At 68.7% G+C, this 458,411-nt stretch carries 406 protein-coding genes, 6 tRNA genes, 1 other RNA gene, 6 pseudogenes and 5 riboswitches (2 of these 424 running past the window's edge); of the genes and pseudogenes, 239 read left to right on the top strand and 180 right to left on the bottom strand.

Annotation, left to right across the window (positions count from 1 at the left end):
• The 3 genes in view from thiM to thiD are tightly spaced (each overlapping or abutting the next) and all read left to right on the top strand, a layout consistent with a single transcriptional unit that may run on beyond the window.
• Positions 1-357: the 3' portion of a hydroxyethylthiazole kinase gene (gene thiM, locus DAA40_RS08495; RefSeq protein WP_106849344.1), read on the top strand. 471 nt of this gene lie to the left of the window's left edge; 357 of the gene's 828 nt are visible here — the last part of the coding sequence; the start codon falls outside the window, past its left edge; the stop codon is at positions 355-357.
• Positions 354-1,001: a thiamine phosphate synthase gene (gene thiE / locus DAA40_RS08490; RefSeq protein ID WP_106849156.1), complete on the top strand. Its 648-nt coding sequence runs from the start codon at positions 354-356 to the stop codon at positions 999-1,001. Before thiM ends, thiE begins: the two co-directional genes overlap by 4 nt.
• A complete protein-coding gene (gene thiD, locus DAA40_RS08485; RefSeq protein ID WP_234356282.1) occupies positions 998-1,837 on the top strand; it encodes a bifunctional hydroxymethylpyrimidine kinase/phosphomethylpyrimidine kinase in 840 nt (279 codons plus the stop codon). Before thiE ends, thiD begins: the two co-directional genes overlap by 4 nt.
• Here the strand turns inward: thiD and tenA are convergent.
• The gene (gene tenA, locus DAA40_RS08480; RefSeq protein ID WP_106849155.1) at positions 1,829-2,524 is read right to left on the bottom strand and encodes a thiaminase II; all 696 of its coding nucleotides are present in this window, start codon (positions 2,522-2,524) and stop codon (positions 1,829-1,831) included. The genes thiD and tenA overlap by 9 nt on opposite strands.
• A gap of 30 nt (positions 2,525-2,554) precedes the next feature.
• Positions 2,555-2,657: riboswitch (TPP riboswitch) on the bottom strand.
• A 201-nt stretch (positions 2,658-2,858) separates the two neighbouring features.
• On the opposite strand from tenA, the gene DAA40_RS08475 reads away from it, so the two are divergent.
• Entirely contained in the window at positions 2,859-3,254 is a 396-nt protein-coding gene (locus DAA40_RS08475; RefSeq protein ID WP_106849154.1) for a hypothetical protein, read from the top strand.
• 93 nt (positions 3,255-3,347) lie between these two features.
• Positions 3,348-4,382: an NAD(P)-dependent alcohol dehydrogenase gene (locus DAA40_RS08470; protein ID WP_106849153.1), complete on the top strand. Its 1,035-nt coding sequence runs from the start codon at positions 3,348-3,350 to the stop codon at positions 4,380-4,382.
• Between the two features lie 121 nt (positions 4,383-4,503).
• Here the strand turns inward: DAA40_RS08470 and DAA40_RS08465 are convergent.
• The 3 genes and pseudogenes from DAA40_RS08465 to DAA40_RS08455 form a co-directional block, all read right to left on the bottom strand.
• Positions 4,504-6,447, bottom strand: a pseudogene (locus tag DAA40_RS08465) (OPT family oligopeptide transporter); the annotation flags it as partial.
• 25 nt (positions 6,448-6,472) lie between these two features.
• Positions 6,473-7,459 (bottom strand): IS481 family transposase, encoded by a 987-nt coding sequence (locus DAA40_RS08460; RefSeq protein WP_106849151.1) that lies wholly within the window; start codon positions 7,457-7,459, stop codon positions 6,473-6,475.
• A 77-nt stretch (positions 7,460-7,536) separates the two neighbouring features.
• Positions 7,537-7,908: a RidA family protein gene (locus tag DAA40_RS08455; RefSeq protein ID WP_234356281.1), complete on the bottom strand. Its 372-nt coding sequence runs from the start codon at positions 7,906-7,908 to the stop codon at positions 7,537-7,539.
• A gap of 148 nt (positions 7,909-8,056) precedes the next feature.
• Between DAA40_RS08455 and DAA40_RS08450 the strand changes: the two genes are divergently transcribed.
• Positions 8,057-9,022 (top strand): YafY family protein, encoded by a 966-nt coding sequence (locus tag DAA40_RS08450; RefSeq protein ID WP_106849149.1) that lies wholly within the window; start codon positions 8,057-8,059, stop codon positions 9,020-9,022.
• A gap of 182 nt (positions 9,023-9,204) precedes the next feature.
• On the opposite strand, the gene DAA40_RS08445 is transcribed toward DAA40_RS08450, so the two are convergent.
• The 3 genes from DAA40_RS08445 to DAA40_RS08435 form a co-directional block, all read right to left on the bottom strand.
• Entirely contained in the window at positions 9,205-10,512 is a 1,308-nt protein-coding gene (locus DAA40_RS08445) for a cytochrome P450 (protein WP_199849595.1), read from the bottom strand.
• Positions 10,513-10,750: 238 nt separating this feature from the next.
• Positions 10,751-11,134, bottom strand: coding sequence for a type II toxin-antitoxin system VapC family toxin (locus tag DAA40_RS08440; RefSeq protein WP_106849148.1), 384 nt, complete (start codon positions 11,132-11,134; stop codon positions 10,751-10,753).
• Positions 11,131-11,373: a type II toxin-antitoxin system Phd/YefM family antitoxin gene (locus DAA40_RS08435; protein WP_106849147.1), complete on the bottom strand. Its 243-nt coding sequence runs from the start codon at positions 11,371-11,373 to the stop codon at positions 11,131-11,133. Before DAA40_RS08435 ends, DAA40_RS08440 begins: the two co-directional genes overlap by 4 nt.
• Positions 11,374-11,562: 189 nt before the next feature.
• Between DAA40_RS08435 and paaA the strand changes: the two genes are divergently transcribed.
• The 6 genes from paaA to DAA40_RS08405 all read left to right on the top strand — a co-directional run bounded on the left by paaA (position 11,563) and on the right by DAA40_RS08405 (position 17,216).
• Positions 11,563-12,561 carry a 1,2-phenylacetyl-CoA epoxidase subunit PaaA gene (gene paaA, locus DAA40_RS08430; RefSeq protein ID WP_106849146.1) on the top strand — a complete coding sequence of 333 codons (999 nt, stop codon included), beginning with the start codon at positions 11,563-11,565 and terminating at the stop codon, positions 12,559-12,561.
• Positions 12,558-12,890, top strand: a complete 333-nt coding sequence (gene paaB / locus DAA40_RS08425) for a 1,2-phenylacetyl-CoA epoxidase subunit PaaB (protein WP_199849594.1) — start codon at positions 12,558-12,560, stop codon at positions 12,888-12,890. Before paaA ends, paaB begins: the two co-directional genes overlap by 4 nt.
• Positions 12,891-13,031: 141 nt before the next feature.
• Positions 13,032-13,910, top strand: a complete 879-nt coding sequence (gene paaC / locus DAA40_RS08420; protein WP_106849341.1) for a 1,2-phenylacetyl-CoA epoxidase subunit PaaC — start codon at positions 13,032-13,034, stop codon at positions 13,908-13,910.
• A gap of 2 nt (positions 13,911-13,912) precedes the next feature.
• Complete coding sequence (gene paaD / locus DAA40_RS08415) at positions 13,913-14,515, top strand: 1,2-phenylacetyl-CoA epoxidase subunit PaaD (RefSeq protein ID WP_106849340.1); 603 nt, start codon at positions 13,913-13,915, stop codon at positions 14,513-14,515.
• Between the two features lie 19 nt (positions 14,516-14,534).
• Positions 14,535-15,638: a 1,2-phenylacetyl-CoA epoxidase subunit PaaE gene (gene paaE, locus DAA40_RS08410; protein WP_106849144.1), complete on the top strand. Its 1,104-nt coding sequence runs from the start codon at positions 14,535-14,537 to the stop codon at positions 15,636-15,638.
• A gap of 486 nt (positions 15,639-16,124) precedes the next feature.
• Positions 16,125-17,216 carry an alpha/beta hydrolase gene (locus DAA40_RS08405; protein WP_106849143.1) on the top strand — a complete coding sequence of 364 codons (1,092 nt, stop codon included), beginning with the start codon at positions 16,125-16,127 and terminating at the stop codon, positions 17,214-17,216.
• Between the two features lie 129 nt (positions 17,217-17,345).
• Here DAA40_RS08405 and DAA40_RS08400 read toward each other — a convergent pair whose 3' ends face one another.
• The 5 genes from DAA40_RS08400 to DAA40_RS08380 all read right to left on the bottom strand — a co-directional run bounded on the left by DAA40_RS08400 (position 17,346) and on the right by DAA40_RS08380 (position 22,622).
• The gene (locus DAA40_RS08400) at positions 17,346-18,752 is read right to left on the bottom strand and encodes an amidase (protein WP_106849142.1); all 1,407 of its coding nucleotides are present in this window, start codon (positions 18,750-18,752) and stop codon (positions 17,346-17,348) included.
• Between the two features lie 98 nt (positions 18,753-18,850).
• Entirely contained in the window at positions 18,851-19,609 is a 759-nt protein-coding gene (locus DAA40_RS08395) for a hypothetical protein (RefSeq protein ID WP_106849141.1), read from the bottom strand.
• A 108-nt stretch (positions 19,610-19,717) separates the two neighbouring features.
• Entirely contained in the window at positions 19,718-20,542 is an 825-nt protein-coding gene (locus DAA40_RS08390) for a hypothetical protein (RefSeq protein ID WP_158716326.1), read from the bottom strand.
• Positions 20,543-20,651: 109 nt separating this feature from the next.
• Complete coding sequence (locus DAA40_RS08385; RefSeq protein ID WP_199849593.1) at positions 20,652-21,989, bottom strand: phenylacetate--CoA ligase family protein; 1,338 nt, start codon at positions 21,987-21,989, stop codon at positions 20,652-20,654.
• 30 nt (positions 21,990-22,019) lie between these two features.
• On the bottom strand, positions 22,020-22,622 hold the full coding sequence (locus tag DAA40_RS08380) for a TetR/AcrR family transcriptional regulator (protein ID WP_234356280.1): 603 nt from the start codon (positions 22,620-22,622) through the stop codon (positions 22,020-22,022).
• Positions 22,623-22,806: 184 nt separating this feature from the next.
• On the opposite strand from DAA40_RS08380, the gene DAA40_RS08375 reads away from it, so the two are divergent.
• Positions 22,807-23,109 carry an EthD family reductase gene (locus tag DAA40_RS08375; protein WP_106849138.1) on the top strand — a complete coding sequence of 101 codons (303 nt, stop codon included), beginning with the start codon at positions 22,807-22,809 and terminating at the stop codon, positions 23,107-23,109.
• On the opposite strand, the gene DAA40_RS08370 is transcribed toward DAA40_RS08375, so the two are convergent.
• Positions 23,093-23,350, bottom strand: a complete 258-nt coding sequence (locus tag DAA40_RS08370; protein ID WP_106849137.1) for a hypothetical protein — start codon at positions 23,348-23,350, stop codon at positions 23,093-23,095. The two genes, DAA40_RS08375 and DAA40_RS08370, sit on opposite strands and share 17 nt — an antisense overlap.
• 79 nt (positions 23,351-23,429) lie before the next feature.
• Here DAA40_RS08370 and DAA40_RS08365 point away from each other — a divergent pair, with 79 nt between their 5' ends.
• Entirely contained in the window at positions 23,430-24,317 is an 888-nt protein-coding gene (locus DAA40_RS08365; RefSeq protein ID WP_106849136.1) for a LysR family transcriptional regulator, read from the top strand.
• A gap of 12 nt (positions 24,318-24,329) precedes the next feature.
• Here the strand turns inward: DAA40_RS08365 and DAA40_RS08360 are convergent, their stop codons facing one another.
• Positions 24,330-24,566, bottom strand: a complete 237-nt coding sequence (locus DAA40_RS08360) for a hypothetical protein (RefSeq protein ID WP_106849135.1) — start codon at positions 24,564-24,566, stop codon at positions 24,330-24,332.
• Positions 24,567-24,738: 172 nt separating this feature from the next.
• Between DAA40_RS08360 and DAA40_RS08355 the strand changes: the two genes are divergently transcribed.
• A complete protein-coding gene (locus DAA40_RS08355) occupies positions 24,739-26,349 on the top strand; it encodes an acyl-CoA dehydrogenase family protein (RefSeq protein WP_106849134.1) in 1,611 nt (536 codons plus the stop codon).
• A 298-nt stretch (positions 26,350-26,647) separates the two neighbouring features.
• Here the strand turns inward: DAA40_RS08355 and DAA40_RS08350 are convergent, their stop codons facing one another.
• The 3 genes from DAA40_RS08350 to DAA40_RS08340 all read right to left on the bottom strand — a co-directional run bounded on the left by DAA40_RS08350 (position 26,648) and on the right by DAA40_RS08340 (position 30,587).
• Positions 26,648-27,361, bottom strand: a complete 714-nt coding sequence (locus DAA40_RS08350) for a DedA family protein (RefSeq protein WP_199849592.1) — start codon at positions 27,359-27,361, stop codon at positions 26,648-26,650.
• 121 nt (positions 27,362-27,482) lie between these two features.
• Positions 27,483-29,447, bottom strand: a complete 1,965-nt coding sequence (locus DAA40_RS08345; protein WP_199849591.1) for a heavy metal translocating P-type ATPase — start codon at positions 29,445-29,447, stop codon at positions 27,483-27,485.
• A 378-nt stretch (positions 29,448-29,825) separates the two neighbouring features.
• Positions 29,826-30,587 carry an SGNH/GDSL hydrolase family protein gene (locus tag DAA40_RS08340; RefSeq protein WP_106849132.1) on the bottom strand — a complete coding sequence of 254 codons (762 nt, stop codon included), beginning with the start codon at positions 30,585-30,587 and terminating at the stop codon, positions 29,826-29,828.
• Between the two features lie 201 nt (positions 30,588-30,788).
• On the opposite strand from DAA40_RS08340, the gene DAA40_RS08335 reads away from it, so the two are divergent.
• Together DAA40_RS08335 and DAA40_RS08330 are read left to right on the top strand one after the other, a co-directional pair.
• The gene (locus DAA40_RS08335) at positions 30,789-31,427 is read left to right on the top strand and encodes a succinate dehydrogenase cytochrome b subunit (protein WP_234356298.1); all 639 of its coding nucleotides are present in this window, start codon (positions 30,789-30,791) and stop codon (positions 31,425-31,427) included.
• On the top strand, positions 31,424-33,364 hold the full coding sequence (locus tag DAA40_RS08330; protein ID WP_106849131.1) for a fumarate reductase/succinate dehydrogenase flavoprotein subunit: 1,941 nt from the start codon (positions 31,424-31,426) through the stop codon (positions 33,362-33,364). The genes DAA40_RS08335 and DAA40_RS08330 overlap by 4 nt, the downstream gene beginning before the upstream one ends.
• Here the strand turns inward: DAA40_RS08330 and DAA40_RS16175 are convergent.
• Entirely contained in the window at positions 33,355-33,597 is a 243-nt protein-coding gene (locus DAA40_RS16175) for a hypothetical protein (RefSeq protein ID WP_158716325.1), read from the bottom strand. The genes DAA40_RS08330 and DAA40_RS16175 overlap by 10 nt on opposite strands.
• An 80-nt stretch (positions 33,598-33,677) precedes the next feature.
• On the opposite strand from DAA40_RS16175, the gene DAA40_RS08325 reads away from it, so the two are divergent.
• The 4 genes from DAA40_RS08325 (at position 33,678) to DAA40_RS08310 (ending at position 37,272) form a co-directional block, all read left to right on the top strand.
• Complete coding sequence (locus DAA40_RS08325) at positions 33,678-34,400, top strand: succinate dehydrogenase/fumarate reductase iron-sulfur subunit (RefSeq protein ID WP_106849130.1); 723 nt, start codon at positions 33,678-33,680, stop codon at positions 34,398-34,400.
• 95 nt (positions 34,401-34,495) lie between these two features.
• The gene (locus tag DAA40_RS08320) at positions 34,496-35,266 is read left to right on the top strand and encodes a cyclase family protein (protein ID WP_106849129.1); all 771 of its coding nucleotides are present in this window, start codon (positions 34,496-34,498) and stop codon (positions 35,264-35,266) included.
• 7 nt (positions 35,267-35,273) lie between these two features.
• Positions 35,274-36,935, top strand: a complete 1,662-nt coding sequence (locus DAA40_RS08315) for a thiamine pyrophosphate-binding protein (RefSeq protein ID WP_199849589.1) — start codon at positions 35,274-35,276, stop codon at positions 36,933-36,935.
• 151 nt (positions 36,936-37,086) lie between these two features.
• A complete protein-coding gene (locus tag DAA40_RS08310; RefSeq protein ID WP_106849128.1) occupies positions 37,087-37,272 on the top strand; it encodes a hypothetical protein in 186 nt (61 codons plus the stop codon).
• Positions 37,273-37,381: 109 nt separating this feature from the next.
• Here the strand turns inward: DAA40_RS08310 and DAA40_RS08305 are convergent, their stop codons facing one another.
• The 5 genes from DAA40_RS08305 to DAA40_RS08285 form a co-directional block, all read right to left on the bottom strand.
• Positions 37,382-38,170: a dioxygenase gene (locus DAA40_RS08305; protein WP_106849127.1), complete on the bottom strand. Its 789-nt coding sequence runs from the start codon at positions 38,168-38,170 to the stop codon at positions 37,382-37,384.
• Positions 38,171-38,275: 105 nt separating this feature from the next.
• Entirely contained in the window at positions 38,276-38,704 is a 429-nt protein-coding gene (locus DAA40_RS08300) for a nitroreductase family deazaflavin-dependent oxidoreductase (protein WP_106849126.1), read from the bottom strand.
• Between the two features lie 48 nt (positions 38,705-38,752).
• On the bottom strand, positions 38,753-39,562 hold the full coding sequence (locus DAA40_RS08295) for an LLM class F420-dependent oxidoreductase (protein ID WP_106849335.1): 810 nt from the start codon (positions 39,560-39,562) through the stop codon (positions 38,753-38,755).
• Between the two features lie 105 nt (positions 39,563-39,667).
• Positions 39,668-40,360, bottom strand: coding sequence for a GntR family transcriptional regulator (locus DAA40_RS08290; RefSeq protein ID WP_106849125.1), 693 nt, complete (start codon positions 40,358-40,360; stop codon positions 39,668-39,670).
• The gene (locus DAA40_RS08285; RefSeq protein WP_106849124.1) at positions 40,357-42,018 is read right to left on the bottom strand and encodes a class I adenylate-forming enzyme family protein; all 1,662 of its coding nucleotides are present in this window, start codon (positions 42,016-42,018) and stop codon (positions 40,357-40,359) included. The genes DAA40_RS08290 and DAA40_RS08285 overlap by 4 nt, the downstream gene beginning before the upstream one ends.
• 223 nt (positions 42,019-42,241) lie before the next feature.
• Between DAA40_RS08285 and DAA40_RS08280 the strand changes: the two genes are divergently transcribed.
• From DAA40_RS08280 to DAA40_RS08255, 7 genes are all read left to right on the top strand, one after another.
• Positions 42,242-43,060 carry an N-acyl homoserine lactonase family protein gene (locus tag DAA40_RS08280; protein WP_106849123.1) on the top strand — a complete coding sequence of 273 codons (819 nt, stop codon included), beginning with the start codon at positions 42,242-42,244 and terminating at the stop codon, positions 43,058-43,060.
• A gap of 139 nt (positions 43,061-43,199) precedes the next feature.
• Entirely contained in the window at positions 43,200-43,643 is a 444-nt protein-coding gene (locus DAA40_RS08275; RefSeq protein WP_106849122.1) for a zinc ribbon domain-containing protein, read from the top strand.
• 7 nt (positions 43,644-43,650) lie between these two features.
• Positions 43,651-44,397: an AMP-binding protein gene (locus DAA40_RS16660; protein ID WP_234356279.1), complete on the top strand. Its 747-nt coding sequence runs from the start codon at positions 43,651-43,653 to the stop codon at positions 44,395-44,397.
• Positions 44,295-45,014, top strand: coding sequence for an AMP-binding protein (locus DAA40_RS16400; protein ID WP_234356278.1), 720 nt, complete (start codon positions 44,295-44,297; stop codon positions 45,012-45,014). Before DAA40_RS16660 ends, DAA40_RS16400 begins: the two co-directional genes overlap by 103 nt.
• A gap of 75 nt (positions 45,015-45,089) precedes the next feature.
• Positions 45,090-46,220, top strand: coding sequence for an acyl-CoA dehydrogenase family protein (locus tag DAA40_RS08265; RefSeq protein ID WP_106849121.1), 1,131 nt, complete (start codon positions 45,090-45,092; stop codon positions 46,218-46,220).
• The gene (locus DAA40_RS08260; protein ID WP_106849120.1) at positions 46,217-47,233 is read left to right on the top strand and encodes an acyl-CoA dehydrogenase family protein; all 1,017 of its coding nucleotides are present in this window, start codon (positions 46,217-46,219) and stop codon (positions 47,231-47,233) included. The genes DAA40_RS08265 and DAA40_RS08260 overlap by 4 nt, the downstream gene beginning before the upstream one ends.
• A 63-nt stretch (positions 47,234-47,296) precedes the next feature.
• Positions 47,297-48,061, top strand: a complete 765-nt coding sequence (locus DAA40_RS08255) for an enoyl-CoA hydratase/isomerase family protein (protein WP_106849119.1) — start codon at positions 47,297-47,299, stop codon at positions 48,059-48,061.
• 9 nt (positions 48,062-48,070) lie between these two features.
• Here the strand turns inward: DAA40_RS08255 and DAA40_RS08250 are convergent, their stop codons facing one another.
• Both DAA40_RS08250 and DAA40_RS08245 read right to left on the bottom strand, forming a co-directional pair.
• On the bottom strand, positions 48,071-48,913 hold the full coding sequence (locus DAA40_RS08250; RefSeq protein WP_158716324.1) for a glucosaminidase domain-containing protein: 843 nt from the start codon (positions 48,911-48,913) through the stop codon (positions 48,071-48,073).
• A gap of 37 nt (positions 48,914-48,950) precedes the next feature.
• The gene (locus DAA40_RS08245; protein ID WP_106849117.1) at positions 48,951-49,979 is read right to left on the bottom strand and encodes an adenosine deaminase; all 1,029 of its coding nucleotides are present in this window, start codon (positions 49,977-49,979) and stop codon (positions 48,951-48,953) included.
• Between the two features lie 112 nt (positions 49,980-50,091).
• On the opposite strand from DAA40_RS08245, the gene DAA40_RS08240 reads away from it, so the two are divergent.
• From DAA40_RS08240 to DAA40_RS08225, 4 genes are all read left to right on the top strand, one after another.
• Positions 50,092-51,042 carry a hypothetical protein gene (locus DAA40_RS08240; protein ID WP_106849116.1) on the top strand — a complete coding sequence of 317 codons (951 nt, stop codon included), beginning with the start codon at positions 50,092-50,094 and terminating at the stop codon, positions 51,040-51,042.
• 70 nt (positions 51,043-51,112) lie between these two features.
• A riboswitch (TPP riboswitch) is annotated at positions 51,113-51,218 on the top strand.
• Positions 51,219-51,262: 44 nt separating this feature from the next.
• A complete protein-coding gene (locus tag DAA40_RS08235; protein ID WP_106849115.1) occupies positions 51,263-52,321 on the top strand; it encodes a thiamine ABC transporter substrate binding subunit in 1,059 nt (352 codons plus the stop codon).
• A 67-nt stretch (positions 52,322-52,388) separates the two neighbouring features.
• On the top strand, positions 52,389-54,080 hold the full coding sequence (locus tag DAA40_RS08230) for an iron ABC transporter permease (RefSeq protein WP_199849586.1): 1,692 nt from the start codon (positions 52,389-52,391) through the stop codon (positions 54,078-54,080).
• On the top strand, positions 54,080-55,096 hold the full coding sequence (locus DAA40_RS08225; RefSeq protein ID WP_106849114.1) for an ABC transporter ATP-binding protein: 1,017 nt from the start codon (positions 54,080-54,082) through the stop codon (positions 55,094-55,096). The genes DAA40_RS08230 and DAA40_RS08225 overlap by 1 nt, the downstream gene beginning before the upstream one ends.
• A 48-nt stretch (positions 55,097-55,144) precedes the next feature.
• Here DAA40_RS08225 and DAA40_RS08220 read toward each other — a convergent pair whose 3' ends face one another.
• A complete protein-coding gene (locus DAA40_RS08220) occupies positions 55,145-55,948 on the bottom strand; it encodes a PP2C family serine/threonine-protein phosphatase (protein WP_106849113.1) in 804 nt (267 codons plus the stop codon).
• 147 nt (positions 55,949-56,095) lie between these two features.
• On the opposite strand from DAA40_RS08220, the gene DAA40_RS08215 reads away from it, so the two are divergent.
• On the top strand, positions 56,096-57,220 hold the full coding sequence (locus DAA40_RS08215) for a PfkB family carbohydrate kinase (RefSeq protein WP_106849112.1): 1,125 nt from the start codon (positions 56,096-56,098) through the stop codon (positions 57,218-57,220).
• Positions 57,217-58,140: a pseudouridine-5'-phosphate glycosidase gene (locus tag DAA40_RS08210; RefSeq protein WP_234356277.1), complete on the top strand. Its 924-nt coding sequence runs from the start codon at positions 57,217-57,219 to the stop codon at positions 58,138-58,140. The genes DAA40_RS08215 and DAA40_RS08210 overlap by 4 nt, the downstream gene beginning before the upstream one ends.
• 765 nt (positions 58,141-58,905) lie before the next feature.
• On the opposite strand, the gene DAA40_RS08205 is transcribed toward DAA40_RS08210, so the two are convergent.
• On the bottom strand, positions 58,906-59,751 hold the full coding sequence (locus tag DAA40_RS08205) for an IS3 family transposase (protein WP_234356276.1): 846 nt from the start codon (positions 59,749-59,751) through the stop codon (positions 58,906-58,908).
• Positions 59,752-59,771: 20 nt separating this feature from the next.
• A complete protein-coding gene (locus tag DAA40_RS16170) occupies positions 59,772-59,936 on the bottom strand; it encodes a hypothetical protein (protein ID WP_158716323.1) in 165 nt (54 codons plus the stop codon).
• Positions 59,937-60,161: 225 nt separating this feature from the next.
• Between DAA40_RS16170 and DAA40_RS08200 the strand changes: the two genes are divergently transcribed.
• From DAA40_RS08200 to DAA40_RS08155, 11 genes and pseudogenes are all read left to right on the top strand, one after another.
• The gene (locus DAA40_RS08200) at positions 60,162-60,482 is read left to right on the top strand and encodes a hypothetical protein (protein ID WP_106849110.1); all 321 of its coding nucleotides are present in this window, start codon (positions 60,162-60,164) and stop codon (positions 60,480-60,482) included.
• A gap of 475 nt (positions 60,483-60,957) precedes the next feature.
• A complete protein-coding gene (locus tag DAA40_RS08195; protein WP_106849109.1) occupies positions 60,958-63,720 on the top strand; it encodes a heavy metal translocating P-type ATPase in 2,763 nt (920 codons plus the stop codon).
• Between the two features lie 74 nt (positions 63,721-63,794).
• Positions 63,795-64,073 carry a metal-sensitive transcriptional regulator gene (locus tag DAA40_RS08190; protein WP_106849108.1) on the top strand — a complete coding sequence of 93 codons (279 nt, stop codon included), beginning with the start codon at positions 63,795-63,797 and terminating at the stop codon, positions 64,071-64,073.
• A gap of 86 nt (positions 64,074-64,159) precedes the next feature.
• A complete protein-coding gene (locus tag DAA40_RS08185) occupies positions 64,160-65,212 on the top strand; it encodes a type II glyceraldehyde-3-phosphate dehydrogenase (RefSeq protein WP_106849107.1) in 1,053 nt (350 codons plus the stop codon).
• Positions 65,157-67,739, top strand: coding sequence for a heavy metal translocating P-type ATPase (locus DAA40_RS08180; RefSeq protein WP_370430633.1), 2,583 nt, complete (start codon positions 65,157-65,159; stop codon positions 67,737-67,739). The genes DAA40_RS08185 and DAA40_RS08180 overlap by 56 nt, the downstream gene beginning before the upstream one ends.
• Positions 67,724-68,239: pseudogene (locus DAA40_RS16980) on the top strand (HAD family hydrolase); the annotation flags it as partial. The gene DAA40_RS08180 and the pseudogene DAA40_RS16980, both read left to right, overlap by 16 nt.
• Positions 68,240-68,251: 12 nt before the next feature.
• Complete coding sequence (locus DAA40_RS08175; RefSeq protein ID WP_370430642.1) at positions 68,252-69,892, top strand: hypothetical protein; 1,641 nt, start codon at positions 68,252-68,254, stop codon at positions 69,890-69,892.
• A gap of 42 nt (positions 69,893-69,934) precedes the next feature.
• Positions 69,935-70,225, top strand: coding sequence for a transposase (locus tag DAA40_RS08170; protein WP_106849331.1), 291 nt, complete (start codon positions 69,935-69,937; stop codon positions 70,223-70,225).
• Positions 70,222-71,172 carry an IS3 family transposase gene (locus DAA40_RS08165; protein WP_106849095.1) on the top strand — a complete coding sequence of 317 codons (951 nt, stop codon included), beginning with the start codon at positions 70,222-70,224 and terminating at the stop codon, positions 71,170-71,172. Before DAA40_RS08170 ends, DAA40_RS08165 begins: the two co-directional genes overlap by 4 nt.
• Positions 71,132-72,172 (top strand): glycosyl hydrolase family 65 protein, encoded by a 1,041-nt coding sequence (locus DAA40_RS08160; protein WP_106849105.1) that lies wholly within the window; start codon positions 71,132-71,134, stop codon positions 72,170-72,172. The genes DAA40_RS08165 and DAA40_RS08160 overlap by 41 nt, the downstream gene beginning before the upstream one ends.
• Before the next feature lie 133 nt (positions 72,173-72,305).
• On the top strand, positions 72,306-72,824 hold the full coding sequence (locus tag DAA40_RS08155; protein WP_199849583.1) for a hypothetical protein: 519 nt from the start codon (positions 72,306-72,308) through the stop codon (positions 72,822-72,824).
• 171 nt (positions 72,825-72,995) lie between these two features.
• On the opposite strand, the gene DAA40_RS08150 is transcribed toward DAA40_RS08155, so the two are convergent.
• Genes DAA40_RS08150 through DAA40_RS08135 form a run of 4 tightly spaced genes read right to left on the bottom strand, consistent with a single transcriptional unit; the run spans position 72,996 to position 76,216 of the window.
• Positions 72,996-73,565, bottom strand: coding sequence for a DUF305 domain-containing protein (locus DAA40_RS08150; protein WP_106849104.1), 570 nt, complete (start codon positions 73,563-73,565; stop codon positions 72,996-72,998).
• A gap of 43 nt (positions 73,566-73,608) precedes the next feature.
• Positions 73,609-74,460: a F510_1955 family glycosylhydrolase gene (locus DAA40_RS08145; RefSeq protein ID WP_199849582.1), complete on the bottom strand. Its 852-nt coding sequence runs from the start codon at positions 74,458-74,460 to the stop codon at positions 73,609-73,611.
• A gap of 5 nt (positions 74,461-74,465) precedes the next feature.
• The gene (locus DAA40_RS08140; RefSeq protein ID WP_106849102.1) at positions 74,466-75,944 is read right to left on the bottom strand and encodes a multicopper oxidase family protein; all 1,479 of its coding nucleotides are present in this window, start codon (positions 75,942-75,944) and stop codon (positions 74,466-74,468) included.
• A gap of 11 nt (positions 75,945-75,955) precedes the next feature.
• Positions 75,956-76,216, bottom strand: coding sequence for an SHOCT domain-containing protein (locus DAA40_RS08135; protein ID WP_106849101.1), 261 nt, complete (start codon positions 76,214-76,216; stop codon positions 75,956-75,958).
• Positions 76,217-76,329: 113 nt separating this feature from the next.
• Here DAA40_RS08135 and DAA40_RS08130 point away from each other — a divergent pair, with 113 nt between their 5' ends.
• The 8 genes and pseudogenes from DAA40_RS08130 to DAA40_RS16655 all read left to right on the top strand — a co-directional run.
• Positions 76,330-77,037, top strand: coding sequence for a response regulator transcription factor (locus DAA40_RS08130; RefSeq protein WP_106849100.1), 708 nt, complete (start codon positions 76,330-76,332; stop codon positions 77,035-77,037).
• Positions 77,034-78,158: a cell wall metabolism sensor histidine kinase WalK gene (locus DAA40_RS08125; protein ID WP_106849099.1), complete on the top strand. Its 1,125-nt coding sequence runs from the start codon at positions 77,034-77,036 to the stop codon at positions 78,156-78,158. The genes DAA40_RS08130 and DAA40_RS08125 overlap by 4 nt, the downstream gene beginning before the upstream one ends.
• A 57-nt stretch (positions 78,159-78,215) precedes the next feature.
• The gene (locus tag DAA40_RS08120; RefSeq protein ID WP_106849098.1) at positions 78,216-78,800 is read left to right on the top strand and encodes a TlpA disulfide reductase family protein; all 585 of its coding nucleotides are present in this window, start codon (positions 78,216-78,218) and stop codon (positions 78,798-78,800) included.
• Complete coding sequence (locus tag DAA40_RS08115; protein WP_106849097.1) at positions 78,797-79,570, top strand: cytochrome c biogenesis CcdA family protein; 774 nt, start codon at positions 78,797-78,799, stop codon at positions 79,568-79,570. Before DAA40_RS08120 ends, DAA40_RS08115 begins: the two co-directional genes overlap by 4 nt.
• 246 nt (positions 79,571-79,816) lie before the next feature.
• Positions 79,817-80,782 carry a prolipoprotein diacylglyceryl transferase gene (gene lgt / locus DAA40_RS08110; protein WP_106849096.1) on the top strand — a complete coding sequence of 322 codons (966 nt, stop codon included), beginning with the start codon at positions 79,817-79,819 and terminating at the stop codon, positions 80,780-80,782.
• A gap of 158 nt (positions 80,783-80,940) precedes the next feature.
• Positions 80,941-81,231, top strand: a complete 291-nt coding sequence (locus DAA40_RS08105) for a transposase (RefSeq protein WP_106849331.1) — start codon at positions 80,941-80,943, stop codon at positions 81,229-81,231.
• Positions 81,228-82,178: an IS3 family transposase gene (locus tag DAA40_RS08100; protein ID WP_106849095.1), complete on the top strand. Its 951-nt coding sequence runs from the start codon at positions 81,228-81,230 to the stop codon at positions 82,176-82,178. Before DAA40_RS08105 ends, DAA40_RS08100 begins: the two co-directional genes overlap by 4 nt.
• A 33-nt stretch (positions 82,179-82,211) precedes the next feature.
• Positions 82,212-82,356 (top strand): annotated as a pseudogene (locus DAA40_RS16655) (IS21 family transposase); the annotation flags it as partial.
• A gap of 250 nt (positions 82,357-82,606) precedes the next feature.
• Here the strand turns inward: DAA40_RS16655 and msrA are convergent.
• Positions 82,607-83,257 carry a peptide-methionine (S)-S-oxide reductase MsrA gene (msrA, locus tag DAA40_RS08095; RefSeq protein ID WP_106849330.1) on the bottom strand — a complete coding sequence of 217 codons (651 nt, stop codon included), beginning with the start codon at positions 83,255-83,257 and terminating at the stop codon, positions 82,607-82,609.
• A gap of 106 nt (positions 83,258-83,363) precedes the next feature.
• Between msrA and DAA40_RS08090 the strand changes: the two genes are divergently transcribed.
• Positions 83,364-84,050: an EcsC family protein gene (locus DAA40_RS08090; RefSeq protein ID WP_158716322.1), complete on the top strand. Its 687-nt coding sequence runs from the start codon at positions 83,364-83,366 to the stop codon at positions 84,048-84,050.
• A gap of 117 nt (positions 84,051-84,167) precedes the next feature.
• Here the strand turns inward: DAA40_RS08090 and DAA40_RS08085 are convergent, their stop codons facing one another.
• The 3 genes from DAA40_RS08085 to DAA40_RS08075 all read right to left on the bottom strand — a co-directional run bounded on the left by DAA40_RS08085 (position 84,168) and on the right by DAA40_RS08075 (position 86,985).
• Complete coding sequence (locus tag DAA40_RS08085) at positions 84,168-84,896, bottom strand: type II CAAX prenyl endopeptidase Rce1 family protein (protein ID WP_199849581.1); 729 nt, start codon at positions 84,894-84,896, stop codon at positions 84,168-84,170.
• On the bottom strand, positions 84,893-85,498 hold the full coding sequence (locus DAA40_RS08080; protein WP_106849093.1) for a DNA-3-methyladenine glycosylase I: 606 nt from the start codon (positions 85,496-85,498) through the stop codon (positions 84,893-84,895). The genes DAA40_RS08085 and DAA40_RS08080 overlap by 4 nt, the downstream gene beginning before the upstream one ends.
• An 83-nt stretch (positions 85,499-85,581) precedes the next feature.
• Positions 85,582-86,985, bottom strand: a complete 1,404-nt coding sequence (locus DAA40_RS08075) for a tryptophan-rich sensory protein (protein WP_106849092.1) — start codon at positions 86,983-86,985, stop codon at positions 85,582-85,584.
• A gap of 210 nt (positions 86,986-87,195) precedes the next feature.
• Between DAA40_RS08075 and DAA40_RS08070 the strand changes: the two genes are divergently transcribed.
• A complete protein-coding gene (locus DAA40_RS08070; RefSeq protein ID WP_106849091.1) occupies positions 87,196-88,584 on the top strand; it encodes a TIGR01777 family oxidoreductase in 1,389 nt (462 codons plus the stop codon).
• A 7-nt stretch (positions 88,585-88,591) separates the two neighbouring features.
• On the opposite strand, the gene DAA40_RS08065 is transcribed toward DAA40_RS08070, so the two are convergent.
• Positions 88,592-89,287, bottom strand: a complete 696-nt coding sequence (locus DAA40_RS08065; RefSeq protein ID WP_199849580.1) for an alpha-ketoglutarate-dependent dioxygenase AlkB — start codon at positions 89,285-89,287, stop codon at positions 88,592-88,594.
• A 52-nt stretch (positions 89,288-89,339) separates the two neighbouring features.
• On the opposite strand from DAA40_RS08065, the gene DAA40_RS08060 reads away from it, so the two are divergent.
• Genes DAA40_RS08060 through DAA40_RS08045 form a run of 4 tightly spaced genes read left to right on the top strand, consistent with a single transcriptional unit; the run spans position 89,340 to position 91,871 of the window.
• Complete coding sequence (locus DAA40_RS08060) at positions 89,340-89,966, top strand: hypothetical protein (protein ID WP_106849089.1); 627 nt, start codon at positions 89,340-89,342, stop codon at positions 89,964-89,966.
• Positions 89,963-90,568 (top strand): hypothetical protein, encoded by a 606-nt coding sequence (locus tag DAA40_RS08055; protein WP_106849088.1) that lies wholly within the window; start codon positions 89,963-89,965, stop codon positions 90,566-90,568. The genes DAA40_RS08060 and DAA40_RS08055 overlap by 4 nt, the downstream gene beginning before the upstream one ends.
• Positions 90,565-91,212, top strand: coding sequence for a hypothetical protein (locus DAA40_RS08050; protein WP_106849087.1), 648 nt, complete (start codon positions 90,565-90,567; stop codon positions 91,210-91,212). Before DAA40_RS08055 ends, DAA40_RS08050 begins: the two co-directional genes overlap by 4 nt.
• A gap of 5 nt (positions 91,213-91,217) precedes the next feature.
• Positions 91,218-91,871 (top strand): hypothetical protein, encoded by a 654-nt coding sequence (locus tag DAA40_RS08045; protein WP_106849086.1) that lies wholly within the window; start codon positions 91,218-91,220, stop codon positions 91,869-91,871.
• Positions 91,872-91,925: 54 nt separating this feature from the next.
• On the opposite strand, the gene DAA40_RS08040 is transcribed toward DAA40_RS08045, so the two are convergent.
• The 5 genes from DAA40_RS08040 to DAA40_RS08015 all read right to left on the bottom strand — a co-directional run bounded on the left by DAA40_RS08040 (position 91,926) and on the right by DAA40_RS08015 (position 106,028).
• Positions 91,926-103,181, bottom strand: a complete 11,256-nt coding sequence (locus DAA40_RS08040) for a hypothetical protein (RefSeq protein WP_106849085.1) — start codon at positions 103,179-103,181, stop codon at positions 91,926-91,928.
• 12 nt (positions 103,182-103,193) lie between these two features.
• A complete protein-coding gene (locus DAA40_RS08035; RefSeq protein WP_106849084.1) occupies positions 103,194-103,541 on the bottom strand; it encodes a hypothetical protein in 348 nt (115 codons plus the stop codon).
• Positions 103,538-103,963, bottom strand: coding sequence for a YbaB/EbfC family nucleoid-associated protein (locus DAA40_RS16165; RefSeq protein ID WP_158716321.1), 426 nt, complete (start codon positions 103,961-103,963; stop codon positions 103,538-103,540). Before DAA40_RS16165 ends, DAA40_RS08035 begins: the two co-directional genes overlap by 4 nt.
• 182 nt (positions 103,964-104,145) lie before the next feature.
• Complete coding sequence (locus DAA40_RS16160; protein WP_158716320.1) at positions 104,146-105,453, bottom strand: hypothetical protein; 1,308 nt, start codon at positions 105,451-105,453, stop codon at positions 104,146-104,148.
• On the bottom strand, positions 105,450-106,028 hold the full coding sequence (locus DAA40_RS08015) for a hypothetical protein (RefSeq protein ID WP_158716319.1): 579 nt from the start codon (positions 106,026-106,028) through the stop codon (positions 105,450-105,452). Before DAA40_RS08015 ends, DAA40_RS16160 begins: the two co-directional genes overlap by 4 nt.
• 124 nt (positions 106,029-106,152) lie before the next feature.
• On the opposite strand from DAA40_RS08015, the gene DAA40_RS08010 reads away from it, so the two are divergent.
• Complete coding sequence (locus DAA40_RS08010; RefSeq protein ID WP_158716318.1) at positions 106,153-107,670, top strand: S8 family serine peptidase; 1,518 nt, start codon at positions 106,153-106,155, stop codon at positions 107,668-107,670.
• Positions 107,671-107,701: 31 nt separating this feature from the next.
• Here DAA40_RS08010 and DAA40_RS08005 read toward each other — a convergent pair whose 3' ends face one another.
• From DAA40_RS08005 to eccD (DAA40_RS07990), 4 genes are all read right to left on the bottom strand, one after another.
• The gene (locus tag DAA40_RS08005) at positions 107,702-107,995 is read right to left on the bottom strand and encodes a WXG100 family type VII secretion target (protein WP_106849078.1); all 294 of its coding nucleotides are present in this window, start codon (positions 107,993-107,995) and stop codon (positions 107,702-107,704) included.
• 48 nt (positions 107,996-108,043) lie between these two features.
• Positions 108,044-108,376, bottom strand: coding sequence for a WXG100 family type VII secretion target (locus DAA40_RS08000; RefSeq protein ID WP_106849077.1), 333 nt, complete (start codon positions 108,374-108,376; stop codon positions 108,044-108,046).
• A gap of 182 nt (positions 108,377-108,558) precedes the next feature.
• Positions 108,559-109,983 carry a type VII secretion protein EccB gene (eccB, locus tag DAA40_RS07995; RefSeq protein ID WP_106849076.1) on the bottom strand — a complete coding sequence of 475 codons (1,425 nt, stop codon included), beginning with the start codon at positions 109,981-109,983 and terminating at the stop codon, positions 108,559-108,561.
• 2 nt (positions 109,984-109,985) lie between these two features.
• Entirely contained in the window at positions 109,986-111,374 is a 1,389-nt protein-coding gene (gene eccD / locus DAA40_RS07990; protein WP_158716317.1) for a type VII secretion integral membrane protein EccD, read from the bottom strand.
• Between the two features lie 137 nt (positions 111,375-111,511).
• Between eccD (DAA40_RS07990) and eccCa (DAA40_RS07985) the strand changes: the two genes are divergently transcribed.
• The 3 genes from eccCa (DAA40_RS07985) to DAA40_RS07975 are packed head-to-tail and all read left to right on the top strand — an operon-like array spanning position 111,512 to position 117,638.
• Positions 111,512-115,492 carry a type VII secretion protein EccCa gene (gene eccCa, locus DAA40_RS07985; RefSeq protein ID WP_106849074.1) on the top strand — a complete coding sequence of 1,327 codons (3,981 nt, stop codon included), beginning with the start codon at positions 111,512-111,514 and terminating at the stop codon, positions 115,490-115,492.
• Complete coding sequence (locus tag DAA40_RS07980) at positions 115,489-116,949, top strand: type VII secretion protein EccE (protein WP_106849073.1); 1,461 nt, start codon at positions 115,489-115,491, stop codon at positions 116,947-116,949. The genes eccCa (DAA40_RS07985) and DAA40_RS07980 overlap by 4 nt, the downstream gene beginning before the upstream one ends.
• A complete protein-coding gene (locus tag DAA40_RS07975) occupies positions 116,946-117,638 on the top strand; it encodes a hypothetical protein (RefSeq protein WP_106849072.1) in 693 nt (230 codons plus the stop codon). Before DAA40_RS07980 ends, DAA40_RS07975 begins: the two co-directional genes overlap by 4 nt.
• 17 nt (positions 117,639-117,655) lie before the next feature.
• On the opposite strand, the gene DAA40_RS07970 is transcribed toward DAA40_RS07975, so the two are convergent.
• Positions 117,656-118,807, bottom strand: a complete 1,152-nt coding sequence (locus DAA40_RS07970) for a MinD/ParA family protein (RefSeq protein WP_158716316.1) — start codon at positions 118,805-118,807, stop codon at positions 117,656-117,658.
• 271 nt (positions 118,808-119,078) lie between these two features.
• Between DAA40_RS07970 and DAA40_RS07965 the strand changes: the two genes are divergently transcribed.
• From DAA40_RS07965 to DAA40_RS07945, 5 genes are all read left to right on the top strand, one after another.
• The gene (locus tag DAA40_RS07965) at positions 119,079-119,387 is read left to right on the top strand and encodes a hypothetical protein (RefSeq protein WP_106849070.1); all 309 of its coding nucleotides are present in this window, start codon (positions 119,079-119,081) and stop codon (positions 119,385-119,387) included.
• Between the two features lie 11 nt (positions 119,388-119,398).
• Positions 119,399-121,189 carry a hypothetical protein gene (locus DAA40_RS07960; RefSeq protein WP_106849069.1) on the top strand — a complete coding sequence of 597 codons (1,791 nt, stop codon included), beginning with the start codon at positions 119,399-119,401 and terminating at the stop codon, positions 121,187-121,189.
• Positions 121,190-121,197: 8 nt separating this feature from the next.
• Entirely contained in the window at positions 121,198-122,241 is a 1,044-nt protein-coding gene (locus tag DAA40_RS07955) for a hypothetical protein (protein ID WP_106849068.1), read from the top strand.
• 7 nt (positions 122,242-122,248) lie between these two features.
• Positions 122,249-124,564 carry a hypothetical protein gene (locus tag DAA40_RS07950; RefSeq protein ID WP_106849067.1) on the top strand — a complete coding sequence of 772 codons (2,316 nt, stop codon included), beginning with the start codon at positions 122,249-122,251 and terminating at the stop codon, positions 124,562-124,564.
• A 61-nt stretch (positions 124,565-124,625) separates the two neighbouring features.
• Positions 124,626-125,144 (top strand): ferritin, encoded by a 519-nt coding sequence (locus DAA40_RS07945; protein WP_106849066.1) that lies wholly within the window; start codon positions 124,626-124,628, stop codon positions 125,142-125,144.
• Positions 125,145-125,231: 87 nt separating this feature from the next.
• Here the strand turns inward: DAA40_RS07945 and DAA40_RS07940 are convergent, their stop codons facing one another.
• Positions 125,232-126,032: a hypothetical protein gene (locus DAA40_RS07940; protein WP_106849065.1), complete on the bottom strand. Its 801-nt coding sequence runs from the start codon at positions 126,030-126,032 to the stop codon at positions 125,232-125,234.
• Between the two features lie 140 nt (positions 126,033-126,172).
• Here DAA40_RS07940 and DAA40_RS07935 point away from each other — a divergent pair, with 140 nt between their 5' ends.
• Positions 126,173-128,035: an ABC transporter gene (locus tag DAA40_RS07935; protein ID WP_199849579.1), complete on the top strand. Its 1,863-nt coding sequence runs from the start codon at positions 126,173-126,175 to the stop codon at positions 128,033-128,035.
• The gene (locus tag DAA40_RS07930; protein ID WP_199849578.1) at positions 128,032-129,657 is read left to right on the top strand and encodes a GTPase; all 1,626 of its coding nucleotides are present in this window, start codon (positions 128,032-128,034) and stop codon (positions 129,655-129,657) included. Before DAA40_RS07935 ends, DAA40_RS07930 begins: the two co-directional genes overlap by 4 nt.
• Before the next feature lie 76 nt (positions 129,658-129,733).
• On the opposite strand, the gene DAA40_RS07925 is transcribed toward DAA40_RS07930, so the two are convergent.
• From DAA40_RS07925 to DAA40_RS07915, 3 genes are all read right to left on the bottom strand, one after another.
• A complete protein-coding gene (locus DAA40_RS07925; RefSeq protein WP_158716315.1) occupies positions 129,734-130,384 on the bottom strand; it encodes an HAD family hydrolase in 651 nt (216 codons plus the stop codon).
• Complete coding sequence (locus DAA40_RS07920; RefSeq protein WP_106849063.1) at positions 130,381-131,367, bottom strand: TIGR03557 family F420-dependent LLM class oxidoreductase; 987 nt, start codon at positions 131,365-131,367, stop codon at positions 130,381-130,383. Before DAA40_RS07920 ends, DAA40_RS07925 begins: the two co-directional genes overlap by 4 nt.
• Before the next feature lie 87 nt (positions 131,368-131,454).
• The gene (locus DAA40_RS07915; protein WP_106849062.1) at positions 131,455-132,786 is read right to left on the bottom strand and encodes a deoxyribodipyrimidine photo-lyase; all 1,332 of its coding nucleotides are present in this window, start codon (positions 132,784-132,786) and stop codon (positions 131,455-131,457) included.
• An 88-nt stretch (positions 132,787-132,874) separates the two neighbouring features.
• Here DAA40_RS07915 and DAA40_RS07910 point away from each other — a divergent pair, with 88 nt between their 5' ends.
• From DAA40_RS07910 to DAA40_RS07900, 3 genes are all read left to right on the top strand, one after another.
• Positions 132,875-133,849, top strand: a complete 975-nt coding sequence (locus DAA40_RS07910) for an aldo/keto reductase (protein WP_106849061.1) — start codon at positions 132,875-132,877, stop codon at positions 133,847-133,849.
• Positions 133,850-133,947: 98 nt separating this feature from the next.
• On the top strand, positions 133,948-134,502 hold the full coding sequence (locus DAA40_RS07905; RefSeq protein WP_106849060.1) for a hypothetical protein: 555 nt from the start codon (positions 133,948-133,950) through the stop codon (positions 134,500-134,502).
• Positions 134,499-135,221 (top strand): glycosyltransferase family A protein, encoded by a 723-nt coding sequence (locus DAA40_RS07900; protein ID WP_106849059.1) that lies wholly within the window; start codon positions 134,499-134,501, stop codon positions 135,219-135,221. The genes DAA40_RS07905 and DAA40_RS07900 overlap by 4 nt, the downstream gene beginning before the upstream one ends.
• Positions 135,222-135,264: 43 nt before the next feature.
• Here DAA40_RS07900 and DAA40_RS07895 read toward each other — a convergent pair whose 3' ends face one another.
• The 6 genes from DAA40_RS07895 to DAA40_RS07870 are packed head-to-tail and all read right to left on the bottom strand — an operon-like array spanning position 135,265 to position 140,454.
• Positions 135,265-136,170, bottom strand: a complete 906-nt coding sequence (locus tag DAA40_RS07895; protein WP_106849058.1) for a prenyltransferase — start codon at positions 136,168-136,170, stop codon at positions 135,265-135,267.
• A complete protein-coding gene (locus DAA40_RS07890; RefSeq protein WP_106849057.1) occupies positions 136,167-136,529 on the bottom strand; it encodes a lycopene cyclase domain-containing protein in 363 nt (120 codons plus the stop codon). Before DAA40_RS07890 ends, DAA40_RS07895 begins: the two co-directional genes overlap by 4 nt.
• Positions 136,526-136,864: a lycopene cyclase domain-containing protein gene (locus tag DAA40_RS07885; RefSeq protein WP_106849056.1), complete on the bottom strand. Its 339-nt coding sequence runs from the start codon at positions 136,862-136,864 to the stop codon at positions 136,526-136,528. The genes DAA40_RS07890 and DAA40_RS07885 overlap by 4 nt, the downstream gene beginning before the upstream one ends.
• Positions 136,861-138,519, bottom strand: a complete 1,659-nt coding sequence (gene crtI / locus DAA40_RS07880; RefSeq protein WP_106849055.1) for a phytoene desaturase family protein — start codon at positions 138,517-138,519, stop codon at positions 136,861-136,863. The genes DAA40_RS07885 and crtI overlap by 4 nt, the downstream gene beginning before the upstream one ends.
• Positions 138,519-139,403, bottom strand: a complete 885-nt coding sequence (locus DAA40_RS07875) for a squalene/phytoene synthase family protein (protein ID WP_199849577.1) — start codon at positions 139,401-139,403, stop codon at positions 138,519-138,521. Before DAA40_RS07875 ends, crtI begins: the two co-directional genes overlap by 1 nt.
• 16 nt (positions 139,404-139,419) lie before the next feature.
• A complete protein-coding gene (locus DAA40_RS07870; RefSeq protein WP_158716314.1) occupies positions 139,420-140,454 on the bottom strand; it encodes a polyprenyl synthetase family protein in 1,035 nt (344 codons plus the stop codon).
• Between the two features lie 219 nt (positions 140,455-140,673).
• Between DAA40_RS07870 and DAA40_RS07865 the strand changes: the two genes are divergently transcribed.
• Both DAA40_RS07865 and DAA40_RS07860 read left to right on the top strand, forming a co-directional pair.
• Complete coding sequence (locus tag DAA40_RS07865) at positions 140,674-141,564, top strand: MerR family transcriptional regulator (RefSeq protein ID WP_106849052.1); 891 nt, start codon at positions 140,674-140,676, stop codon at positions 141,562-141,564.
• Positions 141,565-141,691: 127 nt separating this feature from the next.
• A complete protein-coding gene (locus DAA40_RS07860) occupies positions 141,692-142,654 on the top strand; it encodes an MBL fold metallo-hydrolase (RefSeq protein WP_106849051.1) in 963 nt (320 codons plus the stop codon).
• Positions 142,655-142,741: 87 nt separating this feature from the next.
• On the opposite strand, the gene DAA40_RS07855 is transcribed toward DAA40_RS07860, so the two are convergent.
• Entirely contained in the window at positions 142,742-144,823 is a 2,082-nt protein-coding gene (locus DAA40_RS07855) for an MMPL family transporter (RefSeq protein ID WP_106849050.1), read from the bottom strand.
• Between the two features lie 85 nt (positions 144,824-144,908).
• Here DAA40_RS07855 and DAA40_RS07850 point away from each other — a divergent pair, with 85 nt between their 5' ends.
• The gene (locus DAA40_RS07850; RefSeq protein WP_158716313.1) at positions 144,909-145,853 is read left to right on the top strand and encodes a LysR family transcriptional regulator; all 945 of its coding nucleotides are present in this window, start codon (positions 144,909-144,911) and stop codon (positions 145,851-145,853) included.
• A 153-nt stretch (positions 145,854-146,006) separates the two neighbouring features.
• Here DAA40_RS07850 and DAA40_RS07845 read toward each other — a convergent pair whose 3' ends face one another.
• The 6 genes from DAA40_RS07845 to DAA40_RS07820 all read right to left on the bottom strand — a co-directional run bounded on the left by DAA40_RS07845 (position 146,007) and on the right by DAA40_RS07820 (position 151,328).
• Positions 146,007-146,681 (bottom strand): maleylpyruvate isomerase family mycothiol-dependent enzyme, encoded by a 675-nt coding sequence (locus DAA40_RS07845; RefSeq protein WP_106849048.1) that lies wholly within the window; start codon positions 146,679-146,681, stop codon positions 146,007-146,009.
• A gap of 89 nt (positions 146,682-146,770) precedes the next feature.
• Entirely contained in the window at positions 146,771-147,457 is a 687-nt protein-coding gene (locus DAA40_RS07840; RefSeq protein WP_106849326.1) for a histidine phosphatase family protein, read from the bottom strand.
• A 10-nt stretch (positions 147,458-147,467) separates the two neighbouring features.
• Entirely contained in the window at positions 147,468-148,259 is a 792-nt protein-coding gene (locus tag DAA40_RS07835) for a glycosyltransferase family 2 protein (protein WP_106849047.1), read from the bottom strand.
• On the bottom strand, positions 148,256-149,254 hold the full coding sequence (locus tag DAA40_RS07830; protein ID WP_199849576.1) for a hypothetical protein: 999 nt from the start codon (positions 149,252-149,254) through the stop codon (positions 148,256-148,258). Before DAA40_RS07830 ends, DAA40_RS07835 begins: the two co-directional genes overlap by 4 nt.
• A complete protein-coding gene (locus DAA40_RS07825) occupies positions 149,251-150,321 on the bottom strand; it encodes a glycosyltransferase family 4 protein (RefSeq protein WP_158716311.1) in 1,071 nt (356 codons plus the stop codon). Before DAA40_RS07825 ends, DAA40_RS07830 begins: the two co-directional genes overlap by 4 nt.
• Positions 150,318-151,328, bottom strand: a complete 1,011-nt coding sequence (locus tag DAA40_RS07820) for a hypothetical protein (RefSeq protein WP_106849044.1) — start codon at positions 151,326-151,328, stop codon at positions 150,318-150,320. The genes DAA40_RS07825 and DAA40_RS07820 overlap by 4 nt, the downstream gene beginning before the upstream one ends.
• A 130-nt stretch (positions 151,329-151,458) precedes the next feature.
• Between DAA40_RS07820 and DAA40_RS07815 the strand changes: the two genes are divergently transcribed.
• Genes DAA40_RS07815 through DAA40_RS07805 form a run of 3 tightly spaced genes read left to right on the top strand, consistent with a single transcriptional unit; the run spans position 151,459 to position 154,555 of the window.
• On the top strand, positions 151,459-152,373 hold the full coding sequence (locus tag DAA40_RS07815; RefSeq protein WP_106849043.1) for a WcbI family polysaccharide biosynthesis putative acetyltransferase: 915 nt from the start codon (positions 151,459-151,461) through the stop codon (positions 152,371-152,373).
• Positions 152,370-153,341: a glycosyltransferase gene (locus DAA40_RS07810; RefSeq protein ID WP_106849042.1), complete on the top strand. Its 972-nt coding sequence runs from the start codon at positions 152,370-152,372 to the stop codon at positions 153,339-153,341. The genes DAA40_RS07815 and DAA40_RS07810 overlap by 4 nt, the downstream gene beginning before the upstream one ends.
• Positions 153,338-154,555 (top strand): glycosyltransferase family 2 protein, encoded by a 1,218-nt coding sequence (locus DAA40_RS07805; protein ID WP_158716310.1) that lies wholly within the window; start codon positions 153,338-153,340, stop codon positions 154,553-154,555. The genes DAA40_RS07810 and DAA40_RS07805 overlap by 4 nt, the downstream gene beginning before the upstream one ends.
• A gap of 55 nt (positions 154,556-154,610) precedes the next feature.
• Here DAA40_RS07805 and DAA40_RS07800 read toward each other — a convergent pair whose 3' ends face one another.
• Both DAA40_RS07800 and DAA40_RS07795 read right to left on the bottom strand, forming a co-directional pair.
• A complete protein-coding gene (locus tag DAA40_RS07800; RefSeq protein ID WP_106849040.1) occupies positions 154,611-155,039 on the bottom strand; it encodes a pyridoxamine 5'-phosphate oxidase family protein in 429 nt (142 codons plus the stop codon).
• A 106-nt stretch (positions 155,040-155,145) separates the two neighbouring features.
• On the bottom strand, positions 155,146-156,984 hold the full coding sequence (locus tag DAA40_RS07795) for a pyruvate kinase (protein ID WP_106849039.1): 1,839 nt from the start codon (positions 156,982-156,984) through the stop codon (positions 155,146-155,148).
• A 273-nt stretch (positions 156,985-157,257) separates the two neighbouring features.
• Here DAA40_RS07795 and DAA40_RS07790 point away from each other — a divergent pair, with 273 nt between their 5' ends.
• The 3 genes from DAA40_RS07790 (at position 157,258) to serA (ending at position 160,415) form a co-directional block, all read left to right on the top strand.
• Positions 157,258-157,713: a DUF2871 domain-containing protein gene (locus DAA40_RS07790; RefSeq protein ID WP_106849038.1), complete on the top strand. Its 456-nt coding sequence runs from the start codon at positions 157,258-157,260 to the stop codon at positions 157,711-157,713.
• An 89-nt stretch (positions 157,714-157,802) separates the two neighbouring features.
• Positions 157,803-159,083, top strand: a complete 1,281-nt coding sequence (locus DAA40_RS07785) for an acetyl-CoA hydrolase/transferase family protein (RefSeq protein ID WP_106849037.1) — start codon at positions 157,803-157,805, stop codon at positions 159,081-159,083.
• Between the two features lie 108 nt (positions 159,084-159,191).
• Positions 159,192-160,415, top strand: coding sequence for a phosphoglycerate dehydrogenase (serA, locus tag DAA40_RS07780; RefSeq protein WP_234356273.1), 1,224 nt, complete (start codon positions 159,192-159,194; stop codon positions 160,413-160,415).
• Between the two features lie 90 nt (positions 160,416-160,505).
• Here serA and DAA40_RS07775 read toward each other — a convergent pair whose 3' ends face one another.
• Positions 160,506-162,365 carry an HNH endonuclease signature motif containing protein gene (locus DAA40_RS07775; RefSeq protein WP_106849035.1) on the bottom strand — a complete coding sequence of 620 codons (1,860 nt, stop codon included), beginning with the start codon at positions 162,363-162,365 and terminating at the stop codon, positions 160,506-160,508.
• 120 nt (positions 162,366-162,485) lie between these two features.
• Here DAA40_RS07775 and DAA40_RS07770 point away from each other — a divergent pair, with 120 nt between their 5' ends.
• On the top strand, positions 162,486-163,136 hold the full coding sequence (locus tag DAA40_RS07770) for an alpha/beta family hydrolase (protein WP_106849034.1): 651 nt from the start codon (positions 162,486-162,488) through the stop codon (positions 163,134-163,136).
• 132 nt (positions 163,137-163,268) lie between these two features.
• Positions 163,269-163,658 (top strand): hypothetical protein, encoded by a 390-nt coding sequence (locus DAA40_RS07765; protein WP_158716309.1) that lies wholly within the window; start codon positions 163,269-163,271, stop codon positions 163,656-163,658.
• Between the two features lie 93 nt (positions 163,659-163,751).
• On the opposite strand, the gene DAA40_RS07760 is transcribed toward DAA40_RS07765, so the two are convergent.
• The 3 genes from DAA40_RS07760 to DAA40_RS07750 form a co-directional block, all read right to left on the bottom strand.
• A complete protein-coding gene (locus tag DAA40_RS07760) occupies positions 163,752-164,924 on the bottom strand; it encodes a glucose-1-phosphate adenylyltransferase family protein (RefSeq protein ID WP_106849032.1) in 1,173 nt (390 codons plus the stop codon).
• 186 nt (positions 164,925-165,110) lie between these two features.
• Positions 165,111-166,439: a 6-phospho-beta-glucosidase gene (locus DAA40_RS07755; RefSeq protein ID WP_106849031.1), complete on the bottom strand. Its 1,329-nt coding sequence runs from the start codon at positions 166,437-166,439 to the stop codon at positions 165,111-165,113.
• A gap of 3 nt (positions 166,440-166,442) precedes the next feature.
• The gene (locus DAA40_RS07750) at positions 166,443-167,861 is read right to left on the bottom strand and encodes an AI-2E family transporter (protein WP_106849030.1); all 1,419 of its coding nucleotides are present in this window, start codon (positions 167,859-167,861) and stop codon (positions 166,443-166,445) included.
• Positions 167,862-168,081: 220 nt separating this feature from the next.
• Between DAA40_RS07750 and DAA40_RS07745 the strand changes: the two genes are divergently transcribed.
• Genes DAA40_RS07745 through DAA40_RS07735 form a run of 3 tightly spaced genes read left to right on the top strand, consistent with a single transcriptional unit; the run spans position 168,082 to position 170,517 of the window.
• On the top strand, positions 168,082-168,732 hold the full coding sequence (locus DAA40_RS07745) for a copper chaperone PCu(A)C (protein ID WP_106849029.1): 651 nt from the start codon (positions 168,082-168,084) through the stop codon (positions 168,730-168,732).
• Positions 168,722-169,927: a Dyp-type peroxidase gene (locus DAA40_RS07740; RefSeq protein ID WP_106849028.1), complete on the top strand. Its 1,206-nt coding sequence runs from the start codon at positions 168,722-168,724 to the stop codon at positions 169,925-169,927. The genes DAA40_RS07745 and DAA40_RS07740 overlap by 11 nt, the downstream gene beginning before the upstream one ends.
• A complete protein-coding gene (locus DAA40_RS07735; RefSeq protein WP_158716308.1) occupies positions 169,924-170,517 on the top strand; it encodes a copper resistance CopC family protein in 594 nt (197 codons plus the stop codon). The genes DAA40_RS07740 and DAA40_RS07735 overlap by 4 nt, the downstream gene beginning before the upstream one ends.
• Positions 170,518-170,571: 54 nt before the next feature.
• On the opposite strand, the gene DAA40_RS07730 is transcribed toward DAA40_RS07735, so the two are convergent.
• On the bottom strand, positions 170,572-171,024 hold the full coding sequence (locus DAA40_RS07730; RefSeq protein ID WP_106849026.1) for a thioesterase family protein: 453 nt from the start codon (positions 171,022-171,024) through the stop codon (positions 170,572-170,574).
• Here DAA40_RS07730 and DAA40_RS16650 point away from each other — a divergent pair.
• The 10 genes and pseudogenes from DAA40_RS16650 (at position 171,007) to DAA40_RS07690 (ending at position 181,027) form a co-directional block, all read left to right on the top strand.
• Complete coding sequence (locus DAA40_RS16650; protein WP_234356272.1) at positions 171,007-171,228, top strand: hypothetical protein; 222 nt, start codon at positions 171,007-171,009, stop codon at positions 171,226-171,228. The two genes, DAA40_RS07730 and DAA40_RS16650, sit on opposite strands and share 18 nt — an antisense overlap.
• A 119-nt stretch (positions 171,229-171,347) precedes the next feature.
• On the top strand, positions 171,348-172,142 hold the full coding sequence (locus tag DAA40_RS16645) for a polyprenol monophosphomannose synthase (RefSeq protein WP_234356271.1): 795 nt from the start codon (positions 171,348-171,350) through the stop codon (positions 172,140-172,142).
• 247 nt (positions 172,143-172,389) lie between these two features.
• Positions 172,390-172,701 (top strand): annotated as a pseudogene (locus DAA40_RS16975) (GDP-mannose 4,6-dehydratase); the annotation flags it as partial.
• Between the two features lie 207 nt (positions 172,702-172,908).
• A complete protein-coding gene (locus DAA40_RS07715; RefSeq protein WP_158716306.1) occupies positions 172,909-173,163 on the top strand; it encodes a hypothetical protein in 255 nt (84 codons plus the stop codon).
• A gap of 57 nt (positions 173,164-173,220) precedes the next feature.
• A complete protein-coding gene (locus tag DAA40_RS16155) occupies positions 173,221-174,126 on the top strand; it encodes a hypothetical protein (RefSeq protein WP_158716305.1) in 906 nt (301 codons plus the stop codon).
• A protein-coding gene (locus DAA40_RS07710; RefSeq protein ID WP_106849024.1) for an IS3 family transposase occupies positions 174,095-175,332 on the top strand; the annotation gives its coding sequence in 2 pieces (ribosomal slippage) (positions 174,095-174,380 and positions 174,380-175,332; 1,239 coding nt in all). Before DAA40_RS16155 ends, DAA40_RS07710 begins: the two co-directional genes overlap by 32 nt.
• 201 nt (positions 175,333-175,533) lie before the next feature.
• Positions 175,534-177,717 (top strand): N-acetylmuramoyl-L-alanine amidase, encoded by a 2,184-nt coding sequence (locus tag DAA40_RS07705; RefSeq protein ID WP_234356270.1) that lies wholly within the window; start codon positions 175,534-175,536, stop codon positions 177,715-177,717.
• A 143-nt stretch (positions 177,718-177,860) separates the two neighbouring features.
• Positions 177,861-179,111, top strand: a complete 1,251-nt coding sequence (locus DAA40_RS07700) for a glycosyl transferase (protein ID WP_106849022.1) — start codon at positions 177,861-177,863, stop codon at positions 179,109-179,111.
• On the top strand, positions 179,104-180,027 hold the full coding sequence (locus DAA40_RS07695; RefSeq protein WP_106849021.1) for an NAD-dependent epimerase/dehydratase family protein: 924 nt from the start codon (positions 179,104-179,106) through the stop codon (positions 180,025-180,027). Before DAA40_RS07700 ends, DAA40_RS07695 begins: the two co-directional genes overlap by 8 nt.
• Positions 180,020-181,027 carry a glycosyltransferase family A protein gene (locus tag DAA40_RS07690; RefSeq protein ID WP_106849020.1) on the top strand — a complete coding sequence of 336 codons (1,008 nt, stop codon included), beginning with the start codon at positions 180,020-180,022 and terminating at the stop codon, positions 181,025-181,027. The genes DAA40_RS07695 and DAA40_RS07690 overlap by 8 nt, the downstream gene beginning before the upstream one ends.
• Before the next feature lie 22 nt (positions 181,028-181,049).
• Here DAA40_RS07690 and DAA40_RS07685 read toward each other — a convergent pair whose 3' ends face one another.
• From DAA40_RS07685 to DAA40_RS07670, 4 genes are all read right to left on the bottom strand, one after another.
• Positions 181,050-182,285: an ABC transporter ATP-binding protein gene (locus DAA40_RS07685; RefSeq protein WP_106849019.1), complete on the bottom strand. Its 1,236-nt coding sequence runs from the start codon at positions 182,283-182,285 to the stop codon at positions 181,050-181,052.
• Positions 182,286-182,289: 4 nt separating this feature from the next.
• Positions 182,290-183,213 carry an ABC transporter permease gene (locus tag DAA40_RS07680; RefSeq protein WP_106849018.1) on the bottom strand — a complete coding sequence of 308 codons (924 nt, stop codon included), beginning with the start codon at positions 183,211-183,213 and terminating at the stop codon, positions 182,290-182,292.
• Between the two features lie 65 nt (positions 183,214-183,278).
• A complete protein-coding gene (locus DAA40_RS07675; protein WP_106849017.1) occupies positions 183,279-184,688 on the bottom strand; it encodes a glycosyltransferase family 39 protein in 1,410 nt (469 codons plus the stop codon).
• Positions 184,688-186,184, bottom strand: coding sequence for a hypothetical protein (locus tag DAA40_RS07670; protein ID WP_106849016.1), 1,497 nt, complete (start codon positions 186,182-186,184; stop codon positions 184,688-184,690). The genes DAA40_RS07675 and DAA40_RS07670 overlap by 1 nt, the downstream gene beginning before the upstream one ends.
• Positions 186,185-186,394: 210 nt before the next feature.
• Here DAA40_RS07670 and DAA40_RS07665 point away from each other — a divergent pair, with 210 nt between their 5' ends.
• The 9 genes and pseudogenes from DAA40_RS07665 to DAA40_RS16970 all read left to right on the top strand — a co-directional run.
• On the top strand, positions 186,395-187,471 hold the full coding sequence (locus DAA40_RS07665) for a DegT/DnrJ/EryC1/StrS aminotransferase family protein (protein WP_106849015.1): 1,077 nt from the start codon (positions 186,395-186,397) through the stop codon (positions 187,469-187,471).
• 5 nt (positions 187,472-187,476) lie between these two features.
• On the top strand, positions 187,477-188,475 hold the full coding sequence (locus DAA40_RS07660) for a Gfo/Idh/MocA family protein (RefSeq protein ID WP_106849014.1): 999 nt from the start codon (positions 187,477-187,479) through the stop codon (positions 188,473-188,475).
• Between the two features lie 4 nt (positions 188,476-188,479).
• Positions 188,480-189,175 (top strand): UDP-N-acetylglucosamine acyltransferase, encoded by a 696-nt coding sequence (locus tag DAA40_RS07655; RefSeq protein WP_106849013.1) that lies wholly within the window; start codon positions 188,480-188,482, stop codon positions 189,173-189,175.
• Between the two features lie 92 nt (positions 189,176-189,267).
• Positions 189,268-189,516 carry an acyl carrier protein gene (locus tag DAA40_RS07650; protein ID WP_106849012.1) on the top strand — a complete coding sequence of 83 codons (249 nt, stop codon included), beginning with the start codon at positions 189,268-189,270 and terminating at the stop codon, positions 189,514-189,516.
• Positions 189,506-190,264 (top strand): SDR family NAD(P)-dependent oxidoreductase, encoded by a 759-nt coding sequence (locus DAA40_RS07645; protein ID WP_199849574.1) that lies wholly within the window; start codon positions 189,506-189,508, stop codon positions 190,262-190,264. The genes DAA40_RS07650 and DAA40_RS07645 overlap by 11 nt, the downstream gene beginning before the upstream one ends.
• A complete protein-coding gene (locus DAA40_RS07640; RefSeq protein ID WP_106849011.1) occupies positions 190,261-191,661 on the top strand; it encodes an AMP-binding protein in 1,401 nt (466 codons plus the stop codon). Before DAA40_RS07645 ends, DAA40_RS07640 begins: the two co-directional genes overlap by 4 nt.
• Positions 191,658-192,758 (top strand): hypothetical protein, encoded by a 1,101-nt coding sequence (locus DAA40_RS07635; protein ID WP_234356269.1) that lies wholly within the window; start codon positions 191,658-191,660, stop codon positions 192,756-192,758. Before DAA40_RS07640 ends, DAA40_RS07635 begins: the two co-directional genes overlap by 4 nt.
• A 50-nt stretch (positions 192,759-192,808) precedes the next feature.
• The gene (locus DAA40_RS07630; protein ID WP_158716304.1) at positions 192,809-193,987 is read left to right on the top strand and encodes an acyl-CoA reductase; all 1,179 of its coding nucleotides are present in this window, start codon (positions 192,809-192,811) and stop codon (positions 193,985-193,987) included.
• 9 nt (positions 193,988-193,996) lie between these two features.
• A pseudogene (locus DAA40_RS16970) lies at positions 193,997-194,317 on the top strand (holo-ACP synthase); the annotation flags it as partial.
• A 63-nt stretch (positions 194,318-194,380) separates the two neighbouring features.
• Here the strand turns inward: DAA40_RS16970 and DAA40_RS07620 are convergent.
• The 6 genes from DAA40_RS07620 to DAA40_RS07595 all read right to left on the bottom strand — a co-directional run bounded on the left by DAA40_RS07620 (position 194,381) and on the right by DAA40_RS07595 (position 200,393).
• Positions 194,381-195,307 carry a lysylphosphatidylglycerol synthase domain-containing protein gene (locus tag DAA40_RS07620; protein WP_158716302.1) on the bottom strand — a complete coding sequence of 309 codons (927 nt, stop codon included), beginning with the start codon at positions 195,305-195,307 and terminating at the stop codon, positions 194,381-194,383.
• A 244-nt stretch (positions 195,308-195,551) separates the two neighbouring features.
• The gene (locus DAA40_RS07615) at positions 195,552-196,748 is read right to left on the bottom strand and encodes a glycosyltransferase family 4 protein (RefSeq protein WP_106849007.1); all 1,197 of its coding nucleotides are present in this window, start codon (positions 196,746-196,748) and stop codon (positions 195,552-195,554) included.
• Positions 196,749-196,755: 7 nt separating this feature from the next.
• Entirely contained in the window at positions 196,756-197,220 is a 465-nt protein-coding gene (locus DAA40_RS16885; RefSeq protein WP_106849006.1) for a DapH/DapD/GlmU-related protein, read from the bottom strand.
• A gap of 4 nt (positions 197,221-197,224) precedes the next feature.
• The gene (locus tag DAA40_RS07605) at positions 197,225-198,163 is read right to left on the bottom strand and encodes an NAD-dependent epimerase/dehydratase family protein (protein ID WP_106849005.1); all 939 of its coding nucleotides are present in this window, start codon (positions 198,161-198,163) and stop codon (positions 197,225-197,227) included.
• A gap of 44 nt (positions 198,164-198,207) precedes the next feature.
• A complete protein-coding gene (locus tag DAA40_RS07600; protein ID WP_106849004.1) occupies positions 198,208-199,341 on the bottom strand; it encodes a DegT/DnrJ/EryC1/StrS aminotransferase family protein in 1,134 nt (377 codons plus the stop codon).
• 104 nt (positions 199,342-199,445) lie between these two features.
• Positions 199,446-200,393, bottom strand: coding sequence for a glycosyltransferase family 2 protein (locus DAA40_RS07595; protein ID WP_106849003.1), 948 nt, complete (start codon positions 200,391-200,393; stop codon positions 199,446-199,448).
• A gap of 456 nt (positions 200,394-200,849) precedes the next feature.
• Between DAA40_RS07595 and DAA40_RS07590 the strand changes: the two genes are divergently transcribed.
• Positions 200,850-202,718: a hypothetical protein gene (locus DAA40_RS07590; RefSeq protein ID WP_106849002.1), complete on the top strand. Its 1,869-nt coding sequence runs from the start codon at positions 200,850-200,852 to the stop codon at positions 202,716-202,718.
• A 123-nt stretch (positions 202,719-202,841) separates the two neighbouring features.
• Complete coding sequence (locus tag DAA40_RS07585; protein ID WP_106849001.1) at positions 202,842-204,875, top strand: SpoIID/LytB domain-containing protein; 2,034 nt, start codon at positions 202,842-202,844, stop codon at positions 204,873-204,875.
• A gap of 144 nt (positions 204,876-205,019) precedes the next feature.
• Here DAA40_RS07585 and DAA40_RS07580 read toward each other — a convergent pair.
• A pseudogene (locus DAA40_RS07580) lies at positions 205,020-206,051 on the bottom strand (IS256 family transposase).
• Between the two features lie 114 nt (positions 206,052-206,165).
• On the opposite strand from DAA40_RS07580, the gene DAA40_RS07575 reads away from it, so the two are divergent.
• The 5 genes from DAA40_RS07575 (at position 206,166) to DAA40_RS07560 (ending at position 209,521) form a co-directional block, all read left to right on the top strand.
• Entirely contained in the window at positions 206,166-206,531 is a 366-nt protein-coding gene (locus tag DAA40_RS07575; RefSeq protein ID WP_106849000.1) for an NAD-glutamate dehydrogenase domain-containing protein, read from the top strand.
• 937 nt (positions 206,532-207,468) lie between these two features.
• Positions 207,469-207,960 (top strand): DNA/RNA non-specific endonuclease, encoded by a 492-nt coding sequence (locus DAA40_RS16150; RefSeq protein WP_158716301.1) that lies wholly within the window; start codon positions 207,469-207,471, stop codon positions 207,958-207,960.
• A complete protein-coding gene (locus DAA40_RS16145; protein WP_158716300.1) occupies positions 207,957-208,391 on the top strand; it encodes a hypothetical protein in 435 nt (144 codons plus the stop codon). Before DAA40_RS16150 ends, DAA40_RS16145 begins: the two co-directional genes overlap by 4 nt.
• A 96-nt stretch (positions 208,392-208,487) precedes the next feature.
• Positions 208,488-208,817: a hypothetical protein gene (locus tag DAA40_RS07565; RefSeq protein WP_158716299.1), complete on the top strand. Its 330-nt coding sequence runs from the start codon at positions 208,488-208,490 to the stop codon at positions 208,815-208,817.
• Positions 208,818-208,984: 167 nt separating this feature from the next.
• Positions 208,985-209,521, top strand: coding sequence for a hypothetical protein (locus tag DAA40_RS07560; RefSeq protein WP_106848997.1), 537 nt, complete (start codon positions 208,985-208,987; stop codon positions 209,519-209,521).
• A gap of 61 nt (positions 209,522-209,582) precedes the next feature.
• Here the strand turns inward: DAA40_RS07560 and DAA40_RS07555 are convergent, their stop codons facing one another.
• Positions 209,583-210,011 (bottom strand): cupin domain-containing protein, encoded by a 429-nt coding sequence (locus DAA40_RS07555; RefSeq protein ID WP_106849322.1) that lies wholly within the window; start codon positions 210,009-210,011, stop codon positions 209,583-209,585.
• A 75-nt stretch (positions 210,012-210,086) separates the two neighbouring features.
• Here DAA40_RS07555 and DAA40_RS07550 point away from each other — a divergent pair, with 75 nt between their 5' ends.
• The 3 genes from DAA40_RS07550 (at position 210,087) to purU (ending at position 212,349) form a co-directional block, all read left to right on the top strand.
• Positions 210,087-210,701 carry a TetR/AcrR family transcriptional regulator gene (locus tag DAA40_RS07550; RefSeq protein WP_199849573.1) on the top strand — a complete coding sequence of 205 codons (615 nt, stop codon included), beginning with the start codon at positions 210,087-210,089 and terminating at the stop codon, positions 210,699-210,701.
• A 155-nt stretch (positions 210,702-210,856) separates the two neighbouring features.
• Entirely contained in the window at positions 210,857-211,480 is a 624-nt protein-coding gene (locus DAA40_RS07545; protein ID WP_106848996.1) for a bifunctional 2-polyprenyl-6-hydroxyphenol methylase/3-demethylubiquinol 3-O-methyltransferase UbiG, read from the top strand.
• On the top strand, positions 211,477-212,349 hold the full coding sequence (gene purU / locus DAA40_RS07540) for a formyltetrahydrofolate deformylase (protein ID WP_106848995.1): 873 nt from the start codon (positions 211,477-211,479) through the stop codon (positions 212,347-212,349). The genes DAA40_RS07545 and purU overlap by 4 nt, the downstream gene beginning before the upstream one ends.
• Before the next feature lie 101 nt (positions 212,350-212,450).
• On the opposite strand, the gene DAA40_RS07535 is transcribed toward purU, so the two are convergent.
• Positions 212,451-213,659, bottom strand: a complete 1,209-nt coding sequence (locus DAA40_RS07535) for an acyl-CoA dehydrogenase family protein (protein WP_106848994.1) — start codon at positions 213,657-213,659, stop codon at positions 212,451-212,453.
• 205 nt (positions 213,660-213,864) lie between these two features.
• On the opposite strand from DAA40_RS07535, the gene DAA40_RS07530 reads away from it, so the two are divergent.
• From DAA40_RS07530 to DAA40_RS16635, 3 genes are all read left to right on the top strand, one after another.
• Entirely contained in the window at positions 213,865-215,220 is a 1,356-nt protein-coding gene (locus tag DAA40_RS07530; RefSeq protein ID WP_158716298.1) for a glycosyltransferase family 39 protein, read from the top strand.
• 39 nt (positions 215,221-215,259) lie between these two features.
• Positions 215,260-215,655, top strand: a complete 396-nt coding sequence (locus DAA40_RS07525; RefSeq protein WP_106848992.1) for a molybdopterin-binding protein — start codon at positions 215,260-215,262, stop codon at positions 215,653-215,655.
• Between the two features lie 160 nt (positions 215,656-215,815).
• Positions 215,816-216,868: an NTP transferase domain-containing protein gene (locus DAA40_RS16635; protein WP_234356268.1), complete on the top strand. Its 1,053-nt coding sequence runs from the start codon at positions 215,816-215,818 to the stop codon at positions 216,866-216,868.
• A gap of 6 nt (positions 216,869-216,874) precedes the next feature.
• Here the strand turns inward: DAA40_RS16635 and DAA40_RS07515 are convergent, their stop codons facing one another.
• Positions 216,875-217,117: a MoaD/ThiS family protein gene (locus DAA40_RS07515; RefSeq protein WP_106848991.1), complete on the bottom strand. Its 243-nt coding sequence runs from the start codon at positions 217,115-217,117 to the stop codon at positions 216,875-216,877.
• Positions 217,118-218,167: a GTP 3',8-cyclase MoaA gene (gene moaA, locus DAA40_RS07510; RefSeq protein ID WP_106848990.1), complete on the bottom strand. Its 1,050-nt coding sequence runs from the start codon at positions 218,165-218,167 to the stop codon at positions 217,118-217,120.
• A gap of 147 nt (positions 218,168-218,314) precedes the next feature.
• Here moaA and DAA40_RS07505 point away from each other — a divergent pair, with 147 nt between their 5' ends.
• The 3 genes from DAA40_RS07505 to DAA40_RS07495 all read left to right on the top strand — a co-directional run bounded on the left by DAA40_RS07505 (position 218,315) and on the right by DAA40_RS07495 (position 221,785).
• On the top strand, positions 218,315-220,477 hold the full coding sequence (locus tag DAA40_RS07505; protein WP_106848989.1) for an ATP-binding domain-containing protein: 2,163 nt from the start codon (positions 218,315-218,317) through the stop codon (positions 220,475-220,477).
• A 158-nt stretch (positions 220,478-220,635) separates the two neighbouring features.
• Entirely contained in the window at positions 220,636-221,109 is a 474-nt protein-coding gene (locus DAA40_RS07500) for a tRNA (cytidine(34)-2'-O)-methyltransferase (RefSeq protein ID WP_106848988.1), read from the top strand.
• 112 nt (positions 221,110-221,221) lie between these two features.
• Positions 221,222-221,785 (top strand): HhH-GPD-type base excision DNA repair protein, encoded by a 564-nt coding sequence (locus tag DAA40_RS07495; RefSeq protein ID WP_106849319.1) that lies wholly within the window; start codon positions 221,222-221,224, stop codon positions 221,783-221,785.
• A 75-nt stretch (positions 221,786-221,860) separates the two neighbouring features.
• On the opposite strand, the gene DAA40_RS07490 is transcribed toward DAA40_RS07495, so the two are convergent.
• A complete protein-coding gene (locus tag DAA40_RS07490) occupies positions 221,861-223,510 on the bottom strand; it encodes an FAD-binding dehydrogenase (RefSeq protein ID WP_106848987.1) in 1,650 nt (549 codons plus the stop codon).
• A 196-nt stretch (positions 223,511-223,706) separates the two neighbouring features.
• On the opposite strand from DAA40_RS07490, the gene DAA40_RS07485 reads away from it, so the two are divergent.
• Positions 223,707-224,447 carry an alpha/beta fold hydrolase gene (locus DAA40_RS07485; RefSeq protein ID WP_158716297.1) on the top strand — a complete coding sequence of 247 codons (741 nt, stop codon included), beginning with the start codon at positions 223,707-223,709 and terminating at the stop codon, positions 224,445-224,447.
• Positions 224,448-224,456: 9 nt separating this feature from the next.
• Here DAA40_RS07485 and DAA40_RS07480 read toward each other — a convergent pair whose 3' ends face one another.
• Positions 224,457-224,777 (bottom strand): hypothetical protein, encoded by a 321-nt coding sequence (locus DAA40_RS07480; protein ID WP_158716296.1) that lies wholly within the window; start codon positions 224,775-224,777, stop codon positions 224,457-224,459.
• 608 nt (positions 224,778-225,385) lie between these two features.
• Between DAA40_RS07480 and DAA40_RS07475 the strand changes: the two genes are divergently transcribed.
• Both DAA40_RS07475 and DAA40_RS07470 read left to right on the top strand, forming a co-directional pair.
• Positions 225,386-226,240 carry an Fpg/Nei family DNA glycosylase gene (locus DAA40_RS07475; protein ID WP_106848984.1) on the top strand — a complete coding sequence of 285 codons (855 nt, stop codon included), beginning with the start codon at positions 225,386-225,388 and terminating at the stop codon, positions 226,238-226,240.
• A 137-nt stretch (positions 226,241-226,377) separates the two neighbouring features.
• Complete coding sequence (locus DAA40_RS07470; RefSeq protein WP_106848983.1) at positions 226,378-226,701, top strand: rhodanese-like domain-containing protein; 324 nt, start codon at positions 226,378-226,380, stop codon at positions 226,699-226,701.
• A gap of 43 nt (positions 226,702-226,744) precedes the next feature.
• On the opposite strand, the gene DAA40_RS07465 is transcribed toward DAA40_RS07470, so the two are convergent.
• The 3 genes from DAA40_RS07465 to DAA40_RS07455 all read right to left on the bottom strand — a co-directional run bounded on the left by DAA40_RS07465 (position 226,745) and on the right by DAA40_RS07455 (position 229,791).
• A complete protein-coding gene (locus DAA40_RS07465) occupies positions 226,745-227,614 on the bottom strand; it encodes an alpha/beta fold hydrolase (protein ID WP_106848982.1) in 870 nt (289 codons plus the stop codon).
• A gap of 63 nt (positions 227,615-227,677) precedes the next feature.
• Positions 227,678-229,312, bottom strand: a complete 1,635-nt coding sequence (locus DAA40_RS07460; RefSeq protein WP_106848981.1) for a long-chain fatty acid--CoA ligase — start codon at positions 229,310-229,312, stop codon at positions 227,678-227,680.
• Between the two features lie 107 nt (positions 229,313-229,419).
• A complete protein-coding gene (locus DAA40_RS07455) occupies positions 229,420-229,791 on the bottom strand; it encodes a DUF3054 domain-containing protein (protein WP_106848980.1) in 372 nt (123 codons plus the stop codon).
• Positions 229,792-229,875: 84 nt separating this feature from the next.
• Here DAA40_RS07455 and DAA40_RS07450 point away from each other — a divergent pair, with 84 nt between their 5' ends.
• Positions 229,876-230,772 (top strand): DUF5926 family protein, encoded by an 897-nt coding sequence (locus DAA40_RS07450; RefSeq protein ID WP_106848979.1) that lies wholly within the window; start codon positions 229,876-229,878, stop codon positions 230,770-230,772.
• Positions 230,773-231,055: 283 nt separating this feature from the next.
• Complete coding sequence (locus tag DAA40_RS07445; protein ID WP_106848978.1) at positions 231,056-231,943, top strand: oxygenase MpaB family protein; 888 nt, start codon at positions 231,056-231,058, stop codon at positions 231,941-231,943.
• 12 nt (positions 231,944-231,955) lie between these two features.
• On the opposite strand, the gene DAA40_RS07440 is transcribed toward DAA40_RS07445, so the two are convergent.
• Positions 231,956-233,641 carry a DUF885 domain-containing protein gene (locus DAA40_RS07440; protein WP_106848977.1) on the bottom strand — a complete coding sequence of 562 codons (1,686 nt, stop codon included), beginning with the start codon at positions 233,639-233,641 and terminating at the stop codon, positions 231,956-231,958.
• Positions 233,642-233,853: 212 nt separating this feature from the next.
• On the opposite strand from DAA40_RS07440, the gene modA reads away from it, so the two are divergent.
• The 3 genes from modA to DAA40_RS07425 all read left to right on the top strand — a co-directional run bounded on the left by modA (position 233,854) and on the right by DAA40_RS07425 (position 236,488).
• Positions 233,854-234,639, top strand: a complete 786-nt coding sequence (gene modA, locus DAA40_RS07435) for a molybdate ABC transporter substrate-binding protein (protein WP_106848976.1) — start codon at positions 233,854-233,856, stop codon at positions 234,637-234,639.
• A 74-nt stretch (positions 234,640-234,713) separates the two neighbouring features.
• A complete protein-coding gene (locus DAA40_RS07430) occupies positions 234,714-235,433 on the top strand; it encodes an ABC transporter permease (protein ID WP_234356267.1) in 720 nt (239 codons plus the stop codon).
• On the top strand, positions 235,430-236,488 hold the full coding sequence (locus DAA40_RS07425) for a sulfate/molybdate ABC transporter ATP-binding protein (RefSeq protein ID WP_106848974.1): 1,059 nt from the start codon (positions 235,430-235,432) through the stop codon (positions 236,486-236,488). The genes DAA40_RS07430 and DAA40_RS07425 overlap by 4 nt, the downstream gene beginning before the upstream one ends.
• Positions 236,489-236,491: 3 nt before the next feature.
• Here the strand turns inward: DAA40_RS07425 and DAA40_RS07420 are convergent, their stop codons facing one another.
• Positions 236,492-237,700 (bottom strand): arginine deiminase, encoded by a 1,209-nt coding sequence (locus DAA40_RS07420; RefSeq protein WP_106848973.1) that lies wholly within the window; start codon positions 237,698-237,700, stop codon positions 236,492-236,494.
• A gap of 153 nt (positions 237,701-237,853) precedes the next feature.
• Between DAA40_RS07420 and DAA40_RS07415 the strand changes: the two genes are divergently transcribed.
• The gene (locus tag DAA40_RS07415; RefSeq protein WP_106848972.1) at positions 237,854-239,380 is read left to right on the top strand and encodes a glycerol-3-phosphate dehydrogenase/oxidase; all 1,527 of its coding nucleotides are present in this window, start codon (positions 237,854-237,856) and stop codon (positions 239,378-239,380) included.
• A 67-nt stretch (positions 239,381-239,447) separates the two neighbouring features.
• Here the strand turns inward: DAA40_RS07415 and DAA40_RS07410 are convergent, their stop codons facing one another.
• Entirely contained in the window at positions 239,448-239,999 is a 552-nt protein-coding gene (locus DAA40_RS07410) for a GNAT family N-acetyltransferase (protein ID WP_106848971.1), read from the bottom strand.
• Positions 240,000-240,085: 86 nt separating this feature from the next.
• Between DAA40_RS07410 and DAA40_RS16390 the strand changes: the two genes are divergently transcribed.
• Positions 240,086-240,250: a hypothetical protein gene (locus tag DAA40_RS16390; protein WP_199849572.1), complete on the top strand. Its 165-nt coding sequence runs from the start codon at positions 240,086-240,088 to the stop codon at positions 240,248-240,250.
• 12 nt (positions 240,251-240,262) lie between these two features.
• Here the strand turns inward: DAA40_RS16390 and DAA40_RS07405 are convergent, their stop codons facing one another.
• Positions 240,263-241,519: an MFS transporter gene (locus tag DAA40_RS07405; RefSeq protein ID WP_158716295.1), complete on the bottom strand. Its 1,257-nt coding sequence runs from the start codon at positions 241,517-241,519 to the stop codon at positions 240,263-240,265.
• A 44-nt stretch (positions 241,520-241,563) separates the two neighbouring features.
• On the opposite strand from DAA40_RS07405, the gene DAA40_RS07400 reads away from it, so the two are divergent.
• The 7 genes from DAA40_RS07400 (at position 241,564) to DAA40_RS07370 (ending at position 246,121) form a co-directional block, all read left to right on the top strand.
• A complete protein-coding gene (locus DAA40_RS07400) occupies positions 241,564-242,067 on the top strand; it encodes a GNAT family N-acetyltransferase (RefSeq protein ID WP_158716294.1) in 504 nt (167 codons plus the stop codon).
• A gap of 71 nt (positions 242,068-242,138) precedes the next feature.
• The gene (locus DAA40_RS07395) at positions 242,139-242,414 is read left to right on the top strand and encodes a hypothetical protein (RefSeq protein ID WP_106848968.1); all 276 of its coding nucleotides are present in this window, start codon (positions 242,139-242,141) and stop codon (positions 242,412-242,414) included.
• Entirely contained in the window at positions 242,414-242,896 is a 483-nt protein-coding gene (locus DAA40_RS07390) for a hypothetical protein (RefSeq protein WP_106848967.1), read from the top strand. The genes DAA40_RS07395 and DAA40_RS07390 overlap by 1 nt, the downstream gene beginning before the upstream one ends.
• A complete protein-coding gene (locus DAA40_RS07385; protein WP_158716293.1) occupies positions 242,893-243,399 on the top strand; it encodes a hypothetical protein in 507 nt (168 codons plus the stop codon). The genes DAA40_RS07390 and DAA40_RS07385 overlap by 4 nt, the downstream gene beginning before the upstream one ends.
• A gap of 4 nt (positions 243,400-243,403) precedes the next feature.
• Positions 243,404-244,453 carry a D-2-hydroxyacid dehydrogenase gene (locus DAA40_RS07380; protein ID WP_106848965.1) on the top strand — a complete coding sequence of 350 codons (1,050 nt, stop codon included), beginning with the start codon at positions 243,404-243,406 and terminating at the stop codon, positions 244,451-244,453.
• Between the two features lie 91 nt (positions 244,454-244,544).
• Positions 244,545-245,471: a prephenate dehydratase gene (gene pheA, locus DAA40_RS07375; protein WP_106848964.1), complete on the top strand. Its 927-nt coding sequence runs from the start codon at positions 244,545-244,547 to the stop codon at positions 245,469-245,471.
• Positions 245,468-246,121, top strand: coding sequence for a histidine phosphatase family protein (locus tag DAA40_RS07370; RefSeq protein WP_106848963.1), 654 nt, complete (start codon positions 245,468-245,470; stop codon positions 246,119-246,121). The genes pheA and DAA40_RS07370 overlap by 4 nt, the downstream gene beginning before the upstream one ends.
• 3 nt (positions 246,122-246,124) lie before the next feature.
• On the opposite strand, the gene DAA40_RS07365 is transcribed toward DAA40_RS07370, so the two are convergent.
• From DAA40_RS07365 to DAA40_RS07335, 7 genes are all read right to left on the bottom strand, one after another.
• Positions 246,125-246,451, bottom strand: a complete 327-nt coding sequence (locus DAA40_RS07365; RefSeq protein WP_234356266.1) for a co-chaperone GroES — start codon at positions 246,449-246,451, stop codon at positions 246,125-246,127.
• Positions 246,452-246,476: 25 nt separating this feature from the next.
• Entirely contained in the window at positions 246,477-247,709 is a 1,233-nt protein-coding gene (locus DAA40_RS07360; RefSeq protein WP_234356265.1) for an alpha-hydroxy acid oxidase, read from the bottom strand.
• Between the two features lie 129 nt (positions 247,710-247,838).
• The gene (locus tag DAA40_RS07355; RefSeq protein ID WP_106848962.1) at positions 247,839-248,840 is read right to left on the bottom strand and encodes a glycine betaine ABC transporter substrate-binding protein; all 1,002 of its coding nucleotides are present in this window, start codon (positions 248,838-248,840) and stop codon (positions 247,839-247,841) included.
• Between the two features lie 69 nt (positions 248,841-248,909).
• Positions 248,910-249,776, bottom strand: a complete 867-nt coding sequence (locus tag DAA40_RS07350) for a proline/glycine betaine ABC transporter permease (RefSeq protein ID WP_106848961.1) — start codon at positions 249,774-249,776, stop codon at positions 248,910-248,912.
• On the bottom strand, positions 249,776-251,104 hold the full coding sequence (locus DAA40_RS07345) for a glycine betaine/L-proline ABC transporter ATP-binding protein (RefSeq protein ID WP_199849571.1): 1,329 nt from the start codon (positions 251,102-251,104) through the stop codon (positions 249,776-249,778). Before DAA40_RS07345 ends, DAA40_RS07350 begins: the two co-directional genes overlap by 1 nt.
• A 354-nt stretch (positions 251,105-251,458) precedes the next feature.
• Positions 251,459-251,806, bottom strand: coding sequence for a metallopeptidase family protein (locus DAA40_RS07340; protein WP_234356264.1), 348 nt, complete (start codon positions 251,804-251,806; stop codon positions 251,459-251,461).
• 9 nt (positions 251,807-251,815) lie between these two features.
• Complete coding sequence (locus DAA40_RS07335; protein WP_106848958.1) at positions 251,816-253,273, bottom strand: GuaB1 family IMP dehydrogenase-related protein; 1,458 nt, start codon at positions 253,271-253,273, stop codon at positions 251,816-251,818.
• A gap of 53 nt (positions 253,274-253,326) precedes the next feature.
• Here DAA40_RS07335 and serS point away from each other — a divergent pair, with 53 nt between their 5' ends.
• Genes serS through DAA40_RS07320 form a run of 3 tightly spaced genes read left to right on the top strand, consistent with a single transcriptional unit; the run spans position 253,327 to position 256,297 of the window.
• On the top strand, positions 253,327-254,598 hold the full coding sequence (gene serS / locus DAA40_RS07330) for a serine--tRNA ligase (RefSeq protein ID WP_106848957.1): 1,272 nt from the start codon (positions 253,327-253,329) through the stop codon (positions 254,596-254,598).
• Positions 254,598-255,506, top strand: a complete 909-nt coding sequence (locus DAA40_RS07325; protein WP_106848956.1) for an HAD family hydrolase — start codon at positions 254,598-254,600, stop codon at positions 255,504-255,506. The genes serS and DAA40_RS07325 overlap by 1 nt, the downstream gene beginning before the upstream one ends.
• Complete coding sequence (locus DAA40_RS07320; protein WP_158716292.1) at positions 255,503-256,297, top strand: HAD-IIB family hydrolase; 795 nt, start codon at positions 255,503-255,505, stop codon at positions 256,295-256,297. The genes DAA40_RS07325 and DAA40_RS07320 overlap by 4 nt, the downstream gene beginning before the upstream one ends.
• A gap of 285 nt (positions 256,298-256,582) precedes the next feature.
• Here DAA40_RS07320 and DAA40_RS07315 read toward each other — a convergent pair whose 3' ends face one another.
• Genes DAA40_RS07315 through DAA40_RS07305 form a run of 3 tightly spaced genes read right to left on the bottom strand, consistent with a single transcriptional unit; the run spans position 256,583 to position 259,861 of the window.
• Positions 256,583-257,206: a bacterial proteasome activator family protein gene (locus DAA40_RS07315; protein WP_106848954.1), complete on the bottom strand. Its 624-nt coding sequence runs from the start codon at positions 257,204-257,206 to the stop codon at positions 256,583-256,585.
• Between the two features lie 30 nt (positions 257,207-257,236).
• Positions 257,237-258,229 carry an NAD(P)H-quinone oxidoreductase gene (locus DAA40_RS07310; protein WP_106848953.1) on the bottom strand — a complete coding sequence of 331 codons (993 nt, stop codon included), beginning with the start codon at positions 258,227-258,229 and terminating at the stop codon, positions 257,237-257,239.
• A 57-nt stretch (positions 258,230-258,286) separates the two neighbouring features.
• A complete protein-coding gene (locus DAA40_RS07305) occupies positions 258,287-259,861 on the bottom strand; it encodes an AMP-binding protein (RefSeq protein ID WP_106848952.1) in 1,575 nt (524 codons plus the stop codon).
• A gap of 242 nt (positions 259,862-260,103) precedes the next feature.
• Between DAA40_RS07305 and DAA40_RS07300 the strand changes: the two genes are divergently transcribed.
• From DAA40_RS07300 to DAA40_RS07280, 5 genes are all read left to right on the top strand, one after another.
• Positions 260,104-260,424, top strand: coding sequence for a hypothetical protein (locus tag DAA40_RS07300; RefSeq protein ID WP_158716291.1), 321 nt, complete (start codon positions 260,104-260,106; stop codon positions 260,422-260,424).
• A 94-nt stretch (positions 260,425-260,518) separates the two neighbouring features.
• Positions 260,519-260,603: transfer RNA gene (locus tag DAA40_RS07295), tRNA-Ser, on the top strand.
• A gap of 90 nt (positions 260,604-260,693) precedes the next feature.
• A complete protein-coding gene (locus DAA40_RS07290) occupies positions 260,694-261,521 on the top strand; it encodes a CPBP family intramembrane glutamic endopeptidase (RefSeq protein WP_199849570.1) in 828 nt (275 codons plus the stop codon).
• Between the two features lie 91 nt (positions 261,522-261,612).
• Positions 261,613-261,702: transfer RNA gene (locus tag DAA40_RS07285), tRNA-Ser, on the top strand.
• 161 nt (positions 261,703-261,863) lie between these two features.
• A tRNA-Arg gene (locus DAA40_RS07280) sits at positions 261,864-261,937 on the top strand.
• Positions 261,938-262,150: 213 nt separating this feature from the next.
• Here the strand turns inward: DAA40_RS07280 and DAA40_RS07275 are convergent.
• Positions 262,151-262,837, bottom strand: a complete 687-nt coding sequence (locus DAA40_RS07275; protein ID WP_106848950.1) for an SDR family NAD(P)-dependent oxidoreductase — start codon at positions 262,835-262,837, stop codon at positions 262,151-262,153.
• 203 nt (positions 262,838-263,040) lie between these two features.
• Here DAA40_RS07275 and DAA40_RS07270 point away from each other — a divergent pair, with 203 nt between their 5' ends.
• Positions 263,041-264,024 carry a nucleoside hydrolase gene (locus tag DAA40_RS07270; protein WP_199849569.1) on the top strand — a complete coding sequence of 328 codons (984 nt, stop codon included), beginning with the start codon at positions 263,041-263,043 and terminating at the stop codon, positions 264,022-264,024.
• A gap of 54 nt (positions 264,025-264,078) precedes the next feature.
• Here the strand turns inward: DAA40_RS07270 and DAA40_RS07265 are convergent, their stop codons facing one another.
• The 3 genes from DAA40_RS07265 to DAA40_RS07255 all read right to left on the bottom strand — a co-directional run bounded on the left by DAA40_RS07265 (position 264,079) and on the right by DAA40_RS07255 (position 266,987).
• The gene (locus DAA40_RS07265; RefSeq protein ID WP_106848948.1) at positions 264,079-264,921 is read right to left on the bottom strand and encodes an MIP family channel protein; all 843 of its coding nucleotides are present in this window, start codon (positions 264,919-264,921) and stop codon (positions 264,079-264,081) included.
• Positions 264,922-264,952: 31 nt separating this feature from the next.
• On the bottom strand, positions 264,953-265,951 hold the full coding sequence (locus DAA40_RS07260; RefSeq protein WP_106848947.1) for a neutral zinc metallopeptidase: 999 nt from the start codon (positions 265,949-265,951) through the stop codon (positions 264,953-264,955).
• Between the two features lie 61 nt (positions 265,952-266,012).
• Complete coding sequence (locus DAA40_RS07255; RefSeq protein ID WP_106848946.1) at positions 266,013-266,987, bottom strand: prephenate dehydrogenase/arogenate dehydrogenase family protein; 975 nt, start codon at positions 266,985-266,987, stop codon at positions 266,013-266,015.
• Between the two features lie 43 nt (positions 266,988-267,030).
• Between DAA40_RS07255 and DAA40_RS07250 the strand changes: the two genes are divergently transcribed.
• From DAA40_RS07250 to DAA40_RS07235, 3 genes are all read left to right on the top strand, one after another.
• Entirely contained in the window at positions 267,031-267,504 is a 474-nt protein-coding gene (locus DAA40_RS07250; RefSeq protein WP_234356263.1) for a nucleoside deaminase, read from the top strand.
• A gap of 52 nt (positions 267,505-267,556) precedes the next feature.
• A tRNA-Ser gene (locus DAA40_RS07245) sits at positions 267,557-267,643 on the top strand.
• 492 nt (positions 267,644-268,135) lie between these two features.
• On the top strand, positions 268,136-268,711 hold the full coding sequence (locus DAA40_RS07235) for a DoxX family membrane protein (protein ID WP_106848944.1): 576 nt from the start codon (positions 268,136-268,138) through the stop codon (positions 268,709-268,711).
• 7 nt (positions 268,712-268,718) lie between these two features.
• On the opposite strand, the gene DAA40_RS07230 is transcribed toward DAA40_RS07235, so the two are convergent.
• Positions 268,719-269,294: a hypothetical protein gene (locus DAA40_RS07230; RefSeq protein ID WP_106848943.1), complete on the bottom strand. Its 576-nt coding sequence runs from the start codon at positions 269,292-269,294 to the stop codon at positions 268,719-268,721.
• A 283-nt stretch (positions 269,295-269,577) separates the two neighbouring features.
• Positions 269,578-270,138 carry a histidine phosphatase family protein gene (locus DAA40_RS07225; protein ID WP_106849314.1) on the bottom strand — a complete coding sequence of 187 codons (561 nt, stop codon included), beginning with the start codon at positions 270,136-270,138 and terminating at the stop codon, positions 269,578-269,580.
• 37 nt (positions 270,139-270,175) lie between these two features.
• Between DAA40_RS07225 and DAA40_RS07220 the strand changes: the two genes are divergently transcribed.
• Together DAA40_RS07220 and cobF are read left to right on the top strand one after the other, a co-directional pair.
• Entirely contained in the window at positions 270,176-271,609 is a 1,434-nt protein-coding gene (locus tag DAA40_RS07220; protein WP_106848942.1) for a cobyric acid synthase, read from the top strand.
• Between the two features lie 11 nt (positions 271,610-271,620).
• Positions 271,621-272,382: a precorrin-6A synthase (deacetylating) gene (gene cobF / locus DAA40_RS07215; protein ID WP_199849568.1), complete on the top strand. Its 762-nt coding sequence runs from the start codon at positions 271,621-271,623 to the stop codon at positions 272,380-272,382.
• Here the strand turns inward: cobF and DAA40_RS07210 are convergent.
• The 4 genes from DAA40_RS07210 to cobN all read right to left on the bottom strand — a co-directional run bounded on the left by DAA40_RS07210 (position 272,345) and on the right by cobN (position 278,528).
• Positions 272,345-272,905: a bifunctional adenosylcobinamide kinase/adenosylcobinamide-phosphate guanylyltransferase gene (locus tag DAA40_RS07210; RefSeq protein WP_106848940.1), complete on the bottom strand. Its 561-nt coding sequence runs from the start codon at positions 272,903-272,905 to the stop codon at positions 272,345-272,347. The two genes, cobF and DAA40_RS07210, sit on opposite strands and share 38 nt — an antisense overlap.
• Complete coding sequence (locus tag DAA40_RS07205) at positions 272,902-273,741, bottom strand: adenosylcobinamide-GDP ribazoletransferase (RefSeq protein ID WP_106848939.1); 840 nt, start codon at positions 273,739-273,741, stop codon at positions 272,902-272,904. The genes DAA40_RS07210 and DAA40_RS07205 overlap by 4 nt, the downstream gene beginning before the upstream one ends.
• Before the next feature lies 1 nt (position 273,742).
• Positions 273,743-274,774: a nicotinate-nucleotide--dimethylbenzimidazole phosphoribosyltransferase gene (gene cobT, locus DAA40_RS07200; RefSeq protein WP_106848938.1), complete on the bottom strand. Its 1,032-nt coding sequence runs from the start codon at positions 274,772-274,774 to the stop codon at positions 273,743-273,745.
• A gap of 136 nt (positions 274,775-274,910) precedes the next feature.
• Positions 274,911-278,528, bottom strand: a complete 3,618-nt coding sequence (gene cobN / locus DAA40_RS07195; protein ID WP_106848937.1) for a cobaltochelatase subunit CobN — start codon at positions 278,526-278,528, stop codon at positions 274,911-274,913.
• Positions 278,529-278,592: 64 nt separating this feature from the next.
• A riboswitch (cobalamin riboswitch) is annotated at positions 278,593-278,722 on the bottom strand.
• Between the two features lie 43 nt (positions 278,723-278,765).
• Here cobN and DAA40_RS07190 point away from each other — a divergent pair.
• The 3 genes from DAA40_RS07190 to DAA40_RS07180 are packed head-to-tail and all read left to right on the top strand — an operon-like array spanning position 278,766 to position 282,087.
• Positions 278,766-279,884 (top strand): cobalamin biosynthesis protein CobG, encoded by a 1,119-nt coding sequence (locus DAA40_RS07190; RefSeq protein ID WP_106848936.1) that lies wholly within the window; start codon positions 278,766-278,768, stop codon positions 279,882-279,884.
• On the top strand, positions 279,881-280,567 hold the full coding sequence (locus tag DAA40_RS07185; protein ID WP_106848935.1) for a precorrin-8X methylmutase: 687 nt from the start codon (positions 279,881-279,883) through the stop codon (positions 280,565-280,567). The genes DAA40_RS07190 and DAA40_RS07185 overlap by 4 nt, the downstream gene beginning before the upstream one ends.
• On the top strand, positions 280,564-282,087 hold the full coding sequence (locus DAA40_RS07180) for a precorrin-2 C(20)-methyltransferase (protein ID WP_106848934.1): 1,524 nt from the start codon (positions 280,564-280,566) through the stop codon (positions 282,085-282,087). The genes DAA40_RS07185 and DAA40_RS07180 overlap by 4 nt, the downstream gene beginning before the upstream one ends.
• Before the next feature lie 97 nt (positions 282,088-282,184).
• Here the strand turns inward: DAA40_RS07180 and DAA40_RS07175 are convergent, their stop codons facing one another.
• From DAA40_RS07175 to cbiT, 6 genes are all read right to left on the bottom strand, one after another.
• On the bottom strand, positions 282,185-283,057 hold the full coding sequence (locus DAA40_RS07175) for an energy-coupling factor ABC transporter ATP-binding protein (protein WP_106848933.1): 873 nt from the start codon (positions 283,055-283,057) through the stop codon (positions 282,185-282,187).
• Positions 283,054-283,827, bottom strand: coding sequence for a cobalt ECF transporter T component CbiQ (gene cbiQ, locus DAA40_RS07170; protein WP_106848932.1), 774 nt, complete (start codon positions 283,825-283,827; stop codon positions 283,054-283,056). Before cbiQ ends, DAA40_RS07175 begins: the two co-directional genes overlap by 4 nt.
• Before the next feature lie 3 nt (positions 283,828-283,830).
• Entirely contained in the window at positions 283,831-284,190 is a 360-nt protein-coding gene (locus DAA40_RS07165; RefSeq protein WP_199849567.1) for an energy-coupling factor ABC transporter substrate-binding protein, read from the bottom strand.
• Entirely contained in the window at positions 284,183-284,869 is a 687-nt protein-coding gene (locus DAA40_RS07160) for an energy-coupling factor ABC transporter permease (protein WP_106848930.1), read from the bottom strand. The genes DAA40_RS07165 and DAA40_RS07160 overlap by 8 nt, the downstream gene beginning before the upstream one ends.
• A gap of 30 nt (positions 284,870-284,899) precedes the next feature.
• Positions 284,900-285,051: riboswitch (cobalamin riboswitch) on the bottom strand.
• 145 nt (positions 285,052-285,196) lie between these two features.
• The gene (cobM, locus tag DAA40_RS07155; protein WP_106848929.1) at positions 285,197-286,009 is read right to left on the bottom strand and encodes a precorrin-4 C(11)-methyltransferase; all 813 of its coding nucleotides are present in this window, start codon (positions 286,007-286,009) and stop codon (positions 285,197-285,199) included.
• Entirely contained in the window at positions 286,006-287,256 is a 1,251-nt protein-coding gene (cbiT, locus tag DAA40_RS07150; RefSeq protein WP_199849566.1) for a precorrin-6Y C5,15-methyltransferase (decarboxylating) subunit CbiT, read from the bottom strand. Before cbiT ends, cobM begins: the two co-directional genes overlap by 4 nt.
• A gap of 212 nt (positions 287,257-287,468) precedes the next feature.
• On the opposite strand from cbiT, the gene DAA40_RS07145 reads away from it, so the two are divergent.
• The 5 genes from DAA40_RS07145 to DAA40_RS07125 are packed head-to-tail and all read left to right on the top strand — an operon-like array spanning position 287,469 to position 294,666.
• Positions 287,469-289,526: a VWA domain-containing protein gene (locus DAA40_RS07145; RefSeq protein WP_106848927.1), complete on the top strand. Its 2,058-nt coding sequence runs from the start codon at positions 287,469-287,471 to the stop codon at positions 289,524-289,526.
• Positions 289,526-290,140, top strand: a complete 615-nt coding sequence (gene cobO / locus DAA40_RS07140; protein ID WP_106848926.1) for a cob(I)yrinic acid a,c-diamide adenosyltransferase — start codon at positions 289,526-289,528, stop codon at positions 290,138-290,140. Before DAA40_RS07145 ends, cobO begins: the two co-directional genes overlap by 1 nt.
• A gap of 4 nt (positions 290,141-290,144) precedes the next feature.
• Complete coding sequence (locus tag DAA40_RS16630; RefSeq protein ID WP_106848925.1) at positions 290,145-292,703, top strand: cobyrinate a,c-diamide synthase; 2,559 nt, start codon at positions 290,145-290,147, stop codon at positions 292,701-292,703.
• The gene (gene cobA / locus DAA40_RS07130) at positions 292,700-293,686 is read left to right on the top strand and encodes a uroporphyrinogen-III C-methyltransferase (RefSeq protein ID WP_106848924.1); all 987 of its coding nucleotides are present in this window, start codon (positions 292,700-292,702) and stop codon (positions 293,684-293,686) included. The genes DAA40_RS16630 and cobA overlap by 4 nt, the downstream gene beginning before the upstream one ends.
• The gene (locus DAA40_RS07125) at positions 293,683-294,666 is read left to right on the top strand and encodes a cobalamin biosynthesis protein (protein ID WP_106848923.1); all 984 of its coding nucleotides are present in this window, start codon (positions 293,683-293,685) and stop codon (positions 294,664-294,666) included. Before cobA ends, DAA40_RS07125 begins: the two co-directional genes overlap by 4 nt.
• Here DAA40_RS07125 and DAA40_RS07120 read toward each other — a convergent pair.
• Together DAA40_RS07120 and DAA40_RS07115 are read right to left on the bottom strand one after the other, a co-directional pair.
• Entirely contained in the window at positions 294,626-295,360 is a 735-nt protein-coding gene (locus DAA40_RS07120) for a cobalt-precorrin-6A reductase (protein ID WP_106848922.1), read from the bottom strand. The genes DAA40_RS07125 and DAA40_RS07120 overlap by 41 nt on opposite strands.
• A 47-nt stretch (positions 295,361-295,407) precedes the next feature.
• A tRNA-Ser gene (locus tag DAA40_RS07115) sits at positions 295,408-295,495 on the bottom strand.
• Positions 295,496-295,625: 130 nt separating this feature from the next.
• Between DAA40_RS07115 and DAA40_RS07110 the strand changes: the two genes are divergently transcribed.
• The 3 genes from DAA40_RS07110 (at position 295,626) to DAA40_RS07100 (ending at position 297,659) form a co-directional block, all read left to right on the top strand.
• A complete protein-coding gene (locus DAA40_RS07110; RefSeq protein ID WP_106848921.1) occupies positions 295,626-296,798 on the top strand; it encodes a sterol carrier protein in 1,173 nt (390 codons plus the stop codon).
• Positions 296,798-297,184, top strand: a complete 387-nt coding sequence (locus tag DAA40_RS07105) for a Zn-ribbon domain-containing OB-fold protein (RefSeq protein WP_106848920.1) — start codon at positions 296,798-296,800, stop codon at positions 297,182-297,184. The genes DAA40_RS07110 and DAA40_RS07105 overlap by 1 nt, the downstream gene beginning before the upstream one ends.
• A 103-nt stretch (positions 297,185-297,287) precedes the next feature.
• Entirely contained in the window at positions 297,288-297,659 is a 372-nt protein-coding gene (locus DAA40_RS07100) for a DUF2568 domain-containing protein (RefSeq protein ID WP_158716290.1), read from the top strand.
• Between the two features lie 82 nt (positions 297,660-297,741).
• Here DAA40_RS07100 and DAA40_RS07095 read toward each other — a convergent pair whose 3' ends face one another.
• From DAA40_RS07095 to DAA40_RS07080, 4 genes are all read right to left on the bottom strand, one after another.
• The gene (locus DAA40_RS07095; RefSeq protein ID WP_106848918.1) at positions 297,742-299,982 is read right to left on the bottom strand and encodes a VaFE repeat-containing surface-anchored protein; all 2,241 of its coding nucleotides are present in this window, start codon (positions 299,980-299,982) and stop codon (positions 297,742-297,744) included.
• Between the two features lie 387 nt (positions 299,983-300,369).
• Positions 300,370-300,729, bottom strand: coding sequence for a DUF202 domain-containing protein (locus tag DAA40_RS07090; protein WP_234356262.1), 360 nt, complete (start codon positions 300,727-300,729; stop codon positions 300,370-300,372).
• The gene (locus DAA40_RS16625; protein ID WP_106848917.1) at positions 300,726-301,124 is read right to left on the bottom strand and encodes a YidH family protein; all 399 of its coding nucleotides are present in this window, start codon (positions 301,122-301,124) and stop codon (positions 300,726-300,728) included. Before DAA40_RS16625 ends, DAA40_RS07090 begins: the two co-directional genes overlap by 4 nt.
• Before the next feature lie 18 nt (positions 301,125-301,142).
• Entirely contained in the window at positions 301,143-302,330 is a 1,188-nt protein-coding gene (locus tag DAA40_RS07080) for an acyl-CoA dehydrogenase family protein (RefSeq protein WP_234356261.1), read from the bottom strand.
• A 174-nt stretch (positions 302,331-302,504) separates the two neighbouring features.
• Between DAA40_RS07080 and DAA40_RS07075 the strand changes: the two genes are divergently transcribed.
• The 5 genes from DAA40_RS07075 to DAA40_RS07060 all read left to right on the top strand — a co-directional run bounded on the left by DAA40_RS07075 (position 302,505) and on the right by DAA40_RS07060 (position 306,855).
• Positions 302,505-302,996 carry a DUF3817 domain-containing protein gene (locus DAA40_RS07075; RefSeq protein ID WP_199849564.1) on the top strand — a complete coding sequence of 164 codons (492 nt, stop codon included), beginning with the start codon at positions 302,505-302,507 and terminating at the stop codon, positions 302,994-302,996.
• A 31-nt stretch (positions 302,997-303,027) separates the two neighbouring features.
• Positions 303,028-303,123: signal recognition particle sRNA small type (ffs, locus tag DAA40_RS07070), an RNA gene on the top strand.
• An 81-nt stretch (positions 303,124-303,204) separates the two neighbouring features.
• A complete protein-coding gene (locus DAA40_RS07065) occupies positions 303,205-304,410 on the top strand; it encodes a Fic family protein (RefSeq protein ID WP_199849563.1) in 1,206 nt (401 codons plus the stop codon).
• Positions 304,407-304,580: a hypothetical protein gene (locus DAA40_RS16140; RefSeq protein ID WP_158716289.1), complete on the top strand. Its 174-nt coding sequence runs from the start codon at positions 304,407-304,409 to the stop codon at positions 304,578-304,580. The genes DAA40_RS07065 and DAA40_RS16140 overlap by 4 nt, the downstream gene beginning before the upstream one ends.
• A 97-nt stretch (positions 304,581-304,677) precedes the next feature.
• On the top strand, positions 304,678-306,855 hold the full coding sequence (locus DAA40_RS07060) for a DNA polymerase III subunit gamma and tau (protein ID WP_106848915.1): 2,178 nt from the start codon (positions 304,678-304,680) through the stop codon (positions 306,853-306,855).
• Positions 306,856-306,871: 16 nt separating this feature from the next.
• Here the strand turns inward: DAA40_RS07060 and recR are convergent, their stop codons facing one another.
• The 3 genes from recR to DAA40_RS07045 form a co-directional block, all read right to left on the bottom strand.
• Positions 306,872-307,471, bottom strand: coding sequence for a recombination mediator RecR (gene recR / locus DAA40_RS07055; RefSeq protein WP_106848914.1), 600 nt, complete (start codon positions 307,469-307,471; stop codon positions 306,872-306,874).
• Positions 307,472-307,804: a YbaB/EbfC family nucleoid-associated protein gene (locus DAA40_RS07050; protein WP_106848913.1), complete on the bottom strand. Its 333-nt coding sequence runs from the start codon at positions 307,802-307,804 to the stop codon at positions 307,472-307,474. It lies immediately after the preceding gene.
• A 258-nt stretch (positions 307,805-308,062) separates the two neighbouring features.
• Complete coding sequence (locus DAA40_RS07045; RefSeq protein ID WP_255413470.1) at positions 308,063-309,187, bottom strand: 4-hydroxybenzoate 3-monooxygenase; 1,125 nt, start codon at positions 309,185-309,187, stop codon at positions 308,063-308,065.
• 399 nt (positions 309,188-309,586) lie between these two features.
• On the opposite strand from DAA40_RS07045, the gene DAA40_RS07040 reads away from it, so the two are divergent.
• From DAA40_RS07040 to DAA40_RS07015, 6 genes are all read left to right on the top strand, one after another.
• The gene (locus tag DAA40_RS07040; RefSeq protein ID WP_106848912.1) at positions 309,587-310,606 is read left to right on the top strand and encodes an intradiol ring-cleavage dioxygenase; all 1,020 of its coding nucleotides are present in this window, start codon (positions 309,587-309,589) and stop codon (positions 310,604-310,606) included.
• Positions 310,607-310,669: 63 nt separating this feature from the next.
• Entirely contained in the window at positions 310,670-310,945 is a 276-nt protein-coding gene (locus tag DAA40_RS07035; RefSeq protein ID WP_106848911.1) for a twin-arginine translocase TatA/TatE family subunit, read from the top strand.
• Positions 310,942-311,727 carry a twin-arginine translocase subunit TatC gene (gene tatC, locus DAA40_RS07030; RefSeq protein WP_199849562.1) on the top strand — a complete coding sequence of 262 codons (786 nt, stop codon included), beginning with the start codon at positions 310,942-310,944 and terminating at the stop codon, positions 311,725-311,727. The genes DAA40_RS07035 and tatC overlap by 4 nt, the downstream gene beginning before the upstream one ends.
• A 16-nt stretch (positions 311,728-311,743) precedes the next feature.
• Entirely contained in the window at positions 311,744-312,316 is a 573-nt protein-coding gene (locus DAA40_RS07025) for a hypothetical protein (protein WP_199849561.1), read from the top strand.
• Between the two features lie 146 nt (positions 312,317-312,462).
• Positions 312,463-313,185: a response regulator transcription factor gene (locus tag DAA40_RS07020; RefSeq protein ID WP_106849309.1), complete on the top strand. Its 723-nt coding sequence runs from the start codon at positions 312,463-312,465 to the stop codon at positions 313,183-313,185.
• Positions 313,185-314,603 carry a cell wall metabolism sensor histidine kinase WalK gene (locus DAA40_RS07015; RefSeq protein WP_106848910.1) on the top strand — a complete coding sequence of 473 codons (1,419 nt, stop codon included), beginning with the start codon at positions 313,185-313,187 and terminating at the stop codon, positions 314,601-314,603. Before DAA40_RS07020 ends, DAA40_RS07015 begins: the two co-directional genes overlap by 1 nt.
• Positions 314,604-314,759: 156 nt before the next feature.
• Here DAA40_RS07015 and DAA40_RS07010 read toward each other — a convergent pair whose 3' ends face one another.
• Positions 314,760-315,512, bottom strand: a complete 753-nt coding sequence (locus DAA40_RS07010) for an IclR family transcriptional regulator (RefSeq protein WP_106848909.1) — start codon at positions 315,510-315,512, stop codon at positions 314,760-314,762.
• A gap of 89 nt (positions 315,513-315,601) precedes the next feature.
• On the opposite strand from DAA40_RS07010, the gene pcaH reads away from it, so the two are divergent.
• The 5 genes from pcaH to DAA40_RS06985 all read left to right on the top strand — a co-directional run bounded on the left by pcaH (position 315,602) and on the right by DAA40_RS06985 (position 319,483).
• Positions 315,602-316,312: a protocatechuate 3,4-dioxygenase subunit beta gene (gene pcaH / locus DAA40_RS07005; RefSeq protein ID WP_106848908.1), complete on the top strand. Its 711-nt coding sequence runs from the start codon at positions 315,602-315,604 to the stop codon at positions 316,310-316,312.
• The gene (gene pcaG, locus DAA40_RS07000; protein ID WP_106848907.1) at positions 316,305-316,898 is read left to right on the top strand and encodes a protocatechuate 3,4-dioxygenase subunit alpha; all 594 of its coding nucleotides are present in this window, start codon (positions 316,305-316,307) and stop codon (positions 316,896-316,898) included. Before pcaH ends, pcaG begins: the two co-directional genes overlap by 8 nt.
• Positions 316,888-318,084 carry a lyase family protein gene (locus tag DAA40_RS06995; RefSeq protein WP_158716288.1) on the top strand — a complete coding sequence of 399 codons (1,197 nt, stop codon included), beginning with the start codon at positions 316,888-316,890 and terminating at the stop codon, positions 318,082-318,084. Before pcaG ends, DAA40_RS06995 begins: the two co-directional genes overlap by 11 nt.
• An 11-nt stretch (positions 318,085-318,095) precedes the next feature.
• The gene (pcaC, locus tag DAA40_RS06990; protein WP_106848905.1) at positions 318,096-318,467 is read left to right on the top strand and encodes a 4-carboxymuconolactone decarboxylase; all 372 of its coding nucleotides are present in this window, start codon (positions 318,096-318,098) and stop codon (positions 318,465-318,467) included.
• A 155-nt stretch (positions 318,468-318,622) separates the two neighbouring features.
• Complete coding sequence (locus DAA40_RS06985) at positions 318,623-319,483, top strand: alpha/beta fold hydrolase (protein WP_106848904.1); 861 nt, start codon at positions 318,623-318,625, stop codon at positions 319,481-319,483.
• Between the two features lie 77 nt (positions 319,484-319,560).
• Here the strand turns inward: DAA40_RS06985 and DAA40_RS06980 are convergent, their stop codons facing one another.
• The gene (locus DAA40_RS06980; RefSeq protein WP_106848903.1) at positions 319,561-319,842 is read right to left on the bottom strand and encodes a hypothetical protein; all 282 of its coding nucleotides are present in this window, start codon (positions 319,840-319,842) and stop codon (positions 319,561-319,563) included.
• Between the two features lie 181 nt (positions 319,843-320,023).
• Here DAA40_RS06980 and DAA40_RS06975 point away from each other — a divergent pair, with 181 nt between their 5' ends.
• On the top strand, positions 320,024-320,353 hold the full coding sequence (locus tag DAA40_RS06975) for a helix-turn-helix domain-containing protein (protein ID WP_199849560.1): 330 nt from the start codon (positions 320,024-320,026) through the stop codon (positions 320,351-320,353).
• Positions 320,354-320,356: 3 nt separating this feature from the next.
• Here DAA40_RS06975 and leuA read toward each other — a convergent pair whose 3' ends face one another.
• Positions 320,357-322,102 carry a 2-isopropylmalate synthase gene (leuA, locus tag DAA40_RS06970; protein ID WP_199849559.1) on the bottom strand — a complete coding sequence of 582 codons (1,746 nt, stop codon included), beginning with the start codon at positions 322,100-322,102 and terminating at the stop codon, positions 320,357-320,359.
• Between the two features lie 453 nt (positions 322,103-322,555).
• Here leuA and DAA40_RS06965 point away from each other — a divergent pair, with 453 nt between their 5' ends.
• From DAA40_RS06965 to DAA40_RS06955, 3 genes are all read left to right on the top strand, one after another.
• Positions 322,556-324,019: an MFS transporter gene (locus DAA40_RS06965; RefSeq protein ID WP_106848901.1), complete on the top strand. Its 1,464-nt coding sequence runs from the start codon at positions 322,556-322,558 to the stop codon at positions 324,017-324,019.
• A gap of 173 nt (positions 324,020-324,192) precedes the next feature.
• Positions 324,193-324,465, top strand: a complete 273-nt coding sequence (locus tag DAA40_RS06960) for a ribbon-helix-helix domain-containing protein (RefSeq protein WP_199849558.1) — start codon at positions 324,193-324,195, stop codon at positions 324,463-324,465.
• Positions 324,462-324,863 (top strand): type II toxin-antitoxin system VapC family toxin, encoded by a 402-nt coding sequence (locus DAA40_RS06955; protein WP_106848900.1) that lies wholly within the window; start codon positions 324,462-324,464, stop codon positions 324,861-324,863. The genes DAA40_RS06960 and DAA40_RS06955 overlap by 4 nt, the downstream gene beginning before the upstream one ends.
• A 47-nt stretch (positions 324,864-324,910) precedes the next feature.
• On the opposite strand, the gene erm is transcribed toward DAA40_RS06955, so the two are convergent.
• From erm to DAA40_RS06940, 3 genes are all read right to left on the bottom strand, one after another.
• Complete coding sequence (gene erm, locus DAA40_RS06950; protein ID WP_106848899.1) at positions 324,911-325,729, bottom strand: 23S ribosomal RNA methyltransferase Erm; 819 nt, start codon at positions 325,727-325,729, stop codon at positions 324,911-324,913.
• Positions 325,730-325,982: 253 nt separating this feature from the next.
• Positions 325,983-326,369: an acyl-CoA dehydrogenase family protein gene (locus tag DAA40_RS16375; protein ID WP_199849557.1), complete on the bottom strand. Its 387-nt coding sequence runs from the start codon at positions 326,367-326,369 to the stop codon at positions 325,983-325,985.
• A gap of 54 nt (positions 326,370-326,423) precedes the next feature.
• Positions 326,424-326,858 carry a hypothetical protein gene (locus tag DAA40_RS06940; RefSeq protein WP_158716287.1) on the bottom strand — a complete coding sequence of 145 codons (435 nt, stop codon included), beginning with the start codon at positions 326,856-326,858 and terminating at the stop codon, positions 326,424-326,426.
• A gap of 220 nt (positions 326,859-327,078) precedes the next feature.
• Between DAA40_RS06940 and DAA40_RS06935 the strand changes: the two genes are divergently transcribed.
• The 4 genes from DAA40_RS06935 (at position 327,079) to DAA40_RS06920 (ending at position 331,854) form a co-directional block, all read left to right on the top strand.
• The gene (locus DAA40_RS06935; RefSeq protein ID WP_106848897.1) at positions 327,079-328,344 is read left to right on the top strand and encodes an aspartate kinase; all 1,266 of its coding nucleotides are present in this window, start codon (positions 327,079-327,081) and stop codon (positions 328,342-328,344) included.
• Between the two features lie 2 nt (positions 328,345-328,346).
• Positions 328,347-329,384, top strand: a complete 1,038-nt coding sequence (locus tag DAA40_RS06930) for an aspartate-semialdehyde dehydrogenase (protein WP_106848896.1) — start codon at positions 328,347-328,349, stop codon at positions 329,382-329,384.
• Positions 329,385-329,550: 166 nt separating this feature from the next.
• Entirely contained in the window at positions 329,551-330,375 is an 825-nt protein-coding gene (locus DAA40_RS06925; RefSeq protein WP_106848895.1) for an undecaprenyl-diphosphate phosphatase, read from the top strand.
• Positions 330,376-330,483: 108 nt separating this feature from the next.
• Positions 330,484-331,854, top strand: a complete 1,371-nt coding sequence (locus DAA40_RS06920; protein ID WP_106848894.1) for a DUF4921 family protein — start codon at positions 330,484-330,486, stop codon at positions 331,852-331,854.
• Between the two features lie 16 nt (positions 331,855-331,870).
• Here the strand turns inward: DAA40_RS06920 and DAA40_RS06915 are convergent, their stop codons facing one another.
• Together DAA40_RS06915 and DAA40_RS06910 are read right to left on the bottom strand one after the other, a co-directional pair.
• The gene (locus DAA40_RS06915) at positions 331,871-332,164 is read right to left on the bottom strand and encodes a hypothetical protein (protein WP_106848893.1); all 294 of its coding nucleotides are present in this window, start codon (positions 332,162-332,164) and stop codon (positions 331,871-331,873) included.
• A 19-nt stretch (positions 332,165-332,183) separates the two neighbouring features.
• Positions 332,184-332,507, bottom strand: a complete 324-nt coding sequence (locus DAA40_RS06910) for a hypothetical protein (RefSeq protein WP_106848892.1) — start codon at positions 332,505-332,507, stop codon at positions 332,184-332,186.
• Between the two features lie 206 nt (positions 332,508-332,713).
• Here DAA40_RS06910 and DAA40_RS06905 point away from each other — a divergent pair, with 206 nt between their 5' ends.
• Positions 332,714-333,910, top strand: coding sequence for a glycoside hydrolase family 3 protein (locus tag DAA40_RS06905; RefSeq protein WP_199849556.1), 1,197 nt, complete (start codon positions 332,714-332,716; stop codon positions 333,908-333,910).
• Between the two features lie 18 nt (positions 333,911-333,928).
• On the opposite strand, the gene DAA40_RS06900 is transcribed toward DAA40_RS06905, so the two are convergent.
• From DAA40_RS06900 to DAA40_RS06885, 4 genes are read right to left on the bottom strand one after another with little or no spacing between them, the layout of a single operon-like run.
• Positions 333,929-334,552: a response regulator transcription factor gene (locus tag DAA40_RS06900; protein WP_106848891.1), complete on the bottom strand. Its 624-nt coding sequence runs from the start codon at positions 334,550-334,552 to the stop codon at positions 333,929-333,931.
• Positions 334,549-335,796 (bottom strand): sensor histidine kinase, encoded by a 1,248-nt coding sequence (locus DAA40_RS06895; RefSeq protein WP_106848890.1) that lies wholly within the window; start codon positions 335,794-335,796, stop codon positions 334,549-334,551. Before DAA40_RS06895 ends, DAA40_RS06900 begins: the two co-directional genes overlap by 4 nt.
• A 17-nt stretch (positions 335,797-335,813) precedes the next feature.
• Positions 335,814-336,551 carry an ABC transporter permease gene (locus tag DAA40_RS06890; RefSeq protein ID WP_106848889.1) on the bottom strand — a complete coding sequence of 246 codons (738 nt, stop codon included), beginning with the start codon at positions 336,549-336,551 and terminating at the stop codon, positions 335,814-335,816.
• On the bottom strand, positions 336,548-337,477 hold the full coding sequence (locus DAA40_RS06885) for an ABC transporter ATP-binding protein (RefSeq protein WP_106848888.1): 930 nt from the start codon (positions 337,475-337,477) through the stop codon (positions 336,548-336,550). The genes DAA40_RS06890 and DAA40_RS06885 overlap by 4 nt, the downstream gene beginning before the upstream one ends.
• A gap of 199 nt (positions 337,478-337,676) precedes the next feature.
• On the opposite strand from DAA40_RS06885, the gene DAA40_RS06880 reads away from it, so the two are divergent.
• Positions 337,677-338,834: an acyl-CoA dehydrogenase family protein gene (locus tag DAA40_RS06880; RefSeq protein ID WP_106848887.1), complete on the top strand. Its 1,158-nt coding sequence runs from the start codon at positions 337,677-337,679 to the stop codon at positions 338,832-338,834.
• 124 nt (positions 338,835-338,958) lie between these two features.
• On the opposite strand, the gene DAA40_RS06875 is transcribed toward DAA40_RS06880, so the two are convergent.
• Positions 338,959-339,978, bottom strand: coding sequence for a TIGR03617 family F420-dependent LLM class oxidoreductase (locus DAA40_RS06875; RefSeq protein ID WP_106848886.1), 1,020 nt, complete (start codon positions 339,976-339,978; stop codon positions 338,959-338,961).
• A gap of 163 nt (positions 339,979-340,141) precedes the next feature.
• Positions 340,142-340,267: riboswitch (cobalamin riboswitch) on the top strand.
• Between the two features lie 124 nt (positions 340,268-340,391).
• Between DAA40_RS06875 and DAA40_RS06870 the strand changes: the two genes are divergently transcribed.
• Genes DAA40_RS06870 through DAA40_RS06850 form a run of 5 tightly spaced genes read left to right on the top strand, consistent with a single transcriptional unit; the run spans position 340,392 to position 345,836 of the window.
• A complete protein-coding gene (locus DAA40_RS06870; RefSeq protein WP_158716286.1) occupies positions 340,392-341,639 on the top strand; it encodes a prenyltransferase/squalene oxidase repeat-containing protein in 1,248 nt (415 codons plus the stop codon).
• An 11-nt stretch (positions 341,640-341,650) separates the two neighbouring features.
• Positions 341,651-342,259 (top strand): hypothetical protein, encoded by a 609-nt coding sequence (locus DAA40_RS06865; protein ID WP_158716285.1) that lies wholly within the window; start codon positions 341,651-341,653, stop codon positions 342,257-342,259.
• Positions 342,246-343,376 carry an energy-coupling factor transporter transmembrane component T gene (locus DAA40_RS06860; RefSeq protein ID WP_199849555.1) on the top strand — a complete coding sequence of 377 codons (1,131 nt, stop codon included), beginning with the start codon at positions 342,246-342,248 and terminating at the stop codon, positions 343,374-343,376. Before DAA40_RS06865 ends, DAA40_RS06860 begins: the two co-directional genes overlap by 14 nt.
• The gene (locus DAA40_RS06855; protein ID WP_106848882.1) at positions 343,373-345,010 is read left to right on the top strand and encodes an ABC transporter ATP-binding protein; all 1,638 of its coding nucleotides are present in this window, start codon (positions 343,373-343,375) and stop codon (positions 345,008-345,010) included. Before DAA40_RS06860 ends, DAA40_RS06855 begins: the two co-directional genes overlap by 4 nt.
• Positions 345,003-345,836 (top strand): ECF transporter S component, encoded by an 834-nt coding sequence (locus DAA40_RS06850; RefSeq protein WP_106848881.1) that lies wholly within the window; start codon positions 345,003-345,005, stop codon positions 345,834-345,836. The genes DAA40_RS06855 and DAA40_RS06850 overlap by 8 nt, the downstream gene beginning before the upstream one ends.
• 3 nt (positions 345,837-345,839) lie before the next feature.
• Here DAA40_RS06850 and DAA40_RS06845 read toward each other — a convergent pair whose 3' ends face one another.
• Together DAA40_RS06845 and DAA40_RS06840 are read right to left on the bottom strand one after the other, a co-directional pair.
• Complete coding sequence (locus DAA40_RS06845) at positions 345,840-347,639, bottom strand: HNH endonuclease signature motif containing protein (protein WP_106848880.1); 1,800 nt, start codon at positions 347,637-347,639, stop codon at positions 345,840-345,842.
• A 95-nt stretch (positions 347,640-347,734) separates the two neighbouring features.
• The gene (locus DAA40_RS06840; protein ID WP_199849554.1) at positions 347,735-348,421 is read right to left on the bottom strand and encodes a GntR family transcriptional regulator; all 687 of its coding nucleotides are present in this window, start codon (positions 348,419-348,421) and stop codon (positions 347,735-347,737) included.
• A gap of 167 nt (positions 348,422-348,588) precedes the next feature.
• On the opposite strand from DAA40_RS06840, the gene DAA40_RS06835 reads away from it, so the two are divergent.
• From DAA40_RS06835 to DAA40_RS06820, 4 genes are all read left to right on the top strand, one after another.
• Positions 348,589-350,748: a DEAD/DEAH box helicase gene (locus DAA40_RS06835; protein ID WP_234356258.1), complete on the top strand. Its 2,160-nt coding sequence runs from the start codon at positions 348,589-348,591 to the stop codon at positions 350,746-350,748.
• Positions 350,745-352,127, top strand: a complete 1,383-nt coding sequence (locus DAA40_RS06830) for an MFS transporter (RefSeq protein ID WP_199849553.1) — start codon at positions 350,745-350,747, stop codon at positions 352,125-352,127. The genes DAA40_RS06835 and DAA40_RS06830 overlap by 4 nt, the downstream gene beginning before the upstream one ends.
• A 58-nt stretch (positions 352,128-352,185) precedes the next feature.
• A complete protein-coding gene (locus DAA40_RS06825; RefSeq protein ID WP_199849552.1) occupies positions 352,186-353,943 on the top strand; it encodes an acyl-CoA dehydrogenase family protein in 1,758 nt (585 codons plus the stop codon).
• A gap of 81 nt (positions 353,944-354,024) precedes the next feature.
• A complete protein-coding gene (locus DAA40_RS06820) occupies positions 354,025-354,786 on the top strand; it encodes an enoyl-CoA hydratase-related protein (RefSeq protein WP_106848879.1) in 762 nt (253 codons plus the stop codon).
• Positions 354,787-354,814: 28 nt separating this feature from the next.
• Here the strand turns inward: DAA40_RS06820 and DAA40_RS06815 are convergent, their stop codons facing one another.
• Genes DAA40_RS06815 through DAA40_RS06800 form a run of 4 tightly spaced genes read right to left on the bottom strand, consistent with a single transcriptional unit; the run spans position 354,815 to position 357,801 of the window.
• Positions 354,815-355,540, bottom strand: coding sequence for an enoyl-CoA hydratase (locus tag DAA40_RS06815; RefSeq protein WP_106848878.1), 726 nt, complete (start codon positions 355,538-355,540; stop codon positions 354,815-354,817).
• A gap of 43 nt (positions 355,541-355,583) precedes the next feature.
• Positions 355,584-356,441: a biotin-dependent carboxyltransferase family protein gene (locus DAA40_RS06810; RefSeq protein ID WP_106848877.1), complete on the bottom strand. Its 858-nt coding sequence runs from the start codon at positions 356,439-356,441 to the stop codon at positions 355,584-355,586.
• Positions 356,438-357,049 carry an allophanate hydrolase subunit 1 gene (locus DAA40_RS06805; protein ID WP_234356257.1) on the bottom strand — a complete coding sequence of 204 codons (612 nt, stop codon included), beginning with the start codon at positions 357,047-357,049 and terminating at the stop codon, positions 356,438-356,440. The genes DAA40_RS06810 and DAA40_RS06805 overlap by 4 nt, the downstream gene beginning before the upstream one ends.
• Entirely contained in the window at positions 357,046-357,801 is a 756-nt protein-coding gene (locus DAA40_RS06800) for a LamB/YcsF family protein (RefSeq protein ID WP_106848876.1), read from the bottom strand. Before DAA40_RS06800 ends, DAA40_RS06805 begins: the two co-directional genes overlap by 4 nt.
• A gap of 54 nt (positions 357,802-357,855) precedes the next feature.
• On the opposite strand from DAA40_RS06800, the gene DAA40_RS06795 reads away from it, so the two are divergent.
• The 5 genes from DAA40_RS06795 (at position 357,856) to DAA40_RS06775 (ending at position 368,677) form a co-directional block, all read left to right on the top strand.
• Positions 357,856-358,827, top strand: coding sequence for an NADPH:quinone oxidoreductase family protein (locus tag DAA40_RS06795; RefSeq protein WP_106848875.1), 972 nt, complete (start codon positions 357,856-357,858; stop codon positions 358,825-358,827).
• Positions 358,828-358,919: 92 nt separating this feature from the next.
• Positions 358,920-359,210 (top strand): FeoA family protein, encoded by a 291-nt coding sequence (locus tag DAA40_RS06790; protein ID WP_199849551.1) that lies wholly within the window; start codon positions 358,920-358,922, stop codon positions 359,208-359,210.
• The gene (feoB, locus tag DAA40_RS06785) at positions 359,207-361,174 is read left to right on the top strand and encodes a ferrous iron transport protein B (protein WP_106848874.1); all 1,968 of its coding nucleotides are present in this window, start codon (positions 359,207-359,209) and stop codon (positions 361,172-361,174) included. Before DAA40_RS06790 ends, feoB begins: the two co-directional genes overlap by 4 nt.
• The gene (locus tag DAA40_RS06780) at positions 361,171-361,476 is read left to right on the top strand and encodes a FeoC-like transcriptional regulator (RefSeq protein ID WP_199849550.1); all 306 of its coding nucleotides are present in this window, start codon (positions 361,171-361,173) and stop codon (positions 361,474-361,476) included. Before feoB ends, DAA40_RS06780 begins: the two co-directional genes overlap by 4 nt.
• A 298-nt stretch (positions 361,477-361,774) precedes the next feature.
• A complete protein-coding gene (locus DAA40_RS06775) occupies positions 361,775-368,677 on the top strand; it encodes a DUF5979 domain-containing protein (protein ID WP_158716284.1) in 6,903 nt (2,300 codons plus the stop codon).
• 219 nt (positions 368,678-368,896) lie between these two features.
• Here the strand turns inward: DAA40_RS06775 and DAA40_RS06770 are convergent, their stop codons facing one another.
• The 4 genes from DAA40_RS06770 to DAA40_RS06755 all read right to left on the bottom strand — a co-directional run bounded on the left by DAA40_RS06770 (position 368,897) and on the right by DAA40_RS06755 (position 372,463).
• A complete protein-coding gene (locus DAA40_RS06770) occupies positions 368,897-370,039 on the bottom strand; it encodes an acyl-CoA dehydrogenase family protein (RefSeq protein ID WP_106848871.1) in 1,143 nt (380 codons plus the stop codon).
• A 91-nt stretch (positions 370,040-370,130) separates the two neighbouring features.
• Positions 370,131-370,868, bottom strand: coding sequence for a hypothetical protein (locus DAA40_RS06765; protein ID WP_106848870.1), 738 nt, complete (start codon positions 370,866-370,868; stop codon positions 370,131-370,133).
• Positions 370,869-370,916: 48 nt separating this feature from the next.
• Positions 370,917-372,077, bottom strand: coding sequence for a CaiB/BaiF CoA-transferase family protein (locus DAA40_RS06760; protein WP_106848869.1), 1,161 nt, complete (start codon positions 372,075-372,077; stop codon positions 370,917-370,919).
• A 149-nt stretch (positions 372,078-372,226) separates the two neighbouring features.
• Positions 372,227-372,463 carry a hypothetical protein gene (locus DAA40_RS06755; RefSeq protein ID WP_106848868.1) on the bottom strand — a complete coding sequence of 79 codons (237 nt, stop codon included), beginning with the start codon at positions 372,461-372,463 and terminating at the stop codon, positions 372,227-372,229.
• Positions 372,464-372,532: 69 nt separating this feature from the next.
• On the opposite strand from DAA40_RS06755, the gene DAA40_RS06750 reads away from it, so the two are divergent.
• The 4 genes from DAA40_RS06750 to DAA40_RS06735 all read left to right on the top strand — a co-directional run bounded on the left by DAA40_RS06750 (position 372,533) and on the right by DAA40_RS06735 (position 375,504).
• Positions 372,533-372,955, top strand: coding sequence for a hypothetical protein (locus tag DAA40_RS06750; protein WP_158716283.1), 423 nt, complete (start codon positions 372,533-372,535; stop codon positions 372,953-372,955).
• A 67-nt stretch (positions 372,956-373,022) separates the two neighbouring features.
• Positions 373,023-374,306, top strand: coding sequence for a hypothetical protein (locus DAA40_RS06745; protein ID WP_106848866.1), 1,284 nt, complete (start codon positions 373,023-373,025; stop codon positions 374,304-374,306).
• A complete protein-coding gene (locus DAA40_RS06740; protein WP_106848865.1) occupies positions 374,303-374,902 on the top strand; it encodes a hypothetical protein in 600 nt (199 codons plus the stop codon). The genes DAA40_RS06745 and DAA40_RS06740 overlap by 4 nt, the downstream gene beginning before the upstream one ends.
• Entirely contained in the window at positions 374,899-375,504 is a 606-nt protein-coding gene (locus DAA40_RS06735) for a hypothetical protein (RefSeq protein WP_106848864.1), read from the top strand. Before DAA40_RS06740 ends, DAA40_RS06735 begins: the two co-directional genes overlap by 4 nt.
• Positions 375,505-375,522: 18 nt before the next feature.
• Here DAA40_RS06735 and DAA40_RS06730 read toward each other — a convergent pair whose 3' ends face one another.
• From DAA40_RS06730 to DAA40_RS06715, 4 genes are read right to left on the bottom strand one after another with little or no spacing between them, the layout of a single operon-like run.
• Positions 375,523-388,245 carry a hypothetical protein gene (locus tag DAA40_RS06730; protein WP_106848863.1) on the bottom strand — a complete coding sequence of 4,241 codons (12,723 nt, stop codon included), beginning with the start codon at positions 388,243-388,245 and terminating at the stop codon, positions 375,523-375,525.
• 11 nt (positions 388,246-388,256) lie between these two features.
• On the bottom strand, positions 388,257-391,259 hold the full coding sequence (locus DAA40_RS06725; RefSeq protein ID WP_106848862.1) for a hypothetical protein: 3,003 nt from the start codon (positions 391,257-391,259) through the stop codon (positions 388,257-388,259).
• A gap of 32 nt (positions 391,260-391,291) precedes the next feature.
• The gene (locus DAA40_RS06720) at positions 391,292-391,633 is read right to left on the bottom strand and encodes a hypothetical protein (protein WP_106848861.1); all 342 of its coding nucleotides are present in this window, start codon (positions 391,631-391,633) and stop codon (positions 391,292-391,294) included.
• Positions 391,634-391,641: 8 nt separating this feature from the next.
• Entirely contained in the window at positions 391,642-392,052 is a 411-nt protein-coding gene (locus DAA40_RS06715; RefSeq protein ID WP_106848860.1) for a YbaB/EbfC family nucleoid-associated protein, read from the bottom strand.
• Positions 392,053-392,205: 153 nt separating this feature from the next.
• On the opposite strand from DAA40_RS06715, the gene DAA40_RS06710 reads away from it, so the two are divergent.
• Positions 392,206-393,663: a S8 family serine peptidase gene (locus tag DAA40_RS06710; protein ID WP_106848859.1), complete on the top strand. Its 1,458-nt coding sequence runs from the start codon at positions 392,206-392,208 to the stop codon at positions 393,661-393,663.
• A 94-nt stretch (positions 393,664-393,757) separates the two neighbouring features.
• Here the strand turns inward: DAA40_RS06710 and DAA40_RS06705 are convergent, their stop codons facing one another.
• The 4 genes from DAA40_RS06705 to eccD (DAA40_RS06690) all read right to left on the bottom strand — a co-directional run bounded on the left by DAA40_RS06705 (position 393,758) and on the right by eccD (DAA40_RS06690) (position 397,487).
• Positions 393,758-394,051: a WXG100 family type VII secretion target gene (locus tag DAA40_RS06705; RefSeq protein WP_106848858.1), complete on the bottom strand. Its 294-nt coding sequence runs from the start codon at positions 394,049-394,051 to the stop codon at positions 393,758-393,760.
• Between the two features lie 55 nt (positions 394,052-394,106).
• The gene (locus DAA40_RS06700; protein ID WP_106848857.1) at positions 394,107-394,433 is read right to left on the bottom strand and encodes a WXG100 family type VII secretion target; all 327 of its coding nucleotides are present in this window, start codon (positions 394,431-394,433) and stop codon (positions 394,107-394,109) included.
• 225 nt (positions 394,434-394,658) lie between these two features.
• Positions 394,659-396,089 carry a type VII secretion protein EccB gene (gene eccB / locus DAA40_RS06695; RefSeq protein WP_106848856.1) on the bottom strand — a complete coding sequence of 477 codons (1,431 nt, stop codon included), beginning with the start codon at positions 396,087-396,089 and terminating at the stop codon, positions 394,659-394,661.
• Positions 396,090-396,098: 9 nt separating this feature from the next.
• Positions 396,099-397,487 carry a type VII secretion integral membrane protein EccD gene (gene eccD / locus DAA40_RS06690; RefSeq protein ID WP_158716282.1) on the bottom strand — a complete coding sequence of 463 codons (1,389 nt, stop codon included), beginning with the start codon at positions 397,485-397,487 and terminating at the stop codon, positions 396,099-396,101.
• A gap of 130 nt (positions 397,488-397,617) precedes the next feature.
• On the opposite strand from eccD (DAA40_RS06690), the gene eccCa (DAA40_RS06685) reads away from it, so the two are divergent.
• Both eccCa (DAA40_RS06685) and DAA40_RS06680 read left to right on the top strand, forming a co-directional pair.
• Positions 397,618-401,574: a type VII secretion protein EccCa gene (eccCa, locus tag DAA40_RS06685; protein ID WP_199849647.1), complete on the top strand. Its 3,957-nt coding sequence runs from the start codon at positions 397,618-397,620 to the stop codon at positions 401,572-401,574.
• 180 nt (positions 401,575-401,754) lie between these two features.
• Positions 401,755-402,402, top strand: a complete 648-nt coding sequence (locus DAA40_RS06680) for a hypothetical protein (RefSeq protein WP_106848853.1) — start codon at positions 401,755-401,757, stop codon at positions 402,400-402,402.
• Here the strand turns inward: DAA40_RS06680 and DAA40_RS06675 are convergent.
• Positions 402,395-402,907, bottom strand: coding sequence for a hypothetical protein (locus DAA40_RS06675; RefSeq protein ID WP_158716281.1), 513 nt, complete (start codon positions 402,905-402,907; stop codon positions 402,395-402,397). The two genes, DAA40_RS06680 and DAA40_RS06675, sit on opposite strands and share 8 nt — an antisense overlap.
• A gap of 1,491 nt (positions 402,908-404,398) precedes the next feature.
• On the opposite strand from DAA40_RS06675, the gene DAA40_RS06665 reads away from it, so the two are divergent.
• From DAA40_RS06665 to DAA40_RS06655, 3 genes are read left to right on the top strand one after another with little or no spacing between them, the layout of a single operon-like run.
• Complete coding sequence (locus tag DAA40_RS06665; protein ID WP_106848850.1) at positions 404,399-404,803, top strand: hypothetical protein; 405 nt, start codon at positions 404,399-404,401, stop codon at positions 404,801-404,803.
• A 43-nt stretch (positions 404,804-404,846) separates the two neighbouring features.
• Entirely contained in the window at positions 404,847-406,337 is a 1,491-nt protein-coding gene (gene eccE / locus DAA40_RS06660; RefSeq protein WP_106848849.1) for a type VII secretion protein EccE, read from the top strand.
• Positions 406,337-407,008, top strand: a complete 672-nt coding sequence (locus DAA40_RS06655) for a hypothetical protein (RefSeq protein WP_106848848.1) — start codon at positions 406,337-406,339, stop codon at positions 407,006-407,008. Before eccE ends, DAA40_RS06655 begins: the two co-directional genes overlap by 1 nt.
• A 72-nt stretch (positions 407,009-407,080) precedes the next feature.
• Here DAA40_RS06655 and DAA40_RS06650 read toward each other — a convergent pair whose 3' ends face one another.
• Both DAA40_RS06650 and DAA40_RS06645 read right to left on the bottom strand, forming a co-directional pair.
• Positions 407,081-407,509, bottom strand: coding sequence for a hypothetical protein (locus tag DAA40_RS06650; RefSeq protein WP_106848847.1), 429 nt, complete (start codon positions 407,507-407,509; stop codon positions 407,081-407,083).
• The gene (locus tag DAA40_RS06645; protein ID WP_158716280.1) at positions 407,499-408,431 is read right to left on the bottom strand and encodes a hypothetical protein; all 933 of its coding nucleotides are present in this window, start codon (positions 408,429-408,431) and stop codon (positions 407,499-407,501) included. Before DAA40_RS06645 ends, DAA40_RS06650 begins: the two co-directional genes overlap by 11 nt.
• 107 nt (positions 408,432-408,538) lie before the next feature.
• Here DAA40_RS06645 and DAA40_RS06640 point away from each other — a divergent pair, with 107 nt between their 5' ends.
• Positions 408,539-410,239: a right-handed parallel beta-helix repeat-containing protein gene (locus DAA40_RS06640; RefSeq protein WP_106848845.1), complete on the top strand. Its 1,701-nt coding sequence runs from the start codon at positions 408,539-408,541 to the stop codon at positions 410,237-410,239.
• Positions 410,240-410,285: 46 nt separating this feature from the next.
• Here DAA40_RS06640 and DAA40_RS06635 read toward each other — a convergent pair whose 3' ends face one another.
• The gene (locus DAA40_RS06635; RefSeq protein WP_158716279.1) at positions 410,286-411,581 is read right to left on the bottom strand and encodes a MinD/ParA family protein; all 1,296 of its coding nucleotides are present in this window, start codon (positions 411,579-411,581) and stop codon (positions 410,286-410,288) included.
• A 119-nt stretch (positions 411,582-411,700) separates the two neighbouring features.
• On the bottom strand, positions 411,701-412,813 hold the full coding sequence (locus DAA40_RS16610) for a M23 family metallopeptidase (RefSeq protein ID WP_106848843.1): 1,113 nt from the start codon (positions 412,811-412,813) through the stop codon (positions 411,701-411,703).
• A 323-nt stretch (positions 412,814-413,136) separates the two neighbouring features.
• Between DAA40_RS16610 and glyA the strand changes: the two genes are divergently transcribed.
• The 3 genes from glyA to DAA40_RS06610 all read left to right on the top strand — a co-directional run bounded on the left by glyA (position 413,137) and on the right by DAA40_RS06610 (position 418,405).
• Positions 413,137-414,468 carry a serine hydroxymethyltransferase gene (glyA, locus tag DAA40_RS06625; protein ID WP_106848842.1) on the top strand — a complete coding sequence of 444 codons (1,332 nt, stop codon included), beginning with the start codon at positions 413,137-413,139 and terminating at the stop codon, positions 414,466-414,468.
• Positions 414,469-414,590: 122 nt separating this feature from the next.
• Positions 414,591-415,541 (top strand): DUF808 domain-containing protein, encoded by a 951-nt coding sequence (locus DAA40_RS06620; protein WP_106848841.1) that lies wholly within the window; start codon positions 414,591-414,593, stop codon positions 415,539-415,541.
• Between the two features lie 269 nt (positions 415,542-415,810).
• The gene (locus DAA40_RS06610) at positions 415,811-418,405 is read left to right on the top strand and encodes a bifunctional FO biosynthesis protein CofGH (protein ID WP_106848839.1); all 2,595 of its coding nucleotides are present in this window, start codon (positions 415,811-415,813) and stop codon (positions 418,403-418,405) included.
• 113 nt (positions 418,406-418,518) lie between these two features.
• On the opposite strand, the gene DAA40_RS06605 is transcribed toward DAA40_RS06610, so the two are convergent.
• Positions 418,519-419,136 (bottom strand): bifunctional 2-polyprenyl-6-hydroxyphenol methylase/3-demethylubiquinol 3-O-methyltransferase UbiG, encoded by a 618-nt coding sequence (locus tag DAA40_RS06605; protein ID WP_106849299.1) that lies wholly within the window; start codon positions 419,134-419,136, stop codon positions 418,519-418,521.
• Positions 419,137-419,230: 94 nt separating this feature from the next.
• On the opposite strand from DAA40_RS06605, the gene DAA40_RS06600 reads away from it, so the two are divergent.
• Positions 419,231-419,304 (top strand) — tRNA-Gly (locus tag DAA40_RS06600).
• A gap of 28 nt (positions 419,305-419,332) precedes the next feature.
• On the opposite strand, the gene DAA40_RS06595 is transcribed toward DAA40_RS06600, so the two are convergent.
• Together DAA40_RS06595 and DAA40_RS06590 are read right to left on the bottom strand one after the other, a co-directional pair.
• The gene (locus DAA40_RS06595; RefSeq protein WP_106848838.1) at positions 419,333-420,223 is read right to left on the bottom strand and encodes a hypothetical protein; all 891 of its coding nucleotides are present in this window, start codon (positions 420,221-420,223) and stop codon (positions 419,333-419,335) included.
• Positions 420,224-420,260: 37 nt separating this feature from the next.
• Complete coding sequence (locus DAA40_RS06590; RefSeq protein WP_199849549.1) at positions 420,261-421,418, bottom strand: NUDIX domain-containing protein; 1,158 nt, start codon at positions 421,416-421,418, stop codon at positions 420,261-420,263.
• A 260-nt stretch (positions 421,419-421,678) separates the two neighbouring features.
• Here DAA40_RS06590 and dcd point away from each other — a divergent pair, with 260 nt between their 5' ends.
• From dcd to DAA40_RS06575, 3 genes are all read left to right on the top strand, one after another.
• A complete protein-coding gene (gene dcd, locus DAA40_RS06585; RefSeq protein WP_106848837.1) occupies positions 421,679-422,260 on the top strand; it encodes a dCTP deaminase in 582 nt (193 codons plus the stop codon).
• Positions 422,261-422,515: 255 nt separating this feature from the next.
• Positions 422,516-422,902, top strand: coding sequence for a DUF6394 family protein (locus DAA40_RS06580; protein WP_106848836.1), 387 nt, complete (start codon positions 422,516-422,518; stop codon positions 422,900-422,902).
• A 6-nt stretch (positions 422,903-422,908) separates the two neighbouring features.
• Entirely contained in the window at positions 422,909-424,669 is a 1,761-nt protein-coding gene (locus DAA40_RS06575) for an NAD-binding protein (protein WP_106848835.1), read from the top strand.
• A gap of 168 nt (positions 424,670-424,837) precedes the next feature.
• On the opposite strand, the gene DAA40_RS06570 is transcribed toward DAA40_RS06575, so the two are convergent.
• The 3 genes from DAA40_RS06570 to DAA40_RS06560 form a co-directional block, all read right to left on the bottom strand.
• Positions 424,838-425,689: an exodeoxyribonuclease III gene (locus DAA40_RS06570; protein WP_106848834.1), complete on the bottom strand. Its 852-nt coding sequence runs from the start codon at positions 425,687-425,689 to the stop codon at positions 424,838-424,840.
• A 175-nt stretch (positions 425,690-425,864) separates the two neighbouring features.
• The gene (locus tag DAA40_RS06565) at positions 425,865-426,413 is read right to left on the bottom strand and encodes a gamma carbonic anhydrase family protein (protein ID WP_106848833.1); all 549 of its coding nucleotides are present in this window, start codon (positions 426,411-426,413) and stop codon (positions 425,865-425,867) included.
• 111 nt (positions 426,414-426,524) lie between these two features.
• Positions 426,525-430,235, bottom strand: coding sequence for a heterodisulfide reductase-related iron-sulfur binding cluster (locus tag DAA40_RS06560; protein WP_106848832.1), 3,711 nt, complete (start codon positions 430,233-430,235; stop codon positions 426,525-426,527).
• Between the two features lie 209 nt (positions 430,236-430,444).
• Here DAA40_RS06560 and DAA40_RS06555 point away from each other — a divergent pair, with 209 nt between their 5' ends.
• Positions 430,445-431,317: an alpha/beta fold hydrolase gene (locus DAA40_RS06555; protein ID WP_106848831.1), complete on the top strand. Its 873-nt coding sequence runs from the start codon at positions 430,445-430,447 to the stop codon at positions 431,315-431,317.
• A gap of 44 nt (positions 431,318-431,361) precedes the next feature.
• The gene (locus DAA40_RS06550; RefSeq protein WP_106848830.1) at positions 431,362-432,459 is read left to right on the top strand and encodes a PIN domain-containing protein; all 1,098 of its coding nucleotides are present in this window, start codon (positions 431,362-431,364) and stop codon (positions 432,457-432,459) included.
• Between the two features lie 213 nt (positions 432,460-432,672).
• On the opposite strand, the gene DAA40_RS06545 is transcribed toward DAA40_RS06550, so the two are convergent.
• Positions 432,673-433,323, bottom strand: a complete 651-nt coding sequence (locus DAA40_RS06545; protein ID WP_199849548.1) for a cation transporter — start codon at positions 433,321-433,323, stop codon at positions 432,673-432,675.
• Between the two features lie 172 nt (positions 433,324-433,495).
• On the opposite strand from DAA40_RS06545, the gene DAA40_RS06540 reads away from it, so the two are divergent.
• Together DAA40_RS06540 and DAA40_RS06535 are read left to right on the top strand one after the other, a co-directional pair.
• Positions 433,496-434,290, top strand: coding sequence for a hypothetical protein (locus DAA40_RS06540; RefSeq protein WP_106848828.1), 795 nt, complete (start codon positions 433,496-433,498; stop codon positions 434,288-434,290).
• A gap of 40 nt (positions 434,291-434,330) precedes the next feature.
• Entirely contained in the window at positions 434,331-435,485 is a 1,155-nt protein-coding gene (locus tag DAA40_RS06535) for a hypothetical protein (RefSeq protein ID WP_158716278.1), read from the top strand.
• A gap of 3 nt (positions 435,486-435,488) precedes the next feature.
• Here DAA40_RS06535 and DAA40_RS06530 read toward each other — a convergent pair whose 3' ends face one another.
• On the bottom strand, positions 435,489-436,466 hold the full coding sequence (locus DAA40_RS06530) for an RNA polymerase subunit sigma-70 (protein WP_106848826.1): 978 nt from the start codon (positions 436,464-436,466) through the stop codon (positions 435,489-435,491).
• A gap of 76 nt (positions 436,467-436,542) precedes the next feature.
• Positions 436,543-436,965: a VOC family protein gene (locus DAA40_RS06525; protein ID WP_106848825.1), complete on the bottom strand. Its 423-nt coding sequence runs from the start codon at positions 436,963-436,965 to the stop codon at positions 436,543-436,545.
• 131 nt (positions 436,966-437,096) lie between these two features.
• Between DAA40_RS06525 and map the strand changes: the two genes are divergently transcribed.
• The 3 genes from map to DAA40_RS06510 all read left to right on the top strand — a co-directional run bounded on the left by map (position 437,097) and on the right by DAA40_RS06510 (position 440,241).
• Complete coding sequence (gene map / locus DAA40_RS06520; protein WP_106848824.1) at positions 437,097-437,864, top strand: type I methionyl aminopeptidase; 768 nt, start codon at positions 437,097-437,099, stop codon at positions 437,862-437,864.
• A gap of 78 nt (positions 437,865-437,942) precedes the next feature.
• Positions 437,943-439,190: an MFS transporter gene (locus tag DAA40_RS06515; protein WP_106848823.1), complete on the top strand. Its 1,248-nt coding sequence runs from the start codon at positions 437,943-437,945 to the stop codon at positions 439,188-439,190.
• A 43-nt stretch (positions 439,191-439,233) separates the two neighbouring features.
• Positions 439,234-440,241, top strand: coding sequence for a magnesium transporter CorA family protein (locus DAA40_RS06510; RefSeq protein ID WP_106848822.1), 1,008 nt, complete (start codon positions 439,234-439,236; stop codon positions 440,239-440,241).
• Between the two features lie 9 nt (positions 440,242-440,250).
• On the opposite strand, the gene DAA40_RS06505 is transcribed toward DAA40_RS06510, so the two are convergent.
• Positions 440,251-441,180, bottom strand: a complete 930-nt coding sequence (locus tag DAA40_RS06505) for a hypothetical protein (RefSeq protein WP_106848821.1) — start codon at positions 441,178-441,180, stop codon at positions 440,251-440,253.
• Positions 441,181-441,410: 230 nt separating this feature from the next.
• Between DAA40_RS06505 and dnaK the strand changes: the two genes are divergently transcribed.
• From dnaK to DAA40_RS06485, 4 genes are all read left to right on the top strand, one after another.
• Entirely contained in the window at positions 441,411-443,264 is a 1,854-nt protein-coding gene (gene dnaK, locus DAA40_RS06500) for a molecular chaperone DnaK (protein ID WP_106848820.1), read from the top strand.
• Positions 443,265-443,356: 92 nt separating this feature from the next.
• A complete protein-coding gene (gene grpE, locus DAA40_RS06495; RefSeq protein ID WP_106848819.1) occupies positions 443,357-443,989 on the top strand; it encodes a nucleotide exchange factor GrpE in 633 nt (210 codons plus the stop codon).
• A gap of 19 nt (positions 443,990-444,008) precedes the next feature.
• Positions 444,009-445,034 (top strand): DnaJ C-terminal domain-containing protein, encoded by a 1,026-nt coding sequence (locus DAA40_RS16860; RefSeq protein WP_106848818.1) that lies wholly within the window; start codon positions 444,009-444,011, stop codon positions 445,032-445,034.
• A 30-nt stretch (positions 445,035-445,064) separates the two neighbouring features.
• Positions 445,065-445,517 carry a heat shock protein transcriptional repressor HspR gene (locus DAA40_RS06485; protein WP_106848817.1) on the top strand — a complete coding sequence of 151 codons (453 nt, stop codon included), beginning with the start codon at positions 445,065-445,067 and terminating at the stop codon, positions 445,515-445,517.
• 64 nt (positions 445,518-445,581) lie between these two features.
• On the opposite strand, the gene DAA40_RS06480 is transcribed toward DAA40_RS06485, so the two are convergent.
• Positions 445,582-446,802: a hypothetical protein gene (locus tag DAA40_RS06480; protein ID WP_106848816.1), complete on the bottom strand. Its 1,221-nt coding sequence runs from the start codon at positions 446,800-446,802 to the stop codon at positions 445,582-445,584.
• 75 nt (positions 446,803-446,877) lie between these two features.
• Here DAA40_RS06480 and DAA40_RS06475 point away from each other — a divergent pair, with 75 nt between their 5' ends.
• From DAA40_RS06475 to DAA40_RS06465, 3 genes are all read left to right on the top strand, one after another.
• The gene (locus DAA40_RS06475; RefSeq protein WP_106848815.1) at positions 446,878-447,507 is read left to right on the top strand and encodes an isochorismatase family protein; all 630 of its coding nucleotides are present in this window, start codon (positions 446,878-446,880) and stop codon (positions 447,505-447,507) included.
• A 224-nt stretch (positions 447,508-447,731) separates the two neighbouring features.
• Complete coding sequence (locus tag DAA40_RS06470; protein ID WP_106848814.1) at positions 447,732-448,001, top strand: DUF2277 domain-containing protein; 270 nt, start codon at positions 447,732-447,734, stop codon at positions 447,999-448,001.
• Positions 448,002-448,023: 22 nt separating this feature from the next.
• Positions 448,024-448,560, top strand: coding sequence for a YbaK/EbsC family protein (locus DAA40_RS06465; RefSeq protein ID WP_106848813.1), 537 nt, complete (start codon positions 448,024-448,026; stop codon positions 448,558-448,560).
• 14 nt (positions 448,561-448,574) lie between these two features.
• Here the strand turns inward: DAA40_RS06465 and DAA40_RS06460 are convergent, their stop codons facing one another.
• Entirely contained in the window at positions 448,575-449,063 is a 489-nt protein-coding gene (locus DAA40_RS06460; RefSeq protein ID WP_106848812.1) for a DUF456 domain-containing protein, read from the bottom strand.
• Positions 449,064-449,126: 63 nt separating this feature from the next.
• Positions 449,127-450,062, bottom strand: coding sequence for a LysR family transcriptional regulator (locus DAA40_RS06455; RefSeq protein WP_106848811.1), 936 nt, complete (start codon positions 450,060-450,062; stop codon positions 449,127-449,129).
• Between the two features lie 103 nt (positions 450,063-450,165).
• Here DAA40_RS06455 and DAA40_RS06450 point away from each other — a divergent pair, with 103 nt between their 5' ends.
• From DAA40_RS06450 to DAA40_RS06440, 3 genes are all read left to right on the top strand, one after another.
• Entirely contained in the window at positions 450,166-453,861 is a 3,696-nt protein-coding gene (locus DAA40_RS06450) for a bifunctional proline dehydrogenase/L-glutamate gamma-semialdehyde dehydrogenase (protein WP_106848810.1), read from the top strand.
• Between the two features lie 155 nt (positions 453,862-454,016).
• Positions 454,017-455,945 carry a sodium:proton antiporter gene (locus DAA40_RS06445; protein WP_199849546.1) on the top strand — a complete coding sequence of 643 codons (1,929 nt, stop codon included), beginning with the start codon at positions 454,017-454,019 and terminating at the stop codon, positions 455,943-455,945.
• Between the two features lie 50 nt (positions 455,946-455,995).
• Positions 455,996-456,979 (top strand): NADPH:quinone oxidoreductase family protein, encoded by a 984-nt coding sequence (locus tag DAA40_RS06440; RefSeq protein WP_106848809.1) that lies wholly within the window; start codon positions 455,996-455,998, stop codon positions 456,977-456,979.
• A 24-nt stretch (positions 456,980-457,003) separates the two neighbouring features.
• Here DAA40_RS06440 and DAA40_RS06435 read toward each other — a convergent pair whose 3' ends face one another.
• Positions 457,004-458,411 carry the 3' portion of an RNA helicase gene (locus DAA40_RS06435; RefSeq protein WP_106848808.1) on the bottom strand. It continues 1,178 nt past the right edge of the window, so the window shows 1,408 of its 2,586 coding nt (coding positions 1,179-2,586); its start codon lies beyond the right edge, outside the window; it ends in the stop codon at positions 457,004-457,006.

Below are 458,411 nucleotides of genomic sequence, written 5' to 3'. Positions count from 1 at the left end.
GAGGACGCCCAGGCGGCGTCTCGGACGCTCGTCGAGCGGTTCGGCACCGTGGTGGCGGTCAGCGGGCCGGTCGACTGGCTGATCGACGGAGAGCGGGTGGTCCGCGTCCCGCACGGGCACGAGTGGATGACCAAGGTGACCGGCGTCGGGTGCGCCCTCGGCGCCCTGATGGCAGCGTGTGCGGCGGTCTGTGACGACCGGCTGGTGGCTGCGGCCACCGCGACGACTGCGCTGACACTTGCCGCAGAGACCGCGGCGTCTGCGAGCCGTGGGCCGGGGAGCTTCGCCGTCGCCCTGCTCGACGAGCTGTACCTGCTCGACGGTGACGCGCTGACCGACCGGGTGGCGCTGCGATGAGCCGCCCGTCGATCGACCTGTCGCTCTATCTCGTCACCGACACCGTCATGTCCGCCGGCCGCGGTGTGGCGCAGACCGTCCGCGCCGCGGTGGACGGTGGCGTGACCGTCGTCCAGCTGCGCGACCACCACGCCACCGACGCCGAGTTCGTCGCGCTCGGGCGAGAGGTCGCTCAGGTGCTGCGCGGCACCGGCGTCCCACTGCTGGTCGACGACCGCGTGCACCTCGTGAGAGCCATTGGCGCGGATGGCGCGCACGTCGGTCAGGGTGATCTGCCGGTCGGTGAGGCCCGCGCCGAGCTCGGCCCCGACGCACTGCTCGGTCTGTCCGCCAGCACCGAGGAGCAGGTGCGCGCGGCGGCTCACCTCCCGCCGGGCAGCGTCGACTATCTCGGCATCGGGCCGGTCTGGGCCACCGCGACCAAGGCCGATCACGGCCCTACCCTCGGCCCGGAAGGTCTGCGCGAGCTGGTCGGCATGGCGACGCTTCCGGCCGTCGCGATCGGCGGCATCGACGCCTCTCGCGTCCCGGAGCTTGTCGGATGTGGGGCTGACGGGATCGCCGTGGTGAGTGCGATCTGCGCCGCGAGCGACCCGGGGCAGGCCGCTTGCCAGCTCGGCGCCGCGTGGCAGGCGATCCAGTGACGGCCGCGCGGGCGGCGATCCCGCACGTGCTGACGATCGCCGGGTCCGATCCTTCCGGCGGCGCCGGCGTCCAAGCCGACCTGAAGACCTTCAGCGCGCTCGGCGCGTACGGGTGCGCCGTCCTCACCTCGCTGACCGCGCAGAGCACCCGAGGGGTGACCGGGGTCCACGTCGTCCCGCCGGAGTTCGTTCGCGAGCAGATCGAGACGCTCGTCGACGACGTTCGGCTCGACGCGGTGAAGATCGGGATGCTGGCCACGGCGGACGTCGCCCGGGTGGTCACCGAGCTTATCTGCGAGGGGCGGCTGAGCAATGTCGTGCTCGACCCGGTCATGGTCTCGGCGGCCGGCTCCCGGCTGCTCGACGAGTCCGCGATCGGCGCGGTGCGGGCGATGCTGCCGTACGCCGACGTTCTCACCCCCAACCTGCCGGAGGCGGCGGTGCTACTCGACGCGAATGCCGCGACGACCGTCGAGCAGATGTACGAGCAGGCTCGAGCGCTGCGTGATCTGGGCGCGCGAGGCGTGCTGCTCAAGGGCGGGCACGCTCTGGGAGCCGATGCCGTCGACGTGTGGGTCGATGAGAGTGGCGAGCAGCTGCTGAGCGCGCCCCGGATCGACACCGAGAACACGCACGGCACCGGGTGCACGCTCTCCTCGGCGATCGCGGCGCTTCGCCCGCAGCGGGCCGGGTGGCCGGACGCCGTCCGCGACGCCAAGCAGTGGCTCACCGGCGCGCTCCGGCGCTCCGGTGAACTGTCGATCGGGGGCGGCGCCGGCCCGGTCCATCACTTCTACGAGCTGTGGCCGGCGCCGTCCGACGCGCGCTCAGGCTAGGACGCTGCGGCCGAGGTCGATCGAGCTGTCCCAGGTCTCCTGCGTCCAGGCCATCTGCCAGAACCGGATCTCGTGATGGCAGCTGTCCTCGAACGCGAGTGCCATCCGCTCGCGTTCAGCCGGACCGGCCTGCGCGGCGAGCGCGTCGAGCCGGCGCGTGAAGTCCTGCAGGATCAGGTCGGTCTGAGGGCTGGCATAGAACTCCCACCAGCCGCGGAAGGGGTTGTCGACGGCGACGGGATCCTCGCTCTGTTGGCGTTGCGCGGCCCAGATGTAGGTCCACGGGCACGGCATCAGCGCCGCCATCAGCACCCCGAGGCTGTCGCGCCCGGCCAACATCATGTGGTTGATGTATGCCTGGGCTGTCGGCGACATCCTCCTCACCTGGGCGTCCTCGTACCGGACGCCGAACGCCTCGCACATCACGTGATGCGGGTGCGTCTCGTCCTCCAGTAGGAAGGTGATCTGGTCGCGGAACCAGCGCACCCACTCACGATCCGGGCTCAGGGCGATGCCCTGCCCGTAACCACGCATGAACGCGGTCAGATATTGGTTGTCCTGGCCGACGTAGTGCAGCACGCTCTCGCGGCTGGCGGTGCCGTCGGCGAGCGAGCGTAGGAAAGGGTGCTGGTAGAAGGCCTGGAACAGGTGGTCGCAGCGTTGACGCTGCTCGGCGGCGAAGCTCATCGCATCCTCCGCGAGCTGTGAAAGGGGTGCTCTGCGGCACGGCCACGATCCCTCCGCTCGCATGATCGAGATCAGGTTCGACGGGTCGGGACGGCGTCCCTCTCAGCCCTGATGGGCACCCCGCGTGGCTTCGCTCACTCTAGCAGGGCTAGAGACTGCCGAGCTGCCAGCCGGTGTCCGCGACGAGCTCGTCGAAGAACCGCTGCGTGTATGCGTTCTCCGGATCGCGCCGGCCCGCTCGTCCATCACGTGGGCGTCGTCGCCGACCAGGATCCGCCACTTGTCGGAGTCAGGCTACGAAGGACGGGGGCCGAGCCGGTCGTAGGGTGGGGCCATGGCGACTCGTGCGAAAACCATCGTGAGCCTGCTGCTCCTGGCGGCCGGCGTACTGCTCACCGGATGCGGCTCGGACCCGGAATCCGATTCCGACCTGCGCCTGCGCATCACCAGCTCTGAGGACGATGACGCCGACATGCAGGTCGCCGAAGGCGCCTCGATCTCGATGGGCGAGGGCTTCAGTGCCGTCGAGATCACCATCGAGTCGGTGGACGGCGAGACGGTCGTGATCTCCACTGACCACCCGATGGCGCCGCGCAACCCGGGCGGTGGCATCAACCTCAACGACCTGGAGTCCGAGTTCACCGTCACCTTCGACGAGCCAGCCGAGTTCGCCACGCCCACGACCGATGTCGGCGTCGGCTATACGGTCACTCTCGAGCGGGCCGGCTGACGTACTGCCGATCTCGGCCGGTGGGGCGACTTTGGCAGGCCCGGCCAATATCGTGAAGGGGCAACGGCCAGACACCTCCGAAAGGGATCGGTCATGAAGGCGTGCCAGTACCTCGAGATCAACCAGCCACCGCAGATCGTCGACATCGAAAAACCGCAACCCGGACCCGGGGAGGTGCTGCTGCGGATCACGGCGTCCGGGGCGTGCCACTCCGATGAGTTCATCATGTCGCTGCCTGAGGAGCAGTATGTCTACGGCCTTCCGCTCACCCTCGGCCACGAGGGCGCCGGCATCGTCGAGGAGCTCGGCGAGGGCGCGAGCGGGGTCGAGATCGGTGAGAGCGTCGCGGTCTACGGACCCTGGGGGTGCGGGCTGTGCCACCCCTGCAAACAGGGCAAGGAGAACTACTGCCGGTACGCCGCCGAGCGCGGCATCCTGCCGCCGGGACTCGGCGCGCCCGGGTCCATGGCCGAGTACATGATCGTGGACAGCCCACGGCACCTGGTGAAGCTGGGCGAGCTCGACCCGGTACAGAATGTCGCGTTGACCGACGCCGGTCTCACCCCGTACCACGCCATCAAGCCTTCGCTGCCCAAGCTGATCCCCGGGCGGGTGGCCGTCGTCATCGGCGCCGGCGGGCTCGGCCACATGGGCGTCCAGATCCTCAAGGCGCTGACCGCGACCACCGTCGTCGCGCTCGACCCCAAGGAGTCTGCTCGCCAGCTCGCGCTCGACGTCGGCGCGGACCATGCGCTTCCCTCGGACGAGTCGGCCATCGCTGAGATCAAGAGGATCTCCGGCGGGCTGGGTGCCACGGCGGTCTTCGACTTCGTCGGCATCGAGGCCACTGCCGCGCTCGCGGCCAAGATGGTCCACTTCGAGTCGGACATCGTCATGGTCGGGGTCGGCCCGGGCACCATTCCCGTCGGCTTCTTCACGCTGCGCTACGAGACGAGCGTGCGGGCGCCGTACTGGGGCTCGCGCTCGGAGCTGGAGGAGGTCTTCGAGCTGGCGCGAATCGGCGCGATCCACGTCGAGACCGAGACCTTCGGCCTGGACGACGCCCCGACGGTGTACGAGCGGATGCACGAAGGGACGCTGCGCGGGCGCGGCATCGTCGTCCCCTAGCCCGGCTGCCAACCCCGGAGGCGAGGGTCCGCTGAAGGCCGCACAAAACTACGCAGATCCAGCACCTTGAGTGCACTATGCACGTTGGGTGCCGGATCTGCGTAGTTTTCGTCAGGCTGGGTCAGTTGCGGACGGGCTGCGGCTCGTCTGCGTCCTCGGAGCCGATGCGCTGGGTGCGCCGATACAGCAGCGCGATCAGCGCCACGAACACCAGCACGCCGAGGATGTTCGCCCAGGTCGCGAATCCGTCGCCGAGCAACGCCAGGGGCGCGTCGTCGCCGGTCGCCGCGACGATGCCGGCGAACACGACGCCGAACAGGCTCTCGCCGACGATCAGCCCCGTGGCCAACAGGATCCCGCTGCGCTTCTTGCGCGCGGCGCTGCCACCGCTGCGCTCGGCCCACCGGTTGTAGAACCAGCCGATGAGCGCACCGACGGTGATCATCACGGTCAGCTCCATCGGCAGGTACATACCCATGCCGACAGCCAGCGGCGGCAGGCGGAACCGGTTGTTCGTCGTCTTGCCGAGGATCTCGTCGATCGCAATGATCGCGGCGCCGATCAGCGCACCGAGCCCGATCAGTCCCCAGTCCAGCGAGCCGCCGAAGACGCCCTCGGCGAGGGAGGAGATCAGCGCGGCCTGTGGCGCGGCCAGTGCGTCCTCGCCGGCACCCGGCGCGCCCTGGAAGCCGAAGGCGGTCTGCATGAGCCCCAGCACCGGCGGGATGATCGCCGAGCCGAACAGGACGCCGATGATCAGCGCTACCTGCTGCTTCCACGGTGTGGCGCCGACCAGCTGACCGGTCTTGAGGTCCTGCAGATTGTCGTTGGAGATGGTGCCGATGCTGAACACGATGGCGGCGGTGAAGAGGGTGTAGGCAACCATCGCGGTGGTCTCGTTGGCATCTCCCGACCCGTGTGTTGCCCGGAACAGCAACGCGCCCGCGACCACCATCAGGATGCCGATACCGGAGGTCGGGCTGTTGGAGGCGCCGATCAGACCGGCCATGTAGCCACAGACCGAGGCGACCACCATGCCGATGATCACCACGAACACCAGGCTGATGAGGATCAGGCTGGTGCTGCTGCCGTCGAGCGCCGTACCGCTCGTGAACCCCCACAGCAGCATCGCGATCGGGATCAGCGATGCCACGCTCACGATCGCGACGATGTTGATCGGGATGTCGCGCTCGGTGACGTCGACCGTGCCGCCGCCCTTGCGTGCGCGGGCGGACGCCGCCGAGTCCGCGATGCCCTTGAAGATGGGGCCGATGATCTTCAGCAGTGTCCACACTGCTGCGATAGCGATCGCGCCGGCGCCGACGAACCGGACCTCGCTGGAGAACACCGCGGCGGTCACGTCCGCGATCGGGCCGTCCTGGCCGGCGCTGCGGTTCGGCAGGATGACGCCGAAAGAGATCAGCACGCCGACGAGCATCGCCAGGCCGACAGCCAGCCCGACCAGGTGCCCGACGCCGATCAGCGCCAGCGAGAAGCTCGCCCCGATCATGGTGCCGCCCGAGCCGACCTTGAATGCCGTGGACAGTGAGCTGCTGACGACCTTCAGCGCCGCGAGCAAGGAGAAGCCCGCTGCGCCGAGACCGCCGGCGAGGATCGGTTTGATGCCGCGGCGGTTCTGCGCAGCGCCTTCGCTGGTGTCGCCGACCTTCAGCACCTCCGCGGCCGCGACGCCTTCGGGGTAGGGCAGGTCGGAGCCGGTGACGAGGGCGCGGCGCAGCGGGATCGAGTACATGACGCCGAGCACGCCGCCGACGGCGCAGACCGCGACCGACGTCCAATAGGGGAAGCCGGTCCACCACCCAATCATCACCAGACCGGGCAACACGAAGATGATGGCGGACAACGTACCGGCCGCGGAGGCGATGGTCTGCACGATGTTGTTCTCGACCACCGAGTGATTCGCGAAGTACCGCAGGATCGCCATCGAGATGACCGCGGCGGGGATCGAGGTTGCGAAGGTCAGGCCTACCCCGAGCCCGAGATAGACGTTCGCCGTGGTGAAGATGAGGGTGATCAGCCCACCGATGATGATGCCGCGGATCGTGAGCTCGCGGACCGGCGATGCGGGCCTAGTTGTACTGACCGGGGACGTTGGTCAACCGTGAGAAGGGCGGCTGGTTGCCGCAGGCCGTGTGCGGACGGTGCTGGTTGTACTGGTGAATCCAATCGGCGAGGGCATCGCGTCGTTCCTGCTCGCTGCGGTAACAGCGAGCGTAGGCCCACCCGTCAGCCATGGTGCGGTGGAAGCGCTCAACCTTGCCGTTGGTCTGAGGACGGTACGGGCGCGTCCGCTTCGGCGTGACCGACAAGGTCTCGCAGGTACTGCGCCACAGATGCGAGCGGTACGCGCCGCCGTTGTCCGATAGCACGCGCTCGACGGTGACGCCGCGATTGGCGAACCAGTCGACTGCCCGGTGCAGGACGGCGACGGCGGTGATGGCAGTTTCGTCGTCGTGGACCTCGGTGTACGCGACGCGGGAGTGGTCGTCGATGACGGTATGCACGAACGCGTACCCCAGCTTGGGGTTGTGCCACTTACTGCGGGGCTTGTCCGGGGTGGCGGAGCGGTTCTTTTCGCCTTGGCGGCGGCCGACATAACGCCAGCCGCCTCCGTCGGGGATGTTCCCGAGCTTCTTCACATCCACGTGCACGAGCGACCCGGGGTAGTCATTCTCGTAACGGCGGACAACTTCGCCTGTGGCGCGGTCTACGTATGCGAGCCGGTTCAGCCGGGCGGTCGTGAGGATTCGATGCACGGTGGACGGCGCGATGCCGAGCCTGCTCGCAAGTTGGACCGGCCCTTCGCGAAGTCGCAGGCGCAGGCTCACGCACGGCTTCGTCGTCGCCTTGCGCGTCTTGTGCGGCGAGGTCTTCGGCCGCGAGGACCGGTCGTGCATCGATTCGCCATTTGCGTAGCGATCTACCCACCGCTTCACTGTCGGCCAGGACACCTGGAAGCGAGCGGCGACCTCGCTGATCGGCCAGCCGTCATCTACGACCAGGCTAGCGACTTTGAAACGGTGGCGGGGAGTCAGAGCGGCATTTGCGTGGGACATGGGACTCCTTAGACTCTCGGACGGTCAGCAGGGTTGCCCTGCTGACCGTCCGAGATGAGATTCAAAAGGGGGCAACGTTATGCGACAGCGGTTCCTTCGAGCTCGACCATCTGGCCGGGGATCGCCAGGCGGGTGACGCCGAGCATCGTGGTAGTCGGGGCGACTCCTGCCGCCCCGAGCTTCCCGGCGAGCACGCCGTAATGCGGGAGCATCGCGTCCACGTCGGTGGTGTAGACGTTGAGGCGGACCAGGTTCTCCATCGACATACCGGCCTCGGCGAGCACGGCCTCGAGGTTCGCCACGGCCAACGCGAGCTGGGCCTCGACGTCCCCGTCATGCTCGGGCCGACCATCCTTGCTCATCGCTGTCTGTCCCGAGATGTACAGCGTCCTTGTCTCCCCTGAGATGACTTCGCCCTGGTTGAAGCCCATCTCCTGCGACCAAGTCACCGGATTTACTGCCGTGCGTTCCATCGCTGCTCCGTTCATTCGTTCCGCAGCGCCCGGCCGCCCTATGGCCGCCGTGCTCGACGCTGCGCCACTAGCCTCCCCACGAATCACGACACCTTGTGTCGTGTATTCTGGAAATAATGGGTGCATGCGAGCAGACCGACTGGTCTCGCTGGTGCTCCTGCTGCGCCAGCGAGGCCGAGTAACCGCCGACCAGCTGGCCAGTGCGCTCGAAGTGTCCACGCGCACCGTTCTGCGCGACATCGACGCCCTCTCGACTGCGGGCGTCCCCGTTTACGCCGACCGCGGTCGACACGGCGGCTATTCACTCCTTCCCGGCTTCCGCACCGAACTGACCGGGCTGAACCATGACGAGGCACTCGCGCTGCTCACCGCCGGATCATCCCGCGGCGAGAAGGTCTTCGGCCTCAGCGCACCGCTAGCCTCGGCGATGCGAAAGGTCGTCGACGCGCTGCCCGAGGGGCACCAGGTGAGTCTTGGCGATGCGGCCAAACGGTTCCTCGTGGAGCCGGAGGACGACCTTCTCTCTCGCCGTGCCCCCACCGAAGACCTGGCCGACGGCGTCATGAGCGAGGTTCGAGCCGCGGTGCTCACCGGCCGCCGGCTGCGATTCAACTACGCGGCACCTGGCAAAGCAGCGAGTCGGCGAACCGTCGATCCGATTGGACTGGTCACCGTCCGCGGGCGCACCTACCTGCTGGCGACGAGGTCTGGAGACGATCGGACATACCGTCTGTCTCGGATGCTCAGCGCCGAAGCGCTCCCCGAACCAGCGCAACGCCCCGCGCAGGTCGACCTCGACCGCATCTGGGCCGAGCGCACCGCACAGTTCCTCTCCGAGAACCACATCCCCGTCGTCGTCCGCATCAAGACCTCACGTCGTGAGGAACTGCTGGAGAATGCCAGTGCTGTCCGTGCCGAGGAACCGGAGCCGGATGATTGGATCCGCCTCGACGTGACCTTCGAAGACCTGCGCCACGCGGTGTGGGCAGTGTGGCGGCTTGATACGGACGCCGAAGTACTAGCGCCAGAATCCGTCCGCGATGCGATGTACGTGCGTGCCGAAGCATTGACGGCACGTTATCGATCCTGACGATCCGTACCGACTAACGTGTCCGGTCAGTACACCTAGTGGTCGTAGGCGGCGTGGGCGAACCTGGCCTGGCCCTGGTTACTCCTTGTCAAGCAGGACGTCGGCCGGGCTGGTCGACCCGCCAACTTTAGTACCAAGCGTCACCTGAGTAACAGACCTCGGACGCCTGACCGACGCCTGGATCACGTGGCCAGCGACGCTCGTCGTCCAGCCGAGACCGGCAGCTCGCGGACGCCGTGAACGATCGTCGAGCCTCGCATCGGGACCTTGCCGGCGATCCGCAGGTCCGGCATCCGCTCGGCGATGACGCGAAGGGCTGCCTCGGCCTCGAGCTTCGCGAGCGGGGCACCGATGCAGTAGTGGATCCCGCTGGAGAACGCCAGGTGGTCGGTGTTGTCCGTGCGGGTGATGTCGAACCTCGCCGGGTCGGGGAACGCCTCCGGGTCGCGGTTGGCGCCACCAATCACCGTCACCACCCAGGTGCCGCGCTTGATCGGAATGCCGTCTATCTCGGTGTCCGCCTTGCAGATGCGCGAGGTGAGCTGGATCGGCGGGTCGTAGCGCAGAGTTTCCTCGATCGCCTGCCCGGCGAGGGAGGGATCGGCGGTCAGCAGGTCCCACTGGTCGCGGTGGCGCATGAGCTGGTGGACGGCGTTGCCGATCAGGTTGACCGTCGTCTCGAAGCCGGCCACTAACAGCAAGGTGCACAGCGGCAGCATCTCCTCCGGGCGGATCGCCTCGTCCTCGTTCTGCGCCAGGACGGTCAGCAGATCGTCACGCGGGTCGGTGCGGCGCTCCTCGATGAGCCGATCGAACATGCGGCCCAGCCGGGCCCGCGCCTGGAGGGCCTGCCGGCCGTGGCGCAGCGATTGGATACCGTCCAGCGCGCCACCGAGGACGGCGCCGTACTGCGTGAACACCTCGTAGTCGGCGTCCGGCACACCGAGCAGCTCGCTGATCACCGAGATCGGAAGTGGCGCGGAGATTTCCTTCTGCAGGTCGAACCGGCCCTTGGTGAGCGCGTCGTTGACCAGCCGGCCCACGAGCTGTTCGATGCTCTCGGCGTACACCGCCATCCGCCGCGGCGTGAAGGCCGGCGCGGCGAACCGTCGTACCCGGGTGTGGTCGGGCGGGTCCATCTCCAGCAGCGAGAGGTTGAACTCGGCGGCGTCCTTGCCGACTCCCTCGCGGCCGTCGGTGCCGAAGCTGCGGTGCTTGAGCACCTGCTTGCACATCGAGTGGCTGACGGTCGCGACGGCGTCCGGATCGAGCCCGGGCACCAGTGGGCCTCGCGCGCGGAGGATCTCGTACTGCCGGTAGGGGTCGCCGCGCCAGGGGCGCAAGGTGGCGCGGGCGAGCGGGTTGCCGCGCACATACGCCGCCCAGCGGGTACGGGCCTTGGCGGAGTACAGATCGGCGAGAAAGGCAGCCGTCATCTTCAGCTGCTGCCGCTTGGACGGTGCAGCGTGATCGTTCGGCGGGACAGTCATCGGCGACTCCGATCGAGGCTTTCGGTCAGGCTAACCGGTTTTGTTACCCACTGGTATCTCCACCTGCGGGGCCGCGGAGCACGCTATCGGCCGGCGGCCTGGTCGAGGACGCCGACACGTTCACGGCCCAACACCTGCGCGAGTACCTCGCTGTGGACGATCAGATCGACGACCTAGAAGCCACCTGCGGTACGTTTCGCCTCGCTATAGCGAGGCAGAACCCACCGCAGGTGGATGGCTACTGCGTGGCGTCGAGAACGAATGCCAGCCCGAGGCCCAGCAGGGTGCGGTCGCTGGTCAGTAGCGTGAGGCCGTCGACGGCCGCCTGCGCGAGCAGCATCCGGTCGAAGGGGTCGTGACGCACGAGATCTGGACGATAGCGCATGCCGAGCGAATGCCGGGCGGTCAAGGGCAGCATTACCAGCCCGCTACGTTCGAACTCGCCCATCGGGTCGTCGAGGACGTCGAGTCTGCCCAGAGCCTCCTTGATGACCATCTCGGTGATCGACACGGCGGAGTAGTAGACGCGGGACGCCGAGGTCACGAGCGCTCGCGCCTTGACTCCTAGGCGGGGCGAGTCCTCATACAGCCACAGAAGTGCATTCGTGTCGAGCAAGATCACGTGGGCTGCTCGCCATAGAACATGGTCTGGACCTCGCCGTCCGTGCCGTCGAAGGCGGTCTCGTCATGCGTAAAGCGGTCCGAGCCGAGCCCGATAGTGATCGCTCGTGAACGGTGGACGATGAGGTCGACGACCGGCTTCCCGGCACGCGCGATGGTGACGTCCTCGCCGGCGAGCACCTGCTCGATCAGCTGCGAGAGACGTGTCTTCGCCTCGTGCACGTTCACCTGAGTAGCCATGTCGCCATCCTAAGTGGCTAAGCATGACTAAGCCAGGTCCAGCTTCCTCACCTGCGGGACGTCTCGCCGCGCTATAGCGAGGCAGAACCCACCGCAGGTGAGATATCTCGGACGCCCTGGACAAGCCGATGAATGATCCTTACCCTAGTTCGAACCGACCGAACGGTCGGGCGGTTAAGGAGACGACGAATGACAGCCGTCCACGAGCCCACCACCCGCGACGAGCAGCAGCAGCAAGAGCACTTCGACGCCACCATCGCCGCCGGCGAGAAGATCGAGCCGCGCGACTGGATGCCCGAGGGCTACCGCAAGACGCTGATCCGCCAGATCGCCCAGCACGCGCACTCCGAGATCATCGGGATGCAGCCCGAGGGAAACTGGCTGACCCGCGCCCCGAGCCTCGAGCGCAAGGCGATCCTGCTGGCCAAGGTCCAGGACGAGGACGGCCACGGCCTCTACCTCTACGCGGCTGCCGAGACACTTGGTATGAGCCGTGACGAGATGCTCGACCTGCTGCACGCGGGCAAGCAGAAGTACTCCTCGATCTTCAACTACCCGACGCTGACCTGGGCCGACAACGGCACGATCGGGTGGCTGGTGGACGGCGCCGCCATCGTCAACCAGGTCTCGCTGTGCCGGACGTCGTACGGCCCGTACTCCCGCGCGATGATCCGCATCTGCAAGGAGGAGTCCTTCCACCAACGGCAGGGCTTCTCGATCCTGCTCGCGCTGTGCAACGGCACGCCCGAGCAGAAGGCGATGGCGCAGGAGTCGGTCAACCGCTGGTGGTGGCCGGCGCTGATGATGTTCGGCCCGTCGGACGACGAGTCCCCGCACAGCGCCCAGAACATGGCCTGGGGCATCAAGGTGGCCAGCAACGACGAGCTGCGTCAGAAGTTCGTCGACATGACCGTTCCGCAGGCCGACGTCCTCGGCCTGACCCTGCCCGATCCCGACCTGAAGTGGAACGCGGAGCGCGGCCACTACGACTTCGGCGAGATCGACTGGACTGAGTTCAAGCGGGTTCTCGCCGGCGACGGCCCCTGCAACGAGGAGCGGGTCCGGGTGCGCAAGGCAGCCCATGACGACGGGCTGTGGGTCCGGCAGGCGGCAACGGCGTACGCCGAGAAGCAGGCCCGCCGCATGCAGGAGCAGGCAGCACAGCACGGCAACGAGGAGCAGGCGTGAGCCAGAATCCAGAAGCACCGGTCGATCCCGAGGGCAGCTACGACTCCCAGCAGCGCTGGCCGCTGTGGGAGGTCTTCATCCGCAGCCGCCGCGGGCTCTCGCACAACCACGTCGGCTCGCTGCACGCCGCAGACGCCCAGCTGGCCCTGCAGTCGGCGCGCGACCTCTACACCCGCCGCCAGGAGGGCGTGAGCATCTGGGTAGTGCCGTCCTCGCAGATCACGGCGTCCTCGCCGCTGGAGAAGGACGAGTACTTCGACCCGGCGGCCGACAAGATCTTCCGCCACCCGACCTTCTACAAGCTGCCGGACGCCGTCGACCACATGTGACGGCCGTCAGGCCCTGGACTCTCTGTATGCCGCCCCTCGGAATTCTGCGGTGGGTTGGGCGGGGATATCACGCCGATAGCCCTGGCCGGCCCACCGCAGATGGGGCGCACTCACCCCAACATGAGCTGGATGGATGACCACATGAGCGAACAGCTGCCGCACCAGGACGTGATCGTCGGCGACAATCCCGCCGAGATCGCAGCCCGGGTCGCTGGGACGGCGACCTACACACCGCTCTACCCCGCCAAGATCGACGGGCTGCTGCGGATGGGCGACGACGCGCTGATCCTCACCCAGCGGCTGCTGGAGTGGAGCTTCAAGGCGCCGGTCCTCGAGGAGGACATCGCGATCTCGAACACCGGCCTCGATCTGCTCGGCCAAGCCCGGATGCTCTACACCTACGCTGGGTCCCTGATGGACCCGGCGAAGAGTGAGGACGACCTCGCCTACTGGCGGTCGGGTGCGGAGTTTCGCTGTGCGCACATCGTACAGATCGAGAACGGCGACTTCGCCGAGACGGTCGCCCGCAACCTCGCCTTCGCGCTTTACCAGCAGCTGTTGTACGGCGCGTTGCAGCGCTCGACCGACAGCCAGATCGCAGCCATCGCGAAGAAGTCGAGCAAGGAGGTCGCATACCACGTCGACCACTTCTCGCTGTGGGCGCTGCGGCTGGGTGACGGCACCGACGAGTCGCACGCGCGTATGCAGGCCGGGTTCGACCGGATCTGGCCGTACGTCGCCGAGCTGTTCGACGCCGACGCAGGCGTCGAAGCGACCGGTGGACCGACCGACGCCCTCTTCGATGAGCTGGTCGCCGACGGCACCTTCGTCGACACCAAGGCATTGCACGAGCCCTGGCTGGCCCGGATGACTGCAACGATTGAGACCTCGACGTGCACCGTGCCGACGACCAAGTGGCACGCGCGGGGCGGACGTCGCGGCGAGCATACCGCGCATCTCGACCGGATCCTCGCCGAGATGCAGTCCGTCGCCCGCGCATACCCGGACGCGACGTGGTGATCATGGCCGACACCGCTTCCGGAACCGACCGTGGCTACGAAGCACGCAATCCCTTTGGCTACGGGGATCGGCCGGCCACCGCCGACTTCGACGGCTCGCAGACCAAGAGTCCCAGCCAGCTCGGGGACGGCGCGAGCCTGTGGGAGATCGCCGCGCACGTCAACGATCCGGAGATCCCGCTGCTGTCGATCGCGGAACTGGGCATCCTGCGTGACGTACGAGCCGATGGCGACAGCGTTACTGTCACCATCACCCCGACCTACTCCGGATGCCCTGCCATGAAGGCGATCGAGGAAGATCTCCGTCGGGTGTTCACCCAGGCCGGGTATTCCGAGGTGACGGTCGATCTGGTCCTCGAGCCCGCGTGGTCGACGGACTGGATCACGCCGGCCGGCCTCGAAGCCTTGGAGCAGTCGGGAATCGCCCCGCCGACGGGAACCCGGCCCGTCATGCAAGGTCCCGTCACGGTGGGCCTGTCGGTGAAGTGCCCGTACTGCCACTCCTTCGAGACCGAGCAGATCTCGCGATTCGGCTCGACGTCCTGCAAGGCCCTATATCGGTGCCTCGCCTGCCGCGAGCCCTTCGACTGGTTCAAGCCACTATGACCCTCTCCGGGAGCATCCGATGACCGCCACGACGCCGGCCCCGGCGCACACCACCTTCCATCCGCTAACCGTTGCCGTCATTGACCGGCTCACGGACGACAGTGTCGCCGTCACGTTCGACGTGCCGGAGGATCTTGTTGAGGAGTTCGTCTTCCGGCCCGGCCAGCACCTGACGCTGCGCCGCCGGCAGGACGACGCCGACCTCCGGCGCTCCTACTCGATCTGCGCATCCCCGGCCTCCCGCCGGCTGCGGGTGGCGATCAAGGCCGTTGAGGACGGCGTCTTCTCCACCTACGCGATCAACGCCCTCGTCGTGGGGGACATAATCGACGTCCTGCCGCCCGCGGGGAACTTCACCACCCGCGTCGACCCGGCGCAGGCCAAGCATTACGTCATGCTTGCGGCGGGGTCGGGGATCACGCCGATCCTGTCCCTGGTGACGACGATTCTGCAGACCGAGCCGAGGTCTCAGGTCACGCTGGTCTACGGCAACCAGCGCACTTCGACGATCATGTTCCTCGAGGAGCTCGCCGACCTGAAGGATCTCTACCCGGACCGGTTCCAGCTGATCAACGTGCTGAGCCGTGAAGCGCAGGTGGTCGAGATGTTCAACGGCCGGATCGACGCCGAGAAGCTCGGTGCACTCACCGATCAGCTGATCCCGCTTGGCGAGATCGACGAGTGGTTCATCTGCGGACCCTTCGAGATGGTCATCGGCTCGCGCGACTTCCTTGCCAGCAAGGGAATCGACCCGAAGAAGGTGCACTTCGAGCTGTTCCACGTCGAGGACAAGCCGCGCGAGCGCAAGAAGCGCAGCGAGGCCTCCACGATCAACCCTGAGGACCTCTCGAACGTCACGATGATCCTGGGCGGGCGCCAGGCGTCCTTCGACCTGGAGAAGGACACCATCTCCATCCTGGACGCCGCGCTCGAGGTGCGGGGTGACGTGCCGTTCGCGTGCACCGGCGGGGGTTGTGGCACCTGCCGCTGCAAGATCACCGAGGGCGAGGGCGAGATGGAGGTCAACTGGGCGCTCGAGCCCGACGAGGCCGCCAACGGCATCCGGCTCGCATGCCAGTCACGACCGCTCACCGAGAAGGTCACCGTCGACTTCGACATCTAGGACGTGTTGCGAAAGTCGTTCACGGACGAACGCCGCCCTCCTGGTTGGTCCTTTCCGCGGTCATCGATGAGGGGTACACGACGCAGGACACAACGGTCGTCGACCGATCCACGTACAACGGCGGTCGCACGGCCCGCGGGTCAACGGTCGTCGAGCGAGCCACGGTACAACGGTCGTCGCACGGCCCGCGCTTCAACGGTCGTCGAGCGAGCCGGAGCGCTAGCGGAGGCGACGCCGAGACGCCGTGCGGTTCTGCGTAACAACCGTCGTCGAGCGAGCCACGCTACAACGGCGGTCGCACGATCCGCGGGTCAACGGTCGTCGAGCGAGCCGGGGCGCTAGCGGAGGCGACGCCGAGACGCCGTGCGGTTCCGCGGTACAACGGTCGTCGAGCGAGCCGGAGCGCTAGCGGAGGCGACGCCGAGACGCCGTGCGGTGAACCAATAACCGGAAGGACACCGCCCCGGCTCCGATTACGCTGGGCCGATGGATCTCACTCCCGTTCAGGCGAACCCCATCCTCGACGGCATCCAGGCCTCGGACGTCGACACCACGCGCCTGCGCGTGCGAGTGCTGACCCGCTCAGGTCAGACCACCGGCCGGCCGCTCCTTCTCGTGCACGGCAACATCTCGTCGTCGCTGTTCTACCAGCGGCTGATGCTCGCCCTCCCCGACGACGTGCTGCCGATCGCCCCCGATCTGCGCGGGTACGGCGAGACCGAGCCCAAGCCGATCGACGCCACCCGTGGGTTGCGAGATCACGTCGACGACGTCGTCGCGTTGCTCGATGCCCTCGGGCTCAGCGAGGTCGACGCGATGGGCTGGTCGATGGGTGGGGGCGTGGTCACCCGGCTCGCGATCGAGGCGCCCGGCCGGGTGCGCACCCTGACCCTGCAGGCACCGATCTCGCCGTACGGGTATGGGTGCACCAAGGGCGAGAACGGCGAGCTGGTCTTCGACGACGCCGCCGGAACAGGCGGCGGTGGCGCGAACCCCCGGCTGGTAGAGCTGCTGGCGGCGAAGGACGCCGACGGCAGCGGCACGCCGCAGAGCCCAGAGATGGTCTCGCCGCGGGCCACGCTCCGCTCGCTGTACGTCTTCCCGCAGGCCGCGCCGTCGCCCGACGAGGACATGTGGGTGGCGGCGATGCTCACCACCCACACCGGTCCGGGCTTCTACCCGGGCGATTCGACCACGTCGTCCAACTGGCCGGGGTTCGCGCCGGGCGTCAAAGGCATCCTCAACTCAATGTCGCCGAAGTACTGCCGCTGGGACGACATCGTCGACATCGACCAGAAGCCGCCGGTGCTATGGGTGCGCGGCGATCGCGACCTGATCGTCGGGGACGCCGCGGGGCTGGACCTCGCGGTGCTCGGGCAGGCCGGCCTGATCCCGGGCTACCCCGGCGCGGACGTCCTGCCCGCGCAGCCGATGATCGCCCAGACCCGCGCTGTGCTTGAGAAGTACGCCGCAGCCGGCGGCAGCTACCGAGAGCTCACGCTGCCGCAGGTCGGGCACTCGCCACATCTCGAGCGTCAGGACGACGTCCTGCAGGCTCTCCTGCAGCACATCGCCTGAACAAGTTCCGCAGGACTGTGCCAATGCTCGCGGCCTGTCCCGACGGGCAGTCGCTGCCCGCCGACCTGGATGTCGTCGCCACAGGTGTAGATACCGTGCTGATCACGCAGGAGTAGGTCGCGGGCCCGCTCAGGCGGCGGCGAGGGAGGGCCACGGCTGTGCCTGTTCGACCTCGAAGGCCAGCGACAGCAGCGTGCGCTCATCGCCGGGCGCCGCGGCCAGCTGCATGCCGATCGGCAGACCGGTGGACGTCGTCCCGAGCGGCAACGAGATTGCGGGATCACCGGTGACGTTCTGCAGCGGCGTGAACGCGACGTACTGCTTCAGCCGTTCGAAATGCACCTCGAACGGCTCGACCGGCGAGATGTAGCCGAGCTGCGGAGTGGTGTGCGCCAGCGTCGGCGACAGGACCGCGTCGTACGCCGAGAACTTCTGCGACCAGAGCCCAGACAGCCCACGCAGCCTGCGAATGGCTCCGGGCAACCGGGTGCGGTGCCGGCCGAAGTCGTCGTACAGGCCGCGGGTCAGGTTCTCGACCTTGGCGCGATCGAAGGAGCGGTGCAGCGCTCGGCGTCCCACGCTCATGATCATGAACGACAGCATCGTCCAGTACAACGAGAAGTCCTCGGCGAACTGCTCGTCGACCGGAGCCGGGATCTCCTCGACGCGGTGGCCCATGGACTCCAGCAGTGCGATGGTGCGCTGCAACGCCTGCGCGGTCTCAGCGTCGATCTCTGCCACCGGCGTCTGGGTCAGGTAGCCGATCCGCATGCGGCGGCGCATCGGAGCGCTGACGTCGCCGATCGGCGGCAGCCGCCGTGGCCGGTACACCTTCTCGATCTCGCGGTAGAAGGCCGCGGTGTCGCGTACCGTGCGGCTCACGATGCCCTCGTAGATGATTCGGACCGGAAGCATCGAGCCCAGCATCTCGCTCGGGAGCCGGCCGCGGGTGGGTTTCAAGCCGACCAATCCGCAGGCCGCCGCGGGAATCCGGATGGAGCCGCCGCCGTCGTTGGCGTGCGCGATCGGAACGACCCCGGCCGCGACGTACGCTGCGGAGCCGCCCGAGGACGCGCCCGCCGAGTAAGCGGTGTTCCACGGGTTGGGCACCGGGTCGTCGTCCGCAAACTCGGTCGAGGCGTTGAAGCCGAACTCGGGCAACCTGCTCTTGCCCAGCGGGATCACGCCGGTCTGCAGGAAGCGCTTGGTGAACGCGCCGTGCCGTGGTGCCGGGTCGGCGGTGAAGGCCCGTGAGCCGTGGTTGGTTGGCTGGCCCTGCAGATCGATGTTGTCCTTCACGAGGGTCGGGACGCCGGCGAAGAACCCGTCGCGCGGTAGCCCGGCATTGTGTCGAGCGGTGTCGAACGCCTCATGGGCCAGGCCGTGCAGCACGGGGCCCATGGATTGTGCCCGGACGATGGCGGCGTCGACGGCCTCGACCGCGCTCAGCTCGCGGCGGGCGATGCGTTGCGCCAGGTCCACGGCGTCCGAGTCGCCGAGGGCATCGTCCAGGAATGCGTTCACGTGCTCAGCCATGACGCGATGTTACCCGTCAGTAGCTCGCTGTCCAGAAGGGTGCGACCGTCGGGACCGCGCGGCAGGTCCTAGGCGGCCCGGTGAGCCTGGCGGGGCGCTCAGGCGTCCAGCGGGATGCGGGCGGCGATCCGGGCCAGCGGCTCGACCCGCTCCTCGATGAAGCGCACCTGCTCCTCGGGGCTGCTCGCACGGTCGACCCGGGTGATGATCTGATTGCCGGCCAGCTGCCAGTCGAAGGGGATGTGCTCCATCAGCTCGGCGCGGGTCTGCTCGCTCAGCACCTGCTCGGCGAAGCCGGGATCCTCGGCCTGGACGGTGAACCGCTCGTCGAAGCCCTCGGCATTCGGGTCCGCGACCTCGACCGACAACAGCGGGTAGCTGTCCGCGTCGCGGTCGGGGTGCAGTCCGACGAGCCCGATCGTCGCGACCGCGCCCTCGCCGCGGACGTGCTGGAAGGCACACCAGTGGATCTCGCCGCGCTCGCCGACGATCGCGTGCCGGGCCTGGCCGTCGGCGGGCTCACCGGCGTCCCGCAGGTCATCCAGCACCGGCGGAAGCTCGGCGGCGTACCCCATGCCGTCCGGCACATCGAAGCGCACGCCCTCCTCGAGGGAGTCCTCGAAGGACTCCCAGCTCTCCCGCTCGGCGGCTTCGGCGGACCGGTCGCGCAGCTCGGACAGCAGGATGCCGGCCGCGACCGCGAGCATCAGGATGCCCAGCAGGATCAGGAGTATCTTCGCGCCGGTCGACTCGCGGGTGAAGCCGAGACTGAGCAGGAATGCACCGAGGAACGCGGCGATGAACATGGCCCAGTCGCGGCTGGACATCGACCGGCGTGACGGCTGCGGCGTGCTCATGTGCTCCTCGTGCTTCTGCTGGTGGCTACGGCAATTGGTCTACCAGAGTCCGGCCGCCCGGGGTGGGCGCCACGGTGAACAGTGGCCAGCACCATGAGCCACCCGCGGCTACCGACTGCTGGCTTCACCGTACGTCGCGTATACGTGCGCGGGGATCCAGGCGACCAGCTGCGCCAGGGCCCGCCCATGGGTCTGGAGCAGCTGGAGTGTGTGGTCCGGCTTGCCCGTGAAATGACCGGTGCTCACGGCGTACCGCCCGGCGATGGTCACATCGTGCGGCTCGTGCTCCAGCAGCCCCTGCACCGCGCGAGGGTTGAGGACGTCGACCGCGTACTTGCGCGCCTGAGCCGAGCCGTCGTAGGTCGAGATGAGGTAGCGCTCGTTGAACTCGGCGTACTCGATCTGTACCCGGTTGCCGCGCAGGCCGGCGCCGCGCAGCTCCAGCGGGACCTTGACGCCGAGATAGGGGAGCGTGCCGGGCAGTTCGGCAGCGATCACCTGATAGATCTCGCGCGGAGTGCTCGGCACCTTGCGGACGAGCGTGAAGCAGGCGACCGGCACCCCGGCGTGGCCCGTATGCAGAACGTCGACGACGTGCAGCTCGGCGGGTCCGAGGTCGAAGGGGAAGGCCGGGAAGCGCGCCAGCCGCGCGGCCAGGCCGGCGTCCTGCGGCCGATAGTCCACTCCCGGGGGCGCCATGAACCGGCTCCACGCGCGCCGCTCGGACCTGGTCACGAAGGGTGCTGCGATCATCGCGACGAGCAGGCACACCACGAGGAACACCGTCATCCACATGAACGTGCGGGTGATCCAGGTCGGCAGATCGAGCAGCGCCGAGATGCCCCAGAGCAGCGGGCTGAAGAACACGATCAGGACGCCGGCCTCGACCAGCCAGCCGAATCGCATCCGCTGGTGCACCCGTGGCAGCTCCATCGACCCAGTCTACGAGCCCGCTAGCCGTGGCCCACGGCGATGACTCCTGGTGCGCTGGGGCCGAGTCGCGCACCAGGAAGCGCCGCACGTAGCCGACTGAGCGGGCGGCTCAGCCGAGCAGGCCAGGGAAGGGGGAGTCCTCGCCCTTGCGCCAGTGCTTGACGCGCACCGCCTTGCCCACCTCGGTGCGCGGCAGCCCGCCGGGCGGCGACAGCACCACCTGGCACGAGATGCCCAGCCGGTCCTTGAGGGCGTGCTGCAGCTGGCCCAGCATCGGATCGATCTGCGATGCGGGCACATCCGGCATCGGCTCGGTGACCGCGGTGAGCGTCGGCATGTTTCCGCGCTCGTCGATCACCAGGGTGTAGGCCGTCGAGACGCGGTCATCGGTCAGCAGTACCGCCTCGATCTCGCTCGGGAAGACGTTGACGCCGCGGATGACGAGCATGTCGTCGGAGCGCCCGACGATGCGCGACATGGTGATGAAGGTGCGGCCACCCGGGTCGTCGATGCGCTGCAGGGACGCCAGATCGCCGGTGCGGTAGCGAATCACCGGTACGGCTTCCTTCGTGAGCGTCGTGAACACCAGCTCGCCGACCTCGCCCTCGGGGACCGCCTCCCCCGTGTAGGGGTCGATGCACTCGGGGTAGAAGAAGTCCTCGTTGATGAACATGTGCCCCGGCGAGTCCAGCGACTCGAACGCGACGCCGGGCCCCTGCAGCTCGCACATGCCGTAGATGTCCATCGCCCGGATCCCGAGCCCGGCCTGGAGCGAAGCCCGCATGCCCTCGCTCCACGGCTCGGCGCCGAAGATGCCGACCCGCAGCGAGTTGGCGGACGCAGCGATGCCCTCGTGAGCCATCGCGTCGGCCAGCGTCGCGGCGTACGACGGGGTCGAGAGCAGGATCTCCGGATACAGATCGCGGATCAGGGTGACCTGCCGCTGGGTCATGCCCCCCGAGATCGGCACGGTGCAGGCGCCCAGATGCTCGATGCCTTGGTGCATCCCGAGCCCGCCGGTGAACAAGCCGTAGCCGTAGGCGTTGTGGACCAGCGTGCCCTGCTTCGCGCCGGCGGCGTCCAGGACGCGGGCGTTCGTGCGACCCATCACCTCCATGTCGCGCTCGGTGTAGGCGACGATCGTCGGGCGGCCCGAGGTGCCGGAGGTCGCGTGGATCCGGCGCAGGTCGCCGCGCTCGACGCAGAGCGCACCGAGGGGGTAGTACTCGCGGAGCTCCTTCTTGCTCACCGTCGGGAGCTCGTGGAGGTTGTCGAGGGTGACCTCGCGTGCATCGATGCCGTGCAGCTGTTGCCGGTGCTGGGGCGATGCGTTCTGCACGCGGGCGAGGAGCTCTTGGAGCCGGCGTTGCTGCTGCTCTCGTCGCTGCTCGACGGGCATGGTCTGGGCGTCGCGATCGAACATCTGCGTGGTGGCCTCGGCCATCATGCTGCTTCCTCCTCTGGGGTGGGTTCGGTCCTAGTCACGGCTACGGAGTCCGTCGAGCACGAGGGCGACCACGTGATCCTCGACCTGTTGCGGGCTGAGCCGGCCACCTGGCCGGTACCACTCGACGAGTGAGTTGACCGTTCCGAAGACCAGCCGGGTCATCAAGGGCGGGTCGATGCCGGCGCGGAGCTCGCCGGCGTCCGCCGCCGCCTGGAGCAGGCCGGAGACGCGTTCGTCGAAGGCGCGGCGAGACTCGATGGCGCGTCGTTCGGTCTCGCTGTTGCCGCGTACTCGCAGGAACAGGGTGATGGTCTCGACGTCCTTCAGCAGCGCCGCGGTGGTGCGGCGTACGACGGTCTCGATCGCATCGATCGGCCGGGCGTGCATCTGCAGCGCCTGCTCGGCCGGCAGCAGGGCGTCGTCGAGCGCGGCGACCGCGTGGTCCAGGGCTTGCCCGAGCAGGGCCTCCTTGCCCGAGACGTGGTGATAGATCGAGGACTTGGTGATTCCGGCGGCGCTGGCGATGGCATCCATCGACGTCCCGTCGTACCCGCGCTCATTGAAGGTGCGGACCGCCACCTGCAGCAGGGAGTGGGCATCGTGCTGTCGGCGGCGTGTGCTGGAGGTGGTCACGGCATCCCTTCGATCCGACCAACCGTTCGGTTGGTCAGAGAAGTCTGCCGTAGTACGCCCGGAAAATCCAGACTGTTCGCTTGGAGATTCCGTCGATAGGCTCGCCTGCAATCCGGGCGGCTTGCTGCCCGCCGCCGTACCGATCCCGGTCCGGCATCGATCACCGACCAGAAAGTGAGCCACCATGAGCCATTCGCTGTTTGCCATCTACCAGATGCCCGAGGACGCCGCAGCCTTCGACAAGGCGTACGAGGGTCATCTAGCCATCGCCGGCAAGATGCCCGGGCTCAAGGAGGTGCGGGTCAACCGGCGCGTTCAGCAGCTGACCGGAGAGCCGCAGCTTTACCTGGTCACCGAGCTGGTCTTCGACTCCTTGGAGGACCTGCAGGCCGCGCTCGGGTCGGACGCCGGCAAGGAGAGTGGCAAGGACCTCGCCAGCTGGGGCGGCGACAAGCTGATCACCATGTTCATCAGCGAGCGAGCGTAGCCCCGCACCGATCGGCAATCCCAGCCCCGTTCGCGGCGTACCTCACGGCAGATAGTCCGCCGTTGCGGACCGATGCGGAGGTACGCCGCGTGTCGTCGGCGGGCAGGGCGGGGCGGGCGTCGCGGATCGCGGCCAGGTCGGCGGCCTCGCGTACGGCGTCACGATCCGCGAAGGGCACCGATCCGGCGAGCCTGGAACGGTTGCGAGGCAAGCGGCCAGGGGTGCGGCTGAAGATCGTCATGTCTCCACGATCCGCCTGCCCGACCGTTAGGACAAGCGAATGGTTTTTGCGGATCAATAAGTGTCGGTAAGGTGTTGGCATGCTCGACATCAACCGCCTGCGGGTGTTCCGCTCCGTCATGGCCAGCGGCACGATCAATGCCGCCGCGACCAACCTCGGGTACACGCCGTCCAATGTGAGCCAGCAGATTGCCGTCCTCCAGCGCGAGACCGGGCTGCTGCTGTTCGAGAAGGAGGGCCGTGGCATCGCACCCACCGAGGCGGCCCGCGAGCTGCTGGCCCGAAGCGACGACCTGATCGCGCACCTCGCCCGCCTCGAGAACGAGATCGACGACCTGCGCGCCGGGCGAACGGCCAGCCTGACCGTCGGGTATTTCGCCTCCGCGGGGACGAGCTGGATGCCGACGCTCGCCCGGAGGCTCACCGACGAGCTGCCGAACCTGACCCTGCAGTTCGTGCTTACCGAGAACGCCGACCACGGGGTGGTGCCCGACGTGAATCTCACCATCGAACGCGCCCATGAGCCCGAGCCCGTCGGCTACCGGCGCACGCCGCTGCTCGACGACCCCTACGTGATCGCCGTGGCCGAGAGCCACCCGATCGCCGGTCGGGAAGCGGTGGCGCTCAACGAGCTCGCCGACACGCCGTTCATCCAGTTCGACGCCCCGCACAACCCATGCCAGCAGATCTCGACGTCGGCCTGCGAGTCCGCGGGCTTCCAGCCGCGGTGGGCCGTGTACGCCGAGGATCACATGACCGCGCTGTCCTTCGCCGCGGCGGGGGTCGGCATCTGCCTGCTGCCGATGCTGGCGACCAAGCTGCTACCCGAGGGCGTGCGCATCGTCCAGCTGTCGGCGCCCACGCCGGTGCGCCGGCTGTCGGTGCTCGTGCGAGAGAGCGCGGTGCCCAACCCCGCCGCCGAGCGGGTCGTCGCCATCCTGAAGGAGATCATCTCCGAGAGCGACTGACGGCCACGGCCCTCAGCCTGCGCGCTCTCCCTGGCCGGTGTCGTCCTCGAGCAGCCCGCCGTCCGAGTCGAGCGCGAAGACCCCGTTCGCCACGGCAGTCGACTGCTCGCGCCCCTCGGCCGGAGGCCGTCGCCCCTCGCGCGCCCGGAACACCAGCACGAGCAGCCACGCCAGAACGCCCGTCACGGCCATCGCGCCCAGCACGAGGCCGAGCACGACGACGAGAGTGAGCAGCACTTCGGGAGGCATTGCGAACCATTGTCCCAGCCGGCGGACTTTGGGGGATGCTGGTGGTCCCCTAGGTTGTCATGGCGCGAGCAGATGACAACCTGGTCGTCAGAACATGCCGGCGGGGCGTCTCGATGGCGGCTGCTGGTTCGACGTCGCGCCATTGCCGTTGCGCATCTGGAGGTCCGCATCCATGCCAGTCACTCACGAGGTCTTCAATCAGGCCGAGCCGCTCATCGGGTACGACGCCGCGGCCCGCGACACACCCTTGCAGGAGTCGGTGCGAAGGCTGGCTGACGAACCGACCGCCGCCGGGCTGTCGCGGATCGGCCGGCTGCTCGGCGAGCCGGACATCCAGCAGTGGGGAATCGACGCGAACGCCTATCCGCCGGTGCTGAAGACCCACGACCGCTACGGCCACCGGGTCAACGAGGTCGACTTCCACCCGGCGTACCACGAGCTGATGACGGTCGCCGTACGTGAGGGTCTGACCGGCACGCCATGGGCGGACGACGATCCGCACGCGCACCTCCGGCGGGCCGCCGGATTCTATCTCTGGAGCCAGAACGAGGCTGGGCACGGCTGCCCGATCTCGATGACCTACGCGGTCGTTCCCGCGCTGCGGCACAACGAGGAGCTGGCCCGCGAGTACGAGCCCGGCCTGACCTCGACCGTCTATGAGCCGGGACTGCGCGAGCCCGCGACCAAGCAGGGACTGCTCGCCGGCATGGGGATGACCGAGAAGCAAGGGGGGTCCGACGTCCGCGCCAACAGCACTCGCGCCGTCCCCGCGGACGACGGCACCTGGCGGATCACCGGTCACAAGTGGTTCACCAGTGCGCCGATGTGCGACCTGTTCCTGATCCTCGCCCAGGTGGAGGGCGCTGGGGTCTCGTGCTTCCTCGTGCCGCGGATCCTGCCGGACGGCGAGCGGAATGTGTTCAACCTGCAGCGGCTGAAGGACAAGCTCGGGAACAGGAGCAACGCCTCCAGCGAGGTCGAGTTCGACGGCACCGTGGGCTGGTTGGTCGGAGACGCGGGGCGGGGCGTGCAGACCATCATCGAGATGGTGTCGATGACCCGGTTGGACTGCGTGATCGGCTCGACCGCAGGGCAGCGCGCCGCGCTCGTCCAGGCGATCAACCACGCGCGAGGCCGTGCCGCATTCGGGGCACGGCTGGTCGATCAGCCGCTCATGCAGAGCGTGCTTGCCGATCTCGCCCTGGAGGTCGAGGCGGCCACCGCGCTGATGACCCGGCTGGCCTCGGCCTTCGACTCCGGAGAGTCCGAGTTCGCGCGGCTCGCTGTTGCCGCCAGCAAGTTCTGGGTGTGCAAGCGCTCGCCGTACGTCGTGGGCGAGGCGCTGGAATGCCTCGGCGGCAACGGGTACGTCGAGGAGTCCGGCATGCCGCGGCTGTTCCGCGAGTCCCCGCTCAACTCGATCTGGGAGGGCTCGGGCAACGTCATCTCGCTCGACGTCCTGCGGGCGATGGGCCGCGAGCCGGAGTCGGTATCGGCGGTGACGAAGGAGCTCGCGCTTGCGGCCGGTGCCGACAAGCGTCTCGATGAGCATCTGGATCGGCTGCAGCTCTCGCTGCAGGAGGCCACCCCGCAGACCGCCCGGCGGGTCGCTCAGGACCTCGCGCTGGGCCTGCAGGCATCGCTCCTGGTGCAGCATGCCCCGTCGTACGTCGCCGACGCCTTCTGCGCAACCCGGCTGGACGGCGACTGGGGGCAGGTGTTCGGCACGCTTCCCGCCAGCGTGGACGCCGCGGCCATCATCGACCGCGCCTTCCCCGAGTAACCGACTGCTCCATCTCAGCCGACCGCGTTCATCTCACGGCGTCTCGGCGTCGCTCCTTCGTCGCTCGCTCGACGACCGTTATCCCCGCGGTCGTCGAGCGAGGGAGCGCTAGCGACCGACGACCGTTATCCCCGCGGTCGTCGAGCGAGGGAGCGCTAGCTAGCGACCGACGACCGTTAGCTCCGCGGTCGTCGAGCGAGGGAGCGCTAGCTAGCGACCGACGACCGTTAGCTCCACGGTCGTCGAGCGAGGGAGCGCTAGCGACCGACGCCGAGACGTGGTGGGCCGGCAGTGTCGGTTACGCGTGCGGGTGGCGCTTGGCGCGCGCGAGGTCGCTGGGGTCGTCGGAGTCCGGAAGGCCTGCGGCGCGGCGCCGCCTGATGTCCTGGATGCGGCGCACCAGCCACCAGATCAGCAGGACCGCGACGACCGCGATCACGACGTACTGGAAGTAGCCGGCGTACACCTCGACCTTGTCCCAGTTCGAGCCGAGGAAGTAGCCCGCGAGCACGAAGATGGTGTTCCAGATCGCCGACCCGGCGGTGGTCAGCAGCACGAACACGCCGAAGCTCATCTTCTGGATGCCGGCCGGGATCGAGATCAGGCTGCGGAAGATCGGGATCATTCGGCCGAAGAAGACGGCCTTCTTGCCGTGCCTATCGAACCAGGCCTCGGTCTTGTCGACGTCCGCGAGGCTGACCAGCGGCATCTTGTCGACGATCGCGCGCAGCCGGTCGCGGCCCAGCAGGACGCCGAGCCAGTAGAGAATCGCGGCACCGACGACCGATCCGGCGGTCGTCCACAGCAGGGCCCCGACCAGGCTCATCTTGCCCTGGCTCGCGGTGAACCCGGCCAGCGGGAGGATCACCTCGCTCGGCAGCGGCGGGAACAGGTTTTCCAGCGCGATCGCCAGGCCGGCGCCGAGGCCACCGAGCTTCTCCATGAGGTCAACCGCCCAGCCGGCGATGCCGCCGAGCTCAGAGCTGGACTGGGCGAGGACCGTGACAGACATGGCGTCCACGCTAGCAACGAAACCCGCCGCGCCCGCCGCGGTGAGGCGAGACTAACGCCGCCCAGAACCACCCGTCGACGCCGGATTCGACCCGGCCGCGGGCATCACGGACGCAGGACGATCAATGGCTGTCCGTGACCGCCTCCGGTCGCAGATCCAGCCGGCGCAGCAGCTGCGCATTCAGCGCGACCACGACGGTGGACGCCGACATCAACAGGGCGCCCACCGACATCGGCATCACGACCCCGACAGGAGCGAGCACGCCAGCCGCGAGCGGTACCGCCACGAGGTTGTAACCGGCCGCCCAGGCCAGATTCTGCAAGCTCTTGCGTCGCACCGCTGCTGACAGATCGGCGACGGAGACGACCGACCGCGGGTCGTCGGAAGCGAGCACGATGCCGGCCGAGGCGATCGCGACATCCGTCCCGGCGCCGATCGCGATGCCGACGTCGGCCTGCGCCAGTGCTGGCGCGTCGTTGACGCCGTCGCCGACCATCGCGACCCGGCGCCCCTCGGACTGCAGCCCGGCCACCGTCGAAGCCTTGTCCTCAGGGCGGACCTCGGCGTAGTACCGGTCGATTCCGAGATCGGCGGCGACGGAGGCGGCGACCGCCTCGGCGTCGCCGGTGATCATGATGACCTCGACACCACGGTCGTGCAGTGCACGGACCGCTTCGCGGGACTCCGGTCGGATCTCGTCGGCGAGCTCCAGTGCGCCGGCGACCGTACCGTCGATCACCACGTGCAGGATGGTCGCGCCGTCCGCGCGCCAGGTGTCGGCGATCTCCAGCTCCTGCCCGCGGGCCTGCTCGAGAAGTCGCGGACCGCCGACCTGGACCCGCTTCCCGCCGACCTCGGCCGACACCCCGATCGCTGGGGACGACGTGAAGTCGGTCGCGGCCGACAGCCGCAGTCCACGCTCGCCGGCGGCCCGGACGATCGCTCGGGCCAGCGGGTGCTCGGAGTCGGACTCGGCGGCTGCTGCGTAGGCGAGCAGCGCGTCGGCGTCCAGCCCGCTGCCGCTACCCGGCTCGACCGCGGTGACCGTGGGCTCGCCCTTCGTCAGCGTTCCGGTCTTGTCGAACAGCACACTGTCGACCGTCCGCATCGTCTCCATCTCGACGCGGTCCTTGATCAGCACGCCACCGCGCGCGGCGCGCTCGGTGGCTATCGAGATGACCAGGGGAATCGCCAGGCCCAGCGCGTGCGGGCAGGCGATCACGAGCACGGTGATGGTGCGGACGACGGACTCGTCGGGCAGGCCGAGCACGCCCCACACGATCGCCGTCAGCACGCCAGCCCCGAGAGCGAACCAGAACAGCCACCCAGCGGCCGAGTCGGCGAGCCGTTGGGCGCGCGAGCCCGAGGCCTGCGCGTCGGCCACCAGCTTCTGGATCCCGGCGAGTGCCGTGTCATCCCCGGTCGCGGTGACCTCCACCCGTAGGCCGGAGTCCGTGGCGACCGTGCCGGCGACGACCTGGTCGCCCTCCTCGCGGCGTACGGTGCGGGACTCACCGGTGATCATCGACTCGTCCATCGACGCCGAGCCGCTGACGATCCGCCCGTCCGCCGGCACGCTGCCCCCGGGGCGGACGACGACCACGTCTGCTACCTGTAGGTCGGCCGGCGCGATCTTGGCGACCTGGCCGTCGGGACCGACGCGCTCGGCCTCGTCCGGCAGCAGGGCCGCGAGCGAGTCGAGAGCCGAGGTGGTCTGCGCCAGCGATCGCATTTCGATCCAGTGGCCGAGCAGCATGATCACGACCAGGAGCGCCAGTTCCCACCAGAAGTCGAGGTGGTGCGCCAGCAGCCCGAGAGTGGCGCCCCACGAGGCGACGAACGCGACCGTGATCGCCAGCGCGACAAGGAGCATCATCCCGGGTTTGCGCGCGCGGATCTCGTCGACCGCGCCGCTGAGGAAGGGACGCCCGTACCAGAGGTAGAGGATCGTGCCGAGCACTGGCGACACCCAGGCCACCCCGGTCACTTCCGGCAGCTGATAGCCGAGCAGATCGGCGAACATCGGCGACAGCGCGACGGTCGGTACGGCGAGGATCAGCGCCTGCCAGAACAGCCGTCGGAACATGCCGGCGTGATCGCCGTGGCCACCATGACCGGCGTGCCCTTCGGATCCTTCGTGTCCGGAGTGGCCGCCGTGGCCACCATGGCCGCCACGTTCTTCGTTCCCGGCGTGCCCTTCGTGTCCGGAGTGGCCCTCGCGTCCAGCGTGGTCGTCGCTGCCAGATGCGGCGTGACTGGCGTGGTCCTGCGCGCCCTCCTGATGGTGCCGGTGGCCTGCTCCGTCGCGGACCTTGTGGTGAGCCACCTGCGGGCGCGTCGTCTCCTGCCTCTCCTCCATGTGCCGAAACCTCCCATACCCCCTAGGGGTATCTCGCAGTCAGTTCGACTGTATACCCCTATGGGGTACCCTGCAAACGGGCCGTGAGTGGTGAGGCGCGGTAGATCAGCCGGTGGCCGGGATCGTCGTCCAGGCGGCGTGCTTCGGTTCGACGCCGTCTCCGGAGGACCGGCCACGCAGGTGCCGCCACACCCAAGGCGCCACATGCTCGCGGTAGTAGCCGATCTGCTCGCGTCGTGTGGGCGGCGCATCGGGGTGCGGTAGCGGCGTCAGCCAACCGGAGGGAGGCTGGTAGCCGAGGTGGGTCAGCAGCCGCGCCGCGACCCGGCGGTGCCCGTCGGCGTTGAGGTGGATGCGGTCCGGCGACCAGTACCCCGCGCGAGCCAGCTCGCCGTCCCCGAAGTTGTCGACGAACTCGACCCCGTGCCGATCGGTCAGCTCTCGAACGATCCGGGTCAGCTCGATCCCGGCGGCGTTCACCTTGGCGCCGAACGGGATGCGGCGGCTCGGGTTGGCGCCGCTGAGGACGACGACGCGGACGCCGGCCGCCTTGGATGCCAGGATCACCCGCTCGGTCAGCGCGGTGAGGCGGTCCGGGTCGTACGACGGTCGCAACAGGTCGTTTCCACCGCCGTTGAAGGTGAGCAGGTCCGGCTCCAGCGCCAGCACGTCATCGAGCTGCTCGGTCGCGATCGGCTCCAACAGGCGGCCGCGGATCGCGAGGTTGACGTACTCGACCACCTGGTGGCGCGCGAGCTGGGCGGCCGTCTGATCGGCCCAGCCACGTGGCGTGCCGTCCGGTCGCTCGTCGCCGATCCCTTCGGTGAAGCTGTCGCCGATCGCGGCGTAACGGAGAACCTCGTGCACCCAGCGATGGTACGACCGCGCAGCGGTGCTCGGCCGTGCTGGGTTCGCCGCATAGGGTGGGGAGGAGGCGAAGCAGACACGGGACTGGAGGACGCGATGACGCCCGCCCCTGACGCGACGGCGAGCGCTAGGCCGTCCGCTGCCCGAGCCGGCAGAGCGCAGCCCCGGAGGCGCCGCCCCTCCACCCACTCCTTGAAGATCGTGATGGCGGTGACCGGCGTCCTCTTCGTCGCGTTCGTCGTGGTGCACATGGTCGGCAATCTCAAGGTGTACGGCGGACCCGACGGTTTCAACGACTACGCGCACTGGCTGCGGGAGGCGTTCCACCCGCTGCTGCCGTACGAAGGCCTGCTGTGGATCCTGCGCGCGGTCCTGGCGGTGGCGCTGGTGCTGCACGTCTGGAGCGCGGCGGTGCTCTGGACCCGCGCCCGTCGCGCCCGCGGCCGGCATCGCGCACCGCTGCGGCGGACGTCGAGCCTGGCCCGCACCATGCCGCTCACGGGCATCGCGCTGCTGGCGTTCGTCGTCTTCCACATCCTCGACCTGACGACCGGGCACGCCGGGGCCGCGGCCTTCCAGGGACCGACGACCGAGGAGTCGTTCGCCTATCAGAACCTGGTTGCGAGCTTCGAGCGCCCGGCGTCCGCGATCGCATACATCGTGGCGATGCTGGCGCTCGCGGCCCACGTGCTGCACGGAGTCTGGATGGCGGCGCATGACCTGGGTGTGACCGGCCAGCGGTCTCGGGCAACCATCAAGCTGCTGGCCGGTGTTGCCGCGGTCGCCTTGCTCGTAGGGAATGCGTCCATCCCGGTCGCAGTGATGGTGGGCGCGCTGTGACCGTCGATGAGCTCCGGCAGCTGGGAAGTAGCCTGGATCCGCATACGCCGGACGGCGACCCGGCCACGGCGTGGGCCAGGCGCAAGGTGGACTACCGGCTCGTCAGTCCGCTGAACCGCTCGCACCTGACGGTGATCGTCGTGGGGACGGGACTTGCCGGCAGCGGAGCCGCGGCCGCGCTGGGTGAGCTCGGGTATCGGGTGGAGGCGTTCACTTATCACGACGCGCCGCGCCGTGCGCACAGCGTCGCGGCTCAGGGCGGCATCAACTCGGCTCGAGGCCGCAAGGTGGATGGTGACAGCGTCGAGCGCTTCGTCATCGACACCATCAAGGGCGGTGACTTCCGTGGCCGCGAGGCCGACGTCTTCCGTCTCGGCGAGGAGTCGGCCCGCGTCATCGACCACATGAACGCGATCGGGGTGCCGTTCGCGCGCGAGTACGGCGGCGGGCTGGCCACTCGATCGTTCGGCGGCGTGCAGGTCTCGCGCACCTACTACACCCGCGGCCAGACCGGTCAGCAGTTGCAGATCGCGGGCGCCCAGGCGCTGCTGCGGCAGGTCGCTCGCGGGTCGGTCCGGCTGCACACCCGCACCGAGATGCTCGACCTGATCGTGTCCGACGGCCGCGCCCAGGGCGTCGTCGTCCGCGATCTGGTCACCGGCGCGGTCAGCGCGCACACGGCACACGCCGTGGTGCTCGCCACCGGTGGTTACGGGAACGTGTACTTCCACTCGACGCTGGCGATGAGCTCGAACGCGACCGCCACCTGGCGCGCGCACCGGGCCGGGGCGCTGTTCGCCTCGCCATCCATGGTCCAGTTCCACCCGACCGCACTCCCCGTCTCCTCGCCCTGGCAGTCGAAGACGACCCTGATGAGCGAGTCCCTCCGTAATGACGGCCGCGTCTGGGTGCCCCGGCAGGAGGGGGACGAGCGGGATCCGGGCCGGATCCCAGAGAGCGAGCGCGACTACTACCTGGAGCGCAAGTACCCGGCGTACGGCAACCTCTCACCGCGCGACATCTCCAGCCGCGCGGCTCGGGAGCAGATCGACACGGGTCACGGCGTGGGCCCGCTGCGCAACTCGGTCTACCTCGACTTCCGCGATGCGATCGCGCGCGTGGGAAAGGACGCGATCGCAGAGCGGTACGGGAACCTGTTCGAGATGTACCGCGACGTCACCGGCGAGGACCCGTACACCCAGCCGATGCGGATCGCTCCGGGGGCGCACTTCTCGATGGGCGGGTTGTGGACCGACTACGACCTGATGACGTCGATCCCTGGTCTGTTCGTGGCGGGTGAGGCCGGGAATGCCTACCACGGCGCCAATCGGCTCGGCGCCAACTCGCTGCTCTCGGCGTCCGTGGACGGGTGGTTCACGCTGCCTTACTCGATCCCGTCGTACCTCGCGGGACTGCTCGGCCAGCCCTTGATGGACGCCGATGCGCCGGGTGCGCGCCGGGTAGTCGACGCCGTCGGCCAACGCGTGCAACGCCTGCTCTCGATCCGAGGCACCCGGCGGGCGGTCGACTTCCACCGGTCGCTGGGGGAGATCCTGTACGCGCGGTGCGGAGTGAGTCGGGACGCCGAAGGTCTGATCGCGGCCATACACGAGATCGACGAGCTCGCGGCGCAGTTCTGGACCGACCTGAGGGTTCCCGGCGAGGGCGGGCGGCTCAACCAGGAGCTCGAGACAGCCGGTCGCGTCGCGGACTATCTGGAGCTCGCGCGGCTGATGTGCATCGACGCGCTCGATCGCGACGAGTCGTGCGGCGCGCACTTCCGCATCGAGCACCAGACCGAGGGCGGCGAGGCACTGCGCAACGACGACGAGTGGCGCTTCGTATCCGCATGGGAGCACCGTGACGACCTGCCCGTGCGACATCGCGAGGATCTTGGGTTCACCCGCGTACCTCTGCAGACAAGGGACTACCGATGAACTGCTCCTCCTCCACGCCCGCTGCGGAGCGTCCCGCGCTCATCGAGTCCCCCGCGCGTGTCGGTTCTCCTTCTACGGTCGTTGAGCTCCCGTTCGCGGTCGTCGAGTCCCCCGCGCGTGTCGGTTCTCCTTCTACGGTCGTTGAGCTCCCGTTCGCGGTCGTCGAGTCCCCTGCGCGTGTCGGTTCTCCTTCTACGGTCGTTGAGTTCCCGTTCGCGGTCGTCGAGTCCCACGTGCGTGTCGGTTCTCCTTCTACGGTCGTTGAGCGAGCCGGAGCGCTAGCGGAGGCGACGCCGAAACGTGGTGACCTCCGATGAGGATCCGGGTATGGCGTCAGCGCGGCCCGGCCGACGCTGGCCACTTCGAGACTCACGAGCTCGCCGAGGTCAGCCCGGAGATGTCGCTGATGGAGCTGCTCGACGTCCTCAACGACCAGATCGTCGCCGAGGGCGGCGAGCCGATCGCATTCGAGTCCGACTGCCGCGAGGGAATCTGTGGAGCGTGCGGCGTGACGGTCGACGGCACGCCTCACGGGCCCGCCCCGCGGACGCCGTCCTGCCGCCAACACCTCAGGGCCTTCGGCGGCGTGGACGAGCTCACGATCGAGCCACTGCGGTCGGCGGCATTCCCGGTGATCCGCGACCTGGTGGTCGACCGTTCGGCGCTCGATGCCCTGATCGAGGCCGGCGGCCACGTCGACGTCATGGCCGGCACCGCGCCGGACGCCGACGCGTTGCCGGTTCCGCACGACGCGGCTGAGTCAGCGCTGGACTTCGCCGCGTGCATTGGCTGTGGCGCGTGCGTGGCGGCCTGCCCGAACGGCGCCGCGCACCTGTTCGCAGGCGCCAAGCTCGCGCATCTCGCGATGCTGCCGCAGCCGGCGATCGAGCGGGGACGCCGGGCGAAGGCCATAGGCGCCGTCCTGGACGAGACCTTCGGACCGTGCTCGACGTACGGCGAGTGTGCCGAGGTCTGCCCGGCCGGCATCCCACTCACCGCCGTCGCCGCCGTCGCCCGCGAACGCCTCCGCCGTTGACCTGATTGGAACGTAGCGCGCGCTCAGCGAGCACTACGTTCCACAATCCGGGGGACCTACGATGGCGGGAACCGCATATCTCGAACGGAGCCCCCATGTCCGTGCTGTCCGACCTCGCTCGCGCCCTCACCGACCGAAAGATTCGCGTCGTCGACCTCACTGCGCCGCTGTCGCACGAGACGCCGATCCTCGAGTTGCCGCCGGAGTTCGGGCAGACCCAGCGGTTCACCTTCGAGGAGATCAGCCGGTACGACGACCGCGGGCCGGGGTGGTACTGGAACAACTTCCGCACCGGCGAGCACACCGGCACCCACTTCGACGCCCCCAACCACTGGGTGACCGGGAAGGACCAGGGCGACATCTCCGGGGTGCCGGCCGAGGTCTTCCTGCGCCCGGCCGTGGTCATCGACGTGACCGAGCAGGTCGCGGCCGACCCCAACTTCGTGATCGAGCGCGAGCACCTCGACCAATGGCAGCAGGAGCACGGACCGCTCCCGGACGGCGGCTGGTTGCTGTGCCGCACGGGGTGGTCGGCGCGCACCACTCAGCAGGAGATGATCAATAACACCGATACCGGGCCGACCAGTCCCGGCATGTCGGCGGAGTGCGCCCAGTGGGTGGCCGAGCAGACCGGCGTCATCGGGATCGGCGTCGAGACCGTCGGCACGGACGCCGGAGCCGCGCACTCCTTCGACCCGGCCTTCCCCTGCCACGCGTTCTTCCTGGGTGCCGGCAAGTACGGCCTCGCCCAGCTGCAGAACCTCGACCAGCTGCCCGCCACCGGTGCGCTGATCATCGCGACGCCATTGAAGATCGTCGATGGATCGGGCTCGCCGTGCCGGGTGCTGGCGCTCGTGGAGGACTGAGCGAACGATGGGCAGCGCTGAGCTGACCGTCGCCGAGGCGGTCGGCCGGGCACTGGTGCGGCTGGGCGTCGACCTCGTCTCGGGGGTGATCGGCTCGGGCAACTTCCATGTCACCAACGCGATGGTCGCGGCAGGTGCGCGGTTCGTCGCGACTCGCCATGAAGGTGGCGCCGCGACCCTGGCCGACGCCTACAGCCGGCAGACCGGCCGGCCTGCCGGCGTGAGCGTGCACCAGGGGTGCGGGCTGACCAACGCGATCACGGGCATCGGCGAGGCGGCCAAGAGCCGTACGCCGCTCGTCGTCGTCACCGCCGAGGCTGGGGATCGACGCTCCAACTTCTGGGTCGATCAGGACGCGCTCGCCGCCTCCGTCGGTGCCCGCCCGCATCGCGTCACGTCCGCGGAGACCTGTCTCGACGAGACGGTCGCCGCGGTCGCCGAGGCTGTGCACGGACGCCGCACCGTGGTGCTGAACCTTCCGCTGTCGGTGCAGTCCGAGATCGTGGCGGCCGACGTTGCCGCCGAGCTGGCGCTGCTCACGTTGCCGCCCGCACCGGCCGCCCTCGAGCCGGCACCGGACGACGTCGCCCGGCTCACCGAAGCGCTCCGCCGGTCGCGGCGCCCGGTGTTCGTCGCCGGCCGGGGTGCGAGGTCGGCGTCCGCCCGGGACGCGCTGGTCGAGCTGGCCGAGGCGCACGGGGCGCTGCTGGCGACGTCCGCGGTCGCGAAGGGGTTGTTCGCCGGCGACCCGTGGTCGCTGGACGTCTCCGGCGGGTTCAGCACCCCGCTGGCCGCCGAGCTGATCTCGCAGGCCGACCTCGTCGTCGGGTGGGGCTGCGCGCTGAACATGTGGACGATGCGGCATGGCCGGCTGATCGCGGACGGCGCAACGGTCGTGCAGGTCGACGACACGCTCGAGGCGATCGGGGTGCATCGCGAGCTGACCTTCGGGGTGCACGGCGACGTCGCGGTGACCGCGAGCGCCACGCTGGCCGGCAGCGGACGCAGCGAGGGCTGGCGTACCGATGAGCTGCGCGAGCGGATCGCCAACGAGTCCCGCTGGGGCGACGTGCCGTACGACGATGCGAGCTCTGATCACCTGATCGACCCCCGGCGGCTGTGCATCGAGCTGGACGCCATGCTGCCCGAGCAGCGGGTCGTCGCGGTCGACTCGGGCAACTTCATGGGCTACCCAAGCATGTTCCTGGACGTTCCTGACGAGGACGGATTTTGCTTCACGCAGGCCTTCCAGGCGATCGGGCTCGGCCTCGCGACGGCGATCGGCGCAGCGCTCGCTCGGCCCGATCGGCTGACGGTCGCCGCGCTCGGGGACGGCGGGGCGCTGATGGGCGCGGCCGAGCTGGATACCGTCGTCCGGCTCGGGCTGGACATGCTCGTCGTGGTCTTCAACGACGAGGCGTACGGCGCCGAGGTGCACCACTTCGGCCCGGGCGGGCATCCACTCGACCTCGTGGTCTTCGACGAGACCGACATCGCCGCGATCGGCCGCGGGTACGGCTTCGAGGCGGTCACGGTGCGAAGCCCCGCGGACCTGGACGCCGTCCGCGACTGGCTGGAGGGTCCGCGGAAGCGCCCCATGCTGATCGACGCGAAGGTGACCCGGGACGAGGCGGCATGGTGGCTCGAGGAGGCCTTCCGCGGTCATTGAGCCTCGCCGGACCCGCTGACCAGCGCGAACTCGGCGTGTTAGGGAATCGCTGAGCTTTACGGTGTTCCGGCCCGGTGTCTGAGGGGGTTTCGTCGGCGCACTGCCGGCCGCGATCGCCGCGCTGCTGGGCAACGCGTGGTCTGCCTGGTTCATGGCGGACGTCGACCAGACCCCGGCGCTGACCACCTCCGTGCTCGGCTGGGGGCTCCCGGCGGGGCACTTCCTCGTGCTGGTGGGAGCGCTGCTGTCGATCGCGGTAGCGGGCCGCAGCAAGACCGACCAGCCGGCGGCCGCCGGGCGCGGCGCGACCGATTCCCGGCCGGCCTCGTCCGCCTGATCGAGCGGGACCGGTTCCGGCTCGCCTGATCGTCCGTCTGGCCGAGGACGGCGCGACCAGTCCCGGCTCGCCTCGTCCGACTGATCGCGGACGGCGAGGCCGGGCGCCGTCAGGCGATCTGGAACGAGCGCTTCGCTAGGCCGTACCAGTATCCGTCGATCACCGACCGTGCCTGGAAAGCAGCGCCGTCCGCGCCGTACGCCGCCCCCATGGACACAAAGATCGGCGCGAAGTGCTCGGTGCGCGGATGGGCGAGCTGCGCAGCCGGCGCCTTGTGCATGAAGTCCAGGAGCGCGTCGACATCACCGCGGCGCATCGCGTCGGTGGTCCACTCGTCGAAGTCGACCGACCAGCCGTGCCGCTGATCGGCAGCGCCGCCGTGACCGAACTCGATCAGTCGCAGGTTGTGGGTGACGAATCCACTTCCCATCACCAGCACCCCCTGCTCGCGCAGCGGCGCAAGCCGCCGCCCCATCTCGAACAGCTCGGCTGGTGCGAGGGTCGGCATGGACAGCTGCAGCACCGGGATGTCGGCGTCCGGGTACATCTCCACCAGGGGCACGTAGGCGCCGTGGTCGAGACCGCGCTGCTCGTCGTGCGCGACGTCGCCGAGCAGCCGGGCGACCTCGCTGGCGAGCTGCGGAGCCCCTGGGGCGGCGTACTGCACCTCGTAGTACCGCTGCGGGAATCCCCAGAAGTCGTAGGTCAGCGGGACGGTGCGGGTGGCTCCCAAGGTGACCGGCGCCGCCTCCCAATGCGCCGACACCACCAGGATTGCCTTGGGCCGCGGCAGATCACGTGACCACTCGGCGAGCTGAGAGGTCCACAGCGCGTCGTCGGCGAGCGGCGGGGCGCCGTGGCCGAGATACACGACGGGCATGCGGGTGGGTGCTGTCATGTCTCGAGCATACGACGTAGTCGTTCAATATTCAACGACAGGCTCGAGCCGATTGCGTGAAGGACGACCCGCTTAGCGAGTCATCCCGCACACGGCCGGGTTCGGCTAGCGGGGTTCCAGAAGGAAGACCGGAATCAGCCGGTCAGTCTTGGTCTGATACTCGGCGTACGCCGGGTAAGCAGCCACGCACCGCTCCCACCACTGCGCCCGCTCCTCACCGCCGATCTCGCGCGCCCGCACCTGCGAGACCTCCGTGCCGTCCTGCAGGGCGATGTCGGGCTGCGCCTTGATGTTGTAGAACCACTGCGGATGCTCGGGGGCGCCGCCCTTGCTGGCGACGGCGGCGTACACGCCGTTGTCCTCGACGCGCATCAGCGGCACCTTCAGGGTGTCGCCGGACTGGCGGCCAGTCATGGTGAGCAGGACGACGGGCATGCCCTGGATGTCGGCGACGTCCGTGGTGCCCGCCGCCTCGATCTTCTCCACGTGCTTGCGCACCCAGCTGGTCGGGCTCGGTCGGTAGTTCTCGCTCATGTGGTGGCCTTCCGGTCGCGCGGTGTATGGGTCGAATCTACGCTGTGCTCAGCCGTTGAGCTGGTCGCGCCAGCCGACGTACTTCTCCACCATGGCCAGGTCGTAGTCCGGGCCGCCGACCCCGATGGTGAACAGCGAGACGCCGGCCTCCAACAAGGCCCGACCTTCGACCTCTGGGTCGTCGAGAGCCCGGCCCTCCCGGCCGCGGCCGTCGACACCGACGGAGATCTCGATCTCCTCGACCTTGCGACCGATGTCGTGGCAGTGCCGCTTGAGGACGTCGATCTTGTGGGCGAGTTCGTCGCCTTGGGCGAAGGTGTGCCAGATGTCGGCGTACTGCGCGACCAGGCGCAGCGTCTTCTTCTCACCGCCACCGCCGATCAGCACGGGGATTTCGCGGGTCGGCGGCGGGTTGAGCTGGTTGAGTCGCGCCTCGATCAGCGGCAGCGCGTCGCGCAGGTCATCGAGGCGCCGTCCGGCGGTCTTGAACTCGAAGTCGTACTCATCGAAGTCCTTCTCGAACCACCCCGAGCCCATTCCAAGAATCAGCCGGCCGTCGGAGATGTGGTCGACGGTGCGCGCCATGTCGGCGACCAGCTGGGGGTTCCGGTAGGCATTGCAGGTGACCAGCGCGCCGATCTCGATCCGCGAGGTCTGCTCGGCCCAGGCCGCCAGCATCGTCCAGCACTCGAAGTGCTTGCCGTCGGCAGCGCCGTACAGTGGGAAGAAGTGGTCCCAGTTGAACGCGATGTCGACGCCGAGGTCTTCGGCGCGGCGGACGGCGTCGCGGATCTGGGCGTAGTCGGCGTGCTGGGGTTGCAGCTGGACGCCGACGCGGATCGTGCGGGAAGCGGTCATGGGCATGAGCCAACCACAAACGGCACCCTGTCGGGGTATGCACTCGGTGAGGCGCGGGTGAACGAATGTCGTCGAGCTCCGCGCCGCACCGCGACCGGGGGCCGCTCAGCCGTCGGCGAGCGCTCCGTGGGTGCGCATATGCCGGATCAGCATCGTCGCGACGTTCAGCCAGTGCGCGCGCATCGCGGCGGCCGCCGCCTCGGGGTTGCGGTTGATCAGGCCCTTGATGATCACCACGTGATCCTCGACCGCGGCCTCCTTGAACCCCTCGATCTGATCGAAGAGCCGATGCGGGATGAAGCGCATCGTCGTCCGGTAGAGCCACTTGAGCCGGTCGGAGCCCGTGGAACGGTTGATGATGCGGTGGAACTCGTCGTCCAGCCGCTCGACCTCGTCGAAGTCCTCACGACCAGCGGCGTCCCCGATCGCCGCTTGGATCTCGCGCAGCTTCTGCACATCAGCGTCGCTCAGCGCGCGGGCGGCGCGCTCGGTCAGCAGAGCGGCGAAGTGTGCGTGCGCCGACATGAGGTCCTCGATGTCCTGTCTGGTCAGCGGCCGGACGGTGAACCCGCGCCCGGGCGCGAAGGAGACTAGGCCTTCGCCGTGCAGTGTCATCAGCGCCTCGCGCACCGGGGTCGCGCTCGCCCCGCACATCTCGGCAATGTGTTCGGGCTTGAGCTTGTCCTGTGGCGCGAAGTGCCCGGAGATGATCCGGTCGCGAAGCCACACGGCGATCTGCGGGCTGAGTTGCGCGGTCGTGTCGAGGACGAACGCGGTCTCGGCCGCACGGATGGTCATCGACGCAGCTCTCGCCGCATGATCTTGCCGCTCGCGGTCTTGGGCACCTCGTCGATGACCTCGACGCTGCGGGGGTACTTGTATGCGGCCAGTCGCTCCTTGCAGAAGGCCTTGATCTCCTCGGCGTCCGCGCTGGCGCCCGGCTTCAGGCTCACGAACGCCGCGACGGTCTCGCCACGGTACTCGTCCGGCACGCCGATCACCGCGGCCTCGCGGACGGCGGGATGCTTGTAGAGCACGTCCTCAACCTCCCGCGGCCAGATCTTGAATCCGGAGGCGACGATCATGTCCTTCTTGCGGTCGACGATGTAGAACCAGCCGTCGTCGTCCATGAAGCCGACGTCCCCGGTGAACAGCCACCCGTCACGGATCGCCTTGGCCGACTCCTCCGGCTTGTTCCAGTAGCCGGGGACGATGCTGGGCGAGCGCATCACGATCTCGCCGACGTCCCCGACCGGGACGTCGTTGCCCTCCTCGTCGGCCACCCGGCACTCGTACCCGGGCACCGGAGGCCCGACGGACAGCGCACCGCTGCGGGGATCGACCGGTGCCTTGCGAGCGGATGGGACGGCGTGCGACTCGGAGGTGCACTCGGTCAGGCCGTAGAGGTTGTGCACATAGCCGCCGAGCTTGTCCGCGAGCTGGTCGACGGTGCTGGGTGAGACCGCCTGACCGCCGCTCCACAGCTTCTTGATCGACGACAGGTCGTAGTCGTCGATGGTCGGCTCGTTCATGATCGCGATGTAGGCGGTGATTGCGCCCATCACCCAGGTGCACTGATGCTGCTCGATCAGCCGCAGCTGGACGACGGGGTCGAACCGGTAGCCCAGCGCCATCGGCATACCGAGCAGGGCGCACACCCCGATGTGCGCGATCAGGCCGGTGACGTGGAACAGCGGCGCGATCGCCAGGCAGACGTCGTCCTCGTCGAGCCCGCAGTAGACGCGGTAGTTCTCGGAGTTGAACACCACCGCCCGATGGGTGTTCATCGCGCCTTTCGGCGGGCCGGTCGTCCCCGAGGTGTAGACCAGATAGGCGGTGTCGTCCGGCCCGGGCTCGTGGTGCTCAGGCCGCTGCTCGTCGTACTTCTTACACAGCTCGCCCAGGTCGCCGCCCCCGCCGGGTTCGGGTCGGGTCATCTCGCCGAGCCGGTCGGCGGGCCATTGACTGCAGTAGTCCAGCGCGGACGCCGTGACGATCGTGGTCCCCCGCGCCTCGATCGCCTCGTGCAGATCGGCGTACAGCGTGTCCAGCTGCACCAGCACCTTGGGCTGGGAGTCGCTGGCGAGCTTCACGAGCTCGTCGGTCTTGAACATCGGGTTGACCGGGACGACGATCGCGCCGAGCTTCCAGGCGGCGTACTGACTGATGAGGAAGGCCGGCATGTTCTGCAGCTGCAGCATGACGCGATCGCCAGCGCCGACCCCGAGCTCGTCGTGCATCGCGACCGCGAACGCGTCGCTGAGCCGGTCGAGCTCTGCGAAGCTCATCGGCGTGTCGAAGTAGAACAGCGCGGGCTTGTCGGGGTGACGCTGCACCGACTGGCGGTGCATGTCCAGGCCGCTGCTGAACTCGATCGCCGTCTCGGCGCCGACGCCTTCGTCGTACAGCGCAAGCCACGGCTTGGCGGCGTACGCAGCGGAGTTCTCGTTGGTCATCTGCCTGTTCCTCCGGCTCATGACGATCGGGGCGGGTCTATAGATCCAGGTCACGGTGCAGGGAGCGGCGCGGTCCACGGGACCTACCCCGGCCGCCGGCCCGGACACCACTTGACGTCTTTCTATAGAAAGTGCAGGGTGATAGTAGCGCAGATCACAAGACGGCGACAACGCGTCGCCGACCGCCGAGATCTGCCGAGAGTCGAGCAAGCCTGGAGGGCTGATGGCAAGCAACGGCAAGACCAAGGCCACGATCATGACCTCGGGAACGATGCACGCAGACCTGGTGTGGCTGCTCATCGACCCGGCCCGGATGCTGACGCCGGACAACACCGACAAACAGCGTGACTGGGTCGAGGTCCCCACTCACGTCGTCCTGATCGAGCACGCCAACGGAGAGAAGCTGCTGTGGGACACCGGCGTCCCGCGCGACTGGGAGGACCGCTGGGGCAAGGCAGGGCTCGCGCAGTTCTTCCCGTGCGACGCGGTCGATGAGGAGATGTGGCTCGACAACCGGCTCAAGCAGTGCAAGCTCGAGCCCAGCGACATCGACTACCTGGTGCTGTCGCACCTGCACCTGGACCACGCCGCCAACGCGCAGATGTGGGCGAACACCGACACGAAGATCATCGTCGACGAGCGCGAGAAGGTCGGGGCCTACTCGTTCGACGGGTACAACCAGGGCGCCCACATCAAGAGTGACTACGACGGGCTGCCGCTGTCGACGATCACCGAGGACACCGAGATCATGCCGGGGGTCACCATCCTGCAGACGCCAGGCCACACCTGGGGAACGCTCTCGCTGCAGGTCGACCTCGAGGACGAGGGCACGATGATCTTCGCCTCCGATTCGCTCTACCTGAAGGAGAGCTACGGTCCTCCGGCGGTCGCCGCGGGCATCGTCTACGACACGGTCGCCTGGTTCGAATCCGTCGAGCGGATCCGCAACATCGCCGAGCAGAAGAACGCCAAGGTGATCTTCGGCCACGACGCCAACCAGCTCAACGAGCTCAAGATCGGCCCGGGCAACTACTACACGTAGCCCCCCCGGCGCCCCCCCGCCGTATGCCGGATGCGGTGGCTTTTACCCCGCTCATCGCCTGATCGCGTGGTTGAAGCCACCGCGTGCGGTAAGAGCGTGGCAGAACCCGTCGCCAGACATGCAAGGAAAGTGACCACCTGTGCCGCTGTATGACTACCGCTGCGACTGCGGAGTCCGGTTCGAGATCCTCGTGCCGAGCTCCGACACCCCGAACCCGCCCTGCCCGCTGTGCGACCAGCAGACCCGAAGGATGATGAGCGCGCCCGCCTTTCACAGCGGCGCCGCCGCGCCCGCCGGACCGAACGAGGCGCCGACATCGTGGGAGGGTCTGGGCAACGGCAACCGCGAGATCATCACCAAGTGGCGCAAACAGCTCGACAAGCACGCCAAGCTCGCCGAGAAGCACCCCGAGCTGCAGGTCAAGCGCGAGGCGATCGCCGCCCACGAAGGTGCCTTCGAGCGCAAGCCGCTGACCTACAGGGAGCTCGCCGAACGCTCGAAGGCCAGCGGCGTCGCCGAGACCGGCGCCCGTGAGGCCGCCAAGGCGCGCACCACCGCCAAGCCCACGACAGTAGACAAGTGAGGATGCGGTGGACGGCCTCATGATGGACGAGCAGCTGCTCCTGCAGTCGCTGCTGTGGCGTACCGAGCGCCTCTTCGGCGACAAGAAGATCATCACCCGGCTCGAGACCGGCACGTACCACGAGTACACCTACCGCGAGTTCGGTCAGCGGGTGCGCAAGCTCGCCTCCGCTCTGGAGAAGGCCGGCGTGAAGCGGGGTGACCGCATCGGCACCCTCGCGTGGAACCACTACCGCCACTTCGAGCTGTACTACGGGATCCCCGCTGTGGAGGCGATCTGCCACACGATCAACATGCGGCTCTTCCCCGAGCAGCAGCGCTATATCGTGAACCACGCCGAGGACTCGATGCTCTTCCTGGACGTCGACCAGATCCCGAACGTCGAGAAGATGATCGCCGAGGGCGGCATCGACACCGTCAAGCAGTTCGTCCTGCTCTGCGACAAGGACGAGATGCCGGAGACCTCGCTGTCCCCGGTGACCTCGTACGAGGAGTTCGTCGCGACCGGGGACGACGACTTCGAGTTCCGCGACTTCAGCGAGCGGACGGCGGCCGCGATGTGCTACACCTCCGCCACCACGGGCGATCCGAAGGGTGCCTCAGTTCGCTCGACACCCTGTGGCTCGGCGGGTCAGCGCCGCCGCGCGCGGTCATGCAGTGGTTCGAGGACACCTACGGCACGTGGGTGCTGCAGGGCTACGGCCACACCGAGTCGTCGCCGCAGATCTGCTTCAACCACATCAAGACCACGCTGAAGGACGAGGATCCCGAGAAGATCTGGGCTCTCCGGCTCACCGGCGGCATCCCCTTCCCGTTCATGAAGGTGCGGATCGTCGACGACGAGAACAACGAGCTCCCGTGGGACGGCGTCGCCATGGGGAATATCCACGTGCGCTCGCCGTACACCGCGTCCGGCTACTACAACGACGAGCGGACGAAGGATGCCATCGTCGACGGGTGGCTGAACACCGGCGACATCGGCTCGATCAGCCCGGAGGGCTTCATCTCGCTGCGCGACCGGCAGAAGGACCTCATCAAGTCCGGCGGCGAGTGGATCAGCTCGATCGACCTGGAGAACGGGCTCATGTCGCACCCGAAGGTCAAAGAGGCGTCGGTGTTCGGCGTCCCGGACGAGAAGTGGAACGAGCGACCCGTCGCGTCGGTCGTGCCGGTCGACCAGAATGACCTGCCGAGCGAGGACGAGCTGCGTGAGTTCCTGTCGAAGGACTTCGCGAAGTGGTGGTTGCCAGACCGCTATCTGATGATCACCGAGGTACCGAAGACGAGCGTCGGCAAGTACGACAAGAAGCGGCTTCGCTCCATGGTCGCCGACGGCGGCCTGGAGAACGTGGCGGCACAGATCGGCATCTGACCGCCACAGGTTAGTTCACATTGCTAAGTAATCCTGTGGCGCGTAGGTTCGGATAAAAGGACTGCGGAGGCGCCCATGAGGCTGGAAGCCACCGAGCTCACCGACGACGAGCTCGCCCTACAGAGGCAGGTACGCGACTGGCTGCGCGAGCGGCTTCCCGAGGGCAGCTACGCGCTCGGGCTGGGCATGTCCGGCGAGGTGGACCCGGAGTTCTCGAAGGATCTCGGTTCGCAAGGCTGGCTCGGAATGGCGCTCCCGAAGGAATACGGCGGCCACGGCCGGACGGCGGTCGAGCGGCTGATCGTCGTCGAGGAGCTGCTCGCCGTCGGTGCGCCGGTCGGCTACCACTGGGTGGGCGATCGGCAGAGCGGACCGAGCATCGCCAAGCACGGCACCGAGGAGCAGAAGCGCGAGATCCTCCCCGGCATCGTCAGCGGCGAGCTGTCGTTCGCGATCGGTATGAGCGAGCCGGACTCCGGCTCCGACCTCGCCTCCCTACGCACCCGCGCCACCCGCGACGGCGACGGCTGGCGAGTCAACGGCGCGAAGATCTGGACCTCGGGCGCCTACGAGTCGACGCACATCCTGGCGCTGTTCCGGACGTCGGAGGACAAGCACCAGGGCCTCACCCAGTTCGTCGTCCCGCGCGACACCGAGGGCCTCACGATCCACAAGATCCCGTTCATCGACGGCACCAGGCACTTCTGCGAGATGCACTTCGACGACATGTTCCTGCCCGACTCGGCACGCATGGGTGAGGTCGGCGGCGGCTGGGGCCAGAACACCGCTGAGCTGGTACTCGAGCGCGGCGGCGTCGACCGGTGGATGTCGGTGATGCCGATCCTGGAGAACTGGGCCAAGTCACGGACGATCGAAGGCGACACCGCCGCCGAGGCCGATCTCGGCGCGATCGCCGCGCGCTGCTGGGCCTTCCGCGGGTTGTCGCTGTCCGTCGCGCGCATGGTCGACGAGGGCAAGACGCCTGTCACCGAGGCCGCGCTCATCAAGGAGATGGCGACGCGATTCGAGCAGGAGTGCACCGACATCGTCGCGCGACACTACGGCCGGACGCCGGATCTGCACTCCGACGATCCGTACGAGTCACTGCTCGCCCGCGCCATCCTCGTCTCGCCGTCCTGGTCGATCCGTGGTGGCACGAACGAGATCCTGCGCACCGTCATCTCGAAGGGGCTGAACAAGCGATGAGCGACGTAAGAGCCGATCGCGACCTCGTCGAGACCGTCCGCGGGCTGTTCCGCGAGCGCTGCACGCACGAGGTCGTCGCGCAGGCAGAGCGAGACGGCGCCGTCCCCGAGCGGCTGTGGCGTGAGGTCACCGAGATGGGGCTGCACCTCGTCGGCGTCGACGAGGACGCCGGTGGGTCCGGTGGCTCGATCCTCGATGGACTGGCGATCCTGCACGCGAGCGGCGAGTACGCCGCACCTCTGCCGCTGGCCGAGACGATGAACGCCGCAGCCGTCCTGGCCTCGGCCGGGCAGCAGATCCCCGAGGGTGCGCTCGCCGTTGTTCCGACGTCCGACGGGCTCTCGGTGGACGGCGACAAGGTGACGGGCGAGGTGCGTCGGGTCCCGTGGGCGCGGGGCGCGGCGCTGCTCGTCGGTGTCGTCGACGGCAAGGCCTACACCTCGCCGGTCGACGTCACCCGCGAGGGCGTCGACATGGCAGGCATGCCCAGCGACGACGTCCGCATCGACGGCACGATCGCCGGCGAGACCGAGGCCGACGTCTTCCTGATGGGCGCGCTCGCGCGCGCGGCCCAGATGGCCGGTGCGCTGGAGGCGATGAGCGAGCTGACCCGCAGCTATACCAACGAGCGGGTGCAATTCGGCCAGCCGGTCGGTCGCTTCCAGGCGGTGCAGCAGCACGTCGTCACGCTCGCCCAACTGGCGACGATGTCGTCGCTGAACGTCGACCGCGCAGGCCTGGCCTGCCTACGCGGCCCCGCGCCGTTCGAGATCAAGGCGCTCAAGCAGGTGACCGACAAGAACGCCTCGGTCGCCGTGCGTGCCGCCCACCAGGCGCACGGCGCGATCGGCATGACTCAGGAGTACCGGCTGCAGCAGCTCACCCGGCGGCTCTACGCGTGGCGCGGCGAGTACGGCGACGAGAAACAGCTCGCCTGCGACCTCGGCAAGGACGTCGCCGCGCACGGCTCGCTGCACGATGTGATCGTCTCCGGCTCGGGCATCATCCACTGACGATCTCGCTGCATCCGGGCACAGCGGGGAAGAACCCACCGCAAGACGAGAGGACCTAGGGGCATGGGAGATCTACAGGTATCGAAAGACGGGTACGTTGCCGTCTTCAAGGTAAGCCGACCGCCGCACAACTACTTCGACCAGGAGATCATCGGCGAGATCGTGAACGCCGGGGCCGAGGCGGACGCCGACCCCGACACGCGCGCGATCGTGCTGTGCTCCGAGGGCAAGAACTTCTGCGCGGGCGCCAACTTCGGCGACTCCGGCGGCGGCTTCGGCCCGGAGCGCACCGAGACCTCCCGGCGCCTCTACACGCACGCCGCCGAGCTGTTCCGCATCGCCACCCCGATCGTCGCGGCGGTCCAGGGCGCCGCGGTCGGGGGCGGTCTGGGCCTGGCGGTCATGGCCGACTTCCGGGTCGCCGCGCCGTCCGCCCGCCTGCATGCCAACTTCGCCCGGCTCGGATTCCATCAGGGCTTCGGGCTGAGCGTCACGCTGCCGCGGCTGGTCGGCGAGCAGAAGGCTGCCGAGATGCTGCTGACCGCTCGCGCGGTCAAGGGTGAGGAGGCGCTGCGGATCGGCCTGGTCGACCGGCTGAACGACGACCCTTACGCCGGTGCGCTCGAGCTCGCCACCGAGATCGCGGGCAACGCGCCGATCGCCGTCCGCTCGATCCGGGAGACGCTGCGCGGCTCGCTCGCCGACGAGGTCAAGGCGGTGCTCGACCGGGAGCTGGCCGAGCAGACCGCCCACTGGGCCACCCAGGACTGCGCCGAGGGCATCAGGGCCAACCTCGAACGCCGCGACCCCCACTTCACCGCCCAGTGACCCACCCGATCACTCGTCGTCGTACTGGTACAGGTCGTACTGGTTCATCAGCGAGATGACCTTGTCGGCGTACTCGGGGTCGGTGGCGTAGCCGGCCTCCTGGATCTCGCGCGCGAACCGGTCGGGGTCGTCGACGTGCTCGAAGGCCTGCTCGTATCGCGGATTGTTGGACAGGAAATGACCGTGGTCGCGGAAGGAGTCCTCGGCGCTGTCGTAGGTGCGGAACGCGTCGACCACCTCGCTGCACTCGCCGGACGGCGTGCACTCCGTGGTGACCTTCTCCATGCAACCGGTGGCGAACGGCGACTCCCCCGCGCACTTGATGCCGAAGAAGTTGCGTCCCTCGACGGTGAGCTCGCTCTGCGCCCAGTGCGACTCGATGATCGACTGAGCCAACGCCACCGAGGCGGGGACGTCGAACTCCGCCATCTCCTCCTGGGCCGGGAGCACGGCGTACTCGATGAAGGCGGCCGGGTCGGTCGGGGCCGGCCCGGTGCGGACGTCGGGATCCTCGCCCGTGGAGATCACCCAGATCGTCGTCGCCGCGAGGACGGCGGCCACGAGCAGGCTCAGCGCACGACGGCGGCGGGCCAGCATCCGGGCGCGGGCGGCCGACATCCGCTTGCGGGGCCGCGAGGACGTCGTGCGCTTCGCCGGGCGGCGCGCGCCGACGGTGCTGCGTGCAGGACTGCTGGAGCGCCCGCTCGCCGCACGCGTGGGGGCAGCAGCTCGCCCGCTCGTCGCGCGGGTGCCCGCAGCTGCTCGCTTGCCCGTGGTGCGCGCACCATTCGACCGGCGGGAGGTCTCACCCGCGGCCGGCTTGCTGCGCGGTGGGCTTGGCGCGATGCCCACTGATCTCGACCGGGCGCTCGGACGCGCCCGACCGGCCTCAGGGCTTGGCGACATACTCATCGATCTCGCGGAGGATCCGGGGTTTGGTCTGCTCCGGCGCGAATGAGCGACGGACGCTCTCGCGCGCCAGTTCAGCCAGCCCGTTGCGGTCGAGGGACAGCAGGTCGGCCGCGATCTCGTACTCCCGGCACAGGGTGGTGCCGAACATCGGCGGGTCGTCGCTGTTGATCGTGACGGGGACGCCGGCCGCCGCCAGCTGTGGCAGCGGATGCTGGGCGGTGTCGGCGACGCATCGGGTGGCGACATTGGAGGTCGGGCACACCTCGAGGGTGATCTGCCGCTCGGCCAGCAACGACAGCAGCTGCGGGTCCTGGGCGGCCGCGATGCCGTGCCCGATCCGCTCGGCACTCAGGTGCTCGATCGCGTCCCGGATGGTCTGCGGCCCGGTCGACTCACCGGCGTGCGGCACCGACAGGAGTCCAGCCGAGCGTGCCGCATCGAAGTGCGGCTTGAACTGCGCACGCGGGACGCCGATCTCCGGGCCACCGAGCCCGAAGCCGACCAGCGCCGAAGGGCCATGGTCCAGGGCAACCTGCAAGGTGGTGTCGGCGCCCGGTACGCCGTTCTCGCCGGCGATATCGAAGATCCACTGCAGCTCGATGCCCAGGTCGCGCTGTGCACTCAGCCGGGCGTCCTCGATCGCCTCGACGTACCCCTCCGCCGGGATGCCGCGGACGACGGAGGTCTCCGGCGTGCAGGTGAGCTCGGCGTACCGAACCCCCTGCGCGGCGAGCTCCTGGGCGGCGCCGTAGGTCAGCCACCGGACATCCTCGGGCGTACGCACCAGGTCGACGACCGATAGGTAAAGCTCGATGAAATGGGCGAAGTCGGTGAAGGTGAAGTAATCGGTGAGCGCGTCTGGATCGGTCGGCACGGTCCCCGGGTGGCGCGCCGCCAGCTCGGCCACGACGGCCGGCGACGCCGAGCCGACGTGATGCACGTGCAGCTCGGCCTTGGGCAGCCCTGCGATGAATCGACCCAACGGGTGGGTGGATGGAACCGTCATACCGTCTAGTGTGTCTGAAAAGGGTGTCTGCGTGGCGGTAGTCAGGCGCGGTGTGCCGAGCGGCGACCGTCACGCGAAGCCCCCAGATCTTCGAGCGACAGGTGCAGAAGCGATGTCCACTCCCCCCAATTACGGCGGCGGCTATCCCCAGGACCCCTACGGACAGGCCGGTCCGGGCCAGCCCCATCAGGGACAGCCCGGCCCGGAGCATCCCGAGAGCCAGGGTTACGGTCCTAACGGGTACGGCAACGAAGGCAACGGACAGGGCGGGCAGTACGACTCGCCGACGGTTTCCTATAGCCCGCAGGACGCCGCGCAGCAGGGCAGCTACCCGCAGGACGCGACGCAGCAGGGCGGCTACCAGGCCGATCCGTACATGCAGCAGTACGAGGCCTACACCCAGCCGCATCAGGGTTACCAGGGCCAGGCCGGGCAGCCGTGGCCGTCACAGCAGATGGACGGCTCGTACGGCGCCTCCGCCGCCGGCCCGATGGGCCCGAGCGGGCCAGGTGGCCCCGGCGGACCGGGATGGGGTCAGCCGCCGAGCAAGAGCAGCAAGCTCCCCTGGATCATCGCCGCCGCGCTGGTCGCGGTGGCCGCGATCGTCGTGACGATCATCCTGGTGACCGGCGGGAACGATGACGACTCGTCCGCCAGCTCGGCCACGACCACCCAGGAGCAGGGCGGCAATAGTGGCCCCACTGAGACCGAGACGGAGAGCCCGACCGAGACCGAGACCGAGGATCCCTCGCCGACCGGGGGCTCGGGTGGTGGCTCGGGATCGAGCACCCTGCCCGGCGAGTTCCCGGTTCCGGCATCGGTGACCGTCGCGCCGGATTCCACCTACTGCTATGAGAACTCGTGCTTCGGTAGCTTCGAGGTCGACGATCCCGAGGCCGCGTACGAGGACTGGGTCGCCGCGCTCGAGGGCGAGGGCTACACGCTCACCAAGAACGAGATCACCGGCAGCGGCGCGAGCACGACCTGGGAGATCGAGGCCACCGGGCCGCTGGAGATCACTCTGTTCTACGGGTACGGCGCCGGTATCCTGACCAGCACCTGATCCACCACCGCGACGACTACTCGGCCGAGGGGAACCCAACGTCCCCTCGGCCGAGGGCTATATTTGTGGGCGCATACGACAGGGGAGCGCTGTACGGCGCTGAGAGTGCGGATGGTCCGCAGACCCTCGAACCTGATCCGGCTAGCACCGGTGTAGGAAGTCGGGACTCAGTCGGGCACGCCTTGGCGTGCTCGGGCTCCCTTGCATTCTTGGAGGGAACATGTCAAAGCACCGGGGCGCCGCAGCGACGCTCGCCACCATCGCCTGCGCGTTCACGCTGACGGCGTGTGGCGTGGACTCCGGATCGTCCGGGCAGGACGCCGAGAGCACCGTCACCGTGATGACCCACGACTCATGGAACGCTCCGGAGGAGCTCATCGAGCAGTTCGAGAAGGACTCCGGCTTCACCGTCGAGATCCAGGCTGGCGGGGACGCCGGCGAGGTGACCAACAAGCTGATCCTGAGCAAGGACGCCCCGGTCGCTGACGTAGTCTTCGGGGTCGACAACACCTTCGCCTCGCGGCCCATCGAGGAGGACGTGCTCGAGCCCTACGAGTCGCCCGCGCAGAGCGAGCGGTCGAAGGAGCTGGCGCTGGCGGGAACGAGCAACGAGCTGACCGCGATCGACTTCGGCGATGTCTGCCTGAACGTCGACAACGAGTGGTTCGCGGCCAACGGAATCGTCGCCCCGTCCTCGCTCGAGGATCTCATCAAGCCGGAGTACAAGGACCTCTTCGTCACCCCGAGCGCCGTCACCTCGTCACCGGGGATGGCCTTCTTCCTCGCTACCGTGGCGAAGTACGGCGAGACCGGCTGGCAGGACTACTGGACCGCACTGCTGGCCAACGGCGCCAAGATCACCAACGGCTGGACCGATGCGTACTCCGTGGACTTCTCCGGCGGCGAGGGCAACGGCGCCCGCCCGATAGTGCTGTCGTACGCCTCGTCCCCTCCGTTCACCATTCCCGAGGGCGGCAGCGAGCCGACGACATCCGCCGTGCTGAGCACCTGCTTCCGGCAGGTCGAGTACGCCGGGATCGTCAAGGGAGCCGACAACGTCGAGGGCGCGCAGGCGTTCATCGACTTCATCAGCGGCACGGAGTTCCAGAAGTCGATCCCGGACAACATGTACATGTACCCGGCCAGCGACGTTGAGCTGCCGGAGGCATGGGCGACCTACGCGCCGCTGTCGACCGAGCCCCTCGTGATCGAGCCGGAGAAGATCGCGGCGAACCGAGATGCCTGGTTGAAAGAGTGGGCCGACGTCACCTCGTCCTGAGATGGGAGCCGCACATGGCAGCAGCACGTCGCGGGAGATGGCAGCCGTAGGTAGCAGGAGATAGCACGTGAGGGAAGCCGCGGTCCAGGCCGAGCGGGACGTCGCCGTACGACGTCCCGCTCGGTCGTCGGCGCCCACCTGGCTGTTGGTCGCGGTGGCCGTGCTGCCGCTGGCATTCCTGACCATCTTCTTCCTGGTGCCGGTCGCCGGGATGCTGCAGCGTGGACTGATCGTCGACGGGACGCTGGATCTGTCGGGCTTCGCCGAGGCGATGGGTAGCTCCCGGATCCGGCGGTTGATCTGGCTCACGATCGCGCAGGCGACGATCGCCTCGCTGATCTCGGTGCTGCTCGGGCTACCGGTCGCCTACTGCCTCTACCGCTTTCACTTTCCCGGCCAGGCGGTGCTGCGGGCGGTCGTCGTCATGCCATTCGTGCTGCCGACCGTCGTCGTCGGCGTCGCCTTTCGCACGTTGCTGGGCGAGGCTGGGCCGCTGGGCTTCCTCGGGCTGGACGGCACGTGGACGGCGATCATCATAGGGCTGGTGTTCTTCAACGTCTCGGTCGTGGCCCGATCGGTCGGCGCGGCCTGGCAGGGACTCGACCCGCGATCAGAGGAGACGGCCGCGGCGCTGGGCGCGGCGCCGTTCACGGTCTTCCGGACTGTGACGCTGCCTGCGCTCCGTCCGGCGATCGTCTCGTCGGCGTCCGTCGTGTTCCTGTTCTGCGCGACCGCGTTCGGCGTCGTCCTCACCATGGGCGGCTTGCGCTACGGAACAATCGAAACCGAGATATATCTACAAACCGCTCACTTTCTCGATCTGAGCACGGCCGCCGTGCTGTCGGTGCTGCAGCTAATCGTCGTCCTGGGGCTGCTGGTGGTCATCGGGCGCGTCCGGCGTGCGCCGGCCAAGCGCGCGACGGTGCGGCCGGTACGTCGCCGACCCCGCAAGAGCGAGTGGCCGGTCTTCGCGATCACGGCTCTCGTGGTGGTCTTCCTCGTCACCCCGATCGCCTCTCTCGTAGTGCGTTCCTTCCAGCGCGGGGGTCGGTGGACCGTGGACAACTACCTCGCGCTCGGTACCCGAGGGTCAAACAATGCGCTGCTGGTCACCGTGTGGGATGCGCTTCGTGCCTCCGTCGTCATTGCGCTGAACGCGACGGTGATCGCGCTGCTGCTGGGCGCGATGGTGGCCTTCGTCGTGTCGCGCGCGGTCAGCACCCAGGCCGGACGACGTGCCGTACGGGCCTTCGACGCGGCCTTCATGCTGCCGCTGGGCGTCTCGGCAGTGACCGTTGGCTTCGGCTTTTTCATCACCCTGAATCGCCCACCGCTGGATCTGCGCACCTCGTCGGTGCTGGTCCCGATCGCTCAGGCGACCGTCGCGCTGCCGATCGTCGTCCGCACGATCACGCCGGCGCTGCAGCAGATCGACGATCGGCTGAGACAGGCATCCATGGTCCTGGGCGGGTCGTACGTCCGCGCCCTGCTGACGGTCGACCTTCCGGTGGTCTGGCGACCGCTGCTGGCAGCCGCAGGATTCGCGATGGCGGTATCGATGGGAGAGTTCGGCGCGACCGCGTTCCTCGCCAGATCCGACAATCCGACTCTGCCGGTGGTGATCTACCGGCTGATCTCGCGGCCGGACGGCGAGAGCTTCGGCATGGCCATGGCGGGCTCGGTCATCCTCGCGGTCGTCACGGTGACGATCATGGGGCTGGTCGAACGGCTGCGCGTGGAGACCGTGGGGGCCTTTTGATGAGTGAGCTGGTGATCGACGAGGTGGCGGTTCACTTCGGCGGCACGGTCGCGGTCGACCGCGTCAGTCTGCGGGTGCGTGGTGATGAGACCGTGGCGATCCTGGGACCCTCCGGGTGCGGGAAGTCCAGCCTGCTGCGCGCCGTCGCCGGCCTGGAGGCGACCGGTCACGGCAGGGTGCTCTTCGACGGTGTCGACCAGGCCGGTGTGCCGGTGCACAAGCGTGGCTTCGGGCTGATGTTCCAGGACGGCCAGCTCTTCGAGCATCTCTCGGTCGGCGAGAACGTCGCGTACGGACCGCGGCGGCAGGGCATGAGTCGCTCCGAGACCGTGGGCGTCGTTGCCGAGCTCCTGGCGATGGTGGGGCTCGACGGTTATGCCGACCGGGCCCCGGCGACGCTCTCCGGCGGCGAGCGGCAGCGGGTCGCGCTGGCCCGCGCGCTGGCGCCTCGGCCCGGGCTGCTGCTGCTCGACGAGCCGCTGTCGGCGTTGGACGCCTCCTTGCGGGTGCGGCTCGCGGCTGACGTGCGTCGGGTGCTTCGCGAGACGGCGACGATGGCCTTGCTGGTCACCCACGACCACGAGGAGGCGTTCGCGATCGCCGACCGGGTGGTGCTGATGCGCGATGGCCGGTTCGTGCAGCAAGGCACGCCGCGCGAAGTCTGGTCGCATCCGGTCGACGAGCAGGCGGCGCTGTTCCTCGGCTACGCCCGGGTCCTTCGTGATGCGCAGCTCGCACCCTTGCAGCAGGCGTTCGGTGTCGGCGAGGCGCCGCTCGCCCTGCGCGCGAGCGCCCTACGTGCCGGCCCGACCGGGGAGCCGGTCCACCCGCCACCCGCCTTGCCGGCGACCGTGGTCGCGAGCGCGCCCGCCGTCGACGAGCAGCGCCTCGTCGTCCGACTGGAGGACGGTCAGGAGCTGGACGCGACCGCGCCGATCGACTCGGCGTACGCCCCGGGTGAGCGGGTGGCGCTCGAGCTGGTCACGAGCGCCACTGCCGAGCTGCTCCACGGGTGAGTGCGGCGGCGGCCGCCAGATCTGACGACCGGTCGAATCGATGCCCGTTCAGGGCAACGCCATCGGCTCGGTCTCGGCCGACGCCTTGGGATTCGGCGGGCCGCTCTCGCCGGGATGCTCGTCGGTCGGATCGGCCGGCACGAGATCGGCCAGGACGACGGTGACGTTGTCGGGAGCCCCCGCGCTCAACGCGAGGTCGATGAGCTTGTCGGCGGCCTCGTCGAGATCATCGATGTCCAGGGCGGCCGTGAGATCGTCGGTCTCGACATAGTCGGTCAGACCATCGCTGCACACTAGATACCGATCGCCGTGGATGCGCACCAGCGTGGTGAACCGGGGCTGCACGTACTTGCCATTGACCGACTTCAGCACGATGTTGCGGTAGGGATGGTGCACCGCCTGCTCGGCGGTGATGTCGCCGTTCTCGACCATCAGCTGGACGAACGAGTCGTCGTGCGTGAGCTGGGTGAGCTTGCGACGATCACGCTGGTAGAGGTATGCGCGGGAGTCGCCGATGTTCGCGACCGCGATGCGCCGTTCACCGAACAGGATCGCGGTGACGGTCGTGCCCATTCCCTCGAGGTCGGGATCGTCCTCGACCCGCTTGGCGATCTCGGCCGTGGCCTGCTCGATGGCGTCACCGAGGGGCTTGGTCAGATCATCGGACAGGTCGACATCGCGCAGCCCGGCGAACATCTCTGCGGTGATGCCGGAGGCCACCTCGCCGGCTGCGTGCCCGCCCATTCCGTCGGCCACCAGGAGGATCCGCGGGCCCACGAAGTAGTTGTCCTCGTTGTTGTCGCGCACCAGACCGGTGTGGGTGCGAGCGGCGGTCATCAGCTTGTACGGCATGGCTCACTCCCTCCGTCGTCGGTTCGAGATCCGCAGGCGGTACCCGATCGATCTTACGTTGCCTGCCCGTGGCGTGACCGTTACTTCATCCGCGCGGGAAGCCGTCGGCCTTGTTAATAACATCAAGTGGCGCTTATTATTGTGAGCATGTCCTTGAGTCCGCGCGAGCAGGAGGTGCTGCGGCTGCTGCGCAGCCGCCCGATGCTGGACGCTCAGGGCATCGCCGATCTGCTCGGCACGTCGAAGGGCGCCGTCGCCGTCGCGCTCTCCTCGCTGACCCGCAAGGGCGAGATCCTCGGGCGCGGGTATGTCGTACGCGACGAACCCTACGTTGTGGTGATCGGCGGGTCGGTCATGGATCTGAAGGCCCACAGCGTGCGCCCGATCCGCAGTGGCACCAGCAATCCGGCCGTCATGACCACCACCCCAGGTGGGGTCGGGCGCAACATCGCCGAGAACCTGGCCCGCCTAGGACGCCGTACCAGGCTGGTGAGCGTGGTGGGCCGGGACCCCTTCGGTCAGCAGCTGATCGAGCACACTGCGCAGGCCGGGGTCGAGGTGGACGACGTGGTGCGTGGCGAGCTGCCCACCGGCACCTATCTCGCCGCGCTGGATGACGACGGTGAGCTGCATGTCGGGCTGTCAGACATGCGGGCCAGCGACGAGCTGGCCGTCGAGATGCTGGTCGGGGCGCGTGACACGGTCAGGCGAGCCGACCTCGTGGTGGTCGACGGCAACCTACCGGCGGAGGTGGCGGCGTGGGGAATCGACCTCGTGCGCAGCTCGGGTGCCGCCGTCGTCGTCGAGCCGGTGAGCGTGGCCAAGGCCGCGCGGCTCGCGCCCCTGCTGAGCCCGCAACGCCCGATCCGCTGCATCACCCCCAATCTCGACGAGCTGAGCGAGCTGGTCGGCCGCGATGTCGCACCCGCGGACGACGACATTGTGTCGGCGTGCACCGTCCTGCACGAGCGTGGCGTGGAGCATGTCTGGGTGCGCCGCGGCCCGGCCGGGAGCTTGCTGTGCATGGCGAACGCCGCACCCGTCACGCTCACCGCGCCCGACTGCCCGGTCGTGGATGTCACCGGTGCCGGGGACAGCATGACTGCGGCCTACGTGCATGCGTTGCTCCGCGGCGACGATCCGGTGGCCGCGGCCCGGTTCGGCCATGCCGCGGCCGCGCTGACCGTCGCCTCGGCCCAGACCGTCCGTAGCGATCTCACCGAGGCGGCGGTAGACCACCAGATGACCCAGGACGAAGGAGCCCGGACGTGACGTCTCATCCGAAGGTGATGCTCGGTGACGAGGTGCGGGATGCGCTCGCCGCCGGAAAGCCGGTGGTGGCGCTCGAGTCGACCATCATCAGCCACGGCATGCCCTACCCGCGCAATGTCGAGATGGCGCTTGAGGTCGAGGGCATCGTGCGTGACGGGGGCGCCGCCCCGGCCCCCATCGCCGTCCTCGACGGGCCCCCCCGAGCCGGTCTCGACGCAGCGGCACTGGACCTACTGGCCTCCGATCCGACGGTGACCAAGGCCAGCATTCGCGACCTTCCGTACCTGGTGGCCACCGGCCGACACGGCGCGACGACGGTGGCGGCGACCATGCGGATCGCCGCCCTGGCAGGGATTCGGGTCTTCGTGACCGGCGGTCTGGGCGGTGTGCACCGCGGTGCGGAGCGCTCGATGGACATCAGTGCCGACCTCACGGAGATGAGCCTGACGGACGTCGCGATCGTGAGCGCTGGAGTCAAGTCGCTGCTGGACATCGGGCTGACGCTCGAGGTGCTGGAGACCCTCGGAATCCCCGTGGTCACCTACCGCGCCGACGAGTTCCCGTCGTTCTACTCGCGCTCCAGCGGATTCGCCTCGCCGATGCGCCTGGACACTGCCGCGGACATCGCGGCGATGATGCACGCGAAGTGGGATCTCGGGCTTCGGGGCGCGGTCTCGATTGCGAACCCGGTGCCGGCGTCCGACGAGATCCCGGCCGAGCGGATCGGGAAGGTCATCGACCAGGCCATCGCGGACGCCGAGGCCGCCGGCGTGCGTGGCAAGGACATCACGCCCTACCTCCTAGGCCACATCGTCGAGCTCACCGACGGGGAGTCGCTGGAGACGAACATCGCGCTGGTGCGCAACAACGCCCGGCTCGGCGCCGAGATCGCCGTCGCATACGCCGCTCCGGCCGGCTGATCTACGTCCTGGGGAGAGGACGTCAGACGGGCATGCGGGTCGCCTTCAGCGCAGAAGATCTTAAACCTTCCAGTAAGAGAACACCGGCCAACTCGCGCCCTGACCCTGGCCGGACTGATTCGCCCTCCGGGCTTTCCGCGGTCCTCGCTGCGCTGACACCTAGCCAACCCGTTCCCGACCGCTCGGCGTCCCCGTCGATCCGACGGTTCGGGCTGCACTTTGAGCGGCACATTCAAGAGTCGGTTGCGTTGACCGGCCGCCCCATCTCGGTGGGCGGCAAGGTCCGGTTTGCGCGCGGGGCGAGACCGGGAAATCGCTTCAGCGCCCTATCGGGAGTGTCTCACAATGAGACGCCAGGGTCCGAGACAGTCTCACCGATGCTCAGCCGGTGAGACAATCATCACAGTCGCATAGCGCGGAGCCGGTACACTCCACTTGTGTGCCTGCGCATCGTGGTGGGCCGCGGGCCCTGCGGCCGGTTATCGAGCGGTCGCGGCATCGTTCCGCGGCCTGCGGCGTTCCAGTATGTGCAGATGTCTCACTTCCTTTTAGTGACGACTTTGATGTTGACTCTCGTCTGATGCGGGCCGCGAGGCCTGTCCTGGACCGCTTGGCCACTTCACTTTCGGAGACCAACCACAGCATCCTCGTCGCCGATCGCGAAGGGCAGATCATCCAACGGTGGGTGGGGAAGAAAACGCTCGGTAACCGTCTGGACAACGCGGGAGCCTGACCCGGTTTCCCGGACAGTTGTTGTTGGTTGAATCATGCCGCGGCGACGGCGGCGGTGTGAAGGGTTTCGAACTGGTGGGGTGACAGCATCCCGAGGCTGGTGTGGCGTCGGCGGGGGTTGTACCAGCCCTCGATCCACTCGAACATGGCGCTGGCGAGTTCGACTCGCGACGGCCAGGGGCGGCGGTCGAGGAGCTGGCGTTGCATGGACGACCAGAACGATTCCATCGCCGCGTTGTCCTGGCTGGAGGCGACCCGGCCCATCGACCCGAGGAGCCCGGCCTCGCGGAGCCGGTGTCCGAACAACCAGCTGGTGTACTGGGCGCCGCGATCAGCATGCACGATCGTGCCGGCGGGTTGGCGTTGCCACTGTGCCATCTGGAGGGCGTCGACGACGAGTTCGGTGCGGATGTGGTCCGCGATCGACCAGCCCACGATCCGACGGGACCATGCGTCCATGACCGCGCAGCAGTAGACCCAGCCGTCGCTGGCGCGATGCTGGGTGATGTCGGTGAACCACAGCCGGTCCGACCCGTCAGCACCGAACTGCCGCTGGACCAGGTCGTCATGGGTCGCCGGCAACGGCTTGCGGCCCCGCTTGCGCAGGTGACACACCCCGGCCAGCCCGTCGGCCCGCATCAGCCGGGCGACGCGTTTGCGGCCGCAAACAATCCCCCGCCCTAGGCGGAGTTCGGCATGGACCCGCGGCGCCCCATACGTTCCCCGCGACATCTGGTGGATGTCGCGGATCGTGAGCATGAGCTCGCGGTCGGCGAGCGCACGCGGACTGGCAGGACGGTTGCGCCACTCGTAGAACCCCGAGCGTGACACCTTCAACACCCGGCACGTCACCGAGACCGGGAACCCCTGCTCGGCCAACTCCTGGACACACCGGAACATCATTTTGGGAGGACGTTCTCCCTGGCGAAGTACGCACTCGCGCGTTTGAGGATCTCGATCTCGGTCTCCAGGACCCGGTTGCGGCGTCGCAGCTCGACCAGTTCCCGCTTCTCGGCCGACGTCAGCCCCTCGGCCCGGCCCGAATCGATCGCGTCGGTCTCCATCCACCGACGCAGGCACGACTCGCTGACCCCTTAATCCTTCGCGACCCGCGCAACGGGCTCACCCGCAGCGACCAGATCCAAAGCACGACGCCGGAACTCCGGCGGCTTGGCAGCAGGCATCTCCAAGACTCCTTCCCGAGGCAATCACACCCCAGAATCGGTGCCCGGAAAAGTGGGGCAGGCTCCGCGCCTGGCTTGTATCACGTAGGTGGATAAGGGGAGACCATGGTTAGCGCTCAGGACATCCGTCGCCGCGTCGAAGACGCGGACCGAGCCCACATCGCGCGCCGCGCAGACGCCGCCGCGAACGTGGGAGCCGCGTTAGACGATCTGGACGCCGCAGAGCGCGTGGTCGAGGCGGCGCACGCGAGCGTCGCTGGCGCGATCGCGGAAGCAACGTCGATCATGACTCTGGCCGAGCTCGCGAAGTTCACGGGCGCGTCCGTGTCGAAGCTGACCGCAAGCAAGACCCGCCGGCGTACCAAGCCACGACGGAGCAAGGCGCCGGAGCCCGCGGCCGCAGCCCCGAGCGGGCCGGACGACTAGCCCAGCGTCCGTCATGCAGCAACTGCCGCTCCCGCTCGACGGAGTGCCCGAGCCCGAGCTCGAGCGCGTGCCGGTCCACCCGGACAGCGTCCGGGTGAGGTTCAACGCGCAGGTACACCGCACGGACTCATGTTGGTGGTGGCTGGGCCCGCCGGATCGCAGCGGGTACGGGTAGTTCTGGTACGAGCACGACGACGCATAGCGCGTCGTACGCGCGCACATCTTCGCGTGGGAACTCGCGCAGCCACCAGGCGCCGTGCGCGATCCGCGGACCGTGAGGGATGTCGCTGAGCAACACTGGGGAATTTCGATGAACGCCATCAAACTTCATCGGATCTTGACGGTGACGGGATCGGAGGTACATGTTCGGGCGGTTACATGGTTCTGGTACGGGGTGGGGGTATCTCAGGGGCACGCTTCCCGGGTCGAAAGCGTGCCCGGCGCGGCGGGCGGCATCTATGCGGAGGTGTGAGCGATGAGCGTGTTCGACTGGCTGATCATCGGTGCTGGAGGAGTGCTGACGGTCCTGCTGGGCTGGTACTTCTTCGGTCCGAAGAAGTCGCATCGGGCCGAGGTCGCCGGCGGGGTCCAGGAGGTGACGGTGACGGTCAAGGGCGGCTACCGCCCGGACGTCATCGAGGTCCAGTCCGGGGTACCGGTCCGGGTGCTGTTCGACCGGCAGGAAAGCGGGGACTGCTCCTCGCGGGTGGTGTTTCCCGATTTCAAGATCAACCAGGCGCTACCGGCATACGCCAGCACGGCGGTGGAGTTCCTGCCCGGCGCGCCGGGAGAGTATGGGTTCGCGTGCGGGATGAACATGCTTCATGGCCGTGTGCGGGTGGTCGGTGAGCCCGCGGCTGAGGCCGTGGGGGAGGCCGCCGGCGGTGCTGTGGCCGTAGCGCAGCGACCAGCCGGGCACGCCTCCGACGGGCAGGGCTCTGCGCCCGCGGCGGTTGCCTCGCTGAACTCGGGGGGTGAGGATGCCGCGGAACGGGAGCGGGCCGCGGAGATCACGGACCTGCGCCGCCGGGTGATCGTCGGGGCCGTGTTGAGCCTGCCGGTGGTGGTGGCGGTGATGGGGATGGAGTTCTTCACCCTCTCGTGGATGCCGCAGTTCTTGATGAACCCGTGGGTGCAGCTGGCGCTGATCACCCCGGTGATGTTCTACTCCGGTTGGCCCATCCACAAGACCGGCTGGCTGGCGTTGTCGCACCGCACCGCGGACATGAACTCGCTGATCACGCTGGGCACGATCGCCGCGTATGGGTTCAGCCTGGTGGTGACGTTCGCGCCGGGTCTGCTGCCTGCGCAGACTCGTGAGGTCTATTACGAGGCGGTCGGGGTCATCCTCACGTTGATCCTGTTGGGCAGGTTGCTGGAGACCAAGGCGAAGGCCGGCACCGGGGAGGCGATTCGGACACTGATCGGCCTGCAGCCGCGCACCGCCCTGGTGGTCCGCGGCGGCGGCGAGGTGGACGTCCCCATCGGCGAGGTCGTCGTCGGTGACGTGGTGCTGGTGCGTCCGGGGGAGAAGCTGCCGGTGGACGGGCAGGTCCTGCAGGGCACCTCCACCGTGGACGAGTCGATGGTGACCGGTGAACCGATCCCGGTCAGAAAGAAACCCGGCGATGACGTCATTGGCGCCACGATCAACCAGATCGGCTCGTTCCGGTACACCGCCACGCGGGTCGGCGCCGACACGATGCTGGCCCAGATCATTACCCTGGTGCGGCAGGCTCAGGGATCCAAGGCGCCGATCCAACGGCTGGTGGACCAGGTCTCGAGCTACTTCGTGCCCGCGGTCATCGGGATCGCCATCTGGACGTTCGTGGTGTGGGCGCTGGTGGGCCCGCCGCCGGCGTTCATCTTCGCACTCGTGGCCGCGGTGTCGGTGCTGATCATCGCCTGCCCGTGCGCGCTTGGGCTGGCTACCCCGCTGTCGATCACCGTGGGCACCGGCAAGGGCGCGACGGCGGGCATCCTGATCCGGTCGGCGGAGGCGTTGGAGACCGCGCACAAGCTGGACACGGTGGTGCTGGACAAGACCGGCACGATCACCAAGGGCGCGCCCGCGCTGACCGATGTGCGGCCCGCGGTGGGGTTCACCGACACCGAGCTGCTCACGCTGGTCGCGGCAGTGGAACGCTTCTCCGAGCATCCGCTGGCCGCGGCCATCGTTGCCGGCGCCCAGGATCGTGGTCTGCAGCTGCCCGAGGCGACCGGGTTCGACTCGCTCACCGGGCAGGGCGTGCGTGCCCTGGTGCACGGTCGCGAGGTGCTGGTGGGTAACCGCCGCCTACTCGACGGTGCCGGCGTGCGGCCCGAGACCGCTGATGCCGACCGGCTCGCCGCGGACGGCAAGACACCGATGTTCGCGGTTGTCGATGGGCGCTTCGCCGGGGTAATCGGCGTGGCCGACACCCTGAAGGACGGGTCGGTTGCCGCCGTGGCGGCGTTACGGGCTCGTGGCATCGACGTGGTGATGATGACCGGGGATAACCGCGCCACCGCGGCCGCGATCGCTCGCCAGGTCGGCATCGCGCGGGTGGTGGCCGAGGTGATGCCCGAGCACAAGGCCGCCGAGGTCAAGCGCCTGCAAAGCGAGGGCCGCGTGGTGGGCATGGTGGGGGACGGCATCAACGATGCGCCCGCGCTGGCCCAGGCCGACGTCGGCTCCGCGATCGGCACCGGCACCGATGTGGCCATCGAGTCCTCGGACATCACGTTGATCTCCGGGGCGCTGTGGGGGCTGGTCACCGCGGTAGACCTGTCGCGGGCCACCATGCGCAACATCCGCCAGAACCTGGTGTTCGCGTTCATGTACAACGCGATCGGCATCCCGATCGCCGCCGGGGTCCTGTACCCGGCGCTGGGCTGGACCCTTAGCCCGGTGATCGCGGCGGGCGCGATGGCCCTGTCCTCGCTGTCGGTGGTGGCCAACGCCAACCGGCTCCGCGCGTTCACACCCCACCCGGTCCCTAAGGTCACCCACGTCCCTGCCACCGACCCGGTGGTCGAGGTCGGACACGACAACGAGAACGAAACGGAGACCACCATGTCCCAGAAGCCCGAAAGGCCTCAGGAGATCACCGATCCCGTCTGCGGGATGAAGGTGACGCCCGCGTCGGCCGCGGCCAGTACCGAGCACGCGGGGAAGACCTACTACTTCTGTTCCACCGGGTGCGCGGAAGCGTTCCGCGGCGACCCCGCCCGGTACGCCACCTCGATGACGCCCTGAGGACCCTTCCCCGTGGCGGCCACCGCACCCGAGGCGCAGGCCGCTGGACGGGGCCCGCGCGAAGGAGGATCACGATGACCGATGCCGAGGGCACACGCCAGCTGCTCATCCGGCTGCACCGGATCGAGGGTCAGGTCCGTGGCATTGCCCGCATGGTCGAGCAGGACCAGTACTGCATCGATGTCCTCACGCAGGTCGCCGCCGTCTCCCGCGCCCTGCAGTGCGTGGCGCTGGCCCTGCTGGAGGACCACATGAGTCACTGCCTGATCGAGGCTGCCCGCGCCGGTGGGCCCGGGCAGGACGCCAAGCTCAAGGAAGCCACCGACGCCATCGCCCGTCTGGTCCGCAGCTAAGACCCGCGCCGAGCCCGGCGCTTGATCGGAGGTGCCGGCCGCGCGGCGATGGCAGAACCCAAAGGTTGGAAACGAGGAGAGTTGTGATGAACACGAAGGTCGCCGTCAACGGCTACGGAGTGATCGGCAAGAGGGTCGCCGATGCGGTCCGCGCCATGCCGGACATGGACCTGGTCGGGGTCGCCGACGTCGCCACGGACTGGCGGGTACGCACCGCCGTGGGCCTGGGAATCACCGTCTTCGCCGCGAACGACGATGCCGCTGCGGGCATGACCCGGGCGGGGATACCGGTGTCCGGCACCTTGGCCGAGCTGCTCGCGGAGGTGGACGTCGTGGTGGACACGACCCCGAAGAAGGTCGCCGCCGCCAACCTGCCGCTCTATCGCTCCGCGGGGGTGAAGGTGGTCCTGCAGGGCGGGGAGTCGCACGCCACCACCGGGCATTCCTTCGTCGCTCAAGCCAACTACGCCACCGCGGTGGGCCGCGACACGACCCGAGTGGTCTCCTGCAACACCACCAGCATCGTGCGCGTGCTCGGGGCGCTGCAGGACGCCGGCCTGCTGGCCCGCGCCCGCGGCGTGCTGATCCGGCGCGCCACCGACCCCGGTGAGGCCCATCAGGGCGGCATCATGAACACGATGGTGCCCGAGGCCGCCATCCCGTCCCACCAGGGCCCCGACGCCCGCACGGTCCGGCCCGACCTAGACGTGGTGACCATCGCGGCCAAGGCCGCCCATACCCAGACCCACAGTCACTTCTGGACCCTGCAGCTGACCCGCCCGGCCAGCCGCGAGGAGGTCCTGGCCGCGCTGCGGGCCGCACCGCGGATCGCGTTCGTGCGGATGGCCGACGGCCTGACCGCGCTCAACACCACGGTCGAGCTGATGCGTGATGTGGGCCGCCCCCGCGGGGACATGTGGGAGGTCGCGGTGTGGGAAGACGTCCTGACCGTCGAGGGCGACGAGGCCTACCTGACCTACCAGGTCTACAACGAGGCCATCGTCGTGCCCGAGACCATCGACGCGATCCGAGCCCTGACCGGCACCGCGACCGACGGCGCGACCTCGATCGCGCTGACCGACCATGTCCTCGGGATGCGTCGGGAGTTCCTGCCCGCCGCCGTCCCCGTCCGCGACTAGAACACCCCGTCGACCAGTCAGGTATACGCGGCCGGTGAGGCCGAGAGAAGAGCCGAGCATGACAACGCCCCACACCACCGTCCTGCAGGTGGGCGGCCTGCACTGGACGACCTCCGAGCCAGTGATCGAGAAGACCCTGCTGGCGCGTCCCGGCGTGCTGAGCGTCGAGGCCAACGCCGTCGCGCAAAGCGCAACGGTCACCTACGACCCCGACACGACGTCCGTGGCCGAGCTGGCCGGTTGGGTCACCGAATGCGGATACCACTGCCAGGGCCGGTCGGTGCCGGCGCACGTGTGCGCCCCGATGAGCGAACCGACCAGCGACCCACAGCGGGAGGTCGGCGGCGGCCCGGCACATGATGCCCACCGCCTCGACAGCGTCGGTGCGGACGCCCACACCGCCCATGCCGGTCCTGGAGGCGGTGAGGAGGTCGACCGTTCTGCGCAGGCGGTGATGGGACACGGCGGGCATCACGGCGGGGGGTCGGTGCAGGAGATGGCCCGCGACATGCGGAACCGGTTCCTGGTCGCGTTAATCCTGTCGATCCCGATCACGATCTGGTCCCCGATCGGCCGCGACGTGCTGGGGCTGAACCCGCCGACGGTGTTCGGGCTACGCGACGACGTGTTCACCTTGATCCTGTCCGGGCCGGTCATCTTCTACTCGGCGTGGATCTTCTTCGACGGCGCCTACCGGGCGCTGCGCGCGAAAACACTGGACATGATGGTGCTGGTCGCTGTCGCCGTCGGTGCCGGGTGGCTCTACAGTCTCGTGATCACCCTGACCGGCGGCGGTGAGGTGTTCTACGAGGCGGCCGTGGTGCTGACCACCTTCGTGCTGCTGGGTCACTGGCTGGAGATGCGTGCCCGTGGCGGCGCCAACGACGCGGTACGGACCCTGCTGCAGCTGGCCCCGTCGCGGGCGCTGGTCGTGCGAGACGGCGCCACCGTCGAGATCCCCACCGCTGAGGTCGTCGTCGGTGACCTGCTGCTGGTGCGGCCAGGCTCGAAGATCCCCACCGACGCGGTGGTGGAGCAGGGCGAGTCCGAGGTCGACGAGTCGATGGTGACTGGGGAATCCCTGCCGGTGGCCAAGGCCCCGGGCGATGAGCTGATCGGCGCCTCGATCAACACCACCGGTGCGCTGCGCGCACGCGCGGTCAAGGTCGGCGAGGACACCGCCTTGGCGCAGATCGTCAAGATGGTCCAGGAGGCACAGAACTCCAAGGCCCCGGGCCAGCGTCTGGCCGACCGGGCCGCGTTGTGGTTGGTCTTCGTGGCCCTCATCGGCGGCACGGTGACCTTCGCCGTGTGGATGCTCGCCGGCGCGGGCCTCGCTACCGCGATGCTCTTCGCGATCACGGTGGTGGTCATCACCTGCCCCGACGCTCTGGGTCTGGCCACGCCGACGGCCATCATGGTCGGCACCGGGCTCGGTGCCCAGCGGGGGGTGCTGTTCAAGAACGCCACCGCCCTGGAGGGCACGGCCCGGATCGATACCGTGGTGATGGACAAGACCGGCACCCTGACCAAGGGCGAACCGGAGGTCACCGACGTGATCACCCGCGCCATGCCCGCGGACGAGATGCTGTCCCTGGCGGCCGCCGTCGAGCACGAGTCTGAGCACCCGCTGGCCCGCGCCATCTATGAGTACGCCGCCCAGCGTGACATCGCAGGGCTGAGGGCCAGCGACTTTGAGAACGTCCCCGGGCACGGAGCGACCGCTACGGTCCAGGGCCGGCGGGTCCTGGTCGGTAACCGGCGCCTGATGGACGCCGAGAACGTCGAGCTGGGTGACCTGGCCGCGCAGCGGGACGATCTGGCGGCCGCAGGCCGCACCGCGGTCCTGGTGGCCGTCGACGGTCAAGGTGCGGGGGTGATCGCGTTGGCCGACGCGCCCCGCGAGACCGCGGCCGCGGCCGTGGCGGCCCTGCACGCGTCCGGTATCGAGGTCGTCATGCTCACCGGTGACAACGAGGCCACCGCCCAGCGGATCGCCGGTCAGCTCGGCCTGGACACCGTCATCGCCGAGGTTCTGCCCGGGGACAAGGCCGCGAAGATCGTCGAGCTGCAGCGGGCAGGGAAAACAGTCGCCATGGTCGGTGACGGCGTCAACGACGCCCCGGCCTTGGCCCAGGCCGACATCGGGATCGCGATCGGCGCGGGCACGGACGTGGCGATCGAGACCGCCGACATCGTCCTGATGCGCTCGGACCCGCTCGATGTGCCCGTCGCGCTACGCATCGGCAAGGGCACCATACGCAAGGAACGGCAGAACCTGGCCTGGGCGGTCGGCTACAACGTCATCGCCCTGCCGATCGCCGCCGGGGTGTTCTACCCCGCGTTCGGGCTGATGCTGCGCCCGGAGATCGCCGCCCTGTCGATGTCCGGATCCACGGTCATCGTCACCGTCAACGCCCTGCTGCTCAAGCGGCTGCGGCTGCCCACGCCGCTGGCACCCACCACCCCGCAGCACCGCGCCGAGGCGCCCGAGCCCACCGCACCCGCGCCCGCCCGCACCCGCTAGGACGCGATTTAGGACGGGCCGTGTCTCGAGTAGGCGCGAGGGATCGCGTCCTCGAAAAAGGGAGAACCATGACACGCGCCGCCGGACCGGCCCCTACCGTGGTGGGGGCGGTGCCCCCGCAGGAGGCGGTCATCCTGACCCTGGAGGGTGTTGTCCTGGATGATTTTGACGCGCCGCCCGAGGGCGACCGGACAGCCAGCACGGTCGGTGGGGCTGTGCGCGTGTATCCCGGAGCCGCCCACCTGCTGCGCCGGTTACGGGCCGGGCGGGTGCCGGTGGGCCTGGCCGCCGGCGGCGATCGGGCCCACGTGGACGCGGTGATGCGCGCGGCGGGGCTGGACGGCCTGTACGACGTCGTGGAAACGACCGCGGCACCACCAGTGGCCGGAGGGCTGCACACCGAGACGTTCCTGCGGGCGGCCCGCCGTCTTGGTGTCCCGGCGGCCCGAGCCGCGGCCGTGGAGGACACCGCCGCCGGCATCCGAGCCGCCAAACGGGCCGGTTTCGCGCTGGTGGTCGGGATCGCCCGCACCGGGCAACGCGTCCAGCTCGAGGCCGCCGGAGCCGACCTCGTCGTGGGGGATATCGCCCAGCTCGACCTCGGCGCCCTGCGTGTGGACCCGTGGCGGCTGCGCTACGCCGGCTTCGACCCGGCCCATGAGGGCCACCGCGAGGCACTGACCACGCTCGGCAACGGGTACCTCGGCACCCGCGGGGCGGCACCGGAGCATCCCGCGGACGGGGTGCACTACCCGGGGACCTACCTCGCCGGGGTTTACAACCGGTTGCTCTCCACGATCCACGGCCGCCAGGTGGAGCACGAGCACCTCATCAACGCCCCCAACTGGCTGGTCCTCGACCTTGCTGTCGAGGAAGAACCGTGGTGGTCCGCCGGCGGGCTGATCACCTCCGACGAGCACCGCGAGCTGGACCTGCGCCGGGGTCTGCTGACCCGAACCGCGATGCTCACCGACAGCGCAGGGCGCCGGCTGCAGCTACGTCAGCGGCGCCTGGTCGATTTGACCCGCCCGCACCTGGGGGCGCTGGAGACCACCCTCATTCCCGAGGGCTGGAGTGGGCGGGTGCGGGTGCGTTCGGGTATCGATGCCGGGATCGTCAACGCCAACGTCGCCGAAGACGCCGCGCTGGCCAACCACCACCTGCACACCATCGGCGCCGAGCAGCCCGGGCCTGGCGTCCTGCTGGTGCAGGCCCAGACCGTGAAAAGCCAGGTCCGCATCGCCGTCGCGGCCGGCATCACCGTGAACGGTTCGGTACCGTGCGCGGTCCTCGAGCAGGACGCGCAGCGGCACCATCTGGTGCTCGAGCTGGCCGTGCGGGACGGGGAAGCGGTCACCCTGGGCAAGACCGCCGCCGTGTATACGTCCAGGGACGCCGCGATCGCCTCCCCTCGCCTGGCCGCCCTCACCGAGTTGGCTGCGGCACCGCCCCGCTTCGAGGACCTTCTCGGTCCGCATATCGCGGCGTGGGGTCGGCTGTGGGAGCGGTTCGGAGTGGACCTGGAGGCCGACACGCAGACCCGGCTCGTGCTCAATCTGCACCTGTTCCATCTGCTGCAGACGCTGTCCGAGCACACCGCTGACCTCGACGCCGGCGTTCCGGCCCGGGGGCTGCATGGGGAGGGTTACCGCGGGCACGTGTTCTGGGACGAGCTGTTCGTGCTGCCGGTGCTGACCACCCACCTGCCACAGGTCAGCCGGGGACTGCTGGACTACCGCTGGCGTCGCCTGGGCGCCGCGCGCCGCGCCGCAACACAGGCGGGCCTGCCCGGGGCGATGTTTCCCTGGCAGTCCGGCAGCGACGGGCGCGAGGAAACCCCCACACAGCTGTTCAACCCCCGCTCGGGCCGGTGGATGCCGGACAACTCTCACCGTCAGCGCCATGTGGGCCTCGCTATCGCCCTCAACGCCTGGAGGCACTACGAAGCGACCGGCGACCTCACCTGGCTCGCACGCCGCGGCGCGGACCTCATCATCGAGGTCGCGCGATTCTTCACCGCCCTGGCCGCTTACGACCGCGACACGGACCGCTTCCACATCAACGGCGTCATGGGCCCGGACGAGTACCACGACGGCTACCCCGACGCGCCGGGAGAAGGCCTCAACGACAACGCCTACACCAACGTGCTCTGAGGTTCCCCCCGGACCGTGGAGGCATCCACAATGAGGATCGAGATGCCAGAGAAGCGAATGAAGTACGACCGGGAGTTCCGTGAAGGGGCGGTCCGGATCGTCGAAGAGACCGACAAGCCGATCGCGCAGGTCGCTCGTGACCTCGGTGTCAACGAGGGCACGCTGGGCAACTGGGTGGCCCGTGCACGCGAGGCCGCTGAGGGCACCCGGGGGCTGTCCAAGGACGACGTGGAAGAGCTCAAGCGGCTCCGCGCCGAGGTCGCCGAGCTCCGGATGGAGCGCGATGTCCTCAAGCGATCCGTGGTCCTGTGGGTCAAGGAGGCGACGAAGTGAGCGTGGCACGCTTCATCGCCGACCAGAGGACCGGCTACCGAGTGCCGCACACCGTGACCTGTCTGCTGCTCGGCGTCAGCATGGCGTGGTTCTACAAGTGGCTGAGCCGGGCCACGGGGCCCTCCGCAGCCAGTGGGCTGCACACGCCTCGGGATCGGCGTCGCGACACCATCGACCGGGCGGTGCGGGTGATGTTCGCCAGGAAGCGAGGCCTGCACGGCTCGCCGCGGCTGGCCCACGATCTGCGTGATGACGGCTGGCAGGTCAGCGAGAAGACGGTCGCTGGCTCGATGCGCCGCCAGGGCCTGGTCGCACGGCGGATCAAGCGCAGGAACGGACTCACCAAGCAGGACAAGACCGCGCCGAAGTTCCCCGACCTGGTCAAGCGGAACTTCACCGCGGAGCGTCCGAACGCCCGCTGGGTGGGCGATATGACGGAGATCCCGACCGCGGCCGGGAAGCTCTACCTGGCGACCGTGATCGACCTCTACTCACGGCGTCTACTCGGTGCAGCCACGTCCTTGCATCCTGATGCCGAGCTCGCGTGCGCGGCGATCAAGATGGCCGTCGCGGCTCGCGGCGGCGTCGATGCAGTCAACGGTGAGGGTTGGCGTGAGGACGAGTCGCAGCGGGTCATCTTTCACACCGACCGCGGCTCGACCTACACCGCGAACTCGCACACCAAGTTGTGTCGCAAGCTCGGGGTCCGCCAATCGATGGGCCGCGTCGGGTCGTGTTTCGACAATGCCGCCGCCGAGGCGTTCTTCAGCTCACTGGAGTGGGAGGTCCTCTCACTCCACGACTTCGAGAACACCCGCCAGGCCCAGGCCGTCGTCCTGGACTGGTGCTACGGGTTCTACAACCAGGAACGCCGGCACAGCTCGGCGGGCATGATGAGCCCGATCAATTACGAGAACACCGCGGCCCCCGACCGGGAAGCCGCATAGAGAAGCCCTCCACGATTCGGGGGGAACCACACTCACCGCCTGGGTATGCGAACGCGCCGCAGACGTCCTCGCCGCGGTAGCCGGCCACGAATGCGACGACCTGCACGCCCGCCTTAGCATCCGCCCGCAGGAGCCGGCCGCCTGGGAGCACATGAGCCGGCGCCTGACCGTGCCGTTCCTCCCCGACGGCGTCATCACCCAGTTCGCCGGCTACGAGAACCTCACCGAGCTCGACTGGGACCACTACCGACGCACCTACGGCAACATCGGGCGCCTGGACCTCATCCTGGAGGCCGAAGGGGACACGACCAACCGGTACAAGCTCGCCAAACAAGCCGACGTCCTGATGCTCATCTACCTCCTGGGCCCCGACGGCCTGGTGCAGACACTGACCCGGCTCGGCTATCCCACCACCGACCAGACGCTGGCCCGCACCGTGGACTACTACCTCGCGCGCACCGCACACGGCTCGACCCTCAGCCGGGTCGTGCACGCCTCCGTCCTCGCTCGCCTCAACCCCGACCAGGGCTGGGCCACCTTCCGCGAGGCCCTCGCCGCGGACCTGGACGACACCCAGGGCGGCACGACGCGGGAGGGCATCCACCTCGGCGCCATGGCCGGCACCATCGACATCCTCACCCGATCCTTCGCCGGCCTGCGCACCGACGGCACCACCGTCATCCTGGACCCGGCCCTGCCGACCGGACTACACGCCCTACGGCTGCGCCTGCAGCACCACGGCCAACGCCTGCACGTCTCGATTGAGGGCACCACCCTTACCGTCACCGCCGAAGCGTGCGTGGCCCGCCCCGAGGTCCGCCTGCGCGTCGGCGACCACGAAACCTTCCTCACGGCGGGCACCCGACGACGTTTCCACCGCGAGGGCGATACCTGGCACCCCGAACAGGTCAACCCGCTCGGCGATCGCCAGGAAAGAGACCGGGCACGCCCCGACCCCGGCAGGGCGCCACCGCGACGCGGACGCATGCAGGACGGTTGAGGGTTCGATGACGTCACGTGAAGAACCTTGCCCTGCCGCGTCGCGGCCCCCACGCTGGCAGAAGACAGGTCACACCGCGGAGCTGTCGACGCCAGATCGCTCGAGCGCACCGCGAGGCAGGCAGGAGAAGGAAATGTCGACACAGCTGAACGAGCGCCGGGCACCCGCGAACAAGCCGATGTATGCCGAGGAGATCGTCACCCGGGCCAGTGCGCGGGCGGTTCTGGCCGCCGCCCGGCTGCTGATCGGGTGGATCTTTCTGTGGGCCTTCATCGACAAGCTGCTGGGACTGGGCTTCTCCACACCCGCCGACGGGGCCTGGGTCCGCGGCGGAACACCCGCCCAGGGCTACATCGGCGGCATCGAGGAGCCCCTCGACGAAATCTTCCAGCCGCTGTTCCTCAACGCGTTCGGGGACTCGCTGTTCATGATCGGCCTCGCCGGTCTCGGTACAGCCCTGGTGCTCGGGATCGGTCTGAAGATTGCCGCAGTCACCGGCACTCTGCTGCTGGGCTTCATGTGGCTCTCACAGTTCCCGCCCCTGATCGGCGGCACCAACCCGATCACGACCTCCCACTGGGTCGAGGCCGCGTTAATGATCCTCTCCGCGGTCACGCTGGCCGGCGACACCTGGGGACTGGGTCGATGGTGAGCTGGCAAGGTCGGTAACGGCTGGCTGCGCTGAACCCCAAGCCCACCCGAGACCGCGGCCACCTGACACCGCTGACGGGCCCGCTACACCGCACGGCGCACACGCCACCACGAACGGCGCGATCCCGGCGTGGATGACACGCCGGGACCGCACCCGTGGAGTCCGGAGCCGCTACAGCGCGCTGAGCAGCTCCTGCATCTGGTCGATCTCCTCCTGCTGGCTGGCGATGATCTGCTTGGACATCTCCAGCGCCTGCGGGTACTTGCCGTCGGCCTGCTGCGTCTGAGCCATCTCGACCGCTCCCTTGTGGTGTTCGATCATCATCTGCAGCCACATCTTGTCGAACTCGGTCCCGCTGGACTGCTCCAGCATCGCCATGTCCTCAGCACTCATCATCCCGGACATCCCGGAATGGTCACCCATCGACGAGGCGTCCGGCAAGGGCTCTCCCCACGCGGTCAGCCACTCGGTGAGCGTGTCGATCTCCGGCTGCTGAGCGTCCTTGATCTGCTGCGCGAGCTCGGTGATCTGTGGATCCTGTGTCATCTGCAGGGCCATGTCGGCCATCTCGACCGCCTGCTCGTGGTGCGGGATCATCCCGGTCGCGAACGTGACGTCCGCGGCATTGTGCGTGTCCTCGCCGGTGGACGCCGACCCGGCGCCGTTGTCGTCGCTGCTGCTGCAGGCTGCGAGGAGCAGCGCGCTGAGTAGGAACAGAACGAGGGCAGCAAGTTTCTTCATGCGATTCTCCTATTTCTGGGAGGATTCGGTGCTGGTGACGGGTCTAGACCAGCGCGGTGGTGCTCGCGCCGAGGTCGGTGGTGCTCAGGACGCCGTTGCCCGAGCCCAGCAGCACTTCGACTGTGGTGTCGTCCACGCGGCTGGCCGACAGGGAGCTAGCCCCCGCGATCGCGGCGGTGCCTGCGGTCCAGGTCGCGCCGGCATCGGTGCTCTGATGCAGCCGGCCGTCCTGGGCGAGCACGATGATCGTGTCGGCGTCGGCGTAGGCCACCAGCACAGCGGCAGGCGCGGCGCTCATCGGGGTCCACGTGTCGAGGTCGGTACCGGACCTCAGCACGGTCGTGCCGGTGGACGCCAGCACGGTAGAGCCATCGGGGGAGAACGCGAGCGAGATCGGCTCCAGCGGGATGGCCAGGGTCGTCCACTCCTTTCCGTCGGGGCTCTGGCGCAGGGCACCGTCGAAGCCGACCACCTGCGTGCCGCTCACGGCCAGAGCATGGAAGTCGGACTCACCGCCGCGCGACACCACCTCCCACGTCGCACCGCCGTCGGTGGACCGAACCAGACCCAGCGGCTGCGGCAGATCGGTCTGCATGCCGGGGTGCCCGGAGGCGTAATAAGTGCCGTCGGAGGCGACCGCGAACCCCATCAGATCCACCACCGGCCCGATCGACGTCAGGCCGTCGTCGGACTTCTTGAACAGGCCGGTGTGCGTCGCGACCAGCAACGTCCCATCGGCGGGGTCACGGACAGCGGCGTGGACATGGGTACCCGCAGGAATCGCCGCCGCCGTACTCGCCGGAGCCGATGCCGCGCCTTGGTCCGAGCACGCGGCACTCAGCCCCACAGCCCCGACCATGACCAGGGATACTGCTGCCTTACGTAGTAGTCGCACGTTCCTCATCCGTAGTTGAGCAGAGTCATCATTCCGGCCTCTGCGTGATAAATGTTGTGACAGTGCAGGGCCCAGTCACCGGCGTTGTCGGCGTCCAGATCGATGGTTCGGGACTCCATCGGCGCGAGCAGGACCGTGTCCTTGCGCAGCCCGCTGCTGGTGAGTGCGAAGGTGTGCCCGTGCAGGTGGATCGGGTGCGCCATCATCGTCATATTCACGATCCTGATCCTGACCCGCTCGCCCTCTGCGACGATGAGCGGCTCGTTCTCCCCGAACACCGCGCCGTTCATGCCCCACTGATACGGCTGCATCTGCCCGTTCAGCGACAGGTCGAGCTCGCGGTCCGGCGTCTGGGTCGGTAGCAGGGCGGACTCTGCCGGCGTGAGGTCCGAACCCAGCAGCACGTCACCAGACAGCTCACCGGGCCGAGCCGAGACCGTCGGTGCGTCCCCGGCGGCCGTGCGCACGACCGCGAGGGCGGCGCCGGTCTTGTTGAACGGCTCGGCATAGAGCGGGAACACGCCGTCGCCGAGGGTGACGATCGCGTCGTAGCGTTCGCCCATGCCGATGTAGAACGCGCCGGTCTGGGCGGGTTCGACGGGGAAACCATCTGAATGGGTCACCTGGAAAGTGTGCCCGCCGAGCGCTACCGCGAAGATCGTGTCCGAGGCGGCATTGATCACCCGGATCCGCACGCGCTGCCCCGGACTGCCCTCAAAGACGCTCGGCGCGGTGTGGTTTCGCCCGTTGATCACGTAGTACGGGTACGTCACGTCGCCGGCATCACCGAACGGCGCCGGACCCATGTTCATCGACCCGTGGCCCATCCCGCCCATCCCACCGGATGTCCCCGCGCCGTTGGTGAGGTCCTGCAGGACGTCGTCGGGGCTGGTTCCGGTGCCGTCGATCCAGTCGTCCAACACGACGATCCACTCCGCGTCGTACTGGCCGGGCTCCGCTGGGTCGTCGATGATCAGTGGCGCATACAGGCCACGGTCCAGCTGGACGCCGGTGTGCGGGTGGAAGAAGTACGTGCCGGGATCGGGGACCTCGAACTCGTACATGTACTGCGCGCCCGCGGCGATCGGATCTTGGGTCACCCCGGGGACCCCATCGGCCACGTTGCGCAGCCGAATGCCGTGCCAGTGCACCGAGGTGTCGCTCGACAGCTGGTTGTCGACCGTCACGCGCAGCAGGTCACCGGCCGACGCGCGGATCAGCGGACCGGGCGCGGCGTCGCCGTACGCCCAGGTGCTGACCGTGGTGCCGCCGAGGTCCAGCGTCGTGGCCGTGGGGGTCAGCGTCGCGGCCACGACGTTCTGGCCCGGCTTCGGCGCCAGCGGGGGCGGCGTGCCGAAGGACGTCGAGGACCCCGCAGTCGTGGCGGAACCGCGGCCGGTGCAACCGGCCAGTACCGCAGTCCCGGCGACGGTGAGACTGCCGGCCAGGAACCGTCGACGGGACAGGGAGGAGGGAGCAGCCACGGTCGGTATCGTCAGCGACTCGTGGAGTAGTCGGGCAGCAGCCCACGGCGATCCAGATAGTCGTCGACGTCGACCTCACCACGCGCGAGACGCTCATCCAGCAGCCGCGCCGGATCGGGCCGCCCCGGCGACTCGACATCTCCGGCGACACGAGGCGGGCGATCACCTGTGACGTCGCGCACCAGCAGCCACACCAGCAGCCAGAACCCAGCGATCCCAGCGGCCATCAGCACCCACACCCACCACCCGGCCGTGCCGTTCATTCCCATCATGCCCACCACCCTCCACCGGTCAGGTCAAGAGAACAGCGGGTGGACGATCAAGATCTCATGAAGACCCGAGGCGACCGAGCCTCCTCGGCCGGCCCGTGACGGATGATGGCGCCGTGACCACCCATGCGACCGCGGCGAGCGTGCTGATCATCGAGGATGAAGCCGACCTTGCCGACATGATCAAGACGTACCTGCAGCGCGCCGGGCTCCTCGCGCACGTCGTACGCACCGGCCCCGACGGGGTCCAGGCCGCGCGGCGGCTGGCCCCGGACGTGGTGATGCTCGACCTGGGCCTGCCGGGTCTGGACGGCGTGGAGGTCTGCCGCCAGATCCGCACCTTCTCGGACTGCTACGTGCTAATGGTCACCGCCCGCGACGACGAAGTGGACAAGATCATCGGGCTGTCGGTGGGCGCGGACGACTACATCACCAAGCCCTTCAGCCTTCGCGAGCTCGTGGCCCGCGTGCAGGCGGTCCTGCGGCGACCCCGCGCCCAGCACCGCGAACTCGACGCGGCACAGCCGCGGCAGTTCGGTGATCTCCTCATCGATGTGAGCGGTCATCGAGTCCTCCTGGACAACGCGCCCCTCGAGCTGACGCGCACGGAGTTCGACCTGTTGGCCGCACTCAGCGCCCGACCATCCGCGGTCCACACCCGTCGGCAGCTGCTCGACGAGATCTGGGATGTCGGCTGGGTCGGGAACGTGCACGTGGTCGACGTGCACATCGCCAACCTGCGCCGGAAGCTCGCCGACGATGCTGCCGAGCCGCGGTATATCGAGACGGTGCGCGGTGTGGGCTACCGCATGGTCGCTCGATGAGCAGGCCGCGGCTCACGAGGGGGATAGGCGGGCGGCTGTTCATCGCCCAGACCGTCGTGCTGTCCGCCGGAGTGCTGGCCGCCGGCCTGGTCGCCGCGCTGCTGGGCCCCCAGCTGTTCCACGCCCACCTCGTCCAAGCCGGCCACCTCGAGGACGCCACCCTCCGGCACATCGACGAGGCCTACGCCTCCTCGAGCCTGATCTCGCTGAGCACGGCGCTGCTGACCGCGCTGGTCCTGGCCGTCGGGGTGACCTGGTACGTCACCAAGCGCATCACCCGACCGCTGCACGCGCTGGGCCGGGCCGCCAACGCCGTGGCCGACGGCCAGCCCGACGTGCAGGTCGCGGAGACCGGCCACGGCGCCGAGATCGACGCGCTCGGCCGAGCATTCAACGACATGGCGCTGCAGATCGAACAGACCGAGACGACACGACGTCGACTCCTGACGGATATCGCGCACGAGCTGCGCACCCCCCTGGCCACCCTCACCGCCCGCCTGGAAGGGCTCGAGGACGGCGTGAGCACCTGGGACACCGACTCGCTGCGCATCTTCCGGTCCCAGCTCGACCGGCTCTGCAGGCTCGCCAACGACCTCAGCGAGGTCTCTCGAGCAGAAGAGCACCGGCTCAACCTGCGCCTCGCGCTCGTCGATGTGAACACCCTCGTCCAGACCACCGCAGACTCGGCCCGCAGCGCCTTCGAGGACAAAGACGTCGCCCTTCTCATCGAGCCGCCCGGCAGCGGCCATCCAGCCCACGTGACCGGCGACCCGCAACGACTCGGGCAGCTGCTGGAGAACCTGCTGTCCAACGCGCTGCGACACACCCCACCGCACGGAACGGTAACCCTCAGTGTGGCCCGCTCCAACGGGCACGTTGCGATCACTGTGCGCGACACCGGCGAGGGCATCTCGGCCGATCAGCTCGAACGCGTCTTCGAACGCTTCTACCGAGGCGATACCGCACGCCACGCCGACGGTCGAGGATCAGGAGTCGGGCTCACCATCGCTCGCGGGATCGCCGAATCGCACGGCGGCAGCCTGCACGCGCTCGACTCCGCCGACCCGCACGGCGCCACCTTCATCCTCCGGCTACCGGCAGCCAACCGCCCCGGAACCTAGCTGACGCCGCGGCGAACTGCATCGCCGCGCGTATGACACCCGAACAGGAGTGAGAACATGAGCCCGGTCGTAGGCCGACTCATCACAGCGGCCGCGGTGCTGCTCGCCACCGTGCTGGTGGCCGGCTGCACCGCCAGCACCGACGCCCCCAAGCAGACCGGTAGCGAGTTCCGGTTTGTCGAGGGCACCCCCGCCGGGGAGGTGATCGCCGCCAACGAGCGGCAGGACGCGCCGAACATCACCGGGGAGCTGCTCGATGGGGAGAAGTTCGAGCTCGACGAGCACAAAGGCAGCATCGTGGTGATGAACTTCTGGGCCTCCTGGTGCGCGCCGTGCCGCGTCGAAGCGCCGGACCTGCAGCAGATCTACCAGACCTACCAGCCGCAGGGCGTGCAGATGATCGGCGTCCTGGTCCGCGACACCAAAGGACAAGGCCAGACGTTCAGCCAGCAGGTCGGGATGACCTACCCGAGCATCTTCGACCCGAGCGCCAAGATCGCGCTGCAGCTCAACGGCTACCCGCTGGCCGCGATCCCGTCCACGGTGGTGATCGACGCCGACGGCAAGGTCGCCGCGGCGTACGTCTCGGTCGTCGACCTGGAATCTCTGACCGACACCATCGAGAAACTGCTCGCCGAATGACCACCCTCGCCTCCTCGATCGAGGGAACCGTCACCTCCGGCTCGCTGCTGCTGGCCAGCCTGCTGGCGATCGCCGCGGGGCTGGTCAGCTTCGCCTCGCCGTGCGTACTGCCGTTGGTGCCCGGCTACCTCTCCTACGTCACGTCCGTCGCGGGCGAGTCCGCCACCGAGGTGGCCGCGCGCGACAGCCCCGCCCGGCGGCGGGTGATCCTCGGCGCGGCGCTGTTCGTGGCCGGGTTCGCCGCCGTGTTCGTCTCGTACGGCGCCCTGTTCGGCCAGGCCGGCTCCGTGCTACGGCAGTACGAGGAGCCCATCACCCAGGTGATGGGCGTGCTGATCATCCTGATGGGGATCGCGTTCCTCGGCAAGCTGCCCTGGATGCAGCGCGAATGGCGCTTCCACAAGCTACCGGCCGCCGGCCTGGTCGGCGCCCCGCTGCTGGGCGCGTTCTTCGCGATCGGCTGGATCCCCTGCATCGGGCCCACACTGACCGCGATCCTCACCCTGTCCTACCAAGAGGGCAGCGCCGGGCGCGGTGCGTTCCTGACCGCGCTGTACAGCCTCGGGCTAGGTCTACCGTTCATCCTTATCGCGGCCGGGTTCGGTTGGGCAATGAAGGCCTCGGGGTTCGCCCGCCGGCACGCCGGCGCACTGATGAAGATCGGCGGCATCATGCTGATCCTGCTCGGCATCATCCTGCTGACCGGCTGGTGGACCGGCATCGTGGCCACCATCCAAGGCTGGTTCCCCACCGAAAACCTGCTGCTGTGAGCACACCGGCGGCTAACACGCACCTCGGCTGCGCACACTTCCGTCGTCCGCCCCGCCCGGCGCCTCGGACCCAACCGCGTCGATCAACGCCGAACGTAGGCGCCACGTCGACGTCCCGTAGCCCGCTTGTCGGCTTCAGGCCAGAAGGCGAGCACGGGTCACACATTCGGCAATGCGAGCTGTCGCCGACCACCTGCAGGTGACCCGAGCGCTGGTGCAGTCCCTACGAAAGGCAACGGTTCACGCATGACGTTTCTGGCTACGATTCCCAGCCCGACCCGCAACCAGATCGACATCTTCGGCCTGCCGCTGCGCGCGTACGCGCTGTGCATCCTGGCCGGCATCGTCGTCGCGATCTGGCTCAGCTCCCGGCGGTGGCTCGCCCGCGGCGGCAAGCAGGGCGAGATCCTCGACCTCGCGCTCTGGGCGGTCCCGTTCGGCATCATCGGTGGCCGTCTCTACCACGTGATCACGACGCCCTCGCCCTACTTCGGTGAGAACGGTGACCCGATCAAGGCCCTCTACATCTGGGAGGGCGGCCTCGGGATCTGGGGTGCAATCGCCTTCGGCGCGGTGGGTGCCTGGATCGGCGCGCGCAAGATGGGCCTGCGGATGGCCTCGGTGGCCGACGCGCTCGCTCCCGGCCTGATCTTCGCGCAGGCGATCGGCCGGCTGGGCAACTGGTTCAACAACGAGCTGTACGGCGGTCGGACGGACGGCGCCCTCGCGCTGGAGATCCACGAGCTGGACGCCGACGGCACCGCGTACATCGACCCGGCGACCGGCGAGGCCAACGTCGTCGGGCTGTTCCAGCCCACCTTCCTGTACGAGATGACCTGGAACGTCTTGGTCGGCGTGGCGCTGCTCTGGCTGGACAAGAGGTTCCGGATGGGCCGCGGACGGGTGTTCGCCGCGTACGTCGGGCTGTACTGCTTCGGCCGGTTCTTCATCGAGCAGATGCGCACCGATCCCGCCGAGCTGATCCTCGGACAGCGGATCAACGTCTGGACCGCGCTGTTCGTGGGGCTCGCCGCGGCCGCGTACCTAATCCTGGTCAAGGGCACCCGCGAGGCCACGCCGTACACCGACGACCGTACGGCGTTCGTCGACGCCGAGGGGGAGCCGACCGGTTACACGCCGGTTCTCGCTGCAGGTGACTCCCACGACACTTCGACCGACGGTGACTCCGGACCCGAACGTCGAACCCGATAAGGACACCACGGCCATGGCCACCGCTGCACCCGCGAGAAGTAGATGTGCCGCGTCAGCTCGGTGCCATACATCGGCTATGTCAACTAGAAGTGGCCTGGGTGACGGCTTGCTTTTGAGGTTCCCCCCGGACCGTGGAGGCATCCACAATGAGGATCGAGATGCCAGAGAAGCGAATGAAGTACGACCGGGAGTTCCGTGAAGGGGCGGTCCGGATCGTCGAAGAGACCGACAAGCCGATCGCGCAGGTCGCTCGTGACCTCGGTGTCAACGAGGGCACGCTGGGCAACTGGGTGGCCCGTGCACGCGAGGCCGCTGAGGGCACCCGGGGGCTGTCCAAGGACGACGTGGAAGAGCTCAAGCGGCTCCGCGCCGAGGTCGCCGAGCTCCGGATGGAGCGCGATGTCCTCAAGCGATCCGTGGTCCTGTGGGTCAAGGAGGCGACGAAGTGAGCGTGGCACGCTTCATCGCCGACCAGAGGACCGGCTACCGAGTGCCGCACACCGTGACCTGTCTGCTGCTCGGCGTCAGCATGGCGTGGTTCTACAAGTGGCTGAGCCGGGCCACGGGGCCCTCCGCAGCCAGTGGGCTGCACACGCCTCGGGATCGGCGTCGCGACACCATCGACCGGGCGGTGCGGGTGATGTTCGCCAGGAAGCGAGGCCTGCACGGCTCGCCGCGGCTGGCCCACGATCTGCGTGATGACGGCTGGCAGGTCAGCGAGAAGACGGTCGCTGGCTCGATGCGCCGCCAGGGCCTGGTCGCACGGCGGATCAAGCGCAGGAACGGACTCACCAAGCAGGACAAGACCGCGCCGAAGTTCCCCGACCTGGTCAAGCGGAACTTCACCGCGGAGCGTCCGAACGCCCGCTGGGTGGGCGATATGACGGAGATCCCGACCGCGGCCGGGAAGCTCTACCTGGCGACCGTGATCGACCTCTACTCACGGCGTCTACTCGGTGCAGCCACGTCCTTGCATCCTGATGCCGAGCTCGCGTGCGCGGCGATCAAGATGGCCGTCGCGGCTCGCGGCGGCGTCGATGCAGTCAACGGTGAGGGTTGGCGTGAGGACGAGTCGCAGCGGGTCATCTTTCACACCGACCGCGGCTCGACCTACACCGCGAACTCGCACACCAAGTTGTGTCGCAAGCTCGGGGTCCGCCAATCGATGGGCCGCGTCGGGTCGTGTTTCGACAATGCCGCCGCCGAGGCGTTCTTCAGCTCACTGGAGTGGGAGGTCCTCTCACTCCACGACTTCGAGAACACCCGCCAGGCCCAGGCCGTCGTCCTGGACTGGTGCTACGGGTTCTACAACCAGGAACGCCGGCACAGCTCGGCGGGCATGATGAGCCCGATCAATTACGAGAACACCGCGGCCCCCGACCGGGAAGCCGCATAGAGAAGCCCTCCACGATTCGGGGGGAACCACACCGAGCGGGTCGGCTGGGACCGTGGGATGACGGTGTTCAAGGCGCGTGTCCGTGAGCTGGCTCAATTCGACTACTGGTTTCCCCCGGATCGAGGTCCCTGTCGGCTACGGTCAGTCGCGGACGGCGACGCGGCTGCCGGTGATGACGCGGCGGAGCTGCGCCTCGATCGCGCGCAGCGGGCGCGGCGGCATGACGATCACGGGCGCTCGGTGAGCTCCTACGGCTCCGATCCGACCGCACCGGCATACTGCTCGGCGTCCGCCGGCCGCGGCCCGGGCGCTGTGTGGTTCGGGGGAGGGTGCGGCCCTGCGGACTGACCTGACTGGCGACGCCGATCACGGCGAGCAGGATCACCAGTGCGCAAGCCATCCGCAGCCCCGTCACGTCACCCAACTGATCAGCCGAGCCCGACCGGGCAGGCGACGCCGTTGAAGCCGTGGTTGCAGTAGCCGTTCGGGTTCTTGTGCAGATACTGCTGGTGGTAGTCCTCGGCGAGGTAGTACTCACCGAGGGGCGCGATCTCGGTGGAGATCTCGCCGTACCCGCGCTCGGTCAGCTCGCGCTGATAGGTATCGCGCACCCGCTCGGCGGCCGCGGCCTGCTCGGACGAGGTGGTGAGGATGAGCGAACGGTACTGGGTACCGATGTCATTGCCCTGGCGCCACTTGGTCGTCGGGTCATGGTTCTCGAAGAAGGCCTTCAGCAGCTGCTCGTAACTGATCTGCGCGGGATCGAAGGTCACCCGCACCACCTCGGCATGACCGGTGCGGCCGGTGCACGTCTCCTCATAGGTGGGGTGGGGGGTGTAGCCGCCGGCGTACCCTGCGGACGTCGACAGCACCCCCGGCAGTTGCCAGAAGATCCGCTCCACGCCCCAGAAGCAGCCCATGCCGAAGACGGCGACCTCGCTTCCCTCCGGCCACGGCCCGTCCAGGGTCGCCCCGGTGAGGACAGCGTGCTGCGAGGGCACGTCGTAGGGATAGGAGTCACGCCCGGGAAGCGCGTCGTCCTTGGTCACCATGGTCGGATTTGTGCGCCAGAACACCATGCGGCCAGGGTACGACCATCGACGCCGTTCGGGGTGCGGGAAACAAACTGCGGACCGCGCCGGTTCCATACGATGGCTGCTGTCGCCCCACGAGATGGAGACCCGCATGGGAGTTCGTGACCTTCTGATGAGCCGTGTCGTCCTGCCTGCCGTGAAGCAGCTGACGCCCGAGTCAGGGTCGCGCGTCGCACGCACCGCCTTCGAGAAGGCGGTCGACGGCGTCGGCCCGTTGAAGGGGGCGGCGGCGGACGCCGACCGTCGCCTAGAGAAGGCCGGCGGCAATGTGGAACGGGCGGTCGCTGATGTGATCGCCGACCATACGCGGATGGCCGCCGTGGAGGGGTTCGCCACCAACATCGGCGGTCTGGTGTCGATGGCGGTGCTGGTGCCGGCGAACATCGCCGGAATCGCGCTGATCCAGACGCGGATGGTTGCCGAGATCGCCCATCTGCGCGGCTACGAGCTGACCGACCCGCGGGTGCGGACGGCGGTCTTCGCCGCGATGCTCGGCGCAAAGAGCGTGGGTCAGCTCGAGCGTGACCAAAAGCTGCCCAGCGGTCCCCGCGCGATCGCGACCGGACCGGGGTTCGACGAGGAGACCCGGGACCGGATCTCGGCGGCGGTGACGGGAGAGATCATCGCTCGCGCCGCGGGCCGCTCGACAGTCACCTTCGTCGGCAAGCGAGTGCCGGTGCTCGGCGGGGTCGTCGGCGGGGCGACGGACTCGTGGTCGACCCGCCAGATCGGCCGGGACGCCGCCCGCGAGTTCACCCAGCTCGTCATCGACGCCTGACCAGCCGGCCGTCCGTCAGCCGGCCCGCTGAGCACGCAGCGTCTCCCTGCCTGCATGACACCTGCATCCATGCCACGCGTCTGATGCTGCGTTTTCGACGCGCCTCGGTACGGAGGCTCACCCGGCGGCGCTCAGCAGCGGCGGCAGTAGCAGGAGCATGGACGCCGACCAGGTGATATGCGTGATGATCGGTGCGAGGACGCCGCCGCTGACCCGGCGCTGCAGCGCGGTCACCCCGCCCAGCAGCACGCCGGCCAGCACCAGCAGAGGTACGCCGGACGCCGCGGTCACCGCGGCATACAGCACCACCGTGCCGCCGATCCGCCATCCTGGCGGCATCGCGTCGTAGAGCGTCCCGCGGAAGAACAGCTCCTCCGCCACCCCATTGAGCATCGTCATCACCAGGACGACGCCGAGCGAGCCGAACTTCGCGTGATCGAGCAGCTCGTCGACCGGGCCGCGTAGGAAGGGCACCCGCGCCACCACGAGCGCTCCGACGACGAACAACGCGACGAGCGCGAGACCGATCAGCAGCGGCTCGAGTCCCGGCCGCCCCTTGCCTCCCGACCGGGTGCGCACCCAACCCATCCGCGGCCGGGCGCCCGCCATTCCCCCGATCGCCCAGATCGCCGCCAGACCGAGCGTCGCCGGATAGAACAACGCGTCGCCGGGAGCGATCCGCAGCGTCAGCCACAGCACCAGCGCACCGGCCACCAGGGTGACGGCGGCGACGACGCGGGCTCGGGCCACGGCCGCTGGAGGCTGCCCGGCCGGCTGATCGACCGGCGTCCAGAAGGTGTCGCGGGCGAGCCGGCTCAGTCGGCTCGGTGGGCGCCGTGCGGTCACCGCCAGACTCCGCTGGAGCCTCGGCGGTGCGAGCCGAGCAGGTGCGTGTCGATGATCCCGATGGCTTCCATCAGGGCGAACATCGTCGTCGGCCCGACGTGCGCGAACCCGCGGCGCTTCAGCTCCTTCGACAGCGCGAGGCTCTCCGGTGACGACGTCGGGATCTCCTCGAAGCGGCGCGGCGCCGGAGTCCGGTCCGGCTGAAAGGACCACACGAGCTCGTGCAGCCCTCCGTCGGCGCGCAGCCCGACGGTGGCACGGGCGTTGCCGATCGTCGCGTCGATCTTGCGCCGGTTCCGGACGATGGCGGCATCGTGCATCAGCCGGTCCACGTCGTCCGCGTCGTACGCCGCAACGCGGTCGGGATCGAAGTTGTCGAAGGCATCCCGGAAGGCCGGGCGTTTGCGCAGGATCGTCGACCACGACAGCCCCGACTGGAAGGCCTCCAGGGTCAGTCGCTCGAACACCCCGCGTTCGTCACGCACCGGCATGCCCCATTCGGTGTCGTAGTACTCCCGCATCAGATCGCTCGCGGCTGCCCACGTCGGCCTGGCTAGGCCGTCCTGGCCCACGACGAGCCCCGAGCTGACGGCGTCGTTCATCGGTGGCCCCCTTGGTCGGATGCGGTGGTTTCCACCACGCTAACGGTTGCGGAGCGTGGTGGAGCCACCGCGAGGTGAGCGTGCTACCGGTTGCGTCGCGCGATCGATGCCGACAGCGCCGTCGCGAAGGTGCACCACGCGGCGTACGGCGCGAGCGTGGCACCCCGCGAGGGCTTGGTGTTTCCCGCCCGGCGTGCCAGGTCGGCCGAGCTCGCCGCGAGCGCTGCGCTGACCACCGTGGCCGCCGCCGGGTTCTTGCCACGGAAGAAGGTCAGGCTCCACCCGGCGTTGAGCGCGAGGTTCGTCAGCAGCGCCGCCCGGTACCGGCCGGCTTCGGTCCGCTCATCGTTGCGGTCGTGGGTGGTGAGGGTGGACGCCGAGGTGCCCGCGATCGTGCCGTACAACGCCGTCCACACCACGGGGAAGGTCAGAGCGGGCGGCTGCCACGCGGGTTTGTCGATACTCTTGTACCAGCGGGACCCGGTGTCTGTGGCCCACGATCCCAACGCCGCCGCTGCAGTCGTCGCGACCGTGGTGATGAGCAGGTTGCGCGGTCCGGTGTCGGTGGGGCTCGCGCGCTCGGCCGAGCGCAGCGCGTCATCGATCCCCACCAGCCCGCCGGGTCTCGGCAACAGATCGCGGATGTCGCTCTCACCGGCGACCACCTCGTGCACGAGGCTGCCGACGAGGGGCCGTGCCACGGTGGACTCGACGGGCGTGACGGCACCCACCCACACGCTGGCCAGCTCGGGCGTGAGGACGGGCAGCAGGGCGATGGCCCGCTTGCGCCGGCCCGTGACCTTGGCGTAGCGCTGGATGAGCTCCTGATAGGTGAGGATCTCCGGCCCGCCGATGTCGAAGGCCCGGTTCACGTCGCCGTCCAGGGTCGCTGCGCCGATGAGATAGTGCAGCACGTCCTCGATCGCGATCGGCTGCAGCCGGTTCCGCAGCCACTTCGGCGCGATCATGACCGGTAGCCGGCCCGTGAGATAACGCAGCATCTGGAAGGACGCCGATCCGGCGCCCAGGATCACGGCCGCCTGCAGGACGACGGCCGGAACCTTGCCGTCCAGGAACACCTGCCCTACCTCGGCACGCGAAGCGAGATGCTCCGACAGCGCACCGCCCGGGTGCATTCCCCCGAGGTAGACGATCCGGCGTACGCCGGCGCGTTCTGCAGCAGCGATGAACGTCTGCGCCATGTCACGGTCCCGGTCGCCCAGGTGGCCACCGCCGTCCATCGAGTGAAGGAGGTAGTAGGCGGTGTCGATGCCCTCCAACGCCCGGTCGAGATCGGCCGGCTGGGTCGCATCGCCCTCGACGACGTCGACCTCAGCTCGCCACGGGCGGTCGTCGAGGCCGCGGGCGTCGCGTGCGAGTACCCGCACGTCGGCTCCGGCGTCCAGCAAGGGAGGCACCAGCTCACCCCCGACGTAGCCGGTGGCTCCGGTGACGAGCACGCGGGTATCCGTCAGCCCCTTGCTCATGGGCTATGTCCAATCTCTCGAGAACGTGGCCAACCAGTGCTGTGGGCGCCTCGGGAGCCGTCTCCGGAGCCGCTCTTCCGCCGTGGCTTGCCGGACCGAATCGACTGTACCGGCGGGCCGTCGGACCGAGGCGGCTTGATCGGCCGCCGCGCGCCGCACCCATGGGCGCCCAGTCGGGCGATACTGAGCGACACGGACGAAGGAGATTCTATGGCCCGCTTCGAGTACCAGACCACCCTGGACCACCCACGCGAGGAGGTCTTCGAATGGCATGAGCGGCCGGGCGCGCTGATGCGGCTCAATCCGCCGACCCTGGGCAAGGTAGACACCGAGCCGACGGAGGGCATCCGCAACGGGTCTCAGGCGGTGCTGCGGATGTCCATCCCAGGCACCGTCGGTGTCGCCGGTATCCGTTGGAAGGCAAGACATCTGGGTTACGACCGCCCGCACAAGTTCGAGGACGTCATGGAGTCCGGACCGATGCACTCCTGGCACCACAAGCACCTGTTCTCCGATACCGCGGACGGCGGGACGCTCGTCCGCGACGAGATCGACTTCCAGCTCCCGTTCCCGGCAGTAGGGCCGGCGGCGAGGATCGGCGAGCGGGTCGCTCGCGCCGAACTGACCAAGGCCTGGGACTACCGGGCCCGCCAGCTGCGCTTCGATCTCGCCTTCCATGCCGCGCATCGCACGCCCAAGACCGTGGCGATCTCCGGTGCCACCGGACTGATCGGCTCCCAGCTCGCGGCTTTTCTGGGCGGAGGCGGGCACGACGTACGGCGCATCACCCGCTCGAAGCCGTCAAGCGATGACATCTACTGGAACCTCGACGATCTCGAGATGGACGCCGAACGGCTACGGGACATCGACGTCGTCGTCCACCTCGCCGGAGAGCCGATCGCTGGCCGGTTCACCGACGAGCACAAGAAGCGGGTGCTCGACAGCCGTCGTGACTCGACCCGGCTGCTGGCCGCGACGCTCGCGCAGCTCGCTGAGGACGGCCGGCCGCGCGCGCTGATCTGCGCCTCGGCGTCCGGCTGGTACGGGCCCGACCGCGGCGACGAGTGGCTCACCGAGGACCTGCCCGCCGGCGACGGCTTCCTTGCCGAGGTCTGTAGGGAGTGGGAGGCCGCCTGCCAACCCGCCCGGGACGCCGGCGTACGCGTGGTGAATGTGCGCACCGGAATCGTGCAGTCCGCCGCCGGGGGACAGTTGGCGCTCCAGGCGCCGCTGTTCCGGATCGGGGCGGGAGGACCGCTGGGCGACGGCGGGCAGTGGATGCCGTGGATCGCCATCGACGATCTGCTGGGGATCTACGCGCACGCCGCGCTCACCGACGGCCTTGCCGGACCGGTCAACGCCGCCGCGCCGGGAATCGTCCGGAACGAGGAGTACTCGAAGATCCTGGCGAAGGTGCTGCGTCGTCCCGCGCTGCTGCGGGTGCCGCGAGTCGGACCGGCCGTCCTGCTCGGATCGGAGGGCGCTGACGAGTTCGCCCTCGCCGGGCAGCGGATGTCGAGCGAGAAGGTGCGCGGCTGGGGGTACGAGTTCGGCTACCCCGACCTGGAGCAGGCCCTCCGCCACGTCCTGGCCCGCTAGCCCCGGGTCAAAGACCGGTGTGGCGGAGGGTGTAGTTGAGGCGGCCCTCGGCGAGGCCGCAGCCCTCGGGTGCCGTACTCGGGTAGATCTTCGGGACGCCGTGATACGCCAGCCGGGATTCACCGCCGAAGACGAACAGGTCGCCGGACTCCAGCCGAAGGTCGACGTACGGCCTGATGCGGGTCTCGGTGTTGCCAAACCGGAACAGGCAGGCATCGCCGACGCTGAAGGACACGATCGGGGCCAGCGAGCGCTCGTCCTTGTCCTGATGCATGCCCATCCGGGCCGTCGCGTCGTAGTAGTTCAGCAGCGCCGTGTCCGGGGTGTAACCGCCCTCCTCCCCGGCCGGGCAGGCCTCCGCGTCCGTGTTCGAGCCGTACGCCGCCTGCACCGCGTCGCGCCCGGCCCGCACGAGCCATTCGGGCATCGGCGGGACGACGGCGCCGTTGACGTCGATCGCCTCCCGCGTGTACCGGTACGGCGACCAGTGCCAGCCCAGGCATACCGTGCGCACAGACATCTCATGGCCGCGAACCTTCGTACGGTGCGCCGGCACCGGTCCGGATGCCCACTGGCGGAACGCGTCGACGAGATGCCGCTGCTGCTCCAGCGAGAGGTATCCCGGCAGGTGCACCGCGCCCGGGGCGACTTCTCTCACCTGCCGGACGGCGGGCGGCGTCTCGAACAGCCGCGGCTGGTCCATCGCGCCATCGTAGCCGCGCCGACCTGCCGGGGTGCTGGATAGACTTCGAGGCATGCTGGCCGCCGCGCACGACCTGCTGTTCCCGCTCGGGCAATCTCTCGGGCGAGCCTTCGCCTCGGACGGCGAGCGCGGCGCGCCCCGCGTGCGGGTGGGCGATTCCTATGCAGAGCTACCTGAGCGGTTGTTCGACTGCTGGCGCCTCGTCCGCGACCTCGGTGCGCTGGATGCCCCGCCGACCGTCGAGTCGTTGCAGACGCTGGCCGATGCCCGCGGCCTGGACGACAGGTCCGCGGATCTGCAGACGCTGATCAGTGCCGGGTTGGTGAGCGCCGTCCCCGTCGATTACGACGCGGTCCACGCATTCGCGGGCTCCGTCCGGCTGCAGTCGGCGGTCAACGGCTACGGACCCGCGGCCGACCTACCAGGGCGGTTCGAGGTCGGGGTGCTCGGCCAGACGATCATCGACGTCGGCGCGGCGATGTACGGAGCGCTGATGTGGTCCGATGTCAGCGAGACCTTGCTGGGCGCCGTAGAGCCCGGCGGGCTGGCCGAGACCGCCGATGACATGGCCGTGCGAGAGATGGGGCTGGCGACCCAGCTGCTCGAGGGCGTCCTCGGCCTTCCCGAGCTGCTGGCTTGGTCCGCCGCCTATCTGGACGCAACAGGTGCGGCTCGATGAGCCCGCTGGTGCTCGCGGTCGGCTGCTCCTTCGGCCCCCCCTCGCCGGGGCCCGACGCCGGCCTGCTGCTGCGCATCGGGCGGGAGGTCGCCGCGCTGGAGCACGACGCGGCCCGCCTGTGGCGGTCTGCCCACGGGACGGACGGCAAGCCGGTGTCGCTCGATGAGCTGAGCGCCTCGTTCGACGGCGACCTCGAATCGGCCTGGGCCCAGATGGAGGACGTCGGCGCCGCGATCGCCTGCTCCGTGGACGACGTGGGCGACGTGGACGACGTGGGCGACGAGATCGTCGAGCTCGCAGAGACGATCCGGTTCGTGTCCCTGATGGTGGTCTGCGACCTGCCGACGGGTCCGGCGGTGGGCTTCGAGCAGCCTGGACTGGTCGTCCCGCTGACCGAGCGCGAACTGGAGGTCTGGACCCGGGCACCGCGGTCGCCGTCCCTCGCGGAGGCTGCCCGCCGAATGAGCGCACAGCCCGGCGCCAGCCCCCCTCCGGATGATGCCAACCCGGAGGACGTGCGGGCGCTGGTGCTCTCCTGTGCCTCGCTCGTCGCGCGCGGCGCCGGCTATTTCGACCGCGCCCGGTCGGAGCGGACCACATGAGCGCTCCGGACGCACAGCCCCAGCAGGTCGTGCTCGCGATCGGGGTCGATATCGGCGAGGTCTGGCAGGACGAACGGCAGCATTGGTTGGTGCATCGCGCGGGCGAGACCGTGACGCTCGATGAGCGGGAGTACCGGCTGTGGCAGCACTGCCGCCGGCTCCCCGAGCCGGCTGATCCCGGAGCGGTGCCCAGCCGGGGATTGGACGACGTGCTCGCCGAGGCATCGAATGCCGGGATGAGCGACCCGGGCTCGGTACTCCAGCAGCTCGCCGACGAACGGCTCGTGGCCTCGATCGTGATTCCCGGAGACGACACGATCGGCCTCGCTGCTCGATTGCGTGCGCTGCCCCGCGCGGTGGGCGCCGGGGTGCTGCCCGACCTGCGCGGTATGGCGCTGATCGGTATGCCGGCCGCGCCGCTGGCGCTGGTTCCGCCGTCGGTGTACAGCGTCTACGTGCTCTCGGCAGCCCATGGCTCGCTGCTCTCGGCGTGCGACGAGGTCGTGGCGAGACAGGTTGCCGCTGGGGGCCTCCACGAGGGTGCCGACCCTGGCGACCTGGTCGACGCTTTCTTCAGCTACGCGCCCGACCTGATCTCCGCCGGGGCGTTGGCCCTCGACCTGACCACCCATCGCGGGAGCTAGGCGAGATGATCGAGGACCTGCTGCCGATCGGGCACCCAGTGGGCGTGATGGGCTCGAATGAGCGAGGCGCGGTCGAGCTCTACCAGATCCGCCGCGGGCGGGAGATCATCTCGGTATATCCGGCGCACTGGAACCTCTGGGTGCTGATGCGCGGCCATCGCCCCACGCCCTCGCGGATTGCTCCGGTCGATGTCGACGGACTGGCGAGGGCCTACCTCGAGCTGGACGATCACGACCGAAGGAGCCGGCCGGGTGACGCCGGCCCCCTGCTCAATCGGGCCGACGTCGGCTCCGCGATCGACGACCTGCGGGCGGCCGGCCTGGCCTACCGCCTCGACCGCGGGTCCACGGCCAGCATGACCGAGTTCGCTGGCCGCCATCGGCTGGTCGCCTTCATGAGCGGACTCGGCAACCTGCGAGCGGCGCCGGATACCTTCGCCCTGGGCTACCCCGGCGGTGAGCCGGTCTTCGTCTCCCGCCTCGGCATGCATCTCTGGACCAGGGCGCATGAGGTGCGCGGCCTCGGGGAGGAGATCGACACCCTGCGCGAGCAGAGCGCATCGGCGGACGGCGACCCGCAGCTGGAGGCGGGCAACCTGATGCTGGACGAGGCACGGGCATTGCTCGCGGTCGGCGCGGCGGTCCTCGACGTCGTGTGAGTGATCCTGCGGGGCCTCGCACACGAGCGATGCTCGGCTCATCCGGGGCGGCCGTCAGCGGGTCGGCCAGGTGGTCACCTGGTCCAGTCGTGCGATGTCCTCCCAGAACGACTCGTCGGGTGTTGGATCGCTTCGCGGTAGGCCGATCTCCGGTGCGGCGGGGTCCGGATCGGCCCAATCCGGCAGCAGGCGGCGCAGATCCTTGAGCAGATCCGGAGGCAGCAGGGACCGTCGCTCGAACGCCTGGGGCTGATCGGCGTCCAGCCCGAGCGCGTCGATCTCCTCGTTCAGGAAGGTCTGCAGGACCAGGACGTCACGCTCGTCGACCGCGCAGTCGAGAAGGTACGCCACCTCCTGCAGAACGGCGACGCTCTGCAGGTCGGATGCGGTGAGTGCCGGGTTCGACGGGACCGTAGAGCCCGCAGTGAGCAGGGGCTCGCCGATCGGCGAGCCTTGGACCGCAGCGACGACCGTGGCGACGCCGGCGACCACCTCCAGGCACGCGTCGGCGATGGCCATCCGGACCGGGACGCCGATGCGCAACCGGTCGGCGATCCGCTCCACGAGCATCTCCACGCCGCCGGTCCGGCCGAAGTCGAGATACAGCGTCCGGCCGTCCGGGAACGTCACCTCGAGGAGCGTGTCGCTCAGCAGCCGGGCGGTCACGCCGAGCCGAGCGAGGGTCCGCAGCGCGGCCTTGACCACCTCGTCGAGCTGCCGTTCGAGTGGGGGCTCTTCCCGCGTGAGCGGGCCGCACCCGCAGGCATCAGGCGGATCCTGCGGATCGGGTTCCATCGGATGGGGCGGACGCCCGGGGTCGCCGCGATCGCCGGGGCCTCCCTGATCGCCGGGGCCTCCCTGATTGCCGGCGTCTCCCGGATCGCCGGCCCCGCCTGGGTCGCCCGCCGGGCCAGGAACGACCGCCCGCGCGGCCGGGATCGGGTCGCACACGACCTCGCCCGGCTCGCCCGGATCGGGCAACCTGCCGTCCGGGTCGCTAGCGCCGGCCATCGGACTGTCCGCCTGGTCGGTGGTGACGTGCTCGGGCGGCAGCGGGCTACGGTCGCGATCGCTGCCGGGATCTCCACGATCTCCACGATCTCCAGGATCGCCAGGATCTCCAGGATCGCCGGGATCTCCGGGATCGCCGGAGACGATCGTCGTGGGCACGCGAGTGGGGGCAGGGAGCTGCGCTGCCGATCTGGCCATGCCGATCGCCTCTGCCAGCGGGCACTGCTGCCATCCGGGACAGGTGCAGAGGCGGGTCGGGTCGTAGGCGCACTGATCGTCGCCGACCTTGATGATGCGGTGCAGCAGTGTGTCGGGGTCCGGGAAGACCTCCGGGCGCGGAGGGCGGGTCGGCGGCGGGGCCGTGGGCAACGGCCCGTGCCATGGCCCCTCCGGCACGTCCAGCAACGACCCGCGGCGATTGAGCGGCTCGAAGATGGCTGCGATCGCCCTACGGGCGTACGCGTCGAAGCGCAGCTTGGCATCCAGCTGCACGTTCTTGGCCTTCGCCTCGCCCCAGGCCTGCGCGAACCCGTTCGCGAGCTTGTCCACCGTGGCCTTGACGTCACCTGTCGCGAGCTCGACCATCGCCTCGACCAGCATCGGGCCGGAGAACTTGCCGCCGATCACGCTCCAGTGAGCCAGCGTCGGGGACGTCTGCCGGACGCCGTCCGGCGCTTGCAGATAGCGGCGGAGCGTCTCGGTGAGCGCCAGCTCGGTCGCCTCATCGAGCGCGGCGGGCGCCGTTTCGCCACCGGCGTACCGCCGCTCGGGGTCGATCTGCCCGATCAGGACATCCATCAGCTTGCGGTGATGCCACGCCACCTTCGCGTAGTTGCGCAGGTCCGACCTGGACCCGCTCGCCAACGCCGGTTTCGCGGTGGCCTCGGAGTTCTCCGCGTACCGGGCGGCGAGGAACTCCGCGCCGCCGCCGAGCGCCCCGGCCAGCAGGCCGGCACTCGTCGCAATGGCGATACCTACCGGGCCCAATCCGAACAGGCCGGCGGCCAGGCCCAGCTGAGCGCCGGCCCCGAAGCCCACGCCGACGATCGAGCGTTGCAGGAAATGCTGCACCGACGGCAAGCCGGATGGCACGCCTGCCGCCGACAGGATTCGATCCCGGTAGTGCCGTGTCTCAGTGATGCCGCGCGCCGCGTCCTCGGCCTGCAGCTGTCTCTCGACGCTGGCCAGCCGTAGGACCCATTGATGGGCAGCCGTGCCCGTGCGGCCGGCCGCAGGGGACAGGTTGTGGCGCGCGAGGAACTCGTTCAGAGAGCGCTGCTCGGCGGTCTGGGCTCGCACGTACCGGTTCAGCACGCCGTCCACTGTTGCTGGATCGTGCGAGGCCTCCGCCCGCTCGGTCAGCCGGCGGAGCTCGGCGAGCGATGCGCTGATGAGGATCCGCTCACTGGTCCGCTCGCCCAGTACCTGCTCGAGGTAGGCACCCAGCTCCGGCTCGGGACCCACGGCGGGCGCGGGGCCGGTTCGATGCTGGGACCAGTCCCGGTGGCGCAGGACCTCGAACGCCCACTTCTCCGCCGCCGCGCGGTGTCGGCGCGCGGCCTCCCGGGTGACTTCGACGATCGCGTTGCCCCGATCTCGGCTGAGCGAGCTCCGGTAGCTCTCGCGCACCTCCTGCTTGGCGTCATCGGTGCGCTGCGCCAGCCGAAGCTCGGCTTCGGAGTTCGCCAGGCCGCGCAACCCATCGATGACCGTCTTGGAGGCGAGCAGGCCGCCGATCGCCGTGGGCAGCCCCAAGTGGCTCAGCGCGGCGGGGCCCAGCATTGAGCTGACCCCGGCGAGATCGAGCGCGGTGAGGCCGAGGACCGGCAGTGATAGGACCGCCAGGCCGGTGCTCGCGTACCGCAGGAAGAAGAAAGGCCTGCTGGCGACCCGGCCCTCGGAGTCCAGGGGCGTCTGAGCGTCGTCGAGCAGCAGCTGCTGGATGTCGGAGGTGAGCTGAGAGCGGCCGCTGCGCGCCCGGCCGGTCAGGATCTCACCCGCGTCCCTGGCAAGCAGGTCGGCGGCGCGTTGGTCGGTGACGCCGCGAAAGGCGCTGAGCGCGCGCTGCGTGGTCTCCAGCCGCGCGTTCTCCCGCGCGAACCGGTACTCGGCCTCGGTCTGGATGCCGGCGGTCAGCAGCCGGACGCCGGCGGAGAAGGCCAGCAACGCGGGAGCCACCGGCCCCGTAGCCACCATCAGCAGCGCCGTGCTCACCCCCCACGCGACGGTCTGGGTGAGCACCGGCCGGATCGCGACGCGCCGCCGGTCCGGGTGGCCAGCAGCGGACGGCGCGAGCGCGGTGTGCAGCGCGCTGTCGAGAATCACCGGAACCAGCTCCGGGGGCACCCCAGCGAGCCGCTTGGCGAATTGCTGCTCCTCTGCGGCGGTGCCCGCGACGGCGTGGACGTCCGCGCGGTTCGCGGCCTGGATCGCCTGCGCCCGGGTCATCGTCCGGCTGTCGGGGTCGAGATAGACGCTGCCGTCGAAACCGAGGTAGGTGATCAGCTTCGCCAGCTCCTGCCGGGCGCGCCGGCGCGCGAAGAATCCGTGGCCCTGCTTGGGGTTGGCGATCAGCGAGAGGTACTTGAGCTGGCCGAGACGCCCGAGGTCGTGCCGGGAGAGGTCCTGAGGTGACAGGAAGTCCACCGGTGGCGCGTCGCGAGCGAGGTAGTCGACGGTGCCGTGCCCGATGTAGTACGCGCCGATCTCGGCGAGTTCGTGCGCGATGGCCTCTCCGAGGGAGTCCAGCGGGAGCCCGTGCGAGATCGTGACCTCCCAGAGGGGCGTGCCGTCGGAGCGTGGATGCAGCTGGCGGTACTCGGCTGGGCTGCGGTAGCGCTCGGACGGGCTCGCGTAGTCGGTCTGGCCGACGACGATGCGGACGGCGACCTCCTGCCCGGTCGCGGTCGTCGCGCGGTACTCCCCGGGCGCAACCGGTCGCAGATCGGTCAGGCCGGTCGCTGCGGCGAGCAGGGGCAGCGTTGAGGTGCGAGCAGGCTCGCCCTCGAGCACCAGCTGCTCTGCCATCACCCGCTCGATCCGCTCGCGCGTGGACTCCAGACCCAGCCAGGCGCGCAGCCTGTTCCACAGGGCGCTGAGGGGACTGCTGTGGAACCGGGACTCGGCGACCGGTGAGGCGGCGCCGGTCACCTGGTCCACCTGGGCGTTCATGGCCTGGATCGCGGTCACCAGCTGGTCAGTGCTCACCTGCGCAGCGGCATGCACCCGGAAGACCGATACATCAGGCCCGTCGCGCAGCCGTTCTACCCGTAGCGCGGACCCCGACGGCCGGTCGGGAGTCGACGTCGGCTCGACCGCGACCTGCCATACGACCGACCGGCCGTGGGGAGTGCGGTGGTGGTATTCGCGACCTGGGCGCAATGTGCTCAGCTCGGTGATCGGGGTGCCTGCTGCCCGTAGCCGGCGCTCGATCGCCAGCTCGCCGTCCGGGTCGCGCTCGCTCAGCTTCTCGCCCAGGACGCCGTGGGAGTCCTCGTCGCGCGGCCCATCCGGCTGGTGCTGCGCGGCAAGACGCCGGGCGAACGTCCCGGCGTACTGGTTCGGCGCCGGCCGGAGAGCGGGATCGACGCTCCCGGGGAAGTGGCGCAGATGTTCGCGAATCGCCTTCGTGAGCTGGTCCGACATCTTCATGTCGGCGCCGGGCGTGTGGACGGCGAACACCTTGGCGATCTTGATCGTCCCCGCATCGTGCATCCCCAGAAGCAGGGAAGTGAGGATCTGGCCGCCCTCCTGACGCGGGTGGGCCGTGTAGGCCCCGGCCTTCAGCTCGATCAGGAATCCGCCGAGGTAGGCGTCCCATGTGCGGAGGGTCTGCTGGTCGGCGGGATGCAGCGCCATCGCCTCGAAGGTGATGCCGAACTCGAGACCGGAGAAGCGCACCTCGAAGCGCGGTCCACGGCCCTCGCCCGGGGTGATGCTCTCGATGCTGAACTGGATGCCCTCGGGCAACGAGATGCCGTACCGGGAGTAGGCGGTGGCGACCTGAGCCAGCCACCGGTTGAGGTGCAGCATGGTCACGAGTGATCGCGCGTACTCGTTGACCGGTGCGCTCGGCGAGCTGGCAAGACGCCGGACGAACACCTCGCGTGCGGCCGTCGCTCGGTCCTGCCCGTCGGCGACCCGGCGATCGATGTCTGCCTGCCAGGCGTCTGCCTCGCGCAGGAACGCGGTCCGGATCGCCTTCTTGCCGCTCTGCGCCTTCACTCGCAGCTCGGCCGGGGCGGCCAGGACGGTCGCGTCGTCGAACGCCCAGGCTGCCGCTCGCAGCTGGTCGGTGGTGGGGCTCCCGAACGGCCCGATGTCACGGACGTCGAACGGCGGCAGGCCGTGCCGCGCGAGCTCGTCGCGATGCAGCTCAGAGCGCTGGGCGTAGTCCCGCTGCAGGAACTCGCTCGTGTCCAGGTGGACGGTCTGCTCCGTCGAGTCCACCGCAGCGGCGAATGCGCCGTCTCGGAAGATGTCGCCGGGCAGCGTCGTCCCCGCCCGCTCGCTGATGCCACGCGCCTGCTGGAAGCGATGCAGATCCGCGTCGATGGCGTATTCGTCCATCCGCGAGCCGTAGTCGCGTCCCTCGCGGGAGGCCTGCGCGATCGCCTCGTCACGACGGGCCTCGAGCACGCGCAGCTGCGCGAGAGCCGCGCGGTCACTGGTCGTCCCGTGGGTCCACAGCCAGGCCCACGGCCGGTCAGGCGCCACCTCGGTCGGCGGCCCGCTGCCTGGCGGGGCGGTGATCTCGTCGTACGGCGAATGCAGCAGCGGCTCGGTGTGCGGATTGCCGTCGACGGTGTCGCTCAGCGCGACGATCGCGGCCACCAGGGTCGCCTCGACCTGCGCCGGGTCGAGGGTGAAGGGCAGCACGACCTCGTAGACCTCGCCTGGACGTGGGTCCGCCCCGGGCAGGTCGAACACGGCCTGCGGCTGAAGGGTGTGGGCGTCACCGTCGTGCATCACCGTGGCCGTCGAGCCGCCGCGAACCTGGAACTGCAGCTCGGTTCCCGCCGCCGTGGTGATGGTGGCCCGAAGCGAATCGCCCGGATCGAGCACGATCGAGCGCGGCTGGCCGGACGCCGGCCCGTCCAGATAGGTCTCGAACGGTCCGATCTCCCGCTCCGCCCAGCGGGACAGTTGCTGCCGGGCCGCCGCCAGGGTCGCGGATCTGCCGCTCTCCCAGAGCGAGCGCAGCTCCGGGTAGGTCTGGGCGTGGTGCGTGAGGCGGGAGGCGAAGGTCGCGGGTACCTGGCCGCGACTCCGAGGCCGGGGTTCGGTCTCGGAGTCCACCCGGACGTTCAGGTCCTCGATCAGCGTCGCCAGCAGGTCGGGCGAGGCATCTGCAGGGAGCGTGACGACGTACGGAGCCGTGCCCGGCTCGGGGTCGGCGGCCCGGTGCACGCCGGCGGAACCGTCGGTGCTCGCCTCGACCGACCATGAGACGGGGTTGCCGCTCGGGGTGAGGTGGGAGTAGTAGCTCCCGTCGGCCCCGCGGCGCAGCCGGGTCGAGCCGGTCAGCGCCTCGGTCCGTTCACCGAGCCTCGCCAGGACCGGGTCCGCTGCCCCATCGATGCGGCCGCTGTGCGCCCCGGCGTGGATCACGCCGTCGCGGGTCAGCCGAGCGACGTCCTCTCGGGCGCGGCTCTCGTAATCTGCGCGCTGCTGCTGAGCCGCCTCGAGCTGTGGCGCGAGCGCGGCTACGGCGTCCTGCTCTATCGAGCGGAGACGATACTCGACCTCGACCTCCACCCCCTGGACCAGCACGACCACGGTCGCCGACAGCGAGTCGACCTCGGTGTCGGGGTTCAGGCGGAAGGCGACCACGCGCGTCGTTGGGCCGGTCGTCGACTGGCCGGCTTCCTGCAGTGCTGACAGGGCGCGCTCGACCGACGCCCGAAGGGTGTAGCGTGGATCGCCGTTCTTGCTCGTGAGGGGACTCTCGTTGATCCAGACCAGGTTGGGCATGCCGGCGCTGAGGTCGTAGGCGTGGAGGTGCTCGGCCAGCACCTCCAGCTCCTTCTTCAAGGAGCTGCTGACCGATAGGTCCAGGTCCTCCCCGGGCGCGATGTACTGATAACCGGACTTCACGTCGAGGAAGGTCCGGCCGCGTACGCCGTCGAAATGCACCCAGGCGGCGTCGTACACCCGCTGTAGTGCAGGGACGAACGAGCCGAGCAGCCCGGTGATGTACTGCTGCACCGACTGCCACCCGCTGGTCGCGGGGGTGACGCCGTTCCAGTCCCGCGCGTTCGGCTCCATCTGGTAGCCCGGCTCCGGCGGTCTGCCGTGCATCTCGACGTAGACCTGCTCGTAGCCGCGATCGCGAGCCGTGCCGAGGGCCCGCGTCGCGCTGTCGACCAGCTTGGTGAGCTCGGCCGGGGTCAGCTCGAGGGTCGTGCGAAGTGCTTCGAGGTCCAGGAAGGCGTCCTGCACTCGCTGCTGTAACTGGTCCAGATCGTCCGGTCGCTGCGCGATCGAGTCATCGATCGGGAAGGGCGAGGTGGCGCGGAGGTGATCCCACAACACCTTGGCATTGCCGGACTGCCGCCACATCGTCTGCAGGGCGTCGAATCCGAGCAATTCCACACCGCGGGCCAGGGCGTTGCCGCGCTGTTGCAGCTTCCGCGAGGTGCTGGCCACCTGGACGGCGTGACGGGCTTTCGGGTAGCGCAGCTCGTAGTCGTACCTGGTGCCCTCGTTGCGGACCCAGGTGAGGTCCCGGAGCGCGCCGATGGGGTTGGCGGGCATGTGTGCGGTCAACAACGCCTCGACGCTCAGGCTCTCGTACAGCGCGTCGGTGAGCGGCGTCCCGGCGGGGAACGTACTGAGGTCGACCGGGTAGGTCTGGGTCGTCTCGGCGTGGGCCGCCTGATAGCTCGTGCCCTGCTCGACCAGCGACATCTCGAGGAGCTCGTGGCGCAGGAAGTTCACGTCGTTGGTGAAGGTTCGATGGTGGAAGGTGTTGCCGGTGACGAGCCGTAACAGCGCCTCCACCAGCTGCGGATGCGCATCGAATCGTCGCTGGGCAGTGCCGTCAGCATCCGGCAGGCGATGCACGGTCGTGCCCAGGTACTCGAGCAGTGCGGTGGCGTCGTCGAGGGTGAAGCTGCTGCCGTCGGGCTTGAGTGGCAACGAGACGTAGTTGCGCTGGTGCATGACCTCGAGCTTCTTGACCTGCAGGTACAGCGCACCGGCGGCTGCCGGGTCGTCGGGGAGCAGCTTGGCCGCCACAGACGCCTCGAGAAAACGCGCTTCCTGCGAGGGATTAAGCAGGGGAAGACGCAGTTGGGTGGCTCCGGAGCTGATCTCGACCGAGCCGGCATCGCCGTCCGCTTGGCGGCGCGGCGTCAGGCCCAGATCGTCCCCGTGTCCGGGAACTGCTCCGTCTGGTCGTTGTCCATGCTCAGCAGGATGTGGCCGACCGTTCGAAATGCCTGCCTCGGGTTGCTCCCGGGGGCGACCGACGCTCGGTGGGTCTGCTTGTCGATCGCCACCACGCCGGTCATGCTCGGGTGTCCGAACCGGTAGGTCACCGTGGTCGACGTCTCCGTTTTCATCCGATAGCTCAGCAGCACGGCCATCATTGATCCCCTTCGCCTCCGGTGGACTGGCCTGATCGTCGGTGAACTCGTACAGCCGATCGAGCGACGTCTCATCCGCTTCAAGGGCCCAGGGGTAGTCCTCGTCGGCGGCCTCGTGCAGGTTCGTCGGATCGGTGAGCCCGCTCTCCATGGCCGTCAGGACTCTGGTCTGGTGCTGTAGGAGCATCAGGTCCGACTCGGTGATCGCGCCGTCGGCGATGCGCAGCCATGCGTCGGCCACCCACGGATCGATGTCCTTCGATGTGTCGGCGTCGTGCAGACCGAACAAGCTCTCCTTGACCTGAAGCATCAACTCGTCGGTGAGCGGCCGGCCATCGAGCTCCACGGTGCGGCCATCCCGACGGAGGAAATCGCGCACGTGCTTGGTGGTGGCCGTGACGTCGTTGCGGGAGCGCAGGATCGCGGCGGCCTGTTCTGCTCGCCGGGCCGCTTCGACCGGAGTGACCGCCCCGGTGTCGTTGCCGACGGCGAGCGGCGCGGGGACGACCGCGAGGTCCTGGCCGTCGGGGCTGGACTGGTGCCCCTCGACGCGCTCGTAGGTCGTCGGGGCCTCGTCGCCCGACGTGGGTTGATGCGCTCCGCCCGTCTCTTGGAACTCGCCGGGGGCGGCATCATGACGGGCCTCGATGCTCTCGGAGCGGTCTGTGTCCCCGGCTCCCGGGTCGCCCACGAGTGCATCGTCGCGAGATCGACCCGTCTCGCCGTCCGGCGCAGCCTCGTCGAATGATGGCGCCTCGTTCGTGGCGGCGGCATCGAATGACGCTTCGCGAGCTGGTGGTGCCTCGTCTGCTGTGGCCGTGTCCCCTGCGGCCGTGTCCCCTGCGGCAGGCACGGCTGGTGGCTCAGGGCTGGCAAGGGCCGGAGCGTGCTCGGCCGCGCCGATGAACTCGCCGGCTCCGGAGTGACCGGCAGGTGCGGCAGGTCCGGGTGCCGAGCCGGCGGGCTCGTCGGGCGTCGATCCAGCTGGTGGGTCGGTGGTGTCAGCGGGCTCGGCCTGTGTCGGGTTCGCCGGGGACGGGCTGGCGTCGGCCGGCTCGATGTGTGCCGGGATCGCGGGGACGTCTCGCGATGGTGGTCCGTCGGGCGGCGGACCTGGCTCGGAATGGGCGGACTCGCGTGGGAGGTCATCCGGCAGCTGAGGGGCCGGTTCCGCAGCGGCAGGCGAGGTGGGGTCGGTCTGTTCGGCCGGCTGGTGCCCGGCGTCGCCGGGGCTGAGCGACGGAGTCGTCGGGCCTGGGACTCGGGCTGAGGGGCCGCCGGCCGATGGGCCGCCGGTCTGTGGGCCGCCACTCCGGCCGGAGGAGCCGGCCGGGCCGCTCGCCGGCCCTCCGCTCGTACCGGGACCCGGGGCGTCGTCCCTGGACGAACCGACGTCGGGTACGGCGGGCGTCCCCGACGGCGCACCGTCGGCCGATGCCGTGCTCGGGGGCGATCCGAGCGGCTGCCTGGCCGTCTGCAGCTTCTCGGCGCGGTCGGTTCGAGCGTAGTCGAGCAGATCGCCAATCCGACGCGGTCCGTCGATGTAGAACTCCGGTGTGGCCGGGTCGAAGCTGTTACCCCGTATGCCGGAGTTCAACAAGATGATGGTGGCGTCATCGAAGCTGCCGAAGCCGGACAGGTCGATCCCGTCGCCACGGATCAGGGAGTCGAGCAGCTGGTGGGTGCCGATAGTGGTGTAGTTGACCGCGCCGTTGTAGAGAACCCGAGACATCCACCCGGCAAAGCCGTCTCTCCGGAAGGCCCCCTCGAGCAGCGGCCCCAGGCCGGGTAGGGACGTCCCAGCGAATCCGATGTTGCCCCCGAGGAATCCGCCCATGAAGTTGTCGACCAGGCCATGTCGCAGGTCGAGGACATCGTCCAGATCGCCGCCGGCGAGGAGGACCGCCGGGACCTCGACGATCAGGTACTCGAATACTTCCTGAGAGCCCTCCCGCAGCCCGACCCTGACGACCTTGGGGGCGCCCTCCCTGACCATCCTGACCACGGAGGGGCGCATGACCTGCGCCGCCTCGGGGAGCTGCCGAAGCAGTGCCGGAACAGCGGACGGCAACCGGCTCAGCTGGCCGGCGAGTGCTCGCGGGGCGGCGAACACTGCGATCACGCGCCTTCGGGCCGCGGCCAGAAGGCGCGTGAAGGCAACCTTGACCATGCTGGCGAACATCGCGCGGGCCGCTCCCACGCCAGAGACGGAGACCGCGGCGGTGACCGCGTTGACACCCGGTATCCACGCGGTCGCCAGGCTGACGGTGACGGAGACGATTATCTGCGCCACCGCCATCCAGAACGCGATGTTGATCGAGTGCTTGGCGACCTCGAGCTCGAAGGCGAACTCGTAGGTGGCCTGCGCGGTTCCAGACGCCTGTTGGATGATCGCGTGCAGACCGGCACCGGGCTCGCTCCCGGAGAGCAAGGCGTTGGCGATCTCGGCGAACAGCTCAGCCGATGGCCCGGACCAGGAGTCGAGCATGACCGCCGCGGCCGCGGCCAGCTCTTCGGCACCCACCGAGAAGGCTTCGCCGAGCTGCTCGTAGGCTTCCCCGAGCTCCTTGACCGCGCTCTCGCTGCCATCGGGCCATCGCTCGAAGGAGACGATCAGCGAGACGAAGTCGAGAGGGACCCCCAGAATCTCCTGCCGCGCTTCGTCGAACAGATAGAACGGCTTGACATCGCCGTCTCCGGGACCAGCCATTGCGGGCTAGGGCTACTCGCCGAACGTGAACGCGTCCGCCGCACCGTCGATCAGCGTCGATTGCTCCTGATCACCGGTCAGCGTGTGCTGCGGGATCTGTGCCAGGGTGTCGGCATACTCGACCAGCTGCTGCGGGGTGCGGTCGGCCTCCGTGTGCAAGGTGCTGACCGGGTCCGAGCTCATCTTCCCGGCGAAGGCCTGGCCCTTCTCGTCACCGCCCCACGTTCCCTCGTTCGACAGCGCCTGGATCTTGCTTAGCGCGGAGGCGGCATCCTGCTGCAGGGAGCTGGCCGCTGCCTCCCACTCCCCCCGGCCCTGCTCGAAGCCTTCGTAGTCGATGCCCGCGCCGGTTCCGCTCACGGCCGCTCCCTCGGTAGATAGTGTTCGTGCATCGCGCGTTGCGCCGCTTCGGCATCACCGGCCATCTGCGGTTTGATCATCTGCCGGGGCACCAGCTCGCCGAAGACGTCGGCCACCTGCGCCTCCGCCGACGCCTGCGCCTGCCGCACTGCCTCCATGACGGCGCGGCCGAGCGCCCCCGCGTCGGGCCTGCGGTAGATACCGGCGTCGAAGGAGATGGCCGCCAGCCGGCCCATCGCGTCGACCTCCACGCTGACGAGCTGGTCCGGCGAGGTGTGAGCAGCCTTCACGCCGCCAACCCGCTGCGCGAGCGTGGGCCCGTTGCGCGCCAGCTCGGCGACGTTCTGGCGGAGCAGGTTCGAGACCGCTTGCAGAGACTCGACTGAGGTGGGTGGGGAACCGTCAGGGTCCGGCCGGGACATCGGCACTGCCTCCAGAATCCAGCGGGGACGGCGGACGAACGAACGAGGTTTGCCCATCAACGCTAGGGCTCGAAGGTTGACGGGAGGAGAACGGCGTCGTAACGACAGCAAACGGAAGCGGGCCAGCCGGAACCTGGCGCCGGGACGTCGGGCCGTCGGGATGTCGGGATGTCGGCTTTCTCTCAGCGCGCCGAGCCGGGCCACCTGGCCTGGTCGCGCAGCGCGATCACCTCGCTCACTGCCGACCGGTCCACCCATTTGCGCCGTACGCCGCGCTCGACCCGCGGGAACCCAAGCTGATCGGCCAGCTGGCGGTCGGGCACGGCCAGCTCGACGAGGACCCGTTCGTCGTCGCTGGCAACGATGACGGCGGGGTGACCGTCGATGTCGATCGCGCGCCGGAGGTGCTCGACGACCGGCTCCGTTGCGGAAAGGCTGCTCGGATCCTCGACGGTGGGCATCCGGTCGCGCGTCCAGACCCTCAGCTGCTCGTCGTCGCCGAACCCGACGACTGCGTCGACGAGGTCTCCACCGGGCGCCGTCACGACCGCTCCGGCGTACGGCAGCAGGACAGGGGATAACGGATCGGCTGGCGCGGGCATGGTTGGTGCGGAGGCGCCGTCGTATCCTGCCCACGTGCGGGCGAGCCCGTCGTAGGACCCGAGCACCTCGACGTGGTCGGGTCCTCTGTAGCGCAGGAGCGCCGCGCGATGCGGCAGCACCGCGCGAGAGACCCAGTACTCGCGGATCGGGAAGTCGCGCGAGGGAGACAGGCCGTTCCCGCGCAGGGGAGGGTCATCGAGCACCGGTCCGTCAAGGACGGCGCGGGTATGCAGATCATTCCCGCCGACGGCGGGGTGGTAGAGCGATGGGAAGTGCGCCGTCCACACGACGTAATGGACGGCGCCGGTCTCGTCGAGATAGGCCTCCTCGTCGCCGGGGACGAGCGCCTGAGCGAGCTCGTACGCGCTGCTGACCGGCGCGAGGTCGATGAATGGGTAGACATAGCCCGACACGGCGGGGTCGTGCTCGCGCAGGAGTGCGTCGGCCGCGACGGGGGTCAGCGGCTTGAGCATGAATGCCGGAGCTCCCCCGCGCAGGTCGTCCTCGACCGATGAGCAGGCAACTCGCGCGAGCTGGCTGGGCGGGAGCACGAGCTGGTCCGGCAGGGCTGCGTTGATCACGATCGACCAGGTCGGATCGGGGATCGCGCACATGATCTGGGTGATCAGCACTTCCTCGACCCGGTGCGGCCAGCCGCCCGTCGCCTCGTGAAGCGACGTCGTCGAGGTGTAGACGAGTACCGCCGTGCCGGAGCTGAGCTTCGCGGTGGGCCAGCCCGGCTCGCCGTGCGCGGTCGGCTCCGCGGGCACGATTACGGGGTGGTGGCGAAGCGCAATGCGACAGCCGGCGTCATCCTCGGCAGCGATCGCGAGCTGGAGTGCCTCCTCGAGCTCGCTGGCGGTCTGGTTCGGGCCTGGTCGGCTCAACGCGGCTCGATCATGGCGTCCAGTCCCGCGACCATGTCGCGGTACTCCGAGCGCACGGCCTCAAGGGCGCCGCGCGCAAAGCGGCCGGGCTCTGCGTCGTACTGCCGGAGGCCCGACGAGGTCCACAACGCCCGTCTGGGCACCGCATCGATGTCCTCGTCGACGAACGCCATCACCTCGGCCGTGGCCGCCGCGCTCGTCTCGAGATGCGAACGGGCCAGCCGAGGATCGCCCAGTTCCGCGGACACGGCCTCGGCATGGGCATCGGCGACCAGCATCCATTGACCGGCGTCGATGATCGCGGAGGGGCGCTGACCGGCGCCGAAGCGGCTGTGGGGGCCCGAGAGGGCTTCTGCGGCGGGGAGGGTGAACTCGAACTCCCGGGTGCTGCCGCACGACGTGCAGGAGCCGTCGTAGCGCGCGCGCATTCCGGGGCGTCGGTCGAGCAGGTGCAGCCGGCGTCCGAAACCGGTCGCGCCGCACGCGCACGGGTGCAGGTCCATGTAGACGTGTGCCTCGGCGATGGTCCGCGCCGGGACGGTCTCACCCTCGTTCCCAGCCTCGTTCGATCCCACGCCGCTCACCCTAAGCGGCCTCGTGCGGTTGTCCTGCCGACGGACGGGTAACGGACGAGGAAACTTCTGGCCAACATGTCCAGAGGGCCGCGGCCGATGGCCGGCGCAACCATACGATGCCCGCGTGGGAGCCTGCTGGACGCGTCGAGTCACGGTCGGCGGCGCGCTGGCACTCGCCTCGACGCTGGGCATCACCCACACCGGGTTCGCTGCGCCGGCCGCCACATCCAGTGCTGAGTCGCCGGCGCCTTCGGCGGAGGTCCCCGAGACCGACGGCTCCGCGACCGGGGCCCCTCAGACCGCGGAGCAGGGCTCCGCCGACCCCTCGACGCCGCAGGGTACTGACTCGTCCTCGTCCGCCCCGGCGCCGTCCACGACGACTCAGCCGGCTCCTGCGTGCACCGAGACCGCCCCGCCAGCGCAACAGGTCGCCTCGCCCGGGTGGCCTGAGCTGATGTACGACGCGCCGATCCGGCTATGGCCGTTCTCGACGGGCTCTGGCGTGATGGTCGCCGTGCTCAGCACCGGGACGGCGGATCATCCGCAGCTGACCGACGTCCGCCCTGGTTATGACGTCGTGCGAGGTACGTCCGGAGCGACCAATGACTGCACCGGTGAGGGGACTGGCTACGCGAGCATCGTCGCCGCGGAGAAGCGCGACGGGGTCGGCTTCCACGGTCTGGCGCGCGATGCGGTGATCGACCCGATCCGGGTCGGCGCCTCGTCGGCCACGGAAGCCTCCGACGGGATCACGGCTGCCCGCCTCGCCGCGGGCATCCTGCGCGCGATCGCTGACGGCGCGGGGGTGATCCTCATTCCCCACGCGGTCCTGGGCTACGACCAGGCCTTGGCGGACGCGGTCGCTGCCGCCATCGACGCGGGGATCGTCGTGGTGGCGGCGGCCGGAGACCTGCACCCGCAGCAGACCCCGGACCGGCCCACCCCCGATCAGATGACGCCGTTCCCGGCATCGCTCGACGGGGTGATCGGCGTCGGGGCTGCCGACCCAGGCGGAACCCGGGTGCCCGGGTCCCAGGTCGGCCCGTACGTCGACCTGCTCGCCCCGGGCCAGGACGTGCTCGTCGCGACCAACTCCGGTCACACCTATGTCACCGGGACCGGTGCGGCCAGCGCTTACGTGGCAGCATCGGCCGCCTTGTTGCTGTCGCAGGGAACCGTTGGTGCAGGCACGGACGGACGGGTGTTCGTCGATGCCGTGGCGGCGCAGATCATCGGCACTGCCGCTCCGGCGTCCGGTCCCTTGGGGCGGCCGGCGTACGGCGCGGGCCTGCTCGATCCCTATCGGATGCTCACCGAGCAGCTCAGTCACGGACCCGCCGGTCAGACGCCCGGGTTCACGTCCCAGGCGGTCGATCCCCTCGCGCAAGCGCAGGCCGCCCGCGACGCAGACGACAGCGCTCGAGGGCTGTGGATGGCCTGGATGGTGATCGCGGCGGCGGGCGCGATCGGCGCCGTCGCGTGGTTCGTCGCCCGGGCCGGCCGAACTGGTTTCCGCACGCTGCGTGACCGCCCGCTCGCACCTGCGAAGGAACCGCATCTGGTCTATGTGCCCGGCGACCGGCTGTTCGAGGTGTCCGTGCAGGAACACCTGCAACAACGCCGATCGCGGCGACCGGAATGACCGGTTGCCGCGATCGGGTCGAGTCGGTTGGCTAGGCGCCCAGCGCCTTCGCGTTGGCGCTCTCGGTGTCCTCGGCGGTCTTCGCCGCGATGCCCATGTTGGTCGAGAAAGTGTTCAGCGCCTGGTGGATCTTGCCCATCGCCGCGTTCCACTCCAGCTGCCGATCGTGGTACACACCGCTGGCGGTGGGCGAGGCCCAGGCCGCCAGCAGCTCTTCAGCCTTGGACTGCACCTTCTGGAGGAGGTCCATCGACTTGCTCTCGGTGTCCATGATCTTGGCCTTCATCGTTTCTTGGACGCCCCAGTCGACGACGTAGTCCTGCATGAGAGATCTCCTTAAGTAAATGAGGTCGGGATGTGCCGCGCGCGCGGCTCAGAGGCGGAGGCCGCTGGCGACGCCCATGAAGTCGCTGTCGGCCGACTGGATCTTCGTTGCGGACTCGGCATCGCTGCCCTCGTACCCGGCGCTGACCTTGATCAGCTGGTCGCCGAGCATCGAGAGCGAGTCACGGACCTTGCCGGCCTGCTCGCGCACGATCAAACGAGTGCTCTCGAGCGCGGCGGCATGCTTGCCCTTGAAGCCGCTGGCATCAGGCGAAAGCGCCTGGACGAGCGCTTCGTACTGGGCGTAGATGTCGTCACCGGCGGCCTTCGCCTGCTGCGCGAAGGCGTTGATCTGGTCGCCGGTGGCCTTGATCTGGCTCATGGTTCAACCGCTACCTTTCGAAGTGCTGGGACGGGTGCGCCCGGGAGGCGAAGTTCATGAAGGCGCAGGGTGTGACGAGAGCGACGTTACGGCGCCGGAGCACGTTTGACAGCGCGGGTAACGGACTGTTCACCGGTAATACACCGCACGCTCCTACGCGCTATAGGCAGGTGATGATGCGGCTACGGGATCACCGCGATCGAGGTCACGTCCAAGGTGGGACCCGTAGGGATCCGCGCGACCAGCGCGCTGGGCATGTCGACGGGCGGTATCGCGCCGTAACCGAGCAGGTCCAAGGTGTCGCTGGTGACCGCGAACTTCACGCCCTGGTCGCTCACGAAGAACAGGGCGCCGTCCGTGGCCCCGGGGGAGATCATCGAACGGACGACGGCTCCATGGCCGCCCCGTACCCGCACCTGGTCGGCGAGCACAACCCCGCCCTCGGTGCGGCCGGTGGTCACGGGCGCCGCCGTCGGCTCGGTCGGCTCGTCGTCGACCGACACGCTGACCTCCGGGCTGCCGTCCGCGAACCCGAGGCAGGCCGAGCTTTGCGGATTGGCTACCGTCGCCGCCTGCGGTACTTCGCTCGGCGGATCGGTCATCGGATCCTCCGGCACCTCGGTCTTGGGCGCGGCCGCCGCCGCGGCGGCGGTGGTCTCGATCGCGGTCACGGGGCGCTCGCCGTACACGCTGGTGGCCAGTGTCTCGTCGGCCAGCGTCACCTGGGCCTCGAGACTGCTGATCGGCTGGATGGTGTCGGCGAGCACCAGGTAGTACTGCGACGCCGCGGCGGAGCTGACCATCCGGATCTCTCCGACGACCGCGTCCGGCAGCGCGCTCGACGCGGTGCCGCGTCCGGCCGGCTGCAGGGGGGCGATCGGCTCGCCGGCAACCAGTGCGGACAGCCATGCTGTGCCGACCTCGACCTGGGGCTGGGTTCCCATGGTCATGGCCTCCAGCACGGCGGTCTCGTTGACGATCGGGTGCTGTCGGCCGCGCCACACCAGATGCAGGCTGCCGGCCTCCACATCGCGCACGAGCATGGCGGCGTCGTCCAGCACGAGCGGGTTGCCGGTGCCCTCCCCGATCATGAGCATCGTGGCCGGGGAGGTGTCGTTGCTGGGCGTGAGCGTCGGGGTCGAGCACAGCGTCCAGTCCTCGTCCAGCAGCATCGAGGCCGGTGGCAGCGCGTCGGGTGCCGCGGGGATGCCGAGCGTCGCCCCCCGCGGGACGTCCTTGAGTGACTGGTGCGATACCGAGACCGACTCTCGTGAGCCGATCAGCAGGGCGCCGCTGACCAGGTTGGGCACCGGATGCAGCGCGTAGTCGCCCTTGTCGTCAGCCAGCCACACGAACCGCGCCCCGGACTCCTCCTCGATGATGACCCGCTTGCCGTCTTTCCACGCCTCGTTCCCGCCTGGCCGGAAGACCCCGATGATCCCCGCTGCGGCCAGTACCAGGACGGCGATCATGACGCCGCCGAAGAACGCGCCGCCCAGCCGACGGAGTGGGGCCTGTTCCGGGTCGGTCTCGCGCAGCACCAGGCCGGAGACGACCCGCTGCACCATGAACTGATACGACTGGTAGAGATCGCGGCGGGTAGCCATGGCTAGCCGTAGATCCCGCGTAGGTACGCCACGAGCCCGATCACGACGCACACGACCGGTACGACGGCGAGCACCAGGATCACCTCGATGATGTCCGCCGCGCGACCGAGCAAGGGGCTGGGCCGGGCGCGCGCATAGGTGATGCCGATCCCGACGAGGCAGGCGCCCATGAGAACCAACAGCGACGGCAGTGCGAGTGACCGCTCCTCGGACGAGAGGACCAGGCGCACCGCGAGGAAGCCCAGCCCGGCGAGCCCGGTGATCAGGATGGGCAACCGGTGGCGGACGCTTCGCAGCAACCGAGCGCGCAGGAGGAACACCGCGCTGACCAGCAGCAGGAGGATCGTTGCCCACAGGCTTGCCCGCGAGCTGATGATCCACATGCCTGCCAACCCGACGACCATCGTGGCCAGCAGCAGGCCGGTGAGCACCTCGTCCGCACGGCGCACCGTCGATCGCACCCGGGTGATCGGTGGCTGGGGCGGATCGGAGAGGAGGTCCTCGGTAGAGGTCGGCAGCGAGGGCATCGGGAGCTTGCCGACCCGCACCGCCACCAGCGGCAGCCACGGCGTCACCCCGATGGCGACGGCGAGCGTCACCGCGGCTGCATCGAAGGTAGTGACGAACGTGGCGCGGCCGGCGAGCGAGGCGCCGACACCGACGAGGCCGACGGTGATCCCGGCCGTGAAGTACTGAAGGTGCTGGCCGACGATGACGAACCCCGCGAGAGAGGCCAGGAGCAGGCACGCCGAGCCCAGCAGGTAGCTGGTGGGGAGCAGCGCGGTGAGCGGCCGTTCACCTCCGAGCAGCAGCATGCCGCCGACGAAGGCGTACAGCGAGCCGAACACCGCCACGACCGTGGCGGCGACCGAGTCGGCCGCTGCCCGGGCCAGACCAGCGGCACCGGCGAGCAGGAGCGCGGCGACACCGAGGGCGAAGCCGGACGGCAGGTCCCAAGGCGGTCCGGCCCGCAGCACCCACCACAACCCGAGAGCTAGGGCGATCCCGGATCCCGCGAGCCCGGCGCGATGCGTTGCCGCCGGTCCCCACGCGGCGAACTGTCGCCGCGCGGCAAACGCGATGCTGTCGACGACGTCGTCGTAGTCGAGCGCTTCCCAGTCCTGCTGTCGTGGCACCAGGTGCAAGATCTCGCCGTCCCGGACTGCCTGGGCGCCCAGCGACTTCGCCGGGTCGATCAGGTCACCTGCCGGACGGCGCAGCACCCAGCCGCGGTGCGACTGGCCATCGTCGGCCAACCCCTCGCCGAGGTTGCGAAGCAGGAGGGACAGCAGCTGCGCCACTGGTAGATCGGCCGGGAGGGCTACGTCCAAACGGCGGCGGGGGGAGACGATCGTCAGCTTCGAGAGGCCACCGCTGAGGCTTTGCGTCACAAGTGCTCCAGTGATGGGGCGACATGGCTGGTGGTGCGGCTCGACTGAATCTTAACCATGCGAATCGGTCGGTTACGATGGGCCCGCTTCGCGCACGGCACCATCCCCGAGGCCCGTTCGGCAAGGAGCGCACCGCTGTGAGCACGGAGATAGTACGCCGGCAACCGCGCCGGGACGCCCCTGATCTGCCGACCGGCGAGATCAACCTCGATCCGCCTCCTGAGCTGCCGAAATCCACCGGTCGCGGATTCGGCCAGATGCTGATGGTGCTGCCGATGCTCGCGGGCGCCGGGGCGATGGCACTCATGTACAGCTCCCACGGCAGCGGCGGAGCCTTCCGGCTCGTGCTCGGCGGATTGTTCGGGCTGTCCGCGCTCGGCATGCTCGCCGTGGGCTTCGTCCAGGGCGGGCAGGGCCCATCGAAGACGGAGCGGGCCGCCCAACGACGCGCCTACATGCGTCATCTCGCCTCTCAACGGGCCTTGGTGAGGAGCAACATCGCGGCGCAACGACGTGGCATGCACTATCGCCACCCCGATCCGGACATGCTCTGGATCACCGCGGAGAGCCATCGGCTGTGGGAACGACGCCGAGAGCACGCCGACTTCGGGATCATCCGGCTCGGGCTGGGCCCCCAGGGCATCGCCACGCCGATCATCACGCCCGAGACCCGTCCGCTGGACGAGCTCGAACCGCTGTGCTCGGGTGCGCTCCGGCGGTTCGTGCGCACCTACTCGATCGTCGACGAGCTACCGGTCGCGCTGTCGATCGGCGGTTTCAGCAGGGTGCACCTCACCGGCGACGTCGAGGCCTGCCGCTCGCTGGCGAGGGCGATGATCGCCCAGCTCGCCGTTCATCACTCGCCGGACGATCTGGCGATCGCCTTGTGTGTCGGCGAAGGCCAGCGCGAAAGCTGGGAATGGGCCAAGTGGCTGCCGCACGCCTTCCACCCCTCCCGCACCGACGCCCTCGGCAGCGCCCGGATGATCGCCGACTCCATCCGGGGTCTCGAGGCACTGACCGACGACCTGCTCGCCGACCGGCCCAGGTTCAACCCCTATGCGCTGAGCGAGCAGCTCAGCAACGCCAGCATCGTGGTGATCATCGACGGCGGCGACACGGACGGATCGAGCTACCTGCTCTCGGAGGTAGGGCTCGAGGGAGTGATGGTGCTGGACCTGACGCTGGCCCCGCCGCGGCTGCTCGACGGCGCCACCCTGGTGCTGAACGTGGACGCGGGCGGCGTGCTCACCAGCCGGACCAAGGACGTCGAGTCCGACCTCGGCACCGCTGACCGGCTCTCGCTGGTCGAGGCCGAGGCGCTCGCGCGCCAGCTCGCGCCGCGTCGTGTCTCGGTAGGCGCCGGCGATGGCGAGAAGGCGATGACCCGGGCCACTGGCCTGTCGGACCTCCTAGGCATCGATGACCCCTTCCAGTACGACGCGGCGACCGGCTGGCGTGCCCGCCCGGCGCGTGAGCAACTCCGAGTCCCGATCGGGGTCGGCCCGGACGGCGTCCCGATCGAGCTCGACCTGAAGGAGTCGGCACTCGACGGGATGGGGCCGCACGGCTTGGTGATCGGCGCGACCGGCTCCGGCAAGTCCGAGCTGTTGCGGACCCTGGTGCTGGCGCTCGCCGTCACGCACGATCCGGAGTCGCTGAACTTCGTGCTGGTCGACTTCAAGGGCGGCGCGACGTTCACCCGCCTCGACCGGATCCCGCACACCAGCGCGGTCATCACGAACCTCGCCGACGAGCTGTCGCTGGTCGACCGCATGACGGACGCGATCAACGGCGAGGTGCTGCGGCGGCAGGAGGTACTGCGGGCGGCCGGGAACTTCTCCTCCCGCGCGGACTACGAGAAGGCTCGGTTGGCCGGCGCCGCGCTGGAGCCGATGCCGAGCCTGCTGCTGGTGTGCGACGAGTTCAGCGAGCTGCTCGCGGCAAAGCCTGAGTTCATCGACATGTTCGTCCAGATCGGTCGGGTGGGCCGGTCACTCGGCATCCACCTGCTGCTGGCCTCCCAGCGTCTCGAGGAGGGACGGCTGCGCGGGCTGGACACCCACCTGTCCTACCGCATCGGCCTGCGGACCAACTCGGCCATGGAGAGCCGGGTCGTGATCGGCAGTGCGGACGCGTTCGAGCTTCCCCGGGCGCCTGGCCACGGCTACGTCAAGTACGGCACCGATCCGCTGATGCGCTTCCGGGCGGCGTACGTCTCGGGGATGTACCGCAGCCAGCGGCACGCCGGCGCCAGGCCGGGACCGGTGGCGCTCACGATGCTCGAGTACCGCGCCGACTACGTCGCGCCGATCGAACCGGCGGAAGAGGTCGACGTCGAGCCCGCCGAGGACGACGGCGGCGACAGCCTGCTGGACATCCTCATCCGCCGCCTCGGCGGCCGCGGCGTCCCGGCTCGCGTCATCTGGCTGCCGCCGCTGACCGATCCGATCCCGTTGGGGGAGCTGCTCGGGCGCGTCCGTCCCGTCACCGGGCGCGGCCTGTCGGTCACCGACGAGGCAGCGCATGGCGCGCTCCGAGCGCGGGTCGCGATGGTCGACCGGCCGCTCGAGCAGCGCCGTGATCCCCTGGAGCTCGACCTGACCGGCGGAGGAGGCAATGTCGCCGTCGCCGGCGGGCCGCAGAGCGGGAAGTCCACCTTCCTCCGGACCTTCGTGCTCAGCCTCGCGCTGACCCACACCCCCCGCGAGGTCCAGTTCTACTGCCTCGACTTCGGGGGCGGCGCGCTCGCGGCGCTACGCCGGCTACCGCACGTCGGATCGGTGGCGGCCCGAGCCGACGAACAGCTGGTACGCCGGACCATCGCCGAGCTTCGAGAGCTGCTCGCTCGACGCGAGCAGCGGTTCGCCGCCGACGGCATCGACGGCATGGCCACCTACCGGCGGCAGCGGGCCGGCGGCGCGCACCGGGAGGATGCCCACGGCGACGTCTTCTTGATCGTCGATGGCTGGCACACCCTCCGCACGGAGTTCGAAGGGCTCGATGCGGTCATCACCGACCTCGCCGCCCGCGGGCTGTCGTACGGGATCCACGTCGTCGTGGCGGCGACCCGATGGATGGACGTGCGACAGAACCTGCGCGATGTCATCGGCACCAAGCTGGAGCTGCGTCTGGGCGATCCGTCCGACTCGGTCATCGGTCGCCGGCAGGCCATCAGCGTCCCGGATCGCTCTCCGGGGCGCGGTCTCACCCCTTCGGCGCAACATCTGCTCGTGACGTTGCCGCGGATCGACGGTCGTGGCGAGGTCGAAGACCTGACCGATGCTCTCGACCGGCTGGTCGAAAGCATCGCGAGCGCCTGGGACGGCCGGGCCGCTCCGCAGGTGCGTCTGCTGCCGCTTGAACTGCCATCCGCTCAGCTCGCCCTCCCTGCCCATCCGCTGCTGCCGATCGGCATCTCAGAGGACTCGTTGCGACCGGTCTACTTTGATCCCCGCGCAGACTCGCACCTGGTGGTGTACGGCGACGGCGAGAGCGGCAAGACCGCCTTCCTGCGCGCCTTCGCCCACCGCGTCACCGAGCAGTTCACCGCGCGCCAGGCGAAGCTGATCATCATTGACTACCGGCGGACCCTGCTCGGTGAGATCGACTCCGAGCAGCTTCTCGCGTTCGGCTCCACGGACGAGATCGCGGCGGGCCTCGTCAACGAGGTATGCAACGTGATGCGCAGCCGGCTGCCAGGGACCGACGTCACTCCCGAGCAGCTGCGGGCACGCGACTGGTGGAAGGGGCCCGATCTCTACCTCATGGTCGATGACTACGATCTGGTCGCCACCGCGACGTCCAACCCGCTCGCGCCGCTGGCCGAGTTCCTCGCCCAGGCCCGCGACATCGGCCTGCACCTGATCGTCACCCGCCGCAGCGGCGGTGCCGCACGGGCCTCCTACGACCCGCTGCTGGGTAGGCTGCGCGAGCTTGCCGCTCCGGGGATTGTCATGTCGGGGAGCAAGGACGAGGGGGCTCTCGTGGGCAACGTCAAGCCGCAGCCGTTACCGCCCGGACGCGGTTGGTACCACACCCGCAAGAGCGGTGCCAAACTGGTCCAGCTCGAGTGGCGGCCGCTCCGTGAGACGGGCGCGTCAGGAGCCGTCACGTGACCAGCCTGCCGCCGACGAGCCAGCCCCGGCCGGACGCTGCAACAGCCGGCTCGCCGGGTGCGGCCGACGCGTCGACCGCGCCCGGGGAGCCCGCGGGGGCCGGCGGCGTCGTGCCTCGTGGCCGCGTGCCGGCCTCAGGTCGTCACGCGTCACGCGAGATCGGCCGCCGGGTCGCCGTCGACGGGACGCAGTCACGGGCGGTCGCCACTCCGGTCGCGCGCCGGCGTGAGCTGGCCAGGCAGCGTTCCCGGGCGACCGTCGACCAGTCGCACATCCAGCTCGCCATCGAAGCCGTCGCCCAGCCCACCACCCCCCGCGCGCCTGTTGAGACGCCTCGGCCGCGTCGTCGTCCGCCGCGGTTCTGGCGGATCAACCTGCTGCAGGTCATGATCTGGCAGACCGTCATCGCCGCGGTTCTCGCGGTACGAGAGCAGGGCCCGGGACTCCGGTACGCGGTGTACACGGCCTCTGCCGTCGCCGTCCTGCTGACCGCGATCCCCGTGCGGGGACGTTGGTTGTACGAATGGACCGGGCTGTGGCTGCGCTTCCGGCTGCGCGCGATGCGGACCGCGCGCGCCGCAGCACGCAGAGCGCACGACCCGCTGCCGGCGCTACCGCCCGACGCGGTCGTCGATACCGGCGAGATCGACGGCTACGAGGCCGGCATCCTCCGCCACGACATGGGGATCGCCTGCGTGCTTCGGATCGAGGCACCGACCGGGGCAGTCGTGAGCGCCCAACCGGTCCCCGCGCTGTGCGACCTGATCCCCGAGGCCGCGGACGGCTCACCGCCGATCTCGATCCAGTTCCTCACCGAGACCTTGCGCGCACCGACGCCGTGGATCGCGGAGGACACGGCCGGCCGCTCCTACCTCGAGCTGACCGACGGCGTGGTGCCGGCCGCGCAGCGACGCTGGATCGTCAGTCAGGTACTCGAAGCACCGGAGGACTTCGCGCCCGAGGGCATGCATGCCGCGCTAGCCCGCGCCACCGCTCAGCTGCAGCGCCGCCTCGACAGAGCTGGTGTCGGCTACCAGCTGCTGCGCCAGGAGGAGGTCGAGCAGGAGGTGCGGTCACTGATCGCCGGCGTCTGGGGGCCGCCAGGCACCAGTGACGACCGATGGAGTCGTTGGCAGACCGGGCAGATGCAGCACATCACCTTCCGTCTGCTGAACTGGCCCCGGATGGACGATTTCTCCGCGACTCCGTTCTTCAGCATGCTGCATGCCGTCCCGGCTCTCGCCATCGTCACCGAGCTGGCCGGGCGACGGGCCGGTGCGGCGCTCGATCTCGAGGTGATCATCCGCGTCGTCGCACCCGATCAGGTAGGCGCGGACGCCGCCGTACGTGCGCTCGAGCGGCTCGCGCGGTCTGAGGGCGCGACCATCCAGCGGATGGACGGCGAGCACTGTTACGGACTGCGCGCCACCGCGCCGTACGGGGGATTCGCATCATGATCCGGATCTCGCCGACGCCGATCGGTGTGTTCGAGGCCCAGCCCGGAATCACCCGGGGAATCGACTCGTCGGTCGAGACCTTCGGGGTGGTGATCGGATCCGGTCAGCAAGGTCAGGCCCTAGCGATCCCGATGTTCGGGCCGCGGACCACGGAGATAATCGTCGTGGGTGGCGTGGGTCTGGTGAAGGTGATCGCGTTACGCGCCCTCGGGATAGGCGCCAGGGTCTGGGTCGAGACCGACCGCCCGGACGAGTGGGAGCGCTTCGTGCGCAGCGCAGCGGGTGTCTCGGGAATGATCCACCTCGCCGACGAGATCCCGCCCGTCGTGGGCTCCGACCCGCGGACACCGACGCTGGTCATCGTCGATCAGCCGGACAGCGAGGCCGCCGACGTGCTCGTCGGCGGCGAATGGGTCACGATCCTCACCGTGGTCGAGGAGCTCGACGAGCAGGCCGCGGCCGACCTGCCGCACGCCGACCTGGTCGTCTTCCACCGTCTGCACGGTCGGGAGCTGGCGCACGTCGGGCGCACCTTCGGACTCGGCGACGGCGTCGACGTCCTGGCATCGGTGCCGTCGGACGTCCTCGTCGTCGCGGCTCGCACGGGGATAGCTCCGGTGCGCCTTCGGTTGACGTCGGTCGAGCGGTGGTTGATCGGAGCTGTCGACCGGCTCGCCATCGAGGACTGAGCTCGCACCGGGAGCGATCAACCCTGCAGGGAGGCCTGTAACGCGAACGCAGCGAGCTCGTAGGCGGCGCGTCGGGTCGGCTCCCGCAGCGCGTCGAGGTCGACCGGCCCCCCTGCGAGCAGCGCGCGGTCGTGCGGCAGGGTCACCAGGCCGGCACCCATCTGCTCGAGGCGTTCGCGAGTCCGTTCGATGCTGATCACCGGCTCGTCCGACACGTTCGTCATCGCGACCACCGCCCGCTGGCGAAGACCATCCAGGCCGGAGACGTCGAGCCAGTGCAATGCGTTCATCGCGGCCAGGACCCCGTCCAGCGTCGGCGTCGAAGCGATCACGACGGCATGGGAGGCGGTCAGGACGCGGTGCATCAGGTCACCGGTCAACCCAGCGCCGCAGTCGGTGAACATCACCGGGAAGTAGCGATACACCGACCGGACCGCAGCCATGTAGCTCGACGCATCGAGTGCGCTGCTCTGTTCCGGCGAGCGACCGCTGGGTAGCACCCACAGCCCGCCCGGCGTCCGCGAGACCGCCCCCTGCATCACGTGAAAGCTGCCTGGATCGCCCATTGCGGCGATGTCCGCGATGCTGGCGATCGGCGTCAGACCCACCCGCAGCATGAGCGACCCGTAGGTGCGATCGGTGTCGAGCAGGAGGACCGGGTCCTGCCGCGCGCGTGCGGTCGTGAGAGCGGCGAGCAGTGCGAGCGTCGTCTTGCCGACGCCACCCTTCAACGCGACGAACGCAATCCGCCGAGGCGAGGGCACTGGCTGGTCCAGTGCCGGCGCGGCCGGGTTCGGCGGGGTCACCGGTCCGCGGGAGCGCAGTCGCCGCAGCCCTCGGCGTCGCGCGGGCGGCTCGACCGCGTCGAGGCCGGCGATCCGTGGATCGAGGTGCGGCGCCACGGGCCGTAGCCGGTCGGCGTCGGCCGCCGGCGCTCCGGGCCTGCCCGGCTCGTAGAAGGCACGCGCGCGTGCGGCGGGGGGCCGGTCCGTGGCGAGGGCAGGAGGAGGCGCCGGCTCGCCGCGACGTCCGCCGGGCGTCGTTCCGGAAGTACCTGACGACCGCAGCGGCTCTGCCGCCTCGGCCCACTGCGAGCCACGTGAGCGCTCCGCGCGCCGGTGGACAGGGTCGTCCACCGGGCCGGGCGTCTGGCGTGGCGGGTCGCTCATCGTCAGTGGGCTCCGAAGGTCGGCGGGTCGAGCACTCGGCGGGACGTTCGTCGTCATCGTAACGCGGCGCGCGGGGTCGCTCGGGCCGCGCGGGAGGACGCCGTGGGCTTCATGCGAACGGGCAGCGACGGCAATATGAACGATCACCGTCGCGTATTCCACCCGCTGGCCGCGCGCCGGTGCGCAACCTACTATCGACGTGACAGCTGCGGCTCTCGCGGTGGTGGCGAGCCGCACGACGGTACCGACGACGACTTCGCAGGAGTGTGTCATGTCAACGAGTGCGAGTGCCGACCTGGACAGCATGGCCACTCTCGCAAGCACCTGTGCCGCCGCGGCCGACCAAGCGCTCAACGAGGGCGCCACTGCATACGCCCAGCTGCCTGCGGTCACCGGTCAGTCCGGCATACCGGGATCGGACGCATTCGCGGTCCAGTACGCGACGATGCTCTCGCACCACGGGCAGTTTCTCGCCGACGGTCAGAGCGGCGCGGTGGCGATTGCCGATGGCTGTGCCCTGATCGCGAGCAACACCGCCGCCGCCGACGAAAGCATGGCGAACACCATCCCGGTCCTCTGAGGCGGACCGTCATGACCAGGCCCCATATCGAGGTCGAGGGCGGCGAGTCGCTGTACCAGCCGGGCGAGGTGGCGGTCACCACCGCGCCATCGATCGACGTGTCGTCGTCCACGATCGAGCAGCACAAGTCGGCGGTCGACCTCGAGCAGCCGGACTCCATCGAGGCTGCGGCGGAGGGCTGGAGCAACTTTCATGCCGTGCTCGCGTCGGTCGGGCAGACGCATTCTGTGGCCGCCGAGACGTTGGAAGGCGTCTGGATCGCTCCGGGGACCGCGCCGACGGCCGAGCTGATGACATCCTCCGGCGACTCGTTCTCCGAGTGGGCGCTGATCGCGTCGCAGAACGGGGAGGCGATGCACACGCTGGCGACCTCGCTACGCGCCGGCCAGTCGGCGATGAGTGAGGTGTGGGGCCGGTACGAGAGCGCGATGGCCTCCGCCCAGGCCCTGAGTGACGGCCAGATCGAGGAGGCCATCAATGCCGAGCTCGCCAATGGCCACGGGGTGGGTCCGACGGTGGACGCCCCGGAAGGTGCCGACCTCAAGGGAATGCTGCTCGGCCTGATTCGCCAGCGGTACAGCGACGAGTCGCGCACCAGGGTGATCGAGCCGATGCGCAAGGCCTATCACACCGCGATGCTCAGCGTCCGGATGGGAACCACGTACCGCGGCCCGAAAGCGGCCGGGCCGCCCGCCACCCCGGCGGGCTCGGGTGCCCGCACCGGCCTGTCCGCATCTCCCACTTTCACAGGCATCGGGCCGACATGGACCGGCGGGGGGTCGCCGGGATCCGTCCCCGCCGGCGGCGGCAGCGGGGCCGGCGGCCTCGACCCGCTGGTTCCGCCGCACCAGACCCCGCCTGGCGCGCCCGTCGGGATCGGCGATCCAGACAACAGCACGAGTGGTCCGACCGGCGAGGCGCCGCACGGTGCGCTTGGACTCCTACCGCCGCGTCCGTCCCCAGCACCCACCGACCGCCCCCCGGCCGCGGGGCAGGGGACCGGCCGACCGCCCGCGGAAGGAGCCTCCCACGGCGGCAGTGGACATCCCGACCAGTTCCCGGGCTGGGCGTTCGGGGTCGGACCGCAGAACCTGGGCTTGGCGGGTCGGGGCCCCGGGGGGACCGGCGACGTCGGCGCTCCGGGCGGAAGACTCGTCGGTGGTCCCGGTGGCCACCTCGGCAGCGGGCCCGGTGGCTCCTCGCCCCGGGGCTTGGCCGAGGACCCGGGGTCGATCCCCTGGAGTGCCCCTGGCGACCGATCCGGCTACCCGGGCACCGTGCTCGGGGTCGGGTCGGATGGCGGTCCCGCGGGTCCGGGCGGCGGCGGGGACTCTGGGGAGGGCCCCTACTCACCGGGGTACCCGATGATGCCTCCGATGGCGCCGGTGCGCCCGTTCCACACCGAGAACCGCGGCCGGATCATCACGAACGACCACCGCGAGCGGTTTCCGAGTCTGGACGGCGACGTCCGCTATGCGGAAGCCGCGCGGCTCGCGGTCGTCGGCGGGGTAGATCCGCGACGCCGAGAGCTCGGCATCTATCGCATCGCTGCGGCCGGTTCGTATGAGCTGAATGCCGGCGCCACGACTGGTCTGGACGCGTTTGGTACGAAGCGACGGGAGGCGCAGAAGCCGTACGGCGTCCCGGAGACGTTGGTGCCTAACCAGGTCGTGGACGGTGAGGAGAACCGTCGCCGCCGCACCCCGACGTACGAGGGCGAGGTCGTCGCGCAGCCCGCCCCACAGAACGCCCCCGCGCTCGGTGCCGAACAACAGCCGCATAAGCGGATGCCCGGAAGGTAGGCAACGCGATGAGTACGCAATCCAATGTCGACACCGACGCCTTGTCTGTGTTCGCCAGCGCGACCAACCCTGACAATCGCCAGTCGAGGGAGGTGTTCGACTGGAGCCGGATCAGCAAGTTGTTCCCGTCGATGCTCGGTGTCTCCGCGTTGCCTGGCACCCAGGCCTATCGAACGATGGCCGAGCGCGAGCTGCCGGCGTGGTACGAGGATCTCGCCGCCGCGTACACCGGCCAGTACGCGATGCACGTCGGTGCCCAGCTGCTGAAGTACTCCTACGAAGGGGCCGATGCCGAGCAGGTCCGGCAGTACGCCGGTGCGTACGAGGAGTTCGGCGGCAAGCTCGGTGGAATGGTTCGCAACGAGGTCGACCGGGCCCGGCTGGAAGCTCTTCTCGCGGAGCAGACCCCCGAAGCCCCGGAGCAACAAGAGTTCCAGGGTGAGACGTTGGAGGAGCACCTGAACGCCGAGGAGCAGTCGGACGGCGGCGTCCACAACGGCGAGATCAACTCGGTCTCGGAGTACCAGGAGGCCTTGATGGGCAACATGGTCGACTCGGGTGTGGTGGCCACCGACATGGACGGTGACGGCCAGGTCTCGAACGACGAGTACAACCTGTCCAACAATAATCCCCAACTGGCGGAGGAGTGGGCCGACGGGCAGATGCCCAGCGACGGATATGCGCTGTTTGCCGACGGCATCCGGGGGCTTGGCGACCCGGAGAACGATCCGGTCGCGGCGTACTGGCTGAATGAAGCGGAGCTTGGCCAGGAGGGCACGAGCGCTGGCCCCGTCGTACCGACCGCGACCTTCCCCGCCCGCTCGAGTACCGGACCGAGCCAGGAGCGGGCAACGCGCTCCAACCAGTCCGGTCAGCCGAGCACGGGTGCGCAGGAACAGCCGGCTCCGTCCGTCGCACCTTCGACCGAAGGTACGACGGAGCAACCGAGTGTCAGTGCCGAGCCGGCGGCCACGACCGGCGGCGACAGTGGCGACGCGAGTCAGCCGACCTCGGAGCAGGCAGCGCCGCCCACCCCACAGGCTGCGCCGTAGGCATCCGATGCCCGTCAACCATGACACCGGTGGAAGTGGAGGCGGCGAACCTGCGCTGACCATCTTCGAGGTGGCGGCGCGGCTCGAGCTGGAGGATCCTGAGCTCGTGCGGACCGCGGCCACCGAGTGGTCGAGCCTCTCGACAGCGCTCGCCGACCTGGGCGCGAAGAACGCTTCCGCGGCGACCGACCTGTCCGCAGCGTGGACCAGCGACGCCGCGGGGCCGTTTCTCGAAGAGGTCGCGGCGTCGGCGGACTCACTCGCGGAGTGGGCGTTGGTGGCCAGCGACAACTCCGGATACTTCGCGCAGTTCGCCGACGTCCTCGAGGGTCGTAAGGCCGACATCGAGAGTCTGCTGCACCAGTTCTGGGTCGAGATCAACCACGTGCAGAGCCTGAGCGGTGACGACCTGTTCAACTACTACTTTGATCAGGTCAGGGACCAGGCCCCCACCGGCGGATCCAATGGCCACCTGCGCCCCGCGGGGTCGAGCTATCGGGTCGAGCGCTTCCCGCTGCTGCGACCGTTCAAGGGGTTATTTGTGGACGACGTGACATTGCGCACCTACCTGATGATGACCCTTGAGGAGCTGTTCAACGAACGGGCCCGACTCGAGGTCGTCGTACCGCTGACGATCGAGTTCGCGCGCTTCTCGCAGGCGGTCTACTCCGGCGGTGCGTACGGCGGCCCGACCGGCATTGGGGGCGGCTTCGCCCAACATGTTCAAGGCCAGGATCTGGCTATCCCGATCGTGCCATCGTCCGGCTCGGCCAGCGCCTCGAGCGCCGCAGCCGCTTCCACCGCAGCCGCGTCTGCCGCAGCCGCGTCTGCCGCTGCCGCGTCTGCCGCAGCCGCAGCGGCCGCGTCTGCCGCAGCGAAGGCCCGCGGGTCTGGTGCCGCAGTCTCCGCCGAAGCGCTCGCGGCTCTCGAGCGAGCTCGGCGGCTCCAGGACGGTGGTCGCATCCAACGGACAGGGCAGCACGCCGGCAGTGGGGCCAGCTCTGTGCACACGTTGGCAACCGGCGGCCAGCTCGGAGCCGTGACCGCCTCCGGTACCCCCGCTGGCGTGAGCAAGTCTGCCGCGACGAGCGCTACGTCTTCGTCGGCTCGCGCGGGTGGCGGCCCGGCCGTTGTGAACCTGGGCGAGCATGGTCGATCTGCCACCGGTGTGCCGGGAGCGCATCAGCGCACGACCTCCGCAGGAACAGGTCCGATGCCCGGTCCGCAGGGTGCGAGGTCGGGGTATGGCGCGATCCCGCCCGCTCTGCAGCGGCCGTTGCCGCCCCGTGAGGCAGCGGAGCGCACGCTGCCGCCTTCGCACACCGAGCGGTTCCCTGAGCTCGCCGGCGATCCGCGGTATCCGGAGGTGACCAAGATGTCATCCCCGTGGGGAGTCGACCCGCGCGTCACCGAGTCCGAGCGGGCGAACCAGCTGCCTCCGAGGGGCGCCTACCAGCTGAACGCGGCCGCTCTCGGAGACGCCACGGCGGTCAACGCCGACGCGGTCCGCCAGGCGATCGAGAACGAGCGCGCAGCCCGCGCCGCGCTCGCGGCGGAGGCAGCTGTGCCCGGTGCATTCGACGTGGCCCGGTCCGGTGATGATCACCGGGCGACGAGCGCGGAGTCGCTCGAGGTGCGCCGGCCAGAGCATGCCCCGTCCTCTGACAAGACGGGGCATCCCGGGCTGCGGCGCTCCCCGGCTGAGCAGCAGGGCACCGACCTGCGGCCCGCATGGGTGGCCGCCGGTGCGGACCTGGCGCGGGAGGCCGCGGAACGTGCCGTCGAAGCGGAGCGTGTGGCCCAGCTCGGCGCGCCGACGGCGCCGTACGGTGATCCCTCGGCTGCTCCGGAGCCGGCGACCGCCGAGAGGTCCCCCGAGTACCAGCCATCCGAGAGATCGGCCGCCGCTCAGGCGCCGGAGATCCGCGAAAGCGATGCTCCGTCTCCGCCGCAGGGGGTGGCCGCGCCGCAGGGGATGGCCGTACCGGAGGGGGCGGCCCTACCTGCGAGCTCCGCGCCCGGCATGTACACGCCCCCGCACCCCGCCCTCGGGCCGTCGTCACGCCCATCCGGATCCGAGACGGAATTTCTCGTCGGACGCATCGACGATCATGGATATTTCTCCGGGCGCGAGTCCCCTGAGCGATTGGACCACCCGAGCAGGCCGGCGCAACCAACCGTCGGCACGACCGCCTCCCCGGTCGGCGCACCCGACACCGAGCAAGACGAACCGGCCAAGCCCTCCCCCGCCTTGTCCGAGCCCGCGCTCGGCCTGCGTGAGGACTCCGCAGCAGCCGAGAAGATCGTATGGCGGCCGGTCTAGCGGCGCGGGATCGCGACGTCCAGCCGCACGAATAACCCTCCAGACGGCATAGACTCGCGGCATGAAGATGGAAACGGCACTCGAGAGTGCCTTCTGCGACCAGATCACCCTCGAGTTCGAGGCGTCGATCGTGTATCGACAGCTTGCGATCGAGATGGATGCCCTCGCCCTTCCCGGAATGGCCGCGTGGCTGCGCCATCAGGCCGACGAGGAGATCGTCCACGCGAACAAGTTCATCGACCACCTGCTCGACCGGGACAACCACCCGCTCATCGGGGCCATCCCGGCGCCCACGAGCAAGGTCGAGAACCCGCTGCAGGCCTTCCAGGCCGCGCTTCAGCACGAGCAGCGGGTGTCGGAATCGATCCGCGACCTGTACCGCAAGTCCGAGGCGGACGGCGACCTCGACTCGCGACCGCTGCTGAACTGGTTCCTCACCGAGCAGATCGAGGAGGAGGCCACCGTCACCGAGATCGTCGAGCGCATCCAGCTGATCAACGACGATGGTCCTGGCCTGCTTCGCCTGGACGAGGAGCTTGGGTCCCGGCCGACGCGCAGCACCGAGAACACCGGCGGCTGATCGCCGTACGAGACGAGCGGAATCCGGGGTCCTGCGCCGCAGTGCGCTCGCGCCCCGGATCCTGCTGATCCTCGCCGGTAGGGCGCCTTAAAGATCGGCGCAGCCCTCCTCGTGCGGCAGCAGCGGCCGGACGGCGAGCACTGTTGCCTGTCCGTCGACGAGCCAGTGAAAGAACTGCTCGTTCTGCACGGCGGCGTCCACTGCGGCCTGGGCCTGGTCCCCGGCAAGGACACCGCAGCCGGTGATCCACTCGTCGTCCGTGACTGGCTGGACGAACTCGGCTAGCGGCGGGCCGGGCCACGCGGGGCCGGACGAGTTCCACGACTCGGCCTGAACGACCTGAGCCGCATCGACCGGTGTCGGGGCTGCGCCGTCGGCGAGTTGCTCGATCTCGTCGACGAGATCGAGCAGTTCCTCGCGGTTGCGCTGCTGCTCGGCGGACGGCACCCGCACACTCGGGTAGAGCGCATACACATCGACGCTGCTGGGCCCCTGCGCTCCGTGCACGGTAATCAGTACCGAGCCTGCGTCCATCACGTCGGGGTAGCCGTACGGCGTCCCCTCGTCCACCAGCCCGCTGCCCTCGACCTTGACGACCAGAGCCGCGACCCTCGACGCGTCGACCCGAGCGAGCAGGTAGGTCGCTGCACGATGCGGCCCGTTCTGGGTTGCCTGGAAGACCCGGCCGTCGCCGTACACCACCAGGTCGGTGACGTCGGCGTGATACTCGGCCTGATCGACGAAACCGCCGTAGTCGATCGACAGCACCACCTGACCAGCAGGCAGTGGCTCGACGGATCCCGAAGCTGGCTCACCCGTCCCGTTCTCGGACGACGCGCAGGCAGTCAGCGTGATCGTCATGGCCAGCGCCGCGAGTAACCACTTCATGACCCTCTAGACGTCGGGGGGCCGCCAGGCGATCCCTACTGGCGTCCGCGGGCATCGGTATCGCCCGCGCAGCATGCTTGGCTTCAGTAGTGTCGGGGTATTCGTGAGAATTGCACAGTCGCCGATGAGAGGACGCCGCGTTGAGCGCTCCACGCAATACGCCGCAGGGGCCGCCGCAGCATGATCGGCCACCGCAGGATCAGTCGCGTCAAGACTCGCCGCAGCGTGGCCAGCCATTGGAGCAGCCCTATCGGCCGGGTCTGGGCAGCGCGCCGCCCGGGCTGGGCAGCGGCGGCTCCGGGTTCGACGGCAAGCGACTGCTGGATGCCGTCAAGCGACTGCGAACCGTGGTGAACGCCGTCCGGCTGCCGCTGGACATGCCCGGCGCCCCTGACGCCCGGGCCAATCAGCAGCAGCTTCGCGCCCAGCTCGACGACTATGTGATTCCGCGCGTCGCCGCGCTCGACGCGCCATTGCTCGCGGTCATCGGCGGCTCCACCGGCGCCGGCAAGTCGACCCTCGTGAACTCCGTCATCGGCAGCGTCGTCAGCAAGTCCGGCGTACTGCGACCGACCACCCGAGCATCGGTACTCGTGCACAACCCGGCCGACGAGAAGTGGTTCATCGACGACCGGGTGCTGCCCGGACTCGGCCGGCTCACCGGTGTCGACGGGCCGGACGACGACCCGGGGGCGGTACGCCTGGCCGCCACGCCGGCGGTCCCCCAGGGCATCGCGCTGCTCGACGCTCCCGACATCGACTCCGTCGTGGAGGCCAACCGTGACCTGGCGCGGCAGCTGCTGAGCGCGGCCGACCTGTGGCTGTTCGTCACGACCGCTGCGCGGTACGCCGACGCCGTCCCGTGGGACCTGCTGCGTCAGGCCGCCACGCGGGGCACCTCGGTCGCGATCGTGCTCGATCGAGTGCCGCCGGAGTCCGCCCGGGAGATCCACGATCACCTCGGGTCGATGTTGCACGAGCAGGGTCTGGGGCGCGCGCCGATCTTCATCGTGCACGAGACGCGGCTCGGGCCCGACGGGCTGCTGCCGGTCGGCGAGATCCAGCCGCTGCGTGACTGGCTCGGCGGGCTGGCGCACGACGCGAAGGCCCGTGCCCAGGTGATCCGCCAGACTCTCACCGGCGCGCTCGACTCGTTGTCGGGACGCACCAGTGGGCTGTCGGCGGCGTCCCTCGCGCAGTACACGGCGTTGAAGAACCTGCACGACACGTCATGGAACGCCTACGGCGAGGCGGTGAACGGGGTCATCGCCGGCATGGAGGACGGTACCTTGCTGCGCGGCGAGGTGCTCGGCCGGTGGCACGAGCTGGTCGGCACCGGTGAGCTGTTCCGGCAGATCGAGTCCGGGGTCGGTCGGGTCCGCGACCGCATCTCGGCGATGTTCAAGGGCAAGGGCAACCAGGTGCAGTCCACCCAGCTCGGTGAGGCGCTACAGACCGGCGTGGCCGCCCTGATCACCTCGCAGGCCCAGGGCGCCGCCTCGATGGCCGCCCGGCAGTGGCGCACGATGCCCGGGGGCGGCCAGGTCCTCACCGAGCACCCCGAGCTCACGAAGTCCAGCCAGGGGATCGAGGGCAAGGTCGACAAGCTGGTCCGCGAGTGGCAGACCGAGCTGCTCGAGATGGTGCGGGCCGAGGCCGGACCGAAGCGGTCGACCGCACGGTTCCTGGCGCTCGGAGTGAACGGGGTCGCGGTGCTGCTGATGCTTGTCGTGTTCATGTCGACCGCGGGCCTGTCGGGGGCTGAGGTCGGCATCGCCGGCGGCTCGGCGGTGGTCGCCCAGCGGCTGCTCGAGGCGATCTTCGGCGACCAGGCGGTGCGCACCCTCGCCGCGAAGGCCCGCCACTCGCTGGTCGAGAAGACCAAGGAGCTGTACCTCGCTGAGCAGAAGCGGTATGACGACGTACTGCTGGGTCTCCAGGTCGACCCGCGGGTGGCCAACGACCTGACGGCCGCGGTCACCGAAGTGCAGGCGGCCCGGTGAACGTGCTCCGACGCAACCACGTCCCCGATCTCGGGGAGCGCAGCAGGGCGCTGACCGACGCGCTCGCCATCGGCGGCAGCCGGCTCGAACCGCGCGCCGGGGAACGGGCGCACAACACCCTCCGCAAGGTCGGCGAGCGGGCCGCGCTCGGCTCGGGTTATACGGTTGTCGCGCTCGCCGGCGCGACCGGCTCGGGCAAGTCCTCGCTGTTCAACCGCCTCGTCGGCGCGCAGGTGGCGCGCCCCGGCGTACGCCGCCCCACCACCTCCACCGCTACGGCCGCGATCTGGGGGCCCGGGTCGGCCGGCCCGTTGCTGGACTGGCTGGGCGTCGGCGCTCGCCATCAGGTCGACCAGGCCGAAGGGCCCCGGGAGGGCCTGGTGCTGCTGGACCTGCCCGACTTCGACTCGCGGGAGCGTTCCAACCGGGCTGAGGCCGACCGGGTGCTGCAGCTCGCCGACGTGTTCGTGTGGGTCACCGATCCGCAGAAGTACGCCGATGCGGTGATGCACGAGCACTACATCAAGACGCTGTCGGCGCGCGACGCGCGCACCATTGTCGTGCTCAACCAGGCCGACCGGCTGACCGTCGAGCAGGTAGACCAGACGACCGCCGATCTGCGCCGGATCGTCGCCGCGGACAGCGCGGCGACGGTCGACGTACTGCCGACGTCCGCCGCCACCGGAGCCGGCGTGGACAAGCTGATGGCGCTGCTCACCGACGTCGCCCAGTCCCGGGCCGCCGCCGAGGCCCGCATGAACAGCGACGTCCGCGGCTCGGCCACCGCGCTGCGGGAGGGGGTCGGGGAATCCGAGCAGCACCTCGACGAGCAGGCCGACGACCGGCTGATCGACGCGCTGGCGAAGGCCGCGGGCGTACCGGTGGTGCTGGACGCCGTCCAGCGCGACTACCGGGTCCAGGCGAACTCGCGGGCCGGGTGGCCGTTCACCAAGTGGACCCGCAAGCTGCGTCCCGACCCGCTCAGGCGACTTGGTCTGGATCGGTCGAGCGGCGCAGAGCCTTCCCCCGGGGTGGACGACGTCCGGGTTGCGCTGGGTCGCTCCTCGCTCCCGGCCGCCTCACCCGCTCAGCGCTCCGCTGTCGACCTCGCCACCCGTGACCTCGCGGACCGGGCGGCCGAGGGACTGCCGTTGCGGTGGGCCCAGGACGTCGAACGAGCAGCCGTGCCTGATCATTCAGGGCTGGCCGACAGCCTCGACCAGGCTGTCATGGGCACCTCGCTGCGCATGCGGCGTCCGATCTGGTGGACCGTCGTCGCGGTCTTCCAGTGGCTCTTCGCCCTGGCCGCGGTCGCGGGTCTGCTGTGGCTGCTGACGATGATCGTGCTCGGGTGGCTGCAGATCCACATCGAGACCCCGGCGTGGGGGCCCATCCCGTACCCGACCCTGCTGCTGGCCGGCGGCCTGCTGCTCGGTCTGCTGACCACGGCGCTGATGAAGATGTTCGCCTCGGTGGGGGCTCGTCGGCGACGAGAGCGGGTCCGGGCGCAGCTGCACGAGGCAATCGGTAGCACTGCGCGCAAGCACATCATGGCGCCCGTACGCCGGATCCTCGCTGAGCACCAGCGCACCCGGGAGCTGCTCGACCTCGCCGCCCGCTGATCCGGACCCGGTTGGTTCTACCCCGCTAGACGTCGATTGGCGGGGTAGAACCCACCGCCAGAACGCAGCAGGTGGGTCAGCTGCGACCGATGAGGGAGCGGCTGAGCTTGTCCGCGAGATCGGCCGGGTCGTCGTACACCTCGACGGCGCCGGCCTTGCGCAGCGATTCGGCGTCCACGCCGCCGCAGCCGACCCCGATCGCGGGGACGTCGACGCGGGCGGCGGCCTTCATGTCCCACACCGAGTCGCCGACGATCACGCAGTCCGCGAGCTCCAGCCCCGCCTTCTTCGCCCCGGCCTCGAACGGGTCCGGGTCGGGCTTTCCCTCGTTGATGTCGTCGGAGGTCACGATCGCATCGACCGCGTCGCGCCCGCCGATCAGCGGGAGCATCCAGTCCAGGTCCGCCTCTTTGCCGCTGGTGACCAGGACGACGGTGCGGCCGGCGCCGCGGCACTTCTGCAGCAGCTCGGCCGCGCCGGGGGTTGCCGTGATGTGCTCGCTGGCCTCGTGCAGCAGCTCGTCGTGGCGGTCCGCGACCTCGTCGTCGGGAGCGCCGGTGAGGTGGGTAACCAGTGAGTCGCTGGGCAGCCCAATCGCCCGGTGGATCGATGCCGAGCTCACACCCGGCTGGCCGGCCTCCGTGAACGCCCGCGCCCACGCCACCACGTGCTCGTAGTTGGAGTCCACCAGCGTGCCATCTACGTCGAACAGGACGCCCTTGGTCACGTCGTTCTCCCTCCTCCGTGCCGCTTCTTCAGCTCGGGAAGCACCTCGGTCTCGTACAGCTTGAAGAAGCCACGGTAGTCCGGTCCGACGTTGGACAGGTGGACGACGTCGAATCCGGCGTCCACGAAGTCGTCGAACGCGGCCAGGTGGGTCTCGGCGTCCGGTCCGAGCGGCGCCGGGCTCTCGCCGACCATCTCGCGAGTGACAAGCTCCGAGGCCTGCTCGAAGTGCTGCGGCGAGGGGAGCACTTGCGCGAGCTCTCCTGGCAGCTGATCGTTCGGCCACAACCGGTACATGTGATCGATCGCCTGCTCGCGGGTCTCGGCGTACGACGCCTTGAACCCGACCTGGGCCGGGGCGTTCTTGCCCTTGGCCTTGCGGAATGCCGCGACGGACTCGGCGTCCGGCTGCGTGGAGATGAAGCCGTCGGCGATGCGGCAGGTCAGCTCGAGCGACTTGGGTCCGAACGAGCTGACGTAGATCGGTGGGGGCTGGTCGGGCAGCGTGTAGATCCGCGCCGCGTCGACGGTGTAGAACTCGCCCTCGCGCGAGACGACCTCGCCGGTCCACAGCTCGCGGATGATCTCGATCGCCTCTTCGAGCATCGCCAGGCGGGTCGCCGCGTTGGGCCAGGCATCGCCGAGGATGTGCTCGTTGAGTGCCTCTCCCGAGCCGAGCCCGAGGATGAAGCGGTCGGGCCCGAGCAGCGCGGCGGACGTCGCCGCCGCCTGGGCGATGATCGCCGGGTGGATCCGGACCGTCGGGCAGGTGACGGCCGTCGTGATCGGCAGATCGGTGGCCTGCGCGAGCGCGCCGATGATGGTCCAGACGAAGGCAGACTCGCCTTGCTGGTCGTTCCAGGGGTGGTAGTGGTCGCTGATCCACAGCGACTCGAAGCCGGCCTGCTGCGCGAGCTCGGCCTGCTCGATCAGCTCGGCGGGGGTGTGGTCTTCGGCGGAGAGGAAATATCCAAAGCGGGACATACCGTGCTCCTACCCGATTTCGTTACCAATGACTCGCTCAACGGGTCATCGGTCACAGAATCGGCCTAGCGGGCGGCGTGGATCGGGCTAGCGGGCGGCGTGATAACGGGCCAGGGCGATCCGGCGCTCCTCGGCGTGGACGACGATCGGCTCCGGATAGCCGTGCGTGTACCCGTCGGCCGACCTCCAGGGCTCGTGGACGGTGCCCCCGGCGAGGTGCCGCAGCTCGGGGACGTACCGGCGCACGTAGCCGCCGTCGGGGTCGAACCGCTTGCCCTGCACCAGCGGGTTGAACACTCGGAAGTACGGCGCGGCGTCGGTCCCGGTGCCGGCGGTCCACTGCCAGCCGTGGCTGTTGGAGGCGAGATCGCCGTCGTGCAGGTGATCCAGGAAGTGTCGAGCGCCCACCTGCCACCGCACGTGGAGGTCCTTGACGAGGAATGACGCGGTGATCATCCGCACCCGGTTGTGCATCCAGTGCTCGGTCAGCAGCTGGCGCATCCCGGCGTCGACGATCGGGTAACCGGTGCGGCCTTCTTTCCACGCCTGCACCGGGTCGGGCGCGTCGTCGTACTCCATGCCCTGCAACGCGTCGGTCAGATCGCACCAGGCGGACGCCGGGTGGTGCCACAGGACGTCGGCGTAGAACTCCCGCCAGGCAAGCTCGGTGACGAACCGCGCGTCGCGGGCATGGTCGACGCCGGCCAGTAGCGTGCGCGGGTGCAGCTCACCGAGCTTCAGCGCCACCGACAGGCGACTGGTGCCGTCGACATCCGGTCGGTTGCGCTGCTCGGCGTACGCCGCGAGTCCTTCGCTGCGGAAGCTCTCCCATCGGGCGAGCGCGGCCGACTCACCCACGGGCTCGGTCGGCGAGCCGGTGGGGACCGGGTCCGAGTAGATCCCGGTCGCCCACGTCGGGTCGGCGGTCGGCGCCGGGCGCGGCCAGCCGTGGGCTCGCCAGGCGCGGGCGTACGGCGTGAACACCTTGAACGGAGCGCCAGAGCGGTTGCGTACCCGGCCGGGGCCCACGGCGTACGGCCCGCCGGTCGCGATCAGCTCGACACCCGCCGCGGCGAGTCGTTCGGCCACGGCGGTATCCCGGCGCCGGCCGTACGGCGTGTACTCACGGCTGATGTGCACCTCGTGAGCACCGGCTTCGGTGGCGACGGCCGGGATCACCTCGGCAGGGTCGCCGGTCCGGACGACGAGCGCTCCACCGGTCTGCTCGAACAGCGCGCGGACCGACTGCAGGTAACGCCGTACGCGAGGTGAGCGGCGGCCGGTCAGTCGGGGATCGAGGACAACGATGGCGACCACCGGGCCGTCGTCCGCCGCGGCGAGCAACGCCGGGTTGTCACGCAGTCGCAGGTCACGACGAAACCACATCACGCGCACGGCTGCCCCCTTCGGCGTCCGCATCACGCTACTCCCCAGGACCCGTGTCAGGGTGCCGCAGCGGGTCCCCCATTCGCCGGACCCGGCGCGCGATGCTCGATAGGCTGGCCGCGTGCAGATTCCACAGCGTCAGCTCGGTGAAGCCGGGCCCCTCATCAGTGTGGTCGGCCTCGGCTGCAACAACTTCGGCCGAAAGGGGACGGTCACCGAGACTCTCGATGGCACCCGCGCCGTGATCGACGCGGCCATCGAGGCGGGCATCACTTTCTTCGACACCGCCGAGATGTACGGCAACCCGCCCGGCGCCAGCGAGGAGCTCATGGGGGAGGCGCTGCGGTCGCACGACCGCGCGAGCGTCGTCCTCGCGTCCAAGTTCGGGCATCAGGCGGTGCACACCCACGGCGCCGAGATGTGGGGGCCGAAGGGTGGCCGCACCTACATCCGCAACGCGCTCGAGGCAACCCTGCGTCGGCTGCAGACCGACTACATCGACCTGTACCAGATGCACAACCCCGATCCGCACGTGCCGATCGCCGAGACCCTCGAGGCACTGTGCGAGCTGATCGAGGAGGGCAAGGTCCGCTACATCGGGCACACCACGTTCTCCGCCGAGCAGCTCGCCGAGGCCAACGAGATCGCCTCGTCGCACGGCCTACCGCCGTTCATCTCGGCCCAGAACGAGTACTCGCTGCTCGTCCGGGACGCCGAGAGTGGCGTGCTGCCCGAGGTGCACCGCGCGGGGATGGGCTTTTTGCCCTTCTTCCCGCTCGCCAACGGCCTGCTGACCGGGAAGTACACGGAGGCTGACCGACCCGAGGGCTCGCGACTGGTCCAGGTGATGCCCGAGATGCTGGAGTCGGTCGACTGGCGTCAGCTGAAGGACTACCAGGATCTCTGCGATGAGCACGGCGTCACGATGCTGGAGGCGACCTTCGCCTGGCTGCTCGCCCAGGACAGCCTGACGTCGGTGATCGCGGGCGCGACCTCCGCCGCGCAGGTACGCGCCAACGCAGCGGCCGGCAGGACCGACCTGCCGGACGACGTCATCGACGCCATCGGCGACATCTTCCCCACCACCGGCCACTGACCGCCCGTGCCGGCATGTGCGGGCCGGCCAACGCGTGAGGTCCGCGCGGCGCTGTCGACGATCGATGGGCGACCGCACCGACTCATTAGTCTGAGCAGATGTCGTTCAACCTCTCTGACGTGCTGCGGGTGCTTGCCGTGATCGGTCTGGTGCCCGCCACGATCGGGGACGGTGCGATCGGGTTTGCCGTCATGTTCCTGGTGGTCGGTGGGTGCATGCTGCCTCGAGCGCTCGGCGTGCCGCCGTGGCTCGATGCCCTGATGTGCTCGTCGTTCATCTTCGCCGCCTGGGCCGCTCTGCTCGACTGGTACGTGAGCTACGAGGGGCTGGACCTTGCGGTGCACGCCGCATCGACCGGGCTGATTGGGATCCTCGCCTCTCAGGTGGCGCAGCGCGCACGCTTGCTCGCGCCTTCGGGTCATCCGCGGGAACGGTTGGCTGTGGCGGTCGCGACCGTGTCCAGCGCTGGTCTGCTCGCGACGGTCTGGGAGATCGGAGAGTGGATCGGCTACACGTACTTCGACGATGCGATCCAGGTGGGGTACGACGACACGATCACCGATCTGATCGCCGGCATTCTGGGGGCCGGCGTGGCAGGTTTGCTTGCCGGTGCGGCGGTGCCGCGCCGGGTCGAGTCGACGATGCCCCGATGAGACCCACCATCTCCGTGGTCATCCCGGTGCGCGACGACGCTGAGGAGCTGCGCTGCTGTCTGGCGCTGCTGGCCGAGCAGTCACTCCCGCCGGACGAAATCGTCGTGGTCGACAACGGTTCCACCGACCGGTCCGCGCAGGTCGCGCGCGATGCGGGCGCCCGCGTCGTGGAGGAGCCGCGGCCGGGAATCCCCTACGCAGCGGCCGCAGGCTATGACGCGGCGACCCAGGAGGTCATCGCGAGGCTCGACGCCGACTCACGGCCCGGACCGGACTGGGTCCGGGTGGTCGCCGACGCGATGGCCGACCCCGGCATCGACGCGATTACCGGACCTGGTCGTTTCCATGACCTGCATCCCATGGTGCGGCATCCCGCCGCAGCGCTGTATCTGGGCCTGTACTTCGCGCTGGGCGGGCTGGCGATCGCCAACGTGCCGTTGTGGGGCTCCAGCATGGCGATCCGCGCGAGCGTGTGGCGCCGCGTGGGGGCGAAGGTGCACCGCCACCTCGACGTCCACGACGACATGGATCTCGGCTTCGTGCTCGGCCCGCGGGCTCGGATCCGATTCATCACCAGGCTGCGCGTGGACGTCTCCGGACGCTCGCTGCGAGGCCGAACCCAGCTGCGCCGGCGGATGCGCCGTGCGGTCGTCACGCTGCGGGCGAACTGGCGTATCACGCCGCCGTGGACCCGCTGGCGGCGGCGAATCTGTCGATGATCGCCACCGGCGTACGGCGGGAGGCGCGGGACGACCCCGGAGATCAGCGCAGCGCGGTGAAGATCATCAGCTGCGTGAGGAGAAAACCGGTGAGGAAGTTCAGCCACAGGAATCGGCGCCATCCGGCGTTGGAGCGCTCGCAGTCGGCATCGCTGATCCCCAGAAATGGTGCCACGTTCGCGATGTAGGGAAGCGTGAGCAGCGCGGCCAGCGAGCCGGGCCAGGGCACCCCCAACAGTACGACGCCGGCCGCGATATACGACGCCGCGGCCAACCAGGTGGTGTACCGGGCACCGAGCACGGTGCCGATGGACCCGATTCCGGCCTCCCGGTCGGCTCGGACGTCCTGGACCGCACCGAAGGCGTGGGAGGCGATGCCCCACAGGAAGAAGCCGGCCATCGCGGCGATCACCCCGTCGTCCCAGGTGAGGCTTGCGCCGCGGGCCTGCGCCAGGGTGAGCCCGAACAGGGCAGGACTCACGAAGTGCGTGCTCGAGGTGAGCGAGTCCAGGAACGGGCGCTCCTTGAACCGCAATCCCGGTGCCGAGTACGCGACGACGGCGAAAACGCTGATCGCCAGGACCGCACCCGACTGGGGCGAGCCGAGCAGAACCAGCGCGATCACGAAGGGGACATTGCTGGTAACCGCGGCGACGAGGGTGGCGCGGTGCAGCTTCTTGTCCAGCACCACGCCTTCCACGCCGCCCTTTCGCGCGTTGCGCACGTCGGATTCGTAGTCGAAGACGTCGTTGATCCCATACATGAGCAGGTTGTAGGGGATCAAGAACCACACACAGCCGATCCAGAAGGCGGCGTCCAGACCGCCCCCTGCCCAGACGTACGCCGCGCCGAACGGAAACGCAGTGTTCACCCACGACAATGGGCGGGAGGAGGCCAACACCTTGCCCAGCCGCGCAGGCTGCGGCGCACCGATCGTCTGGGTGCTCATCGCTTCCTGGCCGCCGGGGTTCCCTGCATGCCGCGGGACCGGGAGCGGGCTGGCTGTGCTTCAGACGGCGAGCCGAGCAGGCGGATCGCCGAAATCAGCGCGACCGCCGCGAGCGGCCACGTGAAGTCCTCGATGGGCGCGAGCCCGATGTAGATGCCCGTCAGCTGGTTCTCGTCGAACCGGAAGAGATCCGCGGCGATCATCAACGAGTCGAATACTGCCGTCAGCGCCATCATCACCACGGCAGTCAGCCCAGTAGCCAGCCACCACGACCGGTCTGGACGGCGCAGCACTGCGGCGACGGCTAGCGCCAGCAACGTCGCGGACAGGAACATGCCGGCTAACGCGAGGTAGGTCATCGTTCGCTCACCTTCCGCTGGGAGCGGTGCTCGACGATGCGGGTGGCCAGCCCGTGCAGCACCCCGGCGATGTAGCAGAGGAAGGTGATGAAGAACAGCTCCTCCAGCGGAAGCTCGGGAAGGACCTCGATCCCTGACATGCCGTCGGACTCGCCCTTGGCGTAGATCTGCAGCGCTATGGCGACGAGGTCCCACGTCAGGAACAGCACGAACCCGATGGCCACGCTCAGCAGAGCGACTCGCGGACGATCGAACAGGAACAACCGCCAGCGCCGATCGACCAGCCCCATGCAGACCGTCGACACGATCAGCGCACCGAGATAGAGCAGGCTCATCGGAGCCCCCGCCCGTCAGGGACGCCGTCGTCGACGACGGGGCCGGTGATCGCGCCGCCCGTACGGTTACCGCGGAGCCGTTTGAGCACCAGTTCTGCGCTGATCAGGCACATCGGTAGACCGATGCCCGGAATGGTCGTAGATCCCGAGTAGAGCAGGCCATCGACCTTCTTCGATGCGTTCCCGGTGCGGAAGAAGGCACTCTGACGCAACGAGTGGCCCGGGCCCAGCGCACCGCCGGACCAGGCGTTCAGGTCAGCGGCGAAGTCGCCCGGCCCGACCGTGCGACGGACGACGATCCGGTCGGCGAGGTCGGGAATGCCCGCCCAGTGGGCAATCTGTCCGATGGCCGCGTCTGCGATGCTCTCGATCACCGCATCTCCGGTCCGTGCCGGCCCGCCGCGACCGAGACCGATATCCGCGGGTACCGGAACCAGCACGAAGAGGTTCTCGCTGCCGTCCGGGGCGACTGTCGGGTCCGTGGCCGAGGGGCGGCACACATAGGATGACGCCGGCTCGGGCACCTTCCGGGTCTTGCCGAGTACGTCATCGAAGTTCGCCTGCCAGTCCCGGGTGAAGAACATCGAGTGGTGCGCGAGCTGCGGGAGCTCACCGCGAACGCCGAGGTAGATGAGGACCGCTCCAGGACCGGGATCGCGTCGGCGCCAGTACGACTCGGGGTAGGTCTGCAGCTCGCGCGGCAGGAGCTGCGTCTCGAGGTGGTGCAGGTCGATCGCGCCGACCACCACGTCGGCGTCGCTGTGGCCGGTGTTCCCTTCCATGTCTCGGTACCTCACCCCACGGACCCGCGCGGTCGTGCGGGCGAGCCGTCGCTGCGGCGCCCGGGGGGCCGTCTCGATGCCGGTCACTGTGACACCGGTGCGCACGGTGACCCCGTGGCGTCGCGCGAGGTCTGCGACCGCGTCGATGAGCGTCGTGAATCCGCCGTACGGGTAGAGCACGGCGTCGTCGAGGTCCATCCGGCTCATCAGGTGGTACAACGCCGGGATCCGCTGCGGCGAACCACCGAGGAACACCGCCGGGTACCCGAGTATCTGACGGAGCCGCCGGTCGGAGAACCGGCCCGCGACGTGCCGGTCGAGGCTGCGCACCAGCAACGGAAGCAGCCGGTGCGCACGGCGCAGCAGGTCGCCGCGCAGCAGATCGGTGCCTTGCTGGTAGCTGGTGTAGAGGAAGTGCTGCACCGCGATCCGATAAGCCTCGTCGGCGGAATCGAGATAGGCCTCCAGCGCGGCGCCAGCGCCGGGCTCGACCCGTTCGAAGGTCGTGATGTTGGCCTCGCGTCCAGCACGGATGTCTACGGGGTCGCTCTCGCCTTCGAAGAACACGCGGTAGCCGGGATCGAGCCGTCGCAGGTCGAGCGTCTGCGCGGCCGAGGTGCCGAGGAGATTGAAGAAGTGCTCGAATACCTCGGGCATCAGGTACCAAGACGGCCCGGTGTCGAACCGGAACCCGTCCGCGGACCAGGAGCCCGCGCGGCCTCCGAGCTCGCTGCGTTGCTCCAGCAGCTCCACCGTCCAGCCGTCGGCCGCCAGCAGCGCGGCGGTGGCCAGTCCTGCGATCCCGCCGCCGATGACGCAGACCCGGCCGCGGGCGCCGTCCGGCCCAGGCGGTGAGGACGTCGCGCGGCGCATCAGGCCGCTCCGCGGGCCAGGGCGATGGCGATCAGCTGCGCTTTGCGCGGCGCGGGGACACGTACCCGCCGGGACCGGATCACGGCTGGGTCGGTTCGTCGCAGCCGACACGCCAGCTCGGCGAACATCAGGTGCGCGGCGCAGACCGCCCGCCGACTTCCGGCGGGCAGGCTCGGGATCATGACCGCCGCCGCCTCCAGGTCAGCCTCGATGTCGTCCAGCAACCGATCCCGGGTGGCGCGGTCGAATCGCTCGATGTCGAGCCCCGGGAAATCCCTCCGGCCGAGGTGGTCGACGTCGCTGCCCAGATCGCGCAGGAAGTTCACCTTCTGAAAGGCCGCGCCGAGCCGAGAGGCGCCATCCTGCAGCCGCTCATATTGGCGATCGCGATCGGGCGTGTCGACAAGGAACGCGCGCAGGCACATGAGGCCGACGACTTCCGCCGAGCCGTGGATGTACCGCGCCAGGCTGTCGGCGTCGTGCTCGGTGCGCTCCAGGTCCATGCGCATGGAGGCGAAGAACGGGCCGTACAGCGCCGCATCGATGCCGCAGGTGCGGGCGGTACGAGCGAACGCGTGCACGACGAGGTTCGCGCTGTGGCCCGTGTCGACGGCGTGCGCTACCTCGCGATGCAGGTCGGCCAGCAGTTGGCTCCGGCCAGCGACCCCGCCTCCCGGCCGCGGCGCGTCGACGACCTCGTCGGCGACCCGCACCAGCGCGTAGATGTTGCGCACGTGGGTCCGCACCGTGCCGGTAAGCAGCCTCGAGGCGAGGCCGAACGACGTCGAGTACCGGCGGAGGACGACGTCGGCAGCGGCCTCCGCAACCTCGTCGTACAGCTTGTGGGGTGCGGGCTGCGCGCGGTCTCGCGATAGCCTAATCACGTCGTGCCCCAGGTCTTCATGCCACACCGACATCGTCCGCGGGCTGGGCGAGAGTCCGTCCTCCGATGCTGAGTCGGTCCACGATGCAGGCGTCCAGGCCGAGCGGCTCTGCGAGCGTTCTCGCGCGCCGCACGTACTCATCGATCAGGCCCTCGATGAAGTCAACCGATCCGGCCTCCAGCAAGGCGCGGCGCACCCGCTCGCCCTCGGTCGGGCCGATGGTCGAGTCGCCGAGGTGGGGCTCGATGCGCCACCAGTGCCTGGTGCGTGATGCGTGCACGATCAGCGGCGTGCGCTTGCCTTCGCGCAGGTCGCCGAGCGGGTCCTTTCCGATGGTCGCCTCGTCACCGAAGGTGCCCAGCAGGTCGTCCCGCAGCTGGAAGGCGTTGCCCAGCATGCGACCGACCTCACCGACCTGCGCGATCGCACCGGGCTCGGCCTCGCCCAGGATCGCGCCGGCCTGCATCGGCAGGACGAAGGAGTACGCGGCGGTCTTCAGCTCCGTCACGGCGAGTGCCTCGGCCAGACCGGGCAGCTGGTCATCCAACGCCATCCGCACGTCACCGAGCTCTCCCGCCGCGGAGTCGTGCATCGTGGCGTCCAACAGCTCCAGCAGCGCGTCCGTCACCGATCCTGTGGCGCCGCAGGTGGCCAGCCCCCGCACGGCCGCGACCAGGGCGAGGTCGCCGGTGAGGATGCCGCCGGCGCGCGAGTAGTTCGAGCCGAGGGCCGGGTCGGAGGCACCGAAAAGGCCAGGCACGCTGGTGCGGCCGCGGCGCATGTCGTCGTTATCGATGACGTCGTCGTGAATCACGAAGGCGGTGTGCACGAGCTCGAGCGCGGCAGCGACGCGGTCGACGGTATCCGCGCGCGGTGCCAGGCCGGGACGACGCAGGCGGTCGTGCACCGTGGTGAACAGCCACGGCCGGAAGCGCTTTCCGCCCTCGGTGCCCAATCGCAGTGCGAGCGTGAGCATTGCGCGGTCCGCGGACAGCCCGCCGAGCCCGGCTGCGGGTGTGATCAGATCGTCGATCTGCTCCTGCAAGCTCATTGGTGCGCCTTCACGACCGCCGCGGACGTGCTCATCACGGCCCTCTCCCTCGCTGGTCGTTCCCACCATCCGGCGTCGGGTCATTGCCGCCGACCTGACCTCACGCTATGGTGAACGCACAATGTTGTCAAAGGTTTGCATAAGGTTCGTGCGGGTCGCCATACGCGCACGGTCGTGGCTAGCAGCCCGCTGGCCACGACCGCTGCCAGGCTGACGGGCATGTTCACTATCAAACGCGCTGCAGCGCTGATCGGCGTCACCGAGGGGACGCTTCGTGCCTGGGAGCGCCGATACGGGGTCGTTCAACCGAAGCGCACCCCGTCCGGCTACCGGATGTACGACGCGGATGCCGTGCGCGTTCTCATGGCAATGAAGAACCTGATCGACAGCGGCTGGGCGGTTCGAGCTGCTGCCGAACAGGCCGCGGGGCTGGACAGCGCGCGTGGTGCATCCGGGGGAGGCAGCGCGCCGCTGCCGGCCCTGGAGGACCACGACGCGTTGCTCGGGCCGGCGCGATCATTGGATGCTGCTGAGCTGTCGGCACTGCTGGATCAGCACTTCGCCCGCGCGGCGTTCGAGACCGTGGTTGACCACTGGCTGCTGCCGTCGCTGAAGCGGATGGGCGAGGCGTGGGCAACGGGGGAGCTCAGCGTCGCTGGTGAGCACTTCGTCTCGGCCGCGGTCAATCGACGGTTGGCCGCGGCGTATGACGCCGCTGGCGACAACGCGCTGGGCCCGCGCGTGGCGCTCGGCCTGCCGCCAGAGGACCGTCACGACCTGGGCTTGTTGAGCTTCGCGGTAGCGGCCCGCCGCGTCGGACTGGCGACGCGCTACCTCGGCGCCGACGTCCCGGTGCGGGCCTGGAAGTACGCGGTAGAGCCCGGTGAGATCTCCTGTGCGCTGCTGGCCATGCCGACACTGCGCACGGCGGCGGCCGTCCCCGCGGTCGTGGACGCGATCGAGACGGTTCGGCCGGGACTGCTCATTGCGGTCGGTGGCGCTCATCAGGGCCTGGCACCGGACCGCTGTATTCGGCTCGGGCACCAGATCGGGCCGGGGGCTATTGCCCTCGCTGAGCTACTTTCCCCGTCACCGGCGAACCAGACCTGACTCCGACCGCGGCGTACGATCCGTTCGCCGGGTGTCGTCCGTCCCTTGACCGGGCGCGGCGGCGGGATGGTCGGGCTATCGTTCGACTAGCCCGGACCAACCCCACCGCAGATCGCGAGGTCGCAACATGAGCGCTGGACATTCACACTCCGAGCTCGGCCCGGCCAGGGTCGAGGAGGTCTCGGATGGCGTCTTCGCCTACATCCAGCCCGATGGATCCTGGTGGATCAACAACATGGGCTTCCTGACCGGAAAGCACCACACCGTCGCGATCGACGCGTCGTCCACCGTGGCCCGCACGCAAGCATTCCAGCAGGCGATCGGGAAGAAGACCTCGATCCCGGTCACCACCCTGGTGAACACCCATCACCATGGCGACCACACCAACGGCAACTTCCTGTTCGAGGGGGCGACGATCGTTGCTCACGAGGACGCCCGCCGGCTGATCGTCGAGGACGGCGAGGAGGGCATCAAGCGGCTGCAGACCGCCGGGATCTTCGTGAACCCCGATGGTGGACCCGACTGGGGCGACATCAAGCCCGCGCCGCCGTTCCTGACCTTCACCGACGGCGTCGACGTCCACGTTGACGATCTTCGGTGCGAGGTGCGGCATCCCGGGACCCCGGCGCACACGACCAACGACTCGGTGATCTGGCTGCCGGAGCGAAAGGTGCTGTTCGCCGGCGACCTGCTGTTCAACGGCGGCACCCCCTTCCTGCTGATGGGGTCGGTCGCCGGCGCGATCGAGGCGGTCGAGTCGTTGCGGCAGTACGACGCGGAGGTCGTCGTACCGGGTCACGGAGACGTCTGCACCATGGCGATCGTGGACGACGTCCTCGAGTATCTGGCGTTCGTGCTGGACCTCGCGGCTCGCGGCCATGCCGAGGGCATCGCACCGCTCGATCTGGCGCGCCAGACCGACCTCGGCAAGTTCGCCGAGCTGTCGGACTCCGAACGCATCGTCGGCAACCTCCACCGGGCGTACGCCGAGCTGGGCGGCGCAAATCGCGGAGCGCCGATCGACGCGCTGGCGGCGATCGGCGACATGGTCACCTACAACGGCGGCAAGCCCCTGACCTGCCTCGCGTAGTCACGATCCGCGGTCGGCTGGCCAGGGAGGTGACCCCGTTGCCGCCTGACCAGCCCACCGCGGAAGCGCACCCGCGCCGGCGGAGCGTCACCCATGGCGGACGGCGGCCCGCCGTTCCGTGACCTTCGGCATCCACCAGTTCCACCGCCCGAGCAGCGTCATGGCGGCCGGCACGACGAGCATCCGAACGATCGTCACGTCGAGCACCAACGCTGCCACCAGCCCGACACCGATGAGCTTCACCATCACCGACGCGTCGGCCGCGAAGCCCGCCGCCACGGCGATCATGATCGCCGCGCCGACGGTGATCACACGCGTGCTGCTGCCCAGCCCCTCCAGGACCGCACGCCGGTTGTCCCCATGCGCGTCGTATCGTTCGCGGATCGACGACACCAGGAACACCTCGTAGTCCATCGACAGCCCGAAGGTGATCGCGAACAGCACCACCGGTGCCCACGCCGCGATCGGCGCCGGTTCGCTCAGACCGATGAACCGCGCCCCGACCTCGGTCTGGAAGAGCAGCGTGACGACACCGAACGCGGCCAGCACGGACAGCAGATTGGCTGCTACCGCCTTCAGAGGGATCAGCAGCGACCGCACCATCAGCAGCATCACCAACGCGGTGGGCAGCATGATGCCGAGCACCACTCGCCACAGGTTGGAGCCCAGCTGCGCCGTCAGATCGAGCATCGCTGCCGTCGCACCGGTCAACGCAGCTCCCTCCGGCAAGGATCGCTGCAGGTCCATCACGAGCTCCTGAGTACGTTCGTCCCCCGGCCCCCATTGCGGGATCGCCGTGAGGACGGCGATCGCACCGTCCTCAGACACAATCGGATTGCTGACTGACGAGATACCCGGTGTCGCGTGAACCGCCGCACCCACGTCCTCGATCAGGTCTGGCTCGGCCACGACGATCAATGGCCCGTTGGACCCGGCACCGTAGCCGGTCTCGACGATGTCGTAGGCGACACGGGTCGGATTTCCCGGGGCCTCCGAACCGGCGTCGTTCTGGGCGAGACGGACGTCGACCGCCGGGAGCGCGAGCAGCACGAGCGCTCCGATCCCGACCGCGAGCGCGGCGACCGGGCGGCGTACGACCGCTTCGCGGAAGCGATCGCCGCGCCCCGCGGAGGTCGTACGGCCGGAGGGGCGAGCTCGTTCGCCCGTCGCGGCCAGCATCGCCGGAAGCAGGGTGATGGCGGCCGCCGAGCAGGTCATCACGGCCAGCGCGCTCGCGACTCCCATCCAGGCGAAACCGGGCACCCCGCTCCACAGCAGACCACTGAGGCCGATGATCACGATCACCGCTGCCGCCACGACGGCATGCCCGGCAGCGCCGACCGCCTCTCCGGCCGCCTCTCGACGGCCCAAGCCATCGGCAAGGGTCCGTCGGTAGCGAGTGATGATCAGCAGCGAGTAGTCGATCGATACGCCGATGCCGATCATCGCTGCGAGCGTCGGGGTCACGAGGCTGACGTCCACGACACGGGCCAGCAGGAAGATCAGAGCGGTGCCACACCCCACGCCGACGAGCGCGACCACGAACGGCAGGAACGCCAGCAGCAGTGAGCGCAGCACCAGCAGCAGAATCACGAAGGCGACGGCAGCGCCGATGGCCTCGGCCACGCCGTTCGGCCCCTGGATGCTCTCGGGCACCTGCCCGCCGATCCCCACCGTCGCGCCATCCGCGCGCAACGGTTGCGACGCCTCATCCAACGCGGCAGTCAGCGCTGCGGCGTCGAGATCTGCCAGTGGCGCGTCGTATCGCACCTCGATCAACGCGATCGGCCCCTCGGCGCTGGTCCGGAGCTCCGCCGAGAGCACGTCGTCCGATGACGCGATCTGCGCCGTGACGGTCTCCAGCTGCGCAGGCGTGGATTCATCGGCTCCGTCGATCGCGACGTGTGCGGTTGCATATCCGGCGCTGGGCAGGTGAGCGGAAAGCCGCTCGGCCGCGACACTGCTCGGCGCGTCTGGTGATGACATGTCGTCACGCAAGGCTCCGCCGGCGACCATGACGAGGCCGACGAGTACGACGACGAACCCGGCCCACGCAGCAGCGATCCGTCGAGGGTGATCGGCGCACCACACGCCGAGCCGGTGCAGGGCACTGGCGAGGGGGCGGGGGCGGGGACCGGAGCTGGCTGTTACCGCGGTGTCGGTGCTCATGGGCTCAGTTCAGTGCAGGTGACCGCCCGTTAACCAACAACTCCTGCGACGCGACGACAACCGGCGGTTGTGGGACCCTGGGGTCGTGGACCTCGACACGGCGCTGCTTCGCGCGATAGTCCAGATCGAGACGCACGGCAGCTTCGGCCGGGCGGCCGAGCACCTGCACATCACGCAGCAGGCGCTCTCGAAGCGGATCGCGCGGGCCGAGCAGATCTTCGGCACGCGACTCGTGGACCGTTCCGACCGGCGCCGCATCGTCCTGACGAACGCCGGACGCGAGCTTCTGCCAGCCGCGATCAGGATTCTGCACGAGATCGACGATCTCGCCGTCCATCGCGGGGGCCGACTACGGGTCGATCCGATGATGGCCGAGGTCACCCCGATGAGCTGGCTTCGCGCTGCGGCGGAGGCCGGGGTGGCCGTGCTGCCGGTGTACCGGCCGCCGGATCAATCCGCGGCGCAGTTCGTTGCATCCGGCCGGGCCGACGTGGCATTCGGCAGCATCACCGCCGCCGACGACCCGTGGCCACGGCATCTGCACCGACGGATTGCCATGCTGGAGCCGATGAACCTCATCGTGGGGGCGGACCACTCCTGGGCGGGCCGGGACGCCGTCCGCCTGGCCGAGCTCAAGGACTCGGACGCCTGGTTCCCGATGGCCGGTGCGCCAAGAGAATGGCAGGATCTCATCCTTGCGCTCGGACGCGAGTTCGACCTCCAGATCGACCAGGAGGGCGCCACGATGGGATACGAGTACTGGTTGGCGAAGGTTGCCGAGGGCAATGCGCCGCCGTCCTTCATCGGCGCCGAGATGGCCCTTCCGGATGGCATGTGCTCGATCGAGCTCGTCGACCCGACGCCGGTCTTCGCCTGGTGGGCGGTATGGCCCCGACGTACGACGCCGACCGCGTTGCTTGCGCACACCCCGCTAGGCGCGGCCGGCCGGCTGCCCAGCGGCCTGCTCGAACCTGCGCGGACCTGGCTCGCGCCGTCCGACCGTGCGGCAGTCGCCACGGGCGCCCGATGAGCCCGCCGCCCACCCACTGCGCCCACCCCGTTCTGCGGGGCAGTGACGCCTCGCGGATCCGGAACAGCACGTCGATATAGCGCCCACCCCGTTCTACGGGGCAGTGGAGCACGATAATGGGCGCTTAGCGTGCTCCACAGCCCCGCAGATGGGTCAGCGGATGGAGCCGCGGGGGTAGGGGTTCAGCTCGCCGAGCGGGTCGGCGAGTGATTCGAGGGCCTCGGCCGGCCCTCGGTCAGACAAGAACCCTGCGATATCTGAGATCCGGCCGCGCAGGTGAACGAAACTACGCAGATCTGGCATCTCGCGGGCACTATGCGCTCCGACCCCCGGATCTGCGTAGTTTCGGGCGGCGACGTCGAGCGTCTGGTCGTACGGCGCGTCGGTCGCCTCCAGGCGAACCCGCTGATCCGCTGGAAGCCGCACCAGGAGATACCCGAGCAGCACGTCGCAGAAGTCGAACGGCCAGTCACGGCAGGTGTACGCCGGCACGCCGAGGTCGACCGCGTGCACGAGGCATTCCATCCACCGTCCCGCGACGACGTCTGCCACCGTTCCGCTCCGGTACTCGACCGGCGCCGCCATCGACGACGCGTCGAGCCGCACGACCGCTGCTTCCCAGCTGGCATGGGCATCGCGGAGCTGCGCGACCAAGTCCGAAGGGGCGAGGACGGCGCGCTCCTCGATGTCAGCGGCCCGAGCCTCCTGACCTCCGGTATAGACCTCGACCAGCTCGCCGCGCAGCGCGTAGTCGACCTGCCGGGTCTGGGCGAGGGTGTTGCCGATCAGGTGCGCCACGACGTGCGAGCGTGTCCACCCCGGCAGCAGGGACGGCTCGCCGAACTACCCCTTGCTCATCTCATCGATGAGCGTCATGGCGACGGACTGACCGGTCAGGCTGCCGGCGATGAGGTCCATCAGTCCTCCCAGGAGTTGCGTTCGCGGGCGGTCGGCTCGACGGAGGTGTCCCACTGCTCGAACGGCTCGAGCAGCTTGTAACGCTGGTCGGGCTGCTTGGCGAGGACGACGAACGTACCGTTGTCCGGGTTGGAGATCGACTCGAAGTACTCGACGCTCCAGCGAAACCAACGCATGCAGAACAGCCGCATCGTGAGGCCGTGGGTCACGATGACCACATTGCGGTCCATGTCGGGGTCCTCGAAGCTGCGGTGCAATGACTCCAAGAAGGTCGAGACGCGGTCGTAGACGTCCGAGCCGGACTCGCCATGGGTGAAGCGGTACCAGAAATGACCGTACTCGTTGCGCAGTCGTTTCTCCTCGGCGATCTTGACCGGGTCCTGGAAGTTTGCCCAGTCCTGCTCGCGGAGGCGCGGTTCGATGCGCCAGTCCTCGCGGCTGATGCCGAGGTCGAGCAGCTCGGCCGATTCCTGGGTGCGCACGTACGGCGACACCCACATGCGCAGCGTTTCCCCGCCGATCAGCTCGCGAAGCCGGCGGCCGGCGGTGATCACCTGCTGTCGGCCGCGCTCGGTCATGTGCAGCGCGTGATCGGGGACCGTCTCGTAGATGTGGTCGTTGATGTTGCCTTCGCTCTCGCCGTGTCGGACCAGAATGATCCGTTGCGGTCGATACGGAGCGGCCATGAGCACCACCCTATCGAGCCGGCAGCAACACGATCTCGTCGTCGGTCCACCGGATCGCTCCGGCATCGGCGAAGGCACGCAGCCAGCCGTCCATCGGCCAGACACCCCACCGCGAATGGAACAGGCGAGCGTTCCGCACGATGTCGCCAAGGTGCTGCCAGGGTGGGTCGGTGACGGGATGGTGCTGGTGGTAGGCGTCCGCGCCCCCCAGCCACAGCATCGGGACGCCGGCGGCTCGCGCACGGACCCCGAAGTCGGTGCCCTCGCCGCCGTACCCTCGGTAGTCCTCGCAGAACCCGCCGATCTGCCGCCACCGGCCAGGGCTGGGCGCGAACGCCAGCGCCCAGACCAGCCGGTACTCGTCGTCGCTGGCGTAGGCCTGTGCTTCGCCGGCCATCGCGGGCCGTGCCGGATGCGGGTCCGCCGTCAGCGCATCGAGCCGATAGCCGCCGGGTGGCGCGGGCGGCAGATAGGTCACCATCCCGCAGGTCAGGGCGTCGTGCCGCACGACGGCGTCGGCATAACGCCCGACCATGTCGGAGCCGGGGATGCAGTCCACATCGAGGAAGACCAGGACGTCGGCGCCGCGCTCGATCGCCTCCGCTGCGCCGCGATTGCGCGCGAGCGCCAACGGCAGCCGGCCGCTCTCGGACACCCGGACCACCCACGGGTGATCGATGTCGGCATCATCCATCACCACGAGGAGATGCCGGGCGTGCGGAGCCCACCGCTGCAGCGCCTCGCGCTGCCGCGCCAGATGAGCCAGCCGCTCCCGCGTCGTGAGCGTCACGACCGCGATCACCGCACGACCTCGCGAATAGCGGCAGCGGCGCGTTCCGCGGCCCCGTCCGTCCGCCATTGATCCCACCGGCTGCTGTCGGCGCTCGCCTGCCGGATCGCCGCCTCGAGGAGCCCAGGCCACTGCTCCGGAGCCGGCCACTGGCGCAGCACGGTGGCCAGCCCGCCCCGCTCCAGCGCCGCCCCGGTCGCCAGCTGCTCGTCGTAAGGCCGCCGTTCGCACAGCACTACGGTGGGGCGGCGTACGACGGCGAGGTCTGCCACCGAGCTCTGGCCGGCGGCTGCGACGACGACGTCCGCCGCGCACAGCGTGGCGAACGGATCGGTGACCCACGGTGCGCCCGCGACACCCAGCGCAGTCCACTCCCACCCGGGGGTGCCGGCGGCCGCGCGCTCCACGGCCGCCCGCGTGATGCTGGTGCCGCCCTGGCCGCCCAGCACCACCACCCGCTTCGGGTCGCCGGCTTCCAGCGGCAACGCTGGCCGACCGGCGAACCGGGATATGCCGCCGACGTAGGCGGTGCGTCCGGCGTGCTCGCGCAACCAGTCCGGCTCGTAGAGCTCACGCGGCCACGCGGCGACGATGCGGTCGGCCGCGCGGTAGGCCATCTGGTGTGGCCCGTCCGATCGATCGCCCGGCATCGCGACGACCACCGTGGGGACGCCGCACAGCCGGGCCAGGAGGGCGACCTCGACCGATACGTCGACGACGAACGCCGCCGGCCTGGCGTGCTCGATCCAGGTGACGATCCGGGCCATCCGTGCCCGCAGTCCGCTGCTGCCCAGCGGCGCCCAGTGCAGCGCGCCGCCGGCATCAGGCCGGTCCTCTGGTGCCCCCTCGTCGAGCGGGAGCGGGACGTAACTGGCCGGGCCGTCGTACTCGGCAGAGCTGAGGACGGTCACGTCGGCATCGAGCCGGGCGATGATCGCCTCGGCGCGGGACAGGTGGCCACGCCCCTGGTGGTGGGCGTAGTAGCCGACCACTGTGCGAGCGCTCATGCGCTGCTGGGCTCGCGGGCCGAGACCAGGCCGTCGTACAGCGCCAGATACCGCTCGGTCATCGTCGCGATCCCGAATCTTCCACGTACTGCTCGATTCGCTCGTCCGCGGTCGAGCCGCCCCACCGGGCCGACGGCCGCCGCCATCGCGGTGATGTCCCCGGCCGGCACGACCGTCCCGGTGATGCCCTCGATCACGACTTCGCCGAGCGCGCCGACGTCGAAGGCAATGACCGGTGTCCCGCACGCCGCTGATTCCGCCGCGATCAGCCCGAAGGGCTCCGGCAGCGTCGGGGTTACCAGCGTGGCCCGGCAACGGCCGACCATCCGAGCGAGCTCTGCGTGCCGCAGCGGACCGAGGTAGGTAGCGTGCCGGCCGAGCCGAGGCGCCACCTCGGTGGCGAAGTAGTCGGCATCGCCGATCCGCCCGGCCATCAACAGATGCCGTCCAGCGAGCCGGGCCGCCTCCAACGCAAGGTGGGGCGCCTTCTCGGGGATTATCCGACCGAACCAGGCGAGATCATCGCCCCCGCTACCCAACGTCCATCGAGCGACATCGATACCGTTGTGAATGACCGCCGGCCGTGGCCGAAGCGTCGACCATGCGTCTCTCACATAGCCGCTCACCGCGACGAATGCTCCCGCCTCTGCCCCGAGGACGTCGGTGAGCTCGCGGATGGGCCGGGTATGCAGCGTCGTCACTACCGGCATGGGCAGGTCCGCTGCGCGCTCGAGCGGCTGGGGGTACAGGCAGTGATTGTGCACCAGGTCGTAGCCGCGCTCGTTGACCGCGAGCTGGTCGAGCAGCTCCGTCATGAGCCGGTCGTGGGCGCGGACGGTGGACGGCGGCAGGGTGGCGTCGGTGGGCGGTAAGGGCGACGAAGTCCAGTCGGGCAACGGGAAGCTCAGGTCGGGGGCCGCGAAGTCCGACCCTGACGCGCCGTACAGGTCGACGTGTACCCCTCTTGCCCGAAGGGCGCGGCAGCTGTTCCAGACCTGGGCTTCCAGGCCACCACCGAAGGGCTCCCGGATCGGGAATCGCGGCGGCGCGATCACTGCCACCCTCATGCCGCGACCGCCAGAGCGGAGCGGTAGACCGCGGCGTACTCGCTGCTGAGCCGCTGCCGCTGGGCACGCCGGAAGTCCCGCCAACCGGCGCATTCGGGCTCCGCGTCGATGAGCGACCGGACGGCGGCCGTCAGCGAGCCCGGGCTGCCGAGCTCGTAACTGGCGACCGACGGGTGGTCCGGGTGCTGCTGGGCCAGGTAGCCGATCCGCGGGACGGCGACCGCGACCCCGAGATCCAGGCACATCTCCAGCCACCCGGAGTGAGTGCCGCGGCAGTAGGGCAGCACCTGGACCCGGGTGCGCCGTACGGCGTCGTACAGCTCGTCGTCCGGCAGCCGTTCATGGACCAGTAGCTGATCGGCACCGATGGACTCGATGTTGTTGCGGGTAGCCGCATCGGCCGACTCCCACGCGTCGGTCTGCACGTCGACGGTGACCGGGGCGAACGAGCCGATGGACCGCAGCTCGGTGCTGACCGGTTCGATCGCTACCCGCGGCCGCAGGTCGCCGAGGTGGACACCGACCCGATCTCCGGCGGGAGGCTTGGTGGGGAGGTCCTCGAGCGGGACGATGTGGGGGTGGGCCAGGACCCGAGCAGCGCGGCCCCAGCGGTCGGCGATCTCGCGGGCCGCCCCGGCGGTCAGCGTCGTCACCTCCGCCGCGGCGCGCACGAGTGCGCCGACCTGCTCGAGGTGGTCGGCGTCGTCCGGAAGATGCGGGTTCTGCAGGTCGTGCACCGTCACCACCAGCGGCCGCCCGATCTCGGCAAGCGCGCGGACGGCGCTGCGCACGACGTCAACCGACAGCGATTCGTAGCCGAAATGGGCGTGCAGCACGTCGAAGGAGCCCGCATTCTCGCGCAGCCAGCGCGGGTCCAGGCGGCGCGGCGGCCACCAGCGACCGGGCTCGTGGAAGATCTCAGGCAGCGTCAGAAAGCCCGCGCTCCCCGGGGGCTGGATGTGTCTCACGAACGGGTGTGCTGCCGGGACCGATGCGACTCGGATCAACTGACGCTCCTCCATTCAGGCCGCAGCGAGTCAGGTCGCCGCGGCGACCTGACTGTTCCTGCACGAAGGTTCACCAAAACCCTGCCGGGGTATTACCCCCCTGCCGGGTTTTCCAATCGAGGGGGTCAGGATGAGCGCAGCAGGTGACGCCGATGCCGGCCGTCGAGCGCACTACGGGGAGCTGTACGGGGTCGCCGGGCCCGAGGACGAGCGGCCGCCGCTGGTGGTTCTCGGCAACTGTCAGGCCGAGGCATTGCGAATCCTGCTCGACGCGGACGATGCCCCCTACCGGGGCGTCCGGCTGCCGGCCGTGCACGAGCTCGAAGCCGATGACCTGCCCTTCCTGCGCGATCTGCTGGGTCGTTCGGCGTATGCGGTGATGCAGCCGGTCGCCAAGGACTACCGTGGCCTACCGATCGGCACCGAGCAGCTGCAGGCACTGCTACCCGCGCACGCGCGGGTCGTCCGGATACCCGTACTGTTCTACAGCGGCACCCTGCCGTGGCAGGCTCTGGTCCGTGACCCGCGGGACGGCGCCAACGATCCACCGGTCGTCCCGTACCACGATCTGCGCACCCTCGCACAAGCCGCCACCGGAGGGACCAGACGTGAGATCGCAGGCATCGCCGAGCATGCGCAGACGAGCGCTGCTGAGCTTCGCGCGCGCGAAGAGGCGCACCGGACAGTGCGCGCCTCGGACCTGCTCGATCCGCCGTCCACCGGCATCTTCCATACGATCAACCATCCCGGAAACGGGATGCTGACGGCGTTGGCGAACCGGATCCGGACCGAGCTGGGGCTGGACGGCGACATCGCCGCACCGGACGACATCCTGCTGTCGTCGATCATCAGCCCGGTCGAACCGTCCGTGGCCGAGGCACTGGGGATCGAGCCGCGCGGACCGCACTGGGTGGTCAATGGCAGACAGGTGGCCGCGCAGGAGGTCGTCGAGGCCCAGCTAGCCTGGTATGGCGACAACCACCCGGTTGTCGAGGCCGGAATCGCCCGGCATGGGGACCGGATGCGACGGATGGGCCTGGTGTGAGCGAGCTGCCCATCCACGTCGTCCCTGGCACCGAACGGCACGGCGTCAACGAGCAGGCGCTCTCGATCGCCCACGCCACCGGGGCCGAGGTGGTGCGCACCGGTGACGCCGTCAGCGCCGAGCACGCACTGCACCGCATGCCGGGGCGCCCCGCGCACCTGCACGTGACCGATCACCTGTGGGGCAGGGACCCCGCAGCCGCGGCTCAGCGGCTCGTCGCGCTCGCGGCCGGGCGCCGCCTCACGCTCACCCTGCACGATCTGCCGCAGGCCTCGGACGGCGAGCATCGTCAGGCGCGCGCGGCGGCCTACGTGGCGATCAGCGACGCGGCGGCCGGCGTCGTGGTCTGCAGCCGCCACGAGCAACGGCTGCTCGCCGCCACGGGCAGTCTCGCCGAGCCGGTCGTCATTCCGCTGGCGATCGACCCGTCGCCTCGCGACCGGCGTCCCGACGGGGACCGGCAGGTGACGATTAGCGGGTTCGTCTATCCGGGCAAGGGGCACGCCGAGGCGATCGACGCGCTCGTGGGGCTCCCGCCCGATGTCGGCCTGGTCGCGTTGGGACAACCCTCCGCCGGATGCGAGCAGCTGGTGGACGCCCTCCGCGTGACGGCCGCGGCGATGGGCAGGTCCTTCATCCTGACCGGTTATATCGAACCCAATCAATGGATTCCGAGGCTGAGATCTGCGGGTGTGCCGCTTGCGGCACACACCCACATCTCTGCCTCCGCATCGATCGGCTCCTGGATCGCCGCCGGACGCCGTCCGCTGGTCGCGTCGTCGCCCTACGCGCACGAGATCGCCGAGCAGGCGCCGTCCACCGTCCGCATCTATGAGCCCAGCCGGCTCAGCGAGGCATTGCTGAGCGCGTTGCAGGACCCGGCCTCCACCTGGCACGACGGCACGCACGGGCTGCCGACCACGGCCGATGCGGCCGCCCGCTATGTCGAGTGGTGGGCCAGCTCGTGACCCTCGTGTCAGTCGTCGTGCCCTACTACGAGCAACCGGAGCAGCTCGCGTTGCTGGTTGCTGCGCTGGAGCGGCAGAGCTGGCCGCACGAGCAGCTTGAGCTCGTGATCGCGGACGACGGGTCCGCGCAGCCGCCTGTGGTCCGGACGCGGCTGCGGCACCACGTCGTTCGTCAGGACGATCTCGGCTTCCGGGCCGCCGCGGCACGCAACCTCGGTGTGCGGTCCGCCGCGGGTGAGGTGATCTGCTTCCTCGACAGCGACACGATCCCCGAGCCCGAGTACGTCGCGCGGGCCGCCGGTCCGGTGCTCGACGACCCGACGACCCTGGTGGTCGGACGCCGCCTGCACCGCCACCTGACCGGGCCGCGCACCGGCGAGAGCCTCCCGGAACCCGGCTGGCTGCGGGAGGGTTATGCGCGCACCCGCAATCTGAGCGACACGGACGACACCGCCTACCGATACGTGATCTCCTCCGTGCTCACGGTCGGCCGCCGGCTGCTGACGCTGACCGGCGGGTTCGACGAGAGCTTCACGTCGTACGGCGGGGAGGACTGGGAGCTGGCCTGGCGCGCATGGAACGCCGGGGCGCGGTTCGTGCACGTGCCGGACGCGGTCGCCGTTCACGACGGGCCCGACTGGGCCGGGCGCGTCGCGCTGATGGAGACCAAGAACGCCGAGAGCCAGCGCCTCGCCCGGCTGATCGCCCACCCCCAGGCCCGGCCTGCCGGCGTGCGCTACGCGCGCACCGAGGTCGTCGCCGACCTACGTGGCTTGGGCAACGGGCCGGACGTCGTCGTGGCGACCGGGGAGCTGCTCGCGTACGGGGACATCACCGTGCTGCTCGACGGCGTGCCGGAGGCGCTGGCCGAGGACCCGCGGGTCGTCACCGAGCTGGCGGACGGCGTCGCGGGCAGCGCCCGGATCTGGGTCACGTTGATTGAAGCGGTGCGGTTGCCGCCTGCCCAGCTGACCGGCCTGGCCGACCGGGCGATGTCCGGCGCCGTGATCGAGGCCGTGTGGACGAGCGGTGGGCAGTGCTCGGGCAGCGGGCCGGCGGGGCATCCGCGGGTGGTCGCGCGGCTGCAGACGATGCGCTCGATGGCACTGGAGCGCAACTGGGGAGCCACACCGCGCGTCGAGCAGGCGGCCGCAGAGCTGCCGGCCGTCGAGCCGCAGGTGCGGCTGGAGGCACTATGGGGCGGGTGGGGCTAGCCGGGCGTCAGTCCGACGCCGACGAGATCCTGGCGGCAGACCGCGCCTGGCGCCACTACTGCCAAGGATCCTCGGGCTCGTCGCCGAAGGTGAAGACTCGCCCGGAGACCTTGGTCGGGGTCAGCTTGACGATCACGTTCTTGCGGGTGGGCACCCACGCCTGCAGCGAGACGCCGTCCGCCTCACGCTTCTCCTCCTCGTGGTCGAGCATGCGCGCCGTGCACTTGGCGATCACGCTCCAGCCCTGCACGTCGTCCCAGTCATCGATCTCCATCGCGACCGGCCGGCCGATCGCGATGCCGAACAGCTTGGTGCCTTCGGCGGTACGTAGGAAGATCGCGTCCTCCTTGACCTCGTAGTTGACCGGGAAGACCTCCACCTCGTTGCCGATGGACATCGCCACCCGGCCGATCGGAGTGCTTCGCAGTCGTTCCCAGCACTCCTCCTCGGACATGATTCCCACTGGTGCATTTGGCTCGCTCATGATTCCTCTCTACGCTGCGCCCGCCGGTCGGTCAATCCCGCTGGCGACCAGCTCACTAGAGGAACGGGACCTTCGTCCTACCGCCGACGCCTGAGCGAGCAGAGCATCACCGGTCCGGGCCCCAGGCGTGGATCCGGCGCATCAGGGCGCGCTTCTTGGTGTGGTGCTCGGCCATTCGCGTCAGGATCCCGGTCAGCAGGGTGACGGCGTTGCCGACGTACGGCCCCTTGTTGAGCATCACGCACTCGGCCCGGCCGGACATCGCTGCATCGGTCACCTCGGCGCGCGACGGACGGCCGGTCTTGGCGAGGTTGTCCAGCACCTGCGTGGCCCAGATGACCGGCACGTGCGCGGCCTCGCACAGCCACATGATCTCCTCCTGGACCTCGGCGAGCTGCTCGTAGCCGGCCTCGACGGCCAGGTCGCCGCGGGCGATCATGACGCCGATCGAGCGCCACTTCATCGCCTCGAACAGGATCTCGGGGAGGTTCTCGAAGCCGCTGACTGTCTCGATCTTCAGGATGATGCCGAGCGCGTCGCCGCCGAGCTCACGCAGCCGCTGGTGCAGCAGCGCCACGTCGTCCGCCGCGCGCACGAATGACAGGCTGACCACGTCGGCGTGCTGGACGACGAAGGGCAGGTTCTCGACGTCCTCCTCGGTGAGCGCCGGCAGGTGGAGGGAGGTGTCGGGTAGGTTGATGCCCTTGGCGGCGCCGAGCTTGGCTCCGGTCGGGGAGATCTCGGTGACCTCGATCCGGACGGTGTCCGTGGAGGTCTCGACGACCTTGCCGCCGATCTTGCCGTCGTCGAAGAACACGCGGTCGCCGGTCGCGACGTCGGTGAAGACCTCCGGCAGCGTGCAGCCGATCCGCAGGTCGCCGCCGGACGGATCGACCGGGGTGAGGTCCCGGGTCAGGGTGATGACGTCGCCCGAGTACACCTTGAGCTTCTGCTCACCGGACGGGAGCGAGCCGACGCGGGCCACGTCGTCGTCCTCCCCGTGCAGCTCGAGGCCAGGGACGAAGTAGCAGGTCTTCTCGAGCTCACACAGCACGCCACCGGGGACGACGTCGCGAACGCTCAGTACCCGGCTCGATCCGCGGGAGTCCGTGCAGCGGATCTCCTCGTCGATGTCGCGCGCAGCCAGCCAGTCCGCGTCGTCGACCGGGATGCCGACGGCGTCCGCATCGTCGAGCTCGACGCCCTCGGCCGACAGCCACACGCGCGCCGGCTCGGTGACCCTGCCGAGGGGATCGCGGGTCGGCTTGACCTTCTGCACCGGAGGGGCCGCCTCGATCGGTCCGGTGCGTAGCTTCGGCCCGGCGAGGTCCATGATGACCTTCACGTCGGCCTGCTGCTCGCGCTCGGCGGCCCGCACGTTGTCGATCATCGCCTTCCACTCCGCGGGGCCGTCGTGGGCACAGTTGATCCGGATCGCCTCGATGCCCGAACGGACGATGCGGCTGACTAGCCGCGCGTCGTGGGCGGCCTCGCTGGGCATAGTCACGAGGATCCGCGTACGCCGTCCGTCACGGGGGCGGCCGAGCAACTGGTCGGCGTTGTGGCCGAGATCCAGCTCGGCGGCGTCCTGGTCGAGCGCCGTGGCACTGGTGCTCGCGTCGGGTCCGGCGAGCTGGCGGCGTACCGCGCGGTCGACCGCGGCGACGGTCGCTTCGACCTGGGACTCCAGGCGCCCGAGAGAGGACAGCCCGAGATCCGCGAGGGAGATCTGCAGCTCGCGGACGTCGTGCTGCCGCAGCTTGAGGTACTGGGTGAGGTTCTTGGCGCTCTGCCGGTGCTGCGGGTGGACGTCGTCCCACGGGCCGGCGCCTTCGACGGCGTGCTCGAGGTCGGCGCGCAGCTGGCTGAGGGTTCGGGCCACCTTCGTCAGCCGGGCGACATCGCTGGTCGCGGAGACGGGCACGTCGATCGCGGAATCGGTCATGTCGCCAAGTTAGGCCTTTCAGGTGGCCACGCGGTGAACGGCGTACGACGCCGCCCCCGCCGCAACCGACGCCGGGAGAGGCCCGCGACCGGGTCGAACCCCAGGGCGTCCTGGACGACCGTGCGGGACCCTACGGCCGTCATCGGCGAGCGTGCGGGAGGCGATCAGCGGCGTACGGCGGTCTGATCCGAGGACGCAGCCCCATCCTTTTGGACGATTCGCCACCCCGGGTTGCGGCCTAGCCTGAGAGATCGAGCGACACCGAGGAGAGTCATGCAGAGAAAGCTCGCGTACGCCGCCGCCGTCTACACTGCGCTGGGGCTGATCGCTGGGTTGCTGTATCGCGAGTTGACCCGTGGCGAGGAACCGGTCGCCACCCAGCTCAGCGTCACGCACACCCACTTCCTCGCACTGGGAACTCTCGTCTTCCTCGCAGCGCTGGCGATGGAGCGTCTCTACCGGCTCTCGCAGCGCAGGGAGATGACCTACTTCTGGTGGCTCTACAACGCCGGGCTGGTCGTCACTACCGCGATGATGACGATCAAGGGAATCCTCCAGCTCGACGGCGGCGGGGACTCTCCCGCCATTGCGGGGATGTCGGGCATGGGGCACATCCTGCTCACGGCGGGATTCCTGTTCTTCTTCATCGCGCTGATCAAGCGCGTCAACGCGGTGACCGCAACTCCGGACGCCGAGGACGCAGAGCCGGCGCCTGCCGGGCCTCGGTAGCCAAGGCGCGCGCCACGGCCGCGTTCGACGGCGCGGCCCTCCGCGGGCCCCGGGCCCGAACGCCGTTCCCGACCCCATATGTTGGGGTCATGTCTAAGTGCCCCGCGCCGGTCAAGCCAGAGAAGATCCTCGACTACATCGAGCCCCGCACCGACCTGATCGTCCCGATCGCCAACGGCGAGCCCCGGACCCTCATCGACGTGATCGAGGAGGCCGCCGACACCCTCGACGGTGTCCGTATCCACCAGATGCACTGCCTGCACGACCGCCCGTATATCAACGGAGCGTTCGGCAACAACCTCCGGCACGTCAGCTACTTCCTCTCGCACATCACGCGCCCGGCGTACGCCGCCGGCCATGTCGACTACGCACCCGCGAACTTCAGCGAGGTGCCGCACATCATGAACGACATGACCAAGGAGCCGATCGTGATCGCGGCGGCCTCGCTGCCCGATCAGCACGGCTACTTCAGCCTCGGCACCTCCGCCGACTACGTGGCGTCGATGATCGGACGCCGCCGGTTCTTCCTCGAAGCGACGCCGCACATGCCCCGCACGCACGGCGCCAACGTCATCCACCATTCGCAGATCCTCGGCTGGTGCCAGACCGAGCGCGAGCTGGTCGCCGTCCCGCGCGTGGAGCCCAAACCGGTCGAGAAGACGATCGCCGCGTTGGTGGCCGAGCAGATCCCCGACCGCGCCACGCTGCAGGTCGGGATCGGCGGCATCGCCAACGCGATCCTCGCCGGGTTGCACAGCCACAAGGACCTGGGGCTGCACACCGAGCTGCTGCACGACGGGGTGATGGACCTGGTCGAGGCCGGCGTCATCACGGGGGTGGCGAAGGAGCACCGCCGCAACCGGTCGGTGACCACGTTCGCGCTCGGCACCAAGGAGCTCTACTCCTGGCTGGACGACAACGCGGCGGTTGAGATGCTGCGGGTGGACTACGTAAACAACCCCCGCGAGATCGCCAGACTGAGCAACTTCGTGTCGGTCAACGCCACGCTGGAGGTCGACCTGCTGGGCCAGTGCGCCTCGGAGACGATCGGGACGAAGTACTTCTCCGGCTCGGGTGGGCAGGCCGACTTCGCTCGCGGCGCAATGTACTCCCCGGGCGGCAAGGCGTTCATCGTGCTGCCGTCGACGACGCGTGACGGGCGCTCGCGGATCGTGTCGACCCTCGCGCCGGGGGCGGTGGTCACCACCCTGAAGAACACCGTCGACCACGTCGTCACCGAGCACGGCATCGCGCGGCTGCGCGGGAAGACCCTCGCCCAGCGGGCCAAGGCCCTGATCGGCATCGCAGCACCTGAGCACCGCGACGAGCTGGCTCGCTCAGCACACGAGCGCGGTCTGCTGCTCGACTGAGCGCGGCGGCCGGTAACCAACAGGCGGCCGTCCCGACGCTGGTGGTGCAGGCCACGTCGTCGTACGGCGTAGCCTCCAATGGTTGCCATATCTCGCCCGGAGGACGACGTGACCACTGGCCAGAACGCCAGCAAGCCCAAAGTGCTGCTCCTGGAGAACATCCACCCGCGCGCGGTCGAGCACTTCGAGTCGCTCGGGTACGACGTCTCTACGCATCCCGCCGCGATGACCGAGGACGAGCTCGTCGCGGCGCTGCCCGGGGTCAACCTGCTCGGCATCCGCTCGAACACGCACTTGTCCCGCGCCGTCTTCGCCAACGCTCCGGACCTCATGGGCGTGGGCGCCTTCTGCATCGGCACGAACCAGATCGATCTGGCGGCCGCCGCCGAGCGTGGCATCCCGGTCTTCAACGCGCCGTACTCGAACACCCGCTCGGTGGTCGAACTGGTCATCGGCGAGATCATCGCCCTCGCCCGCCGGATTCCCGAGAAGAACCAGAACATGCACAACGGGATCTGGGACAAGTCCGCGCGAGGCTCGCACGAGGTGCGGGGGCGGGTCCTCGGCATCGTCGGCTACGGGAACATCGGTGCGCAGCTGTCGGTGCTGGCCGAGTCGCTGGGCTTCTCGGTGATCTTCTACGACATTGCCGACAAGCTCGCGTTGGGCAACGCGCGGCGGGTCGGTACCCTCGACGAGCTGCTCGCCCAAGCCGACACCGTCTCGCTGCACGTGGACGGGCGTCCGGGCAACGCCGGTATCTTCGGGGCCGAGCAGTTCGCCAAGATGAAGCCACGCGCGATGTTCATCAACGCCTCACGCGGGATGGTCGTAGACCACCTGGCGCTGCGCGACGCCGTCCTGTCGGGCCACATCTCGGGCGCCGCGGTCGATGTCTTCCCGGTCGAGCCGAAGAAGCCGGGGGAGGAGTTCATCTCCGAGCTGCGCGGCCTGCCCAACGTGATCCTCACCCCGCACGTCGGCGGCTCCACCCAGGAGGCGCAGGAGGACATCGGCCGGTTCGTCTCCGGCAAGCTCTCCGCGTATGTCGAGGACGGCGCCACCTCGCTGTCGGTGAACCTCCCGACCATCGAGGTCTCGCCGCGGGAGGACGTCCACCGGTTGATCCACGTGCATCAGAACGTCCCGGGAGTCATCGCCGAGATCAACCGGATCCTCGCCGACCACGGCCAGAACGTCGAGTCGCAGTCACTGACCACCCGCGGGGACCTCGGCTACGTCGTCACCGACGTGAACGGTGCGATCTCGCCGCAGGCGGTCGGCGAGCTCGAGGCGATGCCGCACACGATCCGGCTGCGGGTGCTGTCCTAGAAGACCGACTCCGGGGTGAACTGTCGTGTCTCCACGTGCCGCTGGACGTCGCCCAGAATCGGTCATGGGCTGGACGCCGGGGTGGCTGGTTCAGCAGGGCGTGGCCGCTCCGAGGTGGTCACGCATGAGTGTCGCGGCATCGGTGTAGAAGGCGTCGCGATGCGCGGTGGGGATGTGGGCGGCGATGAGCTGGATGAGCTCGTCGATGTCGTCCGCCGGGTCGATGAGATCGATTAGTGCCCCCGCCTCCCCGGGCGGCCCGAATGGGTCGGCCGGGTGGCCGGGCGGGCCCCCGCCGCCGCGGTCCCGTTCTCGGTCGGCGCGGGCTCGCTGTTCGCGGTGGGCCTGTTGCACGAGGCCAGCGAGGTGCTGGATCTCGTCCTGGCCGGGGGTCGCGATGCGGGCGTTGACCTGGGGTCGCCGTTGGGGGTCGAGCCAGGCGGGTGGGGTCCAGACCGGTATCCCGTTCACGATGTCGACGGCCCAGCCGCGTTTGTCGAATTCGCGGTGGTGGTAGCCGCACACGAGGGTGAGGTTGTCGAGGTCGGTCTGTCCGCCGGCCCACCACGGCACCACGTGGTGCCGTTGGCACCAGTCCGGCGGCACCTCGCACCCGGGGAAGCTGCAGCCCTGATCTCGCGCGATCAGGGCGTGGGTCTGGGACGGGGATGCGGTGCGCCGCTCGCGGCCATAGGCCACGATCCCGTTGGTCTTGCTGATCCATACCGGGATCAAGGTGGCGTCGCGCGCCAGCCGCATGACCTCGGTGATCGTCAACTGGTCGCCACCGGCAATCTGCCCGGCGGCCCGCTGCGCGGACCACCCAGCGTGGTCGTCCCGCAGCCGGGCGAGGGCTTCCACGAGGCGGTCGAGGTCGATGGTGATGTGCACGGTGGCGGCGGTGCCGCCCGAGGCGGGGACGCCGGCGAGGTCGAGCAGGCGCTGGCAGGCGTCGTGGAGTGCGTCGTGGGTGCGTTGCGCCGCGGTGCGGTCATCCGCCCCGGCCTGGTCGTCGGCGGGTTGGGGTGCGGCGAGGGGTCCGATGGCGGCGTCGAATAGGGCTTTCAGCTCCCGCGTGAGGAATCCGGTGAGCTTGTGGGTGCCGTCCCGCCCGAGTGGTCCGATGGTGACGCCGCGGCGCGCCTGCGCGACATGCTCACTCGGCACCGCGCCGTCCGGATTCACTGCCTGCTCGACCGCCGCCGCAGTGGTCTGCAGCTCGGCGTGCGTCAGACCGGCCGCGTGCCGCACCAGTAGCTGTTCAGCGAGCTCGCGCTTCTCGTTGCCGAGGTCGCCGTTGTCGTGGACGCGTTTCATCGCTTTGCTGATCACATCGACCTGGTCGGTCGAGACACCCTGCCCATCGCGGACCGCGTCCGCGAGCAGCGAGAGGCGCGGCGGGGTGATGCCGCTGCTGAACCCGTTCTGCGGCAACAACTGCTCGGCCCGCTTCACGCGCGCGTTCGCCTCGCCCTTGCTGATGTGCAGCACCTGAGCGAGGGCGAGGGGGATCGTCCTCGTGCAGACGTGGTCGTTCAGGCGGTCTTCGGTCGCGGCCTCCACGACATATGAGTCGACCATGATCAGGCGGGTGCGGTGCGCTTCCAGGCGCCGCGCCATCGCGATCAACCGATCCGGACCCAGCGCCCCCAGCTCACCGGCTTCACCGATCGTCAGGAGTCGCTCATAACCCTGCTGCAGCAGGGCGAACGCCTCGTCGAGATCATGATCGAGCTCCTGCGCGGAATCACTGGCCAGCCACAACCGCTCCGCATCACCCGGCGACCCAGCCGCCGCCACAGCCCAGTCGGACTCGTCAGCCACCGCGGTCACAGCGTCGCGATCAGCAACGGCGTCCGTGGGTGGAGCGGGGTCGGTCGTCGCGGTCGCCGTGTCGGGGTCGACCACGAAGGTGGACACAGGTTGATCGGGATGCTGCTGGTTCTCCATCGCGGCCTCCTCTCCGATATCTACATCGTACACGTGTACGAGTAGGTGCGCAATAGGTCAAGCAATCTTTCTCGAGACGCCGCGACGGCTGCGGTGAGACCTGGGTTACGCTCACGGCTCGTGACCCACACGATCGACGTCCCGACCGACGCCGGGCCCGGACGGCTGGTCATCGACGCCCCGCGTACGCCGGACGCCGTCCTGCTGCTCGGCCACGGCGCCGGCGGCGGCATCGACCAGTTCAACCTGCGGGCACTCGCCGAACGGCTTCCCGAGCGCGGCATCGCCGTCGTCCGCTTCGAGCAGCCGTGGCTGGTGGCGGGACGCAAGGTCGCCGGGGCACCGAGGACCCTCGATGCCGGATGGCGTGCCGCCCTGGACGCCACGGCTCGGAGGTGGCGTGGACTCCCGCTGGTGGTCGGTGGTCGATCGGCCGGGGCGCGGGTCGCGTGCCGGTGCGCTGCCGAGCCCGCGGCCGGAGTGATCGCGCTGGCCTTTCCGCTGCACCCGCCCGGGAAGCCGGAGAAGTCGCGTCGTGACGAGCTGGCCGGCGTCGAGCTGCCGGCGCTGGTGATCCAGGGCGAGAAGGACCCGTTCGGCACGGCCCGCGAGCTGAGTGAGACGGTGCAGGACAACGCCGGCACACGAACCCTGGTCGAGATTCCTGCGGCGGGTCACTCACTGCAGCCGGGACGACGGAGTGACCCCACCGGCGCCGCCAGGACGATCGTCGACGCGGCGGCCGGATTCGTCGCGAGCCTGCACAGGTGACTCGTGAGCTGCGCCCATGACTCTCCGTGACGAGCTAGCGCGCCGTACGACCGGGTGTGGCGCTGTGCGTAGTCCGGACCATCGCGGCGTGGCCCACGTAAACTGACCGGCATGCCACCTACTACTCCACAAGTGACCCCTGCCGTTCGCAATCTCCGCACCGCGGCCATGATCGTGGCGGTGTTCGCGTTGGCCCAGGCCGCTCTCGGTGGCACCGTGCTCGGCGGCAGCGAAGGAATCCAGACGATCCACGGCTACATCGGGTACGCCACGTTCGTCGTCTCGCTCATCGTCGTGTTCTTCGCGTGGAAGGCCAGCAAGGAGACCGGCCGCACCGGGACGCTCTACCACGCGATCTCGCTGCCGGTCATGGCGCTGCTGCAGATCGGACTGGCCGAGATGGGCCAGAAGTGGGTGCACGTAGTCGTCGGGTTCCTGTTCCTGATCGCCGCGTTCGGGCTCTACGCGATGGCCGACCGTCCAGCCGAGCAGGCAACGGCGCAGCGCGCCGACCGCGCCTAGGTTCTGCCACGAACGCGGCCCGGAGCGCCGGTCGGTTCACTTGCTCGTCGATGAGCGCCGCAGGCGTACTGGACCGATAGGGCTTCGGTCGCCTCAGGAGCGGCCGAAGCCCTCTGGTAGTACGGCGTCGTAGTCGAAGCTCTCCCGCTCGTCGATGTTGCCGTCGGGCCCGATCAGCGTCACGGCGTCGGCCGATCCGCGCACCGAGCCGCCGCGCACCTCGGCGTCATGGCCGACGATGCAGTTGACCAGCTGGACGCCGGAGCCGATGCGGGCGCCGTCCAGCACGACCGAGTCCGTGACGGTCGCACCTGCCTCGATGACGACGCGCGGGCCGATGACCGAGTGCTGCACGGTGCCCTCGACGCAGGCGCCCGCGCTGATCATCGAGTCGGCGACCTTCGAGCCCGCCACGATCCGGGCCGGGGACAGCTGCGGCATCGCCGAGTAGATCGGCCAGTCGGGGTCGTCCAGGGTGGCGCCGTCCCCGTCGAGCAGCTGCAGGTTGGCAGTCCAGTACGACTGGAGGGTGCCGAGGTCGAGCCAGTATCCGTGATGCCGGTGCTCCATGACGGTGTGATGCTCGACGAAGTACGGGACGAGGTCGTTGCCGTAGTCCTCGAGCTGCCCCTGGGCAGCGATGAGCGTATCGAGAGTCTCGAGCAGCACCTCGGTCGTATAGAGGAACACCTCGGTCGCTACCAGCGAGCCGTTGGGCTGATCCGGTTTGTAGTCGAACGACGAGACCCGGCCCGAGTTATCGACCCCGACAACGCCGTAGCGGGTCGCGGACTCGTTGATCTCCGTGGTGACGATCGTCAGGTCGGCCTGGGTGCGCTGGTGGGTGTTGATGACGTCGAGGTAGTTCACTGTGTACAGGTGATCGGCGCTGAGCACCAGCACATAGTCCGAGGGGTGCGCTGCGATGTAGTCGCGCTGACGGTAGATCGAGTCGGTGTTGCCCTGCGCGAATCCCTCGCCGTCCCCGCCCGTGAACGGAGGAAGGATCTTCAACCCCCCGTGGCTGCGATCGAGGTCCCATGGCCGGCCGTTCGCCAGGTAGTCGTTCAGGCTGTGCGGGAGGTACTGCTCGATCACGCCGACGTCCGAGATGTGGCTGTGCGCCAGGTTCGACAGCGAGACGTCGATCAGCCGGTAGGTACCGCCGACGGGCAGCACCGGCTTCACCCGTTCGTCAGTGAGCGAGCTGAGCCGGGAGCCCTTGCCGCCGGCGAGGATGAGGGCGAGTGTGCGAGGGATGCGCATCGAAGCTCCATTCAGCAGAGCGATCAGCCCCAGGTCCCTGGCGACAGCACCTCGCTCGACCGATCTGGCCAGGCATCCCTGTGGGCTGCCGTCCAACGCCGTCTAGCGTAATGAGGATCCCAGCACTAGTGACACCCGCCTGCGGTACGTTTTACCTCGCTATAGCGAGGCGTAACCCACCGCAGGTCAGGTGAGGGTGACGTCGGGGAAGTGCTGGAGCCACTCGTCGACGATCCGTACGGCGCGGGGAAAGGACCCGGTCAGCGGATGAGTTGCGATCGCGGCGTGCAGGGCGTCGCGGGATCCGGTGAGCGCGGCCTCGATGGTCCACCGTTCCACGGCCTTGATCTGGCGCATGAGCCCGGCCTCGTGGTCGGAGAGCGGCGCGACCGGCAGCGGAGTCAATCCGCCGGCTCGCACCGTGCAGGGCATCTCGATAACGGCGTCATCGTCCAGATCGGGCAGCGTGCCCGCGTTCGGCACGTCGAGGATGAGACGTTCACCGGCGTCCACCGCGATCGACCGCATGACCGCGAGCGCGATGCGCTCGTACCCGCCGCCCTCGACGTCCGCCTCGTCGCGCTCACCGGCGCCAGCAGCATCGCGGGACACCGCCATGTAGGTGCGGTTGCGCTCGGCGACCACTCGCTCCCAGAGGTCGCGCGGGCTGGCGGCGGCGATGGCCTCGCGGTAGAAGCGCGACTGCTGCTCACGCAAGAAGGAGGCGCGGGATGTGCTACTCCGCAAGGAATCCAGCACGTCATCCGCGAAATAGAAATAGTGTAGGTATTCGTTGGGGAGCGTGCCGAGCGCGCGCAGCAGATCACCGCCGAACAGCTCGCCCTCCTCGAAGGCCGCCAGCAGCGCGTCGTCCGCCAACAGCTCCGGGAGCCGGTCGGCGCCATCGACACGAAGCGACCGTAGCCAGCCGAGGTGGTTCAGGCCGACGTAGTCGTAGTCGGCGTCCCGTTCGTCCACCGCCAGTGCCCGGCAGGCTCTTCGCACCAGCGCGGCGGGCGAGTCGCAGATGCCGACGACCCGCCCGGGCAGCACCGACTGCAGCAGCTCGGTCACCATCCCTGCGGGGTTGGTGAAGTTGATCAGCCAGGCGGACGGCGCAACCTGGGCGACGGCCGCGCCGATCTCCCGCATGGCCGGCAACGAACGCAGCCCGTAGAGGATTCCTCCGATGCCGACCGTCTCCTGGCCGAGGACCCCGTGCGCCAGCGGGATGTTCTCATCGTGTACGCGGCCCTCCAACCCGCCGGGGCGGACGGCGGTGAACACGAAGTCCGCGCCGCGCAGCCCCGCCCGTAGATCGTCGGCGAGGACCACCCGGGGAGCCCACGAGGCGTTGGCGGCCTGTCCCTGGAGCACTGCCGCGATGACCTCCAGGCGATCCGGTGAGGTGTCGACGAGGACGACGCGGTCGATCAGCCGCCGCGGGTCGGCGATGAGCTCCTGGTAGACCAGCGGCGTCCGGAACCCGCCGCCTCCGACGATGGTGAGCTGCACTTCCTAGCCCCGGTCCCGCTGGTCGGCCGGGTGCGTGCCCGGCGGTTCCGGCCCGAAGCTGTCGATCTCGGGCTGGGTCGGGTCGCTGGACGGCTCGGTCGGGTCGGCGAGATCGGCGAGCCCATCGGACTCGGCGCCATCGGACCGGCCGCCCGCCTCCATCGGGTCCGAGGCGGTCGGGTCGCGCAGGGTCGGATCGTCGAGCTCCTCCTCCACGTCCGGACCGAGCTCGGACGGCTCCGGGCTCTCGGGCAGACCGCGGCTCGCTCGGAACAGATCGATGATCGCGGTGTTGATGACCGCGGCGAGTGGGACGGCGATCAGCGCGCCGAAGATGCCGCCGACGACTGCCCCGAGGACGACGAGGATCAGCGAGGCCAGCGGATGCACCTTCAGCTGACGGTTCATCAGCACCGGGTAGATGAAGTTGCCCTGGACGGTCTGGATCACGATCATCACGATCGCCATCACGATCGCGGTCGTCAGGTTGGTGGAGATGAGGGTCAGCGCGATCACCACCAGGGAGGAGATCAGGCCACCCAGTGTCGGGATGAAAGCGAACAGGAACGCGATCAGCCCCGCCGACAGCGCGAGGGGGACGCCGGCGATCAGGCAGGCGGCCCAGGTCGCGACGCCGACGATCAGCGCGACGATCAGCGTCACGTTCATGTAGGTGACCAGCACCTCCCACGACCGGCGTCCGGCGCGATTGACCTTCCAGCGCGCCGTGCGGGGGAACAGCCGGCACAGCCAGGTCCAGATCGCGTGCCCGTCGCTGAGGAAGAAGAAGATGATGAACATCGACAGCAGGACCGAGGCGACGATGCTGCCGGTCGTCGAGATGACGGTCAGCGACGTGGTGAGGATGTCGGAGGGGTCACGCTGCATCTTCTGCAGCGTCTCGTCGATGGTCTGCTGCAGCTGTGCCTGGTCGATCTTCAACGGGCCCTTCGCGAGCCACTCCGCACCCTGCACCAGGCCGGTCCGCACCGTGTCGTAGATCGTGTCGTAGTTGACGATGAACTCGCGGACGATCAGCGCGATCAGCCCGAAGGTGAACACGATGCCCGTGATGAACGAGACGATCGTGGCGAGGGGGGCCGGCGCTCCGATGCTGCGCAGCCATCGCGACATCGGGGTGAGTAGCGCGGCGACCAGGAGCGAGACGACGATGGGGACGACGACGATCGCCAGAGCGTTCAGCAGCCAGAGCAGCAGCAGGATGCCGCCGACCACCACGATGAACCGGGCGGACCAGCCGGCAGCAAGCCGAACCGTGCGGGGAATCGGCTCGCCGTGCACGGAGGCGTCGAAGTGATCGTCGATCTCGGCGTGCGCGTCGGCGCGTAGCTCGCTGATCCGCTGGCGCAGCCGGTCGGCGACCTCCAGCGGCCGCCGTCCGCGGGGATGCTCACGGCTCATGCCTGCTCCTCGTTCAGCGCCGTACGGCGAGCGGGTGGCGCGCCCGGACCGCGGCGACGATCGTCCACGCCCTGGCTCGGCGTTCCACGCCGCTGACCTTATCGCGCGGTGCCCGTTTGGTCGGTGGGGCCGGGATGAACTCCCGGGACCGGGAACTTCCCACCGGGTGGTGGGGACTACCCCTGTGTCCCGTCACGAACACCGAAAGGCACCTGCGTTGATGACCCTCCGCTTCCGCCGGAGCGCCGCCGCGCTCGCCACCCTCGCCCTGCTCGCCGTCGGCGGATGCTCGAGCGGCGACTCCAACAGCGAATCGAACAGCCAGTCGGACGCCGCCCCGACCGAGGCCGTTGAGGCCTCCGACGCGTGGGTGAAGGCTGCGACCGCTGCCGATCAGATGACGGCGGTGTTCGTGACCTTGCAGAACCTCACCGCGGAGGACGTCCAGATCACCTCCGCCACCACGGACATGTCCGATGAGACCGAGCTACACGAGATGATCGAGCAGGACGGCGAGATGATCATGCAGGAGACCCAGGACGGTCTGAGCATCTCTCCGAACGGCACCCTCCAACTCGAGCCAGGCGGCTACCACATCATGGTGATGAACCTCCAGGAGGACGTCGTTGCCGGCGAGAAGCACCAGATCACCCTGACCCTCGACAACGGCGACGTGATCGAGTTCGAAGCGGTCGCCAAGGACTTTGCCGGCGCGAACGAGAGCTACCACGGTGAGCCCTCGGCCGGCGCGGGGAACGGCGACCACGACACCCACGCCCCGGACATGAGCTCCCCCGCGCACGAGGGCGACATGAGCAGCCCTGCGGGCGAGGACGCCGCCGAGCCCACGTCGAGCGCCCATGGCGGCTGACACCCCGCTCGCACGACGCGGCTTCCTCGGCGCGGTGCTCGGGGGCACCGCGCTGGCCGCGGGCGGCGCCGGCCTCGGGGCCGGTCTGGCGGTGGCAGAGCCCCTGGCCGAGCCGTCGCGTCGCGCGAGTGATCCGGCAGCCGAGCGGCCGGGGATGGTTACCTTTCACGGTGCGCACCAGGCCGGTATCGAGACCGCGCCGCAGTCGCAGTGCGTGGCCGCGTCGTACGACGTACGCCCGGAGATCGACCAGCAGCGGTTCGTCGCGGCGCTGGGGTTGATCACCGACGATCTCGAGCGCATCACCCAGGGGCATCCGGCGCTGGGTGACACGGCGCCGATGCTCGCCGAGAACCCCGCGCGGCTCACGGTCACGGTGGGCGTCGGCCCTGCTCTGCTGCAGCGGTACGGCATCGCGGGACCGCCCGGCTTCGCCGATCTGCCTGCGTTTCCGAGCATCGACCAGCTCGACCCGGCGTACTGCGGCGGAGACCTGATGCTGCTGATCGCTGGGGACGACTCGCTGCGGGTGGCGCACGCCCTACGGATGCTCAGCAAGGATCTGCGGAGCTTCGCGACGGTTCGCTGGACCCAGCGCGGCTTCCTGGAGCGCGACCCCGGGGAGCACACGCCGCGCAACCTGTTCGGGCAGGTCGACGGCACGGTGAACCCGAAGGGCGGCAGCGAGGAGTTCGACTCCTCCGTCTGGATCGACGGTGGATCCTGGGCGGGCGGCACCACGCTCGTCGTACGCCGGATCCGGATGGAGATGGACAGCTGGGATGAGCTGGACCCGGCCGCCATGGAGGCGGTGATCGGCCGCCGGCTCCACGACGGTTCTCCACTGACCGGCAGCAAGGAGTCCGACGTCCCGGACCTGGACGCGATCGACAAGACCGGACTGCCGGTGATCCGTTCTGGCGCGCACGTCCGGCTTGCAAAGGCGGACTCACCCGGTGCCCAGATGTTGCGGCGTCCGTTCAGCTATGACGATTCGGGCGCCGGCGGCACCGACATGGGGTTGATCTTCCTCGCCTACCAGGCCAGCATCGCCGAGCAGTACGTGCCGGTGCAGCAGCGGCTGGCCGACGCCGACCTGCTGAACGAGTGGACGACGCCCGTCGGCTCGGCGGTGTTCGCTATCCTGCCCGGATGCCACCAGGGTCAAGTGCTCGGCGAGGGGATCTTCACGTGACGCGCAGGCTCATAGGACTCATGATCGTGGCGCTGGCGGCGCTGCTGATGGCCGCCGGTCCGACGTCTGCGCACTCGGAGCTCGAGTCGAGCAACCCCGAGAGCGGTGCTCAGCTCGACGCCCCGCCCGAGTCCATCACCCTGACCTTCAACGAGCCGCTGCAGGGCCAGACCGCCACGGTGGGGGTACTGGTCGGTGACAACGACCCAGTGCAGGTCGAGGGCGTCGTAGACGGCCCGACGGTCGTGATCGACGGCGCGAGCGGTCCGCTGGCCGAGGTCGTCGACGGCGGGGCGGAGGGCAAGTGGGCGATCGGCTATCAGGTCGTGTCCGCCGACGGGCACCCGATCGACGGCACGCTGACCTTCACCGTCGGCGATGCGGGCGGCGAGGGCGATGCCGGTTCGGCGTCGAGCGGCGGATCAGGCGAGTCGACCACGGCGAGCGCCGAGGGTGAGGACGGCGTCACGTGGTGGCAGCTGCTGCTGATCCTCGCCGGCTCGGCCCTGGTCGTGTTCCTCGTGGTCGAGACCGATCGGGTGATGCGCAAGAAGCGCAACCCACCTGCGGGACGTTCTGACTCGCTATAGCGAGGCGTAGCCCACCGCAAGAGACGATAGCGAGGCGCAACCCACTGCGGGTGGTCAGCGGCCGGCGCGGGGACGGCGCAGCGACTGCCCACGGCCCAGCGCCTCGCGCAGGGCCTGGGGCACCTCGATGCGCGTGTACTCCTCGGCGTCGACCATCACGTACACATTGCGCGCCGAGCAGACCGCCTCGCCGTCGCGGAGCGCGGCGAAGTCGATCGTCATCGACGAGTTGCCGACGTGTACGGCGGAGACGGCGATCTCGGCGGCGTCCGGCCAGCGCAGCGAGCCGTGCCACTCGATCTCGCTGTGCACGACCATCCAGTCCGCGCCATCGGCGTGCGCGCGCTGGATGCTGTAGCCGATCGCCTCGGCGTACGCCGTGAATGCCTCGTCGAAGTAGTTCAGGTACCACCCGTGGAAGACGACGTTCTGCTGGTCGGCCTCGTAGTAGCGGACGGTCAGCGGCATCCGCCAGGTGTCGTCCGGGACGTGGACGGCGATCGCCATGCGGTACTCCTCGATGCGTCGGTCGGGCTGCCCACCAACCTAGCCACCAGGGGCGCCGGTCGGCGCGGCGGGCAGAATCGGGCGTGGATCGGCGCCGTCGTGTTGTTGTCCGGGCTGACCGGCATGCTGATCCTCGAGCTACGGCTGCGGCGCCGCGGGGAGCCGCCGGCTCCGGAGGAGCTCCCGCACGTCTCGGCTCCGTAACGAGGCGCGGTTGGGCGGGCCCAATAGGCGGGTTCGGCGCGCGCCGTCGGCACCCCCTGGGTAGCCTGGTCCAGGTCCTCGCGACCGGGGACCCATGTGGACTGTCAGGAGCGCTTCGCTTGAACAGTGTCACCTACGACCGCTGCGTCGTGATCATCCCTACGTACAACGAGGCCGAGAACATTCAAGACGTCGTCGGTAGGCTGCGCGCCGTCGAGCCCGGTGTCGACGTCCTGATCGTCGACGACAACTCACCCGACGGCACGGGACGTATCGCCGATGAGCTCGCGTCGACCGACGACCAGGTGCACGTGCTCCATCGTCAGGGCAAAGAGGGCCTCGGCGTCGCGTACATCGCGGGTTTTCGCTGGGCGATGGACCGCGGCTACGACATCGTCGTGGAGATGGACGCCGACGGCTCCCACCAGCCCGAGCAGCTCGGGCGCCTGCTCGGTGCGATAGGAAGTGCGGACGCCGTGATCGGCTCACGATGGGTACCCGGTGGCTCCATCGCCAACTGGCCGCGATCACGGGAGCTGCTCTCGCGCGGCGGCAACGCCTACATCCGCCTCGTCCTCGGCCTGGGGCTGCGGGATGTCACCGCGGGGTTCCGTGCGTATCGCACCGACGCGCTGCGCACCATCGGGCTCGAGGACGTCGAATCGGCAGGCTACTGCTTCCAGACTGACTTGTCGCGTCGCGCAGTCCAGGCTGGGCTGAACGTCATCGAGGTCCCAATCGACTTCGTCGAGCGGGAGCGAGGCGAGTCCAAGATGAGCGGGGACATCATGAGCGAGTCGCTGCTGCGGGTCACCCGTTGGGCGATCGCCGACCGTGCCGACCAGGTCCGCGAGCGAGCCAAGGGGGTGCGGTCTCGTTTGCGACGCTCGGCCTCGGGACGCGCCGATTCCTGAGCTGATCCTGTCCAGTGACGACTCGGCTGTGTGCCGAGCAGGAGGAGCGGAGTGGCGACCTGCTTGGTTACTGGCGGGGCGGGGTTCTCGGATGCGTGCTCTCGAGGCGGCTAGCGGATCGCTTCGACCGCGTCATCGCGCTCGACTCTCTTCACCCACAGGTGCACGGTCTCGGCCAGCGCCCCTGAGACCTCGATGACCGAGTTGAACTCGTGGTCGCCGATATCACCGACTCAGCCTCTGGGACTCCGTGCTGTCCCGCTTCGAGCCGGACACCGTCGTTCACCTTGCCGCAGAGACCGGGACTGGGCAGTTGCTCACGGAGGCGGCTCGCCATTCGCAGGTTAATGTCGTCGGCACCGCGGTGGTGCTGGATTCCTTTACTCGCCACGCCCACCGCCCAGCGCGGATCCTGCTGCCGTCGAGCAGGGCGGTGTACGGCGAAGGGGCCTGGCAAGGCGCTGGCGGCGAGGTCAACTATCCCGGTCTGCCAGCGGTCCCGGACGATGCTCGATGGTGGGCTATGGGACTTCCCGGGGCTGATGCCGTTGCCGTTTGACTCGCGCGTCGTTCAACCCCTCCCGACGAGCGTGTATGGCGCCACCAAGCTTGCACGGGAGCACATTCTGGGGCCAGCAGGCCGAGTCGTACTCGTGATTCGGTCTCCGAGAAGCCAGCGCATTCCGTCAACGCTGGTCCGGGCCGCGACAGGCCGTCGGCGTGTCGACTACCGTTGAGTTCGCTGTCGGACGCGTCAGGAGTAGCGGTGAGTGAGTTCCTCAACGGACATGCCGCGGATCGTGGCAGGGACGGTCGCCGGGGTAGGAATGTGCGCGCAGCGGGGCTCGGCCTGCTGGCCCTCGCGGTGCTGATCGCACTCGCCACCCTGTTCGATGCCGGCGACGACGGAGGCGGCACCACGCCGTCTGAAGCGCCCGCGTCCGTGACGTCGAATTCGACTGGAATCGACGATAGCGCGACCCGAACGCCGTCGATGATGCTCGGCGACCCATATCCCTAAACGAACCGAGAAGATAACAGTTCGATAACTAAGGCCGTAGCGGCGATGTGAGTTCTGGTGAAACTCTTGTTTCTCAGCAGCCACCACCGTCACAGTGGTTCACGACTCCCCCTCATCGACAAGGTCGTTCTGATGCTACCCGTCACGAGTGACGATTCCCTGATCCACACGCGGTTGCCGAACAGGCTCCTCACGCTTTTTGCGTCTGCGCTGGCCTTGAGTGGGTTAATCATCATCGGTCCGGTTACCGGAGGTCTCGCAGAGGAGCCCGAACCGATTACCCCGTCCGTCCAAGAGATTCCACTGGGTGAGGCCGAAGATCCGGCCGACGATGTCAGCGTCGTCCCCGCGGACGAGAGCCCCGCCCCGGCCGCGACCGCAGAAGCGCCCAGCTCATCAGGTGGGCCATCCGGCGAGCCTGGCGAAGGCGCGTCTGGAGAACCGACCACCAGTGATCCGGCGATGCCTTCCAACCCGTCGAGCGGGCCGACTGTCCCGTCCGACACCGCCGCATCGCCATCGGATCCCGCCGCCTCGTCACCGAGCGCCGGACCGGCCTCGCCGTCCGATCCCACCAATCCCGCCCCCGCGCCCAGTGATGAGCTGGCACCCGGCGAGCCGATGGCGCTGCCCGAAGGCGCCCAGACCCTCGTGCTCGATCCGACGCAGACCGAAGGCTTCGCCAGCGTCGGCATCTCTTGGCTAGGAGATGCGCCGGTCAACGGGATCGCGCTGCAGATTCGCGTGAAGGACGCGGCTTCGGGGGAGTGGAGCCCCTGGACCGAGCTTCAGGTGAACCGAGATGTCACCCCCGATGCGGGGGCGAGCATTCGGCAGGGCTCTGACCCTTACTGGTTTGGTAATTCGGCCGGTGTCGAGGTAGTGAATCGGCCTGACTTTCGTTCCGTTCTTCAAGCAAGGATGGAACACGATGAACAGGAAGTACTCGCCGGAGATGCGTGAGCGGGCGTTGCGGATGCTCGCGGAGACGCGGCCGTCGCACCCGAACATGATGAGCGCGGTCCGTCACGTCGCTGGGCTGCTGGGGATGAGTCCGGAGACGCTGCGGATCTGGCAGCGCCGTTACGAGGTCGACGCAGGCGTGAAGCCGGGGCTGACGTCGGATGCGGCGGCTGAGATCAAGCGGCTGCAGAAGGAGAATGCCGAGCTGCGCAAGGCGAATGAGATCCTCAAGGCTGCGAGCGTGTTTTTCGCGAAGGAGCTCGACCGCCCCTGACCGAGATGATCCGGTTCATCAACGAGTACCGGGATCGTTTCGGGGTCGAGCTCGTCTGCCGGGTGCTGCGCCCGGCAGTGCAGGGCTTCCTCACCGCGCGCGGCTATCGCGCTGCGGTCGGTCGCGCGCCGTCGGCCCGGCAGTTGAAGGACGAACTCCTCATCCCGGAGGTCGCCAGGTTGCATGCGGAGAACTACGGCGTCTACGGGCGCCGGAAGATGCACGCGCTGATGCGTCGGCAGGGGTGGGAGATCGGCCGGGATCAGACCGAACGCCTCATGCGCCTCGCCGGTGTTCGCGGCGTCCGTAAGTCGAAGAGGGTGTTCACCACCCGCGCCGACAAGACCACAGTGCTGCCGAGCGATCTCGTGAACCGCCGGTTCACGGCGCCAGCACCGCGGCGGCTCTGGGTCTGCGACGTGACCTACGTCGCGACGTGGTCCGGGTTCGCCTACGTCGCGTTCGTCACGGACGTCTACTCGAGGCGCATCGTCGGGTGGAACGTTGCGTCGACGCTGCGGTCGGAGATCCTTCCGATGCAGGCCCTCGACATGGCCGCCTGGAACGTCGGCGGCCGCCTCGACGGGCTGATCCATCACGCGGATCACGGGTCGAACTACACCGCGATGGTCTACACCGACCGGATCGTCGAACTCGGCGCAGTCCCCTCCACGGGAACGGTCGGCGACAGCTTCGACAACGCGATGGCCGAGGCGGTGAACAACCTCTACAAGACCGAGCTGATCCGTCAGCAAGGGCCCTGGCGGACGGTCGAGCAGGTCGAGCTCGCGACGCTCGAGTGGGTGTGGTGGTGGAACAACCAGCGGCTCCACGGCGAGCTCGACATGTGCACCCCCGCCGAGGTCGAACAGGCGTATTACGCTGACCTCGAATCCGCCAATCCGGCACCTGCCGGACAAGGCTCCCGATAGGAACGAAAGTCAGGCCGATTCAGTAGCCGTGACGGTCGCCCCTGACACTGAATCAGCGACGTCACACTCACGCTGATCGACCCAAAGCAGGTCGCTCAGGACGCCAACGCCGAAACTGCTGCCCCCACCAGTAGTGCGGGCGCTGCGGTCCCAAAGCCGGAGGTCTACAGTCGGGCGCAATGGGGCGCTGACGAGTCGAAGATGAAGTGGACGCCGCAGTACATGTCCACGATAAAGGCGGCCACGCTCCATCACAGCGCGGACGGCAACAACTACTCGGCGTCCGATGTTCCGAGGCTGATGCGCTCCATCTACCACTATCAGGCGGTCACGCTCGGTTGGGGAGACATCGGCTACAACGTCGTCGTCGACAAGTTCGGTCGCGCCTGGGAGGGACGCGCAGGAGGCCTCGACAAACCCGTTGTAGGCGCCCACGCCGGCGGGTTCAATCGGGAGACCTTTGGCGTGTCCATGCTCGGCAACTATGACCTGGTTAGTGTCCCGGGCGTGGTGCAGGAGAAGGTTGCCCAGCTGATCGCGTGGAAGTTTGGACTGCACGGGGTTAGCCCGACCGGCACGACGAGCCTCACCCAGTACGGCGGAGGTGGCACTACCGCGAAGTTCAAAGATGGAACGACGGTCGCGCTACCCACCATCTTCGGCCACCGAGACGTCGGCAACACCGTCTGCCCGGGCCGCTATGGATACCCCACGCTGTCCTGGATCCGCGGTCGGGCAGCGGAGCTGACGAGCCAGTACAACCTCGTGTACGACCGCAAGATGGTCACCAACACCGGCGGCGTGCCGGTGCTGAACAACCCCTGGAGTGGGGCGTCGGTAGCCGGCCAGCTCAACGCCTGGACCGAGGTGCTCGCCATGAACGAGACTTCGAACGGCTACACCAAGGTCGCCTACTTGGGCGCATATCGCTGGGTTCAGACGGACTGGCTGTCGGCAGCACCCGGAGTCACGCGGGCCTTCTACACCACGACCAGTGGAATCCCTGTCTATCTGGCGCCGGGCTGGAATCAGCTCGGAACCATCGCCGTGAACAACATCGTGTACGCCGACGACATCGAACGCAACGGTTACATCCATATCCGGTACGGCACATACGGCGGCTGGATCCCGAAGCAATGGGTGACCTCGTCAATCCCCGCGTCCGCCGCACCAACGGGACAACCTACGCCGACACGAGAATTCGTCGCCAATACCAGTGGGATCATGGTGTTGTCGTCGGCATCATGGACCTCGCCGGTCATCGGCACCATTTCCCAGGGCACCGTGGTGAAAGCCGGGCCGGAGACGATCAACGGTCTCGTGCGGATCGTGTACGGTTCGTCCGGCGGCTGGGTGAGCGCCCGGTGGCTCGCGGCGAACCCGACACCTTCGCGCACTCTCTACACGAATACCAACAACATCCCGGTGTACTTTGGCCCGGACTCAGGATTCCAACGGCTTGGACTGCTCCCAGCGGGCCAGGCAGTCTACGCCGGCGTTGAACTCGAGGGCTATGTGCACATCGTCTACGGCAAGCACGGCGGCTGGATCCCGAAGCAATGGACGAATACCTGGGCCAGGACAAACCCGCCCCCAGACGAGCTCATATACACCAATACCGGGGGTGTTCCGGCCTACTCCGATCCGAGTACCAGCGCGACGCTTCTGGGTACCTATGGTGCGAATGTCCCACTGTACGCCGACGATGACCTCGTCGACGGCATGATGCATGTGTGGTACGGCTCGAGTGGCGCGTGGATCCCGGCTCAGTGGACCGTGAGCAACCCTCCCGCGCAGAAGTCCTACCGCACCAACACCGGCGGCGTGCCCGTGTACCTGGGGCCCGGCACCGGCTATTACTACGCGGGCGCGCTCGCTGCCAGCACGGCGGTGGCCGGGATGTCCGCGCCACAGAACGGCTTCATTCGGATTCAGTTCGGAAACAGTGGTGGGTGGGTTCCCCAGCAGTGGTTGGAGAGTCCACCTGCGGGGCCGGTCGTGCCTGGAGTCACGAATACCGGCGGAGTACCCGTCTACCTCGGCCCCGGGCCCGGTTATGCGCACTGGCGGACCGTGGACGCCCACACAAACCTATCGCTGTCGACCACCGCGGTGAACGGCTATTTGCACGTGCAGCTGGGCGATGGCTCAAGTGGCTGGATCTCACGGTCCTGGATTTCCTACAACCCGCCGACGACGCGGCAATTGACCGCCATAACCAGCGGCATACCCGTCTACCTCGGTCCTGGTCCCGGCTTTGCGCGGATATGGCCCGACGTCTCTGTCGGCACCAAGGTGAACGCCTCGAGCACCGAGACCAACGGGTACGTCTGGATCAACTACGGGTCCACCGGCGGCTGGGTCGCCCGCAAGTGGTTCGGCTGACCCACTTACGGAGCGAACGCTGATCCGTCCACGGGCCGCGCGGCCGCGCTGGGCGGCGTGACTGCGAAGGGTCGCGGACCCCGGTTCTATAATCGCGTGGATCGGCAGTCGTGGTTGCCGTGCCATCGAACATGGGAGGGTGAGTGGTCTCGGTCAATCGGCTGCAGACGATGTGGCGCACGGGCCGACGTGTCTACCGGGAGGATGGTGCACTCGCGGCCGCGGCACTCGTTGTAGAGAAGACGCCCTTCCTGAGGCGCGGCTTGCGTCAAGCGAGCCTCCTCGTGTCGATCGAGGAGGCTCGTTCGGTCGACTGGACCACTTCGCCACACTTTGCCGATGCCCCGCCGGTTCCGTCAGGTACGACGTTGAACACAGCGTGGATCATGTCCCCGCCGGGCAAGAGCAGCGGTGGGCACCAGAACATCGTCCGGTTCATCTCCTTCCTCGAGGCCGCGGGCCACACGGCGCGGATCTATTTGCGCTCGGAGCGTCCCAAGCCTTCCGAGCTGGAGCGGGTTCGCGAGCTGTTGGCCATGAGCTCGAGCTATTCGCGGACGGTGGCGAGCGTCGAATACTACGATCCGGCGCGCGGTGTGGATGGCGACACTCACGCCATATTCGCCACGGGCTGGGAGACGGCGTATGCTGCCTACCTGGATCGCAGCCGCGCACGACGTTTCTACTTCGTCCAAGACTTCGAGCCGATGTTCTACCCGGTGGGCAGTGACTACCTGCTAGCGGAGAACACCTACCGCTTTGGGTTCCACGGCATCACCGCCGGCCGCTGGCTTGCCCAGAAGCTTCGCGACGACTTCGGTATGGAAACCGATTACTTCGACTTCGCAGCTGACCAGCGGCACTACTCCCTGACCAACACCGGACGGCGGGACGCGATCTTCTTCTACGCCCGTCCGGTCACCGCCCGACGCGCGTTCGAGTTCGGCGTCGCGGTGCTGGCCGAGTTTGCCGCCATGCGGCCCGATGTCCAGATCAACCTGGCGGGGTGGGACGTATCGACCTACGACCTCCCGTTCGAGTACGTCAATCACAGCGACCTGGACATCGAGCAACTCAACGAGGTCTATAACCAGTGCGCGGCCGGACTCGTGCTGTCGTTGACCAACATGTCCTTGCTGCCCCTCGAGTTGATGGCAGCCGGTGTTGTTCCGGTGGTCAACGCCGGGGATAACAACGCGATGGTGACCGATAACCCCCACATTCATTATGTCGACGCGTCGCCGCGTGCGATTGCCAGAGAACTGGTGTCGCTGGTGGAGCGGGAGGACTCCGCACAGCACGCCAAGACCATCTCTGAATCGGTCAACGGCCTGAACTGGCAGCATTCAGGTACCCAGTTCGTGCGGGCGCTCGAGCGAGCGATGTATGAGTGAGGCCCTCATCATCGGAGGCAACGGCTTCATCGGCTCGCACCTGGTCGACGCTTTGTCGGCACGAGGACATCAAGTCTCCGTCTTCGATGCTTTTCGCGTGCCGCCGCAGTACCGAGCCGCGGGTGTTCGCCGGGTTCAAGGCGACTTCATGGACATCGAACAGTTGGATGCGGCGCTGTCAGGCATCGATGACGTGTTCCACTTTCTGTCGACGACGACGCCGGCGACGGCAGATGGCGATCCGGCTACCGACATCAAGACGAACATCATCCAGACCGTGCGACTGCTTGAACGATGCGTTGCGCGGGGCATCAGACACGTTTACTTCTCGTCGACCGGTGGTGCAATCTATGGGCCGAGTACCCAGGAGCGGCTCACCGAGAGTGCGCCGACCCGGCCGATCTCGCCGTATGGCATTGCCAAGCTGGCGATCGAGAACTACCTGGGCTATTTCCGGGTGCGTCACGGTCTTGAGTCGACCGCGCTGCGCATCTCGAACCCGTACGGAACTCGCCAGAACCCACGTCACAAGCAGGGGCTCATTCCGATCGTCCTCCGAGCACTCACGCACGGGGAACAAGTCACTCGGATCGGGGACGGCTCGATGGTGCGCGACTACATCCTGGTAGATGACGCTGTTCAGCTGATAGCCCGGATGGTCGACCGGCCTGCGCAGGGGAGCACCTACAACATCGGAAGTGGTCGCGGCTACTCGGTGAACGAGGTCTTCGATAGCATTCGCCACGTGACCGGCATCGACTTCACACCGGTCGAGGTGCCGGTGCCGGCGACGTTCGTCGACCATGTCGTCCTGGATACCCGGAGATACCTCGACGACTTCGGGCCTGTCAGGCTGACACCGCTCCGTGAAGGTATCGAACGCACCTGGGTGGAGTTGCAACGCTGTGATGGATGAACCGGCCGGTGCACCGCTCGCGACGGTCGTAGTTCTGACCTTCAACGGCGCCCGCCACCTAAGGAGAGTGCTCGAGGCTGTCGTTGCGCAACGCCTGGACGAACCGTTCGAGACTCTCGTGCTCGACTCGGGATCGACCGATCAGACCCTACGGATCATCGCCCAGTTTCCCGGCGTCCGACTGCACGAGATTCCGAACTCCCGGTTCCAGCACGGTGCCACCCGCAACCTGGCGGCTCGGTTGGCCGCTGGGACCTATGTCGTCTATCTGACGCAGGACGCAATCCCGATCGGAGACCGCTGGCTTCACGAAATGCTTGAGCCCATGCGGCGTATTCCGGAGGTCAAGGCGGTCGTCGGACGGCAGGAGCCGCGGGCAGGGTGCTTCCCATTGCTCAAGCGCGAGATCCGGGCGGTGTTTTCGGCGCAGGGGTCTGCCGACGGCGTGACCATCTACTGCGGCACCGACCGCGTGATCAGCACCGGGATGGACGTGCCGTCGTTCTACTCTGACGTGAACTCCGCGACTGAGCGAGCGTTGCTGCTCGGCCCGATCCCGTACCGCGAGGTGGAGTATGCCGAGGATCAGCTATTCGGGAAAGACGTTCTCCAGGCCGGCTTCGCCAAGGCGTACGCGGGAAGAGGGGCGGTGGAGCACTCGAACGACCTCACCCGGTCTGAGCTTGCCAAGCGCACGTTCGATGAGACGATAGGCGTTCGTCATATCGGCTTCGAGGTGCCGGCATTGTCGGCGGCGCAGACCAGTCGGCTCGTGCTGCGCGACATCGTGCATGGGTTCGTCGACACGGTCCGCGACCGCGACTACTCACCCTTGCGCAAGGTGTACTGGATAGTCTTCAACCCAGTTTTCGTGATCACCAAATGGCAGGCGGTTCGCCGCAGTGCTGCGGTGGCGCTGAGCGACCTTGAACGCGTCCGATCGCGATCATTGGAGTCGTCCCGCCGCGCCGCGCACCGGGATAGCCACGAATCCGGGTAATGGCAGGCGCCGTGCGGCATCATCAGTCGGGTGTCTGAGGCCTCGGCCGAATGGACAAGTCAGGATGCATGTCGATGACGCCGCTGCCTCTGCCGGACCCTTCGACCTCGAACCACAGCGCCGGATTGAGCCCGGCGACGACCTCGCCGCCGTCGCGGGCGATGGCCGCACTAACCACGTAGTGTCCGCCTCCGAGGTGATGAGACGGGATCGTGAAGGATACGTTGATGCGGCTCGATTCGGTGATGCGCACTTGTTCGTCGAAGTCGCTCGCGGCGACCTGATACACCCGGCTTCCGGTGGCGGTCTCGATGCCGATGCCCACGTCATACGCATGTCTCGGATCAAAGAACTCGCAGTCCAGCGTGAATGCCAGACTCGATCCGTCGGTGACCAGATCCGCGACAGTCTGGCTTGGCCTGAAGCCGACATCGTGGATGATCGCTGCTTCGATCTGGGTTGGCGACCCTTCGCGAAGCTGACGAGCCGCGCGCTGTCGGTCGATCTCGGCAAGTCGAGCCTCCTGAAAGCCTAGGCGCAACCGCCGCAGGCCCTCAGAAGGATCGCCGTCGTGAACCAGGTCGCCATGATCGAGTAAGAGCGTTCGGTCGCACAGCCGGCCGACCTGGTCGGCGGCATGACTGACGAGGATGATCGTCCGGCCCTCTCGCTGAAACTCGGCAACCTTGTCCATGCACTTGCGTTGGAATGGTTCGTCACCGACCGCTAGTACCTCGTCAACCAGCAGCAGGTCCGGGTCGACGTGGACTGCTACCGCGAATGCGAGCCGCACGTACATTCCGGATGAATAGAACTTGACCTGCGTATCGATGAACTCCTCGACACCGGAGAACGCGACGATCTCATCGAAGTGCTTGGCTGTCTCGGTCCGCGTGAGGCCGAGGATGGCCGCGTTCAGGAAGACATTCTCACGACCCGTGAGGTCCGGGTGGAAGCCTGCCCCGAGCTCGAGGAGAGCGGCGATGCGACCCCGTCGATACACCGAGCCGGTGGTCGGCTCGATGATGCCGCCCATCACCTTTAACAGGGTGCTCTTGCCTGAGCCGTTGTGTCCGATAAGGCCGACTGTGCTGCCGGCGTCGATGGTGAGATCCAGGTCTCGTAGCGCCCAGAACTCGTCCCGGTGCCGGCGGCTGCGGCCGAAGTTGACCAGCTGCTCCTTCAGGCTCTTGTCCTTGCGCAGGACGAACCGTTTCGAGACGTTCTCAAGCCGGACTACTGCAGGTGATCCACTCATCGCCCTATAGTTCCTGAGCAAAGTTGGCCTGAAGGCGCGAGAACACGCGCTCGGCCAGATATAGCAGGGTGAGACCGACGATCAGTGCGATCGACATCTGCATGGCGAGATGATCTGGAAAGTTGGTCGTCTCTGATCCGTTACGTGAGCCGTCGATCCACAGCCCCTTCTGCATTCCGAGGATGCCGAGGGTAATTGGGTTGGCCACATAGATGGTCTCCCAGATTGTCCCGCCGACGCGCTCGTGAACGAAATGGAATGCGTAGACGATCGGGGAGACCCAGAACAGCACGATCAGTGTCACCTCGATGAGGTGCTCCATATCGCGCATATACACATTGACCGCTGCAAGGAACAGCCCGATCGCGGACGCATAGACGACGATGAGGACGAAAGCTAGTGCCGCATACCAGATATCGGTGCTTAGCGGGACCGAGCTGGTCACGATCATCGCGATGAACAGCACGATCAGCTGCACCGCATAGTTGTAGAGAGCGCCGCCGACGGCCGCGAGCGGAAAGATCTCACGGGGCACGAACACCTTCTTGATGAGTCCGGCATTGCCCGTGATCGATGTTGTGGCGTTGTTGATGATCTCGGTGAACAGTGACCAGGTGGAGAGTCCGACGAACACGTATACGGCGAAGTTCGGAATCGCGCGCGCCACCCCGAGCACCTGACCGATAGCGAAGTAGTACACGAGGAACTGAGCGATCGGCCGGACCAGACTCCATAGGATTCCCAGCGAACTGTCCTTGTAGCGGGCCTTCAGCTCGCGCTTCACCAGCAACCCGAGAAGTTCGCGCTGGCCCAAGATCTCTCTGATCCGGCGACGGATGTGGCTACCGGAGCGCGAGCCGCCACCGACCCGCTTCATGGGGAGGCCAGAGAGCCGCGCAGCGCGATGCTGCGCTGCCGATTCCGCCATCGAGCTCCCTTGGTTCAAGATCGACCTCATGCTACTCGCGTCGCGTACGCCACTCGATCATTGGGTCACACGGACGTGGGCAGGGTCGAGTACCGCAAGCCCCATACGACCAGCGCCAACCCGTAGAGCAAGACCAACCAGTTGACGTACCGCTTCTCACGCAGCAGCATCGCGAACATCAGCAGGAAGGACGCCGCCAGAGCCAGCCCGTAGCGACTTGGAAAGTGAAAGAAGAAGCCCTGCGTGAGGAAGAGTGCGGTAGCCAGCAGCGGTGCGAGAAGCACTGCGCTGGGCGCGATCGACCAGCGTAGTGCGTCGTAGTCCCGTGCCCCGTGCAAGGGTGCCTTGGTAAACAGGATCCCGAACACTCCAATCAGCGCGATCCACGTCAACGGCCGCCCCAGGTAGTCCGGCAACGGGTATCCCAGGTCGGACTGGCCAACGATAAGGACATTGGATACGAGGGTGCCGTTGATGAAGTTGATTAGCTGATGCCCGAGTGCATCGATTCCGAAGCTACCGTCGAAATCTTGAGGGGCTATGGGGCCCACTGCCAGCAACCTGCGGACAAGCAGCCACATGCCTTGAGCAACAATCGATGCCCCGGTCGCGTAAAGCGCCGTGCGTGCCAGTCGCCAGTCGCCGGTATGTCGCCAGCTTCGGGGCTGCCGAAGGACCGACCAGCGACTGTCCTTCTCGACACCGAGGATCCAATAGACGAGCAGGTACGCAGCGGCGCACAGGACGGCGAGGATGTTGGTCACCTTGAACAGGGTGCCCAGCACCGAAAGGGCGATCAGCCACCACGGACTGATTCGACGGAGCACCTGTAGCCGCGCGGCGAGCAGGATCGCGCAGCCAAAGGCCAGGCTCGGAGCATCCGTGCTTACGAAGGAGTAGGTCCAGAACGCGGCCGGGGAACCGATGAAACACAAGCCGAGGCCGACGATGAGCACGTTGTTTGCGCGCACGGTGCGTAGCAAGGCATAGAAGAGGACCATCGTGACCGCCAACCAGATCGCACTCGTGAGCCGAGCTGCGACCAGCATGCTCTCGACACCCAAGGCGTTCGTCGCTTTGGCGCCGACCCAGGTCGTCCAGAAGTAGAGCGGCGTGTAGGCGTCAGCCGTCGTGATGCCCTTGAACGGGTACTTGCTCGGGTCCAGTTGGCTGGCATGGCAGCGCGAGCCCATCGGCCCATATACCTGCACCCCGGTACACGACATCAGCCGTAGCGACTCCTCGCTCAGTGGCTCACCTTGACGTACGATTCCCTGTTCCGGAATCTTCGCCAGGTAGTCGTAGTAGACCCACTCGTCTACCGGCGAGAACGCCTGACTATGGGACGTGATCAAGGGCAGCGCCCACGCGAACGAGGCAATGACGAGCACCATCGGCGCCCAGAGCATCGACCAGACTGGTCGACGCCGAGACGACTCGCGGCGGATAGGTTCGTTCTCGATCGTCGTGCTCATTAGTAGTGCCCGGGGACGAACGTGTACCCGATGGTCCACGCGATCAGGATCGCCGCATATATGCCGAGCAGCTTCATGGCTCTGGCCTGACGGAAGGTGATCCCGATCAGTAGAAGGAATGCTGGGATGAGTGGTAGGGCATAGCGGCCCGGAATGGAAAAGTACCAGCCCTGGGTTGCGTAGAGAGCGGTGGCCAACAATGGGGCCGCGAGGACAGTAGAACCGACGATGCACCAGGTCATCGCACGCTCATTGACCGAAACTGGGCGCGGCAGGAATCCGAGGACCAGACCAGCGATCGTCAGGATGAACAGCGAAGCGATCGGGAACCACAAGTATGCCGGCATTGGGTAGATCACACCGGGCGGCACATTCCAGCTCAGGGAATTGCTGAGAAAGTTCATCGACTGCAGTAAGAGCTCACCCAGGCCGAACTTCGCCTTGATGACAGGCGGAACGTCCCCTACGGCGTTCGCGGTACGAATGCGCAACCACACCAGCTGCACAAGTACTGCGATCAGTCCGGCGCCCACTGCAAACCCTGCAAGCCACTTGTCGGTCGCTCTGCGCCATGATTGAGGGCGCAGCAGCAGTCGGCGGGTTTCGGGAGACTGCCGAAGTACGAACATCGTGAGCAGGTACGCGATCGCCAGACCGACTGCGAGCAGGTGGGTCACCTTAAGACCCACAGCGAGCGCTGCAATGACGACGAACCACCATGGGCTAGCCTTGCGAGTCGCGGCGAGATGGGCCGTGAGCAGAACGGCAGAACCCGCGAGGAAGCCAGGCGCGTCAGTCGTGAGGAAGGTCGTGTTCCACCACGCCAGTGGCACACCGACATAAGTCGCGCCGAGAGCGATGATTGTGCCGTCGCGCACCTGAAACTGTCGTAACAGCGCGAAAAACACCAGCATTCCGGCCGCGAGCCAGAAGGGCGAGGTCATTCGGGCGGCGGTCAGCAGGTCATCCACGCCCAGCCACTGGAAGAGCTTCGCGCCGTAGTACGCGCTGGCGATGTAGAGGGGCGTATAGGCGTCGGCGGTGGTCTTGCCGCCGAAGGGCAGCTGAGACCGCTTTTCGAAGAACCCGCGACATTCTGGACCAAATTTTCCTTGATAGATGACGCCGGTGCACCCGATGCGGTGCCGCGCCTCGGGGGTGGTCCGATCACCGACGCGCACCATGCCATGCTCTTCAAACTGATAGAGCGCGTCGTAGTACATGTACTCGTCGATCGGCGAGAACTCTGGCGAATGGCGCAGTACCACGGTCATCGAGACCGCGAACGCGAGCACCGCCAGCATCAGTGGGGCCCAGGCGCGGCTCCACCGGCTTCGCCTGCGCATAGCTGTCGCGCCGGTCGCTCTGATGCCGTCCGTCTGCGCCAGACTGGTCAGTCCGCCCTCGTCGGTGTGGGTCGCGTCATCGGCCTGCTGGTCGATGAAGCGTGACACGGTGTGACCTTTCGCAGGGTAGACGAGCGCGCTCAGCGGCATGCAGATACTACACGTCCCGCGCGTGGCCTGGGCTCCGGCTCGCTGCGCCAGAAGGAGCGCCAGCCTTGTGAGCAGCGTTACTGAGACATCGGCCGACCGCCATGTTCGCGCGCGCATCGGTGAACCCCCGGCTGGCAGTATGCTCGAATGCGATCCACAGCGCCTGAGGTCGCGAGTTCGCGATCCACGAGGAGGTCTCCTTTGCCAGCAATGATTCCCGCAGCTGCTCCTATCATCGGTCAAGAAGAGCAGGACGCCGTACTCCGCGTCCTCCAGTCCGGGATGATCGCGCAGGGTCCTGAGGTGTCGGCCTTCGAGACGGAGTTTGCCGATCTTGTAGCTGGAGCCGAGTGCGTCGCAGTGAACTCGGGCACGTCGGCTCTGCACATGGGGCTGATCGCCGCAGGCGTTCAGGCTGGGGACGAGGTCATCGTTCCCTCGTTCACCTTCGCAGCGACGGGCAACTCGGTCGCGCTCGCAGGCGCCACGCCGGTGTTCGCAGACATCGAACCGGACTACTTCTGTCTCGACCCGGGGGCTGTCGAGGCCGCGATCACCGAACGTACGGTTGGCATCATGCCGGTGCACCTATACGGGCACCCAGCCAATATGACCGAGCTGCGCCGCATCGCTGACGCTCGTGGCCTGGCGATCTACGAGGACGCCGCTCAGGCACACGGGGCCGAGCTTGACGGCAAGCGAGTCGGTAGCTTCGGCACGTTCGGCGCGTTCAGCCTCTACCCCACGAAGAACATGACGTCCGGTGAGGGCGGCATGGTCACCACAGGCGACCCCCAGCTTGCTCGGATGGTGCGGCTGCTTCGCAACCAGGGCATGGAGAAGCGATACGAGAACGAGGTCGTCGGGTTTAATACCCGGATGACCGACGTGCACGCGGCGATCGGCCGTGCGCAACTCCGGAAGCTGGCCGATTGGACCGCCAAGCGACAGGCGAACGCGAAGTTCCTCGATGAGAACCTACGGGGCGTCGTCGTGCCGCCGGTCGCCGACAACGCTACGCACGTGTATCACCAGTACACCATTCGGTTGGTGGGTGGCCAGCGAGATGAGTTCGTCCGACAGCTGGCCGACAAGGGCGTCGGGTCTGGCGTCTACTACCCGATCCCGACTCACCAGCTCCCCTCCTTCGAAATTGACGTCGATCTGCCCGAGACGGCGCGTGCGGCGGCAGAGGTCGTCTCTCTGCCCGTGCATCCATCGTTGACGCAGAGTGACCTCGAGAAGATCGTCGAGTCCGTCAACGCCGTCGCAACGGCCGGAGCGTGAGCCGCATGGCCAACCTGAAGGCGGGGCTCATCGGACTTGGATCGATGGGCCGAAATCATGCCCGAAACCTGCATGCGCTCGACGGCGTCGACTTCGTCGGGGTGTGCGATCCGGCGGGTGATCCCGCCGGCGCAGCAGGGGCGGCGCCGGTATTTGGATCGATCGAGCAGTTACTGGCGCTGGATCCGGACTACGTCGTGTGCGCAGCGCCGACCGCCGCGCACGGCGAGCTGGCCGAGCAGCTTGCTTCTGCGGGCGTCCACATGCTGGTCGAGAAGCCGGTCGCCCGCGACTCGGCGACCGCGAACGCGATGGTTGAGCGGTTCGAGAAGGCCGGCCTGATCGGTGCAGTCGGCCATATTGAGCGCTTCAACCCGGCGCTTCAGCAGCTCCAGAAGCGGCTGAGCGCCGGGGACCTCGGCGAGATCTACCAGATAGCTACCCGTCGCCAAGGACCTTTCCCAGCCCGCATCGCCGATGTGGGCGTGGTCATGGATCTCGCATCGCACGACATTGATTCCGTTGGTTTCGTCACTGGCCGGGAGTTCCAGGCCGTGAGTGCGCGTACGGCGCACAAGTCGGGTCGCGAGCATGAGGACCTTGTTGCTGTCACTGGTCAGCTGGAAGGTGATCTGGTCGCGAATGTGCTGGTGAACTGGCTCTCGCCCAAGAAGGAGCGAGTCACCGTTGTCACGGGTGAGAAGGGCACCTTCGAGGCGAGCACTCTGGAAGGGGACCTGACCTTCTACGCGAATGGCACGGTCGAGTCTCAGTGGCAGGACGTCGCCCACTTCAGGGGTATGACCGAGGGCGATGTGACCCGGTTCGCGTTCCCCAAGCCGGAGCCGTTGCGCACCGAGCACGAAGTGTTCCGCGACGCCGTCATGGGCAAGGAGTCGGCGATCGTCACGCTCAAGCTCGGCCTGACCGCGGTCGCGGTAGGTGAGGCGATCCGGGAGTCGGCTCGCACCGGTAAGACGATCAATGTCGAGACCAGGAGGTGAGCTGATGGCAAACAACACCCACCCGACCGCCGTGATCGGCCCTGACGTTCACATGGGCGATCAGAACACCATCGGCCCATATTCAGTGATCGCCGGCCACACAACGATCGGCTCAGGCAACTGGATCGGTCCGCACGTTGTCATAGGCACCCCGCCGGAGATCTATGGTGTCAAGCACGGACCGGTATGGGAGAGCTCAGACGAGATCGGCGAGATCATCATCGGCGATCGCAACGTCATTCATGAGTTCGCGAACATCCAGCCCGGCAGCGTACATCCGACACGGATCGGCGACGACTGCTTCCTGATGACGCAGACGCATGTCGGTCATGACTGCATCCTCGGCGACCGTGTCATCCTCTCCTGCTCGGTCATGCTAGGTGGACTGTCGCGCGTATGGTCAGGTGCCAATGTCGGCATGTCCTCGGTCGTGCATCAGCGTCTGCAGGTTGGTCCCGGTGCAATGGTCGGTATGGGGAGTGCTGTTCGGCGCAATGCACCGGCTTTCGCTATTACGCTGGGAAACCCAGCTCGCACGACCGGCATCAATACTGTCGGACTGGAGCGCAACGGTGTACCCCCCGAGCTGGTCGATGCGATGACCGAATACCTCCTGGGTCGCGGTGAGATGCCCGAAGGAGTTCCCGCAGACCTTGCCGAGCGTTTGCGCGCCTGGCAGCAGGAGACTCATAGCGAGTGACGTCACTGAGACGTGCTCCGACCGCTCGATAGAATCGTGTCTTTGGCCGATGCCACTCAGGGGCGCGGCAACTGAAGTTGAAAGTGAGAAACATGAGCAACGAAGCCAAGCTGAAGGCCGCGTTCTCCGAGGCACTGGATGTCGACGAGGAGCGGTTGGACTGGGCGAGCCTGAAGTACCGCGGGATCGAGCAGTGGGACTCGGTCGCACACATGCGTCTCGTAGGGGAGATCGAAGACGCGTTCGATGTCATGCTGGAGACTGAGGACGTCATCGACATGAGCAGCTTCGAGAAGTCCAAAGAGATCCTGACGAAGAACGGTGTGAGCTTTGACGGTTGAAATCGATCTTGCTGACCGCACCGCCTTCGTGACCGGCGGTAGCCGGGGGATCGGCCGGGCGGCTGTTGAGCTGCTCGCGCAGGCTGGAGCCGATGTTGTTATCGGCTATCGCAACCATGCCGACCATGCCCAGGAAACGGTGGGGAGTGTCGAATCGACGCACCGCGTGCGTGCGATGGCGGTTGCCTGTGACTCAAGCGATCCGGAGCAGATCCGTGAGGCCTACAAGGAGATCCGCCGCGAGTTCGGCGGCCTCGACATCCTCGTGAACAACGCCGGCATCCTCGACGACGCGCTCATCGGCATGATCAGCGAGGAATCGCTCAACCATACCCTGGCGGTGAACACGGCGGGCCCGATCCATCATCTGCAGGCAGCAGCCCGGCTGATGCGCAAGAGCAAGTCGGCCAGCATCATTAATCTCGCCTCGATCATCGGCCGGGTCGGCAACTCCGGCCAGGTCGCCTACGGGGCCTCGAAGGCGGCAGTCATCGGGTTCACCTACTCGGCCGCCAAGGAACTCGCTCCTCAGCAGATCCGGGTCAACGCCGTCGCACCGGGCTTCATCGATACGGATATGACCCGTGCGCTCGACGAGACGAAGTTCGCCGAGCGGGTGGAGTCGGTGAAGATGAACCGCGCCGGCACCCCTGAAGATGTCGCCAAGACCATCCTGTTTTTGGCGAGCGATTTGTCAGCGTATGTGACGGGGCAGGTCATCGGCGTCGACGGTGGGATGCTTATATGACCGGTGCGCCGGGGTCTCTGGTCGATCGTGCTGCGCTGATCGACGCGGCCACTGGCGCGATCACGACCTACGGCGATCTCGACCGATCCGCCGCGGAGTTCGCGGCAGCCACCGGTCAGCGCGGCTTGGTGTTCCTGTTCGGCGACGCCACGACAGAATCGATCATCCACTATCGCAGTGCGATCGCGGCCGGGCACGCCATCGCGCTTCTGGATGCCACGCTCAACCCAGATTTCGCGACCGCGCTCGTGGAGCGCTATCGTCCCGATCTGATCGTCTCGCCGGGCGGGCGGCATGTGCCGGCTGGCTACCGAAACGTGCTCCCGGCGGTGTACCGGCGGTCCGGTGAGCCGACCTCGTTGCATCCCGATCTCGCCATCCTGCTGACTACGTCAGGCAGCACGGGCAGCCCCAAGTTCGTGCGCCTCTCGCGCGGAAACATCGACGCGAATACCAGATCGATCATCGAGTCACTCTCGCTGACTGGCACCGACCGAGCCATTACCACGCTGCCGCTTTTCTACAGCTACGGCATGTCCGTCATCAATACCCACCTCGCGGTGGGAGGTGCCGTTGTCGTCACGGACGCCAGCATGTTCGAGGGTGCGTTCTGGGACGCCGTCCGCGAGCACCGGGTCACGATCCTCAACGGGGTGCCGAGCACCTTCGCGATGCTCAAGCGGCTGCGCCTCGAGCGCATGGAGTTGCCTTCCTTACGGGCCGTGACTCAGGCCGGTGGCAAGCTTGCCGTCGAGGAGGTGGAACGCTTTGCCGACATCATGGCCGAGCGCGGTGGCGAGATGTATGTCATGTACGGTCAGACTGAAGCCGCGCCACGGATCGCCTGCCGCGGAGTCAATGGCACCCGCCAGCACGTTGGGTCAGCCGGTGTGGCCCTCGCAGGTGGGCAACTAAGCATCGTCGGTGAGGACGGGCGGGCCGTTGGTGACGGCGTGATTGGCGAGGTGCGTTATCGAGGCCCCAACGTGATGATGGGCTATGCCGAACGTCCCGATGATCTCCAGAATGGCGATCAGACCGATGGCGTCTTGCTGACTGGTGACCTCGGTCGGCTCGAGGACGGATTTCTGTACATCACCGGCCGCACCAAGCGGATCGCGAAGGTCTCTGGGGTGCGGATCTCGCTCGACGAGGTCGAGGCGTTGGTCGCCGGACGCGGTCCGGTCGCGGCCGTACCGGGAATGCGCGACGACATCGTGATGTTCACCGAGTGGGGCGCGCAGGACGAGTTCAAGCAGCTGCAACGCCAGTTGTGTGCGGATCTGAACCTCCCGCCGAAGTCGATCGAGCTCCGCCGAGTCGACACACTGCCGGTGATGTCTAGCGGCAAGGTCGACTACCGCCGCTTGCAGGAAAGCCTGGAGGAGGAGAAGTGAATCTCGACGAGTACTTCTCGCGAGCGCAGTTCACCATCCCGCAGCCCGACCGCGAGAGAATGTTACTGCGCACGCTGAACGACCTGACCCGCCGTCATGCCGCGCGCAGCCCGGAGTACGCCAGAATCATCGGCTCGCTCGGCACGCGTGACTGGCGCGATGTGTCATCGTTGGACCAGTTCCCGTATCTGCCGGTCTCGTTGTTCAAGTCACATCTGCTCAAGAGCGTGCCGGATGACGAAGTGTTCAAGACCATGACGTCCTCGGGCACGACCGGCCAAGCGGTGAGCAGAATCATCCTCGATCGCACCACTGCCGACCTACAGTCGCGGGCACTGAGCACGATCATGACCACGGTCCTTGGTCCCAAGCGGGTGCCGATGATCGTCATCGATACTCCGAACGTAGTGCGCAACCGCGCGATGTTCTCGGCGCGCGGCGCCGGCGTGCTCGGCATGATCCAGTACGGACGCAAGCACTTCTATGCACTCGACGACGACATGAAACTGGACGTCGACGGGTTGCGGCGCTGGCTCGCCGAGTACGGCGACGGTCCGATCCTGATGTTTGGGTTCACCTTCATGGTGTGGAAGTACTTCCTCGGCCAGATCCGTGAGCACGGCCTCGAGGTCGACCTGAGCAACGGCGTTCTGATCCATTCCGGCGGATGGAAGAAGCTGCAGGACGAAGCCGTCGGCAACGTGCAGTTCAAGCAGGCCTTTCGGGAGGCGACGGGGCTGCGCCGAGTGCACAACTACTACGGGATGGTCGAACAGGTCGGTTCGGTGTTCATGGAGGGCGACGACGGCTATCTCTACCCGCCGAACTTCGCCGATGTGATCATTCGTGACCCCCTCACCTGGCAACCGGCGAGGGACGGCGAGGTCGGGCTCATCGAGGTGCTCAGCGTGCTGCCGCAGTCCTATCCCGGACACGTCCTCCTGACGGAGGATCTCGGCGTCGTGCACGGAGTCGGTGACCCCGCCGACGGCGGTTGGTCGGGTAAGCGCCTGGAGATCATCGGGCGCGTCCCCCGATCCGAGCTGCGCGGCTGCTCTGACACGCACGCCTTCGACCGTCAGCCGGTGACCGTATGAGTCGGCTGCGCCAGCTGGTACCAACGGAGCGCACTTCAGACACCGATGCCGTGGTTGCCGCGATCTCGAGTGCCAGGACGCTACCGCCCTTTGGCGACGAGGTCATCGATTTCGGCGCGGCGTTGTCCCGCCGGCTCAGCAAGATCGGTCGTGGCATGCCCGAGACCGAGGCACTGGCGTTCTGGATGCGCAAGGCCGAGTTACGACGGCTCGCCGACAGCTTCGCGGCGCTCGGCACCGAGACCGAGTTGTTGATGCCGCGGGGCACTGTCTTCCACGTGCCGCCGGCTAACGTCGATACCCTCTTCGTCTACTCCTGGCTCCTGGCGACGCTCACCGGTAATCGGAACATCGTCCGGATGTCCGAGCGCTCGACCGAGCAGGCCGCAACGATCGTCGGCGCGATTCGCGATGTGGTTGGTGACTTCCCGGCCGTCGCCGCGACCTCGACGATGGTGACGTACGGGCACGAGCAGGAGATCACCGATGCACTGTCCGCCGCCTGCGATGTACGGGTCATCTGGGGCGGCGACGGCACGGTGGATGCGATCCGCCGCTCCCCGCTGCCACCACACGCGAAGGAGCTCACGTTCCCGGACCGGTTCTCGCTCGGCGCGATCAAGACCACGGCCTACGAGGCTCTGGGCGCCGCCGAGCGCGACCGGTTGTGCACGCTGCTGTTCAATGACGCCTACTGGTTCGACCAGCTCGGGTGCTCGTCACCACGGCTCGTGGTATGGGTGGGCCAGCGGGACGATGTCGAGGAGTGCGCTCGGGACCTGATGAGCCGGCTTCGCGCGTCGATCGATGCGAAGGGGTACTCGGTCGACACCGCGACCGCGGTGGCGAAGATCCTGCAGTCGTACCGCACGATGATCGACGCGGACGTGTCGGCGCTGCGGCGTGAAGGCAACGAGCTGGTGATGCTGACCGTCGAGAGCTTCCCCCAGGTGCGCGGCGAGTTCTGCGGAGGCGGCCTGTTCTACTCGCTGTCCCTCGACACGTTGCTCGAGCTGGCTCCGCATATCGAACGCCGTGACCAAACCCTGGCCTATCACGGATTCGAGCCCTCCGAGCTCCGCGAGTTGGCGGTGGCGCTCAATGGCCGAGGCATCGATCGGATGGTCCCGTTCGGCAAAGCGCTGGCGTTCAATCGGCTGTGGGACGGCTACGATCTGCTGCAGGAGTTCACCCGCAGAGTCACGATCGACATTGATCCGGCGCTCTGAGCCGAGTCGATGAACGCTTTGCTGGAGTGGGGCGTAGGCGTCGACCTTGAACTGATCGACCGTTTCGTTGCTCCGCCTTTGGCCGCTTACACGCGGACCGAGATCGCTCAGTGCCGCGCCCAGGCCGAGCCCGCCGAGAGCTTCGCAGGCCGGTGGTGTGCGAAAGAGGCCGTCATCAAAGCGGTCTCCAAGTGGGCGAGACTATCGTTGCGGGACGTCGAGGTCCTCGCCGATGCGACTGGTCGGCCACGTGCCGAGATCGTCGGCCGGTTGGGCGCAGGACGTCCTGTGCTGCGCATCGAGGTGAGCATTGCACACGGCGCGGGGCTCGCCATCGCGATCGCGACGGCGACGCCCGCCGAACGACTAGGCAACACAACCGAGATGGCAGGGCTACTTTCCACCGCGGTGCTCCGAGAGCGCTCGAGTCTCCGCGATATGGCCACCCGCGCGAGTGCGCAGAGTGATCCGCGAAGCGATCAGCCCGCCGAGGGCGCTCAGCAGATCCGCGAAGGTGAACAAGATACGTGAGGCCAGCGCGATCGCCAGGGCTTGGCTGACGCTGGCAATGGGTGAGAGCCCGGCGACCAGGATTGCCTCTCGGACCCCGATTCCTGACGGCAGTATGAACGCCACGAAGCCTGCCGCCATGGCGAGGGCGATCGCGGCCATGCAGAGAACGTACCCGCCGACCGTCTGCCGGGCGAGCGAACCGGTGAGCAGCCAGATGTGCAGACCAAGAAAGATCCAAGCGCCGAAGGACCAGAGCGCGGCCAGCGTCACGTGCTTGCCGCGCAGGTTGGCATCTAGTTCCAAACGGCGCATCGCTCTGATGGCGAGATTCGCGATTCGGGTCAACAAAGGCGGGGCAAGAGTCACCAGTCCAAGCGGCCCAAGCAGCAGTAACCATGCCCAGCCGCCCCACGTCTCGCTGAGCGAGGGGGCCGCGAGGGCGCCGACCGTGCCAGCCGTCACAATGCTCATGCCCGCCGCGAGCAGTAGCGCGACGAGCGCTCGAGCCCGAGGGATCTTGAACTGCTTTCCAAGCTGTGCCTGCAACACGAACGCCCAGACGCTACCTGGAAGGTACTTGCCGAGCTGACCGACCAAGTTGACCTGGGCAGCGTGCCCGAAGCGGATTTGGGTGCCCATCGCCTCGAGCAGGTGCTGCCACACCTTCACACTGCACGCCATTGACGCCGCGATAGCGAGCACCGTGACAACCATGGACTTCCACGACAGCACCCTGAAGGTCTGCACGATCTCGCCCCAGTGAGCGACCATCGTGTACGTGACGGCACCGGCGACGGCCAGCACCACCACAATGCGCCCGATGATAACCAGTTTGTGAAGAAGCGGGTGACGGTACACCTTGGGTTCGGACGAAGCCGGCTCGTCATCTTCGTCGAGTGGTGAGAGTTGGGCCGCATCCTGTGCACCACCGGTCGCCTCACTGGATCGCGAGGGACGGTCAAGGGCGGGTCCTGTAGGCGACTGGGGGCCGATTGGGTCCTCGCCACGGTGCTCCTCGCCCGGGCCTGAGGCAGCCGTCGGATCTGTCATCTCAGCACCCGGCCGTGGCCTCGTTGAGCTTGCCGAGAGTCTCAAGGTGCTGATCGAGCACCGCGTTCATCGTGAAGTGTTGCTCGACGAGGTCGGCGCCACGACGACCGATCGCTTGGGCCTCTGCTGGGTTCTGGAGCGCACGTACAACCTTCTCGGCCAACTGGTCGGTGTCGCCGACCTCGAACAGGTAGATGTTCTCGCCGTCTACGAGCGGGATTCCCGGGAAGTTGTCGCCGCGCACCGCGGCGACGATCGGGACCCCTACCCCCATCGCCTCAAGGCTCGCGGTACCGAATCCGTAGCCGTTGAGCTCGTGCGACTCGATCGTTGCCGCCGCCAGGTAGTCGCGAACGTCGTCACGCGGCACCGCACCAGTATTGATGAGCATGTCGTCAACACCGAGTTCTTGTGCACGAGTCAGGTAGCGGTCGTAGTAGACGCCACCGATGACAGCGAGCTTCGCATTCGGGACGTGGGCTCGGACCTTCGGCAGCGCCTCGATCAGCGCGATCCGGTCTCGAAGCTGAATGACGTGACCGATCGAGGCGATCAACGGCGTGTCCGCCGCCAACCCGTGCCGCTCGCGGACGACTTGGGGATCACCGCCGCGGAACCGGTCGAGCTCTACGCCGACCGGAATGTTCACCAGACCTCCTATCGCGCCGTGGTACCGCGCCTTGATGTACTGGTCCATCAGCACGTCCATTACCACGAAGGTGGGTCGGTAACGCTTAAGTGTCGGTCGCACGATGCTCGCGTCGAGACCACGAAAGACCTTCTCGTAGTTCTTGTCAGGGCTCTCCAGGCGAGTGTGCACGCTCAGTAGGACCGGCACGTTGTTGGCCCGCGCCCAGCGGCCGGTGCTCCAGGTGAGGTCGAAGAACTGCCCGTGCTGGTGGATGACGTCAGGACCGAAGGCTTTCAGCACACGGTTAGTACGAGCTCGAAGCGTAGGGCGCGTCGCAAAGGCCATGTCGAACGACACCGACAACCGGGTCTTGGGCATTGCCATCGCCGGAAAACGGTAGATCTTGATGCCGTCCTGCTCCTCGTACGGTGGCGCGCCCGGGTAGGCTGCCGTGATCACGATGACTTCGTGACCGCGCTCGGCGTAACCGACGGCAAGCGAGTGAGAGAGGTGTGAACTACCACCAACACGCGGAGGGAAGAAGTTGTTGACGACTGCGATACGCACGCGGGAGTTACTCCTCGGGGGCCAATGTCTTGTGGTCCAAGGGTACGAATGTCACCCTGCCATCCTCGACCACGACATGCGCCCGAGCTTCGGCAGGTATCCCGGAGACCAGCGTGTTGGCAGGGACGTCCTTCGCGACGACCGCGCCGGCCGAGATGACGGCCCGGTCGCCGACGGTCACACCCATCTGGATCACGGCGTTCGCGCCAACGAACACGTAGTCACCGATCTGGGTAGGAGCGCGATCGACGGTGTTGTAGGCGCGACCGCTCACGCACCGTTTGGTCGAGGCGTGCGTATAGATCTGCGCGCCGCACGAGACATCGCAGCCCTTGCCTATCTTCAGCCCGCCGCTGCCGTCGATCACCGTGAAGGCGCCGATCCAGGTGCCGTCACCGATCACGGGGTCGCCACTGATCCACGCCAGCGGATTGTACGGGTTCGGCGGCAATCCCTCTTCGCGAACGCCCACGGACCTAGCCTGCGGACTGGTCGTTGCGAACCAGATCCGTCATACCGTCGTACACGTCGATAGTTGGCTCCCAGCCGAGCATCTCCTTGGCTCGTGAAATATCCGCCGCGCGACGGCTGACCAGCACATCGCGCCGGTTGAACTGCGGCTCGACGTCGGCCCCCACGGCCTCGATGAGAATCTTCGCCAACTGCGCGATCGACGTGTCAATTCCGGTTCCGATGTTGATTGGCTTGCCCCACTGCTCCGACTCGAGGGCCGCGACGACGGAGCGCGCGATGTCACGAACGTGGATGAAGTCCATGGACTGCTCGCCATCTCCATCAATGATCGGCGCTTCACCGTTACGCAACCGGTTGACGAAGTGGTTGATCACTGAGGTGTAGTACGCCTCGGTCTTCTGGCCGGGGCCGTACACGTTGAAGAAGCGCAGCGCATTCCAGGTCAGGCCCTGCCGGCGCTGGTAGAAGCCCAGCAGATCCTCACCGGCCCGCTTGGTGATGCAGTACGGGGTGAGCGGATTGAGCTTGTCGTCCTCGTGCATCGGCAGGTGCTCCGGATCGCCGTACACCGACGCTGACGAGGCGAACACGAGCCGTTCGACGCCCTCGTCGGCAGCGGCGGCGAAAACGTTGTGATTGCCGATCATGTTGATATCGATAGACTCATGCGGATCAGCCTGCGACTTGTTGATCGACACGGTTGCGAAGTGGATGGCGTGGGTGCAGCCGCGCATGGCCTCACGTACGGCGCCACCGTACCGTACGTCGCGCTCGATGAGCTCGACGTTGCCGGTCTGGGCGAGCTCGTTCATCCGGTCTCGATCACCGCGGGTCATGTTGTCGAGGACACGAATCTTGTAGCCCTTCTCCAGGAGCATAGGAATCGTGTACGCGGCGATGAATCCGGCGCCGCCGGTGAACAAGACGGTTTTCTCAGCCATGGTTGTTGTCTTTCTCCAGTCGAGCCGATGTTGGCAGGTCGGGACTAGGCGCGGGCCTTGGGCAGGGAGGTTTTCAAGACGTTGAGAACACGCTCGATCTCGTCGTCCCGCAGGTTGGCGTGCATGGGGATCGTGAAGTGCCGCTCGAAGAGGTCGGCCGACACCGGGCACTGCTGCGCGAACCCGTACAGCGGTTGCAGATGTGAAGCATAGGTTCCGATGTTGCACTGTATGCCTTGTTCACGCAGCATCCGAGCGAGCTCGCCACGGTGCACCGTCGGATCGAGCGTGAGCGTGTAGGCCTGCCACACGTGCACATTCCCTTGCCGAGTGACCGGCAGGGTGACCAGATCGTTGTCCGCCAGCTCGTCGCTGTAGCGCTCGGCGACGCGTGTCCGATTGGCGATCAGAGTGGGCATCCGTTCGAGCTGCACCAGCATGATTGCCGCGGCGATGTCCGACAGCTTGTAGTTGAATCCGAGCTCATCGAACTGCGGTATCGGCAGATCATTCGACGCCGCACGTGAGAGCGCGCTCTCGATACCGAAGGCATGCAGTTTCCGAGCCTTCGCGTCGAGGTCAGCGTGGCTGGTGGTCAGTGCGCCGCCCTCGCCGGATGTGATTCCCTTACGGCCGTGGAACGAGAAGCACCCGGCATCGCCAAACGATCCCGCGGGTCGGCCGTTGTGCATCGCGCCTGCGGCCGGGGCGGCGTCCTCTCCCAGCCACAAGCCGTGCTTGCTTGCGATCCGCTCGAGCAGATCGAAGTCCGCAGTCTGGCCGGCATAGTCGACGGCCGCGATGCCGACGGTCCGGTCAGTGATGGCGGCTTCGAGAGCCTGGGGATCGATGCAAGCAGTATCGGGTAGGACGTCGACGAACACCGGCGTCGCGCCGGTGTGCATCACGGCATGGCCAGTGGCAGGAAAGGTGTAGTCGGCCACCAGCACCTCGTCGCCGGCGCCCGCGCCAAGGCAGTGGAAAGCTAGTTGAAGCGCAGTAGTGCAGTTGCTCGTTGCGAGCGTGTGCTCGGAGGCGGTCGCAGCGGAGAACGCGGCCTCGAACCGTCGTGAGGTCGGGCCGTTGCCGGCGATCCAGCCGGACTTGAAGACGTCGGCTATCGCGTCGAGTTCTTCCTGGCCAACGGTCGGCTGGCCAAGTGCGACGGTGTCGGACATGCGATGGGGTCCCCGGGATTCTGTCGGCGATGCGGTGCGTCAACCCAACAGGCTACTCCGCGCGGCGCACGCATTGCTGCTGCACCCGGCCACTCTGCGCAAAGTCACACTGACCGCCCGCAGCGCCGCCGCCGTTGGACATTCCGAGCATCGACCCCGATGCCGGCTACGAGGGCTGCGGTCCCAGCGGCGGCTAGGGTGAACCCGCTTCTGCGCCAGGAAGCGCGTCGGCCCAGGACTCCGGAGCCGGCCACCGCAGCGCCCACGGTGTTCAGGCTGGCCCCCGCGGCGATGAGCCCGGTGAAGGCATCGAGCCCGGCGGTTCGCGCATGTTGGGCATACCGCTGGGCGAAGCCGGACGAGACGGCCTTCAACGCCCGAACCGTCGTCGGGAGGAACTTGATCGTCGAGGTCTCCTGACCATAGATCGCTGGCACGCCGACCTCCAGTAGCTTCGCATCCAGCCGGGCCAAGGCCGTGAGCATAGTGTTCTCGTAGTCGTATCGTTCGCCCACGAGATCCCAGTCCAGGCGTTCGAAGACCCCACGAGAGAAGAACCCGTAACCGTTCTGTGAGTCGGTGAGGTTGTAGTAACCAGTCGAGATGCTGGTGAGGACAGTGATAACCCGGTTGCCGATTCCTCGGTAGGTCGGCATCGCACGTAACGCTTCCTTGTGGCGAAAGCGGGTCGCCTTGACGAAGTCGAGCTGCTCTCGGGTGAAGACCTCGAGCATCTCGGGGATGTAGGTCGGATCGCATTGCGCGTCACCGGCCAGAGTGCCGATTATCTGCGCATCTGTGTGGTCGAGGGCATATCGATAGCCCGCCTTTAGCGCCCCTCCAATTCCACGGTTAGGGGTCAGATGGATCGGCGTCAACCGCGGCTCGCTCGCGGTGAGGCGGTCGAGTATCGGCCCCGTCTCATCGGAGCTCCCGTCGTTCACGACGATGATGTAATCGACGATCTCCGGCACAGTCTCCACGGCGCGGGTGATCAGCAGCTGCTCGTTGAAGGCGGGTACGACCACCGCTACAGGCACTCCGGCGTGCATCGGCTCATCCTCCGAGTGTCATCGCATGGTCAGCCGTGGTGACAGGTCCTCGATCAATGTGTGGGAGGTCCTGTCCGATGAGACGTCGGAGCGGCGTCGACGGCTGAGCCGATGGGCGGGTGGTGGGATTCGATGGCCAGCTGAGGCCAGCCCGGTTTAGTGTAATCGCAGGGGCCCGGGTGACCGTGAGCCCTCGCTTTCGGCGTGTTCCGCGTCCGTGTTGGCGTATCGGCCACAGCCGCGCCGCGCGCGAGCTGCGCGACGTCATGTGAGACCGGGGCGCCCCCGGCCGCACGGGTCCCGTAGGCTCATGCGGTGCCGACACGAGAGGAAAGACGATCAGGCTCGACAACCGTCGAGCGGAACACGCGTGCCCCCAGCGTTCCGGTTGCGCTAGCCGCGCTGGCCGGTCTGGCGGTCGCGTTAGTGTTCCTCGTGGCCGCGAGTCTGCAGCCCATGCCCGCGATTTCCGTGACGGTCACAGCTCTGCTCCTGGTGCTGTTCCCCTCCTCGCAGCTACTGAGCCGGCGGTTGTTGATCAACGGCTCAGTCGTCATCGGTTGGTACGGGGCTACCTGGTGGATGCCCGACGTCTTCGGCACACTTGGTCGGGTACGCCTGCTGGTGGGCATCGCTCTTGGCGCGCTGGTGTACTTCGTTGTAGTCGACGCGTTACGCGGCAAGGCATTGGTAGAGCGGTACCTGCCGCGGCCTCATTGGCTCGATCTGATGATTCCGGCTGGGGCGGCTGCGGCCGGCTGGCTCTCGTGGCCGTTCGTGCGCGGGAACGATGGCGTCGAACAGATGTCCCGCCTCATGCTCGGGTGGGACCAGGCAGGCCATTTCAGCATGATCTACCTGCAACGGCTGCTCGGCCAGTTGCCGCCTGCAGAGTCCGGTTTCGACGGCTCCCTCCTCTTCTACGCCCCCTACTCGCAGTACATGCACTCGCTCATGAACGGGCTCACCGAGTTACGCGTCGGCCCCGAGGCGCGTGAGCCGATCGCCGAGGTGGTGCTCTACAGCAATACCTATGGAGCGCTATATGTCGCGGTGACCGCGCTGCTCGTAGCCGGTGTCGTCCAGGTCCCCGGGCTGCGTCGGCACCCGTTGGTGGCGATCACGCTGAGCGTGGCTGCGATCGCCTTGATGACCCTCGGACCGGGCGGTTCATCCCTGATGCGTGGACACCTGAACGTCGGGTTCGCTGGTGTCACGATCGCGTTGATGGTGCTGATCATCGTGCCGCACCCAGATCCCTGGCACCCGGTCGTGCTCGCACCGGCCGCCGGTCTGGTCGTGGCCACCACGGGAGCCTGGCCGCTGATCGGTCCCTGGGCGGGGCTGATCCTCGCGGTTGCGCTCGTGCGCGATCCGCGCACGCGGTTTGGCTTCCGTCGCCACTGGGCAAGTACGGTGGCGATCGGCGCGCTGCTGCTTGCCTGTCTGGTGAAGATCGGGCTGACGATCACGGGATATGACGTGGGTAGCACGTTGACCCTGCCTGGTGACGCTATCGACGCGCAGTTCTCGCATACCGTCGGACTGCTCGCGCTGGCGATCTTCATGGCCGCCTACCAGCCGCGCGTCGTCGCGGGCTGGTCATACGGAGTGCGCCACCGCTACGGCGTCCAGTCGTGGAGCCTAGTTGGGCTGCTGGCGGGTCTGAGCGTACTCGCGGGCTACCAGCTGATCGCCGACGGTCAGCTCTCCTATTACTTCTGGAAACTGGGCATCGGCGTGCAGATCGCGCTGGTCGCTTTCGTCGCCCTAGGAGCAGCCAGGCTTGTACGACCACCGCTGATGGCGGCCAGTGGGGCCAAACGATGGAGTGCTCTCGCCCTCATCGGGGCGATGGGTTTCATGATCACGGTCTACGGCGGCATCGCAAACGGGTTCACCTCATGGTTTGGCGATACGAGCAAGGCCGTGGCCCTGCGTTCGGTGATCAACGCCGACACGTCGTTCCGGATCGCCTCGCATCGGATTGTGTTGGCGTACGAGGTCGCCAAGGAGTATCCGAAGGGCAGCGTGACCTACTACGCTATCCAGCCCCATGACGGCTATTCGGTTCTGGATGATCACTGGATGCACGCGATGCTCGGCGACTGGTCTGTCAAGAGCGACAAGGCTTCGGCCGTCGGAATCGACATCGGTGGTCCTGACTGGTGGCAGGGATTCTCCTACGAGAAGGTCGCGGACCGGATGATCGAGACGTTCGAGATCGGCGGTGCTGAACACGTGATCGTCGTTGCGCCGGAAGTCCTCGAGGCGGTGCTTGCCGAGCTGCCGGATCGGTACCAGGGCCGCGTGATCACCTGGTAGCCGCGCACGCGCGCACCCTCCCGCGATCGCCTCGCTCGTGCGATAGTGAGATCGCTGTCACGGGTGATTCTGGAGTGTTTAGTGAGGCGGCTGATCTGCGGACCGCCGGAGGGGCATCGGACCATGCGCGCTCTCGCCAAACTGCTGCTCGTGCTGCTCATCGCTTTCGGCACCCTGACGCTCGCGCCGCGGCCTGCGCTTGCGGCCGAGACCTACTACCCCAGCAACGGGGCCTTTCAGCTCAGCGGCCATGGCTACGGGCATGGCCGTGGGATGAGCCAGTGGGGTGCATACGGCGCTGCCACACAGGGACTCAGTGCCGCACAGATTCTGGCTTTCTACTACCCGGGTACCGCGCTGACCAGCCAGCCGAACTGGGATATCAAGGTCCGCCTGTCGACGGCCCAAAGTGGACAGGCAACGGTCGATCCAGTCGCCGGGATGTCGCTGGTATGGTCCGGCGGAACTCTCGCGCTGCCGTCGACCGCCCCCAGCGGCCGCCCAGTGACCAGTTGGCGGCTGCGCAACATCGGTGGGTCGCTCGTGCTCGATCATAGCGACTCGGGGTCGAGCAGTTGGCAGCAGTACTCCTACGTGCCAGGGGGCTGGGGACTGTTCCACAGCCCGACCGGCCGGGTGCGGCTGATCGGGGCCGACTCGGGCCGGACCGAGTACCGCGGCCTCGTCGGCGCTCACACTACCGGCGGGACGATCCAGGCTTACAACGCCGTGCTCATGGAAGACTATCTGCGCTCGGTAGTGCCCTCAGAGATGCCTCCGAGCTGGTCGAAGGCCGCGCTACAGTCGCAGGCGGTCGCCGCCCGTACGTACGCCTCCCGAGAACGTCACACGGCTACCGGGCCTACGCACACCTGCGACACGGTGCAATGCCAGGTGTACAATGGCGTGGCGAAGTACACGGCCAGCGGCACGCTGCGCGCGAGTTACGAGGCGGCGTCCACCGACCAAGCAATCACCGCGACGAGCGGGCGCGTGGTCATCACGGGCGGCGCCTATAGTTATGCGTTCACCCAGTTCTCATCGTCCAACGGTGGCTATACGGTCGCCGGGTCGGCCCCGTACCTCATAGCGAAGCCCGACCCTTATGACGGGGTGATGCCGAGCAGCGCGAACTCGTGGACCGCGACCCTCAGCGTCGCGCAGATCCACGCTGCGTACCCGCAAGTTGGCACGCCCACCGCGTTAGTCGTCCTGAAGCGCGACGGCAATGGTGAGTGGGGCGGTCGCATCGAAACGCTACGGATCGTGGGCACCGCCGGCTCGGTCGATGTGACTGGCGCGGCTTTCCGGACCGCGTTAGGAATGCGCTCGACCTGGTGGACGATCACCAGTCCGCAGCAACCGCCCACCCCGCCCGTACAGCCGAACGGCGGGCTACTGACCGATATCAACGGCGACGGCACGATCGACATCCTTGGACAGAACCGCACTACTGGGGCCATGGTGCTCTATCCGGGCTACTCACCGACATTGTTCGGCTCCGGCACGGTCGTCGGCGGGGGTTGGGGTGGCTTCGACTGGGTGGGCTCGCCAGGAGATGTCAGCGGAGATGGCATCCCGGACCTCTACGCGCGTGAGGCCGGCACCGGCGCCCTTTATCTCTATCCGCTCAACCGTCAAGGGGTTGCGACCGACAAGCGTCACATCGGCTCGGGCTGGGACTGGCTGACTATGATCGTCGCGATCGGAGATGTAACCGGTGATGGGGTTCCTGACGTTTATGGACGTGATCCATCCGGCGTGCTCTATCTCTATCGCGGGGCCCCCGGTGGCGGCTTCAATGACCGCTCGGTGGCCAACCATGGCTGGAACACACTCGATCTCGTCGTCGGCGCCGGCGATCTGGACGGCGACGGTCGGCCCGACCTGATCGCCCGTGCGGCCGCCGACGGGGGATTGTTTCGGTACACCACGGGCCTGGGGGGTTCGATTACGTCAGTCGCCCGGATCAACAGCGGGTGGGGGGGCTTTGACCACATCGCCGCAGCACCAGCATCCGGGCGTACCTATCTCTACGCTCGGACGCCGAACCTCAACAGCGGCACACTCAGCGTGTACCCGGTTTCCGCCGCAGGCGTGGTTAGTGGACCCACCACGATTAGCTACGGCTGGTCGATGTTTTCCACGTTGATATGAACCGCGGCTGCGACAAGTAGCACCTCACGGTCCGGCCCGGTCCCGCGCGGATGACGGATACTGGCGCGCCAGCGCGCGCAACTGGCCACCCTCGTGTCAAGTCCCTCGTAGTGGTGTAGCGGTGCGTTCCTTCGGTGGGGTGGGTCAGGCGGTAAGTGTAGGCAGATGATCAGCTCCGATCTCGGTTTCGGTGGTGGGCACGATGTTAATGTGGCTGCGGGCCAGGACCTCGAGTCCGAGGTACCGGCGGCCTTCGGCCCATTCATCGGTCTGCTCGGCCAGCACCGCTGCGACCAGGCGCACGATCGCTTCGTGGGTGGGGAAGATCCCGACGGCGTCGGTGCGACGCCGGATCTCGCCGGCCACATCGACTTCGGCGTCACGGACATGAGGTTGGCGGCGCAGTGGGTGCGGCAGCGCTGCCCGGACGCGCCGGCCAGGTTCGCTGCGACGCTTCGACCAAGCCTTTGTGAGCGTCCGAGGTGACCAACCGGACTCCCGACAGACCGCGGGCGACCAGGTCTGCGAAGAACTCGTTCCACGCCGCACCGGCCTCGCTGGTGGCCACCCGCATGCCGAGGACCTCACGGTGCCCGTCGCCGTTGACGCCGGTGGAGACCAGCACGTGCACTCCCACCACGCGTCCGCCTTCGCGGACCTTCATGGTGAGCGCGTCGGCGGCGACAAAGGTGAACGGTCCCGTCGCATCGAGCCCTCGGTGGCGGAACTGCTCGACGTGTTCGTCCAGATCGGCTGCCATTCGGGACACCTGGGACTTCGACAGCGAGTCGATGCCGAGGGTCTTGACCAACTTGTCCATCCGCCTGGTGCTGACGCCGGCGAGGTAGCAGTCGGCCACGATGGTGATCAGCGCGGTCTCAGCCCGCTTGCGGCGTTCGAGGAGCCACGCGGGGACGTAGGTGCCCTTGCAGAGCTTGGGGATCGCGACTTCGACAGTGCCGACCCCGGTGTCCAGGTCGCGGTGGCGGTAGCCGTTGCGCTGCGTCGTGCGCCCCGGGGTGGGTCGGCCATACTCGGCGCCCACGACGGCGTCGGCGTCAGCGGAAAGCAAGGCATTGATCATCGTCTGCAACAGCGAGCGCATCAGGCGGGACTCGCCTCGGCGAGGGCTTCGCCGAGCAGGCCGGCAGGGTCGACAATGTGAGGAGCGGTCATCGTGATGACTCCGTTCGAGAGTGCTGTAAGGGTTCACTCGAAGGATCACGCGGTGGCCGCGTCTTCGTCCGACGAACACGCCGGTGACGATCTCGGCGACCGCGCTACACCACTATGCGGGACGCCACTTACTCGGCGCTGGTATTCCTCTCCCGAGACCGCTACTCGACGCCCGTGCGCGTCCGGATGACCGACATCTTGATGCGCGAGCTCGGCGGGGCCTCGTACGAGTACTCGACACAGTCCGGTGAGTCGCCCCTCGCCCGGCTGGAGTTCCTCATCCGGGTCGACGACCACACCGCGGTCGAGGATCTGCCGCTGGACCGACTGGCAGATCTCGAGGCGAAGGTGATCGAGGCAGCCCGGTCGTGGGACGACGACCTCGCCGACGCGCTGCGCGACCACGACCTGGATGCCCAGAAGAACATCGCACGGATCGCGGACTCGATGCCCCGGGATATCGGGCGGCGTACGAGTTGATGCCGCACTTGACGACATCGCCGTCCTGCAAGAGATCGAGCGCGCTGACCGGTCAACTGTGAGCGCTGCAGGCGATGCACGATCTCGGCGGGACGGGTGGGGACTCGTCCGGCGCCTCCAACATCACTGACGCCGCGGGGCTCGCCGACGACCCGGGCACCTCCGACGGGCCGACCCGACCCCCGGCGGCGAGTCCGTCACGCCCGACACCGGGGGCGCTACCAATTCGGGAGACGCTGGCGACACGGCCACGGACACCGGCGAGGCAATGCCCGGCGAAGAGACAGGTGACTCCGACGCGGTCGCTTCGCCGGGCGTGAAACCGATGCCACACAGACGCCCGACGGGCTGCCGGCGGTCGACCAGCACAGTGACACGGCCGCCCCCGCTGGGGACACCGGAGATTTCGACGCGACTACATCGGTCGAGGCCGAGGGTCCGATCCGCGACCACATCTCGGGGCTCGATCTGCCCGGTGGCGACGGCACCACCGCGGCCACCACGACGGATCCGACCACCACAGCCGACAGCGCCCCGGCCGACTCCTCCGGGAGCGATCCGGACCCCGGTCGCGGCGACGACGCGCCCACCACGCCGGAAGATCCGTCGACGCCTACGAACCCGGATGACATCGACACGACCGACTGCGGGCACAACGCCCTCGACGCGCTCGCCGACCGGCACCCCGATCTCCCCTCTGAAAGTTCCGGTATGGGACAACGGGGCGACGGCTGGTGCCCGCCGGAGCACTGTACGACGCCACCGGGATCACGCCGGACCTGCACCCCCGTCAGGACGCCGACCAGGCGGGACACCCCGACGACGGGGGGACGGACGCCTACGACGCGATCAGCGACCGGCTCACCGAACTCGGCGACGGTTCCACCGCCCCGTCACCGTCACCACCACGTCGGTGTCCGCGGGAGACAAGCCGGACGTGCGCAACACCGTCACGTGGACCGAGCACGGCACCCGCACCGTCGAGTCCAAATTCAATTCGCGCCACTCGTTCGAGGGAATGGGACGCACCAGCGAGGAAATGTCACACCAGAGAGACGTGTCCGGTGGCGTGGCCGTGGGAGCCAATCAGTACGGAGTCATCAAGGGCGACCATGCCGGCCACGTCGTTGCGCACCGCTTCATGCTCGACCAAGGCCTGCACAACCTCTTCCCGCAGAACGGTAACTTCAACACCAGCGCCTACAAGAAGGTTGAGAATGACTGGGCTGCACTCGTCAATGACGGACTCACCGTAGAAGGAGAGATCAAGTTTACCTTTGATGAGCCCGAAATTAGACCACGTGCAGTCGCAATAGAATTCGTAGGAACTGACTCCGACGGTAATCTAGAGTTCGAACCCGACCGAGCGCTGAAGTTCATCAATACCGACGGCCAGGACTATAAGAGAACATATGGGCAGGATAAATGATCTACAGCTTTCCAAGCTCCGACCAACAGCGAATGGACCTTTCTCGAGCGGTGTGGACGGATCCGAATGCCACCAGAAAAGGCCCCTTCGAGGGGTACTCCATTCTCAACTATCACGCTAATTCCATAGTGTCCACGGTGAGCTCCCTTTACCGAGCTGGGGAATCTAGCATCAATGCGAACCTTAAGATCAAGACACGAGAGGAGGCTAGCGAAGCATTTCAGGATATTTGGCGAAACAACATCGGGACCGCGCCAGAATCCCCGTTTGCTGAAATATTCATCTACGCCTACGGCGATGCGGTACTTACTGCACACTACTTGACCGGTAGCGACGCGCTCAAGTGGGACGTGGACGCTATCGACATCTCCGTGATTCGCGAAAAGCTGCGCCCGGCCTCAATCAATCCGCCTGAAGCGCGTACCGACTAAGCGTGATCATAACTGGGGCCTCCTCAATGCAGAAATAGCAGATGTCGAATCAGCACTAGTTTCTGCCTAGTTTCGACATCGCCAGATGCGTTCGCCATGAAGGCTCACCGATTCAACGAGGCAACGAACCAGTTGCCGGGAGAGCAGGGAGGAATCGAGGGGACGATGCCGATCACGCTGACCGTCGATGACGAGACCACCGCTGCGCTCGTCGACGAGCTCACCAACGACCAATACTTTCTTGCCGAAGAACCTGCTGACCACGCAGCCATGATCCTCTTCTACGAAGCAAATACCATCAAGATGCTTGTGGCGGCATACGGCCCTGAACGAAGCGATATTCGCGGGGACATACATCGTAGAACTGCCCGAATTCTGCGTGGCGTCGTCAAAACACTTGGCTCGACAACCAAGACGACCAACTAGGCGAACCCCTTGCCGCGATCATCCAGTGTGACCTCAAAGCTAAAGCGGCGACTGTAACCTATTACCTCGGCGACGAAGCCGAGGCCTGGCGCTGCAACGATGACAACTCCATAGAGCTACGCGCCGCGCTGACCCCCTGACCCGACCCCTACTGAGAGAACTCGGCTATGCCCGCACCCCAGACGACTGACCCGACAGCACTGCTCGGCAAGTGGGAATTGACCGGCTTCTCCGAACAGGACGCCGGACACCGCTCGGGCAGCTACGCAATCATCTTCCGCGACCGCTCGCTCTACACCCCGGGCACATTCTCTCCCGCAGGTGGCGAAACGCTCGAGATCACCAACTCCGACGGCGAGATCCACTTCTCGATGCGGGGCGACGCCAAGGTCCCCTGGACCTCCGCCGAGAAGGAGCAGGGCGTCCTGATCGACTCGATCGAGGACCAGGACGGACACATCGTCAGCAGCGTGGCGCCCTACCTCCGCATGGAGCGACTGGTGGATGGCACCTGGGTGAGCAAGTACTCCGACAGTGACCTGGACATGGACAACGTGATGTTCACCGACGGACCTGACCTGGTGTTGATGATGACCACGATCGTCGACGAGCTCTACGTGACCAAATACTTCTACCGCTTCTCACGCGCCTCACCGGCATGTACCCGGGGCCAGATCCCGCCCCAGGGGTCGCCCGCGAGCTAGCCGGCTGGTGCTAGTGCCTGGCTGCGCTCGAGGAATAGGCGGGTCGTCTCGTGGCTGGTCGTCAGTCGAGCAACTGGAAGTCGGCGAAGTCGAAACCTGGGCTGACGACGCAGCCCACGATCACCGACTCGTCGTCCGCCGGGCGGGCCGTCTGCCAGGTGTCTGCCGGTACCAGAAGCTGACCTCCTACGCCCAGTTGATAGGTGACCTCGGATGTCGGACGTTCGCCGTCCGAGCCGGTCCGTAGCTCGAGTGCGCCCCCGCCCTGCCAGAACCAGATCTCGTCGCTGGCAACCCGGTGCCAGGCCGACTCCTCGCCGGGCCGCAGCAGGAACGAGATCGCGGTGCTCAGCGGACGCCGTCCGCGCGTAGTCGCTACCGACAGATCGTTGCGATAGAGCTCCCGGTACCAGCCGCCCTCTGGGTGCGGGCGCATGCCCAGAGACTCCGGGTCGGCGAGGTCCCCGCCGGGGAAATAGTATCCGCGCATCATCCGCTCAGCACCGCCAGGACCGAGCGCGAACGCAAACCGAATCGGATTCGGTCCAGCCGGTATGCTCACCTGGTGACCACCCCGACGGCTCCGCAGAATGCAGCGCATCCTCGTGGCAACGGCCGCGCCGCGCTCATGCGCGCCGCGTTGCTGGACGCCGCCCGGGCCGTGTTCGTGGGGGTGGGTTACATCGACGCGTCGGTCACCTCCATCGTCGAGAAGGCGGGAGCCTCGGTCGGCAGTCTCTATCACCACTTCGGCGGCAAGCCCGACGTGTTCATCGCCCTCTACGAGGAGTACGAGGCGCGCTGCTCGCACGCGGCCGCGATAGAGGTTGCCCGGGCGCGCGAGTCCGGCGAGGCAGACCCGGTGTCGCTGTTCGTACGAGGTGCGCGCGGCTACCTCGAGCAGTGCCGGCGGGACGCCGACCTGACCGCCCTATTCCTCGGAGGCGACGGCCCACCGGGGTTCAACGCGATGCGCCGGCGGGTAGCCGCCGAATGGGTCCGCCAGAACGGCCGGCTGATCCGCGCCGGAGAGCGACGTAACGGCGAGGCTCTGGTCGTCGTCCTGACGACTGTCACCGGTACCGCCGGCCGGGAGGTGGCCGCCGCCGACACCGATAAGCGCGCTGCCGAGCTCATCGATGACTTCTGCGGCCTCATTGCTCGCGTCGCTGCCGACTAGCGCCGTTCGTCTAGCGGCAGGGTGTAACCAAAGCCGATCTTGTACAAAGGTGATGACTTCGTGCACACCGAGCTTGAGTCCGCTACGGGCTGAACGCTCTCGCCATGCAGTACCCGGCTACGCCGTTCGCCGCGTGCTCTTGGGAGAATCTTCTGATGACCACTCCGCAGACTCGCTTCGATGTCACGCGCCCCGAAGGTGCGCGCCTTGAGGAGTACGTCGCGAAGTTCACCACGAAGTACGACAACGGCGATGACGTCGCAGGCGAGGCCCGCTTCATCGACGCTTTCGCCGAGCGGGAATCGGCGATCCTCGATGCTGGCTGCGGCACCGGGCGAGTCGCCGCGGCCCTCACGCAGGCGGGCCACCGCGTGCTCGGCGTCGACCGCAGTCCTCGGCTGATCGAGGTGGCGCGCGAGTACTTCCCGGGTGTCGCCTACCAGGTGCGGGACCTACTTGAGGTCGGTCCGGCAGACCTCACCGCCGCCGGCTTGCCCGAGCGGGTCGACATCGTCGTGCTGGCCGGAAACGTGATGCCGTGCCTTGCGCCCGGTACCGAGCGCGACGTCCTCGCCAACCTGCTGAAGCGGCTAGCGGACGACGGCCGGCTGGTGCTCGGATTCCGCACCGACCGCGAGTACCCCGTCGCCGACCTCGAGCGCCATCAGCGGGAGCTGGGCCTGACCGAGCTGCACCGCTTCAGCGACTGGCAGCTCTCGCCGTGGCGAGATGACGCACCATGGATCGTCAGCATGATGAAGAACCAAGGAACCGAATGACCGACTCCGTAAAGCCCGAGTACCTGCTCACCCTCACCTGCCCGGACCGGCCGGGAGTGGTGCGCGCGCTGACGGACTTCCTCTACCAGCGGGGCGCCAACATCCTCGACCTGCAGCAGCACTCCGACCGCCTCACCGGGCGGTTCTTCGCGCGGATCCTCATGGAGTTCCCCGGCGAGGTGCCGGCTTTGGAGCGTATGCGCGAGCAGTTCGCGCCGGTCGCCGACGACTTCGAGATGTCCGCTCAGATCATCGACGTCGCCACCCCCATGAAGACCCTCGTGCTGGTCAGCAAGATCGCGCACTGCCTCAACGACCTGCTGTTCCGCTTCCGGCACGGCTCGGTGGGCATCGACATCCCGGTCGTCGTCTCCAACCACCCCGACCTGCGCGAGATGGTCGAGGGGTACGGCGTCCGCTTCGAGCACATCCCGGTCACCAAGGACACCAAGGCGCAGGCCGAGGCGCGGATGTTCGAGCTCGTCGACGAGTACGACATCGACCTGGTCGTCCTCGCCCGGTACATGCAGATCCTGTCGAGTGATGCGTGTGAGCGGCTGGCCGGCCGCGCGATCAATATCCACCACTCATTCCTGCCGTCCTTCAAGGGCGCCAAGCCGTACCACCAGGCGCACGACCGCGGCGTGAAGATCATTGGTGCGACCGCGCACTACGTCAGCGACGTCCTCGACGAGGGTCCGATCATCGAGCAGGACGTCGCTCGCGCGTCGCACACCATGACCCCGCAGGACCTCGTCAGCGTCGGGCGGGACGTCGAGACTCAGGTGCTGGCGCGCGCGGTGAAGTGGCACAGCGAGCGGCGGGTGTTCCTCAACGACCACCGGACGGTTGTGTTCACCGACCGCTGACGTCGGAAGAGCAGAACCAAAACGCAGCCCCGGAGGCGAGGCATCGCTCTGATGGCGATGCTCGCGCTCCGGGGCTGCGTTCTCGGTAGCCAGCCGGGTGGCTACTTCTGGACGTGCTTGGCGATCTCCTTGCGGGCGACGGTGCGGATGTGCACCTCGTCCGGGCCGTCGGCCAGGCGCAGCGTGCGAGCCTGGGCGTACATGTTCGCCAGCGGGAAGTCGTCCGACACGCCGCCGCCGCCGTGGATCTGGATCGCGCGGTCGAGGATTCCGCACACGACGGCAGGGGTGTTGGCCTTGATCGCGGCGATCTCGATCTGCGCGCCCTTCGCCGAGCCGGTGGTGTCGATCAGCCACGCAGCCTTCTGCACCATGAGGCGGGCCTGGTCGAGCTCGATGCGCGAGCGGGCGATCTGGTCGCGGACCACGCCCTGCTCGATCATCGGGCCACCAAAGACGTGGCGGGACGCCGCACGCTCGACCATGAGCTTGATGGCGCGCTCACCCATGCCGATCAGGCGCATGCAGTGGTGGATGCGGCCGGGGCCGAGGCGGCCCTGGGCGATCATGAAGCCGTCGCCCTCGTTCATCAGCAGGTTCTTCTTCGGGACGCGCACGTCCTTGAACTCGATCTCCGAGTGGCCGTGCTGGTCCTGGTAGCCGAACACCGGCAGATGGCGGATGACATTGACGCCCGGGGTATCACGCGGCACCAGGATCATCGACTGCTGCTTGTGCGGGTGGGCGTTGGGGTCGGTCTTGCCCATCAGGATGAAGATCTTGCAGCGCTCGTCAGCGGTGCCGGAGATCCACCACTTGCGCCCGTTGATGACGTAGTCGTCGCCGTCCGACTCGATGCGGGTCTCGATGTTCTGGGCGTCCGAGCTGGCGACGCGCGGCTCGGTCATCGCGAACGCCGAGCGGATCTCGCCGGCCAGCAGCGGCTCAAGCCACTCCTGCTGCTGCTCCTTGTTGCCGAACAGGTGCAGGGTCTCCATGTTGCCGGTGTCGGGAGCGGCACAGTTGATCGACTCGGGGGCGACCTCGGGAACCCAGCCGGTGATCTCGGCGATCGAGGCGTACTCGACGTTGTTCATGCCCGAGACGTCCTTGAGGAAGAGGTTCCACAGGCCGCGCTTCTTGGCCTCCTCCTTCAGCTCGTGCATGACCGGCGGGAGGTCGTGGTTGTCGTAGCCGGCATTGGCACGCCACTCGTTCCAGGTCTTCTCTGCCGGGAAGATGTGCGAGTTCATGAACTCCCACATCTTCTCCTGGTACTCCTTGGCCTTGGCGCTGTGCTCGAAGTCCATACATTCCTCCAGGTGTTCCGGTCGTCTGCGTCGCGACTCGGGTGCTCGTGGGTGACAGTCTCGCTCCCGAGAGGGCCGCTGTCACAGGAAGGCTCCAATACCTGTCTACACGATCGACGGCTACCGAACAAGCGCTCGGTCGGTCGTGCGGCCGGCTCAGGTCGGGACCGGCCAGGGCTACGCCGGAGTAACTAGCATGGGCCGAGTGACCGGGACAGTCGAGCGCGAGGTGCAGCCGTTGCGCCGTACCCGCCTCGAGCTGATCCGGGTCGGCTGGCTGCTCGCGGCGTACGCCGGCATCCGGGTGGTCGGGCTGCTGGTGCTGCACGCCGGCGTGCACGCCGACCAGCCCCCGCCCGACAATCCCTTCGACTCGTCCGAGCCAGCCGAGCCGAGCACCTACGACGAGCTCGGCGCCTGGGACGGCGGCTGGTACGTGAAGCTCGCCGAGCACGGATATCCGGATCACCTGTCACTGGTCTCGCCTCGCGAGGACTCGACCGCGCCGCTGGTGTTCCCGCCGCTCTACCCGATGGCGATGCGGCTGCTGCACCTCATGGGCATGCCTGCGCTGAGCGCGGGCCTGCTGATCACCGCAGTCGCCGGGGCGCTCGCCGTGGTAGGGGTGTACGCCGTCGCCAGGGACCTGATCGCGCCGCGCGCCGCCATGCTGGCCGCGCTCCTGTGGGCGGCCGGGCCGATGACGGTGGTGCTGTCGATGGCCTACTCGGAGGCGTTGTTCGTAGCGCTCGCCGCGTGGGCGATGTGGCTGGCCCGCCGCGAGTGGTGGCTGACCGCTGGACTGCTCGCGCTGCTGTCCGGGCTGACCCGCTCCACCGGCCTCGCCGTCGGCGCCGCCATCGCAATGGCCGCGCTGCTCGCCTGGCGGCGCGGCGAAACGACGCCGGAACCCGGGCCGAGCACGGATGACACGCCATCCCCGCGGCCGTGCGCCGACGCCCCGCACCCGCGGCCTCGCACCGAGGCTCCACACCCCCCGCCTCGCGCCGAGGCTTCGCGATGGCGGATCGCGACGGCGGTGGTGCTCGCCGCGGCCGGCGCGCCCTCCTGGTGGCTCTATGTCGCGATCGTGGGCGGCCGCATCGACGCCTGGTTTGCCGCGCAGCAGCTGTACTGGGGATCACGCTTCGATTTCGGGGCATCGGTGCTGCAGAACGCCTGGCGCACGCTGAGCTTCGACGGGTTGCTCGATGCGGTGGGGCGGGTAGTCCAGGCCGCGTCCCTGCTCGCGATGCTCGCCGCCGTCCTCCTTCTTGCCGCGCTGCTAGCGCATGCCTGGCGGGCCCGTGGCCCTCGCGCACGCGCATGGTGGCCGGTCGCGGCGTACGCCGTCGTCCTCGTCGCGCTGGCGGTGGGCTCGGCCGGTTACGAGGCTTCCAAGGTGCGCTTCCTGGTGCCGATGTTTACGTTGCTCCTGCTCCCGGCACGGCGCCTCGCGACCGCTGGCCGGACGGCGCAGGTCGGCGTCGTCGGGGTCGCCGCGCTGATGAGTGCCTGGTTCGGCGCGTTCATGCTCACGGTGTGGCCGTACGCGATCTGAGCGGTCCGAGCGAGCAGGTGCGGCGATAGCATCGCCGGTATGACGCACCTGCGAATCGCCGAGGCCGCCGAGCTGCTGGGGGTCAGTACCGACACCGTTCGCCGCTGGGTCGATGCCGGCAAGGTCAAGGCGGCCGGCGGCCCGGGCGCGCTCTCGGTGGACGCCGTCGACCTCGCGCGATTCGCAGCGGACCAGGCCCACACGCCGGATCCCGGCCGCGCGGGGGAGGCGTCGGTGCGCAACCGGCTCAAAGGCATCGTCACGCGGGTGGTCTCCGACCAGGTGATGTCCCAGGTCGAGATCCAGGCGGGGCCGTTCCGCGTGGTGTCGCTGTTGTCCACCGAAGCCGTGCGGGAGATGGGCCTGGAGGTCGGCAGCGTCGCGATCGCGTCGATCAAGGCCACCAACGTGGCGGTCGAGCGAGCCAGCCGCTGACGGCGAGTACGACAGTCTGGTCTCGGTGTCGCACCCGTGGTTGGCACCGGACCGCAACCGGCTCTAGTGTCAAAGACTGGACATTCGTGTGCCGCGGCCGTGGCCGCGGCACACGCCCCAGAAGTGAACATCGACGCTGACGACTTGGTGGTGTGACGCGGTGAGCAGTGCGGGACTGGTACTCGCGGCCGGGGCCGGAACCCGGATGGGTATGCCGAAGGCGCTCGTGCGGCTGCCCGGGGGCAAGTCGCTGTTGACCCACTCACTGCAGATCCTCCGGGACGGCGGGTGCGAGGACATCGTCGTCGTCCTCGGCGCCGGGGAGCCGTTCGTGCGCAAGGCGCTCGAGACCTGGGCCGAGGAGGTCGAGGCGATCATGGGCGAGGGTGAGCTGTTCGTGATCAGCAACCCGGACTACGAGCAGGGCATGTCGAGCTCGGTACGTGCGGGTCTGCAACGCGTCCAGGAGCTGCGCTCCAAGCCCGAGTCCGTCGTGATCCAGCTGGTCGACACCCCAGAGATCAGCCCCGATGCCATCGAGCGGCTACGCAAGGAGTCGGCGGCGAGCGCATTGGTCGTCGCGACCTACGAGGGCGTCATCGGCCACCCGATGCTCATCGGTCGCGAGCACTGGCTGCCGATCGCCGAGATGGTCACCGGTGATGTCGGTGCCCGGCAGTATCTCAACGGCCGTGACGACCTCACCAGGGTCGCGTGCGACGGGCTTGGCTCGCCGGTCGACATCGACACCCCCGACGAGCTGCGCGCGCTCGGCCAGCGCGACCTGGTCGAGACCGAGATCCACAAGGCCGAGGTCACCCGAGAGGACATCAGCGTCTCGTTCCTCGAGCTGCTGGTGCGCGATCGCCGCGCGGGCGCGGTGGTGACCTTCAGTGGCATCGTCCGCGACCATGACTACGGCCGCCAGGTCAAGAAGCTCAACTACATGGCACACCCGACCGCCGACGAGGTCGTCCGGACGGTGACCGAGGAGATCGCGGCGATGTCGGGTGTGCGGGGGATCGCCGTCCAGCATCGCGTCGGCGAGCTGGAGATCGGGGACATCGCGCTCGGCTGTGCGGTCGCCGCCGACCACCGGCAGGAAGCATTCGAGACCTGCTCGCTGCTGGTCGAGCGGATCAAGTCCGAGCTTCCGGTCTGGAAGCACCAGATCTTCGAGGACGGCACCGACGAGTGGGTCAACGCTCCCTGAGCGGGCTCAGCCGCCCGCGAAGGGCGGCAGGACGTCGATCGTGCTGCCGGCCTGCACGGAGGTAGCGAGATCGGTCGTCGCCGTACCGTCGACCAGGAAGCTGCAGGCGGGCAGCACCTTGACCATCAGCGCGCCGTGCTGCTCGCCGATCGCGTCGGTGATCTGTGCGAGCGTGCCCGGCTCGACGGTCTCCTCGTCGAGACCCGCGGCGGCTGCCGCTGCGGCGAAGTAACGAACGTGAACGGACATCTATCCCCCGATTGCTGACATGGGCCTGGCCGGCTGCAGGAAGGACGGATCGTCGATCCCGTGCCCGGCGCGCTTGCCGATCATCGCGGTCCGCCACCGATCGGCGAGCTCGTCATCGCTCGCGCCCCCGCGCAGCGCCGCCCGCAGGTCAGATTCCTCGGTGGCGAACAGGCAGTTGCGGATCTGGCCGTCGGCGGTCAGCCGGGTGCGGTCGCAGTCGCCGCAAAACGGCCGGGTGACCGAGCCGATCACGCCGACCCGGATCGGACCCCCATCGACCAGCCAGGTCTCGGCCGGCGCGGCACCACGGTGTGCGGGGTCGGGCGTGAGGTCGAAGTGCTGCTGCAGCTCGGCGAGGATCTCCTGCGCAGTGATCATCTGATGACGGTCCCAGATGTGCCCGCCGTCGAGCGGCATCTGCTCGATGAAGCGCAGCTCGTAACCGTGTGCGAGGCACCAACGAAGCAGCGCTGGCGCCTCGTCGTCGTTGACGCCGCGCATCAGGACGGTGTTGATCTTGACCGGCGTGAGCCCGGCCTGCTGGGCCGCCGCGATGCCGTCGAGGACGTCGTGCAGCCGGTCGCGGCGGGTCAGCGCGACGAACCGCTCCGGGGCGAGGGTGTCGAGCGAGATGTTGACCCGGTCCAGCCCGGCGTCCTTGAGGGCCGGGGCGATGCGCGCCATCCCGAGGCCGTTGGTCGTCAGGGCGGTCTGGGGGCGCGGGCTCAGCGAGGTCACCTGATCGAGGATCGAGACCAGCCCGGGGCGCAGCAACGGCTCGCCGCCGGTGAACCGGATCTCCTCGATGCCCAGCTTCTCGACGGCGATGCGCGCCAGCCGAACGATCTCGTCGTCGGTGAGCAGCTGCTCCTTGGGCAGCCAGGGCAGGCCTTCGGCCGGCATGCAGTAGGTGCAGCGCAGGTTGCACTTGTCGATCAGCGAGATCCGCAGGTCGGTCGCTACCCGACCGAACCGGTCGACCAGGCGGCCCTCGGAGCGCAGCCTGCTTACCCGCTCCTGGAGCGTCTCGTCAGGGGTAGGGCTGCTCATCTCGTCGAGTGTACGTCGCTGTGGCGCGGTGCGATGAGCGCTCGTCCAGCGGCCGGGAGGAGCGTGCCTCGCCGCCGTATCGAGGCGTAGGATTGATGCTTCTGCGCCACCGAGAGCGCGGCCGCAACATCTCAGGAGCAGCTCCACGTGCAAGAGCAACCGGACGACGTCGAGTCGGTCGAGATCGCCCGCGAGCAGGCGCACGTCGACAAGGTCAACGCCCGGGTCGAGATACTCCTGCGCAACGCCGACGCGATCACCCAGGAGGGCCTGGCGCGCGGCCGCTCGGGGTCCTTCGGTGGCCTGGTCGAGCGCGATGCCTTCGTGCACGTCGCGGCCCGTCGCAAGCACCTGCTCAACCGCGAGCACGAGGGACTGGTCTTCGGGCGCCTCGACTTCGACGACAGGACCGTGCACCACGTCGGTCGGATCGGCGTCCTGGACGAAGGCTTCGAGCCGCTGGTCCTCGACTGGCGCGCCCCGGCCGCCGCCCCCTTCTACCGGGCCACGGCAGCCGAGCGGTTGGACGTCGTACGCCGCCGTGTGATCCGGTGCGTGCGCGAGAAGGTCGTCTCGGTCGAGGACGACCTGCTCGATCCCGACGCGTCGCTCGAGGGCATGAACGTAATCGGGGACGGCGCGCTCATCGCATCCTTGTCGCGGGCCCGTACCGGGCAGATGCGCGACATCGTCGCCACCATCCAGGCCCATCAGGACGAGGCCATCCGGGCACCGGGGGACGGCGTCACGATCATCAGTGGCGGCCCGGGCACCGGGAAGACCGTCGTCGCGCTGCACCGCGCGGCTTACCTGCTCTATCGCGATCGGCGCAAGTTCGAGAGCAGCGGCGTGCTGGTCGTCGGACCCTCGCGGACCTTCATGCGCTACATCGAGCGGGTGCTGCCCTCCCTCGGCGAGGACTCAGCGTCCCTGCGCTCGGTGGGGGAGCTCGTCGATGGCTATGCGGCCGCCCGCATCGACTCGCCGGAGCTGAGCCGGATCAAAGGATCCGCGCGCATCGCGCCCGTCGTCTCCCGGGCGGCTCGGTTCGCCGATCCCTCGACCGCCGAGAGCCTGCGGCTGTTCTACCGCGGCGAGGTGCTGCAGGTGACCCAGTCCGAGCTGCGGTCGATCCGTCGTTCGGTACTGCGCGGCAACCGCAAGTACAACCGGTCGTTGCGGGCCGCCAAGGACGCGCTGTCCGAGTTGCTGTACCGGCGTCTGCCGGCCCAGCTGGCCGCAGACCGTACCATCGCCGAGTTCCGGGAGGACCTCGCCGAACGAGACGAGTACGACGCATTCTTCGCGGCGTGGTGGCCGATGCGCCGCCCGCACGACGTGCTGCGCGCCCTCGGTGATGCGAAGTATCTGCAGACCTGCTCGTCGGGCGTGCTGCGGCGCGATGAGATCGAGGCGCTCGCGACAGACTGGAGCGCGCACACGGCGGTCGACGGTTCAATGGCACTGTCGGCGCAGGACGTCGCCCTGCTCGACGAGATCCGCGACGTCCTGGGCGAGATCCCGCCACCGCCGAAGCAGCGCACCGAGCTCGAGATCGCCGAGCTGCAGGAGCTCACCACCGCGGCCGACCGCGAGTACGCCGCAGCTGGGCCGCGAGTGCGTCCGGAGAACTACTCGGGGTACGGGCACGTGATCCTCGACGAGGCGCAGGACCTCTCGCCGATGCAGTGGCGGATGCTCGGTCGCCGCGGCCGCAACGCCTCGTGGACGGTCGTCGGCGACATCGCCCAGACCTCCTGGCATGACCCCGCCGAGGCGCGCGCGGCGATGGACGAGGCGCTGGCCCGCCCCCCGCGGCGCGAGTTCCTCCTCGACACCAATTACCGCTCGCCGGCCGAGGTCTTCACGCTTGCAGCGGACGTCGTGCGCACGGTGATGCCGGACGCCGACATCCCGGCCGCCGTTCGCTCGACCGGCCATCCGCCCGAGCACGTCCTCTCGCGGGATCTGCGCCTGCCCGTGCTGGACGCCGTCCGCAGGATGCTCGACGATGTCGAGGGCACCGTCGCGGTGATCGCACCGGCGTCCCGGGTCGAGGAGGTGACGTCCTGGCTCAGCGGCGGCGAACGCGCGCTGCCTGGGCGGGATCGCGTGGTCGTGATCGACGAGCTGTCGGTGAAGGGGCTGGAGTACGACGGTGTCGTCGTGGTCGAGCCGGACCAGATCGCCGGCGACGACGACCGCGGCGTCCGCCTGCTGTACGTCGTCCTGACACGTGCTACTCAGCGACTCGTGACCGTGGGTACCTCCCAGCGCTGGCTCCCCGCCAACGTCGCGGCTGCCTCCTGAACGAGCGGCGCTCAGAAGGTGCGGCGGCGTAGCGGGCGGGGCCGACCGTCCGGGTCAGAAACCAGTGGCGTAGCCACGACTCGATTCCATGGCGTCAATGTGCCGAACCTGCGCCGCCGCGCGATAGCCCGCGAGGACGGCCGTGATGAGATGGGCGGGTGCTGCGCGTCGTCTTCCATCAGCCCGAGATCCCGCCGAATCCCGGCAACGCGATCCGGCTGGTCGCCTGCGCGCCGGCAGAGCTGCACCTGATCGAGCCGCTGGGCTTCACGCTCGAGGACAAGCAGCTGCGGCGCGCCGGTCTCGACTACCACGACCTCGCCAAGGTGCACGTGCATCCGAGCCTGGACGCCTGCCTCGACGGGTTCTCGGACCACCCGCGAGTCTTTGCCTTCACCCGTGGCGGGTCCGCGTCGTACGCCGACATTGCCTACCGCGACGGTGATGTACTGCTGTTCGGCCGCGAGTCCGACGGGCTCCCGCCCGCAGTGCTTGCCTCACCGAGGGTCACCGAGCGGGTGCACCTGCCCATGCTGCCCGGCCGGCGGTCGCTGAACCTCTCGAACAGCGCCGCGATCGCCGTCTACGAGGCCTGGCGGCAGGTCGGCTTCGTGGCCCCTCGGGAAAACTAGCGCGGAGACCGACGAAAACTACGCACATTCGGGACCTCGAGCGCACTGTGCACTTTGAGTGCCAGATCTGCGCGGTTTTTGACGGGTAGATGAGCGGGTTAGGGTGGGCGGCATGCTGCAGATCGCCCAGGAGCCGGAAGCCGACCGGCTGCTCACTGAGAACCCGTTCGCGCTGCTGGTAGGCATGTTGCTGGACCAGCAGTACCCGATGGAGCACGCCTTTCGCGGTCCGCAGAAGATCGCCAGCCGCATCGGCAGCTTCGATCCGCAGACAATCGCGGCGTACGAGCAGACCGAGTTCGAGGAAATCTGCGCGACCCCGCCCGCCATCCACCGCTACGGTCGCTCGATGGCTCGCCGCGTACAGGATCTCGCTCGCGTCGTCCTCGAGCAGTACGAGGGCCGTGCCGAGGCGATCTGGACCGAGTCGGACGGCGCCGCCGATCTGCTGAAGCGGCTGCAGGCACTGCCCGGCTTCGGCGAGCAGAAGGCACGGATCTTCGCGGCCCTGCTCGGTAAGCAGCTCGACCACCGCCCGTACGCCTGGCGCAAGACCATCGGACCGTACGCCGACGAGGGCGCGACCCGGTCGGTCGCCGACGTGACCGGCCCAGAGAGCCTCCAGAAGGTGCGGGACTTCAAGAAGGCGGCGAAAGCCGCGAAGAAGGGTTCCTAGGGGCCGTCCGGTCGCGGGCATCATCGTCCTGCGGCGTCCCCACGCGGTTCCGCCGCGGTCGACGACCGTGGGGGGTCAGACGACGGCGCGGGAGGCGCTGCGGCCGGCGGTGCGTCCGCTGAAGATGCAGCCGCCGAGGAAGGTCCCTTCCAGCGCCCGGTTGCCGTGGACGCCACCACCGCCGAACCCGGCGACCTCGCCCGCGGCGTAGAGCCCGTCGAAGGCGGAGCCATCAGGACGCATCACCTGGGATTCGAGGTTGGTCTCCAGCCCGCCGAGCGTCTTTCGGGTCAGGATGTGCAGCCGGACGGCGATCAGCGGGCCCGCCTTCGGGTCGGTGAGCTTGTGCGGGGTGGCGACCCGCGCGAGCTTGTCGCCGCGGTACGAGCGGGCCTGACGCAGCGCAGCTATCTGCAGGTCCTTGGTGAAGGCGTTGTCCATCTCGCGGTCGCGCGCGAGCACCTCGCGGTGCACCCGGTCGACGTCCAGCAGCTCGCCGCCGTCCAGCCGCTGCATACCCTCCAGCAGCTCGGAGAGGGTCTCGGCGACGACGAAGTCCTCGCCGTGCTGCTTGAAGGCCTCGACCGGGCCGGGGGCGCCCGCCTTGACGCGTTGCAGGGTGAGCTTGAGGTCTTTGCCGGTGAGGTCGGGGTTCTTCTCCGACCCGGACAGAGCGAACTCCTTCTCGATGATCTGCTGGGTGAGGATGAACCACGAGTGGTCGTGGCCGGTCTCGCGCAGGTGCGTCAACGTGCCCAGCGTGTCGAAGCCGGGGAACAGCGGCACCGGAAGGCGGCGTCCCTCCGCGTCGAACCAAAGGGACGACGGCCCGGGCAGGATCCGGATGCCGTGGTTGGCCCACTTCGGCTCCCAGTCGCGGATTCCCTCGACGTAGTGCCACATGCGGTCGGCGTTGATCAGGTGCGCGCCCTGCGCCGCGGCCTGCTCCCGCATCCGTCCGTCGACGTGCGCCGGGACGCCCGCCACCATCGACCTCGGCGGACCGCCGAGCCGCTTGGGCCAGTACGAGCGCACCAGGTCGTGGTTGCCGCCGATGCCGCCGCTGGTCACGATCACCGCCTGCGCCCGGATCTCGAACTCACCGGCCTGCTCGCGGTTGGACGCCGCCCCGCGGTCTGCAGAGTCGGGCGCCAGGAGGGTGCCGCGGACGCCGACCGCAGCGCCGTCCTCGATGATCAGCTCGTCGACCTGGTGGCGGAAGCGCAGCTGCGCCGCGCCCTTGTCGGCGCCCGCGCGGACCCGCCGCTCGAAGGGCGCGACGACCCCCGGACCGGTCCCCCAGGTGATGTGGAAGCGCGGCACCGAGTTTCCGTGCCCGATCGCGCCGTACCCGCCGCGCTCGGCCCAGCCGACGACCGGGAACCAGCGCATGCCTTGATCGTGCAGCCATCCGCGCTTCTCGCCCGTCGCGAAGTCGACGTACGCCTCGGCCCACTGCCGCGGCCAGTAGTCCTCGTCGCGACCGAAGTCGGCGGTGCCCATCCAGTCCTGCAGCGCCAGCTCGTACGAGTCCTTGATGCCCATGCGGCGCTGCTCGGGGGTGTCGACCAGGAACAGCCCACCGAGCGACCAGTGTGCCTGGCCGCCGAGGTTCTGCTCACCCTCCTGCTCCACGATGATCACGCGGCGTCCGGCATCCACCAGCTCGGCAGCGGCGACCAGCCCGGCGAGCCCGGCCCCTACGACAACGACGTCGGTATCCATCTCGCCATCGTGTCACGAAGAGCGTCCCAGCACCTCGCGTAAGAGGGGTTCGCCGGCGCGGGAGGGGATCTACTCAGCAAGAGGGGATTAATCCCCTCTCGCTCAGCTCAAGCCCTCCTGCTCAGGTCAAGCCCTCCTGCTCAGGTCAACCCCCTCGACTGTTCGCGTGCGGCGCGATCCCGGCTATTCTCGCGACATGCTTCAGCATCAGCGCGCCGGCTCCGGCCGCACCATCGTCCTGATCCACGGCCTGCTCGGCTCGCACGACATCTTCTCCCGCGTCGTACCGCTGCTGGCCGACGAGTACGACGTCGTCACCCTCGACCTCCCCGGCCACGGCGGCAGCGAGGTCCCGGCCGACGTCGCCACGATGCCGGACCTCGCCCGAGAGATCGCGCAGACCCTCGACGCCATCGGCGTCCAGGATCCGGTCGTCGTCGGGCATTCCTGGGGTGGGTACGCAGTGTGCGAGATCATCGCCAGCCAGCCGCAGGCGCTACAGGCCGCCGCGATCATCTACTCCCAGCCGTACGCCGACCCGCCCGAGAAGCAGCAGGGGCGCACCGATGCGATCAAGCGGTTCGAGACCGAGCCGTGGGACGACGTCGTCCGCGCCCTGTTCCCGGCGTACTTCGCCGACTACGACCCGCCGGAGATGTTCGAGGAGGCCATCGCGATCACCAAGCAGGCCAGCGTGGACGGCGCACGATTCGCGCTGACCACGATCCGCGACCGGGCCGACCATTCCGGCACGATCCTGCAACGCCCCGAGATCCCGGTGCTGTTCGTGAGCGGCACGGACGACCTTTCGATGCCCGAGATCGACCTGGAAGGCGACCACATCACCAAAGCCGAGACCCGCTCGTCGCACATGGGCCCGATGACCGTGCCCGACGAGCTCGCGCGGATCCTGAAGGACTGGATCGCGTCGCTGTAGCCGGCGCGCCTAGTCGACGGTGTCCAGCGTGTCGAGCTCGCTGGCGGACTTGGCAATCAGGGTCTCGGCGATTCCGTCGGACGGCGGGGTCTCATTGCGTTGCAGCCACAGCGCAATCACGTTCCCGTCCTCGGCCCACACGTCGATGATCTGTCTGTTGATCGACAGCCGGTAGCCCGGCTGCCCACGGCGTTCGATCGGCTCGCTTTCGTAGTAGGCGCCGTAGTACTCGACCAGCACGGGAGGCGCGCGCAACGTCGAGACCCGAATCTGCTCGCCATACGGCGCGATGACCTCGACACGGTGTGCCTCATGCGGCGGAATGGGCATGGGCGTCACACCGAGCTCCGTCATCCCTTCCGGCAGACTACCGTGGATCAGCGGCCAGTAGCTCTCGGTCCAGCTGGTCCAGGAGGCGAGTGCGGCACCTCTTCCCTAGTGAGGCCGTGGGACTCGATGAAGGTGTAGGGGTAGGGGTCATCCTGATCTGGCGGCTCACTGATCAGCACCAATCGGTCGCCGTCTTCCTCGAGGGTCACGGTGGCGTCGGTGGCGGCCTGGAAAGTGGGAAACTTGCGCCTGTCATGTCCTCGCCCTTCCCGGGGCTGCCGCGGTCGTACGAACTGCCGATCAGCGCTGTGCGCGTCGGGTCATCGGGGTCATAGAGCCAGGTGATCTCGCTGCCCGGGTACGGGACACCCGCGTCGGTCTTACCTCGCCATGTGCTGCTGACCTGGTAGCCCTCGGGGACGAAGACGACATCTGGCGGTCCCACCGGAAGCGTTTTGGCCCGGTCATCGTCCGCTGGAACAGCGGTCCATACCGTCATCGCCGTGAGCAGGGTTGCCGTGATGATCGCGTGGCGAGGCAGTCAGTCCATGCCGCACGGACCACCGAGCAGGTCGAGTGGTTCCGCAGGCACGTGGCAGGATGGAGCCATGCCGGAGCTACCCGAGGTCGAAGCGCTCGCCCATCACCTGCGGGAGCATGCCGTCGGGAAATTCATAGAGCGCATCGACGTGGCGGCGATCTCCGCGATCAAGACCTTCGATCCGCCGTTCACCGCCCTCCAGGGTGTGAGCGTGACCGGCGCCGGCCGCCACGGCAAGTTCCTCGACCTGGACGTCGACGGCCTGCACCTCGTCGTCCACCTGGCCCGCGCAGGGTGGCTGCGCTGGAATGACGAGCTGCCGAAGGCCCCGCCGCGACCCGGCAGGGGTCCGCTCGCGGTACGGGTGCACCTCGACGACGGGAGCGGTTTCGACCTCACCGAGGCCGGAACGAAGAAGGGTCTAGCGGTGTACGTCGTCCGCGACCCGCAGGAGGTCCCAGGCATCGCGCGGCTCGGCCCCGACGCGCTCTCGCTCGATGCCGCCGGGCTCAAGGCCGCGCTCGCGGGCCAGGCCGGTCGCATCAAGAACACCCTCACCGATCAGCGGGTGATCGCCGGTATCGGCAACGCCTACAGCGATGAGATCCTGCACGCGGCGAAGCTCTCCCCGTTCAAGATCGCCGGCAAGCTCACCGACGACGAGCTGGAAGCGCTGGCCGCCGCCATCATCGAGATCGAGTCGGACGCCGTCGCGCGTTCGGTCGGTCAACAGGCGGCGACCCTGAAGGCAGAGAAACGCTCTGGCCTGCGAGTACATGCGCGTACGGGGCTGCCGTGCCCGGTATGCGGCGACACCATCGCCGAGATCTCGCTGGCCGACAAGAGCTACCAGTACTGCCCGACCTGTCAGACCGGCGGGAAGAAGCTCAACGATCGCCGGATGGACCGGCTGCTGAAGTAGGGCGATCGAAACTACGCAGGTCCGGCACCTAAAGTGCTACGCAGGTCCGGCACCTAAAGTGCATAGTGCACTTCAAGATCCGTCTGTGCGTAGATTCCGCTCAGCGCGGCGGCGGCCGGGCGTGGCAGGATCGAGGAATGAGCATTCGACAGACCAGCGTCGACCAGCTTCCGTCCGACCCGACGGTGCTCGACGTCCGCGAGGACGACGAGTGGGCCGCAGGGCACATCGACGGGGCCACGCACATCCCGGTGGCGGAGGTACCGCAGCGGCTCGGCGAACTGCCGGACGCCGATGAGATCTTCGTGATCTGCCGTAGCGGTGGACGTAGCTCTCGCGTCGTCGAGTGGCTTGACGCGCAGGGCATCGAGGCGATCAACATCGATGGCGGAATGCGCGCGTGGTCAGCATCCGGCAGGCCGATGGTCAGCGAATCCGGCCAGGAGCCGACGGTCATCTAGCCCCGTGGCGGATCGAGTGGTCGGCCGCCGTGTCCGGATCTGTTTACTTGAGGGTCGAGATCTCGTCGGCCAGCCTGTCCCAGAGCTGCTCGGGCAGGTCGTGGCCCATTCCCTCGATGACCACGAGACGCGCGCCTGGGATGGCGCGGGCGGTCGCCTCGCCGCCGCTGAGGCCGACCAGCGGATCCTCCGCACCGTGGATCACCAGAGCCGGCACCGACAGGCCACGCAGCGCCGGGGTGCGGTCGGGGCTGGCCATGATGGCGCCGAACTGCCGGGCCGTGCCGGCGGGGTTGTTGGCTCGTTCGATGGCGGCCGCATGACGTGCCCGGACGGCGGCCTCGTCGAAGGGGAAGCCGGGTGAGCCGATGATGCGGCTGTCGTTGGTCAGCTTGGTGAGCGCCTCGTCGTGATCCAGCGGCACCGGCGTCATGAGCGCCGCGGTGGCCTCGGGCGTGGCGCCGCCGACCGACCGGTCGCCCGTGGTCGACATGATCGAGGTCAGTGACAGGACCTTCTCCGGGTGGTCGATCGCGACCTGCTGGGCGATCATCCCGCCCATCGAGATGCCGACGACGTGCGCCTGCACGATCCCGAGCGCGTCCAGCAGGCCGACGGCGTCGCCCGCCATGTCGCTCAGCGTGTATCGGACGCTGGAGGTGTCACCGCCGTGCAGCGCCGCGATGTCGGGCGCCGGCGCGTCATCGATGAAGCTGGAGCGTCCGCTGTCGCGGTTGTCGAACCGGATGACGCGGAAGCCGCGCTGCACGAGGGCATCGATGAAGCCGGGCTGCCAGCCGATCATCTGCATGCCGAGGCCCGCGATGAGCAGCAGCGGAGCGGCGTCCTCCGACCCGTGCACCTCATAGGCGAAACGGAGCCCGTTGATCTCGGTCGAGGTCTCGGTGGTCATCGGTCTCTCCTTCTCTGCAACAGCACCCGGCCAGGGCAATCATGCCCTGGCCGGGCGTGGAGGCTACGCGGTGGGGAGCTGGTACTCCTTGAACTGGTCGCGCAGGTCCTTCTTGCTCATCTTGCCGACGCTGGTCTTGGGCACCTCGTCGATGAACTCGATGGCGTCGGGCATCCACCACTTGGCGATCTGCGGTGCGAGGTATTCCTTGACGTCCTCGGCGGTCATCTCCTGACCTTCCTCGAGCACGACGCAGGCCAGGGGCCGCTCGTCCCACTTCGGGTGGGGGATGCCGATGACCGCCGCCTCGCGGATCTTGTCGTGGCCCATCAGGATGTTCTCGATGTCGACCGAGGAGATCCACTCACCGCCGGACTTCACGAGGTCCTTGGTGCGGTCGGCGATCCGCACCGAGCCGAACGGATCGATGGCCGCGACGTCACCGGTCGACATCCACCCGTCCTCGGTGCTCAGCTCGACTCCGGCGTCCGGGTTGTAGTAGTCGCGCGCGATCCACGGGCCGCGGACTTGCAGGTCACCGGTTGCCACGTCGTCCCACGGCAGCTCGTTGGTGCTGTCGGGCTCGACGATGCGGAACTCGACTCCCGGCGGGGGAGTGCCCGCGCGCGCCCGGTGCGGCAGCAGCTCGTCCTCGGACTTGCCGTCGAGGCGAGGATCGATGATCGCGCCGGAGGCGACCGGGTTCGTCTCGGTCATGCCCCATGCCTGCCAGACCAGGACGTCGACCTTGCGCCATTCCTTGATCAGGCCGGCCGGAACAGCGGAGCCGCCGCACAGGATCCGGTCGAGCTTGCTGAAGTCGTACCGGTCGAACAGCGGGACGATGCCCTGCCAGATGGTCGGTACGCCGGCGGCGAGGGTGACCCCCTCGTTGACGATCAGTTTGGACAACCCGTGCGGTGTCATGTCGGACGCCGGCAGCACCAGGTTCGCCCCGACCATGGGAGCCGAGTGGATGAAGCCCCACGCGTTGGCGTGGAACATCGGCACGACCGGCATCACCGTGTCGGTCGGCTTGACGCCCGCCCCGGCGGTGGAGGTGCAGGCCATCGCGTGCAGCCACATCGAGCGGTGCGAGTACAGAACGCCCTTGGGGTTGCCGGTGGTGCCGGAGGTGTAGCAGAAGGTGACGCCGTCGTTCTCGTTCGCCTCCGGGAACGCCGTGATCGGCTCGCAGTCGCCGATCAGCTCCTCGTAGTCGAAGAAGGCACCGTCCGAGGGGATCTCCGGGCCCTCCTGGCCCTCCGGGGTGTCGTCGATGACGACGTACTTGGTGACGCTGGGGAGCTGCTCGCGGAGCGGCAGCAGCAGCGGGAGCAGGGAGCGGTCGACGAAGATGATCTCGTCGCCAGCGTGCCCTGCGATGTACTCGATCTGCTGCGGGAACAGCCGGATGTTCAGGGTGTGCAGCACGCGGCCGGACATCGGGACGGCGTAGTACAGCTCGAGGTGCTGCACGTGGTTCCAGCAGAACGAGCCCACGACGGCGTCCGCGCCCAGCCCGAGCTTCTGCTCCAGCGCGGTGCCGAGCTTGCGGATCCGCTCGGCCACCTCGGCGTAGGTGTACCGGCTCGGACGCGGCCCGCCCGTCACGACCGTGTGGTCGGGGTAGATCCGCTCCATCCGGTTGAAGATGTTGTGGAGGGTGAGCTGGTAGTCCTGCATCAAGCCCTGCATCTGGGGTACTCGCTTTCGGTAGTCGTGCAGCAAAGACGTCGTCGCCCATGCGCCGGCCCCACGGACCGCACCCCGGGCACGTCACCGAGAAATGATAGTGGTCCGCGTCACTGCGCGGTGGGGGTGTTCTGCCGCAGGGCCGTCGAGGCGAGCAGCCGCCACCCGATGAGGAGGACGCCGAGGGTGAGCGTGGCGACCGCGACAAACGCCGCAGCGGTGCCCTGGCCGGTGAACTGGCGCAGCAGCATGCCGACCAAGACGGTGATGATCCAGACCGGCCACGCCGTCCGCCAGGTGGTGGGGTAGCCCTTGGCGATCATCGTGGCGACGAGCCAGCCGACGACGAGACCGACGAGGAACGGCCACGCAGTCTGCGCGATCCCGCCCAGCGTCAGGCCGTGCTCGTGGCTGGCGCGGCCGATGATGGCGAAGGCGATCGTCAGAACGACGTCGATGGCGAAGACAACGATGACAGGCACGCACCGAGCCTCCCCGATTTCGGCGGCGCACGCATGCCCAGCCGCGCAGGAGTGACCAACATCAGCCGACTAGGCTGATGCGTCATGAGCAAGAAGTCCGAGCGGAGGCAGAAGAACGCCGAGCGCCACGCCGCGGCCGGCGCCCCCAAGCGCGAGCGGGTCAAGAGGGTCGACCGGCCGATCGTCGCGCGATCGTTCGAGGGGACGCCGAGCGAGTGCGACTGGGTTGCTCTGCGCGAGCTGGTGCCGGCGGCCACCGCCCCGCTGAGGCTGAAGGACGGGACGGACCGCGAGATCACCCTGGCCACCGTGCTGCCGATGGCGGTGCCGGCGATGGTGCGCGAGGACGACTCGATCTTCGTCGCGGCGCAGACCACCATTCCGTCGTCCGACCCCTCGCGGGACATCGCGCACGCGCTGCTGCGAGCGCTCGACGCCCAGCCGGGCGACCTGCTGCCGATCGAGTTCGCGCCGCTCGACGGGCCGACGCTCGCCGACATCCTCACCGACGACCCGCTCGAGGTCACCGTGCACGACGACTTCTCGTTCTGGCTGGTGGACGCCGACCGGCAGCCCCCGGAGGTGCGCGCCTCGATGGAACGCGCCAACGACACGGTCTTCCCGACGGTGCGGCTGCAGGGTGTCGAGGCGGCCTACTGGTGCGCGCCCGGGCCCAAGGCGCACGTGCGGTGGCCGATGCCGTACGACGAGGACAAGCTGCTCGACGCGCTGGCCCGGCTGTCGGCCGCCGGTGAGCTGAACCTCGGCGAGGGCACTCGCTTCGCCGGCCAGTTCCGCGGCCACGGTGTCCTCGTGCCCGTGTGGGATGTCTCGATCGACGCGCATCCCGATGAGTTCGAAAAGCCGACCGCCGACATGCAGGCCAAGCTCGAGAAGGCAATGGCGAGCGACGAGCCGCTGAACGAGGCCGAGCGCCGCGCCCGCGCGGGTGTCATCGGTCGCCAGGTCTCGCTTCGATAGAGCGCTCCACCAGCCGGCGCACCGACGCCGACACCTCCGCGACTGTGCTCTCGGCCGCGGTCTGCGGCTCGCGGTAGGACAGTGCGGTTGGCAGGACGCCGGTCCACACCTCGGCGTCCGGGCATCAGCACGTCGCTGAACCGGTCGAGTGGCTTGCGGCGGATGTGGGGCGCGCTCAGGCCGAACAATCTGACGCCCGCCGCCTGCACTTTCCGTGATTAGTTGACACACCGATCAGTTTGTTGCTCTCATTGCTCAATCCACCCCGACCTGGAGGCCGGCCATGCTCACGCGCGACCACTGGCAGAAGAAGATCGCCACACTCGATCCGCAGACCGACTGGCTGGAGATCCTGCGCATCTCCTCCATGCACGAATTTCCGTGGGACACCCTGCAGGCGCTGTCGTTCGCGCTCTACCGCACCTATGCTGTGCCGTCGGTCGGAGGGCTGCTCGACACGACCGGCGAATTCACCGAGCGCGCGCAGAAGCGTTACGACGACACCTCGATCCTGCTGGAGGAGCCGCTGCTGAAGGGCTTCGAGCACCCGGATGCACGCACGGCGATCCGCCGAATCAATCAGATGCACGGTGCATACGAGATCTCCAATGACGACATGCGCTACGTGCTGTGCACCTTCGTCGCGACGCCGATCCGCTGGATGGACGCTTACGGCTACCGCCCGATGATGGAGCAGGAGAAGATCGCGACCGCGAACTACTACCGCACGCTGGGGCGGCACATGAACATCAAGGACATCCCGCAGACCTGGCAGGAATTCTGTGCCGCGCTGGATGCCTACGAGGCCGAGCACTTCGCTTTCGACGAGGGCGGCCGCCGGGTCGCTGATGCGACGAAGGACCTCATGGCGTCCTTCTACCCGAAGCCGGTGCGCCCGCTCATCGACCTGTTCGCCCGGTCGATCATGGACCAGCCCCTGCGCGCGGCGTTCCGGTACGACGCCCCACCCAAGCCCGTCGAGCTCATCTCGCGTGGTGCGCTGAAGTTGCGCGGCAAGGTGCTCTCGCGGATGCCGGCGCGGCGCCGGCCCAAGAAGGCCCAGGACGACCGCAGCTTCACCTACTACAAGAAGACCGGCGTTCCGCCGCTGGCCGAGCTCGGCAGCTTCCCGAAGCAGGCGCCTGGCTGCCCTGTCTCACACGCGAGCTAGCGAGGGAGGACCTCAGGGGAGGAGGGCGCGGCGCAAGGTGTCGAGCCCGACCGAGCCGATGTCGAGCGCGCGGCGGTGGAAGGCCTTCAGGTCGAAGGCGGCGCCGTCCCGGCGGTGGTTCTCCTCGCGCAGCTGCAGCCAGGCCCGCTCGCCGATCTTGTAGGACGGGGCCTGGCCCGGCCACCCGAGATAGCGGACCAGCTCGCGGCGCCGGAAACCCTCCGCCATGTGCACCTTGGCCGCGAAGTACTCCGACGCCTTACCGAAGCTCCAGCGCCCACCGCCGACCTCCGCGGGTGCCTCGAACCCGCAGTGGATGCCGATGTCGAGCACCACCCGCGTGGCGCGCAGCGACTGCGAGTTGAGCATGCCCATCCGGTACGCCGGATCGTTCAAGTAGCCCAGCTCGGACATCAGCCACTCGCTGTATAGCGCCCAGCCCTCGCCGTGCCCGGACACCCAGCAGCCCATCCGCCGCCACCGGTTCAGCAGGGTGGCCCGGTAGACCGTCTGGCCCAGCTGCAGGTGGTGACCGGGCACGCCCTCGTGGTAGACGGTGGTCAGCCGGCGCCAGGTGACGAAGCGGGTCGTGTTCTTGCCCACCGACCACCACATTCGGCCCGGGCGGGAGAAGTCCTCGGACGGCGCGGTGTAGTAGACACCACCGGAGCTGCTCGGCGAGATGAGGCATTCGATCCGCCGTACCGGCTCGGGGATGTCGAAGTGCGCGCCGTTCAGGACGTCGATGGCCTCATCGGCCTTGTGCTGCATCCAGGCCATCAGCGCATCGGTGCCGTGCAGCTGGTAGCGGGGGTCGGCGTCCAGCGCGTCGATCGCCTCACCGACCGTGGCGCCGGGCTGGATCTGCTCGGCGGTCTGCTGCATCAGCGACGTGATCCGCGCGAGTTCCTCCTGGCCCCAGGCGTAGGCGTCCGCGAGGTCGATGCTCTCGCCCAGGAACACCCGCGACTCGAGCTGATACCGCTCGATCCCGACCGCGTCGCGCTCGGGCGCGGCGGGCAACCACTCCTCCGTGAGTCGTCTCGCCGCGGTCCGGTAGGCGGTCGCTGCGGCCTCCACGCCGCGGCGGAGCTCGTCGTGCGCCGTGCCGGTTGCGCTCGAGTTTGCAACCAGCGTGGCGAAGTAGCCGTCGGGAGCGGTCAGTGAGTGGGCCTGGTCGATGCAGGCCTGGACCTGCCGGCGGGCCGCACGGACTCCGCCGTCCGCAGCATATCGAAGTCCTTCGAAGTAGTGATCGAAGGCGGACGGCAGGCTCTGCAAGCGACGGCCGATCATCGCCCAGTCGTCGTCGTGCGCGGTGGGCATGAGGTCGATCGTGTCGCGCAGCCACTGGAAGGGCGAGTGGATGCTGTTGAGCGCCCCGGCGGTCAGCCGCGCGTCGGCACGCTCGATCTCCAGGCCGAGCCGCTCGCGCATCGCCGCCACAGTGACGACGTCGACGTCGTCCGACGGCTCGGCGCGCTCCAGGCTCGCCAGTGCCGTGCGCGCCAGATCGGTCTTGGCGGCGATGCCGGCGGGGGAGTAGTCGTCGTACTCGTCCTGACGGGTCGGCAGGCCCTGGCGGGTGGCCTCGATCGGGCTGAGCTGTAGCAGGTCGTCGAGATAGCCGTCGGCGATCGCGTCAACCTCGGTCGGCGTCCGGGCCTGGGGGTCGGGTGTCTCAACTGGCTGGGGCATCCCGGTCAATCTAATGGCTGCCGGCGCGGGGAAGGCGCTGCCGCGCGAGAGGGGTTGCCCTGAGCGAGCGGGATTACGGCGAGCGGGAGGGGATTAATGTCCTCCCGCTCGGTGCATGCCCTCTCGCTAACCCGAAAACCGCTTCGCAAGTGCGGTGATATTGTCGTGAATCAGCCGCAGCTGAATGTCCGTTGGTGGCTATGGGAGGACACATGCGACGACTCTGGATCCTGCTTCTAGCGGTGGTCATCGTCGCCACCGCAGCGTGCGGCGGCGACGAGGACCACTCCGGCAACGGCTCGGGCGATGGTGGATCCGCGGACAGCGTCACGCTGACCGTCTTCGCCGCCGCCTCGCTGAAGTCCACCTTCGAGGAGCTGGGCAAGCAGTTCGAGAGCGAGCACGAAGGTGTGACGCTCCAATTCAGCTTCGCCGGGTCGTCGGACCTGGTCGCCCAGATCCAGGGCGGCGCCGCGGCCGACGTCTTCGCCTCGGCTGACGAGAACAACATGAAGAAGCTGACCGACGACGGCCTGAACGGCAGCGAGCCGAAGATCTTCGCCACGAACACGCTCACGATCGCCGTACCGCCGGACAACCCGGCCGGCGTCGCCTCCCTGCAGGACCTCGCCAAGGACGGCCTGAACCTCGTCATCTGCGCCCCGCAGGTGCCGTGCGGATCAGCCACTCAGAAGGTCGCCGAATCGGCCGGGCTGGACCTCAAGCCGGTGAGCGAGGAGCAGTCCGTGACCGACGTCCTCACCAAGGTGACCTCGGGCGAGGCGGACGCCGGCCTGGTGTACGTCACGGACGCAAAGAGCGCCGGTGACAAGGTCGAAGCCATCGACTTCCCGGAGTCGGACGCCGTCGTCAACAGGTACCCCATCGCAGAGGTGAAGGACTCTCAGCACGCCGATCTTGCCCAGGAGTTCATCGACCTGGTCACCGGTGAGGAAGGCCAGCAAGTGCTGAGCGAGGCCGGATTCGGGGCGCCCTGAACCGGGTGGGGGCGGGGCGCGACGTCGGCGTCCCCAGATGGATCTTCGTCCCTGCGGCAGTGGGAGCAGCGTTCGTGCTGCTCCCACTGCTGGCTATGGTGCTGCGGGTCGACTGGACCAACTTCCTCGGGCTCATCACCTCCGAGAGCTCGACGGCGGCGCTGCTGCTGAGCCTTCGGACGTCGGCGACCAGCACGCTGCTGTGCATCCTCCTCGGGGTCCCGATGGCCGTCGTGCTGGCCCGCGCCGACTTCCCCGGGCAGCGGCTGGTCCGCTCGCTGGTACTGCTGCCGCTCGTGCTCCCGCCAGTGGTCGGCGGCATCGCGCTGCTGTACACCTTCGGGCGCAAGGGTCTGCTCGGCGAGACCTTCAACGTGCTCGGCCTCCAGATCGCCTACTCGACGACGGCCGTCGTCCTGGCACAGACCTTCGTGGCCCTGCCCTTCCTGGTGGTGAGCCTGGAAGGTGCGCTGCGGACCGCCGGCCACCGCTACGAGGTGGTCGCGGCCTCGTTGGGCGCCCGTCCGACGACGGTGTTCCGGCGGGTGACCCTGCCGCTGGTGCTGCCTGGGCTGGTCTCCGGCGCCGTCCTGGCCTTTGCGCGCTCGCTGGGCGAGTTCGGCGCGACCATCACCTTCGCCGGCAGCCTGCAGGGGGTGACGCGCACCCTCCCACTGGAGATCTATCTGCAGCGGGAGACCGACGCCGACGCAGCGGTAGCGCTCTCGCTGGTGCTCGTCGTCGGCGCGGTCCTCGTCATCGGCCTCGCGCGGCAGAGCAGGAGCTCGGTATGACGCTGCGGCTGCGTGCCACGCTCGCCGAGCGCGGCCTGGACGTCGACCTGACCGCCCCGGCAGGGCGGACGGTCGCGCTGATGGGCCCGAACGGATCGGGGAAGTCGACGATCCTGGGCATCGCCGCCGGGCTGCTGCGCCCCGACACCGGCGAGGTGAGCCTCGACGGTCACGTGCTGACCCGGCTCGGCGCAGACGGCCGCGACATCCTCGTGCCGCCGCACAACCGCCACATCGCCACCCTCGCGCAGGATCCGCTGCTGTTCCCGCACCTGAGCGTGCTCGAGAACGTCGCGTTCGCGCCCCGCAGCCGCGGCGTACGACGGTCCGAGGCGCACCCCGCCGCGCGGCACTGGCTCGAACAGGTCGGCATCCCGGAGCTCGCCGAGCGCAAGCCGGCGCAGCTGTCCGGCGGACAGGCGCAGCGGGCGGCGATCGCGCGGGCGCTCGCCGCCGACCCCGGTCTGCTGCTGCTCGACGAGCCGATGGCCGCCCTCGACGTCGATGTGACCCCCGCCCTTCGGCAGGTGCTGCGCCGGGTGCTGGAGGGCCGCACGGCCGTGATCGTCACGCACGACGCGCTCGATGCGCTCATGCTGGCCGACACGATCGTCGTCCTGGGCGAGGGGAAGGTCATCGAGGAAGGGTCGGCGCACGACGTCCTCGCGCAGCCGCGCAGCGCGTTCGCGGCCCGGATCGCGGGGCTAAACATGCTCGAGGGGTCCTGGGTGGACGGCGGCGTCCGGACCGCGGACGGGCGCGAGGTGCGCGGGATGGTCGATGGTCTGACGCCGGCGAACGGCGCGCAGGCCGTCGCGGTCTTCCGACCTGCGGCGGTGTCGGTGTTCCGCGACGCGCCAGGGGGCAGTCCCCGCAACTCGCTGCCGGTGACGGTGACTGCCATCGAGCCACAGGGCGACCGGGTCCGGCTGCGCGCCGGCTCGCTGATCGCCGATGTCACCCCGCAGGCGCTCGCCGAGCTCGATCTGACGCCGGGCACTCAGGTCACCTTCACCATCAAGGCGACCGAAGTGACGATCTACCCGACGTCGTAGCGCCTAGTACGGGTCGCGGGTGATGGGGCAGGACATGCACCTCGGTCCGCCGCGTCCGGAACCGAGCTCCGACCCGGCGATCTCGATGATTTCGATGCCGGCGGCCTCCAGGGCGGCGTTCGTCGCATGGTTGCGCTCGTAGGCCACCGCCAGTCGGGGCGCCAGACACAGGGTGTTGTTGCCGTCGTCCCACTGCTCTCGCTCGGCGGCGATCGGGTCGAGGTCGGTCTCGATCATGCGGACCCGATCCACTCCCATCGCCTGGGCCGCGGCCTCCAGGAACGGACGGACGCCGCCCACCCGCAGCGGCTGGTCCGGCCCCTCGGGTGCGGTCAGCGGATAGGCCACCATCGAGTCCGCGATGTTCGGATAGACGATCATCGCGTCGCGGTCCACCATCGTGCACACGGTGTCCAGATGCATCGTCGCCCGGTCCTGGGCGATCGGGACGACGAGCACGGTCTCGGCCAGCCCTCGCGCGAAGGCCTGCCGCGCCAGCCGTTCGGCACCGGCCGGCGTCGTCCGCTCACCCACGCCGACCGCGATCGTGCCGGGAGCCAGCAGCAGGACGTCGCCGCCCTCCAATGGCTCCAGGTCCGGGGTGAACAGCGTGTCGGCCAGCGCGAAGCGCGGGTGGTGAGCGTAGATGACGCCGGTGAGGGTCGATTCGCGCCGGCGCGCTTCGAGGGCGAGTGAGGTGACCGCCACCTGACCACGCAGCCAGACCGACGAGTCGCGGGTGAACAGGCAGTTCGGCAGCGGCGAGACGACGAAGTCATGCGCGTCCATCAGCGCCCACGCGATCCCCCGGCCGCCTGGCAGCTCGGTCTTCGAGACGCCGCCGATCAGCGCAGCCACCAGCTCAGCCGCCGAGAGCGTCTGGAGATAATCGCGTACGACCCGCCCCAGATCATCACCCAGCCGGGGATCGGCGAGCACGCCGGCAATCGCGGCCTCGCGGGCCGCCGGTGCCTGCAGCGCCTCGGTGAGCAGGTCGGTCAGCAGCAGCACCTCCACCCCATGGGAGCGCAGCACGTCGGCGAACTGATCGTGCTCCTCCTGCGCCCGGCTGACCCACGGGACGCCATCGAACAGCAGCTCGTCGTTGTTGCGGGGAGTGAGGCGGGACAGCTCCGGCCCCGGTCGGTGCAGCAGCACGGTGCGCAGCCGGCCAACCTCGCTGTCGACGTACGGCGCGGGGGATTCGCTCACCCGCCGAGCATAGTCACCCCGTTTCTGGAATGAAGCGTTCGCTCAGCGAGCGCTTCGTCCCAAAAACGGGTCGCGGTCGGGCAGCCTCCGCCGGAATCGCGCAGACGCCGCATAGATTCGAGGTATCTTCCCCGCGAGCTTGTCGAGGCACCCGTGTCTGAGATCCCTGGATCACTTTCCGCATCCCGTCGCGCGCAGGAGATCCGCGCGCTCACCGAGAGCCCCGAGGTCGACCTGGTCGTGATTGGCGGCGGGATCACCGGCGTCGGCGTCGCGCTGGACGCCGTGACGCGCGGCCTGAGCGTGGTCCTCGTCGAGCGCGATGACCTCGCGAGCGGCACCAGCGGCGCGTCCAGCCGGGTGATCCACGGCGGCACCCGGTACCTGGCGGGCGGCGGCGTCGGCCTCGCGGTCGAGTCCTCGGCGGAGCGGACCCTCCTGATGCAGCGCATCGCGCCCCACCTGGTCCGCGCCATGCCGATGCTGGTCCCCGAGCTGCCGGACACCTCCAAGCGGACCCGGCGACTGACCCGGCTGGGCTTCCACGCCGGTGATCTGGTGCGCCGCGTCACCGGGCTGCGCTCGGCCGTCCTGCCGCCGCCGCGCCAGGTCTCGGCCGCCGAAGCCGAGGGGCTGTTCCCCGGCCTGAGTCGCGAGGGCCTCAGTGGTGCAGTGCTGTCCTTCGATGCCCAGCTCGAGGACGACGCGCGCCTGGTGATTGCCGTCGCTCGTACCGCGGCCGAGCACGGCGCCACGATCCTCACCCGGGTCGAGGCGCGCGCGATCCAGGATGGCCAGGTCCACTGCGTCGACCACCTGACCGGTGATCCGCTGACGATCCGGGCAAACCACGTCGTCAACGCGGCGGGCGTGTGGGCATCGGAGCTGGAGCCTGCGCTGCGGCTGGGCTACCGCAAGGGCGTGCACCTGCTGGTTCCCGCTGCGACCCTCGGCCGCCCCCGAACCGCCCTCGCGGTCCCGATCTCCCCGCGGCCGGACGACGTCGTGTTCGCCATCCCGCAGTCCGACGACCTGGTGCTCGTGGGCGCGACGGACACCGAGGCCACCTCGCCCGATGACATCGCCGTCTCGGACGACGACCTGCGCGGTCTGCTCGGGACGATCAACCGGGCGCTCGCCGTCGATCTGACGATCGAGGACGTCGTAGGCCGGTACGCCGGCGTTCGACCGATCCTGGCCGGTGACAAGCACGGCGACCTGGAGAAGCGGCATGCGGTCGTGGTGTCCGACGCCGGCTCGGTCACCGTCCTGGGCGGCAAGCTCACGACCTACCGGCGGATGGCCGAGGACGCCGTCGACCGGCTGATCTCAGCGAACATGCTCTGGGCCGGGGAGTGCCAGACGCGCGATCTGCCCCTCGTCGGTGCAGCCTCCCTTCGGCGGCTGTCGGCGCTCGGGATGGACCAGCGACTGATCCACCGCTACGGCATCGAGGCGCACGAGGTGATGGCGCTCGCAGCCTCCCGCCCGGAGCTGCGCGAGCGGGTCGTGCCGCACCTGCCGGTGCTGCGCGCTGAGCTCGTATGGGCCCTGGAGCACGAGCTCGCGATCACCGCCGAGGATCTGATCGACCGCCGCACCCGAATCGGGCAGACCGTCTACCGCGAACCGGCGCTGGAGGTCGCGCGTCGGCTGGTGGACATCACGGTCCGCAGCTGACGGACCGGTCAGGCCGTCGCCGGCCAGGTCGCGGCCGGTCGGGACCTCGCGGGTCAGGGCGCCGGCGTCAGGGGTCGGGGCGCATCAGCGAGTAGACGACGTGTCGCCCGTCGTGCGCCGCGGTGTCGGGCTCCATCTCGAAGACGCCCGGAAGCCGAGTGAACCCGCACTTCTCCAGCACTCGCCAGGACCGCACGTTGTCGGCGTGCACCGGAACCAGCAGGCAGCTGGCCCTGTCGTCGCTACGCCACAGGTCCTCGCACGCCGCGCGGACCATCGCCGTCCCGACGCCGCGGCCGACGACGTCCTGCTCGCCGATCAGGTAGTCCATGCTCCAGGCGCGCTCGGGCAGATCGACGTTCGCTGCGGCCAGCTCCTCGACATACTCGCCGTAGGCGTCGATCCGGTAGCGGAACAGCAGGCCGACGGGCCGGTCGTCAAGCTCGATGATGCAGTAGACGGTCGGCCCACCGGCGCGCAGCTCGTTGCTCATGTCGGCCAGCTCACCGGTCGGGTCATCGCTCCACCACTCCGCAACGTGCGGTCGGCGCATCCACGTCGCGACCATGGGGAGATCGTTGAGGGTCATCGGTCGCAGCCGCAACGGCTGGTCGTTCATGCGCTCTCCCGGTCCGGACGAATCCCCCGACCTGCACCCTAGGACAACTTCGGGAACTACCGGTCTCCCACGCGCGTTGACCCGGCATGAAGGTGCTGCTCGCAATCGTCGCCGTGCTCATCGCGCTCTCGGTGATCGGGTTTGTCATCAAGACCCTGTTCTGGCTCGGCGTCACCGCCGCGGTGGTGCTGGTCGGCGTCGCCGCCTACGGGGCCATCAAGGGCTCGAACGAGCCACACCAGCTCCGCTAATCACGTCTCGTCCTACCTGCCCTCGCCCCGGTCGGCCGGCGCCAGCTCGCTCGGCAGCAGGTCGCGTGCCGCGAGCTCCTTCTCGATGCTCCACCGTCCCACGCTGACGAGAGCGAACACCTGCAGGACCGCACTCAGCAGCATCATCACCAGGATCACGCCGCCCCACTCGGTACTGCCGCCGTGCACGGTCCCCAGCAGCAGCAGTCCGCTGCCGGCGACCAGGTAGCCGACCGACTGCATGAACCCTGACAGTGACAGCACCCCGGTCGTCGTGTCCGCCCGCAGGTTGACCACGTACAGCGCGATCGTGAAGTAGGTCTGACCGGTCCCGATGATCAGCGACCAGACGGTCGTGGCGGTGGTCGGTGCCAACCACAGTCCGAGGTAGGCGACGATGTTGCAGGCGAACAGCCCCCAGGTCAGCAGCGCCGGACGGCGCATCCGGTCCAGCAGCCCCGGGGCAAAAATGGTCGCAACCGTGGCGGCGATCGACACGAATCCGACCTGGGCCGCCGCGTACCCCTGAGGGAGGCCCTGATCGCGCAGCAGCGTCGGGTACCAGCCGAAGGAGAAGTACGCATTCAGCGACTGGACGCCAAAGAACAGGGCCAGCGCCCAGCCCTTCGGCACCCGGGCGATGGTGGCCAGCGGCAGCCGGTGTACGCCGGATCGGGAGGGCGCGGCCTCGTGATGCGCCATCGGCAGCCACGGGATCACGGCCATCAGCGCGAGCACCGCCCACATGCCGATGCCGAGACGCCAATCACCACCGAGAGCGTCGGTCAGCGGGATCGTCACGAACGAAACGCTCGCCTGCATCGTCGCCATCACGACGGTGTACGCCGCGGTCATGCCCGCGATCCTGGCGGGGAACATCTCGCGCAGGATGCTGGGCATGATCACGTTACCCAGTGCGATCGCGGCGAGGGTGATGACCGATCCTGCGAACAGCCAGATCGCCCCGGGGACGACGGCGCGGATCACCTGGCCGGTCGTAATCAGCAGCACGCTCAGCAGCGCCGTCCGGTGCAGCCCGATGCGGCGGGCCACGGTTGGGCCGGCGAGGCCCATGACGCCGAAGCAGAACGGGGGCAGCGCGGTCAGCAGACCGGTCCCGAAGCCGCCCAGCGAGTTCGCCTCCCGAATGTCCGGGAGCAGCGCGCCGACCGAGCTCACCGCGACGCGCAGGTTCGCAGCCAGCGCGATGACGGCCACGATGGACAGCCACATGGGCAGCGCGCGGCGGCCAGCAGATGCTTCGATCACCAAACCATTCTCCCAGCACCGGCCTTCGGGATAGCCTCAGGCTCGTGAGTGACGTAAGCATTGCCCGCTGCACCCCGCCACAGTGGAAGCGTTTCCGCGACATCAGGCTGCGCGCGCTTGCCGATGCGCCGGAGGCCTTCTGGCACTCCTACGACCAGGAGAGCTCACGTCACGAGAACGACTGGCGCAAGCGGTTGAGCGACCCGGCGCGCGCCGTCCTGCTCGCCGTCCGTGGCGGCGGGGACGTCGGGGTGGCCACCGTGGGTCCGCCGAGCTGGGACGCGGAGGCCGACGCGAGCCACTATGACCTGGCCGGCTTCTGGGTCGCGCCTCAGGCTCGCCGTCGGGAGGTCGCCCGGCAGCTGCTCACGGCGGCTATCGCGCATGCCCGGGAGCAGGGCGCGTCGGCCGTGACGCTCTGGGTCATGCAGGAGGGCACCGCCGCTGAGCGGCTCTACGAGTCGGCCGGGTTCGCGCTCACCGGCCGCGTCCACGACCTGCCCGAGCCCCGCTCGGGGCTCGAGCGCCAGATGATCCTGCACCTATAGCCGCCAGCCGCCCGAGCTGGTCAGCAACACCGTGACCACGCTCGAGCCCGCTGCATGGGAGACTGGGCAGCGTGTCGAAAGCCAACGCCAACACCTCGTTGCTGGCGCACCGCGCACGAGCGACCACCGGGTCCTACTCCCTCACCGTGCGGCTGCGCACCGGTACCGATCCGCTGACGACCCGCGACGATATCTCGATGGCCTACCCGCCGGGAGTCGGGCGAGTCAGCATGGCGCTGGCCGAACACCACCGCCAGCTGAACCCCAACTACATCATTCCCAGCGTGTTCGACCCGGGAATCACCACGGTGGTCGCCCGCGCGATCGTCCGGCAGGAGGAGGACTAGTGAACGGCCCCATCAACTCCCGGTTCGCGGTCGGGCCCTTCGTCGCCGGCGCCCCGATGCTGCTGATCGGCGTGCTGTTCATCGCCGGGCTCGACAGCACCATGGGCGACATTCTCGGCTGGATCTTCGTCGTCGTCGGCGTCGCGCTCCTGGTGCTGTCGATGCTGATGTTCCGGGAGCTTTCGAGGTGGAACAAGCTGCGCCGCACCGGTTGGCAGAAGCTCGTGGTGAAGATGGTGGTGGACGACGCGTACGGCGAGCGCGACAAGACCCTCGTCGACACCAAGGACGGCAAGTACCGGATCGCGATGGCGCGCTACCCGCTCGAGCTGCGTGACGAGATCGAGTCGAGCAACGTGATCGAGTACGTCGGCGAGCTCGGTGACGACACCGCGATCCTGGTTCGTCCGCGCAAGGGGGAGCTGGAGTACTTCGCGCGGTGCCGTTCGCTGGCGATGCTGCAGCCGGGAACCAGCGCGTGAGCCCAGCGGCGGACGACGAACGCACGGCCCGGCACGAGAAAGCCAAGGACCGCGCGTTCATCGGCGCGCTGATCATTGCCGGGGCGCTCATCGGGATCGGCATCGTGCTCATCTCCTGGCGCGGCGCGTGGGCCTTCCTCGGCGGCTTCCTGTTCCTCTTCGGCGGCTCGATCGGCGCCGCCTCGTTGATCGGGTTCACCTATCGCCGTAAGGCGCGGAGGGTCCTCGAGTCGCACGAATGGATGACGACGCCGGTCAAGGTGCTCGCCCGTCCGAAGTCGGGCCGCAATGGACGCACGATCATCGAGCTGCTCGATCCGGGCCAGTACATCGCGGTTACCGGGCTTTCACCGGAGACCACCAACCGCATCGAGCGCGAGGGGGTCCTGCAGTACGCCGGGGACCTCGGTGGGACCTCGATGATCTTCGTACGCGTGCCGGACGGCGAGGAGATCTACGTCGCCGTCCTGCCCCGCGACCGTGACGTCGCCCGTGAAGGATGAGCGGATGAGTGCCCAGGTGCAGGTGACGATCGCCGTCCCGATGACGGAGGCGCTCGTCGAGCAGATCCGGTTGGTCGACGACCGTGTCGAGGTCGTCTACGACCGGGAGCAGTTCCCGGGAGAGCGCTACCTCGGCGACCACCACGGCGCGCCGGCGCGAGAGCGCACCGACCAGGAGCGCGCGGCGTTCTTCGACTACCTCGCGGACGCCGAGATCGTCTACGGCATACCGGAGCTGCAGCCGTCCGGGTTGTCGCGGCTGGTCTCCCGGAACGAGCGGCTGCGGTGGGTGCACGCCGTCCAGGCCGGGGCGGGAGCGATGGTCCTCGCAGCGGACCTGTCACCGCACCAGCTCGAACGGGTCACCGTGACGACGTCGGCCGGGGTCCACGCGTCGTCCCTCGCGGAATTCGCAGTGTTCGGCATGCTCGCGGGGTCTCAGGATCTCGTGCGCCTACGGCGAGACCAGGAAGCGCACGTCTGGCCCGACCGGCGGGCCACCCGGCAGCTGAACGGCGCCACCTGCCTGATCGTAGGCGCGGGCGAGATCGGCACGGCCATCGCGTACCGGGCTCGGGCCCTCGGCATGCGAACGATCGGCGTCAAGCGGACGGTCGAGCCGGTCGAGCACTTCGACGAGATAGTGAGTACCGACGAGCTGCGCGAACGGGCCGCCGAGGCCGACCACCTCGTGGTGACGCTGCCCGGCACGGCCAGCACGGAGCATCTGGTGGACGCCGACGTGCTGGCCGCCTGCAAGCCGGGGGTGCACCTCGTCAACGTCGGCCGGGGGTCGGTCATTGACGAGACGGCCCTGATCGACGCGTTGCGCAGCGGACAGGTGGGCTCGGCGGCTCTCGACGTGTTCGAGCGCGAGCCACTCGATGCCCACAGCCCGCTGTGGGACCTGCCGAACGTGATCGTCAGCCCGCACACCGCAGCGCTCGACGACGGCGAGGAACAGCGGGTGGCGGATCTGTTCTGCGACAACCTGCGCCGCTATCTTGCCGGTGCCGAGCTGCGCAACCGGGTGGACCCGGCCGAGGGCTACTGACCTCACCACGCCGGCGCCGGCGACATCGGGGCACCGCGGGCGTTCACGAGACCGTCATCCCAGAGCCGCAGGCGGCGGATAGGCTCGACGGGTGCCTGACTCCTACGCCTTCCTCGGCCCCGCCGGTACCTTCGCGCAGCAAGCGCTGCTGAGCATCCCCGGGGTGAGCGAGGCCGTCCTGCTGCCGTGCCCGGGTGTTCCGGCGGTCACCGCGGCGGTCCGCTCCGGCGAGGCACGTTACGGCCTGGTGCCGATCGAGAACTCCGTCGAAGGCCCGGTCTCGACCACGACCGACGAGCTGGTCGTCGGCGACCCGCTGCAGATCGTCCGGGAGGTCTTCCTCCCGGTGTCCTTCGTCCTCGCCGCACGCGGCAAGAGCCTGGACGACGTCCGCACGCTGGTCAGCCACCCGCACGCACACGCGCAGGTGCGGGCGTGGGTCGGTGCGAACCTGCCGGGCGCCGACGCGGTGACCACGACCTCGACCGCAGAGGCCGCGGCGCTGGTCGCGCGGGGCGAGTACGACGCCGCGGTGTGCGCGTCGATCGCGGCGGAGAACCACGGGCTGGCGATCCTCGCCGACGGCATCGAGGACACCAAGGACGCGGTCACCCGGTTCGTGCTGCTCACCCTGCCCGAGGCGCCCGCACCGCGGACCGGCAACGACCGCACCAGCATCGTCGTCCACATCAGGCAGGAGCAGCCCGGCGCACTGAGCGGAGTCCTGGCCGAGCTCGCCTCCCGCTCGATCAACCTGACCCGCATCGAGTCGCGCCCGTGGCGGGAGCGGATCGGCGAGTACCACTTCATCCTCGAGTGCGAGGGGCACATCGCCGACCCGCGGGTGGGTGACGCGCTGGCGGCCCTGCACCGCATCTGCGCCGACGTCCGCTTCCTCGGCTCCTACCCGCGTGCCGATCGCCGCAACGAGGGCTTCCCCGACCACGCCACCGACGAGGCGTTCGACGAGGCCGCACGCTGGCTTGCAGCAGTGCGTCAAGGGGGCCAGCCGCGATGAAGCTCTACCTCGTGCGGCATGCCGAGAGCGAGGCCAACCGCGACCATGTCATCGCGTGCGGCATTCCTGGCCCGAACCTGACCGATCTCGGCTGGGAGCAGGCCGAGACGCTCGTCGAACGGCTGCAGAGCGCTGACATCACGGCGGTCTACCACTCGCGGATGGTCCGCACCAAGCAGACCGCGACACCGCTCGCCCGCACGTTCGGGCTGCGCATGACCGAGCTTGAGGGCCTGCACGAGGTGCAGCTGGGAGATCTGGCTGAGCGCTCGGACGTCGAGGCCTACGACCTGATGGACGCGCTCGCGACCGACTGGAACATGCGCGAGAAGCTCGACCTCGCCCGGCCGGGCGGCGAGTCGGGGGCCGACGTCCTGCGCCGCATGACTGGCGAGCTCGACCGCATACGCGCCGAGCACGGGGACTCCGACGACTCCGTGGTGGCGGTCGCGCACGGCTTCTGCCTGCGGACGGCGACCCAGCGGTGGGCGGATGGTGTGAGCATGGAGTTCGCCTTCCGCAACCTGCTGCCGAACGCCTCGGTTATCGAGATCGACGTGCCTCGCGACCCGAGCCAGCGGCCGCGGATCGTCTCCTGGGCGGGCATCGACCCGCTGGAGGCCGAGCCCGACGAGGGCGGCATCATCTAGCCGTCAGAGATAGAGCCCGGTCGACACCTCAACCCGCTTCGCGGCGATCGCGTGGACGTCGCGCTCGCGCATGATCACGTAGGTCTCGGTCTGGATCTCGACCTCGTGCCCGTCCTCCTCGGCGTACAGCACGCGGTCGTCGACCTTCACGTTGCGTACCGACGGGCCGGCGCCGAGCACCTTGCCCCACTTCAGCCGCTTGGCCACCTGCGCGGTGGCGGGAATCAGGATGCCGCCGGAGGACCGGCGGTCGCCCTCATCGGTCGAGTCCTGCACGAGCAGACGGTCGTGCAGCATCATGATCGGCAGCTTGGGGTCGTTCTCGGTCACCCGACGAGGGTACTCGATGTCTCGCTCACGGGATGCGGACGTGCTGCGGACCGAGGTCGGCGACGCGCGCGACTCCGAGCAGCTGCATGGTCCGCAAGATCTCCTCGCGCAGGATCTGCAGGGCACGCCGGACGCCGAGATGACCGCCGGCCATCAGCCCGTACAGGTAGGCGCGACCGACGAAGGCGGCGTCCGCCCCGGACGCGATCGCCGTCACGATGTCGCTGCCGCTCATGATGCCGCCGTCGATGAACACCGCCGGCTCGTCGCCGAGCGCTGCGCGTACCTCCGGAAGCAATCGCAGCGGGGGGCGCGCGCGGGACAGCTGGCGGCCACCGTGGTTGGACAGAATGATCCCGTCAGCGCCGACGTCGAAGGACTCCTTGGCGTCCTCGACGCTCTGGATTCCTTTGATGATGAGCTTGCCGGGCCAGATCGAGCGCAGCCACTCGACGTCCTTGAACGACACGGTCGGGTCGAACATGTGGTTGATCATGTCCGCGACCGTGCCCTCCCAACTCGTGAGCGAGGCGAACTCCAGGGGCGCGGTGGTGAGTAGGTTCGCCCACCAGGAGGGATGCAGCGCCATGTCGGCGAAGGTCTTCACCGACAGCTGCGGGGGAATGGTGAGCCCGTTGCGGACGTCGCGCAGCCGCGCGCCCGCGACCGCCGTGTCGACGGTCAGCATCAGCGCGGAGTAGCCCGCCTCGCGCGCCCGCTCCACCAGCTCGGTGCTCGCGGCGCGGTCTTTCCACACGTATAGCTGGAAATACCGCGGGATGTCGGGCGTCACGCGGGTGACGTCCTCGATGGAGGTGGTCCCCATCGTCGAGAGGGCGTACGGGATGCCGGCGTTGTTGGCCTCGTACCCGACCGCCGTCTCGCCCTGGTAGTGCATCATCCGGGTGAAGCCGGTGGGCGCCAGGGCGAACGGCATCGCCGACTGCTCGCCGAGGATCATCGTCCTCAGGTCGACCTGCGAGATGTCGCGCAGCACGTTGGCGTTCAGCTCCGCCGCCTGCCACAGCTCGCGGGAACGGCGCAGCGACGACTCGTCCTCGGCCGAGCCGTCGGTGTAGTCGAACACCGACCGCGGCGTACGCCGCATCGCGATCGCGCGCAGGTCCTCGATCGTGGTGGCGCGCGACAGTCGCCGCGCTGACCCGCCGAGCTGGGGGCTGCGAAAGCCGAGCCGCGGCTTGAGGTCCTCCCACTTCGGCAGCTGGCGAGGGATCTTCGGCATCGGGTCGGTCCGCATCCTCCAACCATAATGCGTCCGGTGGCCGGCGCATTGGCGTGGAACGGCGGATGCCGGGATCCCTCGGGGGAATCCCGGCATCCGGGCAAGGCCGTCTGGCGGGGTGCGACCGCCGACTCCTCGGCTGCCTTAGCCGAGCTCGCCGGCCTTGAGCTGGGTAGCGAAGTCCGGGTTCTCCGACAACCACTGCGCGACCGCCGCGTCATTGTCCTGGCCGTTGAAGTTGTCGGCGCCGAACATGATGTTCTCCAGCGACGACAGGTGCTCGTCGCTCAGGATCAGGTTCTTGACGATCTGCGACGCGACCGGATGCTCTTCGCTGAAGCCATCGGTGGCGAAGGAGTAGATGAACTCGGTGCCTCCCATGGCGCCCTTCGGATCCTCGAGGTCACGCATCGGGAACGCGTCGTACGCCCAGTGCGGACGCCAGAGCGTCACGGCGATGTTGGTACCGTTCGACTGGGAGGCCTTGATCGCCGCGAGCATCGCCGGCGTGGACGACGTCGTGAAGGTCATGCCGTCGAGACCGTACTCGGGAATTGCCTTCTCCTCGGTCTGCTTGGTCAGTCCGGCGCCCGGCTCGATGCCGACGATGGTGTTGCCGTACTCGTCACCCATCTCCGCGAGGTCCTCGATGGACTGGGCAGGCGAGTCCTCGTTGACCGCGATCGTGAGCTTGGCGTTGTCGTACCAGCAGCCCAGGCTCTCCATCTGATCGCCGTACTCGTTGAGGTAGTCCTCATGCGTGATCGGCAGCCACGCGTCGGTGACGAGATCGATCGATCCGTCCGCGACCGCGGTGTAGGCGGGCGCGGCGTCGTAGGGCTCGATGGTGACGGTGTAGCCGTCCTGTTCCAGTACTGCCTTCAGCAGATGTGCGGTCGCGAAAGACTCGTCCCAGCCGTTGAAGGCGCCGATGCTGATCTCCTTGTCAGCATCCTCACCGCTGACCTCAGCGACGTCCTGCACACCCTCGGTCATGTCGCACTCTGCCCACTCGCTCTGGGTGGCGGTCTCGTCGGAACCGGAGCCGGAGTCGTCACCGGAGCCAGTGTTGCTGGCGCCGCAGCCGGTCAGGACCAGCGCGGCGGCCATGGCGATTCCCGCCATCGTCTTGGATCGCTTGAACATTCGGATATCTCCTCTCGTAGCGGGCACTGCCCGCAACCGAACTACTACTTTCGGGTCAGGATGGATGGATTAGGCGTTGAGCTTCTCGAGCTTGTTCAGGTACGACCATCGGGTGCCCAGCGAGTTGCTCAGCCGGTCGAGGAAGATCGCGATGATCACCACGGCTAGGCCTGCCTCGACGCCGAGCGGCACGTTCAATCGAGCCAGTGACGCAGTGACCGCGCCGCCGAGCCCGCCGGCGCCGGCCATGCCCGCTAGCACGACCATCGACAGCGCCAGCATGATGACCTGATTGACGCCGGCCATGATCGTCGGTAGCGCCAGCGGTAGCTGGATCTGCCGAAGGATGCGCCCCCTGCTGGCGCCGAAGGCATTCCCGGCCTCGACGACCTCCTTGTCGACACCGCGGATCGCCAGCTCGGTGAGCCGGACGCCCGGCGGCAGCGCGAAGATCAGCGTCGCGATCGCTCCGGGAGCGATGCCGACCGAGAAGATCGTGATGGCCGGGACGAGGTAGACGAGCGCGGGGAGCGTCTGCATGAGGTCGAGCAGTGGCTTGATCAGGCGCGATACAGCATCTGAGCGAGCGGCCCAGATGCCCAGCGGAATGGCTATCAGTAGGGCGATCGTGACCGCGACCAGGACGAGGGCGATGGTGCTCATCGCGTTGTCCCACTGATCGAAGGCCCGGATCAGGTAGAACCCGATGACAGTGAACACGGCGAGCTTCCAGCTGGTCACCCACCAGGCGAGCGCGGCGAATACCGCGATCATCACCAGGTAAATGGGCGTGCTGAGCAGGAAGTAGAGAGCATCGTAGAAGCCGGTCAGGATCGCCTTGACGAGGTCGAAGAACCACGCGAGGTTCGTCGTCGTCCAGTCGAGCGCCTGGTCGGTCCATTCGCCGAACGGGATTCGTGGATTCAGCAGGTCCATCAGATCCCCTCCCCGGCGACGGCGTCGGCCGGTTCGGTGAAGCTGCGCTCGGCCTCGATCTCGGCGACCGAGATCGAGCCCGTCGTCAGCGCTCCATGCTCGGGCGCATGCGGCCGGCCGTCGTCGTCGACCGGCTGCAGCTCGGTCGTGTTGCCGAGCTGAGCCAAGGAGGCAAGGATCGCGATGCGCGGTACGACGCCCAGCAATCTGTTGTCGTCGTCGACGACCGCCAGCGGGATGGGCGAGGACGACGAGGGAGCGAACAACTCCGCCAGTGGGGTGTCGGCGCTCACGGTGTGGATGCCATCCAGACGCACATAGTCGTCAAGTCGCTCGGCCTTGTCCTTGATGGCCTGGACCGCGTCGCCGTCGGTCACGTACCCGAGCAACGTACGATCGCGCGCCACCACCAGGGCACCTGCAGACTGCGTGCGGCGCATCTGATCGAGGGCGCCCCGCGGGCCGAATCCCGAGGGGACGAGGCTCACCGGCTTCTCCATGACGGACCGGGCCGTCAGCACGCGGGTGCGGTCGACGTCCTGGACGAACTGGGCGACATAGTCATTCGCCGGGTCAGTGAGGATCTGCTCGGCTGTACCGATCTGAACGATCCGCCCGTCGCGCATCACGGCGATGCGGTCGCCGATGAACATGGCCTCGTTGAGGTCGTGCGTGATGAATACGATCGTCTTGCCGAGGTCGCGCTGGAGCTCTAGGAGCTGCTCCTGCATCTCCCGGCGGATCAGCGGGTCGAGGGCGGAGAAGGCTTCGTCCATCAGCAGGATGTCGGTCTCGGAGGCGAGCGCGCGAGCCAACCCGACCCGCTGCTGCATTCCGCCGGAGAGCTGGCTGGGCAGCTTGTCCCCCCACCCGTCCAGCTCGACCATCTTCAGCCAGTGCGCCGCGGTCGCCTCGCGTTCGGCCTTCCCGACCCCTTTCACCTCGAGCGCGTAGGCCGCGTTCTCCAGCACCGTGCGATGGGGCAAGAGGGCGAAGTGCTGGAACACCATCGAGACCTTCCCCTGGCGGATCTTCCGCAGCTGAGCGTCCGATGCGGTAGCCAGGTCGACGCCGTCGATCTCGACACTGCCGGAGGACGGCTTCCACAGACCGTTCAGCGTGCGGATCAATGTGGACTTCCCTGAGCCGGAAAGGCCCATTACGACGAAGATCTCGCCCTCTTGGACGTCCATGGAGGCATCGATCACCGCGGCGGTGCCGAGGTGCTGCACGTCCTCCTTGGAAGCGCCCTCCTGGAGTCTCCTGACGGCTTCCTGCTCGCGACGTCCGAAGATCTTGTAGACATTCTTGACGCTCAGCTTCGCCACAATCCCACCTTTCTTGAGGTCAGCGGTCGGCGCGGAACAACCCCTACGAAGCGATGACCGCTCAGTCGGGCGGCAGCACCACCCCATTGCGTGGCGGGGCCGTAGCGCGCTCTGGCACCGACCACCACGCCAAGACGAGCCCGATCGGCGGCGCCTCCGCAGAACCGGGGGCTACGGCACCTGGGCCCCGTCACGCCGTGTAGGCGACCTATCGATGTAACCACTTATCTGTAGGTAGGTGACGCTGGATCGATCGAACGCCCGGATCGTTACCCAACAGGTGGGTGGATCGTTACGGAGCGGATACCGGCTGTGTGATCGACCTCCCGATTGTCGCCGCCGCGTGGTGTGTCCTCAGCCCCATCCGAGCTCATGGAGCCGCTCGTCGCTGATCCCGAAGTGGTGCGCGATCTCGTGGACGACGGTGATCAGCACCTCGTCGCGGACGTCGTCCTCGTTCTGGCAGAGCTCGAGGATCGCCTCCCGGTAGATCCAGATCGTGTCCGGCAGCACACCGCCGTAGTCGCTGAGCCGCTCAGTCAACGCGATCCCGTCGTAGAGCCCGAGGATCGAGGGTTCCTCGTCGTTGCGCGCCGCGACTTGGACGACGACGTTGTCCATCCGGGCGGTGAGCTCCGGAGGAATCTCGTCAAGTGCCTCGCTGACCAGCCGGTCGAACCGGCGTCGGCTGATCTTGACCACCACCGGTCGCTACCAGGAGGTGGTGTGCGGTCGACCTTCGTCGTACCCGGCGCTGCTCTGCAAGCCGACGACGGCGAGCTCGCGGAACTCGGTGATCGTGCGTGCGCCGGCATAGGTGAACGATGAGCGGACGCCGGCCACGATCTGGTCGAGCAGGTCCTCCACCCCGGGCCGCTGCGGATCGAGGTACATGCGCGAGTGGCTGATGCCCTCCTCGAACAGGGCGGATCTCGCACGATCGAAGGCCGACTGGTCCTTGGTGCGGCTGCGGACCGCGCGGGCCGAGGCCATGCCGAAGCTCTCCTTGTAGAGCCGGCCGTCGACGTCCACGACCAGGTCGCCGGCGGACTCGTAGGTCCCGGCGAACCACGACCCGACCATGACGCTCGCCGCGCCGGCAGCGAGCGCGAGGGCCACGTCGCGCGGATACTTCACTCCGCCGTCCGCCCAGACGTGCGCACCGAGGTCGCTTGCCGCCTGCGCACACTCGAGCACTGCTGAGAACTGCGGACGGCCGACACCAGTCATCATGCGAGTCGTGCACATCGCGCCCGGGCCAACGCCGACCTTGAGGATGTCGGCGCCAGCGTTCACGAGATCGCTGACGCCATCCGGCGTGACCACATTGCCTGCTACGACAGGGATCTGGCGGCCCGTCCTGTTTGCATGGTCGTCGCGCGCAGCCACGATCTGCGGCAGCACCTCGACCATCTTCTCCTGATGACCGTGCGCGGTGTCAGCCACGAGGACGTCGACGCCGATCGACAGCAGCTCGGCCGCCTTGCCCTTGATGTCGCCGTTGATCCCGATCGCGCCACCGACCATGAGCTTGCCCTGCGGATCGAGGGCCGGCTGGTAGATCGCCGAGCGCAGCACGCCCTTGCGCGTTAGGACGCCGACGAGCTGATCGCCGTCGAGCACCGGCACCAGAGGCAGGTGGCCGCGAGTCATCGTCTCGAAGGCCTGGGAGAGATCGGCGTCCTTGTCGACCGTCACGATGCTGGTCGTCATCACGTCGCCGACGCGGGTGAACCGGTCGACCTCGACGCAGTCCCGCTCGTTGACGATGCCGACCGGCTTGCCGTCGTCGATCACCACGGCCACGCCATGAGCGCGCTTGCCCAGCAGCGACAGCACCGTGGTGACAGCGTCGTTCGGCGCAACGGTCACGGGGGTCTCGAACACCGGGTGGCTCTGCTTGACCTCGCTGACCATCTCCCGGACGGCGTCCAGCGCTATGTCCTGCGGCAGGATCGCGATGCCGCCGCGTCGCGCGACGGTCTCGGCCATCCGCCGTCCGGCGACAGCGGTCATGTTTGCGACCGCGATCGGGATGGTGGTGCCCACCTCGTCGGGCGTCGTCAGGTCGACGTCGAGGCGTGATGACACCGACGAACGCCGCGGGACCATGAACACGTCGCTATAGGTGAGGTCCAGGGTCGGCTGGAGGTCGTTGAGGAACTTCACGCGCAACAGGCTACGCGAGGAACGAGGCACACCGGGCCGAATAGAATCGCCACGTGATCGATCTTCGGGTAGTACGCGACGACCTCGAGCGGGTGCGCGCGAGCCAGCAGGCTCGCGGCATCGACCCCGCCACCGCCGATGAGCTGAAGGACGCCGACGAGGCGCGGCGAACGGCGCTGTCGGCCTACGAGTCGTTGCGCGCCGAGCAGAAGCAGGCCGGCCAGGCGGTCAAGAAGGCGACCGCCGAGGAACGCCCCGCGCTGCTGTCGCGGGCCAAGGAGCTCGCGGCCGACGTGAAGGCCGCCGAGTCGGCCGCCAACCAGGCCGCGGCCGATCTGCGCGCGGCCCACGCCGAGGTGCACAACCTGATCATCGACGGCGTTCCCGCCGGAGGCGAGGACGACTTCGTCGAGCTCGAGAGGGTCGGCGAGATCCCGTCCTTCGGGTTCGCGCCGAAGGATCACGACGAGCTCGGCCACACCCTCGGGGTGTTCGACCTCCCGCGGGGCGCGAAGGTCTCCGGAGCCCGCTTCTACTTCCTGACCGGGATCGGCGCGCAGCTGGAACTGGCGCTGGTGAACATGGCGATGGCGCAGGCGGCATCGTACGGCCTCATCCCGATGATCGCGCCGTCGCTGGTGCGGCCCGAGTCGATGGAGGGCACTGGATTCCTCGGCGCGCACGCCGATGAGGTCTACCACCTCGAGAACGACGACCTCTACCTCGTGGGCACCTCGGAGGTGGCGCTGGCCGGTTACCACTCCGACGAGATCATCGACCTTTCCGCCGGACCGACGCGGTACGCCGGGTTCTCGTCGTGCTTCCGCCGCGAGGCCGGGTCGTATGGCAAGGACACCAAGGGCGTGTTCCGGGTGCACTGGTTCGACAAGGTCGAGATGTTCGTCTACTGCACGCCCGAGGATGCCGAGGCTGAGCACCAGCGGCTGCTGGAGTGGCAGAAAGAGTTCCTGGGCAAGCTCGAGCTGCCGTTCCGGGTCATTGACGTCGCCGCCGGCGACCTCGGATCCTCTGCTGCGCGGAAGTTCGACTGCGAGGTCTGGTTCCCGTCCCAGCAGCGATACCGCGAGCTGACCTCGACGTCCAACTGCACGACCTACCAGGCCCGTCGGCTGAACATCCGCTACCGCGACGAGGATGGAAGGCCGCAGATCGCGGCGACGCTGAATGGCACCCTCTGCGCGGTGACGCGGACGATCGCGGCACTGCTCGACGTCCACCAGCAGGAGGACGGCTCGGTACGTGTGCCTGAGGCCATCCGACCGTTCCTTGGTGGCCTCGAGGTCATCTCCGCCAAGCCGCTGTGATGCGGCCGCACAAGGAGGCTGCGCGGCAACCAGGCTGGCAGCCCAAGCTCGTCGCTACCGACCTGGATGGCACCTATATCTGCCATGGGCATGGCCTGTCACCCGAGCACCGGGCCACGCGTGACTGGCTCGAGGCGCGCGGGATCCCGATGGTGCCGGTGACCGGTCGGGGCCCGCGGCTGCTCGACCTCACCCGATCGGAGATCGGCGAGGAGGGGCTGCTGATCATGGGTCAGGGCGGAATCGTCTACGACGGCCGCACCCTGCTCCATCGGGAGTCGATGAGCGGCGAGCTCGCGCTGAGCATCCTCGAGCAGGTGCGAGAGCACGTCGACGACGTCCGCATCGGCGCGGAGGACGGCGCCGACTTCGAGCTGCCGCTGCGGCTGGAGCACGGGTTCGTGTGGCCCTACTCGATGGATGAGTCGATCAACGTCGACGTCGAGGACGTCGTGAGCGACGAGGTGCTGAAGGTGTTCGTCGAGTCGCAGCGGCACCCGATCGACGAGCTGACCGCGCTGATCAAGTCCTTTGTGCCGGAGGATCTCGCCTACGTGACCCACTCGGGCATCGGGTTCGTCGAGATCTCCCCGCCCGATGTCAGCAAGGCCGCGGGCGTGAAGTACATCTGCGACCGGTTCGGGATCGACCACGCCGACGTGCTCTGCTTCGGCGACATGCCCAACGACCTGCCGATGTTCGAGTGGTCCGGCCGGGCGGTCGCGATGGCCGACGGTCACCCCGACGTCCTCGCCGCCGCCGACGACCTCGCGCCGGCGTCCTGCGACTACGGCATCACCCGCTACATCGCCGATCTCTTCCCGGATTTCGGCTTTGCTCAATCCCGGGATGCTGGAACGCTCAGCGATCACTTCATTCCAAGATCGGGGGGACACGGGGAGTCGTGAGTACGCCGAAGCTGATCATCAGCGACATCGATGGCACGATCGCCAACCGCGGAGTCGTCTCGCAGCGCACATGGGCGGCGATCCAGGCGGTGCGCGCGGCCGGCATCCAGTTCGCCGTCGCCACCGGCCGGACGGCGGGACTGCTCGCCCCGGTGCTCGATCACGGCTACGACGGCATCGCGATCTGCGACAACGGGGCGCTTACCTACGACGCCGGCAACGACCACGTGCTCGCCTGCGAGCTGATCGAGGCGGGTGTGGTCGGTGAGATGGCGCACGAGGTAGCGCGCCAGTATCCCGGCCTGCACCTCGGACTGTCACGGATCACGCCGAATCCCCGGTCGATGTACTCCGAGCCACGACAGATCGAGGTCTACGACTTCGGCCAGGAAGCCCTCGAGGTCGGCGACTTCGGGCTGTTCCCTGCAGCGAAGATCTGGGCGGTGGACCGTGACATGCGCAGCAGCGAGATCGGTGCTCTCCTCGAGCCGATCGCCGCAGGCCGGGTTGAGATCGCGTGGTCCAGCGAGGACAGTGGGCTGGTCGAGATGACGGCGCTCGGCGTCACCAAGGCCAGCGCGTGCGCCGCGCTCGCGCACCGGTGGGGGATCGCCGTCGAGGACGTCGTGTGCATGGGGGACATGACCAACGACCTCGAGATGCTCGAGTGGGCGGGCACGGCGATCGTTCCCGAGAACGGCAACGACGACGCGAAGGCGCGCGCGGACCGAATCATCGGGCACATCGCGGACGACGGCACCGCCGCCTATCTCGAGTCCCTCATCGCTTGAGCCGAGGCGAGAGGGAAGATCCTAGAGATACTGGCCGGAGGCATGGTCGTCGTTTACACGGTCGTCACTTCGGCTCCGGCTCCTTCGTCGCCGTTGCTCAGTACCAGCGAGCGACCGAGGAACGAGGGACGCCGAGACGTGGTGACCTAGGGCTTACAGGTACTGGCCGGAGGCATGGTCGTCGTTTACACGGTCGTCACTTCGACTCCGGCTCCTTCGTCGCCGTTGCTCAGTACCAGCGAGCGACCGAGGAACGAGGGACGCCGAGACGTGGTGACCTAGGGCTTACAGGGACTGGCCGGAGGCGTGGTCGTCGCCAGGGTTCTGCTGCGGCGGCATCATCCGCCCCATGCCGGGCGGGAGCGCGGCCGGGCCACCGCCGCCGCGCATCTGCTCGAGTGCGACGCGCGAGGCCATCTGCTGCGCGAACAGCGCAGTCTGGATGCCGTGGAACAAGCCCTCCAGCCAGCCGACCAGCTGGGCCTGGGCGATCCGCAGCTCGGCGTCCGAGGGTGCGTCGTCGTCCGTGAACGGCAGGGAGAGCCGTGCGAGCTCCTCCTGCAGCTCGGGGGCGAGACCGTCCTCGAGCTCGGTGATCGAGCGGCGGTAGATCTCCTTGAGCCGCTGGCGGGAGGCGTCGTCCCGCGGCGCTGAAAGCACCTCCTCGAGCAGCTGCTTGACCATCGTGCCGATCCGCATCACCTTCGCGGGCTGCTCGACCATGTCGGTCACGGACTTCTCGTCGTCCTCGGAGCCCTGCTGGTCCGCCGCGATATCGACCTGGCCGATGGGCTGCCCGTCGGGGCCGACCACGACGACGCGGCGGGTCTTCTGCTCGTCGGAAGGGGGCGCTTCACTGTCGGACTGTTTTTCGGCAGCGGTTTCCGTGGGCTGGATCTCGTCAGTCATGACTACTAGTTGGCCTGTTCTGTAAGGGTTCTAGTTCGTGAGGATGATCTTGCCGATGTGCTCGGATGACTCCATGCGCTCGTGCGCCTTCGCTGCCTCGCTCATCGGCATGGTGCTGTCGACGATCGGTTTGACCTCGCCTGAGCTGATGAGCGGCCAGACGTCCTCGGTCACCCCGGCGACGACAGCGGCCTTGCCGTTCGGGCCGTGCACGGGGCGCCCCCGCAGGCTGGTCGCGCTGTAGCTGACCCGCTTGCCCAGCAACTTCCCGATCTTCAGTTCTGCGGTATTGCCGCCCTGCATGCCAATCGTCACGATTCGGCCATCAGGGGCAACGGCGTCGATGTTGCGGTCGAGGTACTTCGCGCCCATGTTGTCGAGGATGACGTCAACCCCACGGCCGGCCGTCATCTCGCGGGCCCGCTCGACGAAGTCCTCATCCTTGTAGTTGATCGTCTCCGCGCCGAGATCCCGGCAGAACCGGGCCTTCTCGTCGGTTCCGACCGTGACGACGATCGGGTTGCCCTTCGCCTTGGCCAGCTGGATCGCCATGGTGCCGATGCCCGATGACCCGCCGTGCACGAGCAAGGTTTCCTCGGGCTGCACCCGCCCGGTGGAGAACGGCGCCCACAGGTTCGACCAGACCGTGCAGACCACCTCGGTCAGCGCGGCGCCCTCGGCCATGCTGAGCCCCGAGGGCAGCGGCAGCAGCTGGACGGCGGGAACGTTCACCTTCTCGGCGTACCCGCCGCCCGACAGCAGGGCGCACACCTGGTCACCGGCCGTCCAGTCGGTCACCTCGTCACCGACCTCGACGATGGTGCCGGCGGCTTCGAGACCGATGATCTCGGTGATGCCCTTCGGCGGGGGATAGAAGCCCTTGCGCTGCATGACATCGGCGCGGTTGACGCCAGCTGCCTCGATCTTCAGCACCACCTCGTCGGGGGCGCAGGTGGGGTCCGGGGCCTCGCCCCAGACGAGAGCCTCGGGCCCTCCCGGCTCGTTCACGACGATTGCCTTCATGCGGCCAACCCTAGTCCGTCGGCCCCGAGCGCGTGCGACGAGCGGGAGGAGCCGCGGCTACTTTCCCGCGTGCCGGGCGCGGAGGTCCTTGCGCAGGATCTTGCCGGACGAGGACTTCGGTACCTCGTCGACGAACTCCACGTGCCGGATCTTCTTGTGCGGCGCGACGACGCCGGCCACCCAGGTCTTGAGGTCCTCCTCGGTCAGCGAGCTGTTGGGGGCGCGTACGACGTACGCCTTGGGTGCCTCGCCACCCTCCTCGTCAGGGACACCGATGACCGCGCTGTCGACGATCTCGTCGTGAGTGAGCAGCACGGCCTCGAGCTCTGCCGGCGCCACCTGGTAGCCCTTGTACTTGATGAGCTCCTTCAGGCGGTCGGTGATCATGTACACGCCGTTCTGCGGGTCGTACGAGGCGATGTCGCCGGTGCGCAGCCAGCCGTCCTCGACGATCGTCTCGGCGGTCGCGGCTTCGTTGTTGAGGTAGCCGGCCATCACGTTCGGGCCCTTCACCCACAGCTCGCCCTCGGCGCCGAGCTCGGCGTCCTGTCCGGTGACCGGGTCGACGAGGCGGCACAGGATATTCGGCAGCGAGATGCCTACCGAGCCACGGGGCAGCTGACCTGCCAGCGGGTCGGGAACGGTATGTGACACCGGCGAAAGCTCGGTCATGCCGAAGCCCTGCATGACCGGGACGCCGAGACGCGCCTCGGCGGCCAGGGCCAGGCTCTCGTCGAGAGGCGCAGCGCCCGAGGTGATTGACACTAGCGACGACAGGTCGTACTCGTCGACGATCGGGTGCTTGGTCAATCCCACGAGGATCGGCGGTGCGACGTAGATCTTGGTGACCTTGTGGTCCTGTACCGCCTGCAGGAAGGCCTCGAGGTCGAACCGAGTCATCGTGACGACCTCGGCGCCCTGCGAGAGGGTGAAATTCATCAGTACCGTCAGGCCGTAGATGTGGAAGAACGGCAGCACCGCGAGCACCACGGATTGCTCGCCCATCGTGGTCATCATCTGCTGGCACTGCACGACGTTGGCGACCAGGTTCTCGTGGGTCAGCATGACGCCCTTCGGCAAGCCGGTCGTGCCTGACGAGTAGGGCAGTACCGCGAGGTCGGTCGCGGGGTCGATGTCTACCTGTGGGACCGGAGCGGTATTGCCGAGGATCGTCATCAGGTCGGTGTGACCTTCTGCGCCGTCCAGCACGACGATCTGGTCGACCGGCTGCTGCGCGGTCGCACCCTTGGCGCGGTCCAGGAAGGCGGAGATGGTGATGATCGCCTTGGCGTCGGAGTCCTTCAGCTGGTGGGCGATCTCGTCAGCGGTGTAGAGCGAGTTCGCGGTGGTGGCCACGCAGCCGGCCATCGTGACGCCGTGGAAGAGAACCGGGTACCAAATGATGTTCGGTGCCCAGAGCATGATGCGGTCGCCCTTGCGGTAACCCTGGTCGGCGAGCCAGGCGGCGACCCGCTCGGCGTAGGTCTTCAGCTGCCCGTAGGTCAGCTTGTCTCCGGAGGCCGCGTCGACCAGCGCCGTCTTGTCGGGAACCGTGTCAGCCTTTCGCAGCGCCATCTCGGCGACGGTCAGGCGGGGGATCTCGATGTCTGGATAGGTCGACTTGAAGACCACGGGTTCCTCGTTTCTCGGGAGGGGAACTATCACCGTCCATCGTAAGGTCGCTGTTACCCGGCGGTATGGGCCTGGTCAGACATCACACCCGTGTGGATAGGTGACGATCACGTAGCCGTTGGGCGACATCTTGCCGAGCGAGCGGGTCAAGCTCCGGCTACCGCTAGTGTGTTCGGTGTGAGAAAGGCCTAGGGCACCCTGGGCCGCCGTGCGCCTATGGCTTGAAGGAAAGAGATCGAAGTATGCGTATGAAGAAGTTCGCCGCGGTCGCGATGTGCTGCATTCCCGCGCTAGCCCTGGCCGGGTGCAGCAAGCCCAGCGAGTCCGAGGTCCACGGGGCGGTCGTCGAGATGCTGGAGAAGCAGGGGGCGACGCCGGAGCAGGCCAAGGCGTACGCCGACTGCGCCGCACCCAAGATGGTCGACAAGATCTCTCGAACCGGTCTGAACAACATCATCGAGGACGGGTCGACCGCCAAGGGCACCGACGACGACGTCGACGAGATGTCGGCGATCGACCAGGAGTGCAGCGCCGAGGTCCTCGGCGGATCCACGTCTTCGTAGTCCTGCCGATTCGTGCGACTCGGGCGGGTGTGCCTCGCGGCACGCCCGCCCGAGTCGTTGCGGCCGGTCGTGCGAGACTAGATGACGCACCTCTGGAGGGTTCGCATAGTGGCCGAGTGCACGCGCCTTGAAAGCGCGCAGGGGGAGACTCCTCATGGGTTCAAATCCCATACCCTCCGCATATGCCTCCTGCGGGGCGGTGGGCACGCTAATCGCCCGATAGCGCGCTCCACTGCCCCGCAGGACGCACTCCGGGCAGAATCGCGGTCGTGAGCTCAATCTCTGCCCCGGACGACGGTACGACGATTCGTGACCACCGGCGCGAGATCTGGATCGTTCTGGGGCTGTCGCTCGGGCAGTCGGCGATCTACTCGATCATCAGCATCATCGCCAAGCTGACCGACTCGACACCGCTCGCGCAGCAGACCACCACGCTCAATCGCGCCCAGTCCGAACGACCGCTGCTGGATTTGACCTACCAGCTCAGCGGCATCTTCTTCGCGCTCATCCCGGTCGCGCTGGCGCTCTATCTGCTTTCGCGAGATCGGTTCGCCGGCGGCAGCGCGCCACGCTCTGTGGGACCCGACCACTGTTCTCAGGACGCCGACGGACGCCGGTCCGTGTGGCAGCGGCTCGGCCTGGACCTCTCGCGGCGTACGGCGTGGACCGACCTCGGCTGGGGCGCGGTCCTGGCGGCGGTCATCGGCCTCCCGGGGCTGGGCTTCTACTTCCTGGCTCAGCACCTCGGGTTCAACACGACGGTCGCGCCCAGCGGGCTGAACGAGCACTGGTGGGCCGTGCCGGTGCTGATCATGGCCGCGCTGGAGAACTCGATCGTCGAGGAGGTCATCGTTGTCGGGTTCCTGATGACGAGGCTGCGACAGCTCAGCTGGACGCTGCCGGCGGTGATCGCGGCGTCCGCGGTGCTCCGCGGCGCATACCACCTGTATCAGGGCTTCGGCGGGTTCATCGGCAACGTGGTGATGGGAATCGTGTTCGCGTGGTTCTTCCACAAGGAGGGCCGCGTCCTGCCGCTCGTGATCGCACACTGGCTGCTCGACATCGTCGCCTTCGTCGGCTACCAGCTTTTCTTCTGAGGCCGCCACGAGGCCCAGCGCGGCCGCTTTGCAGGGCGCGATCGGCGGCCTGTACCCTTGAACGTTGCAGGCGTCCCTCGGATGTCGGCACGGAGGATTCGCCTAGTCCGGTCTATGGCGCCGCACTGCTAATGCGGTTGGGGCTACTCGCCCCTCGCGGGTTCAAATCCCGCATCCTCCGCGAAGCGGAGTCCGGGATTTGAGGAGGACGTTCGACGCGACGTAGGAGCGACGAACGGACGGGGTCCCGCATCCTCCGCGGGGGCGGTGTGCCAAAACACATCGCCGCGGCCTCGCGCGATATGCCATACTGGACAACGCACTTCGCGGGAAGCCGCACGAGGGCTCATAGCTCAGCTGGATAGAGCGTCGGTCTACGGAACCGAAGGTCAGGGGTTCGAATCCCTTTGAGCCCGCACTTTGTAGCCGCGCATCATGTGAAGAACGGGCGAGTCCGCGAGGGCTCGCCCGTTCTCGTTCCTGCTGGCCTCGCGAACGGCCACCTCATTCGCCGGGGGCGGCCAAGGCGACCAGCGCCGGTCAGTTGAAGACCACCGCGAACCCGAAAACTCCCATGAAGCTCGCGAGAACCTGGAAGCCGAGCAGGACGGCGGTGGGGACGTCGTTCGTCAGGTTGCCCAGCCGCCGGAGAAAGAGATGGACTGCCCGGCGAAGAAGCCCACCTCGTCGGAGGCGAGGAACACGGCGAACTGCGCGTCCTCCTCGGGAGTGCCGAGACGCCCCGCGGGAACCTCGCGCCGCAGCCGCTCTTGGAAGGCTGGGTTCGCCTGGACCTCAGGTCCGTAGTACATCGGGTTCTCGATGAAGTTCTGCGCGATCATGTTGATCTGCACGTTGGACGGCGCAGCCTCGATCCCGGCGGCGCGGACAAACCCGGCTTGCGCGCTGCGCGCCGCGGCGTAGGTGGCGACCCGCTTCTGGCTCCGTAGCGCCTGCGCGCTGCCCATCACGACGATCTTGCCGCGGCGGCGCTCGAGCATCCCTGGCAGCACGCCGCGGAACAGGCCGGGCAGCGGATCGACGATGTGCGCGAAGGCGTACCGGAACTCGTCGTCGCCGATCTCGTGTGCCTTGGTGCTGGGCGCCGGGACGCCGAGGTTGGCGATCAGGACGTCGACCTCACCTGCGGCGGTGGCGACCTCCTCGCCGGCGAGGCCGCTGTCGAGCACGCGCTCGTCGACGACGACGTCGGCGCCGTACGACTTGAACGCCTCGACCAGAACGGGGCCCATGAACTCGCTGGCTTGGGTGATCAAGACCCGCTTGCCGCCGAGGCTCTCACCGATGTGCCGCATGCCGCTGCTCCTTCCACTCGTGGGGGCTCCACCCTGCCCTGCGAAAGGAGGGAACGGCGGAGGGATCATGCGCCAGACTACCGATCGGCAACCGGGCACCTCGGTGACCGCGTGAGAAGGTGCCGAGGTCTTCACTCCGCGCTCGTCGGGAGCTCCCGCTCCGGTCGCTCGTGCTGAGCCGGGCGCCTGAAAGGATGGCTGCCGTGAGGATTGCTGATGCCCGGGTGCTACACGTCGACTGCGATACCGGAGTGGACGACGCGATGGCCCTCCTGTACCTGCTGCTCGACGAGCGTGCCGAGATTGCGTCTATATCGACAGTTTTCGGTAATACGACGGCGCCGGCTGCTGCGGCCAACTGCCTACGAGTTCTCGACCTTGTGGATGCAGACGCGATACCGGTCGCCGTTGGGGCCTCGCGGAGTCTGCGCGGAGACATCCCCGAGCTTGCGCCACACGTGCACGGTGAGGATGGTCTAGGCGGCGTCGGGCTTCCTGCCTCCGAGCGACCGCTGGATTCGCGCAGTGCGGCCGAGCTGATCGTGCACGCCGCTCGCGCAAGGCCCGGCGAGCTGCACATCCTCGCTACCGGGCCGTTGACGAATCTGGCGCTCGCCCTCGGCATCGAACCAGACCTGCCAGCCCTCGTCGCCGGGGTGACCGTGATGGGCGGCGCGGCCGACGCGCCAGGCAACCAGACAGCAGCAGCCGAGGCCAACATCCTGCACGACCCAGAGGCAGCCCACGCGGTGCTGAGCGCCGACTGGCCGATCACGCTCGTGCCGCTCGATGTGACGATGCGCGAGGTGGTCACGGAGCGACACCGCGCTGCGCTAGCCGCCAGCGACCAACCGGCAGCCCGCTTCGTCGCGGCGATCACCGACTTCTACTTCGAGTTCTTCCACGCCGACTCGTACACCGAGCGCAGCTCCCCGTGCCATGACGCGTTGGCTGCGGCGATCGCCGTCGGCGACGTCCTGCCGATGCTCGCACCCGTCATCAGGGTCGAGATCGACTGCACCGACGGGCCCAGCAGGGGAGCAACGATCTGCGACACCCGAGGCCGCTACCGCGGGTTTCCGCGCCAGGACGATGCACGCTGCCGCGTTGTGCTCGAGACCGCCGGAACCTTCCCCGACCGGCTCGTAGAACGGTTGACTCGTCGGCGGGACGCTACGCAGACATGACGGGAGGGCGCGCCCTCGCAGGAGGCCGCGCCCTCCGCGGAGACCGTGGCCCGGCTACCGCGCGTCGTCGGTGCGCGCCGACGGATCGACCGCGCCATCCCGGCCGGCCGTCGAAAGCGCGTCGTGCCGGGCGTCCCGAGTGCCGGGTGTGCGGTCGAGCGGATCGCCGTCCTCTCGACCGTCGACGTTCAGCTCGCCCTCGTAGCCGACCTTGTCCTGACCGAAGAGGATGTTGTAGACGAGTGCGCCGATCACTCCGCCGATGGCGGGGGCGACCAGGAACAGCCACAACTGGCTCAGCGCGTCTCCGCCGGCGAACAACGCCGGGCCGAGCGAGCGGGCCGGGTTCACCGAGGTGCCGGTGATCGGGATGCCCACGAGGTGGCAGATGATCAGCGTGGTACCGATCGCCAGGCCGGCGAGCGCCGCGGTGCCGATCCGGTCGGTCGCGGCGAGGACGACGAACACCAGCAGGAAGGTCAGCACGATCTCGGCGCCGAAGGACGACGCGAGGCTGTACCCGTCGGGGCTGCCGGTGCCGTAGCCGTTCGCGCCGAGGCCGTCGATGGAGCGGGTGTACGTCGGGTTGCCGTGCGCGATGCCGAACACGATCGCCGCGCCCGCGATGCCGCCCAGGAACTGCGCGACGACGTACGCGATGGCGTCCTTCAGTGCGATCTTGCCCGTGGCCAGCAGGCCCAGGGTGACTGCCGGGTTGACGTGGCAGCCGGAGATCGGTCCGATCGCGTAGACCAGGAAGACCAGCGTCAGGCCGAAGGCCAGGGCGATGCCGAGGTAACCGACCTGGTCGCCTGCGATCACCGCGGTTCCCACGCCGCCGATCACCAGGACCATGGTGCCGATGAACTCGGCGAGGTAGCTCTTGAGGGCGCCCATGCGGGCTCCTTTCAACGTGAGGCCGAACGTTCTAGATGCCGCCGGAGAAGGTGTCGCACTGGCCGAGCTCGCCGGAGTCGATGCCCTTCTTGAACCAGTTGTAGCGCTGCTGGGAGGTGCCGTGCGTGAACGACTCGGGGTTGACCTGGCCTTGCGTCTGCTCCTGGATGTGGTCATCACCGATCGACGATGCGGCGTTCAAGCCGGACTGGATGTCCTCGTCGGTGATCGAGTTGATGATCTTCACGCCCGACTCGTCGGTGGTGCCGGTGGCGTGGTGGGTCCACACGCCCGCCAGGCAGTCGGCCATCAGCTCGACGCGCACGGCGCCGGAGTTGGGGCCGGACTGGTCCATCTGCTGACCCTGCTGGAGGACGCCGAGGATGTTCTGCAGGTGGTGCCCGTACTCGTGCGCGACAACGTACGCCTGGACGAAGGTGGTGTTCTCGGCGCCGAGCTGCTGCAGCTGGGTGTCGAAGAATGACATGTCGATGTAGATCTTCTCGTCGTTCGGGCAGTAGAACGGCCCGACCGCGGAAGTCGCCTGGCCGCAGCCGGTGACCGTCCCCTCGCTGAACAGCTGGGTCACGGCGGTGCGGTACTGGATCTGCTGCGGCGTGGCCTCGGGCAGGTACTGCTTCCAGAAGGCGTTCACGCTGTTGATGATCAGGGCGAGGCGACAGTCGTCGCGGTCGAGCGCGTTCGGGTCGGAGTTGCACGACTCGATGTCGACGCCCGTGTCGCCGGCGCTGAAGTTGTTGACCGGGACGCCGCTGCCGTTGTCCTGCGGGAAGCTCGCGCCGCCTCCGCCACCACCGCTTCCGCTCATGAAGAACTGCATGATCAAGAAGATGATCAGGCCGACGACGCCGAGGCATCCCATGCTGCCGCCCGCGCCACCGGGGAGCGGGATCGGCATCCGTCCACCGCCACCGCCTGGGAAGCCGAAGCCACCACCGCCACCGCCGCCGCGACCGCGTGCGTCATCGATCTGAGACGTGTCGATGCGCGCGTCTCTGTTGAATTCCATGCTGCCTCACTTGCAGGACGGCGGGCGTTGGGCTGTGCCAGCGGGTGGGTCGATGCTGGACTCAGGTTAGTGCAGTCAGCCTGCCGCTTTCATGGGAAAGAACAAATCCGCCGGCCGCGCCCAGATCCAGCAGTCGCTGGCGGATGTCGGGCGATGCCAGGGATAGCTCGCACCGCGTGCCCGGGCCCGTCTCGGTGCGTCGCTGTTCCCACTCGGTGCGGTTGGCGTGCCCCCGTTCGAGCAGCGTCCGCACGTCGCCGTCCCGCACCCCGAGGGTCGCCTGCTCGAGCTGGTCCAGGAGGCTCTCCAGGGCCTCGGTGAGCATTCGCCGGTTGCCCACGAGCATCGCCTCGACCAGCTCCGGGCGGGTGAGGGCCACCCGGGTCGCGTCGCGGTAGGAGCCGGCGGCGAGCGAACCGAGCAGGCTCCGCGGCTCGACGTTGGAGGCCAGCAGCTCGGCGAGCACGTGCGGGAGATGACTGATCCAGGCCGCCGCGTGATCGTGCCACTCGCTGTCGGCCGGGACGACGCGCCCGCCGGCCTGCAGAGCGAGGTCGCACACCTGAGCCCACCGCTGCAGGTCGGTGTCCTGATCCAGCGTGATCACCCAGGTCGCCCCGGTCAGCAGGTCGGGGTCGGCTGCGTCGAAGCCGGACTCTGCCGTACCGGCCATCGGGTGCGCGCCGACGAACCGGTGCGCGAGCCCAGCCTCCCTGGCTGCCGCGACTAGCGGGCCCTTGACCGACACGACGTCGGTGACGGTGACACCCTCCCCGGTGTGCTCAGCGATCTTCGGCAGCGACGCAAGAGCGGGCTCCATTGGGGTGGCGATCACCAGGGTCGCACCCTCGGGGAGAGCTGTGAGCATCTCGGGAAGGTCGGCGTACGCCCTGATCCCGTGCTGCTCGGCGGCGCTGCGGGTCTCGGGCGATCGGGCGTGCGCCCATACCTGCTGATCCTCCCGGCGCAGCCGCAGCGCCAGCGACCCGCCAATGAGTCCGAGACCGATGATCGCGACGGGGCCTTGGGTGCGCATGCCGACAGCCTACGGCCCGGCTTGGCGCCCGTATGGTGGGCGGATGAGCACGCCGTACGACGCCGCGATGCGGGTCGCCTTGGGAGAGGCGCGAGCGGCCACCCAGCACGGTGACATCCCGATCGGGGCGGTCGTGACGACCCCTGATGGCCGGATCGTCGGCCGGGGCGGCAATGCCCGCGAGCGGGATCACGACCCGACGGCGCACGCGGAGATCCTGGCGCTGCGCGCTGCGGCGCGTCGGGCGGGTGAGTGGCGCCTCGACGGGCACACCCTCGTGGTGACGATCGAGCCGTGCACGATGTGCGCCGGCGCGGCGGTGCTGGCCCGGGTCGAGCGGATCGTCTTTGGGGCCCTCGAGCCCAAGACCGGCGCGGTGGTGTCGCTGTGGGACGTCGTCCGCGACCCGAGACTGAACCACCGTCCGGAAGTGCTCGGGCCGTGGGACCTGCCTGAGTCATTGGGTGCCGAGTGCGCCGGGGTGATGCGGGAGTTCTTTGATCTGCGCCGCGACTGACGGCCCGATACCGCCTCGCCTCACGTTGCGCGGATGCCGTACCCTGGTCAACGGTGGCGTGTCCGAGCGGCCGAAGGAGCACGACTCGAAATCGTGTGAGGCAACCCCTCCGTGGGTTCAAATCCCACCGCCACCGCCAAAAGTGCCGCCGACCCCGAGCTTGCGAATGGGTCGGCGGCACATTTCTATTCGTGATGCGGGTCGCCCACCACCACCACGGGCCGGGCGTCGTGGTGCGTGACGAGGTTGACCTCGGCGAACCGGCCCGCCAGCCACACGACCTTGGTTCTGCGGGCTAACCCCTGTCGCCGGGCGCTCCGGGGTGGGTAGCCTGGAGGTTGTTTACAAGATCCTTACAGAGGCGTGCCGTGAGAACGATCGCAACGACCGTGCGCAGCATGGGCTTCGAGGTATCGATCCTGATCTGGATCGGCCTCGCGCTTCTGGTTGCCGGTTTGTTTTTCGCCTCCGCCGGACGACGCCCCCCCCCCCGCCGGCGCAGGGACCGCGACGAGGCGGCTCGTATGGGCGCGCGGGGGGCTGCCCGCCATCACCGCCACGACGGGTCATAGCGGGGTTGGGATACGTTCGAGGGGTAGTACTCGACCGACCGCCAACCTAGGAGACAAGCATGGGACTCGTCCGCGCTCTGGCCCGCCCGTTGCTGGCTGCACCGTTCATCTACGACGGCATCAACCAGCTCTCCAACAGCGAGAAGGCGGCGAGCACCGCACGCCCGATCGTCGCCAAGATCTCCGAATCGACCGGCCTGCCGAATGATCCGCAGCTGCTGGTCACCGCCAACGGCGCCGCGATGCTCGCAGCCGGTGCCGGGCTCGCCACCGGCGTGCTGCGCAAGCCGTCGGCCGCCGTCCTGGCCGCCACACTCGTGCCCACGACGATTGCCGGACACTCGTTCTGGGAGCACACCGATCCGGACGAGCGCGCCAAGCACTTGAGCCAGTTCGTGAAGAACGCGGGCCTTCTGGCGGGCCTGGTGATGACGCTGGTCGACACCGAGGGCAAGCCCGGGCTGCTCTACCGCGCGAAACTGGCCGGAGACAGCGTGGGACGCACTGCCAGCCTCACCCGGCGGGAGGCCCGGCACGCAGCCAAGACCGCCCGGCGCGAGGCTCAGCATGCCGCGAAGACCGCCCGCCGGGAGGCGAAGATCGCGATGCTCGCCGCGAAGGACGCGGTCACCTAGTAGTTCCTCAGGCGAGGGGCTTGGCCGGGGGCAGGTCGACGTCCTCAGCAAGTTCGACGAGCGTGACCTCCTGGTCGGCCGGCATGATGACGTAGCGTCCGGTCGAGGTCAGGAAGCGCACGTGCGCGCTCGGCGTGGCCTGGTTCCCGATCTGCGGGACCTCGGTGGGCTCGGCGACCGACTCGATGCGGATCGCTCGGTTGGTGCCGTCGTTGCGGGTCATCATCCACGAGCCCGGTGTGACCTCAGTGGACATGACCTGGCGGGGGTTGACCGCGTCGATCTCGTGCTTCAGCCGCCCCCACACCGCCTTGGCGAGCACGTGACCGATGAGTGCGCCGAGGATCGCGCCGATCGCAATGCCGAGCAGGATCTGCCAGAACGCGAAGTTTTTGCTTACCAGCAGCATGATCGGCGCGGTGATCATCGCGCCCAGCAGCCAACCGATCTGCCGTCCGAAGCCGCCGGCGTCCATCTGGTGGATCTGGCTGGTTCTCCAGGTCGGGCGCACGCGCACATATCCATCGCGACCAACAGCCGAGCTGTCGATGAGCCGCGCCTGGTTCTTCGATGCCTTCGACATGCCTGCTCGCTTTCTGGTCGGCCCGACCATGGATTATACCGCCTGCACACATACCCCATGGGGTATAGCCGCCTGGCTGGAGGTGATCAGAGGCCCGGCAGGACGCTGTTGCTCGTCGGTTCCGGGGACCCGTCTGTGCCTCGTCCATCGGTGGTGTCCGAGCCGGACGACGTGCACCCGGCCAGCGCGAGCCCGACGATGGCCGTTGCTGCGAATAGGCGGGGACAGCGGGAGAGACTCGGCATCCCTGACATTCTCCCCGATTCGCAGGTATGCCGCCGGTTCAGCCGACCCGCACCGATACGACAGCGCCGTTCGGGACGACGCCCCACTCGACCTCACGGTGCGTGCGACCGTGCAGCACCGCCCGCGCCACGCGCAGGGTGTCGCCGTGGGTGACGACGACGAGATGCTGCGGTGCGATGCGCAGCTGGCGTCCGAACCAGTGCGTGAGCCGGGCGTGGACGTCGGCGATCGACTCGCCACCACCCCAGCGCACCTCGCTGATGTGCTGTCCGTCCGGCACCGGGAGTGCCGACAACTCGCTCGTCAGGCGGCCCTGCATGTCCCCGAGGTGCTGCTCCCGAAGCGCCACGTCCTCGACGGCGGTGACCCCCAGCCGATCGGCGATGATGGCCGCACTTTGCCGGGCGCGTTCCAGGTCGCTGGTAACCAAGCAGACCGGCTCATCGCCGACGAGCGCAGCGAGCTGCCGGGCGGCGCGTGCGGCGTCCGCCCGGCCGCGGTCGGTCAGCGGCGGGTGGGCCGTCTGGCCCTGGAGGCGACGCTCGACATTCCACGTCGACTGGCCATGGCGCACCAGATGCACGATCACCTCTTGCACGTCGCCCACCGTAGCCTGCCGCGTAGACTCGACCGCCGTGGCAGGACTGTTGATCGCAGGGACGAGCTCGGACGCCGGCAAGTCGCTGATCACCGCGGCGCTGTGTCGCGCGTTCGCTCGCCGTGGGGTGTCGGTGGCGCCGTTCAAGGCGCAGAACATGTCGAACAACTCGATGGTCTGCCGCGACGGCTCGGAGATTGGCCGCGCCCAGTACCTGCAGGCGCAGGCGGCGGGGGTGGAGCCCTCCAGCATCCACAACCCGGTGCTGCTCAAGCCCGGCTCGGACCGGCGCGCGTTCATCGTCCTGCGGGGTAAGCCCGCAGGGGAGCTGATGGCGGGTGAGTACGCGACCGGACGCGGGCACCTGGCCGAGGCTGCCTTCGCGGCGTACGACGAGCTCGCCGGCACGCACGATGTCGTGATCGCCGAGGGCGCCGGGTCCCCGGCTGAGATCAACCTGCGGCGCGGCGACTATGTGAATCTGGGGCTGGCCCGCCGCTTCGGCCTGCCGGTCGTACTCGTGGGTGATATCGACCGCGGGGGCGTGCTCGCCGCGCTGTACGGCACCTGGGCGCTGCTCGACGACGACGACCGGGCGATGCTTCGCGCCTACGTCATCAACAAGTTCCGCGGCGACGAGTCCGTGCTTGACCCTGGGCTGCAGGAGATCACCCGCCGTACCGGGATGCCTTGTGCCGGAGTCATTCCCTGGCTCGACGGCGTCTGGATCGACTCGGAGGATGCGTTGTCCGTAGGGAGATGGGGTGCTGAGGCAGCCTCGGGAGCGCTGAACGTGGTGGTCGTGCGGTTTCCCCGCACCTCGAACGCCACCGACGTCGATGCGCTCGCCGCAGAACCCGGGGTGCAGGTCAGCGTCAGCACCGATCCCGAGGAGTGCGAGAGCGCCGATCTGCTGGTGCTGCCCGGCTCACGAGCGACTGTCAGCGATCTGGGCTGGCTGCGGACGCGCGGGCTCGATGCCGTCGTCCGCCGCCGTGCCGCGCGCCATCGGCCGGTGCTCGGGATCTGCGGCGGGTACCAGATGCTGGTCGAGTCGATCGACGATGCGCATGAGAGCAGAGCCGGGCGCGTCCCCGGCATCGGCGTGCTGCCTGGAACGGTCCGCTTCGAGGAGCAGAAGGTGCTGGGCCGGCCCAGCGGAACGTGGGCTGGGCAGCCGGTCGACGGCTACGAGATCCATCACGGCATCGTCGAGGACGACGGCTCCTTCCCCGGTGGAGCGGTAGTCGGGGCGACGTACGGCACGATCTGGCACGGCATCTTCGAGTCCGACGCCTTCCGGCGGGCCTGGCTGTCGGAGGTGGCGGCAGCGAGCGGCTCCAGCTGGAGCCCTGCGGCCGGGGCGGAAGGATTCGCCGCGCGTCGCGAGCGGATGCTGGACGAGCTGGCCGACCAGGTGACCGGGCACGTCGATCTCGACCTACTTCTGCAACTGGCAAAGGAAGCATGATGGCCCGTCGCGTGCATATCATCGGCGTCGGCCTCGGGTCACCGTCCCACCTGACGGGCGAGGCGATCGCGGCGATGAACGAGGTCGACGTGTTCCTCGTCCCCGACAAAGGGGAGCGCAAGAGCGAGCTGCTCGAGCTGCGCCGGTCGCTGTGCGAGCAGGTGATCGAGCACGATAGGTGGGAGCTGCGCACGATCTCCGATCCGGAGCGTGGCCCGGACGCCGAACGCGATGACGATCAGTATCGGGCCGGCGTCGCCGCCTGGCACAGTGCCCGCGTCGCCCGGCTCGTCGACGAGTTCCGCGGTATGCCCGACGGTGCGACGGTCGGCTTCCTGGTGTGGGGCGATCCTGCCTTCTACGACAGCACCATCCGCATGGTCGACCAGATCGCGGGACAGATGGACCTCGATGTGCGGGTGATCGCCGGTATATCGGCGATCCAGGTGCTAGCCGCCGAGCACGGGATCCCGTTGAACGCTGTGGGCGGGCCGGTGCACATCACGACCGGGCGCCGCCTGGTCGAGGACTGGTCCCCCGATCAGGGCACCGTGGTGGTCATGCTCGACGGTCACCTGGCCTGCCGCGGGCTCGTGCAGCGCGCGCCCGACCTGCAGATCTACTGGGGTGCGTGCGTGGGGATGCCGCAGCAGCAGCTGCGCTCGGGCCGGCTGGCCGACGTGATCGCCGAGATCGAGCAGGCCCGCGCTGCGGTGCGCGAAGAGCTCGGCTGGGTCATGGACGTCTACGCGTTGGTGTCGCCGCGTCCTTGATCACCAGGGGACAGCCCGCCACGAGGAGGACGACCTGGTCGCACACCGCGGCCAGCCGCTGGTTCGCCGTACCGATCCAGTCGGCGAAGATCCGGCCGCTTCGGTGCTCGCTGACCAGCGACAGGCCGACCTCCTCCGTGACCACGACCAGATCGTGCTCGACGGCAGCGACCGCACCGACCAGGGCATCGAGCCGGCCGGCGAGCAGCCGCTGCCAGTCGGTTCCGGCGTCCTCCCACAGGTCGAGCTCGTCGAGCTGGCGGGTGAGCCAGCTTCCGACCGAGTCGAGCAGAACGACGCCCGGCGCCTCGCGCAGGGAACGCGGCACATCCAGCGTCTCAACGGTCGTCCACGCAGACGGACGACGCGCCTGGTGGGCATCGACCCGGGCCCCCCACTCCAGGTCGCTCGCGGAGGGGACGGCGCCGGTTGCCAGATAGGTCGCCTGCTCGGCGTCCGCGATCAGTCCCTCGGCGTACTGCGACTTCCCCGAACGAATCCCGCCGGTCACCAAGGTCTTCATGCCGCTGCGCCGATCGCGAGCACGACGAGCACCGCGGTGAGTGCGAGCTCGATGGCGCCGCCGATCACGTCACCAGTGATGCCGCCGATCTTGCGTAGGACCATGCCCAGGAAGATACCCAGGACGACGATCACCCCGCCAACGGCGGCCAGACCCCACCACCACGCCAGACCGCTCACCGCGGCCGCGCCGGCAAGCGCCGCCGAGACGATCAGGGCGACGCCGATCACCGCAGGCGCCGGCACGCTACGCGCGACGACGGCGCCCATCCCGGAGGCGCGCGCCGTCGGGATGCGCCTGCTGCACAGCATCGTCGCGGCGGTCCGGGAGGAGCAGATCGCCGTGGCCGCGAGCAATCCCGCCCAGGGCAGCACGGTCAGCGCGGCGAGCGAGCTCGCTTGGGCGAGAAGTGTGAGCACCAGCCCGGCCACACCCATCGGGCCGACGTCGCCGCTGCGCATGATCTCCAACGCCCGGTCCTTGGTCCAGCCACCACCGAGCCCGTCGATAGTGTCGGCGAGCCCGTCCAGATGCATCGCCCGCGTGAGCACGGCGATCGTAGCCAGGCACAGCGCGGCGCTCACCAGCGCCGGCGCGCCGGCCATCAACGCGAGCCACAGCAGGATCCCCGCCACAGCGGCGATCGGGACGACGGCAAGCGGTGCGGCGATCATCGCAACCCGACCGGCGCCGCGTGGCAGCGGGTGGATGTCGCCGACCGGGAGGATCGTGAGGGTCCCGACCGCGAGCCGCAGCCCCGGGCCGAGTGATCCCGCGCCCGTGGACGTCCTGCCGGGCTCGCGGGCGGGGTCGGGGACGGGGTCGGGGACGCTCATCTCACCCCAGCGCGTCTGCGAGTAACGCCATCTCGCGCATCAGCAGCACGCTCGAGCGCACGAGCGGAAGGGCCGCGATCGCGCCGGACCCCTCCCCGAGCCGCATCCCGAGATCGAGCAACGGAGTGATCTGCAAGGCGGCGAGTGAACGGCTGAGCGATGGCTCGGGACTGCGGTGCCCGGCCAGGCACCAAGCGCGCACACCCGGTGCGAGCGCCTCGGCGTAGAGCGCCTCAGTCGTTGCGATGTTGCCGTCGAGCAGCAGCGGTACGCCGGCGCGCGCTGCCGCGATCATGATCCCGACGCCGACCGCGATGTCCGGTGAGCCGATCCTGCGCAGCCTCTCCTGTGCGCTCTGGTCATCGGCGACGCGGTCGATGATCCGCTGCACGACCTCGATCTTGCCGGCGTACGCCGCGTCGTCCAGTCCGGCACCGCGCCCGGTGACCTGAGCTGCCGGAAGGCCGAGCTGGGCCCCGACCAGTGCGGCGCTCGGCGTGGTGTTGCCGATGCCGAGATCCCCGACGATGAGCAGCTGGGCTCCGGCAGCGACCTCCTCGGTGGTGATACGGGCTCCAGTCTCGAGAGCGGCCGCGAGCTCGTCATCGGTCATTGCGTCGGCGGTGTCGATAGGGCGGCACGAGCGTGCGAGCTTGTGAGCGTCGATCCCGTCGGCGAAGGTGCCGGCCTCGACGTCCACGCTGATATCGAGAACGCGCAGCGACACGTCGTGCTGCCGGGCCAGCACCGAGACGCCCGCGCGCCCCGCCGCGATCTCGTTCACCATCGCGATCGTGACGGCTGAGGGATAGGCCGCGACGCCCGACGCGGTGACGGCATGATCCCCGGCAAGCACGACTGCGCGGACGTTCGTGAGGGGATCTGGCGGGCACTTTCCCTGGGTAGCGGCGATGAACGCTCCCACCTCCTCGATCCGCCCCAGCGACCCCAACGGCTTCGCCAACGCGTCAAACCGCGCCTGTGCTTCCTCCCTTGCATTCGTCGAGGGGGAGGGGATCTCAGGACTGATCATCTGGGCTCCTGGTAGGTCGTGCGATGATCTGGCGAATGTGAGGTGATCCGGGCGATCGTGAGGTCACTGGGTGGGTAGCTGCGGGAGGGCCCGTAGTGAGGGTGGATGGGGCCGAAGGGCGTGTGCGGGTCCATTCCTACTCCTCGAGGTCGCCCTCGACCGACAGATACACCTCGTGCATGTCCGTCATCAGCTGCGGATCGGGGGTTTCCCACAGGCCGCGGTCGGCGGCTTCGGAGAGCTTCTCGACGATCCCCCGCAGCGCCCATGGGTTGGCCTTGCGCATGAAGTCCTGATTGACCTTGTCGAGCACATACTCCTGCGCGAGCTTCTCATACATCCAGTCCGGAATGACGCCAGCGGTTGCGTCGAATCCGAACAGGTAGTCGACGGTCGCCGCGAGCTCGAAGGCGCCCTTGTAGCCGTGCTTCTGCATGGCCGCGATCCAGCGTGGGTTGACGACGCGGGCCCGGAAGATCCGGTTGGTTTCCTCGGTCAGCGTGCGGGTCCTGACCGCGTCCGGGGTGGTCGAGTCGCCGACGTACGCCTTGGGCTCGGCGCCGGTGAGCGCGCGCACCGTCGAGATCATCCCGCCGTGGTACTGGAAGTAGTCATCGGAGTCGAGGATGTCGGATTCGCGGTTGTCGACGTTCTTGGTCGCCACCTGGATGCGGGCGTAGTTGCGCTGCATGTCCTCGCGGGCCGGCCTCCCGTCCAGATCGCGGCCGTAGGCATAGCCGCCCCACTGCGTGTAGACCTCCGCCAGGTCGGCGTCATCGCGCCAGCTGCCCGACTCGACCACCTGCAGGACGCCTGCGCCATAGGTGCCGGGCTTGGATCCGAAGATGCGCGTCCGCGAGCGGCGCTCGTCGCCGTGCTCGGCGAGGTCGGCGCGGGCGTTGGCGCGCACGTAGTTCATCTCGTCGGGCTCGTCGAGCTCACTGACCAGCTTGACGGCATCGTCCAGCAGCGCGATGACGTGCGGGAAGGCGTCTCGGAAGAAGCCTGAGATCCTTACCGTGACGTCGATCCGCGGGCGGCCCAGCTCGTCGAGCGGAATCGGCTCGAGCCCGACGACCCGTCGGGACTGCTCGTCCCAGACCGGTACGACACCCATGAGGGCGAGCACCTCGCCGATGTCGTCACCCGAGGTGCGCATCGCCGAGGTGCCCCACGCCGACAGACCGACCGAGCGCGGCAGCTCGCCGGTCTCCTCCTGGTATCGCTCCAGCAGCGACTCGGCCATCGCCAACCCGGTCTGATAGGCCAGCCTGGAGGGGATCGCCTTGGGGTCGACGGAGTAGAAGTTGCGTCCGGTGGGCAGCACGTTGACCAGGCCGCGCAGCGGCGACCCGGAGGGGCCGGCGGGGATGTATCCGCCGCCCAGCGCGTGCAGCACCATGTCGATCTCCCGATCGGTGCGCCGCAGCCGAGGCACGATCTCGGTGCAGGCGAACTCGAGCGCGGCAGCGGCATCGTCGTTGGCCTCGCCGAGCACCGAGCGGACGACGTCCGCTACTCTGCTCATGTCCCAGGCATTCTCGGCCATCGCGACGACGAGCGCGCGAGCCGTTTCCTCGGCAGCGTCGGTGTCGGCCTTCGACGAGGAGTTCTCCTCCAGGCCGAGCGCCGAGCGCAGCCCGCGGACGTGGCCGGTGGTGCCGCCGAACATCTGGTTGGCGCGCAGCATCGCCAGTACCAGGTTGAGCATGCCGTCGCTCTCGGGCGCCTGGCCCAGCACGTGCAGCCCGTCGCGGATCTGCACGTCCTTGATCTCGCAGAGCCACCCGTCGACGTGCATCACGAACTCGTCGAACGCCTCGTCGTCCGGTCGCTGCTCGAGCCCGAGGTCGTGATCCATCTTGGCGGCCTGGATGAGCGTCCAGATCTCACCGCGCAGGGCGGGTGCCTTCGCCGGGTCCATCGCACTGACGTTGCCGTACTCGTCGAGCAGCTGCTCGAGTCGCGCGATGTCGCCGTACGACTCGGCGCGGGCCATCGGTGGCACGAGGTGGTCGATGATGGTCGCATGAGCGCGGCGCTTGGCCTGGGTGCCTTCCCCGGGGTCGTTGACCAGGAAGGGGTAGATCAGCGGCAAACTGCCCAGCGCCGCGTCGGGTCCGCAGCCCGCCGACAGCGCGAGATTCTTGCCGGGCAGCCATTCGAGGTTGCCGTGCTTGCCGACGTGGACGACCGCGTGCGCACCGAACTCCCGCTCGATCCACTGGTAGGTAGCCACATAGTGGTGGGTCGGGGCGAGGTCCGGGTCGTGATAGATCGCAATCGGGTTCTCGCCGAACCCTCGCGGCGGCTGGACGAGCAGGACGACGTTGCCCGACACGAGCGCGGCCGAGACGATCTCGCCGTCCGGGTTGGTGCTGCGGTCGACGAACAGCTCGCCGGGTGCCTCGCCCCACGCGTCGGTCATCGCCTCGCGCAGATCCGCTGGCAGGGCGGCGAACCACTGCTGGTAGCTCGCTGCGGGGATCCGCACCTGGTGCTCGGAGACCTGCTGCTGGGTGAGCCATTCGGGATCCTGGCCGCCGGCCTCGATCAGCGCGTGGATCAGCGCGTTGCCGGCGGTGGTGTCGGGCTCCTCGCCGTCGATCCGGGGCAGCGGATCGACGCCGGGCAGTGTGCACGGCGCGCCGAGGTCGTAGCCGGCCTCACGCATCGCACGCAGCAACCGAATCGTGGACACGGGAGTATCGAGACCGACGGCGTTGCCGATGCGGGAGTGCTTGGTGGGGTACGCCGACAGCACCACGGCGATCTTGCGCTCGGCCGGCGGGATGTGCCGGAGCCGCGCGTGGTTGACCGCGATTTGCGCGACGCGCGCGCAGCGCTCGGCATCGGGTACGTAATGCGGCAGGCCGTCGGAGTCGGTCTCCTTGAAGGAGAAGGCGACGGTGATCAGCCGCCCGTCGAACTCCGGGACCGCCACCTGGGTGGCGACGTCCAGCGGGGACATACCGTCGTCCGACTCGCTCCACGACTCGCGACTCCAGGTCAGGCACAACCCTTGCAGGATGGGGATGTCGAGGTTGGCGAGCGCTTCGACGTCCCACGACTCGTCGTCCCCGCCGGCGGACGCCGTCGCGGGCCGGGTGCCGCCGGCCGCGAGGACCGTAGTGACCAGCGCGTCGAGGGTGCCGAGGTACTCCAGCAGCTCGTCGGGGGCATCGCGCAGCGAGGTCGCGTGGATCGGGACGCCAATGCCGCCGGCCGCGTCGATCGCGTCGGCGAGGGCGTGCACGTAGGCGGTGTTCTCGGCGGCGTACTGCGCGCGGTAGAACAGCACGCCGACCCGCGGCCGATCGGCGTCCGGGGGCGCGGGCCGGTCGAGCACGCCCCAGGTGGGCAGCTCGGCCGGCGGCTCGAACCCGTCGCCGGTCATCAGGAGGGTGTCGGACAGGAAGCGGTGCAGGTTCTCGAGGTTCGCCGCGCCACCGTACGCGAGATAGCGGTGGGCCTCCGAGACCGCGCCTTGCGGTGCGGTCGACAGCGTCATCAGCTCGGCGCTCGGGGCCTGCTCGCCGCCCAGCACGACCACCGGCACCGCGAGATCGGGCAGCCCGGGCAGGAGGGTAGCGAGGTCCTGCGGGCCGCCGAGGACGCGCGCGATGACGATGTCGCAGTCATCGAGCGCGGGGGCAGCGGTGCGGGCGGGGTTGGCCCACAGGTAATCGGCGCCGCTCGCGCGAGCGCTCAGCAGATCGGTGTCAGAGGTCGACAGGAGGGCGATACGGGCCATCGACTAGCAGCTCCTCGCCGGGGTGTCCGCGCCCCGGGTGCGTAGGGTCGCCACCGGCCTGCCCGGTGGTCTCGGCCGCGGTGGCGTTCCTGACTTGCCCTCGGGTGCAGCTGATGCACGAGCGCTCACAGTGGCGGGACCGCCCCGGATTCGCACCGGGTTCCGCACGCGCGACCGCTCGACAGCCTATCCGGACCGCCGCGGGCGCCAGGATTCGGCTGGGCCTACACTCGCGGCGTGTCCCTGAGCTCAACCACGCGTCCGGCCGACGATCGCTGCCCCGGCGTCCTGCGTCCATACGTCAGCGGCGACGGCACACTGGTGCGGCTGCGGGCCCCGGGGGGACATATCCCGACGGCGACGCTCAGCGCCCTCGCCCGGTATGCCGCGACGAACGCAGCGCCGGTCATCCAGCTCACCAGCCGCGGGAACCTCCAGCTGCGGGGTCTTCCCGATCCGCTGCCGGCCGACCTAGAGCCGTTCGTTATCGAGCTCGGCCTGCTGCCGTCGTCCACCCACGAGGTGATGCGCAACATCATCGCCTCACCGTTCGAGGCCACCCCGGTCGCTGCGATTGTCGCGGCGTACGACGAGGTGCTGCGCGCCGACCCGACGCTGGCCCGGCTGCCCGGTCGCTGGCTGGTCGCGATCGACGACGGATCCGGGGACGTGATGAGTACGCCGTGGGATGTCTCCTACCAGGCAAGCGCCCCCGAGCACGGAATCGTCCGGGCGGCGAGCTCCGGCCTCGGTCGCCAGGTGACGCGGGCCGACGCCGCCGCCGCGCGGATCGAGGCCAGCCGCCGGTTCGTCGCGCATCGCGAGCCGAGCGGGCACCAGCCGGTGATCTGGAATGCTCGTGAGCTCTCCGGCCGGGCGGACCTGCTCGGCGAGGGTGCCGGGCCCGTCGGCGAGCCGCGGGTCAGCGCCCCTCCGTCCCCGGGTGCGTACGGCGACGACCTCCTGGCCGGGGTCCCGCTCGGCATGCTGGAGCAGCATCAGGCCGAGCTGCTCACCGAGCTGGCGGAGGAGGTCGTGCTGACGCCATGGCGGTCCGTGCTCGTGCCTGGTGCTGCGGCCCAGGCCTCGCGGGTGGCCGGTGCGGGACTGGTCGTCGATGCCGCCAGCGGGTTCACTCGGGTGACTGCCTGCGTGGGCGCGCCGCACTGTGCTCGCACCGGCTCGCCGACATTGCAGATCGCTCGCGGTCTCGCGCGCGATGAGGACGTGCCGGCGGTGCACGTCAGCGGCTGTGATCGTCGGTGTGGACACCCGGCACAGGCGATCGACGTCATCAACCCCGCCGATCTCGTACAAGCTCGCGCGTTGATCGCAGACCTGGAGCCCGCCCAATGAACCAGATCCACAGGCCCGCCCGCGCATACGAGTACGAGACCGACGGGCAGGAGATCTACCGCCAGTCCTTCGGGATGATCCGCGACGAGGCTCGCGCGCGGTTGTCGGCGTTGCCGGACGACGTCACCGATGTCGCAGTCCGGATCGTCCACGCCGCAGGCGATGTAGCCGTCGCCGACCAGATCGCCGCGCACCCGGACGTCGTCCGCGCCGCGCGCTCGGCGCTGCGATCGGGCGCCCCGATCCTCGCGGACAGCAACATGGTCGCGCACGGCGTGACCCGTCGCCGGCTGCCCGCCGACAACGAGGTGATCTGTCTGCTGCGCGACGACCGGGTTCCTGCATTGGCGCGAGAATGGCAAACCACCCGATCTGCGGCGGCCGTCTCGCTGTGGGCCGACCGGCTGGAGGGTGCGGTCGTCGCGGTCGGCAACGCCCCGACCGCGCTGTTCCATCTGCTGGAGATGCTGGAGGATCCCTCCCTCGGGACCCCTCGCCCGGCCGCGATCGTGGGCATGCCCGTCGGCTTCGTCGGCTCGGCCGAGTCGAAGACTGCGTTAGCCGAGCACGAGTTGCCCGAGGGCGGCCAGGTCCCATGGATCGTGGTGCACGGCCGTCGTGGCGGATCGGCGATGGCGGCTGCCGCGCTCAACGCGCTCGCGCACGAGTCCGAGCTCGCATGAGCACGGGACGACTGTGGGGAGTTGGCCTTGGACCGGGTGATCCGGGCCTGATCACCGTCAAGGCGGCCGGGTTGATCGGGAACGCCGATGTGATCGCGTATCACGCCGGAGCGGGCGGCAAGCAGTCGATTGCGCGCGCGATCGCGGCCGATCTGATTCCAGCGGGCGTGATCGAGGAAGAGCTGCGATATCCGGTCACGACGGGGAACTACGATCACCCCGGCGGTTATCACGGGCTGCTGAACGACTTCTATGCCGAGTGCGAGCGGCGGCTCGCCGCGCACCTCGAGCAAGACCGCGACGTCGTCGTCATCGCGGAGGGCGATCCACTGTTCTACGGGTCGTTCATGTATCTGTACGACCGGCTTTCACCGCGCTTCGCCACCGAGGTGGTGCCGGGGGTGACGGCGATGGCGGGCGCCACCGCGGCGATCCCCGAGCCGCTGTGCCGTCACGAGGACGTGCTCACCGTGCTCCCCGGCACCCTTCCCGTCCCAGAGCTGGCGCGCCGTCTGGCCGACACCGACGCCGCAGTGATCATGAAGCTGGGCCGCACCTTCAGTGGAGTCCGGGAGGCGCTGCGACAGGCCGGCGTACTTGACCGGGCGGTGTATGTCGAGCGGGCCACCCGAGACTCCCAGCAGATCATGCCGGCGCGGGAGGTCGACCCCACCACTGTGCCGTACATGTCGATCATCGTCGTCCCCGGACTCGATCGGCGCGCGGACGCTGCCGGCCGCGCGACCCGAGACGAAACGCAGATCGCCGCCACTGCGGAAAAGCAGACGGGAACAGTCCACGTCGTCGGGCTCGGCCCTGGGCCGGACAAGTGGCTCTCGCCCGAGGCCGGTGAGATCCTGGCCCGCGTGGACGACGTCATCGGCTATGCGCCGTACGTCGATCGGGTGCCCCAGCGCGAGGGTCTCACCCGGCATGCCAGTGGCAACACCGTCGAGGTCGACCGCGGCCGGCACGCCCTCCAGCTGGCGAAGAGCGGCCGCGAGGTGGCGGTCGTCTCCGGCGGCGACGCAGGAGTGTTCGGCATGGCCGCCGCCGTCTTCGAGGCTGCGGAGGACCCGGCCTACGCGGATGTCGACATCAACGTGGCACCGGGGATCTCGGCCGCGCTGGCCGCCTCGGCCCTCGCCGGAGCGCCGCTCGGTGCCGATCTGGTGCTGATGTCGATGAGCGACCGGCTCAAGCCGTGGCAGGTCATCGAGAAGCGGCTCCGCGCAGCGGGCGAGGGCGACTTTGTGGTCGCGATCTACAACCCGCGCTCCCGTTCGCGTCCCGATCAGCTCGAGCAGGCCCGTCAGGTGCTGCTGGAGGTAAAGGCCCCCGGCACCATCGTGATCGTCGCGCGGGACGTCGGCCGGGCAGAGGAGTCACTGCAGGTCACCACGCTCGACGAGCTCGACACCGAGACGGTCGACATGAAGTGCCTGGTGATCGTCGGCGCGTCGTCCACCCGCGTCACGCCGTCCGGCCGGGTCTGGACCCCGCGCTTCGTGTCGGACTGACGCAGCGCCACGGAATGCCCCGGTCGCTCCTTGCCCGACTGGTTCGGCGGCGGCGCCGGAACCGCTGCATCCCTTCCGCGCCGTCGGTCAGGTCGCCTTAGCCCGGATCGCCAAGGACATCATCGCCTCTTGCTGATCCGTCGCGGATCAGATCAGCGATGTCGGCGGGCGAGCGGGGCCGGTTCGCCGCATCGAAGGCAATCCCGGCCCGGCGGAGCAGGTCGACCTGCCACGGAAGCTGTAGCCGAGCGGCATCGAGCAGCGCGTCGTCGGTGAGCACGTCGGCGACTGGTCCCTGCTGCACGACGCCCGCGTGCACGACCGCGACCTCATCCGCCCAGCGCCAGGCGAGATCCACATCGTGGGTGGCCAGCACGACGGTGGTGCCGGCATCCTCGAGCCGGCGCAGAACGCCGTACAGCTGGTGGACGGTCGTAGGGTCGAGGCCGGCGCTCGGTTCGTCGAGCAGCAGCACGGACGGGCGCATCGCGATGGCACCGGCGATCGCTACTCGTTTTCGCTGCCCGTACGAGAGCTGATGCACGGCGCGGTCGGCGAGATCGGCGATGCCGAGCAGGTCGAGGGCCTCGCGGACCCTCGCGAGCACGGCCGCGTCGGGCAGCCCGAGGTTGATCGGCCCGAACGACACGTCTGCTCGGACGTCGGCGGAGAAGAGCTGATCGTCAGGATCCTGCAGCACGAGCTGCACGTGCTGCCGGTGGGTGTTCATCGCACTTTGCTTATAGCGCAAGGGAGTACCACGCGAGATGACGGTGCCGGATGCGGGCTCATGTGCTCCCGAGAGGCAGCGAAGCAGAGTGGTCTTGCCGGAGCCGTTGGCGCCCATGACGGCCAGCCGCACTCCCCTCATGACCTGCACCGAGGCGTCGTGTAACACGTCGGGAGCCCCGCGGTAGCCAGCGCGCACCGATTCAGCCGCCAGGAGCATCGCGTCGTCGGCCGGCGTCATCGCATGAACCTCGCCAGAACCGAGACGGTCACGAGCGCGGCGAGGAGTATGACTGCTGCGACCACGAACCACACCGAGACCGGCCGGGCAGCCGACAGCGTCCGCAGCGAGCCGGTGTAGCCGCGTCCGGCGAGGCCCTCCTCCAGCCGTCGTGCTCGGCCCCATGCCTGCATGAGTACGGCGCCACCGAGGGCGCCGACCGACCGCCGGGCCGCGCGGCCCGAGGAGTAACCGAGGCGGGCTCGTTGCGCCTCCATGATGGTCGATGCCGCCCCGAGCAAGGCGAACAGTAGCCGGTAGATGAGGCTCGCGATGTCGATCAGCACCTCCGGCACTCGCAGCCGTCGTAGGCCGGTGAGGATGTCCGACATCGGTGTCGTCGACGCGAGCAGGAGGAGTGCTGAGAACGCCGCCATACTCCGCGTGGTCACCTGGGCCGCGAGAAGCAGGCTCTGCGTGGTTGCCGAGAACGGACCCCACGACCACACCGCGTCGGGCGGCGGTGTGCCGATGTGCACGGCGATCACCGCCGACCCGATGATCACGAACGAGGCGGGCGCGAGCAGCGCCAGCAGGTAGCCGCGGGCCGGCACCCGGGCGAGGGCGATCGCGATCGTCATCGCCGTGCCGAGAATCAGCAGCGAGACCCACGGCGCCGGCGACGTGACTGCGACCAGCAGCAGACCGATCGACAGCAGCGCCTTCTCCGCTGTCGATCGGCCTCTCCAGTGGCTGCTCCACGCCGCGTCATCGAGGGCGAGTCGCGCCATTCGCTAGCGGGCGTCTGTCGAGTGCGGCGCGCTCGGGCCGACGACGGAGCCGTGAGCGTCCGTGCGGGGCCGGTTACGCTGCCACAGTGCGCCGAGCGCGAACCCGAGGACGCCGGCGCCGATCGCCGCCTGAAGCGCGAACAGGCCCGACTCGATCTCGCCGGACTCGGCCTCGAACAGTGGTGAGAACCAGGGCTCGTAGTCGGGGTTGGCCTCCTCCACCATCTCGGTGGCGGCGGCGTCCGTGCCGCCGAAGACCTCGTCGCCGTCCGCGACCTCCTTCTGGTTTCCCAGCATGAAGGCGATCCCGAAGAGAACCGCAACCGCGATGACGATAAGCGTGTTGATCATCCACCTACGCATGAGCCGGCTCCTTGTCCTTCGCCTCGGGCAGCGCCACCTTGAGCTCAGAGAGCTCCTTGGGTGCCCACGACCGCAGGGCATTGAACAGCAGGACGCCGATCAAGCCTTCGATGATCGCCAAGGGGATCTGGGTGACGGCGAAGACGCCCATGAACTCGACCCAGGCGGCGCCGAAGCCGCCGTGGCCGCTGGGGAACGCCAGCGCGAGCTGTGTCGCTGTCATCACGTAGGTCGCGAGATTTGCCATCGCGACACCGCAGAAGACTGCGACGGAGAACGGCGCCTTGCCGAGCAGCCGATAGATGCCGTAGCCGACCCAGGGGCCGACGACTCCCATCGAGAAGACATTGGCGCCGAGGGTGGTCAGCCCACCGTGCGCGAGCAGCAATGCCTGGAAAAGCAGGACGACAGTGCTCAGTGAGGCCATCACGGGAGGTCTGAAGATGATCGCGCCGACTCCCGTGCCGGTCGGGTGCGACGAGCTGCCCGTGACCGACGGCAGCTTGATCGCCGACATAACAAAGGTGAACGCTCCGGCCGCGCCCAGCAGCAGCTTGGCGTTCGGATGTTCCTTGGCGGTGCGAGCGAGGGCACGAGTGCCGTGGACGACGAACGGTGCGGCGGCTATTGTCCAGCAAGCCGCGTGGACAGGGGGCAGAAAACCCTCGGCGATATGCATATCGCGGACCTCTCTCGGGAGTGCGCGTCCCGAACGGGGGGCAGACGCGGGCGAGTTCCTGACTCACGTGCGGCGCGTAGCGCAGCATGCTCACAGTGGCGCGACCGTCCCGGATTCTCACCGGGTTCCTCGCTAGCGCGTCTGATGACGATGAGGAGGGTACCGCGCGGCGTCCGGAATGCCCTAACGCGCATCCGCCCGCACAGAGGGACCCCGGATGCGGTAGCCGTTACCTCGCAGCCGGCACGATCGCGGTATGTCGCAGCACATCGGTGACAGTGCGCGGGTGTCCTGGCACAGAACTGTCACAGAGGTCCCGAGAGCAGACTATTGGCCTAATAGCGGGGTAGGACCCACCGCATCCGGCGGGAACGAGGTAGCACCTGCCGCATCCGCGACAGCCCCGCCGCACCGGGACTGGTAGAGGTGCGAGTCGACGAAGCCCTCGGCGTCCAGGGCCCAGCCGATGATGATCACGGCCGCCTGCCGCAGGCCGTGTGCTTCGACCTGGCCGGCGATGTCGGCGAGCGTGCCGCGCAGGACCACCTCCTCGGGCTGGCTGACCTGCGAGCCGACCACGACCGGGCAGTCCGCTCCGTAGTACGGCGCCAGTTCCTCCGCGAGGCGCCGTGTGTGCCGGATCGCCAGGTGCAGCACGAGTGTGGCGCGGGTCTGGGCGAAGGCGGCGAGTGTCTCGGACGGCGGCATCCTGGTCGAGTCCCGCTGCGCGCGGGTCAGGACAACCGACTGGGCCACCTCCGGAACGGTCAGCTCGCGGCCGATGAGCGCGGCGGTCGCGGCGTACGCCGGGACGCCGGGAGTGATGTCCCAGGGCACGCCCTCGCGGTCCAGGCGCCGCGCCTGCTCGGCGATCGCCGAGTACACCGACGGGTCGCCCGAGCACAGCCGGGCGACGTCCTTGCCCTCGCCGGTCGCGCGCGTCATGTGCTCGATGATCTCGTCGAGGTTGAGCCGCTGGGTGTCGATCAGCTCGGCGCCCGGTGGGCAGTGCGATAGCACCTCGTCGTCCAGGTAGGTGCCGGCGTACAGACACACCGGGCTCGACTGCAGCAGTCGGACTGCGCGCACGGTCAGCAGGTCGTGGGCGCCCGGTCCGGCGCCGATGAAGTGAACGGTCATGGCGGGCTGCTCTCCTCGTACGGCCGGACGGCGGCCCATTCGACGACGGGACGTGCGGGTTTCCAGGACAGATAGCGACCCAGCGGCTCGGCGTGCTCGATGCTGATCCGCCGCAGCTCGCCGCCGTGGCGCCGCCTCGCCTCGACCACCAACTGCTCGGTCTCCAGAGTGACGGTGTGGACGACGATCCGCCCGCCCGGACGCAGCGCCGACCACGCGCGCTCGATGACTTTTGCGTCGGCGCCGCCGCCGATGAAGACGGCGTCCGGCACCGGCAGCGCATCAGCCGATCCACCGGCCACATTTACGGCGTCGGCGATCGTCGCGCGGACCACGCGCACGCCGGTGACCCCCGCGGTCGCTGCGTTGCGGACGATACGGTCGGCGCGCTCCTCGTCGCGCTCGACGGCGATGGCGCGGCAGCGCGGGTCGTGCAGGGCCCACTCGATCGCGATCGATCCGGCTCCGGCCCCGAGGTCCCACAGCAGCTGGCCGGGCGCCGGCCGCAGGGCCGCGATCGCGCACGCGCGGACCTCGCTTTTGCTGAGCTGGCCGTCGTTCTCGTACGCCGCGTCGGGGCGACCCGGGGAGGTGCCGACCGTCGGTCCGTGCGCGGGCAGTTCGAGTGCGATGATGTTCAGCCGCGGAAGACCGGACGCCGTCTGCGCCTCGGCGGGTGTCAGCGCGGTCCGGGACTCGGCGACCGAGCCGAGATCGCCCAGTACGGTGAGCGTCGCCTCGGCCCAGCCGGCGTCCACCAGCTCGCGGGCGACCGCGCCGGGGGTGGTCTCATCGGCCGACAGCAGGAGGATCCGGCGTCCGGGCGTGAGCCGCGAGCGGACGGCGTACGCCGGGGCCGAGACCAGCGACAGCGCATCGCACTCGCCGGCCGACCAGCCCATCCGGGCCCGGGCCAGCGCCACGGACCCGACGGCGGGGTGGATCCGGACCGTGTCTGCGTCGAGGCGGCCGATCAGTGTCTTCCCGATCCCCGAGTCGAGGGGGTCGCCGGTGGCGAGGACGACGACCGGCAGTGGTCCGGTGCGCAGCTCGGCAAGCAGGTCATCGAGACCAGAAAGCAGTGGCCGCGGCCATTCCAATCGCCGCTGGACGGGGCCGGACGCAGGCGGCAGCGTGGCGAGGAGGCGGGGCGAGCCGACCACGACGGCGGCGTCCAGCACGAGCCGGCGCAGGTCGTCCGGCAGCGACGACACTCCGCTGGCCGGCACGCCCACGACCTCGATCACGGCGGCAAGTGTAGACGGGTCGTGCCCGGCCTGCGCCGGGATGGCATGATTGGGTGCGATTCTCAGCGAGAAATTGCGGTATATCCCGCAGCGGTCCCGCCACTGTGAAGCCACCTCGATGTGGACGAGCCAGGACATCGCGAGTATCCCGCCGGCCAGCTCAGGCCGCCGGCTCGCGATCGGCAAGCGAGGCACTTGCCAGGAGGAAGCAGATGTCGCAGTTCCCGTTCTCAGCGATCCTCGCCGCCGATGACATGGCGCTCGCGCTGGTCCTCACCTCGATCTCGCCGGATGTCGGCGGCGTCCTCGTGCGAGGTGAGAAGGGGACCGCCAAGTCGACGATGGTGCGGGCGCTGGCCGAGATCATGCCTCCGCAGCGAGTGGTCGAGGGCTGCCGGTTCGGTTGCGACCCTGACCGCCCCGACGTCACCTGCCCGGATCGTGACAAGCACGAGCCAGGCGCGACGACCCGCCCGGCGCGGCTGGTCGAGCTGCCGGTCGGCGCGACCGAGGATCGGGTGATCGGCTCGCTGGACCTGCGCAAGGCGCTCGGTGAGGGGCGTGCCGAGTTCAAGCCTGGCCTGCTCGCCGACGCCAATCGAGGGATCCTCTACGTCGACGAGGTCAACCTGCTGCACGACCACCTGGTCGACCTGCTGCTAGATGCCGCAGCGATGGGCCGCAACACCGTCGAACGCGACGGCATCTCCTTCTCGCACGACGCCCGCATCGTGCTCGTCGGCACGATGAACCCCGAGGAGGGCGAGCTGCGCCCGCAGTTGCTGGACCGCTTCGGGCTTACTGTTGAGATTGCGGCCAGCCGCGAGCCCGCTACCCGCCTCGAGGTGGTCCGCCGCCGACTCGCCTTCGACGCTGACCCCGGCGCCTTCAACGCGCGGTTCGCCGAGGCGCAAGCCGGGTTGCGCGAGCGGATCGCCGCCGCCCGCCAGCGGCTTGGCGGCGTGCGGCTGCCCGACCGCGAGCTCGAGCGGATCTCCCGCGTCTGCGCCGGTTTCGACGTCGACGGGATGCGCGCCGATATCGTCACCGCACGTGCGGCCAGGGCGCACGCCGCCTGGCACGGTCGTGCTGCGGTGACCCGTGACGACGTACGGGCCGCCGCCCGGCTCGCGCTGCCCCACCGAAGGCGCCGCAATCCCTTCGATGCCCCCGAGCTCGACGAGGACCTGCTCGACCAGCTCCTCGGCGACGACGAGCCGGATGATCCCGGTTCCGGCGACGCAGGCCAGGACGACAGGGGTTCCGAGGACGCACGCCAGGACACCGGGGGTTCCGAGGACGGGGGTCCGGACGACGGTCCCGCCGGGGAATCGCCTGCCGCCGAGTCGCCCTCCGCACCGCAACCGCACGAGCCGTCGCAGCAGCCGCAATCCGAGCGTGACGCGGCCGATCAGCCAGATGTTGCGCCCGCTCCGCAAGGGGTGGCCTCAGCCGCCGCGCCGTACGTCGCCCGCAGCTTCGCGGTCCGTGGCCTTGGCGCCGGGCAGGCCGGACGACGCAGCCGCGCGATCACCGACCACGGCCGCACCATCGGTGCGACGACCGAGCAGGTCCGCCGGCTGCACCTGCCCGCGACGGTCACCGCTGCAGCGCACTCGCGGGCGAAGGCGCCGTACGATGGCCGGCTTCGTCTACAGGCCAGTGATCTGCGCGGCGTCATCACCCAAGGCCGCGAGGCGAACCTGGTGCTGCTGGCCGTCGACGCGTCCGGTTCGATGGGGGCCCGGCAGCGGATGAACGAGGTCAAGACCGCCGTCCTGTCGTTGTTGATGGATGCCTACCGCAAACGTGACCGAGTGGGGCTGGTTACCTTTCGTGGCAGCGATGCAGAGCTTTCGCTGCCGCCGACGACGTCCGTCGAGGCCGCTGAACGCTGCCTGCGCGAGCTGCCGCACGGTGGGCGTACGCCACTGGCCGAAGGGCTGCTGCGCGCCGCACAGGTGCTGCGTGTCGAGCGGATCCGCGACCCTCGGCGCCGGGCGCTGCTCGTGCTGCTGACCGACGGCCGGGCGACGAGCGGCAAGCAGGCCCTCGGGCGCGCGCAGCGCATCGCCGACGCATGGCCGGGAATCGGGGTGGAGACCGTCGTGATCGACTGCGAGACCGGCCGCTTCCGCATGGGGCTGGCCCGCGACCTCGCCGTCCGGATGGGGGCGGCGTATGTGCCGCTGCCCGAGGTCGCGGCCGATGCGCTGGTCGACCTCGTGGACGGCGCGCGCACCGATCCGCAGAGAAGGAGGGCCGCCTGATGGCTCAGGGACAACCGCCGGTCGAGGCCGCGGACGGCCTGACCACCCGGCAGCGCCGCAACCAACCGCTGGTGATCGTGCACACCGGCCTAGGGAAGGGAAAGTCGACTGCTGCCTTCGGGCTCGCGCTGCGGGCCTGGAACCAGGGCTGGTCGACCGGAGTGTTCCAGTTCGTGAAGTCCGCGAAGTGGCGGATCGGCGAGCAGAGCGCGCTCGAGACGCTCAACGAGGTGCACCGCGACACGGGTAAGGGCGGACCGATCGAGTGGCACAAGATGGGCTCGGGCTGGTCATGGTCGCGCAAGGCCGGCACCGATGAGGACCATTCTCGTGACGCACGGGAAGGCTGGGCGGAGATCAAGCGGCGACTCGCCGCCGAGACACACACGCTGTACGTCCTCGACGAGTTCACCTATGTCATGAAGTGGGGCTGGGTAGATATCGAGGACGTCATCGAGACCCTCCAGGACCGGCCCGGCTACCAGCATGTCGTCATCACCGGACGCGACGCCGATCCGCGGCTGATCGAGAACGCGGACGTCGCCACCGAGATGACGAAGCTCGCGCATCCCTTCGACCGCGGGCAAAAGGGCCAGAAGGGCATCGAGTGGTGATCCGTTGCTGAGCATCCCCCGCGTCGTGATTGCCGCTGCCGCATCCGGGCAGGGCAAGACGACCGTCGCAGTGGGGCTGATGGCCGCGCTCACCCGGGCCGGTCACCAGGTCGCACCCGCGAAGGTCGGTCCGGACTACATCGATCCCGGATACCACGCACTCGCGACTGGGCGCCCGGGACGCAATCTCGACCCCTGGTTGTGCCGCGAATCGCTGATCCTCCCGCTGCTCGCCCATGGGCACGCGACCCCCGAACCCGCTGCACTGTCGATGATCGAAGGGGTCATGGGCCTCTACGACGGACGGCTCGGCACCGACGGGTTCGCCTCCACAGCGCACATCGCGGCGCTGACGGCCAGCCCGGTGATCGTCGTGGTCGACATCTCCGCCGCCGCTCGCACGGTCGCCGCCACCGTGCATGGCCTCGCCGTCTTCGATCCGGCGGTGCAGGTTGCCGGCGTGATCCTGAACAAGGCCGGCTCGCAGCGGCACTCCGACGAGGTGCGGCGGTCGGTAGAGCGCGCGGGCTATCCGGTGCTCGGCGTATTGCCGCGCGACGCGGGGGTGAGCGCACCGTCGAGGCATCTCGGGCTCGTCCCGGCTGCGGAGCGGGAGGACGTCACGCGGGCGCTCGACCTGCTTGCCGAGCAGACCGCGGAGTACATCGATCTGGACGCCGTACGTCGGATTGCCTCGAGCGCCGATGATCTAGCCGTCGAGGCGTGGATGCCGCCCGTTCGGGACCGGTCCGCGCGGCCGATCGTCGCGGTTGCCGGTGGACGGGCATTCACCTTCCGTTACGCCGAGACCGACGAGCTACTGCGCGCGCAAGGTCTGGAACCGGTGGTCTTCGACCCGTCTCGGGATGCTGCCCTCCCGGCGGGAGCGGCCGGCCTGTACCTCGGAGGCGGGTTCCCGGAGATGCATGCCTCCGACCTCGCCGGCAACGCGCCGTTGAAGAAGGAGATCCGCAGCGCCGTCCTCTCCGGCATGCCGACGGTGGCTGAGTGCGCGGGAATGCTCTATTTGTGCGAGTCCGTCGAAGGGCACGACTTCGTCGGCGTGATCCCAGCGAGAGCGGCGATGCATCCGCGATTGACCCTGCAATACCACCGCGCCGAGCTAGGCGTCGACAGCGTTCTCGGCCCGGCCGGCACCGAGGTGCGCGGGCACGAGTTCCACCGGACCCGCACCTCGCCGTCCGCAGGTGACACGCCAGCGTGGCGGTTTGATGCGGACGGCGGCCGGCAGGCCGAGGGGTTTGCACTCGACCCGGCCGGCACCGGCCGGGCGACCATCCACGCGTCCTATCTGCACACGCACTGGGCCGGGAACCCCTCGTTGGTCGAGTCATTCAGCGACTCGGTGGCCGCTTTCGCCGCTGCGTCGGGTGCCCTCGGACCCGTGGCAGCCTCGACCGTCCGTGCGCATGATTCGGTCAGTGGCTCAGGGGATTGGCGTCCTGCGGCGTCTCCACGCGCGCTGGTCGACGACCGTGGGGACCGCGGGCGGCTCGAGGATCGTGGGGCTGCGGTTGGGCTAGGTTCGTTGGATCACCATGGTGATGCCGAGCTGGGCGACGGGCTGATTGATCTGGCGGTCAACGTGCGGGCCGATGCTCCGGAGCCGTGGCTGCTGCAACGGATCGCCGAGAGCCTCGACCGCATCGCGCCGTACCCGACGACGGCCCCGGCGCGCCGCGCGATCGCCCGTAGGCATGGCCTTCCCGACGACATGGTGCTGCCCACGAATGGCGCCGCCGAGGCGTTCACTCTGATCGCCCGCGCGTTCCCGGCACGCCGTCCGGTCGTCGTCCACCCCCAGTTCACCGAGCCCGAGGCGGCGCTGCGGCGAGCGGGCGTGACGCCCGAGCAGGTGATCCTGCACGAGCGTGACGGGTTCGTGCTGCACGCGGCGGCGATTCCCGAGGACGCCGACCTGGTCGTGATCGGCAACCCGACGAACCCGACCGGCGTACTTCATCCGCGCGGGGCACTCCGCAGCCTGCAGCGCCCGGGACGGATCCTCGTGGTCGACGAGGCGTTCATGGACGCCGTGCCAGGAGAGCCCGAGACGATCATCGGTCCCGACCTGGACGGCGTGGTGGTGATCCGCTCGCTGACCAAGACCTGGTCGATAGCCGGATTGCGCGCCGGGTACGTCATCGCGCCGCGAGATCTCATCACCCTGCTGGAGGCACAGCAGCCGCACTGGTCGGTCTCGACTCCGGCAGCGTGCGCGATGGAGGCGACGGCGACGCCGGTGGCCGTGGCCAAGGCGGCGGCCGAGGCCGCCGAGATCCAGCAGTGGCGTGGCGCACTCGTCACCGGTCTGCAGCGGTTGGGGCTGCGCCCGGTGAGCGGGCGCGCGCCGTTCGTTCTCGTCAAGGCCGGCATCGGTGTCCGCGAGAAGCTGCGCGACCGGGGGTTCGCCGTCCGCACCGGCGCGAGCTTCCCAGGCCTTGGACCTGAGTGGGTCCGCATCGCTGTCCGCGACCCGCAGACCACCGCGGCGCTGCTTGAGGCGCTGGTTGGCGTCGTCAGCGAGGAGGCACCCGCGTGAGCACGGCTCTTTCCGTCGGTGGCCGCTCCGTGCTGCTGCACTCGCCGGGAGCCGGCGTCGCCGAGCGCATCCATGCACTGCTCACCGACGGCGCGCGAGTCACCGTCCTCGAGACCGATCCCGACGCGACGCTGCGCGATCTCGCCTCACGCGGGCTGGTCGAGCTCGTCACGCAGGCCGACCCGATGCTGTACGACGTGGTGGTGCGAGACCAAAGTCGCACCGCCGAACCTGTCGTCGTGGCGGCGGATCCGGTCGACGGCAGCGTGACGCTGGTCGGGGGCGGTCCTGGCGATGAGGGATTGCTCACGATCGCCGGTCTACAAGCGATCCGCAACGCCGACGTGATCGTGTGCGACCGGCTGGCACCGCTCGGTGCGCTCCGCGAAGCACGTCCGGACGCCGAGGTAGTGCACGTCGGCAAGATCCCCCGCGGGGAGTTCACCCCGCAGGCGGCGATTAACGAGATGCTCGTCGAGCGCGCGAAGGCCGGCAAGCGGGTCGTCCGGTTCAAAGGAGGCGACAGCTTCGTCTTCGGTCGCGGCGGCGAGGAGTGGAACGCCTGTGTCGCAGCAGGTGTACCGGTCCGGTCGATCCCCGGCATCAGCTCGTCGATCGCCGCTGCCGAGCTGGTCGGGATTCCGGTCACTCACCGCGCCGTGACCCAGGGCTTCATCGTGGTCTCCGGCCACGTCGCTCCGGGCGACGAACGCAACGACGTCGATTGGGCAGCGCTGGCGTCGTCCCGGCTGACGATTGTCGTCCTGATGGGTGTGGCCGCGCTACCGCAGATCGCGGAGCGTCTGATCGCCGAAGGGCTCTGCGCGCAGACTCCCGCGGCGTGTATCGCCGATGCGAGCATGCCGAGCCAGCGCAGCGTCTGCGGAACCCTCGCCGATATCGGCCAGAAGGCGAGCGCAGCGGGAATCAGCGCGCCCGCGGTGACGATCATCGGCAAGGTCGTCACGGCACTGGCCCGGTGAGAGCACTACGACGGGCGGCCGAGGTCGATCCGGTCAGTCTCGGTCTCGTGCTCGGTTTCATCGCCGACCGTCTGCTCGGCGATCCGCGTCGCTTCCATCCGGTGGCGGGCTTCGGTCAGATTGCGGCTGCGCTGCAGCAGCCGATGTACGGCGACTCGCGGTCGCGCGGGATCGGGTACGAGGCGGTCCTCGTCGGCGCGAGTATCAGCCTCGGGGGACTGCTCACTCGATCGGCCCGTCGTTCGCACTGCCGCGCGGAAGCATTGACCGTGCTCGCGGCAGTGTCGACCTGGGCGGTGCTCGGTGGTCGTAGTCTCCAGCGTGAGGCCGGCGCGGTGCACGACCTCGTGACGCGAGGCGATCTTGAGGCGGCCCGGCATCGGGTGCGCTCGCTGGTGGGCCGCGACCCGAGCGCGCTCAATGCCGACGGGCTCGGCCGGGCCTGTGTGGAGTCGGTCGCCGAGAACACCTCCGATGCTGTGGTTGGTCCGTTGTTCTGGGGCGCGATTGCCGGTGTACCAGGGCTTTTGGGTTACCGCGCGGTCAACACGCTCGATGCGATGGTCGGCCATCGAACGCCGAGGTGGGAGCGTTTCGGCTGGGCCGCGGCCCGCTTCGACGACCTCGCCAACATCCTGCCCGCCCGCCTGGCTGCCGCGCTCACTGCAGCATTGTCGGGCCGGCCCGGTGAAGTACTGCGCATCGTACGGCGCGACGCCTCCGCGCACCCGAGTCCGAACGCCGGCCCGATCGAGACGGCGTTCGCGGCCGGCCTGGGCGTGCAGCTGGGCGGCAGCAATGTCTATGCCGGGCGGGCCGAGGACCGCGGCACGCTCGGAGACGGGCGGGCGGTGACGATCGGGGACGTGCCCCGCGCGGTCCGGCTCAGCAGCCGGCTCTCGTGGGCGGCTCTCGGCGCCGTGGTGGGCGTCCGGATCGCTAGTGGAGCAGCGTCGCGAGCACGTCGTCGAGGGTGCTGACCTCACGTGCTCCCGTCGGCGTGTCGGGTCGCCGTACGACGACCACGGGGATACTGAGTCGATCGGCTGCGGTGAGCTTCGCGGCGGTATACGAGCCGCCGGAGTCCTTGGTGAGCAGCACATTCACACCGTGCCGGCTCATCAGCGAGAGCTCGGCGTCCACCTCGTATGGCCCACGGTCCAGCACCACCGTCCACGCCGACGGAGCCTGCTCGCCGAGCGGCTCTACAACCCGGACCAGCGCCCGACGGTCCCACCACCCGTCGAGGTAGTGGGTCAGCGTCTGACGGCCCGTAGTGATGAATGGCCGAGAGCCCAGCCGATCGGCGGCTATCTGGGCCTCGGCGTACGACGAGACCCACGTCCAGCCGCCGGCCAGCGCATGCGAGCGCCAGCCAGGCCGCGCATAACGAACGAACGGGACGCCGGCTCGATCGGCCGCGGCCACCCCGTGCGCACTCATCGTCGTCGCGTAGGGGTGGGTTGCATCGACGACGTGCGTAATGCTGTCGGTGCTGATGAGCTCGGCCAGGCCGTCGATGCCGCCGAAGCCACCGATGCGCACCTCGCCGGCCGGAAGACGAGGCGTGGACACTCGGCCGGCGAGCGAGGAGACGACCGCGACTGCGCGATCGGTCAGGGCCTGCGCCAGCGCGCGTGCCTCGGCGGTGCCGCCGAGGATCAACACGCGCATGCTGACTCCGAATCGTCTCCGGCTCCGGTGCGGGCCCTTCGGGCCGGTGGCGGAGGATACGAGATTCGAACTCGTGAGGGCGTGAACCCAACCCGCTTTCCAAGCGAGCGCCATAGGCCTCTAGGCGAATCCTCCAGGGTGCGACTAATAAGGATACCGGCCGGCCTAATCGGATGGCGACCGGTATTGCACGTCTCACCCTCACCCACCGAAAACTAGTGAGCAGGGCTAACGATTGCGGCAGATCTGCGGCACAATCGGGCCCATGGTCACACTCGATGCAGCCATCGCCGGTCTGGGTATGACCGAGATGGGCAAGGTCTACGGACGGACGGCGACGCAGCTCGCGGTCGAGGCGGTCGGCAGTGCGGCCTCGGACGCCGGGTTGCAGGTCGGCGACATCGACGGGCTGCTGATCAACTTCGGGATCGGCCGGCAGGTCGGCATACCGCTGGCTGCTGATCTCGGGCTGCGCGATCTGTCGATGCTCTCGGAGATCCAGTCGTTCGGATCGTCGGCGGGCGTCATGGTGATGCAGGCTGCGGCCGCGATCGCCACCGGACAGGCCAGCACTGTGGCGTGTGTGTTCGCCGACGTCCCGCTCACCGAAGGTAAGCGCACCGGCGCGACGTACGCCGACCCCAAGCTACGGCTGCGGCCGGGATTCCTCGGGGTCGCGCCTGCTGGCGGCTTCCTCGGCCCCAACATCGGATACGCGCTCGCGGCTCGTCGCCACATGGACAAGTACGGCACAACCAGCGAGCAGCTCGGGCACGTCGCCGTGAGCACCCGGAAGTGGGCCGAGCTCAATCCGCTGGCTCAGATGCGTGATCCGATGACGATCGAGGACCATCAGAGCTCGCGGTACATCGTCGAACCGCTGCATCTGCTCGACTGCTGTCTGGTCTCCAACGGGGCGGTCGCTTGCATCGTGACCAGTGGGGAGCGGGCTCGCGATCTCGTGCAGCCGCCGGTCTATCTGCATGGCGGCGGCCAGTGCCATCCGGGATACCTCGATGCCCGCGACTCCGAGTTCGGCCTCGTCACCGGTGCCAAGCTCTCGGGGGAGCGGGCGATGGCTATGGCCGGAGTGCGGCCCGAGCAGATCGGCGTCCGCGAGATCTACGACTGCTACACCTACACCACGTTGGTGACGCTCGAGGACTACGGATTCTGCGCCAAGGGCGAGGGCGGTGCGCTTGCCGAGAGCGGCGCGCTCGCGCCGGGGGGGGCGCTGCCCACCAACACCGGCGGCGGGCAGCTGTCCGGTTACTACATGTGGGGCATGACGCCGCTCAGCGAGGCGATCATCCAGGGCCGGGGGCAGGGCGGTGACCGGCAGGTCGCGGACAACGACTACATCCTCGTCAGCGGAAACGGCGGCATCCTCGCCCATCACTCGACGCTGATCCTCAGTCCGCACTCGAAGGAGTCGTGATGTCGGCGGACAACATGTACGCGATCGAGCGGGACGACGCCTCCGCGGAGTGGTTCGATGCTGCCGCCGACGGGCGGCTGCTGATCCGTCAATGCGACCAGGGGCACCTCGGCCCGCCGCAAGCCACGACCTGCCCTCTGTGCGGATCCACTGATATGCAGTGGGTCGAGGCCTCTGGGCGCGGCGTGATCGCGTCCTATGCCGTCGTCCATCGCCGCGATGCTGAGCCGCTTCCACTCGCCATCGTCGAGCTCGACGAGGGACCGTGGTTGCGCGCACAGGTGCAGAACGCGAACGCGAACCAGCTCCGAGTCGGCGCCGCGGTCGAGATCCGCTTCGCCCGTCCAGACGGCGGGGAACCCATCCCATACGCCGTACCCGCCTGAACCTCGTTTCGACCGCGTCCGCACATCGAGAGCACCGCTCTTGATGGGCGGGCTTCATCGTGCTTGGATGAGTCAAACGAGAGCACTGCTCGCGAGGAGTGAGATGGCTGACGCAAGGATGGTTCCGGAGACGCCGCTCGAGTGGACGCTTGGCGTATGGGCGTTCCTGGTCGAGCTGACTATTGTTGTCGGCGCTGGGCTGGTCGCGTTCCGCCTCGCGCGCAGATTCGGCAGCGCGGGGGCGTGGCTCGCGGCGGTGGCGGCGGTTGCAGCGGTAGGTGTCCTCTGGGCGATTTGGATGGCGCCCACCGCCGACCACCGACTCCCACTTTGGCCGCGCGTGGCGGTCGCCTGTGTCCTGGTGCTGGTCGTGGCGGTGGGTCTCTGGCGCACCGGTAGCCCACTGACCGGTGGTGCGTTCGCCGTCGTCGGCGTCCTGGGAATGATGATCGCCCAGCCGGGACTCGACGGCTGAGCGACAGGAACGAGTTCGGCCCAACGCGCAGCTCCCCATCCCCCGAGACCGAGGGATGGGGAGCTGCAGGTCTACCGTGCGGTTACAACGGCTGGTCAGCCGCCGTTCGCTTGCGACGACCGGCCGTCAGCGTGCCGGCGCCGGCCGCGATCAGCAGGCCACCGAGCAGCAGCATGGGCGAGGCATTCGTGCCGGTGTTCGCCAGCGACGGCTTCGACGGCACCGGGGCGACTGGCTTTACCGGAGGAACTCCTGGGGTGCGGCGGGGCGGGGTATTCACCGCGACGGTCTGGGCGGCATCGTCGATGTCCTCATGGGTCGCGATGATCGTTCCGTTCGCGTCGAGCAGCCGCTCGAACACCACGAGACTCTTGCCCGCATGTCCCGCTGGCAGGGTGAAGAGCACCTCCACCGTGCCCGACGAGGCCGTCGGGGTGAAGGTTGCCGTCCCGGTGATCCCGGTGGGCGCCCCGGTGCTCTTGTCGACTAGCTCGCCGTTGACTGTGTAGGTCTGCCCGGGCAAGAGATTCGTGTAGGCAACCACGTCGACGATGGCTCCACCGGCGTGATCCATCGTCTTGTCGCCGTCCTTCTGGTCGGCTGCCGAGGTGCCGATACTCGGCACGTAGACCGTCTGATCCTCGTCCTCGGGATCCTTGTGCTCGGCGACGATGGTGCCGTCGACGTCGAGCAGCTCCTCGTAGACCACGAGGGTCTGGCCGTCAAAGCCTGCCGGCACGGTGAAGAGCACCTCGGCGGTGCCGTTCGCAGCAGTCGGGGTGAGCTTCGCGGTGGCCGTGATGCCGGTGAGCTTGCCGGTGGTCTTGTTGAACAGCTCGCCGTTGATGGTGTACTCCTGGCCCGGGGTCAGGTTGGTGTACTCGAGGACGTCGACGATGGTGCCGCCGGACGCCGGGACGAGCTTGTCGCCGTCGGCCTGATCACTGGCGCTGGTGCCGAGTGTCGGAGGGAGCGGCGGAACGGTGACGGTCTGCTCTTGGTCGTTGGGATCCGAGTGGTCGACGATGATGGTGGTGCCGTCGAGGATGGTCTCGTAGACCACGAGTGTGCTGTTGGCGTAGCCGGCGGGGATGGTGAAGGTCAGCGCGACGGTGCCGTTGGCGGCGGTCGGCGTGAACTCCCGGGTGGCGGTGATGCCGGTGAGCTTGCCGGTGGTCTTGTTGAAGATCTTGCCGCTGAGGGTGTAGGTCTTTCCGGGGGTCAAACCGGTGAACTTCGCGACGTCGACGATCGTGCCGCCTGCGGGGTCGATGACCTTGTCGCCGTCAGCCTGATCACTGGCGGTGGTACCGAGCGTCGGCGGAACCGCTGCGGGCGCCCAGGTCACCACTGCGGTGTCGCTCGCGGACGCGGGCGACACCTCGATCAGCGACTGACCCCGATCGCCGTTGATCCGCTCCGTGGAGACCAGCAGGGTGCCGGTGCTCGCTGGATCGGCGCCCTGCACGGCAGCGTCCACGGTGATCTCGCCGGCGGCAGCATCGTCGGCGACGGTGAAATACAGTTGCGTCCCCGACTGCACGGCGTCGAGGTTCACGTCCATCGGCGCACCGGAGGCATCGGTGAGTTGCGAGCCGGCGCCGAGCCCCGAGATCGAGACCTGTGCATACCCGACCCCCCCGGTGGTGATCGTCACCGGGCCGAGGACGTCTCCGCTGTTGCCGGAGGTGTTCGCCGGTGCAACGTCGACCGTCGGCGCGGCGCCCTTGCCCGCAGCGAGCCAGGTGGCATTGTCCAGCAGGTAGCTGGTGACCGAGGCTATGTCGGCGGCGCTCGCGCCCGACTGCCAGCCGTACTGCTCCGGCCACGGGCCGTTGTACTTGCCGGGATCGGTGAGTTCCCAGATCGCCTCCTGGGTGGCGCGTGCCGCCTCGAAGGGCGACAGCGAGTCGGTGATGGTGCCGCCCGCGGCCCGGACCGTCGCCTCTAGCGTCGCGACGTTGAGCGCCGGGTAGCCGTGCTGCAGGATCCAGTTGATCTCGCCCGCGTGCTGCGTGAACCTATTGTCTGGGTTCTCGCCCGGGAACTGTGACCATGACGCCTGATCGAACGTCGAATATCCGTCGGAGACCCAGTCGTACTCGATGCAGTATGCGGCGCTGCCGTTGGACATCGTGAAGACACCGGCATCGTGATCGCCGGTGGGGTAGACCGGGAAGTCGTGCGTGGTCAGGGTGGGCTGGGCGGAGCGCGTGAGCGACGCGGCTTCCGCGGGCGCGGAGGTGGTTGGCAAGGTGACGGCCAGCGCGGCCAGCGCCGATGCTGCGGCCGTGATGCCCCTACGTAGGGACCTGATGGACATGCTTCTCCTAGCGTGCCGATGGGGTCGATCGTCGATATATGTGCAGAGCGCGTGAGCCGGGGGCCGGGACTCGCCAGAATCATCGGCGCGGGCTTGGCGTCCGTCAAGACAGCGATGAGGCGCGGCGGCAGGGCTGGGTGAACACCGGGCATCGGTCAGGTTGCGGCCCGGCGTCGCCGGCGCGTGGCCACGCGCCGGTCTCCTGAGTGGGCCCCGGCAGACCCCTATCATTCACGGCGAGTCCATTTAGGTCGCTTGACATGAACAGCCGGGGGTGCTCCCTTTCGTGATCCGCCGTCGTGGTGATCTTGCCCACAGGGTCGTCCCATTGGTCCCGATCATCACTGGGATCCCTGCGTCGATCGGCGGCCACCAGTGTCGGCGGCCCTAGATGATCAGCAGGGCGGCGATTCCGGTCAGAACCACCAAGGCGCTGACCGCGAAGACCGGGCCCACGGGGGGTTCTGCGTGCTCGTCGAGGATCGCTCGGACGGCGCGATCGGCTGCGCGTCGTCGTCCGAGGACGATCAGTGCACCGCCCCCGGTCGCGATCAGGACGGGAACCAGTGCCCACACCCGATGGGACGGCAACCACCGCAGGAACAGCAGCGCGCAGATAGTGAGTGCGAGCACGGTACGTCCCCAGGCCAGCACTGTGCGCTCCGGCTGGAGGCCGGCGTCCGCGTGCGCGGGCGCGGTCCGAGCCTGCCGCAGATGCGGAGGTACCTGGACGCGTGGTCGTCTCACGAGCCGCGCGCCAGGAAGACGAGGCCGATGACGACGGCCACGACGGTCGTCCCCAGCGCCAGCCAGATCGCGGGGAAGCTCAGCGGAAGCGGCCTGCGACGCCGCATGGCGCGTTCGATCTGTAGCCATCGCCACGTGGAGGTGGCGCTCAGCAGCATCGCCAGAATGATGAGCAGGACGGCGAGCGCCTGTCGCCAGGTGCTGGGAAAGATGTCCCGAGCAAATGCCTCGATGCCGACGCCACCCGCGAGCAGCGCCAACGAGGTGCGGATCCACGCCAGGAAGGTGCGCTCGTTGGCCAGGCTGAACCTGGGATCGGGCTCGGTCCCGCCTCCCAGCAGCCGTGACGCGAGACGCCCCCGCCGGTGGTGGTCGGCGGGGGCGTCCTCAGTCATGGTTGAGATTGTATTTGGCTAGGAGAAGGCGTTCTGCCCGGTGAGCAGCTGGCCGATGACGAGGGTGTGGACCTCCTCGGTGCCCTCGTAGGTGAGCACCGACTCGAGGTTCGCCGAGTGCCGCATGATCGGGTACTCGTGGCTGATTCCGTTGCCGCCGAGGATGGTGCGCGAGGTGCGCGCGGCATCGATCGCGACCCGGACGTTGTTCAGCTTGCCGAAGGACACCTGCTCGGGCGCCAGGCCGCGGTCGGAGTCCTTCAGTCGGCCAAGGTGCATGGCGAGCAGCTCGCCCTTGGCAAGGTCCATCGCCATGTTCGTGAGCTTCTGCTGGGTGAGCTGGAAGCCACCGATCGGCCGGCCGAACTGCACGCGGGACTTGGAGTAGTCCAACGCGGTCTCGAAGCACGAGCGCCCCGCGCCGAGCGCACCGAACAGGATTCCGAAACGGGCCTCGGACAGGCACGAAAGTGGACCCTTCAGACCCGTGACCTCGGGCAGGACGGCGTCTTCGGGCAAGCGCATGTTGTCGAACACCAGCTCGCCGGTCTTGCTCATCCGCAGCGATCCCTTGTGCTTGATCTCGTTCGCGGTGAATCCCTTGGTGTCGGTCGGGACGACGAACCCGCGGACGCCTTCCTCGGTGCTCGCCCAGACCACCGCGACGTCGGCGATCGGCCCGTTGGTGATCCACATCTTGGCGCCGTTGATGACCCAGTCGCTACCGTCCTTGACGGCGCGGGTGGACATGTTCCCCGGGTCGGAGCCGTGGTCGGGCTCGGTCAGGCCGAAGCAGCCGATCGCCCGGCCGGCGGCCATCTCGGGAAGCCAGCGCTGCTTCTGCTCCTCGGAGCCGTACGCCCAGATCGGGAACATCGCCAGCGAGCCCTGCACGGACACGAAGGAGCGGAGCCCGGAGTCTCCCGCCTCCAGCTCGAGACAGGCCAGGCCGTAGTTGGTGGCGCTCATGCCCGCGCAGTCGTAGCCCTCGAGGTGCATGCCCAACAGGCCCATCTCGCCGAGCTCGGGGATGATGTCCTCAGGGAAGACGCCGTCCTCGAACCACTGCCCGGCGTGGGGCGTGATCTTCTCCTCTACCCACTTTCGGACCGTGCTGCGGATCGCCTTCTCCTCGTCGTCCAGCATGTGGTTGATGCCCAGCAGGTCGGTGGGGGCGGGGGCTGCAGCGCGGGGCTTGAGGCTCACAGTTCACTCCAGGGATCAGGATCGGGAAGCGGTACCCTTCATCCTCGCAAACTCCGGCTGCCGCGGGAACGGTTCAGCGGAGGGAATTGCTCACAGTAATTTCCGCTGCTAACTAACTGTTCATCAGCCGAAGAGACGATGCGATGGGGACGACGCGCGGCTAGCGTGATCGTCGTGAGCACCACGGCCCCGCCCCGCACTGCCCTGCCCCCCACGCGGCTCTACCGCATCGTCTCGATCGCCGAGGCGATCACCTGGACGCTGCTGATCGCTGCCATGATCGCGAAGTACGTCTTCGACGTAGACGCGCTGATGTTCCCGGCCGGCCTCGCGCACGGCTTCGCGTTCGTGTCGTACGGCGCGACGGCCCTGCTGGTCGGGCTGAACCAGCGCTGGCGACCGGGGCAGGTGATGGGTGCGGTGGCCCTGGCGATCGTCCCCTTCGCGACCATTCCGCTCGACCGTTCCCTGGAACGCCGCGGCATGCTCGAGGGCGGCTGGCGCACCGAGGCGAGCGACGATCCGCGCGATGACACCGCGCTTGACCGGCTGCTGCGCTGGAGCCTGCGCAACCCGCTGCTGCTCGCCGGGATCATCCTGGTCGCGGTCGTCGCCGTCGTCCTGGTGCTGCTGCAGCTCGGCCCGCCCACCGAGTGGGGCAGGTAACCACCGCAGGTTCAAGCGGGTAGCATGGTCAGCCGACCCCTCGTGTGGCGTCACCCTGTGAACCTCCCCAGGGCCGGAAGGCAGCAAGGATAAGCGGGCTCTGGCGGGTGCGCGGGGGGTCCCTCATATCTGGCTGCTCGCGCAAGAGCAGTCGCTTAGTGATATGCCAGAGGGAACAATGTCACACAACCCCGGTTAGAGTGACATTGTGGACCTCAGCATGTTTCGCAAGTCGGCCCCGGGGGTGCTCGTGCCGATCTCCGGCAACGACCCGGTGCTCGGTCGTTGGGAGCACCAGGCTTTCGTCCCCACTCCGCTACCAACAGTTGAACCTCCACTATCGGGCAAGACCTACCGAATGGTGGCCGACGCGCGGGCCGCCCTCGCGGCACTGGACAGCGCCGCTCGCCAGCTGCCCAATCCGACTCTGCTGCGCCTGCCTACCTTGCGGCGGGAAGCTCAGAGCACGTCGGCTCTCGAGGGCACCTACGCCCCCCTCGCGGCAGTCCTGGTGGCCGACGACGAAGATCCGCCTACGGCCGAACTGCTTGAGATCCTGAACTACGTTCGCGCTGCCAATCACGGGTTCGCATGGGTCGGGGAAGGCCGCCCGGTTACCGCGTCCTTCCTGAGCGAGTTGCAGGGTCTGCTTATGCGCGGCACTCCATTGGAGAGCGTTTCGGGACGATTGCGCGACTCTCAGGTAGTGATAGGGCGGCGTGCACATGCCGACCCACGGGATTTCCCTGTCCACCAGGCGCGATTCGTGCCCTCGCCGGAGGGTGTCGAGTTGGGCGCGGGTGTGGACGCGCTCGTTACCTGGCTTCGTGAGGATCACCGAGGAGCGATCGATCCGGTCGTAGCGGCGGCAATGTCGCATTACCAGTTCGAGACTCTCCACCCGTTCCGGGATGGCAACGGCCGCGTAGGCCGACTGCTCATCGTGCTTCATCTCGTTGGCAGTCGAGTACTAAGCGAGCCGACATTGACCGTCTCGCCATGGTTCGAGGCCCGGCGGGGGGAGTACTACGACCGACTTCTGGCGGTGAGCACGTCAGGCGACTGGGATGCCTTCGTGGCGTTCTTCTCAGAAGGGCTGCGCCAAGCTGCCGATAGCACCCATGAGGAGATGCGGGCCCTCGTCGAGGTTCAAGGCGAGTTGAAGGCCGTGGTGCGGGCGTCTACTCTCCGCGCCGATAGCGCCCACGCGCTTATCGATCTGGCTGTCGCAAACCCCAGTTTCACCGTGCGGAAGGTCGAAGCCGACCTCGGCATCTCATACGGCCGCGCCAACAAGCTTGTTGGCCAACTGTGTGAACTGGGGGTCCTTGACGTGGTCGACCCGGAAGCCTACAAGCGGAGGTTCTTCGCACCTCGCGTGCTCGATGTGCTTACCGCCAGGCCGCAGGTATGAGCACTACCCGGTCTGCGAAGCCCACGCACAGGGCCATAGCGGCACGAATACAGCGGCGTCGCGCGGAAATCCTCGCCCTCGTCGATGCGATCTTCCCGGCCGACTTCGAGGGCATCGTCACGACGCTGCGCCAGGTCAACGCGCACGCCGTCCCGAGCGGAGCAGCCTGAGTCCTTTCCACCGGTCGGCTGCTCGATCAACGGCCTGTCGCCGCGTGCGACTAGGCTCGATCCCGGCGTACGACGGACCGATCAACTGGGGTGAGGCATGGCGCTCGCGCTGTACCGCAAGTACCGCCCGGCGACCTTCGCCGAGGTGGTAGGGCAGGAGCACGTCACCGGCCCACTGATGACCGCGGTTGACTCGGGGCGCATCAACCACGCCTATCTGTTCTCCGGCCCGCGCGGCTGTGGCAAGACGTCGTCCGCGCGTATCCTGGCGCGCTCGCTCAACTGTGAGCAGGGCCCGACCTCCACTCCCTGCGGCCAGTGCCAGTCGTGCATCGACCTGGCGCCCGACGGCCCGGGGAACATCGACGTCATCGAGATCGACGCGGCATCGCACGGCGGTGTGGACGACGCCCGTGACCTGCGCGAGCGAGCCTTCCAGCTGCCGGTGCAGAACCGCTACAAGATCTACATCATCGACGAGGCCCACATGGTCTCCAACCAGGGCTTCAATGCGCTGCTGAAGGTGGTGGAGGAGCCGCCCGAGTCGGTCATCTTCATCTTCGCGACCACCGAGCCCGACAAGGTGCTGCCGACGATCCGATCGCGCACCCACCACTATCCCTTCCGGCTGGTGCCGCCGGCGACGATGCGCGACCTGCTCGAGCGCAATTGCCGCAGCGAGGGCGTCACGGTCGGGCAGGCGGTGCTGCCGCTCGTCGTCCGCGCGGGCGGCGGGTCGGTGCGTGACTCGCAGTCGCTGCTCGACCAGCTCATTGCCGGCGCCGGCCCTGACGGCATTACCTACGAGGACGCGCTCGCGCTGCTCGGGGTCACCGATGCGGCCCTGCTCGACGACATGGTCGAGGCGATCGGCGTCGCGGACGGCGCGACGGTCTTCGGGACAGTTGATCGGCTGGTCGATGCCGGGCATGATCCCCGCCGGTTCGCCGCCGACCTGCTCGACCGGTTGCGTGACCTGATCCTGATGGCCGCCGTACCGGACGCCGGGAAGAAGGGCCTGATCGATGCGCCGGAGGACCATCTGGAGAAGTTCGCTGGCCAGGCCAATCGGCTGGGTCTGACGACGCTGTCGCGGCTGGCCGATATCGTGCACGTGGGGCTGACCGAGATGCGCGGGACGACCGCGCCCCGGCTCGGTCTGGAACTCATCTGCGCCAGGATGCTGCTGCCCGCGGTGAGCACGGATGCCGCTGCGCTCACCCAGCGCATGGAGCGCCTCGAGCGTCGCATGGAGATCGGCGGCGTCCCCACCGACGCAGCGGGAGCCTCACACCCGCGCACCGATCGGCGCGTCGCGCCGGCCGATGGCATGACTCCGCGACAGCGAGCCGAGGCGCGGTACGCCGCCCAGCGCGGCGCCCCGCCCCCCAGCCAACAGCGTCCCACCCCGGGCGAGAATGCCGAGCCCGCGGCCGACGCCACGCCGGCGCAGCCGCAGGTCAGTTCTGCCGCGCAGCCCACGCCCGCCAGCCCAGAGGCGCCACCGAAGCCCTCGCCGTCCGAGGCGCCGGTCGCGAAACGGGTGCTGTCCGAGGAAACCTCGCCGTCTGCGCCCACAGAAGCGTCTCCGGCGCCGGTCGAGGACGGAGGGTGGCCCGAGGTGCGCGCCCCCGGCAGTGGACGTGGCGCCGCGCCATCGACACCCGTCGTACCCGAGCCACCGAAGCGGTCCACGCAGCCGGCGGACGGCCCCACTCCTGCAGCGCCGTCGCCGGCACAGGTTCGGCAGCCGCCCGCGCCCAAGCCGCCGGCGGCTGCCGAGCCGGTGGAACCGCAACCTGCCGAGGCGCCTGCGCCCGCGTCGGCGTCCAATTCTTCATCGAGTGATTTCGATATTGCGGAGATTCGCCGGCAGTGGCGAGGCGTGGTCGACCACATCAAGCGAACGAGCCGCGCCGGTGCTGCTCTGGTGGAGACCGCGACTCCGGTGGCGGTGCGCGCCGACACGCTCGTGCTCACCGCGCCGCCCGCGCTCGTCCGCCGGCTGTCGGATCAACAGCGCCCGCTCGCGGCAGCGTTGCAGCAGGTCCTAGGCGTGAGCTGGGCGATCGAGGTCACCGATCAGGCGTCGGCCCAGCAGGCCGGGCAAGCAGCTCCCGCGGCGTCCGGCGCCGCCCAAGCCGAGGACGACGAGGAGGACGGCGACCCGTACGACGAGTCGGTCGAGGACCCTCGCGCCTCGCTCGACCCGGGTGAGGCCGCGATGAACCTGCTGCGTGACGAGCTCGGTGCCGAGGAGATCAACGAGTCCTAGCCGGGTGTCGCAACCGTCAACCGGCCGGACGGCGGCCGGCGAAGGCGCGGCCTAGGGTGACCTCGTCGGCGTACTCGAGGTCGCCGCCGACCGGGAGGCCGCTGGCCAGCCGCGTTACCCGCACACCCATTGGGGCCAGCATCCGCACCAGGTAGGTCGCGGTCGCTTCGCCCTCCAGGTTGGGGTCGGTGGCGATGATGATCTCCTCGATGCCGGTATTGCCCAGGCGGGACATCAGCTCGGTCATCCGCAGCTGGTCCGGCCCCACGCCATTGACCGGATCGATCGCCCCGCCGAGCACGTGATAGCGGCCGCGGAACTCGCGGGTGCGCTCGATCGCGGCGACGTCCTTGGACTCCTCGACGATGCACAGGACGTCATCCGCGCGCTTGGGATCACGGCAGATCCGGCACACGTCCTCCTCGCTGACGTTGCCGCAGGTGATGCAGAAGCGCACCTCGTCCTTGACCCTGCGCAGGGCGTCCATCAGGTCGCCAATCTGCTCGCTGTCAACGGTCAGCAGGTGAAAGGCGATGCGCTGAGCGCTCTTGGGACCGACGCCGGGCAGCCGTCCGAGCTCATCGATGAGCTGTTGGACGGCGCCCTCGAAGGCCACTTACAGACCGGGCAGGCCGAGCCCGCCCATTCCTCCGGTCACGCCGCCCATCTTCTCCTGGGTCAGCGCAGTCGACTTGGTCGACGCGTCGCGAACCGCCGCGACGATGAGGTCCTGCAGGGACTCGACGTCGTCCGGGTCGACCACCTTGGGATCGATGGTTACCGAACTGACGTCGCCGGCGCCGGTCATCTCGACCTTCACCAGGCCGCCGCCGGCCGACCCTTCGACCTTCGCGTTCGCGAGCTCTTCCTGTGCCTTGGCCAGGTCTTCCTGCATCTTCTGTGCCTGCTGCAGGATCGCACCCATATCGGGCATGCCACCGGGCTGCATCTGGTCTCCTCGGGACGACGTCATGTGCTCACCAGGGTAGTCGGACCGGGGCCGCCCACGCCTGGGGTAGGTCGACGCACGGACCCACCCCCGAATCGTCCGGCCGGGTCAGCACCACGCTGGCCCCCTGCGCGGTGAGCTGATCGCAAACGATAACCGCGACGGCGATGGCACGGCGGTCTCCAGTGCGTCATCACCGCCAACCGGGGAGTGAAGGCCTAAGCGCAGAGCCATCGCGTCGGGCGGGCAGGGGGCCGCCTACAGCGCGGCGCCGAACGGCAGACCGACGTAGTTCTCTGCGAGCGTGCGCATCGCCGCCTCGCTGCTGGTGTAGTAGCGCAGCTGCGATAGCTGCATCTGCAGCCCGAACTCGTCACCCTCGGGGTGCTCCGGTGGGAAGCGATGCAGCATGGAGGTCATCCACCAGCTGAAGTGCTCGGCGCGCCACACCCGGCGTACGGCGATGTCGGAGTACTGGTCGAGCCCCGACTCGTCATTCGACTGCAGCGCCTTGGTCAGTCCCTCGGCGAGGACGACGACGTCCGCCACGGCCAGGTTCATCCCCTTCGCGCCGGTCGGCGGCACGGTGTGGGCGGCGTCGCCGGCCAGCATGAGGCGCTCGTAGCGCATCGGCGTGACCACCCATGACCGCATCGGCGTGACCACCCGCTCGGTGATCTCGCCGCGGTTGATCGTGAACGGCTCATCCTGCAAGGCGAACCGTCGGTCGTACTCATCCCAGATCTCGTCGTCGGACATCGCATTCGGGTCGGTCCCCGGCGCGACCTGCAGGTAGTTGCGGACCACGCTGTCGCTGCGCAGGCTGTGCAGCGCGAACCCGCGGGGCGAGTGCGCGTAGATCAGCTCGTCGGAGGAGGGCTTGGCGTTGGCCAGGATCCCGAACCACGCGAAGGGGTAGATGCGCTCGAACTCGGTGAGGTGGCCGGCGGGGATGTGGCCGCGGCTGACGCCGTGGTAGCCGTCGCAGCCGGCGATGTAGTCGGCCACGATCTCCTGCCGGGCGCCGTTCTCGTCGGTGTAGGTCACGCGGGGGCTGGTGCTGGTCAGGTCGTGCAGCTGTACGTCGCTGACGCCGAAGTGGATGGGTAGGTCGTCTGCGACGCGCTGGGCGATGAGGTCCTTCACGACCTCCTGCTGACCGTAGACCATGACCTTGCGGCCGGTGAGGGCCTCGAAGTCGATGCGGTGGTTGGTGCCGTCGAAGCGCAGCTGGGTGCCGGCGTGCACGATCCCCTCGCGGTCCATCCGCTGGCCGACACCGATCTCGCGCAGGACGTCCACCGAGCCCTGCTCCAGGATTCCCGCGCGGACCCGCGCCTCGACGTACGGCCGGTCTCGCGCCTCGACCACGATGCTCTCGATTCCCTGTAGCTAGAGCAGACGGGCCAGATAGAGGCCGGCGGGGCCGGCTCCGATGATGGCGACTTGGGTGCGAGCGGAGTCAGTCATCCGATCAGCCTGCCGGTCGGGCCTATCCCGGCGTACCGAGCCCTTCCGCTCACCGGAAAGCGCGGCGCTCACTGCTCACCGACCCCACGCAGAGCGTCAGATCGACCGCCAGCCGGATCGCCTGCTCCTGCGGCTCCTCGGGGTACTTCCTTGGCCCGTCATATCTCTCATCCTTCTGGGGAATGAGAGCGCCATCAGACCCCGCTCGCGACATCCACAGGAGTTACACAAGCAGCGCACATGAAATCCATGAGGAGCGCGGCCAATGTGGCATGCATCGAGACCACACCATCGATCCGCAGGAGGACCTCAGTGAATCGCATTCCCGAACCCGAACAGACTCCGGAAGGGCCCGCCTATGAGGGCCGGCTTCTCAGCCGCCCCTCCGAGGAGGTCGTCGACCAAGGCGCGGGCTTCGACATCAAGACGCTGGTGACACGCCGTCGCGTACTCAGCTTGGTCGGCGTTGGCGTCGGTGCGGCCGCGCTGGCTGCTTGCGGCTCTGACAGCACTGAGTCGAGCACGAGCGATCCGACCACCGGCTCTGCTGCGACGTCGACAGCTTCCGACGGCGAGATCCCACAGGAGACCAACGGCCCCTATCCGGCCGACGGCACAAACGACGTCAACATCCTCGAGGAGTCGGGCATCGTTCGCAGCGACATCACCTCCAGCCTCGATGGCGGCACCACAGTCGACGGTGTGCCCCTGACGTTGACATTCATGGTCACCGACATGGCGAACGGGAACGTCCCCTTCGAGGACGCCGCGGTCTACGTCTGGCATTGCGATGCGGCAGGTCTGTACTCCATGTACTCCGAAGGAGTGGAGGATGAGACCTACCTGCGCGGCATCCAGGTCGCCGACTCCAACGGCGAGCTGACCTTCCAGACGATCGTCCCGGGGTGCTACGCCGGTCGCTGGACCCACATCCACTTCGAGGTCTACCCCGACGTGGAGTCCGCAACCAACGTCAGCAACGCGATCGCGACCTCCCAGCTCGCCTTTCCAGCCGACATGCTGAGCGAGGTCTATGCCCTTGACGCCTACGCGGGCTCGACAGAAAACCTCGCTGGCGTCGGCACCAGCATCGAGGACGATGCCATTTTCGCCGATGGTGGCGACTCGCTGCAGACTCTCACCGTGAGCGGTGACGCCGGGTCGGGGTACACCGGCACCCTCGCAGTTGCCATCGACACCACGACCGAGGTCTCCAGCGGCGACATGGGCGGAGGCCCACAGGGAGGGCAGCCCCCCGGTGACGGCGGCGCACCCCCGTCGGGCGACCCGCCGAGAGGCGGCCCCGGTGACTCCGGCGCCAGCCCCTCCTGATCCCACCTGTCCAGCCGCACCATCGATCACTTCACCCATCCACCATCACCACGGAGTTCCCCAATGTTGCAGAACCTCACGGGCTGGCATGCCCTGATCATCCTCGCGATCCTCCTGCTGATCTTCGGATCCGCCAAGCTCCCGGCTCTTGCCAAGGGCGTCGGTCAGTCCGTGCGCATCCTCAGGGACGAGGTCCACACCGCCGACGACACCGGTACCGCCGCGCAGCGGCCTCAGCCTGCGAGTCAGTCCTCGACCGGGCAGGACGCTGTCAGCACCGGCGGCGACACCCGAGTCCCCACCGCGCTCGTGCCGGTCGCAGAGCGAAGGGTGCCATGAACACGGTCACCGTCGCGCGGGGCACGATGCCCCTCGCCGACCATCTGCGGGAGGCGCGTCGACGCGGCATCCGCGCGGCGGTGGCACTGGCAGTCGGCGTCCTCGCCGGCTTCGTGCTCTCCGACCAGGTCCTCAACCTCCTGCGTGCCCCGATCGAGGAACTCGCCGCTTCCCGCAACGCGAGCCTCAACTACGACACCGTCACCGGGGCGTTCGACCTCAAGCTCAAAATCGCACTGTTCTGCGGAGTCATCGTGTCCAGCCCGGTCTGGCTGCTGGAGGTGTTCGCGTTTGTCACCCCGGGCCTGACCCGCCGCGAAAAGAAGTACACCCTCGGGTTCCTCGCGACCGCGGCGCCCCTGTTCGCAACCGGCTGCGCCTTTGGATTTCTACTCTTCCCGCGGATGGTGCACATGCTCACCGGGTTCGCCTCGACAGAGGACAGCACGATCCTCACCGCGTCCTACTACGTGGACTTCGTCCTGAAGATCGTGCTCGCCATCGGGATCGCGTTCGTGCTACCGGTCTTCGTGGTGGTCCTGAACTTCCTCGGGCTGCTGTCGGCCCAGGCCCTGAGCAGGAGCTGGCGCGTCATCGTTGTCATCATCACCCTCTTCAGCGCGCTGGTAACGCCAGCCGCCGACGTGTTGTCGATGTTCTTCGTCGCCACACCCATGTCCGCACTGTTCGGTGTCGCCATGGCCATCACCCACCTGCACGACCGACGGGTAGCACGACGTGCCCTCACCGCCGACCTTCCACACCCCGCCCTGACCGAGTGATCAAGGAGTCGCCACCATGTTCGGTTTGACCTTCGAGAAGCTTCTCCTGGTCACGCTCGTCGCAGGGATCGTGATCGGTCCCCAGCGACTCCCGCTCTACGCCCACTGGCTCGCCGAGACCGTACGCGGCCTGCGCGGCCTGCTGGAAAAGACACGCGCCACAGCCGAGGCGGAGATCGGCGTCTCGCTGCAAAGATCGGACTGGGCAGCGCTCGACCTGCGCCAGTACGACCCGCGCCGCATCGTGCGCGACGTACTCGAAGAGGCCCCTCCTGGGACCGCCGCGGTGCCCGCGCCCCGAACCCAGGGTGCCGAACCGCTGCCACCCGCCGACGGCGCTCACGCCGACACCAACGCCGAGGCGGCCCTGAACGATGAGGCGGCCCTAAACGATGAGGCCAGCCGCGTCCGTCCCGGTCAGCGCTACCTCGTCACCGGTTCCGCGGCACACCCACGCCGGATCCGCATCGATTCCCTGCCGGTCGACGATCCGCGCCGGATCGCTGCCTACCGCGAGACCCGAGATGACCAGGACCACGCCGAGCAGCCTGGCACGACCCCACCAGCGGCGACGACTCCGACGCGGTGATGCTCACGCCCGTCACCGGCAACGCCACCGCGGGATACACCGGCGCTCTTACCGTCAAGGGTCGGTCGGTCGATGGCTCACACACAGGGCGTAGCGAGAGGCAGTTACACAGCAGGCTCACAGGTAGCGTTGTCAGTATGGCCCGCATGGAACAGGCTCACCCGCTCACCCGACCCGATGGCTCCCCGCTGAGGCTGTTGGTCGTCGACGACGAGGTCAACATTGCCGAACTGATCGCGATGGCGCTGCGCTACGAGGGCTGGCACGTGTCCACCGCCCACACCGGCTCCCGCGCGGTGGCTGCCGCGAAGGAGCATCGCCCGGATGCCGTTGTGCTCGACATCATGCTGCCGGACTTCGACGGCATGGAGGTGCTGCGTCGGATCCGCTCGCTCGACCCTGACGTGCCGGTGTTGTTCCTTACCGCTCGCGATGCTGTCGAGGACAGAATCGCCGGTCTCACCGCAGGCGGTGACGACTATGTCACCAAGCCGTTCTCTCTCGAGGAGGTGGTGGCTCGGCTGCGGGCGCTGATGCGTCGCGCCGGCGCGCGCCAGGAAGCGTCGTCCTCGGTGCTCACCGTCGGCGACCTCACCCTGGACGAGGACAGTCGCGAGGTGTTTCGGGCCGGGGAGGAGGTCCCGTTGACGGCGACGGAGTTCGAGCTGCTGCGATTCCTGATGCGCAACCCGCGGCGGGTGCTGTCTAAGGCGCAAATCCTCGACCGGGTGTGGAACTACGACTTCGGTGGCCAAGCCAACGTCGTCGAACTGTATATCTCTTATCTCCGCAAGAAGATCGACGCGGGCCGGCAACCCATGATCCATACGATGCGCGGTGCGGGCTACGTCTTGAAGCCGGCACCCTGATGGGCGTCCTCCGCGGGCCGGTCACCCTCACAGCACGAGTGGTCGCGGTCGCGGTGCTGCTGGTGGCCTTCGCGGCTGCGGCCATCGGTACGGCGACCACCGTGGCGATGCGCGAGAACCTCGAGCAGAGGCTCAACGCCGACGTCCGCGACGCCATGCGCTCCACCCTCGGGCCGGGCGGGCTTCGACCGTCCGGAGCACCAGACGGGTTCGGACCGGGCCAACGGTTCGGCACGTTACGCGCCGTGCTCCCCGACGAAGGTCAGCCCAACGGCCTGGTGCTCACCGAGGGCTCGGATACCAACTGGACCTCGACCGAGCTTCAGGAGCGCCAGCTCGACGCCCTCGCGGAGCTCTCCGCGTCCGACGACGTCCAGACTGTCGACCTGCCCGGGCTCGGCTCCTACCGGGTCCTGGTCACCGACCTGGACGAAGGCCAGGTCGTCGTCGGCCTGCCGCGCGTCGACGTCGACGAGACGATCGAGCACCTCATTCGTCTCGAGGTGCTCGCCACACTACTCGGCGTTTTGGCAGCCGCCGCTGTCGGTACCTACGTCATACGCCGCCAGCTCGCCCCGCTGCGCGAGGTAGCGCAGACCGCCCACCGCGTCGCCGAGCTGCCCCTCGCCAGCGGTGACATCGCCCTCGACGACCGCGTCCCCGAGCGGCTCACCGACGACCGCACCGAGGTCGGCCAGGTCGGCAGCGCGTTGAACACACTCCTCGACCACGTCGAGTCCTCCCTCACAGCCAGGCACCGCAGCGAGCAACGGGTGCGGCAGTTTGTCGCCGACGCCTCCCACGAGCTGCGCACGCCGCTGGCCATCATCGCCGGCTACTCGGAACTGGCTCGTCGCCACCCCGACGACGAGACCGCGCTACGTACCGCGCTGACGAAGGTCGACGAGGAGTCCCGGCGAATGACGTCGCTGGTCGAAGACTTGCTCCTGCTGGCTCGCCTCGATGACGGGCGGCCGCTCACCATCGGGGCCGTCGACCTCAGCAGCGTGCTCATCGAAGCCGTCACGGACGCGCAAGTTGTTGCACCGGACCATCGGTGGCGACTAGAGCTGCCCGAGCAGGCCCTGGAGGTGCGCGGCGACGAGCAGCGTCTGCACCAAGTCATCACCAACCTGCTGACCAACGCGCGCAAGCACACACCTCCCGGCACGACCGTCACCGTCAGAGGCGACTCCTCCGGGTTCAGCGTCCACGACGACGGGCCCGGATTCACCCCTGAGCTGGCGCAGCAGGCCTTCGAGAGGTTCACTCGCGGTGATCAGGCCCGGCACCGCGAGGGAGGCGTCGGCCTAGGTCTCGCCCTGGTGGCCGCGATCGTCGGTGCCTTCGGCGGGAGCGTCTCCTTGGAGAGTCGACCAGGCGACACCACCATCAGAGTGCTCCTGCCGCCTAGCTAAAGGCCCCGACGAACACTTGCCAGGATCGTCCCGCCCCATCCTTACAACAGCGCCCCCGCGACCCCAACAGCGTGCGACGTCTCTACGTGCACGGGTCGCTTGCGCTGAGCGAGGGCAACGGCGGAGCCGGCTTCGAAGCGGTGATTCTCGGGGCGGTCAGGAGGTGAGGGCGGTGTCGATGTCGGTCGCGCAGGTCGCCAGCCGCGCGGCGACAGCAGCGGGGGTCCGCACGATCCGCCGTACCGTGACGCCGACCGCCAGCCGCATCCCGTACGGCGTCGCGCTCAATACCTGCGCGACGGAGAACGAACCCAGCGAGACCTCCTCCTTGGTGAAGGCGAATCCGCGCTCGCGGATCGCCCGCACCTCCCGTAGCAGTGCGCCGGGCGCGGTGATCGTGCGGGGCGTGAAGCGGGTGAGCGGCTGGGAGAGCACGCGCCGTACGTCGTCGTCCGGCATCGACGCCAGCAGCGCCTTGCCGACGCCGGTGGCATGTAGCGGCAGTCGCGATCCCGGATAGGAGACGAGAGGGACCGACCGCCTCCCGACGGTCCGCTCCAGATACACGACGGCGTCGCCGTCCAGCGCGGCCAGCTGCACGTTCTCACCGGTCTGCGCCGACAGCTCGCTCATGAACGGCAGCGCCAGGCGACGCACCCGCGCGTACGCCGGGGCCTGGACGCCGATCCCGAACGCCTCCAGGCCCACCCGGTAACCGCGCTCGTCTCGCTCGAGCAGGCCCAGCGTGACGAGCTCGCCCGCCAGCCGGTGCGCGGTGGTCAGGGGGAGCCCGGCACGCTCGCTGAGCTCGGACAACGTGAGCTGCAGATGGTCGTCGTCGAAGGCGCGAAGCAGCGCGGCCGCGCGAGACAGCACGCTACGCCCCGGTTCGCCTGCGTTCCCAGCCATTCACGTCCTCATTCCGCTCAGTGGAATCTACTCGCCCGGCGCGCCCGAGCGGGGCCGATACCGTCGACCGATACCCAACAGGAGAACTCGTGCGTCTGCCCCACTACCCGGAGGTGGCCGGTCAGCCATCACTCGACTGCCCCGACTACCGCAGTACGACGCTGCGTCACCCCACGCAGCCGTTGATCCTGATGCCGCAGCGCCTCACCGAGGTCACCGGCCCCCTGTTCGGCAATGACCGGGTCAGGGACGGCGAGAACGACCTGACCCGGCAGCATGCCGGCGAGGCAATCGGTCAGCGCATCATCGTCGCCGGACGGGTGCTGGACACGAACCGCCGACCGGTACCGAGCACGCTCGTCGAGATCTGGCAGGCGAACGCCGGCGGTCGGTACCGGCATACGGGCGACAACTGGCCGGCACCGCTCGACCCCAACTTCGACGGCCTCGGCCGCACGGTGACCGACGACCAGGGCCGCTACTCGTTCACGACGATCAAACCCGGTGCCTACCCGTGGAAGAACCACGACAACGCCTGGCGGCCGTCGCACATCCACTTCTCGCTGTTCGGGCGCGCCTTCACCCAACGGCTGGTCACCCAGATGTACTTCCCGGACGATCCCCTCTTCTTCCAGGACCCGATCTTCAACGCCGTCCGCGACGAGAAGGTCCGCAACCGGATGATCTCGAGGTACGACCACTCCATCACCCAGCCGGAATGGGCGATGGGCTTCAGCTTCGACATCGTCCTGCGCGGGCCCGACAAGACCCTCTTCGAGGAGGAGGACGACGATGAGTGAGTTCAGCTACGAGATCGACCGCAGTTACCCGACCGACTTCGGCATCACCCCTTCGCAGACCGTCGGCCCCTACCTGCACATCGGCCTGACGTGGGACGACGGCGCCGCCGTCGTCCCCGAAGGGACGTCGGGCGCGATCACAATCCGCGGCACCGTGTACGACGGCAACCACGAGCCCATCGGCGATGCGATGATCGAGACCTGGCAGGCCGACGCGACCGGCGCGTTCGCGCACCCCGACGTCCCGGCGCCGGCCGTGCGGCTGCAACCGGACGGATTCCGGGGCTTCGGACGCAGCGATACCCGCAAGGACGGCCAGTTCGAGATTCGCACCATCAAACCGGGTCGGGTGGACGACGAGCAGGCCCCGCACATCGACGTGTCGGTGTTCGCCCGCGGCATGATCAACCGGTGCGTCACCCGGATCTACTTCGCGGACGAGGAGTCCGCGAACGCCGTCGACCCACTACTGTCACAGGTGCCGGAGGATCGTCGCCGCACTCTCATCGCCGAGCAAGAAGGTGACCACCTTCGCTTCGACATCCACCTCCAGGGCGACGAGGAGACGGTCTTCTTTGAGCTATAACGACGAGCAGGTGCAGGCCGGTTGGGACGTCCGGCCGTACGGCGGCGTCCTCGACTACCTGCCCGGCGATCCGGAGGTCGACGGCGCGCTGAACGACGCCTCGTTCTTCACGCATATAGCCACTTTCGAGGCCTCCGTGGCCCGCGCGCAGGGGAACCACGACGTGATCCCGGCGGCGTCGGCGGACGTCATCGCCGACGCGGTGGCCCGGCTGAAGCCAGACCTGGCGCGCATCGGGCTGCTCGCGGAGGCCTCCGCGACTCCGGTGGTCGAGATAGTCGCCCAGATCAGGGCAGCCGTAGGAGAACCGCACGCGCGTTATGTGCACCGCGGTCTCACCAGTCAGGACTGCATCGACACGGCCTTCTCAGGGATGCAGGCGCGTGCGCTGGAGATCGTCGGTCCGCGACTCGCGCTCGTCATCGGGCGGCTCTCTCGGGTGGCCGAGGCGCACGTCGGAACGCCGATGGTGGCCCGCACTCTTGGTCAGGCCGCCTCCCCAATTACCTATGGCTGGAAGGTGTGCGGCTGGATCGAGGGTCTGGAGCAGGCGGCGCTCAACCTCGGCCGCATCCGCGATCTGCTCGCGGTCCAGGTCGGTGGCGCAGCCGGCGACATCGCCGGTCTGGGCGCGAACCCCCACCAGCTGATCGGTGAGATCGCTGACGCTATGGAGCTGCAGCCGCCGCGCATGCCGTGGCACACGGAACGTTCCCGCGTCCTGCAAGCGGCGTCCGGTTGTGTGCAGGTGATCAACGCGTGCGCGAAGATCGCGGTCGATGTCATCTCGATGACCTCCACCGAGGTGGGCGAGCTGATGCTGGGCCGCGACCCGCGGCAGGCGCGGCGCGGCGGATCGTCGGCCATGCCACATAAACGCAATCCAGCTGCAGCAATCCTGATCCGGTCGGCGTCCACTCAGGCGGCGGGGATGCTCTCGACGATCGCGGCGTCCGGTGTGCAGGAGCATGAGCGGGCCGCCGGTGCTTGGCAGGCAGAATGGCGGCCACTGCGCGAGCTGGCGCACCTGATGGGCGGCGTATCGCTCGAGCTCGCACTGCTTGAGCAGGACCTCGACGTCGACGCCGAACGGATGGCCGAGAACCTTCGCCGTGCGGGCGTCGGCGAGGACACATCGGCTGCACAGCAGCGATGCCGCGAATACCTACAGCGATTCAAGGATTGAGGGAGGCGGTGATGGACGACGAGATGCGCCGTAAGCAAGGGATGCAGGTGCGCCGCGAGGTCCTAGGCGACGAGCACGTCGACCGGGCGAACGACGGAATCACCCAGGAGACGGCCCGGTTCCAGGACTTCATCACACGGGTCGCGTGGGGAGACGTGTGGAACAGCGACGTCATCGATCGACGGTCGCGATCGATGGTCACCCTCGCTGTGCTGATGGCGCTCGGACGGGACGATGAGCTGGCCATCCACATCAGGGCCGCCCAGCGCAACGGACTGAGTCGCGCCGAGATCGCCGAGGTGTTCCTCCAGGCGTCGATCTATGCCGGCGTTCCCGCCGCCAATACCGCGCTCAAGCTGCTGAAGGCAGACCCGGACGCCTGACCAGGCCTGCGGTGCGCCGTCCGCGCACTCGATGCGCGGGTGGACTACTGGGAGTTAACGAGAGCCCGCTACGGCGTCCAGGAGATGTGGTCCGGGTTACACTTGATCGTCCGGTTGACACCGGACCGTCATATTCCCGACGACCAGAGGTTCTGATGACTTCACTCGCACCGCTCTCCCCCCGCAGCCAGCGCGTTCCCGGCGAGCTGATTCGCGTCGGCGATGTGCATGTGCGGGTACACGTCACGGGGGAGGGCCCACCGCTACTGCTGGTGCACGGGCTGGGAGCAAGCCTGGACCTCTGGGAGCCACTCGTCGAGGAGCTCAAGGACGAGTACACGATCATCACGCTGGACAACCCCGGCGCCGGCGCGTCGACGGTGCCCTGGCCGGCGTGGCGGATGCACAAGTACGCCGAGACCCTCGACGCGGTGCTCAGCGAGCTGGAGTTCGACGTCGTGGACGTCGTCGGACTGTCGTTCGGCGGCATGATCTGCCAGGAATTCGCCTTCAAGTACCCGCACCGGATCCGCCGACTGGTGCTGGCCGGTACCTCGGCGGGCATCGGCGCCACATTCGGCAATCCGCTGGCAATCTCGGTGCTGGCCACCCCGCTTCGCTACTACTCGCGGACCTACATGGCCACCGTCGCGCCGTTCCTCTACGGCGGTACCGCGGACGGCGGCAGCAAGCTGGTGCAGCGCCAGAGCGACCTGCGACACAAGATGCGCCCGTCGATCCCCGGCTACTTCGCCCAGCTCGCGACCGCCTCGACCTTCAGCAGTGCGTGGTTCCTGCAGCACATCCGAGTCCCCACGATGGTGCTGGCCGGCGCGGAGGACCCGATCACGAACACCCTGAGCTGTGGGTTCCTCGCGGCGATGATCCCGGATGCCGAGTACGCCGAGGTCGAGGGCGGCGGGCACCTGTTCCTGATGGAGCGCCCCGCGATCTCCGCGGCGATCCTGCGCGACTGGTTCGAGCGGACCCCGCGCGAGGACGACCAGAGCTACTAGCCCACCTGCGGTGGGAAGCACGAAGCGTCGGCAGCCGTGAGGCTACCGACGCTTCGGCGTGTGTGGGGGAGGGCTGCTTACTTCAGCATCTCGCGGGCGGCCTTGATGTAGGCCTCCGAGGTCGAGGTCACGAAGTTGACGTGCGCGTCGGTCAGAGCCTTGACGAAGTCGAGCTGCGAGGCGCCGGCAGCCTTCTTCTCGAAGTCGACGACGGTCTGCAGCGCCTTCTCCCAGGCGTCGAGGGTCGCGTTGCCCTGCTTCTTGGCCTGCTCGATGACCTGCTCGTTGAGGGTGCGGATGCGATCGGCAGCAGCGTCGAAGTCGACGGTGGGCAGATCAGCGTTCTTGTTGGCGACCATGGTTCCTCCTAGTGGATTGGTCCAGGCGATCACTTGTCGCCCTGCGTACGAGAACCATGTTAGCAGGCAATGCTAACTCTGCTAACCTCCGCGCTGCGATCTACGTCACTCGGCGCCGGGGTCGTTATGCTGTCCCGCAGATGGCCCGGCAGATCGGAGTGATCGGCAGATGAGCGACAGCATGACCAGCCCGCTCGGCGAGATGATCCGCAAGCAGCGCGAGCTGGCCTCGCTCACGATGCGCCAGCTCTCGACGATGGCGGGCATCTCCAACCCCTACCTGTCGCAGATCGAGACTGGCGTCCGAGAGCCGTCGAAGGCCGTGCTGCGGCAGATCGCTATCTCTCTTGGGATCGACCCCGATGACCTGCAGCCCAAGGAGGACGGCGATGTGCCCGACGTACGCGCGGCCATCGATGCGGACGACGGCCTCACAGCCGCGCAGCGCCGCGCACTCAAGGAGGTCTACTCCGCAATGATCGCCGCGACCGAGGCCAAGCGTAAGAAGTAGCGGCTACTGGTCCTTGTCGCGCTCGAAGCGGTTCAGTGCCGACACGATCGCCTTGAAGGACGACGTGACGATGTTCGGGTCGATGCCCACGCCCCAGAGGATGCGGTCGTCGATCGCGCACTCGACGTACGACGCAGCCTTGGTATCCGATCCCGCGCCCATCGCGTGCTCTGCATAGTCGAGCACCCGCACCTCGGTGCCGATCGTCTCCAGGGCCTTGCAGAAGGCCGACACCGGGCCGTTGCCCACGCCGGTGACCGTGACCTCGTCGCCGTCCACGATCAGCTCGACGTTGACGGTGTCGCGGCCGTCGCCGACGGACTCGGTACGGTGCGAGCCCAGCGCGTATCGGCCCCAGTGGTGCTCGCCCTTGCTCGGCAGGTACTCGTCCTCGAAGATGTTCCACATCGCCTCGGGCGTGACCTCACCGCCCTCGGCGTCGGTGTGGTGCTGGACAACGCCGGAGAACTCAATCTGCAGCCGCCGCGGGAACTCCATCTGGTACTCGGACTTCATGATGTAGGCGACGCCGCCCTTGCCGGACTGCGAGTTGACCCGGATGACCGCCTCGTACGTGCGGCCGACGTCTTTCGGATCGATCGGCAGGTAGGGCACCGCCCACGGGATCTCGTCGACGGTCTTGTCGGCTGCCGCCGCATCGCGGTTCATCCACTCGAAGCCCTTCTTGATGGCGTCCTGGTGGGAGCCGGAGAAGGCGGTGTAGACCAGATCGCCGCCGTATGGATGGCGCTCGTTTACCGGCAGCTGGTTGCAGTACTCCGCCGTACGACGGACCTCGTCGATGTCGGAGAAGTCGATCTGTGGGTCAATGCCCTGGCTGAACATGTTCATGCCCAGGGTCACCAGGCACACGTTGCCGGTGCGCTCACCGCTGCCAAATAGGCAACCTTCGATACGGTCGGCGCCGGCCAGGTAGCCCAGCTCGGCCGCGGCGACGGCCTCGCCGCGGTCGTTGTGCGGGTGCAGCGACAGGATCACCGAGTCGCGGTTGTTCAGGTTGCGCCCCATCCACTCGATCGAGTCGGCGTACACGTTGGGGGTGGCCATCTCGACGGTCGCGGGCAGGTTGATGATCACCGGCCAGTCGGGGGTCGGCTCCCAGACGTCCATCACCTTGTTGCAGATCTCGGCGGCGAAGTCCAGCTCGGTGCCGGTGTAGGACTCGGGGGAGTACTCGAAGCGGATCTTCGTGTCCCCCATGCCCTCGCGGTGCTTGAGGCACTGCTGGGCGCCGTTCAGCGCGATGTCGATGATGCCGGGCCGGTCCAAGCCGAACACCACGCGCCGCTGCAGGGTCGAGGTCGAGTTGTAGAGGTGCACGATCGCCTGCGGCGCGCCTTGCACGGCCTGGAAGGTGCGCTCGATCAGCTCGTCGCGGGCCTGGGTCAGCACCTGGATCGTGACGTCGTCCGGGATCCGGTCCTCGTCGATGATCCGCCGGATGAAGTCATAGTCAGTCTGCGAGGCGGCCGGGAAGCCGACCTCGATCTCCTTGTAGCCCATCTTGACCAGCAGCTCGAACATCCGCAGCTTGCGCGGGGTGTCCATCGGGTCGATCAGCGCCTGGTTGCCGTCGCGCAGGTCGACGGCACACCAGATCGGGGCCTTGTCGATGACGTTGCCCGGCCAGGTCCGGTCCGGCAGGTCGATGGGGGTGAAGGGCTGATACTTCGAGATCGGCATCCCCGAAGGGCGCTGCGGGTTGGTGAAGCGGGTGGTGATGCTCATGCGCGTCAGGTCTCCTGTGGCGTGAGTGGTCGCGGGCGCGCGCTCGCACCGGCGACGAGGGAAAGGGATGTGGCGGGATATGGCTCTCGACCGGCAGACATGCCAAACACCGCGACGAGAGTGCCGACCTCTAGAAGGTCTCGCCGCGGCTGCTAAGGAGAAGCTGCACGCCGTACATCACTCCCGACCATAACCCATGTCGGACGACGGTCGCGCCCCAGGCCCGCGGCGTACGACCAGGGCGGCAAATGTGAACGTGACGGCGGACGGACGCGCCGCCGCCGTACCGGGGTGGGATGGAATGGCGAGGCGCCCGGCAGTCGGCCGCCGGGAGACGAGATGCACCGATGGGTTGGTGGGCTCGGCAGGGAATGACCGGGGTCGATAGTTCGAGGCGCGAATCTCTCTTGCGTCTCTCTTGCGCCGGAGGGTGATGCGCGACACAATCCTTCAATGTCGGATGACCAGATCGCGCCTGGGCTGCGCCGTGGCTACTCGATGGGCGCCCTCGCGACCGGCGCCTTCGGCACCGTTCCCGGCCTGCTGCTGCTGCCGTACCTGACCGACACGCTCGGCGTCTCGGCGCTGCTCGCGGGGCTCATCGTGTTCCTGCCGAAGGCCTGGGACGTCGTCCTGAGCCCGATGGTTGGCCGGTGGAGCGATCACGCGGCCGTGCGGACCGGCTCGCGGCGTCCCTACCTGCTGTGGGGCGGCGTCGCGCTCGCAGTCAGCTTCGCGCTGCTGTTCGCCGGCGTATTCACCGACGCCACCGGCGGTGCCTGGTGGACGGCGATCATGTACTCGCTGTGCGCGACCGCGGTGGCCTTCTTCGGCGTCCCCTATATGGCGATGCCCGCGGAGATGACCGACAGCTATCACGAGCGGACCCGCATCCAGACGCTGCGGGTGGCCTTCTTGGCCGTCGCGATCCTGATCAGTGGCGCGGGCGCGCCGGCGATCCGCAACGCGGTCGGCGGCGCTGACGGTTATCGCGTCATGGGCTTCTTCGTCGCCACGGTCATGCTGATCGGCGTCCTGGGTGCCTACTTCGGCACCCGCAACGCGCGACGTGCCACGGTGCTGTTCAACGAGGGGACGCTCTGGACGCAGCTGCGCAGCGTGATGAAGGTCCGCGACTTCACCTTGCTGGCGTTCTCGTTCGCGATCCAGTACGTCTCGATCGGCATGATGCTGGCCGGCGTCGACTACATCGCCAACTACTACCTGAACAGCGATGCGGGCGCCTCGATAATCTTCGTGCTGTTCGTCGGGCCGGCGTTGATCACGATGCCGCTGTGGAACCGGCTCGGGCAGCGGTTCGGCAAGAAGACCGGGTTTATGTTCTCCACCAGCCTGATGCTGCTCGGCGTCGCGCTGAACTCCGTCGTCCTGCTCGGTTTCTCGCCGGCGACCGGAAAGTACTTCGCGTATGCGCTCGTGATGGTCGTCGGCGTCGGGTACGCCGGGGCCCAGGTCTTCCCGGTCGCGATGCTGCACGACACGGCTGCAGTCGATGCCCGCCGCACCGGCGTCAACCGGATCGGGCTGTTCACGGGCGTCTGGGGGGCGATCGACACGGTGACGATGGCCGCCGGAACCGGAATGTTCGCCGTCATGCTGGCCATCGGCAACTACGCGCCCGCGATCGGCCTGACCCCAGACGGCCCGCGCAACCCCGCCATGACCGAGATGATCCTCGCCTTCACGCTGGTGCCTGCCGTGTTCTTCATCATCAGCCTGATCCTGCTGCGCGGCTACCGGCTGACGGGGCAGGACGTCGAGATCCGGCTGTCGGATGACGACATTCCGGCTGGTGCCGGCGACTCCAGTGAGGCTGTCGACCCGGTGGACGCCGGCGCGCTCGCACCCGGTCACTACTCGCCACATCCGGTTGTCGACATCGACAATCCCCGCTGACCGGGCCGCCCTCCTGCGCCGACGGACCCGTCGTCCGGTGCCGCCGGGCCGTTGTCCGTGCGGATGGACCCGTTGTTCTGTGCTGGTATCGGGCGACATCGCCCGATACCGGCACACACTAAGCGGCCGAGATCCCAGGGGTACGTCGCAGATGTGCATGCTAATGTATGAGCATGTCGCTGATGGAACGCCGGTTGCAGGTGCTTCTGGATGCGGAGCGCTACGAACGGCTCGCTGCCGAGGCCGATCGAACCGGACGCAGCGTGGCCGCGATCGTCCGTGAGGCCATCGATCTGCGTTTCCCGGGTGGCTCCGGCGACCCGCACGCTGCTCTCGATGCGCTCCTGAAGATGACCGCGACGCCTGGTGATCAACCGGGGGACGGTCCGGCCGAGATGAAGGCCGCCTACGGGGTCAGCCTCGATGCCAAGCTCGATCGCTCATGAGCGGCTGGTTCCTCGATTCGTCCGTGCTGCTGCTCGCCGTGGGCGGACCACACCCCATGCGCGAGCCGTGCCGCTCCTTCTTGGCCCGTGCGGCCGAGCGCGCCGAGCGCATTCACCTGAGCGTGGAAGGCGGGCAGGAGTATCTATTCCACCGGATGCGGCGAGTGTCGAGGGAGCGGGCGATCGCCGAGTTCGACCAGCTCGACCAGACCGTGGTCTGGCATGACTTCTCAGCGGACATACTGCGAGCCGCGCGGGATCTCGTGGCCCGGGGACACGCACGCGGCCGCGACGCGGTGCACGTCGCCACCGCGTGGGCCGCTGGGTTCACCGCGATCGTCAGCTCTGACGTGGACTTCGACGGGATTCCCGGACTGGAGCGCATCACTCCGCACTGACCAGTCGCGGCGGTCGTGCAGGATCCCTGTGGCGCCGCGCGACCAGATCATCTCTGCCGGTTCCTTCGGCGGGGGCTGGGTCGCGACGGAGGAGGCGATGTCCCTGTGGTGCGGTACAGGTCGATCCACGCCGCAGTGCTCATCGACTTCGGCAGATCGGAGTCGGCGAGTCCGTGGCCGAGCAACCACGAAGTGGCGCGCTTCGCACTCCTGAGGACAGTACTGCGGGCGAGGATCTGCGCGAGTCCGCGTCCCGGTCCTGTGTAGACCCGATGTACCAGCGCCTGAAAGCGCCGACGTTCGTGCACGCTGATGAGCGGTTCCGGATTGCGCCGGATCGTCATCAGGCCTCCGTCGACTCCCGGGGACGGGGTGAACGCTCGCGCGGAGACTCGACCGTGCAGCGTGAACTCGAACCAGGGCGACCACTGGGCGGTCATCATGCTGGCGCCGCCGACGCCCGCCCTTCTCCGCGCCACTTCCCACTGGACTAGCAGAACCGCGTCCGTCCACCCGGGCGCGTGCAGGATGTGGCGCAGTATGGCGGTGGTCTGATGAAAGGGCAGGTTCCCGACGATCACGTGCGGATGATCAGGGATCCTGTGCTTGAGGAAGTCACCTTCGGTAACGACGGCCTTGCCCGCGAGCTTCTGGTTGAGCATCAAGGCAAGTCGCGCGTCGATCTCCACGGCGTGGACTGGTCTACCGAGGCCCAAGAGGGGCCGGGTTAGCGCGCCTTTGCCTGGCCCGATCTCGAGGATCGGACCGCTCGTGTCGCGGACCAGGTCGATGATGCGGCGGATCGTCCGGGGATCGGTGAGGTAGTTCTGGCCGTGCTCGTGCCGGCCGTGGCGGTAGGTGGGCACCGGTTAGCTCCGTGGTTCGTGGCGGAGCCGGGCATGCGAAAGCGGCCGCCCGGCATGACTCCGGGGGCGGGAGCTTCACGAGGAGGTGCTGCTCGCCGCCGTCAGCGGCTGCGCAGGCGCAGCGAGGCAGTGCCGAGAACCAACATGATTACCACCCTAGAGGGCGGCAGAGCTGATCCCAACTGGATTTCAGCCGAGGGGTGGCCGCGCGGGCTCTCGAACGCGTGCGCCCGCCGCAGACACGGCCGTTCGATCAGCGGCCCTGCAGGGAGTCGGAGATGATCCGCTGCTGGATCTGCGAGGTTCCCTCGCAGATCTTGGTCAACCGGGCGTCGCGCCAGTAGCGCTCGACCGCGAAGTCGGTGGTGTACCCGGCCCATCGACCGCGGAGCCCTTGCCCTCCTCGCCCACAACCATGCCGGGTTCGAGGCGGGCGTCCTCGAAGGCGAGCTGCACGGTCTTCCAGCCGGGTAGCTGATCCCCCGCTACGGATGCCGGTGACGCCGTCCGGCAAGGTGCCGAGCTCCTTCGGCATCAGGAAGCAGGTGATCCGAGGGGGCGGCATCAGGATCTCGTCGGCGACCGGGTCGAGCTCGTTCGCGACCGGCAGAACCTCCCTGCGGGTGAACTCGCGCGCCATCTGCGCGATCTCGCGGCGGTCGTCGGTTATGACCGGCCGGTGCGTAATCGCCGGCTACCGGTGATGCTGGGCGGGATCGCCCGGGGTCGCCCCCGGGCCCGCCGGTGGGAACTGTCCCTGCGGTGGGAACGGGCCTTGGGGCGGGAACTGACCTTGGGACGGGAACTGGCCCCGGGGCTGCTGGCCTTGCGGCGGCTGGGCTGACGGGTACTGACCGTGCGGCGGGTACGGACCGGGCTGCCCCGGCCCGTGGCCAGGCGGCCCGAATGGCGTCTGCTGCCCCTGCAGCTTCTTGTTCTGGGTGAGCCCGTACCCCAACGCCGCCGCCAAGAAGACCACCGCGACGAGCTTGAGCACGAGGCGGACTCCTTCATCGCCACTGTCGCTGAGGTCCATGATGCCGCTGACCAGCATCGCCACCGCGCCGATGCCGAGCAAGATGCGGGTCACGGGGTGCTGGAATCCGGGATTGCTCTTTGGAGCTGCCATGCCGCCACCCTAGTAGCGATCGATCCCGGCGGCGTCCCGGGCGAAACGGGGCGCTGTCTATCTGCTCATAAAGAGGTGAAGGTGAGCCGGCAACGGGCGTAGACTGCCGCTGCGAGTGTGCGTCGACGCGGATGCGCCCTCGGGCAGGTTACGAGCGAACATCGACGGCCCGCTTCTCGACATCGAGCAACGGGCCGTTTCGTGTGTATGGAGGTGTGCGGTGGCGCTGGTCGTGCAGAAGTACGGCGGATCGTCCCTGGAGAACGCCGACCGCATCAAGCGGGTCGCCGAGCGGATCGTCGAGACCCGCAAGGCCGGCAACGACGTCGTCGTCGTCTGCTCCGCGATGGGTGACTCGACCGACGAGCTGATAGACCTCGCCACTCAGGTCGCGCCCATCCCGCCGGCCCGCGAGATGGACATGCTGCTGACTGCCGGCGAGCGGATCTCCAATGCCCTCGTCGCGATGGCGATCAACACCCTCGGCGCCGAGGCTCGTTCCTTCACCGGGTCGCAGGCCGGGGTCATCACGGACGCCGCCCACGGCAAGGCCAAGATCATCGACGTCACCCCAGGGCGGGTCCGGCAGGCGCTGGACGACGGCGCGATCGCCCTGGTGATGGGCTTTCAAGGTGTCTCGCAGGACACCAAGGAGATCACCACCCTCGGCCGCGGCGGCTCCGACACCACCGCTGTCGCGCTCGCGGCGGGGCTCAAGGCCGACGTCTGCGAGATCTACAGCGACGTGGACGGCGTGTACACCGCCGATCCGCGGATCGTCCCGGACGCGTCGATGCGCGAGCAGGTCTGCTACGAGGAGATGCTCGAGATGGCGGCGTCCGGCGCCAAGATCCTGCACCTGCGCGCGGTCGAGTACGCGCGCGCCAACAATATCCCGCTCCGGGTCCGCTCGTCGTACACCACCGAGCCCGGCACCCTCATCACTGGATTCATGGAGGACATCCCGATGGAAGAGGCCATCCTCACCGGCGTCGCGCACGATCGCGGCGAAGCGAAGATCACCATCGTCGGCGTGGAGGACAAGCCGGGCCTGTCCGGGAAGATCTTCCGGGTCATCGCGGACGCCGAGATCAATATCGACATGGTCGTGCAGAACGTCTCGGAGATCGGCACCGGCAAGACCGACATCACCTTCACCCTGCCGAAGTCCGACGGCCAGACCGCCATGGAGGCGCTGACCAAGGCGCAGTCGGACATCGGGTTCGAGCGGGTGCAGTACGACGACCACATCGGCAAGCTGTCGCTGGTCGGCGCGGGCATGCGCTCGCACCCGGGCGTCACCGCCACCTTCTGCGAGGCGATCGCGGAGGCCGGCGTCAACATCGAGCTCATCTCGACCTCCGAGATCCGCATCTCCGCGCTGGTGCGCGACGTCGACCTCGACAAGGCGGTGCGTGCCCTGCACGACGCCTTCGAGCTCGGCAGCGACGCGGTCGCCGAGGTCCACGCAGGAACGGGACGGTAGTCATGGGTCTGAATATCGCAGTCGTAGGAGCCACCGGCCAGGTCGGCGGCGTGATGCGCCGTCTGCTCGCCGAACGCGAGTTCCCTATCGAGAAGGTTCGATTGTTCGCCTCGGCGCGGTCGGCGGGCTCGCCCCTGGACTTCGACGGCCGGCAGATCGAGGTCGAGGACGCCGCCACCGCGGACCTTTCCGGTCTGGACATCGCGCTGTTCTCGGCAGGCGGGTCGACGTCCAAGGCATTGGCGGAGAAGTACGCCGCCGCCGGTGCGACGGTGATCGACAACTCGTCGGCGTGGCGGATGGACCCCGATGTCCCGCTGATCGTCAGCGATGTCAACGGTGATCAGATCGCCAACGCGCCGAAGGGCATCATCGCCAACCCGAACTGCACCACCATGGCCGCGATGCCGGTCATGAAGGCGCTGCACGACGCCGCAGGCCTGAGGAAGATGGTGGTCACCACCTTCCAGGCGGTCAGCGGATCCGGCCTGGCCGGGGTCGAGGAGCTTGCCGAGCAGGTCAAGGCAGTCGGGGATGCGACCGGCCTGACGCACGACGGCCGGGCCGTGCAGTTCCCGGAGCCGAACAAGTACGTCGCGCCGATCGCTTACAACGTGCTGCCGATGGCCGGAAACCTGGTGGACGACGGCTCCGGCGAGACCGACGAGGAGCAGAAGCTGCGTAATGAGTCGCGCAAGATCCTCTCGATACCGGACCTGCTGGTGGCCGGCACCTGTGTGCGGGTCCCCGTGTTCACCGGACACTCGCTGTCGATCAACGCCGAGTTCGACAAGGCGATCACGCCTGACGAGGCGCGCCGGGCGCTCGACGGCAAGTCGGGCGTCGTCCTCGCCGACGTCCCGACGCCACTGATGGCGGCCGGGCAGGACCCGTCGTACGTCGGCCGGATCCGGCAGGACCCGACCGTCGAGGGCAATCGCGGCCTGACGCTGTTCGTCTCCAACGACAACCTGCGCAAGGGCGCCGCGCTGAACGCCGTCCAGATCGCCGAGCTGGTCGCCACTGCAAAGCAGAAATAGCGGGCCCGAAGCACGCGGTTACGGCGCGGCCCCGAGCGCATCGACGTAACACCCGTTGTTGTGGCACTTTCGGGCGTCATTGCCCGAAAGTGCCACACAACAAGCGGTGGGAGGGTGATGCCCGTAGGCTTGTCCGGTCCGTCAGCGCATCGAGATGAGGTAGCACATGGGGTGGTTGGAGGCGATCGTCCTCGGCCTCGTCCAAGGTCTCACCGAGTTCCTGCCGATCTCGTCCAGCGCGCACCAGCTGATCGTCGGTCGGCTGTTCTTCGACGGCATGGACCCAGGGGCGGCATTCACGGCCGTCAGCCAGCTCGGCACCGAGGCCGCGGTGCTGGTGTACTTCGCCAAGGACATCGGGCGGATCATCAAGAAGTGGTGCCTGGCGCTGGTCGGGAAGCACCCGCAGGCCGATCCCGACGTCCGGATGGGCTGGATGGTCATCGTCGGCTCCATCCCGATCGCCGTGCTCGGGCTGCTGTTCCAGGACGCCATCGACTCGACGCTGCGCAATCTGTGGATCACCGTCGCGACCCTCGCCGGGGTCGGCGTCGTCCTCCTCATCGCCGATCGTGCGGCGCGCAACGAGCGCACCCTCGATCGGCTCACCTGGCCGCACGCCATGTGGTTCGGCCTGTGGCAGGCCGCCGCGCTGATCCCAGGGGTCTCCAGATCCGGCGCCACCATCTCCGGCGGCCTGTTCATGGGATACAAGCGCGAGGACGCTACCCGGTACGCCTTCCTGCTGGCTGTGCCGGCCGTGTTCGCCTCGGGGCTGTACAAGCTCAAGGACATCGGTGACGACACCTCCGTCGCCTGGGGCCCGACCATCGTCGCGACCCTCATCTCGTTCGTCGTCGGGTACGCGGTGATCGCCTGGCTGCTGCGCTACATCTCAAGGAACGACTTCACCCCGTTCGTGATCTACCGCATCGGCCTGGCCATCGTGCTGGCGATCCTGCTCACGACTGGCGTGATCACCGCGACCTGATCCGCCCGCAGAGCGCAACGGGCACGGAAGTAGGTTGGGTGATGTCCGATGCAGCCGGTCCGCGCGAGGTCACCGGCTCCGGCGTGACGGGAGGTCACGTTGTTTCCCATGGGTGATGCGGTTACCTACGGAGTACCGGATGCCTACCTGCGCACCATGGCAGACGGCACGATCAAGCAGATCAGCCCGTTCACCGGCACCCAGGTCTGGACCGTTCCCGGGCGTGGCGACCGCCCGCTGGGGATCCCGGTGGTCGACCCGAAGCCGCTGGGCGCCGGGGCGTTCACGGCCACCTGCGCGTTCTGCAGCGACAACTACCTGAGGACGCCGCCGGAGAAGTCCCGCGTCGTCCGCGACGGCGAGCACTGGTACTCCGTTCCCGGTCTACCGATCGAGCGGTTGAACGACCAGATCGCCGAGTTCCGGCGGATTCCGAATCTGTACGAGATTCTGTCGCTGGACTACTGGCAGGCCAACTACGGCTACCAGATCCCCGAGCCGACCCGGGAGCGGATGACCACTTACCTCGCCGACCCGGACGGCCGCGAGCACGTGCTCGCCCTGATCAAGACGAAGATCCCGCCGGCCCGCCGCGAGGGCGTCGGAGACGAGCAGTTGATCGCCGAGCACGCCGACTCGTTCTTCGGCGGCACCCACGACGTCATCGTCGGACGGCGTCACTACGTTGACGGCGCCGCCGACGACAGCGAGCTCGCCTCCTCCGGGACTCTCACCCCGGAGGAGCACAGCCACTACATTCGCTTCTCAATCGAGTCGATGCGTGACCTGTACGCCAAGAACCGCTACGCCCGGTACGTCGCGGTGTTCCAGAACTGGCTCAAGCCGGCCGGTGCGTCCTTCGATCACCTGCACAAGCAGCTCGTGGCGATCGACGAGCGAGGGGTGCAGGCCGAGCTCGAGCTGAGCCGGGCGCGCACGAACCCCAACCTCTACAACGAGGTCGCGGTCAACTTCGCCTCGTACCAGAACCTCGTCGTCGCAGAGAACGAGTACGCGATCGCGCACGCCGGGTTCGGCCACCGGTACCCGACGATGGAGATCTTCTCCAAGAGCGAGCGCAGCGAGCCGTGGAACCACAGCGAGGAGGAGATCCGCGGCATGTCCGACGTCATTCATGCCGTGCACGCGGCGATCGGCCCCGACGTCCCCTGCAACGAGGAGTGGCACCACAAGCCGCCGGACGTCGACGTGCGGATGCCGTGGCGGGTGATGATCAAGCTGCGAGTGTCGACCCTCGCGGGGTTCGAGGGCGGCACCAAGATCTACTTGAACACCATCAGCCCCGTCGGGTTGCGCGACCGGGTGGTGCCGCGACTGTTCGAGCTGCGGGACCAGGGCCGGCTCGCGCCCGGCATCAAGATCGCCGAGGAATGCGCCTGCACCCCCAACTGTCTGCGCTACAACCCCGCCGTACGCCGCGGCCCGGACGACACCCAGGCCTTCCCCTCGCTCGGCTGATTGCGGCCCCGCGCGGCTATCCGCTGAGGGTCTTGACCATCGAGTAGCCGGTCTGCTCGGCGATCGTGGCGATGTTGCTGGTCGCCTGGGCGCGTGCCATCAACTGCTGGGTGTAGACGGCGGTCTTCTGCTGGTAGCTGAACGTGCGCTCCTGCAGGCTGGATCCGGTGAGGGCGTCGAGCGCATCGCTGACGACCCCACCGAGCTTGTTCTGCACACCGTTCCAGATGGCGTCCCACTCGCCTTGGTGGGCCTGGGTGGCGGCGGCGATGTCGGCGATCTGCTCGGTATTGAAGGCGATGACGGACATGGGGCTCCCTCCTCGGTACCTAGATGCCGGCCGCGACCGTCGCGGCCAGCGTGCCGTGCTTCGCGGCTGCGGTCGCCTCGTCGGACCCCGCCTGCGCGACCTGGATCAGCGTGCCCAGGTCGCTGCGGAGCTTGCTCAGCTCCTCGGACAGCGCCTTGCCTCCGCCGCCCAGCTCGCTGAACGCGGCTGCTGTGATCTGCCCCGCGGGGGCGGTGATCGCCGCGCTGGTCGCATCGGACTGGGCGAGGATCTTCGTGGTCACGCCGTTCATCTGCGCGATCGCGTCGTCGACGATCGTGATCGCGGACTGGACCTGGTCGATGTCGATCTTCGGGCCGCTCATGCCGGCTCCTTTCGTTCGTGGTGCGATCACGACACCATCGACCGGACGCTGTGACGAGTGACCGGTTCGCGGCTGTGCACAACCGCGGCGCGATGTGGACGAGCAGTGCGACGGGCTTGACACCCGTCCGATGCCCTCTCGCAAGGTGGGGGCGCATACCGTTGGGATGGCGCGACCGCTTGCCGACCAACGATGGAGGACGACCCGTGAGAACCTGCCGAAGCGCCCTCGCCGCGTGCTGCTTGCTGGCGCTCTCCGCCTGCACCGGCACCACCCCGGGTGACTCCTCCACGACCGGCGGCGCCGACCAGAACGGCACCGGGTCGGCGTCTGCGGCCACCAGCACCTCGTCCCCACCCAGCTGCGCCCAGCAGACGGCCGACGGTCTCACCCCCGAGCAGAAGGGCGCTCAGCTGATCCTGGTGGCCATGAGTTCGAGCACGATCGGGTCCACGAGCACGCAGATCACCGACGGGTACGCCGGCGGGGTCTTTCTGCTGGGCGGGTGGAGCTCCGTCACCACGACGGCAACGGCTACCGAGCACATCCACCTGCTCGCCGACGGAACTACCGGGATCACTCCCTGGGTGACGATCGACCAGGAAGGCGGTGCGGTGCAGCAGCTGAAGGGCCCCGACATACCGGCGATCCCGTCGGCGCTCGATCAGGCCGAGCTCGGTGCGGTCGACCTCCGCGCGCAGGCCACCTTGTGGGGGCAGCAGCTGAAGGGAGCCGGCATCGACATCAACCTCGCCCCCGTGGCGGACGTCGTCCCAACCGAGAAGGGCACGAAGAATGCCCCGATCGGCTACTACGACCGGCAGTACGGCGCTACCCCCCACGAGGTGAGCGGCCCCATGATCGCCTTCATGCAAGGGATGCAGGACGCCGGAATCACTCCTACGGTGAAGCACTTCCCGGGCATCGGGCGGATCGACGGCAACACCGACAAGACCGCGGCGGGCATCGCAGACCATCAGCTGACCGCCGACGATCCCGTCCTGCAGCCCTTTCAGGACGCGATCGACGAGGGTGCCCCTATCGTGATGGTCTCGACCGCCCAGTACCCCAACCTCGACCCGGCGAACCAGGCCGCCTTCTCGCCGCCCATCGTGACCGACCTGCTGCGCGAGAAGATGGGCTTTGACGGCGTCGTGTTCTCCGACGATGTCGGTGCTGCCGTGTCGGTCTCCGGCATTCCGGTCGCCGATCGCGCGACGCGGTTCATCGAGGCCGGCGGCGACGTCGTACTTACGGCGGTTGCTGACCAGGCGCCGACCATGCACGCGGCGATCGTTGCCAAGTACGCGGCGGATACCGAGTTCGCCGACCAGGTCGACGATGCGGTCGACCGCGTACTGGCCCTCAAGGAGGAGCAGGGTCTGCTGGTCTGCGCCGACTGAGCCAGCGACGGCGGCGGATCACAGCATCCCGCGCCGATGAGCCTCGTGGACGGCGGCGGCGCGATCGTTGACGCCGAGCTTCTCGAACAGGTGCATCAGGTGCGTCTTGACCGTCGTCTCGCTGATGAACAGCGCATCGCCGGCCTCGCGGTTCGTCGCTCCGCCGGCGACCAGCCGCAGCACCTCGAGCTCGCGGTCGCTGAGCCGCACCGGTCGTGGCCGGCTGGCGCGCCGCATCAACGCGGCGGCGACCTCGGAGACGATCACCGGCCGGCCGCCATGAGCCTCCCGCACCGCGTGCTTGAGCTCGACGCCGGAGGTGTCCTTGAGCAGATAGCCGTCCGCGCCGGCCTCGATCGCCGGAAGCACGTCGTCATCGCTGTCGAAGGTGGTCAGGACGACGATGCGGACCGGGCAGCCGGACTCCCGTATGCGCCGGATCGCCGCCACGCCGCCCATGCGCGGCATTCGGAGGTCGAGCAGGATCACGTCGGGCTTCGCGGACTGAAGCTGCTCGAGCAGCTCCAGCCCATCACGGGCGACCCCGATGACGTCGAAGCCGTCGTCCCCGGCGAAGACGCCGACGATCCCGTCGCGCACGATCGGATGATCATCGACCACGAGGATCCGGATCGGTGTCATATCGCCTCGCTTCGCAGCCCGCCGGGCAGCACCGCGGTCACCGTCGTACCCCGGTTCGCGGAGGACTCGATCTCCAGCCGGCCACCGGCCCGAGCAACGCGGTCGCGCATCGCTGAGAGCCCGAAACCGCCGTCTGACGAGGGCGGCCGCCGGGGATCGAACCCGCGACCGTCGTCCCGCACGTCGAGGACGAGATCGCTGCCGAGGTAGGTCAGCGTGAGACCGATGCGGGTCGCTCCGGAGTGCCGGACGGCGTTCGCGAGCGCCTCCTGCGCGGTGCGGTAGATGCTCACCTCGACGTCCGGCGCGCTGGGCTCGGGATCGCCCGTGACGGCCAGGTCGATCCGCACACCGCTGCGCCTGCGCCAGTCGTCCACCAGCGCCTGGAGCGCTTCCCCAAGCCGGCCGGCCGACAGCCTCGGCGGCTGGAGGGCACGGACCGATCGGCGGGCGTCGGCCAGGCTCTCACGGGCGAGATCGCGCGCCAGGACCAGATGCCGCGCGAGCGCGTCGCCGTCCGAGTGCTCGGCCGCCTCGAGCTGGGTGACCACCCCGGCCAGGCCCTGCGCGATCGTGTCGTGCAGCTCCCCGGCCATCCGCGTCCGTTCGGCCGCGGTGGCCGCGTTCCGGGCCTGTTCCACCAGCTCGTCGCGAAGCCGCTCGTTCTCTCGCAGCGCGGCGGTGAGCCGTTCGTTGGTCCGCTCGAGCTCACCGATCTGGGCGGCTTGGCGCAGCTCGTCCGCACGGCCCCGATCGACCAAGCGGATCATCGCCAGGCCGATGACCGCGTTGACCACGACCAGGGCGCCCCAGGCCATCCAGGTCGTCCCCGCGAGAGAGCTGGCGCCGCCGATCTGGCACAGCGCCATCGTCGCCGAGGCCGCGACCGTGGCCACCGTCTTCAGCGGAACGGAGCTCAGCAGCGGTATCCGGAGGAAGGTGCACCAGGCGAAGAAGCCGAACCAGGGCTGAATCGCCGCCAGTAGGGCCGCGACCGCGATGAACCCGACGACGTAGATGGCCACCGCGCGCGGCTGCCGACCTGACACGACGGGCATCGAGAACCAGCCCACCTCCCAGGCGAGCGCGAGCGCCGCCAGCCCGAGCAGCAGGCCCGATTCTCGGACGCCCGGAGCGGGGGCCGCGAGCCCCAGCGCGGTGGACACCGCCAACGCGGCCAGCGGGATGGCGACGAAGACCCATCTCGTCGTCATCTCGCGGTAGCTCAACGGCGCCGTCTGCATGGGGCGATTATCCCGTCTCAGCGCCACCGGAACAGCCGCACCGCGAGCGCGGCGAACACCAGCGTGTAGCCCGCGAGGACGGCGAGCACCCACGCGTCCGGCCAGCTGCCCCCGATCGAGTCGGTCATGGCATCGGCTGCGGCGCCGAGCGGCGTGAACCGGCTGATCGTGGCGAGGGAGTCCGGCATGACCGACAGGGGGATCCACAGCCCGGCGAAGAACATCAGGGGGAACCACACCAGGCTCCCGACCAGCCCGGCGACCTTCGAACCGGGCACCACCGCACTGATGAGCGCTCCGATCGCCATCACGCAGGCGCATGCGAGCAGGTAGGAGCCGATGGTCGCGGGAATGTTCGCCGGGAGCGGGACGTCGAACGCGGCGCTGCCGACGGCGTACACCGCGAACGCCATGAGGAACGCGATCGCGGTGTTGATGAGCACCTGGGCGGCGAGCAGCCGCCACGGCCCCACGGGCGTGGTGGCGAGCCGTTTGAGTACGAGCCGCTCGCGGTAGATCCCGATGGCCGACGGCATGACCATGAGCGCGAGAAAGCACATGCTCATCAGGGTGATCGTCGGGACGTATCCCACCAGGAGCGGCTGGTCCGCACCCGGTGGCGTGTCGCGGAACATCGGGATCAGCCCGAAGACCACGAGCAGCAGGAGCGGGAACAGGATGGGCCAGAAGATCGCCGCGGGCTCACGGACGAACAGGCGAGCCTCGTTGCGCACCAGGGCAGGCATCATGCTCATGTGAGGACCTCCTCGTCGTCGTGGGTGACCTGGCCGCCGGTGATCGACAGAAAGGCATCGTCGAGGGTCGACTGGTCGACGCGGACGGCGTGGGCGCGTACCCCCATCGCCGTGAGCTCGCTCATCACCGACTGCAGCGCGCCGTCCTCGCCGAGCACCTCGATCTCGTCACCGGCACGTTGCGCGGAGCGCACGCCGGCGCACCCCCGCAACCGTTCGGGTTCGATCGGCGGCGTGGGACGGAACCGGATCCGATGGGCGGCTCCGGAAGCGGCTGCGAGGTTCTCGGGCGTGTCCAGTGCGGCCAACCGCCCATGGGCGATGATCGCCACGCGGTCGCACAGGTGCTCGGCTTCCTCCATGAAGTGCGTGATCAGCAGGATCGTCACGCCGCGCTCGCGGACCTGGTCGATGAGCCTCCAGGTATCGCGCCGCGCAGCCGGGTCCAACCCGGTCGTCAGCTCGTCCAGAATCGCCACCTTCGGGTTGCCGATGAGTGCGAGTGCGATCGACAGTCGTTGCTTCTGCCCGCCGGACAGCTTGCCGTAGTACCTGTCCCGGAGGGGATCGAGCCCCAGATCGCGCATCAGCGAGCCGGCGTCCGCGGGCTGCTCGTGGAAGCCGGCGAACAGCTCGGTGGCCTCTGCGACCCGGATCTTGTCGGGCAGTCCGGACTCCTGCAGCTGGACGCCGAGGACGCGCGTCAGCGCGGCGTGCTGGGTGTGTGGGTCGATGCCCGCTACCCGGATGCGGCCGGCGTCCGGTCTGGTCAGGCCGGCGATGCACTCCGCCGCTGTCGTCTTCCCTGCGCCGTTGGCGCCGAGGATCCCGAAGATCTCCCCGGCGTCCACCGTCAACGACAGGCCGTCGACGGCGATGGTGCTGCCGTAGCTCTTGCGTAGTTCCTCGATCTCGATGATCGCCATGCGCGGTCGCCTCCCAGGTCGTCCTGTTCAAGGCTCCGCTCGGCGCCATGGCGGGACAACCTCCAGCCGGGCAGAGCTGGCATCCTCCGGATGGAGGATGCCGCCAGGAGTGACGATCCAGATAGTCCGCGCGCATTGACCGGCGTCTGGACACCCTGACAGGATTCTATAGAATTCCTGAGTTATCGAGAGGACCGTCGTGTTTGAACTGAACGCCGAGGAGCAGGCCATCGTCGAGGCTGTCGCCGAGTTCGTGGACAAGCAGGTGAAGCCGAAGGTGCAGGCCATCGAGCACGCCAACGAGTACCCGACGGAGTTCATCGACACGATGAAGGAGATGGGCATCTTCGGACTGGCCATCCCCGAGCCGTACGGCGACGTGAAGGTCTCCACTCCCTGCTATGCCCGCGTCACCGAGGAGCTCGCGCGCGGCTGGATGTCGCTCGCCGGCGCGATGGGTGGGCACACCGTCGTCTCCAAGCTGCTGATCGACTACGGCACCGAGGCGCAGAAGCAGAAGTACCTGCCTCGCATGGCGACCGGCGAGCTGCGCGCCACGATGGCACTCACTGAGCCCGGTGGCGGCAGCGACCTGCAGAACATGCGCACCGTTGCCAAGAAGGAAGGCGACGAGTACGTCATCAACGGATCGAAGACCTGGATCACCAACGCCCGCAAGGCAGGCCTGGTCGCGCTGCTGTGCAAGACCGACCCGAACGCCGAGCCGCGGCACAAGGGCATCTCGATCCTGCTCGTGGAGAAGGTGCCCGGATTCGAGGTCTCCAAGGATCTGCCCAAGCTCGGCTACAAGGGTGTCGAGTCCTGCGAGCTGAGCTTCGACGGCGCGCGGGTGCCCGCTGACGCACTGCTCGGCGGCGAGGAGGGCAAGGGCTTCTCGCAGATGATGCGCGGCCTCGAGATCGGTCGCATCCAGGTCGCGGCGCGCGCCACCGGCGTCGGCCGAGCCGCGTTCGACGATGCACTGCGCTACTCGCAGGAGCGTGAGTCGATGGGCAAGCCGATCTGGAAGCATCAGCAGGTCGGCGCGACCCTGGCCAACATGGCCACCAAGCTGAGTGCCGCCCGGCAGCTGCTCTGGCACGCGGCCCGCAGCTATGAGGAGGGGCGCCGCTCGGATCTCGAGGCCGGGATGGCGAAGCTGTTCTGCTCCGAGACCGCGATGGAGGTCGCTCTGGACGCGATCCGCGTGCACGGCGGCTACGGCTACTCGACCGAGTTCGACGTCGAGCGCTACTTCCGCGACGCACCGCTGATGATCGTTGGGGAAGGCACCAACGAGATCCAGCGCAACGTCATCGTCGGCCAGCTCGTGAAGCGCGGCGGCCTTCCCGACTAGCCGCCACCGGTGTAGGACGGGAGTGGGTATGACGCAGACGGTGCGGTTGGACGCCGACGGGCCGGTGACGCACGTGGTGCTGGACGACCCGGACAACGGCAACGGGACGAGAGCCGAGCCGTAGTCAGCTACGAAGCGCGGCCACCTCCGCGACCACGCGGTCGATGAGATCGGGGGCATCGACGTCCGGAATGTATGGGCTCACCCATGAGCACAGACCGTCGTACTCGTCGATCAGACGGCCCGCGATCTCCCTCGACTCGCCGATGACTGCGAGCGTATGCAGTTGCTCGTCGGTGATCCGGCCCGCCATCTCGTCCCATTCACCGCGGCGGGAAAGAGCGTGCAGCTCATCGTGCAGTGCCCCCCAGCCGTGCATCTCGAGGACGGCGCGGTAGGCCGGCGTCGAGCCGTAGAACGCAAGCTTCTTGCGGATGCTGCGAAGAATCTCCGGAACCCGGTCGTCGTCATCGAGCACGGCCACCATCGGCGCTGCTATCAGCTCCACCTCCGAGGCCCGCCGCCCGGCCCGCTCGGCTCCGGTCCGCACACCCGGGGCGGTGACCTCGCGGATGTACTGCGGGGTGGTGAAGGCGTGGCAGATCAGGCCGTCGGACACCTCGCCAGCCACCTCCGTCATGCGCGGCCCGACGGCGGCGATCCGTACCTTCGGCGGTCCGTACTCGTGGGCCTCGGGAGTGAAGTTGGGGGTCGTGAGCGTGTGACGGTAGAACTCGCCGTCGTAGTCCAGCCTGGTCCCGTCCTGCCAGCAGGACCAGATCGCGCGCAGCGCGAGTAGGTAGTCGCGCATTCGAGCAGCCGGCCGCGACCACGGCATGCTGAACCGCTTCTCGATATGCGGTTTGATCTGCGATCCGAGCCCCAGCGTGAAGCGCCCTTTTGACAGCAGCGCCAAGTCGTACGCCGCCTGCGCAGTCGTCATCGGTGAGCGGGCGAAGGCCACCGCGATCCCTGTGGTAAGGGCGATCCGCTCCGTTTCAACTGCGGCCAGCGCCAGTGGGATGAACGGGTCGTGGAGAGCCTCGACGGTCGCGATGCCGTCGTACCCGGCTTGTTCCGCGCGGGAGGCCTGCTGTCCTGCGGTCTCGATTCTGGCGCGGTCGATCGAGGTCTGGAACTTCATGTGCCGATCCTAGGGTGACCCGCGTGGACTCCGCGGTGCGGCGGGTGTGTGGTTCGCGTTGTATCGCACCCTGTCGATGATTTCTCCGGACACCGTGCCCCCACCATCATGGGTCCGGCATGTCACCGCGCCGTCCCGCCCAGCGCACGCCCACGGTCTGATGGCTGCCGGGTGTAAACTGCCTGGTGCATCGCACTCCTGGGGGAAGCCGGTGAGAACCCGGCACTGACCCGCAGCCGTGAAGCCGCAAGGTGAAGTCGGAATGCCCGGGGGCGCAGTGACTCCATCAACCGTCGAGGAGAGCGGGCGGAGTCCGGACCCCAACCGGACCGCCCTCGCCGAGCACCAGCTTGCCGGGGGCCCTTTCGTGAGTGGCGACTGGAGACGCCACGGGCCCCGCGAAAGGAATGTCCATGGGTATCCGCACTCTCTGCCGCGCAGGCACCGCCGCCGTGACCGGGCTGCTCGCGATGACGCTCCTGGCGCCGTCGTCCGCGTACGCCGACCCTGCGTACGGCGGCGCGACCGATGCCGAGGCGGCGGCGGCTTATCTCGCCGCCCAGCTGGCGGACGGCGACGACCATCTCTCGAGCGAGTTCGAGGGCGACAGCTTCCCCGATCATGGCCTCACCCTGGACGCCGTCCTCGCCCTTGACGCCGCGGGCGTCGCGCAGGACCAGGCCGACGCGTCGACGAAGTGGCTGGCGGCCAACATCGCCGACTACGTCGGTACGGGCGGCGAGACCTACGCGAACGCGGCTGGCAAGGCACTGTTCTTCGCGGCAGCCCGCGGCGAGAACCCCACGTCGTTCGGAGGCCTCGACCTGGTCGCGCTGGTGACCTCCACCGAGGGGGCCCGTGAACCCGGCCGATACTCGGACATCTCGAGCACCGAGGACTACAGCAACAACATCGGCCAGTCCTTCGCGATCCTCGGCCTCTCTCGCGCCGGGGCCGCCGTGAACGAGCCGGCCGTGCAGTACCTGCGCTCGCAGCAATGCGGTGACGGTGGATTCCAGCTGGCCCCGACGGGCGGGGAGTGCCTGTCCGACCCCGACGCCACGGCGATGGCCGTGCAGGCGCTAATCGCGGTCGCGGGAGCGGACGACGATGACGTCACCGAGGGCCTGGACTACCTCGCGGCGACGCAGCGTGAGGACGGCGGGTTCGGCGGCGGCTCCACCACCGAGGGCCCGAATGCGAACAGCACCGGCCTGGCCGCGGCCGCGCTCACCGCGGGCGGGCGCACCGAGGAGGCTGGAGCGGCTCACGATTACCTCGCCGCGCTGCAGCACACCTGCACCTCGGGTGAGACCGACCTGACCGGTGTCGTCTCGTACGACCAGGCGGGTTACGACGCCGCCCAGCAGGACGGTCCGGTCGATCAGGACGCCCGGGCGACGGCGCAGGCGGTGATGGGCCTCGCGGACACCAGCCTGCTGACCGTCACTGCGGGCGGTGACGCGACGACACCGCAGGTCTCGTGCGCGGCCGAGGGGGCCGCGGCGTCCGAGTCCGGCGCGGACACCGAGGACGGCGAGGACGGCGCCGCACAGGAGCCGGGTGGCACCGCCGGATACCTGACCGCGGTCGGCCTGGTCGTGTTCGTGAGCGTCGGCCTGCTCGTCTACACCATTCGCCGTCCCGGCACGCGCTCATGACCGCGGTGCGCATGCCATCGAGGCGTTTCGCAGCCGTCCTCGGGACCGCGGGACTCGTCGCCCTGACGACGGTCGCCGCGACCCCGGGCACGGCGCACGCCGCGGCATGCGCAGCCGGCACCGGGATCACCGTCGTCATCTCGAACGCCGATGGAAGACAGCTACACTGCGCGACGGGCGGGTCGATGAGCGCGCTGGAAGCCACCCAGGCAGTCGTCGAGGTCACCCAGGTGCAGAAGTTCCCCGGCGTAGTGTGCCGCATCGACGGCCAGCCCGACGACCAGAGCTGTGTGCAGATGCCCCAGGCCGACGCCTACTGGTCGCTCTACTACAGCGAGGACGGCGCGGACTGGACCTACTCGACCGTCGGCGCCGCGGAGGTCGAGCTGTCCGCGGGAGATGCGGTCGCGTGGTCGTACACCGGTCACGAGCCTGGCGAGGTCCCTGCCGCCGCGGCGGGGGCGGCGTCCTCCGACGAGTCGCCGTCCTCCAGCAGCGCGGACCCTGAGGATGAGTCGACGAGCGGCGCGCTCGGCGCCACGCTCGGCGGGGCGGCAGTCGCCGGCCTCGGCATCGCGGCGCTCGTCGTGGCCCGCAAGCGCAACAATGACAGCGGTTAGCCTGCTGCCGCGCGCGCTGCACCCGCTCGCCTGGTGGGCGTGGGCGATAGGCATCGCGATCGCGGCGAGCACCACCACGAACCTCTTGCTGCTGGGGATGATGCTCGGCGTCATCGCGCTGGTAGTCACCAGCCGCCGCGGCAGCTCGCCCTGGGCGAAGGCTTGGCGGCTGTACCTCGTGCTCGGCGGGATCATCGTCGTCCTGCGCATCGTGCTGCACGTCCTCGTCGGGCTGAAGTACGGCGAGGTCCGGGTGCTGCCGCTGCCCCGCTTCCAGCTACCGTCGTGGGCTGCGGGCATCGAGCTACTCGGCGACGTCTACCTCGAAGGACTGCTGGGCGCCGCCGTCCAAGGCCTCAGCCTCGCCACGATGATCATCGCGATCGGCGCGGCCAACACGCTCGCCGACCCCAAGCGCATGCTGCGCCAGTTACCCAACGCGCTGCACGAGATCGGCGCCGCTGTGGTCGTCTCGATCACGGTCGCGCCGCAGATGGCCGAGAGCGTCATGCGGGTCAATCGGGCGCGGGCGCTGCGGGGTGACCACGGCAAGGGGATCCGCGCGCTCCCGCGGATCGCGCTGCCGGTGCTGCACGACACGCTCGACCGCTCACTGGCGCTGGCCGGTGCGATGGACTCGCGCGGCTACGGTCGTGGCCCGGCGAGCCCTGCCGGGCGACGGCGCGCAACCGCTGCCCTCACGACGATCGGGCTGCTCGGCGTCTGCGTCGGCGCGTATCAGCTGCTCGACCCGACCGCGGCCGGGCCGTACGGCGTCCCGCTGCTCGTCGCCGGCCTGGTCATCGGGCTGGGTGGGCTGTGGCTCGGCGGCCGCGGCAGCACCCGTACGGCGTACCGCCGCGAGCAGTGGCGCTGGCCCGAGCTGCTGACCGTGGCCTGCGGCGCGTTGGTCGCGGCGGTGATGCTCTTCGGGTCGGACTGGTTCCCCGACGCGCTGGCGATGCCACTCGAACCGCTTGGCCCACCGCTGCTGCCGTGGCCCGCCGCTCTGGCGATCCTCACGGCCGCGCTGCCCGCCTTCCTCACACCTCCCGCACCCGTGCCGGTACGGCGCGTTGCTCGCCCTGCTGCCGACCGTCAGAAGGTGCCGGCGTGAGCTCCGCGGTCAGCTTCGAGGGCGTGAGTGTGCAGTACGCCGACGCGGCGGCTCCCGCGCTCCGCGACGTGAGCTTCGAGATTGACGAGGCGTCCCTCGCGCTGGTCATCGGGCGCACCGGCTCCGGCAAGAGCACGCTGCTCGGCGCGATCAACGGCAGCGTCCCGCACTTCACCGGCGGCACGCTCGGCGGCCGAGTGCTCGTGCACGGCCGCGATACCCGGACCCTTCGGCCGCGCGACCTCGCCGACCTCGTCGGTGTCGTCGGGCAGGACCCGTTGGCCGGGTTCGTCACCGACACGGTCGAGGAGGAGCTCGCCTACGGGATGGAGCAGCTCGGCCTCGCGCCGTCCGTGATGCGCAAGCGGGTGGAGGAGACCCTCGACGTTCTCGGGATCGCCGACCTGCGCGGTGCGTCGCTGCGGCAGCTCTCCGGTGGCCAACAGCAGCGGGTCGCGATCGGATCGGTGCTGACGACCCACCCGCAGGTGATCGTGCTCGACGAGCCGACGTCCGCGCTGGATCCCACCGCTGCCGAGGAGGTGCTGGCGACGATCGCCCGGCTCGTACAGGACCTCGCTGTGACCGTCGTCCTCGCCGAGCACCGCATCGAACGGGTGCTGGCGTACGCCGACCACATCATCCACGTGCGCACCGACCGCACCGCGGTGGACGGTGATCCCGCGGAGATCATGCTGGACGCGCAGGTCGCGCCACCGATCGTCGAGCTGGGCCGCTGGGCTGGATGGCGGCCTTTGCCACTCGCCGTCCGGGACGCTCGTCGCAGAGCCACGGCACTGCGCGCCCAGCTGACGCCCCCGCCGGTGCGAGAGTGCGTGGCAGGTGAGGTGGCCGTGCGAACCGAACGGCTGTCGGTTGCGCACGGACCACTGGTCGCCGTCCGCGAGGCCACGCTCGCGTTGCATGCAGGCGAGATCGTCACGTTGATGGGCCGCAACGGCGCGGGAAAGTCATCCCTCATGTGGGCGATCCAGGGGAGTGGACCGCACGCCGGAGGCAAGGTGAGCGTGTTGGTCGACGGGGCGTGGCGAGATCCCCGCGAGCTCGATGCGGGAGATCGTCGTACGACGATCGGTCTGGTGCCGCAGACGGCGTCCGACCTGCTCTATCGGGAGTCGGTCGGAGCAGAGTGCGGGCAGGCCGACCGCGAGAGCAAGGCCATCCCCGGGACCTGCCGTGGTCTGCTGGACTCGCTCGCGCCGGGCATTCATGACGGCACCCATCCTCGGGACCTGTCCGAAGGTCAGAAGCTCGCGCTGGTGCTCGCGATCCAGCTGACCGCCAGGCCGCGGGTGATGATCCTGGACGAGCCGACGCGGGGACTGGACTACTCGGCGAAGGCTCAGCTGACGGCGATCCTACGCGGCTTGCGAGACGCGGGGCGGTCAGTGCTGCTGTCGACCCACGACGTGGAGTTCGCGGCCGGGGTCTCGGATCGGGTCGTAGTGATGGCGGACGGCGACGTGGTCGCCGACGGATCGCCCCGCGAGATCATGACGGCATCCCCGGCGTACGCGCCGCAGGTGGCCAAGATCCTGGCTCCCGCTCCGTGGCTCACCGTCGACGAGGTCGTGATGGCTGCGGCTGCTCGGGTGGGAGGGCGCGATGAGTAGCGGAGTTGTAGTCCGCGAGCGGACCGTGGTGCGTCCGGGCGTGGTGCGGTTGCGGCCGCGCGCGATGATCGCGATCTCGCTGGCGAGCGTTGCCGGTCTGCTGATGTTCCTCTGGCCGCTGATCGTGGCACCCGAGTCGGACCTGTCGCACAGCGCCGACGCGCCGTTGCTGTTCGCGTTGATCCTGCCGATGATCATGGCGATTGTGTTGGCGGAGATCAGCGAGGGTGGCCTCGACGTCAAGGCCGTCGCGATGCTCGGTGTCCTGTCAGCGATCGGGGCGGCTCTCCGACCGATGGGTGCCGGCACCGGCGGGCTGGAGACGATGTTCTTCCTGCTGATCCTCGGCGGACGAGTGTTCGGGCCTGGGTTCGGATTTGTGCTGGGTGCCACGACCCTGTTCGCCTCGGCGCTGATCACCGGCGGGGTCGGGCCCTGGCTGCCCTTCCAGATGATGGCCTCGGCGTGGGTCGGCATGTTCGCGGGACTGTTGCCGCGAGCCAAGGGGCGGGCCGAGCTCGCGCTGCTCGCGGCGTACGGCGCGATAGCAGCCCTGCTGTACGGGTTCGTCATGAACCTGTCGTTCTGGCCGTTCACTGCGGGGCTGGGCACCGGAATCTCCTACGTGGCCGGTGATCCGGTGCTGGAGAACCTGCATCGATTCTTCACTTTCTCGTTCGCGACCAGCCTCGGATGGGACATCGGGCGCGCGATCACTAACGTCACGTTGATCCTCATCGTCGGACCGATGGTGCTCAGCGCATTGCGACGTGCCGCACGCAAGGCATCGTTCGACGCCGTACCCCGGTTCCTCGACGCCCGATAGCAGTTATCCGGCGGACGCCGGGGCGGTACCGAGGTACGCATCGATGAGGCGTGCGGCGTCTGCGTAGAAGGCGTCGCGGTGTTCGGTGGGGATGTGGGTGGCGATGAGCTGGATGAGCTCGTTGATGTCCTCGCTGGGATCGAGCAGGTCCCCGAGTAGTCCGAGGTGGTCTGCGGGGTCGCCGGGATCTCTGCTTCCGCCGCGGCCTCGTTCTCGTTCTCGTTGGGCGCGGTCGCGTTGGGCTTGTCGGACGGTCTCGGCGAGGTGGGTGATCTCGTTTTGGCAGGGGATCGTGATCCGGGCGTTGATCTGGGGTTTCTGGTCGGGGTCGAGCCACCGAGGTGGGGTCCAGACGGGGATGCCGTTGATGATGTCGACGGCCCAGCCGCGCTTGTCGAATTCGCGGTGGTGGTACCCGCAGACGAGGGTGAGGTTGTCCAGGTCGGTGTGGCCGCCTGACCACCACGCGATCACGTGGTGCCGTTGGCACCAGTCGGGTGGGGCTTGGCAGCCGGGGAAGCTGCACCCGCCGTCCCGAGCGATGAGCGCGTGGGTCTGGGCGGGGGATGCGGTGCGGCGGTCGCGGCCGTAGGCCACGATCCCGTGGACGGCGCTGATCCACACCGGGACCAGGGTCGCCTCCCGCGCCAGGCGCAGGATCTCGGTGATGGTCAGCTGGTCACCGCCGGCGACCCGCCCCACGGCCTGCTGCGCGGTCGTGCGGCCAGAGTTATCGTCGCGTAGCCGCGCGATGGCTTCGATGAGCCGGTCGAGATCGATGGTGATGTGCACCGTCGCCGCGGTCCCACCGGACGCCGGCGCGCCGGCGAGCTCCAGCAGCCGCTGGCAGGCATCCTGCAGCCCGTCATGGGTGCGCTGCGCCGCCGACCGGTCATCCGCACCGTCCGCGTCAGCGGGGCGGGGTGCGGCGAACGGCCCGATCGCGGCATCGAACAGCGCCTTACCCTCGCGGGTCAGGGACCCGGAGATCTTGTGCGTGCCATCGCGGCCCTCGGGCCCGATCACCACCCCACGCCGCGCGGCGGCGACCTCCTCACTGGGCAGGGTCCCGTCGGGGTTGGTGACCTCCTCGACCTTCTCCGCCGCGACCTCCAGCTCCTTATGCGTCAACCCGGCGGCGTGGTGCACCAGCAGCCGCTCGGCCAACTCGAGGTTGTGCGAGTCCACCTCGGGGTTCTGCACCACTCGCGCCATGGCCTTGCAGATCACATCCACCTGAGCGCTCGACACCCCCGCACCGTCACGGACCGCGTCCGCGAGCAGCGGCAGCCGCGGTGGGGTGGCGCCGCTGCTGAAGGCGTTCTGCGGCAACAACTGCTCGGCGCGTCTCGCGCGCGCGTTCGCCTCACCACTGGAGATATGCAGCACCTGACACAGCGCCAGAGGGATCGAGGAGGCGCACACGTGATCCTGCAACCGATCCTCCCTCGCCGCCTCGATCACGTAGGAGTCGACTATGACCAGCCGCGTGCGGTGCGCCTCCAACCGCTGCGCCATCGTGATCAACCGGTCCGGGCCCAGCGCGCCCAGCTCGCCCTCTTCCCCGATCCTCAGCAACAGCTCATACCCACGCTGCAGCAGATCGAACGCCTCATCCAGATCGCGGTCCAGCTCCCGGGCGGAATCACTCGCTAACCACAACCGCTCCGCATCAGCCGGCGAGGCGGCAGCAGCGATCGCCCAGTCCGGCTCCGCCACGCCCGCGGACTCAGGAGCAGGAGCAGGAGTGAAGACCGCTGGTTGCTCGCTTGCCTCGCTGCGGTCCGTTCGCTGCTCGTCCATGGTCGTCACCTCCCCAACGGCTAATCACATCGTACAAATGTTCGAGACGTTGGTCAAGTGGAATTCTGAGGAAATGTTGAACGGGTCGGGTGGGTCTACTTCAGGCCGATCTCGCGGCGAAGATGGGCGACCAGCTGATCGCCGGTGTTGCGGATATGCCGGCTCATCGCCGCGCGAGCAGCCTCGGGGTCGTGGGCGTGCAGAGCCTTCAGGATGGGCATGTGGTCGTGCACCGACGCCTGCGCCCAGCCGTCGATCGAGCCGTAGGACGACAACGGCACGTGCTGCACCGTCGACCGCAGCAGGTTGGCCAACCGGACCGAGCGGGCCGTGTTGTTGATCCTGCGATGGAATTGGTGGTTTAGCCGCACTACCTCGTCGGCATCGCCGCGTTCCTCGGCACTCACCAGCTCGCGCTGGAACTCGTCCAGGGCCTCGATATCCGCGTCAGTGAGATTGGCGACGGCGCGGGCGGCGAGTTCACCGGCGGCGTACGCCTGGACGTCGAACAGATCATGGATGTCCTGAGCGGTCACCGGCACGACGCGGAAGCCGCGCCGCGGCTCCCACTTGACCGAACCCTCCGAGGACAGCGCCATCAACGCCTCGCGTACGGGCGTCTGGCTCACGCCGAGCTCGGCGGCGAGCCGTTCGGTGCGCACGAACTCCAGGGGGGTCAGGTCACCCAGCATGATCGCCTCGCGGACGCGAGCGGCGACGCGCTCACTGAGCTGGGTGCCGCGGCCGGCTTGATCACTGAGCGGGCGCAGCGGCTTGGACAAGCTTCTCTCCTCTGGTGACGCAGGCCCTTGGAGCCTATCGCCCGCCGGAAGCAGACCCTACCGACAATGTAGGGAACCGCCTGAGACGCCATCCACACCATGCCCTTCGATCCACAGCCTCTCGCGGGATGCCGGTGATGTCGGCGAGCCGCAGTAACGTGGCGATCGTGACCGAGCCCCAGCTGACAGCCCTCGACGTCGACCTGACCACTGATCAGGCCGAGCTCGCCGCTGACGTGCTGCGCAAGATGGCCGGGCCGGACGCCGAGCTGCGCGCCGACCAGCAGACGGCCGTCGCCGCGCTGTGCCGGCCCCCGGCCAGGGTGCTGGTCGTGCAGGCCACCGGGTGGGGAAAGTCCGCTGTCTACTGGATCGCCACCGCGATCGGCCGAGAGGCCGGCCGCGGGCTCACCTTGGTGATCTCGCCTTTGCTGTCGCTCATGCGAGACCAGGTGGAGGCAGCCGAGCGCGCCGGACTGCGTGCTCGCACCCTGAATTCCTCGAACTTCGAGGACTGGTCGGCCATTGAGGAGGAGATCGCCGCTGACCAGGTGGACGTACTGCTGGTCTCGCCCGAGCGGCTGGCCAATCCGGCATTCGGCCGCAGGGTGCTCGATCAGTTGGCGGGGCTCATCGGCATGCTCGTCATCGACGAGGCACATGCGATCTCCGACTGGGGCCACGACTTTCGTCCCGACTACCGCCGTATCTCCGACGTGCTCACCCAACTCAACCCGGACGCCGCTGTGCTGGCCACGACCGCGACTGCAAACGCTCGTGTCACCGAAGATGTCGCGCGACAGCTCGGTGACGCGCTGGTGCTGCGGGGGCCATTGGCGCGCTCCAGCCTCCAGCTCGTGGTGCTCGACCAGATGCGGCCCATCGACCGGTTCGCCTGGGTGTGCGAGCGACTGCCCAGCCTGCCGGGTTCCGGCATCGTCTACACCCTGACGGTCGCTCAGGCGGAAGAGTTGACCGAGGCGATCAAGACGGTGCACGGTGTCGACTACCCGGTCGCGGCGTACACCGGGCGTCTTGATGCGGGGGAGCGGCAGCGTCTGGAGAATGCCCTTCGGTCCAATGAGATCAAGGCGCTGATCGCCACATCCGCCCTCGGCATGGGCTTCGACAAGCCCGATCTCGGCTTTGTCGTGCACGTCGGGTCGCCGCCGTCGCCGGTGTCCTATTACCAGCAGGTCGGTCGAGCCGGCCGCGGCATCGACCGTGCCGTCGTCGTCCTGCTTCCGAGCGAGGCAGACCGCCACGTCTGGGAGTACTTCGCCACGGCCACCATCCCAGTGCCCGCACAGGTCGAGAGTGTCCTGAACGTCATGCGGGACGAGGCCGAACCGTTGAGCGTGCCGAAGCTCGAGGCTCAGTCCGGCGTACGACGTACCAGGGTCGAGCTGATCCTCAAGCAACTCGCGGTCGACGAGGTGACCGACCGGACGCCCGACGGATGGGTCGTCACGGGTAAGGAATGGACCTACGACAAAGCGCACTACGACTCGGTCATCGCGACCCGCGAGCGCGAGGCACAGATCATGCGCGACTATGCGGCCGGGCGACGGTGTCTCATGCAGCTGCTGCAGGAGAGCCTGGACGATCCCAGCGCGCAGCCGTGCGGACGGTGCTCGGTATGCGATCCGGCGGCCACCGCCGTGTTGCAGACTGAGGTCGACGCCGCACTCGCGCAGCGGGTCGAGCACGCCCTTCGCGGACAGGTACACGGGCTGGAGCCGCGCAAGATGTGGCCGGGGGCGCCGTCCCAGCGCAAGGGGCGGATCTCGGCGACGGTCGCCGCCGACTGGGGGAGGGTCCTGGTCGACTACGACGCGCCGCAATGGACCTCGCTGGTGCGTTCTTCGCTCAGCGCGGACGGCCCCGTGACCGATGAGCTGAAGGATGCTGTCGTGCGGGTGCTCGCTGCGTGGAGCCGGGGAGATCGCAGCTATCCCGCGTGGTCGCGACGCCCGGACGTCGTCGTGGCGCTGCCTGCGGGTGGCCTGAGCATGGTGACCGAGACGCTGGCTGACCACATCGCCGAGGTGGGTCGGATGCGGCGAGCCCGATTTGAGCCCGAGGCGTTGCAGCTCGGCTCACGCAAGGTCCGCAGCGAGGATCTGCCGAGCGGCGGACAGGCCGCCACCTGGGAGGCCAGTCTCGAGCTCGACCCGTCGGCCGAGGCCATCGTGGAGGGGGCGTCCGTCCTGCTGATCGTCGACCGCGACAGCATGGGCTGGGCGGCGACCGTCGCCGCTGCAGTCCTTCGCGAGGCCGGTGCCGAGGTAGTGCTGCCACTGCTGCTGCACCGGACCACCGGATGACCAACCCGCCACCCCGTCGACCCGGGTTCGGGGACGACCGCGGCGCGCTGACCTCCCCGTCGGTCGTGTGGTACCACCGCCTCGTCACCGCGGACGCCGACGGTGAGTCCGCGGTGGGCGGCGCCGAGCAGGTGGCGCGCAACGGGCTGCGCCAGATCGCGGCGAACGCCCTGCAGAGCGCTGGGGACCAGGTGGTCAACGCCAAGACGGTGCTGCCGTGGATCCTGGGCGGTCTGGGCGCTCCCGCTGCGTTCGTGGCACTGCTGGTCCCGATCCGGGAGTCCGGCTCGATGCTGCCGCAGGCCGCGGTGATGCCGTGGGTGGTCTCGCAACCGCGCCGTTCGCGGGTGTGGATCATCGGTGCGCTGGTCCAGGCGGTCTCGGTACTGGCCATCGCGGCGACGGCCGCGCTTCTGGAGCAGATTGCCGCAGGCGTCGCGATCATCGTCGCGCTCGGCGTCTTCGCCCTCGGGCGGGCGCTGTGCTCGATGGCGTCCAAGGACGTCCTGGGCCGCACCCTCCCCAAGGGTCAACGCGGTCAGATCTCCGGGCTCTCGACCGTCGTGTCCGGAGTGGCCGCAGTGGCGATCGGGTTGGCTCTCCGCGCCTACGGCGACGACCTTTCGCCGGAGATCCTGGCGATCTTCCTCGTCGGAGCGTCGCTCACGTGGATCCTCGGCGCGGCCGTCTACCGAACGATCCAGGAGCCTCCGCCGACCTCCGACAGCTCGGGCGGCGCCGGCTGGTGGCGCGAGATGATCCAGTTGTTGAGCCACGACGCACCGTTCCGACGCTTCGTGACGGTGCGGGCACTGCTGCTGGTGTCTGCCCTCGCGCCGCCGTTCTTCGTCACCCTCGCGGCCGACTACGGCAGCACCACGATCAGCGGCCTGGGCGGGTTCGTGATCGCCTCGGCGCTGGGGTCCATCGCGGGAGGCTGGATCAGTGGACGTCTCGCGGACCGTTCCAGTCGCCGCCTGATGATGGTGGGAGCCGCTGCGGCCTCGCTCCTCGTCATCGCCGTCGTTGTCGTCGTCCTGCTCACCGGCGACCCCCGGAGCAGCCGGTCCGCGGCGGGGCCGACTGGCGAACCACGGATCGGATGGGTCTTCACTCTCGCGTTCTTCCTCGTCAGCCTGGTGCACGTCGCCGTGCGGGTCGCTCGCAAGACCTACGTCGTGGACATGGCCGAAGGGGACCAGCGAACGCGTTACGTTGCGGTCGCCAACACTGCGATGGGCATCATCCTGCTGGTGACCGGTGGCATCAGCGCCGTGCTCGCCGGATTCGGCGAGATCCCCGCGCTGGTCTTCCTCGCGGCACTGGGGTTGCTCGGAGCGATGCTTGCCGCGCGCATGCCGGACGTCTCCAAACGCTGACCACCACGATCGCTGCCCGGCTGGCGGAACCCCTGGACGCCGATCAGGACAGTCAGGGATGCTCGAAGTCACGCTCGCGCCGATCGGAGACCAGATGAGCCAGCCGAACTTCTACACTGCCGATACCGCCCTCGCCCGACTGATCGAGCGGCACGTGCCGCACGGCGACCGTCAACTGCTCGAGCCGCTGCTGCACCGTCTCGGCGAGGACGTCGCGAACCGGATCGATCCCCTGGCCGACACCGCCGACAAGAACCCGCCGACGCTTCGGGCCTTCGCCAAGGACGGACAGCCGGCCAACGAGATCGTCTACCACCCGGCGTACACCGAGATGGCTGACATCCTGCTCGGCGAGTACGGCCTCGCGGCCGTCTCGCATCACCCCGTCCACGGGTGGGAGAGCAAGCCGCCCCAGCTGGTCAAGTACCTGATGACCTACCTCTACACCCAGGCCGAGTTCGGGCTCGCCTGCCCGATCAACATGACCGACAGCGCCGCCCGCACGCTCCGTCTACACGGTAGCGACGACCCGGAAGTCTCCGAGGCGGTCCGCCGGCTCACCTCCACCGACCCGGACCGCCTCACCGGTGCGATGTTCATGACCGAGCTGCAGGCCGGCACCGACATCGCGATGACCGAGGCAGTGGCCGAGCGCGATGGTGACCGATGGCGGCTCCACGGACGCAAGTGGTTTGCCTCCAACGCCGGCGCCGACATCACCCTGGTGCTCGCGCGGTTCCCCGGCGGCGAGGACGCCTCGACTCGGGGCGTCGGACTGTTCATGATGCCGCGACACAAGCCCGACGGGTCCCTGAACGACCACCGGATCGAGCGGCTCAAGGACAAGCTCGGCACCCGTTCGATGGCCTCCGGCGAGGTCACCCTGAACGGGGCGTACGCCGTCCAGGTCGGCGAGCTCGAGCGCGGTTTCCGGCAGATGACCGAGATGGTCAACATGTCGCGGCTGTCGAACGCCGTCCGCGCCGTCGCCCTGATGCGCCGTGGTCTGTACGAGTCGGTGCAGCACGTGCACCATCGCGTCGTCTTCGGGCGGCCGCTGATCGACCAGCCGCTGATGCGGCTCGATCTGCTCCGAATGACCGCGGACGTAGAAGCCGGGCTCGGCATGATCTTCTACTGTGCCGAAACCCTGCAGCAGGCGGACGACGGTGACGACACCGCCAAGACCCTGATCCGGCTGCTGACCCCGCTCGCGAAGCACTATCTGTGCAAACGCGCCCGATGGGCCACTGGTGAGGCGATGGAGATCCGCGGCGGCAACGGCTACATCGAGGAGTGGGTGAACCCCCGCCTGCTGCGCGACGCGCACCTGGGCTCGATCTGGGAGGGCGCCTCCAACGTCATCGCCCTGGACGTGCTGCGGTCGATGCGCAAGCTCGGCGCGCACAAGGTGCTCTTCGACGAGCTGAGGGAGCGCCTGTCGACCGTGGACGACGCCGCCCTGCAGGGCCTCCGCGACGATCTCGCCGCCCGGCTCGAAGCGGTCAGCGCGCGTGCCGAGGCGGTGCTCGGTTCCGCACCGGACGACGCGGAGGTGCTGATGGGGGCGCTCACCGACGACATGGCCACCCTGGCGATGGGGATCCTGCTCGCCTCCCAGGCAGCGCATGAGATCGCCTGCCACGGCGACCACCGGGCAATGATCGTGGCGCAGGCCTTCGAGCAGCTCGCGATCAGCAAGGACGAGACCCACGCGCCCTCCGGGCTGGGGCTCGTTCGGCAGATCGTGACCGGTAAGCACGTGAGTGACACCGACCTGCAGGAGCACGGCGTCCAGGTCACGACGGCCGTGTAACAGGCCGCGGTCCGGCGCGTGGCAGAGTAGAGCGAGCTGCCGCCATCGGCGCGACTGCCCCTCCACCGGAAGGACGACCACATGCCCGGGATCCTGCTACGCGACGCCGGTGACGGCATTCGCATCCTCAGCATCGACAACGCCGCGAAGAAGAACGCACTCGACAACGCCCTCTGTGGCGAGCTAGCCGAGAAGGTCTCCTCGCTGGCCGCCGACAAGGACGCCCGCGTCGTGATCGTCACCGGCGAAGGCGGCGCGTTCTGCGCGGGAGCCGACCTGCCCGACGTCTTCGGGACCATGGGCGATGACATCAACGACATCCGCGACCACCTAGGCGACGTCGTCTACCAGAGCTTCCTCGGCCTTCGGGAGCTGAAGATGCCGGTCATCTCAGCAGTCGAGGGCCCAGCGGTCGGAGCCGGGCTGAACATGGCGCTCGCGGCGGACGTCGTGATCGCCTCGCCGTCTGCCGACTTCGCCGCGACCTTCTCCAGGATCGGGCTTCATCAGGGCGGTGGCTGCACGCCGCTGCTGGTCGAGACGCTCGGCCGCCAGCGCGCGATGAAGTTGTTGCTGGAGGGTGGCCGGCTCACCGGCCAGCAGGCCTACGACCTCGGCCTGGTCGCCGCGCTCGCCGACGACCCGATGGACGCCGCCCTCGAGCTCGCCAAGACGACTGCGGACCTCGATCCACGTCTGGCTCGCAACATCAAGACCGCGGTCAAGCTCGCCAGCGAGTCCGGCTTCGACGCCGCGTTGCAGTTCGAGACCTGGGCGCAGGCCTACACGGCTACCCAGCCGGGCATCCAGAAGATGATCGCCAAGCTCAGCAAGAAGAAGTAGCTCGACTGCCCCGCCGAACCGGAAGGGGTTACTTGCCCTTGAAGACGGGGGCGCGCTTCTCGGTGCGGGCGAGCCGGCCCTCGGCGACGTCCTCGCTGGCGAAGCAGGCGTGGAAGTCGGCGATCAGTCCCGGGTCATTGGTGGGTAGTGCCGGGTTGTTCAGAACCTTCTTGCTGTAGGCGACGGACAGCGGCGCCAAGGTGGCGATCTCGGTGGCCCATGCGACCGCGTCGTTCAGGTCGCCGGCGCGATCGACCAGCCCGCACTCCATCGCCTCGACGCGGTCGATCTGCCCGGCAGCGATCAGCAGCCGCCGCGCGATGCCGCCGCCCGCGAGCTCGGTCAGCCGCCGGATCGTCCACGGATCCACCGCGAGACCGTTGCGGGCGGTCGGTACGCCGAACACCGCCCGCTGGTCGGCGAGCCGCAGGTCGCAGGCGAGAGCCAGTTGGGTGCCCGCGCCGATCGCCGGGCCGTTGATCGCGGCGATGACGGGCATCGGGCTGTCCATGATCTTCTGGAACAGCCCGTACAGCGCGGTCAAGAATGCATCGCCGTACACCGCGTCGAGGTCTGCCCCGGAGCAGAAGCTCGAGCCCTCGCCCGTGATGACCGCGACCCGCGACCCCCGGGACGCCTTCTCACGCACGATCTCGCCGAGCATGTCGCACAGCTCGACGTTGAGCGCGTTGCGGCGCTCGGGGCGGCTGAGCGTGATGACGGCGACGTCGCCGTGGTCGTGATGGTTGAGCATGTGGTCTCCAGGCGCGGATCGAGGCGTAGGGTCGGGTCCCAACTTATCCCGGTCGGAAGCGCACGCCTTGGCCGGGACGGGCCTGCGCCAGGTCTGAGAGGCTGGTCTGGCGGACGACGGCTATCACGGGATATCCGCCGGTCGTGGGGGTATCGGCCAGGAAGCACACCGGCGTCCCGATCGGCGGTATCTGGACTGCCCCCTGCATGAGGCCCTCGCTCGGCAGCTCGTCGTTCCGGGCCCGGGGCAACGGTGGTCCGTCTAGCCGCACGCCGATCCGGTCGGAGTCAGCGGTTACGACGTACTCGGTGCGCAGCAGCATCGGCCACGCCTCGTCGGTGAACCAGTCGATCCGCGGCCCGCGGCCCACCACGAGCTCCACCACGTCGGTCGGCTCGACGACCGGGAAGACGTCGATACCGGCCGGCGGGTCGTCGGGCAGCGGCCCCACTGGCAGCACGTCGCCCTCGCGCAGCGGTTCTGGACCAATGCCCCCGAGCAGGTCGGTGGCCCGCGACCCCAGCAACGGCGGCAGGTCGATCCCGCCCCGGACGCCGAGGTAGTTGCGCATTCCCCGAGCGGGGACGCCGACCGCGACCGTCGCGCCGGCAGGCACGTAGAACGCGGTGTGGTGACCGACGGGAGCGCCGTCCACGGTCACCTCGACCCGAGGCCCGGTCACGCACAGCCACGCCGGGTCACTGACCCGAACCGACAACCCGCCGAGGGTCGTCTCCAGACACGCTGCGGACGGCGGGTTGCCCAGCACCCGGTTCGCCAGTCCGAATGCGCGCCGGTCGGCCGCACCGGATCGGCCGACCCCTAGGTAGGCATTTCCCGGCCGGCCCAGATCCTGAACCGTCGTGCGGCCCCCGGGGCGCAGCACCGTCAGCGTTCTCATGCCGGCTGGAACCTCACCCTGGAGCCGGGGTGGAGGAGTGAGGGCTGGTCGCGGTGACTGCTCCACATGACCGTCTCGGTGCGGCCGAGCAGCTGCCATCCACCTGGGGACTCCCGCGGATACACGGCGGTGAACTGGCCGGTCATCGCGACCGATCCGGCGGGCACCGTCGTGCGGGGGGTGCGCCGGCGGGGCACGCGCAACCGCTCGTCGAGCCCGATCAGATAGGAAAATCCGGGGGCGAACCCGTTGAAGGCGACCGTGTAGTCGGCGCCGCTGTGCACCTCGATCACGGACTCGACGCTCAGGCCGGTGATCTCCGCGACGTCCGCCAGGTCCGCGCCGTCGTAGACCACCGGGATCGTCACGAGCTCGCCTGGGCCGTGGCCGCCACTCGATGGTTGGATCCCTTGCAGCGCAGGCAATGCGCGATCAAAGGCCGCGGTGTCCACGAAGGAGACCAGGACCGTGACGGCAGCGGGGACGACGTCCTCGAGACCGTCCAGAGCGAGCTGCTGCACCGCATCGTAGGTGCCGATGACCTCGTCGATCGAGCCGACCTCGAGCAGCGCTGCGCGCTCGCCGTACGGCAGCAGCCGGATGCTCACGCGAACGCCCTCACCTCGATGCCGGCGCCGGTCAACGCGTCGCGCACGGCGCTCGCGGTCTGCACTGCGGTGGGGGAGTCACCGTGCACGCACAGAGAGTGGGCGTCGACGGCGATGACCGAGCCGTCCAGGGCGACGATCTCGCGGTCGCGCGCCATCCGCGTCGCGCGTGCCGCGACGGTGTCCGGATCCTCGATCTTCGCCCCGGGCGTGCCGCGAGTGGCCAGCCGCCCGTCTGGGGAGTAGGCCCGGTCCGGGAAGGCCTCGTGCACGACCCGCAGGCCTTCGGCCGCGGCCAGCTCCAGCCATCGCGCGCCGGGTAACCCCATGACCGGCAGCGGCCTGCCGAACAGCACAAGCGCCTGGACCACGGCGCGGGCCTGCGCCTCGTGATGCACGATCGCGTTGTAGAGCGCACCGTGTGGCTTGACGTACCGCAGCGTCGTGCCCGCCGACCGGGCGACGCCGTCGATCGCGTGCAGCTGGTACAGGACGTCGGCCGTCAGCTCGTCGGGCTCGACGTCCACGAACCGGCGTCCGAAGCCGACGAGGTCGCGGTAGGAGACGTGCGCGCCCACGGACGTGCCGGCCGCCGCTGCCAACCGGCAGACGCGCAGCATGTGGGACGGGTCTCCGGCATGAAAACCGCACGCCACGTTGGCCGAGGTGACGATGCGCAGCAGCGCCTCATCGTCGGTCATCTGCCACATACCGAGCCCCTCGCCGAGGTCGGCGTTCAGGTCGATGATCATTCCGTCACGGTACGCCGGTGGAGCGCCCGCTCGGTATTACGTAAGGTCGGTGCCATGAAGGCTGTCCACATCGCATCCCTTGACGGTCCCGAAGCCGTCACCGTCGTCGAGGCCGAGAAGCCGACCCGTACACCCGAGCAGGTGCTCATCGAGGTGCACGCCGCGGGCGTGGCGTTCCCCGAGGTCCTGCAGTCGCGCGGCAAGTACCAGATCAAGCCCGAGCTGCCGTTCATCCCCGGCGCGGAGGTCGGTGGGGTCGTGCTCGAGGCGCCCAAGGGCTCGGGCCTGGCTGCAGGCGATCGGGTGAGCGCACTTTCGATGCTCGGCGGATTCGCCGAGTACGTCGTCGCCGACCCGGGTCTTGTCTTCAAGGTCCCGGACAACGTGAGCTTCGAGCAGGCGGCCTCCCTGCCTTTTAACTACATGACCGCGCACTTCGGTCTGCTGCCGCGCGGCCGGATGAGCGAGGGCGAGACCGTACTCGTGCACGGCGCGGCGGGCGGGGGCGGCACTGCCTCGATCCAGGTCGCCAAGGCGTTCGGCGCCGGCAAGGTGATCGCCGTGACGTCGACCGATGAGAAGGGCACGGTGGCGAAGGAGGCCGGCGCCGACGAGTACGTGCTCGTCGACGGCTTCAAGGACGCCGTCAAAGAACTGACCGGTGGCGAGGGCGTCGACATCGTGGTCGACACCGTCGGCGGCGACCGGTTCACTGACTCGCTGCGATCCCTGCGCAACGACGGCCGGCTGCTGGTCATCGGCTTCACGGAGGGCTCGATCCCCGAGGTCAAGGTCAACCGCCTCCTGCTGAACAACATCGACGTCGTCGGCGTCGGGTGGGGTGCCTACGCGGGCAAGCGACCCGGCTACTTCTCCTGGCAGTGGGGCGAGCTCGAGCCGAAGGTGGCCAACGGTCAGCTCGTCCCGCCGATCGGCGCCACCTTCCCGATGGAGGGCGTCGTGCAAGCCTTGCAGACCATCGACGAGCGCCGCGCGACCGGCAAGATCGTACTGAAGGTGCGGTAGCCGGCCACGCTGGTCGCTAGTGTCTGACGGGTCTCACAAGACGGGCCCGAGATGCCCTTAACTAGGCATGCCTAAGGCGTAACGTCGCAGGTGTGAACGAGTGTTGCAAGGACTGCGTCGACCTGCACGCCTGCCAGGTCGGCACCTCCGGCGTGATCTCCTGCGTGCTGCGTACTGAGGAGAATCTCGCCACGGTGCGACGGCTCGCGGAGCTGGGCGTACGCCGCGGCATTGTGCTTACCGCAGTCCAGAAGACCCCCGGCGGTGGCCGGGTCATCGCCATCGGCGACAGTCGGCTCGCCCTCGACAAGGGGACGTTGCAGAATCTGCACATCAGGACGACTGCCGAGGCGCCGAGCACCCCGACAGCCGCGGCGTCTTGACCGCCGAGCACGACGAGCAGCCGCACGCTGCCGTCGCCAGCGTGCCTTCGTGCCACGGGGACGCGACCGGTGCGGTAGCACCCGAGGGCGCGCCCGTCGTCGCGCTCGCCGGAGCGCCGAACGTCGGCAAGTCGACGCTGTTCAACACCCTCACCGGTGCGCGCCGCACCATGGGAAACTGGCCCGGCACCACGGTCGAGGTCGGCCGCGGTGCGTGGAAGGCCGCCGAGACCTACGACCTCGTCGACCTGCCCGGCGCCTACTCCCTCGACCCCGCCTCGCCCGACGAGGCGCTCACCCGGACGCTGCTCCTCGACGTGCCGGCGGCGGAGCGACCGGAGGCCGTCGTCGTCACCGTCGACGCCGCCCATCTGGGCCGCAGCCTCTATCTCGTGGCGCAACTGCGCGAGCACGCCTACCGGATCGTCGTGGCACTCACGATGGTCGACGTCGCCGCCCGGCGCGGAATCACCGTCGACAGCGCTGCGCTCGGCGCGGCCCTCGGCGTCCCAGTGGTGCAGGTCGACCCGCGGCGTCGCACCGGCATCGACGACCTGCAGCGGGCGGTCGCCAGGGCCGTCCGAGGGCCGGTGACACCGCCGCGTGACTTCCCGGCCGCGGACGACGACGGGTTCGCGCTCGCCGACGACCGCTTCGCGTGGATCGAGCGAGCCGTCGATTCCGCGACCGCTCGCGAGGCGGTGACCCGCCGGTCCTGGTCAGACACCTTCGACCGGATCGCGCTGTCGCGGGTGTGGGGACCGATCGTGTTCGCGCTGGCGATGTGGGCGGTCTTCCAGATCACCACGACGGTGGCGGCGCCACTGCAGGACGGCCTCGACACGCTCGTCGCCGGACCGCTGTCGGACGGCGCATCCTGGGTGCTGCAGCAGGCGGGTCTGGACACCACCGTCGTGCACGGGCTGCTCATCGACGGCCTGATCGCCGGCGTCGGCATGCTGCTGACCTTCGTGCCACTGATGGCCCTGATGTTCCTGCTGCTGGCGCTGCTGGAGGACTCCGGCTACATGGCGCGCGCCGCCGTCGTCGCGGACCGATGGATGCGCGCGATGGGGCTGCCCGGAAAGGCCTTTCTGCCACTGATCGTCGGGTTCGGCTGCAATGTGCCGGCGATCAGCGCGACCCGCGTGCTGTCGACACCTCGGCAGCGGATCCTCACGGCGCTGCTCGTCCCGTTCACCTCGTGCTCAGCCCGGCTGACCGTCTACGTGCTGCTCGCGACGATCTTCTTCCCGCGCTACGCCGGAACCGTCGTCTTCGCGATGTACGTCGTCTCGATCCTGCTGATCGTGGGCGTCGGCCTGCTGCTGAAGAAGACGCTCTGGCGAGCCGTGGGCAGCGAACCGCTGATGATGGACCTGCCGCCGTACCAACGCCCCACGCTGCGGCTGATCTCGCTGGTGACCTGGGTTCGGCTGAAGGGGTTTCTGCGGACCGCGTCGGGGATCATCGTCGTCACGGTCATCGTCGTCTGGGCGCTGCAGTCCTGGCCGGTGCGCGGCGACGGATCCTTCGGCGACACCCCCGTCGAGGACTCGGCGTACGCCGTGGTCAGTCAGACGGTCACCCCGATCTTCCAGCCCACCGGATTCGCCGCGTGGCAGACGACCGGTGCGTTGGTCACCGGCTTCGTGGCCAAGGAGGCGGTGATCTCGTCGTGGGCCCAGACGTACGCCGTCGATGATCCCGGGGCAACCGGCGACGACTCCGCGCTCGGTGCGAAGATCACCGAGGCATTCGAGGAGTCCTCGGGCGGGCACACCGCACCGGCGGTCTTCGCGTTCATGGTCTTCCTGCTCGCTTACACGCCGTGCGTCGCGACCCTCGCGGCGCAGCGCCGGGAGATCGGCATGCGATGGACGGTGTTCGGCGTCGGCATGCAGTTCGTGGTCGCCTGGGTGCTCGCCGTGGCGGTCTTCCAGGTCGGGCGGCTGCTGTGGTGAGTGGTCCGCTGACGGCGGTGTCCGAGGCGATCGCCCACGGTGCCGTATCCCGAGCCGACATCGCGCGGCGTGCCGGCCTGGACCCCTCGGTGGTGGACGCGTCACTGGATCACCTCATCCGGATGGGGCGAATCACGACCGAGCAACTCTCGAGCGGCTGCCCGGACGGCGGCTGCGGCGGGTGCCCCAGCGGAAAGGCCGACGGATCGGCCGGGTGCGGGGCTTCCGCGCCTGCGAACGCCCGCGGCCCGGTGCTGCTGAAGCTGACCCGCCGCCCGAGCGCTCGCGCCAACTCGCGGTGAGCACCGCTACTCGCCAGGTGGCCGGAGATGACCAGGCGCTGGATCTGGTTGGTGCCCTCGAAGATCTGCATGACCTTGGCGATTGCCTGTCGTTACCGGCCAGTTGTGATGCATCTCATGGGCAACCGTGACCTAATCGTGATCTGCCCAGGTAGTGGCCACCTTCGCTGCCAACTTCCGAATCGAACACGGCACCTGCTTTTGTGTGCTACTTGCGAGTTTCGCCGCGCCCACTGTCTAATCGCGTTGGCGCCATGGGGGGGCCACGGGCGCTCGCGCCCAGATCCCGGGGGGAAATATGACGAAGACGCGTCGATCGGTGGCCGCGCACGTCGGTCGGCTGTTGACGGTGATGGTTATTGCCTCGCTCGCACTCGGCGTGCCAATGGTGGTTCCCGATGCTCAGTTGCCGCAGGCCGCGGCCGCCACGATTAACTTCGGCGGTGTCCAGGCCTCGGTGTCCAACCAGACCTCGTACACCGGCGTCACCTACGACACCGGCAATAAGACCGCTACCTTCAGCGGCCAGACCACCGACCCCGCCACCGCCGCCGGTGGCTGCACCCGGTATAGCCCGAGCGCGAACACCTTCGTAAGCGCCGGCGCGAACGCGATCGTGTCGCACGGAAATGATGTCGCCAATTGCCCTGGCGCCGTGAACCTTTCCAAGCAGAGCGCTGTTCAGGTGACCCCGAATAATGTCACCACGGTCAATGACGGAGACGTTTTCCTGCTCGCCAAGGTGACCCACTACAACAACCCGATCAACGGCAATCACCCGAAGTACTACCAGGGCAATGTAAACATCCGATTCCCTGGTTTCACTGGCAACAACACGGTCTCGTTCACCTACCAGCTCGCGGAGACGCCGAACACGGCAACCGTATGCGAGCAGTCACCAGCCGAACTCAACCCTTGGAGCAACAACCAGGCCGGCACCCCGAATGCCAACGGGTGCGCGGACTGGATCAGCTTCATCTCACAGGTATCGAGCACGACCCTCCTGAAGGATGGCATCACCTACAAGCTTCAACTCGAAGGCTTTGACCAGAGCGCGCAATGCTCTGCCACCCTTGATCCAAGCGGCACCGGGCAGACCTTCTGGACGATGGAGAAGGCGACCACCTCCGCCTGTCTCTACGCCTCGTTCAAGCAGGTGCGATCGCTCACCATCGTCAAGAAGGTCCTCACCGCAGACGGCTCGGTTGCCCCGGCGAAGACCTTCAGCTTCAGCACGACATCTTCGGTGCGGAGCGGCGAATGGGACAACAAGACGTTCACGCTGAGCGGCGGACAGAGCTACGGCCCGAAGGAACTGCTGCAAGACCAGCAGGTAACCGTGACCGAGGCGCCCCCAGGCGACAAGTGGTCGGTGAAAGACATCCAATGCGTTGACGGTGAAAACAAGTCCGTGGACATCACCAAGGATCTCACAAACGGCAAGTTCACCCTCAAGGTCGGCGCACCTGCGTCGGACAAAGCGGCACCAGTGACGTGCACATACACCAACGAGTACAAGCCGGACGCCCAACTCACCCTAGTCAAGAAGGTGGACGGCGGCACCGCGACGCCTGCGAACTGGACGCTGACGGCGACTGGATCGGGAGCCAGCGCTAGCGTTATCTCCGGTGCGTCCGGAAGCGCCGGCGTCACCAAGCAGAAGGTCAAAGCTGGCACCTACGTGCTGAGCGAGACCGGCCCCGTCGGATACGTCCAGCAGGGCGCTTGGGCGTGCAAGAACGACGCCGGAGCAGCCGTCGCGGTAACCGATGGAAACAAGGTCACTCTCGTTGACAACGCCTCGGTCACCTGCGAGGTCACTAACCGATTCCAGAAGGGTGATCTGAAGATCACCAAAACCGTCAAAGGTCCAGAGGGCGGCTACGTCGGCACGGGTAAGCCATTCTCTGGCACCTACAAGTGTGGCAGCGGCGCCGAAGTACCGTTCCAGGTCGGCCCGGGTGCCGGCAACGAGGTCACCGTCACGGGCATCCCGGCCGGAACCTCCTGCACGGTCACCGAGACCGCGCCGTCCGGCAGCACCAACCTGAAGGACACCTCCTACACCTGGGTGTCCACCGCCTATGCACCCGCCCAGACCGTCGTCATTCCCGATCAAGGCTCCGCGACCGTCGCGATCACCAACGAGTACAAGCAGAACTTCGGATCTCTGCAGTTGAATAAGGTCGTCACCCCGCGCGATGGCACCCCCGCCACCGGCTACACCGGAGGTGACAACCGTGCCTTCGCGATCGGTTACGACTGCAAGATCGGCAACACGACGGTCAAGAGCGGCTCGGAGCAGGTCAGCGTCGCTGGCTCGAAGACGGTCACCGGGATCCCGGCTACCTCGGTCTGCACCGTCACCGAAACCGGCCCCTCCGGCCAAAACGGCGACTTCGCGGATGCGTCCTATGCGTGGGATGGCAACACGATCAGCCCGCCTGCGACCATCACTGATAACGCCACGCAGAAGGTCACCGTCACCAACTACTTCACGAAGCTCACCGGAAGCCTGACGATCGAGAAAAAGATCGTCGGCGACGGCTACACGGGCGGCGCCGCCAAGGAGTTCAAGGTCGACTGGAAGTGCTCCGACAGCGAGAAGGGGACCGCCGAACTGGCCAACGGCGGCAGCGAGACGATCAAAGTGCCGGCGAACCTGGCCTGCACCGTGACCGAGCAGTCGCCAACCGGCAACCTCGCCGCCGGGTACGAATGGGCCGCTCCGACGTATGAAGGGCTGACCAACGGCACCGTCACGACCACCGCCGGACAAAGCGCGACAGTCACCGTCACCAACCGCACCAACCCGACGTACGGCAATCTGTCGGTCACCAAGAAGGTCACCGGCGAGACCGCCGGCGTCCTGAACGGAAGCACCTTTCCGGTCACCGTCACGTGCAACGCGCCGGCGCAGGGCGAAAGTGCTAACTACGCCCATACCTTCGACCTGGTGCCCGGAGTCCCCCAGTCCACGCCCCAGCTGCAAATCGGCACGGCATGCACGGTGAGCGAGGGCGCGCTTCCGGCGCTGATCGACGCCTCCTACGCCTGGGGCCCCAAGCCCGCCGACCAGCAGGTCACCATCGATACCAAGGACCAGACCGCCGCAGTGACGGTGACCAACACCGTCACCCGCGTGTACGCCAAGCCCGCCATCGTCAAAGCCGTCACGGCCAAGGATGGGCTCAACGGGTCCAACGTGACCTTCAACGGCACGTGGAAGTGCACCTACGGCGGCTCAGAGGTCGCGACCGGCCAGTGGAGCGTCATCGGGACGGGCTCCGCGTCGCTGACCGCGACCGACGGCAGCCTGGACACGATCCCGGTTACCGCAGCGTGCAGCGCGACCGAAAACACGGTCACGACACCCCCGAGCGGCACCGACTCGTCGTACGTTTGGGGCGCGCCGAGCATCGACGGCCCGGTCACGCTCACACCGAGCGGCGGCACGATCACCGTCACCAACCCGATCTTGCGGGTCACCGGCCAGTTCACGGTCGGAAAGACGGTGGTAGGTGGCGCCGCGGGCAGTGCCTACCAAGACACCGCGTTCACCTTCCACTACGTGTGCACGCCGCAGTCCGGCGAGACGGTAAGCGGTGATCTCACAGCGAAGGCGGGCCAGACCGCCCAGCTCCCCGCCGGCACCACGATCCCGCTCGGCTCCACCTGCACGGTCGAGGAGACCGGCAAGGCGAACCCGATCGACCCCTACACCTGGGACTCGGTCACCTACTCCGGCACGGGCGTGACGACCTCCGGCACCAAAGCCACGTTCAAGGTCAGCGACGCCAACACGCCCATAGCGGTGACCGTGACCAACACGACCTCGGCGAAGACCGTCGACGTCACGGTGAAGAAGAAGGTCAGCGGGCAGACCGCCGGTCTGAAGCCGGGCACCACCTTCGCGATCAGCCTGACGTGCACCGTGCCGGGTTCGCAGGCTCCACAGACATTCGGCCCGCAGCAGGTGAGCGACGGTGGCTCGGCCACCATCGCCGTCCCGCTCGGATCGAGCTGCGTAGCCACCGAGGCGCTGCCCGCCGCGGGCACGCTCGTCGACGGCTCGTACGCCTGGGAGGCACCGACCTACGATCCGAGCTCGAGCGTCGTCGTCTCGGAGCCAACCACCTTCACAGTCACGAACCCGATCACACGCGTCTACAGCGGACCGAACTCGCTGAAGATCACCAAGATCCTCACCGACCCCGACTCAGTCGTCGCCGCTGACCACGCCTACGCGGGCACGTGGAGCTGCACCTACGGCAACGACCCGGCGGTCACTGGAACGTGGAGCCGAGACGGTGCCGGCGAGGCGACGGTGAGCGGGTTCCCCACCAACGGCGTACTCATCGGCTCGTCCTGCACCGTCAGCGAGAACGCGCTGAGCAATCCCGCGGCAGCCAACGGCGATCCGTCGTACACCTGGGGCGCCCCGGCCTACGGCGCGGCGACCGTCGAAGCCGGCGCCGTCACCACGATGACCGTCACGAACACCGTCAACCACGCCACCGGAGCCCTGAAGATCACCAAGAAGCTCGACGGTGAGACGGCCGGCTACGCCGCCACCGGCACCCCGTTCGCTATCGACTACTCGTGCCGCTTCAAGGACGGCGGACCGGAGCGGACCGGCACGGTCAACCTCGGGCCCGGCGGCACCGCGACCGTCGAAGGGATCTCGAACGGTTGGACCTGCAGCGCTACAGAGCGGGCGAGTTCGCTGACCAGCGACCTGCTCGTGAACGCCTCCTACGCCTGGGGCTCGCCGGCGAGCAGCGACCCGGTGACGATCAGCGCCGGCGGGGACGCCCCGACGATCACCGTCACCAACACCATCACGCGGGCGTACGGCGCACTGGCGATCGACAAGGCGTACGGCACCAACGCTGACGCGATCACCGCCCAGGCGGCCTTCAGCGGCACCTACCAGTGCACCTACACCGAGGGCACGACGACCAGCACGTATTCCGGCACGTGGAAGCGGGACGGCGCCGGGTCGGCGACGCTGACCGCCGATGCCGGGATGCCGGCCCCCGACCAGTTACCGGTTACCTCCTCCTGCACCGTGACCGAGATCGCTCCCACCGGTGGTCTGGTCGACGGCTCCTGGGCCTGGACCGAGCCTCACGTGAGCCAGCCCGCTCCGATCACCGCGCAGGGGACGTCGAAGGCGGTCGTGACCAACTCGCCGACCCGCGTGTACAGCGAGGTGAAGGTCGCAAAGGCGTTCGATGGCGACGCCGCCAAGGCGCTGAAGCCTGACGCCAAGGTCACCGGCACCTGGCAGTGCACGCACGACGGAACGCGACCGGAGGACAACCAGAACGGCACCTGGGAGCTGCCCGCCGCTGGCGGCACCGCCTCGCTCAGCACGAGCGTACCGACCGGCGCGGCCTGCACCGTCACCGAGAACACACCCGTGGCAGGTCTGCTAGTCGACTCGTCTTACGCGTGGAACACCCCTACGTACGACCCGGCAGGCGGGAAGGTGACCACCGTCGCCGGAGCGCCGCAGACGGTCACGATCACCAACAGCGTGCACCGGCAGTACGGCGAGCTCGAGATCACCAAGGTGATCGACCTGCCGGACGGCGTACAGCCGGCCAGCGACCTCGGGTTCAGCGGCACCTACACCTGCACCCATCCCGGCGACGACCCACAGACCGGGACCTGGGCGCTGAGCTACCCGAGCAAGGCGAGCATCCCTGGCATCCTCGTCGGGTCCAGCTGTGAGATCACCGAGACGGCGCCCGCAGGCGGCGCGGCGGCAACCGATCCGTCGTACGTCTTCACCGGCCAGCACGTGATTTCCGGACAGCCGGCGACTGTCGCGCTCGGTGAGAAGGCGACGATCACCGTCACGAACAAGACCGAACGGATCACCACGAGCTTGTCTATCGCCAAGAAGCTGATCGGCGACGAAAAGGGCGAGTTCGCGGAGACGAAGTTCCCCGTCTCGTGGAAATGCACCGACGCCTCTGGTGGAACGCAGTCCGGTACCGCGACGGTGTCGCCGGAGGGCACGATCGACGCGCAACAGCAGATACCGATCGGCGCCAAGTGCTCGGTGACCGAAGGAGCCCTGCCCGAGGCCGGCCCGCGCTACTCCTGGCAGCCGGTGAATCTCGAGGTAGCCGGCGGCAGCAGCCCGAGCCTCGACCAAACGGCACAGACGATCAGCTTTACCGTCGCGCCGCTCAGTGAGGACGGCACCGGCCCGCAGGTCACCATCACCAACAGCCTCGTGCGGCAGGACGCCGGCTACTACCTCACCAAGACCTCTGACCCGGTGAGTGGGTCGAAGGTCGAGCCCGGCGACACCATCACCTACACGGTGAGCGTGACGCCGACCGGCGAGGGGGTCACCGACGACGTGGTCGTCACTGACGATCTATCGCAGGTACTGCCTTACGCTGACGTCTCCGCGATCGTGCCGTCGCAAGGAAGCGCGTCGATATCGGGCACCACCCTGACGTGGCAGCTAGGAACGGTCTCAGGCACCACGCCGTATACCATCAGCTACGAGGCGAAGGTAAAGGCGAACACTTGGGGCGCGGACCTGAAGAACGTGGTTAGCGCGACCGGCGAGCAGCCGCCGACCGACTGCCCGACCTGCACCACCACGACCGAGCACGAGGTGCCCCCGTCGTACACCATCACCAAGTCGGCTGACCCGGCCTCCGGGTCGAAGGTCAAGCCGGGCCAGGTCATCACCTACACGGTTCTCGTGGCGAACAACTCGATCTCGCCAATCAGCGGAGTCGTCGTGACCGACGACATGAGCGAGGTGCTGAATCACGCTTCGTTCCTGTCGGTGACTCAGGGTGAGGGCGCACAGCTCGGTGGTTCGAAGCTGACCTGGACGGTCCCGCAGATCGAGCCAGGAAAGTCGGTGGCGTTGTCGTATCAGGTCACGGTGCACGCCGATGCCTGGAACGTCACGATCAAGAACCACATCACCGGTGCGCAGGGTGACAACCCGCCGTCACCGTGCCCGACGTGCGTCACGACGACGAAGCACTCCACCGGCGACCAGCCGGCTTCGCCAGGAGCCCCAGTGGTGCCCGGCCAGCCGGTCGCCCCCCGGCCGCCGTTGGCGAAGACCGGACTGGAGGCCGATCGCCTCAGTACCTGGGCCCTGGTGCTACTGGCGGCCGGCGCACTGATGCTGCTCGGTGGACGACGCCGGACCTAGGCCTCGATCGCCCGCATCCGGTTCACCATCCGCCGAGGGCGGATGGTGAACCGGTTCTTCTCGGACGATCAGCCAGACGGGTGGACGTCGATCTACTACGAGGGCATCGCGAACGGACCAGGACGTGCAGTTGAGCTACCACTTCGCGAAGGCGACACTGTTGGCCCTGGCCCCGCAGGGGGCTTGCTCTGGCCGGGGCCGCTCGTCTCCAAGAGGCTGCTATTTGGCCAGGTGACGGGAGATGACCAGGCGCTGGATCTGGTTGGTGCCCTCGAAGATTTGCATGACCTTCGCCTCGCGCATGAACCGCTCGACCGGGAAGTCCTTGGTGTACCCGGCGCCGCCTAGTACCTGCACGGCGTCCGTGGTCACCCTCATTGCGTTGTCGGTGCAGATCAGCTTGGCGACCGAGGCCTCCTTGGAGAATGGCTTGCCGGCGTCCTTGAGCCGCGCCGCGTGCAGGTAGGCCGCCCGCGCGCTGGAGACCGCGGCCTCCATGTCCGCGAGCAGGAAGCCGAGGCCCTGGTGGTCAATGATCTTGCGGCCGAACGCCGTCCGCTCCTTGGCGTAGGCGACCGCGTTGTCGAGGGCGCCCTGGGCCAGCCCGACCGCGCAGGCGGCGATGCCCAACCGTCCGGAGTCCAGACCGGCGAGCGCGATCGGCAGGCCCTGGCCCTCCTCGCCGATTCGCTGCGACTCGGGGATGCGGGCGCCGTCGAAGCGCATCGTGGTGGTGGTCGAGCTCATCAGGCCCATCTTGTCCTCGGGCTTGTCCGAGGTGAGGCCGGGCGTTCCCGCGGGAACGTTGAAGCAGGTGATGCCGCGGCCGCCGTCGTCCGAGGTGCGCAGCATGGTGATGTAGTAGTCCGCGTGGCCGCCGTGGGTGATCCACGCCTTGGCACCGTTGGCGACGTACTCGTCGCCGTCCTTGGTGGCGCGGGCGATCATCGCCGCGGGATCGGAGCCTGCATGCGGCTCGGACAGGCAGTAGGCGCCCAGCTGGGTTCCGCCGAGCATGTCGGGCAGCCATGCCTCACGCTGCTGCTCGGTGGTGAAGGTGGAGGCGATGCCCAGGGTGAGCGCGTGCACGCTGACGCCGACGGCGACCGCGGCCCAGCGCGCACCGATCTCCTCAAGCACCTGGAGGTAGACCTCGTAGGGCTGGGCACCGCCGCCGTACTCCTCGGGGAACGGCAGTCCGAGCAGCCCCGCCTGACCCAGCGCCGTAAATACCTCGCGGGGGAAGCGCTCCTCCCGCTCGTACGACGCCGCCTTGGGCAGCAGCTCCTTGTCGGCGATCTCGCGAGTGAGGTCGATCAGGTCCTGACCCTCGTCGGTCGGCATGAGTCGCTGAACCACCATGGCGTGCTCCCGGTGAGTTAATGACTGTTAACTGAGCTCGAGTGTAGCGACGCCGGCCCGCCCTCGATAGGTGATGATCACGACGTCGCGATCACGAGCCCTCACCGGAAGCGGGTCGCTCGGCTTCTTCTTCCTCCTGCTGCTCCTCCACCCGCTTCTTGATCCGTCCCATGCCGGGCAGCGAGCCGAGCATCTCGTTGAGCTCGCGTGAGACCAGCAGCAGCTCGCGGAGGTCCGGACCGACCGATTCCAGCGTCCCCAGCATCGGCAGGACGTCGTCGCGAAGAGAGTCGGTGAGCTCGGGCAGCATGTCGATGACGTGCACCAGCGCCTCGACCTCCTCGGGGTGCGTGGTCTCGGCTAGCTTGTCGATCGTCGGCTTCAGAGCAGTGAGCGGCGGCTCATATTCTTCGAGAAGTTTCGATGCCTTGCCGAGCGCCTGGTCGGCGCCGGAGACGGTTGCGTCGACCCGGGCAGTCGTCGCCTCGGCCGCATCCAGAACGCCCGTGGCGCGCGCCGTCGCCTCCTCAGTGGTGGTGAGCACCCCGTCGACTCGCGCGACGGCGGTCTCGGCGCCGCCGATCACGGCGTCTGCTCGGGTCACGGCCGCCTCGGCGCCGTCGGTGATGGTCTCGACCCGCGCTATCGTGCCGTCGACTCGGCCGATGGTCAGCTCGGCGCGATCGACGACCTGGTGGATTCGTTCCACGAGGCTCTCGACGGAGTCGACGAGGCCGACCACTCGGGGAAGGAGGTCGGTGAGCGTGTCCACGCTCGAGCCGACCCAGCTGAGGGCGTTGACGAGATCTGAAGGGCCGGGAATCCGCATACGTCGACGGTAGCGGTCGCCGGGTGAGGGCGCGATGGGGCGGCCTGGCTACGTCTCATCGAGCCAGGCGCGCACCGTCTCGTTGTCGGCACCGAGCGCGGGCGGGCAGCTGTGCTCGCGCTTCCACTCGGTGTCACCGTCGAACAGCCGCACCGGTGGCCCGGGCAGCTCGATCGTGCCAAGCACCGGATGCTCGACGTCGATGACGAGCCCCTGCGAGCGGACCTGGTCCCACTCGTAGACCTGCTGCAGGTTCTTCACCTCGCCACACGGAATGCCCAGCGCGTTGAGCTTCTCGAGCAGCTCCTCATTGGTGTACGCCGCGAACGCGTGGTTGATCGCCGGGATCAGCAGGTTGTTGTTGCGCACCCGGTCGCCGTTCGTGGCGTACGTCGGGTCCTCGGGGTCGAACCCGAAGGCCGGCGCGAACTTCTGCCACTGCGATTCGGCGCCGACCGCGATCTGCAGCATGCCGTCCTTGCTGGAGAACAGGCCGTACGGCGACACGCTGGGGTGGAAGGCGCCCTCGGCCTTCGGCAGGTCCTTGCCGACGGTCCAGCGAGTGCCCTGGAAGGCGTGCACGCCGACGATCGAGGCCAGCAGTGACGTGCGCACGATCTTGCCCTTGCCGGTGCGCTCCCGCTCGTACAGTGCCGAGACCACGCCGTACGCGCCGTACATGCCCGACAGCAGGTCCGCGATCGGCACGCCCACCTTCGAGGGCGTCTCGGGATTCGGCCCGGTCATCGACATCAGGCCGGCCTCGCCCTGCGCGATCTGGTCGTAACCAGCGCGCCCGGTCTGCGGTCCGTCGTGCCCGAATCCCGTGATGGACAGGATCACCATGCGTGGGTTGATGGCTTGGATCTGCTCCATCGAGAAGCCCAGCCGGTCGAGGACGCCGGTGCGGAAGTTCTCCAGCAGCACGTCGCTCTTGGCGATCAGCCGGGTCAGCACGTCCTTGCCGTCGTCCGTCTTCAGATCGAGAGTGATCGATTCCTTGTTGCGGTTGCACGAGAGGAAGTAGGTGGCGATGTCGGCGTCCGGGCCCACGAACGGCGGCCCCCAGCCGCGGGTGTCATCGCCCTTGCCGGGGGACTCGACCTTGATTACGCGAGCCCCCATGTCCCCGAGCATCTGGCCAGCATGCGGCCCGGCGAGGGCTCGGGTGAGGTCGATGACGGTGATCCCGTCGAGCGGTCCGGTCATGGGCAGGCTCCTGTCGTACGGCGCGGCTTCGCTCCAACCTAGTCGCCGGCGGCGGCCGGTTCGTCGGTAGCAGTTGCCAACGCTGCTCGCCCGGGATCGTCGTAGCCTGAGCCGGGGCGTTGCTAGCCGGGACAGCGCAGGGACGGCGGCTACCGATAGATGGGGGCCTCGGACGGGTAGTCGCTCATGTTGTTCAGGACGCGGACCCGGTTGATCCAGTTGAGCAGGTACTGCGCCTCGTCCTCCGTGGTGCCCTCGGCCGGCTCGATCTGGTCGGTGCTCTTGACGATCCGCGCTTTGCGGTTGACGGTCGGGTGTCCCCACTCGTAGGTGACCGAGTCGGCGTCCTCGGCGACCTTGTTGACGGGGATGATGCGGCGGACCATGATGCTTCCTTCGCGTTGTCGGGTGCTCGGCTCGATGCGTATGCTGAGCGCGATCTCGCATCAAGCCTAGTGGGCGCCGGACTGGAGTCAGTGTTGCTGGAACAGCCGCAGTACCAGGCATTCGTCACCGGACTGCCGGTCGGCGTGGGCCACGTCGTCGAGGATCCCGATTCCGGGGAGTCCTTCGAGTTCGCCGGCCGCGACCAGGACGGGTTGATCTACGCCATCGCCACGCTGTACGACGGGGTGCTTCCCGACGGCCAGCTGCTCGAGACGACCCAGATCAACTACCTCGGCATCGCCGGGCTGCAGATGAAGCTGGCCGGTGGCCGTCCCATCGTCTGGTACTGCCAGCGGCCGCAGGACGCCGACGCGCTCACCGCTCTGCTGGAGGACTACCGGGGCGCGTTCTCGACCCGCTACCCCGACGGCCGCATCACGGTCCGCGCGATGCCGGCCCGCGAGGCAGAGCCGGGCTCACTGGGCGAGTGACCGTCGTTCACCTGCGTGGCACCCACGGTTCGCTCGCGGGCAGATGGTTGTCGGTAGGGTCGGCAGGATGACGCGCGCGAGCTCCCCCGACGTCCCCGTGCTGATACCTCTGGGTCAGCCGCTGGGCAAGATCTTCGAGTCGGACGACGAGGCCCACTATCAGGTGCGGCTGGGGTCGGAGGTCTATCGGCTGAGCATGGCGGAGGCGGCAGTCTGGCTGCAGCTGCACGCCGCGCGGCCAGGCACGCTTCGCGGGATGGACCGGGGTCTGCTGGCGGCCCTCGACATCGACCGGGGCGCGATCGACTCCTCCCGGGGGCTGGAACTGCTCCTGGAGCTGGGGCTGGTCGCCGAGGTACAGCTCGGATTGCCGGTTGCCAGGGATTCGTTCGCCGAGGCCTACCGGCTGCTGCCGCTGCAGACCTGCATCGGCAACAGCGAGGAGGCCTCCGACGTCTTCACCCTCGCTGCGGGGGACCAGCGCACGGTCGGCGTCGACGCGGTGCTGCGGCAGGTGCTCGTGTCGGGGCCCACCGAGGCGAGCCTGGACAGCTGCTGCGACATCTTGTCCGGCGCGCTGTCAGTCGCTCCCGAGACCGCGGAGCTGGGCACTGGGCAGGCCCTCGTCGAGTTCGTGCTGGGGCGGGTGCACGGTCCGCTGTCGGCACACGCCTGCTATTTCGATCGCGCGATTGAGCTGAGCCTGGCCACGGCGGACGCGGCGCGGGAGTCCTCCGCCACCGCCCAGGTGACGGTCGACGAGGACGACCGGACCGAGTACGGCACCTACGGAGTCGGGTACCTGGCCGGCGCGCGGCACGGCCGGTTCGGGCTCACCGGCATCGACGTCCGGCTCGGCCGCGAGATGGCCGAGCTGCCCGATGTCGCCTCGTGGCTCACCTGGAGCTACGCGCACGGTTTCTACGAGGACGGGCGGCTGCAGGACGACCCGGCCCAGATCATCGAGGCGGCCGGGCGGGCCGGGGTGGATGCTGCGGCCGGACACCTGCGTCACCTCAGCAACACGGGCCTGGTGCAGCAGCCCGACGGGGCCGAGGTGATCGAGATGGCAGCGACCCACCGGTTCGAGCCGCTGCTCGCCGGGATCGGCGCGACGCCCGATGAACCGGGCACCTTCTACCTCGGCGTGAACGCAGACCAGGTCGTCACCGCCCTGACCGACGCGGAGTACGAGGTCTGGCGCTCGGCCCACCTCAGCGAGTCGCTGCTGCTGGCGGCCAAGGACGCGGGACGCGCCGACTCGGTCGCCGACCTGGTGGACTACCTGCGGGACGTGCAGGCGCTGACCGTGAAGCGTGCCGGATATCTCGACCTGGTCCGGACGCCGTGACCGAAGCGCTACCCGGCTCGGTCGTCGTCCCTCTGGGCAAGCCGGTCGCCACGGCGTGGAGCGCGGTGGACGGCGACCGCGCGACGGTGCTCGCGCTGCCGGGCACGACCGTCACGGTGACCTCCCAGGAGCTCGAGCTGTGGCGGGAGGCGACCAGCGGCCAGGAGCGCAGCGCGCTGCTGGAGCGATCCCGCGTGCCGGGGCCACGGGCGACGTACGACTCGCTGAGCGACAGGGGTCTGCTGGCCGAGCTCGCCACGACTCGGGAGCGGGTGCTGGCCGAGCTCGCGAGCCTGCGGCTGCTGGCCCACACGCCGATCACCGTGCACGAACGGCTCGGGGTGGTCGTGGGGGACGCCCGAGGTGAGCACTACCGGCTGCGTCCGGCGGTCCACGAGGTCTACTCCCTCGCGCCCGCGGTCCACACGCTCGCGGCCGCGATCTACGCCGTCGCGGGTCGGGCCAGCGAGGCGGGCAGCAACGACCTCGAGGTAATCCTGCCCCAGCGACTGGCCGCGCTCGTGCTCGCCGAGTTCTTCCCGCTCGCGGCCCGCGGCATGGCGAGCCTGATGCCGGCGGCGGGATCGCCCTCGTGACCGAGTTGCTGCTGGCCGTCGGGGCGCTGGTCGCGCTGGAGCCGCCGGCGTGGGGGAATGACGACCCGGGGTGCGTCGTCCGGGTGGGGCTGGACGAGCAGCGTATCGCGACGCTCAACGAGCTCGCGGTCTGGCAGTCGCTGACGCGGGTGCCCCAGGGCCTGGGGGATCTGACCGCCACCTTCTTCGTGCCCGACGACGAGGGTGAAACCGCGGCGGCGCCGGCGGACGAGGTGGCCGCGACCGTGCAGCGCTTGCGAGACCGCGGTCTGGTCGTCGGCCTCAATCTCGACGGCCCGGACCTGATGGAGCTGGGGATGCGGCTACGGCCGGTTCCGCTTTACCAGGCCGTTCCGTCGGGGCGTTCTGGGCCCGGTCGCGTCGCGATCGGATATGCGCAGCAGGCGGTGGTCTACCTCGATGCGGAGCAGCATGCGCTGTGGGCCCAGCTGGACGACTGCCGCAGCGTCACCCACCTGGCGGTGGCGCGTGCCGTGCGGGACGGCACGGATCCGGCAGATCCCGACCTGCGCGCGGCGTGGCGCACGGTGGTGGATCTGGTTGCGGCCGGCGCGGTGAGCCTGGACCTCGCCATCGGCTGACCGGCGGACAGCGGTGCGCTAGCGTCGCTCGCTGGTCCAGGAGCGATCACCGGGCGTGCTCCCGATCCGGTCCGCCTCGTCGATCACTCCCTCGTCGACGACGTCACCGCCGAGCTCCGGGCTGTCGGGGTCCGCGCAGTCCCAGTCCGGCAGCGTCTCGGCCAGCAGCGCGCGGATAGCCTCGGGCAGCAGCGCCCGGCGCAGCTCGGCGCCCGGCGCAGAGTCCAGGTCGAGCCCCATCTGGTCGATCAGGTCGTTCAGCGCGATCGCCACGGCGTCCAGCACAGGGCCCTCGTCCACGTGGCTGAGCTGCCACAGCAGCTCGTGCAACCGGGCCAACGCTCGCCAGTCCTCCAGGGAGGGCAGTGGCAGCCCCTCGTCGGGGCCGGTCATCGCGCAGATGTCGCTGTCCTGCGTCCAGACCGGTGACGGGCCGAGCAGGCTGGGATCGCCGAAGTGGTCGTAGAGCAGTGCCCCCGAGACGCCGCTGGCGATCTCGGCAGCGATGTCGGGAATGGTGGCGGCGCAGTTGACGACGACGGTGATCCGGCGTCCGTCCCGGCTGACCTGTAGGGCATCGCCACCGGGCCGGACCTCGGTACTCAGGATGATCTCGAGCGGCGGGTGCCCTGGCAACCGGATGAGCGCCCGGGCGGCGGCGATCAGCTCGAATACGCCTCCAAGCCATTCCACGACCCGCTTAAGCGCATCGAGCGCGGTAGGCAGCGCAAGCGGCCCTGCGGGGACCTGTGGCGAGCATGGCGCCTCGGCGGCCGGCTCGTCGGCGGGCGGCGCGCCGTCCGGCCCACAGACGGGTGGGGATGGCGGGCTCAGCGGCGGCGCGGTGGGTGCCTGCGGCGCGGTGGGTGCCTGCGGCTGGCCAGCGGTCGGCGGCGGCTGCTGCGGCTGGGCCGGCCGGTTCGGCTGGTCGCTCGGCCCCGGCCGATCGGGCTCCGTGGGCCGTGGCTGGGTGGGCTTGCCGGGATCCTGCTGGTTGGGGTTCTGCTGGTTGGGGTTCTGCTGGGGTTTCTGCTCGCCAGACGGCGGGTCGGCGGGCACCTCGACGTTCACTAATGGGCGGAACGGGCAGGTGCCGCTGGAGTGGCCGTCGCACACGCACTGCGAATCGGGCTGCCAGATGCAGAACCACTCGCGCGGCGGATCGACCTGGATGGCGCCCCACAGACCCCGGCGACGCAGGCGGGTGTCGAGCTCGGCGGGGACGGTCGCCCGCCCGCGGCGCGAATCCGCCTCCCGGATCACCTCGGCGGTCTGCTGGTTCATCGCCGTGATCCTGGTGCCGTACTGGATCGCCGCGGCGTGATTGTCGCGAAGCATCTGTTCGCCGATCGCAACCCGCTGCCGGTTACTGGTCTCGGCTAGCTGACGCAGCTGAGCGGCGGGGTCCGTGCCATCGACACGTGCCTGGGCCTGAACCGCATGACGCCGAGCCTCAAAGACGTCCTGCCGCTGCCGTTGATGCAGCTCGGCAAGCTCGCGCGCGAGCGTCTGGTCGTGCCTGCGGTCGGCCTCGGCGACCGCCTGCTCGAGGCTTGCCTGGGCTGCTCGTTCGGAGATGGTCGATCCGGCGCGCAGGTCGGCCTCGGCGCGGCTGCTCTCGGAGACCGCCCGCCGGTACTCGGACTCGATGGCTCGAAGCTGCGGGCGGTTGCGGAGCCGGTCGGTGTCCTCGATCTCGACGAGCGCCTCGTCGCGGCGCGTCTTGGCCTCGTCGAGCCGTTGCTGGATCTGCGTCAAGCCGGTGTCGAGCTGGCTATCGATATCGGCCAGGGCGCGATCAAGACGCTCCTGTGCTGCCTCGAGCGTCGCCTCGCGCGCGGTGGAAAGCCGGTCGCGCAGCATTGTCTCGCGCAGGCTGTGCTCGGCGCGAGCGAGCTGCTCGAGGGTCACGGTCGTCTCCTGGACGATCCGCCGCGCGTCCTCGGCGGCCTCCTCGGCGAGTCGGTGATCGTCCGCGACCTGACGGTCGCGCTCGGCGTCCGGCGCGTCGAGCACGGACGCGTGGCGTTCGGACTGCGCGACGGCCAGATCGCCGAGCCGAGCGCTGGCGTCGTCGACGGAGGCGACGTGATCGGCAACCACCGCGTGCAACCGGTCAAGCCTGCGCTGCGCCTCCTGGAGTACCGGATCGGCGTGCTCGGCCCCGGTGAGCCCCTCCGACCGGGAGCGGATGACGTCTGCGAGCTGCCGGACGCCGTCGGCGGTGGCGCGCGTCTCGGCGCTCAGCGCGGCCGTCTGGAGGATCTGGTTGTGCGCGATCAGTCGCGACAGCTCGGCCTGCAGACCGTCCGCGACTTGCTGTGCCGCGCCGAGCCGCGCCTCGAGGTCGGCTCGGGAGTGGGCGATACGTTCCTGGGTTGCGGTGATGAGGTCTGCGGCCCGGTCGACGTCCGCGGGTGACAGTGGGACGGCGATGAGCACGCTCGCGGTCGCCAGCGGTGCAGTGACCGCAGGCAGGGTGGCGTGCTGTCCCGCGAGGTCACGGACCGTCTGCTGCAGCTCGCGCACCTTGGTGTCGAAGCTGGTGATCAGGTCTTGGATCTGGGCGCGTCGGTCGACATCGAGCCCGGCGGTCTCCTGCTGGAACTGGGCGAGGGACTGACTGATGACAGTCCTCAGGGATTCCAGGCCAGTGGCCGAGTCGTGTAGAAGCCTCGCGCCGTCTGCCTGGGAGGAGCGCAGCGCCCGGCCCTCGGCGGACTGCTCGAGGTCTCGGTTCGCCTCCTCGACCGTCCGGGTCGCCGGTCGCTCTCCGATGCTGATCCGGTGCGGGCCGACATCGTCGATGCCGTCGATGTGCCGGTCGGGATCAGCGTTCGCGCGCGCCAGCTCCCGAAGCGCGGCGTCCAGGTCGCGCGCCGAGGCCTCGGCCAGCTCCCGCGCCCGCTCGACGGCCTCCGTGGCCTCCTGGACCCGGCGGCGACCCGCGTCGGGGTCGGTGTCGGCCAGCCTGGTCGCGGCGTCGAGCTGCGCGAGGGCGCTCGTCAGGTCGGCGCGCGCCTGCGCCTGCTGGAGGCTGACCGACGCTGCGAGCTCCTGGGCCCGGAAGGCCGGCAGCTCGCTGCGGTTCTGCAGGGTGGGGGCGACGTCCTGCTGCACCGAGCGGGCCCGCTCCCCAAGCCCTTCCAGGAAGGCGTCGTCGATGCTCAGCGATCCTTCGACGGCAACGAGCTGCTCGGCGCCGCGGGCCGCGGCCGCCTGCACCTGTGCGGCATCGAGCCGCGACGTGCTGCTCGTCGTACGCTCGCGTGCCGCACGCTCGATCTCGGCCAACGCCTCCACCGCCGCGTCCACATCGGCCAGCGCCGCGGCCGCGAGCTCTGCGGACGGCGCGCGCTGAGTGAGCAGGTCATACGCGTGCGTGATCCGGCTCTGCGCATCGGCGTGGACGTCGAACGCGCGCTGCTCGGCGGACACTACTGCCTCGGCACCGGCGATCGCAGCGGCCGCCGGCGCGCTGATCCGTGGGTCGGTGGACAGCGACAGGTCGATCGTGTCCTCGATCAACGTCGTTGCCTCGAGGTGCAGCTCCTGCATGCTGGCGCGCTCGGCGGCGATCGCCTCCAGCAGCCGCTGTCCCTCGGCGAGGTGCTCAAGCGCAACCGCGTTCATGGCATGGGCGAGGGCGCTGTCGGCACGAACCGGAAGGGTCTGTAGCTCGGTGCGGAGCGTGGCGTGCGACTCGGTGATCGTCTGGGTCAGTCGCGCCAGCGCCTCGGACTCGGCATCGGTGACCGCCTCCTGGCGACGGCGGGGTAGCAGGTCCTCCAGAAGAGCGCTGAGCTCGTCGTGTGCGGTGCGCAGGGTGCTCTGCAGCTCGCCGATCTCGGCCAGCATGTCGCGTACGGCGAGCGCATCCTGGACGGCGGCGTCGCGCGCGTCGGAGACGGCCTCGGCGTCGGAGACTGCCTCCGCGACGACGGCGTCCACCTGGTCGAGTATCGCGTCTATGTTGCTGGGCGGTGCGGCGTCGGCGAGCGCGCTCTCGGCGAGCTCGAGCGTGGCGAGCGTGCGCGCCGCCACCACGACGCGGTTGCTCGCCTTCTCGAGGCTCGTGGATCGTTCGGTCACCTGCTGAGCGAGCTCCCGCGCCCGTTCGCCGAGATTGGCCAGCGTGCCGAGATCGACTGGTGGTGTCTGCGCGAGTGTGGTGGCGTGGGTGTGCAGATCGTCCATCGTCTGCAGCAGCCCGTCGAGCGCGGTCGCATCTCGGGTCGCGTTCTCGGTGAGGGCGCGCAGCCGCTGGGTCTGCTCCGTGAGCTGGTCGCTGGCCGGGTGGCTGCCCGCCACGTTCTGGCGTGCCTGATCGAGGGCTGCGAACGCGGGCACTGCCGCCAGGATGCCCTGATCGAAGGCGAGCCGTGCAGCGCTCGCCGCATGCTCGGCGAGCGCGGTGTCGTTCAGCACGCTCGCCTGGGCGGCAGCTTGCGTGGCGGCCTCGAGCGCCAGCGCGATCCGGTCTGCGTCGAACCCGGGATCGCCGGCCGCTGCCCGCCGCGCGGTTTCTGCGGCCGCCGCGGCCAGCCGGTTCGCGGTCTCCTGCGCCGTCAAGGCGGTGACAACAGCGGCCTGGCTACGGGCATCACCCTCCCTGCGAATGGCCCGCAGCGACTCGATCCGGTCGGTGGCCTCCCGTGCCTGCTGAGCCTGCGCCGCCTCGGCGTCCGAGGCGAGCGCCTGCGGCGAGGAGGATGTCGGTGGCGTGGGGGTCAGGTCACGGCGTCCGACCTCTCGAGCGGCCGCCACGCCGCGCTCGTGCTGCTCGCGTATCGCGTCGCTGAGCTCGTGTGCCCGGTGCAGCGCGCGCTCGGCGACCTGGGGCAGCTGGTCGCTCAACTCGGCCGGCGCCGCCGTCCGCGTGGTGAGCTCGTCGAGCACGTCCTGCTCGTGATCGGCAAGTGCGGACAGCTCGCGATGTGCGCGGGTCGCCTCGTGCAGCGCGGAGTCCGTTTCCTGCAACGCCTGCCGGATCTCCGCCAGCCGCTGGTCGGTGATCGTGTCGGTCTGGGCATCGAGCATGAAGTCGAGTACCTGCGCGACTCGATTGCGTTCGTCGGTGAGCTGCTCGACGAGCTGATCGTTGTGCGCCGTGAGCGATCCGAGCGCGTCGACCAGACGGGTCTGCAGCACGGTCGCCGACTCGCGGGACAGCCGAATCGCATCGGCGTCGACCTGGGCGAGCTCCTGCAGCAGCGCGGCCCGCTGCGTGGACAGCTCCCCCAGAAGCAGCTGCATCCGGTGCAGCGTGGCGGACGCGTCCGCGCCGTCGGGCAGCGCCGCGATCTGCTCGGCGAGGGCCTGCAGCTGCTCGCGCGTCTCGCTCATGCGATCCACGGTGTCCTGCGCCTGCTGCGCATCCTCCGACATCGTGATCGCGGCGTCCTCGGCGGCAGCGATGGCCTGGTCGAGGGCCGCGGCACCCGAGGGCTGTACCTGGGCAGCGGCGTTGAACAGCGCTCCCACGGACTCGAACTGGGCGAAGGAACGCTCGGCCTCGACCGTGGCGTCGTCCAGGATCCGGCGCGCGTCGGTGAGCAGCTGCTGCTCGGGGGCGGGCGCGGGCAGGGTGATGACGCCGTCGAGCGGCTGGCCCGGTGCTGCGTCGAGATGTCGCTGATGGGTGTCCGGGACGACGTCCTGGATCCCTGGGCGGGCGGCGTCGACGTCTACCTCGATCAGCCGCCGAGCCTCGGCGAGGTGGCTGAGCGCATCGGCGATCAGCTCGTTGGAGCGGCTGGTAGAGGACTGCGCGAGCGCGGCGTCACGGAGGGTCGCGGCGGGCTGCTGCCGGAGCCGGTAGCCGGCGTCATCGATCGCAGCGGCTGCCTGGTCGGTCAGTGCGCTCGCGGCCCGGAGGGCGCGGTCTGCGACGGCGAGCTCGCCGGCGGCCTGCTGGGCCGGGGAGCTGGTCCGGTTGCCGGCGGCGTCGCGGAAGATGACGCCCGGGGCGGTGTCCGCGACCGCGTGGGCGACCGCCAGCTCGGCGCTGGCGTACTCGTCGGCTGCGCGCACCGCGTTGCGGGTGTTGTTCGCGTGGTCGATCTCCGCGGCCGCGACGCGGGAGATCGCGTCCGTGCCGTCGATGAGGGTACGGGCGCGTGCGAGGGCGTCCTGGATCGTTCCGACGCGCTGCAGCACCGACTGGGTGGTCGTCTGGATGGCTTGGCTACGTGACTCGATGGTCTCGGACGCCGCGAGCTGCTGCAGCTGGCGAATCTCGGCTTCCTGGTCTTGGTGCAGCACCTCGATGGTGCGTAACTGCCGGTCAAGAGCCTGCTGCTGCTCCACTGCCTGGACGGCGGACGGGTTCTGGCTGGCCGTCATCCCGGCGATCCGGTCATGCAGCAGCCGTTGCTCCTCGACGAGGACAGTCTGCCGCAGTCGGGTCTGGGTGCTGGATGTCTGCCCGTGCTCGATGGCGGCCAGGCCGTTGGCGTATGTCGCGTGCAGCGCCGCGGTCGGCACCTGATGCTCGAGCTCGGCTACCGATCGCTCCAGCGCGGAGTGCATCCGCTCGGCGTCCTGCGCCAGCTCGGCCAGGCTTGAGATGTCGGTCGCGGCCGGGTCGGCCATCAGATCGCCGGCGAGCTGACGCGCGCGATCCTGAGCGCGGGCAAGGTCGGCGCGCTGATCGGCCGCGTCGCGGGTCGCGCGCTGGGCGGCATCGGCGATGTCGCGGGTAGCCTCCGCCTGCTGGCGGGCGGCCTCGCTGTGCCAGGTGCGGAAGCTCAGTGCGTCGCGGGCCGCGACGGTCTGTGCCGCCAGCTGCGCACCACGTTCGACGAGGCGGTCAGCGTCGTCTCGGACGCGGTCGATCTTGTCGTGCAGGGTCTGCGCGTGGATCACTGCGTGGTCTCGTTCCACCAGGGCGAGCTGGTCGGCGAGCTGATCGAGGTCGGCGGTGATGCCCTCGCGCGCCTGGGTGGCGATCTGCAGGAGGGTGCTGGGCTGCAGGCCCGGCTCAGGGGCCGCGGAATGCTCGTGCGCGCGCCGTAGGTCGTCGAGATGCTGCTCGATCGAGCTGCGCAGGTCCGAAGCGGTGTCGAGATGAGAGCGTAGGTCCGCGGCGGCAGCGGCCGAGCTCTCGGGCAGGCTGGGGTCATCCAGCAGCGCGGTCGCCTGCGCGATGATGTCCGTTGCTCGCTCGGTCAGCTGCTCGATGACGGTTTCGGCGGTGGCCCGGTGGGCGTCGATCTGGGCATGGGCGAGTGCGAGCTCTGCCACCGCAGCGTGCTGGCGCGCCGTCTCGAGCGCATTCGTGGCCTGGTCAAGAGCGTTCCCTAGAGTGCCGGGGCTGTCGGTGACGCCGACGATGGTCAGGATGGTTTCGAGCCGCTGCAGCGTGATCTCGCCGGCTGCGGTGCGCTCCACCCGCTGAGCGAGATTGAGCGCATAGTCCCGATGGGCTTCGGCGTTCGCCAGCGCCGACTGGGCCTCCTGGGCTGCGTTGTCGGCCGCTTCGAGGATCGGTCGCTGCGCGGGGAGCGCGCTGATCATCGTGCGAGCGATATCGCGGCGCCTCGATTCGAGCGACGTCGATAGATTGCTGATCTGGTCGGAGAGCTGCTGGGCGTCCACGCTGCCGTCGGCTGCGAACTGGAGGGATGCCTCCTGGGCGAGCGTCCGTGTCTCGGCCGTGCTCACCTCGAGGACGGCGGTGGCCGCTGACTCGTGGGCAATGCGCGCCCGGGCCTCGGTGACCTGCTCGCGCAGCACCGTGAGGATCTCGTTCGGGTCCCGGGTGGGCCGGGCTTGCTCGACGGCCGCGATCACGGCCCGGGTGGCCGGCTGGGTGACTCCGGCGAAGGCGGAGTCCACGCTCGCGCGGACCTCGGCCATGCGTTGCTGCACGTCGGGGTCCGCCGTCGCGACGTGAGCTGCTGCGACATCGAGCGCGCGGTGCAGGATGCGTGCCTGCGCTACGGCCTCGCTACGCGTCGACTCGTCGGCTCGCGCGAGCTGGCGAAGCTCGCTGATGAGGGTGTCGATCTGCTGGCGAGGTGACTGATCCAGCGTCGGGTTGGCCATCTGGGCATCGAGCCGGCGATCTTGGGCGGCGAGCTCGGCGGTCTGCAGCCGCTTGCGTACCTGTTCGGTGCGCTGGGTCGCCGATTCCTCCGCGACCTTGCTGCTCCACTCGGTCGGGCCGATCCCCGCGTTCGACAGCACGGTCAGCACCGACCGCAGCGCGCGACCCGGGTCAATGATCGTGTCCAGCACCGCGACGAGTACCGGCGTGGAGATAAAGCGAACGACGTACGCGGACCTCGGAGCGACTCGTTGAACGACCTCCTCGCGTGCTGTCGCGGGATCCGGGGTGCGCGTGGCCGGGTGCGGTGCTGGCGTGGACGCCGCGACGGTCAGGGGCGTGGCGGGGGTGGGTGCGGCCGCGGGCCGTCCGGCCGGTGCGTTCTCCGCAGCCTCGGGGGTGCTCGATGGGTCCTGCTGCTGGGCGCGCAGCTGGTTGATCGACTGCTGGATAGCGGCGTCGCGGCCGGCGACGATCTCGACGATCATCGGGTGGGATACGGCCGGCAGCGCGCGCGAGTTGATGGCAACCAGCGACTTCTGGACTGTTGAGCGGCTGGAGCGCTCGTAGAACTTGCGCAGCTCGTTGCCTATCTCGAGCCGATGCTCGCCGAGCGTGGCGACGACCGTCGTCGTCACCGCGCTGACTGCTGCGGGCAGCAAGGCCGCGGGGGAGAAGCCGGCATTGGCCAAGCGGGTCAGGAAGGTGGTGACGCCTGCGGCGGCGTAGCGCTGGGAGAGGTACGCCGTGATGTTCGCCGTCTGCCGATAGCCGTTCTCGGGGTGCATCTGGACTACCGAGAGCAGCCGTTGGGTCGACTCATCGAGCGACTGCATGGTGATGATCTGCTCGGTGCGGCGCGAGCTGTCGAGGGTGAGCGGGATGTCGAGGCCTTGTTCGTGCAGGGCCTGAGCGGCGACGTGGACGTCGGCGATCGCCCGCTGCATGTCCCCGCGCAGCGGTTTGAAGGGGTTGAGCCGCTCGTGTGCGGGAGCGGTGGCGAAGTGCTCGGTGGTGTCGACGACTCGCTGGAGCGCCTCACGCAGCGGGCCGAGGTCGTGGGTCGTCTCGATCGCGTCGTCGGGAAGGGCCGCGGTGCGGCTCGTGCGCTGCCCGATCTCGTCGAGCTCGCGCATCAGCGCGGCCCGCTGCTCGGGGTCGGCGGTGCGCAGGGCGTCGCTGATCTCTTGGATCCGGCGCTCGTCAGCGTTCTGCTGCGCGAATCGCTCGTGCAGCAGCTGGATGTCGCGGGTCTGAGAGCGGTAGGTCGTGCTCGCCGCGACGTCCGCCGCATTAATCTTCAGCAGGGACTTGCGGCGCTGGTTCTCGTTCTCGCGCTCGGCCTTGGTCACATCGAGCGCGGGGTCGCCGCCGAGGCCCAGTCGCGGCGCGATGCCCGCGCCGATAGCCGCAGCGATCGCGTTGCCCGCGGCGATGGCGCCCATGGCGAGGGCTTGGGCGGGGGCCACGACGGCCGCGACGGCGAACGGGAGGGCACGGGCCAGCGGAGTGGCCGCTGCCTTGAACGCCAGGGCACCGCGGCTAGCGACCTTGTCCAGCGGGTCGACGTCCCGGACGGCCTCCTCGTCGAGACGCAGTCGGATCCGGCCCTCGTGGCGGTCCCTCGCGGTCTGGTGAGCGCGTTCTAGCGCCGCCAACGCCGCGTCGGCCTGCGGGCCGAACAACCCGGTGCGCAGCTGCCCACTGAGCTCGGGGTTCAGCGCGATCTCGGTGCGTAATGCCTGCACCTCGTCGCGGTGCTGGCGGGCCTGCTGATCTCGGTCGCCGCTGCGGGGGTTCTGGTCGTTGGCGGCGGTGGTGTTCCGCGCGGCGCTGTTGAACTTGTTGACGTCGGCTAGGACCGAGGCGCCGATCGCGAGCACCGCCCCGATGCCGGTCGCGGCGAGAAGCACCGGAGAGGCGACCCCTAGCAACATCGAACCGAGGATCGTGCCGGCGGCCGTGAGGCCCTGCGAAGCGATCGCCTTGGCGACATAGGTCTGCAGCGGCGCCTTGGACGGCGGGATGCCACCGAGTTCCTGGGTGTTGAAGCTGCGGATGGCGTCCTTGAGCCGGGAGCTGCCGTCGAGGTCGGGTATGCCCTGGAGCCGGGTGAAGAACTGCTCCACGAGGGTGTCGTGCGAGATGCCCAGCTCGGTCGCACGTTCGGTGGTGAGGTTCAGTCCCAGGTCCGAGAGGGTCGCGGCGATGACGTCCTTGAGCTGGTTCACCTGCTTGCGCGATGCGCCCTCGAGGGAGTCGAACAGCACCTGCAGCCCGGCCAGGCGGGCGACGTCGCGCGGGCTGAAGGACGGGTCGTTGTCCGCCTGCACCTGCGCGATGACCGGCGGAACTCGCTTGTTGGCGTCCGCGGTGAGCAGGTCCTCGGTGTTATTGCGCGCATCGGGGTCGATCTCGTAGCTGGCCCGGGTGATCTCCTGCGCCAGCACTCGGGCTACCTGCTCGGGACTCAGCTGTGACGACAACGTGATGTGTAGGTCAGCACGCAACTGACGGTGCGCTCCGCGTCCTGGATCGTCCGGCGACGAGGCGATATCCGTGCGCACCACGGGGTCGCCGGTCGAGGGGAGAAGACCGTCGGGAGTCAGGGACGCGACGTCGACGGTGACCTGCAGTAGCCGGGTGTCGTTGGTGAGTCGCAGCGTGCTTTGGCCATCGGCGTCGGAAACGACCTCGACGTCCATCCCGAGCGCCTTGGTGAGCTGCTGGATGACGGAGGCTCCCCGACGCGGCTCGCCGAACACCAGGTCGTTCAGTTCCTGCGCGCTCATCGGCGGCGTGATGGTCGGGTCGGTGGTCACTCCATGCAGGTACTGCTGCTGCGCGGTGCGAACCCGGACGGCGTCCTCGGGGTTCGGGACGGCATCCGGGGACGGCAGGCTGCGGGCTCCGGTGGGCAGGTCGCCGTCCAGCTGGCGGCGCAGCGCGACCAGCCGCCTGGCCTCCTCGACGATCCCCGGGTAGCGCTCGCGCTGAGCCTGTTCGGTCTCGGCGCGCATGTGCGCGAGGTGATCCTCGTGCGAGTAGATGCTCACCGCCGCTTTGAGGTCTGGGCGGCTGGCGATGAGCTGCTCGAGTGCCCGTTGGGTGACCTCGGTGTCGGTGATGATGTCCAGCCGTGCTGGATGCGAGCTCAGGTAGGCCTTCGTCGTCGACTTCTCGAGCTGGTTGAGCTCGGCGCGCTCAGCCGCGGTGAGCTCGTTCTCCGGCTTGCCGAGCTCGACCAGGCGCTGCTCGATCGCTGCGTCTGCGGCCTGCTTGGCCCGGGCGTCGATCTCGGCCTGAACCGCGCCGACCTCGCGGCGGAACTGCCGCGCCAGCTTCTGGTCGGTGTCGGTGTTGAACCGGCCGTCGGGCTCGACGTGGGTGGCGTAGCCGGATTTCATCTCGAGCGCCACATGACCGCGCATGCCGTCGATGTTCGCGGCGATTGGCGCGCCGGACGGGGTGAGCCCTTCGGTGCGGAAGGCCACGCCGGCCGGCAGGCCGCTGTGCGCCTCCTCCAGCGCGGATGCATTCGCAGTGCCACCGAACTCGGTCAACAGGAACGTCAGCGTGCCCGTGCCCCGATCGGTTGCCGGGCGAGAGTCGAGTGCGTTGTAGATCGCGATGAAGCGGCTCGCGTAGTAACCGACGAGGTGGTTGCGCACGTGAGTGCGCAGCGAGGTGTTGTTGCGGTCCATCGTTGCGTGCGTAGTGATCGACTGCGCGAACGTCGCGACGATCTGCTCCTGGTGCTGCTGAAACGCGGCCTGCTCCTCGGGCGTGGAGCCCTCGGGCGCGGAGTCGGCGAGGATCCTCAGATGGTCCTGGATGGCGGCGATGCGGCCATCGTTCGTCGTCCCGGGTGGGACTGTCAGCCCAAGATCCGCCAGGATGGCTTTGACGGAACTCGCGCGCAGGCCATGCAGGGCGGACTTGTCGGCGTGCCACGTGCCGGGAACGAACGGGCCGGTCTGTGCCGCCGTGCTCGGGTCGAGGTGCGGGTTGCCGGCCAGCTCCAGCACCGCCGGCCCGCCGATCTGTTCGATGACCTGCTGCAGCTCGGCGCGGGCACGCGCCACTCGCTGTCCGAGATCGGACTGCGGTGAGAGTGTGCCGCTGGCGCTCGGCAGCGTTCGCTTCGGTGTTTCCAGATCGGGCGCCGTAAGCACGGCGTAGACACCCGGCATCTGGGCGTCCAGAATGCTGCGCACCCGCATGGCGTGGTTGTACTCGTACGAGCGGACCGGGGAGTCCACGTAGCTCTGGAAGTCCGGCACCCCCTGGTTGAGGTCCAGCCGATGCAACAACGGGTGGTCGGAATCGGGCACGACCTCCGACCAGTTGGCGATCTCGTTCGCGGCCAGGTGGGCGTCGATCTGGCTCTTGCCCTGCTCCATCGCCTGGATCTCGGCGTGCTCGTGGGCGATCAGCAGCAGGTCGGTCTCGAGGTGGCTGGTGTCGTTGTGCTGCAGGCGGAGCCAGGCCTCGATGATGTCCGGATCGGCAATGAACTGCGACAAGGTGATCTCACCGCCATCGACCTGGTGGGTCACGGGGTGATCGCCGAAGAGGTGGTCACGGATCGCTTCGAGCATCTGGATGTCGATCGGGGCCCGGCCGCCGTCCAGGGTCGGCACGGTGTGCTCTGCGAGCATCGTCGCGATCCGGATCGTGTCGGTGTCCATGCCTTGGACCATCAGCCGGCCGCGCTCGGCGAGCTCGGCCTCGCGCTGGGTGGGTTGTGCGAGCTCGCGTCCTCCGGTGGGGTGCGGTGGCTGCGTCGCGGGGTCGGCGGCGGGGCGCTGTCGGATCGGGGTCCGCGGCGGGATCCGTGGCGGGCGCTGTCGGGATCGGGTCCGCGGCGGGCGCTGTCGGGATCGGGGTCCGCGGCGGGGTCGGTGGCGACCGCCGGGGTGCTCGACGTATCGGGAGCGACCCCGTCGAGGGCCCGCGCACTGATCTGCTCGTCGACCGCGGTGCCGGTGGTGAAGAAGGGGCTCTGCTGCTCGGCGATGCGCGTGGCCAGCAAGGCGTTCTGCTGAAGCTGGGCGGCTGTATCCGTGGTGGCGGGATCTGCGAGCGTGCGCTGCTCGAGCGCCACCGACTCGGTGAACTGGTGCACCAGCAGGTCGACGTCCGACTGTGTCGCATCGCCGGTGCTGAGCCGGTTCAGGGCGTCCTGGGCGTGTGTGACCATCTCCGGGCCACCCCGGGCGATCGAGGACAGGTCGCTGTTCATGTGCTGGATAGCGCCGTTGATCGCCGGCTCGGTCAGGGTCCGGCCGTGGGTGTCGAAGTTCGAGGTGTGGAGGTGGTGGGCGATCTGGGCCGCGAGCGTTCCGGGTCCGGTGTCGCTCGACGCCGCCGTCTCGGCGGTGCTCTCGTTGCCGGCCTCTGTCCGGTCGGCGCGCACGTCCGCCGGGTTGGTCGGCCGGCCGGTCAGCGGCCCGCCCGGCTGCTGATTCGCGGTAGGGCTGGTGCCGGTGGCCGGCGGTGCCGCACCGGCGACTCCCATCGGAGCTGCCGCAGCTGGAGGGGCGTCAGCGTCGGCCTCGGCGTCCGCCGCCGCTTGTACCCCGGATGCCTGTGCGGCAGCGGCGCCGCCGGCGACCAGTCCAGCCTGCGACTCGCCAGCGGCCTGCTGGGTGCTGGCTGCGGGGGCCTGGGTTCCGGCGTTCCTCGCCGGATCGGCCGACGTGGTCGAGGAGTCGGACGCGCCGGGGGTGCCGGGGCTGGTGGTCGAGGAGTCGGACGCGCCGGGGGTCCCGGGACTGGTGGTCGAGGAAGCGGACCCGCCCTGCTCGCTGTCGGACGCCGGATGAGCGACGTCGCCGGGAGGCGGGCCGCTGGGTCCGCCGTGCTGAGCCCGCGTGTCGGTCGCCGGGTCCGTGACCGGTGCGGACGTCTCGGTGCTCGCGGACGTCCCCTCCGCGCCCCCGCTGTCCGGAGCGCCGGCCGTCGGGTCGGCGGCGGTGGAGGTCGGATCGACCCCGATGTCGGACGGGGTGGCCGTGCTGCCCGGCGGAGGCGGCGAGGACGACTGGGTCGTCGAGGATGAGGCGGCCTGGTTGCCCGATGTGTTCTGCGAGTCGCCGCCGGTCTGGGCCGAGCCCGGTCCGCTCGTGCCGTCTCCGGGCGTGCTCGCCTGCGGAGGCCCGGACTCGCTGGATGGCGCCGAGGTGCTCGGGGGCGCCGACTGTGGTCCGCTGTCCTGGCTGCCGGTGGTCTCGGAGGTGCTGGGCGGGCTCGTGGAGCTGGTGGAATCGGTACCCGCCGAGCTGGCCGAATCGCCGCCCGGGCCGTCGGTGGTAGCTGGCGCCGCGGGAGTGCTGTCGGTCCCCGGGGAGGCCGGTGCGGTGGACGGCGCGTCGGGCGCCGCCGGACTGGGTGCGGTGGAGGTGGCATCCGCGACGCTCGGGGCGCTGGACACGTCGGAGGGTGCGCTCGGTGTCGGGGCCGCGGACGTCGAGGGGGCCGCGGAGGTCGAGGGAGCGGTGGAGGTCGAGGGGGCCGCGGACGTCGAGGGAGCGGCGGACGTCATCTGGCCGGGCATGGGCGCCCGGGACGGGAGGTTGTTGCCCACCGCCGGCATGCCCGCTGCCAGCGGATGGCTCGACGGGACCGTTCCCGTGGTGACCGCGTTGAAGAAGTCACCGCCGGTACTCGTCGTGTGGCGGATGGCGCCCTGGCTGCTCATGTCGAACAACGAGTGTGGCGACGGACGCGACAGGCTGGTCAGCGCCGCGTTCATCATGTTCTCCGGCGACCAATTCGCTCCCACGCCTTTGAGCAGTGGCTTGCCGTCGAGGGCGTTGTTGAACATGGTCGCGGCGCTGCCGCCCATCGGTGAGGCGACGGCGTTCGTCGCCATGTTCGACAGCATGTTGCCCATGAACGGGGAGCGGCGCAGCGGCGCCGTCATGGGAGCAACGAGCGCGCCGCCCGCACCGCCGGCGGCACCGCCAACCGCGGCTGTCGCGGTCGAGCGGAAGTCCCAGTCCGGCTTGATCGGCTGACCGGCCGGCGTGGTCTGGCCCATCTGCATCGCCTGGGCGAGCGTGTCGATGAAGACCTCTTCGAGCATCTCCTCGAGCATCTCGCCCGGAATCTGCCGGACCGCCCGAACCGTCGCCTGCTTGATTGACGCCTTGGTGATCTGCGACATGACCGCCTTGCGGCCGGCCTGGGTGAACAGCGTCCGCATCGCCGCCTTGATGGCCAGAGAGAGGGCTGCCTTCACGCCGCCGGCGGCGACGATCGTGGTTCCGAAGGTGAAGAAGGCGGCGAGCACGAGCGCGAAGAGCTCGATGACCGCGATCCAGAACGCGATGTTGATTGTGTACTTCGTGAACTGTGTGGTGCGCCCGAACTCGATCAGCTGCTGGCTGACCTGCCCGGTGTTCTTGGCGATCGATGGGAGTGCGGCCTGCTCACCCTGCCAGACCAGCTGTTCGCCGAGATCCCGGAAGTTGTCGGCAGCCGGTGCCTGCCACCCGGCCAGGAGCGTGTTGGCCGCGCCGGTCAGCTCTTTGGCGTCCTCGCCAAGAAGCTCCTGCAGCGCGAACCAGACGTCGGCGAGCTCCCACAGCTGGGTCTCGCTGCCCGCGGGCCATTTCTCGCCGCCGACCACGACAGACATGAGCTGATCTGCCCAGTCGGGCAGATTCATGAAGGCCCAGGCCTTCTCTACGTCTCCCATCGGCGCAGACGTTCGACTCTAAGATGCGCGCGTCAGCGCGTCGGAGCGGTGCCCGGCTCGATGACGCCCTCGACGCCGCTGGCCTGCTGCTCGTCGGAGGCCAACGAGGCCTCGATCGCGGTGCGGACGTTCTTTCCGGTCTCCACGAGGTGTTTGAAGATCCCGGCGACGTCGCTGTTCTGCATCAGCTCGTTGCCGCCGTAGTTGGCGAGGAACTGCTGACCCGCCGCGTCCGAACCCCAGGGCGATCCGAAGCCTGTCGCCTCGCCGGTCTTCGTCTTCCAGTGATCCTGTGCGTCGCCGGCCGCGGCGTCCCACTGGGCGATTCCATTGGAGGCCTGCTGCGGATCGATGTAAACGCTGTCATCGGCCATGTCGTGGCTCAGTCCTTTCCGAACATCCGGCTGGTCATGTTTTCGACGATCGAATCCATCTCGCCGTTTCGATAGACATCCAGACTCTGTCGGGGCACAACCTCGGCCGCGATCTCCTGCGCCTCAGAGACGGCCTTGTCGACCGCCGCGCGGATCGTCTCGAGGATCGACTCGGCGAGCTCGCGGGAGTTCGGACGCCGGTAGATCTCCGGCGACAGGCGCAGCTCGGTCACCTGGCCGCGGCCATCGGAGGTCACCTCGACCAGCCCGTTCTCCGAGACCACCGTCGCTGACACCTCGCCGATGCGGCGATGGATGTCGGCGCCTTCGTCGATGATCTTCTGGACCTGTCCCTGCAGCTCCTCGGAGTAGGCGCGCATGCGGTCCAGCTCGGGGAAGTCGTGGCCACCGGTGCTCAACGTGCTCTCGATCCGTCTCGTCGTGGTCGGGTCCGTTCGCCACTCTATCGACGCGGCCGGGACGGCGCGAGGCCGCGCTGGGATGTTAACCTGCTGGCCACTTTGCCCGGCTAGCGTGCGTAGCGGCCGAGATCCGAGCGCGAGAAAGAGTCTATGCACACCACCTCACGGATCGCTCGTTGGGCCTCGAGCGGAGCGGTCGGGCTGCTGTTGATCGCTGGCCCGGCGGTCGCCGCTCCCGGGGACGACCCGGCCTCGACGACGCCGTCCGCCTCCTCAGCTCCATCGGAGACTTCGGGATCAGAGGCCTCGGGATCGGCAGCCAGCTCGGCCTCGTCGGCTACGAGTTCGCCGAGCGGGCAGAACCAGCAGGCGCAGTACTGCAAGAATCCGCCGGCGTCCTCCGCGACGATCGAGGAGGTGCCGTGGCAGGTGAGCAGCTATAGCGCGCCCGAGCGGATCTGGCCGTTCACGACTGGCACGGGAATCACCGTCGCCGTGCTGTCGACGGGAGTGCAGGCCGACCATCCTCAGCTGGCCGGGTCGGTGCTACGAGGGCGCGACTTCGCAGCGGGCGCGAACCGCGCGGACGACGACTGTCTCGGCTCCGGAACGGCCGTCGCGAGCGTCATCGCCGGTAAGAAGGTGGACGGCGTGGGCTTCTACGGCCTCGCACCGGGCGTCAGCATTCTGCCGGTGCGCGTCTCGCAGGCCCTGAGCTCGGACGACGAGAGCAAGCCGGAACCGCAGGCCGGGGCGGTGGCCGCCGGTATCGACTACGCCGTCGAGTCGGGTGCGGCGGTCATCGTCGTGCCCCACGCGGTCTACCTCGCGAGTCCCGAGCTGGAGGCGGCGGTCGCGCAGGCGGTCGCCTCAGGCGTCGTCGTCGTGGCTGCGGTCGGTGACCAGCATTCCCCCGAGGCGCCCCCGATGACGCCGACTCCCGAGTCGCTCACGCCGTACCCTGCCGCATACCCCCAGGTTCTCGGGGTGGGCATGGTCGGCCCCGACGGCATGCGCGGGGCCGCGTCCCAGATCGGCCCCTACGTCGACCTGGTCGCGCCCGGCGTCGATGTGGTGGCAGCCGCCATCGACGGCCAGGAGGTGTGGGTCTCGACCCAGATCGCATCGGGCTATGTGGCCGCGACCGCAGCGCTGGTGCTGGCCGATCCGCGAACGGGCATAGCGGGGCTTCCGGCGGACCAGCGAGCGAATGCGGTGATCGCGCGGATCGTTGCGACCACGGCCCCGGACGGCGTGCCGGATCCGAACATGGGCTACGGCAGCGGGATCGTCGATCCTTATCGCGCGTTGAACGAGCCAATGGCCGGCTCGGGCCCGGTGCCGCCGAACGCGCCGCAGCCGTATCAACCGTCGGAGTCGGAGATCCAGGCTGCTCGTGACGAGCGGAACGCCCGGACGCTGCTGAACTACATAGGCGGCGGGGCGGTGGTGGCCACGTTGGGCGGCGGCTTCGCGATCTGGGCGATCCGACGTACTCGTCGCCTCGGGGCTGGGGCTGCGACGACGACCCGCCCGGCCAGCGCGGACGAGGCGCCGGCGGAGTATGTGTCGGGCGAGGCGCTGTTCACGCCCAAGCAGCTGGACTGAGCCTGCGCGCACGCAGGCTGGCCCGAGCCCGCTCCGAGCAGACGACGAGCGCCGCACCGGATCGATCCGGTGCGGCGCTCGTTGGCTGCGGGGCCTAGGCGACGGTGCTGGTGTTCGTCTGCTCGGTGCCCTGAGAGAGGCTGGCGGCCTGGGTCAGGCCGGCGCTGAACTGGGTGAGGGCTTCCTTGATGCGGTCGCCGGCGGTGTTCCACTGGTTCTGGCGCTCGCGGTAGGCATCGACTGCGGTGCCGTCGGTCCAGTGGCCGATCATCGCGTTGACGGCGCTGTTGACGTCGGCGAGCGTGGAGTCCAGCGCGGAGGTGCCGGACACGACGGAGGCCGAAGCGGTCGACTGGTCGTCCCAATTGACGTGGTATTCACCGGTCACGGTTGTAGCTCCCTGAGTTGAGTGTGGGTTGTGAGATGAGGTCTAGTCGGAGGAATTAGCGGGCGAGACCAGCGGTGATGCCGGTAGCAGCGTTCTCGGCCTTCTTGATCTCGGCCTCCTGCTCGGCGTCCGACTGCTCGTACTGCGCAGCCGCGGTGGCGACGTCGACCGAGATGCCGTTCAGCGCGTTGCTGAGGTTCTGGGTCTCCCGGTTGACGATGTCGCGAGTGACCTGGAAGGCGCGGGCGAAGGCACCCTTCGAGGCATCGAGGACGCTGAGCTCCCCGATCATCTTGTTCATCGCCGTGGTGATCGTGGTCGCGGCGTCGGAGGCCTTGACCTGGAATGCCTGCATCTCCGGTGTAGAGGTCTTGGTACCCATCTTCTCTCCATCCTGCAAAGTGTCTGTCTGATCCAGCCTGACCGCATGGCCGCGGCGGGAGCGGTGCTCCACCGCGGGTCCTTGCGGGCGCCCGTGGCCCCGTGTGGGAAGGCCGCCGGAAGGAACCGTAACTGCAACAGCATTGACGGTGCCACCGGCGACCTGGACCCGTTCATGCAAAATTCACTCGGTTCGAGGGGAGTTCCCGACCTGTTCGGCAGGCGGTCAGATCGCCGTCCGGGCCGCGGCCGGGTCCAGCGCGGGGCCTTCGGGGATGCGGGCCACCAGCGAGGCGGGCATCGCCACCGGCGTGGCGTTCTGGTAGCCGAGCGCGCCGCGGGCGTCCTCGCCGATGATCGCGAAACGCTGGCCGCGGTCGGTCACCAGGTACAGCATCGAGTCGGTGGAGCCGGGGGAGAGCATCGACTGCACGAGCACGCCCGATCCGCCGTCCACCTGCACCCGGTCTGCCAGAACGGTGCCGTTCTGGGTCCGGCTCTCGGTGGCCGGCGCCATCTCCGCGCCCTCGACCCGGGCTTCTACAGCGATCGACGGCACCGCCTCGGAGCTTTCGTACGACGCGCACACGGTCGCGCGGTCCGAGGCGTTCGACATCATCTCCGGCGCGGCAGCGGGCAGATCCGCCGGAGACTCCTCGGGCACGGGGACCTTCGGCGCGGAAGCCGCAACCGCCGGGCTCAGGTCAAGCACCGTGGGCGCGCCGGTTTGCGGGTAGGCAACCGCGAGCGCAGGGTCCGCCACGGTCACCATCGCCTGAGTCTGGGTGAGAGGTTGGAGCTGGTCGGCGAGCACCAGGTAGTACTGATGGGTGCGGTCGGGGGTTGCAACGGACCGAACCTGTCCCACGTAGCCGCCGTCGACGATGCTGGACGGCGACCCGGCGCCCGCGACCGGCACCGGGGCGAGGTCCTGGCCGGCGGGAATCGCGCTGATCCACGCGCTGCCGACCCGGATCTGCGGTACGTTGCGCAGCCCGAGGCCGTCGAGCACCGGCGCCTCCTGCGGAATTGCATATCGTCGCCCGTTCGCGACCAGATACAGCCCGCCGGCCTCGGTGTCGCGGACCAGCACGCCGTTGTCCCCCAGGTCGGCCCCTTCGGTGTAGGTCCGGCCGATCGACAAGGAGGTGTTGGGCAGCTCCTCGCCGCTGATGTTCTCGGCCCGCAGCGAGCACAACGTCCAGGCTTCGGTCGACAGCTGGTCGGCGGCCGGCAAGGCGTCCGGTGCCCCGACGATCCCCATGGGGGCCGCCCGCGGCACGTCGTCCAACGATCGTGAGGCGACATCGACGGTGTCGGGTGTCCCGATCAGCAGCGCGCCTGAGGCGAGGTTGGGTACCGGGTGCAGTTGGAACTCGCCGCTGGAGTCCTTCAGGTAGACATACTGGGCGCCGCTGCTGCTGTCGACGATCACGGCGGCCCCGTCGCGCCAGGTCTTGTTGCCACCCGGTTTGACCAGCCCGATCACACCGGCCGCGGCCAGCGAGATGACGGCGATCATCACGCTGGCGAACGCCGCGCCGCCCATGCGGCGCAGTGGCGACTGCAGCGGGTCGGTCTCGCGCAGCACCACGCTGGAGACCACCCGCTGGATCATGAACTGATAGGACTGGAACAGGTCGCGCCGACTTGCCACCGATGACTCCTATCCGTAGAGGCCGCGCAGGTATCCGTACAGCCCGATGACGACGCACACGAGCGGAACGATCACGATGATGACGATCACGTCAAGGATGTCGGCAACCCTTGACATGAACGGCGTGGGTCGGTTCTCGACGAGGTAGCGGCTCAGCGCGAGCACGCCGAGCGCGACGACGCCCAGGATCGGCACGACGACCAGCAGCCGTGTGGTGCTTGACGCAGCGAGCGCAGTGGCCGCCACGATCGCGACGCCGCCGCACGCAGCGACCAGCTGCGGGATGCGGTGGCGCAGCGTAGGAAACAGGCGTGCCCGAAGCAGGTTGGCGGCGATGATCGTCCACGCCAGGTAGAGCGCGGTCGTGTTGCCGCTGGTGATCAACAACACCTGGCACACCAGCAGCACCGCCGCCGACCCGATGAAGAAGCCGGTGAGCATCTCGTCGGCGCGCTGCACCGTCGCGTGCACCCGCGGCAGCGGCTGAGCCGGCGGGTCGGCGAGCAGCTCCTCGGTCGTGGTCGGCAGGGTCGGGACCGGCAGTTTCGCGAGGCGGATCGACAGCAGCGGAAACGTCGAGGTCAGCACCACGACAATGGAGGCGACGATCGCCGCCGCCTCCATCGGGTTCAACGAGTCCCAGCGCGCCAGCCAGGCGCCCAACGCACCGACCAGCCCGCCGAAGATCCCGGCGAAGAACCAGTGCGTGCGGTAGGCGATCGCGCCGTACGCGACGAGGCTCACGAGCGTGAGGCCGGCAAAGCCGATCAGGTAGTGCGTGGCGGACGCCTGGGAGATCGGGTTGTCACGCAGCGCGACGAGGAACCCGCCGACGAACCCGAAGATCATCGCCAGGACGCCGAAGGGCACCGCGGCCGCGGCGTCCTTCAGGACCCGGCTCAGCGTGGCCGCACAACCGAGAGTGAGCACGGCCCCTCCGATCGCGACGTACGAGGCCGTGGTCCACGGGATCCCGCCGAGCAGGATCAGTCCGAGCGCGAGCAGGAACGCCGCGCAGGCGACGGCGATGCCGGTGCGGCGGGTCGCATCCGGCGCCCAGCCGCGCGCCGTACGCCGGGCGCCGCTCGCGATCACGTCGACGATGTCGTCGTAGTCCAGCTCGGGCCATTCCGTCTGCCGGGGGACCAGCTGGAGGATCTCGCCATCCAGGATGTCCTGGGCGGCCAGCGACCGGTTGGGGTCGACGTCCGTGCCGTCGAATCGCCGCAGCGTCCACCCGCCGTGCGACTGACCGTCGTCGGCCAGGCTCTCGCCGGCGTGCTTGGTGATCGCCGGCAGCAGCTCGGCGACGACGGAGTGCTCCGGCAGCGCCACATCCATGCGTCGTTGAGGTGCGGCGACGGTGATGCGCGCTAGCCCGGCGGACGTACGGCTCACGAGATCAGCTCCGGTGACTAGTGCTCGCCGCCTGGGACGGCGGGTATCGAACGGACTGCACTGGTTACGATAATGCCGCCTCAGACGTGCGTGATCACGCCCCCGAAACGGAGACTGTCGATTGAGCACCATGATCGTCCGGCGCCAACCGCGACGAGACGCGCCGGAGCTGCCGTCCGGTGAGGTCATCCTCGACTCGCCCCCGGAGATCCCGCCGCCGGCGGGGAAGGCCTGGAGCCAGCTGCTGATGGTGCTGCCGATGCTGGCCGGCGCGGGTGCCATGGCGCTGATGTTCAGCATGCGCTCGACGGGGCCGATCGGTTACATCCTCGGCGGCATGTTTGGCTTGTCGGCCCTCGGCATGGTCGGCATGGGCATGATGAACAACAGCGGCGGCCCGAGCAAGCGCGAGATGGTGCTCAAGCGCCGTCAGTACATGCGGCACCTGGCGTTGCAGCGCAAACGAGTGCAGCGCACGGCCAACGAGCAGCGCGTGGCGATGTACTACCGCCACCCAGACCCCGACTCCCTGTGGTCGGTGGCCGCGAGCCACCGGTTGTGGGAGCGGCGGCGCACCGACGCCGACTTCGGGGTCGTGCGAATCGGCGTCGGGGCGCAGTCGCTGGCCACGCCGCTCGTCCCGCCGGCGACCAAGCCGCTTGACGAGCTCGAGCCGTTGTGCGCGTCGGCGCTGCGGCACTTCGTCCAGACCTACGGCACGATCGAGGGCCTGCCGGTCGCGATGGCGATCAACGGCTTCGCACGAGTGCTGTTCTCCGGAGAGCAAGACGCGAAGCGGTCGTTGATCCGCGCGATGGTCGCGCAACTCGCGGTGCACCACTCGCCGGACGACCTGATGATCGCGATCTGCTGCGACGAGGACTCGCGTGCGGAGTGGGAGTGGACCAAGTGGCTGCCGCACTGCTTCCACCACGAGCGGCTGGACGCACTCGGCAGTGTCCGGCTGGTGGCGCCGTCGGTGCAGTCGATCGAGGCGATGCTCGAGGACCTGCTGGCAGCGCGACCGCGCTTCAACATCGCCGGCCCCGCCACTGAGATCACCGGACCGCACCTTGTCGTGATCCTGGACGGCGGGGACGTCGAAGGCTCCAGCCACCTGACGGTGGACCCTGGAGTCGAGGGCGTGACCATCCTCGACCTCGACCGGACGCCGCCGCGGCTGCTCGAAGCCAGCACGCTCGTCCTCGCGATCGACGAGGCGGGCAAGCTCGAGAGCCGGACCAAGGAAGGCGAGAACCGCCTCGGCGTCGCAGACCGCTTCGAGGTCGCGCAGAGCGAAGCCCTCGCCCGCCAGCTCGCGCCGTTGCGGGTGTCGATGGGCGCGGTAGGCGAGCAGGCGATGAGCACCGCGATGGGGCTGGCCGAGCTCCTCGCGATCGGCGATCCCTACGAGTTCGATGTGAAGGACTACTGGAAGCCGCGCGCCAACCGCAACCAGCTCAGAGTCCCGATAGGCATCGGCGCGGAGGGCGAGGCGATCGAGCTGGACCTTAAGGAGTCCGCGCAGGACGGCATGGGCCCGCACGGCCTGCTGATCGGCGCCACCGGATCGGGCAAGTCCGAGCTGCTTCGCACCCTGGTGCTCGCGCTGGCTGCCACGCACAACTCCGAGACGCTGAACTTCGTGCTCGTCGACTTCAAGGGCGGCGCGACTTTCACGAAGCTGGACCGGATCCCGCACACCAGTGCGGTCATCACCAACCTCGCGGACGAGCTGCCGCTGGTGGACCGGATGACCGACGCCATCAACGGCGAGCTCTTGCGCCGGCAGGAGCTGCTGCGCAGCGCGGGCAACTACTCGTCGCTGCGGGACTACGAGAAGGCCCGGCTCGCGGGGGCGCCGCTGGCCCCGATGCCCAGCCTGCTGATCATCTGCGACGAGTTCTCCGAGCTGCTGTCAGCCAAACCCGACTTCATCGACATGTTCGTGCAGATCGGCCGAGTTGGACGATCCCTCGGCGTCCACCTGCTGCTGGCCTCTCAGCGGCTCGAGGAGGGCCGGCTGCGAGGTCTGGACACGCATCTGTCGTACCGCATATCGCTACGCACGAACTCGGCGATGGAAAGCCGGGTGGTGATCGCTAGCCCGGATGCCTACGAGCTTCCGCGCGCCCCCGGGCACGGCTACCTGAAGTTCGGCACCGAGGCACTAACCCGGTTCCGCGCCGCCTACGTCTCCGGCGTCTACCACCGCGCGGGGGAGGAGCGGCAGCGAGGCCCGGAGGCAAAGGCGATCGAGGTGTTGGAGTACGACACGCAGTACCGCGCAGTCCAGGTGGCAGAGGAAGAGGAGCTCGCCGCTCCGGAGCCCGATCCTGACGAGGGGATCGGGGAGACCCTCCTGGATGTGATGGTGGAGCGGATCGAGGGCGCCGGCGTCCCGGCGCATCGCGTGTGGCTACCGCCGTTGGACGAGCCGCCCACCCTCGATCAGCTGCTGCCCCGACTGGTCGGCACGCAGGACCGCGGCCTCGCCGTCTCGAACCCCGACCTACACGGCCGGCTGCGGGCGCACATCGGGCTGATCGACAGACCCCTGGAGCAGCGCCGCGAGGAGATGGCCCTGGAACTGTCCGGCGGCAACGGCAACGTCGCGGTGGTCGGCGCACCCCAGTCAGGCAAGAGCACCGCGCTGCGCACCATCATGACCAGTCTTGCGCTGTCGCACACTCCGCGAGAGGTGCAGTTCTACTGCCTGGACTTCGGCGGCGGCTCACTCGGCGCCCTCCGCGACCTACCGCACGTCGGCGGCGTATTCGGGCGGTCCCAGGGCTCCGAGCTGCGCCGGGCGGTCGCCGAGATGAACGCACTTCTGGACTATCGGGAGCGGCTGTTCGGCGAGCACGGCATCGACTCGATGGCCACCTACCGCAGGCGCAAGCGGGCCGGCGAGTTCGCCGAGGACAAGTTCGGCGATGCATTCCTGGTGATCGACGGGTGGTTGACCATCCGCAACGAGTTCGACGACCTCGAGGCCAAGATCACCGACATCGCGGCGCGCGGCCTGACCTACGGCGTCCACGTCATGGCGGCCGCGACGCGGTGGATGGATCTGCGCACCGCGATCCGCGACCTGATGGGCACCCGCGTGGAGCTGCGCCTGGGTGATGCGAGCGACTCGGTGCTGGATCGTCGTGCCTCGATGCGGATCCCAGCCGACAGCCCGGGGCGGGGCATCACCGAGGACAAGATGCAGATGCTCATCGGGCTCCCGCGCATCGACGGGGACCAGGACCCCGACACGACCGCGGACGGCGTACGCGATCTGGTCTCGCGGGTCGCGAGCGCGTGGCAGGCGCCGCCGGCGCCGCGGGTACGGATGCTGCCGGATGTGCTGCCGTACGCCGACCTGCCGGTGGCCGCTCCCCAGGGCATCGCGCTGGGCATCGGCGAGTCCGACCTCATGCCGGTGTACGCCGACATGACCGGCGAGTCGCACCTCATCCTGTTCGGTGACTCCGAGACCGGCAAGAGCGCCTTCCTGCGGGCGTTCGCCGACCAGGTCGCGCGCCGGTTCGATACCGAGGAGGCTCGGATCATCGCGCTCGACTACCGGCGCAGCCTGCTCGGGGCGATCAGCGAGCCGCACCTGCTGGCCTACGGGACGTCGTCCGCGATGGCGACGGACATGATCAAGGAGATCTCCGATGTGATGCGCAGCCGGCTCCCCGGGCCGGACGTCACCCCGGACCAGCTGCGGGCGCGCAGCTGGTGGCGCGGACCGGAGCTGTACCTGATCGTCGACGACTACGACCTGGTGGCCGCCGGCAACCCCAACCCGATGCTGCCGATCGTCGAGTTTCTGTCCCAGGCGCGCGATGTGGGTCTGCACCTGGTCATGACCAGGCGCTCGGGCGGCGCCGGGCGCGCGTTGTTCGAGCCGGTGCTGATGCGGCTGCGGGAGCTGTCGACACCCGGGATCCTGCTGTCGGGCGACCGGGACGAAGGCGCCTTGATCGGCAACACGAGACCGTCGCAGCAGCCGCCTGGACGCGGTTGGTATGTGACCCGCAAGGAAGGCGCCCGGCTCGTCCAGCTCGGGTACCTGCCTCCACCCGACCTGTAGGGAACCGGTGCCGGGCCCACGACGTCGCTCCTGGATGGCGGATCCCGGTGGAGGTGACCAGTCGATGAACTTTCCGGTCGGGCACTCCTCGGGGTCCGATCCATCATGGCAGAGTCGTTAACGGCAGTTTTCGTTCACCACACGCGAGCGTTCACACGAAATCGAGGAGTGTTACTGAGCATGAGCGACATCTGGGTCGTGAAGGAGCAGCTGGGTGAGTTCTCCAAGAAGGCCGGCGAGCAGGCCGAAGACGCAGTCAGCACGACGACGAACGAGGCTCATGTCTCGATGCTGATGGAGGGAACCACCGCGCTCGGTCAGTCCGCGTTCCCCTCCGGAAACGTGGCCTTCGCTATGCACTGGGCGAGTGTGGACCAGTTCGGACAGTTCGCCTCGCACCTGGCGCAAGGCCTGATGGCGCTACAGTTCGGTGCCCAGACCATCCAGAACAACTACACGGCTGCGGACGACGAATCCGCGTCGGGTATGAATACCGTCCAGAGCGCCTTCCAGCCTGGCGAGGGCCAGATGTCGCTGCAGGAAATGATCGACAAGGCGCGTCAGAATCCGCCCGCTGCCGCAGGTGAAGGCGGTAATGGAAACTCGCCTCAGTTGCCCGATCCGACCGATTACAGCCCGAATGACTACACGCCACCGATCGGGCAGTGCGAGGCGCCGGCGGCATCCTCGCCCGAGGACGTCGAGATGACTCTGCTGAACCCGGAGTCCAACCCGGAGACCGAGCTTCCCGAGCCATACCGGTCCGATTACGAGACGGCGCTGCGGAACGCTCGGCTGAGCAATATCGGCGGCAATAGCGTCATCTAGAGCCGCCGCTACCGCTTTGGAGCGAGGCGCTCGCGTCGGTCGGCGACTGCCCGCCCGCAGAGCGCCTCGTTCTCGCGCCTTGGAGCACACCGATGAGTGACGACAACTTCGGCTGGTCGCCGCCACCGCCGGCGTCGGGTCCCGGCAGAATGCAGCTGGAGGCAGACTCTGGCCGGTACGAGACCAGCACCCCTGCCCCCGTGCTGTCCTCTAGCCCGATCGCGGGCTGGACGATCACCCAGACGAACGTCACGGTCAAGAACCTCAAGCCCGATGGGATCCGCAGCGCGGGGTCGTCGTGGGAGATCATGAGCGACACGCTGTACGAGATCGAGGGTGCGCTGCGTGCCGCCGGCCGGACCTTGAAATCGAACTGGGAATCCCCGACCGCGAGTGAGGCATTCCTCACGAAAGTCGGCCAGGCCACCTGGTCGATCGACGACTGGCAGTCTGCGGCCGGTGCCAATGCCGGCGCGATGCACACCCTCGCCACTGAGGTATCCACCTACCAAGGCAAGATGGTCACCCTCTACGCCGAGTACCTCAGTGCACTCATCGTGGCAGCAGCCAAGGACCGGGCCGAAGGCGGCATCCGCCACGTCGAGGAGGAGAAGCGGGAGTTCGATGCGCGCGCACGCAACGACATCGCCACCCCGTTGAACTCGGCATTCAGGGACGCCTGGGGAAAGATGAAGCTGGGTCAGCAATGGCAGGGCCCGCTCGACGCGACTGTCACGGGGCCGGCCGGCCCGGGAGCGCCCGGCGCCCCCGGGGCGCCGGGCGGACCTGGTGGCGCACCCGGTGGACCCGGTGGAGCGCCGCCTGCGGCGCCCGGAGGGCCTGGTGGTGCGCCCGGAGGGCCCGGCGGTGCGCCGCCTGCGGGCCTTCGCGGGGCTCCCCCGGCACCGCCGGGAGGCGCGCCACCCGCCTCGCCGTACGGCAGCTTGCAGAAGATGATGAGCCAGCCCGGTGGGCTCAACTCCCTCTTTCAGCGCGGCGCGCCGCCGCAGCCGCCCGGGGTCACACAGGCGGATGTGGATGCGCTCCGCGGCGAGCTCGACGCGGCGCGACAGGGTGCACCGCAAGGTCTCAGCGGAACTGCGCCATCCCTCGACCAGATCCAGGATCAGATCGGGCGCGGTGCCGCTCCGGCGGCTCCTGGGGGGCTGCCGCCGGGAGCGGTACCAGGCGGCCTAGGTGGCGCCGGAGCCCGAGGCGCGGCGCCTGCGGGGCCGGGCGGCGCGGCGCCCACCGCCCCGGGCGGGCGGCCGGGCGCGCCCGGTGCGGGACCCACGGCCCCCGGAGGCCGGGGTCCCGGGTTCCCCGGTGGGATGGGGGGAGTCAACGATCCGATTAGCGGTCGCCCGACGGTGCCCGGCGGCATGCCCCCAGGTGGCGGTGCGCCGCCCGGGGGGCGCCCCGGTGCGCCCGGCGGGGCACCCGGCGGTGGTCCGGGCAATCGCGCCGGAGCCCCGGCCCCTCCCGGATCTCGTCTCAACGGCCGCAACGCCCGCAGGGGTGCCCGGGTGGACGTCGGCCGGGGGCCGGTGGGCCTGCCGCGGGACGCCCGACGCTCGGTGGGCGCACGGCTCCCGGAGGGCCAGGTGGCCCCGGCGGTGGACCGCGGGCGATCAATCCTGGTTTCGAACGCGCGGGTGGACCGGGCGGCGGGGTTTCGCCTGGCGGGCGTCCCGGTCGCGGTGCGCCGAATGCCCCGGGCGGATCGAGGACGAGCGGTGCGCCGGGTGCGCCAGGCGGATCGAGGACGAGCGCTGCGCCGGGTGCGCCAGGCGGATCGAGGACGAGCGCTGCGCCGGGTGCGCCAGGCGGATCGCGCACGGGTAGCGCGGCGGGTGGCCCCGGCGGTGCCGGCGGCGCCCGGCCGGGTGCGCCGGGCCGGATGGGTCTCGGGGTCGGCGGCCCGGGCGGTCCCGGTGGTCCCGGTGGTCCGGGCGGTCCCGGTAGCCCGGGAGGGGCCCGGCCAGCCAGCGGTGGCATGTCCAGCCGGCTGGGTGGCCGCACAACGCAGGCGGACGCGCCAGCGAAGGCCCCGGGGGCGCCGACGCGCGCTCCAGCGGCGGCCAGCAAGGAGCTGGCGGGACGGTTCGGTCTGCAGCGCGACGCGACCCGCGTCGAGATCGGCCGGGCGGGCCGCGCGGCGATTCGTGAGCAGCTGATCGGCCGGGGCCATGCCGGAATGCCCCCGCAGGCCGGGGCGGCGCAGCCAGCGCGCAAGCACGGGCTGTCCCAGATCGAGGCTGAGGCCTACGAGGGCCTGCTGATCTACGACGACGACGACCTGTTCACTATCCTGTCGAAGGCGCCCGCGGTCCTGGACCGCATCAAGCCGTCTGCCCCGGTGAAGGACGCCGGTCCGGCGATCGGCGTCGCCGCCAGATAGCGCCCGCACAGGCGGGTGAACCAGGAAAGCAGCAAGGTGTGACGTGGTAGACGATTCCAGCGCGGCGCGTGAGCCGCGTGGCTCGTCAGCGACGGCCGTCACCCGGTCCGACGCGCAGGAGACGGCTCCTCCGACCGTGTCCGCACGGCTGGCCGGGCGCCCACGCCAGGTCCTCACTGCCGACGGCGATGTGCAGGCCACCGCGCCCACATCGCCGCTGGACCAGGCCCGCGCCCACGCTCGAGCTCAGGCCGAGGCGAGCCAGGCAGCGGCCCGGCTCAGCCGAGGCCAGCATCTCGAGGACACCGACTACGAGCCGTCGTCCACTGCGCTGGCCCAGGCACAGGCGCTGGCCGCAGCGGAGGCCGCGGCCGCGCAGCGGCCCCGCGAGCTCAGGCCGCAGCCCGCGCGGCCCCGGGATCGCCTGCTCGGCATGCACGTCCTCCAGGTGGTGGCGCTGGAGATCGGGCTGCTCGTGATCGCCGCGCTCGGCCGCGAACGGCTGGCCATCCTCATCCCGTGCGTCTTGGCCGCGCTCGTCGTCATCGTGCTGGCCGTAGGCCGGTATCGCGGCCGCTGGCTGTATGAATGGCTGTTCCTGCGGTTGCGGTACTGGACCCGCCAGCGATCGCATCAGCTGAACGAGTCGCCGGAACGAGCGGCCGCGCCCTTCGCTCGTGGCGTGGTGCTGGATCAGATCGACCTCGACGGCGTTCCGGTCGGCGTCCTGAAGCACGCGGGCGGGTTCGTCGCGGTCGTCGAGCCGCGCACGGACGAGAGCACAGGTGGTACGACGGTCGCGGCCCAGCTGCCACCGCTCGGGGACATGCTGCCGGCCTCGACCGAGAACGCGCCGCAGGTCAGCCTGCAGGTGCTCGTCCATACCGTGCCGGCTCCCGGGCTCACCAGCGTGGACGACGCGGCCGCCACGTCGTACGCCGAGCTGGCTGGCGGTGCGATACCTGTGCAACGCCGGGCACTCATTGCCATCCAAGCTCAGCACACGGTGGGCAGCTTCATCGCCGCGGACCTTGAGGGCGCTCTCGTGAACGCGCTGCGGCGGATCCGGCGCAAGCTGGACAAGGCCGGCTTCATCGTGAACACGTTGAGCCGTGCCGAGCTCGGCCGCGAGTTCGGGGAGGCGTCCGCCTCCGAGCTCACGGTGGACGATGCACCGGTCGAACCGGTCCGGGAGGCGTGGCGCAGCTGGCATGCCGGTTCTACCAGGCATGTGACCTACCGGATCGTCGGCTGGCCCAACCTCGCAGACGAGACCGGCGCGCGACTGATCGAGCACATCTCGTCCGCACCGACCCTCGATACGACCGTGTCGTTGGCGGCCCGGAACGTGGCGGGCCAGGTCGAGATCGAGGCCGCCGTCCGGCTGCGGGGAGAGAGCGATGTGGCCCACGAGACGGTGCGCACGGCACTGACCGAGGTCGTGGAGCGGTGCGGGGCGACTCTGCAGCGCCTGGACGGCCAGCATGGCTTCGGGATGGCCGCCTCCGTCCCCCTGGGAGGCTTCGCGTCCTGATGGAGCTCCCCACCCAGCTACCGCACCATTATGCCGACCTCGAGACGGCTAACGCGCTGCGTCCACCGGTCGGCGGGGCAGGGCTGATCATCGGCGTTGACCAGCACGGCGCGCCGGTCACCGTCCGGGTCTTCGACCAGGAGCCCCGCTCCTACGTCGTCGTCGGCGGGCTGCGGCTGCTGCAGATGCTCGTCGTCCGCATGCTGGCCCTCAACGGGCGGGTCCTGGTGCATACCGAACGGCCCGGCGCGTGGGGCTGGGTGACCCGGATGGCGTCGGGAGCCAGCGGCTCCATCGCCTTCGGGGCCGCGGACGCGACGGTCGCGCGCGGAACGGTGCATCGCCCGAGCGTCCTGGTCATCGACGGGGACTCGGGGGTGGAGAACGCGACGCCGGCCGGTACGGCCTGGAGCGCGACCCTCAGCGGGTACGACTCGTTGTCCCAGTGGAACATCAACGCCCTCGATGCCGCCGACGCAGTGTTCGTGCAGCAACTCAACCCCGCCGAGACTCAGCTGGTCGAACGGCGGCTGTCGCTGCAAGGACTGGCGCAGCGGCTCGATGAGAATGCTCCGGGCATGATCGGAGTGCTGAGCCGCGGCTCCATCAGCACGGCGCGGGTTCACCTCAGCGGCTTCGAGCGGTGGGTGCTCAAGAGCGTCGACCGCTAGGTTCCAGATGCCACCCAGGCGCCCGCCCCGCCCGGGGCTCTCACGATTGAGCAACGTCTTCGATCAGTACAGCTAGTCGGTCTCCGGCGGCGGGTCGGCGGCCGGCGAGGTCGAGTCACTCCCCACGAGCAGCGGCGTCGTGGCAGCGGCATGATTGCGTAGCTCCGAGGGATCGACGACGCGTCGCCACACGCCGCGCCCCACCTGGCGCGCGGCAGGATCGGTTGGCCTGTTCGGCCCCAGGAACTCCACCTCGACGCCTTCGTCCTGGGTCTCGAGCACCACCACCTGCGCGTTGCCGAGGCTCGCGACCTGCACCCGGTGTTCGATGCGCTCGCAGGCCTCCGGCGTCACGACTCGCACGTAACGGCCCGCACCGACGTGCCGGAACTCGTCGCGGGCCCGCGAGGACATCAGCAGGACCTGCGGCCCGGTCGCATCGAGCGCCACCGTGCACGGGAACTCCTCGCCGTCGTACCGCGCTACGTAGCTACTGGTCATCGGCGGCCTCGGCGGGGTGTCGTGCGGTCTGCTCGGTGCCCTGCTGGGCCAGGACTCGTCGCCAGCGGCCGGCGACCGCGTCGTACGCCGCTCGCCGGTGCGAGCTGCCGTCGGGCATCATCTGGTGGATCTCGCTGCCGTGCGGGATGGCCACCGCCGTGCAGTAGTACTCGTGGACTGGGGCGGTCGGCGACGGAGTCAGACCGAGACCGATGAACGGGTCAGGCGCGATCACCCAGCCGTCCACCGCGGCGCGTTGTCGATCGTCGCGTCCGCCCAGCGGGGTGCGGTAGAGGTCCAGGCCCAGCCCCGGCCAGCGCAGCAGGTGCAGCGAGCCATCGTCGAAGACCACGTCGCGGCGCGCGTCGTCCGCGATGCCGACCACCTCCAGCAGCCGCTGCGGGTCACCGATCTCGTACACCTCGTCGTAGAGATGCACGAACCCGCTGACGGTGTGCGTCTGGGCACCCAGCAGCCGGGTGAGCTCGTCGCCGCGCAGCACCTTCTGCAGGTATGGGATCGTGCCCGGCGGGTAGAGCCACATGAGCTGGTCGAGACGGGGCGCGACCAGCCGGGCGAACGCGGCAGGCTCGAGCGCGAAGGCGAGATTGGCGACCACCGGATTGATGCTCAACCCGACGCTGTTGTCGGGCCACATGGCCGCCAGCTGCGCCAGGGAGAACTCGCGGTAGCGCAATCCGCAGTTGGTGCTGGCGTGGCACAGCTCGGGCGAGGTGTAGACGGTCACCCACCGGTCCCCTTCGGCAGTCGTGACGATGGGCCAGCCCGTGTCCTCGGGGGAGCGCGCGTGCACCGAGAAGCGTCCGGTCAAAAGAAGCAGTTGGGCCGTGACCTCGTCACCCTCGGTGAGGGCCTTGGCGAGATGGCTTTCGAGGTCGTTCACAGGCGACCAGGAGAACATGAGGCCAGCGTAGTGAACCTGCTCCGGCGACGCATGCGCCGTCCCCACCACCGGGCGCGGCGGTATCGTGATCTGCGGTACGTCGCCACGATCCTGGAAGGATGCGCATGCCTCGCACGCTGAAGGTCGACCCTAGCTCGCCAGCGTCGTACAGCTCCGTGGAGGAGGCGATCCAGGACGCCGAGAACGGGTCGGTGATCACGCTGGCGCCCGGCGTCCACACCGGGACCGTCGACACGACGGGGCTCGCGATCACCATCGTCGGCGCGGACGGCGACGAGCCGTCGATCCTCGACGGCGGTGACTCCTACGAGCCGGTCGTTCGCTCCCGCAGCGGCGCGTTGACCCTGCAGTCCTTGAGCCTGCGGTCGGAGGCCTCGGACGTGCTGCGGGTGTCCGACACCAAGCTGACCGTCGCGGACTGCAACCTGCAGTCCCGGAACGCGGTGGCGGTCCACATCGGCGACGGGACGTCGGTTGACATCACCGATACGCGGATCATGAAGTCCGGTCAGCCGATGGTCGTCGAGGACGCCGATGGGACCGTCGACGGACTGACCGTGGACGGGGCCGAGGACGACGCGATCGTGCTGCGCATCGGCGCCCGCATCGTGCTGCGCGGAGTGAGCGTGGTGAGCTCCATGCGCCGCGGGATGTTCATCTACCAGGCCGCGAATCCGACGATCGAGTCGTGCGACATCGCCGACACCCGCAAGGAGGGCATCTACGTCGCCGCGGGCGCGTCAGCGACGATCAAGCAATGCCACGTCCACGACACGGGCGGTGCCGGCATCGCCTTCGAGCCAGGCGCGAGCGGCAAAGTGGCCGCGACCAAGATCGAGCACACGGGCGGCACGGCGATCGACGTGCCCGATGGTGCCGATGTCGAGATCGCCGAGGGCGACGCGCGGTCCGCGGGCAGCGCTGGTCGGGAACGACGAGTCAGTGACCCGGAGAAGGTCGAGGCGCTGCTGGGGGAGCTCGATCGGATGGTCGGCCTAGAGTCGGTGAAGTCCGAGGTGCGCGCGATCATCGACGAGATCCAGGTGAACGAGTGGCGGCGCGAAGCGGGATTGAGCGTCGACGGCATGAGCAACCACTTGATCTTCGCCGGCGCGCCCGGCACCGGCAAGACGACCGTCGGGCGGATCTACGGCCAGCTGCTCGCGGCGCTCGGCGTGCTGCCTGGTGGACCGTTGAAGGAGGTCTCGCGCCGCGATCTGGTCGGTCAGTACATCGGCCACACGGCCGAGAAGACCGCCGCGGTCTTCGACGAGGCGATGGGTGGGGTCGTCTTCCTCGACGAGGCCTACACGCTCTCGCGCCAGGCCAGCAGCGGCGGAGGCGACTTCGGTCAGGAGGCGATCGACATGATCGTGAAGCTGATGGAAGACCGCCGCAATGATCTCGCCGTCATCGCAGCGGGGTACACCAGCGAGATGCGGGAGTTCCTCGACGCGAACCCCGGACTCGCCTCGCGCTTCGTCAAGACGATCGAGTTCGAGAACTACTCGCCCGAGGAACTCTCGCTGATCATCCAGCGGATGCTGGCCGGGGGTGACTACCGGATCGACGACGCGGCCAAGCAGCGGCTGTACGAGTACTTCCGTGATGTACCCAAGGACGAGAACTTCGGCAACGCGCGCGAGGCCCGCAAGCTCTTTGAGGCGGTCCGCAAGGTGCAGTCGCAGCGCCTCCGCACGCTCGCCGGCCGCCCGTCTCTGGACGACCTGATGCAGATCACCTTGGCGGACGTCGAGGCGGTCACCCGGGGCAGCGGGGCACCGACTGCCCCCACCGCCCCCTGACAGTCGGGCATGGGCACAGTGCCATGACCGGCGGGGACGGTCCGGCTCAGGGAGCCTCCAGCGCAGCCCCGAGCGCGGTCGCCGCGAGGGAGCGCGCCGCCTCCAGCGCAGGCTCGTCGAGCGCGTCGTAGTCCACGGCGCTGCCGGACTGCAGGTGGGGATCGCTCGGGATCACGACCACCTCGTGACACCGTTCCCGGAAGCGCTTGCGGGTCTCCTCGAGGTTGATCCGAATAGTCTTCGGGTTGACGTTCGTGATCGCCACGATGCTGCGCATCGCCAGGCTCTCGTAGCCGATCGAGGCGAGCCACTCGAGCGTGTTGTAGGTCGCCAGCAGGCTGTCCATGGACGGCGCGGTGGCGATCACCAGCGAGTGCGAGGCGGAGATCACCCGGTGCATGAGCGGGCCGGCCAGACCCGCGCCGCAGTCGGTGATCATCACGGGGAAGTACCGGTAGACCGCGCGTACAGCGGCCACGTAGCCTTGCTCGCCGAACGCGGCGCTCTGGGCCGGGGTGCGCCCGCTCGGCACCACCCAGACACCATCGGTCGTGCGGCTCACCGAACTGCTCAGCAGCTGGAGCGATCCTGGATCACCCATCGTCGCCAGATCGTCGGCGCTGGCCATGGGCGCGAGACCGGTCCGCAGCATCAGTGAGCCGTAGGTGGTGTCGGAGTCCAGCAGCAGGACCGGCATCTGTCGCATCCGGGCGATGGTCGTCGCCGTGAGGATCGACAGAGTGGTCTTCCCGACGCCACCCTTCATCCCGACGACGCTGATGCGGCGGGGTGAATGGATCGGCCTGCTCAGTCCGTCGCTCGGCTCGTTGTCCATGCCGTTCGCGCCGCGTCGCCCGAACGGCCAGCGGCGCGGGCGTGGTGGGGTGTCCAGCCCTGCGAGTCGCTGGTCGAGGTGCGGTGCGATGGGTCGTTCATGTGCCGAGGCGCGGCCCGCCTCGCGGAACCGTACGTCGGCCTGGTCGCCGGACACCCCGATCGAGGGCGTGCTCGTGTCGAGGCCGGCGGGGGTCGGCCCGGGGGCGGCTGCGCCGGAGCGCTGGACCGCGGCCACGTCGGAATGACCGGTCTGGGGCGCTCGCGCCGGCAGTCGATCGACGGCCGAGAACTGGCCGGACGAGGGCGCCGTCCGGCCGCTCAGGTGATCGCGAATGCCGGTGCCCGAATTGCCGGGGGAGGGGGCGCGTAGCAGGCTGCGTCCCGCAGTACCGGGCGCCTGCGTCGCCGGTTGCGGGCCGGTCGGGAGCTGATGGCCGCTGGTCGGCGGCGGCGCCGCAGTCGGTGGTGCGGTGGGCTGCGGCGGGCGCTCGTTAGGTGAGCTCATTGGCGCGTCGTCGATCCTCACACTATGGGGCGGGACAGATAACCGGCGGGCTGGTCGAGGCATCGCCATCCAGCGTACGGGAGCGGCTTTGCGGCGCGGGTGCCGACCTTCGAGCGCGACTACCCGACCATGATGCCGCGCGACGCTAGCCAGGCCTGAGGATCCACGCGCGAGCCGTAGGCGCCCTTCTGGACCTCGAAGTGCAGGTGCGGGCCGGTTGAGTAGCCGCGGTTGCCCATGTCGGCGATCTTCTGGCCGGCGCTCACGCTCTGACCGGTCTGCACGTTGTACTTGTCGACGTGGCCATAGACGGTGACATCGCCGTTCGGGTGCTGGATGTACACCGCGAGCCCGAAGCCGGTCGCCGGGCCCGCGCGCAGCACGACACCGCTACCGGCGGCGAAGATCGGGGTCCCGATCGGGCCGGCGATGTCGATGCCCTGGTGGAAGGTGCCCCAGCGGGGGCAGAAGCAGCTGGTGAAGGTGCCGGACGCCGGCAGCGCCCACTCGCCGGTGACCTGTCCGGTGACGCCGCTGCTGTCGGCCGTGACGCCCTGCGGGGTGTTCTCGTCGACCTGTGGCGGCATGCCGGCCTTGATCCGCAGGTCGTTCATCTGGGCCTGCGCGGCGGTGAGCTGAGCCTGGGTATCGGAGGAGACCTTCTGCGCCTCGTCGGCCTTGGCCTGCGCGTCGGCGGCTGCGGCGTCGGCGGCGGTGCTGGCTTCTTGCTGCTTCTTCTGCGCATCCAGCATGGCGTTGATGTTCTCGACCTGGTAGTCGCCAACCTGGTCGGTGAGCACCGCCTTGTCGATGAAGTCCTGCGGGCCGTCCGAGGACAGCAGCGTGGACTGGGTCAGCGACAGCGGACCTTGCTTGTAGAGATCCGCGGCGACGTTGTTGGCCTTCTTCTTGGCGAAGTCGAGATCGGCGTTCGCCTGATCGAGGTCCGCCTTGGCCTGCGTGGCGGCGTCCTTGGCGACGCTGGCCTGGCCGACCGCCTGGTTCGCGGCGTCTGCCGCGGCCAGCATCTGCGCGTTCAACTGGTCGATCTGCTGCTGCAGGTTCGCGATCTCCTGGGTGGCCTGCCCGCCAGTGCCGGACGGGTCGCTGGGGGCGCTGGAGCTGGAGCCGGTCGACGGGCTCGAGGAGGGTGCGGCGGCGGCGCTGAGCGGTGCACTCAGAGTCACCGTGATCGCGAGCGCGCTCGCCATCACCATCTTGCGTCGAAGCACTAGGTCAATGTCCTTACGGTGTGAGGTCGGTGCCACCGGCCTGAAACACGATAACGGATCGGTAAAGGCTGTCAACACGGCCCTCGTCACAATCCATGCGTTTCCGCCGATATCCACAGTGCTGCTCGTGGAGGCGCCCGACCCTCGTATTTCTCTGTAATGAGTCGGCCGAGACCGTTGCTGAACGACAGTTATGCTGAACAACAGTTGCCTAATCAGTAACGATCCGATAACACGGTAATGGGTTCGACCGGGCCCGTCGAGCAATCGAGTTCCAGGTAACAATCCCCGTGTGCCGGGCATCAGAGGCCAGGAGGTCGACCATGACCGGTTCGCTCGGCGCGCGAGCCTGGCTCCCCGAGGTCGTCAACCGCCGTGTCACCCAGGCGCAGCAGCAGGTGGACGCCGACCCGTGGAGCACGCTCACCGCCCTCGACCGTCTCGTCGAGCAGAGCCACCGCATCCACGATGTGCAATGCCTGAACCTGAATCCGGCGACCAATGTGATGAACCCCCGCGCCGAGGCGATGCTGGCTCGCGGACTCGGTACCCGCGCGTCGCTCGGGCAGCCCGGCGACAAGTACGAGGTCGGGCTCGAGTCGATCGAGCAGATCGAAGTGATCGCCGCCGAGCTGGCCGCCCGCGTCTTCGGTGCGCCGTACGCCGAGGTTCGGGTCGGCTCGGGCGCGCTGGCCAACCTGTATGCCTTCATGGCGACCTGTGCGCCCGGCGATCGGATCATCGCGCCACCGGCGACGATCGGCGGACACGTCACGCACCACGCCGCCGGGGCGGCCGGGCTCTACGGCCTGCAGACCCTCGATGCGCCCGTGGATGCCGGGAGGTTCACCGTCGACCTCGACGCGTTGCGCGCCGCCACAGCACACGCGCGGCCACGGCTGATCACGATCGGCGGTTCGCTCAACTTACGCCCACACCCGGTGGCGGACATCCGCGCGATCGCCGATGAGGTCGGAGCGAAGGTGCTCTTCGACGCGGCGCACGTCTGCGGCGTGATCGCGGGCGGCCAGTGGCCCAACCCGCTCGACGAGGGTGCACACCTGATGACGATGTCGACGTACAAGTCGCTCGGCGGGCCGCCCGGCGGGCTGGTGCTGACCCGGGATGCCGAGCTTGCCGAACGACTCGACCGGATCGCCTACCCGGGCCTCACCGCCAACAGCGATCCAGGGCGGATCGCGGCGCTCGCGGTCACGCTGCTGGACTGGACCGTGGCCGGTGCCGCGTACGCCGATCAGATGGTCGCGTCGGCGCAGGTTCTCGCCGCCGAGCTGCTGAACCGCGGCGTGCCCGTGCTGCAGACCGTCGACGGGCCCACGCGCGCGCACCAGTTGGCCATCGCGGCCGCGGCGTACGGCGGTGGGCAGCGTGCCGCGCGAGCGCTTCGTGCCGACGCCCACCTGCTCACCTGCGGCATCGGCCTGCCGCTCGCCCCGGTGCCCGGTGACTTGAACGGGTTGCGGATCGGCACGCCGGAGGCGGTCCGGATCGGGATGACGACGGATGACATGCCGCAGCTGGCCAACTTGCTCGCCCGCGGCCTGGCCGGCGATGGCTCGGTGGCCGCGGAGGTGACCGAGTGGCGCAGCGGCTTCACCGGCGTCCACTACACGCTCGACTCGCCCGCACCTTGAGGGTTCGGGTGCAAGTACGCCGCGAGCGGGACGCCGGATTCCGTAGTATTGCTCTGCCGCCGTGACCTCTACCTGGCCGAAGCGCGATGCGGCGACGCGCCGGCCGCTGTGGAGATCGACCGATGGCTGCTGGACTCGCCGCACTCCTCGACGACATCGCCGCGCTCGCGAAGGCGGCAGCCGCCTCGGTGGACGACGTCGCCGCCGCCGCCGGGCGGGCGAGCGCGAAGGCGGCCGGCGTCGTCATCGACGACACCGCCGTCACTCCACGCTATGTCGACGGCCTCGACCCCAAGCGCGAGCTGCCGATCATCAAGAAGATCGCGATCGGCTCGCTGCGCAACAAACTGTTGTTCATCCTGCCGGCGGCGATGCTGCTGAGCCAGTTCATCCCCTGGCTGCTGACCCCGATCCTGATGCTCGGCGGCACCTACCTGGCCTTCGAGGGCGCCGAGAAGGTCTGGGAGTGGATCTCCGGGCAGCACGAGGTCGAGGCGAGCGACCAGCCCGGCATCTCCGGTGAGGACCGCGAGAAGGAGATCATCTCCGGCGCCGTCCGCACTGACTTCATCCTGTCGGCCGAGATCATGGTCATCTCGCTCAACGAGGTCGCGAACGAGCCCTTCTGGTCGCGCCTGGTCATCATGGTCATCGTGGCCATCGCGATCACGGTGCTGGTGTACGGCGCGGTCGGGCTGATCGTGAAGATGGACGACATCGGTTTGTCGATGACCAGGCGGGACTCAGGGTTCGCGCAGCGCTTCGGCCGCGGCCTGGTCAAGGCGATGCCCAAGGTCATGAGCTTCCTGTCGACCGTCGGCATCATCGCGATGCTGTGGGTCGGCGGTCACATCCTCCTGGTCGGTGTGACCGAGCTGGGCTGGCATGCGCCGTACGACCTGGTGCATTGGCTGGAAGGCCTGGTCAAGGACGTGAACGGTGTCGGCGGGGCGCTCGCGTGGATCGTGAACACCATCTGCTCGGCGATCATCGGCCTGATCGTCGGCGCCGTGGTCGTGCTGATCATGCACCTGATCCCGCGCAAGAAGAAAGCCGCAGCGGCCGCGCACTAGGTGTGCTCGGCCGGGGACCGACGCCGTCGGCTGGGCAGCTCACCCGACCCTGGAGCTACTGACAGGTCGTTCGGCTCGATCGCGATCTCATTGATGCCGACCGCTGCCGCCTGGACCTTCTGCAGCGCGGTCTCTCGGGTGACTGCCGGGATGGGGTGGCGTGGCTCGGTCTTGATTGATCGAATCGTAGTGAGAACGCGTTCTGCCCGCCAGCGTGCCACCGCCGCTAGAGTGGGCCACGCTTCGTCGTCCCACGCGTAGGAGCCCGCTTGAGCACGAACGCCCCCACCGAGTCGGCGCTGCGCCGCGCCCTCGCCCGCGTCGAGCGGGCGGCCGCCATTGATCAGACCGAGGCTGAGGTCCTGCTGCACGCCCGTGGTGATGACCTGCGGCGACTGTGCGCCGCGGCATCGCGAGTCCGTGACAGCGGCCTGGAGGCCGTAGGCCGCCCCGGCGTGCTGACATACAGCAAGAAGGTGTTCATCCCGGTGACGCGGTTGTGCCGGGACCGCTGCCACTACTGCACCTTCGCCACCGTGCCGGGCCGGGTGCCCGCGGCCTACCTCTCGCCCGACGAGATCCTCGACATCGCGCGGGAGGGCGCGCGCCTCGGCTGCAAGGAGGCGCTGTTCACCCTCGGCGACCGGCCCGAGGACCGGTGGGACGCCGCCGCGCAGTGGCTGGAGGAAGCCGGCTACCCCGACACGCTCTCGTACGTCCGCGCGATGGCGATCCGGGTGCTGGAGGAGACCGGGTTGCTGCCGCACCTGAACCCCGGCGTGATGTCGTGGGAGGAGCTGCAGCGGCTGCGTCCGGTCGCGCCCTCGATGGGGATGATGCTCGAGACCACGTCGCGCCGCCTCTACGAGACGCCGGGGGAGGCTCACTACGCCTCGCCGGACAAGGATCCCGCCGTCCGGTTACGGGTGCTTGAGGACGCCGGACGCTCCAACATCCCCTTCACCACCGGGTTGCTGATCGGGATCGGTGAGAACTACGCGGAGCGTGCGGAGTCGATCTTCGCGCTGCGGCGCATCGCACGGACCTACCACGGCGTCCAAGAGGTCATCATCCAGAACTTCCGGGCCAAGCCCGATACCGCGATGCGTGGCGAACCGGACGCCGACATCGAGGAGTTCGCCGCGGCGCTCGCGGTCACCCGCGTGGTGCTCGGACCAAAGATGCGGCTGCAGGCGCCACCCAACCTGGCGCCGGACGACCTCGCCCTCTTGCTCTCGGCGGGAGTCGACGACTGGGGCGGCATCTCGCCGCTCACTCCCGACCACGTCAACCCCGAGTACCCATGGCCACAGATCGACGAGCTCGCCAGTTTCGTTGCGCAGCATGGGTTCACCTTGCGGGAGCGGCTGACCATCTACCCCGAGTACATCGCCCGCCGCGAGGCCTGGCTGGATCCACGGCTGTCCGCGCACGTCGACGCACTGGCCGATTCCGATGGACTGGCCGATCCCAACGCGATCGTCAAGGGGCGGCCGTGGCAAGAACCGCCGTCCGCCATGGTCGCCAGCGGCCGGGTCGACCTGCACACCGAGATCGACACGAAGGGCCGCTACACCGAGACGCGCTCCGACTTCGCAGAAGGGGTGTACGGCGACTGGTCGGAGATCGGTCGCGCCGTCACCCAGCCATCTGCGCGCGGGTCCTCGGAGGTGATGCGCCCAGAGTTCAAGTCTGCATTGGCTGCTGCAGAAGCAAAGCAGGCCGCGATCAGCGACAACGACGCCGCCGTGCTCTTCGACGCGCAGGACGGCGCCGAGGTCGCTGCGCTCGCCGCGCTCGCCGACTCGCTGCGCGCCGAGGCTGTTGGTGAGCACATCACGTACGTCGTCAACCGGAACATCAACTTCACCAACGTCTGCTACACCGGTTGCCGGTTCTGCGCCTTCGCGCAGCGACGTACGGACGCCGACGCCTTCACTCTGTCGCTGGAGCAGGTCGCCGATCGCGCCCAGCAGGCGTGGGACGTCGGGGCTACCGAGGTGTGCATGCAGGGCGGCATCCACCCCGACCTGCCGGGGACGGCGTACTTCGACATCGCCCGCGCTGTGAAGGCGCGCATCCCGGACATGCATGTGCACGCCTTTTCGCCGATGGAGGTCATCAACGGCGCGGCGCGGACCGACCTGTCGATCAGCGAGTTCCTCTCCGCCGCGGCGGAGGCTGGCGTGGACTCGTTCCCGGGGACAGCCGCCGAGATCCTCGACGACGACGTCCGCTGGGTGCTGACCAAGGGCAAGCTGCCTACCGCGCAGTGGATCGACGTCGTGACCTCGGCGCACCGGCTTGGCCTGCCCACCACCGCGACGATGATGTACGGGCATGTCGACAATGCGGGGCACTGGCTGGCGCACCTTCGGCTGATTGGACGGCTGCAGGCGGAGACCGGCGGTTTCAGCGAGTTCGTGCTGCTGCCGTTCGTGCACTCATCTTCACCGATATATCTGGCAGGCATCGCGCGGCCGGGCCCGACGGCGTTGGAGAACCGGGTGGTGCACGCGATGTCGCGGATCCTGCTGCACGACAAGATCCGCAACATCCAGACCTCGTGGGTTAAGACGACCGAATCCAGCGTGGTAACTCATCTGCAGGGCGGCGTCAACGACATCGGCGGGACGCTGATGGAGGAGACCATCTCGCGGATGGCCGGCTCGGCGTCCGGGTCGTTCCGCACCATCACCGAGCTCGAGCGGATCGGCTCGCTTGCCGGGCGCCCGGTTCGTCAGCGCACCACCGAGTACGGCGAGGTCCCACCCGAGCGTCGTGCCGCCGCGCTCGCCAGTGACGGCGTCCTGCCGTCAGACCTGCTGCGTCACGTCCCGATCGCCGGCACAGTGGCAAACTAGCCGAAGGCGCAGCCACCACGCACAGTAGTCGCGTCGAGCGCAGCGAGATGGAGACGTCGCGGGACCGGATTGCCGGTGGCAAGAGACCGACTTTCCAGTGGCGATGGCGGCAACTACTTGCGGTAGACGCTGACCGACCAGTCGCTGGAGTCGTCGTGAACGCCGAGCTGCCAGGTTCCGAAGCGCTGCTCCAGCCGCAGCCCGATCGCTGCGGCGTCGGTGTCCTGTTTGCCGGCGGTGTACTCGCGGCCGGCCGCGAAACCGGTGACCAGCCGGCCGCCTGGCTTCAGCAAAGCAGCGAGGGTCCGCAGCACGTCACGCTCCGTGCCAGGTGCGAGATAGACCATCACATTCCCGGCGAGGACGACGATGTCGTACGACGTCGCAACGCCGGCGCTGGACAGGCGAGCCGCGTCGAGTTCGAGCAGGTCGGCGGACAGCAATGGGAGATCGGGGTAACGTGACCGGCCGATGTCGATGTGCCCGGCGTCCTTGTCGACCCCCACGACGTGGTGGCCTCGCGAGTGTAGGTAGGCGCCGACCCGGCCGGCGCCGCAGCCACCGTCCAGGATGGTCGACTCGCGATCGGCCAGGGCGTCGATGAACCGCGCCTCTCCGTCGGCGTCCGCCCTGGACTCGTGCAGCGCGGTAAATCGATCGACGTAGCCCTGCCACTTCGCGGTATCGGCGATCAGCTCGGTGTCCCACCGGGTGGGCTGCGACTCAGTCATGCGAACGATCATGCCTGCGGCCATCTCGAGCCCGACAGCGCAGCCCGCAGCATGGCGGGTTGCGTGCGGCTAGTACGATGAGTCGAGCATCGCTGCGGGCGTAGTTTAATGGTAGAACTTCAGCTTCCCAAGCTGATAGCGCGGGTTCGATTCCCGTCGCCCGCTCCACCTTCGTTCTGCCGCGCTCCAACGTTTGTTACTTCTTGGCTGCGGGCGTTCCTGGCAGCATGCCGGAGTCGATAACGGCCTTCACGAACGGCCGTGCCGCCGCGAAGATCTCGTCGGCGTCGTCCACCCCGATCCACACGGCCGCCGAGGCGTCGTCGGTCTCGTCCTCGATCTTCTGGTAGAGCTCGGCGCCCGCGGAGGTGAGCCGCTCGACGTCCGCCTCGAGCAACCCGCGAGAGCGCAGGGACTCGGCGGCCTCGTTCCACTGCTCCGCGCTCCAGGCCCGGCTCTGCTGGGTCTGCTGACGACCCATGCGGGAGGCCTTCACCGACGGGTCCGGGTGCTCGCTCTCGTGGAGCACCAACGCCTCGATCGGCCCGATGCCGTTGGCGACCAGGACGGCGACGTGCCCGTCCCCACGCCACTCACGCCAGGTGGTGAAGGCCTGCCACAGCTCCACATGCGGCTCGAGCTGGCGCGCGGTCAGCGTAAGGTTCGCCGCGCCCAGTGGCCGCCCACCGCGCTCGCACTTGGCGAGGACCTCGTTGACCCGGTCGGCCAGCCGGGGCAGCGAGTCGTGACCGCGCAGGTCGCCGAGCGCCGCGGTCAGACCCTTGTCGGCGATCCGCTCGCGTGCCTCCAGCAGCTGCTCGGGAGAGTGAGTCGCCAGGGCCTCCTGCCAGCCAGCCTCCAGCTTCTCGGGATTCCAGTTGTAGAAGGCAGATGTGACCACCGACGGGCTGGCCGCACCGAGCGGAGCCGCACGGAAACCGGCGTACGACGAGTAGAAGCCGAGGCCCTCTTCCTTGGCGACCTCGCGGACCTGCGGGCCGAAGTACGCGACGACGTGGAGGGGTTCGAAGGCCTGGTAGGCCTGGCGGGCGTAACCGCGGGCGCGCTCGTCGTGGCGGAAGGTCATCAGGATCTCCTGTCGTGGCGTGGCTGTCTGCGCCCACCTAATCACGTCGACGAGTGTGCGCGTCAAGCGCGGCGGTGATCGTTCCCAGACGCGATTCCAGGAACGCAAGCCGGCCGACGGTCCGCCGTGGCTCTCCGACTTGTTGCAGGTTCGCCATCCCCTCGTCACCGCGCCCAATGCCCGCTGCGATCCGCTCCGTTGCGAGCCGCATCCGACGCCGTGCGACGAGCAGGAGCTCGTGAGGATCGACCCCGCCGTAGGCCTCGGCCAGTCGGACGAGCCGGTGCGCGACCCTGACCGGGGCGAGCTCTCGGTAGAGAGGGATCGCCGTCCACGCAAGGAATCCGAGATCGTCCCTCGGGTCGCCGGGACCGGCCATGTCCCAGTCGAACAACCCGACCGCGCGGTCGCCGTCGAACGCCCAGTTGTAGAGGCCGGGGTCGTTGTGGCACACCACCTCGCCCGGTCGCAGAACGCGGACGCCGTACCGCCAGCGGCGCACGCCGTCCGGCCGGAAGGTGGCCATCTGATCGTGCAGCTCACGCAGTGCCCGTCCGCAGGACGCGACCGCCTCGTCGCTGACCATCTCATCGTCCGGGCGCACCGTCCCGCCCGGGAGATAGGTGAGCACCTCTCGTCCGCACTCGTCGAACCCGAGGACATCGGGAGCGAGCGCGGTATCGCGCAGATGGGCGAGCAGCTCGTGCACCACCGGTGTCCACGGTCCGGTCGGACGGCGCACCGTCCCGCCAATCCGCACTGCGCCCTCGGTGGCGCCGCCGGCGAGCTGCTCGCCGTCGAGCAGCCGCGCGCGCAGCTCGGGAAGGAAGCCCCGGTCGGCGGTGATCCATGCGCCCTCGTCCAGCTCCTCGGGGCCGAGCCACCGCAGCTCGTCGTGCTCGTGGGCGACCGGCCGCGCAGCAGGGTCAACCAACTCGGCCCAGGTCGCCACGAGCCGCAGCCCCGGACGCACCAGCGACGAGGCCTGCAGCAGCTCGCCGACCGAGATCGCGACCCCGAGCTCCTCCTCGACCTCCCGGACGGCGGCGTCCGCCACGCTCTCGCCCTCATCGACCTTGCCGCCGGGCAGCTCCCACTGACCGGCCACCTCGGGCGGGTAGGAGCGGCGCGCGGCGAGCACCTCGCCGTGGCGCATGAGTGCGACCGCGACGACGAGCTGCTCGGCGATGGGCACCCGCCTACGGTACCGACGCCGGCTAACCGAATGGTGGACGACGGCCCGCCGGAGCCGGCAGCGTCTTGACATGCCGCGCAACAGGCGAGCCAGGACGCCGGGAGCGGCATCTGGAAGAGTTGAGAATTGAAGGCTCACTCAGGCTGGACCGTGCCGGATACTGCCCGCTGCCGGGCCCGTAGACCCGCGCACGGCCACCGTCTATCCGCTGGATTACGGGGTCACGGCACCTGGCCCGGACCGGCAGATAGGCTGCACGCATGCTGCTGTCTGACCGCGACCTGCGCGCCCGCATCGACACCGGGGATCTGGGCATCGACCCCTTCGACGAGTCGCTGCTGCAGCCCTCAAGCATCGACGTCCGGCTCGACCGCTTCTTCCGCGTGTTCAACAACCAGCAGTACACGCACATCGACCCGGCGAAGCAGCAGGACGACCTGACCAGCCCGGTCGAGGTGCAGGACGGCGACCCGTTCGTGCTGCATCCGGGCGAGTTCGTGCTCGGGTCGACGCTCGAGGTCATCAGCCTGTCGGACGACATCGCCAGCCGGCTCGAGGGCAAGTCCAGCCTGGGGCGCCTCGGCCTGCTCACGCACTCGACCGCGGGGTTCATCGACCCCGGGTTCTCGGGGCACATCACCCTCGAGCTGTCGAACATGGCCAACCTGCCGATCACGTTGTGGCCGGGCATGAAGATCGGCCAGCTGTGCGTCTTCCAGCTCTCCAGCCCCGCCGAGCACCCCTACGGCTCGGAGGTCTACGGCTCGCGCTACCAGGGCCAGCGTGGCCCCACCCCGTCCCGCTCCTTCCGCAACTGGCGCACCTGGCCCACCGGCGGCTGATCCAGCACTCCGGCCCTGCGGCTGAGACACCTTCTCCCGGCGCGCCCTGACCCGCGAGGCGGGCGGTCGCTCCCCGATGCGCGCCAGCCACCCGCACTTCATGGTCTCCAGCACGAGATCTACGACGGCCAGCACAGCCACGCGATCAATCCGTAGCCGGCACCGGCACCGCCCGATCACGTCCGAACGTCCGCCCGACACCCGCCGGCGCAGCTTCGTCGCCTCCACGGTGGCATCGGGTTTAGGGTTCATCCTGTGAACCTTGAAAAGGTCGTCTTCGGGTTCTTCGTGCTGCTGGCCGCCACGTTGAACTTCGGATTCTTCATCGGCGACATGACGGATGCTCGCGTCCACAACGTCTACGAGCTGTACGCCGCTGTGGCGGTCAGCCTGATCGTGACGGTGCTGAAGTTCGGCGACCGCACGCAGATGGGCGCGATTCATCTCGCGACCAGCTTGGTCGCCGACCTGCAGTTGATCGCGGCGGTGGTCGTGTGGGTCTACGCCGATCAGGTCTCGACGCACGGACACGACGCGGCGGCAATGTCCAGCGTCGTCTCGCTGTCCGGCGGCGCGTTGCTGGCCAACCTGGTCTCGGTGATCCTGCTGATCACCGAGACGGTCTCCTATCGCCGCCGGTAGCCGCTCGTGCCGAACCCGTTGCTGCTGCTGGCCACCACCCGCCCGTGGGTGCGCAAGCGCGGCCGCAACCTGCGGCGGGTCCCGACGCCGATCCCCAACCAGCTGCCGTCCACGGACGCGATCTTCCTGGTGCTGCGGCGGATGCGCGGCCCGCTGATCCTGATCGTGCTGGTCTTCTCTGTCGCGGTGTCCGGGCTGAGCCTGATCCCCGGGGTGGACGCCGAGGGCAACCCGGCGCGCCTGAGCTTGTTCGACTCGTTCTACGTCATGAGCTATACAGCCACGACGATCGGGTTTGGTGAGGTCCCGTACGCGTTCACGATTCCGCAGCGCATGTGGATGACGGCATCGATCTTCGCCTCGGTTACGGCCTGGGCCTACAGCATCGGCACCATGTTCGCGCTGCTGCAGGACCCGGCCTTCCGGGAGGCGATCGCGACCCAGCGCTTCCGTCGGCGGGTGCGGCGGTTCGCCGAGCCATTCCTCATCGTCGCGGGGTACGGCGGCGCCGGCCGCGCCGTGGCGAAGGTGCTGGACGAGGCGGACCGCCGGTTCGTCGTCGTCGATCACCAGCACACCAAGCTCGACCGGCTCGCCGGCGCCGCGCTCGGCCACGACGCGCCGGGCTTGGAGGCCGACGTCCGCATCCCCGCAGTGCTCGGGCTCGCCGGTCTGGACCACCCCTACTGCGCTGGCGTCCTGGCACTCACCGATGACGACAATGCGAACCTCGCCGTGGTGATGAGCGGGCATCTGCTGCGTCCCGACGTCCCGATCGTCGCGCGATGCAGCAACCGCACGGTGGAGGAGCGGATGCACCACTTCGCGGCGGATGCCGTGATCAACCCGCAGGACCGGTACGGCGCCTACCTTCTGCTGGCGATCCGCCAGCCGGAGACCTTTCGGCTGGCGCAGTGGCTGATGAGTCCGGTCGGCACCGAGATCACCCCGCCGCGCAAGGAGGTACCGGATGGCCGCTGGATCGTCGTCGCCACAGGAGAGTTCGGCGAGGAGCTCAAGCACGACCTCGAGATCGCCGGGCTCGACGTCGAGCTGATCGGCCCGGACCACGGCGATCCGGTGACCACCGGCGCGGTCGGGATGGTGGCGGGGACGCCGGACGACGCGGTCAACCTCGCGCTGGCCGCGCACGCCCGGCACGAGCATCCAGAACTCTTCCTCGCCGTCCGGCAGAGCCACACGAGCAATGCGCCGCTGGTCGACGCATTCGGTTTCGACTCGGTCTACGTGCCCACGAGCCTGGTCGCGCAGGAGACGCTCGCCCGGGTCGTGACGCCTTTGTCGTGGCGGTTCATCGAGTATGCGCTAGGCCAGTCGGACGAGTGGGCGGCCGCGCGGCTGACGGAGATCATCCGGGACTGCGGCACCAGCACACCCGAGAAGGAGCGGATCGACCTGAGCGCGGTGGGCGCGCCGGCCGTGCACCGGTGGCTGCGGCGGGGCCACCCGCTCACGATCGCCCAGCTGATCAGCGACCCCGACGATCGCGACCGCCCGCTGCGGATGTACGTCGCGGCGCTGGTGCGGGGCGAGGAGTTCATCTTCGATCCGGACGTCGAGACGCTTCTCGAGCCCGGCGACAGCCTGCTGGTGTTGACCCGACGCTCGGCGCTGCGCGCGCTCGGCGCGACGCTCTTCTACGACTCCACGGTCGAGTACTCGGCGACCGGTCGCACCGTCCCGCAGACCTGGTTGTTCCGCATTCTGCGACGCACCTCCGGCTCGCCCGACGGCTCTGCGCGCTAGCTTCGGCGCACCGGATCAGCGCTCCAGCGTCGCGGATGAGCACCCTGACGCCGTGGAGAAGTCCGGCGGCGCCCAAGTGTTCGTCGGCACCATCGTCTCCGACAGGTTCGCGCCCGAGATTGTCGGGTGCGGCCCTCGCAACTTTCGTCCGGGCGGCGCGATGGCCGCTCAGGCCTGCGGGATGCGGCCCGTCTTGGCGATACGCGACGGTGGCGGCACCACCGGGCCGATGTCGCCGTCCGGTGCCTCGTCCAGGTCGACGATGACCGGCGCATGGTCGCTGGGGCCCTTCCCCTTGCGTGCCTGACGATCCACCCACGCGGCGCGGACCCGCTCCGCCACCGGATCCGAGGCGAGCACGAGGTCGATCCGCATGCCGAGATCCTTGTGAAACATGCCCGCGCGATAGTCCCAGTAGGTGAAGATCCGCTGCTCCGGCCACCGATCGCGGACGACGTCCCGCAGACCGGTGTCGTGCAGCCGCTGCAGGGCCGCGCGTTCGGGTGCGGTGACGTGCGTCTGTCCGACGTACGCGGCCGGGTCGAAGACGTCCTGATCGGCCGGCGCGATGTTCACATCACCGCAGACCACCTGGTCGGCGGGGCCGGCAGCGACCAACTCGTGCAGTGTCTCCAGCCATTCGAGCTTGTACCGGTAGTGCTCCGAGTCCGGCACGCGGCCGTTGGGGACATAGACCGACCGGACGGCGATGCCGCCGCAGGTCGCCGACACCAGCCGCGCCTCCTGATCGGGGAACCCGGGACCACCGGGCAGCCCGGCGACGATGTCGGTAAGCCCGACCCGGGACAGAATCGCCACGCCGTTCCACGAAGGCTGCCCGTGCACCGCGACCTGGTACCCGCGCGCGGCCAGCGCGTCGCCGAGCAGGTGGTGAAAGGCCTCGTCGGTCACCTTCAGCTCCTGCAGACAGACGACGTCCGGGGCGCGCTCGTCGAGCCAGGGCAATAGCCGGTCGACGCGCTGCTTGACCGAGTTGACGTTCCAGGTCGCGATCCTCACGCCACCACCGTAATCAGCCGCCCCGGGCAGGAGGGGACGTCGGAGCTCAATCGGGTGCGTTCACTCCGATCACGAGGCGGGGTAGGTCTTGAAGCTCTGGTGAGCAGCACGGTCGCTTCCGGACAGCTCCAGTGCCCGATCGTCCAGATCGCGTGCGACATGCGCTCGCTCGGGGCTAGGAGACCTCGTTGCCGTCGCGGTCGACGCGCACCGCGGCGGCGTGCATGTCGAGACGAGCCGCGTAGACCTCCCAGTTGCGCTTGATCGCGGCGCGCTCGGCGTCCGTCGTCTCGCGAACCACCTTCGCGGGTGAGCCGACGACGAGAGAGTTCGGCGGGATCTGCGTGCCCTGGGTGACCAGGGCGCCGGCCCCGATGATGGAACCGGTGCCCACGACCGCCCCGTTCATGATCGTGCTGCTCATGCCGACCAGGACGTCGTCCTCGATCGTGCAGCCGTGCAGGACGACGTTGTGCCCGACCGACACCCGCGCGCCTACGGTCAGCGGGAAGTCGGGATCGGCATGGCAGGCCGAGCAGTCTTGGATGTTCGTCTTCTCGCCGATCGTGATCTGCGAGGTGTCGCCGCGGATCGCCGCGCAGTGCCACAGCGAGGACTGCGACCCCATCTTCACCTTGCCGACCACGACCGCGGTCGGGGCGATGAACGCGGTCTTGTCGATCTCGGGGGTGCCGGCGTCGATCCGGTAGATGTTCTCAGCCATTCCTTGATTCTCGCACTGCCGCCTGGGAAAGCGCCCGCGGCGATCGAGAACCGGATGGGGCTGGGATGCGGCATCTCTGCCGGATCCCAGCCCCATCGGTTGCGGTGCTTGCTAGCCCTTGGAGGAGTAGCTGCCCTTGATGCTGCCCTGGTAGCTCCCGTCCGGGCCGGAGCCTGCGCGCTTGCTGGGTGCGGCCGCGGGCTTCGCCGCCATCGAGGCGGACGCGGGCGCCTGGTGGTCAGCGGGGGGCGCGCTCGCCGATTCGTCCGGCCCGGTGGCATCGGCGGCGTAGGACTCCTCAGGCGCACCGGACTGTGGCTCGTCAGCCTGCTCCTCGGGAGCCGCATGGCGTGGGCCCTGCTCGGCTGGAACCTCAGCCGGAGCCTCGGTCTCGGTTTCCGGAGCCTCGTCCTGCGGCGCCTGCGAGGCGGGTGCCTCCGCTGGCTGCGTATCCGCGGTCGCCATCTCGGTCGGCACCTGGGCGGCCGTGTCTGCCGGTGCCTCAGCTGACGCCTCGGCGGATGTGTCCGCCGGTGCAGCAGCCGGGGCCGGGGCCTTGCGCTGGTACTTCGAGAGGTCCGAGTTGCCGTAGCTGCCCTTGACGTTGGACTTCGGCAGGGACGGCGCCGCCGGTGCTGCCGAAGCAGCTGCCCTCGGTGCCTCGTCCGCAAGGTCCGCCTTCGCCTCGGCCGCGGGGGTCTCAGCGTCGGCCTGCTCGGTGCCCGGTGCCTCGGCAGCCGGAGCCTCTGCCACGGGAGCCTCGGTCTCGGGGGACTCCGCAGCCGGTGTCTCGGCCGACGCGTCAGCCGGTGCCTCGGCCGGGGCCGCGGCGGCCGGAGCGGCCTTCTTCGAGTACTTCGACAGGTTCGAGTTGCCGTAGCTGCCCTTGTTGCTCGAGCCGTAGGACCCCTTCGGAGCAGCCTTCGCCTCGGTAGCGGGCGCCTCGGCTGCGGGCGCCTCGGCGGTGGCCTTCTCGGCACCAGCAGCGGTTGCACCCGTCGCCTCGGCCGGCGCCTCGTCCTTGGGTGCCGCGGCTGCCTTCTTCGAGTACTTCGCCAGGTTGCCGCCGCCCGAGCCGTAGGAGCCCTTGGCCCCGCCCGACCCGTACGAGCCCTTCGCCTTCGGCTTCTCCGCCGACTCGGCAGGTGCCTGCTCGGCGGCCTGGGCGGCCTTCTCCTCGGCGGCGATCTCGGCCGCGTCGCCATCCGGCTGCGACCGCTTGCCACCACCCGACGAGTACGCCGTCGCCTTGCCGCCGGAGGAGTACCCGCCGGCCTTGCCGCCGGAGGAGTATCCGCCGGCCTTGCCGCCGGAGGAGTATCCGCCGGCCTTGCCGCCGGAGGAGTATCCGCCGGCCTTGCCGCCGGAGGAGTATCCGCCGGATGTCGACTTCTCCGCCGGTGCCTGCTTGGCAGGGGGAGCCTCCGGTGCCGCGACCGACGCGGTTGCAGCAGGCGCCTCCTCCTCCGCGGCCTGCGGCTCGGCGACAGCGACCGCTGTAGCGGCCGGAGCGACTGCCGCCGCGGCGCTCGCGTTGCGCACCGCCTCCGCGAAGCGTACCGACGACTCCTGGACGCCGGTTACCGCGACCGCGCCCACCGGGGCGACCTCCCGCTTGTCGGCGCCCTTCATCGAGCGCTGCATGATCTGCGCGACGTCCAGGACCTCGACCTCCTCGCGGACCTCGCCGGCCTGCTTCTTCGCGGTGATCGCGTCGGTCAGCATCGTGATGCAGAACGGGCACGCCGTCGAGACGATGTCCGGATCGAGCGAGACGGCCTCGTCGACCCGCTCGACGTTGATCCGCTTGCCGATCCGCTCCTCCATCCACATGCGGGCGCCGCCGGCGCCGCAGCAGAAGCCGCGGTCCTTGCAGCGGTGCATCTCCTCGGTGCGGATGCCCGGGACGCCGGCCAGCACCTCGCGCGGCGGGGTGTAGACCTTGTTGTGGCGGCCGAGGTAGCAGGGGTCGTGGTAGGTGACCTTGCTGTCGATCGAGGTGACCGGGGTCAGGCGGCCGGTCTCGACCAGATGGCCCAGCAGCTGGGTGTGGTGCACGACCTCGTAGACGCCGCCGAGCTGCGGGTACTCGTTGGCCAGCGAATTGAAGCAGTGCGGGCAGGTCGCGACGATCTTGCGGGTGCCCTCCCTGCGGTTCTCGAACACACCGTTGAGTACCTCGACGTTCTGCTGAGCGAGGCCCTGGAAGACCATCTCGTTGCCGAGGCGGCGGGCCGGGTCACCGGTGCAGGTCTCGCCCGAGCCGAGGACGCCGAAGGAGACACCGGCCAGGTCGAGCAGCTCGGCGACAGCCTTGGTGACCTTCTTGGAGCGGTCCTCGAGTGCACCGGCGCAGCCCACCCAGAACAGGTACTCGACGTCCTCAGGGATTTCGCCCTCGATCTTGCGGACCTCGAAGTCCAGGCCCGTCATCCACTCGTCGCGGGCATTCGAGGCCAGGCCCCACGGGTTGCCCTTGCCCTCGAGGTTCTTGAGCATCACTCCGGCCTCGGACGGGAAGGCCGACTCGATCAGCACCTGGTAGCGCCGCATGTCGATGATGTGGTCGACGTGCTCGATGTCGACTGGGCACTGCTCGACGCACGCGCCGCAGGTGGTGCAGGACCACAGGACGTCGGGGTCGATGACGCCGTTCTCCTCGGCGGTGCCGACCAGCGGACGCTCGTGTGCCGCGAGCGCGAGCGCGTTTACGCCCTCGAGCGCGTTGGGGTTGCCGATCTCCTCGCCCATGCCATCACGCCGTCCACCGGCCTGCAGGTACGGCGCCAGGGCGTGCGAGTGATCGCGCAGCCCCATGACCAGCAGCTTGGGCGACAGCGGCTTGCCGGTGTTCCAAGCAGGGCACTGCGACTGGCACCGACCACACTCGGTGCAGGTGGAGAAGTCGAGCAGACCCTTCCACGTGAAGTGCTCGACCTGCGATACGCCGAAGAGGTCCTTCTCAGGATCGGCCTCCTCGAGCTCGAGCTCCTTGCCGTCGCTCATCATCGGACGGGCCGCGCCCAGCGCGGTAGCGCCGTCCGAGTTGCGCTTGAAGAAGATGTTGAAGAAGGCCCACAGCCGGTGCCAGCCCACACCCATCGTGGGCACCATCGCCAGGGTGAAGAAGAAGGTCCAGGACGCCATGATCTTCACGAATGCCACGAGGCTGAGCAGGACGCCGGCGGCCGACCAGGTCACGCCGAGCGACTCCCACAGGCTGGCGAGCGCGTGGGTGACCGGCGCGGCCCAGACCGGGAAGTACTCATCGCCCGAGACGTTGGTGCGTACGACCTTGAACGAGCGGATCAGCAGGATGCAGAAGCCGATCGTGAAGACCAGGGCCTCGACCAGGTAGGCCTGCCAGAACGTGGAACCGGAGAAGCGGGACTTGCGCTTGGGGTCGCGCGGGTGGTTGAGCTGCCGGATGACGGTGAGGACGAGGATGCCGACCACAGTGCCGACCGACAGGATCTCCATCACCAGGCCGAACGGCGTCCAGTGGCCGATGAGCGGCAGCTCGAAGTCGGGATCCAACGCCTCGCCGTACGCCTCGACCAGGGTGAAAAACAGGCCGAAGAACCCGAGGTAGACCGCCCAGTGCGCCAGGCCCACCAGGTTCCACTTCAGCATGCGCGTGTGGATGAACGACTCCTTGAGAGTCGTCACGGCGCGCTGGCCCTTGTCGTTGCTGCGGGTGCCATCGGGCTGGCCGGCCTTGAAGACCTTCCACACGCTCAACGCCTTGCGCACAAACAGCGCAAGCGCGGTGAGCGTGAAGGCCACTGCCACGACGAACAGGATCCAGTTAAAGACGGTCATCACGGTCCTCTCGGGTTCCGGGTCGAGAATACTCCGAGTGAAGTTCCGGTGAGCGGGCCGCGGGGCGCTATCTCGATGGATCCGAATACGATTTGGTCTCGCTGCGCCGCCACGACGTCGACGGTCCTCGTTGGTGCCCGCCCGGCGTGCTCTGTTAGTCCGCGGGCCCGGGCTGGACCGAATGGCCGCTCGGCCTCTAGCGTCGAGTCATGAAGCCTGACCTGCACCTATCTGCCAACGGCCTCGACTTCGCCTGCCTCGAGCGCGGCAGCGGCCCACTTGCCCTCGTGCTGCACGGGTTTCCAGACACGCCCGTCTCGTTCGTGCCCCTGCTGGAGGCGCTCGCGGAGGCCGGCTACCACGCCGTCGCGCCCTGGATGCGCGGATACGCACCCACCTCGATCGCCGCCGACGAGGATTACTCGGTACCGGCCCTGGTCGCCGACGCGGCCGCGCTGCACGAGGCGCTCGGGGGCGGCCCGGACGCCGTGATCATCGGCCACGACTGGGGGGCCTCCGCGTCGTACGCCGCCGCCATCGCCCACCCGGACCGATGGGCCAAGACGGTGGTGATGAGCGTCCCGCCGCCGCCGTACTTCACCCAAAACCTGATGACCTACGAGCAGTTGAAGCGCTCGTTCTACATGTGGCTGTTCCAGCTCGGCATCGCCGAGAAGGTGGTGTCGTCGCGTGAGTACGCCTTCCTGGAGTCGTTGTGGCGCGACTGGTCCCCGTCGTACGACCCCACCGAGGCGCTCGTGGACGTCCGCCGCGCGCTGGCCACCCCCGATCACGTCACCGCTGCGATCGGGTACTACCGCTCGACCTTCGGCGCCTACCGGCTCGGTGCACCCCGCCGGACCGAGACGCCGGTGCCGCCGAAGCCGGCCCGCCAGCCGGGGCTGTACCTGCACGGAGTCGAGGACGGCTGCATCGCGGTCGACGCGGGGCTGCTGGCGAGGATCACCGGTGCGTTCGGGGAAGGCTCCTTCTGCGAGCATGTCGAAGGGGCCGGTCATTTCCTGGTCAACGAGCAGCCCGAGGTGGTCAGCAAGCGGATCGTCGAGTTCTTACGCGACTGAGGCCGTGAGGACGGACCTGCGGACCCCGGGAGTACCCTCGCCACGTGGATGACGAGGACCGGATCGCCCTGTTCGTGGACTATGAGAATCTCGCGCTCGGTGCGCGCGATCACCTCGGGGGAGGGTTCGACCTCAAGCCGGTGGCGGACGCGCTCGCCGAACGTGGTCGGGTCGTCGTCCGCCGCGCCTACGCCGACTGGTCGTACTTCGACGACGACCGCCGGATGCTCACCCGCAACCATGTCGAGCTGATCGAGATCCCGCAGCGGATGGGCGCGGTCCGCAAGAACGCCGCCGACATCAAGATGGCGGTGGATGCGATCGAGCTGGCCTTCGAACGCGGGTACATCACCACCTTCGCGGTGCTGACCGGCGACAGCGACTTCACGCCGCTGGTCGACAAGCTGCGCGCGCTGAACAAGCGGGTCATCGGCTTCGGCGTCCGACAGTCGACCTCGGCGCTGCTACCACCGGCCTGCGACGAGTTCCTGTTCTACGACGACCTCGAAGGGGTGGAGCCGCCCGGGACGAGGACGTCGCGATCTCCAGGGGGCGGCGGGTCCCGGCAGAAGAACCCCGCCGCGAGCCCTCCGGCTGAGCCCACGAACGAGGCGCTCGGCAGTGAACCGGGCGGCGGGCCGGACGACGACGTGGCGATCGCGACCGACGGGAGCCGCGCCGATCTGGCTGCCTTCGTGGCACAGTCCGTCGGCGGCCTGCAGCGGACCTCGGGAGGGCCGGTGACTGCATCGGTGCTCAAGCGGACCCTGCTGCGCAAGGATCCGACCTTCAGCGAGGCGAGCTACGGCTTCCGCGCCTTCGGCGAGCTGCTCGCGCACCTCGCCGAGCGCGAGGTCATCGAACTCGACCAAGGCCCGTCGCGGGGCGACCCTGAGGTCACGCTGCCGGAGGCGGGTGAGCGCAGCGTGGCCTTCGCGCTGCTCCGCGAGACGGTGGCCGCGCACGACGGGGACGGCGCGCCGCTGTCGGGCCTGAAGGACCTCATGCGGCAGCGGGACGCGGACTTCTCGGAGAAGACCCTGGGTTACGGGTCATTCCTGCAGTTCTGCAAGGCCGCCCAGACCGCCGGGCTGGTCGAGCTCGAGCGAGAGGACGACGGCTACCGCCTGCGCGCCACCTGACCCATTCCCGTTCGTCGGGTATTTCGCGCTCGTCGGGTGTTTTACGGTCGTCGAGCGAGTGTTTTACGGTCGTCGAGCGAGGGAGCGCCAGCGACCGATGTCGAGACGTGGTGGCCTGTTCGCGATGGTCGGTGTTCTGCGGTCGTCGAGCGAGGGAGCGCCAGCGACCGACGTCGAGACGTGGTGACCCTCCACGGTGGAGCGAGAGAGCGCTCAGTCGAGAGCTTCGCCGGCGAGGGCCTTCGCCGCGAGCCGCTCCTCCTCGGCTACTTCCCAAACTTCGTACGCCGAGTACAGCGCCAGCAGGATGATCCCGGCTCCGAGAATGATGTCCGGCCAGCCGGACCCCGTCCACAACGTCAACGCAGCCATCACGATGATCGAGACGTTGATCAGCACGTCGTTGCGAGCCGCGACGAAGGCCGCGCGCGACAGCGAGCCGCCATGCGATCGGACGCGGGCAAGCAGCCACGCGCTGATGCCGTTGATGACGATCGCGCCGAGCGATGCCAGAACGAGGGGCCAGAATGCGGGCGGCTGAGGGTCGCCCGCCTTGTCGATCGCCTGCCACGCCGCCGCGAGCGAGGGGACGACGATCAGCAGCGCCATGATCTTCCCGAGCACCGACCGACGGCGCAGCGGCCAGCCGAGTGCCACGAAGATCAGCAGATTGACGGCCGTGTCCTCGAGGAAGTCGACCGAATCCGCGAACAAGGCGACCGACGCGATCGCTAAGGCCACCGACATCTGCACGAAGAAGTAGCCGAAGTTCAGCACGGCCACGACCAGGACCGTCCGCCGCAATCGCGCCGGATCGGTGATGCGGTCCTCAGCGCGCACGCCGCACGACGATGGTTCTTCCACGGCGATCATCGTAAGGTCAGGCGTAGGGTCCCCGCCCGAGCGGAACCGCCGGTTCGGCGCGTGTCGTCTCACCGGCGCGCCGGAACGACTTCGGCGCACCGCACATTCTGAACACCACTACGCATGAGCACCGCCGAGCGGCTGAGCATCGGCGATTTCCTTGGGAGTCATCATGAGTGTTGACAAGTCCGCCCCGGGCGGCGACTACTACAAGGGTGGAGAGACCACGCCGGGCGGCGGCTACACCTTCGACTCGGATGGCGACGGTGTCGCGGACCAGGTCGGATACGACACCGACGGGGACGGCGTCCTCGACACCTACAACATCGACACCAACGGTGATCAGTGGACCGACACCACCGTGACCGACTGGGACGGCGATGGGTATGCCGACGACGGCTCGGCGACGGTCTACCACAACGAGTACGACACCGGTCAGAACCCGCCGGTCGCCGGCGGCGCGATCGCCGGTGACGGAGCGCCCGCGCCCGCTGCCCCCGCACCCGCTGCTCCCGCCTCGCCCGACACGACGTCGTCGGATGCTGGCTGGGTGTCGGAGACCTTCGACGATGCCACTGCGGGGTTCGAGGACGAGGTCTTCTCGACCTCGGCGGACGGTACATCGGCCAGCAGCGGCGATTTCTCCACGGACGTGTTCGCGGGCGGCTCAGGCGGCAGCGAGGCGGCGTACGACCCGACGGTCGCCACGACCGGCAGCTACTACGACAGCAACGGCGATGGCTACGCCGATGCACAGGACGCCTACAACGCCGACGGCGAGTACGTCGGCACCAGCTGGGACACCAACCAGGACGGCATTCAGGACCTGTACGGGATGGATACCGACGGCGACGGAGGCCTCGACACCTATGGCCTGGATGCGAACAATGACGGGGATATCGAGCTGATCGGCTACGACCACAACCAGGACGGCGTGATCGACGAGATGCACTCCTACGACGAGTGAGCTAGAGCCGATGAACGACCTGCTTCGACCCAATCCGGGGATGAGTGGTGTTGCGACGCTCAGCGCCGTCCCCGGATCGCTGCGGCTGGAGTGGCCGGACGGACGCCGCGAGTACCCGATCGGACCCGAAGGTGCCCTCACGCTCGCCAGGTACACCACCGTCGTCCGGCCGCCCAGGAGGCCGGGAGAGGTCCAGCGACGTGGTGTGCCGCGATCGGGGTGGCGGATCCTCGACGCGGCGGGCGGCACCCTCGCGTGGCTCGCGAACTCCGACCGCGAAGCCTACGATCCCGCGGCAGCCAAGCGGTTCGCCGAACGCGCGGGGCTGCAGTACGCCGACCTCGGGTACCTGCAAACGGCCGAGCTGACGGCGAGCGCGGGCGAGCGGATCGGTCCGGGCACCAGCGTCGCCGGCTCCGTCGCCGCGCCGCCGTTCCAGTGGATGATTGTCGGCGCCGTCCTCGGCGGTGCTGCGCTGTTGGCCGGGTTCTTCGTCCCGGAAGAGGGGTCGCGACCGGTGCTGGTAGCGGTCATGGCCTTCCTCGGGATGTTCGTCGGTGTCGTCCTGGCTCAGCCGCTCGGTCTGCTCGCACTGGTGTGGCGCGAACAGCGTTACTACCAGAGACATCGCGCCGCCGGGCTGCGCAGCGCGAACCGAACGCCTGGCCTGATCCTCGTCGCCGACGGGCACCGTCTGACCCTCCACGACTACGCCAAGGCCCAGGACTTCCCCCAAGGCCAGGCGCTGGTCCTCGCGCCGTACGACGTCACGGGGAGTGGCCGGCACGCGGAGCGCGGCCTCGTGGTCCGGGGACGAGACCCGCAGACCGGTGAACGGCTGTCAGCGGACATCACCGAGCCGTTCGACCCGCGCGAGCTCGCCGCCTTTGCCGCGTCGTACGGCATCCGGGTGGAACCCGCTCACGTGGGCCAGCTGCCCAAGCGGCGGACCGGCGTGGAGGCGGTACGCACCGATCTGGTGAGTCAGCTGCAGAAGGTCGCCTGGCTGGCGCCGGTCTTCTGGGTGGCAGCCCCGATCGTCGCGATCATCGGAGTCCTCGGCCTGACCGGGGTCCTGAGCGTGCCGATCGGCACGAGCATCTCCGCGCTGGGGTTCGCCGTGCTGCTGCTGGCGGGGCACGGGCTCATGGCCGCCCAGCTCAACGAGAGCCTGGTCGACCCGAAACGGCTCTGAACCTCATTCGAGGACCAGTGGCAGGCCCGCAAGCCGGAAGTGGTGCGGCTCGAACCAGCCGACGACGTCGCTGATCTTGCCGTTGCGCACCTGTAGAACCTGGAACTGGAAGGCCTCCCACTGATCGCCCTTGCGCAGGTACATGCCAACCGCGGGCTGGCCGTTCGAGCGGGCGCGTCGGAATCGCAGATCGCCCGCCTCGTTCGCAGGGCAGTGCGTGAACGAGAGCGTGGCGGCGTCCTGATTGCCGATATAGTAGCGATCGAACGGCGGCATCTGCCATCTGACGTCGCCGGCCATGGAGCTGACGATGGCGTCGAAGTCATGCCGCTCGAAGGCGTTGACGAAGGCGTCGACCGCCGCGGCGTCCTCGTCGTCGTCCGCGCGATCTGCGCCGGTCTCGCCCAGCCCGTCGCCCACGGCTGCGCGGCAGCGCTGCAGGGTCGAGTTCACCGACGCGACGGTGGTGTCCAGGGTCTCGGCGGTCTCGGCGGCCGACATCTGCAGCACCTGCCGCAGCAGGAGGACGGCGCGCTGCTTGGGAGTGAGCCCGTGCAGGGCCGCCGTCCACGCGAGGGTGATGTTCTCGCGACCGAGGAGTTGCTCCTCGGGAGTCGGTGCGGCGTCCTGCCACATCATCGCCTCCGGCAACGGCTCGAGCCACGGCTGCTGCTCGCGCGGGGTGATCGCGGCAGCAGGATCGCCGGGGCCTCCGCCGAGATCGCTGGGCAGCAGCCGCCGCTGCGCCGACGACAGCGCGTTGAGGCAACTGTTCGTGGCGATGCGGTACATCCAGGTCTTCACCGAGGATCGGCCGTCGAAGTCGTGAAATGCCCGCCACGCGCGCAGATAGGTCTCCTGCACCTGGTCCTCGGCGTCCACCGCGGATCCCATCATCCGGTAGCAGTGCGCGAGCAGCCCGGCACGCAGCGGCATGGTCTGGCGCTCGAAGTCCTCGCTGTCCACCGCAATCTCCTTCATCGAGTGGGGAATCTGCCGGGCTGTGGAGCACGCTAGCGGTATCGCAGCGTGCGCCACAGCCCCGCAGATCGTGGGTCTAGCCGAAGGAACCGGCCGCGGTGGCCTTCTCGACGTCCATCCACATGATCTCCCAGATGTGGCCGTCGAGATCGGCGTACGAGCGCCCGTACATCCAGTCGCCGTTCTGCTCCTTGCGGACCTGCGTGCCGCCGGCCGCCAAGGCGGCCTCGACGACCTGGTCCACCTCCTGCGGTCCGGACGCCGACAGGCAGGTAAGCACCTCGTGCTGGCCGGCCTCGGCGATCTGTGCGTCGTGGAAGGTTCCGAAGAACTTCCGGTCGAGCAGCATCGCGTACATGTTGGGGCCGAGCTCCATGCCGAGGCAGGTGCCCGCCTGGCACATCCGCTCGTCAAAGCGGTAGCCGATGCGCGTGAAGAACTCCCGGCTCGCATCGATGTCGGCGACGGGGAGGTTGACGAAGATCATCTGGTGCTGCATGGCGTTCTCCTTCGGGTCGGTGGTGCGGCTCTTGTCAGTACTGACCAGGCAGCCGCCGCGAACTCATCGGGATCGGGGAGAATGTTGCGGATAGACCGCTGAGCGCAGATGAGCAGAAAGAGCTGACCTGAATGATCGAGATCCTCTCGCCGCGCGAGATCGAGCAGATGAAGCCCGCCGGCGAGTTCGTCGCCCACGTGCTGTCGACTCTCCAGCAGGAGGTCCGCGTCGGTGACAATCTGCTCGACATCGACGCCCGGGCCCACGAGATGATCCGCGAGCGCGGCGCCGAGTCCTGCTACATCGACTACGCGCCGTCCTTCGGCCGCGGACCGTTCGGCCACGTCATCTGCACCTCGGTCAACGACGCGGTGCTGCACGGCAAGCCGCGCAGCTACAAGCTCAAGGACGGCGACCTGCTGAGCCTGGACTTCGCGGTGTCGGTCGACGGCTGGGTGTGCGACTCGGCGGTCAGCTTCAACGTCGGCACCGAGAACCCCGACGATCTGCGGATGATCGAGACCGCGACCAAGGCGCTCAACGCGGGCATCGCGCAGGCTCAGGCGGGCAACCGGGTCGGCGACATCTCGCACGCGATCGGGCAGATCATGCGCGGTGCCGGCTACGGCTTCAACACCGACTTCGGCGGACACGGCGTCGGCAGCACGATGCACGGCGACCCGCACGTGCCCAACGACGGCGCGGCGGGTCGAGGGATGAAGCTCAAGCCGGGCCTGGTGATCGCGATCGAGCCGTGGCTGATGGTCTCCACCGATGACCTGGTGATCGACGACGACGGCTGGACGCTGCGCGCCGCGGACGGCTCGCGCACCGCGCACGTCGAGCACACCGTCGCGATCACCAAGGACGGCCCGATCGTCATGACGGCCCGCGGGTAATTCGATCCCGCGGCCGATTCGCCGCGGCAGAGCGCCCAATCACTTAACAGTGCTAAGGGACTCGGGCACAATGGCGGCATGACGGGCGAGCCAGCGAGTGAGGTGCAGCGGCCGCCCGCGCCGACGTCGCGCCGCTCACTGATCGCGGCCGTGGTCGTGCTGTGCGTGACCCAGCTGGTCGGCTGGGGAGTGCTGTTCTACGCGATGCCGGTCGCGCTCGAGGTGATGAGCGCCGACACCGGCTGGAGCCGCTCGGCGCTGTCGGGTGCGTTCACCGCCGGGCTCATCGTGAGCGCGTTCGTCGGCGTGCCGATGGGCTGGCTGGTCGAGCGGCGCGGGCCGCGGATGCTGATGACTCTCGGATCGTTGCTCACCCTGCCGCCGATTCTGCTGATCTCGCGCGCCGAGTCGCTGACCGAGCTCACGATCGGCTGGATGCTGTGCGGAATCGCCATGCCGGCGCTGTTCTATCAGGTCTCCTTCGCCGCGTGCGCCGCGTGGCTGGGCAAGGACCGCGTCAAGGGGATCACTGCGGTCACGCTCGTCGGCGGGGTGTCCAGCACCGTCTTCGCCCCGCTCACCAGCGCGCTGCTGGAGGCCTACGGGTGGCGGACGACGTGGGTGATCCTCGGCATCCTGCTCGTCGTGGTGCTGGTGCCGTTGCAGTGGTTCTTCCTCACCCCACCGTGGACGCCGGTCCGCAAAGAGACCACGGGTATCGGTGTCGGGCCGATCGTCCGTTCGGGACGGTTCATCGCGCTATCGGCTTCGGTCACCACCTTCACGTTGTGCGGGTTTGCGGTCACCCTCACGATCGTGTCGCTGATGACCGAGCGAGGCTTCAGCCACGGCTTCGGCGCGGTTGCGCTGGGGGTGGTGGGTCTGGGCCAGCTCCTCGGCAGGCTCGGGTTCGGCCGCTTCAGCGCTCCAGCGATCCGCAGCATCCGCAACATCGTCATCGTGGCGACGATGGTCACGTCGACAATGCTGCTGGTGGCCATCACCGGCCCGATGTGGGCGGTCGTGGTGATCGCCGTCCTCTTCGGAGCGGCGCGCGGCGCGGGAACCCTGATGCACGCCACCGCGGTCGTCGAGGTCTGGGGACCGGAGCGGTACGGCGCGCTGGTCGGCGTCTTCGGCATGCCGATCACGCTTGCGCAGGCGCTGTCGCCCTGGATCGGCGCCTCGCTCGCCGGGGCTCTGGGCAGCTTCGCGGCGATGGACCTCGCCATGGCGATCGCCGCCGCGATCGCCGGAATCGGCATCTACCTAACTACGCGCGCTCGACCCGGGGACCGGCTCGAGGTCTACCCGAGCAGCGCATGAGTGGCTCGGTCGCAGACGGCGTCCGAGGGGCCAGAATATAGGGGTGGCTGAGCAAGATGCGGTGGTGACCTGCCAGGTCTGGCGTAACGGTGCGGTCGCTACCGAGCGGATACCGCTCGAGCGGATCTCCGACGAGTTAGCGAACCCCGGCTCGATGGTGTGGATCGATCTGGTGCGGCCCTCGCGTAGCGATCTGGAGAAACTGGCCGCCGCGGTCGGGCTGGACGACGCCGCGCTGGAGGACGCGACCGCCCCGCGGGAGCGTCCCAAGGTGACCCGGCATGCGCACCACCTGTTCTTCATGACCTATGCGACGCGACTGGTCGATCAGCCGCTCGACGCGGCCGACAACCACGGACGGCTGCGGCTGAGCCGTGTGTCGGGATTCCTGATGGACGGCGGGCTGATCACCGTCCGGCTGGACGACGACTTCGACATGTCGCCAGTGCTGCGGGCGTGGGAGGAGAACTACGACCTGCTCGTGCACGGCAGCGGCGCACTGATGCATGGGCTGCTCGATGTGATCGTCGACGGTCACTTCGAGACCATCCAGCAGCTGGACGACGGCATCGAAGACTTGGAAGATACGCTGTTCGAGGAGCGCCACACCGGCCGGGCCTTCCAGCGGTCCATCTACGGGCTGCGCAAGGACCTGGTGCAGCTGCGCCGGGTCGTACTGCCGATGCGCGAGGTCGTCAACACGCTGCTGCGGCACCGCAAGACCGGCAACAGCGCCCTCGATCCGCTGTACGACGACCTGTACGACCACGTCCTGCGGGCGGCGGAGTGGACCGAGTCGCTACGCGACATGGTGACCACCGTGTTCGAGACCAATCTGTCGCTGCAGGACGCGCACCTGAACGTCGTGATGAAGAAGCTCGCCGGGTGGGCGGCGATCATCGCCGTACCGACCGCGGTCACGGGATGGTTCGGGCAGAACCTGCCCTATCCGGGATTCTCGAACAACTTCGGGCTGGTCCAGTCCGTGGTGCTGATCCTCGCGCTGTCGATCGGTCTCTACGCGCTACTGCGCTCCAGGGACTGGATCTGAGGCCGGCGGCTACTTCTTGGTCAGCGTGAGGTCGTTGACCTCGATGATCTGCTCGCCGCAGGTGGCGGTGACGGTGCGCTTGGCCGTACCGCCCTCCTTCGGCATCTCGATGACGACGGTCGCCTCGGTCTGCTCGCCGCCGGCGGAGCACTGAATCGTCTCCTTGCTCTCGCCCTTCCAGGTGTCGCCCTCAAGCGTGAGGGTGACCTGGGTGTCGCCGGGGGTGATGCTCAGCGGGAGCTCGCAGCTCGCGGCGTCCGTGCACTCGCCCTCGATCGTCCAGGTCTGCGGGCTTTTGAATGCAGGGTCTCCGGCCTGCTTAGGCCCGCCGCCGAGCTGACCGGTCTGTGGACCGGTGTAGCTCGCGACGGTGCCGCTGACCTCGTAGGTGCCGACGATCGCCGCAGCAGCATCCTCGCCGCCGCCCTCCGCGGTGCCGGCGTCCCCGGAGCGGTCGGCGTCCTGTGAGGTCGTGCGCTCGCCGTCCGCTGCGCTGGACTCGTCGTCGCTACCAGGCTTGATGATCAGGAAGTAGACGCCCGCCGCGAGCGCCAGCACGGCGATCAGCGCAGCCAGCGGTACGGCCCACTTCTTTGCGCCGGAGCCCTCGTCGTCCGGCCCCTTGGCGCGCTCTGCCGATGCGCCGCCGAAGGGGTCGGGAGCGTCACGATAGGTCTGCTGCTGTGGGCTCGTGGGGCCAGTCTCGACCACGTACTCGTTCTCCGGTGACTGCCCATAGTCGTACGGCGGTTGCTGGCCGTACGACGCGCGGGGACCGTCCTGCTCAGTGCCCTGCGCTGCGAACTGACCGGGGGCAGTCGGCGGCGGAGGCGTGCTCGGCGCGCCGTCGTACGGGCTATGCGGTCCGGTCGGCGCCCCGAAGTCGCCGTTCGGGCCGTCGCTGGGGAAGCGCTGATCGGGATCGTGGGGATTGCTCACGGGGGCTCCAACCGGTGACTGCGAGGAACTGGAATGAGCCTACGACGTCCGGAACCGGATCTTGGACTCATCGACTTCGCGTACTCATCAGCGGACCGGGAATTACCCGCTCACCCTGCGTGTTGGACCGTATGTAAAGTTGAGCAAGACCGACTCAAGTCTTCGATCACGGCTTCGCTCAACCGAGCGAAGCAGACATATCCACCGAAACATCTAGAAGGAGAACACCCATGGCACGTGCTGTTGGTATCGACCTCGGAACGACCAACTCCGTCGTCTCTGTCCTCGAGGGTGGCGAGCCGAAGGTCATCGCCAACGCCGAGGGCTCGCGCACTACTCCCTCCGTCGTCGCGTTCGCCAAGAACGGCGAGGTCCTCGTCGGCCAGGCCGCCAAGAACCAGGCGGTCACCAACGTCGACCGCACGATCCGCTCCGTCAAGCGCCACATGGGCACCGACTGGTCGATCGAGATCGACGGCAAGAACTACACTCCGCAGGAGATCTCCGCCCGTGTGCTGCAGAAGCTCAAGCGGGACGCCGAGACCTACCTGGGCGATACCGTGAGCGATGCGGTCGTCACGGTTCCGGCGTACTTCTCCGACGCGCAGCGCCAGGCCACCAAGGAGGCCGGCGAGATCGCGGGACTGAACGTCCTGCGCATCGTCAACGAGCCCACCGCAGCCGCGCTGGCCTATGGGCTGGACAAGGGCGAGAAGGAGCAGACCATCCTGGTCTTCGACCTCGGTGGCGGCACCTTCGACGTCTCGCTGCTGGAGATCGGCGACGGCGTGGTCGAGGTCAAGTCGACCTCGGGTGACACCGAGCTCGGCGGTGACGACTGGGATCAGCGCATCGTCGACCACCTGGTGAAGACCTTCAACAACGAGCACGGCGTCGACCTGTCCAAGGACAAGCTCGCCATGCAGCGGCTGCGCGAGGCCGCGGAGAAGGCCAAGATCGAGCTGTCGGGCTCGCAGTCGACCACCATCAACCAGCCGTACATCACCGCTGGCCCGGATGGCCCGATGCACCTCGACGTCACGATCAGCCGCGCCGAGTTCCAGCGCATGACCCAGGACCTGCTCGAGCGCTGCAAGGCGCCGTTCAACCAGGCCGTCAAGGACGCCGGCATCGCCGTCGGCGACATCGACCACGTCGTCCTCGTCGGCGGCTCGACCCGCATGCCTGCGGTGACCGAGCTGGTCAAGGAGCTGACCGGTGGCCGCGAGCCCAACAAGGGCGTCAACCCCGACGAGGTCGTCGCGGTCGGCGCGGCGCTGCAGGCCGGCGTCATGAAGGGTGAGGTCAAGGACGTCCTGCTGCTCGATGTGACCCCGCTGTCGCTGGGCATCGAGACCAAGGGCGGCGTGATGACCAAGCTCATCGAGCGCAACACCACGATCCCGACGAAGCGCTCGGAGATCTTCACGACCGCTGATGACAACCAGCCGTCGGTGCAGATCCAGGTCTTCCAGGGCGAGCGCGAGATGACCCAGTTCAACAAGCGCCTGGGCATGTTCGAGCTGACCGGCCTGCCGCCGGCTCCGCGCGGCGTGCCGCAGATCGAGGTCACCTTCGACATCGACGCCAACGGCATCGTGCACGTGACTGCCAAGGACCTGGCTACCAACAAGGAGCAGTCCATGCAGATCACCGGCGGCTCGGCCCTGAGCAAGGACGAGATCGACCGCATGATGAAGGACGCCGAGGCGCACGCCGAGGAGGACAAGAAGCGCCGTGAGGAGGCCGAGGTCCGCAACAACGGCGACGCGCTGCTGTTCCAGACCGAGAAGTTCCTGGCCGAGAACGGCGACAAGGTCCCGGCTGAGAAGAAGGACGAGCTGAACGACGCAATCGGCGAGCTGCGCGGTGCTCTGGGCGGCTCGGACGTCGAGGCGATCAAGACCGCCCACGAGAAGGTCCAGAACCTGACCCAGCAGGTCGGCGCCGCGATCTACGAGCAGGCGCAGGCGGCAGGGGCGCCGGGCGCCGAGGGCGCGGAAGGCGCCTCGGAGTCGCCGTCCGACCAGGACGACGACGTGGTCGACGCCGAGATCGTCGACGACGAGGGCGACAAGAAGTAACCGTCTGCGGCGTACTTCGCCACGGAACCGGAAGGTTCGTGTGGTGAAGTACGCCGCCGGTCGGCATCACCAGACTGCATAGAGGGATCTCAATGGATAAGCAGAACGAGAACGCCGGCGGTGAGGAGCAGGAGCGCATCGTCATCCGCGACAAGCGTCGCGTGAACGACGAGAGTGGCGCCCCACGCACCCCATCTGCCGATCCGGCGGCCGCCGCGACGACGGACGCCCCCGCTGCGGACGCGAAGCAGGCAGAGCAGAGTGCGGACGTGCCCAGCGACGAGCAGCTGGTCGAGATCGACCGGCTGACCAAGGAGCTCGCTGAGCGCACGAACGATCTACAGCGGGTCAACGCCGAGTACGCCAACTACCGCAAGCGCAGCGATCGAGAGCGTGCGGAGATCGTGCCGCTGGCGCAGGCGGCGCTGCTGACCCAGCTGCTTCCGGTGCTCGACGACATCGACCGCGCCGACGAGCACGGCGATCTGACCGGCGGCTTCAAGAACGTCGCCGACGGGCTGCGGAAGGTGCTCACCGACGCGGGCCTGGAGGAGTTTGCCGCCGAGGGCGACCAGTTCGACCCGCAGATCCACCAGGCGGTTGCGCAGCAGCCCTCGCCCGACGTCGACAGCGAGCAGATCGCATCGGTCATGCGCAAGGGCTATCGCGTCGGAGAGCGCGTCGTCCGCGAGGCCATGGTCGCAGTAAAGGTCCCAGCGTCTTAACAGTGAGGAGGGGCGTTCAGTGAGTCAGAAGGACTACTTCGAGAAGGACTACTACGGCGCGCTGGGCGTCCCCAAGGACGCCAGCGCGGCGGACATCAAGAAGACCTACCGCAAGCTCGCCAGCGAGCTGCACCCGGACAAGAACCCGGGCGATACCGCCGCGGAGAAGCGGTTCAAGGAGGTCTCCGAGGCGTACGGCGTCCTGGGAGACCCGAAGAAGCGTGCCGAGTACGACGAGGCGCAGCGACTCGCGGCCAGCGGGTTCTCCGGCGCCGGTGGCTTCCCCGGTGGCTTCGGCGGCGGTCAGCCCGGCGGCTACTCGCAGTCGTTCAACGCCGAGGACCTCGCCGACCTCTTCGGCCGGGCGGGCGCGGGCCGAGGCGGTGGGTACGGCAGTGCCGGGCCCGACCTCGGCGACATCCTTGGCGGGATGTTCGGCGGCGGGCGCGGCGGGGATTTCCGCGGCGACTTCGGCGGCGGCGGCTTCGGCCAGCCCCGGCCGCAGAAGGGTGCCGACACCGAGGCGAGCGTGTCGCTGAGCTTCGAGGACGCCGTGAACGGGGTCAGTCTGCCGTTGCGGTTGACCGGACCGAGCGGCACACGCAACATCACCGTCAACGTGCCGGCCGGCATCAACGATGGCCAGAAGTTCCGCGTGAAGGGCAAGGGTCAGCCCGGTGTGAACGGGGGCCCCGCCGGCGACCTGCTGGTCAAGGCGTCGGTGGCCGAGCACCCGCTGTTCGGTCTCGACGGCCGCAACCTGACCATCACCGTCCCGATCACCTATGCCGAAGCGGTCCTGGGCGCTGACGTGCGGGTGCCGACCCTGGACAAACCGGTGACGCTCAGGGTGCCGCCCGGGACCCAGAGTGGCCGCAAGCTGCGCGGCAAGGGCAAGGGCATCACCACCAAGAAGGGTGCCGGCGACCTGATCGTGACGGTCGAGATCGCGGTGCCGAACAACCTCCCGGCGGACGCCGAGGAGGCGCTCAAGAAGTACGCCGAGCTCGCCGGCGAGAACCCGCGCCAGCATCTCGGGGTCTAACGACAGGATCGGACGAGGAACGGAGTCGACATGAGCAAGCGCGACCGCCCAGAGGCGGGGTTCGCCGATCTGCCCGCTGGGCACCTCGCAGAGGACGCGCCGGTGTTCGTCATCTCCGTGGCGGCCGAGCTCGCGGGGATGCACCCGCAGACCCTGCGCCAGTACGACCGCGTCGGCCTGGTCACCCCGGGCCGTACCGCGGGTGGTGGACGGCGCTACTCCCCGCGAGATGTGGCCGTGCTGCGCATGGTGCAGCGGCTGAGTCAGGACGAGGGAATCAATCTAGCCGGCATCAAGCGGATCATCGACTTGGAGAATCAGGTCGCTGCGCTGCAGTCCCGCGTCGAGGAGCTGCTGGTCGAGATCACCGAGATGGGCATGCGGGCCCGCGCGGCGGAGGCGGCGGTGCACGCGTCGTACCGGCGCGATCTCGTACCGTTCAAGTCGATGTCCGTCGTCCCACGTAATCACTTCTTCCGCTGAGCCCGGCCTGACGTGGGCGTCGCCCATGTCGGGCCTGCACTAGCGGTCGACTGGTGCCACACCGCTAGCGGCCCCGCTGGTGCCTGGCCTCCTCGGCAGCGCGCTGGGCGCGTTCGTCGTCCCCGGCCGCTCGCCAGGCAGCGGCCGCCACGTCCCACACGCTCGCGGCGGCCTTGTGATGCGCTGCGCTCATCAGCTCGGCTGCGGTCTGGGCATGCCTGCCTGCTGACAGCAGATCCTTGCTGTGCACCGATACCTGATACTGCAGCAGATGGGCTTCGATCTGCTCGTCGCCAGTGGTGTCACGAAGCAGGCTCCCATGCTCTTGTACGACCCGGACTGCCTCGTCGTGTGCTCCCTGGCTGAGCAGGACCTGGCCCAGCGTGAGGACTTCAGAGGGCAGGGTGTGCTGCCACGGGCTGTCGCGAAGCGACCGGATCGACTTCTCTAGGTCGGCCGCGCCGCTCGACCCGTCGCCCGACGCGATCCGTAGCAGTCCCCGCAGTCGCAGGGTGCTCGCCAGGAACACCGCGCCGAGCTCGTGGCCGGCCTCGACGGCCTCCTCGGCCGCGGCCAGAGCCCTGGGGAGCCCGTCGGGCTCTGCGCCGTACATCCCCGTGAGAAAGCGCAGCATCATCGCCAGCTGCATTGTGTCCTCATTCGACCGGGCGAGGCGGATCGACTCGGCTACCTTCGCGTGGGCGACATCGCCGTGGCCGGCGTCCAGCTCGCACAGTGCCGAGGCGCCGAGCACGCGGGCCCGCTCCCCGTCGTCCTGGGCGCGGGTCTCGGCCTCGGCAAAGTACTCCCGGGCTTGGTCGAATCGATGCACCTGGAGAGCGGCATACCCTGCGGCGAGGATTCCGTTGAGCAGCCGACGGGGGGTCGGCTGCGCCGCTCGCAGCGCCGTGAGCAGATGCTCCTGCTTCTGCGCGAGTGGGGCGATCGCGATCGTGTCGCTGCCAAGAGCGCTGATCTCGGCCGTCACGGTGCTCATTCGAGCCGCCAGCTCGTTCGCGTGGTCTCCGTGCGCGCGCCAGGCCTCTGACGCGAGGCGGAAGTGGTCGACCGCGTCCGCGAAGCGCATCTCCTGCGAGCTGACGTGCGCCGTCGCCTCGTGCAGTAGTGCTCGATGCCGATCGGTGAGCTCGACGTCCGCGCGGACGACCGCTTGCGCTGTTACCTCCCGGGCGCTGCGTAGCTGGCCGATCAGCGTGCCGGCCTCGATTGCGGTCTCGAACGAGTCGAGCGCGTGGGTGAGTCCGGCACTGGGCGAGACGTCCATGCGCCCATTGTTCCCAGATCGCTGATGCGGTGGCAGGCTGGGCACGGTTCCTGCCCCGTAAGAGGAGATCCTGTCATGAGCAAGCGAGCCGTTATCGTCGTCGACGTCCAGCAGCAGTACTTTGACGGCGTCCTGCGGATTCAGCACCCGTCGCCGGAGGATTCCCTGGCGAACGTCGAGCGAGTGCTCGATGCCGCCATCGAGCGCGACCTGCCGGTTGCGGTGGTGCAGCACGAATACCCCGAGCAAGCGCCGGTCTTCGCGAAGGGCTCCGATGGCTGGCGTGTGCGGCCCGAGGTCGAGTCCCGGGTGCAGCCCTCCTGGACGCACGTCACCAAGAACAAGGGCAGCGTCTTCGCAGGGACCGATCTTGCCGGATGGCTCGCCGAGCGCGATGTCGACACCGTGACGCTCGTCGGTTTCATGACGAACAACTGCGACCTCGCCTCCGCGGTGTACGCCGAGGAACTCGGGCTGACCGCTGAGGTCCTCTCTGATGCCAGCGGCGCGATCCACCTGGCGAACGACGCGGGGAAGATTCACGCGCGAGACGTTCATGAGACGCTCATGGTGCTGCTGAACTCGAACTTCGCCGCCGTCGCCTCGACCGACCAATGGCTGGCGGCGCTGGAGTCGGGGGAGAGCCTGCCCAAGAGCAGCCTCGGCGAGTCCGCCGCCCAGGGCGCGGCTGTCTTCGGCGCATAGCCTGGCCCCGTCACCGGCGGTGGCCTACCGGTAGGTAGATGTCCCCAGTTGCGGCGCGTTTGCCGCAACTGGGGACATCTTCTTGGCTCGGTCCCCGGGCGCCCCGCGGCGAGGTCGCTTACAGGCCCAGGGCCAGGGCGCTTGTGCTGTGCTGGATCGGGGTAATCGCCCGAAACCGGCACAGTACAACGGGTGCGGGGTGGGCGAGGGCGTACGGTTGGCCCATGTGCCGAAACATCAGGGTCCTGCACAACTTCGCGCCGCCGGCGACGAATGACGAGGTCGCGGCGGCCGCGCTCCAGTACGTCCGCAAGATCAGCGGGTCGACGAAGCCCTCGACCGCCAACGAGGAGGTCTTCGACCGGGCCGTCGCCGAGGTCGCCGCGGCGACGCAGCGGCTGCTCGACGGGCTGGTGACCCACGCGCCACCGAAGGACCGCGACGAGGAAGCCGCCAAGGCGCGCGTCCGCAGCGCGGCGCGTTTCGGGCGCTGAGATCGCGATCGGAAGGAACCGCATGTCCTCTGCCGAGGGAAATCTGACCTGGCTGCCGCTCGAAGATCATCCCGAGCTGGTCGCGCCCGCGGTGGCCACGGCATCGGCGTCCGCCCCGGGCGCGCGCGTCGCCGAGATCGACGGGAGCCTCGCCGACACGGCAACGTTCTGCGAGGCGTACGGCGTCGCTCCCGAGTCCTCCGCGAACTGCGTCGTAGTCGCTGGACGCCGGGGTGAGAACGTTACGCACGCGGCGGTGATGGTGCTCGCCACGGACCGGGCCGACATCAACCGGATCGTGCGCAAGGAGCTCGGCGTCCGCCGCATCTCGTTCGCCGACCAGGCCGAGACCGAGCAGTCCACCGGCATGCGGCAGGGCGGTATCACGCCGATCGGACTACCCGCTGACTGGCCGATCCTCGTCGACCAGGCGGTCGTGGACGCCGGGCCGGTCGTGATCGGTGGGGGAGTCCGCGACTCGAAGATCCTCGTCGACGGAGCGGTGCTCGCCGGGCTGCCGAACGCCCGAGTGCTCCCGCTGACGATTCCGGCCGACTGAGCCCCGAGGCGGACTCAGCGAGTCAGCAGGACGCCGACCACCCATGCCCCGATCATCGCCACCGCTGCGGTGAACTCGATCAGCATGCCGAGCGCGAATCCGCGCAGGCCCGCTTTCGTCGCCGCCCAGGCCGGCGCGTGCGCGCGCAACCGCACCCGCTCGGCCAGATAGACGCCCAGCACGAACCCGATCGGGCCGCCGACGATCGGGATGACGAACAGGCCGACGATGCCGAGAACCAGCGCCAGCCCCATCGAGATGTTGCTCGCTCCGGCCTGCGACGTCCGCTTCGCCGGAATCGCGTACTTGAGCCAGGTTCCCGCGAGAGCGAAGGCGACGACGAACGCGAAGGCCGACCAGTGCGTCGCCGTGCCGCCGTCCGCGATCGCCCACCACAGCGCGGCCCCCGCGATCAGCAGGATCCCGGGAAGGATCGGCACCACGATGCCGGCGAGACCCGCCAGCATCAGCAGGCCCACGACTGCGATTCCGAGCTCGGTCATGCCCTCATCCTGCCGCCTCGCCGCGCGCGGGGGAGCTTAGGTAGGCCGCGCGGCGCACGTGGCCTACGCATCCGAGAGAGGCGACGCGGAGTCGGCGACCGACTGGAGGATCTCCCGGACCGCCCTGATCGCAGGTGAGCCGGTGGAGGACGTCCGCACCGAGGTGAAGACCGTGCGCACCGGATCGCCGGGCAGGCGGATGCACGCGACCCGGGCTGGGGTGCTCGCCAGCATGAGGCCCGGCAGCATCCCCACCGCGTTTCCCGAGGCCACCAGGGCGAGGTGGGACTGCAGGTCCGAGGAGACATAGCGGACGTCGGGCTCGAACCCGGCCGACCGGCACACCTGCTCAGCCCAGTGCCGGGTGGCCGTGCCTTCTGGCTCCAGCACCCAGGGGAGGGGGCGTCCGGCGAGCACCGTCTCCAGCTCGCGACCCGGGGGCAGGGGCACCCCGCCGACCGTGAGGCCGGTCGGCGTGATCAACTGCAGATCGTCCTGCAGCAGGATGTGGCGGTCCAGACCTGGCCAGTGCACGGGCGCGTGGCCGGGGTAGTACTCGGCGACGACCAGGTCGACGTCCCGCACCCACGTCTCGTGTAGGGCGGTCTCGGGTTCGTACTGCACGACCTCCAGCCGCAGCTGCGGATGCCGCTCCCGCACGGCGGTCAGCACGCGGGGAAGCAGCGCGATGGCCGCCGACTGGAACAGCGCCAGCCGCACTCGCCCGGTCACCTCCTCCCGAGCCATGCCCAGGGCAGCCTCCGCCTCCTCGAGCGCGTCGAGGATCGGATCAATGCGGGCCACCAGCGCCTGCGCCTCCGCCGTCAGCTGCACCCCTCTGCCGGCGCGACGCAGCAACGTCGTGCGGGTCTCCTTCTCCAGCGCCGCGAGCTGCGCCGACACCGACGAGGGTGCCATGTTCATCGCCGCCGCGACGGCAGTGACCGACCCGCGGATCGCCAGCGCCCGCAGCAGGACGAGCCGGCGTACGTCCAGCACTGGTCCACCCCCACATCCCTCCGAACAATCGTCGGATAATCCGAACGATATTGTACGAAAGCATTCGCTGTTCCCGGATGCTCATCCGAGTCACAATCGCTCTATGCCATCCGATTCGTCCGCCCCCGCCCCCATCGGCCACCCAGACCCCGCCGATCTACGGCGCCTCGCCCCGGCAGCCGTCCTGCAGGTCAGGGTGTGGCTGGCCGCGGCGCTCCAGCATCCCGCCGGCTTCGCGGCGCGACAGCTCGCCGGCGTGCTCGAGGACCCGCACGGGCTGGAGTTCACCGTCGGGTTCGTGGACCGCGTCGTCCGCCCCGAGGACACGCGAATCGCCGCTGAAGCGCTACGCGATCTCGCCGCACGCGTTCCGACCTTCCTGCCCTGGTACATGAAGCTCGCCATGCGCGTGGGCGGCCGCCTCGCCCCGCTCGTACCCCGCGTCGCCGTCCCCGTAGCCCGCAGGGTGCTGCGCAGTCTCGTCTCGCATCTGATCGTCGATGCGTCCGAGTCCCGGCTTGGTCCGGCCATCGCCAAGATCCGTCGTCCCGGCGTCCGCCTGAACATCAACCTCCTGGGCGAGGCGATCCTGGGGCGTGAGGAGGCCGAGCGCCGCCTGACCGGCATCCGGACGCTGATCGAGCGTCCGGATGTCGACTACGTCTCGGTCAAGGTCTCGGCCGCCACCGCTCCGCACAGCCCTTGGGCGTTCGAGCAGGCCGTCGACGAGGTCACCGAGCACCTGCTGCCGCTCTATCAGCTCGCGGCCCGCCAGGCCTGCTCCGCCGCCGGTGCCACCTTCATCAACCTCGACATGGAGGAGTACCACGACCTCGACATGACCCTGGCGGTGTTCATGCGGATCATGGACCACCCTGAGCTGAGAACCTTGCCCGCCGGCATCGTTCTGCAGGCCTACCTGCCGGACGCCATGGAGGCGATGACGCGCCTGCAGGCATGGGCCGCCGAGCGGGTGGACGCCGGGGGAGCGCCGATCAAGGTGCGGGTGGTCAAAGGGGCCAACCTGCCTATGGAGCAGATGCAGGCCTCCCTCATGGGGTGGCCACAAGCTCCTTACCAGACCAAGCAGGCCACCGATGCCAACTACAAGCGGGTGCTCAACTACGCCCTTACCCCGGAGCACACCCGGAACGTGCGGGTCGGCGTCGCGGGCCACAACCTGTTCGACATCGCTCTGGCCTGGCTCCTGGCGCAGGACCGAGGACTGAGCACCACCTGGCCGGGCGCCGCAGCAACGTCGACCACGGAGTCGACCATGACGCCGGCCCCGACGTCGTCCACGGCGACGTCCACTCGAGCGCCGGACGTGGAGTTCGAGATGCTGCTCGGCATGGCCACCGGGCAAGCCGAGGCCGTCAAGAAGGACGTCGGCTCACTGCTGCTCTACACCCCGGTCGTCCACCCGGCCGAGTTCGACGTCGCCATCTCCTATCTGGTCCGTCGCCTGGAGGAGGGCGCCAGCCAGGAGAACTTCATGTCAGCGGTCTTCGAGCTCGACTCGGACCAGCGACTATTCGACCGGGAGGAGCAGCGCTTCCTGGCCTCCGTGCAGGACGTCGACCTGACCGTCCCCGCGCCGCAGCGCTCGCAGAACCGGCTGACCGGCGAGACCGGCCCGGTGCCGCTGGCCGTGGACGGCTTCGCGAACACCCCGGACACCGACCCCTCGCTCGAGGCCAATCGGGACTGGGGTCGGCAGATCACCTCGCGCATCCCAAGCTCCTCCCTCGGCCGGGACACCGTGGAATCCGCTCGCGTGCGCAACGCGGACCAGATCGACGCCGTCCTCAGGGCCGCCGGGCGCGCCGGTGAGACGTGGCGGACCCGCTCCGGGGCCGAGCGAGAGGCCGTCCTGCGGCTGATCGGCGACCAGCTGGAACTGCGTCGTGGCGACCTGCTCGAGGTGGTCGCCGCCGAGACCGGCAAGACGCTCGATCAGGGCGACCCGGAGATCTCTGAGGCCATCGACTTCGCGCGCTACTACGGACGGCTGGCCCGCGGCCTCGACGAGGTCGCCGGCGCGCGGTTCGAACCTTCCCGGCTCACCGTGGTGATCCCGCCGTGGAACTTCCCCGTCGCCATCCCGGTCGGTGGCGTGCTCGCCGCCCTCGCCGCGGGTTCCCCGGTCGTGTTCAAGCCCGCGCCCCAGTCCGTGCGCACCGGAGCGGTGGCCTACGACGCGATCCGTGCGGGCCTTCGCGAGGCGGGGATCGCGGACGCCGAGCAGCTGGTCTCGTTCATCTCGATCGATCCGGACGACGAGGACGAGGTAGGCCGCAGCCTCATCACGCACCCGGACGTCGAGCGGGTCATCCTCACCGGCGGCTACGAAACCGCGAAGCTGTTCCGGTCCTTCCGCTCCGACCTGCCGCTGCTGGCCGAGACGTCGGGGAAGAACGCGATCATCGTCACCCCGAGCGCCGACCTCGACCTCGCCGCCAAGGACGTGGTGAGCTCGGCCTTCGGGCATGCCGGCCAGAAGTGCTCGGCGTCCTCGCTGGTCATCCTGGTCGGCTCGGTCGCCACGTCGAAGCGCTTCCGTCACCAGCTGCTCGATGCGGCGTCCTCACTACACGTGGGCTACCCCGCGGATCCGCGCGCCCAGATGGGTCCGGTAATCGAGCCGCCGGGCGAGAAGCTGACGCGTGGGCTGACCCAGCTCGCCGACGGTGAGCGGTGGCTGCTGCAGCCGCGACGGCTGGACGACACCGAGCGGCTGTGGTCTCCCGGGATCCGGACTGGCGTGCGACCGGGCTCAGATGCGCACCTGACGGAGTACTTCGGCCCGGTGCTGGGCGTGATGAGCGCGCAGTCCCTGAAGGAAGCGGTCGGGCTGGTCAACGCCGTGGACTACGGCCTGACCTCTGGGCTGCACTCGCTGGACGCCGACGAGATCGGCTACTGGCTCGAGCACGTGCGCGCCGGCAACCTCTACGTCAACCGCGGGATCACCGGCGCCATCGTGCGGCGCCAGCCATTCGGCGGCTGGAAGCGCTCGGCCGTCGGCGCCGGCACCAAGGCGGGTGGCCCGCACTACCTGCACGGACTCGGCACCTGGCACGACCGTCCGGTCGAGGGCATTGACGGCGCGCGGCCCACGGCGGGCGCGGGGCGCGGCCTCGATCACGAGGTGGTCGCCGGGTTGGTCGCTGCTGCCGACCGCGTGGACGACGCGGTGATCACGCCCGCGGAGGTCGCCTGGCTGTTGTCCGCCATCGCCCTCGATGACACCGCGTGGCGGACGTCCTTCGGTGCGGCGCACGACATCAGCGCTCTGGTGGCCGAGCGCAACGTGCTGCGGCATCTGCCGCTCCCCGTGCTGGTCCGCCATGAGTCTGGCCCCGTCGTGCATCTGCTGCGGGTGCTGGCGGCCGGGGTGCGCGCCGGCGCGCCGCTGACGGTGAGTGTTCCGCGCGATCTGCCCTCCGAGGTGATGACTGCCGTGCGGATCGCCGAGCGGGCGACGGTCGTGGTCGAGTCCACCGAACAGTTCCAGAAGCGGGCTTTGCAGTGGACTCGCGTGCCGGCATCGGCGGACGACGGAGGCGACCCGCGGGTGCGCCTGGTCCTGGACTGGGACGGCGACGCCGACGCAGCGCGGGCCGCGGTGACGGCGCTGTTCGAGGCCGTGGACGGCTCTCCTGACCTGGCCGTGTACGCAGGGCCGGTCGTATCCGCAGGCGAGGTCGAGCTCCTGCCGTTCGTGCGCGAGCAGGCGGTTGCGATCACGGCGCACCGGTTCGGCACGCCGGACGGGCTGACCGACGACCTGCTGTGACCCCGCCGGACGGGGTGACCGACGACCTGCTGTGACCCCGCCGGGAGGGCGGTACGTCGGACGCGGTGGGTGACTGCGATCGGCATGAGCGGAGACACAGTCACAGTGCGCCGCGGACCATCGCGAGCCGATGCCCGGATCACTAGCCTTGCTGGGTGCATTTCTACCCAAGCGACCTGCTGGCCTCCGGGGTGAGCGACGCGTTCACCGCCGCCCAGCCCGGCAGCTATCTCGCCCTCGTGCTGGTGATCGCCGTCCTGTGCCAGTGGCTGGCGAGCCGGCTACGCGTCCCCGGGATCCTCGTGCTGCTCGTCGTGGGCTTCGGACTCGGCCAGCTCATCTCTCCCGAGGAGATCATCGACCGCGAGATGCTCTTCGGAGGGACGACGCTCGCGGTCGGAGTGATCCTCTTCGAGGGATCGCTCACGCTGAAGTTCAAGCAGATCCGTGACCTCGGCACGTCGGTCAGACGACTGTGCACCGTCGTCGTCCTCATCGCCTGGGCACTCATCACCGCAGCGGCGCTGCTGATCGGCTACGACTGGCGCATTGCGCTGCTGGCCGGCGCGATCCTGGTCGTCACCGGCCCCACCGTCATCAGCCCGATCCTGCGGCAGCTGCGCCCCACGCGCCGGGTCGCGTCCCTGTTGCGCTGGGAGGGGATCGTCGTCGACCCGATCGGCGCAGTCCTCGCCGTCCTCGTCTATCAGGCGATCGTCGCCGGGCAGGACGGCGCGATCGGAGCCGTCGTGCTCGGGTTGCTTTACACCCTCGCGATCGGCTTCGGCATCGGCCTCGGAGTGGGCTGGGTGATGGCACAGCTGACGCGACGGCACCTGATCCCGGACTTTCTCGACGGCATCGCCTATCTCGCCGCAGCGCTCGGCGCCCTCACCCTGTCGAACATGCTCCAGCACGAGACGGGTCTGCTCACGGTGACCGTCATGGGTATCTACCTGGCGAACCGGGCGGATCTGCACCTCGAACGGGTGCTGGAGTTCAAGGAGCACCTGCAGGTCCTGTTCGTCGGCGTCCTGTTCGTGCTGCTCGCCGGACGGATCACCTGGGCGCAGCTGGTCGACGTCCTGCCACAGGCACTGCTGTTCCTGGCGCTGCTGGTAATCGTCGTGCGCCCGGTCAGCATCTTCGTCGGGCTCTGGGGCAGCGATGCGACCACGCGTGAGCGGATCCTGCTGGCCGCGATGGCGCCGCGCGGAATCGTGGCGGCGGCGATCATGAGTATCTTCGCGTTGCAGCTCGACCACGCCGCGGCCGGCGTCCAGAACGGCCCGCGATCGAACGATCTGACCCTCCTCGCCGACCAGGCAGACACTCTGGTCCCGCTCGTGTTCGCCTTCATCGTGGGGTCGGTGACCATCTACGGTCTTGGCGTCGGGCGCCTCGCCGAACGCCTCGGGCTCGCCAGCACCAACCCCACCGGGGTGGTCTTCGCGGGCGCGCCTACCTGGGCAGTGCAGGCCGCTCAGCGGGTCGCCGAGGACGGCACGGCGGTCAAGGTCGTCACCCGCGACTACAGCGCCGTGAAGGCCTGCCGGTCGGTCGGTGTGGACGTCGAGTTCACCCACATCCTCAGCGAGTACGCCGCTGACGACATGCCACTCGCCGGCTTCGGAACCCTGCTTGCAGTCACCTCGGACGATGAGGTGAACGCGACCGCAGCACGACAGTTCGCCCCCGTCTTCGGCAAGCCGAACGTCTACCAGCTCAAGCGGCACGAGGAGGCGACGTTGTCGATCAAGGGTGCCAAGACCAAGGCGCTCCCGGCCCGTCACCTGACCGCACCCAGCCTCGGCTCGCCGGCGCTCACCTTCGAGGAGCTCGACCACCGGACCCGGCGAGGTATGCGGGTCCGCAGCACCAAGCTCACCGAGGCCTACACGCTGGACGACTTCAGATCACGGTACGGCGACCAGGCGACGATCCTGCTGGCGAAGATCGGAGGGCGATACGTGCCGGTTACCGACGACACCGTGCTGCCCCGGTCCGGCACGACGTTGATCTCCCAGGTGCCCGGCGGGAAGGCCGCGAATGCCGAGGCCGCTCGCGCGAACGGCACCGCGTAAGTCAAGGCGTGGGTGGCGTCGAGTGGACGCCGGGTCCCTAAGGTGGGCGCATGCGGACATGGCACGTGACTAGGCTGGGCGAGCCGCCCTCGGTGATCGAGCAGGTGGATATTCCAGAGCCCGAGCCCGCCGATGGCGAGGTGCTGCTGGAGGTCGAGGCGGTCAGCGTCGGGTTCCCCGACTGGCTGATGGCGCAAGGCCTCTACCACGACAAGCCCGACCTGCCCTTCGGTCTTGGCGGGGAGTCCTCCGCCCGGGTGCTGCGCGCTCCCGCCGGGTCCGGGCTGACGGAGGGTCAGCGGGTAATCGCGCTCGCCGGAGGCAAGGGCGGCATCACGCTCACCTCGCGCATCGCGGCCACCCCGGACCGGCTGCTCCCGGTACCCGACAAGATGTCGCCCGAGCACGCCGCCGTCCTGTTCGTTGCCTATCAGACGGCGTACGTCGGGTTGATGCGTCGCGGGCGGCTGCAGGTCGGTGAGACCGTCGTCGTGCACGGTGCCAGCGGCGGCGTGGGGATGGCCGCGGTGCAGATCGCGAAGGCGTCCGGTGCCCGGGTCATCGCGGTCGCGGGTGGAGAGCAGAAGGCCCAGGCCTGCCGGGAGTTCGGGGCGGACGTCGTCATCGACCACCGCACCGATGACTTCGTCGAGGTCGTCAAGGAGCTCACCGGGGGTCGTGGGGTGGACGTCGTGTTCGACCCGGTCGGTGGGGACACCTTCGACCGGTCCCGCAGGATCATGGCAGTCGAGGGCCGGCTGGTCGTCGTCGGCTTCGCCGGCGGCACGATAGCGCAAGCGCCCACGAACCACGCGTTGCTGAAGAACTACGACGTCGTCGGCTTCCGGATGCGGCCCTTCCGCGAGGATCGTGCCTACCGGCGACGGGTGCACGACAGCCTGGTGCAGATGTATCAGGCAGGTGCGCTGCACCCACGCGTGACAACGTACGACTTCGATGACCTCCCGGCTGCTCTGGAGCTGATCGGCTCCCGCCAGGTGATCGGCCGTGTGGTGGTCTACCCGCCCACCTGAGCAAGCCCGTCGGGGAGAGCAGGTCTACAGGCGATGCATGGCGGTCGTGAGCAGCACGAGCTCGCCGGCCGCGTCGGTCGCGTCGAGGTCGACGACGGCGTCCACCACCCAGTCACGGTTGCCTTCCGGATCAAGCAGCGTCTGCCGCACGTTCCATAGACGTGCATCGATGTCAGGGTCGCCGCCAGGCTGTGGGCCGGATGCCGGCTCGATCCGCAGGTTCGCCAGCGAGCGTGCGTCGCCGTCCGCGATCAGTGACTCGTGCTCGTCGTAGTAGGCATCGAGCGCCGCGTCCCACGCCGCTCGGGTCATTACCGGCTCGCGCGGCGGGTCGCACTTGCCGGCTGCCGTGGCGTCCGCGGCGACGAGCGCATCGACGCGGTCGAGCGAGATGTGCTGCACGCGGGCGAGCATGGCGCTGCGCACCATGACCTTTAGGACCCGCTCCTGTGAGGACAGCGGCGGCGGCCCCGAGACCGCCTCCTCTCGTGTGGCCGCGGCCGCCGAGGGGTCGGCGAGCGCCGTCCACTCGTCCAGCAGGCTCGAGTCGACCTGCCGCACGGTCTCCCGAAGCCACGCCTCGATGTCGTCGAGCTCGGGCGTGCGCGCCGACTCCGGCACGGTCTGGCGCAGCGTGCGGTAGGCGTCCGTCAGATAGCGCAGCAGCAACCCTTCGGAGCGGGCGAGCTGGTAGCGACTGATGAAGTCGTGAAAGCCCATGGCCTGCTCGTACATCTCCCGCACGATCGACTTCGGATCGACGGCATGCTCGGGCATCCACGGATGGCCCTGCCGGTACAGCTCGTACGCCGCCGCGAGCTCGTCAGCCAGCGGACGCGGCCAGGTGATGTCGTCGAGCAGCCGCATACGTTCGTCGTACTCGACGCCGTCCGCCTTCAGCTCGGCCACGGCCTCCCGCTTCGCTGCGTCCTGTTGAGCGAACAGGATCGCACGCGGCGCCTCGAGCACCGACTCGACGACCGAGACCACGTCGAGCGGGTAGCTCTCGCGGGCTGGGTCGAGCAGCTCGAGCGCGGCGAGCGCGAAGTGGGCGAGCGGCTGGTTGAGAGCGAAGTCGTAGGGGAGGTCCTCGGTCAGGACGTAGCGCCGTCCGTACCGATCGGGCTCGTCCAGCCGGCGGGCCACGCCGCTGCGCAGCAGGCTGCGGGTGAGCCGCAGCGCCCGCCGGGCGAGCTTGACCTGGTTGGCGCGCGGCTCGTGGTTGTCGGTGAGCAGTCGCCGCAGGACCTCGACGGCGTCCTCCTCGCGGGCGCCCACGTTGATCAGCATCGCGTTGTCGACCTTCATCCGCGAACGCAGCTGCTCAGGGGCGCCCGCGACGAGCTTGTCGAAGGTCTGCTCGCTCCACACCACCGTGCCCGGCGGCGCCTTCTTCAGCTGCGGCTTGCTCTTCTTCTTGGGGTTCGCTGCG

This window comes from Blastococcus sp. Marseille-P5729 (assembly GCF_900292035.1).
GTDB lineage: Bacteria > Actinomycetota > Actinomycetes > Mycobacteriales > Antricoccaceae > Cumulibacter.
Note: the sequence above shows the minus strand (reverse complement) of the source record. Positions and strands in the feature narration are given on the sequence as shown.

Excerpts from the sequence above, each read along its gene's own strand:
- thiE (WP_106849156.1), top strand. The coding sequence starts at position 354 with ATGAGCCGCCCGTCGATCGACCTGTCGCTCTATCTCGTCACCGACACC.
- tenA (WP_106849155.1), bottom strand. The coding sequence starts at position 2,524 with ATGAGCTTCGCCGCCGAGCAGCGTCAACGCTGCGACCACCTGTTCCAG.
- DAA40_RS08475 (WP_106849154.1), top strand. The coding sequence starts at position 2,859 with ATGGCGACTCGTGCGAAAACCATCGTGAGCCTGCTGCTCCTGGCGGCC.
- DAA40_RS08470 (WP_106849153.1), top strand. The coding sequence starts at position 3,348 with ATGAAGGCGTGCCAGTACCTCGAGATCAACCAGCCACCGCAGATCGTC.
- DAA40_RS08460 (WP_106849151.1), bottom strand. The coding sequence starts at position 7,459 with ATGTCCCACGCAAATGCCGCTCTGACTCCCCGCCACCGTTTCAAAGTC.
- DAA40_RS08450 (WP_106849149.1), top strand. The coding sequence starts at position 8,057 with ATGCGAGCAGACCGACTGGTCTCGCTGGTGCTCCTGCTGCGCCAGCGA.
- DAA40_RS08445 (WP_199849595.1), bottom strand. The coding sequence starts at position 10,512 with ATGACTGTCCCGCCGAACGATCACGCTGCACCGTCCAAGCGGCAGCAG.
- DAA40_RS08435 (WP_106849147.1), bottom strand. The coding sequence starts at position 11,373 with ATGGCTACTCAGGTGAACGTGCACGAGGCGAAGACACGTCTCTCGCAG.
- paaA (WP_106849146.1), top strand. The coding sequence starts at position 11,563 with ATGACAGCCGTCCACGAGCCCACCACCCGCGACGAGCAGCAGCAGCAA.
- paaC (WP_106849341.1), top strand. The coding sequence starts at position 13,032 with ATGAGCGAACAGCTGCCGCACCAGGACGTGATCGTCGGCGACAATCCC.
- paaD (WP_106849340.1), top strand. The coding sequence starts at position 13,913 with ATGGCCGACACCGCTTCCGGAACCGACCGTGGCTACGAAGCACGCAAT.
- paaE (WP_106849144.1), top strand. The coding sequence starts at position 14,535 with ATGACCGCCACGACGCCGGCCCCGGCGCACACCACCTTCCATCCGCTA.
- DAA40_RS08405 (WP_106849143.1), top strand. The coding sequence starts at position 16,125 with ATGGATCTCACTCCCGTTCAGGCGAACCCCATCCTCGACGGCATCCAG.
- DAA40_RS08400 (WP_106849142.1), bottom strand. The coding sequence starts at position 18,752 with ATGGCTGAGCACGTGAACGCATTCCTGGACGATGCCCTCGGCGACTCG.
- DAA40_RS08395 (WP_106849141.1), bottom strand. The coding sequence starts at position 19,609 with ATGAGCACGCCGCAGCCGTCACGCCGGTCGATGTCCAGCCGCGACTGG.
- DAA40_RS08390 (WP_158716326.1), bottom strand. The coding sequence starts at position 20,542 with ATGGAGCTGCCACGGGTGCACCAGCGGATGCGATTCGGCTGGCTGGTC.
- DAA40_RS08385 (WP_199849593.1), bottom strand. The coding sequence starts at position 21,989 with ATGATGGCCGAGGCCACCACGCAGATGTTCGATCGCGACGCCCAGACC.
- DAA40_RS08375 (WP_106849138.1), top strand. The coding sequence starts at position 22,807 with ATGAGCCATTCGCTGTTTGCCATCTACCAGATGCCCGAGGACGCCGCA.
- DAA40_RS08370 (WP_106849137.1), bottom strand. The coding sequence starts at position 23,350 with ATGACGATCTTCAGCCGCACCCCTGGCCGCTTGCCTCGCAACCGTTCC.
- DAA40_RS08365 (WP_106849136.1), top strand. The coding sequence starts at position 23,430 with ATGCTCGACATCAACCGCCTGCGGGTGTTCCGCTCCGTCATGGCCAGC.
- DAA40_RS08360 (WP_106849135.1), bottom strand. The coding sequence starts at position 24,566 with ATGCCTCCCGAAGTGCTGCTCACTCTCGTCGTCGTGCTCGGCCTCGTG.
- DAA40_RS08355 (WP_106849134.1), top strand. The coding sequence starts at position 24,739 with ATGCCAGTCACTCACGAGGTCTTCAATCAGGCCGAGCCGCTCATCGGG.
- DAA40_RS08350 (WP_199849592.1), bottom strand. The coding sequence starts at position 27,361 with ATGTCTGTCACGGTCCTCGCCCAGTCCAGCTCTGAGCTCGGCGGCATC.
- DAA40_RS08345 (WP_199849591.1), bottom strand. The coding sequence starts at position 29,447 with ATGTTCCGACGGCTGTTCTGGCAGGCGCTGATCCTCGCCGTACCGACC.
- DAA40_RS08325 (WP_106849130.1), top strand. The coding sequence starts at position 33,678 with ATGAGGATCCGGGTATGGCGTCAGCGCGGCCCGGCCGACGCTGGCCAC.
- DAA40_RS08320 (WP_106849129.1), top strand. The coding sequence starts at position 34,496 with ATGTCCGTGCTGTCCGACCTCGCTCGCGCCCTCACCGACCGAAAGATT.
- DAA40_RS08315 (WP_199849589.1), top strand. The coding sequence starts at position 35,274 with ATGGGCAGCGCTGAGCTGACCGTCGCCGAGGCGGTCGGCCGGGCACTG.
- DAA40_RS08310 (WP_106849128.1), top strand. The coding sequence starts at position 37,087 with ATGGCGGACGTCGACCAGACCCCGGCGCTGACCACCTCCGTGCTCGGC.
- DAA40_RS08305 (WP_106849127.1), bottom strand. The coding sequence starts at position 38,170 with ATGACAGCACCCACCCGCATGCCCGTCGTGTATCTCGGCCACGGCGCC.
- DAA40_RS08300 (WP_106849126.1), bottom strand. The coding sequence starts at position 38,704 with ATGAGCGAGAACTACCGACCGAGCCCGACCAGCTGGGTGCGCAAGCAC.
- DAA40_RS08295 (WP_106849335.1), bottom strand. The coding sequence starts at position 39,562 with ATGACCGCTTCCCGCACGATCCGCGTCGGCGTCCAGCTGCAACCCCAG.
- DAA40_RS08290 (WP_106849125.1), bottom strand. The coding sequence starts at position 40,360 with ATGACCATCCGTGCGGCCGAGACCGCGTTCGTCCTCGACACGACCGCG.
- DAA40_RS08285 (WP_106849124.1), bottom strand. The coding sequence starts at position 42,018 with ATGACCAACGAGAACTCCGCTGCGTACGCCGCCAAGCCGTGGCTTGCG.
- DAA40_RS08280 (WP_106849123.1), top strand. The coding sequence starts at position 42,242 with ATGGCAAGCAACGGCAAGACCAAGGCCACGATCATGACCTCGGGAACG.
- DAA40_RS16400 (WP_234356278.1), top strand. The coding sequence starts at position 44,295 with ATGCAGTGGTTCGAGGACACCTACGGCACGTGGGTGCTGCAGGGCTAC.
- DAA40_RS08265 (WP_106849121.1), top strand. The coding sequence starts at position 45,090 with ATGAGGCTGGAAGCCACCGAGCTCACCGACGACGAGCTCGCCCTACAG.
- DAA40_RS08260 (WP_106849120.1), top strand. The coding sequence starts at position 46,217 with ATGAGCGACGTAAGAGCCGATCGCGACCTCGTCGAGACCGTCCGCGGG.
- DAA40_RS08255 (WP_106849119.1), top strand. The coding sequence starts at position 47,297 with ATGGGAGATCTACAGGTATCGAAAGACGGGTACGTTGCCGTCTTCAAG.
- DAA40_RS08245 (WP_106849117.1), bottom strand. The coding sequence starts at position 49,979 with ATGACGGTTCCATCCACCCACCCGTTGGGTCGATTCATCGCAGGGCTG.
- DAA40_RS08240 (WP_106849116.1), top strand. The coding sequence starts at position 50,092 with ATGTCCACTCCCCCCAATTACGGCGGCGGCTATCCCCAGGACCCCTAC.
- DAA40_RS08235 (WP_106849115.1), top strand. The coding sequence starts at position 51,263 with ATGTCAAAGCACCGGGGCGCCGCAGCGACGCTCGCCACCATCGCCTGC.
- DAA40_RS08225 (WP_106849114.1), top strand. The coding sequence starts at position 54,080 with ATGAGTGAGCTGGTGATCGACGAGGTGGCGGTTCACTTCGGCGGCACG.
- DAA40_RS08220 (WP_106849113.1), bottom strand. The coding sequence starts at position 55,948 with ATGCCGTACAAGCTGATGACCGCCGCTCGCACCCACACCGGTCTGGTG.
- DAA40_RS08215 (WP_106849112.1), top strand. The coding sequence starts at position 56,096 with ATGTCCTTGAGTCCGCGCGAGCAGGAGGTGCTGCGGCTGCTGCGCAGC.
- DAA40_RS16170 (WP_158716323.1), bottom strand. The coding sequence starts at position 59,936 with ATGGAGACCGACGCGATCGATTCGGGCCGGGCCGAGGGGCTGACGTCG.
- DAA40_RS08200 (WP_106849110.1), top strand. The coding sequence starts at position 60,162 with ATGGTTAGCGCTCAGGACATCCGTCGCCGCGTCGAAGACGCGGACCGA.
- DAA40_RS08195 (WP_106849109.1), top strand. The coding sequence starts at position 60,958 with ATGAGCGTGTTCGACTGGCTGATCATCGGTGCTGGAGGAGTGCTGACG.
- DAA40_RS08190 (WP_106849108.1), top strand. The coding sequence starts at position 63,795 with ATGACCGATGCCGAGGGCACACGCCAGCTGCTCATCCGGCTGCACCGG.
- DAA40_RS08185 (WP_106849107.1), top strand. The coding sequence starts at position 64,160 with ATGAACACGAAGGTCGCCGTCAACGGCTACGGAGTGATCGGCAAGAGG.
- DAA40_RS08180 (WP_370430633.1), top strand. The coding sequence starts at position 65,157 with ATGTCCTCGGGATGCGTCGGGAGTTCCTGCCCGCCGCCGTCCCCGTCC.
- DAA40_RS08170 (WP_106849331.1), top strand. The coding sequence starts at position 69,935 with ATGCCAGAGAAGCGAATGAAGTACGACCGGGAGTTCCGTGAAGGGGCG.
- DAA40_RS08155 (WP_199849583.1), top strand. The coding sequence starts at position 72,306 with ATGTCGACACAGCTGAACGAGCGCCGGGCACCCGCGAACAAGCCGATG.
- DAA40_RS08150 (WP_106849104.1), bottom strand. The coding sequence starts at position 73,565 with ATGAAGAAACTTGCTGCCCTCGTTCTGTTCCTACTCAGCGCGCTGCTC.
- DAA40_RS08135 (WP_106849101.1), bottom strand. The coding sequence starts at position 76,216 with ATGATGGGAATGAACGGCACGGCCGGGTGGTGGGTGTGGGTGCTGATG.
- DAA40_RS08125 (WP_106849099.1), top strand. The coding sequence starts at position 77,034 with ATGAGCAGGCCGCGGCTCACGAGGGGGATAGGCGGGCGGCTGTTCATC.
- DAA40_RS08120 (WP_106849098.1), top strand. The coding sequence starts at position 78,216 with ATGAGCCCGGTCGTAGGCCGACTCATCACAGCGGCCGCGGTGCTGCTC.
- DAA40_RS08115 (WP_106849097.1), top strand. The coding sequence starts at position 78,797 with ATGACCACCCTCGCCTCCTCGATCGAGGGAACCGTCACCTCCGGCTCG.
- lgt (WP_106849096.1), top strand. The coding sequence starts at position 79,817 with ATGACGTTTCTGGCTACGATTCCCAGCCCGACCCGCAACCAGATCGAC.
- DAA40_RS08105 (WP_106849331.1), top strand. The coding sequence starts at position 80,941 with ATGCCAGAGAAGCGAATGAAGTACGACCGGGAGTTCCGTGAAGGGGCG.
- msrA (WP_106849330.1), bottom strand. The coding sequence starts at position 83,257 with ATGGTGTTCTGGCGCACAAATCCGACCATGGTGACCAAGGACGACGCG.
- DAA40_RS08090 (WP_158716322.1), top strand. The coding sequence starts at position 83,364 with ATGGGAGTTCGTGACCTTCTGATGAGCCGTGTCGTCCTGCCTGCCGTG.
- DAA40_RS08080 (WP_106849093.1), bottom strand. The coding sequence starts at position 85,498 with ATGAACGACGCCGTCAGCTCGGGGCTCGTCGTGGGCCAGGACGGCCTA.
- DAA40_RS08075 (WP_106849092.1), bottom strand. The coding sequence starts at position 86,985 with ATGAGCAAGGGGCTGACGGATACCCGCGTGCTCGTCACCGGAGCCACC.
- DAA40_RS08070 (WP_106849091.1), top strand. The coding sequence starts at position 87,196 with ATGGCCCGCTTCGAGTACCAGACCACCCTGGACCACCCACGCGAGGAG.
- DAA40_RS08065 (WP_199849580.1), bottom strand. The coding sequence starts at position 89,287 with ATGGACCAGCCGCGGCTGTTCGAGACGCCGCCCGCCGTCCGGCAGGTG.
- DAA40_RS08060 (WP_106849089.1), top strand. The coding sequence starts at position 89,340 with ATGCTGGCCGCCGCGCACGACCTGCTGTTCCCGCTCGGGCAATCTCTC.
- DAA40_RS08055 (WP_106849088.1), top strand. The coding sequence starts at position 89,963 with ATGAGCCCGCTGGTGCTCGCGGTCGGCTGCTCCTTCGGCCCCCCCTCG.
- DAA40_RS08050 (WP_106849087.1), top strand. The coding sequence starts at position 90,565 with ATGAGCGCTCCGGACGCACAGCCCCAGCAGGTCGTGCTCGCGATCGGG.
- DAA40_RS08045 (WP_106849086.1), top strand. The coding sequence starts at position 91,218 with ATGATCGAGGACCTGCTGCCGATCGGGCACCCAGTGGGCGTGATGGGC.
- DAA40_RS08040 (WP_106849085.1), bottom strand. The coding sequence starts at position 103,181 with ATGGCTGGTCCCGGAGACGGCGATGTCAAGCCGTTCTATCTGTTCGAC.
- DAA40_RS16165 (WP_158716321.1), bottom strand. The coding sequence starts at position 103,963 with ATGTCCCGGCCGGACCCTGACGGTTCCCCACCCACCTCAGTCGAGTCT.
- DAA40_RS08005 (WP_106849078.1), bottom strand. The coding sequence starts at position 107,995 with ATGCAGGACTACGTCGTCGACTGGGGCGTCCAAGAAACGATGAAGGCC.
- DAA40_RS08000 (WP_106849077.1), bottom strand. The coding sequence starts at position 108,376 with ATGAGCCAGATCAAGGCCACCGGCGACCAGATCAACGCCTTCGCGCAG.
- eccB (WP_106849076.1), bottom strand. The coding sequence starts at position 109,983 with ATGGCTACCCGCCGCGATCTCTACCAGTCGTATCAGTTCATGGTGCAG.
- DAA40_RS07975 (WP_106849072.1), top strand. The coding sequence starts at position 116,946 with ATGATCCGGATCTCGCCGACGCCGATCGGTGTGTTCGAGGCCCAGCCC.
- DAA40_RS07970 (WP_158716316.1), bottom strand. The coding sequence starts at position 118,807 with ATGAGCGACCCGCCACGCCAGACGCCCGGCCCGGTGGACGACCCTGTC.
- DAA40_RS07965 (WP_106849070.1), top strand. The coding sequence starts at position 119,079 with ATGTCAACGAGTGCGAGTGCCGACCTGGACAGCATGGCCACTCTCGCA.
- DAA40_RS07960 (WP_106849069.1), top strand. The coding sequence starts at position 119,399 with ATGACCAGGCCCCATATCGAGGTCGAGGGCGGCGAGTCGCTGTACCAG.
- DAA40_RS07955 (WP_106849068.1), top strand. The coding sequence starts at position 121,198 with ATGAGTACGCAATCCAATGTCGACACCGACGCCTTGTCTGTGTTCGCC.
- DAA40_RS07950 (WP_106849067.1), top strand. The coding sequence starts at position 122,249 with ATGCCCGTCAACCATGACACCGGTGGAAGTGGAGGCGGCGAACCTGCG.
- DAA40_RS07945 (WP_106849066.1), top strand. The coding sequence starts at position 124,626 with ATGAAGATGGAAACGGCACTCGAGAGTGCCTTCTGCGACCAGATCACC.
- DAA40_RS07940 (WP_106849065.1), bottom strand. The coding sequence starts at position 126,032 with ATGAAGTGGTTACTCGCGGCGCTGGCCATGACGATCACGCTGACTGCC.
- DAA40_RS07920 (WP_106849063.1), bottom strand. The coding sequence starts at position 131,367 with ATGTCCCGCTTTGGATATTTCCTCTCCGCCGAAGACCACACCCCCGCC.
- DAA40_RS07915 (WP_106849062.1), bottom strand. The coding sequence starts at position 132,786 with ATGCGGACGCCGAAGGGGGCAGCCGTGCGCGTGATGTGGTTTCGTCGT.
- DAA40_RS07905 (WP_106849060.1), top strand. The coding sequence starts at position 133,948 with ATGTCGTTCAACCTCTCTGACGTGCTGCGGGTGCTTGCCGTGATCGGT.
- DAA40_RS07900 (WP_106849059.1), top strand. The coding sequence starts at position 134,499 with ATGAGACCCACCATCTCCGTGGTCATCCCGGTGCGCGACGACGCTGAG.
- DAA40_RS07895 (WP_106849058.1), bottom strand. The coding sequence starts at position 136,170 with ATGAGCACCCAGACGATCGGTGCGCCGCAGCCTGCGCGGCTGGGCAAG.
- DAA40_RS07890 (WP_106849057.1), bottom strand. The coding sequence starts at position 136,529 with ATGACCTACCTCGCGTTAGCCGGCATGTTCCTGTCCGCGACGTTGCTG.
- DAA40_RS07885 (WP_106849056.1), bottom strand. The coding sequence starts at position 136,864 with ATGAGCCTGCTCTATCTCGGTGCGCTGATCGTGTCGACGGTCTGCATG.
- crtI (WP_106849055.1), bottom strand. The coding sequence starts at position 138,519 with ATGCGCCGCGCGACGTCCTCACCGCCTGGGCCGGACGGCGCCCGCGGC.
- DAA40_RS07870 (WP_158716314.1), bottom strand. The coding sequence starts at position 140,454 with ATGAGCTTGCAGGAGCAGATCGACGATCTGATCACACCCGCAGCCGGG.
- DAA40_RS07865 (WP_106849052.1), top strand. The coding sequence starts at position 140,674 with ATGTTCACTATCAAACGCGCTGCAGCGCTGATCGGCGTCACCGAGGGG.
- DAA40_RS07860 (WP_106849051.1), top strand. The coding sequence starts at position 141,692 with ATGAGCGCTGGACATTCACACTCCGAGCTCGGCCCGGCCAGGGTCGAG.
- DAA40_RS07855 (WP_106849050.1), bottom strand. The coding sequence starts at position 144,823 with ATGAGCACCGACACCGCGGTAACAGCCAGCTCCGGTCCCCGCCCCCGC.
- DAA40_RS07840 (WP_106849326.1), bottom strand. The coding sequence starts at position 147,457 with ATGGCCGCTCCGTATCGACCGCAACGGATCATTCTGGTCCGACACGGC.
- DAA40_RS07830 (WP_199849576.1), bottom strand. The coding sequence starts at position 149,254 with ATGAGCGCTCGCACAGTGGTCGGCTACTACGCCCACCACCAGGGGCGT.
- DAA40_RS07825 (WP_158716311.1), bottom strand. The coding sequence starts at position 150,321 with ATGAGGGTGGCAGTGATCGCGCCGCCGCGATTCCCGATCCGGGAGCCC.
- DAA40_RS07815 (WP_106849043.1), top strand. The coding sequence starts at position 151,459 with ATGAGCGCAGCAGGTGACGCCGATGCCGGCCGTCGAGCGCACTACGGG.
- DAA40_RS07800 (WP_106849040.1), bottom strand. The coding sequence starts at position 155,039 with ATGAGCGAGCCAAATGCACCAGTGGGAATCATGTCCGAGGAGGAGTGC.
- DAA40_RS07795 (WP_106849039.1), bottom strand. The coding sequence starts at position 156,984 with ATGACCGATTCCGCGATCGACGTGCCCGTCTCCGCGACCAGCGATGTC.
- DAA40_RS07790 (WP_106849038.1), top strand. The coding sequence starts at position 157,258 with ATGCAGAGAAAGCTCGCGTACGCCGCCGCCGTCTACACTGCGCTGGGG.
- DAA40_RS07785 (WP_106849037.1), top strand. The coding sequence starts at position 157,803 with ATGTCTAAGTGCCCCGCGCCGGTCAAGCCAGAGAAGATCCTCGACTAC.
- DAA40_RS07775 (WP_106849035.1), bottom strand. The coding sequence starts at position 162,365 with ATGGAGAACCAGCAGCATCCCGATCAACCTGTGTCCACCTTCGTGGTC.
- DAA40_RS07760 (WP_106849032.1), bottom strand. The coding sequence starts at position 164,924 with ATGCGCATCCCTCGCACACTCGCCCTCATCCTCGCCGGCGGCAAGGGC.
- DAA40_RS07750 (WP_106849030.1), bottom strand. The coding sequence starts at position 167,861 with ATGAGCCGTGAGCATCCCCGCGGACGGCGGCCGCTGGAGGTCGCCGAC.
- DAA40_RS07745 (WP_106849029.1), top strand. The coding sequence starts at position 168,082 with ATGACCCTCCGCTTCCGCCGGAGCGCCGCCGCGCTCGCCACCCTCGCC.
- DAA40_RS07740 (WP_106849028.1), top strand. The coding sequence starts at position 168,722 with ATGGCGGCTGACACCCCGCTCGCACGACGCGGCTTCCTCGGCGCGGTG.
- DAA40_RS07730 (WP_106849026.1), bottom strand. The coding sequence starts at position 171,024 with ATGGCGATCGCCGTCCACGTCCCGGACGACACCTGGCGGATGCCGCTG.
- DAA40_RS07705 (WP_234356270.1), top strand. The coding sequence starts at position 175,534 with ATGAAGTGGACGCCGCAGTACATGTCCACGATAAAGGCGGCCACGCTC.
- DAA40_RS07695 (WP_106849021.1), top strand. The coding sequence starts at position 179,104 with ATGAGTGAGGCCCTCATCATCGGAGGCAACGGCTTCATCGGCTCGCAC.
- DAA40_RS07690 (WP_106849020.1), top strand. The coding sequence starts at position 180,020 with ATGGATGAACCGGCCGGTGCACCGCTCGCGACGGTCGTAGTTCTGACC.
- DAA40_RS07685 (WP_106849019.1), bottom strand. The coding sequence starts at position 182,285 with ATGAGTGGATCACCTGCAGTAGTCCGGCTTGAGAACGTCTCGAAACGG.
- DAA40_RS07680 (WP_106849018.1), bottom strand. The coding sequence starts at position 183,213 with ATGGCGGAATCGGCAGCGCAGCATCGCGCTGCGCGGCTCTCTGGCCTC.
- DAA40_RS07675 (WP_106849017.1), bottom strand. The coding sequence starts at position 184,688 with ATGAGCACGACGATCGAGAACGAACCTATCCGCCGCGAGTCGTCTCGG.
- DAA40_RS07670 (WP_106849016.1), bottom strand. The coding sequence starts at position 186,184 with ATGCCGCTGAGCGCGCTCGTCTACCCTGCGAAAGGTCACACCGTGTCA.
- DAA40_RS07665 (WP_106849015.1), top strand. The coding sequence starts at position 186,395 with ATGATTCCCGCAGCTGCTCCTATCATCGGTCAAGAAGAGCAGGACGCC.
- DAA40_RS07660 (WP_106849014.1), top strand. The coding sequence starts at position 187,477 with ATGGCCAACCTGAAGGCGGGGCTCATCGGACTTGGATCGATGGGCCGA.
- DAA40_RS07655 (WP_106849013.1), top strand. The coding sequence starts at position 188,480 with ATGGCAAACAACACCCACCCGACCGCCGTGATCGGCCCTGACGTTCAC.
- DAA40_RS07650 (WP_106849012.1), top strand. The coding sequence starts at position 189,268 with ATGAGCAACGAAGCCAAGCTGAAGGCCGCGTTCTCCGAGGCACTGGAT.
- DAA40_RS07640 (WP_106849011.1), top strand. The coding sequence starts at position 190,261 with ATGACCGGTGCGCCGGGGTCTCTGGTCGATCGTGCTGCGCTGATCGAC.
- DAA40_RS07605 (WP_106849005.1), bottom strand. The coding sequence starts at position 198,163 with ATGGCTGAGAAAACCGTCTTGTTCACCGGCGGCGCCGGATTCATCGCC.
- DAA40_RS07600 (WP_106849004.1), bottom strand. The coding sequence starts at position 199,341 with ATGTCCGACACCGTCGCACTTGGCCAGCCGACCGTTGGCCAGGAAGAA.
- DAA40_RS07595 (WP_106849003.1), bottom strand. The coding sequence starts at position 200,393 with ATGCACGCCGGAGTGCCTGTAGCGGTGGTCGTACCCGCCTTCAACGAG.
- DAA40_RS07590 (WP_106849002.1), top strand. The coding sequence starts at position 200,850 with ATGCCCGCGATTTCCGTGACGGTCACAGCTCTGCTCCTGGTGCTGTTC.
- DAA40_RS07585 (WP_106849001.1), top strand. The coding sequence starts at position 202,842 with ATGCGCGCTCTCGCCAAACTGCTGCTCGTGCTGCTCATCGCTTTCGGC.
- DAA40_RS07575 (WP_106849000.1), top strand. The coding sequence starts at position 206,166 with ATGCGGGACGCCACTTACTCGGCGCTGGTATTCCTCTCCCGAGACCGC.
- DAA40_RS16145 (WP_158716300.1), top strand. The coding sequence starts at position 207,957 with ATGATCTACAGCTTTCCAAGCTCCGACCAACAGCGAATGGACCTTTCT.
- DAA40_RS07565 (WP_158716299.1), top strand. The coding sequence starts at position 208,488 with ATGAAGGCTCACCGATTCAACGAGGCAACGAACCAGTTGCCGGGAGAG.
- DAA40_RS07560 (WP_106848997.1), top strand. The coding sequence starts at position 208,985 with ATGCCCGCACCCCAGACGACTGACCCGACAGCACTGCTCGGCAAGTGG.
- DAA40_RS07555 (WP_106849322.1), bottom strand. The coding sequence starts at position 210,011 with ATGCGCGGATACTATTTCCCCGGCGGGGACCTCGCCGACCCGGAGTCT.
- DAA40_RS07545 (WP_106848996.1), top strand. The coding sequence starts at position 210,857 with ATGACCACTCCGCAGACTCGCTTCGATGTCACGCGCCCCGAAGGTGCG.
- purU (WP_106848995.1), top strand. The coding sequence starts at position 211,477 with ATGACCGACTCCGTAAAGCCCGAGTACCTGCTCACCCTCACCTGCCCG.
- DAA40_RS07535 (WP_106848994.1), bottom strand. The coding sequence starts at position 213,659 with ATGGACTTCGAGCACAGCGCCAAGGCCAAGGAGTACCAGGAGAAGATG.
- DAA40_RS07525 (WP_106848992.1), top strand. The coding sequence starts at position 215,260 with ATGACGCACCTGCGAATCGCCGAGGCCGCCGAGCTGCTGGGGGTCAGT.
- DAA40_RS07515 (WP_106848991.1), bottom strand. The coding sequence starts at position 217,117 with ATGTCCGTTCACGTTCGTTACTTCGCCGCAGCGGCAGCCGCCGCGGGT.
- moaA (WP_106848990.1), bottom strand. The coding sequence starts at position 218,167 with ATGAGCAGCCCTACCCCTGACGAGACGCTCCAGGAGCGGGTAAGCAGG.
- DAA40_RS07495 (WP_106849319.1), top strand. The coding sequence starts at position 221,222 with ATGCTGCAGATCGCCCAGGAGCCGGAAGCCGACCGGCTGCTCACTGAG.
- DAA40_RS07490 (WP_106848987.1), bottom strand. The coding sequence starts at position 223,510 with ATGGATACCGACGTCGTTGTCGTAGGGGCCGGGCTCGCCGGGCTGGTC.
- DAA40_RS07485 (WP_158716297.1), top strand. The coding sequence starts at position 223,707 with ATGCTTCAGCATCAGCGCGCCGGCTCCGGCCGCACCATCGTCCTGATC.
- DAA40_RS07480 (WP_158716296.1), bottom strand. The coding sequence starts at position 224,777 with ATGCCCATTCCGCCGCATGAGGCACACCGTGTCGAGGTCATCGCGCCG.
- DAA40_RS07475 (WP_106848984.1), top strand. The coding sequence starts at position 225,386 with ATGCCGGAGCTACCCGAGGTCGAAGCGCTCGCCCATCACCTGCGGGAG.
- DAA40_RS07470 (WP_106848983.1), top strand. The coding sequence starts at position 226,378 with ATGAGCATTCGACAGACCAGCGTCGACCAGCTTCCGTCCGACCCGACG.
- DAA40_RS07465 (WP_106848982.1), bottom strand. The coding sequence starts at position 227,614 with ATGACCACCGAGACCTCGACCGAGATCAACGGGCTCCGTTTCGCCTAT.
- DAA40_RS07460 (WP_106848981.1), bottom strand. The coding sequence starts at position 229,312 with ATGCAGGGCTTGATGCAGGACTACCAGCTCACCCTCCACAACATCTTC.
- DAA40_RS07450 (WP_106848979.1), top strand. The coding sequence starts at position 229,876 with ATGAGCAAGAAGTCCGAGCGGAGGCAGAAGAACGCCGAGCGCCACGCC.
- DAA40_RS07445 (WP_106848978.1), top strand. The coding sequence starts at position 231,056 with ATGCTCACGCGCGACCACTGGCAGAAGAAGATCGCCACACTCGATCCG.
- DAA40_RS07440 (WP_106848977.1), bottom strand. The coding sequence starts at position 233,641 with ATGCCCCAGCCAGTTGAGACACCCGACCCCCAGGCCCGGACGCCGACC.
- modA (WP_106848976.1), top strand. The coding sequence starts at position 233,854 with ATGCGACGACTCTGGATCCTGCTTCTAGCGGTGGTCATCGTCGCCACC.
- DAA40_RS07425 (WP_106848974.1), top strand. The coding sequence starts at position 235,430 with ATGACGCTGCGGCTGCGTGCCACGCTCGCCGAGCGCGGCCTGGACGTC.
- DAA40_RS07410 (WP_106848971.1), bottom strand. The coding sequence starts at position 239,999 with ATGAACGACCAGCCGTTGCGGCTGCGACCGATGACCCTCAACGATCTC.
- DAA40_RS16390 (WP_199849572.1), top strand. The coding sequence starts at position 240,086 with ATGAAGGTGCTGCTCGCAATCGTCGCCGTGCTCATCGCGCTCTCGGTG.
- DAA40_RS07380 (WP_106848965.1), top strand. The coding sequence starts at position 243,404 with ATGAGTGCCCAGGTGCAGGTGACGATCGCCGTCCCGATGACGGAGGCG.
- DAA40_RS07370 (WP_106848963.1), top strand. The coding sequence starts at position 245,468 with ATGAAGCTCTACCTCGTGCGGCATGCCGAGAGCGAGGCCAACCGCGAC.
- DAA40_RS07360 (WP_234356265.1), bottom strand. The coding sequence starts at position 247,709 with ATGCGGACCGACCCGATGCCGAAGATCCCTCGCCAGCTGCCGAAGTGG.
- DAA40_RS07355 (WP_106848962.1), bottom strand. The coding sequence starts at position 248,840 with ATGTTCAAGCGATCCAAGACGATGGCGGGAATCGCCATGGCCGCCGCG.
- DAA40_RS07350 (WP_106848961.1), bottom strand. The coding sequence starts at position 249,776 with ATGGACCTGCTGAATCCACGAATCCCGTTCGGCGAATGGACCGACCAG.
- DAA40_RS07325 (WP_106848956.1), top strand. The coding sequence starts at position 254,598 with ATGCGGCCGCACAAGGAGGCTGCGCGGCAACCAGGCTGGCAGCCCAAG.
- DAA40_RS07315 (WP_106848954.1), bottom strand. The coding sequence starts at position 257,206 with ATGACTGACGAGATCCAGCCCACGGAAACCGCTGCCGAAAAACAGTCC.
- DAA40_RS07310 (WP_106848953.1), bottom strand. The coding sequence starts at position 258,229 with ATGAAGGCAATCGTCGTGAACGAGCCGGGAGGGCCCGAGGCTCTCGTC.
- DAA40_RS07300 (WP_158716291.1), top strand. The coding sequence starts at position 260,104 with ATGCGTATGAAGAAGTTCGCCGCGGTCGCGATGTGCTGCATTCCCGCG.
- DAA40_RS07275 (WP_106848950.1), bottom strand. The coding sequence starts at position 262,837 with ATGCGGCACATCGGTGAGAGCCTCGGCGGCAAGCGGGTCTTGATCACC.
- DAA40_RS07265 (WP_106848948.1), bottom strand. The coding sequence starts at position 264,921 with ATGGGCGCCCTCAAGAGCTACCTCGCCGAGTTCATCGGCACCATGGTC.
- DAA40_RS07260 (WP_106848947.1), bottom strand. The coding sequence starts at position 265,951 with ATGGAATTCAACAGAGACGCGCGCATCGACACGTCTCAGATCGATGAC.
- DAA40_RS07255 (WP_106848946.1), bottom strand. The coding sequence starts at position 266,987 with ATGCGCACCCAAGGCCCCGTCGCGATCATCGGTCTCGGACTCATTGGC.
- DAA40_RS07250 (WP_234356263.1), top strand. The coding sequence starts at position 267,031 with ATGAGCACGCCGTACGACGCCGCGATGCGGGTCGCCTTGGGAGAGGCG.
- DAA40_RS07235 (WP_106848944.1), top strand. The coding sequence starts at position 268,136 with ATGGGACTCGTCCGCGCTCTGGCCCGCCCGTTGCTGGCTGCACCGTTC.
- DAA40_RS07230 (WP_106848943.1), bottom strand. The coding sequence starts at position 269,294 with ATGTCGAAGGCATCGAAGAACCAGGCGCGGCTCATCGACAGCTCGGCT.
- DAA40_RS07210 (WP_106848940.1), bottom strand. The coding sequence starts at position 272,905 with ATGAAGACCTTGGTGACCGGCGGGATTCGTTCGGGGAAGTCGCAGTAC.
- DAA40_RS07205 (WP_106848939.1), bottom strand. The coding sequence starts at position 273,741 with ATGAGCGTCCCCGACCCCGTCCCCGACCCCGCCCGCGAGCCCGGCAGG.
- cobT (WP_106848938.1), bottom strand. The coding sequence starts at position 274,774 with ATGATCAGTCCTGAGATCCCCTCCCCCTCGACGAATGCAAGGGAGGAA.
- cobN (WP_106848937.1), bottom strand. The coding sequence starts at position 278,528 with ATGGCCCGTATCGCCCTCCTGTCGACCTCTGACACCGATCTGCTGAGC.
- DAA40_RS07185 (WP_106848935.1), top strand. The coding sequence starts at position 279,881 with ATGAACCAGATCCACAGGCCCGCCCGCGCATACGAGTACGAGACCGAC.
- DAA40_RS07180 (WP_106848934.1), top strand. The coding sequence starts at position 280,564 with ATGAGCACGGGACGACTGTGGGGAGTTGGCCTTGGACCGGGTGATCCG.
- DAA40_RS07175 (WP_106848933.1), bottom strand. The coding sequence starts at position 283,057 with ATGACGCCGGCCGACGACGCGATGCTCCTGGCGGCTGAATCGGTGCGC.
- cbiQ (WP_106848932.1), bottom strand. The coding sequence starts at position 283,827 with ATGGCGCGACTCGCCCTCGATGACGCGGCGTGGAGCAGCCACTGGAGA.
- DAA40_RS07165 (WP_199849567.1), bottom strand. The coding sequence starts at position 284,190 with ATGCGTAGGTGGATGATCAACACGCTTATCGTCATCGCGGTTGCGGTT.
- DAA40_RS07160 (WP_106848930.1), bottom strand. The coding sequence starts at position 284,869 with ATGCATATCGCCGAGGGTTTTCTGCCCCCTGTCCACGCGGCTTGCTGG.
- cobM (WP_106848929.1), bottom strand. The coding sequence starts at position 286,009 with ATGACCGTTCACTTCATCGGCGCCGGACCGGGCGCCCACGACCTGCTG.
- DAA40_RS07145 (WP_106848927.1), top strand. The coding sequence starts at position 287,469 with ATGTCGCAGTTCCCGTTCTCAGCGATCCTCGCCGCCGATGACATGGCG.
- cobO (WP_106848926.1), top strand. The coding sequence starts at position 289,526 with ATGGCTCAGGGACAACCGCCGGTCGAGGCCGCGGACGGCCTGACCACC.
- DAA40_RS07120 (WP_106848922.1), bottom strand. The coding sequence starts at position 295,360 with ATGCGCGTGTTGATCCTCGGCGGCACCGCCGAGGCACGCGCGCTGGCG.
- DAA40_RS07110 (WP_106848921.1), top strand. The coding sequence starts at position 295,626 with ATGGTCACACTCGATGCAGCCATCGCCGGTCTGGGTATGACCGAGATG.
- DAA40_RS07105 (WP_106848920.1), top strand. The coding sequence starts at position 296,798 with ATGTCGGCGGACAACATGTACGCGATCGAGCGGGACGACGCCTCCGCG.
- DAA40_RS07100 (WP_158716290.1), top strand. The coding sequence starts at position 297,288 with ATGGCTGACGCAAGGATGGTTCCGGAGACGCCGCTCGAGTGGACGCTT.
- DAA40_RS07095 (WP_106848918.1), bottom strand. The coding sequence starts at position 299,982 with ATGTCCATCAGGTCCCTACGTAGGGGCATCACGGCCGCAGCATCGGCG.
- DAA40_RS16625 (WP_106848917.1), bottom strand. The coding sequence starts at position 301,124 with ATGACTGAGGACGCCCCCGCCGACCACCACCGGCGGGGGCGTCTCGCG.
- DAA40_RS16140 (WP_158716289.1), top strand. The coding sequence starts at position 304,407 with ATGAGCACTACCCGGTCTGCGAAGCCCACGCACAGGGCCATAGCGGCA.
- DAA40_RS07060 (WP_106848915.1), top strand. The coding sequence starts at position 304,678 with ATGGCGCTCGCGCTGTACCGCAAGTACCGCCCGGCGACCTTCGCCGAG.
- DAA40_RS07050 (WP_106848913.1), bottom strand. The coding sequence starts at position 307,804 with ATGCAGCCCGGTGGCATGCCCGATATGGGTGCGATCCTGCAGCAGGCA.
- DAA40_RS07035 (WP_106848911.1), top strand. The coding sequence starts at position 310,670 with ATGTTGCAGAACCTCACGGGCTGGCATGCCCTGATCATCCTCGCGATC.
- tatC (WP_199849562.1), top strand. The coding sequence starts at position 310,942 with ATGAACACGGTCACCGTCGCGCGGGGCACGATGCCCCTCGCCGACCAT.
- DAA40_RS07025 (WP_199849561.1), top strand. The coding sequence starts at position 311,744 with ATGTTCGGTTTGACCTTCGAGAAGCTTCTCCTGGTCACGCTCGTCGCA.
- DAA40_RS07020 (WP_106849309.1), top strand. The coding sequence starts at position 312,463 with ATGGAACAGGCTCACCCGCTCACCCGACCCGATGGCTCCCCGCTGAGG.
- DAA40_RS07015 (WP_106848910.1), top strand. The coding sequence starts at position 313,185 with ATGGGCGTCCTCCGCGGGCCGGTCACCCTCACAGCACGAGTGGTCGCG.
- DAA40_RS07010 (WP_106848909.1), bottom strand. The coding sequence starts at position 315,512 with ATGGCTGGGAACGCAGGCGAACCGGGGCGTAGCGTGCTGTCTCGCGCG.
- pcaG (WP_106848907.1), top strand. The coding sequence starts at position 316,305 with ATGAGTGAGTTCAGCTACGAGATCGACCGCAGTTACCCGACCGACTTC.
- pcaC (WP_106848905.1), top strand. The coding sequence starts at position 318,096 with ATGGACGACGAGATGCGCCGTAAGCAAGGGATGCAGGTGCGCCGCGAG.
- DAA40_RS06985 (WP_106848904.1), top strand. The coding sequence starts at position 318,623 with ATGACTTCACTCGCACCGCTCTCCCCCCGCAGCCAGCGCGTTCCCGGC.
- DAA40_RS06980 (WP_106848903.1), bottom strand. The coding sequence starts at position 319,842 with ATGGTCGCCAACAAGAACGCTGATCTGCCCACCGTCGACTTCGACGCT.
- DAA40_RS06975 (WP_199849560.1), top strand. The coding sequence starts at position 320,024 with ATGACCAGCCCGCTCGGCGAGATGATCCGCAAGCAGCGCGAGCTGGCC.
- leuA (WP_199849559.1), bottom strand. The coding sequence starts at position 322,102 with ATGAGCATCACCACCCGCTTCACCAACCCGCAGCGCCCTTCGGGGATG.
- DAA40_RS06965 (WP_106848901.1), top strand. The coding sequence starts at position 322,556 with ATGTCGGATGACCAGATCGCGCCTGGGCTGCGCCGTGGCTACTCGATG.
- DAA40_RS06960 (WP_199849558.1), top strand. The coding sequence starts at position 324,193 with ATGTCGCTGATGGAACGCCGGTTGCAGGTGCTTCTGGATGCGGAGCGC.
- DAA40_RS06955 (WP_106848900.1), top strand. The coding sequence starts at position 324,462 with ATGAGCGGCTGGTTCCTCGATTCGTCCGTGCTGCTGCTCGCCGTGGGC.
- DAA40_RS16375 (WP_199849557.1), bottom strand. The coding sequence starts at position 326,369 with ATGGCGCGCGAGTTCACCCGCAGGGAGGTTCTGCCGGTCGCGAACGAG.
- DAA40_RS06940 (WP_158716287.1), bottom strand. The coding sequence starts at position 326,858 with ATGGCAGCTCCAAAGAGCAATCCCGGATTCCAGCACCCCGTGACCCGC.
- DAA40_RS06930 (WP_106848896.1), top strand. The coding sequence starts at position 328,347 with ATGGGTCTGAATATCGCAGTCGTAGGAGCCACCGGCCAGGTCGGCGGC.
- DAA40_RS06925 (WP_106848895.1), top strand. The coding sequence starts at position 329,551 with ATGGGGTGGTTGGAGGCGATCGTCCTCGGCCTCGTCCAAGGTCTCACC.
- DAA40_RS06920 (WP_106848894.1), top strand. The coding sequence starts at position 330,484 with ATGGGTGATGCGGTTACCTACGGAGTACCGGATGCCTACCTGCGCACC.
- DAA40_RS06915 (WP_106848893.1), bottom strand. The coding sequence starts at position 332,164 with ATGTCCGTCATCGCCTTCAATACCGAGCAGATCGCCGACATCGCCGCC.
- DAA40_RS06910 (WP_106848892.1), bottom strand. The coding sequence starts at position 332,507 with ATGAGCGGCCCGAAGATCGACATCGACCAGGTCCAGTCCGCGATCACG.
- DAA40_RS06900 (WP_106848891.1), bottom strand. The coding sequence starts at position 334,552 with ATGACACCGATCCGGATCCTCGTGGTCGATGATCATCCGATCGTGCGC.
- DAA40_RS06895 (WP_106848890.1), bottom strand. The coding sequence starts at position 335,796 with ATGCAGACGGCGCCGTTGAGCTACCGCGAGATGACGACGAGATGGGTC.
- DAA40_RS06890 (WP_106848889.1), bottom strand. The coding sequence starts at position 336,551 with ATGAGCATGATGCCTGCCCTGGTGCGCAACGAGGCTCGCCTGTTCGTC.
- DAA40_RS06885 (WP_106848888.1), bottom strand. The coding sequence starts at position 337,477 with ATGGCGATCATCGAGATCGAGGAACTACGCAAGAGCTACGGCAGCACC.
- DAA40_RS06875 (WP_106848886.1), bottom strand. The coding sequence starts at position 339,978 with ATGAAGTTCCAGACCTCGATCGACCGCGCCAGAATCGAGACCGCAGGA.
- DAA40_RS06870 (WP_158716286.1), top strand. The coding sequence starts at position 340,392 with ATGGGTATCCGCACTCTCTGCCGCGCAGGCACCGCCGCCGTGACCGGG.
- DAA40_RS06865 (WP_158716285.1), top strand. The coding sequence starts at position 341,651 with ATGCCATCGAGGCGTTTCGCAGCCGTCCTCGGGACCGCGGGACTCGTC.
- DAA40_RS06860 (WP_199849555.1), top strand. The coding sequence starts at position 342,246 with ATGACAGCGGTTAGCCTGCTGCCGCGCGCGCTGCACCCGCTCGCCTGG.
- DAA40_RS06850 (WP_106848881.1), top strand. The coding sequence starts at position 345,003 with ATGAGTAGCGGAGTTGTAGTCCGCGAGCGGACCGTGGTGCGTCCGGGC.
- DAA40_RS06845 (WP_106848880.1), bottom strand. The coding sequence starts at position 347,639 with ATGGACGAGCAGCGAACGGACCGCAGCGAGGCAAGCGAGCAACCAGCG.
- DAA40_RS06830 (WP_199849553.1), top strand. The coding sequence starts at position 350,745 with ATGACCAACCCGCCACCCCGTCGACCCGGGTTCGGGGACGACCGCGGC.
- DAA40_RS06825 (WP_199849552.1), top strand. The coding sequence starts at position 352,186 with ATGCTCGAAGTCACGCTCGCGCCGATCGGAGACCAGATGAGCCAGCCG.
- DAA40_RS06820 (WP_106848879.1), top strand. The coding sequence starts at position 354,025 with ATGCCCGGGATCCTGCTACGCGACGCCGGTGACGGCATTCGCATCCTC.
- DAA40_RS06815 (WP_106848878.1), bottom strand. The coding sequence starts at position 355,540 with ATGCTCAACCATCACGACCACGGCGACGTCGCCGTCATCACGCTCAGC.
- DAA40_RS06810 (WP_106848877.1), bottom strand. The coding sequence starts at position 356,441 with ATGAGAACGCTGACGGTGCTGCGCCCCGGGGGCCGCACGACGGTTCAG.
- DAA40_RS06800 (WP_106848876.1), bottom strand. The coding sequence starts at position 357,801 with ATGATCATCGACCTGAACGCCGACCTCGGCGAGGGGCTCGGTATGTGG.
- DAA40_RS06795 (WP_106848875.1), top strand. The coding sequence starts at position 357,856 with ATGAAGGCTGTCCACATCGCATCCCTTGACGGTCCCGAAGCCGTCACC.
- DAA40_RS06775 (WP_158716284.1), top strand. The coding sequence starts at position 361,775 with ATGACGAAGACGCGTCGATCGGTGGCCGCGCACGTCGGTCGGCTGTTG.
- DAA40_RS06770 (WP_106848871.1), bottom strand. The coding sequence starts at position 370,039 with ATGGTGGTTCAGCGACTCATGCCGACCGACGAGGGTCAGGACCTGATC.
- DAA40_RS06765 (WP_106848870.1), bottom strand. The coding sequence starts at position 370,868 with ATGCGGATTCCCGGCCCTTCAGATCTCGTCAACGCCCTCAGCTGGGTC.
- DAA40_RS06760 (WP_106848869.1), bottom strand. The coding sequence starts at position 372,077 with ATGACCGGACCGCTCGACGGGATCACCGTCATCGACCTCACCCGAGCC.
- DAA40_RS06755 (WP_106848868.1), bottom strand. The coding sequence starts at position 372,463 with ATGGTCCGCCGCATCATCCCCGTCAACAAGGTCGCCGAGGACGCCGAC.
- DAA40_RS06745 (WP_106848866.1), top strand. The coding sequence starts at position 373,023 with ATGACGCGCGCGAGCTCCCCCGACGTCCCCGTGCTGATACCTCTGGGT.
- DAA40_RS06730 (WP_106848863.1), bottom strand. The coding sequence starts at position 388,245 with ATGGACACCGACACGATCCGGATCGCGACGATGCTCGCAGAGCACACC.
- DAA40_RS06725 (WP_106848862.1), bottom strand. The coding sequence starts at position 391,259 with ATGGGAGACGTAGAGAAGGCCTGGGCCTTCATGAATCTGCCCGACTGG.
- DAA40_RS06720 (WP_106848861.1), bottom strand. The coding sequence starts at position 391,633 with ATGGCCGATGACAGCGTTTACATCGATCCGCAGCAGGCCTCCAATGGA.
- DAA40_RS06710 (WP_106848859.1), top strand. The coding sequence starts at position 392,206 with ATGCACACCACCTCACGGATCGCTCGTTGGGCCTCGAGCGGAGCGGTC.
- DAA40_RS06700 (WP_106848857.1), bottom strand. The coding sequence starts at position 394,433 with ATGGGTACCAAGACCTCTACACCGGAGATGCAGGCATTCCAGGTCAAG.
- eccCa (WP_199849647.1), top strand. The coding sequence starts at position 397,618 with ATGATCGTCCGGCGCCAACCGCGACGAGACGCGCCGGAGCTGCCGTCC.
- DAA40_RS06680 (WP_106848853.1), top strand. The coding sequence starts at position 401,755 with ATGAGCGACATCTGGGTCGTGAAGGAGCAGCTGGGTGAGTTCTCCAAG.
- DAA40_RS06665 (WP_106848850.1), top strand. The coding sequence starts at position 404,399 with ATGTCCAGCCGGCTGGGTGGCCGCACAACGCAGGCGGACGCGCCAGCG.
- DAA40_RS06655 (WP_106848848.1), top strand. The coding sequence starts at position 406,337 with ATGGAGCTCCCCACCCAGCTACCGCACCATTATGCCGACCTCGAGACG.
- DAA40_RS06650 (WP_106848847.1), bottom strand. The coding sequence starts at position 407,509 with ATGACCAGTAGCTACGTAGCGCGGTACGACGGCGAGGAGTTCCCGTGC.
- DAA40_RS06645 (WP_158716280.1), bottom strand. The coding sequence starts at position 408,431 with ATGTTCTCCTGGTCGCCTGTGAACGACCTCGAAAGCCATCTCGCCAAG.
- DAA40_RS06640 (WP_106848845.1), top strand. The coding sequence starts at position 408,539 with ATGCCTCGCACGCTGAAGGTCGACCCTAGCTCGCCAGCGTCGTACAGC.
- DAA40_RS06635 (WP_158716279.1), bottom strand. The coding sequence starts at position 411,581 with ATGAGCTCACCTAACGAGCGCCCGCCGCAGCCCACCGCACCACCGACT.
- glyA (WP_106848842.1), top strand. The coding sequence starts at position 413,137 with ATGACCGGTTCGCTCGGCGCGCGAGCCTGGCTCCCCGAGGTCGTCAAC.
- DAA40_RS06620 (WP_106848841.1), top strand. The coding sequence starts at position 414,591 with ATGGCTGCTGGACTCGCCGCACTCCTCGACGACATCGCCGCGCTCGCG.
- DAA40_RS06605 (WP_106849299.1), bottom strand. The coding sequence starts at position 419,136 with ATGACTGAGTCGCAGCCCACCCGGTGGGACACCGAGCTGATCGCCGAT.
- DAA40_RS06595 (WP_106848838.1), bottom strand. The coding sequence starts at position 420,223 with ATGACCTTCCGCCACGACGAGCGCGCCCGCGGTTACGCCCGCCAGGCC.
- dcd (WP_106848837.1), top strand. The coding sequence starts at position 421,679 with ATGCTGCTGTCTGACCGCGACCTGCGCGCCCGCATCGACACCGGGGAT.
- DAA40_RS06565 (WP_106848833.1), bottom strand. The coding sequence starts at position 426,413 with ATGGCTGAGAACATCTACCGGATCGACGCCGGCACCCCCGAGATCGAC.
- DAA40_RS06560 (WP_106848832.1), bottom strand. The coding sequence starts at position 430,235 with ATGACCGTCTTTAACTGGATCCTGTTCGTCGTGGCAGTGGCCTTCACG.
- DAA40_RS06555 (WP_106848831.1), top strand. The coding sequence starts at position 430,445 with ATGAAGCCTGACCTGCACCTATCTGCCAACGGCCTCGACTTCGCCTGC.
- DAA40_RS06540 (WP_106848828.1), top strand. The coding sequence starts at position 433,496 with ATGAGTGTTGACAAGTCCGCCCCGGGCGGCGACTACTACAAGGGTGGA.
- DAA40_RS06535 (WP_158716278.1), top strand. The coding sequence starts at position 434,331 with ATGAGTGGTGTTGCGACGCTCAGCGCCGTCCCCGGATCGCTGCGGCTG.
- DAA40_RS06530 (WP_106848826.1), bottom strand. The coding sequence starts at position 436,466 with ATGAAGGAGATTGCGGTGGACAGCGAGGACTTCGAGCGCCAGACCATG.
- DAA40_RS06525 (WP_106848825.1), bottom strand. The coding sequence starts at position 436,965 with ATGCAGCACCAGATGATCTTCGTCAACCTCCCCGTCGCCGACATCGAT.
- map (WP_106848824.1), top strand. The coding sequence starts at position 437,097 with ATGATCGAGATCCTCTCGCCGCGCGAGATCGAGCAGATGAAGCCCGCC.
- DAA40_RS06515 (WP_106848823.1), top strand. The coding sequence starts at position 437,943 with ATGACGGGCGAGCCAGCGAGTGAGGTGCAGCGGCCGCCCGCGCCGACG.
- dnaK (WP_106848820.1), top strand. The coding sequence starts at position 441,411 with ATGGCACGTGCTGTTGGTATCGACCTCGGAACGACCAACTCCGTCGTC.
- grpE (WP_106848819.1), top strand. The coding sequence starts at position 443,357 with ATGGATAAGCAGAACGAGAACGCCGGCGGTGAGGAGCAGGAGCGCATC.
- DAA40_RS06485 (WP_106848817.1), top strand. The coding sequence starts at position 445,065 with ATGAGCAAGCGCGACCGCCCAGAGGCGGGGTTCGCCGATCTGCCCGCT.
- DAA40_RS06480 (WP_106848816.1), bottom strand. The coding sequence starts at position 446,802 with ATGGACGTCTCGCCCAGTGCCGGACTCACCCACGCGCTCGACTCGTTC.
- DAA40_RS06475 (WP_106848815.1), top strand. The coding sequence starts at position 446,878 with ATGAGCAAGCGAGCCGTTATCGTCGTCGACGTCCAGCAGCAGTACTTT.
- DAA40_RS06470 (WP_106848814.1), top strand. The coding sequence starts at position 447,732 with ATGTGCCGAAACATCAGGGTCCTGCACAACTTCGCGCCGCCGGCGACG.
- DAA40_RS06465 (WP_106848813.1), top strand. The coding sequence starts at position 448,024 with ATGTCCTCTGCCGAGGGAAATCTGACCTGGCTGCCGCTCGAAGATCAT.
- DAA40_RS06460 (WP_106848812.1), bottom strand. The coding sequence starts at position 449,063 with ATGACCGAGCTCGGAATCGCAGTCGTGGGCCTGCTGATGCTGGCGGGT.
- DAA40_RS06450 (WP_106848810.1), top strand. The coding sequence starts at position 450,166 with ATGCCATCCGATTCGTCCGCCCCCGCCCCCATCGGCCACCCAGACCCC.
- DAA40_RS06440 (WP_106848809.1), top strand. The coding sequence starts at position 455,996 with ATGCGGACATGGCACGTGACTAGGCTGGGCGAGCCGCCCTCGGTGATC.